404 protein-coding genes, 4 tRNA genes, 6 pseudogenes and 1 riboswitch (2 of these 415 running past the window's edge) are annotated in these 461,373 nt (G+C 60.9%); of the genes and pseudogenes, 218 read left to right on the top strand and 196 right to left on the bottom strand.

Translation table 11 applies throughout. The annotated features are described in order from the left end of the window. The 6 genes from dibA to E4T63_RS01010 all read left to right on the top strand — a co-directional run. On the top strand, positions 1-691 hold the final stretch of the coding sequence (dibA, locus tag E4T63_RS00985; RefSeq protein WP_135294716.1) for a phosphodiesterase DibA. Its footprint begins 1,229 nt before the window's first position; the window shows 691 of its 1,920 coding nt (coding positions 1,230-1,920); the start codon falls outside the window, past its left edge; its stop codon occupies positions 689-691. A gap of 308 nt (positions 692-999) precedes the next feature. Next, positions 1,000-1,182, top strand: a complete 183-nt coding sequence (oscA, locus tag E4T63_RS00990; RefSeq protein ID WP_003220508.1) for a sulfur starvation response protein OscA — start codon at positions 1,000-1,002, stop codon at positions 1,180-1,182. Positions 1,183-1,319: 137 nt separating this feature from the next. After that, a complete protein-coding gene (locus E4T63_RS00995; RefSeq protein ID WP_135294717.1) occupies positions 1,320-2,333 on the top strand; it encodes a sulfate ABC transporter substrate-binding protein in 1,014 nt (337 codons plus the stop codon). A gap of 242 nt (positions 2,334-2,575) precedes the next feature. After that, positions 2,576-3,394 carry a sulfate ABC transporter permease subunit CysT gene (gene cysT, locus E4T63_RS01000; protein WP_027611147.1) on the top strand — a complete coding sequence of 273 codons (819 nt, stop codon included), beginning with the start codon at positions 2,576-2,578 and terminating at the stop codon, positions 3,392-3,394. A 13-nt stretch (positions 3,395-3,407) separates the two neighbouring features. Next, positions 3,408-4,280, top strand: coding sequence for a sulfate ABC transporter permease subunit CysW (gene cysW / locus E4T63_RS01005; protein WP_003220512.1), 873 nt, complete (start codon positions 3,408-3,410; stop codon positions 4,278-4,280). A 3-nt stretch (positions 4,281-4,283) separates the two neighbouring features. Further along, a complete protein-coding gene (locus E4T63_RS01010; RefSeq protein ID WP_098966606.1) occupies positions 4,284-5,273 on the top strand; it encodes a sulfate/molybdate ABC transporter ATP-binding protein in 990 nt (329 codons plus the stop codon). An 81-nt stretch (positions 5,274-5,354) separates the two neighbouring features. On the opposite strand, the gene E4T63_RS01015 is transcribed toward E4T63_RS01010, so the two are convergent. Beyond that, entirely contained in the window at positions 5,355-5,879 is a 525-nt protein-coding gene (locus E4T63_RS01015) for a DUF962 domain-containing protein (RefSeq protein ID WP_098966608.1), read from the bottom strand. 82 nt (positions 5,880-5,961) lie between these two features. Here E4T63_RS01015 and E4T63_RS01020 point away from each other — a divergent pair, with 82 nt between their 5' ends. Continuing rightward, positions 5,962-6,639, top strand: coding sequence for a Crp/Fnr family transcriptional regulator (locus E4T63_RS01020; protein WP_134785156.1), 678 nt, complete (start codon positions 5,962-5,964; stop codon positions 6,637-6,639). 171 nt (positions 6,640-6,810) lie between these two features. Here the strand turns inward: E4T63_RS01020 and uraH are convergent, their stop codons facing one another. Further along, positions 6,811-7,221 carry a hydroxyisourate hydrolase gene (gene uraH, locus E4T63_RS01025; protein ID WP_097086822.1) on the bottom strand — a complete coding sequence of 137 codons (411 nt, stop codon included), beginning with the start codon at positions 7,219-7,221 and terminating at the stop codon, positions 6,811-6,813. A gap of 11 nt (positions 7,222-7,232) precedes the next feature. Next, positions 7,233-7,718 (bottom strand): GlcG/HbpS family heme-binding protein, encoded by a 486-nt coding sequence (locus tag E4T63_RS01030; protein WP_135294718.1) that lies wholly within the window; start codon positions 7,716-7,718, stop codon positions 7,233-7,235. Between the two features lie 136 nt (positions 7,719-7,854). Between E4T63_RS01030 and E4T63_RS01035 the strand changes: the two genes are divergently transcribed. The 4 genes from E4T63_RS01035 to E4T63_RS01050 all read left to right on the top strand — a co-directional run bounded on the left by E4T63_RS01035 (position 7,855) and on the right by E4T63_RS01050 (position 11,491). Next, entirely contained in the window at positions 7,855-8,535 is a 681-nt protein-coding gene (locus E4T63_RS01035; RefSeq protein WP_027611153.1) for a heavy metal response regulator transcription factor, read from the top strand. Beyond that, on the top strand, positions 8,525-9,913 hold the full coding sequence (locus E4T63_RS01040) for a heavy metal sensor histidine kinase (protein WP_135294719.1): 1,389 nt from the start codon (positions 8,525-8,527) through the stop codon (positions 9,911-9,913). The genes E4T63_RS01035 and E4T63_RS01040 overlap by 11 nt, the downstream gene beginning before the upstream one ends. Before the next feature lie 113 nt (positions 9,914-10,026). Then, the gene (locus tag E4T63_RS01045) at positions 10,027-10,275 is read left to right on the top strand and encodes a helix-turn-helix domain-containing protein (protein ID WP_103368632.1); all 249 of its coding nucleotides are present in this window, start codon (positions 10,027-10,029) and stop codon (positions 10,273-10,275) included. Continuing rightward, positions 10,268-11,491: a type II toxin-antitoxin system HipA family toxin gene (locus tag E4T63_RS01050; protein ID WP_135294720.1), complete on the top strand. Its 1,224-nt coding sequence runs from the start codon at positions 10,268-10,270 to the stop codon at positions 11,489-11,491. The genes E4T63_RS01045 and E4T63_RS01050 overlap by 8 nt, the downstream gene beginning before the upstream one ends. Before the next feature lie 3 nt (positions 11,492-11,494). Here E4T63_RS01050 and E4T63_RS01055 read toward each other — a convergent pair whose 3' ends face one another. Then, positions 11,495-12,499: an AraC family transcriptional regulator gene (locus E4T63_RS01055; protein WP_007963478.1), complete on the bottom strand. Its 1,005-nt coding sequence runs from the start codon at positions 12,497-12,499 to the stop codon at positions 11,495-11,497. Between the two features lie 100 nt (positions 12,500-12,599). Here E4T63_RS01055 and E4T63_RS01060 point away from each other — a divergent pair, with 100 nt between their 5' ends. Further along, positions 12,600-13,673, top strand: coding sequence for a fatty acid desaturase (locus E4T63_RS01060; RefSeq protein ID WP_135294721.1), 1,074 nt, complete (start codon positions 12,600-12,602; stop codon positions 13,671-13,673). 103 nt (positions 13,674-13,776) lie between these two features. On the opposite strand, the gene E4T63_RS01065 is transcribed toward E4T63_RS01060, so the two are convergent. From E4T63_RS01065 to E4T63_RS01075, 3 genes are read right to left on the bottom strand one after another with little or no spacing between them, the layout of a single operon-like run. Beyond that, positions 13,777-15,387: an arylsulfatase gene (locus tag E4T63_RS01065; protein WP_134785162.1), complete on the bottom strand. Its 1,611-nt coding sequence runs from the start codon at positions 15,385-15,387 to the stop codon at positions 13,777-13,779. 13 nt (positions 15,388-15,400) lie between these two features. Continuing rightward, on the bottom strand, positions 15,401-16,216 hold the full coding sequence (locus E4T63_RS01070; RefSeq protein WP_096796901.1) for an ABC transporter ATP-binding protein: 816 nt from the start codon (positions 16,214-16,216) through the stop codon (positions 15,401-15,403). Further along, positions 16,213-17,811 carry an ABC transporter permease gene (locus E4T63_RS01075; RefSeq protein WP_135294722.1) on the bottom strand — a complete coding sequence of 533 codons (1,599 nt, stop codon included), beginning with the start codon at positions 17,809-17,811 and terminating at the stop codon, positions 16,213-16,215. The genes E4T63_RS01070 and E4T63_RS01075 overlap by 4 nt, the downstream gene beginning before the upstream one ends. Before the next feature lie 408 nt (positions 17,812-18,219). Here E4T63_RS01075 and E4T63_RS01080 point away from each other — a divergent pair, with 408 nt between their 5' ends. After that, entirely contained in the window at positions 18,220-19,233 is a 1,014-nt protein-coding gene (locus tag E4T63_RS01080; RefSeq protein ID WP_135294723.1) for an ABC transporter substrate-binding protein, read from the top strand. Positions 19,234-19,355: 122 nt separating this feature from the next. On the opposite strand, the gene E4T63_RS01085 is transcribed toward E4T63_RS01080, so the two are convergent. Further along, positions 19,356-20,276, bottom strand: a complete 921-nt coding sequence (locus tag E4T63_RS01085) for a LysR family transcriptional regulator (protein ID WP_045122247.1) — start codon at positions 20,274-20,276, stop codon at positions 19,356-19,358. A gap of 181 nt (positions 20,277-20,457) precedes the next feature. Here E4T63_RS01085 and E4T63_RS01090 point away from each other — a divergent pair, with 181 nt between their 5' ends. Continuing rightward, positions 20,458-21,378 carry a TauD/TfdA dioxygenase family protein gene (locus E4T63_RS01090; protein ID WP_098966623.1) on the top strand — a complete coding sequence of 307 codons (921 nt, stop codon included), beginning with the start codon at positions 20,458-20,460 and terminating at the stop codon, positions 21,376-21,378. Positions 21,379-21,485: 107 nt separating this feature from the next. Here E4T63_RS01090 and E4T63_RS01095 read toward each other — a convergent pair whose 3' ends face one another. Both E4T63_RS01095 and E4T63_RS01100 read right to left on the bottom strand, forming a co-directional pair. Beyond that, on the bottom strand, positions 21,486-23,102 hold the full coding sequence (locus E4T63_RS01095) for an alkaline phosphatase family protein (RefSeq protein WP_135294724.1): 1,617 nt from the start codon (positions 23,100-23,102) through the stop codon (positions 21,486-21,488). A gap of 190 nt (positions 23,103-23,292) precedes the next feature. Then, a complete protein-coding gene (locus E4T63_RS01100) occupies positions 23,293-24,237 on the bottom strand; it encodes a LysR family transcriptional regulator (RefSeq protein WP_135294725.1) in 945 nt (314 codons plus the stop codon). 165 nt (positions 24,238-24,402) lie between these two features. Between E4T63_RS01100 and E4T63_RS01105 the strand changes: the two genes are divergently transcribed. From E4T63_RS01105 to E4T63_RS01175, 15 genes are all read left to right on the top strand, one after another. Next, entirely contained in the window at positions 24,403-26,763 is a 2,361-nt protein-coding gene (locus E4T63_RS01105) for a TonB-dependent receptor (protein WP_134785168.1), read from the top strand. A gap of 23 nt (positions 26,764-26,786) precedes the next feature. After that, positions 26,787-28,130: an aryl-sulfate sulfotransferase gene (locus tag E4T63_RS01110; protein WP_134785169.1), complete on the top strand. Its 1,344-nt coding sequence runs from the start codon at positions 26,787-26,789 to the stop codon at positions 28,128-28,130. Between the two features lie 189 nt (positions 28,131-28,319). Continuing rightward, a complete protein-coding gene (locus E4T63_RS01115) occupies positions 28,320-28,646 on the top strand; it encodes a hypothetical protein (protein WP_135294726.1) in 327 nt (108 codons plus the stop codon). 162 nt (positions 28,647-28,808) lie between these two features. Then, positions 28,809-29,132: a hypothetical protein gene (locus E4T63_RS01120; protein ID WP_098966632.1), complete on the top strand. Its 324-nt coding sequence runs from the start codon at positions 28,809-28,811 to the stop codon at positions 29,130-29,132. A 50-nt stretch (positions 29,133-29,182) separates the two neighbouring features. Beyond that, positions 29,183-29,518, top strand: a complete 336-nt coding sequence (locus E4T63_RS01125) for a hypothetical protein (RefSeq protein WP_135294727.1) — start codon at positions 29,183-29,185, stop codon at positions 29,516-29,518. Positions 29,519-29,792: 274 nt separating this feature from the next. After that, positions 29,793-30,608: an energy transducer TonB gene (locus E4T63_RS01130; protein ID WP_135294728.1), complete on the top strand. Its 816-nt coding sequence runs from the start codon at positions 29,793-29,795 to the stop codon at positions 30,606-30,608. Between the two features lie 44 nt (positions 30,609-30,652). Continuing rightward, on the top strand, positions 30,653-31,378 hold the full coding sequence (locus tag E4T63_RS01135; protein ID WP_096797442.1) for a MotA/TolQ/ExbB proton channel family protein: 726 nt from the start codon (positions 30,653-30,655) through the stop codon (positions 31,376-31,378). 1 nt (position 31,379) lies between these two features. Next, on the top strand, positions 31,380-31,781 hold the full coding sequence (locus tag E4T63_RS01140) for an ExbD/TolR family protein (protein ID WP_003220570.1): 402 nt from the start codon (positions 31,380-31,382) through the stop codon (positions 31,779-31,781). Between the two features lie 289 nt (positions 31,782-32,070). Beyond that, positions 32,071-32,652, top strand: a complete 582-nt coding sequence (locus E4T63_RS01145) for an alpha/beta hydrolase (RefSeq protein WP_135294729.1) — start codon at positions 32,071-32,073, stop codon at positions 32,650-32,652. Positions 32,653-32,708: 56 nt separating this feature from the next. Then, positions 32,709-33,641: a sigma 54-interacting transcriptional regulator gene (locus E4T63_RS01150; protein ID WP_096797445.1), complete on the top strand. Its 933-nt coding sequence runs from the start codon at positions 32,709-32,711 to the stop codon at positions 33,639-33,641. A gap of 167 nt (positions 33,642-33,808) precedes the next feature. Beyond that, a complete protein-coding gene (locus E4T63_RS01155) occupies positions 33,809-34,606 on the top strand; it encodes a MetQ/NlpA family ABC transporter substrate-binding protein (RefSeq protein WP_027611172.1) in 798 nt (265 codons plus the stop codon). A gap of 653 nt (positions 34,607-35,259) precedes the next feature. Further along, positions 35,260-35,925, top strand: a complete 666-nt coding sequence (locus tag E4T63_RS01160) for an amino acid ABC transporter permease (protein ID WP_123375646.1) — start codon at positions 35,260-35,262, stop codon at positions 35,923-35,925. Further along, positions 35,906-36,565, top strand: a complete 660-nt coding sequence (locus tag E4T63_RS01165; RefSeq protein WP_135294730.1) for an amino acid ABC transporter permease — start codon at positions 35,906-35,908, stop codon at positions 36,563-36,565. The genes E4T63_RS01160 and E4T63_RS01165 overlap by 20 nt, the downstream gene beginning before the upstream one ends. Beyond that, on the top strand, positions 36,562-37,344 hold the full coding sequence (locus E4T63_RS01170) for an amino acid ABC transporter ATP-binding protein (protein ID WP_098966639.1): 783 nt from the start codon (positions 36,562-36,564) through the stop codon (positions 37,342-37,344). The genes E4T63_RS01165 and E4T63_RS01170 overlap by 4 nt, the downstream gene beginning before the upstream one ends. Beyond that, on the top strand, positions 37,341-38,222 hold the full coding sequence (locus E4T63_RS01175) for a transporter substrate-binding domain-containing protein (protein ID WP_135294731.1): 882 nt from the start codon (positions 37,341-37,343) through the stop codon (positions 38,220-38,222). The genes E4T63_RS01170 and E4T63_RS01175 overlap by 4 nt, the downstream gene beginning before the upstream one ends. A 244-nt stretch (positions 38,223-38,466) precedes the next feature. Here E4T63_RS01175 and E4T63_RS01180 read toward each other — a convergent pair whose 3' ends face one another. Next, the gene (locus E4T63_RS01180) at positions 38,467-39,663 is read right to left on the bottom strand and encodes an AAA family ATPase (RefSeq protein ID WP_135294732.1); all 1,197 of its coding nucleotides are present in this window, start codon (positions 39,661-39,663) and stop codon (positions 38,467-38,469) included. Positions 39,664-39,923: 260 nt separating this feature from the next. Between E4T63_RS01180 and E4T63_RS01185 the strand changes: the two genes are divergently transcribed. The 3 genes from E4T63_RS01185 to E4T63_RS01195 are packed head-to-tail and all read left to right on the top strand — an operon-like array spanning position 39,924 to position 45,138. Then, the gene (locus tag E4T63_RS01185) at positions 39,924-41,027 is read left to right on the top strand and encodes an efflux RND transporter periplasmic adaptor subunit (protein ID WP_096797448.1); all 1,104 of its coding nucleotides are present in this window, start codon (positions 39,924-39,926) and stop codon (positions 41,025-41,027) included. After that, positions 41,024-42,088 (top strand): efflux RND transporter periplasmic adaptor subunit, encoded by a 1,065-nt coding sequence (locus E4T63_RS01190; protein WP_135294733.1) that lies wholly within the window; start codon positions 41,024-41,026, stop codon positions 42,086-42,088. The genes E4T63_RS01185 and E4T63_RS01190 overlap by 4 nt, the downstream gene beginning before the upstream one ends. Continuing rightward, positions 42,085-45,138: an efflux RND transporter permease subunit gene (locus E4T63_RS01195; protein WP_027611180.1), complete on the top strand. Its 3,054-nt coding sequence runs from the start codon at positions 42,085-42,087 to the stop codon at positions 45,136-45,138. The genes E4T63_RS01190 and E4T63_RS01195 overlap by 4 nt, the downstream gene beginning before the upstream one ends. Positions 45,139-45,240: 102 nt before the next feature. Here the strand turns inward: E4T63_RS01195 and E4T63_RS01200 are convergent, their stop codons facing one another. The 12 genes from E4T63_RS01200 to E4T63_RS01255 form a co-directional block, all read right to left on the bottom strand. Continuing rightward, positions 45,241-45,870 (bottom strand): class I SAM-dependent methyltransferase, encoded by a 630-nt coding sequence (locus tag E4T63_RS01200; RefSeq protein ID WP_098966646.1) that lies wholly within the window; start codon positions 45,868-45,870, stop codon positions 45,241-45,243. A gap of 157 nt (positions 45,871-46,027) precedes the next feature. Beyond that, on the bottom strand, positions 46,028-46,672 hold the full coding sequence (locus tag E4T63_RS01205) for a methionine ABC transporter permease (protein WP_027611182.1): 645 nt from the start codon (positions 46,670-46,672) through the stop codon (positions 46,028-46,030). Continuing rightward, entirely contained in the window at positions 46,662-47,783 is a 1,122-nt protein-coding gene (locus tag E4T63_RS01210) for a methionine ABC transporter ATP-binding protein (protein WP_135294734.1), read from the bottom strand. Before E4T63_RS01210 ends, E4T63_RS01205 begins: the two co-directional genes overlap by 11 nt. Positions 47,784-47,785: 2 nt before the next feature. Next, positions 47,786-48,595, bottom strand: coding sequence for a MetQ/NlpA family ABC transporter substrate-binding protein (locus E4T63_RS01215; protein WP_098966650.1), 810 nt, complete (start codon positions 48,593-48,595; stop codon positions 47,786-47,788). Between the two features lie 120 nt (positions 48,596-48,715). Next, positions 48,716-50,074 (bottom strand): LLM class flavin-dependent oxidoreductase, encoded by a 1,359-nt coding sequence (locus tag E4T63_RS01220; protein WP_134785178.1) that lies wholly within the window; start codon positions 50,072-50,074, stop codon positions 48,716-48,718. Then, a complete protein-coding gene (locus tag E4T63_RS01225; RefSeq protein ID WP_135294735.1) occupies positions 50,074-51,267 on the bottom strand; it encodes an SfnB family sulfur acquisition oxidoreductase in 1,194 nt (397 codons plus the stop codon). The genes E4T63_RS01220 and E4T63_RS01225 overlap by 1 nt, the downstream gene beginning before the upstream one ends. A gap of 23 nt (positions 51,268-51,290) precedes the next feature. After that, the gene (locus E4T63_RS01230; RefSeq protein ID WP_135294736.1) at positions 51,291-52,532 is read right to left on the bottom strand and encodes an SfnB family sulfur acquisition oxidoreductase; all 1,242 of its coding nucleotides are present in this window, start codon (positions 52,530-52,532) and stop codon (positions 51,291-51,293) included. Positions 52,533-52,927: 395 nt separating this feature from the next. Next, positions 52,928-53,692 (bottom strand): hypothetical protein, encoded by a 765-nt coding sequence (locus tag E4T63_RS01235; protein WP_098966657.1) that lies wholly within the window; start codon positions 53,690-53,692, stop codon positions 52,928-52,930. Positions 53,693-54,157: 465 nt separating this feature from the next. Continuing rightward, positions 54,158-54,907 (bottom strand): L-cystine ABC transporter ATP-binding protein TcyN, encoded by a 750-nt coding sequence (gene tcyN / locus E4T63_RS01240; protein ID WP_123585659.1) that lies wholly within the window; start codon positions 54,905-54,907, stop codon positions 54,158-54,160. Positions 54,908-54,911: 4 nt separating this feature from the next. Then, positions 54,912-55,577, bottom strand: a complete 666-nt coding sequence (tcyL, locus tag E4T63_RS01245) for a cystine ABC transporter permease (RefSeq protein ID WP_003220607.1) — start codon at positions 55,575-55,577, stop codon at positions 54,912-54,914. Then, entirely contained in the window at positions 55,577-56,377 is an 801-nt protein-coding gene (gene tcyJ, locus E4T63_RS01250) for a cystine ABC transporter substrate-binding protein (RefSeq protein ID WP_098966660.1), read from the bottom strand. The genes tcyL and tcyJ overlap by 1 nt, the downstream gene beginning before the upstream one ends. A 332-nt stretch (positions 56,378-56,709) precedes the next feature. Then, a complete protein-coding gene (locus E4T63_RS01255) occupies positions 56,710-57,708 on the bottom strand; it encodes a D-cysteine desulfhydrase (protein ID WP_135294737.1) in 999 nt (332 codons plus the stop codon). A 190-nt stretch (positions 57,709-57,898) separates the two neighbouring features. Between E4T63_RS01255 and epsC the strand changes: the two genes are divergently transcribed. Together epsC and betT are read left to right on the top strand one after the other, a co-directional pair. Next, complete coding sequence (gene epsC, locus E4T63_RS01260) at positions 57,899-58,825, top strand: serine O-acetyltransferase EpsC (RefSeq protein WP_095137901.1); 927 nt, start codon at positions 57,899-57,901, stop codon at positions 58,823-58,825. Between the two features lie 470 nt (positions 58,826-59,295). Further along, the gene (gene betT, locus E4T63_RS01265; RefSeq protein WP_167734187.1) at positions 59,296-61,257 is read left to right on the top strand and encodes a choline transporter BetT; all 1,962 of its coding nucleotides are present in this window, start codon (positions 59,296-59,298) and stop codon (positions 61,255-61,257) included. A 24-nt stretch (positions 61,258-61,281) separates the two neighbouring features. Here betT and E4T63_RS01270 read toward each other — a convergent pair whose 3' ends face one another. Together E4T63_RS01270 and E4T63_RS01275 are read right to left on the bottom strand one after the other, a co-directional pair. Beyond that, positions 61,282-61,542 carry a hypothetical protein gene (locus E4T63_RS01270; RefSeq protein ID WP_025110994.1) on the bottom strand — a complete coding sequence of 87 codons (261 nt, stop codon included), beginning with the start codon at positions 61,540-61,542 and terminating at the stop codon, positions 61,282-61,284. Positions 61,543-61,725: 183 nt separating this feature from the next. Next, on the bottom strand, positions 61,726-62,763 hold the full coding sequence (locus E4T63_RS01275) for a LacI family DNA-binding transcriptional regulator (RefSeq protein ID WP_135294738.1): 1,038 nt from the start codon (positions 62,761-62,763) through the stop codon (positions 61,726-61,728). 205 nt (positions 62,764-62,968) lie between these two features. On the opposite strand from E4T63_RS01275, the gene E4T63_RS01280 reads away from it, so the two are divergent. The 3 genes from E4T63_RS01280 (at position 62,969) to mgrA (ending at position 67,727) form a co-directional block, all read left to right on the top strand. Beyond that, positions 62,969-65,194 carry a TonB-dependent receptor gene (locus E4T63_RS01280; RefSeq protein ID WP_135294739.1) on the top strand — a complete coding sequence of 742 codons (2,226 nt, stop codon included), beginning with the start codon at positions 62,969-62,971 and terminating at the stop codon, positions 65,192-65,194. 1 nt (position 65,195) lies between these two features. After that, positions 65,196-66,515: an LLM class flavin-dependent oxidoreductase gene (locus E4T63_RS01285; protein ID WP_135294740.1), complete on the top strand. Its 1,320-nt coding sequence runs from the start codon at positions 65,196-65,198 to the stop codon at positions 66,513-66,515. Positions 66,516-66,689: 174 nt separating this feature from the next. Further along, a complete protein-coding gene (gene mgrA, locus E4T63_RS01290) occupies positions 66,690-67,727 on the top strand; it encodes an L-glyceraldehyde 3-phosphate reductase (RefSeq protein ID WP_135294741.1) in 1,038 nt (345 codons plus the stop codon). Positions 67,728-67,936: 209 nt separating this feature from the next. Here the strand turns inward: mgrA and tauD are convergent, their stop codons facing one another. From tauD to E4T63_RS01325, 7 genes are all read right to left on the bottom strand, one after another. Further along, complete coding sequence (gene tauD / locus E4T63_RS01295; protein ID WP_135294742.1) at positions 67,937-68,779, bottom strand: taurine dioxygenase; 843 nt, start codon at positions 68,777-68,779, stop codon at positions 67,937-67,939. Positions 68,780-68,934: 155 nt separating this feature from the next. Beyond that, positions 68,935-69,768 (bottom strand): taurine ABC transporter permease TauC, encoded by an 834-nt coding sequence (gene tauC / locus E4T63_RS01300; RefSeq protein WP_098966677.1) that lies wholly within the window; start codon positions 69,766-69,768, stop codon positions 68,935-68,937. Continuing rightward, positions 69,765-70,559 (bottom strand): taurine ABC transporter ATP-binding subunit, encoded by a 795-nt coding sequence (gene tauB, locus E4T63_RS01305; protein ID WP_027611202.1) that lies wholly within the window; start codon positions 70,557-70,559, stop codon positions 69,765-69,767. Before tauB ends, tauC begins: the two co-directional genes overlap by 4 nt. 16 nt (positions 70,560-70,575) lie before the next feature. Continuing rightward, on the bottom strand, positions 70,576-71,553 hold the full coding sequence (tauA, locus tag E4T63_RS01310; RefSeq protein WP_135294743.1) for a taurine ABC transporter substrate-binding protein: 978 nt from the start codon (positions 71,551-71,553) through the stop codon (positions 70,576-70,578). A gap of 330 nt (positions 71,554-71,883) precedes the next feature. Then, on the bottom strand, positions 71,884-73,467 hold the full coding sequence (gshA, locus tag E4T63_RS01315; RefSeq protein ID WP_135294744.1) for a glutamate--cysteine ligase: 1,584 nt from the start codon (positions 73,465-73,467) through the stop codon (positions 71,884-71,886). A gap of 318 nt (positions 73,468-73,785) precedes the next feature. Beyond that, positions 73,786-74,169, bottom strand: coding sequence for a PaaI family thioesterase (locus E4T63_RS01320; RefSeq protein WP_135294745.1), 384 nt, complete (start codon positions 74,167-74,169; stop codon positions 73,786-73,788). After that, positions 74,169-76,493, bottom strand: coding sequence for a Tex family protein (locus tag E4T63_RS01325; protein WP_098966684.1), 2,325 nt, complete (start codon positions 76,491-76,493; stop codon positions 74,169-74,171). The genes E4T63_RS01320 and E4T63_RS01325 overlap by 1 nt, the downstream gene beginning before the upstream one ends. Before the next feature lie 358 nt (positions 76,494-76,851). Between E4T63_RS01325 and ompR the strand changes: the two genes are divergently transcribed. Together ompR and E4T63_RS01335 are read left to right on the top strand one after the other, a co-directional pair. Further along, positions 76,852-77,592 (top strand): osmolarity response regulator transcription factor OmpR, encoded by a 741-nt coding sequence (ompR, locus tag E4T63_RS01330; RefSeq protein ID WP_003220637.1) that lies wholly within the window; start codon positions 76,852-76,854, stop codon positions 77,590-77,592. 114 nt (positions 77,593-77,706) lie between these two features. Then, complete coding sequence (locus E4T63_RS01335) at positions 77,707-79,020, top strand: ATP-binding protein (RefSeq protein WP_027611205.1); 1,314 nt, start codon at positions 77,707-77,709, stop codon at positions 79,018-79,020. 131 nt (positions 79,021-79,151) lie between these two features. On the opposite strand, the gene rimK is transcribed toward E4T63_RS01335, so the two are convergent. Together rimK and E4T63_RS01345 are read right to left on the bottom strand one after the other, a co-directional pair. After that, a complete protein-coding gene (rimK, locus tag E4T63_RS01340) occupies positions 79,152-80,057 on the bottom strand; it encodes a 30S ribosomal protein S6--L-glutamate ligase (protein ID WP_007949201.1) in 906 nt (301 codons plus the stop codon). Next, positions 80,054-80,473, bottom strand: coding sequence for an ATP-dependent zinc protease family protein (locus tag E4T63_RS01345; protein WP_232324076.1), 420 nt, complete (start codon positions 80,471-80,473; stop codon positions 80,054-80,056). Before E4T63_RS01345 ends, rimK begins: the two co-directional genes overlap by 4 nt. 276 nt (positions 80,474-80,749) lie before the next feature. Here E4T63_RS01345 and E4T63_RS01350 point away from each other — a divergent pair, with 276 nt between their 5' ends. Beyond that, positions 80,750-81,157, top strand: a complete 408-nt coding sequence (locus E4T63_RS01350) for an RNA-binding S4 domain-containing protein (RefSeq protein WP_098966686.1) — start codon at positions 80,750-80,752, stop codon at positions 81,155-81,157. 166 nt (positions 81,158-81,323) lie between these two features. Here E4T63_RS01350 and E4T63_RS01355 read toward each other — a convergent pair whose 3' ends face one another. Further along, complete coding sequence (locus tag E4T63_RS01355; protein ID WP_135294746.1) at positions 81,324-82,127, bottom strand: phosphatase PAP2 family protein; 804 nt, start codon at positions 82,125-82,127, stop codon at positions 81,324-81,326. A gap of 105 nt (positions 82,128-82,232) precedes the next feature. On the opposite strand from E4T63_RS01355, the gene hslO reads away from it, so the two are divergent. Together hslO and E4T63_RS01365 are read left to right on the top strand one after the other, a co-directional pair. After that, the gene (gene hslO, locus E4T63_RS01360) at positions 82,233-83,135 is read left to right on the top strand and encodes an Hsp33 family molecular chaperone HslO (protein WP_098966688.1); all 903 of its coding nucleotides are present in this window, start codon (positions 82,233-82,235) and stop codon (positions 83,133-83,135) included. Between the two features lie 181 nt (positions 83,136-83,316). Then, on the top strand, positions 83,317-84,858 hold the full coding sequence (locus E4T63_RS01365; RefSeq protein ID WP_027611209.1) for a phosphoenolpyruvate carboxykinase: 1,542 nt from the start codon (positions 83,317-83,319) through the stop codon (positions 84,856-84,858). A gap of 65 nt (positions 84,859-84,923) precedes the next feature. On the opposite strand, the gene nadS is transcribed toward E4T63_RS01365, so the two are convergent. The 5 genes from nadS to E4T63_RS01390 all read right to left on the bottom strand — a co-directional run bounded on the left by nadS (position 84,924) and on the right by E4T63_RS01390 (position 87,792). Beyond that, positions 84,924-85,211, bottom strand: coding sequence for a NadS family protein (nadS, locus tag E4T63_RS01370; RefSeq protein WP_098966690.1), 288 nt, complete (start codon positions 85,209-85,211; stop codon positions 84,924-84,926). 2 nt (positions 85,212-85,213) lie between these two features. Next, positions 85,214-85,528 carry a type II toxin-antitoxin system RelE/ParE family toxin gene (locus E4T63_RS01375; protein WP_011331970.1) on the bottom strand — a complete coding sequence of 105 codons (315 nt, stop codon included), beginning with the start codon at positions 85,526-85,528 and terminating at the stop codon, positions 85,214-85,216. 111 nt (positions 85,529-85,639) lie between these two features. Then, entirely contained in the window at positions 85,640-85,939 is a 300-nt protein-coding gene (locus E4T63_RS01380; protein WP_098966691.1) for a hypothetical protein, read from the bottom strand. Positions 85,940-86,281: 342 nt separating this feature from the next. Continuing rightward, positions 86,282-87,424 carry a hypothetical protein gene (locus E4T63_RS01385; RefSeq protein WP_135294747.1) on the bottom strand — a complete coding sequence of 381 codons (1,143 nt, stop codon included), beginning with the start codon at positions 87,422-87,424 and terminating at the stop codon, positions 86,282-86,284. A 92-nt stretch (positions 87,425-87,516) separates the two neighbouring features. Then, on the bottom strand, positions 87,517-87,792 hold the full coding sequence (locus tag E4T63_RS01390; RefSeq protein ID WP_098966695.1) for a hypothetical protein: 276 nt from the start codon (positions 87,790-87,792) through the stop codon (positions 87,517-87,519). Between the two features lie 302 nt (positions 87,793-88,094). On the opposite strand from E4T63_RS01390, the gene E4T63_RS01395 reads away from it, so the two are divergent. The 4 genes from E4T63_RS01395 to E4T63_RS01410 all read left to right on the top strand — a co-directional run bounded on the left by E4T63_RS01395 (position 88,095) and on the right by E4T63_RS01410 (position 92,628). Further along, complete coding sequence (locus E4T63_RS01395; protein ID WP_135294748.1) at positions 88,095-88,598, top strand: polysaccharide deacetylase; 504 nt, start codon at positions 88,095-88,097, stop codon at positions 88,596-88,598. Between the two features lie 181 nt (positions 88,599-88,779). Further along, a complete protein-coding gene (locus E4T63_RS01400; RefSeq protein WP_135294749.1) occupies positions 88,780-90,714 on the top strand; it encodes a RecQ family ATP-dependent DNA helicase in 1,935 nt (644 codons plus the stop codon). Positions 90,715-90,941: 227 nt separating this feature from the next. Beyond that, positions 90,942-92,165 carry a 3-hydroxyacyl-CoA dehydrogenase gene (locus tag E4T63_RS01405; protein ID WP_135294750.1) on the top strand — a complete coding sequence of 408 codons (1,224 nt, stop codon included), beginning with the start codon at positions 90,942-90,944 and terminating at the stop codon, positions 92,163-92,165. 31 nt (positions 92,166-92,196) lie between these two features. Continuing rightward, on the top strand, positions 92,197-92,628 hold the full coding sequence (locus E4T63_RS01410) for an acyl-CoA thioesterase (RefSeq protein ID WP_097086913.1): 432 nt from the start codon (positions 92,197-92,199) through the stop codon (positions 92,626-92,628). A 64-nt stretch (positions 92,629-92,692) separates the two neighbouring features. Here E4T63_RS01410 and E4T63_RS01415 read toward each other — a convergent pair whose 3' ends face one another. From E4T63_RS01415 to fdhD, 3 genes are all read right to left on the bottom strand, one after another. Further along, a complete protein-coding gene (locus tag E4T63_RS01415; protein ID WP_027611218.1) occupies positions 92,693-93,172 on the bottom strand; it encodes a glycine zipper domain-containing protein in 480 nt (159 codons plus the stop codon). Positions 93,173-93,501: 329 nt separating this feature from the next. After that, complete coding sequence (locus E4T63_RS01420; protein WP_135294751.1) at positions 93,502-95,850, bottom strand: FdhF/YdeP family oxidoreductase; 2,349 nt, start codon at positions 95,848-95,850, stop codon at positions 93,502-93,504. Then, the gene (gene fdhD, locus E4T63_RS01425) at positions 95,847-96,686 is read right to left on the bottom strand and encodes a formate dehydrogenase accessory sulfurtransferase FdhD (RefSeq protein WP_047600939.1); all 840 of its coding nucleotides are present in this window, start codon (positions 96,684-96,686) and stop codon (positions 95,847-95,849) included. Before fdhD ends, E4T63_RS01420 begins: the two co-directional genes overlap by 4 nt. Before the next feature lie 188 nt (positions 96,687-96,874). On the opposite strand from fdhD, the gene lysM reads away from it, so the two are divergent. Next, complete coding sequence (gene lysM, locus E4T63_RS01430) at positions 96,875-97,315, top strand: peptidoglycan-binding protein LysM (protein ID WP_098966705.1); 441 nt, start codon at positions 96,875-96,877, stop codon at positions 97,313-97,315. 112 nt (positions 97,316-97,427) lie between these two features. On the opposite strand, the gene yrfG is transcribed toward lysM, so the two are convergent. Then, complete coding sequence (gene yrfG, locus E4T63_RS01435; protein ID WP_135294752.1) at positions 97,428-98,090, bottom strand: GMP/IMP nucleotidase; 663 nt, start codon at positions 98,088-98,090, stop codon at positions 97,428-97,430. 88 nt (positions 98,091-98,178) lie between these two features. Here yrfG and nudE point away from each other — a divergent pair, with 88 nt between their 5' ends. Further along, positions 98,179-98,745, top strand: coding sequence for an ADP compounds hydrolase NudE (gene nudE, locus E4T63_RS01440; RefSeq protein WP_047600934.1), 567 nt, complete (start codon positions 98,179-98,181; stop codon positions 98,743-98,745). A 5-nt stretch (positions 98,746-98,750) separates the two neighbouring features. Continuing rightward, entirely contained in the window at positions 98,751-99,584 is an 834-nt protein-coding gene (gene cysQ, locus E4T63_RS01445; protein WP_134787543.1) for a 3'(2'),5'-bisphosphate nucleotidase CysQ, read from the top strand. Between the two features lie 207 nt (positions 99,585-99,791). Here the strand turns inward: cysQ and E4T63_RS01450 are convergent, their stop codons facing one another. Genes E4T63_RS01450 through rfbC form a run of 4 tightly spaced genes read right to left on the bottom strand, consistent with a single transcriptional unit; the run spans position 99,792 to position 104,022 of the window. Then, positions 99,792-100,247: a YiiD C-terminal domain-containing protein gene (locus tag E4T63_RS01450; RefSeq protein WP_134785197.1), complete on the bottom strand. Its 456-nt coding sequence runs from the start codon at positions 100,245-100,247 to the stop codon at positions 99,792-99,794. Beyond that, complete coding sequence (locus tag E4T63_RS01455) at positions 100,244-101,629, bottom strand: sigma-54-dependent transcriptional regulator (RefSeq protein WP_097086920.1); 1,386 nt, start codon at positions 101,627-101,629, stop codon at positions 100,244-100,246. Before E4T63_RS01455 ends, E4T63_RS01450 begins: the two co-directional genes overlap by 4 nt. After that, the gene (locus E4T63_RS01460) at positions 101,626-103,434 is read right to left on the bottom strand and encodes a sensor histidine kinase (protein ID WP_027611227.1); all 1,809 of its coding nucleotides are present in this window, start codon (positions 103,432-103,434) and stop codon (positions 101,626-101,628) included. Before E4T63_RS01460 ends, E4T63_RS01455 begins: the two co-directional genes overlap by 4 nt. A gap of 42 nt (positions 103,435-103,476) precedes the next feature. Next, positions 103,477-104,022 (bottom strand): dTDP-4-dehydrorhamnose 3,5-epimerase, encoded by a 546-nt coding sequence (rfbC, locus tag E4T63_RS01465; protein WP_103368291.1) that lies wholly within the window; start codon positions 104,020-104,022, stop codon positions 103,477-103,479. Between the two features lie 146 nt (positions 104,023-104,168). Between rfbC and E4T63_RS01470 the strand changes: the two genes are divergently transcribed. From E4T63_RS01470 to E4T63_RS01480, 3 genes are all read left to right on the top strand, one after another. Further along, positions 104,169-107,081 (top strand): aminotransferase, encoded by a 2,913-nt coding sequence (locus E4T63_RS01470; protein WP_135294753.1) that lies wholly within the window; start codon positions 104,169-104,171, stop codon positions 107,079-107,081. A 251-nt stretch (positions 107,082-107,332) separates the two neighbouring features. After that, positions 107,333-108,439 (top strand): agmatine deiminase, encoded by a 1,107-nt coding sequence (gene aguA / locus E4T63_RS01475; RefSeq protein WP_007961848.1) that lies wholly within the window; start codon positions 107,333-107,335, stop codon positions 108,437-108,439. A 245-nt stretch (positions 108,440-108,684) separates the two neighbouring features. Further along, entirely contained in the window at positions 108,685-108,897 is a 213-nt protein-coding gene (locus E4T63_RS01480; RefSeq protein ID WP_007961849.1) for a hypothetical protein, read from the top strand. 189 nt (positions 108,898-109,086) lie between these two features. On the opposite strand, the gene E4T63_RS01485 is transcribed toward E4T63_RS01480, so the two are convergent. Beyond that, positions 109,087-111,180 (bottom strand): TonB-dependent receptor, encoded by a 2,094-nt coding sequence (locus E4T63_RS01485; RefSeq protein ID WP_135294754.1) that lies wholly within the window; start codon positions 111,178-111,180, stop codon positions 109,087-109,089. A gap of 256 nt (positions 111,181-111,436) precedes the next feature. Here E4T63_RS01485 and E4T63_RS01490 point away from each other — a divergent pair, with 256 nt between their 5' ends. From E4T63_RS01490 to E4T63_RS01515, 6 genes are all read left to right on the top strand, one after another. After that, entirely contained in the window at positions 111,437-112,105 is a 669-nt protein-coding gene (locus E4T63_RS01490) for a DsbA family protein (RefSeq protein ID WP_135294755.1), read from the top strand. A gap of 296 nt (positions 112,106-112,401) precedes the next feature. Next, complete coding sequence (locus E4T63_RS01495; RefSeq protein ID WP_135294756.1) at positions 112,402-113,688, top strand: OprD family porin; 1,287 nt, start codon at positions 112,402-112,404, stop codon at positions 113,686-113,688. A gap of 231 nt (positions 113,689-113,919) precedes the next feature. Next, positions 113,920-114,666, top strand: a complete 747-nt coding sequence (locus E4T63_RS01500; protein ID WP_003220699.1) for a 2OG-Fe dioxygenase family protein — start codon at positions 113,920-113,922, stop codon at positions 114,664-114,666. 79 nt (positions 114,667-114,745) lie between these two features. Further along, positions 114,746-115,123 (top strand): GNAT family N-acetyltransferase, encoded by a 378-nt coding sequence (locus tag E4T63_RS01505; RefSeq protein ID WP_130887682.1) that lies wholly within the window; start codon positions 114,746-114,748, stop codon positions 115,121-115,123. Continuing rightward, positions 115,120-115,836, top strand: coding sequence for an AzlC family ABC transporter permease (locus E4T63_RS01510; RefSeq protein WP_027611235.1), 717 nt, complete (start codon positions 115,120-115,122; stop codon positions 115,834-115,836). The genes E4T63_RS01505 and E4T63_RS01510 overlap by 4 nt, the downstream gene beginning before the upstream one ends. Further along, positions 115,815-116,132, top strand: a complete 318-nt coding sequence (locus tag E4T63_RS01515) for an AzlD domain-containing protein (RefSeq protein WP_003220702.1) — start codon at positions 115,815-115,817, stop codon at positions 116,130-116,132. Before E4T63_RS01510 ends, E4T63_RS01515 begins: the two co-directional genes overlap by 22 nt. On the opposite strand, the gene E4T63_RS01520 is transcribed toward E4T63_RS01515, so the two are convergent. Continuing rightward, complete coding sequence (locus tag E4T63_RS01520; RefSeq protein ID WP_007961685.1) at positions 116,049-116,975, bottom strand: LysR family transcriptional regulator; 927 nt, start codon at positions 116,973-116,975, stop codon at positions 116,049-116,051. The genes E4T63_RS01515 and E4T63_RS01520 overlap by 84 nt on opposite strands. A gap of 442 nt (positions 116,976-117,417) precedes the next feature. Between E4T63_RS01520 and E4T63_RS28450 the strand changes: the two genes are divergently transcribed. The 3 genes from E4T63_RS28450 to E4T63_RS01535 all read left to right on the top strand — a co-directional run bounded on the left by E4T63_RS28450 (position 117,418) and on the right by E4T63_RS01535 (position 119,323). Further along, positions 117,418-117,927: a PBECR2 nuclease fold domain-containing protein gene (locus E4T63_RS28450; RefSeq protein ID WP_167797058.1), complete on the top strand. Its 510-nt coding sequence runs from the start codon at positions 117,418-117,420 to the stop codon at positions 117,925-117,927. A 308-nt stretch (positions 117,928-118,235) separates the two neighbouring features. Next, positions 118,236-118,646 carry an MbcA/ParS/Xre antitoxin family protein gene (locus tag E4T63_RS01530; protein ID WP_007961687.1) on the top strand — a complete coding sequence of 137 codons (411 nt, stop codon included), beginning with the start codon at positions 118,236-118,238 and terminating at the stop codon, positions 118,644-118,646. Beyond that, positions 118,643-119,323 (top strand): RES family NAD+ phosphorylase, encoded by a 681-nt coding sequence (locus E4T63_RS01535; RefSeq protein ID WP_135294757.1) that lies wholly within the window; start codon positions 118,643-118,645, stop codon positions 119,321-119,323. The genes E4T63_RS01530 and E4T63_RS01535 overlap by 4 nt, the downstream gene beginning before the upstream one ends. Before the next feature lie 50 nt (positions 119,324-119,373). On the opposite strand, the gene E4T63_RS01540 is transcribed toward E4T63_RS01535, so the two are convergent. Next, a complete protein-coding gene (locus E4T63_RS01540) occupies positions 119,374-119,649 on the bottom strand; it encodes a DUF3077 domain-containing protein (RefSeq protein ID WP_115985254.1) in 276 nt (91 codons plus the stop codon). Positions 119,650-120,134: 485 nt separating this feature from the next. Between E4T63_RS01540 and E4T63_RS01545 the strand changes: the two genes are divergently transcribed. From E4T63_RS01545 to E4T63_RS01560, 4 genes and pseudogenes are all read left to right on the top strand, one after another. After that, positions 120,135-120,452, top strand: coding sequence for a transcriptional regulator (locus tag E4T63_RS01545; RefSeq protein WP_095667798.1), 318 nt, complete (start codon positions 120,135-120,137; stop codon positions 120,450-120,452). Further along, positions 120,442-120,726: a helix-turn-helix domain-containing protein gene (locus E4T63_RS01550; protein WP_164979401.1), complete on the top strand. Its 285-nt coding sequence runs from the start codon at positions 120,442-120,444 to the stop codon at positions 120,724-120,726. The genes E4T63_RS01545 and E4T63_RS01550 overlap by 11 nt, the downstream gene beginning before the upstream one ends. Positions 120,727-120,872: 146 nt before the next feature. Continuing rightward, positions 120,873-121,060: pseudogene (locus tag E4T63_RS28785) on the top strand (phage integrase); the annotation flags it as partial. Then, complete coding sequence (locus tag E4T63_RS01560) at positions 121,057-121,620, top strand: hypothetical protein (protein ID WP_135294758.1); 564 nt, start codon at positions 121,057-121,059, stop codon at positions 121,618-121,620. The pseudogene E4T63_RS28785 and the gene E4T63_RS01560, both read left to right, overlap by 4 nt. Positions 121,621-121,746: 126 nt before the next feature. On the opposite strand, the gene E4T63_RS01565 is transcribed toward E4T63_RS01560, so the two are convergent. The 6 genes from E4T63_RS01565 to E4T63_RS01590 form a co-directional block, all read right to left on the bottom strand. Next, positions 121,747-121,822, bottom strand: a tRNA-Thr gene (locus tag E4T63_RS01565). A 420-nt stretch (positions 121,823-122,242) separates the two neighbouring features. After that, positions 122,243-123,478, bottom strand: coding sequence for a methyltransferase (locus tag E4T63_RS01570; RefSeq protein WP_135294759.1), 1,236 nt, complete (start codon positions 123,476-123,478; stop codon positions 122,243-122,245). Further along, positions 123,459-124,148, bottom strand: a complete 690-nt coding sequence (locus E4T63_RS01575) for an ABC transporter permease (RefSeq protein ID WP_007961692.1) — start codon at positions 124,146-124,148, stop codon at positions 123,459-123,461. The genes E4T63_RS01570 and E4T63_RS01575 overlap by 20 nt, the downstream gene beginning before the upstream one ends. Continuing rightward, the gene (locus E4T63_RS01580) at positions 124,145-124,840 is read right to left on the bottom strand and encodes an ABC transporter permease (protein WP_003220715.1); all 696 of its coding nucleotides are present in this window, start codon (positions 124,838-124,840) and stop codon (positions 124,145-124,147) included. The genes E4T63_RS01575 and E4T63_RS01580 overlap by 4 nt, the downstream gene beginning before the upstream one ends. 77 nt (positions 124,841-124,917) lie before the next feature. After that, complete coding sequence (locus E4T63_RS01585; protein ID WP_134785208.1) at positions 124,918-125,667, bottom strand: ABC transporter substrate-binding protein; 750 nt, start codon at positions 125,665-125,667, stop codon at positions 124,918-124,920. Between the two features lie 13 nt (positions 125,668-125,680). After that, positions 125,681-126,454, bottom strand: a complete 774-nt coding sequence (locus tag E4T63_RS01590; RefSeq protein ID WP_041071351.1) for an ABC transporter ATP-binding protein — start codon at positions 126,452-126,454, stop codon at positions 125,681-125,683. Between the two features lie 552 nt (positions 126,455-127,006). On the opposite strand from E4T63_RS01590, the gene gabP reads away from it, so the two are divergent. Continuing rightward, entirely contained in the window at positions 127,007-128,398 is a 1,392-nt protein-coding gene (gene gabP / locus E4T63_RS01595; protein WP_135294760.1) for a GABA permease, read from the top strand. Positions 128,399-128,468: 70 nt separating this feature from the next. Here gabP and E4T63_RS01600 read toward each other — a convergent pair whose 3' ends face one another. From E4T63_RS01600 to E4T63_RS01610, 3 genes are read right to left on the bottom strand one after another with little or no spacing between them, the layout of a single operon-like run. After that, positions 128,469-128,921 carry a hypothetical protein gene (locus tag E4T63_RS01600; RefSeq protein ID WP_027611244.1) on the bottom strand — a complete coding sequence of 151 codons (453 nt, stop codon included), beginning with the start codon at positions 128,919-128,921 and terminating at the stop codon, positions 128,469-128,471. Between the two features lie 6 nt (positions 128,922-128,927). Continuing rightward, on the bottom strand, positions 128,928-129,341 hold the full coding sequence (locus E4T63_RS01605) for a hypothetical protein (RefSeq protein ID WP_098966730.1): 414 nt from the start codon (positions 129,339-129,341) through the stop codon (positions 128,928-128,930). A gap of 28 nt (positions 129,342-129,369) precedes the next feature. Then, positions 129,370-130,320 (bottom strand): alpha/beta hydrolase family protein, encoded by a 951-nt coding sequence (locus E4T63_RS01610; RefSeq protein ID WP_135294761.1) that lies wholly within the window; start codon positions 130,318-130,320, stop codon positions 129,370-129,372. 243 nt (positions 130,321-130,563) lie between these two features. Between E4T63_RS01610 and E4T63_RS01615 the strand changes: the two genes are divergently transcribed. Then, on the top strand, positions 130,564-131,013 hold the full coding sequence (locus E4T63_RS01615; RefSeq protein WP_135294762.1) for a carboxypeptidase regulatory-like domain-containing protein: 450 nt from the start codon (positions 130,564-130,566) through the stop codon (positions 131,011-131,013). 47 nt (positions 131,014-131,060) lie between these two features. Here the strand turns inward: E4T63_RS01615 and E4T63_RS01620 are convergent, their stop codons facing one another. Then, a complete protein-coding gene (locus E4T63_RS01620; RefSeq protein WP_135294763.1) occupies positions 131,061-131,411 on the bottom strand; it encodes a hypothetical protein in 351 nt (116 codons plus the stop codon). A gap of 146 nt (positions 131,412-131,557) precedes the next feature. Here E4T63_RS01620 and E4T63_RS28625 point away from each other — a divergent pair. After that, positions 131,558-131,757: pseudogene (locus tag E4T63_RS28625) on the top strand (hypothetical protein); the annotation flags it as partial. Between the two features lie 80 nt (positions 131,758-131,837). Here E4T63_RS28625 and E4T63_RS01630 read toward each other — a convergent pair. The 7 genes from E4T63_RS01630 to E4T63_RS01660 form a co-directional block, all read right to left on the bottom strand. After that, positions 131,838-132,629 carry a TSUP family transporter gene (locus tag E4T63_RS01630; RefSeq protein WP_135294764.1) on the bottom strand — a complete coding sequence of 264 codons (792 nt, stop codon included), beginning with the start codon at positions 132,627-132,629 and terminating at the stop codon, positions 131,838-131,840. A 70-nt stretch (positions 132,630-132,699) separates the two neighbouring features. Further along, positions 132,700-133,773: a hypothetical protein gene (locus tag E4T63_RS01635; RefSeq protein WP_135294765.1), complete on the bottom strand. Its 1,074-nt coding sequence runs from the start codon at positions 133,771-133,773 to the stop codon at positions 132,700-132,702. A 264-nt stretch (positions 133,774-134,037) separates the two neighbouring features. Continuing rightward, a tRNA-Phe gene (locus E4T63_RS01640) sits at positions 134,038-134,113 on the bottom strand. 103 nt (positions 134,114-134,216) lie between these two features. After that, complete coding sequence (locus E4T63_RS01645; RefSeq protein WP_003220737.1) at positions 134,217-134,489, bottom strand: oxidative damage protection protein; 273 nt, start codon at positions 134,487-134,489, stop codon at positions 134,217-134,219. Beyond that, positions 134,486-135,553: an A/G-specific adenine glycosylase gene (gene mutY / locus E4T63_RS01650; protein WP_135294766.1), complete on the bottom strand. Its 1,068-nt coding sequence runs from the start codon at positions 135,551-135,553 to the stop codon at positions 134,486-134,488. Before mutY ends, E4T63_RS01645 begins: the two co-directional genes overlap by 4 nt. Next, entirely contained in the window at positions 135,550-137,772 is a 2,223-nt protein-coding gene (locus tag E4T63_RS01655) for an AsmA family protein (protein ID WP_134785212.1), read from the bottom strand. Before E4T63_RS01655 ends, mutY begins: the two co-directional genes overlap by 4 nt. 78 nt (positions 137,773-137,850) lie before the next feature. Continuing rightward, on the bottom strand, positions 137,851-138,255 hold the full coding sequence (locus tag E4T63_RS01660; RefSeq protein ID WP_135294767.1) for an acetyl-CoA sensor PanZ family protein: 405 nt from the start codon (positions 138,253-138,255) through the stop codon (positions 137,851-137,853). A gap of 223 nt (positions 138,256-138,478) precedes the next feature. Between E4T63_RS01660 and E4T63_RS01665 the strand changes: the two genes are divergently transcribed. From E4T63_RS01665 to E4T63_RS01695, 7 genes are all read left to right on the top strand, one after another. After that, positions 138,479-140,143 (top strand): OFA family MFS transporter, encoded by a 1,665-nt coding sequence (locus E4T63_RS01665; RefSeq protein WP_103368307.1) that lies wholly within the window; start codon positions 138,479-138,481, stop codon positions 140,141-140,143. A 265-nt stretch (positions 140,144-140,408) separates the two neighbouring features. Continuing rightward, the gene (gene hisB, locus E4T63_RS01670; RefSeq protein ID WP_007909204.1) at positions 140,409-141,002 is read left to right on the top strand and encodes an imidazoleglycerol-phosphate dehydratase HisB; all 594 of its coding nucleotides are present in this window, start codon (positions 140,409-140,411) and stop codon (positions 141,000-141,002) included. Then, positions 141,002-141,640 carry an imidazole glycerol phosphate synthase subunit HisH gene (gene hisH, locus E4T63_RS01675; protein ID WP_027611254.1) on the top strand — a complete coding sequence of 213 codons (639 nt, stop codon included), beginning with the start codon at positions 141,002-141,004 and terminating at the stop codon, positions 141,638-141,640. Before hisB ends, hisH begins: the two co-directional genes overlap by 1 nt. Further along, a complete protein-coding gene (locus tag E4T63_RS01680; protein WP_003220751.1) occupies positions 141,641-141,901 on the top strand; it encodes a DUF2164 domain-containing protein in 261 nt (86 codons plus the stop codon). It abuts the gene before it with no gap. Positions 141,902-141,943: 42 nt separating this feature from the next. Beyond that, positions 141,944-142,681, top strand: a complete 738-nt coding sequence (hisA, locus tag E4T63_RS01685) for a 1-(5-phosphoribosyl)-5-[(5-phosphoribosylamino)methylideneamino]imidazole-4-carboxamide isomerase (RefSeq protein ID WP_096796693.1) — start codon at positions 141,944-141,946, stop codon at positions 142,679-142,681. Between the two features lie 9 nt (positions 142,682-142,690). Beyond that, entirely contained in the window at positions 142,691-143,461 is a 771-nt protein-coding gene (gene hisF / locus E4T63_RS01690; protein WP_007909211.1) for an imidazole glycerol phosphate synthase subunit HisF, read from the top strand. A gap of 73 nt (positions 143,462-143,534) precedes the next feature. Then, positions 143,535-144,290: a substrate-binding periplasmic protein gene (locus E4T63_RS01695; RefSeq protein WP_098966748.1), complete on the top strand. Its 756-nt coding sequence runs from the start codon at positions 143,535-143,537 to the stop codon at positions 144,288-144,290. Here E4T63_RS01695 and E4T63_RS01700 read toward each other — a convergent pair. From E4T63_RS01700 to gpmI, 6 genes are all read right to left on the bottom strand, one after another. Then, positions 144,271-145,575 (bottom strand): Vps62-related protein, encoded by a 1,305-nt coding sequence (locus tag E4T63_RS01700; RefSeq protein ID WP_135294768.1) that lies wholly within the window; start codon positions 145,573-145,575, stop codon positions 144,271-144,273. The two genes, E4T63_RS01695 and E4T63_RS01700, sit on opposite strands and share 20 nt — an antisense overlap. 207 nt (positions 145,576-145,782) lie before the next feature. After that, positions 145,783-147,261, bottom strand: coding sequence for a S1 family peptidase (locus tag E4T63_RS01705; protein ID WP_135294769.1), 1,479 nt, complete (start codon positions 147,259-147,261; stop codon positions 145,783-145,785). A gap of 130 nt (positions 147,262-147,391) precedes the next feature. Next, entirely contained in the window at positions 147,392-148,168 is a 777-nt protein-coding gene (locus E4T63_RS01710; RefSeq protein ID WP_135294770.1) for a divergent polysaccharide deacetylase family protein, read from the bottom strand. A 2-nt stretch (positions 148,169-148,170) separates the two neighbouring features. After that, entirely contained in the window at positions 148,171-149,490 is a 1,320-nt protein-coding gene (locus tag E4T63_RS01715) for a S41 family peptidase (RefSeq protein WP_027611261.1), read from the bottom strand. Between the two features lie 31 nt (positions 149,491-149,521). Further along, a complete protein-coding gene (locus E4T63_RS01720; RefSeq protein WP_134785220.1) occupies positions 149,522-150,808 on the bottom strand; it encodes a murein hydrolase activator EnvC family protein in 1,287 nt (428 codons plus the stop codon). Between the two features lie 252 nt (positions 150,809-151,060). Further along, positions 151,061-152,587, bottom strand: coding sequence for a 2,3-bisphosphoglycerate-independent phosphoglycerate mutase (gene gpmI / locus E4T63_RS01725; protein ID WP_135294771.1), 1,527 nt, complete (start codon positions 152,585-152,587; stop codon positions 151,061-151,063). Between the two features lie 154 nt (positions 152,588-152,741). On the opposite strand from gpmI, the gene E4T63_RS01730 reads away from it, so the two are divergent. Genes E4T63_RS01730 through secB form a run of 3 tightly spaced genes read left to right on the top strand, consistent with a single transcriptional unit; the run spans position 152,742 to position 153,954 of the window. After that, positions 152,742-153,155, top strand: a complete 414-nt coding sequence (locus E4T63_RS01730) for a rhodanese-like domain-containing protein (RefSeq protein WP_135294772.1) — start codon at positions 152,742-152,744, stop codon at positions 153,153-153,155. Position 153,156: 1 nt separating this feature from the next. Then, complete coding sequence (gene grxC, locus E4T63_RS01735) at positions 153,157-153,411, top strand: glutaredoxin 3 (RefSeq protein WP_003220774.1); 255 nt, start codon at positions 153,157-153,159, stop codon at positions 153,409-153,411. A 57-nt stretch (positions 153,412-153,468) separates the two neighbouring features. Further along, complete coding sequence (gene secB, locus E4T63_RS01740; RefSeq protein WP_027611264.1) at positions 153,469-153,954, top strand: protein-export chaperone SecB; 486 nt, start codon at positions 153,469-153,471, stop codon at positions 153,952-153,954. A 130-nt stretch (positions 153,955-154,084) separates the two neighbouring features. Here secB and trmL read toward each other — a convergent pair whose 3' ends face one another. Continuing rightward, on the bottom strand, positions 154,085-154,540 hold the full coding sequence (trmL, locus tag E4T63_RS01745) for a tRNA (uridine(34)/cytosine(34)/5-carboxymethylaminomethyluridine(34)-2'-O)-methyltransferase TrmL (protein WP_027611265.1): 456 nt from the start codon (positions 154,538-154,540) through the stop codon (positions 154,085-154,087). On the opposite strand from trmL, the gene E4T63_RS01750 reads away from it, so the two are divergent. Then, on the top strand, positions 154,539-154,979 hold the full coding sequence (locus E4T63_RS01750) for a hypothetical protein (protein ID WP_135294773.1): 441 nt from the start codon (positions 154,539-154,541) through the stop codon (positions 154,977-154,979). The genes trmL and E4T63_RS01750 overlap by 2 nt on opposite strands. Before the next feature lie 519 nt (positions 154,980-155,498). On the opposite strand, the gene ntrC is transcribed toward E4T63_RS01750, so the two are convergent. The 5 genes from ntrC to glnA form a co-directional block, all read right to left on the bottom strand. Then, positions 155,499-156,935 carry a nitrogen regulation protein NR(I) gene (ntrC, locus tag E4T63_RS01755; RefSeq protein WP_007961729.1) on the bottom strand — a complete coding sequence of 479 codons (1,437 nt, stop codon included), beginning with the start codon at positions 156,933-156,935 and terminating at the stop codon, positions 155,499-155,501. Further along, on the bottom strand, positions 156,932-158,017 hold the full coding sequence (gene glnL / locus E4T63_RS01760; RefSeq protein WP_007961730.1) for a nitrogen regulation protein NR(II): 1,086 nt from the start codon (positions 158,015-158,017) through the stop codon (positions 156,932-156,934). The genes ntrC and glnL overlap by 4 nt, the downstream gene beginning before the upstream one ends. Positions 158,018-158,248: 231 nt before the next feature. After that, a complete protein-coding gene (locus tag E4T63_RS01765) occupies positions 158,249-158,866 on the bottom strand; it encodes a DUF4124 domain-containing protein (RefSeq protein WP_115988403.1) in 618 nt (205 codons plus the stop codon). Continuing rightward, entirely contained in the window at positions 158,863-159,375 is a 513-nt protein-coding gene (locus E4T63_RS01770; protein WP_027611268.1) for a DUF4124 domain-containing protein, read from the bottom strand. Before E4T63_RS01770 ends, E4T63_RS01765 begins: the two co-directional genes overlap by 4 nt. 285 nt (positions 159,376-159,660) lie before the next feature. Then, complete coding sequence (glnA, locus tag E4T63_RS01775) at positions 159,661-161,067, bottom strand: glutamate--ammonia ligase (protein WP_003220788.1); 1,407 nt, start codon at positions 161,065-161,067, stop codon at positions 159,661-159,663. A gap of 328 nt (positions 161,068-161,395) precedes the next feature. Here glnA and thiI point away from each other — a divergent pair, with 328 nt between their 5' ends. Beyond that, complete coding sequence (thiI, locus tag E4T63_RS01785; protein WP_027611269.1) at positions 161,396-162,850, top strand: tRNA uracil 4-sulfurtransferase ThiI; 1,455 nt, start codon at positions 161,396-161,398, stop codon at positions 162,848-162,850. A gap of 139 nt (positions 162,851-162,989) precedes the next feature. Then, positions 162,990-164,810 (top strand): translational GTPase TypA, encoded by a 1,821-nt coding sequence (gene typA / locus E4T63_RS01790; protein WP_007961739.1) that lies wholly within the window; start codon positions 162,990-162,992, stop codon positions 164,808-164,810. Between the two features lie 310 nt (positions 164,811-165,120). On the opposite strand, the gene E4T63_RS01795 is transcribed toward typA, so the two are convergent. Continuing rightward, the gene (locus E4T63_RS01795; RefSeq protein ID WP_016985748.1) at positions 165,121-165,558 is read right to left on the bottom strand and encodes a YkgJ family cysteine cluster protein; all 438 of its coding nucleotides are present in this window, start codon (positions 165,556-165,558) and stop codon (positions 165,121-165,123) included. 257 nt (positions 165,559-165,815) lie between these two features. On the opposite strand from E4T63_RS01795, the gene E4T63_RS01800 reads away from it, so the two are divergent. The 5 genes from E4T63_RS01800 (at position 165,816) to E4T63_RS01825 (ending at position 175,425) form a co-directional block, all read left to right on the top strand. After that, positions 165,816-168,266 (top strand): glycogen/starch/alpha-glucan phosphorylase, encoded by a 2,451-nt coding sequence (locus E4T63_RS01800; protein ID WP_097086973.1) that lies wholly within the window; start codon positions 165,816-165,818, stop codon positions 168,264-168,266. 255 nt (positions 168,267-168,521) lie between these two features. Beyond that, the gene (locus E4T63_RS01810) at positions 168,522-172,118 is read left to right on the top strand and encodes a DUF2339 domain-containing protein (protein WP_135294774.1); all 3,597 of its coding nucleotides are present in this window, start codon (positions 168,522-168,524) and stop codon (positions 172,116-172,118) included. Beyond that, entirely contained in the window at positions 172,115-173,479 is a 1,365-nt protein-coding gene (locus E4T63_RS01815) for a DUF3999 domain-containing protein (RefSeq protein WP_098966767.1), read from the top strand. Before E4T63_RS01810 ends, E4T63_RS01815 begins: the two co-directional genes overlap by 4 nt. A 329-nt stretch (positions 173,480-173,808) precedes the next feature. Continuing rightward, entirely contained in the window at positions 173,809-174,819 is a 1,011-nt protein-coding gene (locus tag E4T63_RS01820) for a class 1 fructose-bisphosphatase (RefSeq protein WP_007961744.1), read from the top strand. A gap of 3 nt (positions 174,820-174,822) precedes the next feature. Then, positions 174,823-175,425 carry a DUF924 family protein gene (locus tag E4T63_RS01825; RefSeq protein WP_135294775.1) on the top strand — a complete coding sequence of 201 codons (603 nt, stop codon included), beginning with the start codon at positions 174,823-174,825 and terminating at the stop codon, positions 175,423-175,425. 204 nt (positions 175,426-175,629) lie between these two features. Here the strand turns inward: E4T63_RS01825 and E4T63_RS28870 are convergent, their stop codons facing one another. Together E4T63_RS28870 and E4T63_RS28875 are read right to left on the bottom strand one after the other, a co-directional pair. Then, a complete protein-coding gene (locus E4T63_RS28870; protein ID WP_371920137.1) occupies positions 175,630-176,394 on the bottom strand; it encodes a methyl-accepting chemotaxis protein in 765 nt (254 codons plus the stop codon). Positions 176,395-176,535: 141 nt separating this feature from the next. After that, positions 176,536-177,522: pseudogene (locus E4T63_RS28875) on the bottom strand (cache domain-containing protein); the annotation flags it as partial. A 282-nt stretch (positions 177,523-177,804) separates the two neighbouring features. Between E4T63_RS28875 and E4T63_RS01835 the strand changes: the two are divergent. Then, positions 177,805-178,059 (top strand): hypothetical protein, encoded by a 255-nt coding sequence (locus E4T63_RS01835; protein ID WP_003220802.1) that lies wholly within the window; start codon positions 177,805-177,807, stop codon positions 178,057-178,059. Between the two features lie 31 nt (positions 178,060-178,090). Next, the gene (locus E4T63_RS01840; protein WP_096794672.1) at positions 178,091-178,660 is read left to right on the top strand and encodes a lipocalin family protein; all 570 of its coding nucleotides are present in this window, start codon (positions 178,091-178,093) and stop codon (positions 178,658-178,660) included. Between the two features lie 118 nt (positions 178,661-178,778). Here the strand turns inward: E4T63_RS01840 and E4T63_RS01845 are convergent, their stop codons facing one another. Further along, positions 178,779-180,143 carry a formimidoylglutamate deiminase gene (locus tag E4T63_RS01845; RefSeq protein WP_135294777.1) on the bottom strand — a complete coding sequence of 455 codons (1,365 nt, stop codon included), beginning with the start codon at positions 180,141-180,143 and terminating at the stop codon, positions 178,779-178,781. A 188-nt stretch (positions 180,144-180,331) separates the two neighbouring features. Here E4T63_RS01845 and hutC point away from each other — a divergent pair, with 188 nt between their 5' ends. From hutC to E4T63_RS01935, 18 genes are all read left to right on the top strand, one after another. Then, positions 180,332-181,000, top strand: a complete 669-nt coding sequence (hutC, locus tag E4T63_RS01850; protein WP_230679353.1) for a histidine utilization repressor — start codon at positions 180,332-180,334, stop codon at positions 180,998-181,000. Beyond that, positions 180,997-181,566 (top strand): HutD/Ves family protein, encoded by a 570-nt coding sequence (locus tag E4T63_RS01855; RefSeq protein WP_134785229.1) that lies wholly within the window; start codon positions 180,997-180,999, stop codon positions 181,564-181,566. Before hutC ends, E4T63_RS01855 begins: the two co-directional genes overlap by 4 nt. 458 nt (positions 181,567-182,024) lie before the next feature. Further along, complete coding sequence (gene hutU, locus E4T63_RS01860; RefSeq protein WP_098966777.1) at positions 182,025-183,722, top strand: urocanate hydratase; 1,698 nt, start codon at positions 182,025-182,027, stop codon at positions 183,720-183,722. Positions 183,723-183,896: 174 nt separating this feature from the next. Further along, positions 183,897-185,369 carry a purine-cytosine permease family protein gene (locus E4T63_RS01865; protein WP_135294778.1) on the top strand — a complete coding sequence of 491 codons (1,473 nt, stop codon included), beginning with the start codon at positions 183,897-183,899 and terminating at the stop codon, positions 185,367-185,369. Positions 185,370-185,438: 69 nt separating this feature from the next. Further along, positions 185,439-186,407 (top strand): ABC transporter substrate-binding protein, encoded by a 969-nt coding sequence (locus E4T63_RS01870; protein ID WP_135294779.1) that lies wholly within the window; start codon positions 185,439-185,441, stop codon positions 186,405-186,407. Between the two features lie 84 nt (positions 186,408-186,491). Continuing rightward, positions 186,492-187,343, top strand: coding sequence for an ABC transporter permease (locus tag E4T63_RS01875; protein ID WP_027611284.1), 852 nt, complete (start codon positions 186,492-186,494; stop codon positions 187,341-187,343). Beyond that, the gene (locus E4T63_RS01880; protein ID WP_047601084.1) at positions 187,340-188,170 is read left to right on the top strand and encodes a quaternary amine ABC transporter ATP-binding protein; all 831 of its coding nucleotides are present in this window, start codon (positions 187,340-187,342) and stop codon (positions 188,168-188,170) included. Before E4T63_RS01875 ends, E4T63_RS01880 begins: the two co-directional genes overlap by 4 nt. A 179-nt stretch (positions 188,171-188,349) precedes the next feature. Then, a complete protein-coding gene (gene hutH, locus E4T63_RS01885; protein WP_135294780.1) occupies positions 188,350-189,873 on the top strand; it encodes a histidine ammonia-lyase in 1,524 nt (507 codons plus the stop codon). Between the two features lie 116 nt (positions 189,874-189,989). Further along, a complete protein-coding gene (hutH, locus tag E4T63_RS01890; RefSeq protein WP_135294781.1) occupies positions 189,990-191,522 on the top strand; it encodes a histidine ammonia-lyase in 1,533 nt (510 codons plus the stop codon). Positions 191,523-191,767: 245 nt separating this feature from the next. Continuing rightward, the gene (hutI, locus tag E4T63_RS01895; RefSeq protein ID WP_135294782.1) at positions 191,768-192,973 is read left to right on the top strand and encodes an imidazolonepropionase; all 1,206 of its coding nucleotides are present in this window, start codon (positions 191,768-191,770) and stop codon (positions 192,971-192,973) included. Between the two features lie 10 nt (positions 192,974-192,983). Beyond that, on the top strand, positions 192,984-193,787 hold the full coding sequence (hutG, locus tag E4T63_RS01900; protein ID WP_135294783.1) for an N-formylglutamate deformylase: 804 nt from the start codon (positions 192,984-192,986) through the stop codon (positions 193,785-193,787). A 227-nt stretch (positions 193,788-194,014) separates the two neighbouring features. Beyond that, the gene (gene pip / locus E4T63_RS01905) at positions 194,015-194,986 is read left to right on the top strand and encodes a prolyl aminopeptidase (protein ID WP_003220824.1); all 972 of its coding nucleotides are present in this window, start codon (positions 194,015-194,017) and stop codon (positions 194,984-194,986) included. Then, positions 194,983-195,420 (top strand): D-aminoacyl-tRNA deacylase, encoded by a 438-nt coding sequence (dtd, locus tag E4T63_RS01910; RefSeq protein ID WP_098966789.1) that lies wholly within the window; start codon positions 194,983-194,985, stop codon positions 195,418-195,420. The genes pip and dtd overlap by 4 nt, the downstream gene beginning before the upstream one ends. Positions 195,421-195,727: 307 nt before the next feature. Next, positions 195,728-197,512 (top strand): glucan biosynthesis protein G, encoded by a 1,785-nt coding sequence (locus E4T63_RS01915; RefSeq protein WP_167734086.1) that lies wholly within the window; start codon positions 195,728-195,730, stop codon positions 197,510-197,512. Further along, entirely contained in the window at positions 197,505-200,075 is a 2,571-nt protein-coding gene (gene mdoH / locus E4T63_RS01920) for a glucans biosynthesis glucosyltransferase MdoH (protein ID WP_134785235.1), read from the top strand. The genes E4T63_RS01915 and mdoH overlap by 8 nt, the downstream gene beginning before the upstream one ends. 372 nt (positions 200,076-200,447) lie before the next feature. Further along, positions 200,448-201,245, top strand: coding sequence for a transporter substrate-binding domain-containing protein (locus tag E4T63_RS01925; protein WP_003220833.1), 798 nt, complete (start codon positions 200,448-200,450; stop codon positions 201,243-201,245). A 132-nt stretch (positions 201,246-201,377) separates the two neighbouring features. Next, positions 201,378-202,337, top strand: a complete 960-nt coding sequence (locus E4T63_RS01930) for an amino acid ABC transporter permease (protein ID WP_027611292.1) — start codon at positions 201,378-201,380, stop codon at positions 202,335-202,337. Beyond that, positions 202,330-203,064, top strand: a complete 735-nt coding sequence (locus tag E4T63_RS01935; protein WP_007961769.1) for an amino acid ABC transporter ATP-binding protein — start codon at positions 202,330-202,332, stop codon at positions 203,062-203,064. Before E4T63_RS01930 ends, E4T63_RS01935 begins: the two co-directional genes overlap by 8 nt. A 112-nt stretch (positions 203,065-203,176) precedes the next feature. Here E4T63_RS01935 and E4T63_RS28880 read toward each other — a convergent pair whose 3' ends face one another. The 11 genes and pseudogenes from E4T63_RS28880 to ubiE all read right to left on the bottom strand — a co-directional run bounded on the left by E4T63_RS28880 (position 203,177) and on the right by ubiE (position 211,385). Beyond that, entirely contained in the window at positions 203,177-204,049 is an 873-nt protein-coding gene (locus tag E4T63_RS28880; RefSeq protein ID WP_415752809.1) for a methyl-accepting chemotaxis protein, read from the bottom strand. Positions 204,050-204,079: 30 nt separating this feature from the next. Then, a pseudogene (locus E4T63_RS28885) lies at positions 204,080-205,093 on the bottom strand (methyl-accepting chemotaxis protein); the annotation flags it as partial. Positions 205,094-205,319: 226 nt separating this feature from the next. Further along, positions 205,320-206,027 (bottom strand): 16S rRNA (uracil(1498)-N(3))-methyltransferase, encoded by a 708-nt coding sequence (locus tag E4T63_RS01945; RefSeq protein ID WP_135294784.1) that lies wholly within the window; start codon positions 206,025-206,027, stop codon positions 205,320-205,322. After that, positions 206,024-206,815, bottom strand: a complete 792-nt coding sequence (gene tatC / locus E4T63_RS01950) for a twin-arginine translocase subunit TatC (protein ID WP_027611295.1) — start codon at positions 206,813-206,815, stop codon at positions 206,024-206,026. The genes E4T63_RS01945 and tatC overlap by 4 nt, the downstream gene beginning before the upstream one ends. After that, positions 206,812-207,267, bottom strand: a complete 456-nt coding sequence (tatB, locus tag E4T63_RS01955; protein WP_098966798.1) for a Sec-independent protein translocase protein TatB — start codon at positions 207,265-207,267, stop codon at positions 206,812-206,814. The genes tatC and tatB overlap by 4 nt, the downstream gene beginning before the upstream one ends. Before the next feature lie 9 nt (positions 207,268-207,276). Continuing rightward, on the bottom strand, positions 207,277-207,558 hold the full coding sequence (locus E4T63_RS01960; protein ID WP_003220847.1) for a twin-arginine translocase TatA/TatE family subunit: 282 nt from the start codon (positions 207,556-207,558) through the stop codon (positions 207,277-207,279). 25 nt (positions 207,559-207,583) lie between these two features. Then, on the bottom strand, positions 207,584-207,916 hold the full coding sequence (locus tag E4T63_RS01965) for a phosphoribosyl-ATP diphosphatase (protein ID WP_003220849.1): 333 nt from the start codon (positions 207,914-207,916) through the stop codon (positions 207,584-207,586). Then, on the bottom strand, positions 207,909-208,310 hold the full coding sequence (gene hisI / locus E4T63_RS01970) for a phosphoribosyl-AMP cyclohydrolase (RefSeq protein ID WP_007909357.1): 402 nt from the start codon (positions 208,308-208,310) through the stop codon (positions 207,909-207,911). Before hisI ends, E4T63_RS01965 begins: the two co-directional genes overlap by 8 nt. Before the next feature lie 80 nt (positions 208,311-208,390). After that, positions 208,391-209,995, bottom strand: coding sequence for a ubiquinone biosynthesis regulatory protein kinase UbiB (gene ubiB, locus E4T63_RS01975; RefSeq protein WP_027611297.1), 1,605 nt, complete (start codon positions 209,993-209,995; stop codon positions 208,391-208,393). Beyond that, the gene (locus tag E4T63_RS01980; protein WP_085732555.1) at positions 209,992-210,615 is read right to left on the bottom strand and encodes a ubiquinone biosynthesis accessory factor UbiJ; all 624 of its coding nucleotides are present in this window, start codon (positions 210,613-210,615) and stop codon (positions 209,992-209,994) included. The genes ubiB and E4T63_RS01980 overlap by 4 nt, the downstream gene beginning before the upstream one ends. After that, positions 210,615-211,385, bottom strand: a complete 771-nt coding sequence (gene ubiE, locus E4T63_RS01985) for a bifunctional demethylmenaquinone methyltransferase/2-methoxy-6-polyprenyl-1,4-benzoquinol methylase UbiE (RefSeq protein ID WP_003220857.1) — start codon at positions 211,383-211,385, stop codon at positions 210,615-210,617. Before ubiE ends, E4T63_RS01980 begins: the two co-directional genes overlap by 1 nt. A gap of 154 nt (positions 211,386-211,539) precedes the next feature. Here ubiE and E4T63_RS01990 point away from each other — a divergent pair, with 154 nt between their 5' ends. The 3 genes from E4T63_RS01990 (at position 211,540) to E4T63_RS02000 (ending at position 213,404) form a co-directional block, all read left to right on the top strand. Continuing rightward, positions 211,540-211,815, top strand: a complete 276-nt coding sequence (locus E4T63_RS01990) for a polyhydroxyalkanoic acid system family protein (protein WP_003220859.1) — start codon at positions 211,540-211,542, stop codon at positions 211,813-211,815. Between the two features lie 244 nt (positions 211,816-212,059). Then, positions 212,060-212,482 (top strand): phasin family protein, encoded by a 423-nt coding sequence (locus tag E4T63_RS01995; protein ID WP_027611299.1) that lies wholly within the window; start codon positions 212,060-212,062, stop codon positions 212,480-212,482. Positions 212,483-212,492: 10 nt separating this feature from the next. After that, the gene (locus E4T63_RS02000; RefSeq protein WP_135294785.1) at positions 212,493-213,404 is read left to right on the top strand and encodes a phasin family protein; all 912 of its coding nucleotides are present in this window, start codon (positions 212,493-212,495) and stop codon (positions 213,402-213,404) included. Positions 213,405-213,661: 257 nt separating this feature from the next. Here E4T63_RS02000 and E4T63_RS02005 read toward each other — a convergent pair whose 3' ends face one another. From E4T63_RS02005 to E4T63_RS02050, 10 genes are all read right to left on the bottom strand, one after another. Continuing rightward, positions 213,662-214,282 (bottom strand): TetR/AcrR family transcriptional regulator, encoded by a 621-nt coding sequence (locus tag E4T63_RS02005; RefSeq protein WP_027611301.1) that lies wholly within the window; start codon positions 214,280-214,282, stop codon positions 213,662-213,664. A gap of 30 nt (positions 214,283-214,312) precedes the next feature. Then, positions 214,313-215,995 (bottom strand): class II poly(R)-hydroxyalkanoic acid synthase, encoded by a 1,683-nt coding sequence (phaC, locus tag E4T63_RS02010; protein WP_103368731.1) that lies wholly within the window; start codon positions 215,993-215,995, stop codon positions 214,313-214,315. A gap of 139 nt (positions 215,996-216,134) precedes the next feature. Further along, positions 216,135-216,989 carry a poly(3-hydroxyalkanoate) depolymerase gene (gene phaZ / locus E4T63_RS02015; RefSeq protein ID WP_027611303.1) on the bottom strand — a complete coding sequence of 285 codons (855 nt, stop codon included), beginning with the start codon at positions 216,987-216,989 and terminating at the stop codon, positions 216,135-216,137. A 224-nt stretch (positions 216,990-217,213) separates the two neighbouring features. Next, positions 217,214-218,893 carry a class II poly(R)-hydroxyalkanoic acid synthase gene (gene phaC / locus E4T63_RS02020; protein ID WP_135294786.1) on the bottom strand — a complete coding sequence of 560 codons (1,680 nt, stop codon included), beginning with the start codon at positions 218,891-218,893 and terminating at the stop codon, positions 217,214-217,216. Between the two features lie 257 nt (positions 218,894-219,150). Next, positions 219,151-219,528, bottom strand: coding sequence for a gamma-butyrobetaine hydroxylase-like domain-containing protein (locus E4T63_RS02025; RefSeq protein ID WP_135294787.1), 378 nt, complete (start codon positions 219,526-219,528; stop codon positions 219,151-219,153). A gap of 153 nt (positions 219,529-219,681) precedes the next feature. Next, a complete protein-coding gene (hslU, locus tag E4T63_RS02030; RefSeq protein WP_007968354.1) occupies positions 219,682-221,019 on the bottom strand; it encodes an ATP-dependent protease ATPase subunit HslU in 1,338 nt (445 codons plus the stop codon). Between the two features lie 55 nt (positions 221,020-221,074). Further along, entirely contained in the window at positions 221,075-221,605 is a 531-nt protein-coding gene (gene hslV / locus E4T63_RS02035; protein WP_135294788.1) for an ATP-dependent protease subunit HslV, read from the bottom strand. Positions 221,606-221,894: 289 nt separating this feature from the next. Next, positions 221,895-222,602 (bottom strand): SPOR domain-containing protein, encoded by a 708-nt coding sequence (locus E4T63_RS02040; RefSeq protein ID WP_041074932.1) that lies wholly within the window; start codon positions 222,600-222,602, stop codon positions 221,895-221,897. A gap of 1 nt (position 222,603) precedes the next feature. Next, complete coding sequence (argS, locus tag E4T63_RS02045; protein ID WP_135294789.1) at positions 222,604-224,340, bottom strand: arginine--tRNA ligase; 1,737 nt, start codon at positions 224,338-224,340, stop codon at positions 222,604-222,606. Positions 224,341-224,579: 239 nt separating this feature from the next. Continuing rightward, positions 224,580-226,799 (bottom strand): primosomal protein N', encoded by a 2,220-nt coding sequence (locus E4T63_RS02050; protein ID WP_135294790.1) that lies wholly within the window; start codon positions 226,797-226,799, stop codon positions 224,580-224,582. 286 nt (positions 226,800-227,085) lie between these two features. On the opposite strand from E4T63_RS02050, the gene rpmE reads away from it, so the two are divergent. From rpmE to E4T63_RS02065, 3 genes are all read left to right on the top strand, one after another. Next, positions 227,086-227,301, top strand: a complete 216-nt coding sequence (rpmE, locus tag E4T63_RS02055) for a 50S ribosomal protein L31 (RefSeq protein ID WP_007968345.1) — start codon at positions 227,086-227,088, stop codon at positions 227,299-227,301. A 41-nt stretch (positions 227,302-227,342) separates the two neighbouring features. Next, a complete protein-coding gene (locus tag E4T63_RS02060) occupies positions 227,343-228,125 on the top strand; it encodes a thermonuclease family protein (protein WP_135296900.1) in 783 nt (260 codons plus the stop codon). Positions 228,126-228,308: 183 nt separating this feature from the next. Then, positions 228,309-229,577, top strand: coding sequence for a malic enzyme-like NAD(P)-binding protein (locus tag E4T63_RS02065; protein ID WP_003220889.1), 1,269 nt, complete (start codon positions 228,309-228,311; stop codon positions 229,575-229,577). A 320-nt stretch (positions 229,578-229,897) separates the two neighbouring features. Here E4T63_RS02065 and E4T63_RS02070 read toward each other — a convergent pair whose 3' ends face one another. Continuing rightward, positions 229,898-232,342 (bottom strand): penicillin-binding protein 1A, encoded by a 2,445-nt coding sequence (locus E4T63_RS02070; protein ID WP_373558105.1) that lies wholly within the window; start codon positions 232,340-232,342, stop codon positions 229,898-229,900. Between the two features lie 219 nt (positions 232,343-232,561). Here E4T63_RS02070 and E4T63_RS02075 point away from each other — a divergent pair, with 219 nt between their 5' ends. From E4T63_RS02075 to E4T63_RS02135, 12 genes are all read left to right on the top strand, one after another. Further along, entirely contained in the window at positions 232,562-233,626 is a 1,065-nt protein-coding gene (locus E4T63_RS02075) for a pilus assembly protein PilM (protein ID WP_096794691.1), read from the top strand. Further along, positions 233,626-234,192, top strand: a complete 567-nt coding sequence (locus tag E4T63_RS02080; RefSeq protein ID WP_134785244.1) for a PilN domain-containing protein — start codon at positions 233,626-233,628, stop codon at positions 234,190-234,192. The genes E4T63_RS02075 and E4T63_RS02080 overlap by 1 nt, the downstream gene beginning before the upstream one ends. Next, complete coding sequence (pilO, locus tag E4T63_RS02085; protein WP_098966813.1) at positions 234,189-234,812, top strand: type 4a pilus biogenesis protein PilO; 624 nt, start codon at positions 234,189-234,191, stop codon at positions 234,810-234,812. Before E4T63_RS02080 ends, pilO begins: the two co-directional genes overlap by 4 nt. After that, entirely contained in the window at positions 234,809-235,336 is a 528-nt protein-coding gene (locus E4T63_RS02090; RefSeq protein WP_098966815.1) for a pilus assembly protein PilP, read from the top strand. The genes pilO and E4T63_RS02090 overlap by 4 nt, the downstream gene beginning before the upstream one ends. Positions 235,337-235,349: 13 nt before the next feature. After that, the gene (gene pilQ / locus E4T63_RS02095) at positions 235,350-237,428 is read left to right on the top strand and encodes a type IV pilus secretin PilQ (protein ID WP_135294791.1); all 2,079 of its coding nucleotides are present in this window, start codon (positions 235,350-235,352) and stop codon (positions 237,426-237,428) included. Between the two features lie 4 nt (positions 237,429-237,432). Then, positions 237,433-237,951, top strand: a complete 519-nt coding sequence (gene aroK, locus E4T63_RS02100; protein ID WP_027611316.1) for a shikimate kinase AroK — start codon at positions 237,433-237,435, stop codon at positions 237,949-237,951. Between the two features lie 151 nt (positions 237,952-238,102). Further along, a complete protein-coding gene (gene aroB / locus E4T63_RS02105; RefSeq protein ID WP_027611317.1) occupies positions 238,103-239,203 on the top strand; it encodes a 3-dehydroquinate synthase in 1,101 nt (366 codons plus the stop codon). 10 nt (positions 239,204-239,213) lie between these two features. Beyond that, positions 239,214-240,803 carry an AAA family ATPase gene (locus E4T63_RS02110; protein WP_123585560.1) on the top strand — a complete coding sequence of 530 codons (1,590 nt, stop codon included), beginning with the start codon at positions 239,214-239,216 and terminating at the stop codon, positions 240,801-240,803. Between the two features lie 350 nt (positions 240,804-241,153). After that, positions 241,154-245,599, top strand: a complete 4,446-nt coding sequence (gene gltB / locus E4T63_RS02120; RefSeq protein ID WP_134785248.1) for a glutamate synthase large subunit — start codon at positions 241,154-241,156, stop codon at positions 245,597-245,599. 33 nt (positions 245,600-245,632) lie between these two features. Next, positions 245,633-247,051 carry an FAD-dependent oxidoreductase gene (locus E4T63_RS02125; protein ID WP_007909438.1) on the top strand — a complete coding sequence of 473 codons (1,419 nt, stop codon included), beginning with the start codon at positions 245,633-245,635 and terminating at the stop codon, positions 247,049-247,051. A gap of 242 nt (positions 247,052-247,293) precedes the next feature. Beyond that, on the top strand, positions 247,294-248,361 hold the full coding sequence (gene hemE, locus E4T63_RS02130) for a uroporphyrinogen decarboxylase (RefSeq protein ID WP_007952372.1): 1,068 nt from the start codon (positions 247,294-247,296) through the stop codon (positions 248,359-248,361). Between the two features lie 188 nt (positions 248,362-248,549). Next, positions 248,550-249,062 carry a cytochrome b gene (locus E4T63_RS02135; protein ID WP_158556639.1) on the top strand — a complete coding sequence of 171 codons (513 nt, stop codon included), beginning with the start codon at positions 248,550-248,552 and terminating at the stop codon, positions 249,060-249,062. Between the two features lies 1 nt (position 249,063). Here the strand turns inward: E4T63_RS02135 and E4T63_RS02140 are convergent, their stop codons facing one another. Continuing rightward, positions 249,064-250,341 (bottom strand): MFS transporter, encoded by a 1,278-nt coding sequence (locus E4T63_RS02140; protein ID WP_134785250.1) that lies wholly within the window; start codon positions 250,339-250,341, stop codon positions 249,064-249,066. Between the two features lie 118 nt (positions 250,342-250,459). Between E4T63_RS02140 and E4T63_RS02145 the strand changes: the two genes are divergently transcribed. After that, the gene (locus E4T63_RS02145; RefSeq protein ID WP_047600811.1) at positions 250,460-251,362 is read left to right on the top strand and encodes a LysR family transcriptional regulator; all 903 of its coding nucleotides are present in this window, start codon (positions 250,460-250,462) and stop codon (positions 251,360-251,362) included. A 105-nt stretch (positions 251,363-251,467) separates the two neighbouring features. Here E4T63_RS02145 and E4T63_RS02150 read toward each other — a convergent pair whose 3' ends face one another. Then, positions 251,468-251,905 (bottom strand): excinuclease, encoded by a 438-nt coding sequence (locus E4T63_RS02150; protein WP_095138030.1) that lies wholly within the window; start codon positions 251,903-251,905, stop codon positions 251,468-251,470. A gap of 208 nt (positions 251,906-252,113) precedes the next feature. On the opposite strand from E4T63_RS02150, the gene E4T63_RS02155 reads away from it, so the two are divergent. Beyond that, positions 252,114-252,497, top strand: a complete 384-nt coding sequence (locus E4T63_RS02155; RefSeq protein WP_115985328.1) for a type II toxin-antitoxin system PemK/MazF family toxin — start codon at positions 252,114-252,116, stop codon at positions 252,495-252,497. Positions 252,498-252,711: 214 nt separating this feature from the next. On the opposite strand, the gene E4T63_RS02160 is transcribed toward E4T63_RS02155, so the two are convergent. The 21 genes from E4T63_RS02160 to E4T63_RS02265 form a co-directional block, all read right to left on the bottom strand. Further along, positions 252,712-253,515 (bottom strand): hypothetical protein, encoded by an 804-nt coding sequence (locus tag E4T63_RS02160; RefSeq protein ID WP_007967258.1) that lies wholly within the window; start codon positions 253,513-253,515, stop codon positions 252,712-252,714. Between the two features lie 25 nt (positions 253,516-253,540). Continuing rightward, positions 253,541-254,767: a beta-ketoacyl-ACP synthase gene (locus E4T63_RS02165; RefSeq protein ID WP_135294792.1), complete on the bottom strand. Its 1,227-nt coding sequence runs from the start codon at positions 254,765-254,767 to the stop codon at positions 253,541-253,543. Further along, the gene (gene fabG / locus E4T63_RS02170; protein WP_027611328.1) at positions 254,767-255,495 is read right to left on the bottom strand and encodes a 3-oxoacyl-ACP reductase FabG; all 729 of its coding nucleotides are present in this window, start codon (positions 255,493-255,495) and stop codon (positions 254,767-254,769) included. Before fabG ends, E4T63_RS02165 begins: the two co-directional genes overlap by 1 nt. Beyond that, on the bottom strand, positions 255,488-255,952 hold the full coding sequence (locus E4T63_RS02175) for a hotdog family protein (protein WP_134785254.1): 465 nt from the start codon (positions 255,950-255,952) through the stop codon (positions 255,488-255,490). Before E4T63_RS02175 ends, fabG begins: the two co-directional genes overlap by 8 nt. Then, entirely contained in the window at positions 255,949-257,145 is a 1,197-nt protein-coding gene (locus E4T63_RS02180) for a beta-ketoacyl-[acyl-carrier-protein] synthase family protein (RefSeq protein WP_135294793.1), read from the bottom strand. Before E4T63_RS02180 ends, E4T63_RS02175 begins: the two co-directional genes overlap by 4 nt. Then, the gene (locus tag E4T63_RS02185) at positions 257,142-257,732 is read right to left on the bottom strand and encodes a hypothetical protein (protein ID WP_193774870.1); all 591 of its coding nucleotides are present in this window, start codon (positions 257,730-257,732) and stop codon (positions 257,142-257,144) included. Before E4T63_RS02185 ends, E4T63_RS02180 begins: the two co-directional genes overlap by 4 nt. Beyond that, positions 257,732-258,457: a class I SAM-dependent methyltransferase gene (locus E4T63_RS02195; protein ID WP_135294794.1), complete on the bottom strand. Its 726-nt coding sequence runs from the start codon at positions 258,455-258,457 to the stop codon at positions 257,732-257,734. The genes E4T63_RS02185 and E4T63_RS02195 overlap by 1 nt, the downstream gene beginning before the upstream one ends. After that, positions 258,454-259,701, bottom strand: a complete 1,248-nt coding sequence (locus E4T63_RS02200; RefSeq protein ID WP_135294795.1) for an NAD(P)/FAD-dependent oxidoreductase — start codon at positions 259,699-259,701, stop codon at positions 258,454-258,456. Before E4T63_RS02200 ends, E4T63_RS02195 begins: the two co-directional genes overlap by 4 nt. Next, positions 259,688-260,851, bottom strand: a complete 1,164-nt coding sequence (locus tag E4T63_RS02205; protein ID WP_135294796.1) for a sodium:proton antiporter — start codon at positions 260,849-260,851, stop codon at positions 259,688-259,690. The genes E4T63_RS02200 and E4T63_RS02205 overlap by 14 nt, the downstream gene beginning before the upstream one ends. Then, positions 260,848-263,187, bottom strand: coding sequence for an MMPL family transporter (locus E4T63_RS02210; RefSeq protein WP_135294797.1), 2,340 nt, complete (start codon positions 263,185-263,187; stop codon positions 260,848-260,850). The genes E4T63_RS02205 and E4T63_RS02210 overlap by 4 nt, the downstream gene beginning before the upstream one ends. Continuing rightward, entirely contained in the window at positions 263,171-263,773 is a 603-nt protein-coding gene (locus tag E4T63_RS02215) for an outer membrane lipoprotein carrier protein LolA (protein WP_096794707.1), read from the bottom strand. The genes E4T63_RS02210 and E4T63_RS02215 overlap by 17 nt, the downstream gene beginning before the upstream one ends. Further along, positions 263,770-264,195: an acyl-CoA thioesterase gene (locus E4T63_RS02220; RefSeq protein ID WP_027611337.1), complete on the bottom strand. Its 426-nt coding sequence runs from the start codon at positions 264,193-264,195 to the stop codon at positions 263,770-263,772. The genes E4T63_RS02215 and E4T63_RS02220 overlap by 4 nt, the downstream gene beginning before the upstream one ends. Further along, positions 264,188-265,732 (bottom strand): HAL/PAL/TAL family ammonia-lyase, encoded by a 1,545-nt coding sequence (locus E4T63_RS02225; protein WP_135294798.1) that lies wholly within the window; start codon positions 265,730-265,732, stop codon positions 264,188-264,190. The genes E4T63_RS02220 and E4T63_RS02225 overlap by 8 nt, the downstream gene beginning before the upstream one ends. Then, positions 265,713-266,660, bottom strand: coding sequence for a glycosyl transferase (locus tag E4T63_RS02230; RefSeq protein ID WP_134785261.1), 948 nt, complete (start codon positions 266,658-266,660; stop codon positions 265,713-265,715). Before E4T63_RS02230 ends, E4T63_RS02225 begins: the two co-directional genes overlap by 20 nt. Next, positions 266,657-267,391 carry a glycosyltransferase family 2 protein gene (locus tag E4T63_RS02235; protein WP_134785262.1) on the bottom strand — a complete coding sequence of 245 codons (735 nt, stop codon included), beginning with the start codon at positions 267,389-267,391 and terminating at the stop codon, positions 266,657-266,659. The genes E4T63_RS02230 and E4T63_RS02235 overlap by 4 nt, the downstream gene beginning before the upstream one ends. Positions 267,392-267,519: 128 nt before the next feature. Continuing rightward, entirely contained in the window at positions 267,520-269,199 is a 1,680-nt protein-coding gene (locus E4T63_RS02240; protein ID WP_135294799.1) for an acyl-CoA synthetase family protein, read from the bottom strand. Next, positions 269,196-269,741 carry a hypothetical protein gene (locus E4T63_RS02245; protein WP_135294800.1) on the bottom strand — a complete coding sequence of 182 codons (546 nt, stop codon included), beginning with the start codon at positions 269,739-269,741 and terminating at the stop codon, positions 269,196-269,198. The genes E4T63_RS02240 and E4T63_RS02245 overlap by 4 nt, the downstream gene beginning before the upstream one ends. Next, positions 269,738-269,992: an acyl carrier protein gene (locus E4T63_RS02250; RefSeq protein ID WP_003220947.1), complete on the bottom strand. Its 255-nt coding sequence runs from the start codon at positions 269,990-269,992 to the stop codon at positions 269,738-269,740. The genes E4T63_RS02245 and E4T63_RS02250 overlap by 4 nt, the downstream gene beginning before the upstream one ends. A gap of 9 nt (positions 269,993-270,001) precedes the next feature. After that, positions 270,002-270,262, bottom strand: a complete 261-nt coding sequence (locus E4T63_RS02255) for a phosphopantetheine-binding protein (RefSeq protein ID WP_007967290.1) — start codon at positions 270,260-270,262, stop codon at positions 270,002-270,004. Continuing rightward, positions 270,243-271,052, bottom strand: coding sequence for a lysophospholipid acyltransferase family protein (locus tag E4T63_RS02260; RefSeq protein ID WP_098966859.1), 810 nt, complete (start codon positions 271,050-271,052; stop codon positions 270,243-270,245). Before E4T63_RS02260 ends, E4T63_RS02255 begins: the two co-directional genes overlap by 20 nt. Next, positions 271,028-271,747, bottom strand: coding sequence for a beta-ketoacyl synthase chain length factor (locus E4T63_RS02265; RefSeq protein ID WP_098966860.1), 720 nt, complete (start codon positions 271,745-271,747; stop codon positions 271,028-271,030). The genes E4T63_RS02260 and E4T63_RS02265 overlap by 25 nt, the downstream gene beginning before the upstream one ends. A 361-nt stretch (positions 271,748-272,108) precedes the next feature. Between E4T63_RS02265 and E4T63_RS02270 the strand changes: the two genes are divergently transcribed. Next, positions 272,109-272,879, top strand: a complete 771-nt coding sequence (locus E4T63_RS02270) for a ParA family protein (protein WP_098966861.1) — start codon at positions 272,109-272,111, stop codon at positions 272,877-272,879. A 129-nt stretch (positions 272,880-273,008) separates the two neighbouring features. Here E4T63_RS02270 and trxC read toward each other — a convergent pair whose 3' ends face one another. From trxC to E4T63_RS28895, 6 genes and pseudogenes are all read right to left on the bottom strand, one after another. Beyond that, entirely contained in the window at positions 273,009-273,443 is a 435-nt protein-coding gene (gene trxC, locus E4T63_RS02280; protein ID WP_098966862.1) for a thioredoxin TrxC, read from the bottom strand. Positions 273,444-273,523: 80 nt separating this feature from the next. Continuing rightward, on the bottom strand, positions 273,524-274,987 hold the full coding sequence (selO, locus tag E4T63_RS02285) for a protein adenylyltransferase SelO (RefSeq protein ID WP_135294801.1): 1,464 nt from the start codon (positions 274,985-274,987) through the stop codon (positions 273,524-273,526). Positions 274,988-275,035: 48 nt separating this feature from the next. Next, complete coding sequence (gene mscK, locus E4T63_RS02290) at positions 275,036-278,389, bottom strand: mechanosensitive channel MscK (protein ID WP_134785264.1); 3,354 nt, start codon at positions 278,387-278,389, stop codon at positions 275,036-275,038. Positions 278,390-278,423: 34 nt separating this feature from the next. Continuing rightward, positions 278,424-280,166, bottom strand: a complete 1,743-nt coding sequence (locus E4T63_RS02295) for a potassium/proton antiporter (RefSeq protein WP_096794715.1) — start codon at positions 280,164-280,166, stop codon at positions 278,424-278,426. A 322-nt stretch (positions 280,167-280,488) separates the two neighbouring features. After that, positions 280,489-281,361, bottom strand: a complete 873-nt coding sequence (locus E4T63_RS28890) for a methyl-accepting chemotaxis protein (RefSeq protein ID WP_371917813.1) — start codon at positions 281,359-281,361, stop codon at positions 280,489-280,491. Between the two features lie 30 nt (positions 281,362-281,391). Then, a pseudogene (locus E4T63_RS28895) lies at positions 281,392-282,144 on the bottom strand (MCP four helix bundle domain-containing protein); the annotation flags it as partial. Positions 282,145-282,392: 248 nt separating this feature from the next. Between E4T63_RS28895 and E4T63_RS02305 the strand changes: the two are divergent. The 4 genes and pseudogenes from E4T63_RS02305 to E4T63_RS28905 all read left to right on the top strand — a co-directional run bounded on the left by E4T63_RS02305 (position 282,393) and on the right by E4T63_RS28905 (position 284,959). After that, on the top strand, positions 282,393-282,623 hold the full coding sequence (locus E4T63_RS02305) for a hypothetical protein (RefSeq protein WP_003220969.1): 231 nt from the start codon (positions 282,393-282,395) through the stop codon (positions 282,621-282,623). After that, a complete protein-coding gene (locus E4T63_RS02310; RefSeq protein ID WP_135294803.1) occupies positions 282,620-282,922 on the top strand; it encodes a cell division protein ZapA in 303 nt (100 codons plus the stop codon). Before E4T63_RS02305 ends, E4T63_RS02310 begins: the two co-directional genes overlap by 4 nt. Positions 282,923-283,066: 144 nt before the next feature. Further along, positions 283,067-284,044 (top strand): annotated as a pseudogene (locus E4T63_RS28900) (cache domain-containing protein); the annotation flags it as partial. Positions 284,045-284,251: 207 nt separating this feature from the next. After that, positions 284,252-284,959, top strand: a complete 708-nt coding sequence (locus E4T63_RS28905) for a methyl-accepting chemotaxis protein (RefSeq protein ID WP_432431703.1) — start codon at positions 284,252-284,254, stop codon at positions 284,957-284,959. 200 nt (positions 284,960-285,159) lie between these two features. On the opposite strand, the gene E4T63_RS02320 is transcribed toward E4T63_RS28905, so the two are convergent. Together E4T63_RS02320 and putA are read right to left on the bottom strand one after the other, a co-directional pair. After that, complete coding sequence (locus E4T63_RS02320; RefSeq protein WP_135294804.1) at positions 285,160-286,962, bottom strand: acyl-CoA dehydrogenase; 1,803 nt, start codon at positions 286,960-286,962, stop codon at positions 285,160-285,162. A gap of 259 nt (positions 286,963-287,221) precedes the next feature. Beyond that, positions 287,222-291,175, bottom strand: a complete 3,954-nt coding sequence (gene putA, locus E4T63_RS02325; RefSeq protein WP_135294805.1) for a trifunctional transcriptional regulator/proline dehydrogenase/L-glutamate gamma-semialdehyde dehydrogenase — start codon at positions 291,173-291,175, stop codon at positions 287,222-287,224. Positions 291,176-291,632: 457 nt separating this feature from the next. Here putA and putP point away from each other — a divergent pair, with 457 nt between their 5' ends. The 5 genes from putP (at position 291,633) to E4T63_RS02355 (ending at position 297,983) form a co-directional block, all read left to right on the top strand. Further along, positions 291,633-293,117, top strand: a complete 1,485-nt coding sequence (gene putP, locus E4T63_RS02330) for a sodium/proline symporter PutP (RefSeq protein ID WP_135294806.1) — start codon at positions 291,633-291,635, stop codon at positions 293,115-293,117. Positions 293,118-293,470: 353 nt separating this feature from the next. Further along, on the top strand, positions 293,471-295,486 hold the full coding sequence (locus E4T63_RS02340; protein WP_135294807.1) for a type VI secretion system tip protein VgrG: 2,016 nt from the start codon (positions 293,471-293,473) through the stop codon (positions 295,484-295,486). Continuing rightward, on the top strand, positions 295,476-296,180 hold the full coding sequence (locus E4T63_RS02345; protein ID WP_098966876.1) for a DUF4123 domain-containing protein: 705 nt from the start codon (positions 295,476-295,478) through the stop codon (positions 296,178-296,180). The genes E4T63_RS02340 and E4T63_RS02345 overlap by 11 nt, the downstream gene beginning before the upstream one ends. 326 nt (positions 296,181-296,506) lie before the next feature. Next, positions 296,507-296,827, top strand: a complete 321-nt coding sequence (locus E4T63_RS02350; protein ID WP_097087106.1) for a hypothetical protein — start codon at positions 296,507-296,509, stop codon at positions 296,825-296,827. A 316-nt stretch (positions 296,828-297,143) separates the two neighbouring features. Next, on the top strand, positions 297,144-297,983 hold the full coding sequence (locus E4T63_RS02355; RefSeq protein WP_003220988.1) for a 23S rRNA (adenine(2030)-N(6))-methyltransferase RlmJ: 840 nt from the start codon (positions 297,144-297,146) through the stop codon (positions 297,981-297,983). Positions 297,984-298,102: 119 nt separating this feature from the next. Here the strand turns inward: E4T63_RS02355 and msrA are convergent, their stop codons facing one another. From msrA to aceE, 5 genes are all read right to left on the bottom strand, one after another. Further along, on the bottom strand, positions 298,103-298,768 hold the full coding sequence (msrA, locus tag E4T63_RS02360) for a peptide-methionine (S)-S-oxide reductase MsrA (RefSeq protein ID WP_135294808.1): 666 nt from the start codon (positions 298,766-298,768) through the stop codon (positions 298,103-298,105). 203 nt (positions 298,769-298,971) lie between these two features. Further along, positions 298,972-301,668, bottom strand: a complete 2,697-nt coding sequence (locus tag E4T63_RS02365) for a putative bifunctional diguanylate cyclase/phosphodiesterase (protein WP_047600764.1) — start codon at positions 301,666-301,668, stop codon at positions 298,972-298,974. A gap of 253 nt (positions 301,669-301,921) precedes the next feature. Then, positions 301,922-303,319, bottom strand: coding sequence for an alkaline phosphatase D family protein (locus tag E4T63_RS02370; protein ID WP_135294809.1), 1,398 nt, complete (start codon positions 303,317-303,319; stop codon positions 301,922-301,924). 279 nt (positions 303,320-303,598) lie between these two features. Continuing rightward, positions 303,599-305,560: a dihydrolipoyllysine-residue acetyltransferase gene (aceF, locus tag E4T63_RS02375; protein ID WP_135294810.1), complete on the bottom strand. Its 1,962-nt coding sequence runs from the start codon at positions 305,558-305,560 to the stop codon at positions 303,599-303,601. An 11-nt stretch (positions 305,561-305,571) separates the two neighbouring features. Then, positions 305,572-308,217, bottom strand: a complete 2,646-nt coding sequence (aceE, locus tag E4T63_RS02380; protein WP_003220999.1) for a pyruvate dehydrogenase (acetyl-transferring), homodimeric type — start codon at positions 308,215-308,217, stop codon at positions 305,572-305,574. Between the two features lie 262 nt (positions 308,218-308,479). Between aceE and E4T63_RS28790 the strand changes: the two genes are divergently transcribed. The 17 genes from E4T63_RS28790 to E4T63_RS02460 all read left to right on the top strand — a co-directional run bounded on the left by E4T63_RS28790 (position 308,480) and on the right by E4T63_RS02460 (position 327,723). Next, positions 308,480-308,605 carry a hypothetical protein gene (locus tag E4T63_RS28790; protein WP_256198919.1) on the top strand — a complete coding sequence of 42 codons (126 nt, stop codon included), beginning with the start codon at positions 308,480-308,482 and terminating at the stop codon, positions 308,603-308,605. After that, positions 308,602-311,541, top strand: coding sequence for a bifunctional [glutamate--ammonia ligase]-adenylyl-L-tyrosine phosphorylase/[glutamate--ammonia-ligase] adenylyltransferase (gene glnE / locus E4T63_RS02385; protein WP_135294811.1), 2,940 nt, complete (start codon positions 308,602-308,604; stop codon positions 311,539-311,541). Before E4T63_RS28790 ends, glnE begins: the two co-directional genes overlap by 4 nt. A 306-nt stretch (positions 311,542-311,847) precedes the next feature. Next, positions 311,848-312,882 (top strand): lipopolysaccharide heptosyltransferase II, encoded by a 1,035-nt coding sequence (gene waaF, locus E4T63_RS02390; protein ID WP_098966885.1) that lies wholly within the window; start codon positions 311,848-311,850, stop codon positions 312,880-312,882. A 1-nt stretch (position 312,883) separates the two neighbouring features. Beyond that, positions 312,884-313,945, top strand: a complete 1,062-nt coding sequence (gene waaC / locus E4T63_RS02395; RefSeq protein ID WP_098966886.1) for a lipopolysaccharide heptosyltransferase I — start codon at positions 312,884-312,886, stop codon at positions 313,943-313,945. Next, complete coding sequence (locus E4T63_RS02400) at positions 313,945-315,066, top strand: glycosyltransferase family 4 protein (RefSeq protein WP_135294812.1); 1,122 nt, start codon at positions 313,945-313,947, stop codon at positions 315,064-315,066. Before waaC ends, E4T63_RS02400 begins: the two co-directional genes overlap by 1 nt. Then, complete coding sequence (rfaP, locus tag E4T63_RS02405) at positions 315,067-315,873, top strand: lipopolysaccharide core heptose(I) kinase RfaP (protein WP_135294813.1); 807 nt, start codon at positions 315,067-315,069, stop codon at positions 315,871-315,873. It begins immediately after the preceding gene. Next, entirely contained in the window at positions 315,873-316,607 is a 735-nt protein-coding gene (locus E4T63_RS02410; RefSeq protein WP_097087069.1) for a lipopolysaccharide kinase InaA family protein, read from the top strand. The genes rfaP and E4T63_RS02410 overlap by 1 nt, the downstream gene beginning before the upstream one ends. Next, positions 316,604-317,356 (top strand): lipopolysaccharide kinase InaA family protein, encoded by a 753-nt coding sequence (locus E4T63_RS02415; protein ID WP_098966891.1) that lies wholly within the window; start codon positions 316,604-316,606, stop codon positions 317,354-317,356. The genes E4T63_RS02410 and E4T63_RS02415 overlap by 4 nt, the downstream gene beginning before the upstream one ends. Next, positions 317,356-318,807 carry a lipopolysaccharide kinase InaA family protein gene (locus tag E4T63_RS02420; RefSeq protein WP_135294814.1) on the top strand — a complete coding sequence of 484 codons (1,452 nt, stop codon included), beginning with the start codon at positions 317,356-317,358 and terminating at the stop codon, positions 318,805-318,807. Before E4T63_RS02415 ends, E4T63_RS02420 begins: the two co-directional genes overlap by 1 nt. A 213-nt stretch (positions 318,808-319,020) precedes the next feature. After that, the gene (locus E4T63_RS02425; protein ID WP_134785280.1) at positions 319,021-319,356 is read left to right on the top strand and encodes a YceK/YidQ family lipoprotein; all 336 of its coding nucleotides are present in this window, start codon (positions 319,021-319,023) and stop codon (positions 319,354-319,356) included. A gap of 6 nt (positions 319,357-319,362) precedes the next feature. Further along, positions 319,363-320,217 carry a DUF3800 domain-containing protein gene (locus tag E4T63_RS02430; protein WP_135294815.1) on the top strand — a complete coding sequence of 285 codons (855 nt, stop codon included), beginning with the start codon at positions 319,363-319,365 and terminating at the stop codon, positions 320,215-320,217. Positions 320,218-320,442: 225 nt separating this feature from the next. Beyond that, positions 320,443-322,200, top strand: coding sequence for a carbamoyltransferase family protein (locus E4T63_RS02435; RefSeq protein WP_135294816.1), 1,758 nt, complete (start codon positions 320,443-320,445; stop codon positions 322,198-322,200). Further along, positions 322,184-323,314, top strand: a complete 1,131-nt coding sequence (locus E4T63_RS02440; RefSeq protein ID WP_135294817.1) for a glycosyltransferase — start codon at positions 322,184-322,186, stop codon at positions 323,312-323,314. Before E4T63_RS02435 ends, E4T63_RS02440 begins: the two co-directional genes overlap by 17 nt. Beyond that, on the top strand, positions 323,314-324,210 hold the full coding sequence (locus E4T63_RS02445) for an antimicrobial resistance protein Mig-14 (protein ID WP_135294818.1): 897 nt from the start codon (positions 323,314-323,316) through the stop codon (positions 324,208-324,210). Before E4T63_RS02440 ends, E4T63_RS02445 begins: the two co-directional genes overlap by 1 nt. An 8-nt stretch (positions 324,211-324,218) precedes the next feature. Beyond that, on the top strand, positions 324,219-325,655 hold the full coding sequence (locus E4T63_RS02450; RefSeq protein ID WP_135294819.1) for a PIG-L family deacetylase: 1,437 nt from the start codon (positions 324,219-324,221) through the stop codon (positions 325,653-325,655). Continuing rightward, positions 325,652-326,806 carry a glycosyltransferase family 4 protein gene (locus E4T63_RS02455; protein WP_135294820.1) on the top strand — a complete coding sequence of 385 codons (1,155 nt, stop codon included), beginning with the start codon at positions 325,652-325,654 and terminating at the stop codon, positions 326,804-326,806. The genes E4T63_RS02450 and E4T63_RS02455 overlap by 4 nt, the downstream gene beginning before the upstream one ends. A gap of 32 nt (positions 326,807-326,838) precedes the next feature. Beyond that, positions 326,839-327,723, top strand: a complete 885-nt coding sequence (locus E4T63_RS02460; protein WP_027611376.1) for a glycosyltransferase — start codon at positions 326,839-326,841, stop codon at positions 327,721-327,723. Between the two features lie 18 nt (positions 327,724-327,741). Here E4T63_RS02460 and E4T63_RS02465 read toward each other — a convergent pair whose 3' ends face one another. Further along, positions 327,742-328,959: an acyltransferase family protein gene (locus tag E4T63_RS02465; protein ID WP_135294821.1), complete on the bottom strand. Its 1,218-nt coding sequence runs from the start codon at positions 328,957-328,959 to the stop codon at positions 327,742-327,744. Continuing rightward, positions 328,959-330,821: a bifunctional O-antigen ligase/aminoglycoside phosphotransferase family protein gene (locus E4T63_RS02470; RefSeq protein ID WP_135294822.1), complete on the bottom strand. Its 1,863-nt coding sequence runs from the start codon at positions 330,819-330,821 to the stop codon at positions 328,959-328,961. The genes E4T63_RS02465 and E4T63_RS02470 overlap by 1 nt, the downstream gene beginning before the upstream one ends. Before the next feature lie 153 nt (positions 330,822-330,974). Here E4T63_RS02470 and msbA point away from each other — a divergent pair, with 153 nt between their 5' ends. The 4 genes from msbA (at position 330,975) to hldE (ending at position 335,781) form a co-directional block, all read left to right on the top strand. Continuing rightward, positions 330,975-332,777: a lipid A export permease/ATP-binding protein MsbA gene (gene msbA / locus E4T63_RS02475; RefSeq protein WP_027611379.1), complete on the top strand. Its 1,803-nt coding sequence runs from the start codon at positions 330,975-330,977 to the stop codon at positions 332,775-332,777. A gap of 171 nt (positions 332,778-332,948) precedes the next feature. Then, positions 332,949-333,653, top strand: a complete 705-nt coding sequence (locus E4T63_RS02480; RefSeq protein ID WP_096794740.1) for a sulfotransferase family 2 domain-containing protein — start codon at positions 332,949-332,951, stop codon at positions 333,651-333,653. After that, complete coding sequence (cysC, locus tag E4T63_RS02485) at positions 333,646-334,257, top strand: adenylyl-sulfate kinase (RefSeq protein WP_135294823.1); 612 nt, start codon at positions 333,646-333,648, stop codon at positions 334,255-334,257. The genes E4T63_RS02480 and cysC overlap by 8 nt, the downstream gene beginning before the upstream one ends. 102 nt (positions 334,258-334,359) lie before the next feature. Further along, positions 334,360-335,781 (top strand): bifunctional D-glycero-beta-D-manno-heptose-7-phosphate kinase/D-glycero-beta-D-manno-heptose 1-phosphate adenylyltransferase HldE, encoded by a 1,422-nt coding sequence (hldE, locus tag E4T63_RS02495; protein ID WP_007967376.1) that lies wholly within the window; start codon positions 334,360-334,362, stop codon positions 335,779-335,781. Between the two features lie 84 nt (positions 335,782-335,865). Here hldE and E4T63_RS02500 read toward each other — a convergent pair whose 3' ends face one another. From E4T63_RS02500 to E4T63_RS02515, 4 genes are all read right to left on the bottom strand, one after another. Next, on the bottom strand, positions 335,866-336,834 hold the full coding sequence (locus tag E4T63_RS02500) for a hypothetical protein (RefSeq protein WP_027611383.1): 969 nt from the start codon (positions 336,832-336,834) through the stop codon (positions 335,866-335,868). Between the two features lie 31 nt (positions 336,835-336,865). Then, the gene (locus E4T63_RS02505; protein WP_134785287.1) at positions 336,866-337,678 is read right to left on the bottom strand and encodes an aldo/keto reductase; all 813 of its coding nucleotides are present in this window, start codon (positions 337,676-337,678) and stop codon (positions 336,866-336,868) included. Next, positions 337,675-338,850 (bottom strand): NAD(P)/FAD-dependent oxidoreductase, encoded by a 1,176-nt coding sequence (locus E4T63_RS02510; RefSeq protein ID WP_135294825.1) that lies wholly within the window; start codon positions 338,848-338,850, stop codon positions 337,675-337,677. Before E4T63_RS02510 ends, E4T63_RS02505 begins: the two co-directional genes overlap by 4 nt. Positions 338,851-339,054: 204 nt before the next feature. Continuing rightward, a complete protein-coding gene (locus E4T63_RS02515) occupies positions 339,055-339,387 on the bottom strand; it encodes a DMT family transporter (RefSeq protein WP_003221050.1) in 333 nt (110 codons plus the stop codon). A 102-nt stretch (positions 339,388-339,489) separates the two neighbouring features. On the opposite strand from E4T63_RS02515, the gene E4T63_RS02520 reads away from it, so the two are divergent. Then, entirely contained in the window at positions 339,490-340,392 is a 903-nt protein-coding gene (locus E4T63_RS02520) for a LysR family transcriptional regulator (RefSeq protein ID WP_027611386.1), read from the top strand. An 11-nt stretch (positions 340,393-340,403) separates the two neighbouring features. Then, entirely contained in the window at positions 340,404-341,678 is a 1,275-nt protein-coding gene (waaA, locus tag E4T63_RS02525) for a lipid IV(A) 3-deoxy-D-manno-octulosonic acid transferase (RefSeq protein ID WP_135294826.1), read from the top strand. 168 nt (positions 341,679-341,846) lie between these two features. On the opposite strand, the gene E4T63_RS02530 is transcribed toward waaA, so the two are convergent. After that, complete coding sequence (locus E4T63_RS02530) at positions 341,847-343,280, bottom strand: TolC family outer membrane protein (RefSeq protein WP_134785290.1); 1,434 nt, start codon at positions 343,278-343,280, stop codon at positions 341,847-341,849. 205 nt (positions 343,281-343,485) lie between these two features. Next, positions 343,486-343,591, top strand: a riboswitch (TPP riboswitch). Between the two features lie 146 nt (positions 343,592-343,737). Between E4T63_RS02530 and thiC the strand changes: the two genes are divergently transcribed. Continuing rightward, a complete protein-coding gene (gene thiC / locus E4T63_RS02535) occupies positions 343,738-345,627 on the top strand; it encodes a phosphomethylpyrimidine synthase ThiC (RefSeq protein WP_135294827.1) in 1,890 nt (629 codons plus the stop codon). 201 nt (positions 345,628-345,828) lie between these two features. After that, entirely contained in the window at positions 345,829-347,121 is a 1,293-nt protein-coding gene (cytX, locus tag E4T63_RS02545; protein ID WP_135294828.1) for a putative hydroxymethylpyrimidine transporter CytX, read from the top strand. Here cytX and E4T63_RS02550 read toward each other — a convergent pair. After that, positions 347,090-347,836: an RsiV family protein gene (locus tag E4T63_RS02550; RefSeq protein WP_027611391.1), complete on the bottom strand. Its 747-nt coding sequence runs from the start codon at positions 347,834-347,836 to the stop codon at positions 347,090-347,092. The genes cytX and E4T63_RS02550 overlap by 32 nt on opposite strands. Positions 347,837-348,065: 229 nt before the next feature. Here E4T63_RS02550 and E4T63_RS02555 point away from each other — a divergent pair, with 229 nt between their 5' ends. The 9 genes from E4T63_RS02555 to E4T63_RS02595 all read left to right on the top strand — a co-directional run bounded on the left by E4T63_RS02555 (position 348,066) and on the right by E4T63_RS02595 (position 357,519). Continuing rightward, entirely contained in the window at positions 348,066-348,683 is a 618-nt protein-coding gene (locus tag E4T63_RS02555) for an NUDIX domain-containing protein (protein ID WP_134785293.1), read from the top strand. Continuing rightward, entirely contained in the window at positions 348,674-349,126 is a 453-nt protein-coding gene (locus E4T63_RS02560) for a DUF1249 domain-containing protein (protein ID WP_007967395.1), read from the top strand. Before E4T63_RS02555 ends, E4T63_RS02560 begins: the two co-directional genes overlap by 10 nt. Positions 349,127-349,225: 99 nt before the next feature. After that, positions 349,226-350,041, top strand: a complete 816-nt coding sequence (gene cpdA / locus E4T63_RS02565; RefSeq protein ID WP_135294829.1) for a 3',5'-cyclic-AMP phosphodiesterase — start codon at positions 349,226-349,228, stop codon at positions 350,039-350,041. Between the two features lie 240 nt (positions 350,042-350,281). After that, a complete protein-coding gene (locus E4T63_RS02570; RefSeq protein WP_134785294.1) occupies positions 350,282-350,890 on the top strand; it encodes a YqiA/YcfP family alpha/beta fold hydrolase in 609 nt (202 codons plus the stop codon). Positions 350,891-350,932: 42 nt separating this feature from the next. After that, positions 350,933-352,840, top strand: coding sequence for a DNA topoisomerase IV subunit B (gene parE, locus E4T63_RS02575; protein WP_007967400.1), 1,908 nt, complete (start codon positions 350,933-350,935; stop codon positions 352,838-352,840). Further along, positions 352,840-353,829 carry an esterase-like activity of phytase family protein gene (locus tag E4T63_RS02580; protein ID WP_098966918.1) on the top strand — a complete coding sequence of 330 codons (990 nt, stop codon included), beginning with the start codon at positions 352,840-352,842 and terminating at the stop codon, positions 353,827-353,829. The genes parE and E4T63_RS02580 overlap by 1 nt, the downstream gene beginning before the upstream one ends. Further along, positions 353,826-354,350 (top strand): retropepsin-like aspartic protease family protein, encoded by a 525-nt coding sequence (locus E4T63_RS02585; RefSeq protein ID WP_027611396.1) that lies wholly within the window; start codon positions 353,826-353,828, stop codon positions 354,348-354,350. Before E4T63_RS02580 ends, E4T63_RS02585 begins: the two co-directional genes overlap by 4 nt. Before the next feature lie 7 nt (positions 354,351-354,357). Next, entirely contained in the window at positions 354,358-356,622 is a 2,265-nt protein-coding gene (parC, locus tag E4T63_RS02590; protein ID WP_135294830.1) for a DNA topoisomerase IV subunit A, read from the top strand. A gap of 186 nt (positions 356,623-356,808) precedes the next feature. Further along, on the top strand, positions 356,809-357,519 hold the full coding sequence (locus E4T63_RS02595) for a PqiC family protein (RefSeq protein WP_095138104.1): 711 nt from the start codon (positions 356,809-356,811) through the stop codon (positions 357,517-357,519). Positions 357,520-357,771: 252 nt separating this feature from the next. Here the strand turns inward: E4T63_RS02595 and E4T63_RS02600 are convergent, their stop codons facing one another. Further along, positions 357,772-359,286: an AhpA/YtjB family protein gene (locus tag E4T63_RS02600; protein ID WP_096794755.1), complete on the bottom strand. Its 1,515-nt coding sequence runs from the start codon at positions 359,284-359,286 to the stop codon at positions 357,772-357,774. A gap of 134 nt (positions 359,287-359,420) precedes the next feature. Here E4T63_RS02600 and serB point away from each other — a divergent pair, with 134 nt between their 5' ends. After that, complete coding sequence (gene serB / locus E4T63_RS02605) at positions 359,421-360,635, top strand: phosphoserine phosphatase SerB (protein ID WP_007967407.1); 1,215 nt, start codon at positions 359,421-359,423, stop codon at positions 360,633-360,635. Positions 360,636-360,737: 102 nt separating this feature from the next. Here serB and E4T63_RS02610 read toward each other — a convergent pair whose 3' ends face one another. After that, the gene (locus tag E4T63_RS02610; protein WP_135294831.1) at positions 360,738-362,492 is read right to left on the bottom strand and encodes a molecular chaperone; all 1,755 of its coding nucleotides are present in this window, start codon (positions 362,490-362,492) and stop codon (positions 360,738-360,740) included. A gap of 220 nt (positions 362,493-362,712) precedes the next feature. Here E4T63_RS02610 and E4T63_RS02615 point away from each other — a divergent pair, with 220 nt between their 5' ends. Further along, entirely contained in the window at positions 362,713-363,114 is a 402-nt protein-coding gene (locus E4T63_RS02615; protein ID WP_027611401.1) for a lectin OAA family protein, read from the top strand. 60 nt (positions 363,115-363,174) lie between these two features. On the opposite strand, the gene asd is transcribed toward E4T63_RS02615, so the two are convergent. Genes asd through E4T63_RS02630 form a run of 3 tightly spaced genes read right to left on the bottom strand, consistent with a single transcriptional unit; the run spans position 363,175 to position 366,449 of the window. After that, a complete protein-coding gene (gene asd, locus E4T63_RS02620; protein WP_027611402.1) occupies positions 363,175-364,035 on the bottom strand; it encodes an archaetidylserine decarboxylase in 861 nt (286 codons plus the stop codon). Beyond that, positions 364,035-364,868, bottom strand: a complete 834-nt coding sequence (rhdA, locus tag E4T63_RS02625; protein WP_098966921.1) for a thiosulfate sulfurtransferase — start codon at positions 364,866-364,868, stop codon at positions 364,035-364,037. Before rhdA ends, asd begins: the two co-directional genes overlap by 1 nt. 42 nt (positions 364,869-364,910) lie before the next feature. Next, a complete protein-coding gene (locus tag E4T63_RS02630) occupies positions 364,911-366,449 on the bottom strand; it encodes an HDOD domain-containing protein (protein WP_098966923.1) in 1,539 nt (512 codons plus the stop codon). 166 nt (positions 366,450-366,615) lie between these two features. On the opposite strand from E4T63_RS02630, the gene motA reads away from it, so the two are divergent. Together motA and motB are read left to right on the top strand one after the other, a co-directional pair. Beyond that, complete coding sequence (motA, locus tag E4T63_RS02635) at positions 366,616-367,467, top strand: flagellar motor stator protein MotA (protein WP_007952169.1); 852 nt, start codon at positions 366,616-366,618, stop codon at positions 367,465-367,467. A gap of 3 nt (positions 367,468-367,470) precedes the next feature. Then, complete coding sequence (motB, locus tag E4T63_RS02640; RefSeq protein ID WP_134785299.1) at positions 367,471-368,547, top strand: flagellar motor protein MotB; 1,077 nt, start codon at positions 367,471-367,473, stop codon at positions 368,545-368,547. A gap of 52 nt (positions 368,548-368,599) precedes the next feature. Here motB and E4T63_RS02645 read toward each other — a convergent pair whose 3' ends face one another. The 4 genes from E4T63_RS02645 to rsgA all read right to left on the bottom strand — a co-directional run bounded on the left by E4T63_RS02645 (position 368,600) and on the right by rsgA (position 371,698). Then, positions 368,600-369,085: a toll/interleukin-1 receptor domain-containing protein gene (locus E4T63_RS02645; protein WP_027611406.1), complete on the bottom strand. Its 486-nt coding sequence runs from the start codon at positions 369,083-369,085 to the stop codon at positions 368,600-368,602. After that, on the bottom strand, positions 369,085-370,044 hold the full coding sequence (locus tag E4T63_RS02650; protein WP_135294832.1) for a caspase family protein: 960 nt from the start codon (positions 370,042-370,044) through the stop codon (positions 369,085-369,087). The genes E4T63_RS02645 and E4T63_RS02650 overlap by 1 nt, the downstream gene beginning before the upstream one ends. 2 nt (positions 370,045-370,046) lie before the next feature. Then, complete coding sequence (locus tag E4T63_RS02655) at positions 370,047-370,454, bottom strand: TIR domain-containing protein (RefSeq protein ID WP_027611408.1); 408 nt, start codon at positions 370,452-370,454, stop codon at positions 370,047-370,049. Between the two features lie 212 nt (positions 370,455-370,666). After that, positions 370,667-371,698 (bottom strand): small ribosomal subunit biogenesis GTPase RsgA, encoded by a 1,032-nt coding sequence (rsgA, locus tag E4T63_RS02660; RefSeq protein ID WP_135294833.1) that lies wholly within the window; start codon positions 371,696-371,698, stop codon positions 370,667-370,669. A 107-nt stretch (positions 371,699-371,805) separates the two neighbouring features. Here rsgA and orn point away from each other — a divergent pair, with 107 nt between their 5' ends. Then, the gene (orn, locus tag E4T63_RS02665; protein WP_003221098.1) at positions 371,806-372,348 is read left to right on the top strand and encodes an oligoribonuclease; all 543 of its coding nucleotides are present in this window, start codon (positions 371,806-371,808) and stop codon (positions 372,346-372,348) included. A gap of 204 nt (positions 372,349-372,552) precedes the next feature. Beyond that, positions 372,553-373,164, top strand: coding sequence for a trimeric intracellular cation channel family protein (locus E4T63_RS02670; protein WP_047290974.1), 612 nt, complete (start codon positions 372,553-372,555; stop codon positions 373,162-373,164). A gap of 91 nt (positions 373,165-373,255) precedes the next feature. Here the strand turns inward: E4T63_RS02670 and queG are convergent, their stop codons facing one another. Then, complete coding sequence (gene queG / locus E4T63_RS02675; RefSeq protein ID WP_135294834.1) at positions 373,256-374,320, bottom strand: tRNA epoxyqueuosine(34) reductase QueG; 1,065 nt, start codon at positions 374,318-374,320, stop codon at positions 373,256-373,258. A 63-nt stretch (positions 374,321-374,383) separates the two neighbouring features. On the opposite strand from queG, the gene E4T63_RS02680 reads away from it, so the two are divergent. From E4T63_RS02680 to E4T63_RS02735, 12 genes are all read left to right on the top strand, one after another. After that, positions 374,384-375,883: an NAD(P)H-hydrate dehydratase gene (locus tag E4T63_RS02680; RefSeq protein WP_135294835.1), complete on the top strand. Its 1,500-nt coding sequence runs from the start codon at positions 374,384-374,386 to the stop codon at positions 375,881-375,883. Continuing rightward, positions 375,871-376,341 carry a tRNA (adenosine(37)-N6)-threonylcarbamoyltransferase complex ATPase subunit type 1 TsaE gene (gene tsaE / locus E4T63_RS02685; protein ID WP_098966932.1) on the top strand — a complete coding sequence of 157 codons (471 nt, stop codon included), beginning with the start codon at positions 375,871-375,873 and terminating at the stop codon, positions 376,339-376,341. The genes E4T63_RS02680 and tsaE overlap by 13 nt, the downstream gene beginning before the upstream one ends. 51 nt (positions 376,342-376,392) lie before the next feature. Next, positions 376,393-377,772, top strand: a complete 1,380-nt coding sequence (locus E4T63_RS02690) for an N-acetylmuramoyl-L-alanine amidase (protein ID WP_371260346.1) — start codon at positions 376,393-376,395, stop codon at positions 377,770-377,772. Between the two features lie 5 nt (positions 377,773-377,777). Continuing rightward, positions 377,778-379,676: a DNA mismatch repair endonuclease MutL gene (gene mutL / locus E4T63_RS02695; RefSeq protein ID WP_171061819.1), complete on the top strand. Its 1,899-nt coding sequence runs from the start codon at positions 377,778-377,780 to the stop codon at positions 379,674-379,676. Then, positions 379,676-380,647, top strand: a complete 972-nt coding sequence (gene miaA / locus E4T63_RS02700; protein ID WP_096794765.1) for a tRNA (adenosine(37)-N6)-dimethylallyltransferase MiaA — start codon at positions 379,676-379,678, stop codon at positions 380,645-380,647. Before mutL ends, miaA begins: the two co-directional genes overlap by 1 nt. A 94-nt stretch (positions 380,648-380,741) precedes the next feature. After that, positions 380,742-381,002, top strand: a complete 261-nt coding sequence (gene hfq, locus E4T63_RS02705) for an RNA chaperone Hfq (RefSeq protein ID WP_003221112.1) — start codon at positions 380,742-380,744, stop codon at positions 381,000-381,002. A 12-nt stretch (positions 381,003-381,014) separates the two neighbouring features. After that, positions 381,015-382,316, top strand: coding sequence for a ribosome rescue GTPase HflX (gene hflX / locus E4T63_RS02710; protein WP_003221114.1), 1,302 nt, complete (start codon positions 381,015-381,017; stop codon positions 382,314-382,316). A gap of 96 nt (positions 382,317-382,412) precedes the next feature. Continuing rightward, positions 382,413-383,588, top strand: coding sequence for an FtsH protease activity modulator HflK (gene hflK, locus E4T63_RS02715; RefSeq protein ID WP_007967435.1), 1,176 nt, complete (start codon positions 382,413-382,415; stop codon positions 383,586-383,588). Continuing rightward, positions 383,588-384,457, top strand: coding sequence for a protease modulator HflC (gene hflC / locus E4T63_RS02720; RefSeq protein WP_027611416.1), 870 nt, complete (start codon positions 383,588-383,590; stop codon positions 384,455-384,457). Before hflK ends, hflC begins: the two co-directional genes overlap by 1 nt. 313 nt (positions 384,458-384,770) lie before the next feature. After that, positions 384,771-385,958: an ATP phosphoribosyltransferase regulatory subunit gene (locus E4T63_RS02725; protein WP_047600701.1), complete on the top strand. Its 1,188-nt coding sequence runs from the start codon at positions 384,771-384,773 to the stop codon at positions 385,956-385,958. 54 nt (positions 385,959-386,012) lie between these two features. Next, positions 386,013-387,302, top strand: coding sequence for an adenylosuccinate synthase (locus tag E4T63_RS02730; RefSeq protein WP_003221122.1), 1,290 nt, complete (start codon positions 386,013-386,015; stop codon positions 387,300-387,302). 139 nt (positions 387,303-387,441) lie between these two features. Beyond that, positions 387,442-389,376, top strand: coding sequence for a methyl-accepting chemotaxis protein (locus E4T63_RS02735; RefSeq protein WP_098966935.1), 1,935 nt, complete (start codon positions 387,442-387,444; stop codon positions 389,374-389,376). A gap of 100 nt (positions 389,377-389,476) precedes the next feature. Here E4T63_RS02735 and E4T63_RS02740 read toward each other — a convergent pair whose 3' ends face one another. From E4T63_RS02740 to E4T63_RS02755, 4 genes are all read right to left on the bottom strand, one after another. Beyond that, complete coding sequence (locus E4T63_RS02740; RefSeq protein WP_135294836.1) at positions 389,477-391,042, bottom strand: ABC transporter permease; 1,566 nt, start codon at positions 391,040-391,042, stop codon at positions 389,477-389,479. Further along, positions 391,042-392,052, bottom strand: a complete 1,011-nt coding sequence (locus E4T63_RS02745; protein WP_135294837.1) for an extracellular solute-binding protein — start codon at positions 392,050-392,052, stop codon at positions 391,042-391,044. The genes E4T63_RS02740 and E4T63_RS02745 overlap by 1 nt, the downstream gene beginning before the upstream one ends. A 215-nt stretch (positions 392,053-392,267) precedes the next feature. Continuing rightward, positions 392,268-392,354, bottom strand: a tRNA-Leu gene (locus tag E4T63_RS02750). Between the two features lie 180 nt (positions 392,355-392,534). Continuing rightward, positions 392,535-392,621: transfer RNA gene (locus E4T63_RS02755), tRNA-Leu, on the bottom strand. A gap of 225 nt (positions 392,622-392,846) precedes the next feature. Here E4T63_RS02755 and rnr point away from each other — a divergent pair. From rnr to E4T63_RS02815, 11 genes are all read left to right on the top strand, one after another. Beyond that, positions 392,847-395,477, top strand: coding sequence for a ribonuclease R (rnr, locus tag E4T63_RS02760; RefSeq protein ID WP_027611420.1), 2,631 nt, complete (start codon positions 392,847-392,849; stop codon positions 395,475-395,477). Beyond that, the gene (gene rlmB / locus E4T63_RS02765; RefSeq protein WP_135294838.1) at positions 395,474-396,238 is read left to right on the top strand and encodes a 23S rRNA (guanosine(2251)-2'-O)-methyltransferase RlmB; all 765 of its coding nucleotides are present in this window, start codon (positions 395,474-395,476) and stop codon (positions 396,236-396,238) included. Before rnr ends, rlmB begins: the two co-directional genes overlap by 4 nt. A gap of 309 nt (positions 396,239-396,547) precedes the next feature. After that, positions 396,548-396,970, top strand: a complete 423-nt coding sequence (gene rpsF / locus E4T63_RS02775; protein WP_003221133.1) for a 30S ribosomal protein S6 — start codon at positions 396,548-396,550, stop codon at positions 396,968-396,970. A 28-nt stretch (positions 396,971-396,998) separates the two neighbouring features. After that, the gene (gene rpsR / locus E4T63_RS02780; RefSeq protein ID WP_002551829.1) at positions 396,999-397,229 is read left to right on the top strand and encodes a 30S ribosomal protein S18; all 231 of its coding nucleotides are present in this window, start codon (positions 396,999-397,001) and stop codon (positions 397,227-397,229) included. A gap of 36 nt (positions 397,230-397,265) precedes the next feature. Further along, positions 397,266-398,159 (top strand): hypothetical protein, encoded by an 894-nt coding sequence (locus E4T63_RS02785; RefSeq protein WP_027611422.1) that lies wholly within the window; start codon positions 397,266-397,268, stop codon positions 398,157-398,159. 19 nt (positions 398,160-398,178) lie between these two features. Continuing rightward, positions 398,179-398,625, top strand: a complete 447-nt coding sequence (gene rplI, locus E4T63_RS02790) for a 50S ribosomal protein L9 (RefSeq protein WP_003221136.1) — start codon at positions 398,179-398,181, stop codon at positions 398,623-398,625. Between the two features lie 120 nt (positions 398,626-398,745). Then, entirely contained in the window at positions 398,746-400,143 is a 1,398-nt protein-coding gene (gene dnaB, locus E4T63_RS02795; protein ID WP_047600693.1) for a replicative DNA helicase, read from the top strand. 192 nt (positions 400,144-400,335) lie between these two features. After that, positions 400,336-402,639, top strand: coding sequence for a YgiQ family radical SAM protein (locus tag E4T63_RS02800; protein ID WP_007967456.1), 2,304 nt, complete (start codon positions 400,336-400,338; stop codon positions 402,637-402,639). Between the two features lie 338 nt (positions 402,640-402,977). Then, positions 402,978-406,253, top strand: a complete 3,276-nt coding sequence (locus E4T63_RS02805) for a DUF2126 domain-containing protein (protein ID WP_134785307.1) — start codon at positions 402,978-402,980, stop codon at positions 406,251-406,253. 88 nt (positions 406,254-406,341) lie between these two features. After that, a complete protein-coding gene (locus tag E4T63_RS02810) occupies positions 406,342-408,828 on the top strand; it encodes a circularly permuted type 2 ATP-grasp protein (RefSeq protein WP_135294840.1) in 2,487 nt (828 codons plus the stop codon). Further along, on the top strand, positions 408,828-409,718 hold the full coding sequence (locus E4T63_RS02815) for a transglutaminase family protein (protein ID WP_135294841.1): 891 nt from the start codon (positions 408,828-408,830) through the stop codon (positions 409,716-409,718). The genes E4T63_RS02810 and E4T63_RS02815 overlap by 1 nt, the downstream gene beginning before the upstream one ends. 211 nt (positions 409,719-409,929) lie before the next feature. Here the strand turns inward: E4T63_RS02815 and E4T63_RS02820 are convergent, their stop codons facing one another. Together E4T63_RS02820 and E4T63_RS02825 are read right to left on the bottom strand one after the other, a co-directional pair. Beyond that, entirely contained in the window at positions 409,930-410,115 is a 186-nt protein-coding gene (locus E4T63_RS02820) for a hypothetical protein (protein ID WP_007967464.1), read from the bottom strand. Positions 410,116-410,183: 68 nt separating this feature from the next. Next, complete coding sequence (locus tag E4T63_RS02825; protein ID WP_135294842.1) at positions 410,184-410,771, bottom strand: TIGR00730 family Rossman fold protein; 588 nt, start codon at positions 410,769-410,771, stop codon at positions 410,184-410,186. Positions 410,772-411,111: 340 nt separating this feature from the next. Between E4T63_RS02825 and azu the strand changes: the two genes are divergently transcribed. Continuing rightward, the gene (gene azu, locus E4T63_RS02830) at positions 411,112-411,558 is read left to right on the top strand and encodes an azurin (protein ID WP_135294843.1); all 447 of its coding nucleotides are present in this window, start codon (positions 411,112-411,114) and stop codon (positions 411,556-411,558) included. A 198-nt stretch (positions 411,559-411,756) separates the two neighbouring features. Here azu and nadE read toward each other — a convergent pair whose 3' ends face one another. The 3 genes from nadE to E4T63_RS02850 form a co-directional block, all read right to left on the bottom strand. Further along, positions 411,757-412,584, bottom strand: a complete 828-nt coding sequence (gene nadE / locus E4T63_RS02835) for an ammonia-dependent NAD(+) synthetase (protein ID WP_134785309.1) — start codon at positions 412,582-412,584, stop codon at positions 411,757-411,759. A gap of 4 nt (positions 412,585-412,588) precedes the next feature. Next, positions 412,589-413,812 carry a nicotinate phosphoribosyltransferase gene (gene pncB, locus E4T63_RS02840; protein ID WP_041065644.1) on the bottom strand — a complete coding sequence of 408 codons (1,224 nt, stop codon included), beginning with the start codon at positions 413,810-413,812 and terminating at the stop codon, positions 412,589-412,591. A gap of 214 nt (positions 413,813-414,026) precedes the next feature. Further along, a complete protein-coding gene (locus tag E4T63_RS02850; RefSeq protein WP_098966954.1) occupies positions 414,027-414,938 on the bottom strand; it encodes a LysR family transcriptional regulator in 912 nt (303 codons plus the stop codon). A gap of 165 nt (positions 414,939-415,103) precedes the next feature. On the opposite strand from E4T63_RS02850, the gene amaB reads away from it, so the two are divergent. The 9 genes from amaB to E4T63_RS02905 all read left to right on the top strand — a co-directional run bounded on the left by amaB (position 415,104) and on the right by E4T63_RS02905 (position 426,339). Beyond that, positions 415,104-416,594 carry an L-piperidine-6-carboxylate dehydrogenase gene (amaB, locus tag E4T63_RS02855; RefSeq protein WP_135294844.1) on the top strand — a complete coding sequence of 497 codons (1,491 nt, stop codon included), beginning with the start codon at positions 415,104-415,106 and terminating at the stop codon, positions 416,592-416,594. A gap of 224 nt (positions 416,595-416,818) precedes the next feature. Next, on the top strand, positions 416,819-418,102 hold the full coding sequence (amaA, locus tag E4T63_RS02860) for an L-pipecolate oxidase (RefSeq protein WP_135294845.1): 1,284 nt from the start codon (positions 416,819-416,821) through the stop codon (positions 418,100-418,102). 368 nt (positions 418,103-418,470) lie between these two features. Next, the gene (locus E4T63_RS02865; RefSeq protein WP_027613531.1) at positions 418,471-419,604 is read left to right on the top strand and encodes an ABC transporter substrate-binding protein; all 1,134 of its coding nucleotides are present in this window, start codon (positions 418,471-418,473) and stop codon (positions 419,602-419,604) included. Positions 419,605-419,842: 238 nt separating this feature from the next. After that, positions 419,843-420,757: an ABC transporter permease subunit gene (locus E4T63_RS02870; protein WP_027613532.1), complete on the top strand. Its 915-nt coding sequence runs from the start codon at positions 419,843-419,845 to the stop codon at positions 420,755-420,757. A gap of 3 nt (positions 420,758-420,760) precedes the next feature. Beyond that, positions 420,761-422,062, top strand: a complete 1,302-nt coding sequence (livM, locus tag E4T63_RS02875) for a high-affinity branched-chain amino acid ABC transporter permease LivM (protein ID WP_135294846.1) — start codon at positions 420,761-420,763, stop codon at positions 422,060-422,062. After that, positions 422,059-422,931 carry an ABC transporter ATP-binding protein gene (locus E4T63_RS02880; RefSeq protein WP_027613534.1) on the top strand — a complete coding sequence of 291 codons (873 nt, stop codon included), beginning with the start codon at positions 422,059-422,061 and terminating at the stop codon, positions 422,929-422,931. Before livM ends, E4T63_RS02880 begins: the two co-directional genes overlap by 4 nt. Continuing rightward, positions 422,928-423,644 (top strand): ABC transporter ATP-binding protein, encoded by a 717-nt coding sequence (locus tag E4T63_RS02885; protein ID WP_047600666.1) that lies wholly within the window; start codon positions 422,928-422,930, stop codon positions 423,642-423,644. The genes E4T63_RS02880 and E4T63_RS02885 overlap by 4 nt, the downstream gene beginning before the upstream one ends. Before the next feature lie 850 nt (positions 423,645-424,494). Continuing rightward, a complete protein-coding gene (locus E4T63_RS02895) occupies positions 424,495-425,259 on the top strand; it encodes an SDR family oxidoreductase (protein ID WP_027613536.1) in 765 nt (254 codons plus the stop codon). Between the two features lie 174 nt (positions 425,260-425,433). Beyond that, positions 425,434-426,339, top strand: coding sequence for a cation diffusion facilitator family transporter (locus E4T63_RS02905; RefSeq protein WP_135294848.1), 906 nt, complete (start codon positions 425,434-425,436; stop codon positions 426,337-426,339). Positions 426,340-426,461: 122 nt separating this feature from the next. On the opposite strand, the gene E4T63_RS02910 is transcribed toward E4T63_RS02905, so the two are convergent. The 7 genes from E4T63_RS02910 to E4T63_RS02940 all read right to left on the bottom strand — a co-directional run bounded on the left by E4T63_RS02910 (position 426,462) and on the right by E4T63_RS02940 (position 431,758). Then, positions 426,462-427,595, bottom strand: a complete 1,134-nt coding sequence (locus E4T63_RS02910; RefSeq protein ID WP_135294849.1) for an AGE family epimerase/isomerase — start codon at positions 427,593-427,595, stop codon at positions 426,462-426,464. Between the two features lie 181 nt (positions 427,596-427,776). Then, complete coding sequence (locus E4T63_RS02915; RefSeq protein WP_135294850.1) at positions 427,777-428,349, bottom strand: HupE/UreJ family protein; 573 nt, start codon at positions 428,347-428,349, stop codon at positions 427,777-427,779. 27 nt (positions 428,350-428,376) lie between these two features. Beyond that, positions 428,377-428,991: an urease accessory protein UreG gene (gene ureG, locus E4T63_RS02920; RefSeq protein ID WP_007966946.1), complete on the bottom strand. Its 615-nt coding sequence runs from the start codon at positions 428,989-428,991 to the stop codon at positions 428,377-428,379. Positions 428,992-429,014: 23 nt separating this feature from the next. Further along, on the bottom strand, positions 429,015-429,689 hold the full coding sequence (locus E4T63_RS02925) for an urease accessory protein UreF (protein ID WP_098966968.1): 675 nt from the start codon (positions 429,687-429,689) through the stop codon (positions 429,015-429,017). Then, positions 429,686-430,186 carry an urease accessory protein UreE gene (gene ureE, locus E4T63_RS02930; protein WP_003221180.1) on the bottom strand — a complete coding sequence of 167 codons (501 nt, stop codon included), beginning with the start codon at positions 430,184-430,186 and terminating at the stop codon, positions 429,686-429,688. Before ureE ends, E4T63_RS02925 begins: the two co-directional genes overlap by 4 nt. A 301-nt stretch (positions 430,187-430,487) precedes the next feature. Then, complete coding sequence (locus E4T63_RS02935; RefSeq protein ID WP_027613541.1) at positions 430,488-431,120, bottom strand: TetR family transcriptional regulator; 633 nt, start codon at positions 431,118-431,120, stop codon at positions 430,488-430,490. Between the two features lie 173 nt (positions 431,121-431,293). Further along, a complete protein-coding gene (locus E4T63_RS02940) occupies positions 431,294-431,758 on the bottom strand; it encodes a hypothetical protein (RefSeq protein WP_098966970.1) in 465 nt (154 codons plus the stop codon). A gap of 385 nt (positions 431,759-432,143) precedes the next feature. On the opposite strand from E4T63_RS02940, the gene E4T63_RS02945 reads away from it, so the two are divergent. Then, positions 432,144-434,219 (top strand): AsmA family protein, encoded by a 2,076-nt coding sequence (locus E4T63_RS02945; protein ID WP_135294851.1) that lies wholly within the window; start codon positions 432,144-432,146, stop codon positions 434,217-434,219. A 103-nt stretch (positions 434,220-434,322) separates the two neighbouring features. Here E4T63_RS02945 and E4T63_RS02950 read toward each other — a convergent pair whose 3' ends face one another. Continuing rightward, on the bottom strand, positions 434,323-434,856 hold the full coding sequence (locus tag E4T63_RS02950; protein ID WP_027613544.1) for a ferritin-like domain-containing protein: 534 nt from the start codon (positions 434,854-434,856) through the stop codon (positions 434,323-434,325). 90 nt (positions 434,857-434,946) lie between these two features. After that, the gene (locus E4T63_RS02955; protein ID WP_167797059.1) at positions 434,947-435,876 is read right to left on the bottom strand and encodes a LysR substrate-binding domain-containing protein; all 930 of its coding nucleotides are present in this window, start codon (positions 435,874-435,876) and stop codon (positions 434,947-434,949) included. Positions 435,877-435,984: 108 nt separating this feature from the next. Here E4T63_RS02955 and E4T63_RS02960 point away from each other — a divergent pair, with 108 nt between their 5' ends. The 3 genes from E4T63_RS02960 (at position 435,985) to E4T63_RS02970 (ending at position 437,911) form a co-directional block, all read left to right on the top strand. Next, positions 435,985-436,623, top strand: a complete 639-nt coding sequence (locus E4T63_RS02960) for an FMN-dependent NADH-azoreductase (RefSeq protein ID WP_135294852.1) — start codon at positions 435,985-435,987, stop codon at positions 436,621-436,623. Further along, on the top strand, positions 436,624-436,929 hold the full coding sequence (locus E4T63_RS02965) for a DMT family transporter (RefSeq protein WP_135294853.1): 306 nt from the start codon (positions 436,624-436,626) through the stop codon (positions 436,927-436,929). It abuts the gene before it with no gap. Positions 436,930-437,020: 91 nt separating this feature from the next. Then, positions 437,021-437,911, top strand: a complete 891-nt coding sequence (locus tag E4T63_RS02970; RefSeq protein WP_135294854.1) for an esterase/lipase family protein — start codon at positions 437,021-437,023, stop codon at positions 437,909-437,911. 120 nt (positions 437,912-438,031) lie between these two features. On the opposite strand, the gene E4T63_RS02975 is transcribed toward E4T63_RS02970, so the two are convergent. Continuing rightward, a complete protein-coding gene (locus E4T63_RS02975; RefSeq protein WP_027613549.1) occupies positions 438,032-438,919 on the bottom strand; it encodes a DMT family transporter in 888 nt (295 codons plus the stop codon). A 96-nt stretch (positions 438,920-439,015) separates the two neighbouring features. On the opposite strand from E4T63_RS02975, the gene E4T63_RS02980 reads away from it, so the two are divergent. The 3 genes from E4T63_RS02980 (at position 439,016) to E4T63_RS02990 (ending at position 441,390) form a co-directional block, all read left to right on the top strand. Beyond that, positions 439,016-439,810 carry an AraC family transcriptional regulator gene (locus tag E4T63_RS02980; RefSeq protein WP_123589194.1) on the top strand — a complete coding sequence of 265 codons (795 nt, stop codon included), beginning with the start codon at positions 439,016-439,018 and terminating at the stop codon, positions 439,808-439,810. A 63-nt stretch (positions 439,811-439,873) separates the two neighbouring features. Then, on the top strand, positions 439,874-440,179 hold the full coding sequence (locus E4T63_RS02985; RefSeq protein ID WP_007966973.1) for a PsiF family protein: 306 nt from the start codon (positions 439,874-439,876) through the stop codon (positions 440,177-440,179). 197 nt (positions 440,180-440,376) lie between these two features. Next, complete coding sequence (locus tag E4T63_RS02990) at positions 440,377-441,390, top strand: AI-2E family transporter (RefSeq protein ID WP_027613551.1); 1,014 nt, start codon at positions 440,377-440,379, stop codon at positions 441,388-441,390. A 114-nt stretch (positions 441,391-441,504) separates the two neighbouring features. Here E4T63_RS02990 and E4T63_RS02995 read toward each other — a convergent pair whose 3' ends face one another. Beyond that, positions 441,505-442,779 (bottom strand): Hsp70 family protein, encoded by a 1,275-nt coding sequence (locus E4T63_RS02995; RefSeq protein ID WP_098966982.1) that lies wholly within the window; start codon positions 442,777-442,779, stop codon positions 441,505-441,507. A gap of 291 nt (positions 442,780-443,070) precedes the next feature. Here E4T63_RS02995 and E4T63_RS03000 point away from each other — a divergent pair, with 291 nt between their 5' ends. Together E4T63_RS03000 and E4T63_RS03005 are read left to right on the top strand one after the other, a co-directional pair. Next, positions 443,071-444,018 (top strand): DnaJ C-terminal domain-containing protein, encoded by a 948-nt coding sequence (locus tag E4T63_RS03000; RefSeq protein ID WP_027613553.1) that lies wholly within the window; start codon positions 443,071-443,073, stop codon positions 444,016-444,018. Positions 444,019-444,041: 23 nt separating this feature from the next. Continuing rightward, the gene (locus tag E4T63_RS03005) at positions 444,042-444,347 is read left to right on the top strand and encodes a chaperone modulator CbpM (protein ID WP_027613554.1); all 306 of its coding nucleotides are present in this window, start codon (positions 444,042-444,044) and stop codon (positions 444,345-444,347) included. A gap of 142 nt (positions 444,348-444,489) precedes the next feature. On the opposite strand, the gene E4T63_RS03010 is transcribed toward E4T63_RS03005, so the two are convergent. The 16 genes from E4T63_RS03010 to E4T63_RS03085 all read right to left on the bottom strand — a co-directional run. Then, entirely contained in the window at positions 444,490-445,617 is a 1,128-nt protein-coding gene (locus tag E4T63_RS03010) for a sensor histidine kinase (protein WP_027613555.1), read from the bottom strand. Between the two features lie 147 nt (positions 445,618-445,764). After that, positions 445,765-447,465 carry an urease subunit alpha gene (gene ureC / locus E4T63_RS03015; RefSeq protein ID WP_134785318.1) on the bottom strand — a complete coding sequence of 567 codons (1,701 nt, stop codon included), beginning with the start codon at positions 447,463-447,465 and terminating at the stop codon, positions 445,765-445,767. Between the two features lie 160 nt (positions 447,466-447,625). Next, a complete protein-coding gene (locus E4T63_RS03020; protein ID WP_098966985.1) occupies positions 447,626-447,931 on the bottom strand; it encodes an urease subunit beta in 306 nt (101 codons plus the stop codon). Continuing rightward, a complete protein-coding gene (locus tag E4T63_RS03025) occupies positions 447,928-448,464 on the bottom strand; it encodes a GNAT family N-acetyltransferase (protein ID WP_027613558.1) in 537 nt (178 codons plus the stop codon). The genes E4T63_RS03020 and E4T63_RS03025 overlap by 4 nt, the downstream gene beginning before the upstream one ends. 6 nt (positions 448,465-448,470) lie before the next feature. Continuing rightward, positions 448,471-449,004: a GNAT family N-acetyltransferase gene (locus E4T63_RS03030; protein ID WP_047600616.1), complete on the bottom strand. Its 534-nt coding sequence runs from the start codon at positions 449,002-449,004 to the stop codon at positions 448,471-448,473. Positions 449,005-449,013: 9 nt separating this feature from the next. After that, a complete protein-coding gene (ureA, locus tag E4T63_RS03035) occupies positions 449,014-449,316 on the bottom strand; it encodes an urease subunit gamma (protein ID WP_007915951.1) in 303 nt (100 codons plus the stop codon). A gap of 225 nt (positions 449,317-449,541) precedes the next feature. Then, on the bottom strand, positions 449,542-450,381 hold the full coding sequence (locus tag E4T63_RS03040) for an urease accessory protein UreD (protein ID WP_135294855.1): 840 nt from the start codon (positions 450,379-450,381) through the stop codon (positions 449,542-449,544). Positions 450,382-450,411: 30 nt separating this feature from the next. Continuing rightward, on the bottom strand, positions 450,412-451,110 hold the full coding sequence (gene urtE / locus E4T63_RS03045) for an urea ABC transporter ATP-binding subunit UrtE (RefSeq protein ID WP_098966990.1): 699 nt from the start codon (positions 451,108-451,110) through the stop codon (positions 450,412-450,414). A gap of 132 nt (positions 451,111-451,242) precedes the next feature. Next, complete coding sequence (gene urtD / locus E4T63_RS03050) at positions 451,243-452,112, bottom strand: urea ABC transporter ATP-binding protein UrtD (RefSeq protein ID WP_086794501.1); 870 nt, start codon at positions 452,110-452,112, stop codon at positions 451,243-451,245. Further along, complete coding sequence (gene urtC, locus E4T63_RS03055; RefSeq protein ID WP_135294856.1) at positions 452,109-453,188, bottom strand: urea ABC transporter permease subunit UrtC; 1,080 nt, start codon at positions 453,186-453,188, stop codon at positions 452,109-452,111. The genes urtD and urtC overlap by 4 nt, the downstream gene beginning before the upstream one ends. Beyond that, on the bottom strand, positions 453,188-454,690 hold the full coding sequence (urtB, locus tag E4T63_RS03060) for an urea ABC transporter permease subunit UrtB (RefSeq protein WP_135294857.1): 1,503 nt from the start codon (positions 454,688-454,690) through the stop codon (positions 453,188-453,190). The genes urtC and urtB overlap by 1 nt, the downstream gene beginning before the upstream one ends. Before the next feature lie 237 nt (positions 454,691-454,927). After that, positions 454,928-456,193, bottom strand: a complete 1,266-nt coding sequence (gene urtA / locus E4T63_RS03065; RefSeq protein WP_003221226.1) for an urea ABC transporter substrate-binding protein — start codon at positions 456,191-456,193, stop codon at positions 454,928-454,930. Between the two features lie 324 nt (positions 456,194-456,517). Further along, entirely contained in the window at positions 456,518-457,528 is a 1,011-nt protein-coding gene (locus E4T63_RS03070) for a FecCD family ABC transporter permease (protein WP_135294858.1), read from the bottom strand. After that, entirely contained in the window at positions 457,525-458,472 is a 948-nt protein-coding gene (locus E4T63_RS03075; protein ID WP_115988311.1) for an ABC transporter substrate-binding protein, read from the bottom strand. Before E4T63_RS03075 ends, E4T63_RS03070 begins: the two co-directional genes overlap by 4 nt. Next, complete coding sequence (locus E4T63_RS03080) at positions 458,469-459,257, bottom strand: ABC transporter ATP-binding protein (protein WP_135294859.1); 789 nt, start codon at positions 459,255-459,257, stop codon at positions 458,469-458,471. Before E4T63_RS03080 ends, E4T63_RS03075 begins: the two co-directional genes overlap by 4 nt. A gap of 220 nt (positions 459,258-459,477) precedes the next feature. Beyond that, positions 459,478-461,373, bottom strand: the 3' portion of a protein-coding gene (locus E4T63_RS03085; RefSeq protein WP_135294860.1) for a TonB-dependent receptor. It continues 228 nt past the right edge of the window; the window shows 1,896 of its 2,124 coding nt (coding positions 229-2,124); the start codon falls outside the window, past its right edge; it ends in the stop codon at positions 459,478-459,480.

Genomic DNA, 461,373 nt, shown 5'->3' on the forward strand with positions numbered 1-461,373 from the left:
GCACAGCAGTCGCCTGATCGGCGTCGAAGCGCTGGTGCGCTGGGAGCATCCGCAGCGTGGTCTGGTGTCACCGGCGGAATTCATCCCGATTGCCGAGCGCACCGGGCTGATCGCCGAAATCGACGCCTGGGTGATGCGTCAGGCGTGTTCGCAGATGTGTCAATGGCAGCAGGCCGGGATTGTGTTGTCGTTTGTCGCGGTGAATGTGTCGTCGCGCCTGTTTGCCCGGCGTGAGCTGTATCAGCAGGTGGCGCAGGTGCTGCACGAGACCGGGCTGGATCCGGCGTATCTGGAGCTGGAAGTCACCGAAAGCGCGGTGATGGATGACCCGGAAGTGGCGCTGGAGCAGATGCATCGCTTGCGTGAATTGGGCATTCGCCTGGCCATCGATGACTTTGGCACCGGGTACTCGTCGTTGTTGCGGCTCAAGCGCTTGCCGGTGCAGAAGCTCAAGATCGATCAGGGTTTTGTCGCCGGTCTGCCGTGGGACGAGGATGACGCAGCCATCGTTCGGGTGATCGTCGCCCTGGCACGCAGCATGGGCATGCAGGTGCATGCCGAAGGGATCGAGCAGGCCGAGCAGGCGGCGTTTCTGCTGGAGCAGGAATGTGATCTGGGGCAGGGGTACTGGTTTGGGCGGCCGGTGCCGGCGGGGGAGATTGATTGGACCAGAGCTCCTGTTATCGGTTAGCAGTCCTGTTATGGCTGACACAAAACCTGTGGTGAGGGGATTTATCCCCGATGGGTCGCGCAGCGGCCCTAAAAAACAGGGACTGCTACGCAGTCCATCGGGGATGAATCCCCTCACCACAAGGTTTCATACAGGCTTCAAACTCGGGGAACACCGCGCAAACCCTTGCCCCGTCAGATAATGTTTTCTAGTTATATAAACATTCTTAAATAGTCTTTTTAAGAATATCTGCGCCTCTCTTATATTGCTCCCACGCCGAACGCAGTGCCGCCCACTGCCAGGCACATCCCATTCAAAGGAGCAGCACCATGAGCGCATCCCTTCGCAGCGTTGACGGTCAGGACGAAACCACCATCTTGCGTGAAATCCAGAGCGCCCTGCGCGATCTGCGGTTTGGCGCGGTGGAGATCACTGTGCACAACGCCCAGGTCGTGCAGATCGAACGCAAAGAGAAATTCCGTTTGCAGCAGCCGGGTAACAAGCCGAGCTGAAAAAGATCGCAGCCTGCGCCAGCTTTTGCAGGGGGCTGTGCGCAAGCGCTGGCGCAGGCGGCGATCTTTGAATGAGCAACCCGATTCCAGCAACACATAAGAAAAAGCCACCACCAAGAATTCCAGGAGCTTTCACCATGTCGTCGATTCGCCGTTACGCTTTGGCCGCGCTGGCCAGTGCTGTGTTTGCCGGTTCCGCGGTTGCCAAGGATTACGAACTGCTCAATGTGTCGTACGACCCGACGCGCGAGCTGTATCAGGACTTCAACGCCGAATTCATCAAGTTCTGGCAGAAGGATCATGCCGGCGACACCGTGAAAATCCAGCAATCTCACGGCGGTTCGGGCAAGCAGGGCCGGGCGGTGATCGACGGTCTGCGTGCCGACGTCGTGACCCTGGCCCTGGCCGGCGACATCGACGAAATCGCCAAGCTCGGCAAGACCCTGCCGGCCGACTGGCAGAAGCGTCTGCCGGACGCCAGCACCCCGTACACCTCAACCATCGTGTTCCTGGTGCGCAAGGGCAACCCGAAAGGCATCAAGGACTGGGGCGACCTGGTCAAGAACGACGTTTCGGTGATCACCCCGAACCCGAAAACCTCCGGTGGTGCACGCTGGAACTTCCTCGCCGCGTGGGCCTATGGCCTGAAAGCCAACGGCGGCAGCGAAGAAAAAGCCAAAGAATACGTACAGACCCTGTTCAAGCACGTGCCGGTATTGGACACCGGTGCTCGCGGCTCGACCATCACCTTCGTCAACAACGGTCAGGGAGACGTGTTGCTGGCCTGGGAAAACGAAGCGTTCCTGGCGCTGAAAGAAGACGGCGGCGCCGACAAGTTCGACATCGTTGTGCCTTCGCTGTCGATCCTTGCCGAGCCACCGGTGGCGGTGGTCGACAAGAACGCCGAGAAGAAGGGCAACGAGCAGATCGCCGAAGCCTACTTGAAGCACCTGTACAGCCCGGCCGGTCAGGAGATCGCCGCGAAGAACTTCTACCGCCCGCGCGACAAGGACGTGGCGGCGAAGTACGCCCAGCAGTTCCCGAAACTGGAGCTGGTGACCATCGACAAGGACTTCGGCGGTTGGAAATCCGCGCAGCCGAAATTCTTCAACGACGGTGGCGTGTTCGACCAGATCTATCAGGCGCAGTAATCTGCTCCACAATGAGCCTGAAGTTTAGGCACTTGAGATGTGGGAGTGAGCTTTTGTGGTGAGGGGATTCATCCCCGATGGGTTGCGCAGCAGCCCCAATGCCGACCTTTGCGGTGAATCAAATCTACCGCGAACTCTGGTTTTGCGACTGCTTCGCAGTCGGTCGGGGATAAATCCCCTCACCACAGGGCTTGCTCCCACATTGGTGCGTTCAGCGGAATGCTTTTTAACCAAGGACTTTTATGTCGCGTCGTATCTCCCCCGTCATACCCGGCTTCGGGCTGACGCTGGGCTACACCTTGGTGTACCTCAGCCTGATTGTGCTTATCCCGCTGGCGGCGATGTTCGTCCACGCCGCCCAACTCACCTGGGATCAGTTCTGGACGATCATCACCGCGCCACGCGTGCTGGCAGCGTTGAAGCTGAGCTTCGGTACCGCGCTGTGTGCGGCGATCATCAACGGCATCATCGGTACGCTGCTGGCCTGGGTGCTGGTGCGCTACACCTTCCCCGGGCGCAAGGTGATCGACGCGATGATCGACCTGCCGTTCGCCCTGCCGACGGCGGTGGCCGGTATCGCCCTGACCGCGCTGTACACCCCGACCGGTCTGGTCGGCCAGTTTGCCGCCGACCTCGGTTTCAAGATTGCCTACACGCCGCTGGGCATCACCCTGGCGCTGACTTTCGTCACCCTGCCGTTCGTGGTGCGCACGGTGCAGCCGGTATTGGCCGACATCCCCCGTGAAGTCGAAGAAGCTGCGGCCTGCCTCGGCGCGAAACCTTTGCAGGTGTTCCGCCACATTCTGCTGCCAGCACTATTGCCCGCCTGGCTGACCGGTTTTGCCCTGGCGTTCGCCCGTGGCGTCGGCGAGTACGGTTCGGTGATTTTCATCGCCGGCAACATGCCGATGAAAACCGAGATCCTGCCGCTGCTGATCATGGTCAAACTCGACCAATACGATTACACCGGCGCCACTTCCATTGGCGTGCTGATGCTGGTGGTTTCCTTCGTCCTGTTGCTGCTGATCAACCTGTTGCAGCGGCGCATCGAAACCCCATAAGGAGGCGCGAACCATGTCCCAATCGTCTATTGCGGCCGCGTCCTCGGCCAACGCTGCGCGGCGTGGCAGTGCTACTTCGCGACGCGTGCTGATCGGTCTCGGCTGGCTGATCTTTTTCCTGTTTCTGGTACTGCCGCTGTTCATCGTGGTGTCGCAGGGTCTGAAGAACGGCCTCGGTGCGTTCTTCACGGCGATTTTTGAACCGGACGCCTTGTCGGCGCTGAAACTCACGGTGATCGCCGTGCTGATTTCGGTGCCGCTGAACCTGGTGTTCGGGGTCAGCGCCGCGTGGTGTGTGAGCAAATATTCGTTCCGTGGCAAGAGCATGCTGGTGACGCTGATCGACCTGCCGTTCTCGGTATCGCCGGTGATCGCCGGTCTGGTCTACGTGTTGATGTTCGGCGCCCAGGGCCTGTTCGGGCCATGGCTGCAGGATCACGACATCCAGATCGTCTTCGCCCTGCCGGGCATCGTGCTGGCGACGATCTTCGTCACCGTGCCGTTCGTAGCCCGTGAGCTGATTCCGCTGATGCAGGAACAAGGCACGCAGGAAGAAGAAGCCGCACGCCTGCTCGGCGCCAATGGCTGGCAGATGTTCTGGCATGTCACCGTCCCCAACATCAAGTGGGGCCTGATCTATGGCGTGGTGCTGTGTACCGCGCGGGCCATGGGTGAGTTCGGTGCGGTGTCGGTGGTTTCCGGGCACATTCGCGGGGTGACCAACACCTTGCCGTTGCACGTCGAGATCCTCTACAACGAATACAACCACGTGGCCGCGTTCGCCGTGGCGAGCCTGTTGCTGATCCTGGCGCTCTTTATCCTGCTGCTCAAGCAGTGGAGCGAAAACCGTATCAACCGCCTGCGCGCCAGCGCCGCGGAGGAATAATTCATGTCGATCGAAGTGCGTAACGTCAGCAAGAATTTCAATGCGTTCAAGGCGCTGGACAACATCAGTCTGGACATCCACAGCGGTGAACTGGTGGCGCTGCTCGGCCCGTCCGGCTGCGGCAAGACTACGCTGCTGCGGATCATCGCCGGCCTGGAGACCCCGGATCAGGGCAACATCGTGTTTCACGGCGAAGACGTCTCCGGCCACGACGTGCGTGATCGCAACGTCGGTTTCGTGTTCCAGCACTACGCCTTGTTCCGCCACATGACGGTGTTCGACAACGTCGCGTTCGGCCTGCGCATGAAACCGAAAAACCAGCGCCCGAGCGAAAGCCAGATCGCGACCAAGGTCCACGAACTGCTGAACATGGTGCAGCTGGACTGGCTGTCGGATCGCTACCCGGAGCAACTCTCCGGCGGTCAGCGTCAGCGTATCGCCTTGGCCCGTGCCTTGGCGGTGGAACCGAAAGTGCTGCTGCTCGACGAGCCGTTCGGCGCTCTCGACGCCAAGGTGCGTAAAGAGCTGCGCCGCTGGCTCGCGCGCCTGCACGAAGACATCAACCTGACCTCGGTGTTCGTGACCCACGACCAGGAAGAAGCGATGGAAGTCGCCGACCGCATCGTGGTGATGAACAAGGGCGTGATCGAGCAGATCGGCTCACCGGGCGACGTCTACGAAAACCCGGCCAGCGATTTCGTTTATCACTTCCTCGGCGACTCGAACCGCTTGCTGCTCAGCGATGACAACCATGTGCTGTTCCGTCCGCACGAAGTGTCGTTGTCCAGGCATGAACTGGAAGATCACCACGCCGCTGAAGTGCGTGATATTCGCCCATTGGGCGCGACCACGCGGGTGACGTTGAAGGTGGAGGGGCAGACCGATCTGATCGAGGCGGAAGTGGTGAAGGATCACGACAGCCTGATCGGACTGGCCAAGGGTGAAACGCTGTTCTTCAAGCCGAAGGTCTGGCAGAAAGTCGCCGGCCTCTAAAGTCAAAAGCTTCGCGAGCAAGCCCGCTCCCACCTTTGGAACGCATTCCATTGTGGGAGCGGGCTTGCTCGCGAAAGCGGCCTATACAGCCGCACGATTCGGATTGACCCGCACCACCCCCGCCCGCGCCTCGATCTGCTCTTTCAACTCATGGCGCATGCCGAGCAGGAACGCCACTTCGGCCACCACAAACAGCGGCCCGACAATCAGCCCGCTCACGTCATCGACAAACGCCGGTTTGCGCCCCTCGTAGTGGTGCCCGACAAACTGGATCACCCAGCCAATCACAAACATCGCCAGCCCGCTGCTCAGCCAGACCATGGTGCTCTGCTGCGCCAGCGCATGCCCGGCCCAGACCGACAGGCCCATCAACAGCGTCATCAGAACGCCCAGCTTCAGTTCCAGGCGCAGGTAAAACCACGCCGACGCCAGCGCCAGCAGCACCGCCGGAGAGATCCACAAGCCGCCCAGTGACCATTCTGGTCGCGACAGCAACACCGCCACCGCCACCACGATCAGCGGAATGCCGATAAAGTGGCTGGCGATGTTGCGCGGGTCGCGGTGGTAGGCGGCGTATTGACTGAGATGGTCGACGAGGCTTTTCATTGTTGTTCCTCCTGTAGGGTGCGTGCAGCATGTCTCGGGTTCGGCGTTCGCTCTGTCAGGCAGGCGACAATTGGGAGTGATCATGGATAAGCGTTCACGGCTGCTGACCGGGCAATGGTTCAGTCATCTGCCGGCATCCTTTCAGGATAGTCTGCTGGCGGCGGCTCGGGAGCGGCGGCTGACGGCGGGGCAGCGCCTGTTCCAGCGCGGCGATCCGCCCTGCGGCCTGTACGCGGTGCTCGACGGCGCGATCCGAATCGGCGCGGTGAGCGAGCAGGGCAAGGAGGCGTTGCTGAGCCTGGTGGAGGCGCCGCACTGGTTCGGCGAAATCTGCCTGTTCGACGGCCAGCCACGCACTCATGATGCGTATGCGGTCGGGTCGTGCACCCTGCTGAATATCCCGCAGGCCACGCTGCTGAAAATCCTCGACGAACAGCCGGTGTACTGGCGCCATCTGGCATTGCTGATGAGCCACAAACTGCGCCTGACCTTCATCAATCTCGAACAGTTGAGCCTGCTGCCGGCTCCGGCACGCCTGGCCCATCGCTTGCTGATGATCGCCGAGGGCTACGGCGAAATCGATGCGCCACGCCGGGTCCTGCAACTGCCGCAGGAGCAGCTGGCGTCGATGCTGTCGCTGTCACGGCAGACCACCAACCAGATCCTCAAGGATCTGCAAGGGCAGGGGATTATCGGGTTGGGGTATGGCGAGATCGAGATTCTCGATGCCAAGCGATTGCGCGCTCTCGCCACACTCTAAAATTTCACACCGATCCATTGCTGGAGTGGGCCTCTGTGGTGAGGGGATTTATCCCCGATGGGGGGCGCAGCCGCCCCCAACCTGTGATGAAGTCCGGCGACTGCTACGCAGTCGATCGGGGATAAATCCCCTCACCACAAGGCTCATTCCTACAGGGGAAACATGTGTGGCTTACGAGCCGCGATAGGTCGAGAACCCGTAAGGGCTGAGCAGCAACGGGATGTGGTAGTGCTGGTCAGTCTGCTTCACTTGGAAAATCACCGGAATCTCCGGGAAAAACGTCTCGCGCTTGTTCTTCTCGAAATACTCGCCGGTCTTGAACACCACCCGGTATTCGCCTGCCTCGAAAGGCTGTTTGGCCGGGAACAGTTCGGCGATGCGTCCCTGCTCGTTGGTGGTGCCTTGGGCCAGTGGCTGCCAGTTCTGGCCGACGTGTTTTTCCAGGGTCACGTTGACGCCCGGCGAGGGCAGGCCGTTTTCCAGGTTGAGCACGTGCACGCTCAGCGGGTTGCCGGCGGCCAGCGCCAGGCTGGAGAAGGCACTCAGGCCGAGTGCGGCGAAGGTCATGCGCAGGGTAGTCATGGTCAGTCTCCTTATTGGGAACGGGTGAAGGTCAGGCCGGCGTTTTCGGCGGCCTTGATCGCACAGCTTTCGTCTTGCTCGCCGCCGCCGGAGCCGGCCACGCCCATGGCGCCGACCAGTTCATCAGCGGCGAATAACGGGATCCCGCCGCCGAGCAACAGCAGCTCATCGAGGGTGTTGAGGTTGGCGGTTTCCGGATTGCTGCGGGCGCGCTCGGCGAACAGCCGGGTCGGGGTTTTCGTCGACAGCGCGGTGTAGGCCTTGCGCTGGCTGGCAGCGGTGTTGTGCGGGCCGATGCCGTCGCCGCGCAGGGTTACCAGCAAGTTGCCGCCACGGTCGAGCACCGATACCGTGGCGGTGCAATTGCTCAACGCGGTGTCGGCCAGCAGGCGTGCGGTTTTCAGATCGAGGTCAGCGTGGCGCGGCAGTTCAGGGGCGGCGAAAACACTGACGCTGAGGCCGAGGGCAAGGCTGGCTGCAAGGTATTTGACGGTCATGAACAGGCTCCGAAAGCGAAGGACATCACCTTAGCCGCCGCTCTTCGTCAGAACCCCGACAGTCGGATTACAAGTTTGTAATGGGCAACGCCGCCGAAGGCGCCTAGCCTGTGTGCCTGATCAATCGAGGTGTGCCATGCGTTTGCTGGTCGTAGAAGATGAAGCCAAAACCGCGAATTTCCTGGCCAAGGGCCTGGGCGAGTCGGGTTTTGCCGTGGACGTGGCGCTCAATGGTCTCGATGGGCGCTATTTCATCGAGCAGCAGGAATATGACCTGATCATCCTCGACGTGATGCTGCCGGGCCTTAATGGCTGGCAGCTGCTGCAACTGATCCGCCAGCGCGGCGCCACGCCGGTGCTGTTCCTCACCGCCAAGGACGCCATCGAAGACCGCGTGCGCGGCCTCGAACTGGGCGCCGATGATTACCTGCTCAAACCCTTCGCCTTCGCCGAATTGCTCGCGCGGGTGCGCACGTTGCTGCGGCGCGGGCCGCTGCGCGAGGCCGAGTCCTACAGCATCGCCGACCTGGAAATCGACGTGCTACGGCGTCGGGTCAGTCGCGGCGGTCAGCGCATTGCCCTGACCAACAAGGAATTTGCCTTGCTGCAATTGCTCGCCAGCCGTCAGGGCGAAGTGCTGTCGCGCACGCTGATCGCCTCGCAGGTGTGGAACCTGAATTTCGACAGCGACACCAACATGGTCGAAGTGGCGGTGCGGCGTTTGCGGGCCAAGGTCGATGACCCGTACATGCCGAAACTGATCCATACCGTGCGCGGGGTCGGCTATCAGCTGGAGGCGCCCGACGATGCGGTCTAGGTCGATCGCCTGGCGTCTGGCGCTGGCGTTCGCTGTGGTTTGCGCGTTGGTGTTGAGTGCGATCGGTGTGTTTCTCTACCGCTCGCTCGACTCGGAAATCGCCTACCGCGACGACCTCGCGTTGCTCGGCCGTCTGGAGCAGGTGCGCGCCTTGCTCGCCGACAGTGACAGCCTCGGCGCCTTGCAGGCGCGGCCACGTCTCTATCAGAACATGCTCGGTAACCTCGACAGCCTGCTGTTGGTACGGCGCGCCGATGGCTCGAACGTGATTGCGATCAACCCGCGTCAGCGCGAGCTGCCGCCATTGAACGCAATCGCACGTGAGCAAACGCCGCAGCGTCGCGATGTGCTGACCTGGCAAGCGCCGGACGGCGCCGAGCTGGCGCTGTTGTCCGGTGAAGCCCAAGGGCCGAACGGCGAACCGCTCACCGTGATCGCCGGCAAGGTGCTTACTGAGCGTGAACAGATGCTCGCCAGTTATCGCTTGCGCCTGTACCTGGCCGTCGGGCTTGGCGCGTTGCTGGCGTTCGCGCTGGGCCTGGTTTTGCTGCGCCGTGGTCTGCAACCGTTGCGCCAGTTAAGCGCTGCGGTGCGCGGCATTGATCTGCGCAGCCTCGACCAGCGTCTGCCCGCCAGTGGCACCCCCGCCGAACTGCTCGAACCGGTGCAGGCGATCAACGGCATGCTCGCGCGGCTGGACGACAGCGTGCAGCGGCTGTCGCAGTTTTCTGCCGATCTGGCTCACGAGATCCGCACACCGCTGCACACCTTGCTCGCCAGCAACGGCCAGGCGCTGAATCACCCGCGCAGCACGGCGGAGTATCAGGAATTGCTGGCGTCGAACATGGAAGAATTCGAACGCCTCAAACGCATGGCCGAGAACCTGATGTTCCTCGCCCGCGCCGAACAGGCGGAGCGTGCGCTCGACTTGCGCACGCTGGAATTGCACGAGGTCGGCAATGAATTGTGCGATTACTTCGAAGCGCTGGCGGACGACCGCAATATCCGTCTGGAAAATGCGCTGCACGGCGAACTGCTGGCCGACCAGCAACTGCTGCAACGCGCGCTCGGTAATCTGTTGGCCAACGCGGTGCGCCATGCCGATGAAAGCACGCTGATCAGCCTGCGCCGCCACGATGAGCCGGGCGTGTGCTGGTTACAGGTACACAACCACGGCCCGGTCATCGCGCCAGAACATCTGGGCAAACTGTTCGACCGCTTCTATCGCGTCGACCCTTCACGGGCGCAGCCTGGGGATTCCGGTGGGCTGGGGCTGGCGATCGTGCAGTCGATCATGCTGTTGCATGGCGGGCAGGTCAGGGTGAGCAGTGATGCGAGTGGCACAGTGTTTGAGTTGGGTTTTGTCCTGAGCCAATGATGCGCCGTGCAAGTATTCTGAAACTCAGCTAGAGTTTGGTGACTAGTGCATCACATGTGATGCATTTCATTGATTTATCTATAAATGCATCGTAAACAGTGCAGGTTTGCGCAATGGAACAGATCGGCGAAGTGATCAGAAGTTTGCGTAAGGCGCGCAAACTCTCCCAGCAGGCACTGGCTCAACAATATGGCATGAGCCGCGCCACCATCTCGGGGATCGAAAACAACACGGTCTCCGAAATCGGCCTGCGCAAGGTTGAGGCGATACTCAACGGCTTCGGTTACGAGCTGGTTGCCGTTCCCCGGAAGTCCAATCGCCCAACCCTCGACGCTCTGCAAAAAGTGAATTTCCATGACTGAAACGCCGGACAGGTTGCAAATCCGTGTAGGTGAGCAGGTGGTCGGGACGCTGGGGCGCGGGCAGATTCGCGACGACAGCGTGTTCAGTTACCGCGAAGACGCCAGCGCTGACAATGCGGTATCGCTGACGATGCCCACTCGCCTGGACAGCTATGGCTGGGAACATGGCATCCACCCTGTCTTCGAGATGAACTTGCCCGAAGGCGCGCTGCGTGAGGAGTTGATGCGGCGCTTCAGTAAAGCCGTGCGTGGCTTCGATGATTTTGCTTTGTTGGCTATCGTCGGCCCCCATCAGCTCGGCCGTCTGGCAATTGCCAGCGCACCGGCGACTGATCAGCCTCCGGCAACATCCCTCAGCGATCTGCTGGTGCACGATGGTGCTCAGGGGCTGTTCGAAGACCTGTTACAGACCTATGGTCAGTATTCCGGAGTGTCAGGCGTGCAGCCCAAAGTGCTGGTGCGTGACAGCGCCGCCGCGATTGATCGCCTGACCCATCGGGGCGCGACTCATCTGGTCAAGGCCTTTCGCGCCGAAGAGTATCCGCAGCTGGCAACCAATGAGTATTTCTGTATGCGGGCGGCGCAGCACTGCGGCCTCGAAGTGCCAACATTCGAGCTCAGCGAGCGCGGCAAATTTCTGGTGGTCGAGCGTTTTGACCTGAGCGATTCGGGGTACCTCGGTTTCGAGGATTTCTGTGTACTGAACGGGTGGCCGTCGAAAGCCAAATACGACGGTTCCTATGAAGGTGCCGCGCGGCAGATCAAGGCATTTGTTTCGCCGCAGTTGCTGGGCTCTGCCTTGGAAGCGTTTTTCAAGATTGTCGCGTTGTCTGCAGGGCTGAAAAACGGTGATGCGCATCTGAAGAACTTCGGCGTGCTTTACGAAGATTGTGCAGAGCAGTCATCCGTCAGGCTCGCGCCGGCGTACGACATCATCACAACGTCGGTTTATATCAAGAGCGACAGCATGGCGCTGCTGCTGGGCGGTTCAAAAGCCTGGCCCAAGTACAAGATGCTGGTGCGGTTCGGTCGTACGGCATGCAACCTGACCGAGGCGCGTTGCAACGAATTACTGCAACAAGTGGCTCACGGCATGCAGATGGCGATCGAGGAAATGGCCAGACACAGCCGCAAGTACCCCGATTTTGCCGAAGTAGGCGAGGCGATGATCGAACAGTGGACTTCCGGCCTGCAACGCAGCTTGATCAAGGGCTGATGGTCAGCGCAACTGATCGCGAAACTGCCCCGGCGTCATTCCCGTCCAGCGCTTGAACGCGCGGCTGAAGCTGCTGGTGTCGGCAAACCCCAGCAGGTAACTGACTTCACTCAACGAACACTGCGGATCGCGCAGGTGCAGCAGCGCGAGGTTTTCGCGGCTCTCGTTGAGCAGCGTGTCGAAGCGACAGCCCTCATCCGCCAGATGCCGTTGCAGGCTGCGCAGGCTCAGGTGCAAGGCCTGGGCGATGCGTTCGGCGCTGGGTTCGCCTTCGGGCAGTTGTTCTTCGATGGCGTCGCGCACCTTGCGCTCCCAGGTCAGCGGCTGGAGTTGGGCCATCGTGCGCTTGAGCACCGCTTCGTTGTGTTCGGCCAGTTCCGGGTTGGCGTCGTCGAGGTGGCTGTCGAAGTCGGCGAGGGCAAACTCCAGGCGATCTTCGGCGCAGGAGAAATGCACCGGAGCGCGGAACACCTTGTGCCACTGATGCGCATCGGACGGTTCCGGGCGGCGCAGGTACACCGCCAGCGGCGCGTAATCGCGACCCAGGCGATTGCGGCAGGTACGCACGTAGATTGCGGCAAAGGCATCGATGGCTTCGAAGGCCGGCGCCGGATTGCCTGACGGAATTTTCAGACGAAACAGATAGCGGTCATCGCTGCGGCTCAGCTCCAGTTCCAATGCATCGCTGACCACCGGGTGATAACGCACGATGCGCTCGAATACCTCACGCAGGCTGCCGCTGGCCACCAGCGCGTAACCCAGCGCATGGAACGTGGTCGGGCTGACGAACCGCGACACTCGCAGGCCGATCGCCGGATCGCCGCTGAACTGTACTGCCAGTTGCCACAGACGCGTGGTGCCGGACAACGGATAACGCGCGTTCGGGTCGTCCATCAACTGCGGATCGAGCCCGGCCTGTTGGCACAGGCCGAGACTGTCCAGCCCCAGCGCATCGAGCTGCTTGCGCAAGGCACGGGTCCAGCTGGCGAGAGAGGTCGGTTCCTTCATGCTGATTGGCGCTTCCGGTCAACAGGTTGGCGTTCACGGCTACCATCAATAAAGCTTTCGCAAGGCAGGATGCGAACATCAATAACCAGAGGATGGAAGCATGGACCGTACTTCTGCAAGTCCCCAGCGACACAATGCTGCCCAGCGATCAGCGCATATTCGCGAAGTGGTGCTGGCCAAGGGCGTCGAGTTGCGTCAGCGCTACCCGATTTTGCAGCACCAGGACGCCCTCGGCGCGGGGATTCTGGCCTTTGCTCTGGCCGGGATGATCGGTTCGGCGACGCTGTACATCACTGGCCACATGGCGTGGTGGGTATGCCTGTTGCTCAACGCGTTTTTCGCCTCCCTGACCCATGAGCTGGAACACGACCTGATCCACAGCATGTATTTCCGCAAGCAGCGCGTGCCGCACAACCTGATGATGGGCCTGGTGTGGCTGGCGCGGCCGAGCACGATCAACCCGTGGATCCGCCGCCATCTGCACCTCAATCACCACAAGGTCTCCGGCACCGAAACCGATATGGAAGAACGCGCGATCACCAACGGCGAACCGTGGGGTTTTGCGCGGCTGCTGATGGTCGGCGACAACGTGATGTCGGCGTTCATCCGCATGCTGCGGGTCAAGACCTGGGCGCACAAAATCAACATCATCAAACGCACGCTGAAGGTCTATGCGCCACTGGCGCTGGTGCATTGGGGGGCGTGGTACGTGTTCCTCGGCTTTCATGCGGCGAATGGCATTGCCTACCTCATGGGTTCGCCGATTGAATGGTCGGCGACCACGCTGTCGGTGATGCAGATGATCGACATCGCGGCGGTGGTGATCATCGGCCCGAACGTGCTGCGCACCTTTTGCCTGCACTTCATCAGCTCGAACATGCATTACTACGGCGACATCGAGGCGGGCAATGTGCTGCAGCAGTGCCAGGTGTTGAACCCTTGGTGGCTGTGGCCGCTGCAGGCGTTCTGCTTCAACTTCGGCAGCAGCCACGGGATTCATCATTTTGTGGTGAAAGAACCGTTTTACATCCGGCAGCTGACCGTGCCGGTGGCGCATAAGGTGATGCGTGAGATGGGCGTGCGCTTCAATGATTTCGGTACGTTTGGGCGGGCGAACCGGTTTGTTCGTCGGGATGAAGTGGTAGCGGAGGAGGCGCGTACGGCTCAGGCTTGATGGTGAATTTGCGGGCCTCTTCGCGAGCAAGCCCGCTCCCACAGGGGAACGCATTTCAACTGTGGGAGCGGGCTTGCTCGCGAAGGCACCGGATCAGGCAACCTCAATCCGGCTGAAATGGCGAAGCACTGAGAATCACCCCGGTCTCCTCCACATACTGCTGCCAATGCCCGATCAGGGTGCTGAGCTTGTCCGGCTGACTCGACGCCAGATCATGAATCTCACCCGGATCGCTGCTCAGGTCGTAAAGCTGCCAGGTCGCCGGCCCCACCGGCCCGGGGATCCACACGGCTTTCCACGACCCTTGGCGAATTGCCCGCCGGCCAAACAACTCCCAACCAGTCACGGTGTGTTCGTCATGCACCTGCGCCGTCTCGCCAGACAAAAAGCCCAGCCATGATTTACCGCGCAGCGGCGCCACCGGTTTGCCGTGCCATTGCTTGCCCGGATGGCGCACGCCGGCCAGATCGAGAATGGTCGGGGTAATGTCCATCACCGTGCCAAAGCCGTGGCTGATCTGCCCTTTGATCGGCAGTTGCGGATAGTGCAGCAGCGCCGGTACGCGAATCCCGCCTTCGGTGGTGAACGCCTTGAACAGCCGTGACGGCGCGGTCGCCACCTGCGCCCAGCTCGGCCCGTACCACACGTAGGAATTGGCGCGGCCGATGTTGTCGAGGCTGTTGTCGTAATGCTGATTGAGGTAGGTCAGCAGTTCCGGGCCGAACTTGGGAAACGCCTCCAGCAGTGCGCCCTCGGCACCGTTGTCGGACATGAACAGGATGAAGGTGTTATCGAGTTGGCCCTGCTGGCGCAGGTAATCGACCACCCGGCCGATGTTCCAGTCCATACGCTCGACCATGGCCGCGTAGACCTCCATGGCCCGCGCGGAAATCTGCCGTTGCTCATCACTCAGCGCGTCCCATTGCGCATTCAGTTGAATCAGCGGATGTGGCTCGACATCCGGCTCGATCAGCCCCAGCGCCTTGAGTTTTTCCAGGCGTTCGAGGCGCAAGACTTCAGGACCGGCGTCGTAGCGACCACGGTATTTTTCGACGATGTCGGCCGGTGCCTGCAACGGCCAGTGCGGTGCGGAGAAGGGCAGATAAGCGAAGAATGGCCGGCTCTGATCGCGCTCCTTGAGATACTGCAGCAGCTTGTCGCCGAAGGCGTCCGACGAGTAGAAATCCTTGGGCAGCTCATCGATAAAGGTGTCGTCTTCGATGTACAGCGCCGGAGTCGACTTCAGCAGGCCAGGGGTGTGTTCATCGTAGGTCGGCTCGAAACCATAGTGGTTGGCCGCGCCCGGCAGCAACGAAAACGAACGCTCGAAACCACGGGCCTGCGGCGCCAGTTCAGCAGTCAGGCCGAGGTGCCATTTGCCGCTCATCAAGGTTTGATAACCGGCCTCGCGCAGCAGCTCGGGCAGGGCCACAACGCGGTCGTTGAGATAGCCTTCGTAACCCGGTTTGCCGATCAGCTCCGGGGTCAGCGCTTCGGCCATGGTGCCGATGCCGGCGATGTGGTGGTCGGTGCCGGTCAGCAGCATCGAACGGGTTGGCGAGCAGGTCGGAGCGGTGTGGAAATCGGTCAGGCGCAGGCCGTTGTTGGCCAGGGCATCGAGATTCGGCGTGGCGATTTCGCCACCGAACGCGCCGATGTCGGAAAAGCCGAGATCGTCGGCCAGAATCACCAGAAAGTTGGGGCGTTGCGGCATCGAAAAGCTCCTCTCAGCAGGCAATGAACGACAGCGGCAGATCGCGGATCTGGACCGGCAGGCTCGGTTGGTAATGGTCGTCACTGGTCAGTTCGTGCAGCAGCTCTTCGCGCAACTGATGGAAGTCGAAACTGCTGCGCTGACGCGGGTGCGGCAGGGCGATGTCGACCACTTGCTTGATCCGTCCCGGACGCGGCTCCATCACCACCACGCGGTCGGCCAGAAAGATCGCTTCTTCGACGTCGTGGGTGACGAGGATCGTGGTGATTTTTGCCCGGTCGCGGATCGCCAGTAGTTCGTCCTGCATCTGCTGACGGGTCAACGCATCAAGGGCGCCGAACGGTTCGTCGAGCAGCAGGATCCGTGGGCTGGCGACCAGTCCGCGAGCAATCGCCACGCGCTGGGCCATGCCGCCGGAGAGTTGGTGCGGATAGGCGCGGGTGAAATCGCGCAGGCCGACCAGATCGATGAAATCGTTGATGCGCTGCTGCTTTTCGGCGGTGCTCAGTGGCTCGTTGACCAGGCCCAGACCGATGTTGTCGGCCACGGTCAGCCACGGGAACAGCCGATGCTCCTGAAACACGATGCCGCGCTCGCCGCCGATGCCGTTGACGGCTTTGCCATCGACGCTGATCTGCCCGCGAAACTGCGTATCCAGACCCACCAGCAAGCGCAGCAAGGTGGATTTGCCGCAGCCGCTGGAGCCGACGATGGCGACAAATTCGCCCTCGGCGATGTCGAGGTTGAATTCGCGAATCGCCTCCAGTTCGAAGCCGTCGACGTCGAAGGATTTGCCTACGTGGGTGAAGCTGACAATCGGTGCGTTCATGCGTGTCTCCAGCGAGTGGCGCGAATTTCCAGGCGTTGGCCGATGAGGTTGAGCAGGGCGCCGATGAGGCCGACCAGGAGCATCCCGGCCATGATCAGGTCCATGCGCAGCAGTTGTTGGGCACCGATCATCTGGCTGCCGATGCCGCCGTAGGACGGCATGAAGTATTCGGCACCGATGGTGCCGAGCCAGGCGTAGATCAGGCTCAGCCTGAGCCCGGCGAAAATCCCCGGCGCCGCACCCGGCAGCACCAGTCGGCGCAGGCGCTGGCCGAGGCTCAGGCGCAGCACCTGCGCGGCTTCGTTGAGTTGTGGCGAGAGGTTGGCGACGCTGCGCTGGGTGGCGATGAACAGCGGGAAAAACGCGGCGAGGGCGACGAACACCCACTTCGCCAATTCACCCAATCCGAACCACGCGGTGAGCAGCGGCACCCAGGCGAAAATCGCGATCTGGCGAATGGCGGCGAGAGTCGGGCCGAGCAGCCGTTCGCTGGTGCGCGACAGACCCAGCAACAGGCCGAGGGCGAAACCGAGTCCGCCGCCCAGCAGCAACCCGCCAAGGGTACGACCGAGGCTCAAGGCCATGCCGCTGATCAGCGTGCCGTCGAGCAGACCGTTAGTGGTCGTTTCCAGTACCGCCAGCGGGCTGACCAGAATATTCACATCGACCCACTGCTGATCGCTCGCCACTTGCCAGACGCCGATCAGGCCCAGTGGCAACAGCCACGGTTGCAGCCGTTGCCAGCCTTGATAACGTGGGCCACGACGGATTTCCGCAGTCGCCGGGTGCGGCCAGTGCACCAGTTTGCGGTCGAGAAAACCGATGCCGCGATCCATCGCGACACCGAGCACACCGATGACGACGATGCACACGAACACGATGTCGAGCATGAACAGTTGCCGTGCCCAGACCATCAGGTAACCGATGCCTTCGCTGGACGCCAGCAGCTCCACCGCCAGCAATGAAGTCCAGCCGGCGGCCAGGGCCAGACGCACGCCGGCCATGAACGCCGGCAGTGCAGCGGGCAGCACCAGGCGCCGGATCAGCAAATACGACGGCAGGCGCAATACGGCGGCGGCTTCGCGCAGTTTCGGTTGCGCATCACGAACGCCGACCAGGGTGTGCAGGGTCACCGGCACCACGATGGCCTTGATCAGCACCACCAGTTTCAGCACTTCGCCGATGCCGAAAAACACCATGAACAGCGGAATCCACGCCAGCGTCGGCACCTGTGCCAGACCGGCGAACGTCGGGAAGATCAGGCGTTCGAGACGGCGGCTGAAGCCCAGCGCGGCGCCCAACAGCGCACCGGCAGAGATCCCTGCCAGCAAGCCCCAAAGCAGGCGTTGCAGGCTGATCCACAAATGACTCCACAACTCGCCCTGGGACAGCTCGATGGCGCTGTTCCACACCAGCGAGGGCGCCGGCAGGATCTGCTCGCTCATCCATTGATTGCGTGCGGCCAGCCACCACAGAGCGAACAGGCTGATCGGCAGCAGCCATGGCAACAGACGTTGGTTGAGGCTCGGCCACGCGCGCCGGCTTTTCAGAGGTGGCGCGGGCAGCGGCAGGCTGAGCAGGGAATCACGGGCCATGGGTGACCTCCGTTGTCGGGTTGCATGGCGAACCGCTGTGCCTGTGTGGGAGTGGGCTTGCTCACGAAGACGGAGAGTCAGGCACCGATGATGGTGAATGACACGGCCTCTTCGCGAGCAAGCCCGCTCCCACAATTGGCTAGCGGTGTATGCAAAATCGATCTATAAAAATTCAAATCAATTCTATTGAGAGATAAGCCAGACCATTTAAGGCTTGCAGCGCGACGCGCATCCAATGCATTCGAAGAATATTTTTGATGCTGTTAATGCATACGCCGCTGCAGCCCGCGTGATTTCACGCTTAGCGCTAAAGGCTATAAAAATGTGCATTTATAGTATTTAAGCGAAGGTCGTGCTTCGGCCTACTTTCGGCTCCTCAACGCCTGTCGTGATCAAGGAGCCGCACCCATGAACCTTCCCTTCAAACGAGTCTTCAGTCTGTTTGCCATTACGGCACTGGCGGGCCTGCTGGCGTTTAACGCGCAGGCTGACGAACTCAAGGAAATCAGGATCGCCGTGCCTGACCTGAGCGCCGGCACCCAGCACAGCGGCGGCGGTGTGGTGGATGTGCTGCGTGACCAGCAGATCTTCGAAAAAGCCTTCGCCGATCAGGGCATCAAGATTCAGTGGAGCTTTTTCAAGGGCGCCGGGCCGGTGATCAACGAGGCGTTTGCCAACGGTCAGGTCGATCTGGCGTATCTGGGCGACCTGGCGGCGATCATCGGCAAGTCCAATGGCCTCGACACATGTTTGCTCAGCGCCAGTGCGCGTGGGGTGAAACAGTATCTGGGCGTGGTGCCGGGGTCGGGGATCAAGACCCTGCAGGATCTGAAAGGCAAGCGCGTGGCGATCTTCCGTGGCACCGCCACCCAGTTGTCGTTTGATGCGGCGCTGGCCAGTCAAGGCTTGAGCGAGAAGGATCTGAAGGTGATCAATCTCGACTTCAGCGGGGCCACCGCCGCGCTGGCGGCCAAGCAGATTGATGCGTCGTGGGGCAGCTCAGGTCTGGCCGCTTTGCAGAGCAAGGGTCTGGCCGAATTGCCGCTCAACACCAAGGACCTGGGGGGCGCCGGTAGTGTGCAATCGGTGCTGGTGGGGGCCGGCAAGTTTGTCGACGGGCATCCGGAGGTCGTGGCGAAACTGCTCAAGGCGCAGCAGCAGGCGGTGGATTGGCTGACCCAGGACAGCAACAAGGATGCCTACGTGCAGCTGGTGTCGGGGCTGGCAAGTTATCCACCAGTGATCCTGACCCAGGATCTGGCGGATCAGAAACTCAGTGAAGTGTTCCCGTCGACGCTGGACCCGGTGTTCCTCGGCAAGTTGCAGGACTCGGTAGACCTGGCGGCGCAGCAGAAGCTGATTCGCAAACCGTTCAAGGTCAGTGATTGGGTGGCGCCTGAACTGGCGGCGGCCAAGCTCTGAATCTCCAGTGTCTGGACGGGCCTTTTCGCGAGCAAGCCCGCTCCCACAGTGGATCGGCGTGAATACAAAATCTGTGTTCACCACAATCCACTGTGGGAGCGGGCTTGCTCGCGAAGCCGTCCTCAAACCGCGACGCTGACTTCCTGCTTATCCACCGCCACCAATGTCTCGATCATCGCTCTTGCTGCCGGCGACAAACGAAACCCGGTACGACTGACAATCCCGCAGCGCGCGTTCATGCTCTCCAGATTCTGCGGCAGATTGCGCCAGTGCAGCAGCGCCAGTGAACCCTGAGCAATGTCCTCGTAAAACGCCTCTTCCGTACCGATGCCGATGGCATTTGATTGCAGCACCACTTTCACCAGCGCCGGGAAGTGCTCGGTCTCGATGGTCGGCGAAAAATCGATCCGGCCGCTGAGGTTCGCCAGCAGTTTGCGAATCCCCGGCGGGATCAATGTGGTCGCCAGCGGGTAGTCGAACATGTCGTTGGTCGACAGGCTCTCCTTGGCCAGCAGCGGGTGCCCGGGCCGGCAGAAGAACACGCCGCGCTTGGGCGTCAGGGCCTGGGTCTGGAAGTTCGGATCGGCTTCGAAGTGGCGGATGTCGGCGATGAAGAATTCGATCTCTTCACGGCTCAGCGCACGGCTGAGTTTTTCCCAGTTATCCACCTGAAAACAGGTGCGCACTTTCGGGTGCGCGTTGATGAATTGCGCCACCGCATCCGGCACCAGTTTCACCGCCGGGGCCGGGCCGCAGCCGAAGTGCAGTTCCCCGGCATCAAGCTTGGTCATCTGCGTCACTTCCGCGCTGAGCAGCGCCGCGCCTTGCACCAGGGTCAGGGCGTGTTGCAGCACCACCTGGCCTTCGGGCGTCGGGCGCAGATCCTTGTTGCCGCGATCCACCAGCACGCAGCCAAACTCTTGCTCCAGCCCTTGAATGCTGCGGCTGAACGCCGGTTGAGTGATGCCCATCGCGTCTGCCGCACGGACAAAACTGCGGTGTTCGTTGAGGGCGATGAAGTAGCGCAACTGGCGAAGATCCATATGCTTTTCCGGCATCCTAAAAATAGCTCGAAGGCATTTGCGACGAGGGTTGCTTGAGGTTTTAAATGCAAGCTCTTATTCCGTCAACGAAGCATGTGAATATCTATTAGATGTAAATGGAATATAGATAGAGCGATGTTTCGCTGCCGCCTAACCGCAAGCAGTCGATGAGGGTCTACCCATGAGCAATGCCGCACTCGCTGTAAAACCTGCTGTCCACGCGCTGGAAATCCACCCGGTGGCCGGCCGTATCGGCGCCGAGATTCGTGGCGTGCACTTGTCCGGTGAGCTGGACGCCGCCACGGTCGAAGCCATTCAGCAGGCGCTGATCCAGTACAAGGTGGTGTTCTTCCGCGAGCAGACCCAGCTCGACGATCAGCGCCAGGAAGCCTTCGCCCATCTGCTCGGCGAGCCGGTGGCGCATCCGACCGTACCGGTGCGTGAGGGCACGCGGTATCTGCTGGAGCTGGACGGGGCCGAGGGCCAGCGCGCCAACTCCTGGCACACCGACGTGACCTTCGTCGACGCCTACCCGAAAGCCTCGATCCTGCGCTCGGTGGTGGCGCCGGCCTTCGGTGGCGACACCCTGTGGGCCAACACCGCGACCGCGTACAACGAACTGCCGAGCGAACTGCGCGAGCTGGCGGACAAACTGGTCGCCGTACACAGCAACGAATACGACTACGCCGGGGCCAAGCCAGACGTGTCGGCGGAGAAGTTGGAGCGCTACCGCAAGGTCTTCACCTCGACCGTCTACGAGACCGAGCATCCGGTGGTGCGTGTGCATCCGATCAGCGGCGAGAAAAGCTTGCTGCTGGGGCACTTCGTCAAACGCATCAAGGGGTATTCGCAAGCCGATTCGGCGCACCTGTTCGGCCTGTTGCAGAGCCATGTGATTCGTCAGGAAAACACCGTGCGCTGGCGCTGGAAGGCCGGTGATGTGGCGATCTGGGATAACCGTTCGACCCAGCATTATGCGATTGATGATTACGGCACCCAGGATCGCATCGTGCGGCGGGTGACGCTCAAGGGGGAAGTCCCGGTTGGGGTTTCGGGGCAGCGTAGTCAAACCATCAAAGGTGCCGAGCTCGTCGGCGTCTGATCGGGCCTCTTCGCGAGCAAGCCCGCTCCCACAGTGGAAATGTGTTGAACACAGTGGATGTGAACGACACAGAACCCTGTGGGAGCGGGCTTGCTCGCGAAGCTCTTTCACCAAACTCCAATCTGCACGACTTTCTCGGTCTCCGGCTCGCCATAGCGAAACCGCTGCCCGCGCAAATCAATTTCCTGATGACTGATCGTGGTCCGCCGCTTCAAGCCGCGTACCCACTCGAACAGATATCCCGCATGCTCCTCGCGCACTGCAGCGTAATCAGGATCATCACCCAGATCGCGCAACTCCTGCGGATCATTCAGCAGATCAAACAACTGCGGCCGGAAACCGTCGTACGCCAGGTATTTCCAGCGCTCGCTGCGCACCATGGTCATGCGGCAACGGTCGATCGGCTGGCCAAGTCGCTCGCGCGCCGGGGCCTGAAAGGCGTAGTCGTATTCGCTGATGGCGTAGCGGCGCCAGTCGGGATTTTCTCCGTGTAAAAGCGGGATCAGCGAGCGTCCTTCCAGCCGATGCTCGGCGCCCGGCAGGCCCAGTGCCTGGAGAAAAGACGGCAAGGCATCAATGGTTTCCGCCAATCGCTCATCCACCGTACCGCGGGTGATGTCCGCCGCCGCGCGCGGGTCGCGCACGATCAATGGCACGCCCACCGATTGCTCCAGCAGAAACTCCTTCTCACCCAGCCAATGGTCGCCGAGAAAGTCGCCGTGATCGCTGGTGAACACAATCAAGGTGTCATCCCAACGACCGTTGCTCTGCAGAAAATCGAATAGCCGCCCGAGTTGGTCATCCACCTGCTTGATCAGGCCCATGTAAGTGGGGATTACATTCAATCGTACTGAGTCCCGGGAGAAGTTGAGGCTTTCCTCATGCTGGCGAAACGCCGTGTATACGGGGTGTTTGCTGGCTTCGGAGGGCGTCGCGCGGACCGCTTCGAGAATCGATTTCGTACTGTACAAGGCGTGGTATGGCGCCGGTACGATGTAGGGCCAATGCGGTTTGATGTAGGAGAGGTGTAAACACCAGGATTTCTCACCTTGCTCGGTGATGAAGTCGATGGCTCGATTTGTAGTGTAGACAGTCTCTGAGAACTGCTCGGGAATTCGCGCTGGCAAATGCGCATGACGCATGTGCCAGCCGCTGAGGATTTCGCCGTTCTCGCCTTCGGCGGCGTTGGCCCAGTCGTGCCAGGGATTGCGCCCGTCGAAGCCCTGCTCGCGCAGGTAATGGGTGTAGGGTGCGGATTCGCGTTTGTCGTCGAACAGCGGGTCGTTGGGGAAGATTCCGTCGTGGCGGAAGTACGGCTCGAAACCGACCTCGTTGAGCACTTCGGCCTGCGCGCTGTCCGGGTTGATCGCCAGACGCTGCAAGGCGTCGACATTGGCCGTGGCGTGGGTCTTGCCGACCAGCGCGGTGCGGATGCCGTGGGGGCGCAGGTAGTCGCCGATCGTCAGTTCTTCCAGCGGCAACGGCACAGCGTTCCATGCGACCTGATGGCTGCTGACGTAGCGTCCGGTATAGGCCGACATCCGCGACGGGCCGCAGATCGTGCCCTGGGTGTAGGCACGGCTGAAGCGCACGCCAGCGGCGGCCAGGCGATCGATGTTCGGCGTGTGCAGATGCGGATGACCGTAACAGGACAGGTAATCGCGGCGCAGCTGATCGCACATGATGTACAGGACGTTGCGCACAGGGTTTTGCGGGTTGGGCATGGGGTTCACCGGTCAGAAGGACAGGCGAGGGTTGTCGCTTTCGGCAGGGGTGTTCGGCAAGTGCATTTGGGGAATGGGTTTTATGCAGTGGATGCATCGGTGTGAGTGGCGACGCCTTCGCGAGCAAGCCCGCTCCCACAGGAGTACGCATTCCAAATGTGGGAGCGGGCTTGCTCGCGAAGAGGGTGGCTCAGACGGCAAAATTCTCCAGCGAACACACCTCATCATCCACCGCATCAATCGCCTTGATCTGCTCAATCATCGCCTCGGCCAGCGGCGACAACCGATACCCCGCCCGACTGACAATCCCGTAGCGGGTGTACAGCTCTTCCAGATCATCCGCCAGACCCTCGATCCGCAAACACACCAGCTCACCCTTGGCCTGATGCAGCGCATCTGAATACGCCCCGACAATCCCGATCGCCTCCGAACGTAGTACCACGCTGAGCAGGCTGGAACTGTTTTCGCATTCGACATTGGGGGTGAAATCCGGGCGACCGCTGAGGTCGACGATGACCTTGCGCAGGTTCGGCGGACGAATGCTCACCGCCAGTGGATAGCTCATCAATTGCTCGGCCGTGACTCGTTCAAGAGCGGCCAGCGGATGCCCGGCACGGCAACAGAAATGCCATTTGCGCGGCCGCAAGCGGTACGTCAGGTAATCCGGATCGGCTTCGAAGTGTCGGGTGTCGGCGACGAAGAATTCGAATTCCTCACTGAGCAGGCGTTTGCTCAGGCTCTGCCAGTCATCGACCTGAAATTGCACCCGCGCTTTCGGGTAGCGCCCGATGAACGCGCCGATCGCGCGCGGGATCAATCCGGCCGCCGGCGCCGGGCCGCAACCGAAGCGCAGCTCGCCCGCCTCCAGGCCATTGAACTGACTGATCTCGTTGGCCATCTGCTGCGCGCCGCTGACCAGTCGCCGTGCATGTTCGAGCAGCACTTGGCCCTGTTTGGTCGGCGGCAGGTCCTTGCGCCCGCGATCGACCAACTGACAGCCGACGCTGTGCTCCAGCGCCTGAATGCTGCGGCTGAACGCCGACTGCGACAGGTTCACCGCCTGCGCGCCGGCGACGAAGCTGCGTTGTTCGGCGAGGGCGATGAAGTGTCGAAGTTGGCGCAAGTCGATATGCATTTTTCACATAAAAAATATCCGGGAAATGCATTGGATATGCATTAGGTCGACTCCTTATAAAGGCAATCTCTTATGCAGTAAATATTTGTAAATCCATAAATAAATAACTGAAAAGAATATGCAGCGCTGAAGATGTCTGTGTGTTTTTTGACCAGGAGCCGCGCCATGAGTCCGTTGAACCTTGCGTCACCCTTAACGCCACGACGGCTCAAACGCCTGCCTCTGGCCCTGTTGCTGGCGGGGAGTGCCAGCTGGACTCACAGCTACGCCGCCGACGCCGAGACCCCGCCGCCAGCTCCCGCCGGTAAACCCGCGGCCAACAGCTCGCAGCTGGAAACCGTGACCGTTACCACCCGCCGTCGCGAGGAAAGTTCGCAAGATGTGCCGACGCCGATGAGCGTGGTCAGCGGCCAGACCCTGGAAACCCAGCGGGTCTACCGGATTCAGGATTTGCAGCAACTGGTGCCGAGCGTCAACGTCGCCTACATGCACGCGCGCCAGTCCAGCGTGTCGATTCGTGGCCTGGGCAACAACCCGGCCAGCGACGGCCTGGAAGGCAGCGTCGGTCTGTACATCGACAACGTGTATCTGGGCCGTCCGGGGATGGCGGTGTTTGACCTGATGGACATCGAACAGCTTGAAGTCCTGCGCGGGCCGCAGGGCACGCTGTTCGGCAAGAACACCACCGCCGGGGTGATCAACATCAGCACCCGCGCACCGACGTTCACTCCTGAACGCAGCATCGAAACCTCGTTCGGCGAGGACGGCTACTTCCAGACCAAGGGCACGATTTCCGGGCCGATCAACGATGAACTGGCCGGGCGCTTTTCGGCCTATCGCACCCGCAGCGACGGCGATATAAAGAACGAATACAACGGCCATGACCTGAACGGAGGCTCGCGCGATGGCTTCCGCGCGCAGTTGCTGTTCAAGCCCAACGAAGATTTCAATCTGCGCTGGATCGGCGATTACAACGAAGAGGACTCCAGCGCCGGCACCCGCGTGCTGTACAACACCGGGCCGACCATCAATGGCGTCAACCTCTATCAATCGCGGGCCAATGCGGCCGGTGCGACGCTGGTCAACGGCTCGCACCGCAAGGTCAATCTGGACAACGACCAGCACGTCACCGTGCATCAGGGTGGCACGTCGGTGGAGGCCAACTGGACGCTGCCGAGCGATTTCACCCTGACCTCGATCAGCTCGTATCGCTTCTGGAATTTCACCCCGGCCAACGACGACGGTCTCAACGTTGCGGCGACTTACAACGCCGGGGTTTCGGTCGAAGACAAACAGTACTCGCAGGAATTCCGCCTGGCCTCGCCCAAGGGCGAGTTCTTCGACTACGTGGTGGGCGCGTACTACTTCGGCTCGGATCTGGACAACAAATCCTTCGCCTATTACGGCCCGCAGGCCGACATCTGGAACGGCACGCCACGCGGTGCCCTGGCCAACGTCGGCAGCGTCGGCAACGGCCACATCAAGACCGACAGTTTCGCCCTGTTCGCCCAAGGCACCTGGCACCTCACTGAGCGCCTGGACTTCACCGCCGGGGTGCGTGGCACCTATGAAGAGAAGAACGCCTGGGTCACCCGCGATGCGCCGGTCGGTGGCGCCACTGTCACCGGTGCAGCGGCCACGGCACGCCGCGGACGCACTGGCGCCTACGATTCCGGCGATCTCAATCAGTACAGCTCAAGCCCCTCCGGGTTGCTTAACCTCAGCTATCGCATCACCGATGATCTGCTCGGTTACGCCACGCTGTCCCACGGCGAAAAATCCGGTGGGGTGAACCTTGCGGTGGGTTCGGCGCCAACCGCCGGCGCCGACTCGCTGCTGATTGGCACCGAGCGCGCCAACAACGCCGAACTCGGTTTCAAAAGCACCCTGTGGGATCGGCGTCTGCAACTCAACGCCAACGTTTTCTGGACTCAGGTCAACGCTTACCAGACCAACGCCTACGACGACGTCAACCGCGTGCAATACCTGACCAACGCCGGCTCGGTGCGCTCGCGCGGCGTCGAAATCGAAAGCACGGTGATCCCGTTGCGCGGCCTGACGCTGAACTTCAACGGCTCGTACAACGACGTCAGCTACCTCTCGTACAAAGATGCGCCATGCCCGCCGGAAGTCAGCCAGGCACCGGGCGCACCGGCGTCCTGCGACCTCAGCGGGCACCAGGTGGTCGGCGCGTCGAAATGGATCGGCAACGCCAACGGCAAATACGAATGGAATCTGGCCAACGGTCTGCAACCCTACGTCACCGGCAGCTACGCGTTCCGCTCCAAAGCGGTGGGCACGGTCGAAGATTCCGACTACGGGCAGATCCCGAGCTACGCGGTGGTCAACCTGTCCACCGGTCTGCGCGGCGATTTCAATCAGGGCCAGTGGGACGTTTCGCTGTGGCTGAAGAACGCCTTCGACAAGACCTACTACACGACCCTGTGGACCGGCGGCAACGGCGGTTATGAAGGCCTGCTCGGTACGCCGCGCACCCTCGGCGTTACCGGTCGCTACGACTTCTGATCTGTCATTCAAGGAGCTGCATCATGTTGCCAGGCAAAACCGCTTTAGCGCTGTTGTTATCCGGCGCAGCGTTGAGTACCTCGGTGTTCGCCGCACCCAGCGTGTACCCGACCGGCGTCACCCGCTACGACCCGAACAAGGCGTTCAACCAATACGTGATTTTCAGTGGTGCCGACAAGCAGACGCACCTGATCGACATGAACGGCAACGAGGTGAAAACCTGGCCGCAGGCGGGGTTTCCGTCGGCGATCATCGACCCACAACTGGTCGGTGGCGAGCGCGGGCATGTGCTGTTGCAACTGAGCGACAAGGATCCGGGCAAGCTCGGCTCCGCCGGTAACGGCCTGGGCAATCAGAGCGTCGGCGAGCTGGACTGGAACGGCAAAGTGGTCTGGCAGTGGGGCGACAAGGCGCCCGGCGGCGCAGCGCAGCAACACCATGATCAGCGGCGCCTGAGCAACGGCAACACCGTGGTGCTGGCGAACAAGGTGCATAAGGTCAAAGGCTTCAAAGTCCCTGAGGTGATCGACGATGCAATCTATGAAGTCAGCCCCGACGGGCAGGTGAAATGGCAGTGGCTGGCCTCGGAACACCTCAACGAGTTCGGCTTCACCCCGGAGCAACTGAAACTGGTACGCGCCAGCGACAACCCGGATTACCTGCACATCAACAACCTGAGCGTGGTCGGGCCGAACAAGTGGTTCGATGCCGGGGACAAGCGCTTCAATCCAGACAACCTGTTGCTCGATTCACGCAACGCCAACTTCATCGCGATCATCGACAAACACAGCGGCAAAGTGGTCTGGCGCCTCGGCCCGAACCTGCCGCTGATCAACCCGAAAACCGCACAGAAACTGCCGCGTCCGGTGGATCAATTTGTCGGCCAGCACGACGCGCACATCATCCCTGTCGGGCTGCCCGGTGCGGGCAACCTGCTGGTGTTCGACAACCAGGGTTCGGCGGGGTATCCGAACGTCACCCTCGGGCTGATTTCCGGCTCGCGAGTGCTGGAAATCGACCCGCAGAAAAATGAAATCGTCTGGCAGTACAGCGCGGCGAATTCGAAGCAGCCGGGGTGGGCGTTCTATAGCTCGTTCATCAGCAGCGCGCGACGTTTGCCCAACGGCAATACGCTGATCGACGAAGGCATGAACGGGCGCTTTTTCCAGGTCACGGCCGGCGGCGAAAACGTCTGGGAATACGTCAGTCCTTATCTGGGTAAAGCACCGGGCAGCGACGCGATCAGCAACTGGGTCTATCGGGCGTTGCCCGTGAGTTACGACTGGGTGCCGAAGGGTACGCCGCGCTCCGAGACCGCCGTGATTGCCCCGACATCGGCAGTGCAGCAGACCAGTGCCAGTCGTTAGTTGAAAAGGAATTAATGCTCGAATGAATGGCGATAAGTTATGTGCGGTTTGAATACTGCTTATTGCAATTTCGTTGAAAAGTCGCGTGGACAATAAGTGAATGGCCAACCATCCTGAGTGTCGTGAGTTTCCAGGAGGGAACTTGCTCTCATCGGAAGACACTTATCCAACGATAAAGGAAATCACGTTATGTCGAGCATTAATGGAACTTATGTAAACGCTAACGCTGGCGCCAAACTGACGATTTCCGATGGCAACGACTCCAACGGCACCTTCAGCGGCAAGTTGAACCAGAACGGCGTGAACTACGACATCACCTACGGGCATTACCATTTCCAGAACAGCACCGGGCAGCCTACGATCATCACCTTCGCGGCTCTGAATGACGGCACAGGTTATCAATCCTGGGCGCTGTTCTCGCCGGATCACAACTATTCGAAAGTTCGTGCTGCGGGTTCGCGCACCAACTTTGATGGTGATGTTGTTAATCTGGCTGGAGAGTTTGTTAAGCAGTAATTTTGTGTCACAAAAAAGCCGTCATGCTATTTAGCCTGGCGGCTTTTTTCTTACATGAAATAAGTCATTTTCATGTTGGTTGTGCTTCCTGTGGATGACAGCGTTTGCTGGCGTCTGATTCTAAGCTCGCGGTGAACTCAATCATTCGAGCAGGACGCTTACATGCAAAACGCGCTTTATTCCAACACCCTCGATGGGCCCTCTCTGACCATTGTCGATTCCGATGACCGCACCGGGGTCTTCGCCGGCACGTTGCATTACCAAGGCATCAACTACGGCATCGTCAATGGCCGTTATGCCAGCCTCAACGGCTACCAGCCGCCAACCGTGGTCACGCTGATTGCCAATAACCAGGATCACGGTTATTTCGCCCTGACCCTGTTCTCGCCAAGTCGCGGCACTCATGAATTGCAGGGGCACTGCGTGCGCGTTACTTATGACGGCGTGGTCAGCAGCCTGCCGGGCGACTTCGTTCGCCACGCATGAGGCGCAGCCAGCGCCAGATTTCTTCTCAAACACAAGCAAGGATGCTGCACATGTCCACGATCAATGGCGTTTATCGTCATGAACCTTCAGATACAACCTTGACCCTGACCGAGGGCGATGACTGCACCGGCAGTTTCACCGGTACATTGTCCGTGTCCGGCACCGATTACCCGATCACATTTGGCAATTTTCATTTCAGGCATGGCTTTTCAACAGGCCCGGTCGCTATCTCTTTCAATACGCTGACGGCCGATGGCACGGCGCAAGCCTGGGTGATGTTCTCGCCCGATCAGGCCTACACACGCTTGCGGGCAATGGGCAGCGCGGCGGACATGATGGGCAACACCGGGTTGAATGGCCTGGAATTCATCCGGCAAAACCGCTGAAGAAGCGTGAAATGAGCGGGTTTCGCATGCCTTCGCCGAATATTTTTCATGCTTGAAAAGCATTGTAAATTCAGCCCTCGGCGCCAGGCCTTGCAGGCCGTGGCTTCGCGACAATCTGCGAAAACTGATATTCGTAAAAAATCTAAACACATCGATAAAAGTTACTTTCGGAGATAAGCGATTGCTCCAATGATTCACCCAACGACCGGTCGCCCGGGGGATGTTTGCGGCGACCGGTCGGGTACTTCGCAAAGAGACCGCAGGGAGTGAATCAATGGGCAATGTCCAGACCGCCGCCAGCGCACAGGAATTGCTGTGGCGTCAGACGCCGAGTGGCGAATTGGTCGATCTCGGCCGGCCGCATCGTGTGCCGCTGGGGCAGTTGCGTTTGCAGCGTGCGCCCAAGGGCATTCTGAGTCGCCGTGAAACCATTCTGCTCGGCGTGCTGGCGCTGCTGGTGCACGGTGCGGTGATCTACTGGATCAACCAGCATCCGACGCCGGCGTTGCCGATCGTGCCGCCGGAAATTCCGCCGATGACCATCGAGTTTTCGCGGCCGGCGCCACCCGCGCCACCAGTGGTCGAACCGCCGCCACCGGCACCGGTCGTTGAGCCACCGCCGCCGGTTGAAGACGAGTTGGCGGTGAAGCCTCCGCCACCCAAACCGATTCCCAAACCCAAGCCGAAACCGGTGGCCAAACCGGTGCCGAAACCGACACCCAAAGCGGTCGAGCAGCCTCCGGCGCCGCCACAACCGGCTGCTCCGGTCGCGGCCCCGGCTCCGCCCGCGCCACCGGCTCCCGCGCCAGTGACACCGGCCTCGGCCAACGCGGCGTACCTGAAGAACCCGGCGCCGGAATATCCGTCGTTGGCCCAGCGTCGCGGCTGGGAAGGCACGGTGTTGTTAAGGGTGCACGTGTTGGCCAATGGCAAGCCGGGTGAAATTCAGATTCAGAAAAGCAGTGGTCGGCAACAGCTCGACGATGCGGCACTCAATGCCGTCAAACAGTGGAGCTTCGTGCCGGCCAAGCAGGGTGATGTCGCCCAGGACGGCTGGGTCAGCGTGCCCATCGATTTCAAGATTCATTAAACCGAAACCTATTCGCGCTAAATGTTTACACGAGGGAATACATCATGACGTTACTGGCCTCTCCACTGGAATCCATCGAAAGCGCGGTGATCTGGCTGCTGGTGGTTTTTTCCGTTGCCACCTGGGGACTGGCGCTGCTCAAGGCTGTGCAGTTCGGTCGTCTGAAGGCGCAGGATCGCAAGTTTCATAAACGTTTCTGGGCGGCGTCGAGTCTGGATTCCGCCGCTGAGTTGAGCGAAACCCAGCCTGGTGCTGCGGCACGAGTCGCTCAGGCCGGTTACGCGGCGATTCAGGTGGGTGAGGCGCCGCAGGCCAATGACCTGAGCCAGGCGATCAACCATCAGGATCGATTGGAGCGTGCCCTGCGTCAGCAGATCGTCCGTGAACGCCGTTCGCTGGAAACCGGTCTGGCAGTGGTCGCAAGTATTGGCAGCACCTCGCCGTTCATTGGTCTGTTCGGCACGGTGTGGGGAATCATGGAGGCTTTGAAAGGCATCAGCGCGGCAGGCTCGGCGAGCCTGGAAACGGTCGCCGGTCCAATCGGTGCGGCACTGGTCGCCACCGGTGTGGGGATCGCCGTCGCGGTACCGGCGGTGCTGGTTTACAACTACTTTTTGCGGCGTCTGAAACTGACGGCGGCGGACCTGGATGACTTCGCCCACGACTTCTACAGCCTGGCGCAGAAGAGTTCGTTTCGCGTGCTGATCCACCCGACTGCAAACAAGGTAGCGGCACCGGGCAATGCAACAAAAGTGAAGGAGGCGTCCTGATATGGCCTTCTCCACGCAAGACAGCGACGAGGTGCTGAGCGAGATCAACGTGACGCCGCTGGTGGACGTGATGCTGGTGCTGCTGGTGGTGTTTATCGTCACCGCGCCGCTGCTGACCAACGCAATCCCGATCAACCTGCCGAAGACCGAAGCGGTAGCACCGGTCGAGCAGAAAGATCCGCTGGTGGTGAGCATCGACGGCGCCGGCAAACTGTTTATCAACAAGGATGAAATCCAGCCGGACTTGCTGGAATTCAACCTCAAGTCGGCCAAGGCCAAGGACCCGGAAGTGCGCGTGCAATTGCAGGCCGACGACGGGGTGAACTACGGCGAAGTGGCGCGGGCCATGGCTTCGATCGAGCGGGCAGGGATTACCAAATTGTCGGTGATCACCGCGCGGTAACAGGATTTACGTTTTTCCGGGGCCGTCTCCTTGGCAGGGTGCGGCCCTTTTTTTATCCCGCAAAACAAGCCACCCACCGACCTATTGTGGGAGCGGGCTTGCTCGCGAATGCGGTGGCTCAGCCAACATCTATGTCGATGCAGCTGATGCTTTCGCGAGCAAGCCCGCTCCCACAGGTGTATCTCTAATATTCTTTTCGGATCTTAATAAATAGCTTCTTATTCCTTAACGAATATAAATCCCGTCCCTATACTCGATCAGGAACAGACACGACGCAGGAGAGCTCCCCATGCGCAACGAATCAATCCGCTACCTGATTGTGCCGGGCTGGCAAGGATCGCCAGAAGATCATTGGCAAACCCACTGGCAGCACAGCCTGCCCAACAGCGCACGCGTGGAGCAGGCCGACTGGCTGACCCCGCGCCGTGAAGACTGGGTTGCGGCGCTGGCCGAAGCGATTGCCGCCGACAGCACACCGGTGATCCTGATTGCTCACAGTCTGGGTTGCGTCACCGTTGCGCATTGGGCTGCCACCGCGCCCGTGCAATACCTGCGTCAGGTGCGCGGCGCGTTGCTGGTCGCACCTGCCGATGTCGAGCGTCCGGCCTGCGCGCCTGCGTTGCGCAATTTCGCGCCGATCCCGACCGATCTGTTGCCGTTCCCCAGCCAGGTGGTCAGTTCCGACAACGACGCCGCCGTCAGCGCCCCGCGTGCCCTGGAGCTGGCGCGCAACTGGGGCGCCGAGGCGGGAATTCTTGCCGGGGCCGGGCACATCAACGTCAAGTCCGGGCATCAGCGTTGGGAGCAGGGTTTCGCTTATCTGTATCGCCTGCAGAACCGTATGGAACACCACGCCCGGCGTCGCGCTTGAACCTTTTTCTTTTCTGAACGCCCCCGTCTGCCGGCGGTTCTGGGCGGGAGTCTGCCATGAGTTTCGAAACGTTCGGTCAGCCGTTGCTGACCTTTCCCGATGCGGAAAAAAGTCCCCTGAGCATTCGCGCCAAGGCGCTGGTGTTCGTCGATCCCCGTTCCCGCAAGTTGCGTGAGGAGCTGGAGCACCTGGCGCCGCGTGCCATCTCGGTATTGATCCGTGGCGAGACCGGTACCGGTAAAGAGTTGCTCGCCCGTCACATTCACCGAGCCAGTGATCGCAGCGGTCTGTTCGTCTCGGTCAACTGCGGTGCGATCAGCCCGACCTACGCCGATGCCGAGCTATTCGGCTATGCCGCCGGCAGCTATACAGGTTCGGCGAGCAGTCGGGCCGGCTGGTTCGGTTCGGCCAATGGCGGCACCTTGTATCTGGACGAAATCGGCGATCTGCCGTTGCCGATCCAGATCAAACTGCTCGCCGCCCTGGAAAACCACGAAGTCACCCGCGTCGGCGCGCATCAGCCAAGCCCGGTGGATGTGCGGTTGGTCGCAGCCACCAGCATCGATCTGGCACAAGCGGTGGACGCCGGAAAATTCCACGAACGGCTCTACCACTACCTCAGCGAAGGTCAGCTGGAATTGCCGGCGCTGCGCGAGCGGATTGGCGACATCCTGTCGCTGGCGGAGTATTTCCTCGGCATCTACAGCCAGCGCCTGGATCTGCCGGTGCCATTGATCAGCGAAGCGGCGCAGCACCTGCTGGAGCGACACAGCTGGCCGGGCAATACCCGCGAGCTGGAAAACGTCATTCACTTTGCGCTGCTGGTCAGCACCGGCGATGAAATCCTGCCAGAGCACCTGAACCTGCCCGAAGTGTCTGGGCCGCAGCTTCAGATCGAACGACTGGTGGCACAAATCAACATCGGCGGTAGCGTCGACGAACGTAAGGCTTTGAAAGATCTGCTGATTGGTTTGAGCCAGCAGTTGTAGCCGTTTGCTTCTGTATGAACGAAATGGAATATCAAAGTGAATAAACGTTATTGTGCGGGAATAAAAAATCCCGGTATTGTCCGCTTCACGCCAGAGATAGCACTTCACTGGCACTCGTATTAATAGCCGTCGCCATTCGCGACCGTGATTCTCGATAAGGACACTGCATGAAAAAGGTTCTGTTGTTTACCGCATTGGCGGCTGCTCTGACTGCTTCCCTGGCCCAGGCTGGCGAGAAACTGGTGGTGGCGGCGACTCCGGTGCCGCACGCGGAAATTCTCGAGCTGATCAAACCGACCCTGGCCAAAGAAGGCGTGGATCTGGAAATCAAAGTTTTCACCGACTACGTGCAGCCAAACGTGCAGGTAGGCGAGAAGCGTCTGGATGCCAACTACTTCCAGACCAAGCCTTACCTGGACAGCTTCAACGCCGGCAAATACAAGGACGACAAGTCCAAGTACCTGGTGACCGTGCAAGGCGTGCACGTTGAACCGTTCGGTGGCTACTCGAGCAAGTACAAGAAACTGGCTGATCTGCCAGACGGCGCGACCATCGCCATCCCGAACGAAGGCAGCAACAGCGGCCGTGCGCTGATCCTGCTGCAGAAGGCGGGTCTGATCGAGCTGAAAGATCCGAAAAACGCTCTGGCGACCCCTAAGGACATCGCCAAGAACCCGCACAACTTCAAGTTCAAGGAACTGGAGTCGGCCCTGCTGCCACGCGTGCTGAAGGAAGTTGATCTGGACATGATCAACACCAACTACGCGCTGGAAGCCAAGCTGAACCCGACCAAGGATGCGCTGGTGATCGAAGGCGCTGATTCGCCTTACGTGAACTTCCTGGTAGCCCGTGAGGACAACAAGAACAGCGACGCCATCAAGAAACTCGCCGCTGCCCTGACCAGCCCGGAAGTCAAAGCGTTCATCGAGAAGAAGTACAATGGCGCGGTATTGCCGGCGTTCTGATCCGACGCTTGAACCACCCCTTCAAGGTATGAAAACGCCGATGGCCAGTGATGGTCATCGGCGTTTTTGTGCGTGCGTTGAAAAGCCCCTCACCCTAGCCCTCTCCCAAAGGGAGAGGGGACTGATTGGGGGATGCTGTAGAAGTACACCGACGTGAAAGTTTTCTGCCGAATCCATAATCGACTCGATCTTTCAGGTCGATGTTAATCGCCCGACACTGCGGTCGGCCCCCTCTCCCTCGGGGAGAGGGCTGGGGTGAGGGTGCTGTTGATCCTGACCTCAGGTTACCTGAGCCTTCAACGCCCGGCGCAACGCCACGAGCAATTTCACGATGTCCTGCGGATCCAGTCGCTGCGGCACTTTTACGTCCATGTTGTCTTCCTTGTAATGGTTTGGCCGGGGGAGTCTGGCCAAAAGCTGTTCGTCCTTGGAGGGCTTTCATGCAAAAAAGATCCTTCCTACAGCGCAAGGGAAAATAGCCTTCTTATTCCTTCCCGGCAAACCCACAGGATAGTTTTTTGCGTGATATCAATATGCTTTAACGGTATTTAAATTCTTTTTTTTATACCTATAAAGTCAGCGCCTGCCGGACAGTTACCCGCTGTCCATGGACTGCATGACCGCCGCTTACCGAGCGACGTCCAGGATGCTTCATGACTTTCGATTACGCATTTATCCTCAGTACCCTGCCGGCCTTTCTCAAGGCTGTGGGCGTGACGCTGCAAGTCGGGTTCATCGCCATCGGCACGTCGCTGCTGGTGGCGCTGCTCAATGCAACGATCCTGGTGTTCCGCACACCGTACCTGCAAAAACTGGTGGGCCTTTATGTGGAACTGGCGCGCAACACGCCGCTGCTGATTCAACTGTTCTTTGTCTACTTCGCCTTGCCGGCGCTGGGAATCAAGGTTTCCGGATTCACCGCGGCGATTATCACCATGACTTTTCTCGGCGGCGCCTACCTCACCGAAGTGCTGCGCGCCGGGGTCGATGCGGTACCGCAGGCGCAATTGGAATCGGGCCGCTCCATTGGTCTGTCCCACGGCCAGTTGCTGCGCTACGTAATCCTGCCGCAAGCGGGGATTCTCAGCTTGCCGTCGCTGTTCGCCAATTTCATTTTCCTGCTCAAGGAAACCACCGTGGTCTCGGCGGTGGCCGTGCCGGAAATCCTCTACACCACCAAGAGCTACATCGCGCTCTACTACAAGACCTACGAAATGCTCGCCGTGCTGACGCTGATCTGCGTGCTGTTGTTCTTACCGCTGTCGCTTTTGCTCAGTCGTCTGGAAAGGAGGCTTCAGCATGGCCAGTTCGGGTCTTGAACTGCTCTGGGTGTCGTTGCCGCAACTGGCAAAAGGCGCCGGGCAAACCCTGTCGATCTCGTTTCTGAGCATCGCCATCAGCACCGTTGGCGGGGTGCTCTACGGCGTACTGCGCACGCTCAACGTGGCGTGGCTGAACGCGATCCTGCGAGTCTATCTGGAGTTGTTCCGGGCCATCCCGGTGCTGGTCTGGTTGTACCTGCTGTTTTTCGGCTTGCCGATTTTTTTCGGCCTGAGCCTGCCCAGTTTCTGGTGCGCGGTGCTGGTGCTGTCGCTGTGGGGCGCCAGCGAGGTCGGCGAAGTGGCACGCGGTGCATTGCATTCATTACCGCGCGGGCAGCGTGAGGCGGGGCTGTCGATCGGCCTGAACGCTGCGCAGCTCTACGGCTACGTGCTGCTGCCGCAAGCGCTGAAACGCATGACGCCGCCGACCATTAACGTCTACACGCGAATCATCAAGACCAGCTCGCTGGCGGTGCTGATTGGCGTGGTCGATTTGATCAAGGTCGGCCAGCAGATCATCGAGCGCACCTACGAATCGGTGCTGATCTACGGCGCGCTGTTTCTGTTTTTCTTTTTCATCTGCTACCCGCTGTCGGCCGCCTCGCGCGTGCTGGAGCGGCGCTGGACGCAAGCATGAGCGCATTGATCGAGTTTCAGGGTTTCAACAAATTCTACGGCGAGCAGCAGGTGCTCAAGGGCATCGACCTGCAAGTGCGCAGCGGCGAAGTGATCGTCATCCTCGGCCCCAGCGGTTGCGGCAAAAGCACGTTGCTGCGCTGCCTCAACGGCCTGGAAAGCGCACACAGCGGCAGCCTGAAATTTGCCGGACGCGAGCTGCTGGACAAGGTCACCGACTGGCGCGAAGTGCGTCAGCAGATCGGCATGGTGTTCCAGAGTTATCACCTGTTCCCGCACATGAGCGTGCTCGACAATTTGCTGCTCGGCCCGCTCAAGGTGCAAAAGCGCCAGCGCCGTGAAGCGCAGCAGCAAGCCGAAGCCTTGCTCGAACGGGTGGGCCTGGCGGACAAGCGCGATGCGTTCCCCCGCCAGCTCTCCGGCGGCCAGCAGCAACGCATCGCCATCGTCCGCTCGTTGTGCATGAACCCGCGGGTCATGCTCTTCGATGAAGTCACCGCCGCCCTCGATCCGGAGATGGTCAAGGAAGTGCTGCAAGTGATTCAGGGCCTGGCCCGCGAGGGCATGACCCTGCTGATCGTCACCCACGAAATGGCCTTCGCCCGCGCGGTGGCCGACCGCATCGTGTTCATGGATGCCGGACGCATCCTTGAACAGAACCCGCCCGAGATTTTCTTTACGAACCCGCAAACCGCACGCGCGCAGCAGTTTCTGGAGAAGTTCTCCTTCGTTGCAACACTGCCTGAAACGAATCCGACAAAGGAACTGGAACCGCTATGAAAACTGCCAAGTCATCCCTGTTTTTACTGCCGCTGCTGGGGCTCGCGCTGCTCGCCGGCTGCAACAAATCCGAAGAACCGGCCAAGCCGAAAGTCGCCAGCGAAAGCACCGCGCCAGCCGGTTACCTGGACAAGATCAAAGCCCGCGACAAACTGATCGTCGGCGTGTTCACCGACAAACCGCCGTTCGGTTTCGTCGATGAGGCCGGGCGCTACGTCGGCTTCGACACCGACATCGGTCGGCGCTTCGCCAAGGATCTGCTGGGCGACGAGAACAAGGTCGAGTTCGTGGCCGTGGAACCGGCGAGCCGCATTCCGTTCCTGCAGAGCGACAAGGTCGACCTGATCCTCGCCAACATGACCGTGACCCCGGAGCGCAAGGAAGCGGTGGAATTCACCAACCCGAACCTCAAGGTCGCGGTGCAGGCACTGGTACCGCAAGGCAGCTCGGTGAAAAAACTCGATGACCTGGCGACCCGCACCACCATCGTCACCACCGGCACCACCGCCGACATCTGGCTGACCAAGAATCATCCGGACTGGAAACTGCTGAAATTCGAGAAAAACTCCGAGTCGCTGCAAGCACTGGCCAACGGTCGTGGTGATGCCTACGCGCAGGACAATCTGGTGCTGTTCAGCTGGGCCAAGCAGAACCCGGGCTACCGCGTGCTGGAGGAAAAACTCGGCGCCGAAGCACCGATTGCCCCGGCGGTGAAGAAGGGCAATGTCGAGCTGCGTGACTGGGTGAATACCGAACTGGCCAAGTTGGGTGAAGAGAAATACCTGCTCAAGCTGTATGACCAATATGTGCGTAAAGAACTGAGCGATGACACCCAGCCTGAGAGTGTGATTGTCGAGGGTGGCAAGTGGCAGGGGTGATTGCCTGACAGGTCGGCGGTGAGGCTGAAGAGCAACCCCTCACCCCAGCCCTCCCGAAACGTCGGACCGCCCGGAGGGAGAGGGAGCCGAGCGAGGTGTGTTGCGTCCTGCATCGACCTGAACGACCGAGTCGATTATGGATTCACGGAAGCATTTTCAGGTCGGCGTAATTCACCAGCATTCCCCAATCAGTTCCCTCTCCCTCCGGGAGAGGGTTAGGGTGAGGGGCTTTGGGCTGAAACGCTCAATCCGGCCAGTTCCACGCCGGCTCATCCAGCACCCGCTGGCCAACAATTCCGGTCTGCCCCAGTGTCTTCTCCAGCACGATGCAGTTGCATTCGGGATCTTCCTGCAACGCCGAAATCAACCGTCGCGCATGCGACACCACCCACACCTGACAAGCCTGCGAAGCGCGAATGATCAAGCGCGCCAGCGCCGGCAACAGATCCGGATGCAGACTGGTTTCCGGTTCGTTCAGCACCATCAATGACGGCGGGCGTGGCGTCAGCAGCGCGGCGATCAGCAGCAGATAGCGCAGCGTGCCGTCCGACAACTCTGCCGCCGACAATGGCCGCAGCAACCCTTCCTGATAAAACTCGATGGCAAAACGTCCGCCGGCCAGCGGTGCGATGTTCAGCCGTGCGCCGGGAAACGCGTCGCTGATCGCCGCCTGCAACGCCTCGGGGTCGCCGATTTCATTGATGGTCTGCAGGGCTGCGGCGAGGTCGCGGCCGTCGTGGTGCAGCACCGGCGTGCGCGTACCCAGTTGCGGTTGGCGCACCGGGGCGTCGGCGTCGCTGCGAAAGTGATCGTAGAAGCGCCAGCGGCGGATGAACTCGCGCATCTGGAACACCTCCGGCGAACTGCGCAGGCTGCCGATCTGATCGAACAGGCTGTCAAAATTCGGGGTGTGCTGCGCCAGCACGTCCCAGCTGCGGCCTTCGCGGGCGCGAATCATCGGGCCGTTGCGATCCACCAGCAGGCTGGCCGGGCGATAGAGCGGCCCGGCCCAGATGCATTCGCGCTTGATCTGCGGATCGAGACTGAAGCGCGAGGGGCTGGGATGAGTGTCCCCCGGCAGCATGAAATGTCCGTTGGAGTCGGGCAATCCGAGGCTGATCGAATAGCTGAAATCCTCGCCGGCAAACCCCAGGCGCAGACGTTTGACGCCCTGACGCACCGTCGGCTCGACCGCCACTTCGCCGTTGCGCATGCGCCGACTGATGGTTTCCGGCCCGGCCCAGAAGGTCGAATCCAGCCCGCCCTCGCGGGCCAGTGCATTGACCACGCCGCCCTGGGCGGTCTCCGCCAGCAGGCGCAAGGCCCGATAGAGATTGGACTTGCCACTGCCGTTGGGGCCGGTGATCAGGTTCAGCCGGCCCAGCGGAATCACCAGTTTGTTGATCGAGCGGTAATTGGCCACCGCGAGGGTCTTGAGCATGGGCGTTTCCTTCTGCCGGAACCGATAGTGTGCCGTGCCTGCACCCCTGTGGCGAGGGAGCTTGCTCCCGCTGGGCTGCGAAGCTGCCCCAACCTCCGATTCGAGAGGTTTTGCGCCTGCTGCGCAGTCGAACGGGAGCAAGCTCCCTCGCCACAAAAATCCTTCTGAAAATGCGTTATTCCCGCGAGCGAAGGTTGAACCCTGTTCTAAGCTCACAGTCGTATCGTCACTTGCACGTTCGTACACAGGAAGGAGTCTGCATGGCGAGTCCCGGATTGAAAACAGTTGTCGTGCTGAGCCTGCTCACGTTGCTGACCGCTTGCGGCAAGAAAGAAGCCCCGGCGGAGTACTTGCCACGGGTCTTTGTGCAAGAGGTCAAACCGGCGGACTATGCCGCTGCCGTGACTCTCACCGGTGACGTGCAGGCGCGGGTGCAGACCGAACTGTCGTTCCGGGTCGGTGGCAAGATCATTCAGCGCATGGTCGATGTCGGCGACCGGGTCAGCGCCAAACAGGTACTGGCCAAGCTCGATCCCAAGGATTTGCAGACCAACGTCGATTCCGCGCAAGCCCAGGTCATCGCCGAACAGGCGCGGGTCAAGCAGAGTGCGGCGGCGTTCGTGCGTCAGCAGAAGCTGCTGCCCAAGGGCTACACCAGCCAGAGCGAGTTCGATTCCGCACAAGCCGCCTTGCGCAGCAGCCAGAGCGCCCTGAGCGCGGCGCAGGCGCAACTGGCCAATGCCAAGGATCAACTCAGTTACACCTCGCTGGTCGCTGACGCCCCCGGCATCATTACCGAGCGCCAAGCCGAAGTCGGCCAGGTGGTCCAGGCCACCGCGCCGATTTTCAAACTGGCCCGCGATGGCGATCGTGACGCGGTGTTCAACGTTTATGAGTCGTTGCTTGCTGAGCGCCCGGCGGAGCGTTCGATTGTCGTCAGCCTGCTCGACAACCCCAACATCAAGACCACCGGCACCGTGCGTGAAATCACCCCGGCGGTTTCGGCGCAGTCTGGCACGGTGCAAGTCAAAGTCACCCTCGACAGCCTGCCGCAGGGTATGCAGCTCGGCTCGGTGGTCAGCGCCACGGCCAAGGGCAGCGGCAAGTCGGCGGTGGAATTGCCGTGGTCGGCGCTGACCAAAAACATCAGCGATCCGGCGGTGTGGATGGTTGACGACAAGGGCGAAGCGCAGCTGCACAACGTCACCGTCAGCCGCTACCTGATCGGCAAGGTCATCATCAGCGACGGCCTCAAGGGCGGTGAGAAAGTGATTGTCGCGGGTGGGCAACTGCTGCACCCGGGCATGAAAGTCGAAATCGCCGAAAACACCTACGAAGGTCTGCAACCGGGAGCGCAGCCATGAAGCGTCTGGGGCTGTTGTCCATCGGCGTGTTGCTGGCCGCCTGCTCGAAAAGCGAGCCGCCACCGGAGCCGGTGCGGCCGGTGCTGTCGATCAAGGTACAGGCGCTGAACGAGGAAACCCTTGGGCGTTTCGCCGGCAGCATTCAGGCGCGTTACGAGAGCAACACCGGGTTCCGTGTCGGCGGGCGCATTGCCAGTCGCAACGTCGATGTCGGCGCCGAGGTGCAAAAGGGAACGCTGCTGGCGACCCTCGACCCGTCCGATCAGCAGAACCAGTTGCGCTCGGCCCAGGGTGACCTGGCCAAGGTTCAGGCGCAACTGATCAACGCCCAGGCCAATGCCCGTCGGCAGCAGGCGCTGTTCGATCGCGGGGTTGGCGCGCAGGCGCAACTGGACATCGCCACCACCGACCTGAAAACCACCCAGGCCTCGCTCGATCAGGCGCGCGCGGCGGTCAACCAGAGCCAGGATCAACTCGGTTACACCGAATTGCGCGCCGACCACAAAGCCGTGGTCACCGCGTGGAATGCCGAGGCCGGGCAAGTGGTGACAGCAGGTCAGCAAGTGGTGACCCTGGCGCAACCGGACATCAAGGAAGCGGTGATCGATCTGCCGGACACGCTGGTCGATGAAATTCCTTCCGACGTGGTGTTTCTGGTGGCCGGGCAACTCGACCCGAGCATCAACACCACCGCAACCATTCGCGAAATCGAACCGCAGGCCCAAAGCGCCACGCGCACCCGCCGCGCACGGCTGACCCTGGCCAACACGCCGGACGGTTTCCGCCTCGGCACGGCGATCAGCGTGACCCTCAGTTCAGCGATCAAGCCGCGCATCGAATTACCTGCCACCGCCCTGCAGGAAGCCGACGGCAAGACCCGCATCTGGGTGATCGACACCCAAAGCAAAACCGTCGCTCCCCGTGACGTCAGCGTGATCAGCCGTACCGACGGCACGGTGGTGCTGGCCGGCGGGGTCAAGTCCGGCGAGCAGGTGGTCACCGCAGGCGTCAACAGTCTCAAACCCGGACAAGCCGTGAAACTCGACGAGGACAGTCAATGAAAGGCTCTTTCAATCTCTCCGAATGGGCCCTCAAGCATCAGTCGTTCGTCTGGTATCTGATGTTTGTCGCGCTGCTGATGGGGGTGTTTTCGTACTTCAATCTGGGCCGTGAAGAAGACCCCTCGTTTACCATTAAGACCATGGTCATCCAGACCAAATGGCCGGGCGCGACCCAGGAGGAAACCCTCAAGCAGGTTACCGATCGCATCGAGAAAAAGCTCGAGGAGCTCGACTCCCTCGACTACGTGAAAAGCTACACACGCCCCGGTGAATCTACGGTCTACGTGTACCTGCGCGACACCACCAGCGCCAAGGACATCCCGGAGATCTGGTACCAGGTGCGCAAGAAGATCGATGACATTCGCGGCCAGTTTCCCCAGGGCATTCAAGGCCCCGGGTTCAACGACGAGTTTGGCGATGTGTACGGCTCGGTCTACGCGTTTACCGCCGACGGCCTGACCATGCGCCAGTTGCGCGACTATGTGGAGCAGGCCCGCGCCGAGATTCGCAACGTCCCGGGGCTGGGCAAAATCGAAATGATCGGCCAGCAGGACGAAGTGATTTACCTGAACTTCTCCACCCGCAAACTCGCCGCGTTGGGCATCGACCAGCGTCAGGTGGTGCAGAGCCTGCAATCGCAGAACGCCGTGACCCCGGCGGGGGTGATCGAGGCCGGCCCGGAGCGCATTTCGGTGCGCACCTCGGGGCAGTTCGCTTCGGAGAAGGATCTGGCCGAGGTCAATCTCAAGCTCAATGACCGCTTCTATCGTCTGGCCGATGTCGCCGACATCAGTCGCGGTTACGTCGACCCGGCCACGCCGGAATTCCGTTTCGACGGCAAGCCGGCAATCGGTCTGGCGATTGCCATGCAGAAGGGCGGTAACGTCCAGGAATTCGGCAAGGCGCTGCACCAGCGGATCGACCAGATCACCGCTGATTTGCCGGTTGGCGTCGGCGTCCATACGGTGTCCGATCAGGCCGTGGTGGTGGAAGAGGCGGTCGGCGGTTTCACCAGTGCGCTGTTCGAAGCGGTGGTGATCGTGCTGGTGGTTAGCTTCATCAGCCTCGGCGTGCGCGCCGGGCTGGTGGTGGCGTGCTCGATTCCGCTGGTGCTGGCGATGGTCTTCGTGTTCATGGAATACAGCGGCATCACCATGCAGCGGATTTCCCTCGGGGCGCTGATCATCGCCCTTGGCCTGCTGGTGGACGACGCGATGATCACCGTGGAGATGATGGTCACGCGCCTGGAAATGGGTGAGACCAAGGAGCAGGCGGCGACATTCGCCTACACCTCGACGGCATTCCCGATGCTCACCGGTACGCTGGTGACCGTCGCCGGTTTCGTGCCCATCGGCCTCAACGCCAGCTCCGCCGGCGAGTACACCTTCACCCTGTTTGCGGTGATCGCGGTGGCGATGCTGGTGTCGTGGGTGGTGGCGGTGTTCTTTGCGCCGGTGATCGGCGTGCACATCCTCAGCACCAACGTGAAGCCCCATGAAGCCGAGCCGGGCCGCATCGGTCGGGCGTTCAACGGTGGTTTGCTGTGGTGCATGCGCAATCGTTGGTGGGCGATCGGCATCACCGTGCTGCTGTTTGTGCTGGCGGTGTTCTGCATGCGCTTTGTGCAGAACCAGTTCTTCCCGTCGTCGGATCGCCCGGAAATTCTCGTCGACCTGAACCTGCCGCAAAACGCCTCGATCGACGAAACCCGCAAGGCCGTGGACAAGCTCGAAGCCACGCTCAAGGGCGATCCGGACATCGTGCGCTGGAGCACCTACATCGGTCAGGGTGCGATCCGTTTCTACCTGCCGCTCGACCAGCAATTGCAGAACCCGTACTACGCGCAACTGGTGATCGTCAGCAAGGATTTCGAGGCCCGTGAGGCGCTGAGCCAACGCCTGCGCGAGCGTTTGCACAAAGACTTCGTCGGCATCGGCAGTTACGTGCAGGCGCTGGAAATGGGCCCGCCGGTGGGACGTCCGATTCAGTATCGGGTCAGCGGCAAGGACATCGATCAGGTGCGCAAGCACGCCATTGATCTGGCGACCGAGCTGGACAAGAACGAACACATCGGCGAGATCATTTACGACTGGAACGAGCCGGGCAAAGTCCTGCGCATCGACATCGCCCAGGACAAGGCGCGTCAGCTCGGGCTGTCCTCGGAAGATGTGGCGAAGTTGATGAACAGCATCGTCAGCGGCTCGCCGTTGACCCAGGTCAACGACGACATTTACCTGATCAACGTGGTCGGCCGGGCGGTGAACTCGGAACGCGGCACGCCGGAAACCCTGCAGAACCTGCAGATCGTCACACCCAACGGCACGTCGATTCCGCTGCTGGCGTTCGCCACTGTGCGTTATGAGCTGGAGCAGCCGCTGGTGTGGCGTCGCGACCGCTTGCCGACCATCACCATCAAGGCTTCGGTGCGTGATGAGATCCAGCCGACCGATCTGGTGAAACTGCTCAAGCCGTCGATCGATGCCTTCGCTGAAAAACTGCCGGTCGGCTACAAAGTCGCCACCGGCGGTACGGTCGAGGAAAGCGGCAAAGCCCAGGGACCGATCGCCAAGGTGCTGCCGTTGATGCTGTTTTTGATGGCGACCTTCCTGATGATCCAGCTGCACAGCGTGCAGAAGATGTTCCTGGTGGCGAGTGTCGCGCCGCTGGGGCTGATCGGCGTGGTGCTGGCGCTGGTGCCGACCGGGACGCCGATGGGCTTCGTGGCGATCCTCGGGATTCTGGCGCTGATCGGCATCATCATCCGCAACTCGGTGATTCTGGTGACGCAGATCGATGAGTTCGAGCGCAACGGCTCCGCGCCGTGGGATGCAGTGGTGGAAGCGACTGAGCACCGCCGCCGACCAATCCTGCTGACCGCGGCGGCGGCGAGCATGGGCATGATTCCGATTGCCCGGGAAGTGTTCTGGGGGCCGATGGCCTACGCGATGATTGGCGGGATCGTGGTGGCGACGTTGCTGACCCTGCTGTTTTTGCCGGCGCTGTATGTGGCCTGGTACAAGATTCGCGAACCGCAGAAAGAGACCCGCTAAAGAGCGAGCGATACGCACTCTATTCGCGAGCAAGCCCGCTCCCACAGGAGGTACGCATTCCAACTGTGGGAGCGGGCTTGCTCGCGAACGCGTCAGAACTGACTACGCAGATTTACGCCAGACGCTGGCCAGCCAAGGCTGTTGCTCGCGCGGCAATCCCGCCGGCCGGTAGTAATGCTCAAGCTCGACAAACCCCGCTGCCGTGAGCAACCCGCGCCACGCTTCCAGATCGTGGTACGAACCATAGCGCGGCCCGTTCCAGCCCTCACGGTTATCCCCGCGAGGATTGGAACTGAACAACACCCCGCCCGGTTTCAACGTGCCATGCAACTGCTTGAGCACTCGCGGCAACTCCTGCAACGGCACATGAAACAGCACCGCATTGGCGAAGATTCCGTCGAAGCGCTCGGCCGGCAGATCAAGTTTCAGAAAGTCCTGACACCACACTTCACAGCCACTGTCTTCGCGGGCCATCTGCGCAAATTTTTCCGCGCCATCGAGACCGACCGCGACATGGCCCAGGCGGGTGAACGCCTGCAAGTCGCGCCCCGGGCCGCAACCGAAATCGAGAATCGTGAACGGCGCAGTGCCGTGGATATGCCGTAGCAGCGCGTCGATGTTCTGGCTGACATCGTGGTCGCGGGTGCCTTCGCGGAAGTCTTCGGCCACCGAGTTGTAGTGGCCGAGGGTGGTGGCGGTGATCTGTTCCAGATCGGTGGGGGTTTGCTTCATGGTCGAGGGCTGCGCGGCAGTTGGGATTCGCCGAATATACGCCAACCAGCGGGGCCGCTGCGCAGCCCATCGCGAGCAGGCTCACTCCTACATTTGAAATGCGTCCCCTGTAGGAGTGAGCCTGCTCGCGATAGCGGTTTCAGAGGTGCGGCATGACTTAGCGCTTGTTCAGGCCCCGTGCCAGACGATCTCCACCCAACTGAATCACCGCCACCAACGCCACCAGCAACACAATCACCGTCAGCATGATCTGGCTGTCAAAGCGCTGATAGCCGTAGCGATAAGCGATGTCGCCCAGCCCCCCGGCACCAATCGCCCCGGCCATGGCTGACGAGTTGATCATGGTCACCAGCGTAATCGTGAACCCGCCGACGATCCCCGGCAGCGCTTCAGGCAACAGCACATGCCAGACGATGTGCCAGCGCCGGCAGCCCATGGCTTGCGCCGCCTCGATCAAGCCGTGATCGACCTCACGCAGACTCACTTCGGCAATCCGCGCAAAGAACGGCGTCGCGGCGATGGTCAGCGGCACCACCGCCGCCCACACACCGTACGTGGTGCCGACAATCAGTCGGGTAAATGGAATCAGCGCGACCATCAGAATCAGAAACGGGATCGAGCGGAACAGATTCACGAACGCGCCCAGCGCCCGGTTGAGCAGCGGCGCCTGGTAGATCCCGCCCTTGTCGCTGGTGACCAGAATCACCGCCATCGGGATCCCCACCAGCAACGCGATCAGCGACGACACGCCGACCATCAGGAAGGTGTCGATGAATCCCTGCAGCAAACGATCAAACCACATAACCCGATACCTCCACTCGTTGCGCCCACTGCCCGGCGCGCTCACGCAATTGTTCGGCGCTCAGGGCCGAGCCGCTGACCGCCAGCAACAGTTGTCCCAGCGCGTGGCCCTGAATCCGCTCAACGCCGCCCTGCAGCAACTTCACGCGTCCACCGAGGGCGGCGAACAGCGCCGCCAGATCCGGCTCGTCGGCGGCACTGCCAGTGAACTGCAAACGCAGCACCACCGCCGCGCCCGGGGAGGGTGGCTGAGCATGCAGACGGCTTTGCAATTCTTCCGGCAGTGCGTGTTGCAGCGGCGCGAGCAAGGTCTGGCTGACCTCGTGCTGCGGATTGCCGAACACTTCCCAGACCGGGCCTTGCTCAACGATCCGCCCGTGTTCCAGGACCACCACGCGGTCACAGATTTCGCGGATCACCGCCATTTCGTGGGTGATCAAAACAATCGTCAGGCCCAGGCGCTGATTGATCTCGCGCAGCAGGCCGAGGATCGATTGGGTGGTCTCCGGATCGAGCGCTGAAGTGGCCTCGTCGCAGAGCAGAATGTCCGGATCATGCACCAATGCGCGGGCGATGCCGACTCGCTGTTTCTGTCCACCGGAAAGCTGCGCCGGATAAGCCTTGTGCTTGGCTTGCAGGCCGACCAGTTCGAGCAGTTCACGGACCTTTTTTTCCCGCTGTTCCTTCGGCACGCCCGCGACTTTCAGCGGCAGTTCGACGTTCTGCCACACGGTCTTGGCCGACATCAGGTTGAAGTGCTGGAAGATCATGCCGATGCGCCGGCGCAGGGCGACCAGACGGTCTTCGTCGAACTCGCCGATGTCGACCTGATCGATCAGCACCCGCCCCGAAGTCGGTTGCTCCAGACGATTGATCGTGCGGATCAGCGACGACTTGCCGGCGCCGCTGCGACCGATGATGCCGAACACCTCGCCGCGCTGGATCGCCAGATCGATGCCTTGCAGGGCCGCGACCGGGCCTTGCCGACCCGCGTAGGTTTTACCCAGGCCGATGAAGCGCACATGGGCGCGATTCAGCTCGGGATGCAGTTCGGTTTTTTCAGCATTTTCTGGCTCTGGAATCTCCAGTCGCCGTTGGATCGCGGCCGTCATGTTCAGCTTTCCCAACCGGCCTGATACAGCTTGCCGTGAGCCTTATCCAGCGCGGCGCGAACGGCCGGCGAGTGCTGGTAGATGTCGACGAATTTGATCAGGCGCGGGTCGTCCTTGCTCTTGGGCTGGATGACGAACTGGATCACGTATTCCTTGTGGTCGAGACCGTCGAACAGCAGCGCCGAGCCGGCATCGAAGGTTTTCGCCAGACGGATGTAGGCCGGGTAGCCCTGGACCAGATCGGCGTCATCGTAGGCGCGCACCAGTTGCACGGCTTCGACTTGCAGGATCTTGATCTTCTTCGGGTTGGCGACGATGTCGTCTTCGGTGGCCTTGTAGCCGACCCCCGGTTTCAGGGTGATCAGACCAGCCTTGGCCAGCAGTTGCAGACCGCGACCGCTGTTGATCGGGTCGTTGGCGATGGCGACGCTGGCGCCTTCAGGCAACTCGTCGAAGCTTTTGTATTTTTTCGAATAGAGGCCGACGTTGTTGATGATCCCCGGGGCGAACGGCACCAGGTCAAAACCGGAGGCGGCCTTGGCGTTTTCGAGGAACGGGATGTGCTGGAAGTAATTCACATCGATGTCGCCGGCGGCGAGGCTGACGTTCGGTGCGATCCAGTCGGTGAACTCCACCAGCTCGACTTTCAGGCCTTGTTTGGAGGCCTCTTCGACGGCGGCTTCCAGTGGAATGGCGAACGCGGCGGTGGTGCCGATTTTAAGGGGTGCATCGGCGGCGAACACCGCCGAGCTGAACAGGCCGAAGGCCAGGGCCAGTGCTTTGACTGGGTGGGACAGAAGTTTCTTGGTCATGGTGATTTTTCCAGTCAGTGCATAAGTTTGTGGTGTCTATTTGGGCCTCTTCGCGAGCAAGCCCGCTCCCACATTTTGGAATGCGTTCCCCCTGTGGGAGCGGGCTTGCTCGCGAAGCTTTTAGTGGCGAAATGAAGACCCGATGTGTTGCTCTGGGAGTTGCGCCGCCCCGTGAAACAGCTTCTCGCGCAAACTGCCGCTGTCATACGCAGTCTTGTACGACCCACGCCGTTGCAGCTCCGGAATCACCAGCTCAATGAAATCGACATAGCTTTCCGGGGTCACGATGCGCGTCAGGTTGAAGCCGTCCAGCCCGGTTTCGGCGATCCACGCTTCCAGTTCATCCGCCACCTGCTCAGGCGAGCCGACCACGGTGATATAGCGGCCACCGAGGGCGTGCTGATCGAGCAATTTGCGTCGGGTCCAGTCGTTGTTCTGCAGGTTCTTGGTCGCGGACTGGATGGCATTGCTCTTGACGTACTGGATCGGTTCGTCGATTTCGTACTGGGAAAAGTCGATGCCGGTGGAGGCTGAGAAATGCGCGACGCCGGCCTCGGCGCTGGCATAACTCAGGTACTCGGCGTGCTTGGCCCACGCGGCTTCTTCGGTCGCGCCGACGATCACGTTGAGGCCCATGAACACCTTGATGTCCTCGGGATTGCGTCCGGCTTCGACGGCGCTGGCGCGGACCTTGTCCACCTGCACTTTGGTCGACGGCTTGTTCTGGCCGCTGATGAACACGCACTCGGCGTGACGCCCGGCGAACAGCAAACCACGATCAGAACTGCCGGCCTGGAACAGCACCGGCGTGCGCTGCGGCGACGGCTCGCAGAGGTGATAACCCTCGACCTGATAGAACTCGCCATGGTGTTCGACCTTGTGCACCTTCTCCGGCTGCGCATAGATGCGCTGCTCACGGTCATTGAGCACCGCGCCGTTTTCCCAACTGCCTTCCCAGAGTTTGTAGAGCACTTCGAGGTACTCGTCGGCCTGATCGTAGCGCCGGTCATGCTCGACCTGTTCGCGCAGGCCCATGGCCTTGGCGGCGCTGTCGAGGTAACCGGTGACGATGTTCCAGCCGACCCGACCACGACTCAGATGATCGAGCGACGACATGCGTCGGGCGAACAGATAGGGCGGCTCGTAAGTGAGGTTGGCGGTGAGGCCGAAGCCGAGATTTTTCGTCACGGCGGCCATTGCCGACACCAGCAGCAGCGGGTCGTTGACCGGCAACTGGATCGACTCTTTGAGCGTGACGTCCACCGAGTTCTGGTAGACGTCGTACACGCCGACGATGTCGGCGATGAACAGTCCGTCGAACAAACCGCGCTCCAGCAACTGCGCCAGCTCGGTCCAGTACTCGATGGTGTTGTAGCGCGTCGACGTGTCGCGTGGATGCGTCCACAGGCCGTGGTTGATGTGGCCGATGCAGTTCATGTTGAACGCGTTGAGCAGGATCTTCTTTTTTGCGGCGCTCATCAGATGGTTCCTCGCAGCGGAGGCTTTTCATCGTTGAGGTAGTAATTGCCCACCGCGTGATACTTCCAGCGCACCGGGTCGTGCAGGGTGTGCACCCGAGCGTTGCGCCAGTGGCGGTCGAGGCCGTGCTCGATCAGGGTCGCCTGACTGCCGGCCAGTTCGAACAGCGTGCTGCCGGCGGCAAGCGAGATTTCGGTGCTGATCGCCCGTGCTTCGGCGACGGCAATCGAGGCGGCAGCGACGGTTTCGGCATTGGTCTCGGCCTGGGCCTTGTCGAGGAATTCGCCGGAGCGTTCCAGCAGTGCTTCGGTGGCGTGCAGACGAATGCTCAAGTGGCCGAAGCTCTTCAGGGTCAGCGGGTCTTCGGTGGCCTTGTCGTTACCGGAGTCGATCCATGGCCGGGTCTTGCTGCGCACGAAGTGCAGCGCATCTTCATAAGCGGCGCGAGCGATGCCGGTGTCGATGGCGGCGTGAAGGATCTGCGCCAGCGGGCCGACCGTGGTCGGACGCTCGAAAGCGCTCTGAAACGGTATTACGTCCTCGGCGGCAACGTAGACGTCTTCGAACACCACGGATCCGCTGCCGGTGGTGCGCTGACCGAAACCACTCCAGTCGTCGATCACCGTCAGGCCCTTGCTGTCACGCGGGACGAAGGCCAGTTGCTGCACGCCATTTTCATCGACCACGGAGGTCGGGATACGCTGCGCGTAGATCGCGCCGGTCGCGTAAAACTTGCGCCCGTTGATGCGATAGCCGTCGCCGTCACGCTTGAGGCTGGTGACGCGGTCGTGGGCGGTTTTGGTACCGAGTTCCGCCAAGGCGTTGCCGAAGCGCTGGCCGGCCAGCACCTCGGCGTACAGCCGCTGTTTCTGCTCGTGGCTGCCGTTAACGCGCAGCACTTCAAGGGCGTAAAAGTGGTTTTGTGGAATCTGCCCGAGGGAGCCGTCAGCCTGAGCGATCAGGGCAATGACTTTGGCCAGGGTCACGTTGGACACGCCGGCGCCGCCATACTCCTTGGGGACGCTGATGCCCCACAGGCCGGAGCGGGAAAACACGTCGAGTTCCGGCAGTGGCAGGCGGCGTTCACGGTCGCGCACGGCACTGTCGCGTTTGAAATCTTCGGCCAGGTCGCTGGCGACGATCAGGGCTTGCTCATCGCTGGTGATGACCGCGACGGGGTGAGAATAAGTCATATGCTTCTCCAGATGTCTGGTCGTTAAATCCAGGAATGGCGAGCCGGTAGAGTGCCGTTGAGGCGATAGGCGCCGACCGCGTGATATTTCCAGCGCACCGGGTCGTGCAGGGTGTGCACCCGGGCGTTGCGCCAGTGGCGGTCGAGGTTGAATTCGGCGAGGGTCGCGCGGCTGCCGGCCAGTTCGAAGAGTTTTTCGCTGGCCAGCAGCGAGATCTCGGTAGTCAGCACTTTGGCTTCGGCCACCGCAATCGAAGCGCGGGCGGCGGACTCGGCGGTCAGCGGCGCGGCATGGACTTGGTCGAGCACTTTGCCGGCCTTGCGCAACAGTGCTTCAGCCGCGTGCAGTTCGATTTTCAGCTTGCCGATGTCGGCGATCACGTAGAGGTCATCGCTGGCGCGCTCGACCTTGGCTTCGATCCAGGGCCGCGCGCGGGTTTTGACGAACTCGATGGCATCGTCGATGGCGCCACGGGCGATGCCGGCGTCGATGGCTGCCTGAATCAGCTGCGACACGGCGCCTTGAGTATTGGGCTTCTCGTTGATTTTCCAGTTATCGACGACCAGGCTCGACTCGACGCGCACGTTGTTCAGCAGAATCGTGCCGCTGGCGGTGGTGCGCTGACCGAAGCCCGACCAGTCATCAACGATGCGCAGGCCCGGGGTGCCACGGCGGACGAAGGCCAGCACTTGTTTGCCGTCGTCATTGAGCGCCTTGACCGCCACCCAGTGCGCGAACAGCGCGCCGGTGGAGTAGAACTTCTGGCCGTTGATCACGTAATCGTCGCCGTCGGCGGTGATGCGCGCTTTCAATTCCAGGGTGTTTTTGGTGCCACGCTCAGGGCCGGCATTGCCGATCCGCCAACCTTCCAGAACACTCTGGAACAGCTGTTTTTTCTGCGCTTCGGTGGCGCTGCCGAGTACCAGATTGATAATGCCGAACTGGTTCTGCGGGATCTGTCCCAGCGCCGGATCGGCCGCGGAAATGATCGCGAACACTTCGGCCAATGTGACGAATGAAACCTGTGGGCCGCCGTACTCACGCGGGATGGCAATGCTGCCGAGGCCGCTGCGGGTGAACTGTTCGATTTCCGACCACGGCAGCTTGCGCTGGCGGTCGCGTTTGGCGGCCTGCACACGGGCGACTTGCGCCAGTTCGTGGGCAGCCTTGATGGCTTGGGCGTCGTTGCGCAAAACCTGCGCGGGCAACAACAGTGGGGCGATGTCCAGATCAGACTGGAGATTTGCGTCTGCCAGGCTGGACATCAGTGCCGCTCCTTGGCTGCACGCAATGCCCTGGCGATCTGCACTGGGGTGATTGTGTTCCGGACCATACTACCTACCTCACATCTCATGAAAAACGCCGCAAAAGTGCGGCGAACGAAAGAATGTCCGGTGGTCCGGTTCATATACCCTAAGCGTGTATAAATATTAAATAAACTAACTTTTAGGAATATGTATAGAAGGGGCGGTGGTCGGGTTGGTTAACAGTCTCTCAGCCGTGGCAATACAAACTGTGGTGAGGGGATTCATCCCCGACAGGCCGCGCAGCGGCCTTTTCTGAGTCATAAAAAACGGGATTGCTTCGCAGTCCATCGGGGCGGTGCGACGTTTCGCTAAATCACCTCACTACAAAGCCCCATGAGCACAGGAATGCGGCATCAATCCTTGGTCGATTCAGCAGCCTTCAGCGCTTGGCGCAGCGGCACCTTCAGATAAGGATTCACGCAACCGATCTTCAGCGTCCGGGGCGGCGCCCAGCGTGAGTTGTTGCCCACCCAGTCGATGACGCAGTAGGTCACGTCCAGGCGCAGATCCTCACCGCCCTCGACGATCACTGCCGGTGGCACCCAGACCTGAATCGGCAGGCCAACATCGGCAGCGGTGATCCGGGCCAGGTCCATACGCACGTCGCCCCAGCGCAAGGTGATGGCGTCGTCCTCGGCCATGTTCAGGTAGGGTTCGATGGTCAGCGGCACGCCGCGTTTGATCTGATTGGGGTTCACGCCCTGGCGGCGGATGGTGTCGGGCAGCGTGACGGGCGCCAGTTGCTGATTCTCGTCACCGCACAGCGGCGAAGGCTGGCCGCCGGGGCAGTCGAGCTTGACCTGAACCCGCGTTGCCGCCGACAGCGCCGGTCCCTGACCGATCTGCATCACTCGATAGTGAATCCGTGCGGTGCCACTGGCGATAAAGCTTTCCGGCACCCGCAGGCTGATCGAGGCGCCGACGTCTTCGCTGGTCAAGACTCGCGAGGCGACGTAGCAGTTGTTCCAGAACAGTTCGATCAGATCACCGGCGTCCATGCCGGAGTAGGGCAGGACATCGATCAGCAAATGCGCGGCAGCGGTCAGATTGATGGCGTTTTTGGATGCGGACGCCAGATTCGGCGCTGCCAGTTCGGGGGCGTGCGAAGTGCGGGTCATCGGGTTCTCTCCTTGAAGTCTTGCAGCGAATTCCGTTTCTTGAAACAACAAAAGGCGTGATGGATCGGTAATACAACCGTGAACATTGTTCGGGCTGAGTAAGCGTTGATTCAACTAATGGGTGCCGGTTGGCGACTAGATAAGAGCGTGCCGGAAAGAGTGTCAATAGAGTGCCTTAGTTAATCTGTGAATTACCGATTAATCAGAAGCGTCCTACGCTGATGAGGCATCCTGCCTAGCGGTGATGGCGAATGGAACTACGGTTTTTCGCGAGTTTTGCGATTTTTGTGCCGGTCGATTTAGATCATTTCACAGGCACGAAAGCGCGCCGCAGATTACTTGTATCTGTTGCAGAACATATATGTATTGTTTTGACAGGTTTAAGCTGGAGGGATTTGGAAGTTTTCAGGCGCGGTAAGTAAAACTTCCGTCCATGGAAGTTAATGACTCAAGGCAATAAGTATCTCAGGCGTGATTCAGGAACTTGCTGAGAAACTGTTTAGTGCGTTCTTCTTTCGGGTTGGCAAACAACGCCTTGGCTTCGCCTTGCTCGACGATCACGCCCTTGTCGAAAAACACCACACGGTTGGCCACGTCGCGGGCGAAACCCATTTCGTGGGTGACGATGACCATGGTGCGTTTTTCTTCAGCGAGACCGCGAATGGTCGCCAGTACTTCGCCCACCAGTTCCGGGTCGAGGGCCGAGGTCGGCTCGTCGAACAGGATCACTTCCGGCTCCATCGCCAGCGCCCGGGCAATCGCCACGCGCTGTTGCTGACCGCCGGACAGACGACGCGGATACGCATCTTCCTTGCCGGCCAGACCGACCTTGGCCAGCAGCTTCATGCCCAGGGCAACGGCTTGCTCGCGCGGCATCTTCTTGACCACGATCGGCCCTTCGATGACGTTTTCCAGTGCGGTGCGGTGGGGGAACAGGTTGAAGTTCTGGAACACGAAACCCACGTGCTGGCGCAGGTTACGCACCAGACTCTGCTGCTGGCTCAGCGGGCGGCTGGTATCGATCTCGATATCGCCGACCTTGATCCGGCCGCTGGTGGGCTCCTCAAGGAAATTCAGGCAGCGCAGGAACGTGGTCTTGCCCGAACCGCTGGGGCCGATGATGGCCACGACCTCGCCTTCCTTCACCTCAAGATCGATGCCCTTGAGCACCTCTTGACCCTTGAACTGCTTTGTCAGTTTTTCCACGACAATCATGGGGTCAGGACTCCTGGTCATGCCGATTGGCCCGCTCTTCCAACTTGTTCTGCAGGTGCGACAGCACCGTGGCCAGAATCCAGTAGATCAGCGCGGCGGCAAGATACATGGTGAAGACTTCGAAAGTCCGGGCGGTAATCAGTTGCGCCTGGCGGAACAGTTCCGGCACCTGAATGGTGGCGGCCAGTGCCGTGTCCTTGACCAGCGAAATGAAGCTGTTACCCAGTGGCGGCAGTGCCGTGCGCATGGCCTGCGGCAGAATGGCCCGGCGCAAGGTTTGCGCACGGGTCATGCCGATGCTCGCAGCAGCTTCCCACTGGCCGCGCTCGATCGAACCGATCGCGGCACGCAGGATTTCACAGGCATAAGCGGCCATGTTCAGCGAGAAGCCGATCAGCGCCGCTGGCAGTGGATCCAGTTCCAGACCCAATTGCGGCAAGCCGTAATAGATCACGAACAGTTGCACCAGCAACGGCGTGCCGCGAAAGAACGACACGTAGATGCGGGCAATCCAGCTCACCAGTTTGAAGCGCGACAGGCGCATCAAGGCCAAGCCGAAGCCCAGCAGCAAGCCGAAGAACATGCCGCCCAGACTGAGGATGACCGTGTAATACGCGCCCTTGAGCAGAAAGGGCGCGGAGTCCAGTGCGAGTTGGAAAGCTTCTTCCATTATTTGGTGACGTCAGCGTTGAAGTATTTCTTCGACAGCTTCTCAAGGGTACCGTCGGCACGCAGTTCGTCGAGAGCCTTGTTCACCGCAGCCAGCAGCTCAGGCTCGCCTTTGCGCAGGGCGATACCGGATTCCTGACGGGAGAACGCTTCACCGGCAGCCACGGTTTTCGGGGCTTTCTTGGCGTATTCAAGTGCAGCCAGACGGTCGATCAGGATGGCGTCGGTGCGGCCGTTGTTCAGGTCGGCGAACTTGGTCGGATCATCGTCGTAGGTACGCACGTCAGCGCCCGGCACGTTGGCGCGGACCCATTGTTCGTAGTTGGTGCCCAGGCCGACACCGACTTTCTTGCCGGACAGATCGGCGGCAGTCTTGATGTTCAACTTGGCTTCCTTGTCCTTCAGCACCAGCGCCTGAATCCCGGAAACGGTGTACGGCTCGGAGAAGTCATACTTCTTCTTGCGTTCGTCGGAGATGGTCACCTGGTTGACCACGACGTCGAGACGTTTGGATTCCAGCGCAGCGAGGATACCGTCCCACTTGGTTGGCTGAATCTTGGCTTTGACGCCGAGTTTCTGCGCCAGGGCTTCGGAGAGTTCGACTTCGAAACCGGACAGTTTGCCGTTCTCGTCAACGAAGCTGAACGGTGGATAAGTGCCTTCCAGGCCGACGTTGATAACGCCTTTGTCCTTGATCTGTTGCAGCTGCTCACCGGCGGATGCCTGGCCGATCAGGCCGGCGCTCAGTGCAAGGCCCAGCGAACCTACCAGCAGATTGCGACGTAGTGCGGAAAAATTCATGACAAGCCCCTGTGTTTTCTTATGGAAGACGCTTAAGGAAGGTTGGCGAATCCGGGAATTGAACGACTGCGTTATCGTGCCCTAAAGCAGCTTATGCGTCTTGCCCGAAATTCGCCTGCGGCGAGACTATAAGATGTCTGCTTTAGACTTGAAAATACTTAATGATCTTTCTGTTATTCCAATTTCGAATATATATGATCAATTGTGGCGAGGGGATTTATCCCCGATGGGGCGCGAAGCGGCCCTCTCTTCTGACTTGAAGAGCAGGGGACTGCTGCGCAGTCCAACGGGGATAAATCCCCTTACCACAGAAATTCTTGCAGCAGGGAGGATCAGCTTGTCAGCGAATCCTTATAGGCAAACAACGCCGGCGCCCCACCGGTATGCAGGAAGATGATCGGGCCCTCGTCGAAACGCTGGCGGCCGATCCCGTCGAGCAACCCGGCCATGGCCTTGCCGGTGTATACCGGGTCGAGCAGCACCGCGTCCTGACTGGCCAACAGTTTCACCGCCGCCAGTGTCCCGGCATTCGGTTCGCCGTAATGCGGGCCGAAGTATTCGTCCCACAACTCGACCTTGAAGTTCACTGGTAATTTCACACCCAGCAGCTCCGCCGTGCGTTCGGCCAGACCCTGCACTTTCGGGCGCTGATCTTCTTCGCTGCGCGAGACGGTCACGCCGATCACCGGCAACTGCGGCAGCGCTTCGCTCAAGGCCAGCGCCAGACCGCTGTGGGTCCCGGCGCTGCCCGAGGCCAGCACCACGGCGGCGAAATCGAGGCCGGTGTCCTTGATCTGTTCCGCCAGTTCCAGACCGGCACGTACGTAGCCCAATGCACCGAGGGCATTCGAGCCACCGATCGGCACCAGATACGGTTTTTTGCCATTGCTGCGCAGGCGCACAGCGAGTGCGGCGAGTTGTTCGTCGGCGTTATCGAGGTTGTCCACCAGCTCGACCTTGGTGTCGAACAGATCGAGCAGCAGGCGGTTGCCGTTGCCGGTGTAGTTGCTGTCGTCGGTGCCCAGCGGATTCTCCAGCAACGCCACGCAACCCAAGCCGAGTTTGGCCGCCAATGCGGCGGTCTGGCGTACGTGATTCGATTGCAAGGCGCCGGCGGTGATCAGCGTGTCGGCGCCCTGAGCGAGGGCATCGGCGGCGAGGTATTCGAGTTTGCGCAGCTTGTTGCCGCCCATGGCCAGCGGCGTCAGGTCATCGCGTTTGATGTACACATCGCGACCCAGCCAGGCGGATAGACGTTCAAGTTTTTCCAGCGGCGTGGGTTGGCCGAGCAGGTCGAGACGGTTAAAGCGATCCAGCTGTTGTTTGATCATGAGTCCGTACTGGCGGAGAAAGATGACAGGACTATAGGCACGCCGTTTTAGCGGGGCAACCGTGAATTGCTTATAGCCAAATGTGCTTAGTCCAGCACTATCGGTTCTTAATTCGCCCTCACGGGCATGCCGTAAAGTAGTCGCCGTTGACGCGGCCAGACCGTCCGGCCGCCCGTGAGGAGTCTTTACCGTGAGCGAGCGTTCCAGCCATTGGCAATTGCAGACCATCGTCAGCCAACTGCGTACCGCGCGGGATCAGTGGCGTACCCAGAATGGCCGGGCCAGCGGCGAGCAGGGTGGTCGCGAGTTACCGTCCCGCGCGGCGATGGCCGAGATTCTCGAGGCGCTGTGTGGTGCGTTGTTCCCAATGCGGCTGGGGCCGGTGGATCTGCGTGAGGAGAGTGAGGACTTCTATGTCGGTCACACCCTCGATACCTCATTGAATGCCTTGCTGGCGCAGGCGCGGCTGGAGTTGCGTTATGTCGCGCGGCACAGCGCTCAAGGCGATGCTGACGTCGAAGCTCAGGCGATCCGCATCATTCAGGATTTCGCCCTGGCCTTGCCGGGCCTGCGCAGCCTGCTCGATACCGACGTGCTGGCCGCCTATCACGGCGATCCGGCGGCGCGCAGCGTCGATGAAGTGTTGCTGTGCTATCCGGGAATTCTGGCGGTGATTCACCATCGTCTGGCGCACCATTTGTACCGCGCCGGGTTGCCGTTACTCGCGCGAATCAGCGCGGAGATTGCGCATTCGGCCACCGGCATCGATATCCATCCAGGCGCGCAGATCGGCCGCAGCTTTTTCATTGATCACGGTACCGGTGTGGTGATCGGCGAGACCGCGATCATTGGCGAGCGGGTGCGGATCTATCAGGCCGTGACTTTGGGCGCCAAGCGCTTCCCGGCGGATGAAGACGGGCAGTTGCAGAAGGGCCATCCACGCCATCCGATTGTCGAGGACGACGTGGTGATTTATGCCGGCGCGACAATTCTGGGACGGATCACCATCGGCCAGGGTTCGACCATCGGCGGTAATGTGTGGCTGACGCGCAGCGTGCCGGCAGGGAGTAACCTGACTCAGGCCAATCTGCAGCATGATGACGGGACGCAGAAGTAAAACATCAAAAGCCACCCTCACCCCAGCCCTCTCCCCGGGGGAGAGGGAGCCGACGGAGGTGTCTGGCGCTATACATCGACCTGAAAAAAACAGTCGATTATGGATTCGGTACAGCAAGATCAGGTCAGCGAAATTCTCAAGCATCCCCCAATCAGTCCCCTCTCCCCCCGGGAGAGGGTTAGGGTGAGGGCGCTTTTGACTTTGATTTTTCCACTGAACGAATCGTCCAAACCCCCGTCATACCCAACCTTGAGCTAGCGTACGAAGACTACCGCCTGGCCCTGCGATTAGTCCTTACCACCCTATCCATGTTTAACTTGAACGTTCATTCAAGTTAAACCGGTGGTTCGCTGCCCGCTCACAACAGGAGGCTTGCCTTTGCTGAGTCCGATCATTTCAGCCACGTTTCAACCCCTCGAGGTGCACGTTTCATGAGTGCATCGTCTACCCCCGCCAGCGGTCTGGTGCGCATGAATCCGCCGGTGTTCTACTTCGCCGCGACGGTGATTCTGCTGTTTGGTCTGGTTGTCATCGCCATGCCGGAGCAGGCCGGCGCCTGGTTGCTGGCTGCGCAAAACTGGGCGGCCAACACGGTCGGCTGGTACTACATGCTCGCGATGACGCTGTATCTGGTCTTCGTGGTGGTCACCGCGTTATCGGGCTACGGCAAGATCAAACTCGGTGCCGACCACGACGAACCCGAGTTCAGTTACCTGTCCTGGGCCGGCATGCTGTTTGCCGCCGGGATCAGCATCACGCTGTTTTTCTTTTGCGTATCCGAGCCACTGACGCACCTGGCCCAACCGCCGCAAGGCGAGGCCGGCACCGCCGATGCGGCGCGCCAGGCGATGCAGATTCTGTTTCTGCACTGGGGCCTGCACGGCTGGGGCGTGTTCGCTTTCGTCGGCATGGCGCTGGCCTATTTCGCCTACCGGCATAACCTGCCGCTGGCCTTGCGTTCGGCGCTGTACCCGCTGATCGGCAAGCGCATCAACGGCCCCATCGGCTACGCGGTGGACGGCTTCGGCATCATCGCCACGGTGTTCGGTCTGGGCGCCGACATGGGCTTCGGCGTATTGCACCTCAACTCCGGTCTGGACTACCTGTTCGGCATCGCACACACCCAGTGGATTCAGGTCGGCCTGATCACGCTGATGATGGGTGCGGCGATCATCGTCGCCGTGTCGGGTGTGGACAAGGGTGTGCGGGTGATGTCCGACATCAACATGCTGCTGGCCTGTGCGCTGCTGCTGTTCGTGTTGTTCGCAGGTCCCACCCAGCACCTGCTCAACACGCTGATCCAGAACCTCGGCGATTACCTCGGCGCGTTGCCGATGAAGAGTTTCGACCTCTATGCCTACGACAAACCGAGCGACTGGCTCGGCGGCTGGACGGTGTTCTACTGGGCCTGGTGGATTGCATGGTCGCCGTTCGTGGGACTGTTCATCGCGCGGATTTCCCGTGGCCGGACCATCCGCGAATTCGTCTTCGGCGTGCTGCTGATTCCGCTCGGTTTCACCCTGGCGTGGATGTCGATTTTCGGCAACAGCGCCATCGATCAGGTGCTCAACCACGGCATGTCGGCGCTGGGCATGTCGGCCCTCGACAATCCGTCGATGAGCCTTTACCTGCTGCTGGAAACCTACCCGTGGAGCAAGACTGTCATCGCGGTGACGGTGTTCATCAGCTTCGTGTTTTTCGTCACTTCCGCCGACTCCGGCACAGTGGTGCTTTCGACCCTGTCGGCCAAGGGCGGCAACCCGGACGAAGACGGGCCGAAATGGCTGCGAGTGTTCTGGGGCGCGATGACCGCGCTGGTGACCAGTGCGCTGCTGTTCTCCGGCAGTATCGATGCGCTGAAATCGGCGGTGGTGCTGACCTCGTTGCCGTTCTCGATGATTTTGCTGCTGATGATGTGGGGCCTGCACAAGGCGTTCTATCTGGAATCGCAGAAGCAGATCGCGCAACTGCATTCGCTGGCACCGGTCTCCGGTTCGCGGCGTGGCACGGGCGGCTGGCGCCAGCGTCTGAGTCAGGCGGTGCACTTCCCGTCGCGTGACGAGGTGTACCGCTTCATGGACACCACGGTGCGCCCGGCGATTGAAGAAGTGACGGCGGTATTCGTTGAGAAGGGCTTGAACGTGGTCACTCAGCCGGATCCGGCGCACGACAACATCAGCCTGGAAATCGGCCACGGTGAGCAGCATCCGTTCATCTATCAGGTGCAGATGCGCGGCTATTTCACGCCGTCGTTTGCTCGGGGTGGCATGGGGTCCAAGCAACTCAACAACCGTCGCTATTACCGCGCTGAAGTGCACTTGAGCGAGGGCAGTCAGGACTACGATCTGGTCGGCTACACCAAAGAGCAGATCATCAACGACATCCTCGACCAGTACGAACGCCACATGCAGTTCCTGCATCTGGTGCGTTGATCGACAACTGAGCGCCGGGACGTTTCACGACTCGGCGCTCAGCACCATGAACAACACCATCGCCGCCATCGGCACCCCGAACACCGCACTGCCCACCGCGATCTCCGAACCCAGCGGCTGCCCGGCATGCACCACCCCCACCGCACCATTGATCACCGTCAACGCCAGCCACAGCGCGGCGAAGCTGTAGGCCAGGGTCTGCCGGCTGAAGCCAATGCGCTCGCCGATGTAGAGCATCAGGGCGAGCAGGACCAGGCCGAAGAAGATGATGATTGCGGTGTGCATAGGCGTGCCTGCGGGTCATGCGGTGCTTGATCGGACGCTTTCGCGGGCAAGCCCGCTCCCACAGTGATCTCGGTCATTCACAGATTCTTTGTACAACCAAAATCCTGTGGGAGCGGGCTTGCCCGCGAAGGGGCCACCTCGGTGTTACTTGGAGCATAGCCAATCCAGCCTAGGCCATTTTGGTCAGGTGCTCTCGCGCTCGATCACATTGCACTGCAACAGATTCAGGCGCTGCACATCATCGCTCGGCAACACACCAAGGCTTTCCAATACCCGCGTTGCCGCCAGTACGCCGATCTCCAGTGCCGGTGGCTTGATCGTGCTCAGGCTGGGCAACAGCATCTCGGCGAACGGGTAATCGCCGAAGCCGAGCACGGCGCAGTCTTCGGGGATCTTGATGCCTGCGCGTTGCCCGGCGAGCAAGCCGCCGGCGGCGAGGTTGTCGTTGGCGAAGATGATCGCGTCGGGGCGCGGGGAGGCGTTCATCAGCGCTTCCATCGCTTGCTTGCCGGCTTCGAACGGCGCGCGGTCGGCGTCCGGGGCGAATACCCACGGCGGCAGTCCGAACTCGCGCACGGTGGCGGCGTAACCGTCGCGACGTTCGAGGGCACTGAGGTCACCAGGGGCGCTGTTCTGCACGAAGGCGATGCGGCGATAGCCTTTGTCATGCAGATAACGCGCAGCGGTCACGCCGACTTCATAGTGCGAAAAGCCGATCTGCATCGGCTCGCGATCCGGCTGGTAATCCCAGGTTTCGATTACCGAAACGTCCGCTTCGGCGATCATCTTTTCCGTGCCCGCACTGTGGAAATGGCTGGTCAGCACCAACGCTGCCGGCGACCAGCCGAGAAATGCGCGCACGGCGTTTTCTTCCTGGTCGGTACTGAAGTAACTCGACGCCAGCAGCAGTTGATAACCGTGGCGGCTGAGGGTGTCGCTGAAACCCTGAATGGTGTTGGCAAAGATCGGCCCGGAGATGTTCGGAATCACCATGCCGACGATTTTGCCCCGCGCCGAGGCCAGCCCGCCGGCCACCAGGTTCGGCACGTAACCCAATTCGGCGACCACCGCCGCAATCCGCTCGCGGCGCTCCGGCGAGACGGTTTCCGGCTGATTGAAATAGCGCGACACGGTAATCGCCGACACCCCGGCCTCGCGCGCTACCGCATTCAGAGTCACGCGTCCGGCGCCACGGCGTTTGCGGGGCTTTTCCTGGCTCAAGGCTTGATCCTTCTTAAAAACCAAAACGCATATAAAAGTAATTTTTCAGTATTGGACGCTCTATGCCGAGCTTGCCAATACTGGCGATGTTAGCGCTAACAAGGCGCATTGTCTGCTACTCGCTCGAGCGAATGCCCAAGACACCGATTCAGGCGCTGTCGTCGCAGAACGGCAGCGGTTCAGGGCCAATTTCGAGCGGGCAACCATGCACAACATTCCTGGGGCGACACACAAACTGGCGCAGTCGATTCGCGCCGCTGGCTGGATCTTTACCGGGCTGGCGGCGTTGCCACTGCCCACGGCTTTCGCCGCCGACAGCAGCGAACAAGAGCCGACACTCAAGTCCGTCACGGTCACCGCTACCCGCCGCGAAGAGTCGCTGCAAAAGGTCCCGGTGGCGGTTTCGGTGATCGACGGCGAACAACTGGAGCGCGACAACCGCAATGGCGTGGCGAGCATCGTCCAGCAAGTGCCGTCGCTGAATTTCCGTACCGGTGCGTCGAACAAGGACACCTCGTTGTTTGTGCGAGGCGTCGGCACGATTTCCACCTCGCCCGGCGTCGAGCCAACAGTGGCGACGGTGATCGATGGCGTGGTCTATGCGCGTCCCGGTCAATCGACCCTGGACCTGCTGGATCTGGAGCGCGTCGAAGTGCTGCGCGGCCCGCAGGGCACGCTGTTCGGCAAGAATGCCTCGGCCGGTGTGCTCAACATCACCAGCAAGGCGCCGACCAACGAGACCCACGGTTACATCGACCAGTCGTACTACAGCGGCAATGAAAGCCGCACCCGCTTCGGCATTGGCGGTAGCCTGATTCCGGATACGTTGAAGGGCTCGATCAGCACCCTGGTCAGCAGCTACGACGGCAACGTCGACAACAAATACAACGGCCAGGAGGTCAACGGCTACAACCATCGCGGCGTGCGCGGCAAGCTTGAATTCACCCCGAATGACGACGTCACCTTCACCCTGATCGCCGACTACATGCAGTCCCACGACGACGGTCCCAACGGCGTCGTCAGCAAGTCGTTGACCCCGGCCTTCGCCAACGCGCTGAGCCCGGTCTATGCGAGCAACCACAACCGCGACATCAACACCGATACCCGCAGCCATGTCGAGGACACCAACAAGGGCCTGTCCGGCCAGCTCGACTGGCAACTGGGCGGTTACACACTGACCTCGATCACCGCGTGGCGCGGCTGGGACAACACCCAATATCAGGATGGCGATCGGCTGAGCACGATCACTGCAGCGTTCCCCGGCACCGCCGACAAGGGCGAGCTGGCCTTCGACCAGTACTCGCAAGAGCTGCGCCTGGCCTCGCCGAAAGGTGAGTTCCTTGAATACGTTGGCGGCCTGTTCTACATGCATGGCAAGGATGACGAGACTTATCAGCGCACCTTGACCACCACCACGCGCACCGACCGTGGCGTCGCCGATTACAGCACCACCAGCGACAGCTACGCCGCGTTCGGCGAAGCCACGTTGAACTTCACCTCGGACTTTCGTGGCATCGCCGGCCTGCGCTACACCCACGATGATCTTGAATACGATCACCGTCGCGTCTCGACCTCGGCGACCACGGTCAGTGGTATTCAACCTGCAACCAGCAGTTCCGGTTCGGTGGACGAGGACGGCTGGTCCGGTCGGCTCGGCGTGCAGTACGACCTCAGCGATGCAGTCACCACGTACCTGACCTACTCGCGCGGCTACAAAGGCCCGGCCTACAACGTGTTCTTCAACATGCAGCCGCGTGACACCGAAGCGCTGAAGCCGGAGACCTCCAACACCTGGGAGGCGGGGATCAAAGCGACGAGCTGGAACAACCGGCTGACCACCAACCTCGCGGTGTTCCACAGCGATTACGACAACTACCAGGCGAATTTTTTCGACACCGTCGCCGGGCAAGTGGTGACGCGCCTGATCAACGCCGGCAGCGTCAGCACCGAAGGCGTCGAACTCGATTACGCCTTGCAGGCGACCCAGCAACTGAAGTTCTCCGGGGCGCTGGCCTACACCCGCGCACGCATCGACCAATTCAGCTGCCCGGCGGGCGCTGCAGCCTCGTGCAACGTCAATGGCAAGCCACTGCCGTTCAGCCCGGACTGGAAAAGCTACGTGCGTGCCGACTACAGCATCCCGCTGGACAACGGCCTCGATATCGAACTCGGCACCGACTACAGCTGGCAGAGCGAAGTGCAGTACGACATCAGCCAGAATGCCGACACCAAACAAGGCGCCTACGGCATCTGGAACGCCAGCGTCGCTCTCGCCGACTACAGCAACGGCTGGCGCGTGGCACTGCTGGGCAAGAACCTCGCCGACAAGTCCTACTCACCGTTGCTGGCCAGCGGCGGCAGCTACATCTACCGCGCTGTGCCACGGGATGACGAGCGCTACTTCGGCGTGCAACTGCGCAAGGATTTCTGAGATGAGCAGACAGCTGAAACTCGGCGCGTTTCTCATGGCCACCGGGCACCACGTCGCCGCGTGGCGGCACCCGCAGGTGCCGGCGAATGCCGGGCTGGATTTCGCCCACTACAAGCGTCTGGCGCAGATTGCCGAGGCGGCGAAATTCGACACGCTGTTCGTCGCCGACAGCGTGGCCGCGCCGACCCAGGACATCGCCAGCCGCATGGCGCGCTCGGATCACTTCGAACCGCTGACCTTACTCTCGGCCCTGAGCGCGGTGACCGAGCGCATCGGCCTGATCGCCACGGCGACCACCAGCTACAACGAGCCGTACCACGTGGCGCGCAAATTCGCTTCGCTCGATCATCTGTCGGGTGGCCGCGCCGGGTGGAATCTGGTGACCTCGGACAACGCCGCCGAAGCACTGAATTTCGGTCGCGACGAACACATCGGCCACGCCGAACGCTACAGCCGCGCCCGCGAGTTTCATCAGGTGGTCACCGGGCTGTGGGACAGTTGGGAGGACGATGCCTTTGTCCGCGACAAAGCCAGCGGCGCCTATTACGACCCTGCGAAGTTGCACGTGCTGGATCACGTCGGTGAGCATTTTCGGGTGAAAGGCCCGCTGAACGTGGCGCGCTCGCCGCAGGGGCAACCGGTGATTGTGCAGGCCGGCTCATCCGAAACCGGGCGTGAACTGGCGGCACAGACCGCTGAGGTGGTGTTCACCGCGCAGACTTCGCTGGCCGGCGCACAGGCGTTCTACGCCGACCTCAAGGGGCGTCTGGCCAAGTACGGGCGCAGTGCCGACTCGCTGAAAATCATGCCCGGGGTGTTTGTCGTCGTCGGGCAGACAGAAACCGAAGCGCAGGAAAAATGTGAAACGTTTCAGCAATTGGTCGAACCGGAGGTTGGCGTCGCCTTGCTTGGGCGTATGCTGGGCAACTTCGACTTGTCGAAGTACCCGCTGGACGGCCCGTTACCGGAGTTGCCACTGACCGACAGCGGCCAGCAGAGCCGGCAAAAATTGCTGACTGAACTGGCGGGGCGGGAGAATCTGACCCTCGCCGAATTGGGCCGCAGGATTGCCGGTGGGCGCGGGCATTACAGCCTGGTCGGCACGCCGGAGCAGATCGCCGATCGCTTGCAGGAGTGGTTCGAACAGGGCGCGGCGGATGGCTTCAACGTGCTGGTGCCGCACCTGCCGGGCGGGCTCGAAGATTTCGCTAATGGCGTGGTCCCGGAACTGCAGCGGCGCGGGCTGTTCAGAACCGAGTATGAGGGCCGGACCCTGCGCGAAAACCTGGGCCTCGCCCGACCGCAAAACAGATTTGTGTAAACACCCTGTGGTGAGGGGATTTATCCCCGATGGGTGCCGAAAGCCACCCCTAAATCTGCATTCAAATTCGCGATTTTTTTTGGGACGGCTACGCCGTCCATCGGGGATAAATCCCCTCACCACAAAGTTGAAATTCACCCTCAATTTGCTGTTAATCAAACAAGAGAGGATTCGATGACTTACACCGCTGCCGAAAACCGCTACGACTCCATTCCTTACCGCCGCGTCGGCCGCAGCGGTCTGGTGCTGCCGGCGCTGTCGCTGGGCCTGTGGCACAACTTCGGCGACAGCACGCCGATCGACACCCAGCGCGCCCTGCTGCGTACCGCGTTCGACCTGGGGATCAATCACTTCGACCTGGCCAACAACTACGGCCCGCCGTATGGCAGCGCCGAGATCAACTTCGGTCGTTTGCTGCGTGAAGACTTCAAGCAGTACCGCGATGAACTGATCATTTCAAGCAAGGCCGGTTGGGACATGTGGCCCGGCCCTTATGGCCAGGGCGGCGGCTCGCGCAAATACGTGCTGGCCAGCCTCGACCAGAGCCTGCAGCGCCTCGGTCTGGACTACGTGGATATCTTCTATTCGCACCGCTTCGACCCGGACACTCCGCTGGAAGAAACCGCCAGCGCCCTCGCCACCGCCGTGCAACAGGGCAAGGCGCTGTACATCGGCATCTCGTCGTACTCCGGGGTGAAAACCCGCGAGATCGCTGCGCTGCTCAAGGAATGGAAAGTGCCGCTGCTGATTCATCAGCCGGCGTACAACCTGCTCAATCGCTGGGTGGAGAAAGACCTGCTCGACACCACCGACGAGCTCGGCACTGGCGTGATCGCCTTCACTCCGCTGGCGCAAGGTCTGCTGACCGACAAGTACCTCAACGGCGTGCCGGCGGATGCGCGGGTCAATCGCCCAGGTGGCGGTTCGCTGCAGGCTTCGCACCTGTCCGAGGCCAACATCGCGCATGTGCGCGCGTTGAACGAGATCGCCAAACGTCGCGGCCAGAGCCTGGCGCAACTGGCACTGGCCTGGACCCTGCGTGATCCGCGAGTGACCTCGGCGCTGATCGGCGCGAGCCGGCCGGAGCAGATCGTCGAGAACGTCGGGGCGTTGAAGAATCTGAGTTTCAGTGCTGAGGAACTAGCGGAGATCGACCGGTTTGCCCAGGAGGGCGGGATCAATCTTTGGGAGAAGCCTTCGACGGCGGAGTGAGTCACCCTCACCCCAGCCCTCTCCCGGAGGGAGAGGGAGCCGACCGAGGTGTCTTGCGTCGTAAATCGACATGAGAAACCGGGTCGATTATGGATTCAGCACAGATTGATCAGGTTGGCGTAATTCTGATGCATCCCCCAATCAGTCCCCTCTCCCTCCGGGAGAGGGTTAGGGTGAGGGGCTTTTGATTCTGCTCTGGGCTTCAACGCTCAGCGAAAAAACGGCACATCCCCCAACACCGTAGCCCGCTGCATCACCCGTCGTGCCGGACGGTAATCATCCACCGCGTAATGTTGGGTCACGCGGTTGTCCCAAAACGCAATGTCGTCCTGCTGCCAGCGCCAGCGAATGGTGAACTCCGGCCGGGTCGCGTGGGCGAACAGGAACTTCAGAATCGCCTCGCTCTCGGTGTCCGACAGCTCGTTGATCTTCGAGGTGAAGCCTTCGTTGACGAACAACGAACGGCGTCCGCTCACTGGGTGAGTGCGGATCACCGGGTGTGACAACGGTGGGTTCTTGCGTCGTGCCTCTTCCCACTGTGCCAGCGCTTCCGGCGTGTTGCCGTAGCGTTCCAGCGGAAACGAGCGAGTGAAATCGTGAGTTGCAGTCAACCCTTCGAGCAAGGTTTTCATCGGTGCCGACAGTGCTTCATACGCGGCAATCCCGCTGGCCCACAATGTATCGCCGCCGAACTCTGGCAGCAGTTTGGCGCTGAGCACTGCGCCCATCGCCGGCGTTGGCAGGAAGGTCACGTCGGTGTGCCAGATCGCGTTGTCGCGCACGTCGGTGACGGCGGTGTCGAGGATCAGCACTTCGGGCTGCTCCGGCACGTTCGGGTAAATCGGATGGATGTGCAGGTCGCCGAAGTACGCGGCGAAACGTGCCTGTTGCGAAGGCTCGATCGGCTGGTTGCGGAAGAACAGCACCTGATACTTGAGCAACGCCTGCTCGATGGCGTCGCGCTGTTCCAGGTTCAACGGCTGGCTGACGTCGACGCCGCTGATCTGCGCGCCGAGGGCCGAGCTTAATGGGGTGATGGTCAGGCTGCTCATGGTGGGTCTCTGGAATTCGGGTTTTGAGCTTTTGGTGGGAGCGGGCTTGCTCCGGGCGGCGTTCCGACGAATGCGGTGTGTCAGAAGACATTTCTGTGACTGATACACCGCATTCGCGAGCAAGCCCGCTCCCACAGGTTTTGGATGGCAAGTATTCAATGCGCCTGGCCGTGCCACGGCACCAGTTTGCGCTGCAGGGCGCGCAGGCCCATTTCCATGGCGAAGGCGATCAGGGCGATCACCAGAATCCCCAGCACTACCACATCGGTGACCAGAAATTGCGCAGCCGACTGCACCATGAACCCCAAACCGCTGGTGGCGGCGATCAGTTCGGCGGCGACCAGGGTCGACCAGCCAACGCCCAGACCAATGCGCACACCGGTGAGAATGTCCGGCAGGGCGCTCGGCAAAATCACATGGCGGATCAGTTGTGCGCGAGTGGCACCGAGCGACTGCGCGGCACGCAATTTCGCCGGGTCAACGGTGCGCACGCCGGTCGCGGTAGCGATGGCGATCGGCGCGAAAATCGCCAAGTAGATCAGCAGCACTTTCGACAACTCGCCGATGCCACACCAGATCACGATCAGCGGCAGATAAGCCAATGGCGGAATCGGCCGGTAGAACTCGATCAACGGATCAAGCACACCACGGGCAATACGGTTGGCGCCGATGGCGATGCCCACCGGCACCGCGGTCAAAATCGCGAAACCGAGGCCCAGACCGATGCGGCTCAGGCTCGCGCCCAGGTGCTGCCACAGAGTTGAATCCATGTAACCGGTGGTCGCCAGCAACCAGCCTTTTTGCAGCACGGCGGACGGTGGCGGCAGGAACAGCGGTTCGATCAAACCGGTGGCAGTCACGGCCCACCAGATCACCAGCAAGGCGAACAGGGTCAGCAGGCTGATCCACCGCGTACTGAGGTTGCGGCGCTGCGGTATCGCCACCGATGGGGTTTTCACTGCCGGGGCGGAAACGTCGTAACTGCTCATGCGCGCTCCTGCCGTTGAACGGCGCTGCGTTGCGAGAACACTTTGCTCAGCACGTGCTCGCGGGTTTCGATAAAACGCGGGTCGGATTTGATCGCCCGTGCCGACTCACCGGCGGCGTAGCGCTGACCGAAATCCAGCTGCAGACGCTCGACGATCTGCCCCGGATTCGGCGCCAGCAGAATCAGGTCAGTGGCGAGGAATACCGCTTCTTCGATGTCGTGGGTAATCAGGAACACCGGTTTGGCAGTGCGCTGCCAGACTTGCAGCAACAGCTCCTGCATCTGCTCGCGGGTGAATGCGTCGAGGGCGCCGAAAGGTTCGTCCATCAGCAGCACGCGCGGGTCGGCGGCGAGGGCGCGGGCCAGGCCGACGCGCTGTTTCTGGCCCCCGGAAAGTTGCCAGATGCGGCGATTTTCGAAACCGGAAAGGTCGACCAGCGCGAGCATTTCCCGGGCGATCTTTTCGCGTTTGTCCTTGGCGACACCGGCCAGTTCCAGACCGAACGCGACGTTGGCCAGCACGTCCTGCCACGGCAGCAGCGCATCATCCTGGAACACCACGCCACGTTCGGCGCTCGGGCCTTTGACCGGCACGCCGTCGAGGGTGATGCGCCCGGCGCTGGGTTCGACGAAGCCGGCAATCAGGTTCAACAGCGAAGTCTTGCCACTGCCGGACGGGCCGAGGGCGACCAGCAATTGCTGAGGCCCGAGGGTCAGGGAAATGTCCGCCAGCACCGGTTCCGGGCTGCCGGGATACTGTGCGCTGATGCGCTCCAGCTGTAGCAAGGCCATCGCAGTCCACTCCCGATCAATTGGTGATGTATTTGGCGCTGACGTACGGCGCGTAGTCCGGCAGTACGGCTTCGACCTTGCCTTGCTCCTTGAGGAACACGGCGGTGTCGGTAATGGCTTTGGTGGTCGGCGCGCCGAGTGTGATCACCTGATCAGCCGCCAGCGGGTAGACGTTGCCTTGCAGCAGCAATGGAATGTCGCTGGCCTTGGCGCCGGAGAGCTTCACCAGCTTGTCGACGTGGGACTGATCGGCGAGCCAGGCTTGTGGATCCTTGCGGTAATCGGCGTAAGCGTCGAGGGTGACCTTGGCGAACGCGGTGACGATTTCCGGGTGTTTCTCGGCGAAGTCTTTGCGCACGATCCACGCATCGAAGGTCGGCGCGCCGAACTTGGCCAGTTCACCGGAAGTGATCAACACTTTGCCGTTTTCCTTGGCCACACCGAGGGCCGGATCCCACACGTAAGTGGCGTCGATATCACCGCGCTTCCATGCGGCGATGATCGCTGGCGGCGCGAGGTTGAGCACGGTGACTTTCGACGGATCAATGTTCCAGTGTTTCAGCGCCGCGAGCAGGCTGTAGTGACCGGTGGACACGAACGGCACGGCGATTTTCTTGCCGACCAGATCCTGCGGGGTCTTGATTCCGGAACCGTCGCGCGCGACCAGCGCTTCGGCGGCACCGATCTGGGTGGCGATGAGGAAGGTTTCCACCGGAACCTTGCGGGTGATGGCGGCGGTCAACGGGCTGGAACCGAGGTAGCCAATCTGCACGTCACCGGAAGCGATGGCAGCGATGATGTCGGCGCCGTTATCGAACTTGCGCCAGCTGATGTCGGCCTTGGTGGCTTTTTCGTAGGCGCCATCGGCCTGGGCGACTTTCGCCGGGTCGACGGTGGTCTGGTAGGCGACGGTAAGGTCGGCGGCCTGCGCCAGAAAGCTCGCAGCAGCCAACGAGGCCACGGCCAGCAGGCGAAGCGGGAAATTCAGTTTCATGGGGGAGTGCTCCAAATCAGGCGACCGACGATCGGCGTGAAAGGAGACTAAATGATCTAAGAATCTAAAAATAAATAACTTTTTAGACTTAGCTTATGAGCGGAAAAATCTAAGGCGTGAGGGATTGTGGATACTTCGGATCTTGTGTCAGACGTTAGGTCTTTACCCCCTCACCCCAACCCTCTCCCCCAAGGGGGCGAGGGGGAAAGGGAGCCGATCTTTATGCTTTTCAAGGCCTGAGTTCGGCTGGATATTTCAGGTCGGCGTCAATCTCAAGAGCACCTGAATCAGTCCCCTCTCCCTCCGGGAGAGGGTTAGGGTGAGGGGCTTTTAATTACTGATCGCCAGAATGCTCGCCTGATACGACCCGACAAACACATCGAAATCGCCAACCTCGTTCTGTTCCAGCTCCGCCTGTTGCGCCAGCGACGAGCGCGCCAGCTCTTCAAACTTCGCCTGTTCATCAGCAGCCAACGGCTCGCTGCGGAAGAACTCGGCATGCGCCTGGCTCTGGCGCAGGGAGAATTGCGCGAAGCTTTCCTTGTGCTCGGCCATGGCCGCCAGCACTTGGGCCGACGGGGTCAGGGACGAATCCTTGACCTTGGCCAGTTGCGCGTCCAGCGCCTTGCTGTGTGCGTCGCCGCCATGGCTCTGATCGAGCAGGGCCGCAAGGGGAGCGATTTTTTCCAGCAGCTCGGCTGCCCAAACCTTCAGCTCGACCGCTTCGCCGTCACGCTGCAATTGCAGGCCCGGACGGCGACCTTCCTTGACCACGCTGAGGAAGTTCGAAGTGGCATTGCCGCACGAAGTGTTGGTCAGCAGCGGACTGTCGTTCAGCGCGCAGTACAGCAGGAACGCGTCGAGGAAGCGCGATTCGGTGACGTCGATGCCCATCGGCAGGAACGGGTTGATATCCAGGCAGCGCACTTCGACGTACTGAATGCCACGGGCCATCAGGGCCTGGATCGGCCGTTCGCCGGTGTAGGTCACGCGTTTCGGACGGATGTTGGAGTAGTACTCGTTTTCGATCTGCAGGATGTTGGTGTTGAGCTGTACCCACTCGCCATCCTTGTGCGTGCCGACCTCAACGTACGGCGCGTACGGCGTGGCCACGGCCTTGCGCAGGCTGTCGGTGTAGCTCGCCAGATCGTTGTAGCAAGGCGTCAGGCCGGCCTGGGCGTTGCTTTGGTAACCAAGGTCGCTCATGCGCAGGCTGGTGGCGTACGGCAGATACAAAGTATCCGGATCGAGCTGTTCCAGTTGATGCGAGCGCCCACGGAGGAAACCGGCATCCAGCGCCGGCGAAGCCCCGAACAGGTACATCAGCAGCCAGCTGTAGCGGCGGAAGTTGCGGATCAGCGCGATGTACGACGATGACTGGAAGTCGCGGTCGGTGCCGACGAAGCCCTCGGCCTCGCGCAGCAACGGCCAGAGCTTTTCCGGCAGGGAAAAGTTGTAGTGAATCCCGGCGATGCACTGCATGGTCTTGCCGTACCGCAGGGCCAGGCCCTTGCGGTAGACATACTTGAGCTGACCGATGTTGGAGGTGCCGTAATAGGCGATCGGGATGTCTTCCTCGGCCGGCAACGGGCACGGCATCGATGGACTCCACAGGTACTCGTTGCCGAGCTTGCTGTAGGCAAAGCGATGAATCTTGTCCAGGCTCGCCAGCGTATCGGCCGGATCGGGCAGGGCAGGGGTGATGAATTCCAGCAGCGACTCGGAGTAGTCGGTGGTGATCTGTTCATTGGTCAGCGCGGAACCCAAGGCTTCCGGGTGCGGCGTTTGCGCCAGACGACCTTCACTGGTCACGCGCAGGCATTCACGTTCGATACCGTGGAGGCACTGTTCGAGCAGAGAGAGGTTGGCGCGCTCGCCGAGCAGAGCCAGGCGGCGGTTGAGAAGTTCGCTCAATTTGGATTCCTTCACGCGTCAGTCGCCCCAATATGGGGGTGGGCAGGACGGTCTACAAGGGTGAAGTTGAAACTGGCGTTTTCGCCTGGTTTTTTGGGCTCACGAAGCCCCTTTCGAACCGCCGACTTCAATCCCTGAATCTGGCAGATGCACGCGAAGATTATGCGGTCCCTGTGGGAGCGGGTTTGCTCACGAATGCGGTGTATCAGTCACAGCCATGCACACTGACACGCCCCCTTCGCGAGCAAGCCCGCTCCCACAGAAAAGCTCGACGCTGCGATCACAGCGCCGAAATTAACTCAAAATGATGAACAACATCTACAGGACAGCGAACGTGCCTTGCGCTTTTGCGACCAGTTTGTCGCCCTGCATCACGTCGGCCTCGACCACCAGCGTGCGGCGGCCCGGGTGGATCACCCGCGCCGTGCACAGCACCTCGCCGTCGGCTACGGCGCGGATGTAGTTGATCTTGCACTCGATGGTCGCGCTCTGCTGATCGAAGCCGTGGGTGCTGGAACAGGCCAGCCCCATGGCGATATCGACCAGACTGAACAGCGCGCCACCGTGCAATTTGCCGCCGCGATTGCGCAGTTGCGGTTCCAGCACCAGGGCGACTTGCGCCACCCCGGTTTCCAGGCTGTGCAGGCGGCAGCCCAACAGCTTGAAAAACGCGCTCTCGACGAGCCCGGCCGGAATCTCCATCAGCGTTTCTTCAACTGCTTGGCGTTGGCGAACAGCGAAGCCATGGCGTTGTTCACCGGTGCGGCTGTGGCCGTTTCCTTGCGTGGCGCGTTGTTCGACGACTGGCGCGGTGCCGAGCCCGGACGCGAACCACGGGCACCGTCGATTTTCTCGCCCGGGGTGTCGCTCATGCGCATCGACAGGCCGACGCGTTTGCGCGGGATGTCGACTTCCATGACCTTCACTTTCACCACGTCACCGGCCTTCACCGCTTCGCGTGGGTCCTTGATGAACTTCTCCGACAACGCCGAGATGTGCACCAGGCCGTCCTGATGCACGCCGATGTCGACGAACGCGCCGAACGCGGTCACGTTGGTGACGACGCCTTCGAGGATCATCCCCAGTTGCAGGTCTTTCAGGTCTTCGACGCCTTCCTGGAACTCGGCGGTCTTGAACTCCGGACGCGGGTCGCGACCCGGTTTTTCCAGTTCTTGCAGAATGTCGGTGACGGTGGGCAGACCGAAGGTCTCGTCGGTGAACTTCTTCGGGTCCAGACGCTTGAGGAACGCGGCGTCGCCGATCAGCGAGCGAATGTCGCGGTCGGTTTCAGCGGCGATGCGCTGTACCAGCGGATAGGCTTCAGGGTGAACAGCGGAAGAATCCAGCGGGTTGTCGCCATTCATCACGCGCAGGAAGCCTGCGGCCTGCTCGAAGGTTTTCTCGCCCAGACGCGCGACTTTCTTCAGCGCTGCGCGGGTCTTGAACGCACCGTGTTCGTCGCGGTGAGCGACGATGTTCTGCGCCAAAGTCGCGTTGAGGCCGGAGATCCGCGCCAGCAGCGCCACCGAAGCGGTGTTCACATCGACGCCGACGGCGTTCACACAGTCCTCGACCACCGCATCCAGACCACGCGCCAGTTTCAGCTGCGACACGTCGTGCTGGTACTGGCCGACACCGATGGATTTCGGATCGATCTTCACCAGTTCGGCCAGTGGATCCTGCAAGCGGCGAGCAATCGACACCGCGCCTCGGATCGACACGTCCAGGTCCGGGAATTCCTTGGCCGCCAGTTCCGACGCCGAGTACACCGAGGCGCCGGCCTCGGAGACCATGACCTTGGTCATCTTCATCGCTGGATACTTTTTGATCAGCTCGATTGCCAGTTTGTCGGTTTCGCGGCTGGCGGTGCCGTTGCCGATGGCGATCAGGTCAACCGAGTGCTTGGCGCACAGAGCGGCCAGAATGGCGATGGTCTGGTCCCACTTGTTGTGCGGCACGTGCGGGTAAACCGTGGCGTGATCGAGCAGCTTGCCGGTGGAGTCGACTACCGCGACTTTGCAGCCGGTACGCAGGCCCGGGTCGAGGCCCAGGGTGGCGCGCGGGCCGGCCGGCGCGGCCAGCAGCAGGTCGTGCAGGTTGTGGGCGAAGACGTTGATCGCCTCGGTTTCGGCACCGTCGCGCAGCTCGCCGAGCAGGTCGGTTTCGAGGTGGGTGTAGAGCTTGACCTTCCAGGTCCAGCGCACCACTTCACCGAGCCATTTGTCGGCCGGGCGGTTCTGATTCTGGATGCCGAATTGCTGGCCGATCATGCCTTCGCACGGGTGCATGGTGCCCGGCAGTTCGTCGCCGACCTTCAGCGCGGAGCTGAGGATGCCTTCGTTGCGGCCACGGAAAATCGCGAGTGCGCGGTGCGACGGCATGCTTTTCAGCGGTTCGTCGTGTTCGAAGTAGTCGCGGAACTTCGCGCCTTCTTCTTCCTTGCCGGCGATCACGCGGGCGCTGATGGTCGCTTCCTGCTTGAGGAAGTTGCGCAGCTTTTCCAGCAGGCTGGCGTCTTCGGCGAAACGCTCCATCAGGATGTACTTGGCGCCTTCCAGCGCAGCTTTCACGTCGGCTACGCCTTTCTCGGCGTCGACGAAGCGTGCGGCTTCGGTTTCTGGCGTCAGGCTCGGGTCGTTGAACAGGCCATCGGCCAACTCGCCGAGGCCGGCTTCCAGGGCAATCTGGCCCTTGGTGCGGCGCTTCTGCTTGTACGGCAGGTACAAGTCTTCGAGGCGGGTCTTGGTGTCGGCGAGCTTGATGTCGCGCTCAAGGGCCGGGGTGAGTTTGCCCTGCTCCTGGATGCTGGCGAGGATGCTGATGCGCCGTTCGTCGAGTTCTCGCAGGTAGCGCAGACGCTCTTCCAGATGACGCAACTGGGTGTCATCGAGGCTGCCGGTGACTTCTTTCCGGTAACGGGCGATGAAGGGAACGGTAGAGCCTTCATCGAGTAGCGCGACGGCCGCTTCGACCTGTTGCGGGCGTACGCCGAGTTCCTCGGCGATGCGGCTGTTGATGCTGTCCATAAAACCACCTGACATATTGTGAAAGCAGGCTCGCAGGCACGGAAATAAAGGCCCGGAGTCTGGTTGAGCGGCTAGAAAATTGCCGCTGCCTGGGTCAAGAGGCAGCCCATTGACCCGTGAAATCGAACAATTACTGCGGCCACCGGGAAAAAAGCCCGGCCACCTGCGGTAACGATTCAGACGTTGCCTGGCACAAAACGCCGCGCATTATAACCAGCGTTCTGTCATTCGGGGGTGTAGCAGTCTGTAGGCATAAACCCCGGTTTTCTGGCAGTGAAGGAAAAATCTGCTAACAATGCACACGGTGCGTATAACGGCAGCTACGCCATAATGCGCGCCGAGCTAAAAGGAGCATCCAATGAGCAGCACTGCAAACAATGCTGAAGGCGAAAAAATTCTTATTGTTGACGACGATCCGGGGCTGAGCAGCCTGCTGGAACGTTTCTTCGTCAGCAAGGGCTACCGTGCCCGTGCCGTACCGAACACCGAGCAAATGGATCGTCTGCTGTCGCGTGAAGTGTTCAATCTGGTCGTCCTCGACCTGATGCTGCCGGGCGAAGACGGCCTGACCGCCTGCCGTCGCCTGCGGGCGGCGAACAATCAGATTCCGATCATCATGCTCACCGCCAAAGGCGATGAGATGAGCCGCATCAAGGGCCTGGAACTGGGCGCCGATGACTATCTGGCCAAGCCGTTCAACCCGGACGAGCTGATGGCTCGGGTCAAAGCGGTTCTGCGTCGTCAGGCCGCACCGGTGCCGGGCGCGCCGGGCAGCGAAGACGAAAATGTCACCTTCGGTGATTACGTGCTGTCGCTGGCGACCCGTGAGCTGAAACGTGGCGAAGAAGTGCACATGCTCACCACCGGTGAGTTTGCGGTACTCAAGGCACTGGTGATGAACGCACGTCAGCCGCTGACCCGCGACAAATTGATGAACCTGGCCCGTGGCCGCGAGTGGGATGCCCTGGAGCGTTCCATCGACGTGCAGATTTCCCGTCTGCGCCGGATGATCGAGCCGGATCCGTCGAAACCACGCTATATCCAGACTGTCTGGGGTGTGGGCTACGTGTTCGTACCGGACGGCGCCGCCACCAAGTGATCGGCGATTTGTAGGAGCGGGTCTGCGCAGATCGGGTTGATCGACCCTCTGCGCAGACTCGCAATCCGCAATATGCGAGCATGGCTCGCTCCTGCAAGTGTGTAACGGTTATCGATGAAAACCCCCGTCTGGTTCCCCCAAAGTTTTTTCTCCCGCACCCTGTGGCTGGTGCTCATCGTCGTGCTGTTTTCCAAGGCGCTGACCCTGGTTTATCTGTTGATGAACGAGGACGTCCTGGTGGATCGCCAATACAGCCACGGCGTCGCCCTGACGCTGCGCGCCTATTGGGCGGCCGATGAAGAAAATCGCGCAAAGATTGCCGATGCCGCAACCCTGATCCGGGTAGTCGGCGCCGGTGTACCGGAGGGCGAACAACACTGGCCTTACAGTGAAATCTATCAGCGGCAGATGCAGGCGGAGCTGGGCGCCGACACCGAAGTGCGTTTGCGCATGCACTCGCCGCCGGCGCTGTGGGTGCGTGCGCCAAGCCTCGGCGACGGTTGGCTGAAAGTGCCGCTGTACCCGCATCCGCTGCGCGGGCAGAAAATCTGGAACGTACTCGGCTGGTTCCTCGCCATCGGCTTGCTGTCCACCGCCTCGGCGTGGATTTTCGTCAGCCAGCTCAACCAGCCTTTGAAGCGTCTGGTATATGCCGCGCGGCAACTCGGTCAGGGTCGCAGCGTGCGCCTGCCGATCAGCGATACGCCCAGCGAGATGACCGAGGTGTATCGCGCCTTCAACCAGATGGCCGAAGACGTCGAACAGGCCGGTCGTGAGCGTGAGCTGATGCTGGCCGGGGTCTCCCATGATTTGCGCACGCCGCTGACCCGCTTGCGTCTGTCGCTGGAGCTGATGGGTGATCGCAACGATCTGACCGATGACATGGTGCGCGACATCGAAGACATGGACGCGATTCTCGATCAGTTCCTCGCGTTCATTCGCGACGGTCGTGACGAGTCGGTGGAGGAAGTGGACTTGAGCGATCTGGTGCGTGAGGTGGCCGCGCCGTACAACCAGAGCGAAGAGAAAGTGCGTCTGCGTCTGGAACCGATCCAGCCGTTTCCGTTGCGTCGAGTGTCGATGAAACGCCTGCTGAACAACCTGATCGGCAACGCCCTGAACCATGCCGGCAGTGGCGTCGAGGTCGCGGCTTATGTGTCCGGTGACACCAGCGCGCCGTACGTGGTGTTGAGCGTGATGGACCGGGGGGCGGGGATCGATCCGTCGGAGCTTGAGGCGATCTTCAACCCGTTCACCCGTGGCGACCGTGCCCGGGGCGGGAAAGGTACCGGGCTGGGGTTGGCGATCGTGAAGCGGATTGCTTCGATGCATGGCGGCAATGTCGAGTTGCGCAACCGCTCCGGGGGCGGACTGGAAGCGCGAGTGCGGTTGCCATTGGGGTTGATGTTGCCGCGCGATGCGGTCTGACGATCGGGATATTCAGCGGGGCTGATGGCCCCTTCGCGAGCAAGCCCGCTCCCACAGGGGGAACGCATTCCAAAATGTGGGAGCGGGCTTGCTCGCGAAGGCGGCCTGTCAGCCGCCATATTTCCAACGGATCAACCTTTGCCTTTGGTCCGGGTCATGTTCGGCCCGCCATTCTTCTCAAGGTGTTCGATGATGATCCCCGCCACGTTCTTGCCGGTGGTGGTCTCGATCCCTTCCAGGCCCGGCGACGAGTTCACCTCCATCACCAGCGGCCCGTGGTTCGAGCGCAGGATATCCACACCCGCCACGGCCAGCCCCATGACCTTGGCCGCGCGCAACGCGGTCATGCGTTCTTCCGGGGTGATCTTGATCAGGCTGGCGCTGCCGCCTCGGTGCAGGTTGGAGCGGAATTCCCCAGGCTTGGCCTGACGCTTCATCGCTGCGATCACCTTGTCGCCGACCACGAAGCAGCGGATGTCGGCACCGCCGGCTTCCTTGATGTATTCCTGGACCATGATGTTCTGCTTCAGGCCCATGAACGCCTCGATCACCGATTCGGCAGCCGTAGCGGTTTCGCACAGCACCACGCCGATGCCCTGGGTGCCTTCCAGCACCTTGATTACCAGCGGCGCGCCGTTGACCATGTCGATCAGGTCGGGAATGTCATCCGGCGAGTGGGCGAAACCGGTGACCGGCAGGCCGATGCCACGACGCGACAGCAGTTGCAGCGAACGCAATTTGTCCCGCGAGCGGGCGATGGCCACCGATTCGTTGAGCGGAAACACCCCCATCATTTCGAACTGGCGCAACACGGCGCAACCGTAGAACGTCACCGACGCACCGATCCGCGGGATTACCGCATCGAACCCTTCCAGCGGCTTGCCGCGATAGTGGATCTGCGGCTTGTGGCTGGCGATGTTCATGTAGGCGCGCAAGGTGTCGATCACTACCATTTCGTGCCCGCGCTCGGTGCCGGCCTCGACCAGACGACGGGTGGAATACAGACGCGGATTCCGCGACAGCACAGCGATCTTCATGCAACACCTGTGGAGGAGGTAGATACCGGGAACACCGGCTTGTCTTGTACATATTTGATGCCCGGATTGACCACCAGTTGGCCATCGATCAGGGCTTTGGAACCGAGCAACAGGCGATAGCGCATGGACTTGCGGCAGGCGAGGGTGAACTCGACTGCCCAGACCCGATCACCGAGGGCCAGGGTGGTGCTGATCACATAGCGCACCTGCGCCTGGCCGTTGGAGCTTTTAATGGTTTTGCGCGTCACCAGCGGCGCTTCGCAGCGCCGGTGACGTAACTGCACCACCGTGCCCAGGTGCGCGGTGAAACGCACCCACTTCTCGCCGTCGCGTTCGAACGGCTCGATGTCGGTGGCATGCAGGCTGGAGGTGCTGGCACCGGTGTCGATTTTCGCCCGCAGGCCGGCGACTCCCAGATCAGGGAGCGCCACCCACTCGCGCAGACCGACAACGGTCAAATGGTCAAATGTCTTCAAAGGTGCTCAACCGGCAGAAACCGCTCGGGCCGCGTGCGGCCGAATTCGCGGTATTCACGCAGAATAAGGGTTAAAAGGCGACAGATATCTACGGCCCGGATCGCCGACCCCTCAAGCAGGTGTCGGCAGGTGTGCATTGTAATCCGGGACGGGGTCATTCATGGCACGACAGAAACGGTAGTACAGTTCATCAATATTTCAGAATGAGGAAATTCCATGGCACAAAAAAGCGAAGAGGACGACAAGGTCCGTCTCGACAAGTGGTTGTGGGCTGCACGTTTTTATAAGACCCGGGCTCTGGCCAAAGCGGCCATCGAGAGTGGCAAGGTGCATTGCCGAGGCGACCGCTGCAAGCCTGGCAAAGAGCCACGCATTGGCGATGAGTTCGAGATTCGTACCGGTTTTGAAGAGCGCACAGTGAGGGTCGAAGCCTTGTCGATCGTGCGTCGCGGCGCGCCCGAAGCGCAGACGCTGTATACCGAGACCGAGGCGAGTATTGCCAAACGTGAAGCGGCAGCGGCGATGCGCAAGGCCGGGGCGTTAGGTGTGAGTACCGACGGCAAACCGAGCAAGAAGCAGCGGCGGGATCTGTTTAAATTTCGTGGGAACAGTAATAGCGATTGACCGGCACGGCGCACCATTGTGGCGAGGAAGCTTGCTCCCGCTGGAGGCCGAAGGACTCCCAATCCAGTCGATCATGTATTTCAAAGTACAACCGAGTCGACTGGTTCAGTGACTGCTACGCAGCCAAGCGGGAGCAAGCTCCCTCACCACAGGTGTGTGCAAACTGTCAGTTCGCGGCAGACACCACACTCATCCGCGAAACCAGCGGCAGTTTGCCCAGCAAAGCGAAAATCGGCGCAGTCACCTTCAGCCAGAAGTTGGCGGCGTGATAGGCAAACGGCGTGTAGTAACCCCAGCCCAACGCCCACACCGCCAGCAGCATGCCGCCGATGTAATCGTCTTGGCCCCAATGCGCGCCGGCCACCAGACGTGGCAGCATGAACAGTAACGCCAGGCCCCAGATCGTCAGGAACTGGCCGACTGAGTGACTGAAGACCCCCATGAACAGCGCCCAGATCAGCAACACCGAAGCGTGGTCACCGGGGAAGCTCTGGCTCGAGCGATCCTTCAGCTCCCAGGCTTTTTCCAGATGCGGGAAGTAGTCACTCAGGTGCACCGCGCCTTCCAGCACCATCGATGGGCTGCTGTGCTGCCAGTCCATGTAGTCGGCGAATTTGGAAAACAGCGCGCGAATCACCACCATCAGCAGCAGAATCGAGAAAAAACCGAAGAAGGCGCGACGTACATCAATCGCCTTGAACACCCAGTCGCCCTTGATCAGCAGCGTCAGCAGGATCAGACCGACGACGATGTCGAACGGACGCAGACTTGCAATTGCCCAGATGTGGAGCCATATGGGGTTGCTGGCCAGTGGTGCATTGAGTGAGCGGAACAGCCACTCGTCGAAAATCACACACAGCATCTGGCCCGTAGGCCATAACCAGAAAGCCAGTAGCGCTAATGGCACGACGTTGCACAGAACCAGCCGGCCGAGGTTCCACCTTGATTGGAACAAACCCGGATTGTTCATAAAATGCCTCCCGTGGCTGAACGTTTTGCACCAAACAGGTGCGAAGAAAGCGCGGGATTTTCATCTTTTGTAACCTTTTTGTCATCAATTCAGATACCCAGACCTATGACCGACCTACCGGATACCGACTACACCCAACGCTTCATCTTCGATGACAGCGACACTCGCGGCGAACTGGTGGCGCTGGAACGCAGCTACGCCGAAGTCCTCGCCAAGCACCCGTACCCGGAGCCGGTCGCGCAGTTGCTGGGCGAACTGATGGCGGCCGCTTCGTTGCTGGTGGGCACCCTGAAGTTCGACGGCTTGCTGATTTTGCAGGCACGCTCCGAAGGGCCGATTCCGCTGCTGATGATCGAATGCTCCAGCGAGCGCGAGATCCGTGGTCTGGCGCGATACAACGCCGAGCAGATCGCTGCGGATGCCACGCTTGCCGACCTGATGCCGGGCGGTGACCTGACCCTGACCGTCGACCCGACGATCGGCCAGCGTTACCAGGGTATCGTCGACCTCGATGGTGAAACCCTGTCCGAGTGCTTCACCAATTATTTCGTCATGTCGCAACAGGTCGGCACCCGCTTCAAGCTGTTCGCCGACGGCCGCCGTGCTCGCGGAATGCTACTGCAGCAACTGCCGGCCGACCGCCTGAAAGACGAAGAAGAGCGCGCCGAAAGCTGGCAGCACATCACCGCCCTGGCCAGCACCCTGACCGCCGATGAATTGCTCAGCCTGGACAACGAAACCGTGCTGCATCGCCTCTACCACGAAGAGCAGGTGCGCCTGTTCGATGTGCAGAACCTGCGCTTCCGTTGCAGCTGCTCGCGGGAACGCTCGGGCAATGCGCTGGTCAGTCTGGGTCTGGAAGATGCGCAGGCACTGGTGGCTGAACGCGGCGGCGAAGTCGAGATCGATTGCCAGTTCTGCAACCAGCGTTACCTGTTCGATGCGGCCGATATTGCTCAATTGTTCGCTGGCGCAGGCGTCGACACGCCGTCAGATACCCGGCACTAAAACGGTTCAGCGCAGGTAAATTCACTGCGTAACGACGGAATTTCGCCGTTACGACGGGAGGACCCTACTCTTTTTGGGCTTTTCTGGCATAATCCGGCCCACTTTTTTCGCGGTAGTAGTGCACGACTTTCTACTACAAAACGTTTGGAGCACACTCGGCCACTGGCCGACGGGGAACCTCATGACGCAAGCCAATAACGCCGTGTACACCGATCTGAGTGTTGATGATCTGGTTAAAGAAGCCCTGCAACGCGGTGAGGGCGAGCTTGCCGATACCGGCGCTCTGGTAGTCCGCACCGGTCATCGCACCGGCCGTTCGCCAGTCGATCGTTTCATCGTTGAAGAGCCTTCCACCCAGGCCGCTATCGCCTGGGGCCCGATCAACCGCAAGTTCCCGGCCGACAAGTTCGACGCGCTGTGGGCTCGTGTCGAGGCGTTCAACAACGCGCAAGAGCACTTTGTTTCCCACGTGCATGTAGGTGCGGCTGAAGATCACTACCTGGCCGTGAAAATGACCACCCAGACTGCCTGGCAGAACCTGTTCGGTCGTTGCCTGTTCATCAACCCGGCCCAGTACAACCCGGCCGGTCGTGACGAGTGGCAAGTGCTCAACGTGGCCAACTTCGAGTGCGTGCCTGAGCGTGACGGCACCAACTCCGACGGTTGCGTGATCATCAACTTCGCGCAGAAGAAAGTGCTGATCGCCGGTATGCGTTACGCCGGTGAAATGAAGAAAGCCATGTTCTCCGTGCAGAACTTCCTGCTGCCGGCCGCTGACGTGCTGCCAATGCACTGCGCTGCCAACATCGGCGAAGAAGGCGACGTGACCCTGTTCTTCGGTCTGTCGGGCACCGGTAAAACCACCCTGTCCGCCGACGAGAGCCGTTACCTGATCGGTGACGACGAACACGGCTGGGGCGAAGGCGTTGTCTTCAACATCGAAGGCGGCTGCTATGCCAAGTGCATCGACCTGTCCGAGAAGAACGAGCCGGTCATCTGGAAAGCCATCAAGCACGGCGCAGTCCTGGAAAACGTGGTCATCGACGACGCCAAGCATGCCGACTACGCCGATGTCAGCCTGACCCAGAACAGCCGCGCGGCCTACCCGCTGGAGCACGTTGCCAAGCGTTCCGAGAAGAACCTGGGCGGCGAGCCAAACGCGGTGATCTTCCTGACCTGCGACCTGACCGGCGTGCTGCCGCCAGTGTCGATCCTCAATGAAGAACAAGCGGCCTATCACTTCCTGTCCGGCTACACCGCGCTGGTGGGCTCGACTGAAATGGGTTCGGGCAGCGGCATCAAGTCGACCTTCTCCACCTGCTTCGGCGCACCGTTCTTCCCGCGCCCGGCTGGCGAATACGCAGAACTGCTGATCAAGCGCATCCGTGGCTTCGGCTCCAAGGTCTACCTGGTCAACACCGGCTGGACCGGCGGTGGCTACGGCGTCGGCAAACGCTTCAACATCCCGACCACCCGTGCGGTGATCGCAGCGATCCAGAGCGGCGCGCTGATCGGTGCCGCCACCGAGCACCTGGACACCATCAACCTCGACGTGCCACTGGCCGTACCGGGCGTTGAAACCAACCTGCTCAACCCACGCAACACCTGGGCTGACAAGGCTGCCTACGACGAAGCTGCCAAGGCGCTGGCCGGTCTGTTCATCGAGAACTTCAAGAAGTTCGAAGTGAGCGACGCGATCAAGGCTGCGGGTCCCAAGTTGTAAGGCTTAGTTCTGGTGAATAAAAAAGCCGCCTCTTAGGGGCGGCTTTTTTGTGGGTGTTCATTTTCTCAATGAGCCAATGCATTCAAAACATGAACCGGGTCGTTATGAATGGCCTTGAGCAAAGCTTTTGCCGGCCCGGTTGGCTCGCGACGGCCCTGTTCCCAATTTCGTAGAGTGCCGAGTTGGACGTCGATCAGTGCCGCAAATTTGGTCTGGGTCAAACCGGTAGCTTTACGAATTTCTTTGACCTGCAATGCATCAACGTGGAATTCGCGAGAAGGTGTGCGCTCGCCTCGTACGATCTCGTCCATCTCTTGCACACTTTCCATCAGCTCATCAAAAAATTTGCTCATGGTCATCTCCATTTTTCGATCAAGACCTTGAGTGCTTTACGCTCATCGCTGGACAGATCGTGTTGTTCATTTTTAGGGTAGATCATCAATAACCCGATTTGTGACGCCGAAACGAAGTGGTAGTAAATAACACGTGCTCCGCCTCGCTTGCCGTGTCCTTTCGCTGCAATTCGGGTTTTGCGAATCCCGCCTGTGCCTTCAATTACATCGCCAATCGAAGGGCTTACAACCAGTTGCTTCTGAAAAGCGGCGTACGTGTCATCATCCAGCAGCTCTTTTACTCGACGGGTAAAGATCCGAGTCTCAATAAAAATCATCGTAAATGTACGCCATTGGCTTACTTTTCAGCAATGCTGAAGTGATTTGAGTAGATGACTGGTAAGTGATCGTTCTCATGTCGAACATGGGAACGATCTGATCACTCAACCTCAGACTGGAGCTTTCCAGCCGAGCATCTGCTGCTGCGCGACCTGCAGCAGGTCACAGCCATCCTGCGTCAGCAGATAGAGGGCGTGGGTGATGTGGGGGATGTCTTCGACGTCGGCTTGTTTGAAGCTGAGGCAGTAGAGGGTTTTCAGCAGGTCGCTGGAGGCGCGCAGGCGTTGGACGGCGCATTCGAGGATGTCTTGCGGGTTGGCCGTTGTGTCGATGATCAGGGGCTTGGTGTCGGTGAGGTTGGATTCGAGTGAGCGGTAGCGATCGAGGGGAAGCGGGGTCCATGCTTTCATAGTGTGTATTCCAAATGTCGTGAGGATTCATCCCACCGTGACCAAGCGATGGGAGGCGAACTGTGTTCGGGTTGGTCAACCGAAGGAACACACAAGTCCGGCACGCTCAAAGGCGTCCCAAACACAGCCACCATTAAGCGTGCAGACATTTGAATTGCCGGCAGCATACAACGGACGCATTTATGTGTCCCACCGGGTGACCAAGCCCGAGCCGCTGATTTGCCAGCGACAGTCACGACTATAGATTTGTGATCTCAAGCCGCGATAGGCGACAAAGAGTCTTGGCGTGTAGGAACGGGATGAAGATCTCATCGGGCGTTCCTACCGATCTTTCTTCGTTTTTCAACGTAAATGCTGATACGCCGAAATATCCAGCAAGCTGGTTGCCAGGCCGGTTGCCGGCTTGTAGATCTCGCCCTTCACGCTGGTGAACGGTACACCTTTGCTGCCCAGCGAAACGTAGCGCTCGCCTTGGTCCAGCTCGGTGAAGTAGGTGTAGGAATGTTTGTGCATCAGTGTGTATTTGGCTTCGTCGCGTGCGATGCCGTTGGTGAGGTTTTCCAGATCGACCTGGGTCAGATTCAACGTTTTTTGCAGTTGCACGCCCCAGCGTTTGAGGCAGGTTTCGGCGAGGTGGCGCACGATGCGTCCGGGCTCGGACAGCGCTTTCAGATCACTGGCACCGGTCGGGACGCCGCCGCTGCTGGTGGCATTGCCGGCCATGGTGGCGTGGCGGCCAGCCATAGGATAGATGTAGGTTTTAGTGCCGGTAGCGGTCTGTGGGATGACGCAGCTGAAACCTTTGGAGCGTTCGTCACGAGCATAGAACGCTACATACTCTTTGACATTGCCCGCGAGTTTGACGCGCTCTTCCTGAAAGTTACCAATGCCTGGCACGGGATCAAGAGCGAAGATATTGACCGGGATGTTTTTCAGCAGACTGTCCTTGAACATTGCATTGGCCAACATATGGCAACTGATGCCGCCCCGGCTCCAACCGACGAGATTGACTTGAGTCGGAATAACACCATCCTTGCGGTGGGTTTTGATGATTCCTTCCTGTAATTGCTGCTGGGTAATGCTGCGATTACCGTAATTATATTTGCGCCAGAACCAGGAACCCTCGACTTTTACATCTTCGATCGGAATGCCGGCAGCTTTCAGGCGATTGTATTCGGCTTCAGTCAGTTGCTCGCGTTGCCAGTCGCATTTGCCCTTGATGATATTGAGCGCGTGCAACACGTTTTCTTCCCAGCCCTTGCCGAACAAGGTGCCGCTCATGCCGTATTCCTTGGTCTTGGTAAATAGATCGTCGGCCTGCATGTTGCCGCTGCCGGGGCCATCGACCACGATCCACTCGGCAAACTCGTAACCCGTATGATTGGCAGCCAAGGTGGAAATCAGTTCGCCGTTCCAGAAGTTTTCGTGGGTGACGTCGAATTTATTGGAACCAGTTCCGCAAAAAAAAATAGTTAAAACAGTCATTGTGTTGCTCTCGGTTAAAGTAAGAGTCAACAACTTAGGTCTTTTTTGGCTGTTTATTAAAGCATTCTGTTGTTTCTGGATTTTAGTTGTTTTCAGTGTCGGTCTGGTTGTTGGGGTTTATGTTTTGCTACTTCGAGCAAGTCACAGCCATCCTGCACTAATAAATAAAGAGCATTGACGATGTTAGGTATATCTTTCACGTCGGCCTGTTTGAAACATAAACAGTAAAGGGTTTCCAGCAGATCGCTGGCGGCACGCAGTCGCTGGTCAGCGGCATCAAGCAGATCGCGATGGCTGGAGTGAGTATCGATGACCAATACGGGGTTTTCGTTGTAGCAAGTCTTCAAAGGGCGATAGCGGGTAATCATGGTGAGGCTTGTCCTTTACAAAGGCACTCGGGCGGGGCTGATTCAGTGGTCAGTCGCGCCGGCCACTATAGAAGTGCGTGGCGAGCACTCACAAGAGCGCCGCAATGGACGCCGTTCGTAGGGGATTTTCCGAGGGCCGGGCATATGCCCTACAAGGTTTTGCGGTTTTTTCGGGGTGAAACCCCTAGCGCAGAAATTTCCCACAGGATTCACAGGCGTTTCTTGGCAGATCTATGTATGGTGCGCGCCAGAATCTGTAGGACGTTTCCAAACGTCCGATACGCGCTTAAAGGGAATTGAGTATGCAGTGGCTACGTATGGCCTCGATTTTATTGCTGTGGGCCAGTGGTTGCCGTTTGGCCATGGCGTCTGATGCCGGCAACGGCTGGATGTTTGCCGACCTCGAACGCACCGGTTGGCCCGATGCGCTCTCCAGCCAGACTGGCATCGATACCGCCTCGCGCGCCGAGGTGTTGATGTTCGGCAGGGCCTTGCTCGCCAGTGAAGCGCTGGACGAGGCAGGGCTGGAGCAGCGACTGGGTGTGCCGCATGTGCAGCTCAAGTCGATCAGGCAGGTGCGTGACGGTCTGTGGGATCGTTTGCTGAGCACCTATCGCAACGCCAGCGTTGACTGTGACGGGCAGCCGTTCTGCCCGCGCGTGCGCAGTGTTGCGGAACTGCGGCAATTGGCGGCGGCCTTCACCGGTGACATCAGCCCGGCTCATGCGTTGTGGGCGAGCAAGAGCCAAGGCGTGCATGAGCAGGTGTTGAACGAGCAACTGCGAGTGGCGGTTTTGCGGCCCTGAACGGGTAAGTTTGTATCGCTGTTTTGTGCCCCTTCGCGAGCAGGCTCGCTCCTGCAGTGGACCGAGTTGTCTGCGCTATTGGCTGTATCATCCCGTATTGAATTGACCCCGGCCTTTTCTCGACTCGCTGCGATCGCCCGCTAGGCTGTTGGCATCACAGCGGTCAACGGAGTGACAGCGCATGCACAACACCCTGGAACAGGTTTTCGGTTATCCACAGTTTCGACCCGGGCAGGAAGCCGCGATCAGCGCGGTACTGGCCGGGCGCTCGGCGGCAGCGATTTTCCCCACCGGGTCTGGCAAGTCGCTGTGCTATCAAGTACCGGCACTGTTGCTGCCACATCTGACCCTGGTGGTCTCGCCACTGTTGGCGTTGATGCAGGATCAATTGGCATTCCTCAAGCGTCACGGCATCAGTGCCGGCAGCATCGATTCGGCACAAAGCCGCGATGACGCCAATGATGTGATGGCCCGCGCCCGTTCGGGTGAATTGAAGATCCTGATGATCTCGGTGGAGCGCCTGAAGAACGAGCGTTTTCGCAATTTTTTGCAGCAGGTGCCGATCTCGCTGCTGGTGATTGACGAGGCGCACTGCATCTCGGAGTGGGGTCACAACTTCCGCCCCGACTACCTGAAGCTGCCGGACTACCAGCGTCAGTTCAATATCCCGCAAACCCTGCTGCTGACGGCCACGGCGACGCCGAAAGTCATCGCCGACATGCAAGCCAAATTCGCCATCGCTGCCGAAGATGTTGTGACCACCGGTTTCTATCGCCCAAACCTCAATCTGCTGGTGGAACCGGTGCGTGGCCAGGACAAGCGCCGGCGGCTGGTGGAGTGGATGAGCGAGCGCGCGAGCCAGCCGAGCATCGTCTACGTCACGCTGCAGAAAACCGCCGAGCACATCGCCGAACATCTGGGGCGCAACGGCATACAGGCCGAGGCTTATCACGCCGGGTTGCCCAACGATCAGCGCGAGGCGATCCAGAAGCGCTTCATGGCCGGGCAGTCCAATTGCATAGTCGCAACCATTGCGTTCGGCATGGGCATCGACAAGAGCGATATCCGCAACGTGGTGCATTTCGACCTGCCGAAATCCATCGAGAACTACAGTCAGGAAATCGGTCGCGCCGGACGGGACGGACAGCCGTCGGATTGCCTGGTGCTGGCCAACCGCGACAGCCTCAACGTGCTGGAAAATTTCGTCTACGGCGATACCCCGGAGCGCGAGGGGATACGTTGTGTGCTGGAGGAAATGCAGGCTGCCGCAGCTGAAGGGCAGTGGGAGTTTCTGCTCGGGCCGTTGGCGGATCAGAGCAACATTCGCACGCTGCCGCTGAAGACGTTGTTGGTGCAAATGGAGCTGCGCGGCCTGATTGCTCCGCGCTATGCCTATTACGCCGAGTACCGTTTCAAATACCTGCTGGAGCCGGAAGCGTTGCTTGAGCGTTTCGAGGGAGAGCGCAGGGAGTTTGTCGCGGCCATCATTCACACCTCCAGCCGCGCACGTACCTGGGCCACGGTGAATTTCGAGGCGATGTACACGCAGTATTCGGCTGAGCGCAATCGGGTGGTGACGGCGCTGGATTATTTTCAGGAGAAGGGTTGGGTCGAGCTTGAGAGCAAGCAGATGACCGAGGTCTACAACGTGCTGCACAGCGATTTCGACAGCGCTGTGCTGAGCGCCGAGTTGCACGAGTACTTCACCCGGCATGAACAGACTGAAGTCGCGCGGATTCACGCCATGCTCGAACTGTTCGCCACTGAGCGCTGCCTGGGTTATCGCCTGGCCGAGTACTTCGGCGACCACAATGCGCCCGAGCACTGCGGGCACTGTTCGGTGTGCCACGGTGATGTCGCGCGGCTTCCGGCACCTCCCGAGTTGCCAGCGCTTGTGGATAAAAATTTTGCGGCGTTGTGCGGTGATTTTATCCACAGGCACGAACAGCACACCGGCCATGTGCCGACGGCGGAGCGCCTGACGCGTTTTCTGTGCGGGATCAGCGTGCCGCTGTTTACCAAGTTGAAGGCGCGGACGATCTCGGGGTATGCGGCGCTGGAGCAGTATCCGTACGCGGAAGTCCGCAGTTGGGCTGACAATTATCTGCTCGAGTGAATACATAACCTGTGGGAGCGGGCTTGCTCGCGAAGGCGTCATGTCAGTTGAAATTTCCATGCATGACACTCCGTTTTCGTGAGCAAGCCCGCTCCCACAGGGGATTGTGGCGCCATGGCGGCCTGTATCCATGCGCTGAATGTCGCTCATCACGGTAATAAACTTCAAAAACGCCCGGTGCCTGACTATGGTGAAGGCTGTCTTCGGATCGCCAACAAGAGAACAACATGAGCCAGACATCTTTCGATATTCAGCAAGCTGCCGTGATCGGCGCGGGCACCATGGGCCGCGGTATTGTCATGTGCCTGGCCAATGCCGGCATCGCCGTGCAGTGGGTCGATAACAATCCACAAATGCTCGAACAGGCGCTGGGCACCGTGGCGCAGACTTATGCACACAACGTGCGCCAGGGCCGGATCGATCAGGTCGAAGCGGATGCACGTCTTGCCCGGATCAGCGCGGCGGCGGATTATGCGGCGATCCGTAATGTCGATCTGGTGATTGAAGCGGTGTACGAAAATATTGAGCTCAAGCAGAAGATCTTTCGTGAACTGGACAGCGTGCTCAAGCCTGCGGCGTTGTTGGCGAGCAACACATCGGCGCTGGATATCGACGCGATTGCCGCTGTAACAAAGCGTCCGTCGCAAGTACTCGGCCTGCATTTCTTCAGCCCGGCGCACATCATGAAGCTGCTGGAAATCGTTCGTGGGGCGCAGACTTCTCCGGCCGTGCTGGAAGCGGCACTGGCGCTCGGCAAACGCATGGGCAAGGTCAGTGTGATATCGGGTAATTGCCACGGTTTTATCGGCAATCGCATGTTGCATCCGTACGTGTTGGAGGCGCGCAAGATGCTGCTCGAAGGCGCTTATCCACAGCAGGTCGATGCGGCGTTGCAGGGCTTCGGTTTCGCGATGGGGCCGTTCCGCATGTACGACGTGGTCGGCATTGATCTGGAATGGCGTGCACGCGAATTGGCCGGCAAGGGCCAGGATGCGCCGGAGGTTCAGGTCGACAACCGCTTGTGCGAGTTGGGCCGCTTCGGGCAGAAATCCGGCAACGGTTATTACCATTATGAGCCGGGCAGTCGTCAGGCCGAACATGATCCCGAGGTCGATGCGCTGATATTGAGCGTCAGCGAAGGCCTCGGCTTTCAGCGCCGGGAGATTGGGTCCGAGGAAATCCTCGAGCGGTGTCTTCTGGCGCTGGTCAACGAGGGCGCGAAAATTCTGCAGGAAGGCATTGCCGGATCGGCCCATGACATCGATCAGGTGTACCTCAATGGCTACGGCTTCCCGGCGGACAGAGGCGGCCCGATGGCCTGGGCGGACGATCAGGGGCTGGCGGACATTCACAAGCGCTTGCTGGCGCTGGAGACGCGACAGGGCGATCAATGGCGGCCGGCGCCACTGATTGGCGAGCTGGCGGCGCGAGGCAAAGGTTTTTACCTTTAGACTGGACAGATAACTCAAGGAGTCGATACCGATGTCCAGCACCATGGCGCAACGCGCCGATTACCCGCATTTCCAGCCGATCACCACCCGCTGGCACGACAACGATGCTTATGGCCACATCAACAACGTCACCTACTACAGCTTTTTCGATACTGCCGTGAACACTTACCTGATTCAGGTCGGTGGCCTGGATATCCACGACGGCGAGGTAGTGGGTTTTGTCGTGAGTTCATCTTGCGATTATTTCGCCTCGATCGCTTTCCCGGACCTGATCGAGATCGGTCTGCGGGTCGGCAAGCTGGGTAACAGTTCGGTGCAATATGAACTGGCGGTGTTCAAGGTCGGTGAAAGCGAGGCGTGTGCGGCGGGGCGTTTTGTCCATGTATTCGTGGACCGGACGAGCAATCAGCCGGTGCCGATTCCAGGCAGATTGCGTGACGCGCTGGAGCGTCTGGTGGTTTGAACCAGAGCAAAAAAAATCGCAGCCCTTGGGCTGCGATTTTTGCTTTCGCGCTTAACGCAACGGATTAGTCGCGATAGTAGCGGTGATGCTTGCGGTGGCCATAAGCGTGGCCACGGCCAGGGTGACGGTCGCGATAGTAGCGACGGTCGTCACGGCCGCGATCGTAATGACGACCCTCGTCATTGCTCTGGTTACCCATGTAGTTGCCCAGCGCGCCACCGGCGCCGCCACCTGCTGCGGCACCGATCAGGCTGCCGGTGGTACCGCCCATGCTGCGGCCGACCACGTTACCGCCGGCTGCGCCCAACGCACCGCCAATGGCCGCTTCGCCACGGCTGTGTTTGTTGGCGCCGACCGCGCTACCACCCGCGCCGCCCAGGGCTGCGCCAATGGTTGAACCTGTGCTGCCGCCTAAAGACTGACCGACGACCGAGCCAAGAACCCCGCCCAATGCGCCGCCCACACCTGCTTCGGTGGTGCCTCCGGCAGAAGCGAAGCCACTGACCAGGCCAAGGGACAACAAGAGAATCGAGGAGAACTTCATAGAGGAGCCTCAAAGGGATGACGGCGCCGATCCTGAGGCTGTGTAACAAGGCTGACAATCGAAATCCGACGAATAACACGACTTGTATACAATTATGCAAGTTGCTGTTTTGTATGCGGAACTTAAGCGATTTTCGCCGGTCTTTAGCTACTTCGGACAGGCCGCTTTTGAGAAAAAGCGGCCTTTTTTGTGGGCGTTGGAAGGGTGCAGGGTACAAAGATTTTTGTTGAATGTGCCACCGCTTTCGCGAGCAAGCCCGCTCCCACATTTGAAATGCATTCCAATGTGGGAGCGGGCTTGCTCGCGAAGGGGTCAGTCCAGGCAACGCTTTACGCAGATTTGGCCATGATCAACCCAGTCTCACTCGCCGCCTCCAGGCGGATCGCAATGAACTTCGATGTCGGCGTATGGCTGCCATCCCCGGTGCTTTCCAGCGGCACCAGCGGATTCACTTCCGGGTAGTAAGCCGCTGCCTGACCCGCCGGAATATCAAACGCCAGCAAGGTAAAGCCCTTCACCCGACGCTCACGGCCATCGTCCCAGATCGACACGATGTCGGCCTTCTGTCCCGGGCGGAAGCCCAGACGAATGATGTCGGCCTCGTTGGCGAACAACACATCACGCTGGCCCTTGACCCCACGGTAACGGTCGTCGAGGCCATAGATCGTGGTGTTGTACTGATCGTGGGAGCGCATCGATTGCAGGATCAGGTCTGGCAGTTGTCCGGTGGCGCGGGTGCGCTCGTGCACCAGATCCTTGGGCAGCATGTTCGCGCGGAAATTGGCCCGGCCCGACGGCGTGTTCCACTTGCGCGCGCCAGCGCTGTTGCCGAGGTAGAAACCGCCCGGGTTCTTGACCTTCTCGTTGAAGTCCTTGAAGCCCGGAATGGTATCGGCGATCAGGTCGCGGATACGCCGGTAATCGGCCACCAGCCAGTTCCAGTCCACTGGTTTGCTGCCCAGCGTGGCGGCGGCGATGCCGGCGATGATCGCCGGTTCCGAGCGCATCTGGTTCGACAATGGCTGCAACTGGCCGTTGGACGCGTGAACCATGCTGAACGAGTCTTCCACGGTGACCGCTTGCGGGCCTTCGGCCTGGATATCGATGTCGGTACGGCCCAGACACGGCAGGATAAGTGCGTCCTTACCATGGGCCAGGTGGCTGCGGTTGAGCTTGGTGCTGATCTGCACGGTCAGGTCGCAGTTGCTCAGCGCCGCGAAGGTGCGCGGGCTGTCCGGCGTGGCCTGGGCAAAGTTGCCGCCCAGACCGATGAAGACCTTGGCGCGGCCCTCGGCCATCGCATGGATCGCCTCGACCACGTTGTGCCCGTTTTCACGCGGCACCTTGAACTGGAAACGCCGCTCAAGGGAATCGAGGAACGCCACCGGTGGACGCTCGTTGATGCCCATGGTGCGGTCGCCCTGCACGTTACTGTGACCGCGCACCGGACACAGGCCGGCGCCCGGCTTGCCGACGTTGCCGCGCAGCAACATCAGGTTGGCGATTTCCTGGATGGTCGGCACCGAATGGCGATGCTGAGTGATACCCATCGCCCAGCACATGATGACGTTCTTGCCTTTGGCGTACATGCGCGCCGCTTGCTCGATCTCCACCAGAGTCAGGCCGGACTGCGCGACGATCTGCTCCCACGGCGTGTCATCGACCACGCCCAGATACTCCAGCACGTTGGCGCTGTGCGCATTGAGGAAGTCATGATCGAACACTGCCGGCGTGCCGGCCTTCTGCGCATCGCGCTCCCACTGCAGGAGGAACTTGGCCATGCCGCGCAGCACCGCCATGTCGCCGCCCAGTGCCGGACGGAAGTACGCGGTGTTGGTCGGCTTGTCGCCGTTGGTGAGCATTTCGATCGGGTGCTGCGGGTGCTGGAAACGTTCCAGGCCACGCTCTTTCAGCGGGTTGATACACACCACTTGCGCGCCGCGCTTCACCGCTTCACGCAGTGGTTCAAGCATCCGCGGATGGTTGGTGCCGGGGTTCTGGCCCCAGACGAAAATCGCGTCGGCATGTTCGAAGTCGTCGAAGGTCACGGTGCCTTTGCCGACGCCAACACTCTGGGCCAATGCCACACCGCTGGCCTCGTGGCACATGTTCGAGCAGTCGGGGAAGTTGTTGGTGCCGTAGGCGCGCACGAACAGCTGATACAGGTACGCCGCTTCGTTGCTGGCACGGCCCGAGGTGTAGAACTCGGCCTGGTCCGGGCTCGACAGCGCTTGCAGGTGTTTGCCGATCATTGCAAAGGCATCGTCCCAGGCGATGGGTTTGTAGCGGTCGGTCTGCGCGTCGTAGACCATCGGCTCGGTCAGGCGGCCCTGGTATTCAAGCCAATAGTCGCTCTGCTCCAGCAACGAAGTGACGCTGTGTTTGGCGAAGAACTTGCCGTCCACCCGCCGCTTGGTCGCTTCCCAGTTCACTGCTTTGGCGCCGTTCTCGCAAAACTTGACCATGCCGCTTTCCGGCGAATCGCCCCAGGCGCAGCCCGGGCAGTCGAAACCGCCGTTCTGGTTGGTCTTGAGCATCATGCGCAGGTTTTTCAGCGCGTTGTCGCTGGTCAACCAGGCTTGGGCCACGCTGATCAGCGCACCCCAGCCGCCGGCTGCACCTTTGTAAGGTTTGTAGCGCGGGACAGGTTTCTGGTCGGCTTGATGATGTTGGCTCACGCTTGATTCTCCATCGCTGGGCTGTAGACCCGCGGCGCATTCTTCTGCGGCAGGTGGATGAGATTGAGGTTGTGGCGACGGGCCCATTGCACGGCAAGGCCCGTGGGCGCGGACAGGCTGACCAGAGTCTGGATGCCGGCGCGTAAAACTTTCTGGATCAATTCGAGACTGCAACGGCTGGTGACAATCGCCAGGCCGCCTTCTGTGGAAATCTTCTGGCGGATCAGCCCGCCAATCAGTTTGTCGAGGGCGTTGTGCCGGCCGATGTCTTCACGGCCCAGCAGCAATTCACCGCTGGCGTTCATGAACACCGCCGCGTGTACTGCGCCGCAGTGCTGACCGAGCGGCTGAAATGCCCCGATGCGCTGGCGCAGACCGTCGAGCCAGGCAGCGGGCGGCAACGGTGCGCCGGGCAACACTTTGAGGTCAGGCAAGGCCTGTTCCACCGCCTCGACGCCGCACAGCCCGCAACCGCTGGTGCCGGCCAGTTGTCGGCGCTGTTGCTTGAGGTTCCAGAACGCGCGGTTGGCGATGGTCACCTGCGCGTATTGCGCCGAGCCCGCGCCGGTCAGTTGCAGGTCATAAATGTCGCTGGCGTCTTCGATGATGCCGCTGCCAAGGCTGAAACCGACGATGAAATCTTCCAGATCCGTCGGCGTCACCAGCATCACCGCCTGACTGATGCCGTTGTAGGCGATCGCCAACGCGACTTCCTCGGCGAGCGCGGTGCTGGCCGATTCCACGAGGGGCAGATCGCTGTAGCTGTAGGTCTGGCTGGCGGCGGGCGCGGGCGTTTCGAGTGCAGGCGCCGCGCAAGTTGGGCGCTTGGCGTTCATGGCATCACCGACGGATTGATCAACGCTAAGACTAGGCGCGGCAACTTGTCGCGTCTAATCGGTACTGTCGATCTATTGATAGATGGCGTCGATCAAGCGGCTGCCGGGTCATTGGTCGGCCCGGAACCGGGTTGGTCTGGTGTGGTCTAGGCTTGGACGTCTGGAATCCCAATCAAGGAGTGTGCGCTATGAGTCTGTTGAGCTTTGTGAAAGAGGCCGGTGAAAAGCTGATCGACCTGCTGACCCCGGGTAATGCCAATGCCAGCGAACAGTTGAAGGAACATATCGACAAGGTCGGTCTGGGCAACCCAAATGTTCAGGCGACTGTGGACGGCGACAAAGTCACGGTTAAGGGTGAAGTCGCGAGTCAGGAGGAGAAAGAAAAAATTCTTCTGACTTTGGGCAACATTGCCGGGATTGGCAGTGTTGACGACCAGATTACGGTGACAGGGCCAGTAGTGGTGGCTGCGGAATTTGTCGAGGTGAAGGCAGGTGACACGCTCAGTGCGATCTCTCTGCGGGTTTATGGCAATGCCAACCAGTACCAGAAAATCTTCGACGCCAACAAACCGATGCTCAAGGATGTGAACAAGATCTATCCGGGCCAGAAGCTTCGTATTCCGAAGTAATAACCACGCTGTGGCGAGGGAGCTTGCTCCCGTTCGGCTGCGCAGCAGTCGTGAACATTTGGGACAGCTTCACGGCCCATCGGGAGCAAGCTCCCTCGCCACAGTGATGTTGCTAGAGTCCCCGAATCAAATCGCGGTAGTCTTCAACCGCCGCAAACTCGGCGGTGTCCTTCGGCCCCTTGCGACTGTCCGGCTCTTTCACCGCCAACAAATGCGTCACGCCAAACTCCCGCGCACTACGCAGAATCGGCAACGTATCGTCGATGAAAAGACTGCGTGCCGGATCAAAATCGATATCCGCCTGCAAGGCATCCCAGAACTGCGGGTTCTCCTTGGGATAACCGTAATCGTGGGAGCTGATCAGCCGCTCGAAGTACGGCGCCAGTTCGATCCGTTCCAGTTTCAGTGAGAGGGAATCGCGGTGGGCGTTGGTGATCATGATCACCCGTTTGCCGGCTTTTTTGATCGCCTGCAGAAAGGTGTCTGCATCCGGACGCAGCGCGATCAGGTGCGCGGTTTCCAGTTTGAGTTCACGCACCGAGAGCTTCAGTTCGGCACTCCAGAAATCCAGGCAGTACCACTGCAGTTGCCCGGCATGGCGCTCGAACAGCGGCTGCAACTCCATGTCGGCCATGGCCCGGCTCACCCCGTGCAGTTCGGCGTAGCGTTGCGGCAGGTGTTCCAGCCAGAAATGGTTGTCGAAGTGCAGATCCAGCAACGTACCGTCCATGTCCAGCAGGACGGTATCGATGTCAGACCACGGTAAAGAAGGCATGGCAACGTCTCGAGCGGTAGAAAGATATCCGACACAAACAATCGGGAAAGCCGCGTTATAGTAGCGCGTTCACGCCAAGGAGCTTTGCATGCGCCAGAAACCCACTGTACTCGCCCGCGAGATTGTCGCCACCAGTCGTCTGTTTTGCGTCGAAGAACTGAAGCTGCGTTTTTCCAATGGCGTGGAACGCACTTACGAGCGTCTGGTCGGCAAAGGCGCGGGTTATGGCGCGGTGATGATTGTGGCGATGCTCGACAGCGAACACGCGGTGCTGGTCGAGGAATACTGCGGCGGCACTGACGAGTACGAACTGTCCCTGCCCAAAGGCTTGATCGAGCCGGGTGAAGATGTGCTGGCAGCGGCCGAGCGCGAACTCAAGGAGGAGGCCGGTTTCGGCGCGCGCCAGCTGGAACATCTGACCGAGTTGTCGCTGTCGCCCGGTTACATGAGCCAGAAGATCCAGGTGGTGTTGGCCACCGATTTGTACGAGGAGCGTCTGGAGGGCGACGAGCCGGAGCCGATGCGCGTCGACAAGGTCAACCTGCGTGAACTGGCGGCGCTGGCGCAAAACCCGCAGTTTACCGAAGGCCGTGCCCTGGCGGCGCTGTATCTGGCGCGTGATCTGCTGACGCAGCGCGGGTTCTTTCAGTCATGAGTGAGATGTCGATGAAGTTTTCCCATCCGTTGATGGCGCCGGTGGTTGAGCTGGCGTTGCAGGCTGGCGAGGCGATTCTGCCGTTCTGGCGCTCTGGCGTGGAGGTCACCGCCAAGTCCGATGATTCACCGGTGACCGCAGCGGACATGGCCGCGCACCATGTCATCGTCGCCGGGCTGACCGCGCTGGACTCCAGTATTCCGATTCTGTCCGAGGAAGACGCCAACATTCCGCAGAGCGTGCGCGCCGGGTGGCAGCGCTGGTGGCTGGTGGATCCGCTGGATGGCACCAAGGAGTTCATCAGCGGCAGTGAGGAATTTACCGTGAACATCGCCCTGATCGAAAACGGGCGGGTGGTGTTTGGCGTGGTGACGATGCCGACCAATGGCCGGTTCTATGTCGGCGGAGCCGGTCTCGGCGCGTGGCGTGGGGACAAAGGTGGTTCGCCGGTGGCGATTCAGGTGCGTGAGGTGCTCGCGCCCGGTGAAGCGTTCACCGTGGTGGCGAGCCGTCGGCACTCGAGTCCGGAGCAAGAGCGGCTGCTTGCCGGTCTGAGCGCCAGTTTGGGCGAGTTGCAACTGGCAAACATCGGCAGTTCGTTGAAGTTTTGTCTGTTGGCTGAAGGGGCGGCGGATTGCTACCCAAGACTGGCGCCGACGTCGCAATGGGACACCGCGGCGGCGCAGGGCGTGCTCGAAGGTGCTGGCGGCGAAGTGTTGGATCTGCAGGGCGAAGCGTTCTGTTATCCGGCGCGGGAATCGCTGCTCAATGAGTTCTTTCTGGCGTTGCCGGCGAAGGCGGCGTGGCGTTCAAGATTGCTGGAACTGGCTCGGGGGTAAGTGGGTGGATTCTCGATTCCCCTCACCCCAGCCCTCTCCCGGAGGGAGAGGGGGCCGATTGGGGGATGCTGGTGAGGTTCACCGACTTGAGCCAGTTCTACTGAATCCATAATCGCTGCCGATCTTTCAGGTCGATGCCTGACGCAAGACGCCTCGGTCAGTCCCTTCTCCCTCCGGGAGAGGGTTAGGGTGAGGGGCTGTTGACGTTCAGCGGTGCAGAACGTATTGCCCGCTGAACGTCACTGCATTCTCATCACTGCCGGCGTTGACGATTCGCGTATTGAGCGTCAACCGTGCGCGCCCATAACGCTGATACATCGCCAGAAACTTCTTCCAGACCGCCGCTTCCGGTGGCGGACAAATCGCTGTGGCATCATCGGTCACGGGCAGCGGATAACTGATCTGGCCTTCCTGAATCACGATGTGCCCGTCGTCGATGCCTTCTTCCTTCAGGCGCAAATGCAGCCAGCCCCAGCCCGCCAGCACCGCGCCACAATAGAGGCTGCCGCCGAACATGGTGCTTTTGTGATTGACGTTCGGCTCCAGCGGCAGGTGCAGGCTCAACTGCTGCTCGTGCCAGGCGAGGACCTTGAGGCCCATCTCGCGGGTCAGGGGAATGTCGTGATGCAGCACCGACTCCAGATAGCGACTGTCGCGGCTCATTCGGCTTCGTCTCCATGGGCGTTACTGTCGGCGAAATTCAAGCCGTGCTTGCGCAGTTTGTCGTGCAGGGTCTTGCGCGGAATACCCAGGGCTTCGGCGAGGCTGCGCACCGAACTGTGCGAGCGCGCCAGCTCGGCGGCAATCAACGACTTCTCGAAGTTTTCCACTTGCTCGCTCAGGCCACCACTGATGACTTCCACGCTGGTGCCGCCGCCTTCGTTTCCACTGTTATCCAGCGCCAGTTCCAGACCGAGGGCGAAGCGCTCGGCAGCGTTCTGCAGTTCGCGCACATTGCCCGGCCAGGTGTGGCGCAGCAGCAATGCGCGTTGCGCCGGTTGCAGTTCGTGAGGCGGCAAACCGTGGCGGGCGCTGGCTTCATCGGCGTAATGCTGGAACAACACCAGCGCGTCCTCGCCGCGTTCGCGCAGTGGCGGAATGCGCAGCGGTGCAACGTTCAGGCGGTAATACAAGTCGGCGCGGAATCGTCCCTGATCAGCGGCTTGACGCAGGTCTTCCTTGGTCGCGGCGATGACGCGGATGTCCAGCGGGATCAGCTGATTACCACCCAGACGTTCGACCACGCGCTCTTGCAGCATGCGCAGCAGTTTCACCTGCACGTCCATGCTCATGCTTTCGATTTCATCGAGGAACAGCGTGCCGCCGTTGGCGAATTCGAACTTGCCGATCCGGCGTTTCTGCGCGCCGGTAAACGCGCCTGGCTCATGCCCGAACAGCTCACTTTCGACCACCGATTCGGCCAGCGCCCCGGCGTTGATCGCCACGAACGGGCCGTTGCGCCGGCTCGACAAATCGTGCAGCGCACGGGCCACGACCTCTTTGCCAGCGCCGGTTTCACCGAGGATCAACACATCCGCCTTGGTCGCCGCCAGCGCGCCGATCTGCTCGCGCAGGCGCAGCATCGGCGCCGAGTGGCCGACCAGGCGTGCGCTCAGTTCGTTGCGATCGCTCAGGGCCAGGCGCAGGCTGCGGTTGTCCAGCACCAGCCGGCGCAGAGCCAGGGCGCGGCGCACGCTGTCGAGCAGCGCGTCGCTGGCGAACGGCTTTTCCAGAAAGTCATAGGCGCCGGCACGCATCGCCTGCACCGCCAACGGCACGTCGCCGTGGCCGGTGATCAGCAGCACCGGCAGCTCCGGATCCTGAGCGTGCAATTCGCTTAACAGTTCCAGGCCGTCCATGCCCGGCATGCGGATGTCGCTGACCACCACGCCGGGCCAGTCACGCTCCAGTTGCCCGGCCAGACCTTTGGCTTCGGACAGCGGAAGGATTTTCAGCCCGGCCAGGTCCAGGGTCTGGCCGAGGGCCTGACGCAGGTGCGGATCGTCGTCGATCAACACCACCTGAATGCGATTGTCGATGGTCATGCACTTCGATCCTCGGACGGTTGCAGGCTGACCCCGGGCGCACCGGCGCGCAGCCGCAGGGTGATCAAGGCGCCACCTTGCTTGTGGTTGGCGAACGACAGTTCACCGCCGAAGGCGCGCATCAGGGTTTCACAGATGGCCAGCCCCAGGCCAAGGCCCTGAGTGCGGGTCTTGGTGGTGTAGAAGGGCTCGCTGGCGCGGCCGAGGGCTTCCATGCAAAAGCCCGGGCCGTTGTCGCGAATGTACAGATTGACGCCCTCGGCGGTGGATTCGGCACTCAGCCACAGTTTGCGCGGCGGGCCTTTTTCGGTCAGCGCATCGAGGGCGTTGGCCAGCAGATTGCCGAGCACCTGACGCAAACGGGTTTCCCCGGCCTCGACCCACAGCGTGGCGGCGGGCAGGTCGCGGATCAGCTCGACTTCCATACTGCGGCGCCGTTTGGCCAGCAACGCCAGCGCATCGTCCAGCGCCGGTTGCAGGGCCACGCTTTCCGGGGCATGGCGGTCGCGGCGGGCGAAGGCACGCAGGTGAGCGATGATCGAGGCCATGCGCCCGGTCAGTTCGCTGATCAGTTTGAGGTTGCCGCGAGCATCGTCGGTGCGTTGATGATCGAGCAGTACTTCGGCGTTTTCCGCATAGCTGCGGATCGCCGCCAGCGGCTGGTTGAGCTCGTGGCTGATACTCGCCGACATCGTACCCAGCGCCGAGAGTTTGCCGGCCTGGACCAGATCGTCCTGAGCGCGGACCAGCTCCTGCTGGGCCTGTTCGCGCTCCAGCACTTCCTGCTTGAGTCGGCGGTTGAGGCCTTCCAGATCGCTGGTCCGCTCGGCCACCCGACCTTCCAGTTCACGCCGGGCCTTGGCCTCGAAGGCGATGCGTTCCAGATAATGCCGGCGACGCTGCATCATCAGCCCGAGCAACAGCATCACCACCAACAGCGTGGCGCCGCCGATTGCGACCACGGTGCGCACCGGACGGTCGATCAGCGTGCGCGGAGCAAGAATACTGACGCTCCAGCCGGTTTCGGCGATATCGACGGTTTGGGTCAGCCAGGCGCTGTCGCTGAGGTTCAGCGGACGTGGCTCGCGGGTCGGATAAGGCAGGATGGCGGTGATTGCCGAACGCTCGGTGTCGCTCAAAATGCGGGTTGAACGAAAGCGCCATTCCGGGCGCGAGGTGAGAATCACCACGCCGTTGTGGTCGGTCACCAACAGTTGTTCCGGGGTTTTGCCCCACAGGCTTTCGGTGTGATCGAGGTCGACTTTGATCACCAGCACGCCGATGATTTTTTCGCCGTTGCGCACCGCCGCGGCGAAGAAATAACCGCGTTTGGCCGACGTGGTGCCGAGGCCGAAGAAACGCCCCAGACGTCCGGCCATCGCTTCGCTGAAATACGGACGGAAAGCGAAATTGCGCCCGACGAAGCTGTCGTGTTTGTCCCAGTTCGACGCCGCGAGAGTCTGGCCGCTGGTGTCCATCAGGTACATGACCTCGGCGCCGGTCTGTGCGGCGATGTTTTTCAGCAGGCGATTGGCGTTGCCCTGGGTGACACCGTCGTCCGGTGCACCGAGCACGGCGCGCAGGGCCGGCAGGTCGCCGAGGATCTGCGGCAACACTTCATAGCGGTGCAGGGTGCCCAGCAGGTTGGCGACGTAGAGGTCGAGGGTCTGGCGGTTTTGTCCGGCCAGTTCACTGCGGTAATAGCGCTCGGCCAGATGCTCCAGCGGCCACAGTAGCGGCGCCAGGCACAGCGCCAGCAGGGCGAGGCTGCGCCAGCGGGGTCTGCGGGGAAGGGTAGGTTTCATGAGCCGGATGCGCCTGAGTGAACAGGCGCATTATGCCTAGGCTCAGGCGAAGACGTCAGCGTCCTTGAGCAGTGCGCCGACCTGATCCTTGGCCGACAGCTTCGGCGCTTCGTCCAGTTGCCAGTCGATGCCCAGAGCCGGGTCGTCCCAGCGAATGCTGCGTTCGGACGATGGATCGTAGTAGTTGGTAGTCTTGTAGAGGAATTCGGCGAACTCGCTCAGCACCACGAAACCATGGGCAAAGCCTTCCGGAACCCACAGTTGACGGTGGTTCTCGGCCGACAGGCGTACAGCAACCCACTTGCCGAAGTGCGGCGAGCTGCGACGGATGTCCACGGCTACATCGAGCACTTCGCCGGCGGTCACCCGAACCAGTTTGCCCTGGGTATTTTGCAGCTGGTAATGCAGGCCGCGCAGCACGCCTTTCTGCGAGCGCGAATGGTTGTCCTGAACGAATTGAGTGTCCAGACCGGTTGCATCCTGGAACGCCTTGGCATTGAAACTCTCGTAGAAGAAGCCGCGCTCGTCACCAAATACCTTGGGTTCGATGATCAGAACACCGGGCAGATCGGTGGTGATTACATTCATGAGGTTTTTCCAGATAGGGGTGAATGGCCGACATTCTTGCGCAAAGTGCCGGCGGATGCGAGCGCTTGAATATCTCCGGTCGGGGGTTGCGCATCCACTGCAGCAATGGCGATATAGGCACCTAATAAAATCTCAGGGGTCGTCCCATGCCGCTCGCCACGTTGATTCATCGCGCCAGTTTGCCCAGCCCGCAGGTTTCTGAAGTGCAGGCCCGGCAGTGGTTGGCCGAACATTACGGGCTCAGCGGCACGCTACAGGCGCTGGGCAGTCAGCAGGATCTGAATTATCGGGTCGACACTGAACGTGGGCGCTTTGTCCTGAAAATCTGCCGCGGCGACTATGCACTTGTGGAGTTGCAGGCTCAGCATGCAGGCCTCAAGTACCTTGCCGAGCATTCGTCGGTGCACGTGCCCAAAGTGATCCCGGCCAGTAACGGCGAGGATCTGTTGTCGCTGGAAGCCGACGGCGAGCCGGTGCACGTGCGGTTGCTGGACTACATCGAAGGCCAGCCGCTGACTCATCTTGAGCATTTGGGCCATGACGTGGTGGCCGGATTCGGTCGGTTGTGTGGCGAGATGGACCTGGCCCTGGCCGGCTTCGATCACCCGGGCCTTCAGCGCACGCTGCAATGGGACGCCCGCCACGCCAGTGCGCTGATCAGCCATCTGCTGCCGGTGATTCAGGATGAGCGCCAGCGCGCCTTGATCGCGCAAGCCGCCGAACAGGCCGAACGTCGCTTGCAGCCGTTGCAGGACAAGCTGCCGGTGCAGGCGATCCACATGGACATCACCGACGATAACGCTGTCTGGCAACACGATGCCAAGCGTCATTGGCAATTGCAGGGCGTGATCGACTTCGGTGATCTGGTGCGCACCTGGCGTATCACCGATCTGTCGGTGACGTGCGCGGCGCTGCTGCACCATGCCGGCGGTGATCCGTTTGTGATTCTGCCGGCGGTGCAGGCCTATCACGCGGTCAATCCGCTGCAACATGAGGAGTTGCTGGCGTTGTGGCCGTTGATCGTGGCGCGGGCGGCGGTGCTGGTGCTCAGTGGCGAGCAACAGGTCAGCATCGATCCGGGTAATACCTATAGTCGCGACAACCTTGGCCACGAATGGGAAATTTTCCACGTGGCCACTTCTGTACCCCTGGCGCTGATGGAAGCGGCGATCCTCACGTCAGTCGGCCAGCGTCTGCCGACGGTCGGCAGCGAGGGTTTTGCGCCACTGTTGCCAGAGCTGGTCGGGCGCGAATTTGCGCTGATCGACCTTGGTGTCCTGAGTCCGCATTTCGAGGCGGGCAACTGGGAGCAGGAGGGTATCGATCAACGACTGCTGACTGAAGCCGCTGCCACGCATGGCCTGGCGGCCAGTCGTTACGGGCAATATCGCTTGTCGCAGACGCGGCCCGACAGTGCCGTCGAACCGGAGACTTTCCCGCTGCACGTTGAGTTGCGCGTGCCGCAGGGCTCGGCGGTGGAAGCGCCGTTTGCCGGTGTGCTGCATCACGCGGCGGATGGTGTGCTGCAACTCGACGGACCACAGCTCAGCGTGCGCCTATGGGGCGTGAACGCCTCGCTGCACAGCGGCGCGGCGCTGGTCAAAGGTCAGGTGCTGGGTTCGGTCGACGGTCCGTTGAAGGTGCAGTTGAGCCGCGTTGCATCGCTGGATGCGCCATTGTTCTGCAGTCCTGCGCGCGCTGCAGCGTGGCAGGCCCTGTGTCCATCGCCAGCCACTTTGCTGGGTCTGGCCTGCGATGCCGAACCCGAGCTGGATGCGAAAACCTTGCTCGAACGACGCGACGCCAGTTTCGCCCGCACGCAAAAACATTATTACGTCGACCCGCCGCGCATCGAGCGTGGCTGGCGTAATCACCTGATCGACATGCAGGGCCGTTCCTATCTCGACATGCTCAACAACGTTGCAGTGCTCGGCCATGGTCATCCGCGCATGGCTCAGGTGGCGGCGCGACAGTGGTCGCTGCTCAACACCAACTCGCGTTTCAACTATGCAGCCGTGGCGCAGTTCTCCGAACGCTTGCTGAAGCTGGCGCCGGAAGGCATGGATCGGGTGTTTCTGGTCAACAGTGGCAGCGAGGCCAACGACCTGGCGATCCGTCTGGCATGGGCCTACAGCGGTGGCCGCGACATGCTCAGCGTGCTGGAGGCCTATCACGGCTGGACGGTCGGCGCCGATGCGGTGTCGACGTCGGTTGCCGATAACCCTCGTGCTCTGGAAAGTCGTCCGGACTGGGTGCATCCAGTCACCGCGCCGAACATCTATCGCGGTGAGTTCCGTGGCCTCGATTCTGCGCCGGATTATGTACGCAGCGTCGAAGCGCAACTGGCGCATATCGCCGCGCAGGAGCGCCAATTGGCCGGTTTCATCTGTGAACCGGTGTACGGCAATGCCGGCGGGATTTCCCTGCCGCCCGGTTATCTGAAACAGGTCTATGCGCTGGTACGTGCGCAGGGCGGGGTGTGCATCGCCGACGAAGTGCAGGTCGGTTACGGGCGCATGGGCCACTTCTTCTGGGGCTTCGAAGAGCAGGGCGTGGTGCCGGACATCATCACCATGGCCAAGGGCATGGGCAACGGCCAGCCGCTCGGCGCCGTTATTACGCGTCGGGAAATCGCCGAGGCGCTGGAAGCTGAAGGCTATTTCTTCTCGTCGGCCGGCGGCAGTCCGGTGAGCTGCCAGGTCGGTATGGCGGTGCTGGATGTGATGGAAGAAGAAAAGCTCTGGGAAAACGCCCAGGTGGTTGGCGGGCATTTCAAGACGCGGCTGGAGGCGTTGATCGATAAACACCCGCTGGTCGGCGCGGTGCATGGTTCCGGGTTCTATCTGGGGGTAGAGCTGATCCGCAACCGCGAGACGCTGGAGCCGGCCACCGAGGAGACCACGTTGTTGTGCGATCGCCTGCGCGAGCTGGGGATCTTCATGCAACCGACCGGGGATGACCTGAACATTCTCAAGATCAAACCGCCGATGGTCACGTCGCGGCGCAGTGTGGACTTCTTTGTCGACACGCTGGATCGGGTGCTCGAGGAAGGTCTGTAAACGCTGCTTTTGTGGGAGCGGGCTTGCTCGCGAATGCGGTTTTTCATTCAAAGGTGATATCGACGGATGTGCCGCCTTCGCGAGCAAGCCCGCTCCCACATGGGGGGGGCAGTGCTAATTCGATTTGTATCGGTATTTAACTGTTTTTTTTAGACTAGCGTCATTTTAAAGCATTTAAAATACGATATTTATCGGTTATAAAGTCGCCATCGCTTTGCAACCCTTCGACGGTTCCCAGGAGTCCTGATCCGATGACCACTTTGAAAAGTACCCCGCGTGACGATGGCTTCTACATGCCGGCCGAGTGGGCGCCGCAGACCCAGACCTGGATGATCTGGCCTGAGCGTCCGGACAACTGGCGCCTGGGTGGCAAGCCGGCGCAGGCCGCGCACGTTGCAGTGGCCAAGGCCATCGCCCGTTTTGAACCGGTGACGGTTGCCGTGTCGGCCGGTCAGTACGAGAACGCACGCGCACGTCTCGACGTGCCGAATATCCGTGTGGTCGAGATGTCCAGCGATGATGCCTGGGTACGTGATACCGGCCCGACGTTCGTCATCAACAACAGCGGCGAAGTGCGCGGTGTGAACTGGGACTTCAACTCATGGGGTGGTTTTGAAGGCGGTCTGTATTCGCCGTGGAACCGTGATTCGCAGGTCGGTGGCAAGATTCTCGAAATCGAGCGCAGCCCGCGTTATCGCACCGAAGGTTTTGTGCTTGAAGGCGGTTCGATTCACGTCGACGGCGAAGGCACGCTGATCACTACTGAAGAGTGCCTGCTCAATCACAACCGCAACCCGCACCTGGGCCGCGAAGAGATCGAAGCGGTGCTGCGCGACAATCTGTCGGTGGATAAGATCATCTGGCTGCCGGATGGTCTGTTCAACGACGAAACCGACGGTCATGTGGATAACTTCTGCTGCTACGTGCGCCCGGGCGAAGTGCTGCTGGCGTGGACCGACGATCCGCAGGATCCGAACTACCCGCGCTGCCAGGCGGCGATGAACGTGCTGCAAAGCAGCACCGACGCCAAGGGGCGCCCGTTCACGGTGCACAAGATGCCGATTCCGGGGCCGCTGTACGCGACCGAAGAGGAGTGCGCCGGTGTCGATCCGGTCGACGGTACGCAGGAGCGCAACCCTTCCGTGCGCCTGGCCGGTTCCTACGTGAACTTCCTGATCGTCAACGGCGGCATCATCGCGCCGAGCTTCGACGATCCGATGGACGCGCCTGCGCGGGAAATCCTGCAGAAGCTGTTCCCGCAGCACGAAGTGGTGATGGTGCCGGGCCGTGAACTGTTACTGGGCGGCGGCAATATCCACTGCCTTACCCAACAACAGCCAGCCCCGCACAAAGAGTGAGTTGAGACGTAACAGCTTGAGTTGATTCATAAATCGGCCAGGCAAAGATTAGCTTGCTACACATTCAAACAAGCCCGCGGCCCTGTTGGACTGCGGGCTTGTTTGTATCCGCCTGTCGACAAATCGGAAACCTTGGCATAGCTCTTGTATCGGACAAAGTGCACTAGGGAGAGGGGGGAACTTCAACAGTTCTGTCATATACCTTGGATAACTTAGCCGCTCACGAACGGGGAGAGAGCGCTGAAATGAACGCCGAAGTGAACGTAGTCAGCGAGCGGACTTTGCATCCCATGGCCGTCAACGGCGAATCGCTCCAGATTGTCGCGCACTTTTTGAAGTCCAATGGAACGCGTCAGATCAGGGAACCTGATCCGCGCCGGATGATGATCGAGCGCTACCCCGCTGGCCTGTTCAGCGAGGCCGAACTGGAAGCGTTATGGGCTGTGATGGAAGGATAAGAAAAACAACAGGGATTGGTAAAAGCGCTGCCGGGATGGCGGCGCTTTTTTATGCACGACACAAAAACCATTGCGAACATTGAACCTGTGGGAGGGGGCTTGCTCCCGAATGCAATCAGTCAGTGACGATGGTGTTGCCTGACATGACGCCTTCGGGAGCAAGCCCCCTCCCACAGGATTTGTGTGCATTCAGAAACTGTAGGTACCGGTCATCACCACACTGCGCGGTGCGCCTGGCTGGATCTGATATTGGCTGGTGGCCGAGGCGTAATACTCGCGGTCGGTGATGTTGTTCAGTGCCGCGCGCAAGTCCCAGTCCTTGAAACGGTAGCCGACCAGCGCATCCCAGCGGCCGTAACCCGGCAGCACGGTGGTGTTGGCGTTGTCGGCATAACGCTGGCCGACCAGGGTCAGACCGGTTTCGCCGTACCAGCCCATCTCCGGTTTCCAGGTCAGAAACAGGCTGCCGTTGTGTTTGGCCACGTTGTTGACGCGTTTGCCTTCCAGGCCGTTGTTATCCTTTTCGATGGTGGTGTCCTGCACGCCGACGCCACCGCGCATGTACCAGTTGCCGACCAGTTTGCCGGTGGCGGTCAGCTCCACACCCCGTGAGCGCTGAAGACCGGTCATGACGGTCAGGGTCGGATCGTTCGGGTCGCTGGTGCGGCGGTTGTAGAGTTCCAGGTCGTAGACCGCCAGCGTGGTGCTCAAGCGATCATCCAGCCAGTCGCTTTTCACGCCGATTTCTTTCTGTTTGGTCAGCTCCGGACTCAAGTCGTTGCTATTGCCGGCAGCCCCCGGGGTGATGCCGATCAGGCCGCCGCCGACGGGCGAGAAGGTCTTCGACCACGAGGCATAGAACGAATGATTCTGCAGTGGCGTCCAGACAATCCCGAAGCGCGGGCTGGTGCTGTGGCTGTCGCGATCCTCAGTGAGGTTCTTGAGCTGGTTGGTCGACTCGATATCGAACGTGTCGTAGCGCAAGCCGGCCAGAAGTTGCCATTGATCGTTCAGACGCAACTGATCCTGCACGTACACCGCGCGGCTTTCGACTTCGGTGTGGCTGTCGCTGAACACCTGCATGCTGCCGGTGTGACGGAGCTCGCGGTTGGGGTTGAACAGGTCGAGCGATGGCACCGGTTGTGCGCCTGGGGTCTTGCCAGTCGCGGCGTTGTACAACTTCGGATCACGGCGCTGGCTGCCGATCTCGACGCCGGTCAGCAGGCGATGCTCAAGACCAAAGGTATCGAAACCGCCTTCCAGCTCAAGGTTGTTGTAGACGTTGCGGGTGGTCAGATTCTGCTGCCAGTGCTGGCGCGCGACCTTGTTGGTTTTCGGATCGAAGCTGGTCAGGTAGGTGTTGTCGAAATCGCTGTCGAGCTTGAACACGCCGAGGGTCTGGCGCAGCTGCCAGTTGTCGTTGATCTCGTAGGTGAGTTTCGAGCGCAGGGACTGCGCCTTGTCGTCGATGAAATCGTGATCGTTGCCGTAGGTGGTGTCGCGACCGACATCCGCCGGGCGGCCATTCACACCGGGAATGCCGCGATCCGGTGTGCGGTTGTAGCGGCTGTATTCGTATTGCACCAGCCAGTTCAAGTCTGGGGTCAGTTGCCAGCTCATCGACGGCGCGAACAGCTGGCGGTTGCCGCTGACGCCGTCGCGGAAGCTGTTTTCATCCATGTTGCCCATGTTCAGGCGCAGGCTGAGGTTTTCGCTGGGGTCGGTGCTGAGGTCGGCGTACAGGCTGCGCAGGTCGTCGCTGCCGCCTTGGGCCTCGATGGTCGAACGACGACCGAACTCGGGCAGCTTGCTCACGCGGTTGACGATCCCGCCCTGGCTGCCACGGCCGTAAAGTACCGCCGCCGGACCTTTGAGCACTTCGACCCGCTCGATGTTGTGCAGGTCGCGCTTGTACTGGCTGTCGTCGCGGATGCCGTCCAGATAGAAGTCGTTGCTGGCGTCGAAGCCGCGGATACGCAGACTGTCGAAGCGCGTGTCGGCGCTGCTGCTGACGTTGGGAATCCCGCTCAGGGCGTCACCGATGTCATTGGTGCCGTAGTCGGCGACATTCGTGGTCTTGATCGAGTCGATGGCCTGCGGCACGTAACGCACCGGGGTGGAGGTGCGAGTCGCGGTGTTGCTGATCTTGACGCGCGGGTCCTCGGCTTGTTCTTCGGCGCTGATCGCGGTGGCGGGCAGTTCGGTGGCGGAGTAAGCAAAACCGCTGGACAGAAAGGCAGACAATCCAAGGGTGACAGGCGTGAGGCGGAACGGGGCAGGCATGGAAAAGCGCATCCGAAAGGGTAAGGAAATTCAAACGCGCGAATGGTAATGCTTTGCATTTGCTCCCGTAATTTATTCCTGAGAAGTTCCCCTGTCAGATTGTTTCAATTTATGTCGATTTCGATACATCCTGACCGGTCGATCCATTCGACCGATTCTCGAAACAGTCTGAGAGCCATTCCGGCGTTTTTCCCCAACACGCGTAGGAATAGTCTGCCGGCATCGAATATTTCTACTTTGTTGCCGGAGTTCTCCCATGATCCTTCACTACATTTACGATCCATTGTGCGGCTGGTGCTACGGTGCCAAACCGCTGGTGCAAGCGGCGCAGCAAGTGTTGCCGGTCGTTGCCCATGCGGGCGGAATGATGAGCGGCGTGAATCGCCAGCGCGTTTCGCCGCAACTGCGTGATTACGTCATGCCCCACGACCGGCGCATTGCCGAATACACCGGACAACCCTTTGGCGAAGCGTATTTCGAAGGTCTGCTGCGTGATCACGCGGCGGTCTTCGATTCGACGCCGCCGATTGCGGCGGTGATGGCGGCAGAGTCCATCGACGGTCGCGGTTTGCAGATGCTCGGACGTTTGCAGACGGCGCATTACGTGGAAGGACGGCGGATTGCCGATGAATCCGTACTTTTCGAACTCGCCCGTGAGTTGGGCTACACCCGTGACATCTTCGCGGCTGCGTTTAAATCCGTTGATACGACAGCGCATGTAAAAGCCAGCCGAGAACTCTTGGCACAACTGGGTGGCCAGGGATTTCCGACATTGGCGCTGGAGCGGGACGGGCAATTCACCTTGATCGACATCAGCCCCTGGCTTGGCAAACCGCAGGCCTTCGCCGACTGGTTGGGGCAAGCGGTTGTCACTGTTGAGTCGGGGCAATCCCCCGCGCAATGCGGTCTCGACGGTTGCGCGTAATCGCACTGGATTCCCTGGCTGAGCGCATTTCCGAGCAATACGCTATCGCAAAATTTACGATTCTTAGACGATTTTTACCTATTTAAAGACGATTCTTGAAATTGACACATTATTGAGGGCGCGGCTACGATTCGGCCCAACGCCTGTGGCCAACCGCCATGACTCAAAAATAATAAAAGGGCCCGACACGGTTTTGCCGTGGGCGGGTCTTTTTGTTTCGGGGTGAAAAAAGAGTGCAATAGCGCCGTTTCAGCCGTTCGACACAGCGCGTTTCAACCCGTAATAAGGAAAACAAAATGTTGAACAAGCGAATCAGTCTGATCGCACTGGGGATGTTGAGTGCCACTTCGGCAATGGCTGACGGCCAAGCCGAATCCAAGGGTTTTGTAGAAGACAGCAGCCTCAAAGTGCTGCTGCGCAATGCCTACATCAATCGTGATTACAAAGACGGCAATCCGGACAGAGCCGAGTGGGGCCAGGCGGCCATCGGTACGTTCTCTTCCGGTTTCACCCAAGGCACCGTTGGTGTGGGTGTCGATGCTTTCGGTCTTTACGCACTGCGTCTGGAGGGCGGCAAGGGCCGCAGCGGCGCCGGTGGTATCGACTTCTTCAAACAGGGTGACAGCGGCAATGCGGCTGACGACCTGTCCAAGGGTGGCGCTGCGGTCAAATTCCGCGTGTCCAACACCGTGCTGACCTACGGCGACCAGATGCCGGCCCTGCCGGTGCTGAACTACGATAACTCGCGTCTGCTGCCGGAAAGCTACACCGGTACCTTGATCACCTCCAAAGAGATCAAAGGCCTGCAACTGGACGCCGGTCGTTTCACCGCCGAATCGCGTAAAAGCGCTGAAGGCCGTGACAGCGGTGGTCTGAAGTCGATCAACGTGTTGGGCGGTAGCTACCAGTTCACCGAACAGTTCAAGGCGGCGTTGTACGCTTCCGACGTTGAAGACGTCATGAAGAAGCAGTACGTGAACGCCAACTACGTGTTCCCGATCGACAAGGATCAGTCCCTGACCCTGGACTTCAACGGCTATCGCACCAAGCTCGACAAGTCCTATGCCGACATCAAGAACACCGGCGGCCAGGACAACAAGATCTGGAGCCTGGCGGCCACATTCGCCACCGGCCCGCACTCGTTCACCGTGGCGCACCAGCGCAGTACCGGTGACAGCAACCTGGGTTATCCGTACGGCGGTTATCAGAACGATGGTCGTCGTCAGGGCGACGGTGGCAACACCATTTACTTGGCCAACTCGTACTGGTCGGACTTCAACGCTGAAGACGAGCGCAGCTGGCAGCTGGGTTACGGCCTGGACTTCGGTGCCTTCGGCGTACCGGGTCTGAGCTACAACTTCGCTTACGTGCGAGGCGATAACATCACTACCGACACCAGCAGTGGCGGCACTGAGCGTGAGATCTTCAACCAGGTCAAATACGTCGTGCAAAGCGGTCCGGCGAAAGACCTTAGCGTGAAACTGCGCAGCTCGATTCTGCGCGTGTCGCAGAAATCCGCCGACTACAACAGCAGCGGCAACGAAGTGCGTGTGTTCGTGGACTACCCGATCAACATCTTCTGATGAACGATCCGGTGTAAGAAACATGAGAAAACCCCGACTGGCTCGGGGTTTTTTTTCGACGTCTTTTTCGCAAAAACCGTAAAAAACCCGTGTTTTTGTCACGTAAAAGTTGTTTTGAAGCGTCTTCAAGTACCGTTTCAAGCAGGGCTTTAAATGCCTGAAATTCTTTCTCATGGACGCAAATTCTCCACCTAATAGATTAGGCCGCTCAACGCAGCGGAGAATTTGGTAATGATCGTTTTGAACAGAGAAGTGGGCGAATCGCTACGGCGCGACAAATATGTCAACGTCCAGGGTGGTGACTTCAATCTCTACGGTCATTTTGCCGACTTCGTCAGACTGACCAAAAGTTGGGAAAACATGGAGCCAGACAGTTACTACGGTCAGGCCGAAGCCGGCATGCGTTACCGTCGTTACAGCGACTTTGAGTACAACCCGAAAACACGTGAATTGAAGCAACTCGAGCATCGCGCGTACGTGCAGTCGAAAGAGAACAACGCCTACGTGGGCGGTGTTGTGCGGCACTTTCAGGACTTCTCTGATGAAGTGATCACTTCGCCGGTAATGCGCAGCCTGATCGACACCGATTTTGAAGTGTACAAAAGCGTGTTGCCGGAAGAATTGCACGATGAGATTTGGCAGTGCCAGATTCATCAGATCCGCATCGAGATCAAACCCGGCAAGCAACTGGAAATCACCCCGGAAGGGATTCACTGCGACGGCTATCCGTTCAGCGGTGTGCACTTCTGGGGGCGCAACAATGTCGAGGGCGCGGAAAGCCGTTTGTACGATGTTCACGAGCATCAACTGGCGTCGACCACCTACAAGGAAATCCTCGACACCACGTACTTCCTTGATCGCGACATGCGCCATTACGTGACTCCGGCGCGCAACACCCACACGCATGCCATGGCGTACCGGCAGATTCTGGCGATTTCCTTCTCGCGGCCCGGGACCGCTTTCGACATTGTTCGCTAATCAGATCACCCCAATCGATGGCGTCGAGTGCTCGACGCCGGTGGTGCTGCGACGCGCCACCGCCAAGGACGCGCAGCGCATGGAGCGCTTCTTCCGGCAGTTCGACGAAGTGTCGTTCTGCGAATGGCAGGACGCCAAATGCCTGCGCGGTGTATTGATCCAGAAGACCACCACGGCCTATCTGGCCTTCGACGTCGAAGGCGAAATCGTCGGTGCGGTGCTCGGCGGCATGCTTGGTAGTCGCGGCACCATCAACCACCTGGCGGTCAGCCCGCGCTATCGCAGCCAGGGCGTCGGTCAGCGGCTGGTGGAAGCGGCGTCGTCCGACATGAAGCGGGTCGGTGTATTACGGATGTTTCTGTTCGTCGACGATGCTAACCTCGCGGGCAAGCGATTCTGGGCTGCCCAGGGTTTTTGCGAACCCCACGGCGAGCGGACATTTGAGAGGGATCTATGAATGAAACGTCCGGCAGTGCGCCGCTGATGGCTGCTCATCAGCCATCGCGCACGTTTGCCGAAGCCAGCCCGGTGGTGGCCGGTTACTTCACGGTGTCGTTCGTGTTCGGGCTGATGGCGGTCAACGCCGGGCTGCCGATGTGGCTGCCGGTAGCGATGTGTCTGTTCGTCTACGCCGGCGCTTCGCAATTTGCCGCGCTGGCGCTGATCTCCAGCGGTGCGTCGCTGACCACCATCGTGCTGACCACCTTCCTGATCAATGCGCGGCACATGCTGATGTCGGTGTACATGGCCAAGGCCTTGCGCGCATTGGGGCTCAGCCGCATGGAGCGCTGGGCTTACGCCGGTGGCCTGACCGACGAGTCCTTCGCGTTCCACAGCGTCAAACTGGGCACCGGCGCGCCGGTCAACATTCGTTACCTGATCGGCTTCAACCTGTTCTGCCACACCTCTTGGGTGCTGGGCGGATTGTTGGGCGCTGTCTGCGCGCAATATGCATCGCACCTGATCAAATATCAGCTCGACTACGCACTGACCGCGATGATGCTCTACGTGCTGGTGTCGCTGTGCAACACCCGCAACAAACTCATCGCCGCCGCGGCTGCCGTCGTCTGCATGGGCGCGCTGAGCCTGGTCGGCACTTCGCCGTTCAACGTTTTCATCGCCACGTTTGTGGGCTGCGGAGTGGGTGTATGCCTGACCAAACGTTCCTGATTCTGGTGGTCGCGCTGATGATGGCCGTGACCTTCCTGCCACGCGCGCTGCCGCTGCAAGTCAACACCGAGCACTGGCCGCCGTTCGTTGCGCGGGCGCTGGAATACCTGCCGGTGGCGATCGTCGCTGCGATCAGCCTGACACCCTTGTTGATCAAGGATCAGCACCTACAGCTCGATCGCCCGGAATTTTATGCAGCCATTCCGACGTTGTTATGTGCGTATTTCAGCAAAAACCTCTTTCTCAGTGTGGCGGTTGGGACGGCTGCGTACATTGCGCTCGGCTCGTTCATGTAGCGGCAGATCGACCACGTCATTCAGGGCCTGCCCCGACAGGTTCGGGTTGTTCACCGCCAGACGCACTTCGAGGAAATCCTCGAATCCGGGGAAAATCGTCAGGCCGTTCTTTTGCGCGGCCTCACGAGACACCATGCCCACCGCGTCCATCTGCGTGATCAGCGACAGGGTGAGGGTTTCGCTGCAGGAATAGACCATGCGTTGACCGTTCTCGTGATTGCCCAGTCCGGCGTCGAGAAAACGCAGGAAACTGTGGGAATACGGACAATCTTCCGCAGGACGCACCTGAAACTTGTTGCCCAGCAACGTCAGTGGATCGTTTTCCTGCCCGCAATGGGCACCGACCACCTGCACCTGCACATCCGGCAAAACAATGCTCGGCAGACCCGGCCGCTGCGGGCCGATCAACACCGCAAGATCAAAGTCTTCATTCTTCAGCTTGCTGAGGTTCTCCATCGACTCGGCGTAGCTGAATTCCATCTGGTAATCGGGAAACACCTCGATCAGGCGTCCGATCATTCGCCGGTTGAAGTCAGACGACAACGTGTTGTTCAACGCAACCTTCAATGTGCGCTGGCCCGGCACCTTGAGCGCCTCGACCTTTTCTTCCATCTGTCGCGTGGCAATCAGCACTTTGTCCATGTAGGGCGTCAGCTCCGTGCCTTGCGGCGTCAGCGTCAGCCCTTTGTTGGAACGTCGAAACAAGCGGAAACCGAACTGCTCTTCGACCTTGTTCAACTGCGCGGCCAGGGCCTGCACAGTCAGGCACGAATGCTCGGCTGCGGCCGACAACGAGCCGGTCTGCACGATGCGCATGAGGTTGCGTAAGGTTCTGCTATCCATGGGTAATGCCCTCTGAAGTGGGCTGGGTATTGTTGTTTACGAGACTGCCGATCCGGCGTCATATGCCGGCTATATTCCAGCACCTGAGCATAGTTGTCGCGGGTTTAGTAGCGAATTGATGTCCCCGCCGATGGCTGGAAGCTGACACAGGATCGGGATTTTTGATGACGTGGGGGTGATTGGGGTCAAGAAAAGTGCCCGATTCGGACGAGTCGGGCATTTTTTTACGTCTCGGGACTACAGCTTTTTTGAATGTTTCCCACACCGAAACGCCACTGTTTTGCACCGTTGTCGGAAGCCTCCTATAGAAAAGAGCGAACGGGCTTATTTACCGCCCATGCACAAGTGGCTGAAATATCAGGTAGTTATTTTCGGGACTTTTGGTCCGAGGCCATGGATTTCCAGGCAATGCCGGCATCCGCGAAGCTAGCGAGTCGATGCCATGAGTTTGCAGGGCAGCAGGGCGTTACCCGATCAAAAAAACTGGAAAGATCTGGGCTTACCGGATATTCGCGATATTGACCCTGGCCTTCTGATTTCTGCGGTTAGAGAGCTGCCAGGTGAACTGAGTCTTAATGCAGCGTGGGAGCAGGTTGCCAGAGGCTTCGGACTTGATCATGGTCTTGATGCTGTTCTGATCGAAACGCCATATGTGCCGATTTTGGTGAAGCGCGAGCATTTGCTTCATACGGTGGAAAAGCGCCCGAATGCCCGTGAGCGGTTCACCGAATTTGCGCGAGATACCCTGACGAGGCCGTTAGAGATATGGCGGGTTTCCTACGATGACGCCTCGTTTCGACTCTCTTTCATCGGTGCTTACAACGCGAGATACCAAATGCTGGTGGTGGTTCATGTTGAGCGCGGCAACGTACTCTGGAATTTCATGAATTGTGACAAGAAAGGCTTGAACAAGCATCGGCATGGTGAGCTGTTGTATCGACGTTACCGGTAGCTCAAACGAAAAAGGGCAGCCTTCTCAGGCTGCCCTTCACATGAATGTTGCTTGATATTGTGCTCCCTCAAGCAGGGGAGAAGAGGTCTCACCCGAGCGCTGATTTTCAGGTCATCAACGGGGTTCCTAACGCCGACTATTGCCACCTGAAGGCAGTCGGTTTCGCGCTCTTGAGCCGGATTCTCTGCCACCGAACATTGAGATGTCAACCTGGGTTTTGAGGATTTTTATTCGTATACGAATAACTCTATTGAAAATATTCATATCTGTACTACTCTCAGCTTGCGGATCTGCGAAGAAGGACAATCATGCCTACCTCATCCCCAGCCCTCACCCCGCGTGAACAACTCGACGTCCCCGAAGCCGGGCGCGTCGCGCTGAAGTTTTTCTTCAATCTCATGGAGCGCTGGGGTTGCAACGCCGAACAGCAGCGCACGTTACTTGGTGGCGTCGGCAACACCACGTTCTACAAGTACAAACACCTGCCGCCGAATATTCGCCTGCCGCACGACACGCTGGAGCGCATCTCGTATCTGATGGGCATTCACAAGGCCTTGAGCATCATCTTCAGCAACAGTCGCGAGCGTGCTTATACGTGGGTCAGCAGCCCAAACACGGCTGCGCCATTCAATGGTCGAACGGCGCTGGATTACATGCTCGCGGGGAGGGTGGTCGATATCGCCGACGTGCGCCGCTACCTCGACGGGGTGCGCGGTTGAAGGCCCCGCCCCTGGCTGAGCCGCAATGGCCGAAGGCCTACCGGATCGTCAACAGCAGCTTCCCGCCGATTGCGCTGTTCGAAGACGTACTCGACCCCGAAGACCTGGAAATCGCCTACGCGCTGGAAGCACTGACCAACGATCGCCTGATCGAGCAGGCCGGCGTCCTCGCCCGCGTGCGTCCAGAAGACCGACTCTCCGGCCCCGGTTCAACCCCGGTGATGGCGGCGTTCACCCACATCGGCAAAAGCAGCCGCTTCACCGATGGCACCTTCGGCGTCTACTACGCCGCCAGCAGCCAGGCTGCGGCTATCGCCGAGACTTGTTATCACCAGGAACGTTTCCTCGCGGCCACCAACGAGGCGGATCTTGAGTTGACCATGCGCACTTACGTCAATCGTGTGGTTAAGCCGCTGCATGATGTTCGTGATGACTTTCCCGATTTGCATCAACCCGATCCAGACGCCTATGGCCCATCCCAGGCGTTTGCCCGACAACTGCGTGAGTCTGAATCGTGGGGGATGCTCTACAGCAGCGTTCGCCTGCCGGGCCACGAATGTGTCGCCGCTTTCCGGCCGCCAGCGGTATCGATTCCGAAGCAGGGCAAACATCTGCGTTATGTGTGGAGTGCGAGTCAACGCAGGATTTCGTTTGTGTTTGAGATCAGTCAGGTTTGAAACACAAGAAGCCCTCGCGGTATGCGAGGGCTTTCTTTTGGCGGTTTACGTCAATGGCTTGCTGTTGGCGCATCCAGAACTTTCACCACATCGTCAATCAGCGCCTTGCTCAACTCCTGCAGATACTGCGAGGCGTAAGCGTGAAGGTCAGGATCGCGAGAAACTGTGGAATCTGCAGTCAGTAACTTGGAAATGTGAAGCAAGTGTGAGGCGTGCGAGAGGGCGGCCATCACTGGAACACCACGATTGGTGCGGAACAGCGCTTGATTGGCCTGGAAGGAAAAGTGCGTAAGGCCTGGTGTTTTCAAATCGAGGTAGTCGGTCATTTCGCTTCACCTGCCGTACGTAAGGCGTGGTGTGAGGTGACCGGTGTGGCAGCGCGGCGGATTACGGATGGATCGATGGCATTCATTTGTGAACTCCCTGTATCAAATGAGAGCTGCCAATTCGTTATCAGGCGAATGGGTGGCAGCTATGCGCGGGCTGATAAACCGGAGATACAGGAACCCGGCAGACCCGAAGATCTCCCACGCACAGCCGCCATTGCACGGTAATGCAGACAAAAAAATGCGCCGGCAAACGTGAATTGGGGCGCTGGTGCGCCTGTATCTTACTCGGGTTATCAGGCCCGGTCGCTGAATTGGCAGCGACGAGCTGAACGGTAGCTTTGCGAGAAGCGAATGAGCAACGGTGGCTAGTAGTGGCTTCTCGTTACAACAGATTTCACAAGTCTTCGCGCCATGCATTTCGTCGATCTGTCCCCATAAGCGTTTATGGTTTGTTTATACGGCGTAGCCGTATAGTTCGGTTCATGTATACAATCATCGAAACGGAAATGTTCAAGCGCTATGCAGAGGCCATATGGGGTGATGGTGAACGCCATGAATTCATCAATTGGCTTGCTGCAAATCCTCTGGCTGGTGATGTCGTGCCTGGCAGTGGAGGTTTGCGTAAGGTGCGGTGGACTCGTAGCGGCATGGGCAAGCGAGGCGGTACACGCGTCATTTATTACAACACGCTTTCTGAAGGCTCGATTTGGTTGCTCATTGCCTACACCAAGGCAAAGCTCGACAACTTGCCCGTAGCCTTCCTTAAGCAACTGAAGGAGGAAATCAGCGATGGTCGATGAACTGGAGCAATTCCAGCAGGACTTGCTGGAATCTGTACGTCAGATGAAGGCCGGAAAGGCCGCGCGCGTAACGCAGGTGCCGCTCTCTGCGGCAGCGGAAGCACGTGCCAAAGTGGGCGTTTCACAAAGTGCGTTTGCCAAACTTATCGGTGTGAGTCTGCGGACTTTGCAGGATTGGGAGCAGGGTCGCCGGCAGCCGACGGGTGCGGCGCAAACTCTCTTGCGGGTTGCAAGTCAGCATCCGGAGGCCTTGCGGGATTTGTATCCTGCCTGAGTTTTTTTTACGTACAGGGAGCAAGTTTCAGGCACAGAAGCATCTACCACACCCTAGAAATAGCAAAGCTCCTGCATTTATGCAGGGGCTTTGCTTTGCATGGTGCAAGTAGTGAAGTTTGAGGCAGGTTATAAATGGGTCTGTCCCTTAATTTCCAGTTCGCCAGCCATTACATGATGAATGGTGGGGATATTCTGACGTCACAGCGGGTGCTTGGGCATGCTTCATTGGCGGTGACGACGAAGTATGCGCACTTTACCTGGGGCATTTGGCGGAGGTGGTGAATTTGAATCCGCTTTCGTTTGGTGTGGTTGGGGAGGGGGACGAGACATGAGTGGAGTAAATGATTGGGGGCCAGTGATTGATGCGCTTGCCCAAGCCAATTGGACCGCCATCTTGGTTCCGGTGATACCGGGTGTGGCGGCGATAGTTGGCCCATTATTTCTTTGGTACAGGCAATCGAAACGAGAAAGCGCGAGTGTTAAAGCCGGCCTCTTGGCTGAGGTCGCGGCACTTGTGGAAATTGTTGAGCGTCGAGGTTTTTTGCCTGCTCTACGGGATAAGCAGCAGATGCTCGCCTTTCGAAGTGGTTCCGCCATGGCAGCTTTTAGGAGAGATCCCGAATCGTTCGAAGTTCGTATCGACAGTCACTTTAACCGTGTCTATCAAGCCAACGTTTCGAAACTGGGAGTGCTGACCGCTGAGGAGGCGAAACAGATTGTTCGTTTTCATCAGTTAGCCGACAGCGTTCGGATTGACGTAACTCCCGGAGGTGGCTTAGCCAGCGGAACTGACAGCTCTGAGGAGTACAAGGAAACGGCCGATCTGCTTGAGATGGCTTTGGAGATCGGCCATTCGCTGACTGACCCGAAGAAGCCACCGAAGCCTAAATGACAAGCTACCGCAGGCTGAAATTTTTCAGGTGTGGACACTTTGTGGACGTTTTCACGATTTGACGTGAAGTCTTTTAGTCCCAGAAACAACAAAGCCCCTGCATTTCTGCAGGGGCTTCGTTTTGTATGGTGCCGGCACCAGGAGTCGAACCCGGGACCTACTGATTACAAGTCAGTTGCTCTACCAACTGAGCTATACCGGCGTGTGGGCGACGATTATAGCGATTGGGTTGGTTCTGTAAACCCCTGAATTCAGACTATTTTTACGCAGGCGCTGGATCAGGCTTGGCGTGAGCGGTGTCGCCGGGTTTTTAGCCGCAAAACCGAGGTGCTACGCGATCAAGCCAGAATGTGCGTGAGGGCAGGATTTCTGCACCGTTCAAGCACCCATTTCACCCGTTTATGTCGTTTTGATTGGAAGCTTATGCACAACGGATCGACGCAACTGCAGTATTGCAGGGGATTTTGTGGACACGTTCTCATTTTGTGCGCAAAGCCCTGTTTTACCGGTTTTTTATCTATATGAACAAAAAATGACCAATGCTGTTTAAGCGGTCTAACGGCCGTGAATATTGGATCCACGGGAAAACCATCAACAGAGTTATCCACAGGCTGTAAAGATTTCAAGCGCGCTCGGCCAACAGCAGGAAATTACGCGGAGTCAGCGGTGCGTCGCAGAAGGTGCCGAGGCGTACGACGTATCCCTGTTCGGCGAGGAAAATGGCTCGATCAAGATTCAGCCAAAGCTCCAGCGGTCGTCGGAACAGTCCGCGCAGTAATTCCAGGTTGCGCACTTCGGCCAACCGCTGCCAACCGGCGGCTTCCAGTGCCTGCCAGTTCGGCGTGCCGATTGTGGATAACTCCTTCAATGCAGCCAGATCGCGGCAGTAATCGGCGAAGGTTTTTTCCAGCCAGGCGCTGGGCAGGGACGGGGTGGGCAGGTATTCGTCTATCCCGCGCACTTGCCGTTGCAGCAAATCGAAAGCCAGGCGTCGGGCCATGGAGGTGTCGCGCTGACGTCGGACCCGTGCACCGGCGGTGACGGTTTCGCTCATTGGCAGTGCCAGATCTTCGAGCGAGAGCTGTAGGGCGGATCGCATGCCGGCGCAGGACAATGCCTGATACTCGCTGCGATCAATCCGGTTGTAACAGCACGGGGCGATGGCCATCTGCTGACATCCGTCAGCGCTTGCCAGTTGCATCAAGCGCACATGCAGATCGCCGCAGGCATGCAGGGCGACCGGGGTGTGCTGAGCACTTATAACGCTCGCTGCGTCTGCCGCCAGTACATCCTGCTCGACATGCAGGGCGTGCAAATGATGGCGCTGACTTAATGCCTGACCACTGGCGACCAACGCCGGATCGTATTCGATACAAGTCAGTTGTTGCCCCGTACCCAACAGGCGTCGGCCCAGATGTCCTTTGCCGGAACACCAGTCCAGCCAGTGCGTCGGCTGCGAGGCAAAAGACAAGCGACTGGCGAACGCCTCGATCTGCTGCCACTTGCGCCCCGGCACATCGACATTCAATCGGTGGCCTGGGGTTTCCAGCGCATGCTCCGGTAGCTCACCAACCGCGCTCAGCTCAATCGACAATGCCGCCAATGAGGCGAACGGCTCCGGGGCATCGGCGAGATCGGCGGGATGATTATGTGCACGCTCTGCATCTTCCAGCGATCGTCCGCGTAGCCACGAAGCCAATTCGGGGTAGGCGGTTTCCCATGGGAGCGAAAGATGAGTGAACGGACGAGGTTTCCACAGCGCCTGATGCTCAATCAGAAAAGCATCCAGCGCGGTGAAGCGGGCGAGTAGGGCCTCGCCCGTCAGCACGTGGGAAGTTTCAACGCCCTTGGCAGGCATCGACGCGCAACCAGCGCTCCAGCAGCTTGAAGCCGCGCACCAGCACGTAGGACATCAGCAGATAGAACACGCCGGCGGCGAAAAAGATTTCCACCGGCAGGTAGGTCCGGGCGATGATCGTGCGGGCCATGCCGGTCAGTTCCAGCAGGGTCACGGTGCTCGCCAGCGCGCTGGCCTTGAGCATCAGGATCACTTCATTGCTGTAGGCCGGCAGGCCGATGCGCGCCGCTCGCGGCAGCATGATGTAGAACATTGCCTTGGGTTTGGACATGCCCAATGCCCGCGCCGCCTCGATTTCGCCGGGCGGAATCGCCTGGATCGCGCCGCGCAGAATTTCGGCGATGTACGCCGCCGTGTGCAGGGTCATGGTCGCGGTAGTACACCAGAACGGATCGCGCAGGTAAGGCCACAGCGCGCTGTTACGCACTGCATCGAACTGCGCCAGGCCGTAATAGACGAGGAACAGTTGCACCAGCAGCGGCGTGCCACGGAAAAAGAAGATGTAGGCGTAGGGCAAAGCGCGCACGTACCACAGCTTCGAGGAGCGGGCGATGCCCAGCGGAATGGCCAGCAGCAGGCCGGCAATCACGGCAATCGCCACCAGTTCCAGGGTCAGGGTTGCGCCCTGCGCCAGTTTCGGCAGCCACTTGATGATCACTTCCCAGTTCATGAAGCGCTCCTCGCAAAGCCGCGAGCGGCGCGTTTTTCCAGGAAGTGCATGCCGCTCATCGCCAGCACCGTCAGGCCCAGATACATGACCGCGGCCACCAGATAGAAGGTGAACGGCTGTTTCGACACGGTCACGCCGATCTGTGCGTGACGCATGATTTCTTCCAGGCCGATCACCGACACCAGCGCGGTGTCTTTCATCAGGATCATGAACAGGTTGCCCAGGCCGGGCAGGGCGATGCGCCACATCTGCGGCATGATCAGCTTGGTGAAGATCCGCCATTTCGACAGGCCCAGCGCCACACCGGCTTCACGGTGGCCCTTGGGAATGGCGAGGATCGCACCGCGGAACACTTCCGTGGCGTAGGCGCCGAAGCACAGGCCCAGCGCAATCACGCCAGCGGCGAATGCGCTGAGTTGCAGGTCGGGGTTGCCGAAGAACTCACCGAGGCTGCGCATCAGGTTGACCGTACCGAAGTAGATCAACAGCACCCAGAGCAATTCCGGGACACCGCGCACCAAAGTCGAATAAGTACCGCCAAGCCATTGCAGCGGCTTGTACGGGGAAGTCTTGGCCAATGCGCCGAGCAGACCGAGCACCAGTCCCAGGCACAGGGCCGTCAGCGCCAGTTTGACGGTCATCAGCGCACCGGCGGCGAGGGCCGGGCCGAATCCGTAGAGGTCGATAATCATGGATTTCTTTTCAAATCGCGGCAGGCAAGGCCGGGAGCCGGCGCCGTCGGATCACGGCGCCGGTCCCGCAGGTCAGATCAATAGATGCTGAACGGAAAGTACTTGTCGTTGATCTTCTTGTAGGTACCGTCGGCGACGATTTCCTTCAGCGCGGCGTTCAGCTTCTCACGCAGCGGATCGCCTTTACGCACGGCGATGCCGATCTTGTCGCTTTCCACGACAGGGTCGCCCTTGAACTCGTAGTTCTTGCCGGCGTCGGTTTTCAGCCAGTCATAGTTGGCGTACTTGTCGGCGAGGATCGCGTCGACACGACCGGAGGTCAGGTCCAGGTAGGCGTTTTCCTGGGTGTCGTAGAGTTTTACTTCGATATCGCTACCGTAAGTGTCCTCGAGCCAGGTGCCGGCGAGGGTGGCGCGCTGGGTGCCGATGATCTTGCCTTTGAGTGAATCCTTGTCGGTTTTGAACTCTTTATCTTTCTGCGCGATGAACTGCAGCTTGTTCGAGTAGTACGGGTCAGTGAAGTCCACCGCGCCCTTGCGCTCTTCGGTTATCGACAGCGAGGAGACCAGGAAGTCGAACTTCTTGGCGTTCAGCGCGGGGATGATGCCGTCCCAGTCGGAGGTAACCACGCTGCACTCGACTTTCATCTTGGCGCACAGGGCGTCGCCGATGTCTTTGTCGAAGCCGACCACGTTGCCGCTGGCGTCTTTGTTGTTGAACGGCGGGTACGCCGCTTCGATGCCCATCTTCAGGGTCTCGGCCATGGCTCCGGCGCTGAACGCGAGGGTGACGGCGGCGGCCAGGAAGACCTTTTTAAAATTCTGCATGCATGTTGCTCCGTTAGCGGTTGCTGGACATGAATTGTTTGCAGCGCGCCGAAAGCGGGTTTTCGAACACCTGCTGAGGCGATCCTTGCTCTTCCACCAGCCCCTGGTGGAGGAACACCACTTCGCTGGAGACCTGACGGGCAAAGCCCATTTCGTGGGTCACCAACAACATGGTGCGGCCTTCTTCGGCCAGTGCGCGGATGACACTAAGTACTTCCTGAACCATTTCCGGGTCAAGGGCGGAGGTGGGCTCGTCGAACAGAATCACCTTCGGCTGCATCGCCAGCGTGCGGGCAATCGCCGCGCGTTGTTGTTGACCGCCGGACAGTTGCGACGGGTAGGCGTGGCGCTTGTCGGCGATACCGACCTTGGCCAGCAGCGCTTCGGCGACTTCGATCGCCTCGGCCTTGCTCTGGCCGAGCACGCGGCGCGGGGCCTCGATGATGTTGTCGAGCACACTCATGTGCGGCCACAGATTAAAGTTTTGAAATACAAAACCTATCTCGGAACGCAGGCGGTTGATCTGTTTGCCATCAGCGGCAACCAGTTCGCCATTCTTGGCGGGCTTGAGCTTGAGTTCTTCACCGGCCACCAGAATCTGACCCTGGTGCGGGTTTTCCAACAGGTTGATGCAACGCAGGAACGTGGACTTGCCGGAACCGGAGGAACCGAGGATCGAGATCACATCGCCGTCGCGGGCGGTCAGCGAGATGCCTTTGAGCACCTCAAGCTGTCCGTAGCGTTTGTGCAAGTTGCGGATTTCAAGCGCGGGCGTGGCCTCAGCCATGTGCGTTCCTCATATATGTTGCGCTCCTGCTGTTGGCGGGCCTTCCTGGCGAGGCGGCCAAGCTAGCATAGCGTTTCAATGGCAGCCAACAGCGCTACGGGCGGTAAGCGGATGGCGTGTGGCAGGTTGTCGCATCGGCACAGCAGACTGTCGCCCCATCAACAACCGAACGGGTGTTTGATCGTGCAAACCCGTGGGCGTCGCGTAAAAAAAGGCGCGATGTTGCCAGCTTTGGCGGGGTGTTGGAAGCGCTATCCGGCCGAACGTTCCTGAATCGCCCTTTTATTGTGCATCCCACACTTTTTCAGTGTGTTTCTGGTGCGCTGAATCGTCTGAAAAGTGAGTCGCAGGGTAACGCTCTGGCGAATTGCCATTCATTCCAATGACTTGCGATGACTGTCCGGTCTCGCTGAAAACCGCGGCCCAGAAGAGTTTGAAACATTTTGGCGCATTTATTGCGTGCAGAATCTGGAACGCCCTGTTGGTTTCTTTTTACGAGAAGGAAAACCAGACAGGACGGACGCAATCGCTTTCCTCGCAAAGGTAGTTCCGATGAGCAGTACCCCAAGCTCCAATGGCCTCGAACAGGGGCTCAAACCGCGTCATGTGACCATGTTGTCGATCGCCGGTGTTATCGGCGCAGGTCTGTTCGTTGGCTCCGGCCACGCGATCGCTGCCGCCGGCCCCGCCGTGCTGCTGGCCTACGCCGCCGCCGGTACCCTGGTGGTGCTGGTGATGCGCATGCTCGGTGAGATGGCTGTCGCTTCGCCCGACACCGGCTCGTTCTCGACTTACGCCGACCGTGCCATCGGGCACTGGGCCGGTTTCACCATCGGCTGGTTGTACTGGTGGTTCTGGGTATTGGTGATTCCGCTGGAGGCCAACGCCGCTGCGACCATCCTCCATGCCTGGTTCCCGAGTGTCGGCATCTGGGCGTTCGCACTGATCATCACCATGCTGCTGACGGTCACCAACCTGTTCAGCGTGAAAAACTACGGTGAATTCGAATTCTGGTTTGCCTTGATCAAAGTCCTGGCGATCATCGGCTTCATCGCGCTGGGTCTTGCGGCCGTTTTCGGCTTCCTGCCGAACAGCCAGGTCAGCGGTGTTTCGCACCTGTTTGATTCCGGCGGCTTCCTGCCAAACGGCATGGGCGCGGTGCTGGGCGCAATCCTGACCACCATGTTCTCGTTCATGGGTACCGAAATCGTGACCATCGCGGCTGCGGAATCGAAGAACCCGGGCAAGCAGATTTCCAAGGCTACCAACTCGGTGATCTGGCGGATCGGCCTGTTCTACCTCGTATCGATCTTCATCGTTGTGGCCCTGGTACCGTGGAACGATCCTACGCTGGCCAACCTCGGTTCCTACCAGACCGTGCTTGAGCGCATGGGCATTCCGAACGCGAAAATGATCGTCGACATCGTGGTGCTGGTCGCGGTAACCAGCTGCCTGAACTCGGCGCTGTACACCTCGTCGCGCATGCTGTTCTCCCTCGGCAAGCGCGGTGATGCACCGGCGATGTCGACTCGGGTCAACAAAAGCGGTACGCCTTACTGGGCCGTCATGCTGTCGACCGGCGCGGCGTTCCTCTGCACCTTCGCCAACTACGTGGCCCCGGCTGCCGTGTTCGAATTCCTGCTGGCCAGCTCCGGCGCCATCGCGCTGCTGGTGTACCTGGTGATCGCGTTCTCGCAACTGCGCATGCGTAAACAACGCATGGCCCGCGGCGAGAAAATCGTCTTCAGCATGTGGCTGTTTCCGGGCCTGACCTACGCGGTGATCATCTTCATCGTCGCGGCCCTGACTATCATGCTGTTCCAGGAAGCCCACCGCGTGGAAATCCTCGCAACCGGCCTGCTGAGCCTCATGGTCGTTGCCGCAGGCCTGCTGGTGGCGCGCCGCCGCAAGCTGGAAAACCGTGGTGCGGTGGTGTTGAACTGATCCGTAACGCGTAATGCAAAACGGCCGCTGTCAGTGATGACGAGCGGCCGTTTTTGTTTGTGCGCGGGGTTTATTCGCCCTTGTCTTCCTGGGTGTCCAGCGACTTGCCGTAAGTATCCAGCGCAATCCCGAAGTCGGTGATGAACTGTGGCTCGGTCAGCCAGGCCTGGGCGGTTTCGATGTCCATGCCGTCGGCCCACATGCGGTAGTCGATCAGCATGTCGGCGGCCAGGTGAGTGGCGGCCATGCCTTCGTTCTCGGCATTTTCCATGTCCAGCAGCTCTGGATGGTCAACGATGATGAAAGCCAGTTCGCGCAGCAGGGTCAGCAGCATTTCGTTGCGGCTGACGGCTTCGGCGTCGCGCATTTTGCTGAACATTGCGAGGGTGTATTCCGGGATCGGCTCGTCCAGATGCCCGAGGTTGTCGTCCTGGTCCAGCGGCTTACGGCCGACCATGCGGATGTGCTTGGCTTTGGCCTTGGCGCGTTTGGCGCGTTTCTGTTGCTTGTTCAGGGATGCCATGGGAACTCAGTTCTTCTGTTGGGTTTGTGCGGCAATCGCGTCGGACGCCGCCACATAGTCGGCCTGGAAGGCCGGGGATTCGATCCACGCCAGGGCGCCGGCTTCGTCGGTTTCCTGGGACCACTGGCGATACTCGATCAGCGCGGCGAGGATGAAGTCCATCGCGCCTTCTTCGCCTTCCTGCTCGTAAACCAGCTCCAGCAGCGGATCTTCCAGGAATGCGGTGCACATGGCTTGCTGGCTGATCTTCTCGGCGTCGATCATTCTCTTGAACAGCTCGGTCAGGTCCACCGACTCGAAGTCGATACGGTCATCGTTCGGGTCCAGTTCGACCGGCGCCTCGGCGCGTTTGCTGCGGTTTTGCTTGGCCTTGGTCTTGGCCCGGGCGGCGCGTTTTTGCTGCTTGTTGGCGGAGGCCATGGTGTGTTCCGTCGTGCGTTGGAAGGGCTCAGCTGCGCGGCACTGGCCGCCCGGGTGTGTCGGGGGCCAGCTCGCCGGTTTGCAGCCAGGTCAGAGCGATGGGCCATAGTGTGGCTTGGTATGCGCTACGAAAAAAGGCGAAATGTCCGACTTGTTGTTCGCCGATGTCCTGCGGCTCGATGCGCAAGTGGGTTTTGTGCGCATGACTGAAGTAGCCGAGCAGGCGTTCGATGGCCGGGATCGTGCCGTATGGGTCGTCGCTGATGCTGACCGCCAGGGTGTGTGCGCGGACGTTGGCGAAGGGCAGGCGACCGCTTGCCTTCAGCAGTCGGCGGCCGCTCGGACGCTGCTCGTAGCGCGCGGCAGGCGTGCTCCAGTCGCGTACGACGCCTGTTGGCGTGTCCTCCAGCCAGTCGAGGCGTTTGCCCGGGAAATAGCCACAGAGCCGCGTCAGCAGCGGCATCAGCAAATGCCATTTACCAAACATGCGCCAGCGCTGTGCCGGCGCATAGTCGCGCCAGTAAGCGAACTGCGCGCCGACCGTCACCAGTCGACGAATGACCTGCCCGGACTCGCCGAGCCCAGCCGCGCAACCGCCGAAGCTATGGCCGACCACATCGATTGGCTGGCCGGGAAACTCCCGTTGCGCGCGTTTGAGCATCGCCTCGAAATCCAGCGCGCCCCAGTCGGTCCATGAAGCCTCAAGGCCTTTCAGGGTTGCCGGACGCGATTCGCCGATGCCTCGGTAGTCGTAGGTGATCACGTCGAAGCCATTGGCGAACAGGTAATCGGCGAAGCGTGAATAGTGTCGGCAGCGTACCGAGGTGGCGGCGTTGATGATGACTACGGGGCGTTGCGCATCGGGCAGGGCGTGACGCCAGGTGAAGCCGCCGACCATAAAGCCATCTGCGGCAGCTTCTTTGAAAGGTTCGTTCACGGTTGCGGTGTCGGGCGTAAACGCGGGACTGCGTGAATTCATATGGACTTGGCCTTGGCGAAGACGGATCGAGAATGAGCTTCAACGCCCGGCTGCGCAATCACTTGGAACGCAGTGCATTCCGGATTGAAGGTTGGCGCCTCTGTGAATTCGAGCCGCAGTGCGTCTCGAATTAGTCCCTTTCGCACCCTGGCCAAGTTCCAATCATTCTAAAACACGTGCTTCCCTGGCCGGATCAAATAAGGAGTAACGGTTGGGCTCTACAAGAGCCCGGGAGTTGTCATCATGAAACGCGTTCTTTCATTCCTGCTGCCCATCGCGGCGGTGGCGGCATTGGCCTTTCCGGCGATGTTGCAGGCGGCCAATCTGGACCCGGTCGACAGTGCCGGCGTGCAAGTCCAGCAACAACAGCAAAACGGCATCAACTACCTGTCCGGCGGGATTGGCCTGGACGAGTCAAAAGCCATTCAGCAAACCCCCGGCTACAACCTGCACATGACGTTCGCGGTGGGCGCGCAAGACCAGTACACCGCTGATGTCGATGTGGTGATTCAAAAGTCGCCCGGGCAAACCGTGCTGACCCTCAGCCAAGCGGGTCCGCTGGTCTACGTGCAATTGCCGCCTGGTAAATACACCGTGGTCGCCACGCGCAATGGCGAAACACGGCGTGACGTGACAGACGTTGGCAGCGGCACTGCGCGCAATCTGGTGTTCCACTGGAATGACGCTGGATAACGTCGGGTGCATTGAGGAATCGAGGCGCGGGTATCCCGCGCCTTCCTTTATCCCCGCGTACGCTTGGCCTGCTGCTTGTCACTGGGCTCGCGCGCCATTCGGTGGATCCATAATCCGATCCAACCGACGGCTATCAGAAACAGGGTGCCGACGCACTGCGACACGATCTCGAACCAGAACATCCGGGGTTGCAGTGCGAGGGTGTAGGTATGGCGTGGGCCCGATCGGTTCCAGGTGGTGATGGAGCCGCTGATCAAGCTGTGGATGATCAGGTAAATCGACGCACCGATGAGGAAGGCGATCAGTATGCCGACCAGCACCGTCAGCCAGAATGCAATCCGGCACTGGCGATAGGGTGGCGGATGGGGCAGGGGCACGCGGGTTCTTTTCTGGTTCATCGGGCGGATGCCCCTCTTCCATAAGGTTCGGCCAAAGTAGCGCGGATCGACGTTGGCTGAAACCCGTCGACGTTGAGGGGAGTACTTCTACCTGCAAGCGCCTTACCGCAACGAAGACACCAACTTCTATCCGTTCCCTTACTATCACCAGCGACCTGCTCGGCAGCCGCGACACCGACATCGGCACCTTCAGCGCAGAGATTCAGAACTTGCTCGACAAGGAATGCAGCACGGTGTGGGGGGCAGCGCGCGACACTGTCCTGCTTGCCGACTCATGGCCCGGCACATCTCTACGATTACCGGGGGTGGGCGGACGTACACGTTGAGTTGGTCGATAGCTTATTGATCGACTGAAACGATAAAACCCGCGATCCCATGGAGGAGCGCGGGTCTTTCATCAGGAATAAATGCATCGATAAGCAGCGTTTAGAGTGAAGCGAATGTATGAGCTATGGCAATGCGCAATGGATTGTTCTCTACGCTCAGAAGTTTGATGGCCAAGGCGCAGCAAACCACGATCAACATCGGTTTGATCAACTTCGGCCCGACCCGAACAGCGGCACGAGCGCCCAACTGTGCGCCGATGAAGGCAGCCAGCGCCATCGCTAAAGCTACTGGCCAGATAATCACGCCCTTGGTGATGAAGACAGAGAGCGAGCCGAGATTGCATGAGGCGTTGGCAAGTTTGGTAAAACTCATGGCCCGCATCATGCCCAGGCCGCAGAGCAGTACAAACCCAACGATAAAGAATGATCCCACCCCGGGACCGAATATTCCGTCGTAAAAACCGAGGATCGGCGCGACAGTAAAAGAGAAAAGCAGAATTCCGATTCTCTTGCGCCGATCTTCATTGGCCAGTTTCGGCGATAGCGCAAAATAGATCGCCACCAGAATCAGCATTACAGGCACGCAAGCTTCCAGATATCGTTTATCGATTGAACTGACCAGCAAGGCGCCGCTGGCTCCACCAATAAATCCGCAGACAACCAGGAAGCGTCCTTCACGCCATTCGATCAACCCTTTGCGAGCAAAAGTCACTGTCGCCGAAATGGTTGCTGATGCTGCCTGAAACTTGTTGGTTGCAATCGCGCTGATCGGATCTACACCGGCCAGAAACAATGCAGGCAAGGTGATCAGTCCTCCACCACCGGCAATCGCATCAAAAAAACCGGCACAAAATGCGACGAGCGCCAGCATGCCGATGATGTCCCAAGACATTGCATTACCTCTTTAATGGTTACCAATCAATTTTCTGCTTGCGAGAAGCTCCGTACCCGAAGTGCGGAGATCAGCCCTGCACTAGTAATGGATCTTCTGAAATGACAATCGGGGTGGAGAATTTTGAGAGTCCGAAAATACGCACCAGCACTCTTCTGTTGTCTTTAATCACATCGCGACAGTGCAGTGCCCGGGTGTTATTGATGACCATGGCTGATTCCTGAGTCAGCGCGTACTCCGCCGGAGTCGATTCCTCTACGCGTTGGCAAAGAGCGGAGTAAGCCGTTTTCACAAACTTCGACACATTACTGTTCACCGAGAAGCGGTAAGAGTTGAATCGGGCCGAGAACCCGACTTTGTCGTCGAAAGCCAGAATCGACACGTCACGACCGTTTGCACCTTTGCCACTGACAAAGGAGTCGCTGCGAGTGAACTGGAAGTTTTCAGTGGTCAGCGCCAGACAGTTGATGACGCCAATTCTTTCGAGGATAGGTGGGAGCGGGATGACCCGTGTAGGTTCAAGGGTGGGGTTCCACAGCGCAGAAAGTATTAGCGAAGACGGGGAGGGTGAATGCCCGTCCTTTGCATCTACGGCACACCAGTAAGGTGCTTCAGTGTGCGGGCCAAGCGCCAGGCCTGAGTGTGAACTCAATTCTCTGGATTCTGGCTCCGCCTTGATCTTTGTGAGGCCGCCTCCCTTGAAGTTGGCCACCAGCCGTACCAATTTCCCATCGTTGTCTAGGTCGTAAGCGAACGCGTCATTGTCCACCAGCTTCAACAAAATCTGATTGCGTGAAGCCAGACAAAGAACATCTGGACGAGTTTCCAGAGTGGCTAGATCAGGGAGTTCATCTGGAGGGCTGGAAGTGTTGATAGTCTTGAGGCCTTCGAATATCAACACCGAGAACAGGCTGTCGGAATACGCCTCGAGCAATGCACATTGGTCTTGCGAAAAGGAAGGCTTCAATTCTTTGGCCGCGGCAGAGGTCAGGAAATTGGCACCAGGAGCCTGCGGTCCACCGATGGCTGCGATTTCCATAGAGAGTTGATGAAGCAATGCCGATTGCCGGCAATTGAAGGTGAAGGTTCTGGATTCTTGCCCAATGCATGAATCAGTGGATTGGGCTTTGATCTTGCTAATCATCTGTTACATCCCTGTTATGCATCTGCTTCGGGCTACGCGGCAGCTCTGAGTCCAATTCTGCCCAAACCGTGGGCGAGCGTATGTCGTCCATTTCCGCTAGGGCCTACGGAGCGTTCTGGCAGTTTTGAAAGAATTCAGGAAAGGGGAGATTTTTGATATGGAGCGCAGGGACGGTTCGGTGCTTCGCAGAGGCGGGCGGCGTGCTTGATCAAATCGCAGGCATAAAAAAAACCCTGAATCTTGCGATTCAGGGTTTTCGGTATTTGGTGCCCAGAGACGGAATCGAACCGCCGACACGGGGATTTTCAATCCCCTGCTCTACCGACTGAGCTATCTGGGCAACGGGGCGCATTAAAAGGGTTTTTCGGATTTACGTCAACGACTTTTTTAAAATTTCTTAAATTAATTCCGTCGCTTACGATCCGCCCCCCGATTTTGCGGGTTTACTCCGCAGGCGGAACGTAGCCTTCCGCCTTGGCGTAATCCTCGCCGGAGAAGTACTTGTCCATTTCGCCCTGCAGATATTTGCGGTCTTCGGCGTTCATCATGTTCAGGCGCTTTTCGTTGATCAGCAGGGTCTGGTGTTTCTGCCAGTCAGCCCAGGCTTTGGCCGAGACGTGGTCAAAAATATCCTGACCTTTGGCGCCCGGGAAAGGAGCGCGTTCCAGCGCGGGCAGTTCTTCTTTGTACTTGCGGCACATGATGGTGCGGGTCATGACGACTCTCCTGCGTTCAATACGGCGGCCGCGCGTTCGAGCAAGGTTTTGACCGGGGCGGCAAGGCCCAGGCGCGGCGGGGTGGCGAGGTTATACCAGAGCCAGTCGGCCTCGGCCACGTGATGGCTGGCTTCCTGTACCTGAACCAGCCAGGGTTCGATGGACAGCTGGAAATGGCTGAAGGTGTGAACGAGGCTTGGCAGCGCCTGCTGCTCGCCCATGGTCAGCGAGTGCTGGGCGGCCAGATGTTGCAGGTCGTCGAGGTCGTCGAGTTCCGGCAGGCTCCATAAGCCGCCCCACAATCCCGAGGACGGGCGGCGATAAAGCAGAATCGCGCCTTCTTCGTTGGCGAGCATCGGCATCAGCGTGCGTTTCTGCGGGATGGCCTTGCGCGGTTTGGGGATCGGGTAGCGTGTCTCCAGCCCGAGCATGTGCGCCTCGCAGCCCTTTTCCAGCGGGCACAGCAGGCAGCTCGGTTTGCTGCGCGTACACAGCGTGGCGCCGAGATCCATCATCGCCTGGGTGTAGGCGTTGACCCGATCGTGCGGCGTGAAACGCTCTGCGTTGGCCCACAGCTGTTTGGCGACCTTCGGTTCCCCCGGGTAACCCTCCTGCGCGGTAAAACGCGCCAGAACGCGTTTGACGTTGCCATCGAGGATCGGCGCGCGCAGGCCCATGCTGATGCTGGCGATGGCGCCGGCGGTGGACAGGCCGATCCCCGGCAGATCCGTCAGCTTTTCGACGTCCCGCGGAAATTCGCCGGCGTACTGGCTGACGACGATCTTCGCGGTTTTTTGCAGATTGCGCGCGCGGGTGTAGTAACCGAGCCCGGTCCACAGGTGCAGCACTTCGTCCTCCGGCGCTTCGGCCAGCGCTTGCACCGTTGGCAGCGCGGCCATGAAGCGGTCGAAGTAATTGAGCACGGTGCTGACCTGGGTCTGCTGCAACATGATCTCCGACACCCACACCCGATACGGATTGATGTCTTGCTGCCAAGGCAAATCGTGGCGGCCGTGGCGGTCGAACCATTCCAGCACCGCCGTGGAAAACTGCTCCGCTGTCATCGCTTGAACAGCCCCTTCAATGCGTTTTTCAATTCCGGGCTGACCTTGTCGCCAAGTTTTTCATCGATCTTCTCGCTGAGTTTGTCACCGGCCATTTTGGTCGCGACCTGGCCGAGACGTTCGTTATCCACACGGCAGGCCTTGGCGCCCAGTTCCAATGGGCCGCGGCAGCGCAGCGGCCACTCGATGCCGACGAATTTCTCGCCGACCTGACAGGCCGGATCCGGCATGGCGCTGGTGTCGCCTTCGACGATGATGCCGACGCGGTAATCCATGCCCAGCACCCGCAGGTCGATGTCGCCGTCACCGTTGACGGTCATGCCGGGGATGCGCACTTTCAGGTCTGGATTGCTGGCGATACCGTTGCGGAAGGTCAGGTTGCCCTTGAGTTCCTGGAACGGCGTGTCCTTGCCTCGTGGCTCGCCGCTGAGGGTTTTGCGGTTGAGGGTGGCGATGCCTTTGCACAGTTGCTGTTCAAGGTTGGCGTTGAGCAGCACACCGTTGTTGATCACGAAACTGGCGTTGCCGTTGAGGGTTTCGATCAGCGCCTGCTGGCTGTTGCCGCTGCCGGTGAGGCTGCTGGTCAGTGTGACCAGGCCTTTGACCGGCGGATTCTTGCCTTGGCTTTCGAGGATTTTCTCGGCCGGTACGCGGTTGATCCTGGTTTGCAGGTTCAGCACCGGCGCACTCGGGCGTACGTCGAGGGTGCCCTTGGCTTCGAAATCGCCGTTGTACAGGCCGCCGCGCAGGTTTTCCAGAGTCAGCAGGCCGCCCTGGCCAGTGGCTTTGAGCGCGGCGTTCTGGATCGGCAGTTTGTCGAGGGTCAGCTGGCCGAAGGTCAGGTCGGCATCGACGTCGAGTTTGGCCAGACGCTCGACCGGCAGCAGACGCTCGGTGCTCCAGGCGCTTTTGCTTGGTTTGTCCGGCAACGGTGTGCTGCCGGCGCCGGCCATGGCATCGGCTTCGGTGCTGGCGACTTCGGCCTGACGCACTTGCGTGGCGTTTTTGGCTTTTTCCGATTTCGGCGGCAGGTAGCGGTCGACGTCGAACGTGTCAGCCTTGAGGATCGCGCGCAGCGACTGCTTGGCGAAATCTTCCACGGCAATGCGCCCGCTGAAGCTGCTGTCGTCGAGTTTCAGGTTGATGTTGTCGAAGGCCACGCTGGTTGGCGTGGCGGCCACGCGGCTGACCAGTTCGACCTTGCTCAGGCTGCCGGGCGCCATGGCTGGCAACGTCTGGCCGATGCTGTCGACAAATTTCGCCAGATCGAACTGGGCGATCGAGATTCCGCCAGTGATCTGCGGGGTCTTGTCGAGGTCGTTGGCTTTCAGCTCACCGAGGGCACGCAACTGGTTGGCGGAGATCTTGATCCCGGTCCATTCGGCGACGTTCGCTGCCTTGTCCAGGGAAATCTGGCCTTGGGCGGAGAAGGTCATGGCCTTGCCCTGTAGTGGGTCGCCGGTCAGTTCGCCGGACAGTTTCATGTCTTCGAACTTGTAACGTTGCAGGGCGCGTTCGATGCGCAGCTCGCCGTTGAGCTCGGTGCGCACCCGCAGCACAGGCTGATTGGTGCTGAGGAACGCCGTGGCTTTCAGCGGAATGTTGGTCGAGTCGTGTACTGCACCGGTGCTCAGCTGGATGCTTTCGGCGCTGTACTGCTTGCCGGTCTGCTCGTCGTTGTATTCAACGCGGGCGTTGTTGACTGTCAGGCTGTCGATGTCGAGGCGGATCGGCTGCGGCGGTTTTTCCGGCTGGGCGGCCTCTGCAACAGGCGGGCTGGCAGGCGTCGGGCTGCCGGCAGGCGTGGCGGGAGGTGGCAGCTTGCCGATGTCTTCCCAGTTGCCGTGGCCGTTTTTGTCGCGTTTCAGGCGCAGGTTCAGGCCTTCGACGCGCACATCGCTCATCTGCACTTCGCGGCGCAACAGCGGCAGCACGCGCACGGACAGGCCGAGCATCTGCAGGTCGGCATACGGTTCGGTCGGGTTGATCAGGGTGGCGATGCTGGCCTCATGCAGTTCCAGGCCGAGCCACGGGAACAGGCTCCAGCCGATATCGCCATTGAGCGTCAGCTCGATGTGGGCCTTGTCGCGGGCTATCTGGCGGATCTCGTCTTTGTAGTCGTTGGGATCAAACAGGTGGGTCAGGGCGAAGCCCGCCGCCACAATGATCAGCAACAGCCCGAGAAGTACCAGACCCAGGATTTTGCCGAACGCTTTCATGGGCGAGTCCTTGTAGTTAGTCGAATTCGTAAATTAGCCGGGGAGTATAGCGCTGCATCCGCCCGGTTCGGGGCGCTGTCATGTCGCGATCACGTCCAGCGGCAATTGCAATTTGGCGGCCAGCGCCTGGATTTCAAGGTGTCCGGCCGGTGCCAGCAGGCGCAGTTGGGCACCCGCTTGCGACGCCATTTTCTGTGCTTGGTTCACCAGTCTCTCGGCTACCCCACGGCGCCGGGTGACTTTTCGTACACACAAATGTGACAAGTACCAAACCTTGTCGTGCCTTGTCAGGCGTGCTGCACCGAGCAGGCGATCGTTGAAACGTCCTGCAATCAAAGAGCCGTCAGCCAGGCTGTTTTCGATCAGTTGAGCGTCCCCGGAATACGGTGCGAACAGCCATTGTGGAGCGTCACGATAGATTTTTTGCAGGTCCTGTTGATCCTGGTAACTGGCATCGTTCAACGCTTGGACAGCGATCGGCATGGCTTTTTCCTGAGGGGGCGAGATCAGATGACATGAAAAAGGTGATATCAGTTTGGTTTTTCTGTCACGTGCAAATGGTAACCTTCGCCGGTTCGTCCGTCCTTCTGCGACTTAACGTCGCGCCTTCAAGGAGCTTCACCCGAAAAAACGGTCATGCCTGCGTGCATAAAGGCCGAGGGTGAGCAGTGGCTGGCGAACCATACTAATAATTGGGGGATACACAATGAGCACGAGCATCACGGCGGACGGCCTTCGCGCCGACCAGCCTGCGTTCCTGTCCAAGGAACGCATCATCGCCAAGCCCGGTTTCAACCGCTGGCTGGTTCCACCGGCCGCTCTGGCCATCCACCTGTGCATCGGCATGGCCTACGGTTTCTCGGTGTTCTGGTTGCCGTTGTCCAAGGCGCTGGGCGTCACGGCTCCGGTGGCTTGCGCACCGGACATGAGCTTCATCGCTCAGGTCTTCTCTTCGCAATGCGACTGGCCGATCTCCATGCTCGGCTGGATCTACACCCTGTTCTTCATCTTCCTCGGCTGCTCGGCAGCGATCTGGGGTGGCTGGCTGGAACACGCCGGGCCACGCAAGGCCGGTGTGGTATCGGCACTGTGCTGGTGCGGCGGTCTGCTGATCTCTGCACTGGGTATCTACACCCACCAGATCTGGCTGATGTGGATCGGCTCCGGGGTGATCGGCGGTATCGGTCTGGGCCTGGGCTACATTTCGCCGGTCTCGACCCTGATCAAGTGGTTCCCGGACAAGCGCGGCATGGCGACCGGCATGGCGATCATGGGTTTCGGTGGCGGCGCGATGGTCGGTGCACCGTTGGCGACTGCGCTGATGAGCCACTTCGCTTCGCCTGCCGGTGTCGGCGTCTGGCAGAGCTTCGTGGCCATGGCGGCGATCTACTTCGTGTTCATGATCGGTGGCGCCCTGGCCTACCGCGTGCCGCCAACCGGCTGGAAGCCTGAAGGCTGGACCGCTCCGGCGAAGAAAGCCTCGAACGCAATGATCACTCACCGTCACGTGCACGTGAATGTGGCGTGGAAAACCCCGCAGTTCCGTCTGGTGTGGCTGGTGCTGTGCCTGAACGTATCGGCCGGTATCGGCATCCTCGGCATGGCTTCGCCACTGCTGCAGGAAGTGTTCGGCGGCAAGCTGCTGGGCGTCGACGTGCCGTTCGGTCAACTGGACGCCGGGCAACTGGCTTCGATCGCCGCGATTGCTGCCGGCTTCACCGGTCTGCTGAGCCTGTTCAACATCGGAGGCCGCTTCTTCTGGGCCTCGTTCTCGGACTACCTGGGTCGCAAAAACACCTATTTCGTGTTCTTCGCCCTCGGTTTTGCCCTGTACGCACTGATCCCGAACATGGGCCATCTGGGCAACGTAGCGCTGTTCGTGGCGGCGTTCTGCATCATCCTGTCGATGTACGGCGGTGGTTTTGCGACCGTTCCGGCGTATCTGGCGGACCTGTTCGGCACGCAAATGGTCGGTGCGATCCACGGTCGCCTGCTGACTGCCTGGGCGGCCGCCGGCGTGCTCGGTCCGGTGCTGGTGAACTACCTGCGTGAGTATCAATTGAGCATCGGCGTGGAACGCGCGGCCGCTTACGACATCACCCTGTACATCCTCGCGGGCCTGCTGGTGCTGGGTTTCCTGTGCAACCTGCTGGTGCGTCCGGTGGCCGACAAGTACTTCATGACCGACGCTGAGCTGGCTGCCGAACAGGCACTGGGTCACGACAAAGGTGCTGATGCGAGCACCGTGCTGGAGTGGAAAGCCGCACCGGGCAGCAAGCCACTGGCAATCGCCGCGTGGCTGGTGGTGGGTATTCCGTTGGCGTGGGGCGTGTGGGTGACCCTGCAGAAGACGGCGGTACTGTTTCACTAAGTAAAAACGTAATACCCCTGTAGGAGTGAGCCCTGCTCGCGATAGCGGTCTGACAGTCGACAGAAATGTTGACTGTGAGGTCCTCATCGCGAGCAGGCTCACTCCTACAGTTGTTTTGGGGTGCCTGTAATGGCTTGTATGGACATGTCTACCCGCGACAGCCGGGCGTTCTATCCGTCAGCCATCTCACGTCGCGTGTTTCTGTTTCGGCCCCGCGTGCCTATAATGGCTGCCTTTTTCGCCCAATGATTTTGCGGAGCTGGTGATGGCCGAACGTAAGGCGTCTGTCGAGCGCGACACTCTGGAAACCCAGATCAAAGCCTCGATCAACCTTGATGGCACCGGAAAGGCCCGATTCGATATCGGCGTTCCTTTTCTTGAGCACATGCTGGATCAGATCGCCCGTCACGGGTTGATCGACCTGGATATTGAATGCAAGGGCGATCTGCATATCGACGACCACCATACCGTGGAAGACGTCGGTATCACCCTCGGCCAGGCCTTCGCCAAAGCCATCGGCGACAAGAAAGGCATCCGTCGCTACGGTCATGCTTACGTGCCGCTCGATGAAGCGCTGTCGCGTGTGGTGATCGACTTCTCCGGCCGTCCAGGCCTGCAGATGCACGTGCCCTACACCCGCGCCACCGTGGGCGGCTTCGACGTCGACCTGTTCCAGGAATTCTTCCAGGGCTTCGTCAACCACGCACTGGTCAGCCTGCACATCGACAACCTGCGCGGCACCAACACCCACCACCAGATCGAAACCGTGTTCAAGGCTTTCGGCCGCGCCCTGCGCATGGCCGTCGAGCTGGACGAGCGCATGGCCGGGCAAATGCCATCGACCAAAGGCGTCCTGTAATGCAGACGGTTGCAGTTATCGACTACGGCATGGGCAACCTGCACTCGGTGGCCAAGGCCCTCGAGCACGTCGGTGCCGGCAAGGTGCTGATCACCAGCGATGCCGACGTGATCCGCGAAGCCGACCGTGTGGTATTCCCGGGCGTTGGTGCGATCCGCGATTGCATGGCGGAGATCCGTCGCCTCGGTTTCGACGCGCTGGTGCGTGAAGTCAGTCAGGATCGTCCGTTCCTCGGCATCTGTGTCGGCATGCAAGCCTTGCTCGACAGCAGCGAAGAGAACGACGGCGTCGACTGCATCGGCCTGTTCCCGGGCGCCGTGAAGTTCTTCGGCAAAGACCTGCATGAAGACGGCGAGCACCTGAAAGTCCCGCACATGGGCTGGAACGAAGTGCAGCAGAAGGTCAGCCACCCGCTGTGGCACGACATTCCGGACATGGCGCGTTTCTACTTCGTGCACAGCTACTACATCGCTGCCGCCAATGCGCGGCAGGTAGTCGGGAGCGGTCATTACGGGGTCGATTTCGCTGCAGCGCTGGCCGAAGGCTCGCGTTTCGCCGTGCAATTCCACCCGGAGAAGAGCCATACCCATGGCCTGCAATTGCTGCAGAACTTCGCCGCGTGGGACGGTCGCTGGTAAATGGCTGCCAAGAAGTCCAAACCGCCGATCCTGACCCTCACTCCCGAACAGGAGAACGAGGCCAACCGCAAGATCCAGCGGTTCATGGAGGATCGGTTCGAACTTGACCTGGGTTCGTTCGAGGCGGCGGAAATTCTTGAGTTGTTTACCCGCGAAATTGCTCCGCACTATTACAACAGGGCGATTTTCGATGTGCAGACCCACCTCAAAGAGCGGTTTGAAAGCATCGAAAGCGACCTGTGGGCGCTCGAGAAAAACTGATTTCCGAGCCAAGCTGAACATTCAAATTTGAAGGTTTGCCAGATGCTGATTATTCCCGCTATCGATCTTAAAGACGGTGCCTGCGTACGTCTGCGCCAGGGCCGCATGGAAGATTCCACAGTGTTCTCCGAGGACCCGGTGAGCATGGCTGCCAAGTGGGTGGAGGGCGGTTGCCGTCGTCTGCATCTGGTCGATCTGAACGGCGCATTCGAAGGTCAGCCGGTCAATGGCGAAGTGGTCACCGCAATCGCCAAGCGCTACCCGAACCTGCCGATCCAGATCGGTGGCGGTATCCGCTCGCTGGAAACCATCGAGCATTACGTCAAGGCGGGCGTCAGCTACGTGATCATCGGCACCAAAGCCGTTAAAGATCCGGCGTTCGTCGCTGAAGCCTGCCGCGCGTTCCCGGGCAAGATCATTGTCGGCCTGGATGCCAAAGACGGGTTCGTCGCCACCGACGGCTGGGCTGAAATCAGCACCGTGCAGGTCATCGATCTGGCCAAGCAGTTCGAAGCTGACGGTGTATCGTCGATCGTTTATACCGACATCGCCAAAGACGGCATGATGCAGGGCTGCAACGTACCGTTCACCGCTGCACTGGCGGCAGCGACGAAGATCCCGGTGATCGCGTCCGGCGGTATCCACAATCTGGGTGACATCAAGTCGCTGCTCGACGCCAAGGCGCCGGGCATCATCGGTGCAATCACTGGCCGGGCGATCTACGAAGGCACCCTCGACGTCGCCGAAGCGCAAGCTTTCTGCGATGCGTACCAAGGCTGAGGACTGACCATGGCGCTGGCCAAACGCATCATCCCTTGCCTGGACGTGGACAACGGCCGGGTCGTCAAAGGTGTGAAGTTCGAGAACATCCGCGATGCCGGTGACCCGGTGGAAATCGCCCGTCGTTATGACGAGCAGGGTGCCGACGAGATTACCTTTCTCGACATCACCGCCAGCGTCGATGGTCGCGACACCACACTGCATACCGTCGAGCGCATGGCCAGCCAGGTGTTCATCCCGCTGACCGTCGGCGGCGGCGTGCGCACCGTGCAGGACATTCGCAACCTGCTCAATGCCGGTGCGGACAAGGTTTCGATCAACACCGCAGCGGTGTTCAATCCGGAGTTTGTTGGCGAAGCGGCGCAGCATTTCGGCTCGCAATGCATCGTCGTCGCCATCGACGCGAAGAAAGTCTCCGGCCCGGGCGAAACCCCGCGCTGGGAAATCTTCACCCACGGCGGGCGCAAGCCGACCGGTCTCGATGCAGTCGAGTGGGCGAAGAAGATGGAAGGCCTGGGTGCCGGCGAGATCCTGCTGACCAGCATGGATCAGGACGGCATGAAAAACGGCTTCGACCTCGGCGTGACCCGCGCGATCAGCGATGCGCTGGGCATTCCGGTGATCGCTTCCGGTGGCGTCGGCAATCTGCAGCATCTGGCCGACGGCATCCTCGAAGGCCACGCCAGCGCGGTACTGGCGGCGAGTATTTTCCACTTCGGCGAATACACCGTGCAGGAAGCGAAAGCGTACATGGCCAAACGCGGCATCGTGATGCGCTAAACCGTACAGGCCAGTGGACAGCATGGCGTACCCAAGGCACTCTTGGGCACGCCATGGATTCCGGTAGCCCGACATGATCAAACGCCTGCTTCTTGTTCTCGCCAGTGCCTCTGTGTTGTTGCTCAACACGGCGCGGGCCGAAAACAGTCCCGACACCGATCTGGTGCTCCTCACCGAAAACTTTCCGCCCTACAACATGGCGAAAGACGGCAAGAATTTCGCCAAGGGCGAGAACATCAACGGCATTGCCGCCGACATCGTGCGCGAAATGTTCAAGCGCGCCGGGCTCACCTATAGCCTGACGCTGCGCTTCCCATGGGAGCGCGTCTACAAACTGGCGCTGGAAAACCCCGGTTACGGCGCCTTCGTGATGGCCCGCCTGCCGGACCGCGAAAACCTGTTCAAATGGGTCGGCCCGATCGGTCCGGACGACTGGATCATGTTGGCCAGGGCCGACAGCAAAATCACCCTCGACACCCTCAACGATGCGCGCAAATACAAGATCGGCGCCTACAAGGGCGATGCGATTGCCGAGACGCTGGCCAAGCAGGGCTTGAAGCCTACGGTCGTTCTGCGCGATCAGGACAACGCGAAAAAACTGGTCAATGGCCAGATCGACCTGTGGGCCACGGGTGATCCTGCCGGGCGTTATCTGGCGCGGCAGGACGGGGTCACTGGACTCAAGACCGTGTTGCGCTTCAACAGCGCCGAGTTATATCTGGCGCTGAACAAGGATGTGTCGGACGCAACGGTCGCCAGGCTGCAGGCGGCGCTGGATCAGATGCGCAAGGACGGGGTTGTCGACGAGATCATGGGGCGCTATCTGTAGCCGTCGGCAACGACTTGTCCGTTGCCTGGTGGGTGCATTCTTGCGGCGGATACTGCAGCAGACTCAGGTTATCGTTCTGGGTGTAAGCCAGATTGATCCCCGCTTGCGAGCCGTCAGCACGACGCAGCTCGTAGAAACTCTCCAACTGATAAACCGCGACAAATTTGCCTTTGCCGGCCATCGCGATCACATGGGTAACAAATGAAGTCTGCCAGCCACTGGTTGACGTCTCGCTGTGAGTGAACTGGCTGTCCAGTCTTGCCGAGAATGGGAGTGACGGAGGAGCGTCTGCCTTCGTTGCCCACGGGCTCACAAAACTGATCGCAGTAAGTTGAGTGAACAGACGCAGCGTCTTCGGATTCTGCAGCCGCTGCGCAGTCCACTTGAAAGCCCGTGCCTCCTCGCCTGTGTTGTGTCCGCTCCCAACCAAATAGTACTGGTCGGTTCTTTCCAGGCGATAAAACGGCGTGGTGCGTAATTGATCAATTGGCGACAAGTCATCCTTGACCACGAACCATGGCAGCTCGATGACTTGGGCGAGGGTGGCCGCTCCCTTGGTTTCGGGGGCATCCGCTGCCAAGAGCATCGGCAGCTGTGGCGATGACTGGATCAGTGGCGCGATCTGCATCCGTAGTGAATAGGCACCGACATTGCTCTCTGGCCGGTTGAAACTGCTTGCCCCAACAAAGGTGCCTGGTGCGAAATGAATCTCTCCCGGCGGCGCATTCGTCGGCGTGACGCTCCAGGCGCTGAAACTCTGTCTGGCACCGCTGCCCTTGTCATTCCAGATCAGTTCGCCAACGTCCGAGGCGATCACCAGATCGGCCCGTACACAGCGAACCGCGTTGAGTGAAGGTTTTTCGTGATCATTGGAGCAGACCGCGCCCATGGCCACATAGCCTTGCGGGGCGATCGGTCGCCATACGGCACCGTCTTTCTTCGAGCCTGAGCCGGAATCTTTCCAGATCAGTTCGAAATCCTCCGGGCGCCTTAATGCCGGGCCTCTGGCCGGATCTGCACTGGGTGCATCGGCTTCACAAACCACAGCTACCACGGTGCTGCCGTTAATGTTGTCGTGCCCGGCGACGAACACGTCGCCGAGCGGGAAATAGCCCGGCAATACATCCGGCGCCGGAGTCGGGCGCCAGAAGGCTGCGGGTTTAGCCCGCGAGCCGGTGCTGTCCCAGATCCGGTGAAATTCCGTGGTGAAATGGATCAGCAGATTGTCGTGTCGGATCGGCTCGATTTGCCTGGATGGTGCTGCGGCCTGGTCATGAATGGTCATGGTCACTCCTGATAGTTGAACGGCGACTCAAGGGAGTCGCGACCCGTTGCAGGTCTCACTATCGGTAATCGCAACCGGTCTCTGGCGGTAACTATGTATGACGTCGTGACCAGTTATTTCCAAAAAAACCGTTCCTTGCCATGGGCAGCCTTGCGCTCCTGTTTTGCCTATTGATGCAGAAGCACAAGGCCGACGTCACTGATCAGCTCAGGGGGCGCTGTTTTTGAGCGCTTCCCATTCCAGGATGTATTCCTTCAATTCTGAGCGCTGATTGTTGGGGTCGACAGCGTAAACGCAGAGTTTGAGGGGGAAGTTGCTTTGCGGGCGTAGCCAATTGGAAGTCACATGCCTATAACCCTGCGGGTCTTCGCAACTGACTTTTTCAGCAAGGCCGCCTTTTACCTCGTATCGATCAAGACCCTCGTTCTTGCGTTCCGGCCACAGAATCAGCGCCCTGTTTATCTCTTTGTTAAACGAAGTCTCTATGGTCGGAACAGGCGTCGGGCCCGCATCAACCAGATAAGTGGGAACAGTGACGGCATTGCGATAAATGCCTGCGGGTAATATGTCCTCAGTACTGTTTGTGGCGATGATGCAAAGGTTGCTAGGCCCGGTTTCAGGTCCCATCGGAACATTTAATCGAGTCGGCGCAGTGCCGGTGGTGATTGGCTGGCTGTAGTCTTGCGGAACTTCGCATTCGACCGGGTCCGACGTGCGTTTGGTCCGGATAAACCGGGTGCTGGCGGTTATTTCAAAGTTCCATTCTGGATAAACGTAGTTGCCCTGAGCGTTTACGCTGATCTTTGCATGCGTTGGCAGTTGGGCAGGCAGTCTGATAGAGGCTGCCGGAAATAATTCGCACACCTGCGGATCCGTATTGAGTTTGCCATCGATAAAGCAGTTGTTGAAAACCGAGGTGGGACTGCCGTAACTGCCGCTCGGCATCTGACCGTATCCAGGCAGCGGCGTCAGATGGTGAGCCAAGGTCCCAAGGACGCCATAGACCTCGTTGGTCGCTCGAGCGATGACCGGACTCCCCGAGCTTCCGGAAGCAATATCTTTGCATTGGTTGCTGACGGTATGCCGCCAAACCCAAGGCTTTTCGAAAATCGCCGGGGAGGGCATGTGGGTGCAGGCGGACATTTGTAATGGAGAGCCAACGGGTTTGTGCACAATCAGAATGTCGCTATCTTCTGCCGGCGCCTGCCGGGCCAGTTTCATGGGCGTGATGCCCTGAGCCAGAAGTTCGCCCTGTGATACCCCAAGCTCCAACAGAGCCAGGTCGACACCCTGAATACTGCTCCAGGCTACTTTCTTCACAGGCACAGCCCTTGAGGCAGCAGTCGTATCGATGAAGTTGTTGAAGGTAATGCTGGCTTCGATAGGGGCATCTGTTCGCATGACCCCGTTTTCCTTGCCCACGCAGTGCGCACTGGTCAGTGCATAGGCGGAATCGGACGGTCGAGAGCTGTTTGTATCAATCAGGAAGGCGGTGCAGGAGCCGTGCTCGCGGCTTTTGTACTCACCGATTCCCATCCAGTGGTTATTTTCGCCATCTTTGTTAGTCAGGTGTTGCGACGGTGAGAAGTTTTCAGCGCCCTTGCCGTAATCGACAGGGCTGGAACAGGCAGGAAGTGAGAAGGCAGTCAGTAATAAAAAGCTTGGGTGGATATATTTAAAGTTCATGGCCAGTCCTTGGCTAATATATGGGTGCAAGACTGGCGCAGAATAAGACAGTTAGGTTTGAGTCGGTTCTATAAGTTATTGCTGCTTATTTTGGACGTAGAGGCTTATGAGAATTTAATCAGTTGATAGCTTAACGATAAATTCCATTTTTCCCGTGTGCAGCTGTCGCTTTGTTACTCCGCACGCTGATCATCTGCTTGATATCGATCCACTCGATGCCTTGCGCCTTGAGCTTCGGCAATTCACGTTCCAGCACCGCCAGCGTCTGCGGGTAAGGGTGGCCGATCATCACTGCCGAGCCCTGCTTGCGGGCCAGGCTGATCGCCGTCTGCAGCTGGTTGAAAATGGCGGCTTCGGTGCGTTCGTCATCGAGAAACACATCGCGCGAAACACTCGCCAGATCGATCTTCTGTGCTTGCTGCGCCGCCACGGTCTGCGCGCTGGTGCGGCTGTCGACGAAGAACTTGTGCCGACGCTGCAACTCACCCATCAGCCACGCCATCGCCACCGGCTGGGCGGTCATGCGACTGCCCATGTGGTTGTTGATGCCCGCGGTGTAAGGGACCATTTTGAACGCGGCGTCGAGGCGCTTTTGCAGCTCTTCGAGCGGCAGTTCGGGGTGCCAGGCGTACGGACCGGTGGCCGGATCCATCGGCATGTGCAGGATCACGATCTTGCCGGCGCGATGGGCTTCGCGGGCGAATTCGGTGGCGTGCGGGGTGTCGGGCATGATCGCCGTGGTCACCGGGCCGGGCAGGGCCAGCACACGGCGATCCCGGGGCAGGTTCTGCCCCAGGTCGTCGATGATCAGCGTCAGGTAGGCTTTTGGCGGTGGCGTCCTGGCGGGGTCTGCGTGAGCAGCACCCGCCAGACAGCACAGCAGGACGAAGAGCAAACGCAAAGACATCCTCAACGGCCGGACGTGATGCTCAAGCCCTTAAGCAGGCTCAGGGCCTGGGCCAACTGGTAATCGTCATCCTGCGGCATGGCCTTGGCCTTGGTGCCGGAACCGGTCGGCTTGTCCGCGCCGCCGTTGCCGTTGCCCAGGTGGCCTTGCAGGTCGGCTTCCTTGAAGTAATCGCCGTCCGCTTCGTTGGTGATCTTGGCCTTGCGCACTTCGATGTCCGGGACGATGCCCTGGGCCTGGATCGAGCGGCCGTTCGGCGTGAAGTACAGTGCCGTGGTGATCTTCAGCGCGCGGTCGTTGTTCAGCGGCAGCACGGTTTGCACCGAGCCTTTGCCGAAACTGGTGGTGCCCATGACTACCGCGCGTTTCTGATCCTGCAGGGCGCCGGCGACGATTTCCGAAGCGGAGGCGCTGCCACCGTTGATCAGCACGACCATCGGCACCGCTTCGCTTTCGTCCTTGCCGGTGGCGGAGAAGCGCAGTTCGGAGTTGGCGATCCGGCCTTTGGTGTAGACGATCAGGCCTTTCTTGATGAAGTGGTCGACCACTTCCACTGCCGCCTGCAACACGCCGCCCGGGTTGTTGCGCAGGTCGAGGATGATGCCGTTGAGCTTCTTGCCGTTGTCCTTGCGCAGCTTGGCCAGGGCCTTGGAGACCTCTTCGCCGGTCTTGACCTGGAACTGGGTGATGCGGATGTAGCCGTAGCCCGACTCCAGCAGCTGCGCCTTGACGCTCTTCACCTGAATCACGGCGCGGGCCAGGGTCACGTCGAACGGCGTGCCACCGTCGCGCACCAGGGTCAGGGTGATTTTCTGACCGATCTTGCCGCGCATCTTGTCCACGGCTTCGGTCATGGTCTGGCCGCGAGTGGGCGCACCGTTGATCTTGACGATGAAGTCACCGGCCTGGATGCCAGCCTTCGACGCCGGGGTGTCGTCGATCGGCGAGACGACCTTGATGAAACCGTCTTCGGAGCCGACTTCGATGCCCAGGCCGCCGAATTCGCCGCTGGTGCTTTCCTGCAGTTCGGTGAAGTCTTCAGGGCCGAGATACGCGGAGTGCGGATCGAGGTTGCTGAGCATGCCCTTGATCGCGTTTTCCAGCAGGGTCTTGTCATCCACCGGCTCGACATACGCCGCCTTGATCCGGTCCATGACCTCGGCAAAGGTGCGCAACTCTTCCAGCGGCAACGGTGCCTTGGCGGTCGCGGCAGTGCCTGCCGGGGCGACGGCCGGAGCCGGTTGAGCGGCGAACGCCAGAGGCGCGCCGATCACCAGAGCGATCGTCAGGGCCAGCGAGGTAAGGCGGGACAAATGCAGCATGTCGAACGAACTCCTGAATTAGGCGACGCGCTTATCCTTGCGCGTGACACCATTGCGCCGGATCACTCGGGTGACCCTGCTGACGAATTGCGAAATACAGCGCTGGTGTGTCCTGACCGCCACTGTTACCCACAGTGGAGATCGACTCACCGGCTTTTACCACGTCACCGGCCGACTTGAGCAGTGTCTGGTTGTGACCGTAAAGACTCAGATAACCATTGCCGTGATCAAGGATCACCAGCAGCCCGGCGCCACGCAACCAGTCGGCGAACACCACGCGCCCGCCATGCACGGCATGCACTTGGCTGCCGGCAGCGGCGCTGATCATCACACCATCCCACTTGGTGCGGGCATCGTCGCCACGGCTTTCGCCGAAGCGTGCCAGCAATCGACCATCAACCGGCCACGGAAGTTTTCCCCGGGTTGCAGCAAAAGGGCCACCGAAGGTCTCACCGCTGCTGGACACCAGCGCGCCGGGGGTTGATTTGACGGTTTTTCGTGGGGCGTCGCTGTTTTCAGCCTGCGCCTCACGCAAACGCTTTTTTTCCGCTTCCTGCTGGGCGATCAGCGCTTTCTGCCGCGCTTCTTCTGCCTCACGGGCCTGACGGGCCAGGGTTTCTTCAATGGTTTTAAGGACTTTAGACAGGTCTGCCTGATCCTGCTCGCGGGCGGCCAGTTTCTGGTCGCGGGCTTTCACGTCATCGTTGAGCTTGGCGAGGACTTGCTGGCGTTCCTTGCGGACTTTTTCCAGCTCGTCGCGCTGGCTGTCGAGGCTGCTTTTCTGCACCAGCAATTGCGCCTGCTGCATGGCGATGTCTTTTTCGACATTGGCCAGTTGGCGCAGGGTTTCGTTGAAGTTCTTCAACTGCTCCAGGCGGGCCTGGCTCAGGTAATCGTAATAGGTGAGGGTGCGGGCGAATTTCTCGGGATTCTGCTGGTTGAGCAGCAGCTTGAGGTATTCCTGACGGCCATTCTGGTAGGCCGCGCGGGCCTGGATGGCGATCAGTCGCTGCTGTTCAGTGCGCGCGCTCTGGAGTTTTTTTTTCTCCGCATCGAGTCGCTGCAGCTCGGATTCGCTTTTCTTCAGCTCTTTCTGCAGGGCGTCGACCTGCTTCTCGAGCTTGCCCATCTCGGTTTCGGTGCCCTTGAGCTCTTTCTGCACACCGGATTTTTCTTCCTGCAGCTTGCCCAGCAGCTTTTTCAGCTCGGCAATGTCCTGACGCGTGGCATCCAACTGCTGTTGGGTTTGCGCGCGCTCGTCAGCGAAGGCCGGTTGGAGCAGGCAGGTCAGAGCGAGGGCGATCAGGACGCGGAGCATAGAGGCGGGCGGCACCAGGGTAATGGACGGCCTAGTATGCCCGCCCGAGGCTGCAAAAAAAACGCCCAATTGGGCTTGTGTGATAACTGGCTGGAGATACAGCTGAAAATAATCTTTGAAGCCACCATAGACAAATGTAGGAGTGAGCCTGCTCGCGATGGTGTTCTCACATTCAACAGAGTAGTCGACTGTCAGATTGCTATCGCGAGCAGGCTCACTCCTACAGGGTTTTGCGGCGTTTTATGGATTCGTTCAGACCAGAATCGAGGTACCAGTCATTTCCGCCGGTTTCTCCAGACCCAACAGCATCAGCATGGTCGGCGCGACGTCCGCCAGTACGCCGCCTTCACGGACCTTGAGGTCACGCTTGCCGACATAAATGAACGGCACCGGCTCGGTGGTGTGCGCGGTGTGCGCCTGGTGGGTTTCTTCATCGGCCATTTTTTCGACGTTGCCATGGTCAGCGGTGATCAGCGCTTCGCCACCCACCTTTTCCAGAGCTTCGACGATACGGCCGACGCAGGTGTCCAGGCATTCCACGGCTTTTACCGCAGCGTCGAACACGCCGCTGTGGCCGACCATGTCGCCGTTGGCGTAGTTGACCACGATCACGTCGTAACGCTGATGCTCGATGGCGTCGACGATGCGGTCGGTGACCTCGGGTGCGCTCATTTCCGGTTGCAGGTCGTAGGTGGCGACTTTCGGCGACGGGATGAGGATGCGCTCTTCACCCGGGAACGGCTCTTCGCGGCCGCCGGAGAAGAAGAAGGTCACGTGCGCATATTTTTCGGTTTCGGCGATGCGTAGCTGGGTCTTGCCGTTTTTCGCCAAATAGTCGCCAAGCACGTTTTCCAGGCTGCCCGGAGCGAAAGCCGCCGGGGCCGGGATGCTGGCGGCGTATTGGGTCAAGCCCACGTACTGCACTTTTGGCTGGCGCGTGCGCTCGAATTCCTTGAAATCGTCTTCGACAAATACGCGGCTCAGTTCGCGGGCACGGTCGGCGCGGAAGTTCATGAACACCACGGCGTCGCCGTCTTCGACCTTGACCGGCTCGCCGATGGTGGTGGCTTTGACGAATTCGTCGCTCTCGCCACGGGCGTAGGCGGCGTCGAGGCCTTCCTGAGCGGTGGCGGCGTTGAATTCGGCGTTGCCGTCAACGATCAGGTTGTAGGCCTGAGATACGCGGTCCCAACGGTTGTCACGGTCCATCGCGAAGTAGCGACCGATGAGGCTGGCGATGCGGCCCTTGCCGAGCGCCTGGAAGGTCGCGTCGAGCAGTTCGATTGAGGACGCGGCGCTTTTCGGTGGCGTGTCGCGACCGTCGAGGAAGGCGTGCAGGTAGATTTTCTCGGCGCCGCGCTTGAAGGCCAGTTCGGCCATGGCGATCAGGTGATCCTGGTGGCTGTGCACGCCGCCATCGGACAGCAGACCCATGAAATGCACGGCTTTGCCGGCGGCCACGGCTTTATCCACGGCGGCGCAGATGGTCGGGTTGTCGAAGAACTCACCGTCGCGGATCGCTTTGGTCACGCGCGTGAAGTCCTGATACACCACGCGCCCGGCGCCGAGGTTCATGTGGCCGACTTCGGAGTTGCCCATTTGGCCGTCCGGCAGACCAACGTCCATGCCGCTGCCCGAGATCAGGCCGTTCGGCACCGTGGCCCACAGACGATCGAGCACAGGCTTCTTCGCCGCATACACGGCATTGGATTCGTGGCTGTCACTGTGACCGAAGCCGTCGAGAATCATCAGGACCAAAGGTTTAGGCGTGGTAGTCATGGAATCCACTCGTGGCTAATAAAGAAGAGGGCGATGGAAAAGGGAGTGGCGAGTTTAATGCTTAGTTCCGACCACGTCACCGCCGGACGGGGTTTGGCCCACCATAGTGGCTGTGTATACTGGCCGACATTTTAACGCCCTGGAACCTCCTTCGATGGTTGCTCACCTGATTGAATTTGCCACTAACCACTACATTCTTGTCGGTATCTTCGTCGTACTGCTGGCTCTGCTGCTGGCGCACACGATGCAGGGCGGCGGTAGAAGCCTGAGCACCGGCGAACTGACCGCACTGGTCAACAAGGACGCAGGCGTGGTGGTGGACATCCGTCCGGCGAAAGATTACGCCGCCGGTCATATCGTTGGCGCGATCAACATTCCTCAAGACAAGCTGGCTGCACGTACCGGCGAGCTGGAAAAGCACAAGGCCAAGACCATCATTCTGGTCGACGCCCTGGGCCAGACCGCTGGCACCCACGCTCGCGAGCTGATGAAGTCCGGCTTCACTGCCGCCAAGCTGTCCGGCGGGATCTCCAGCTGGAAAGGCGACAACCTGCCGCTGGTGAAGTGATATGAGCGAAGTCATCGTCTACTCCAGCGACTACTGCCCTTATTGCATGCGAGCCAAGCAATTGCTCGCGAACAAAGGTGTGGCCTTCGAAGAGATCAAGGTCGATGGCAAGCCGCAGATTCGTGCTGCCATGAGCCAGAAGGCCGGACGCACGTCCGTGCCGCAGATCTGGATCGGCGAAAAGCACATCGGCGGTTGTGATGATTTGTATGCCCTGGAGCGCGCGGGCAAGCTCGACGCGCTGCTCAAGGCCTGAACGGCTGCACCCACGTACAGCACTCCCTAAAAGACCCAAGATCAGAAAGGATCTGAGATGACTGACCAACAGAACACTGCAGCCAGCGAAGAAGAAACCGCACCGCAATTCTCCTTGCAGCGCATCTACGTACGCGATCTGTCCTTCGAAGCCCCGAAAAGCCCGGCGATCTTCCGCCAGCAGTGGGACCCGACCGTCGGCCTGGACCTGAACACCCGTCAGAAAGAACTGGAAGGTGATTTCTACGAAGTGGTACTGACCCTGTCCGTGACCGTGAAAAACGGCGACGAAGTGGCTTTCATCGCTGAAGTGCAACAGGCCGGTATCTTCCTGATCAAGAACCTCGACGCGGCTTCGATGAGCCACACTCTGGGTGCGTTCTGCCCGAACATCCTGTTCCCGTACGCGCGCGAAACCCTGGACAGCCTGGTGACTCGTGGTTCGTTCCCGGCCCTGATGCTGGCGCCGGTGAATTTCGACGCCCTGTACGCGCAAGAGCTGCAGCGCATGCAGGAAGCTGGCGAGACGCCGACCGTTCAGTAAGTATCTGAGCGACGACGCAAGTCCAATGTGGGAGCGGGCTTGCTCGCGAAAGCGCAGTGTCAGGCGACATCAATGTCATCTGATCCGACGCCTTCGCGAGCAAGCCCGCTCCCACATTTGTTATCCGGTGTTATTTGAAGTCGTTCTGCCGCCACGCTTCGTACACGGCCACCGCCACGGTGTTGGACAGGTTCAGGCTGCGGCAGCCTTCACGCATCGGCAGGCGCAGGCGCTGTTCGGCGGGCAGGGCGTCGAGCACTTCCGCCGGCAGGCCACGGCTTTCCGGGCCGAAGATGAACGCATCGCCCGGGACGAACGCGGCGTCGTGAAACGGCCGCGAGCCCTTGGTGGTGAACGCGAACAGCCGTGGGTTGCCGAGGCTTTCCAGGCAACTGGCGAGGTCGGCGTGGCGCTGCAACGTGGCATATTCGTGGTAGTCGAGACCGGCCCGGCGCAAGCGCTTGTCGTCCATCTCGAAACCCAGCGGTTCGATCAAATGCAGGTGGCAGCCGCTGTTGGCGCACAGCCTGATAACGTTGCCGGTGTTCGGCGGAATTTCTGGTTGAAAAAGGATGACGTGAAACATGCACGGCTCCGAAGGTAAAGATGACGCGCATTCTACGCCGCAAGCCGACCCGCGTTCGAAACTATTCCCGCGGGTGATCGGTTCGCTGGCGATTGTCGGCGTGATGGTCGGCTTGATGATCGGTCGCCTGACCACGCCGGACCCCAGTGTGCTGCAGCAGGTCGACGTGACCGGTGACGGCCTGGTGGTGTGGTTCAGCAACGAACCGAAGCTGCACGGTGAAATCATCGATGGCACCGTGGCCCTGTTGTTTCAGGCAGAGGGCAAGGCGCAAAAGGGTCAGCTGAAGCTCAACGGCAAGGACGTGAACTGGCGAACGCGCTTGAGTGACGGTGGGCTGTTGCTGACGGTGCTGGCGGCGCGGCCGCTGCAAGGGGAGTGGGCCGGGAGCAAGGTCGATGACCGCTGGCGGCTGGAGATCCATCTCCGGGAGCAATAAAAGCGGGAATCCCCGGCCTGCCTGTACCAGGGTTCCCAAAACGGGGTGGACTTCGCTGAGAGCGTCGGTCCGGTGTAAAGAGGGAACCCCCGGCCTGCCTGTACCAAGGATCCCAAAAGGGTGGGTTCGCCGCGTTGCGGTTTGAACCCGGTGTAAAGAGGGGAATCCCCGGCCTGCCTGTACCAAGGTCCCCGAAACGGGTGGTGAATCGAATCACCTGTGAGGGTTATTGCAGGCGGCGTGCCAGTTTTAGTATTTGGAAACAGAAAAATCCCTCAAATGCACCAAAGCCCCGTAAATCGGGGCTTTCGAGTTTTTACTGGCCGGTTTTTTCAGTCTTGCCTGGATGGTTTTTGCACAGGTTGCGATGCCCGATCACGGGTCAAAGTGCATTAGGTTGGTGCACGGCGGGACCACTGTGGGAGCGGGCTTGCTCGCGAAGGCGTCGCGTCAGTCACTGATACGTTTCATGAACAGCGCTTTCGTGAGCAAGCCCACTCTCACAGAGGGCGTGGTTGATCAGCCCTCATCCCCCTCATCATCATCCCCACCGTCCACTTTCATCCCCAATTCCTTGATCTTGCGCGTCAGGGTATTACGCCCCCAGCCGAGCAATACCGCCGCATCACGCCGGCGACCGGCCGTGTGCTTCAGTGCGGTCTCGATCATGATCCGCTCGAACGCCGGCACCGCGCTGTCGAGCAGGCTCGACTGGCCTCGGGCCAACGCCTGATCGGCCCACTGGCGCAGCGCCTGCTCCCAGTTGGTCACTGGCGCCGAATCCTGCGGCAGGCTCAGCAGTTCCGGTGGCAGGTCACTGATGTGCACTTCGCGCCCGGAGGCCATCACGGTGATCCAGCGGCAGGTGTTCTCCAGCTGCCGCACGTTGCCCGGCCATGGCAGGTTCTTCAGGTATTCCTCGGTCTCGCTCTTGAGCAGCTTCGGCTCCACCGCCAGTTCTTGCGCGGCGCGGCTGAGGAAGTGCTTGGCCAGGGTCGGAATGTCTTCGCGACGGTCCGACAGGCGCGGGATGTGGATGCGGATCACGTTGAGGCGGTGGAACAAGTCCTCACGGAATTTCCCGGCATGCACCAGGGTTTCCAGATTCTGGTGAGTCGCGGCAATGATCCGCACATCGACCTTGACCGGGACATGGCCGCCGACGCGATAGAACTCGCCGTCCGCCAGCACCCGCAGCAAACGGGTCTGGGTATCTGCCGGCATGTCGCCGATTTCGTCGAGGAACAGCGTGCCGCCGTCAGCCTGCTCGAAGCGCCCGCGACGCAGGTTGGCCGCGCCGGTGAATGCGCCTTTTTCGTGGCCGAACAGCTCAGATTCCATCAGGTCCTTGGGGATCGCCGCCATGTTCAGCGCGATGAACGGCGAGGCCGCGCGCGGGCTGTGGCGGTGCAGGGCGTGGGCCACCAGTTCTTTACCGGTACCGGATTCGCCGTTGATCAGCACGGTGATGTTGGAGTGGCTCAAGCGGCCGATGGCGCGAAACACCTCCTGCATCGCCGGCGCTTCGCCGATGATTTCCGGGGTGCGGGTCAGCGCCGGCACCACTTCCAGGCCTTGCTGCTCTTGCGCATGCTGATTGGCGCGCTTGACCAGCGATACCGCCTCGTCGACGTCGAACGGCTTCGGCAGGTATTCGAAAGCGCCGCCCTGATAAGACGCAACGGCGCTGTCGAGGTCGGAGTGCGCGGTCATGATGATCACTGGCAGCCGTGGGTGCTGTTCGCGGATACGTGCCAGCAGGTCGAGGCCACTGGCGCCCGGCATGCGGATGTCGGAAATGATCACATCAGGCTGCTGACGGGCCAGACGACTCATCACGCCATCGGCGCTGTCGAAGCTCTGCGTGGTCATGCCTTCCTGCTGCAAGGCCTTTTCCAGAACCCAACGGATAGAACGGTCGTCATCGACGATCCACACGGTTTCACTACGGCTCATGTCGATGTGGCTCCTTGTTCCAGTGGCAGAAAGATCGAGAACGTGGTGTGGCCGGGGTGGCTGTCACACTCGATCAGGCCCTGGTGCTGGCTGATGATGTTCTGGGTGATGGCCAGGCCCAGCCCGGTACCGTCCGGGCGGCCGCTGACCATGGGAAAGAAGATGGTTTCCTGAAGTTCTGCAGGGATCCCCGGGCCGTTGTCGATGATCTCGATCTTGGTCACCAGGCGATGACGGACGTGGCCGATGGTGAACTGGCGCATGGTCCGGGTGCGCAGGCTGATGCGGCCCAGACGCAGCTCGTTCTGGCTGCTGATCGCCTGCATCGCGTTGCGCACGATGTTCAGTACGGCCTGAATCATTTGTTCGCGGTCGATCAATACGTCGGGAATGCTCGGGTCGTAGTCGCGCACCAAGGTGATGCAGCCCTGGCTTTCCGCTTCGACCAGTTGGCAGACGCGTTCGAGCACTTCGTGAACGTTGCACAATGCCAGCGACGGCAGCTTGTTCGAGCCGAGCATGCGGTCGACCAGATTGCGCAGACGGTCGGCCTCTTCAATGATCACGTTGGTGTAGTCGCGCAGGCTGTCTTCCGGCAATTCGCGGGCCAGCAATTGCGCGGCGCCACGGATGCCGCCGAGCGGGTTCTTGATCTCGTGGGCGAGGCCGCGCACCAGCATTTTGCTGGTTTCCTGCTTGGACAGTTGCGCCTCTTCCTTGGTGATCCGCAGCAGGCGATCACGCGGGTGCACCTCAAGCAGAAGCATGGTCGCGCCGTTGCTGAGGATCGGTGTCACCGCATAGTCCACGGTCAGGGTCTGGCCGGTGAGGGCAGTGAGCATCGCTTCGCGCTTGGTGAAAGGGTGTGCCTGTTCGACCGCCTGACGCAGCGAGTTGAGCGCCTCGGTGGACTCGGTGAACAACTCGCTGATGAACTGCCCATGGCTGCGCTGACCGCTGATGGCCAGCAGCATCTCGGCCGCCGGGTTCATGTATTCGAGGCGCAGTTCGGCGTCGAGCAGGATGGTGGCGGTGGTCAGGTTGTCGAGCAGCAAACGGTGGATTGCGTCGCTAATAGTCATCGGAGCCTCTTTTGGGGGCGGAGCGTGCGCAAGAAGCAGGCGTCGTTAAACGGAAAATGCAAAAACCAAACCAAGGCTCCGAAAAGAAGCGTTCAACCCGTGAAACAGGCGTTTGACGCTCGTTTGAGTGGCAGGGTGCCAGCTCGAACGGGAAGTTTCGAACCAAAATGGGTTGGAATCTGGGTACGGTGCAGCCCATTGCACCAATATAGTGCGTAAAGCTGAATGGCGTTAGAAGAAGCGCAGGAAGGGATTTTTTTCTTCGGCGGGTTTGTCTTTCAGCGGACATTCCGGGCGCACGCCGTAGTCCTCGCTGACGCAGGGTTTGACCTGGCGTTTCTGCGCCAGCGAGATGCGCAGCATGTGGAACGGCTGGTTGGCGGTGCGCTCGACAGTGCGACCCTGCTCATCAAGGATTTCCACCGACAGGTTGTGACTGCCGCGGTCGATGTTGCTCAGCGGGAATACCGGACTCAGTCCCGGCTCGCCAGTGGCCTGGCCGTCCAGCAGCAGGCGATAGCGATGGCCCTGCTGTAAGCCAGGTTCGCTGGTGACACTGACGATCACCTCGCCCGCGCTGCTGCGAAGGGTCGCATCCGGCTCGGGGATCAGGATGCGCAGCATGTCGTAGTGAAACGGTGGTTGTTCCGCGACCTTTTTTACAGCGCTGATCGGTGCGGCAGCCGTGGGGTTGGCCGACATGCGATTGCTGGTGGCTATAGGCACGCGCTTGGCGTTGCCGCGCGGCTGGTCGGTGTAGACGCGATTGCCCTGCGCGTCGACATAGGTGAAGACCTCTGCCGAAACGGGCAGGGCGAACAGGCACAGGATCAGCCAGAAAATTCTCACGGCTTGTGCACCCGCTGTACGGTGAACACCACCGCCGGGCTCTGCTGGATGATCGCTTCGCCGTCGATCACCTGCACCGCGAGACGATGCTCGCCGCGATCGACATTCACCAATTGCAGGATCGGCACGTTGCTCGGCTGGCCGTAAGGCGCGTCGTCCAGGACCAGCCTTAATTGGTGCGGCGCCTGCAGGCGCGGCTTGATCAGCACGTTGACAGTGAAGGTGCCGTTGTTGGCGCGCAGCGCTTCTTCGCTGGGCAGGCCGGTCAGCTCCAGCACCTCGTAGGCACTGCGTGCCGCGGGGCGTGTGTCGGTGCTTGAAGGCGCTGGCGCGCTCGGTGCCTGTGGCTCGACGCGGTTGAGTGGCGGCAACTCGACCGGCTGCGCCTGAACACCGTCCGGCGAGTGATCGCTGTAAACCGTGTTGCCATTGGCATCGGTGTACTTGTAGATCTGCGCGGCGGCGGGCAGGGCGATCAGCAGCAGGATGTAGAGAAAGGTGCGACCCATGAAATCGACCGGGAAAGAAAGCGATGGGGTGCAGCATAGGCCAGGTGCGGCGGTTGGCCCAACCCGGGACATATCCGGAGATCATTCAGACGCCAAAAATCCGTGTGGGAGTGGGCTTGCTCGCGAATGCGGTCGGTCGTTGAAGGTGATGGTGGCTGACACGACGCCTTCGCGAGCAAGCCCGCTCCCACAGGGGTTTTGAGTAGTTTCATAAATCGTGGGCAATAAAAAGGCCTCCCGAAGGAGGCCTCTTATTGTCACGCCGCATAGCGCGGCGCTACCGGATCAGCAGCTGTAGTACAGCTCATATTCCAGTGGGTGTACGAAGGTACGGACCTTGATTTCTTCTTCGGATTTCAGCGCGATGTAAGCGTCGATGAAGTCGTCGGAGAACACGCCGCCCTTGGTCAGGAACGCACGGCCCTTGTCCAGCTCTTCCAGGGCTTCTTTCAGGCTGCCGCAAACTTGTGGGATCTCTTTCGCCTCTTCAGGCGGCAGGTCGTACAGGTTTTTGTCAGCGGCATCGCCTGGGTGGATCTTGTTCTGGATACCGTCCAGACCGGCCATCAGCAGTGCTGCGAAAGCCAGGTACGGGTTGGCAGCCGGATCCGGGAAGCGTGCTTCGATACGACGGCCGCGTGGGCTGTTGACGTAAGGAATACGGATCGAGGCGGAACGGTTGCGGGCCGAGTAGGCCAGCATTACCGGCGCTTCGAAACCTGGCACCAGACGCTTGTAGGAGTTGGTAGCCGGGTTGGTGAAGCCGTTCAGGGCCTTACCGTGCTTGATGATACCGCCGATGAAGTACAGGGCGGTTTCGGACAGGCCGGCATAGCCTTCGCCAGCGAAGGTGTTCTTGCCGTCTTTGGCGATGGACATGTGTACGTGCATGCCCGAGCCGTTGTCGCCGTACAGTGGCTTCGGCATGAAGGTCGCAGTGCGGCCGTAAGCGTCGGCAACGTTGTGGACAACGTATTTCAGAGTCTGAACTTCGTCAGCTTTCTTCACCAGGGTGTTGAACTTGACACCGATTTCGTTCTGACCGGCAGTCGCCACTTCGTGGTGGTGAACTTCAACGGTCTGGCCCATCTCTTCCAGTGCGTTGCACATGGCAGTACGGATTTCGTGGTCGTGGTCGAACGGCGGAACCGGGAAGTAGCCGCCTTTGATGCCAGGACGGTGGCCTTTGTTGCCGCCTTCGATGTCCTGGTCGGACATCCACGAGCCTTGTTCGGAGTAGATCTTGAACATCGAGCCGGAGATGTCGGACTTGAACTTCACTTCGTCGAAGATGAAGAATTCTGGCTCGGGACCGGCGAAGACGGTGTCACCGATACCGGTGGTCTTCAGGTATTCCTCGGCGCGGTGAGCGATGGCGCGCGGGTCGCGATCGTAACCTTGCATGGTCGACGGTTCGATGATGTCGCAAACCAGGATCAGGGTTGCGTCTTCGGTGAACGGATCGAGAACGGCAGTATCGTCGTCCGGCAGCAGGATCATGTCGGAGGCTTCGATGCCTTTCCAGCCAGCGATGGAGGAACCGTCGAACATCTTGCCGACTTCGAAGAAGTCGTCTTCCAGCGCATCGCGAGCCGGCATGGTCACGTGGTGCTGAGTGCCTTTGGTGTCCGTGAAGCGCAGATCAATCCACTTGACGTCATGATCTTTGATGAGTTGAACCGACTTCGACATAGTGTCCTCCGGGTGGCTTAGGGCTTGGTAGTGGATGCCCTTAATAGGGGTGATGCCGGCGCAGATACTCTGCCAAGGCAACCTGCCTCACAAGGGAGCAAATTGCATGCCAGTGCCCCAGCATGGGTTTTTTGCCCCAATTTCACGCTTTGAGCGCTGCAAAGCGCCATAAAGGTGAAAATCTCGCCCCTTAATGTAGCGCCTTAAATCAGAAATGACCTGTTTTGGTGCAAGTGAAACCTTCTGCATATTAACTGGTTAAACCTTGAGCAATTTCCGCTATAATCCGCGCCCCCCTTTTTCGGCTGGCCCTGCGCGCGCTGTTTTCATGAAACTAATCGTAAAAGTCTTCCCCGAGATCACCATCAAAAGCCGCCCTGTCCGGATGCGTTTCATCCGCCAGCTGGCCAAGAACATCCGCGCCGTGCTCCGCGATCTGGACCCGGCCGTGGTGGTGAACGGTGTGTGGGACAATCTCGAGCTGGAAACCCGCGTTACCGACCCCAAAGCCTTGAAAGAGATGGGCGAGCGCCTCACTTGTACTCCCGGCGTCGCGCACTTTCTGCAGATCGACGAATACCCGCTGGGCGACTTCGATGACATCACCGAGAAGTGCAAACAGCACTACGGCGATGTACTGGCCGGGAAGATTTTCTCGGTGCGCTGCAAGCGTGCCGGCAAGCATCCGTTCAGCTCGATGGACGTCGAAAAATACGTTGGCAGCAAGCTGCGTCGTGAGTGCGGTGCGGCCGGAATCGACCTCAAAGACCCGGAAATCGAAGTTCGCATCGAAGTTCGCGACCAACGGTTGTTTGTCATCCACAGCCAGCACAACGGCATCGGCGGTTACCCGCTCGGCGCCCTGGAGCAGACGCTGGTACTGATGTCCGGCGGCTTTGACTCGACGGTTGCCGCGTACCAGATCATGCGCCGCGGCCTGATGGCGCATTTCTGCTTCTTCAATCTGGGCGGTCGTGCCCACGAATTGGGCGTGATGGAAGTCGCGCATTTCATCTGGAAGAAGTACGGCAGCTCGCAACGCGTGCTATTTGTCAGTGTTCCGTTCGAAGAAGTGTTGGGCGAAATTCTCGGCAAAGTCGATAACAGTCATATGGGCGTCGTATTGAAGCGTATGATGTTGCGCGCATCGTCGGCCATCGCCGACCGGCTGCACATCGACGCGCTGGTCACCGGCGAAGCGATCTCCCAGGTATCGAGCCAGACGCTGCCGAACCTGTCGGTGATCGACTGCGTGACCGACAAACTGGTCCTGCGCCCACTGATCGTTGCGCACAAGCAGGACATCATCGACACGGCCAACGAGATCGGCACCGCCGATTTCGCCCGGCACATGCCGGAGTACTGCGGGGTCATCTCGGTCAATCCGAAGACTGCCGCCAAGCGCCACCGTGTTGAGCACGAAGAGAAAGAATTCGACATGGCGGTTCTCGAGCGTGCGCTCGAAAACGCCAAACTGGTGCCGATCGATCGAGTGATCGACGAATTGGGCCAGGACTTGCAGATCGAAGAAGTCGGCGAAGCGCTGGCCGGTCAGATCGTCATCGACATCCGTCACCCGGATGCGGCCGAGGATGACCCGCTGGAACTTGCCGGCATAGAAGTACAGACGATGCCGTTCTACGCAGTGAACGCTCGTTTCAAGGAGCTGGATCCGACTCGCCAGTACCTGCTGTATTGCGACAAAGGCGTGATGAGTCGCCTGCATGCTCACCATTTGCTCAGTGAGGGGCATGCCAATGTGCGCGTTTATCGACCGAGCTAAGTGCCCGGGGCTGTTTGCCTGTGGCCTGCGTCACCGGCCCCCCGACACCGCCGTCAAGCTGTAACGGCCATGCCGGACACTACTGTTAATCGCTGCCAAGACTTGTCAGCAAACCGAATCCTCTGATCGAGATACACAAGTGATCGAAAATCTACGTAACATCGCCATCATTGCCCACGTTGACCATGGTAAGACCACCCTGGTAGACAAACTCCTGCGTCAATCCGGCACTCTGGAGCGCAACGAGCTCAACGACGAGCGCGTGATGGACTCCAACGACCAGGAAAAAGAGCGCGGTATTACCATTCTGGCGAAAAACACCGCCATCAACTGGAACGGCTACCACATCAACATCGTGGACACCCCGGGCCACGCCGACTTCGGCGGCGAAGTAGAACGCGTAATGTCGATGGTTGACTCCGTTCTGCTGCTGGTTGACGCTCAAGACGGCCCTATGCCGCAGACCCGTTTCGTGACCAAGAAGGCGTTCGAAGCCGGCCTGCGTCCAATCGTGGTCATCAACAAGGTTGACCGTCCAGGCGCGCGTCCGGACTGGGTTCTGGACCAGATCTTCGACCTGTTCGACAACCTCGGTGCTACCGAAGAACAACTGGACTTCCAGGTTGTTTACGCTTCGGCCCTGAACGGCATCGCCGGTCTGGATCACACCGCCATGGGCGAAGACATGACTGCGCTGTACCAGGCAGTTGTCGACCACGTTCCGCCTCCGGCCGTTGACCGTGACGGTCCGTTCCAGATGCAGATCTCCGCTCTGGACTACAACAGCTTCCTGGGTGTTATCGGTGTTGGCCGTATCGCTCGTGGTCGCGTCAAGCCGAACACCCCGGTTGTCGCGATCAGCGCCGACGGCAAGCGCCGCAACGGTCGTATCCTGAAGCTGATGGGTCACCACGGTCTGCACCGCATTGACGTTGAAGAAGCAGCAGCCGGCGACATCGTCTGCATCAGCGGCTTCGACGAGCTGTTCATCTCCGACACCCTGTGCGACATCAACACCGTCGAGGCGATGAAGCCGCTGACCGTTGACGAGCCAACCGTTTCCATGACCTTCCAGGTAAACGATTCGCCATTCTGCGGTAAAGAAGGCAAGTTCGTGACCTCCCGTAACATCAAGGATCGTCTGGACAAAGAGCTGCTGTACAACGTTGCACTGCGCGTTGAAGAAGGCGACTCGGCTGACAAGTTCAAGGTTTCCGGCCGTGGTGAGCTGCACCTCTCGGTACTGATCGAAACCATGCGTCGCGAAGGCTTCGAGCTGGCCCTGGGCCGTCCTGAAGTGATCATCCGTGAAGTTGACGGCGTGAAGCAGGAACCGTTCGAAAACGTCACCATCGACATCCCTGAAGAATCGCAGGGCAAGGTCATGGAAGAGATGGGTCTGCGTAAGGGCGACCTGAGCAACATGGTGCCGGATGGCAAGGGCCGTGTTCGTCTGGAATACAACATCCCTGCTCGCGGTCTGATCGGTTTCCGTAACCAGTTCCTGACCCTGACCAACGGTGCTGGCATCCTGACCTCGATCTTCGATCGTTACGCTCCAGTGAAGTCGGGCCACATGTCCGGCCGTCAGAACGGCGTCCTGGTTTCGGTTGAAACCGGCAAGGCACTGACCTACTCGCTGGAAACCCTGCAGGCTCGTGGCAAGCTGTTCGTAGAACACGGCCAGGAGATCTACAACGGTCAGATCGTTGGTCAGAACAGCCGCGACAACGACCTGGGTGTGAACCCTACCAAAGGCAAGAAGCTCGACAACATGCGTGCTTCGGGTAAAGACGAAACCATCGCTCTGGTACCACCTGTTCGCTTCACTCTGGAACAGGCTCTGGAATACATCCAGGAAGACGAGCTGTGCGAAGTCACGCCTAAGTCCATTCGTCTTCGCAAGAAGATCCTGGACGAAAGCGAGCGTACCCGCGCTGCCAAGAAAGCCAAGGCGTAATTTAGCCCGAGCTTGAAAAAACGCCCCCGGTCGCGAGACCGGGGGCGTTTTTGTTTGTCTGGGGGAAATGTCGATTGAGCCTTGAAGATCAAAAGCCCCTCACCCTAGCCCTCTCCCGGAGGGAGAGGGGACTGAATGGGGGATATTCGTGAGATGCACCGACTTGCAAGAATTCTGCTGAATCCATAATCGATTTGGTGGGGCTTTATCGAATCCATAATCGACTGGGTGTTTCAGGTCGATGTATGGCGCCAGACACCTCGGTCGGCCCCCTCTCCCTCCGGGAGAGGGCTGGGGAGAGGGTAAGCTTTTAGAACTTCTCAATCGCGCGGAAATTCTGCACCCGCTCGACTTCTTTCGGCTTGTACGCGCAATACCCCGGCCGCGGGCCGATTTTCGGGTGGTTGCGGCAAGTGTCCGGGCGTTTGTCATAAATGGTGCACAGGCGGCTCTTACGATCCAGGTAGTAGCAATCGTTGTTGCTCATGCGCTGTAGAGTAAAGATCCCCGACTTCTGGTTGAAGCGTTCGACCAGCCCTTCCTTTTGCAGGCGCTTGGCGATGTTCTTCGGCGGATCGCCCAGCTCGAACTCGTCGACCACGCCGATACGTACCAGGTCCTTGATCTTGACCTCGACCGGCAGGGTGCAGCAGCTGGAGACACAAGAGCCGCACATCGGGGCCGAATATTTGGCCCACGTATCGAGACGGTCGATCTCGGCGGCGGCAATCAGGTTGGGCTTCATCATCGGGAATTACCAGGCGTGTGCATCAGGGCGCGCGATCATACCGGGACTGGTGGATTTTTGAACAACCTTTCGCCAGATTTTTGCAAATGCCGCGCAAATGTCATTCAGTCCGGCACGGCCCCTGCATTCATTAGCCCACTCGCCAAGGTAATGCCGGGCTATCTCACCGACTTCGGAAAAACTGCCGAACCAGCGCCTCTACCGTCGGTCAGACCGTCTAGGCTCAGACAATTCCCCGCTCGCTCGAGGTCCTATCGATGACTCAAGAACCACTAGTTCGCGAAGCAGAGGTGGCCGCATTCCGCGATGCCGTCCTGACCAAGCTCACCTATGCAGTGGGTAAAGACCCGGATCACGCTTTCGACCATGACTGGTTCGAAGCCATTGCCCTGGCGGCGCGCGACCACATGGTCGAACACTGGATGGACCACACCCGGCAGATCTACCGCAAAGGCCAGAAACGGGTGTATTACCTCTCGCTGGAATTTCTCATCGGTCGTTTGCTCTACGACAGCCTGAGCAATCTCGGCCTGCTCGACGTCGCCCGTGAGGCACTGACTGAACTGGGTGTCGATCTGGAACGGATTCGCCTGCTGGAACCCGACGCGGCACTCGGCAACGGTGGCCTCGGACGTCTGGCGGCGTGCTTCATGGAGAGTATGTCGACCCTAGGCATCGCCGGGCACGGCTACGGCATTCGCTACGAGCATGGGCTGTTCCGGCAGGCCATCGTCGATGGCTGGCAGCAGGAGCAGACCGAGCACTGGCTGGACTTCGGCAACCCGTGGGAGTTCGAACGTCCGGAAGTGGTGTACTCGATCGGCTTCGGCGGCAGCGTCGAAACCGTGACCGATGCCAGCGGCAAGACCAAACAGGTCTGGTCGCCTGCGGAAACCGTGCGGGCGATTGCCTATGACACGCCAGTGGTCGGCTGGCGCGGGGCGAGCGTCAACACCCTGCGCCTGTGGCGCGCCCGAGCCATGGAAGATCTGCACCTGGAGCGCTTCAACGCCGGTGACCACTTGGGCGCCGTCGCCGAAGTCGCGCGGGCTGAAAGCATTTCCCGGGTTCTCTATCCGGCCGACAGCACCGAAGCCGGGCAAGAGCTGCGTCTGCGTCAGGAGTATTTCTTCGTCGCCGCTTCTCTGCAGGATTTGCTGCGCCGCCATCGCAACATGCACACCTCGGTGCTGACCTTGGGCGATCACGCGGCGATCCAGCTCAACGACACCCACCCTTCGATTGCCGTTGCTGAATTGATGCGGCAACTGGTCGACGTCTACGACGTGGCCTGGGATGCGGCGTGGCAAGTCACCGTCGATACCTTGTCGTACACCAACCACACGCTGTTGCCCGAGGCGCTGGAAACCTGGCCGGTCGGCTTGATGGAACGCATGCTGCCGCGGCACATGCAGATTATTTATCTGATCAACGCGCAGCACATCGACTCGCTGCGCGCCAAGGGCATTCATGATTTCGACGTGCTGCGCGCGGTGTCGCTGATCGAAGAGGACAACGGTCGCCGGGTGCGCATGGGCAACCTCGCGTTCCTCGGTTCGCACAGCGTCAACGGCGTGTCCGGGCTGCACACGCAGTTGATGCGCAAGACAGTATTCGCCGAACTGCACAAGCTCTACCCGGAACGGATCAACAACAAAACCAACGGCATCACCTTCCGCCGTTGGCTGTTCCAGGCCAACTCCGAGCTGACCTCGATGCTGGTCGACTCCCTCGGCCCGGAGGTGCTGGATAACCCGGAAGAACGCTTGCTCGACCTCGAACCGTTCGCCGAGCAACCCGCCTTCCGCAAAGCCTTCGCCGAACAGCGCCTGCACAGCAAAAAGGCCCTGGCCTATCTGATTCACGAGCGGTTGGGGATCGCGGTCAATCCGGCGGCGATGTTCGACGTGCAGGTCAAACGGATCCACGAATACAAGCGCCAGTTGCTCAACCTGATGCACACCGTGGCGCTGTATCAGGCAATCCGCGCCGAGCCTGAAGTCGACTGGGTACCTCGGGTGAAAATCTTCGCCGGTAAAGCGGCGGCCAGTTATCACCAGGCCAAACTGATCATCAAACTGACCAACGACATCGCCCGGGTGGTGAACAACGACCCGACCGTACGCGGCTTGCTGAAAGTGGTGTTCCTGCCCAACTACAACGTCAGCCTGGCGGAGAGCATCATTCCGGCGGCGGACTTGTCCGAGCAGATTTCCACGGCCGGGTTCGAAGCCTCGGGCACCAGTAACATGAAGTTCGGCCTCAACGGTGCGCTGACCATCGGCACCCTCGACGGCGCCAACGTGGAAATGTGCGAGCGCATCGGCGCCGAGCACATGTTCATCTTCGGCCTCAGCGCACAGCAGGTCGAGGCGCGTAAACAGAACCACGAGTTCAGCGCCGCACCGGACATCGCCGCGTCGCATCGTTTGAGCGACGTGCTGCAAGCGATCCGCAGTGGTGTGTTCTCGCCGGATGACACGTCGCGCTACACCGGGCTGATCGATTCGCTGGTGGACTACGATCGCTTCCTGGTCTGCGCCGACTTCGATTCCTATTGGGAAGCGCAAAAACGCGTCGATGCGCACTGGCACGATTCCAACAACTGGTGGCGCTCGGCAGTGCTCAACACGGCGCGCATGGGCTGGTTCTCGTCCGACCGGACGATTCGCGAGTACGCCACGGATATCTGGAAGGCACTGGAGTGATTTTCTGCAACAAATGTGCGTAAGGCCCAACGATTGTTGGGCCGGATCGATATACTGAGCGCCGGTTACCGGGCTGTTCAGTCACCACTGATCCAATGTAGGAGTGAGCCTGCTCGCGATAGCGCCGTCACATTCAACAGCTTCGTTGACTGACAAATCGCTATCGCGAGCAGGCTCACTCCTACAAGGGTTTGTGCCTAGACTGAAGCAACTGTCGGGATTGCCCCGCCTCGGGGCCGCTTAGGGATATCGACCATGCAATGGATGTTCATGTTGATCGGGCTGCTGCTCGGCTGGCTGCTCGATGAGTCGTTCAGTGCCGCGCTGCTTGGTGCACTGCTCGGGCTGGCGATCGGGCAAACGCTCCGGATCGCCCGGCTTGGCTCGCTGGCCACCGACCAACAGCGTCAACTGGAACAGGCCAAGGTCGCCCTGCAAGCCGTCGAGCAGCGTCTGTTTCTGCTTGAAGGTGCCAGCGTGCGCACCACACCGCCGAGCGTGGCGCCGATGCCGGACGCCATCGTTGAGCCGATCATCGTCGCCGAACAATCATCCTCCCCCACGCCGGATCTGGTCTGGGAACTGCCGCCCGAACTAGAACCGATCTCTGCCGTTGCCAGCGAAACCAGCCAGCCGCTGCCGGCGGATGTCTGGCGCCTGGATGCTGTTACCGACGAGCCAACAGCGCCGGCACAGCCTGCCGAACCTCGTGGCCCGAACCTGATCGAGCGTGGCATCAGCGCTGCGCGTAACTGGCTGTTCGGTGGCAACACCGTGCTGCGGGTTGGCGTGGTGCTGCTGTTTTTCGGTCTGGCGTTCCTGCTGCGCTACGCCACCGAGGGCATGGTGGTGCCAATCGAATTGCGTTATGCCGGTGTTGCGGCAGCGGCGTTGGCCTTGCTGGCACTGGGCTGGTGGCTGCGTACGCGCAACAGCAGTTATGCGCTGATTCTGCAGGGCACCGGGATCGCGGTGCTGTACCTGACGGTGTTCGCGGCGATGCGTCTGCATCCGTTGCTTGATCCATCTGCCGCGCTGGGGTTGCTGGTGGCGGTCACGGTGTTCTCGGCGATTCTCGCCATCACTCAGGATGCGCTGGGCCTGGCGGCGGCCGCTGCGCTCGGCGGTTTCGCCGCGCCGATCCTGACCTCGACCGGGGCTGGCAACCATGTTGCGCTGTTCAGCTATTTCGCATTGCTCAATGCCGGCATTCTCGCCATTGCCTGGTTCAAGGCCTGGCGCCTGCTTAACCTGATCGGGTTCGTCGGCACGTTCGGTATCGGCTTCGCCTGGGGCCTGCGCTCCTATGCGCCCGAGCTGCTGTGGAGCACCGAGCCGTTCCTGATTCTGTTCTTCCTGATGTACCTGGGCATTGGCCTGTTGTTCGCCCGACGCAAGTTGCTCGACATGCCCGATGCGCCGGCGGACGGCGATCGCGAGGCGCTGCTGCACTGGTCGGCGCGCAAGGGCGACTACGTCGACGGCACGATGCTGTTCGGCCCGTCGATCGTGGGCTTCGGCTTGCAGTTTGCGCTGGTGCAGCACCTGGAGTTCGCCGCCGCGTTCAGCGCACTCGCACTGGGCGTGATCTACATGGGCCTGGCCCGGGTGTTGATGGGCGGCCGCGCCTTGTTGCTGGGTGAAACCTGTCTGGCGCTGGGGGTGATTTTCGCCAGTCTGGCGATCCCGCTGGGCCTCGATGCGCGCTGGACTTCGGCGGCGTGGGCAGTGGAGGGCGCGGGGATTTTCTGGCTCGGCCTGCGTCAGCATCGGCCGTTCGCCCGAGCGTTTGCCCTGCTGCTGCAACTGGGGTCGGCGCTGGCCTTTCTCAGTCAGTTGCGGGTTGGCGAAAGCAGCCTGCTCGACGGCGCACCGTTGGGCGCATTGATGCTCGGCATTGCGTTGCTGTTCAGTTTCCATCAATTGCGCAAAGCCACGGCGGAACAGGCTTCGCCATGGGAGCGCCAGGGTTTGCCGGTGCTGGCGGCGCTGGGCCTGACGTTCCTGTATTTGCTGGCGCCGTTGTTTTTCTTTGTTCAGCTGACAGCGATCAGTTGGGCCTTGGCCGGACTGGTAACCCTGTTTGTCGGCCTGCGACTGCAATCGCGCACGTTCCTGTTCACCGCGTTCGCCGTGCAGTTGCTCGGTGGTGCGTTGTTCCTGTTGCGCCTGCAAGGTGCAGGTGAGGATTCGGCGGCCGTGTTCAGCGCCGGGTGGAGCGGTTTGCTCAGCGCATCGGTGATCGGTGTGGCGTTGATCGGCGGGATGCTGCTGGCGGCGCGCGACGAGATGGTGCGCGGCGATGTGCGGCTGCTGCGCGGGTTGTCGGTGGTGTTGCTGGCGGGGTTGGTGGTGATCAATCTGGCGGTGCTGTTCGTGCTGCCGTGGCAAACCGCGAGTGCGGTGTGGGCGGCGAGCGGTCTGTTGATCATCTGGCTGAGCCTCTACCTCAAACAGCGCGTGAGTTTTGTCTTTGGGCTGTTGTTGCAGTTGATCGGTGGCGCGGCGTTCTTGTTGGCCGGCCCCGAGTTGCTCGGGCCGCTGTCCAGCGAAGGACTGCGGCCGTTGGCCCATGGCGGTTTCTGGACGCCGCTGGTATTGGGGCTGGCCGCGCTGGTCGGTGCCTGGCGTCTGCAACTGGGCAATCATGCCTCGGCCTTCGATGCGCTGAGTTTGCAACGCCTGTCCGAAGTGCTGCTGGTGTGGAGCGCCGGTTGGTGGGCGTTGGCGTGGGTCAGTGAGGTGCTGCGTTTTGCGCCGCTGAATCTGCAGGCGACGCTGTTGCTGCTGATTGCCGCGCTGAGTGTGGCGCTGTGGACATTGTTGGCGCTGCGCCTGAAATGGCCGGCGCTGGGCCTGCTCTGCACCTTGCTGATCCCGGCGGCGGGGCTGGTGTTGCTGGCGGCGTGGCATGCGCGTTATCACCCAGCGGCGAATTTCGGTTGGCTGGCGTGGGTATTGGTGTTCGCCGTGCATTTCTTCAGCCTGCGGCGTCTGGCGCCGATGCTACCGGCACGCGCCTTGAGCACGGCGCACGTGCTGGGTTGCTGGCTGCTGATCGGCGTACTGGCGCTGGAGCTGCGCTACGGTCTGCTGCTGTTGTCCGAGCAATACAACGCGTGGCGCTGGCTGGGCTGGGCGATCCTGCCGAGCCTGTATCTGCTGTTGGCGGCGGCTCCGCGCAGCTGGCCATGGCCGATGGCGGCATTCCCGCGGGAATATCGTTTGTACGCCGCCGCGCCGCTGGCAGTGCTGTTGCTGGCGTGGTTCTGGCTGGCCAACGGCGTCAGCGACGGTAACGCCGAACCGCTGCCGTACGTGCCGCTGATCAACCCGTTGGAATTGGGCCTGCTGTTCGCCTTGTTCGGGGTGTACGTGTGGTCGCGTCATGCGGTGACGCAGTTTGCCCTGCGCAAGGATTACGCCGAGTACGCCACGCAACTGGTCGCCGGGGTCTCCCTATTCGCCTTCTGTACCGCGTTGGTGACCCGCGCCGCGCACCATTGGGCGGGCATTCCGTTCGAGCTGGATCTGCTGCTCGAATCGATGCTGGTGCAGGCCGGGTTGTCCATCGTCTGGACCTTGATGGCGTTGGGGCTGATGATCGGCGGACACCTGCGTCACCGGCGCGAAGTGTGGCTGATCGGCGCGGCGTTGATTGCGCTGGTGGTGGCCAAACTGATTTTTGTCGAATTGAGCAACCGTCGCGGACTGGCCCGGATCGTCTCGTTTATCGGCGTCGGCGTGTTGCTGCTGGTGGTGGGCTATTTCGCACCGCTGCCACCGAAACGTGTCGAAGCCGAACCGGTGGCGGACAAACCCGTGCCGGATACCGAAGGAGTTTCATCTTGAGTCGCATGCTGAGTCTGGGGTGGTTGGCGTTGGGCGTGGTGATGGCTGCCGGCGCGCAGGAAAAACCGGCGGACTTCGCCACGCAGGTGCCGCTGGCGGTGAGTGGCAACGGCCCGTGGTATCGCCTCGACCTGCCACTGAGCGCGCAATTGCAGGCACGCCAAACCGATCTCAGTGATCTGCGCGTGTTCAACGCCGCCGGCGAACCGCAGGCCTACGCGCTGGCCCGGGAATCGGCGCAGACCCGCGACGACGGCCAGTTGCATGAGGTGAAGTGGTTCCCCTTGTACAACGCCGCCGATGCCAGCGAGCGTGCGCCGAACGTGCGCGTGCAATCGACCACCACCGGCACACTGGTGGAAGTGCAACCGTCGACGCAATTGGAGGCCGGTGAAGAAGTGCTGCGTGGCTGGTTGCTTGATGCCAGTGCGATCAAGGCGCCGCTGCAGCAGTTGATTCTCGACTGGACCAGCGAGCGTGACGGCTTCCAGCGCTTCAGCATCGAGGCCAGTGATGACTTGCAGCATTGGCAGGCGTGGGGTGATGGGCAGGTGGCGCGCCTGACCTTTTCCGACGAGCGCATCGAACAGCATGAGGTGACGCTGCCGGGGCAATCGGCGCGCTATCTGCGCCTGCTGTGGGATGCGCCAACCTCGGCGCCCATCCTCACGTCGGCGCAACTGAAAAGCAGCGATCCGCGTAACGTGCCGCTGCCGTTGGTCTGGTCGCAAGCGCTGGCGGGCAACAGCACCAAGTCCGGTGAGTACACCTGGCAGTTGCCGATGGGCCTGAATGTCGAGCGGGTGCAGGTCGAGCTGAAACAGCCGAACAGTCTGGCGCCGGTGACGCTCGCGGGCCGCCGCGAAAGCAGCCTGCCGTGGCAGACGTTGAGCAACGGTTTGCTGTATCGCCTGACCCAGAACGGTCAGGACGTGGTGCAAAACGAATTGCAGTTGTACGGGCAGACTGTGCAGCAGCTGAAACTGAGCGTGGATGAGCGTGGCGGCGGTCTGGGCGAGCAGGCACCAAGCCTGAAGTATGCGGTGCGGGCGACCCAGGTGATTTTCCTCGCACGGGGTGACGGGCCTTACAGCCTGGCGCTGGGCAATCCGACGGTGAAAACCGCGAACCTGCCGCTGAGCACGCTGATTCCGGATTTCAAACCGGAAAAACTCGCGGCGCTGGGCAAGGCCTCGGTGCAGGGTGAGGTGGTTGCCACTCAGGCTGCGCCGGCGACTACGGCGGCAGTAGCCGAGACCAACTGGAAGAAAATCGGCCTGTGGGCGGTGTTGCTGGTGAGTGTGGTGTTCCTCGGGGCGATGGCGGCGAGCCTGTTGCGCAAGCCGCCGACCAATTCCTGAGCATGGCTGGCGCTGCGCGCCATTCGCGAGCAAGCCCGCTCCCACATTGATCGCGTCCAGCAGGGCTACTCGGTCAACTGTGGGAGCGGGCTTGCTCGCGAAGGCGGCCGATCGACCACCAATAGTTTCAGATCGGTCGCGGATCCGCACGCACCACCCGTCCCGTTTCGAACTACGCTCAATCCGGTACCTGAACTCTCTCGACCCGATCACGTCTGATACAAGCAATTGCGCCCCAATGCACGTTACCGGGCGTCATCGCTCGCTACGTTTTCAGACTCCCTGTAAACTGCGCGGGTTTTTAGCCCCCCATTCCACCGGAGCCGTCCATGTCCCGCGTTACCCTGAGTCGCTATTTGATTGAGCAGACCCGCAGCAATAACACTCCTGCCGATCTGCGCTTCCTGATCGAAGTGGTGGCGCGTGCTTGCAAAGAGATCAGCCACGCCGTGTCCAAAGGCGCCCTGGGTGGTGTTCTGGGCAGCATGGGCACTGAAAACGTCCAAGGCGAAGTGCAGAAGAAGCTCGACGTGCTGTCGAACGAGATCCTGCTCGAAGCCAACGAATGGGGCGGTCACCTGGCCGGCATGGCGTCCGAAGAAATGGACAATGCCTACCAGATCCCGGGCAAATACCCGAAAGGCGCCTACCTGCTGGTGTTCGACCCACTGGACGGCTCGTCGAACATCGACATCAACGCTCCGGTCGGCACCATCTTCTCGGTACTGCGTTGCCCGAACGAATACCTGAGCCAGAACGAGCCGCTGAACGAAAAAGCCTTCCTGCAGCCAGGCACCCAGCAGGTTGCCGCCGGTTACGCGATCTACGGCCCGCAGACCATGCTGGTGCTGACCCTGGGCGACGGCGTCAAAGGCTTCACCCTGGACCGCGAAATGGGCAGCTTCGTACTGACCCACGAAGACATCACCATTCCTGAAACCACCCAGGAATTCGCGATCAACATGTCCAACCAGCGCCACTGGGAAGCCCCGGTACAACGCTACGTCAGCGAACTGCTGGCCGGCGAAGAAGGTCCGCTGAAGAAGAACTACAACATGCGCTGGGTCGCGGCGATGGTGGCCGACGTGCACCGCATCCTGACCCGTGGTGGTCTGTTCATGTACCCACGCGACAGCCGTGAGCCATCCAAGCCCGGCAAACTGCGTCTGATGTACGAAGCCAACCCGATGTCGTTCCTGGTGGAACAGGCCGGCGGCGCGTCCACCGACGGTCACCAGCGCATCCTCGACATTCAGCCGGAAGGCCTGCACCAGCGCGTAGCGGTGTTCCTCGGCTCGAAAGAAGAAGTCGCCCGCGCCACGGCTTACCACAAGGAATAAGCCATGACCGCGCCCTGGCAGCCGTTGCTCGATTGGTGGTTCGGACATGTCGAATCACCGGACGAGATTGCGGCTGACAAGGGCAAGTTGTGGTTCGGCAAGAAAGACAGTCAAGACCTCGAAGCGCGTGAGCGTTTCGGGGTCTTTGTCGATCAGGCCCTCGCTGGCGAATTGACCGAATGGACGCAACGTCCCGAAGGTTGGCTGGCGCTGGTGCTTCTGCTTGATCAACTGCCGCGCATGATCTTTCGCGACACGCCCAAAGCATTCTCGGGTGATCTGCGTGCGCAGAAACTTGTCGCGCAGGGCATTGCAGCGGACTTCGACCGGCAACTGAAGCCGATTCAGCGGGTATTCATTTATCTGGTGTTCGAACACTGCGAAAACCTCGCGATGCAGAACGAAGCCGTTTCGCGTTTTATCGATCTGCTGGCTGAGCAGCCGGAAAGCGAACGGGCGGTGTTTGCCGACAATCTGGACTATGCCGAGCGGCATCGGAAAGTGATTGCGCGGTTTGGAAGGTTTCCGCATCGCAATGCGGTGTTGGGACGGGAGTCTACGGCGGAGGAGTTGGCGTTTTTGAAAGAGCCAGGTTCGCGTTTTTAGAACGATTCTCGGCAACCTCAACAACCAGCCCTCACCCTAACCCTCTCCCGGAGGGAGAGGGGACTGACCGAGGTGTTTTGTCGCTATACGTCGACCTGAAGCATCCAGTCGAACTCAGGTTTGAAAAGCTTGAAGATCTACTCCCTTCCCCCCCCCCTCGCCCCCTTGGGGGAGAGGGCTGGGGTGAGGGGGTGGCTCTTGATCTTAGATCCGGAAGCTACCCACCAGTTGCTTCAATCGCGCCGCCTGCTGCTCCAGATCCGAGCACGCACGCAAGGTTGCCTGCAGGTTCTCCACACCTTCCTGGTTCAGCGTGTTGATCTCGTTGATGTCGACGTTGATCGATTCGACCACAGCCGTCTGCTCCTCAGTCGCGGTAGCCACCGACTGGTTCATCCCGTCGATCTCGCCGATGCGCTGGGTCACGCTGCCCAGGCGTTCGCCGGCCTGGTTGGCGATGCCGACGCTGCTTTCGCTCTCGCGCTGGCTCTCGGTCATGATGCTTACGGCCTGACGCGCGCCGACTTGCAGTTCTTCGATCATCTTCTGCACTTGCTGCGCCGAATCCTGAGTGCGGTGGGCGAGGTTGCGCACCTCGTCAGCGACCACGGCGAAACCACGGCCAGCCTCACCGGCGCGGGCCGCTTCGATGGCAGCGTTTAGCGCCAGCAGGTTGGTCTGCTGCGAGATGCTGGTGATCACTTCCAGAATCTGCCCGATGTTCACCGTGTTGCTGTTGAGGGTTTCGATGTTGCCGCAGGAGTCGCTGATTTTTGCCGACAGTTGCTGCATGGCCTGAATGGTTTTATCAACAACCTGCTGACCGTCGACCGCCAGACTGCGCGCATCACTGGAGTGCTGCGAGGCGAGGGCGGCGTTCTGGGCGATTTCCTGAGCGGCGGCGCCGAGCTGGTTGATCGCCGCGGCCACGCTGTTGGTGCGGCTGGCCTGCTGATCAGAGTTGTACATCGACGAATTCGATGCGGCGACCACACGCAGGGCGACTTCGTTGACCTGGCCGGTGGCCGAGGACACTTCGCGGATCGAGGTGTGAATACGCTCGACGAAGCGGTTGAACGACAGACCCAGCGCGCCGAATTCATCATGGCCGTGGATCACCAGACGCTTGGTCAGGTCGCCTTCACCTTCGGCGATGTCGTGCATGGCGCGGCCCATGGTCAGCAGTGGCTGCATCAGCACGCGGATCAGCATGCCGAGCAGGGCGATGATGATCACCACCGCGATCACCATGGCGATCAGCGCCGAGGTGCGGAATTCGCTGAGCATCGAGAATGCGGTGTCCTTGTCCAGCACCAGCGCCACGTACCAGTCAGCCGATGGCACGCCGTTGACGCGGGTGAAGGAGATCAGTTGGGTCTTGCCGTCGAATTCGACTTCTTTCAGGCCCGGGCTGACTTTCGGCGCACCGTTCGGATAGGCCTCGGCGAGGGTTTTCAGCACCAGTTTGCTGTCCGGGTGAATCAGAATCTTGCCATCGGCGCTGACGATGAACGCATGGCCGTGGCCACCAAAGTTGAGCGAGTTGATGATCGCGCTGACGCTGGTCAGGTCGATATCCGCGCCGGCCACACCGATCATCTGGCCCTGATGCTGCACCGGAGTGGCGACGGTGATTACCAGTTTGCCCGAGGAAGCGGCGATGTAGGGTTCGGTGACGATGGTCTGTTGGGCGCTGTTGGCGGCCTTGTACCAGCCACGGGCGCGCGGGTCGTAGTCCGGCGCGCGATTGCCGGCGGGTACCGAGAACATCACGCCGTCAGCGCCGCCGAAGTAGCTGAGCTGGAAATTGCCGGTATAGGCGGGCAGGTCGATGATGCGCTTGAGGCTGGCCGGGGCGCTGCCGTCGGCGGCGACCTGCTGCGACAGCGATTGCAGCAACTGGATGCGGCTTTCCAGCCAGGTCTGGATGTTGCTGGTGGTCAGGCTGCCCAGTTCCTGCATCGAGGCTTCGGTGCTGCTGCTCAGGGCTTCGCGTTGTCGATAGTCGTTGAACAAAATGAAACAGGCGAACGCAACGGCCACCACGAGGGCGGCAGCCAACAAGATTTTGTGGCTGAATTTCATGTTTCTGGTCATCGAATGAACTACCGCGAAGGGGCTGGTCGAGAAAGGGCGGCAATTTGCCACACTCGGGGGCTTTGCGCTGCTCTTATTTCGACCGCCGCGCGCCAAAGATTAGGCGTCTTTGATGAAATGCGACGAAATGCTCAATAGCCGCACAAAGTGTCTGATTTACCGGTAAATGCCAGACGAGCGGAGCGATAAATAGCCCTTTCTGAAGGGAACCAGATGAGGGTTTTCTCTTCTAAGCTTCTGGTTGGCACCATGCCATCCCCCTTCCGCTCCAGGAGTTACTTCATGTCGCTGCGATCTATCGCCCTTCTGACTTTTTGCGTGCTGTTGGCCGCGTGCAGCAAGGTCAATCAGGAAAACTATTCCAAGCTTTCGGCCGGCATGGCCAAGGCCGAGGTTGAGACGCTGCTCGGCAAACCCACCGACTGTTCGGGCGCGCTCGGCATGTCCAGTTGCACCTGGGGCGATAAAAACAGCTTTATCAGCGTGCAGTACGCCGGTGACAAAGTGCTGATGTTTTCCGGCCAAGGCCTGAAGTAAACCGGGGCTACGCGCCCACGGGAGAAAAATAATGAAGCGGTTATTGTTCGTCCTTTTTGCCGGCCTGGTACTGGCCGGCTGCGCCACCCACGGTGAAGATCCGCTGGCGCCCAAGACGGCTCACAGTGTCAATCTCAAGCGTTATCAGGGCACCTGGTATGAACTGGCGCGCCTGCCGATGTACTTCCAGCGCAACTGCGCGCAGTCCGAAGCCCATTACTCGCTCAGACCGGACGGCAATGTCGATGTGCTCAATCGCTGCCTGACCTCCGACTGGCAGTGGGAAGAAGCCAAAGGCAAGGCTTATCCACAGGTACCGGGCAAGACTGACAAATTGTGGGTCGAGTTCGATACCTGGTTCTCGCGCTTGATTCCGGGTGTGGCGAAAGGCGAATACTGGGTGTTGTACGTCAGCGACGACTACAAGACCGCCATCGTCGGCGACCCGAGTCGCAAGTACATGTGGTTGCTGTCGCGCACGCCAACGGTCAATGGCGTAGTGCGTGAGGAGTTGCTGAGCAAGGCGCGGCAGCAGGGTTACGACACTACGCGACTGATCTGGCGGGCGTCGGATCGGCAGATGGCGAAGACTTCGAACTAAAGGCAACCACAAAATCAATGTAGGAGTGAGCCTGCTCGCGATGACTGTGTGTCAGACATAAATATGTGACTGACACACAGTCATCGCGAGCAGGCTCACTCCTACATTTTGTTATGTGTCAGCTCAGCAATTCGCGCAGAACCTGGGTGAAGGCACGTGCGCTTTCCTCTTCGCCCGCGTGCCGTCCATCGCGCACCACCCACTGACCATTGACCAGCACATCGCGCACCTGGCGATCTCCGCCAGCGAACAGCCAGCGATTCAAAATCCCGTCACCACTGGCGGTGGCCAGATACGGATCATTGCCATCGAGCACGATCCAGTCCGCACGTTTGCCGACTTGCAGCGCACCAATCGGCTGTCCCAAAGCCTGGGCGCCGCCGTCCAGCGCCGCGTCATACAGCGTGCGCCCAACCATCGGCTGATCCGCGCCATACAACCGGTTACGCCGCTGATCGCGCAGACGCTGGCCGTATTCCAGCCAGCGCAATTCCTCGACCACGCTGAGCGACACATGGCTGTCGGAACCGATGCCCATGCGTCCGCCCTGAGCGAGGAAATCCACCGCCTGGAAAATCCCGTCGCCCAGATTCGCTTCGGTGGTCAGGCACAGGCCGGCGATGGCGCGACTCTTGGCCATCAGCGTGACTTCTTCCGGGTTGGCGTGGGTCGCGTGAACCAGGCACCAGCGCTGATCGACCTCGGTGTTTTCGTAGAGCCATTGCAGCGGACGACGACCGCTCCAGCTCAGGCAGTCATCGACTTCCTTCTGCTGTTCGGCGATGTGAATGTGCACCGGGCACTGCTTGTCGCTGGCGGCCAGCACTTCGCTGATCTGCTGCGGGGTAACCGCGCGCAACGAGTGGAAGCACAGACCCAGCGACTGCGCTTTTTGCTGAGCCAGTAATGGCTGCAAGCGCGATTGCAGATTCAGGTAATTTTCGGTGCTGTTGATGAAGCGGCGCTGCCCATCATTGGGCGTTTGGCCGCCGAATCCGGAATGGCTGTAAAGCACCGGCAGCAGGGTCAGACCGATGCCGCTTTCGCTCGCTGCCTGACTGATGCGCAGTGCCAGTTCGGCCGGATCGGCATACGGCTGACCGTTGTTGTCGTGGTGCACGTAGTGGAATTCAGCAACCGAGGTGTAACCGGCCTTGAGCATTTCGATGTACAGCTGACGGGCGATCACGCCGAGCTGCTCCGGGCTGATTTTTCCGACGAGGCGATACATCAGGTCACGCCAGGTCCAGAAACTGTCGTTGGGATTACCGGCCACTTCCGCCAGCCCGGCCATCGCGCGCTGGAAGGCGTGGGAGTGCAGATTGGGCATGCCCGACAGCAGCGGACCGCTCAGCCGTTCGGCGCCGTCTGCAGTGGAATCGGCCTGAATCCGGGTCAGCACGCCATCGGCGCTGACCTCAAGACGTACATTGTTGGCCCATCCGTTAGGCAGCAGCGCGCGTTCGGCAAAGAAAGCGGACATGGTTCAGCACCCCATCGTGTGTTATTTGTATATACATATACAGACGTTTGCCTGCCCGGTAAACTCCGGCAAGCTAGCAACCTTCATCCAATGAACAGGGATCAACCGTGCCGACTCCGCCTCCAGTCTCTCCGTTGGCCGCGAACCTGGGCGACAGTCCGGCGCCCTTGTACGCCCGCGTCAAACAGATGATCACCCAGCAGATCGACAGCGGTAACTGGCCACCGCACTACCGCGTGCCATCGGAAAGCGAACTGGTCAGCCAGCTCGGTTTCAGCCGCATGACCATCAACCGCGCGCTGCGCGAAATGACCGCCGACGGCCTGTTGGTGCGCATGCAAGGTGTCGGTACGTTTGTCGCCGAACCGAAGAGCCAGTCTGCGTTGTTCGAAGTGCACAACATCGCTGATGAAATTGCCTCCCGTGGCCATCGCCACACCTGTCAGGTGATCACCCTCGAAGAAGAGGCCGCCGGCTCCGAGCGCGCGCTGGCGCTGGACATGCGCGAAGGGCAGAAGGTCTTCCACTCGCTGATCGTGCATTACGAAAACGACATTCCTGTGCAAATCGAAGACCGCTTCGTCAACGCGCTGGTCGCCCCGGAATACCTCAAGCAGGACTTCACCTTGCAGACGCCTTACGCCTATCTCAATCAGGTCGCGCCACTGACCGAAGGCGAGCACGTCGTCGAGGCGATCCTCGCCGAGCCGTCCGAGTGCAAGTTGCTGCAGATCGAAAAAGGCGAGCCTTGCCTGCTGATCCGTCGCCGCACGTGGTCGGGGCGTCAACCGGTGACCGCCGCGCGTTTGATTCACCCAGGTTCCCGTCATCGTCTGGAAGGACGCTTTCATAAATGAATGGTTTGAAGGTTTTACGCGCCGAGGGTTACCCGCGCATGCCGTGGAAAAACGGCGGCGGCAGCACCGAAGAGATTACCCGTGATGCGGGTGCCGGCCTCGATGGTTTCGGCTGGCGCCTGTCGATTGCCGACATTGCCGAGTCCGGTGGATTCTCGACTTTTGCTGGTTACCAGCGAGTGATTACGGTGCTGCAGGGCGATGGCATGACCCTGTGTGTCGACGGCGATGACACTCGCCCATTGTTACCGCTGGATCCGTTTGCGTTCAGCGGCGAAAGCCAGGTGTCCTGCACTTTGCTCGGTGGTGCGATCCGCGACTTCAACCTGATCTACGCGCCACAGCGTTACAGCGCGCGGTTGCAGTGGCTGGAAGGCGAGCAGCGGTTTTTCAGCTCGGCGGCGACGGTGCTGGTGTTCAGTGTCAGTGAGCTGCTGCAAGTGCAGGTTGCTGACAACACTGCGCAACTCGGCCGCCATGATTGCCTGCAACTGGACGGTAACACCGGGCTGGTTGAAGTGGCCGTCAATGCCGGGTGCTGCGTGATTGAGCTGACCGCGCGCTGATCCAACTCTGGTAACACTCCTGTGGTGAGGGGATTTATCCCCGATGGCGGCGCAGCAGACCTTTTGGGACCGCTACGCGCTCCATCGGGGATAAATCCCCTCACCACAATTGCATTTCAATTCCTGTTTCCCTCGGCGCACCAACTTGTTACCGAACGCCCCAGCGTGGCGCAAAACCACGGGTTCGTAACGATCCGCCAAATCCTCAATTCCTCCCCGCAAAAATTTTCATCCACGCCGTAACCCTTGTCTCAGGCGCTCCGCAGCCCTGTCCGCAATTTTTCTTGAGCGCCCCTCCAGCAAGTTGGCCGCTTGATTGCATATGCTTGTATGTACAAGTAAAGACGTATGCGTATAAGTCCGCAGCGTCCACTGATTCGCTTGTCGCGCATTGAGGCGCGCAGGCTGCTTGCCCACTGCCAGGGTTGGTTTGAATTGATCGCTGAGGAGTCTTTTTCGTGACTGACAATAAGCCTACAACTGCCGTTTATACAAAGAGACGTGACGTCGAGATCCGCGCTGCACGCGGCAACAAGCTGACCGCCAAGAGCTGGCTAACCGAAGCGCCGCTGCGCATGCTGATGAACAACCTCGATCCGGAAGTGGCCGAGAACCCGAAAGAGCTGGTGGTCTACGGTGGCATCGGTCGCGCTGCGCGCAACTGGGAGTGCTACGACAAAATCGTCGAGAGCCTGACCAATCTGAACGACGACGAGACCCTGCTGGTGCAATCCGGCAAACCGGTCGGCGTGTTCAAGACTCACAGCAACGCCCCGCGCGTACTGATCGCCAACTCCAACCTGGTGCCGCACTGGGCGAGCTGGGAACACTTCAACGAACTCGACGCCAAAGGCCTGGCCATGTACGGCCAGATGACCGCCGGCAGCTGGATCTACATCGGCAGCCAAGGCATCGTTCAGGGCACCTACGAAACCTTCGTTGAAGCCGGCCGCCAGCACTACAACGACAACCTCAAAGGCAAGTGGGTGCTGACCGCAGGCCTCGGCGGCATGGGCGGCGCTCAGCCACTGGCGGCCACCCTGGCCGGTGCCTGCTCGCTGAATATCGAATGCCAGCAGGTGAGCATCGATTTCCGCTTGAAAAGCCGCTACGTCGACGAGCAAGCCAAAGACCTCGACGACGCCCTGGCGCGCATCGCCAAATACACCGCTGAAGGCAAGGCGATCTCGATCGCCCTGCTGGGCAACGCGGCAGAAATTCTGCCGGAACTGGTCAAGCGCGGTGTGCGCCCGGACATGGTCACCGACCAGACCAGCGCCCACGACCCACTCAACGGCTACCTGCCGGCGGGCTGGACCTGGGACGAATACCGCGCCCGCGCCAAGACCGAGCCGGCCGCTGTGATCAAGGCCGCCAAGCAGTCGATGGCCGTCCACGTCAAAGCGATGCTGGACTTCCAGAAACAAGGCATTCCGACCTTCGACTACGGCAACAACATCCGTCAGATGGCGCAAGAAGAAGGCGTGGAGAACGCGTTCGACTTCCCAGGCTTTGTACCGGCCTACATCCGCCCACTGTTCTGCCGTGGCATCGGTCCGTTCCGCTGGGCGGCGCTGTCGGGTGATCCGCAGGACATCTACAAGACCGACGCCAAAGTCAAAGAACTGATCCCGGACGACGCGCACCTGCACAACTGGCTGGACATGGCCCGCGAGCGCATCAGCTTCCAGGGTCTGCCGGCACGTATCTGCTGGGTCGGTCTGGGCCTGCGCGCCAAACTCGGTCTGGCGTTCAACGAAATGGTGCGCAGCGGCGAGCTGTCGGCCCCGATCGTGATCGGTCGCGACCACCTCGACTCCGGCTCCGTTGCCAGCCCGAACCGCGAAACCGAATCGATGCAGGACGGTTCCGACGCCGTGTCCGACTGGCCACTGCTCAACGCTCTGCTGAACACCGCGAGCGGCGCGACCTGGGTTTCCCTGCACCACGGCGGTGGCGTGGGCATGGGCTTCTCCCAGCACTCGGGCATGGTAATCGTCTGCGACGGTACCGACGAAGCGGCCGAGCGCATTGCCCGCGTCCTGCACAACGACCCGGCCACCGGTGTCATGCGTCACGCCGATGCCGGTTACCAGATCGCCATCGACTGCGCCAAGGAGCAGGGGCTGAACCTGCCGATGATTACCGGTAAATAAACGCAATTCTGTGGGAAATGCTTTTGGTGGGAGTGGGCTTGCTCACGAACGCGTTGGATCAGTCAGCACATGTTTCGAATGTGCCGGCCCCTTCGCGAGCAAGCCCGCTCCCACCAAAAGCCGCCCGCGCAAGACGCTCAGTGAACTCGAATAACAATCCACAGAGGTTGAATCATGGCTGTAACCCCCGATCGTGCAGGCAACAAACCGTTGATCGAAAGGCGTTCGATCGACTACATCCCGGAAGCGGAAAGACACGGTCGTCTGTTGAGCCAGTTCACCCTGTGGATGGGTGCGAATCTGCAAATCACCGCGATTGTCACCGGGGCTCTGGCCGTGGTGCTGGGCGGTGATGTGTTCTGGTCGTTGATCGGTCTGTTGCTCGGTCAACTGCTGGGCGGTGGCGTGATGGCGCTGCACGCGGCGCAAGGGCCGAAACTGGGCCTGCCGCAGATGATTTCCAGCCGCGTGCAATTCGGCGTCTACGGCGCGGCGATCCCGATCGTGCTGGTGTGCCTGATGTACCTGGGCTTCACCGCCACCGGTACGGTGCTTTCCGGCCAGGCGCTGGGCCAGTTGTTTGGCGTCAGCGACACCGTCGGCATCCTGCTGTTCGCCAGTGTCATCGTAGTGGTCACGGTGCTCGGTTATCGGGTGATCCACTGGATCGGCCGGGTTGCCAGTGTCATCGGCGTGATTGCCTTCGTGTATCTGTTCAGCCGTCTGCTGAGTCAGGTGGACGTGGGCGCACTGTTGCAGATCCGTCACTTCAGCTGGAGCAGCTTCCTGCTGGCGGTGTCGCTCGCGGCCTCCTGGCAGATCGCGTTCGGCCCTTATGTGGCTGACTATTCGCGTTACCTGCCGAGCAAGGTTTCTTCGGTGAAAACCTTCTTTGCCGCTGGCGCAGGTTCGGTCATCGGCGCGCAGGTGGCGATGGTCCTCGGCGTGTTCGCGGCAGCTTCGGCCAACGGCCAGTTTGCCGGTCACGAAGTGGCCTACATCGTCGGTCTGGGCGGCACAGGTGCCACCGCCGCGCTGCTGTACTTCAGCATCGCCTTCGGCAAGGTGACCATTTCGACGCTGAACTCCTACGGCAGCTTCATGTGCATCGCCACCATCATCAGTGGTTTCAAAGGGCACCTGACCGTTACGCGTATGCAGCGTCTGGTGTTCGTGCTGGTGATCGTCGGCGCGGCAACCCTGATCGCCTTGCTCGGTCAGCACTCGTTCCTCGGTGCGTTCAAGTCGTTCATCCTGTTCCTGCTGGCGTTCTTCACGCCATGGAGCGCGATCAACCTGGTCGACTACTACTGCATCACCCGCGAGCGTTACGACGTGCCGGCGCTGGCCGATCCGAACGGTCGCTACGGGCGCTGGAACCTGCTCGGGATCAGCGTCTATGTGTTCGGCGTGCTGGTGCAACTGCCGTTCATCTCCACCAAGTTCTACACCGGCCCGCTGGTGGCTGCCCTCGGTGATGTGGATATCTCCTGGATCATCGGTCTGGTGCTGCCTGCTGCCCTCTATTACGTGTGCGCAAAAAAATGGCACGGCTCAGTGCCTGATCAACTGATTCTGCCGGTCGAGCAGAACAGCGTTGTACCACCTGAAAAAAGTGGGGCCGGGCGCGCTGCGGCGCAGGCCTGATTGGACGTGGACAGGGCTGGATGCCTCTTGACTGCCGTAAGCCAATTCATGATTAGGAGCGTCGCAACAATGAAATCGAACAAGACCCTGCTCACCACACTGTTGTCCATGGGCCTGCTGGCCAGTGCCGGTGCCACTCAGGCAGCTGGTTGGTGCGAGTCCGGTAAACCGGTGAAATTCGCCGGCCTGAACTGGGAAAGCGGCATGCTGCTGACCGACGTGCTGCAAGTGGTGCTGGAGAAAGGTTACGACTGCAAGACCGACAGCCTGCCGGGCAACTCCATCACCATGGAGAACGCCCTGAGCAGCAACGACATTCAAGTGTTCGCCGAAGAATGGGTCGGCCGCAGCGAAGTCTGGAACAAGGCCGAGAAGGCCGGCAAGGTCGTCGGTGTCGGCGCCCCGATCGTCGGCGCGATCGAAGGCTGGTACGTGCCGCGCTACGTGATCGAAGGCGATGCCAAACGCAAGATCGAGGCAAAAGCCCCGGACCTGAAAAACATTGCCGATCTGGGCAAATACGCGACGATTTTCAAAGACGCCGAAGAGCCGTCCAAGGGCCGTTTCTACAACTGCCCGGCGGGCTGGACCTGCGAGCTGGACAACAGCGAAATGCTCAAGAGCTACGGCCTGGAAAACACCTACACCAACTTCCGCCCGGGCACAGGACCTGCGCTGGATGCGGCGGTGCTGTCGAGCTACAAGCGTGGCGAGCCGATCCTGTTCTATTACTGGTCGCCAACCCCGCTGATGGGCCAGATCGACGCGGTCAAACTCGAAGAAAAACCGGGCGTCGACAAAAGTGTGAGCATCAAGGTCGGCCTGTCGAAAACCTTCCACGAGCAGGCGCCGGAACTGGTGGCCGTGCTGGAAAAGGTCAACCTGCCGATCGACCTGCTGAACCAGAACCTGGGCCGCATGGCGAAGGAACGTATAGAGTCGCCGAAGCTGGCGAAAATCTTCCTCAAGGAACATCCTGAGGTCTGGCACGCGTGGGTCAGTGACGACGCAGCCAAGAAAATCGACGCGGCGCTGTAGGTCGATACCTCCCGGTCAACCGTGAGGCTGGCCGGGAGATATGCCGTAAATCGCTTGATTGAGATTTCTGATTGAGAGCCGCTTATGTTTCCCGAAAGCTTTACCTTTTCCATCGCCGACTGGGTCAACGGTTGGGTCGATTCGCTGGTCACCAACTACGGTGATGTGTTCCGCCACATCTCGGACACCCTGCTGTGGGCCATCGTCAACCTTGAAGGCCTGCTGCGTGCGGCACCGTGGTGGTTGATGTTGGCGATCGTCGGCGTGGTCGCCTGGCACGCCACGCGCAAAGTGCTGACCACCGCCGTAATCGTCGGTCTGCTGTTCCTCGTCGGTGCTGTCGGCCTGTGGGACAAACTCATGCAGACCCTGGCGCTGATGATGGTTGCGACGATCATTTCGGTGCTGATCGGCATTCCGCTGGGGATTCTCTCGGCGCGCAGCAACCGCCTGCGTTCGGTGCTGATGCCGCTGCTCGACATCATGCAGACCATGCCGAGTTTCGTGTACCTGATCCCGGTGCTGATGCTGTTCGGTCTGGGCAAGGTCCCGGCGATTTTCGCCACGGTGATCTACGCCGCGCCGCCGCTGATCCGTCTGACCGATCTGGGCATTCGCCAGGTCGACGGCGAAGTGATGGAAGCGATCAACGCTTTCGGTGCCAACCGCTGGCAGCAACTGTTCGGCGTGCAACTGCCGCTGGCCCTGCCGAGCATCATGGCCGGGATCAACCAGACCACCATGATGGCCCTGTCGATGGTGGTGATCGCCTCGATGATCGGCGCCCGTGGCCTGGGTGAAGACGTGTTGGTGGGGATTCAGACCCTCAACGTCGGACGCGGTCTCGAAGCCGGTCTGGCGATCGTGATTCTCGCAGTGGTCATCGACCGCATTACTCAGGCGTACGGTCGGCCACGGCATGAGGTGAGCAAATGAATAACGCAACCGTGAGCAAGATCGAAGTCAAAAACGTCTTCAAGATTTTCGGCAACCGCGCCAAGGACGCACTGGCGATGGTCGGCCAGGGCAAGACCAAGGATCAGGTGCTGAACGAAACCGGTTGCGTGGTCGGGGTCAACGACCTGTCGCTGAGCATCGGCACCGGTGAGATCTTCGTGATCATGGGCCTGTCCGGCTCCGGCAAATCGACCCTGGTGCGCCACTTCAATCGCCTGATCGACCCCACCAGTGGCGCGATCCTGGTCGATGGCGTGGACATCCTGCAATACGACATGGAAGCGCTGCGCGAATTTCGCCGGCACAAGATCAGCATGGTGTTCCAGAGCTTCGGTCTGCTGCCGCACAAGACCGTGATCGAGAACGTCGCCTACGGCCTGAAAGTGCGCGGTGAAAGCAAGCAACTGTGCGCTGAACGCGCGTTGCACTGGATCAACACCGTGGGCCTCAAAGGTTACGAAAACAAATACCCGCACCAGCTCTCCGGCGGCATGCGTCAGCGCGTGGGCCTGGCCCGGGCACTGGCGGCCGACACCGACATCATTCTGATGGACGAAGCGTTCAGTGCGCTGGATCCGCTGATCCGCGCCGAGATGCAGGACCAGTTGCTGGAGCTGCAAAAGACCCTGCACAAGACCATCGTCTTCATCACTCACGACCTCGACGAGGCCGTGCGCATTGGCAACCGCATCGCGATTCTCAAGGACGGCCGCCTGATCCAGGTTGGCACGCCAAGAGAGATCCTGCATTCGCCGGCAGACGAGTATGTTGACCGGTTCGTGCAGCGGCGGGCGGCAGTAGTCTGAAATGGATTGCCTTTGTGGCGAGGGGATTTATCCCCGATGGGTGGCGAAGCCGCCCCCAAACATTGCATGCGGTGCACCTGAAACATCCTGGCTGCAGGTTTTGGGGCTGTTGCGCAGCCCATCGGGGATAAATCCCCTCACCACAGGTTTTGTATCAAAGAATTGGTATGAGGTTTTAGATGTCCCAGGCTGAAAAAATCATCATCACCGGTAGCCCCCTGCGTTGGCAGGACGTGGTCGCCGTCGCCCGTCACGGCGCCACTTTGGAGCTGTCGAGCGAGACCTGGGCGCGCATCGAAAACGCTCAGGGCATCGTCCAGCGCATCGTCGAAAGCGGCGAGCGCGCTTATGGCGTCAACACCGGTCTGGGTGGTCTGTCCAACGTTTCGCTGAAGGACGAACAACTCAGCCAGCTCTCGCGCAACACCTTGCTCAGCCACGCCTGTGGCGTCGGCCCGGTGCTGTCTGATGAGCAGACTCGCGCGATTCTCTGCGCCGCAATCCACAACTACAGCCACGGCAAATCCGGCATTCATCGCCGTGTGGTCGAAGCGCTGCTGGCGCTGCTCAATCGCGGCATCACCCCGCAGGTTCCGTCGCAAGGTTCGGTGGGTTACCTGACGCACATGGCGCACATCGGCATCGCGCTGCTGGGCGTGGGCAATGTCAGCTATCGCGGGCAGATTATCTCGGCGCAACAGGCGCTGGCCGAAGAAGGCCTGCAACCGGTGCAACTCGGCGCGAAAGACGGTTTGTGCCTGGTCAACGGTACGCCGTGCATGACCGGCCTCAGCTGCCTGGCGATTGCCGACGCGACGCGTCTGGTGCAATGGGCCGATGTGATCGGCGCCATGAGTTTTGAAGCGCAGCGCGGGCAGATCGCCGCGTTCGATGCCGAGATCATCGCGCTCAAGCCGCACCCCGGCATGCAGCAGGTCGGTAGCAACCTGCGCGCCTTGCTCGATGGCAGTGAAGTGATCGCGACGAGCAAAGGCATTCGTACTCAGGATGCGCTGAGCATCCGTTCGATCCCGCAGGTACACGGTGCGGCGCGCGACCAACTGGAGCACGCGATCAAACAAGTCGAAGCCGAACTCAACGGCTGCACCGACAACCCGTTGCTGCTGGGCACGCCGGACAACTTCCGGGTGATGTCGCAGGCCAACCCGCACGGCCAGTCAGTGGCGATGGCAGCGGATCTGCTGGCGATTGCCATGGCTGAAATCGGCTCGATTGCCGAGCGCCGCCTCGATCGTCTGGTCAACCCGCACGTCAGCGGTCTGCCGGCATTTCTGGTGGCCAACCCGGGGGTGAACTCCGGGATGATGATCGTGCAATACGTCGCCGCTTCGCTATGTGCCGAGAATCGCCAACTGGCGCAACCGGCAGTGCTCGACAACTACGTCACCTCGGGCCTGCAGGAAGACCACCTGAGCATGGGCACCAGCGCTGCACTGAAGCTGCACCGCGCCCTGGAAAACTGCACGCAGATTCTCGCCATCGAGTACCTGCTGGCGGCGCAGGCCTTTGAATTCCTCAAGGAGCAGCGCTTTGGCGCGGGCACTGATCGGGCGTGGCGGCTGCTGCGTGAAACCGTCCCGGCCTACGATCAGGATCGCTGGCTGGCGCCGGATATCGCCGCCGCCGCCAGCGTTCTGAAACACCCGAATGCGCTGCACAACGTATTACCGAATCTGCACTGACAACTACCCATACCAGCGTGCCAAGGCGCGGATCGTCCACAAGACGAGAAACGACGGATAACGGAATGCTCCGGAGCGACTGGTAGTTAATAACAATGTTCAAAAGGAGCATTTTAATGACTGCGCTGAACCTGATTCCCGGCCAACTGAGCCTGGCCCAACTGCGTGATGTCTATCAGCAACCGGTCAAGCTGACCCTCGACCACAGTGCTGCGGCGCAGATCGAGGCCAGCGTCGCCTGCGTCGAGCAGATCCTCGCCGAGAACCGCACTGCCTACGGCATCAACACCGGTTTCGGCCTGCTGGCGTCGACCCGCATCGCCAGCGAAGACCTGGAAAACCTGCAGCGTTCGCTGGTGCTGTCGCACGCCGCCGGCGTCGGCCAGCCGATCAGCGATGAGCTGGTGCGCCTGATCATGGTGCTCAAGGTCAACAGCCTCAGCCGTGGTTTCTCCGGCATCCGCCGCGTGGTGATCGACGCGCTGATCGCGCTGATCAACGCCGAGGTTTATCCGCATATTCCGCTCAAGGGTTCGGTCGGTGCATCCGGTGACCTCGCGCCGCTGGCGCACATGTCGCTGGTGCTGCTGGGCGAAGGCAAGGCGCGTTACAAAGGCGAGTGGATGGAAGCTACCGAAGCGCTGAAAGTCGCTGGTCTGACCCCGCTGACCCTGGCGGCGAAAGAGGGTCTGGCACTGCTCAACGGCACTCAAGTGTCTACCGCATTTGCCCTGCGCGGTCTGTTTGAAGGTGAAGACCTGTTTGCCGGCGCGCTGGCTATTGGCGGTCTGACGGTGGAAGCGGTGCTCGGTTCGCGCTCGCCGTTCGACGCACGTATTCACGCCGCTCGTGGCCAGAAAGGCCAGATCGATGCTGCAGTCGCATATCGCGATCTGCTCGGCGAGCGCAGCGAAGTGTCCGACTCACACCAGAACTGCGAGAAGGTTCAGGACCCGTACTCGCTGCGTTGCCAGCCACAAGTCATGGGTGCCTGCCTGACCCAGTTCCGCCAGGCCGCTGAAGTGTTGGTGGTCGAAGCAAACGCCGTCTCCGACAACCCGTTGGTATTCGCCGCTGAAGGCGATGTGATTTCTGGTGGCAACTTCCACGCCGAGCCGGTGGCCATGGCCGCCGACAACATGGCCCTGGCCATCGCTGAAATCGGCTCGCTGAGCGAACGCCGTATCTCGTTGATGATGGACAAGCACATGTCGCAGCTGCCGCCGTTCCTGGTGGCCAATGGCGGGGTCAACTCCGGCTTCATGATCGCTCAGGTGACCGCCGCAGCACTGGCCAGCGAGAACAAGGCGCTGTCCCATCCGCATTCGGTCGACAGCCTGCCGACCTCGGCCAACCAGGAAGACCACGTGTCGATGGCGCCGGCCGCTGGCAAGCGCCTGTGGGAAATGGCCGAGAACACCCGCGGCATTCTCGCGGTGGAATGGCTGGCGGCGGTGCAGGGGCTGGACCTGCGCAACGGTCTGAAGACTTCGGCCAAACTGGAACAGGCGCGGGCGATTCTGCGCAAGGAAGTGCCGTTCTATGAGAAGGACCGCTTCTTTGCGCCGGACATCAATGCGGCGACCGAGTTGTTGGCTTCGCGCTGCTTGAGCGAATTGGTTCCGGCGAAATTGCTGCCTAGTTTGTAAGTGTTTTTCAGGGGGAGTTTTGTTGTTGCTGAAATCGATCCCCCTCACCCCAGCCCTCTCCCCCAAGGGGGAGAAGGGGAAGGGAGCCAATCTTCATTGTTTTCAGAGCCGGAGTTCGGCTCAAGATTCTCAGGTCGATGTATCTCGACAGAACAACCCGGTCAGTCCCCTCTCCCTCCGGGAGAGGGCTAGGGTGAGGGGCTTTTGAAGGCTCCCCACCAAACCAATTCCAACGGAGGCCAACAGTGAAAACCCTCTGGCAACACTGCCACGTCGCAACCATGGCGCAGGGCGTCTACTCGATCATCGAGGATGCGGCCATCGTGACGTCCGGTGCGCACATCGAGTGGATCGGTCCGCGCAATCTGCTGCCGTCCGGCGAATACCCGGCGGTCAACGATCTGCAAGGCGCGTGGGTGACCCCGGGCCTGATCGACTGCCACACCCACACAGTGTTCGGCGGCAACCGCAGCGGCGAATTCGAGAAGCGCCTGCAAGGCGTCAGCTACGCCGAGATCGCCGCGCAGGGCGGCGGCATCGCCAGCACCGTGCGCGCCACCCGTGAAGCGACTGAAGACGAGCTGTTTGCCAGCGCCGCCAAGCGCCTGAAAAGCCTGATGCGCGACGGCGTGACCACGGTCGAGATGAAGTCCGGCTACGGTCTGGACCTGGCCAGCGAACGCAAGATCCTGCGGGTCATCCGTCGCTTGGCCAAGGAGCTGCCGATCAGCGTGCGCAGTACCTGTCTGGCCGCCCACGCGCTACCGCCGGAGTACAAGGATCGCGCTGACGACTACATCGAGCACATCTGCGCCGAGATGCTCCCGGCATTGGCCGCCGAAGGGCTGGTCGACGCCGTGGATGCGTTCTGCGAATACTTGGCGTTCTCGCCGGAGCAGGTCGAGCGGGTGTTCATCACCGCACAAAAACTCGGTCTGCCGGTGAAGCTGCACGCCGAGCAGTTGTCATCGCTGCACGGCTCCAGTCTGGCGGCGCGGTATCACGCGTTGTCCGCCGATCATCTGGAGTTCATGGACGAAGACGACGCCATCGCCATGGCCAAATCCGACACCGTCGCCGTGCTGCTGCCGGGGGCGTTCTACTTCCTGCGCGAAACCCGGCTGCCGCCGATGGACGCCCTGCGCAAACACAAGGTCAAGATCGCCATCGCCAGTGACCTCAACCCCGGCACCTCGCCGGCGCTGTCGTTGCGCCTGATGCTGAACATGGCTTGCACCTGCTTCCGCATGACCCCGGAAGAAGCCCTGGCCGGCGCGACCATTCATGCCGCACAAGCGTTGGGGATGGCTGACACCCACGGTTCGCTGGAAGTCGGCAAGGTCGCGGATTTCGTCGCCTGGCACATCGATCGTCCGGCGGATCTGGCCTATTGGCTCGGTGGTGATCTGGACAAACGCGTCGTGCGTAACGGCGTCGAATCAAGTCTGTAGGAGAGCGGTTGTGGATAAGGTTCTGAGTTTCAAACAAGGTCGCGTACCGCTGCTGATCAGCATGCCGCATGCCGGTGTGCGCCTGACGCCTGCGGTCGAAGCCGGGCTGATCGCGGACGCGAAAAGCCTGCCGGACACCGACTGGCACATTCCGCAGCTCTATGACTTTGCCGAGGAACTGGGCGCCAGCACGTTGGCCGCCGAATACTCGCGGTTCGTCATCGACCTTAACCGTCCGTCCGATGACAAACCGTTGTATGCCGGCGCCACCACCGGGCTGTACCCGGCGACGCTGTTCGATGGCATTCCGTTGTTCAAGGAAGGCCTGGAGCCTTCGAAAGAGGAGCGCGCGACTTATCTGGAGCAGATCTGGACGCCATACCACCGCACCTTGCAGGAAGAGCTTGCGCGGTTGAAGGCCGAGTTCGGCTACGCGTTGCTGTTCGACGCGCACTCGATCCGCTCGATCATTCCGCACCTGTTCGACGGCAAACTGCCGGATTTCAACCTTGGCACCTTCAATGGCGCCAGTTGCGATCCACAATTGGCGACGCAACTGGAAGCCATCTGCGCCCGTCACGATCATTACAGCCACGTGCTCAACGGCCGCTTCAAGGGCGGCCACATCACCCGCCATTACGGCAACCCCGCCGAGAACATCCACGCCGTGCAACTGGAGTTGTGCCAGAGCACCTACATGGAAGAGTTCGAACCGTTCCGCTACCGCGCCGATCTGGCAGAGCCGACGCGGGTGGTGCTCAAGGAGTTGCTGCAGGGCCTGCTGGCCTGGGCAAAGTCGCACTACACCGCATAACCCACTGTGGGAGCGGGCTTGCTCGCGAAGGCGGCGCATCAGGCAACATATGCGTTGAATGACACAGCGCTTTCGCGAGCAAGCCCGCTCCCACAGGTTTTGTATGCAGCAGAAAAATTGTGACTGCGTACGGGCATGCTCATTGACGTAAATCGGGTTTATGATGCCGGACGGCAGAATAATAGAAGTCCCCCCAGGGATGACCTCGACCCCTTACGGAGCGCGCAATGCAGACATTGTTTCCGCAGATCAAACCCCACGCCCGGCACGATCTGGCTGTCGATGACACCCACACGCTGTACGTCGATGAAAGCGGCTCGCCGGAAGGCTTGCCGGTGGTGTTCATCCACGGCGGCCCGGGTGCCGGTTGCGACGCGCAGAGCCGTCGCTATTTCGATCCGAACCTGTATCGCATTGTCACCTTCGACCAGCGCGGCTGCGGACGCTCCACCCCGCATGCGAGCCTGGAAAACAACACCACCTGGGATCTGGTCGCTGACCTTGAGCGTATCCGCAAGCACTTGGGCATCGATAAATGGGTGCTGTTCGGCGGTTCGTGGGGTTCGACTCTGGCGCTGGCCTACGCGCAAACCCACCCGGAGCGCGTACACGGTCTGATCCTGCGTGGGATCTTTCTCTGCCGTCCGCAGGAAATCGAGTGGTTCTATCAGGCCGGTGCCAGCCGTCTGTTTCCCGATTACTGGCAGGATTACATCGCGCCGATCCCGCTGGACGAGCGCGACGATCTGCTCAGCGCCTTCCACAAGCGCCTGGTCGGTAACGATCAGATCGCTCAGATGCACGCGGCCAAGGCCTGGTCGACGTGGGAAGGACGCACCGCGACCCTGCGGCCGAACCCGCTGGTGGTCGACCGTTTCTCCGAACCGCAGCGCGCCCTGTCGATCGCGCGGATCGAGTGTCACTACTTCACCAATAATGCGTTCCTCGAGCCGAATCAACTGATCCGCGACATGGGCAAGATCGCCCATCTGCCGGGGGTGATCATTCACGGTCGTTACGACGTGATCTGTCCGCTGGACAACGCCTGGGAGCTGCATCAGGCCTGGCCGAACAGCGAACTGCAGGTGATTCGTGACGCCGGTCACGCCGCCTCCGAACCGGGCATCACCGATGCGCTGGTGCGTGCCGCGAGCAACATGGCCCGTCGCTTGCTCGACCTGCCGCCCGAAGAAGCATGAAGGGGCTTTTACAACGCGTGCGCGGTGCGCGGGTAGAGGTTGCGGGAGAGACAGTCGGCGCGGTGGATCAGGGTTTGCTGGTGCTGGTGGCGGTCGAACCCGACGACACGCGTACCAGTGCCGACAAACTTTTGCATAAGCTGCTTAACTATCGGGTATTCAGTGACGCCGAGGGCAAGATGAATCTGTCCCTGGCGGATGTGGGCGGCGGGTTGCTGCTGGTCTCTCAGTTCACCCTGGCTGCCGACACCAAGAGCGGGTTGCGTCCGAGTTTCTCGACCGCGGCCCCTCCGGCATTGGGCGAGGAATTGTTCGACTATCTATTCAGCAAAGCGAAACAGATGCATGGCACTGTGGCATCAGGTAGATTCGGCGCGGATATGCAGGTGCACCTGGTCAACGATGGCCCGGTAACCTTCCTGTTACAGACATGAAAGCGCTTGAAACAGCTTTTCAAGGGCTTTTCGACTGAAAACAGGCGTTTTTCGCGATAAATACTTTGTTACCCCTGATGCGTTGTCACGCGGGCTACTAGATAATCGCGCGCTATGGGGATCAGCGTTCGCTGTTCCATTTTTGACTTAGGTAGAGACTTGTCTGGATCCGATTGGGGAATCATTTTGCCCCAGCGGAGTCGGAACAATGCTCGCCAACCTGGCATATAGATAGCTGGCCGTTGGTTTTTTGATCTGTTTTCGGCGAGGGTTGCTCGTGATTGTTAGTCCCTGTAATGCAGCAAAAATGTCTGCCAAACGCATGCGAAGTGCCCTGGTAGCCGGCTCGGCGCTCCTGTGCCTGCTCAGCGCCGGCCAGCTTTGGGCGTTCAATCTTGACGATGTATCAGCCAAGGCTAAAGAGCTGGCCGGGCAGAAGTTCGAAGCCCCGCGCAGCAACCTGCCGAACGAATTCCGTGACATGAAGTTCGCGGATTATCAGAAAATCCGCTTCCTCACCGAAAAGGCTGAGTGGGCTGATCAGAAGACACCGTTCAAGCTGTCCTTCTATCACCAGGGCATGCACTTCGATACGCCGGTGAAAATCAACGAAATCACGGCGAACACCGTCGAAGAGATCAAATACGATCCGACCCGCTTCGATTTCGGCGACCTCAAGTTCGATCCGAAAGCCACTGAGCAACTGGGCTACGCCGGTTTCCGTGTGCTGTACCCGATCAACAAGGCCGACAAGCAAGACGAAATCATGACCATGCTCGGCGCGAGCTACTTCCGCGTCGTCGGCAAGGGCCACACCTACGGTCTGTCGGCCCGTGGTCTGGCGATCGACACCGCGCTGCCGTCGGGCGAAGAGTTCCCGCGTTTCCGCGAGTTCTGGATTCAGCAGCCGAAGCCGGGTGACAAGCATCTGGTGATCTTCGCCCTGCTGGATTCGCCGCGCGCCACCGGTGCCTATCGCCTGATCCTGCGTCCGGGCAGCGACACCATTGTCGACGTCAAGGCGCAGATGTTCCTGCGTGACAAGGTCGGCAAACTGGGCATCGCACCGTTGACCAGCATGTTCCTGTTCGGCGCCAACCAGCCGTCGAAAGTCCTCAACTACCGTCGTGAACTGCACGACTCCAGCGGTCTGTCGATCCATGCCGGCAACGGCGAGTGGATCTGGCGTCCGCTGAACAACCCGAAACACCTGGCCGTGAGCAACTTCAGCGTCGAGAACCCGCGTGGTTTCGGTCTGCTGCAGCGTGGTCGCGACTTCAGCCACTACGAAGACCTCGACGACCGCTATGACAAGCGCCCAAGCGCCTGGATCGAGCCGAAGGGCGAGTGGGGCAAGGGCACCGTTGATCTGGTAGAGATTCCGACTGCCGACGAAACCAACGACAACATCGTTGCGTTCTGGAGCCCGGAAACCATGCCGGAGCCAGGCAAGCCGCTGGACTTCGCCTACCGCCTGCACTGGACCATGGACGAAGCGGCGATTCACGCCCCCGACAGCGCCTGGGTCAAGCAGACGCTGCGTTCGACCGGTGACGTCAAGCAGTCGAACCTGATCCGTCAACCGGATGGCAGCGTTGCCTACCTGGTCGACTTCGAAGGTCCATCATTGGCGGCTCTGGCCCCGGATGCCGACGTGCGCAGTCAGGTCAGCGTTGGCGATAACGCCGAACTGGTCGAGAACAGCGTGCGTTACAACCCGGAAACCAAGGGCTGGCGCCTGACCCTGCGGATGAAGATCAAGGACGCGAGCAAGTCCACCGAGATGCGCGCTGCCCTGGTACAGCCAGTGGTCACCGCTGATCTGGCCAAGTCTTCGGTACCGGCGTCGAATTCGTCGGTGGCCAAGGCGGACAAGGTCGCGGCCAAGCAACAAGAGAAAGACGAGAAGGAAGCCAAGGCAGCCGAGGCCAAACAGGCCGACGCCAAGCCAGCCGCAGATGCCAAGGACAAGGCCAACAAAGACGCCAAGCAGCCAGCGGCTGCGAACGCGGCCCCAGCCACACCGGAATCGGCACCGACTGAAGAAGTCCTGACCGAGACCTGGAGCTATCAGTTGCCTGCCGATGAGTAACTCTCAAGTACAGCCAGAGACTCTTTCCGAGTATCTGGCGCATCTGCCGATGACCGACGAGCAGCGCGCGGAACTCGCGGGCTGCCAGTCCTTCAGCGAACTGCACCAGCGCCTGTCGTCGCCGACGTTCGACGCGCCTGCCGAAGCCGCCCAGGCTTCGGTGGCCAAGCGCCTGACCCTGAGCACCGCCGAAGAGCTGGAAGAGGCGGAAATGCTGGTGCTCGACGCCAGCGGTCGGGTCAGCATGAAAGCGACGCCGCCGATCCGTCGGACCAAAGTCGTGCCGGAGCCATGGCGCACCAATATTCTGGTGCGTGGCTGGCGCCGCCTGACCGGGCGCACCAATCCGCCACAGCCGCCGAAGGACGAAAACGTCTTGCCGGCGGCGCGCTGGCGCACGGTAGGTTCGATCCGTCGCTACATTCTGTTGCTGCTGATGCTCGGTCAGACCATCGTTGCCGGCTGGTACATGAAAGGCATCATGCCGTACCAGGGCTGGTCGTTCGTCGATCTGGACGAAGTGCTGCACCAGCCGCTGCTGCAAACCGCCACGCAAGTGCTGCCGTATGCGCTGCAGACCAGCATCCTGATCCTGTTCGGGATTCTGTTCTGCTGGGTCTCGGCCGGTTTCTGGACGGCACTGATGGGCTTCCTCGAGTTGCTCACCGGTCACGATAAATACCGTATCTCCGGCAAAAGCGCCGGCAACGAGCCGATTCCGAAAGACGCCCGTACTGCGCTGGTAATGCCGATCTGCAACGAAGACGTGCCTCGGGTATTCGCCGGTCTGCGCGCCACCTTCGAGTCGGTCGCCGCTACCGGTGATCTGGATCGCTTCGACTTCTTCGTCCTCAGCGACAGTAACGACACCGATATCTGCGTCGCCGAGCAGCAAGCCTGGCTGGACGTCTGCCGTGAAGCTAAGGGCTTCGGCAAGATCTTCTATCGCCGCCGTCGCCGCCGTGTGAAACGCAAGAGCGGCAACCTCGACGACTTCTGCCGTCGCTGGGGTGGTGACTACAAGTACATGGTCGTGCTCGACGCCGACTCGGTGATGAGCGGCGAGTGCCTGACCAGTCTGGTGCGCCTGATGGAAGCCACGCCGGACGCCGGGATCATCCAGACCGCGCCGCGAGCGTCGGGCATGGACACCCTGTATGCGCGCATGCAGCAGTTCGCTACCCGCGTGTACGGTCCGCTGTTCACCGCCGGTCTGCACTTCTGGCAGTTGGGTGAATCCCACTACTGGGGTCACAACGCGATCATCCGCATGAAGCCGTTCATCGACCACTGCGCCCTGGCGCCGTTGCCGGGTAAAGGTGCGTTCTCCGGTGCAATCCTGTCTCACGACTTCGTTGAAGCTGCGCTGATGCGCCGTGCCGGCTGGGGCGTGTGGATTGCCTACGACCTGCCGGGCAGTTACGAAGAACTGCCGCCGAACCTGCTCGACGAGCTCAAGCGTGACCGTCGCTGGTGCCACGGCAACCTGATGAACTTCCGCCTGTTCCTGGTCAAAGGCATGCACCCGGTGCACCGCGCGGTGTTCCTCACCGGCGTGATGTCGTACCTGTCGGCGCCGTTGTGGTTCTTCTTCCTGGTGCTGTCGACCGCGCTGCTGGCGGTGAACACGCTGATGGAGCCGCAGTACTTCCTGGAACCGCGTCAGCTCTATCCGCTGTGGCCACAATGGCACCCGGACAAGGCGATCGCGCTGTTCTCGACCACCATCGTGCTGCTGTTCCTGCCGAAACTGCTGAGCATTATCCTGATCTGGGCCAAGGGCGCGAAAGAGTTCGGCGGCAAGTTCAAGGTGACCCTGTCGATGCTGCTGGAGATGCTTTTCTCCATGCTGCTGGCGCCGGTGCGGATGATTTTCCACACCCGTTTCGTCCTCGCCGCGTTCCTCGGCTGGGCCGCGACCTGGAACTCGCCGCAGCGTGACGACGACTCCACGCCATGGAGCGAGGCGGTCAAGCGCCACGGTCCGCAGACCCTGCTGGGCTTCTGCTGGGCGCTGCTGGTGATCTGGCTGAACCCGAGCTTCCTGTGGTGGCTGGTGCCGATCGTCGGTTCGCTGATGCTGTCGATCCCGGTGTCGGTGATTTCCAGCCGTGTCGGTCTGGGCCTCAAGTCCCGTGACGAGAGCCTGTTCCTCATCCCAGAGGAATATAATCCGCCACAGGCGCTGCTGGCGACCGATCAGTACACCCACGAGAACCGCTGGCACGCGCTGAACGACGGCTTCATCCGCGCCGTGGTCGATCCGCAGCAGAACGCCCTGGCGTGCTCGCTGGCGACGGCCCGTCACGGTCAGGCCGAGCCGATCGAATGGCTGCGTCAGGAACGTGTACGTCACGCCCTGAAGGCTGGCCCGGCGGCACTGAGCAACCATGATCGCCTGCAACTGCTGAGCGATCCGGTGGCCCTGGCGCGTCTGCACGAGCTGGTCTGGTCCGAAGATCACAAGGAATGGCTGGATGCCTGGCGTGCTTCGGTGAAAGCCGATCCGCATGCGCCGCTGTTGCCACTCAAGCCTGTGAGCTTGCAGGCGCAACCGGCCTGATGAAGAAACCCCGCTAACTAGCGGGGTTTTTTTATGGCGCTGAAAAGCCCCCTCATCGGAACGCCGCCCGCCTAACCCTCTCCCGGAGGGAGAGGGGACTGACCGGATTGGATATTCGAGTTGCATCGACCTGAGAAATCGAGTCGAACTTAGCTTTCGAATATTTCCCCGATCGGCTCCCTTTCCCCCTCTCCTCTCTGGGGAGAGGGCTGGGGTGAGGGGTGGCCCTTGATTGTTAAACAAATCGTCCATAAAACCTTGTGCAAAAAATCGAGTGCGTTAGCATCCGTCCCCGAATTGGCGCGCCCGGACGATCTTGTCCATTTCAGTCGGTTTTCGCGCCGCAATTGCAATGGTTTTGGGGACTTGAAGATGAAGAAGTATCTGTCGATGCTGCTGGTCGGCGTCACGGCACTGGTTGCAGTCAATGCGGCGCACGCCGGTGCAATCGATGACGCGGTCAAGCGCGGCACGTTGAAAGTCGGTATGGATCCGACCTACATGCCGTTCGAAATGACCAACAAGCGCGGCGAGATCATCGGCTTCGAAGTCGACATCCTCAAAGCCATGTCCAAGGCCATGGGCGTCAAGCTCGAGTTGGTGTCCACCGGTTACGACGGGATCATCCCGGCCCTGATGACCGACAAGTTCGACATGATCGGCAGCGGCATGACCCTGACTCAGGAGCGCAACCTGCGCCTGAACTTCAGCGAACCGTTCATCGTGGTCGGCCAGACCCTGCTGATCCGCAAGGAACTGGAAGGCACCATCAAGTCCTATAAAGACCTGAACACCGCCGACTACCGCATCACCTCCAAGCTCGGTACCACCGGCGAGATGGTCGCCAAGAAGCTGATCGCCAAGGCCAAGTACCACGGCTACGACAACGAGCAGGAAGCCGTGCTCGACGTGGTCAACGGCAAGGCTGACGCGTTCATCTATGACGCGCCGTACAACGTGGTCGCGGTGAACAAGGTCGGCGCCGGCAAACTGGTGTTCCTCGACAAGCCGTTCACCTACGAGCCGCTGGCCTTCGGTCTGAAGAAGGGTGATTACGACAGCATCAACTTCATCAACAACTTCCTGCACCAGATCCACGAAGACGGCACCTACGATCGCATCCATGACAAGTGGTTCAAGAGCACCGAGTGGCTCAAGGACATGGAATAACACTGGGTCAGTCAGACCGAGTCGCCCCATTCGCGAGCAAGCCCGCTCCCACATTTGAAATGCAGTCCAAATGTGGGAGCGGGCTTGCTCGCGAAGAGGGCCTGCCAGGCAACACAAAATCCGGAACCTGCAATGAAACAGAAAAAAGCCCAATGGCCCTGGCACGTCCTGACCGTGCTGGTGCTGGTCGGCCTGGCGGGCGCGTTGTATTACGCCACGTCGCTGATGTCCTACGAATGGCGCTGGAACCGCGTGCCGCAGTACTTCGCCTATCAGGCCGAAGAATCCCAGCGTGCCACCGATATCTCCACCGTCACCGAGCTGGTGCGCAAGGGCGGTAGCGCGCAGGTCACCCTGCGCAACGACGCCGGTGACGAGCAGCACCTGACCGTCGACGAAAACAGCCTGCAATTCGCTCAGGGCGACGATGTGGCGGAAGGCGACGTCGTGGGCGTGACCCGGCATTGGGCGGCAGGGCCGCTGCTGTGGGGCCTTTGGACCACGCTGTGGCTGTCGGTGGTGTCCGGCGTACTCGGTCTGCTGATCGGTCTGGTCACCGGACTGTGCCGCCTGTCGAGCAACCCGACCCTGCGCGACCTGTCGAGCATCTACGTCGAGCTGGTGCGCGGTACGCCGCTGCTGGTGCAGATCTTCATTTTCTACTTCTTCATCGGCACGGTGATGAACCTGTCCCGCGAGTTTGCCGGGATCGCCGCGCTGTCGCTGTTTACCGGCGCCTACGTCGCGGAGATCATCCGTTCCGGGGTGCAGTCGATTGCCCGTGGCCAGAACGAAGCGGCGCGTTCGCTCGGTCTGAGCGCCGGCCAGTCGATGCGCCATGTGGTACTGCCGCAAGCATTCAAACGCGTACTGCCGCCGCTGGCCGGGCAGTTCATCAGCCTGGTCAAGGACACCTCGCTGGTGTCGGTGATTGCGATTACCGAGCTGCTGAAAAGTGGTCGTGAAGTCATCACCACCTCGTTCTCGCCGTTCGAGATCCTGTTTTGCGTCGCCGGCCTGTACCTGTTGATCAACCTGCCGCTGTCGAAAATCGCCAGCCGGCTTGAGCGGAGGCTCGCGCAAAGTGATTGAAGTCCGCGATCTGGTAAAAGTCTTCGACACCCGTGGCCAGGTAGTTCGGGCTGTGGATAACGTCACCACTTCCGTTGCCAAAGGCGAAGTGCTGGTGGTGATCGGCCCGTCCGGCTCGGGCAAGTCGACCTTCCTGCGCTGCCTCAATGGCCTGGAAGAATTCGACTCGGGTTCGGTGAGCATCGACGGCCTGCAACTGGCCGACCCGAAAACCGACGTCAACGCCTACCGCCGCGAAGTCGGCATGGTCTTTCAGCACTTCAACCTGTTCCCGCACATGACCGTGCTGGAAAACCTCTGTCTGGCGCAGAAAGTCGTGCGCAAGCGTGGGCAGAAGGAAAGTGAGGCCAAGGCCTTGGCGTTGCTGGAAAAGGTCGGTATTGCGCAGAAGGCTCGGGAATATCCATCACGCCTGTCCGGCGGCCAGCAACAGCGCGTGGCGATTGCCCGGGCGCTGGCGATGGACCCGAAAGTGATGCTGTTCGACGAACCGACTTCGGCCCTCGACCCCGAAATGGTCGGCGAAGTGCTGGATGTGATGAAGAACCTGGCCGTGGAAGGCATGACCATGGTCTGCGTCACCCACGAAATGGGTTTCGCCCGGGAAGTGGCGGATCGGGTGCTGTTCTTCGATCACGGCAAACTGCTGGAAGATGCTTCCCCGGCGGAGTTTTTTGATGCGCCGAAGGATCCGCGGGCGCAGGCCTTTCTGCGTCAGGTCCTTTAATTTCAGCGTCTGACCTACCGCTTTCGCGAGCAAGCCCGCTCCCACATTAGACCGCGTCCGCATGGACAACCAGGTCAACTGTGGGAGCGGGCTTGCTCGCGAATGCATCACCTCAAACCTTGAAGCGCCCCACCAGCATCTGCAGATGCGTCCCCAGCCGCGCCAGCTCAACACTCGACGCCGCGGTCTCTTCACTCGCCGCCGACGTCTGATCCGACACATCCCGCACATTCAGCACGCTACGGTTGATCTCCTCGGCCACGGCACTCTGCTGCTCGGCCGCCGCTGCAATCTGCTGGTTCATCGCCTGAATCGCCGAGACGGTGCGGGTGATGCTTTCCAGTGAGCCACCGGCACGGCGGGTCAGTTCGACGCTGCTGTCGGTCAGGCTGCGGCTGTTGTCCATGATCGTCGCCACTTGCTGGGTGCCGTTCTGCAGGCCGACGATCAGTTCCTCGATCTCTTCGGTGGACTTCTGCGTGCGCTGGGCGAGGCTGCGCACTTCATCGGCAACCACCGCAAAACCACGCCCGGCCTCACCGGCACGCGCTGCTTCGATCGCGGCGTTGAGCGCCAGCAGGTTGGTTTGCTGGGCCACGGACTTGATCACGTCGAGCACGCTGCCGATCTTGTCGCTCTCGCGCTTGAGTTCGCCCATGGCTTCGGTGGAGTGGCCGACTTCAACTGCCAAGCGCTCGATCTGCGCAATGGCTTCACCGACCACCTTGTCGCCTTCGCGGGCTTGCTGGTCGGCGGCCACGGCGGCTTCGGAAGCCTCCTCGGCGTTGCGCGCGACTTCCTGCACAGTGGCGGTCATTTCGTTCATGGCGGTGGCGACCTGATCGGTCTCGATCTTCTGATTGTTGACCCCGGCGCTGGTCTGCTCGGTCACCGCTGACAATTCCTCGGCAGCGCTGGCGATTTGCGTTACGCCGTCGCTGATGCCACCGATCAACTCGCGCAGGCCTTGGGTCATGCTCTGCATCGAGCGCTGCAACTGGCCGAGTTCGTCGCGACGCTGTGACACCAGGTTGTGGGTCAAGTCGCCGGCAGCCACGCGCTCGGCGACCTTCAGGGTCTGATTCAGTGGAATGATGATCTGCCGGGTGATCGCCCACGCGGCCAGCAAACCGAAGGCCACGGCCAGCAGGGTGGCGATGATCAGCATGTTCTTGGCGTGCGCGGCATCGGTGTCGCGCACCACGGTTTGTGATTCGGTGAGCTTCTTGCTGACGTCGAGCAAGATGTCGCCCTGAGCCGTCATGGTTGCCCCGGCCTTGGCATTGTTCACCTGCGAGTCGCGGAACTGGGCGACCGCCGCGCGATAAGCCTTGATCGAGTCGGTGGCCTGTTGCAGGTTGGCGATGTGCTGTTCGGGCAGTTTCGCCGGCAGGCTGTCGAGGTTTTTCAGTGCATTGTCGATGGCGTCCAGCGCGGGCTGCTCCGCCTCGGCCTTGCCGCTGTAGGTATAGCCGCGCACCTGATAGCGCGCTTGCTGCAACAGTTTGCTCAGTTCGATCACGCTGTTGAATTGCGCGACGCTGTCCCCTTGCAGCATGGATTTCTCGACTTCCGAGACTTTGGCCACGGCATTGTCAGCACTGGCGCCGAGCTTGCTGCGCGCATCCTCACGCTGCACGGTGGCCTGTGTCATGTCGGCGAAGGCACGTTTGTACTCGGCGACAGCGGCCAGTTGCTGATCGACCATCGCCGCATCTGAGGGCTGCTCGATCAGGCCGCGCGCGGTTTGCAAGCCGCTGGCGAGTTTGGCCAGCAACTCGTTGACCGCGCCCGGGCCTTGTTCGCCGCGACGCGCTTCATAGTCCAGACGCGCCAGGCGCAGGTCCTTGGTCAGTTCATTGAGGCTGGAGATGAAGCCGAGCTTGTCGCCACGGCTGATAATGCCGCCCATGCCGGTCCAGCCGGTAAAGGTAATCAGCAGGGTGAGCAACAGCACCAGGCCGAAACCGATGCCCAGTTTGCGTTTGACGCTGACGTTCCCAAGATTCTCGGCTAACCAACGGTACATGCGACGACTCCCCTCGGACCACTAATTGGACTTGTGGGGACTGTATCGGCTGGGTGATGGCAATCTGTAACCCGATTTGTCTGAAGCGCAGTGACATCGTGGCGAGGGAGCTTGCTCCCGCCCGGCGGCGCAGCCGTCGCAAAACCGGCAAACACATTTTCATCTGAAGGAAGAGCAATCGCCGCTTCGCGCCCAAGCGGGAGCAAGCTCCCTCACCACAGTACTTTTAGAAAAGGCGGGCGAGCAGGGCGGTGACGGCGGTTTCGACGCGCAGGATGCGCTCGCCCAGTTGCACCGGTTGCAGGCCGGACTTGCCCAGCAGGTCGATTTCGTAGGGGATCCAGCCACCCTCGGGGCCGATCGCCAGCGTCACCGGTTCGCTCAATGCGCGCGGGCAGGGCGGGAAGTTACCGGGATGGCCGACCAGACCGAGGGTGCCTTCGCTGATCGCCGGCAGGCGATCTTCGACGAACGGCTTGAAGCGTTTCTCGATGATGATTTCCGGCAGCACGGTATCGCGGGCCTGTTCGAGGCCGAGGATCAGATTCTCGCGAATCGCTTCCGGCTCGAGAAACGGCGTCTGCCAGAAACTCTTCTCGACCCGGTAGCTGTTGAGCAGAATCACCTTCGACACACCCATGGTCGCCACGGTCTGGAACACCCGTCGCAGCATCTTCGGGCGGGGCAGGGCCAATACCAGCGTCAATGGCAGCTTGGCCGGTGGTGGTTGATCGAGGGTGACACGCAACTCGGCTTCACCGGCCTCAAGGCGAAGCAGCTCAGCCGAGCCCATCAAGCCATTGATCCGTCCCACGCGCAGGCTGTCACCGACTTCCGAGCGGTGCACTTCCTGCATGTGGGTCAGGCGCCGGTCACGCAGCACGACGCGGTCGGCCGCGATGAAGTCGGCCTCTTCGAGCAACAGCAGGTTCATGCCTGGGTCGCTGGCGGCTGGTCGTTGTGATCGTCGGCCGGTGTTTCGTCCGGGCGTTCGCGCTTGCTGATCAGGCCGCCGAACAGAATGCCGATTTCAAACAGCATCCACATCGGTACCGCCAGCAGGGTCTGCGAGAAGATGTCCGGCGGGGTGAGGATCATGCCGACCACGAAGCAGCCGATGATCACGTACGGGCGGATCTTCTTCAGGTATTTGACGTCGACCACGCCGATCCACACCAGCAGCACCACGGCCACCGGGATTTCGAACGCGACACCAAAGGCAAAGAACAGCGTCATCACGAAGTCGAGGTAACTGGTGATGTCGGTCATCATTTCCACGCCGGCCGGGGTGGCGGCGGCGAAGAACTTGAAGATCAGCGGGAACACGAAGTAATAGGCGAACGCCATACCGGTGTAGAACAGCAGGATGCTGGACACCAGCAGCGGCACGGCGATGCGCTTCTCATGCTTGTACAGGCCCGGCGCGATGAAGCCCCAGATCTGATGCAGGATCACCGGAATCGCGAGGAACAGCGAGACCATCATCGTCAGCTTCAGCGGCGTCAGGAACGGCGACGACACATCCGTGGCGATCATCGTCGCGCCGACCGGCAGGTACTGGCGCAGCGGCGTCGAGACGAAGGTGTAGATCTGCTGGGTGAAGGCGAACAACCCGGCGAAGATGATGAACACCGCCGCCACACAACGCAGCAGGCGGGTGCGCAACTCGGTGAGGTGCGATACCAGCGGCATGTGCTGGTCGTTTTCAGGGAGATCGCTCATGGGGCTCGCGGCGGCAGTGTTGGGTCGTGAGGCGCGGGTGTAATCGGCGCGGCGTTTGGCGCAACGTGTTCAACAGATGGTTCCACGGCGGCTGGCGCCGTTTCTGTCGGAGCTACAACGGCAGCAGGTGCTGGTGGCGCCGTCGCGGCAGCAGGGCTGTGAATCGTCTGCTCACCCACATGCTCAACCGGCGTCGGCTCCTGCTGAACCGGCGTGAAAATCTTCCGCGCCTCCTGCTCCAGCGACAGAATGTGCTCGTTGTGCAGTTGCCGACGGATTTCGTCGGCACCGATTTCACGTTCAACTTCCTGTTTGATCGCGTTGAAGCTGCGCTTCAGCCGGCCGACCCACAGGCCGGCGGTGCGCGCAGCGCCCGGCAGACGCTCGGGACCCAGCACCAGCAGGGCAACGAGGCCGACGAGCAGCAGTTCAGAGAAGCTGATACCAAACATTTGTCAGTCTCACACGTCTTTGCGGATCGGCTCTTCGACTTTCTGCGCCTGCACGTCGATGGTGTGCGGCGGGTTGGCCTGAGCGGTGGCTTGCGGCTGCACCGGCGGTACCGGTTGCGCAGGCGTTACGGTCGGATCGGCGGCCGGTTTTTCGTCATCGTTCATGGCTTTACGGAAGCCCTTGATTGACTCGCCGACGTCGGTGCCGAGGTTTTTCAGTTTCTTGGTGCCGAACACCAGCACCACGACTACCAGAATGACGATCCAGTGTTTCCAGTCAAAAATGCCCATGTTGCTGTTCCTCTCTAAAAATTGTTCAGGCGGACGGACGCGAGGCTTTCTCGACGTGTCCGGACAGACCGAAGCGACGATCCAGTTCATCCAGCACGGCCTGCGGATGCTGCCCCAGTTGGGCGAGCATGACCATGCTGTGGAACCACAGGTCGGCAGTCTCGTAGATCACATCGCTGCAGTCACCGCTGATGGCGGCGTCCTTGGCGGCAATAATGGTTTCGACCGACTCTTCGCCGACTTTCTCCAGAATCTTGTTCAGGCCCTTGTGATACAGACTAGCTACATATGAGCTGTCGGCCGCTGCGCCTTTGCGCTCTTCGAGTACCTGAGCGAGGCGGGTCAGGGTGTCACTCATGTTTGTGTCCTGCGGAATAGATTGCGTGCGGGTCTTTCAGAACCGGGTCGACCGTTTTCCAGTCGCCGTTTTCGAAGACGCGGTAAAAGCAGCTTTGACGGCCGGTATGGCAAGCGATGTCGCCGATCTGTTCGACCATCAGGATGATCACGTCGGCATCACAGTCCAGGCGCATTTCATGCAGGGTCTGTACGTGGCCGGACTCTTCGCCCTTGCGCCACAGCTTGCCACGGGAACGTGACCAGTAGATTGCACGGTTTTCCGCAGCGGTCAGTTCCAGCGCTTCGCGGTTCATCCAGGCCATCATCAGCACGCGCCCGGTCTTGTGATCCTGGGCAATCGCCGGCACCAGGCCATCTGCGTCCCACTTGATCTCGTCCAGCCAGTTTTTCATCTTCGACTCCGACAGCGAACCCGCACTTCAATTGTCAGGTTCAGGCGTTGAAACAGTGTGCCAGCCGATCAGCGAACTGGCTATCGGCGAACGACCAGATACAAGCCGACGGCCACCATGATGCCCGCCGGCCAATGCCCCAGTTCGTGCAACGGGCCGCCGGCTGCGAGGATCGTCCCGCCCGCCAGATGCGCGCAACCGAGCAGGCGCAGGAACCAGTCGTCCTTGCGTTTGTGCCACGGTGGTGGCGGGTCGTAGGCGTGCGGTTGCGACATGCGCTCGAGCAGGTCACGGGCCATGTTGGCCAGGTGCGGCAGCTGTTCGAACTGGCTCTGCACGTTGCCGAGCAAGGCTTTCGGGCTGACGCGCTCGCGCATCCAGCGCTCGAGGAACGGCTGCGCGGTGTTCCACAGATCCAGATCCGGGTACAGCTGACGGCCAAGGCCCTCGATGTTCAACAGAGTCTTCTGCAGCAGAACCAGTTGCGGCTGCACTTCCATGTTGAAGCGCCGCGCAGTCTGGAACAGGCGCATCAGCACCTGGCCAAATGAAATATCTTTTAACGGTTTTTCGAAGATCGGTTCGCATACGGTGCGGATCGCCGCTTCGAATTCGTTGAGTTTGGTTTCCGCCGGCACCCAGCCCGAATCGATATGCAACTGCGCCACACGGCGGTAATCGCGCTTGAAGAAAGCGAACAGGTTGCGTGCCAGGTAGTCCTGGTCTTCCGGGGTCAGGCTGCCGACGATACCGCAGTCGATCGCGATGTACTGCGGGCTCCACGGATTGACGGTGCTGACGAAGATGTTGCCCGGGTGCATGTCGGCGTGGAAGAAACTGTCACGGAACACCTGGGTGAAGAAGATCTCCACGCCGCGCTCGGCGAGCATTTTCATGTCGGTGCGCTGGTCGGCGAGGGTCGCCAGATCCGTCACCTGAATCCCGTAGATGCGCTCCATCACCAGCACTTTCGGCCGGCACCAGTCCCAATAGACTTGCGGCACATAGAGCAGCGGCGAGCCTTCGAAGTTGCGCTTCAACTGGCTGGCGTTGGCCGCCTCGCGCAGCAGGTCGAGTTCGTCGTAGATGGTTTTTTCGTAGTCCTGCACCACGTCCACCGGGTGCAGCAGGCGGGCGTCGGCGGAGACTTTTTCGGCGGCGCGGGCGAGGATGAACAGCCACGCCAGATCCTGGGCGATCACCGGTTTCAGGCCCGGACGGATCACCTTGACCACCACTTCTTCGCCGGTCTTCAGTTGTGCGGCATGCACCTGCGCCACCGAGGCCGAGGCCAGCGGTTCGACGTCGAAACGGCTGAACACTTCGCTGATCTTCTTGCCCAGCTGTTCTTCGATCAGCTTGATCGACAGCTGCGAATCGAACGGCGGCACGCGGTCCTGCAGCAGCATCAACTCATCGGCGATGTCTTCCGGCAGCAGGTCGCGGCGGGTCGAAAGAATCTGCCCGAACTTGATGAAAATCGGCCCCAGATCCTGCAGCGCCAGGCGCAGACGCGCACCACGGCTCAGCTCCAGCGGCTTGCGCGGCAACCAGCGCCACGGCAGCACGTAGCGCAGCGCCAGGAGGAACCAGGGCAGCGGCAGCTCGAACAGCAGGTCATCGAGGCGGTAGCGGATCACGACGCGCTGGATGCGCAACAGACGGCGGACGGCAAGCAGCTTCATGCGTTATCGCTTGGGTCGAGGGATCGGGAAAGGCGCTCGAAGCGCGCCTCGAGACGTTCCAGATCAAGTTTGATCCGGTCCAGTTCGCTGAATCGCGCTTCGGCTTCGCGCTGCCCGACGAGGGTGCGCGATTCTTCGGCGAGGTATTCGGCGAGGTTCTGGTTGAGGCTGGCAAATCCTTGTTGATACCAGCGTGCGCGGCTGCGCAGGTGACCGCCAATCAGTTGCGTGGCGACCGGTCCGAGCCAGCGCGAGAGCTCGTACTCCCAGTCCAGCTCGAGGTCCTGCAGCACCCCGGCCAGTTCCAGCAGCACGCCGCTGTCACCGTCGAGCTCGACTTCCGGGGCGTGCAGCACCGCGGTCTTGTCTTTGCTCAGGGCCAGTTTCACCAGGCTCGAGGCCGGGGCGCGCAGCGTGCAGTCGACGCCGGTTTCCCAGTGCGAGGCGAGCATCAGGCCCTCATCGCTGGGCAGGATGAACAGTTGCAGCGCCGGGCTGCGGCAATCGACGGCAATCACTTTGCCGGTCAGATGCGCCAGCCGCGGCAGCGCCGTGCTGTCGAGACGCAGCACCCGGTTGAGGCCGAGTTCGACGCTGGCGAGCAGCCCGGTGAGCAACATCAGGGCTTGATGCCGCGGTGCAGGGCGACGATGCCTGCGGTCATGTTGTGATAGGTCACGCGGTCGAAACCGGCGTCGACCATCATCGACTTCAGGGTTTCCTGATTCGGGTGCATGCGGATCGATTCGGCCAGGTAGCGATAGCTTTCCGAATCGTTGGTGATCAGCTTGCCCATCAGTGGCATGAAGGCGAACGAGTAGGCGTCGTAGGCTTTCGACATCAGCGCGTTGGTCGGCTTGGAGAACTCCAGCACCAGCAGGCGGCCGCCGGGCTTGAGCACGCGAAGCATCGAGCGCAGGGCGTCTTCTTTGTGCGTCACGTTGCGCAGGCCGAAGGCGATGGTCACGCAGTCGAAATGGTTGTCCGGGAACGGCAGTTTTTCCGCGTCCGCCTGAACGAATTCGACGTTGCCCGACACACCCAGATCCAGCAGACGGTCACGGCCGACCTTGAGCATCGATTCGTTGATGTCGGCCAATACCACCTGACCGGTCGGGCCAACCAGGTGCGAGAATTTTTTGGTCAGGTCACCGGTGCCGCCGGCGATGTCGAGCACGCGGTTACCGCTGCGCACACCGGACAGTTCGATCGCGAAACGCTTCCACAGACGGTGCATGCCGCCCGACAGAAGGTCGTTCATCAGGTCGTACTTCGCGGCTACGGAGTGGAACACCTCAGCGACTTTTTCCGCTTTCTGGCTTTCCGGAACGTTTTTGAAACCGAAGTGAGTGGTGGGTTCGGCATCGCTGCCTTTGCGCTGATCAGTCATATCGCTGTCACCAAAAGAGAATGCGCGACATTCTAATCCCCAAGCCATGCTTTGTCTTGGAATGGCTAAAGGTAAGATGGGCGACCTTCGGGACGATTTGCCGCAGACGCGGTCAAGATTTACCGTCACCTATTCATCAAGCAGGAGTCATTCGATGGCCAAAATCAGTGTTGAGCGTGCCCACAGCCTGGGCAAGGAAGCCGCCCGCGAGAAGGCCGACAAGCTGGCGCAGAAACTCTCCGATCAATATGGCCTGGAGCCGCAGTGGTCGGGCGACACCCTGAACCTCAAGCGCTCGGGCGTGAAAGGCGCGGTGCATGTGGCCGACGACTCGATCCGTGTCGACGTGGAACTGGGCATCATGATGTCGGCCATGAGCGGCATGATCAAAGCCGAGATCGAGAAGGCGCTGGACAAAGCGCTGGTCTGATTTCTGCCGGAAATGAAATTCTCCTGTGGGAGCGGGCTTGCTCGCGAATGCGGTGCAACAGTCGACATTTCTCGTGACTGGTACACCGCATTCGCGAGCAAGCCCGCTCCCACATTTGTTTGGTGGTGCTCCCGCTGTTTATGTCAGTTGTTAGGGTGCCGTTTCTAATTTTTCTCCCTACTTTGTGCCTGAGCCCGACACATCTGCGGGCAGTTCCTCAAACCTTCTGCGCGTGAGGTGCACCATGGCCAAAGTCATTCTGAAGAAAAAAATCGACGCTTCGACTTCTGCTCTGAGCGACGTCAAATCCTATGCCCGCAAGATCTGGCTGGCAGGCCTGGGTGCCTACACCAAGGTCGGCCAAGAGGGCAGCGACTACTTTCAAGAGCTGATCAAGGCTGGTCAAACTGTTGAAAAGAAAGGCAAAAGAGTCGTCACCGAAAAACTCGAAGCCGCCAATGCCGAGATCGACGAAGCCAAGGATGAAGTCAGCTCGTTCAAAGGTCGCGTCGAAGTTCAGCTCGACAAGGTCGAGAAGGCGTTCGACTCCCGTGTAGCAAGCGCCTTGAATCGTATCGGCATTCCGTCTAAACATGACGTTGAGACACTCTCTGCTAAGCTCGATGAGCTGACGGCATTGCTCGAACGCGTCGCGCGTAAATCTTAAGGAGAACGGGATGGCTGGTAAAAAGAACACCGATAAAGAAGGCAGCTCGTGGATTGGGAAAGTCGAAGACTACTCCCGCAAAATCTGGCTGGCTGGTTTAGGCGTGTACTCGAAGATCGACACTGACGGCAGCAAGCTCTTCGAGTCACTGGTCAAAGACGGCGAGAAAGCCGAGAAGCTCACCAAGTCGGCAGTCGGAAAGAAAGTCGATGCCGCCAAGGATTCCGCTTCTTCGGCCAAGTCGCGCATCAGCGGCGTGAAAGATCGCGCACTGGGCAAGTGGGACGAGCTGGAAGGGGCTTTCGACAAGCGCCTGAACAGCGCGATTTCGCGCCTGGGTGTGCCTAGCCGCAATGAAGTCAAAGCGCTGCACAGCAAGGTCGAGACCCTGACCAAGCAGATCGAGAAACTCACTGGTCTGAAAACCCAACCGGTCGCGGCGAAAACCGCAGCGGCCAAACCGGCAGCCAAAACCGCCGCCAAGCCATTGGCTAAAGCGGCTGCGAAACCACCTGCCAAAGCTGCGGCCAAGCCCGCGGCAAAAACCGCTGCCGCCAAGCCTGCTGCTAAAACGGCCGCTGCCAAACCAGCCGCCAAGGCTGCCGCGAAACCGGTTGCTGCCAAAGCGGCTGCGAAACCTGCGGCCAAGTCCGCGGCCAAACCAGCCGCCAAGCCAGCAGCGAAAACCGCTGCCGCGAAACCGGCTGCCAAACCTGCGGCCAAACCGGCTGCGGCGAAAAAACCGGCAGTGAAAAAACCGGCCGCGCCGAAGGCCGCTGCTCCGAAGCCAGCTGCACCCGCAGCAGCCAAGCCAGCCACCCCGGCAACCCCGGCCAGCGCGTCGAACTCCGCCGCTGCACCGACTCCGGTAGCCACCCCGACTGCTGCATCGACCCCGTCGACGCCAACCAGTCAGTCCTGATTTTTCAGGGCAAAACAAAACGCCCGGCCTGTGAAGGTCGGGCGTTTTTGTTTGTGCTTTTTAAAAGCTTACCCTCACCCCAGCCCTCTCCCCGAGGGAGAGGGGGCCGATTCGGGGATGCTTCAGCCTTACACCGACCTGAAAGTGTCGTATTGAATCCATAATCGACTGGATTTTTCAGGTCGCCGTATCGCGTAAGACAATAAGGTCAGTCCCCTCTCCCTCTGGGAGAGGGTTAGGGTGAGGGGCTCTTGATTTCATTCGTGATCTTCGAGGTATTGCAGGGCCATCCGCTCCGTCGCCACTTTCACCGGCGGCAGCAGATGCGGCGCCACCAGCATCATGATCTGGTACACCACCAGTTTGACCTCACCCTCTCGATCGAGAATCCGCTGATAGTCCAGCGAGAACAGCAGGGTCAGGGTGATCTGCTCCACCAGTTGCCCCAACGCCTGGGTATCACTGACCAGTTGCCCCGAAGCCTTCAACCGCGCCAGCAAGGACGCCAGCGTACGCTTGAGCGCGTTGAGCAGGTTGCGAATGCCCTTGGCCAGTTTCGGCAGGCGCCCGGCGAGGTTCGACAGGTCCTGGAACAGAAACCGGTACTGCGCCAGGCGCTCGACGATCAGGTGCAGAAACAGCCAGTAATCCTCTGGCGCCAGCTCGGCATCCGATGGCGGATCGAGCAGCGGCGCCAGTTCGTTCTGGAAGCGTTCGAACAGGCCGAGAATCAACGGCTCCTTGCCGTGAAAGTGGTAGTAGAGATTGCCGGGGCTGATCCCCATTTCGTTGGCAACTTCCATGGTGGAGACGTTGGGCTCACCCTTTTCGTTGAACAGTTGCAGGGCACATTCGAGAATCCGGTCGCGGGTTTTCATCCAGTCTTCTTAGAAAAGTTCGGTTAAGCGTCAGCGCACATGCACGTAGGTGCCGGGTGCTGCCTCCATCGGTGGATAATTCGGGTTGCCGAGGGTAAACGTGGTTTCGTGCTGCGTGCCGGAGCGCTGCTGTATCCACTCCAGCCACTGCGGCCACCAACTGCCGTCGACGCGCTTGGCGTCGTAGTACCAGGCGCGCGGATCGCTGCTCAGCTTGCCGTTCTCGACGTAATTGGCTTTCGGGTTGCTCGGCGGGTTGAGGATGCTCTGCACGTGCCCACTGTTGGACAGTACGAAACGTCGCTCGCCACCGAGCAGCAGGGTCGAGCGGTACACCGCGTCCCACGGCGTGATGTGGTCGTTCATGCCGGCCACGCTGAAGCTGTCGACGGTGACTTTCTGCAGGTCGATTGGCGTACCGCAGACTTCCAGCCCGCCCGGGTGGGTCAGCGGGTTGTGCTTGAAGAAGTCCAGCAGGTCGCCGTGGAACGCGGCGGGCAGGCGGGTGTTGTCGTTGTTCCAGTAGAGAATGTCGAAGGCCGGGGGCTCTTTGCCGAGCAGGTAGTTGTTGACGAAGTAGCTCCAGATCAAATCGTTGGGCCGCATCCAGGCAAACACCTTGGCCATGTCGCGACCGTCGAGCACGCCTCGCTGGTAGGAGCGGCGTTTGGCCGCTTCGATGGTCTGTTCGTCGGCGAACAGGGTGGTCGGGGTCTCGATCTCACTGTCGAGCAGGCTGACCAGATAGGTCGCACTGGAGATCCGTCGCAGTTGCCGTTTCGCCTGCAGATGACCCTGCAGCGCGGCGATGGTCAGGCCACCGGCGCAGGCACCCATCAGATTCACCTCGCGCGCGCCGGTGATCGCCCGGCAGATGTTCATCGCTTCTTCCACCGCTTCGACGTAGGTCGAGAGGCCCCATTCCCGGTGGCGTACGTCCGGGTTGCGCCAACTGATCATGAAGGTCTGCAGGCCGTTTTTCAGCGCGTACTGGACGAAGCTGTTCTGCGGGCTGAGGTCGAAAATGTAGTACTTGTTGATTTGCGGCGGCACCACCAGCAGCGGCTTGGCGTACTGCTTTTCGCTCATCGGCTTGTACTGGATCAGCTCGAGCATCTCGTTGCGAAACACCACGGCGCCGGTGGTGGTGGCGACGGTCTTGCCGACCTCGAACGCCTGCTTGGTAACCTGGCGTGGCAGGCCATCGTTGTGCAGCAGATCATCAAACAGATGGCTCAGGCCGCGCACCAGACTCTGGCCGCCGGAATTGAACAGCTCCTTGACCGCCAGCGGATTGAGCAAGGTATTGGAGGGCGCGACGGCATCGTTGAGCAAGGTGAACGCGAAGTGCGCGCGAGCGCGATCGTCCTCGCTCATGCTGCTTTCATCGATCCAGCTCTTGACCTGTTTCTGCCAGGCCAGATACGCCTGCAGGCTGCGCCGGTAGAACGGATTGAGGCTCCACGCCGGATCGGCGAACCGCGCGTCCTGCGGGTTGGTCGGGTGCAGGGTTTCACCGAGCAGCACGCGACCGAGCTGGCCGCCGAGTTTCAAGGCGTGTTTCGCACTGTGGAGCGGGTTGCGCAGACCGTGGGCGGCGACGCTGCGCAAGGTCGAGAGCAAGTCCCGCCCACGCAGGCCGGTCATTGCACTTTGTGCATTGATGAACACGGCGGGACTGGGCACTACGCCCGTCGCAGGTTTGTCGCGCATGACTCAACACTCCTTCGTCTTCAGGTCAAAAACAAACTCACCGAACCAGAACACCATAGTCGCTGTTACGGGTTGCTGCCTGCGCGGCTTCCTGCCGCGCACGTTGTTCAAAACCCTGCATAAAGCCTGCCGCCGTGATTTATCCGCCCAGTGGGGTCGGATGCGGGTGCATCACGGCGCGCTGCCGTTCCTCCTCAAGGAATTTCATGATGATCGGCGCCACGGCTTCGGCGCGGGTGATCAGGAACAAATGACCGTCGTCGATGATGTGCAACTGGGCGTTGGGGATGCGCCAGGCGAGCATGCGCATGTTGATCAGCGGGATCAGCGGATCGTCGTCGCCGGCCAGCACCAGAGTCGGCTGATGGATCTTGTGCAGCCAGTGAATGCTGGTCCAGCCGAGGCCGGCGAACAGCTGCCAGTAGTAACCGAGCTTGCCCGCCGAACGCACTTTCGCCGCATGGCTGGCGGCCAGGGTCGGGTCGCGGCGGAACGAGCCGCCGTAAATCAACGGCGCAATGCGGATCACGTGGGACGGCTGGATGTAGCGCCGCGGGCTGGCCATCATCCACAGCACTTTCGGCTTGCCCGGCACCATGAAGGCGCCGGCCGCAGTCGCTGCCAGCACCAGTTTCTTGCAGCGTTCGGGGTAGTCGTGGGCGAATTGCTGCGCCAGCGCGCCGCCCCACGACACGCCGATCACGTTGACCTGGCCGTAGTCGAGGTAGTCGAGCATCCGCGCCGTCAGCTTCGCCAGCCCGGGAAAGCGATAAGGCCGGTTGGGCGTCGACGAGCCGCCGACACCGGGTACGTCGAAGGCGATCACTTCCAGATCCGGGTCCAGCGCCGCGACGAACGGAAACACCAGCTCCAGGTTGGCGCCGATGCCGTTGAAAATCAGCAAGGGCGTCAAATGAGGCTTGCCGGGGCGTACCGCGGTGCGGAGGGTCTGCCCATCCAGATCGACGGTACGGAAAATGAACGGTTGCGGCATGCTTCAGGCCCTGTGGGTCAATCTCAATATCACCTCCAATCCCTTGTGGGAGCGGGCATTGTGGCGAGGGGATTTATCCCCGATCGACTGCGAAGCAGTCGCACACCCTCAAACGCGGAGAATCATAGTTGCCGCGAATGCAGGTTTTGGGGCCGCTGCGCGACCCATCGGGGATGAGTCCCCTCACCACAAGCCCGCTCCCACAGGGGGATGAGGTGTGTCAGTTACCGCTCATGAACGTAAGTGCCCGGCGATGCTTCACCTGGCGCGTACGCCTTGTTGCCGAGTTTGGTTGGTGCCTTTTTCAGATTACCCGAGCGCTCGGCCTGCCACGCCTGCCAGTACAGCCACCAGGAATCGGTGTGCTTGGTCGAGTTCTCTTGCCATTCGTCGGCATTGGCGGCCATGCCTTCGCTGGTCATGTAGCGCGATTTCGGGTTGCCCGGCGGGTTCAGGATGCTCTGGATGTGCCCGCTGCTCGACAGCACGAACTCGACCTTGCCGCCAAACAGCTGCGCCGACTTGTAGCAGGACTTCCACGGGGTGATGTGGTCGTTGGTGCCGGCCAGCGAAAAGATGTCGGCGGTGACCTGCTTGAGGTCGATCGGCGTGCCGCACACTTCCAGTGCATTGGGGCGGATCAGTGGGTTGTTTTTGAACATCTCGATCAGGTCGCCGTGGAACGCGGCCGGCAGTCGAGTCGTATCGTTGTTCCAGAACAGGATGTCGAACACCGGTGGCTCGTTGCCCAGCAGGTAGTTGTTGACCCAGTAGTTCCAGATCAGGTCGTTGGGGCGCATCCACGCGAAGACCTTGGCCATGTCTTTGCCTTCGAGCACGCCGGCCTGATATGAGTGACGCTTGGCGGTCTCGAGGGTCTGCTCGTCGACGAACAGGGCGACGTCGCTGTCCAGCGTGGTATCGAGCACGCTGACCAGCAGGGTCAGGGCGTTGACCTTCTTTTCGCCGAGGGCGGCATAGTGGCCGAGCAGGGCTGTGCAGGTGATGCCACCGGAGCAGGCGCCGAGCATATTCACGTCTTTGCTGCCGGTGATTGCCGTGACCACGTCGACTGCTTCCTTGAGCGCATCGATGTAGGTCGACAGGCCCCACTCGCGCTGGGCCTTGGTCGGGTTGCGCCAGCTGACGATGAAAGTCTGCACGTTATTGCGCAGGCAGAAGCGCGCCAGACTCTTGTCCGGGCTCAAATCGAAAACGTAGAACTTGTTGATCTGTGGCGGCACCACGAGCAGTGGACGCTCGTGGACCTGCTCAGTGATCGGCTTGTACTGGATCAGCTCCAGCACGTCGTTGCGAAACACCACCGCGCCTTCGGTCACGCCGAGGCTCTTGCCGACTTCGAACGCGCCCATGTTGACCTGGCTCGGCATGCCGCCGTTGTGCACCAGATCCTTGGCCAGATGCGAGAGGCCGTCGAGCAGGCTTTTGCCACCGGTCTCGAAGAAGCGTTTGACCGCCGCCGGGTTGGCGGCGGTGTTGGTCGGGGCCATGGCTTCGGTCATCAGGTTGATCACGAAGTGGCCGCGCGCGATGTCTTTGGGTGACAGGCTGCTGTCGTCGATCCAGGAATGGAGCTCCTTGCGCCACGCCAGGTAAGTTTGCAGATAACGTTTGTAGAGCGGGTTCTGACTCCACGCCGGATCAGCGAAGCGACGGTCATCGCTGGCCGGTTGCAGTTCGGATTTGCCGAACAGCACGTTCTTCAGTTCGAGACCGAAATGGGTCACGTGCTTGACGCTATGGATCGGTTGTTTGATGGCCTGGCTCAGCACCATTCGAGCAGAGGCCAGCAGATCCTTTCCGCGCAGCCCAACGACGGGATTAAGCCCCAGGGTGTTTTCCGAGGCTTGGTACTTCAGGTCATCGTTATTCTTGTTACTCATCTACGACGCTCCATTGTCCTGAGACGAGTACCCGTTTTCTGCTGTGCAGTTCCACAGCGAATGCCAGGTACTACTGCTCGGGTGACCGTTAATTCTGCATAGCTGCTTTACAGTCGTAGAGCACTGCAGGGAACTTGCCAGCTCCATTGGTTACCCGAGTTTAATTTTTTTCGCAAGCAGGCCGATCCTCGGCCACACAGCAGAGCATTCAAACAGATGAATTTAGAAAATGCCCTCTAAAGAGCAAGAGTCTCGGACTAGAGCATCAGCTTGACGATTGACTGGTCCGGATCGCGGGTTTTCCCGGCCGCTTTGAGCTCGGCCAGATAATCGGCCCAGAGTGCGTCATGACGTCGCCCCAGCTCGTAGAGATAATCCCAAGTGAACAGGCCGCTGTCGTGACCGTCGTCGAAGGTCAGTTTCAGTGCGTACTGACCGGCCGGTTCCAGGCCGCTGAGGCCGACATTGAGCTTGCCGAATTGCAGGATCGGTTTGCCGTGGCCCTGGACCTCGGCGGAAGGGGAATGCACGCGCAGGAATTCGGCGGGCAGGGTGTACTCCTCGCCGGACGCGTAGGTGAGCGTCAGGGTTTTCGAGGCTTTGTGCAGTTTGATGTCGGTGGGGATTGAGGTCATGGTCTGGCGTCCGTTGTGTGGGCGACCCTGATTCAAATGTGGGAGCGGGCTTGCTCGCGAATGCGGTATGTCAGCCAACATTGCTGTCGACTGGCACGGCCTCTTCGCGAGCAAGCCCGCTCCCACAGGGTCCGCTACCGCTGTAAGTATGGCTTACAGGATATAACGGGACAGGTCTTCGTTCTGCGCCAATTCGCCCAGGTGGCTGTTGACGTACGCAGCGTCGATCAGGATCGGCTTGTCATCATGCGCACTGGCCAGGTCGCCGGCACTGAACGACACCTCTTCCAGCAGACGCTCAAGCAGCGTGTGCAGACGACGGGCACCGATGTTCTCGGTTTTCTCGTTGACCTGCCAGGCGATCTCCGCCAGACGCTTGATGCCTTCCGGCTGGAACTGGATGTTCAGGCCTTCGGTTTTCAGCAGCGCGCAATATTGCTCGGTGAGCGAAGCGTGCGGCTCGCTGAGGATGCGCTCGAAGTCTTCCGGGCTCAGCGCCTTGAGCTCGACACGGATCGGCAGACGGCCCTGCAGCTCCGGCACCAGATCGCTCGGCTTGCTCAGGTGGAACGCACCGGAGGCGATGAACAGGATGTGGTCGGTCTTGACCATGCCCAGCTTGGTGTTGACGGTGCAGCCCTCGATCAGCGGCAGCAAATCGCGCTGTACGCCTTCACGGGACACGTCGGCGCCGCCGACATTGCCGCGCTTGGCGACCTTGTCGATCTCGTCGATGAACACGATACCGTGCTGCTCGACCGCTTCCAGCGCCTTGGCCTTCAACTCTTCTTCGTTGACCAGACGCCCGGCCTCTTCGTCGCGCACCAGTTTCAGCGCTTCTTTGACCTTGAGCTTGCGAGCTTTCTTCTTGCCCTTGCCCATGTTGGCGAACAGGTTCTGCAGCTGGCTGGTCATTTCTTCCATGCCAGGCGGCGTGGCGATTTCGATGCCGGCCACTTCGGCGACTTCGATCTCGATTTCCTTGTCGTCCAGCTGGCCTTCGCGCAGACGCTTGCGGAACAGCTGACGGGTGTTGGAATCGCTGCTCGGGGCTTCTTCATTGCTGAAGCCCATGCGCGCCGGTGGCAGCAGCGCGTCGAGGATGCGGTCCTCGGCAGCGTCTTCGGCACGGTGACGCACGCGGGTCATTTCCTGCTCGCGGAGCATCTTGATCGCGGCGTCGGCCAGATCACGGATGATCGATTCGACGTCGCGGCCAACGTAGCCGACTTCGGTGAATTTGGTCGCTTCGACCTTGATGAACGGCGCGTTGGCCAGTTTCGCCAGGCGACGGGCGATTTCGGTTTTACCGACACCGGTCGGGCCGATCATCAGAATGTTCTTCGGGGTCACTTCAACGCGCAGCTCTTCAGGCAGCTGCATGCGGCGCCAGCGGTTGCGCAGGGCAATCGCGACGGCGCGCTTGGCATCGTCCTGGCCGATGATATGGCGGTTGAGTTCGTGGACGATTTCGCGGGGAGTCATGGACATAGTAATTGACGGTCCTCAAGCAGAAACAAGCCGTGGCACTTTGGCCGCGTCAGGCTTATTCAGCGAGATCCTGCTCCTCAATGGTCTGAGTGTGGTTGGTGAATACGCAGATGTCGCCGGCGATACCGAGGGCAGTTTCGACGATCTCACGGGCCGACAGGTCGGTCTTTTTCAACAGTGCGCTGGCTGCAGCCTGTGCATAGCCACCGCCGGAACCCATGGCGATCAGGCCATTCTCGGGTTCGACCACGTCACCGTTACCGGTGATGATCAGGGACGCGTCCTTGTTGGCGACCGCGAGCATGGCTTCGAGGCGGCTCAGGGAGCGGTCGGTGCGCCATTCTTTGGCGAGTTCGACAGCGGCGCGGATCAGGTGGCCCTGATGTTTCTCGAGCTGGCCTTCGAAACGTTCGAACAGGGTGAAGGCGTCGGCGGTGGCACCGGCGAAACCGGCGATGACCTGGCCGTGGTACAGGCGACGAACTTTCTTCGCGTTGCCTTTCATCACGGTGTTGCCGAGAGAAACCTGGCCGTCGCCGCCCATGACGACTTTGCCGTGGCGGCGGACTGAAACGATGGTGGTCAAGGGAAGAGTCTCCACGCAGCGGGGCGAAAATGCCTTATGCCCATTCATATGGGGGTGCTGGAGAGGATTTCAACCGGGCAGGGCAATGGGAGACGAATGGTGTTTGATGACTGTGGCGAGGGGATTTATCCCCGATGGGGCGCGAAGCGGCCCTGAGACCTGCGATTGCAGCCGGTCTGGCACACCGCGCATGCTGGATTTACGACTGCTGCGCAGCCGGTCGGGGATGAATCCCCTCACCACAGGGATTGTGGGCAGCCTCGGAATGAGGCTGCCCACGGGGGGGCAATCAGCGGCTCTGGCGTTGTTGTAACAACAGGTTGCTGAAGCCGCTGCCGGCCAGTTGTTTCTGCGCAGTGGTCAGTTGCTCGCGATTGCTGAACGGGCCGACCAATACGCGGTACCAGGTTTCATCCTTCACCGTGCCCGACTCAACCGAAACAGCCTGGCCCAGCAGAATGATCTGCGCCCGCACCTTGTCCGCGTCCGCCTCTTTGCGGAACGAACCGGCCTGGAGGAAGAACTTGGTCACCGGCGCCGCTTTCGCCACCGGTGGCGCTGGCGGCGGGGTAATACCTGACAGCGCAGCCTGCGCCCGCGCGGTGTCGATCTTCGCCGCTTCCGCCGGGGTGACCGGCGTGGTCGGCACTTGTGGCGTCGGCAGGGTTTTCTCCGGCACGGCATCCGGCGGCACGATCACTTCCGATTCCGGCAGCAAGGTGTAGAAGTCGTACTTCGGCTTCACCGGTTGCGTCGGGCTCGGCGGGGTCTTGTTGGCCTCGGCGATCTTCGACGCTTTCTGCTGCTGCGCCTGCTCGACTTTCTCGCGCTTGACCGTGTCGCTGCCCTTGCCCGGCTCCAGTTTCATCAGGAACACGATGAACGCACCGACCGTCAGGCCGATGGCCATCCACAGCCAGCCCGGGATCGGTTGCTTTGCAGGAGCTTGGTAACGGCTGGCGCCACGCTTGGGTGCAGGTTTTTTCTTGGCAGCCAACTTACATGCGCTCCAGAGTTTCCAGGCCCAACAGTTCCAGGCCTTGCTTGAGAGTACGACCGGTCAGCGCGGCCAGACGCAGACGGCTCTGCATCTGGACCGGCGTCTCGGCGGCGAGGATCGGGCAGTTCTCGTAGAAGCTGGAGAACAGACCGGCGACGTCATACAGATAGGTGCAGAGGATGTGCGGTGTGCCTTTTTCCGCGACGTTGTTCAGCACTTCGCCGAACTGCGCCAGTTTCGCCGCCAGCTCTTGCTCGTGCGCCGCTTCGAGGACGATCTGGCCATCGACTTCGCTGAAGTCCTTGCCCAGTTTGCGGAACACACCGGCCACACGGGTATAGGCGTACAACAGGTACGGCGCGGTGTTGCCTTCGAAATTCAGCATCAGGTCGAAGTTGAAGCTGTAGTCGCTGGTGCGGTGCTTGGACAGGTCGGCGTATTTCACCGCACCGATGCCGACAACCTTGGCGATGTTGCGCAGTTCGTCTTCGGCCAGTGTCGGGTTTTTCTCTTTGACCAGGTTGTAGGCACGTTCCTGCGCTTCGGTCAGCAAATCGATCAGCTTCACGGTGCCGCCATCACGGGTCTTGAACGGACGGCCGTCGGCGCCATTCATGGTGCCGAAGCCCATGTGCTCCATTTCCATCGGATGGGTCACGAAACCGGCCTTGCGCGCCACGGCGAACACTTGCTGGAAGTGCAGGGCCTGACGCTGGTCGACGAAGTACAGCGCGCGGTCGGCCTTCAGTTTGCCAGAACGATAGCGCACGGCCGCCAGGTCAGTGGTGGCGTACAGGTAACCGCCGTCAGCCTTGACGATGATCACTGGCAGCGGATCGCCGTCGGCGTTCTTGAACTCGTCGAGGAACACGCACTGGGCGCCGTTGCTCTCGACCAGCATGCCGGCGGCTTTGAGGTCGTTGACCACGTTGATCAGGTCGTCGTTGTAGGCGCTTTCGCCCATCACGTCGGCCATGGTCAGTTTGACGTTGAGCAGTTCGTAGATCTTCTGGCAGTGCGACAGCGAGATGTCCTTGAACCTGGTCCACAGCGCCAGGCACTCGGCATCGCCGGCCTGCAGCTTGACCACCAGACCACGGGCGCGGTCGGCGAACTCTTCGGATTCGTCGAAACGCTGCTTGGCGGCGCGGTAGAAGTTTTCCAGATCGGACAGCTCGTCGCTGGTGATCGGGTTTTCCTGCAGATACGCCATCAGCATGCCGAACTGGGTGCCCCAGTCGCCCACGTGGTTCTGGCGGATCACTTCGTCGCCGAGGAACTCGAGAACACGGGCCACGCCGTCGCCGATGATCGTCGAGCGCAAGTGGCCGACGTGCATCTCTTTGGCCAGGTTCGGTGCCGACAGGTCGACCACGGTGCGCTGCGCCGGGCCGGCCTTGCGCACGCCAACGTTAGCGTCGGCCAGAGCGGCGTCGAGGCGCGAGGCGAGGGCCTGGGTGTTCTGGAAGAAATTGATGAAGCCCGGACCGGCGATTTCGGCCTTGGTGACGTTCTCGTCGGCCGGCAGCGCAGCGATGATTTTCTCCGCCAGATCGCGCGGCTTCATGCCCGCAGGCTTGGCCAGCATCATGGCGATGTTGCTGGCGAAGTCGCCGTGGGTTTTGTCGCGGGCGTTCTCCACCTGAATCGCCGGCGACAGGCCTTCAGGCAACACACCTTCGTTGACGAGTTGGGTGAGGGCTTGTTGGATCAGCTGGCGAATGGTGTCTTTCATGGTCTTCTCTTTCGACCGCAAGCGCGGCGGCGCATCGATGCGCGGGTGGAAAAACTGGGCATTATCCGTTGCGAAGACGGGCTTGCCAACCTTAGCAGGCAGCTTATGGATATGTGGTGACAATTCGGGCCTATTCGCGAGCAAGCCCGCTCCCACAGGGGATCGGTGTCAGACACATAATCTATGAACGCCGCAGATCCAATGTGGGAGCGGGCTTGCTCGCGAAGGCGATTTTCAGATCAATACAGATCCACGGGATCGACATCCAGCGACCAGCGCACCGCGCGCCCGCTCGGCATCTGCTCTAATTCCAGCAACCAGCTGGCGAGCAACCGATGCAGCGGCGTCCGCGCTGTCGCCTGCACCAACAACTGTGCACGATAGCGACCGGCTCGGCGCTCCATCGGCGCCGGCACCGGCCCGAGCAATTCGATGCCGCTCAGATTCTGCTCGACCAGCAAGCGTTCGGCCGCGCTGCATGCCTCATCGAGAAAACCTTCGGCCTGCCCCGGTTTGTGCGCTTCGGCACGCAACAGGGCCAAGTGTGAAAACGGTGGCAGTCCGGCAGCCCGGCGCTCGCTCAAGGCCTGCTCGGCGAAAGCGAAGTAACCCTGCTCGGTCAGTTGCACCAATAAAGGATGGTCGGCCAGGTGGGTCTGGATGATCACCTTGCCCGGCTCCTCCGCCCGCCCGGCGCGCCCGGCGACCTGCACGATCAATTGCGCCATGCGCTCGCTGGCACGGAAGTCGCCGGAGAACAGTCCGCCGTCGGCATCCAGAATCGACACCAGCGTAACCCGGGGGAAGTGGTGCCCCTTGGCCAACATCTGGGTGCCGACCAGAATGCATGGCTGACCCTTCTGAATGGTCGCGAACAGCTGATTCATCGCGTCCTTGCGCGAAGTGCTGTCGCGGTCGACGCGCAGCACCGGGTAGTCCGGGAACAGAATCGCCAGGCGTTCTTCGGCGCGTTCGGTGCCGGCGCCCACCGGCCGCAGATCGACTTTGTTGCACTTGGGGCATTGGCGCGGCGTGCGCTCGACGTTGCCACAGTGGTGGCAGCGCAGTTCGCCGTAGCGCTGGTGCACGGTCATTCGCGCATCGCAGCGTGAGCACTCGGACATCCAGCCGCAATCGTGGCACAGCAACGTCGGCGCAAAGCCGCGCCGGTTGAGAAACACCAGCACCTGCTGGCCGGCCGCGAGGGTCTGGCCAATGGCTTGTTGCATCGGCCCGGAAATGCCGCTGTCCAGCGGACGGCTTTTCACGTCCAGCCGCAGGAAACGTGGTTGCCTGGCGCCGCCGGCCCGCTCGTTGAGGCGCAGCAGGCCATAACGACCGGTGTAGGCGTTGTGCAGGCTTTCCAGTGAAGGCGTGGCGGACCCGAGGACGATCGGGATGTTTTCCTGTCGCGCGCGCACCAGTGCCAGATCCCGGGCGTGGTAGCGCAGGCCTTCCTGCTGTTTATAGGAGCCGTCGTGCTCTTCGTCGATGATGATCAGCCCCGGGTTCTTCATCGGGGTGAACAGCGCCGAGCGAGTGCCGATAATAATGTCGGCCTCGCCGTCGCGGGCAGCGAGCCAGGCGTCGAGGCGCTCACGGTCGTTGACCGCCGAATGCAGCAGGGCGATGCGCGCGTTGAAGCGCTGTTCGAAACGCGCCAGGGTCTGCGGGCCGAGGTTGATCTCCGGGATCAGCACCAGCGCCTGCTTGCCTGCTTCGAGGGTTTCGCGGATCAGTTGCAAATAGACTTCGGTCTTGCCGCTGCCCGTGACGCCGGCCAGCAGAAACGCGTGATAACTGTCGAACCCGGCACGGATCGCTTCGTAAGCGGCGCGTTGTTCGGTGTTCAGCGGCAACTCCGGTTGCGCCAACCAATGTTCATGGCGCACGCCAGGAGCGTGCCGACGAATCTCTACTTGCACCAGACCCTTGGCCAGCAGCAGGTCGAGGCTGTCCTTGCTCAGCATCAGCTTGCTCAACAACTGATGGGCCACGCCGTGCGGGTGCTGCGCCAGTGTTGCCAGTGCTTCCCGTTGCCGTGGCGCGCGGGCGACGCGCGGATCATCGAGGCTGGCGCCGGGGGCGACTGACCAGAAGCGCTCCTGTCGCGCCTCGGCCAGTTCGCCCTGACGCAGCAGCACCGGCAGCGCCCAGCTCAAGGTGTCGCCGAGGCTGTGCTGGTAATACTGCGACGTCCACAGGCACAGCTTGAACAGTGCGGGCGGCAGCGGCGGCTCTGCATCGAGCAGGGCCAACGCCGGTTTGAGTTTCTCCAGCGGCACGTCGCTGGTATCGGTGATCTCGACCAGAATCCCGATCATCTCCCGCCGCCCGAACGGCACCCGCAGGCGCATGCCCGGCTGCAACTGGGCGCGCAGCACCCCGGCCGGGGCCCGATAGTCGAACAGGCGGCGCAGGGGCGAAGGCAGGGCGAGGCGCAGAATGGCGTCGGGCACGCGGGGGGATCTCTATCAACACAAAAGGAGGCTTGGCGCAGATCAACTGTGGGAGCGAGCTTGCTCGCGAACGCGGTGTGTCAGGCACGAAGTCATCAACTGGCACAACGCATTCGCGAGCAAGCTCGCTCCCACAGGGGAGTGCGTTCAAGCCCGGGAGCCTAGCAGACGGTCGGTCTCAGGGACAGCTTGCGCGATTGACATTGTCTGGTAGAATCCGCGGCCTAATTACGTGCGGTATTCAACAATAGTGTTGGGTGGCGGCACGCTAGCTGAGGAAGACATCATGAAAGCTGATATCCACCCGAATTACCCAGAAGTTGCAGTAACCTGCAGCTGCGGCAACAAGTTCGAAACCCGTTCGACCTTCGGCAAAGCCCTGGCGATCGACGTTTGCAACGAGTGCCACCCGTTCTACACCGGTAAGCAGAAGACTCTGGACACCGGTGGCCGCGTTCAGAAGTTCGCCGACCGTTTCGGTGCCTTCGGCGCCAAGAAGTAAGATTGGTCATTCTGGAAAACTTCGACGGTTTCTCCAGGCTGATGAAAAAGGCGTCCCTTGTGGGCGCCTTTTTTGTGTCCGCGATTTGGCTGTCCGCTGCCCAGGCATTTTGCCCCACGCCTGCCGGCCTCAGCAGCGTCAGCGTCCAGCGCGTGGTCGATGGCGACACGCTACGCCTGAGCGATGGGCGCAGTGTGCGGATGATCGGTCTCAACACGCCGGAGCTGGGCAAGCAGGGTCGCAGTGACGAGCCCTTCGCCGTGGCGGCGCGCAAACGCCTTGAAGCCTTGGTGGCGGACAGCGGTGGGCGGGTCGGTTTGCAACCCGGCCAGCAGGCCAAAGACCATTACGGTCGCACCCTCGCGCATGTCTACAGCACCAGCGGCACCAATCTTGAAGCGAAAATGCTCGCCGACGGCCTCGGTTTTCAGGTGGCGGTGGCACCGAATGTCGATCTTGTTACCTGTCAGCAGGCGGCCGAACGCAGCGCCCGGCAGGCCGGTCGGGGCCTGTGGCGCCAGTTACCTGTACTGAAAGCGGAGCAGATCCGCACTTCGGGTTTCGCCGTGGTCAGTGGGCGTGTGAGCAAGGTTCAACGCAATCGCGGCGGAATCTGGATCGAGTTGCAGGACTCGGTTGTACTGCGCGTTGCACCCAATCTGGTCGGACAATTCGACAACGCCCGGTTGCAGACGCTACAGGGCAGGCAGATCGAGGCTCGCGGCTGGGTCGTCGACCGTTCGCGGCGTGGCGGGTTGAAACCGGGTCAGCCGCGTTGGCTGCTGCCGTTGACCGATCCGTCGATGCTGCAAAGCGCGCGCTGAAGAAAAATTGTAGACATTTTTTCTGTCGATTGTGAACAGTCCAGCCCTTGTGCGCCGTGGCTCTTGGCCCAAAGTCGTAGGACAGGGCGCTTGACAGGGGTGACCGCTCAGTCTTGTGGGGACTTTGCGAGGCGCGTATCCTCGCTGACCAGTCTGTCCAACAGTAAAAAGCGGAATGCCAAAATGTCTGATCTGAAAACTGCCGCTCTCGAATATCATGCCAATCCTCGTCCAGGGAAGCTGAGTGTCGAGCTCACCAAGGCCACTGCTACCGCCCGCGACCTGTCGCTGGCCTACAGCCCCGGCGTAGCTGAACCAGTGCGTGAGATCGCCCGCGATCCTGAACTGGCCTACAAATACACCGGCAAGGGCAACCTGGTTGCAGTCATTTCCGATGGCACCGCGATTCTGGGCCTGGGTAACCTCGGCCCACTGGCCTCCAAGCCAGTGATGGAAGGTAAAGGTGTACTGTTCAAGCGCTTCGCCGGTATCGACGTATTCGACATCGAAGTCGACTCCGAAAGCCCGCAAGCCTTCATCGACACCGTAAAACGCATCTCCATCACCTTCGGTGGCATCAACCTGGAAGACATCAAGGCGCCTGAGTGCTTTGAGATCGAACGTGCTCTGATCGAGCAGTGCGACATTCCGGTATTCCACGATGACCAGCACGGCACCGCGATCGTGACCGCTGCGGGCATGATCAATGCCCTGGAAATCGCCGGCAAAACCCTGCCGGAAGCCAAAATCGTCTGCCTCGGCGCCGGCGCTGCGGCCATCTCCTGCATGAAGTTGCTGGTGAGCATGGGCGCAAAAATCGAAAACATCTTCATGGTTGACCGTACCGGCGTGATCCACTCCGGCCGTGATGACCTGAACCAGTACAAAGCCGTGTTCGCTCACGCCACCGACAAGCGCAGCCTGGCTGATGCTCTGAAAGGCGCTGACGTGTTCGTCGGTCTGTCCGGCCCGAACCTGCTGAGCGCTGAAGGTCTGCTGTCGATGGCGGCCAACCCGATCGTCTTCGCCTGCTCGAACCCGGATCCGGAAATCTCCCCGGAACTGGCGCACGCCACTCGCAGCGACGTGATCATGGCCACCGGTCGTTCCGACTACCCGAACCAGGTCAACAACGTTCTGGGCTTCCCGTTCATCTTCCGTGGTGCCCTGGACGTTCGCGCCAAGCGCATCAACGAAGAAATGAAAGTGGCTGCGGCCAACGCCCTGCGCGAACTGGCCAAACTGCCAGTGCCACAGGACGTGTGCGACGCCTACGGTGGTGCGCCTCTGGAATTCGGTCGTGAGTACATCATTCCGAAGCCAATGGACAAGCGCCTGATCACCCTGATCTCCGACGCTGTGGCCAAGGCTGCGATCGAGACCGGTGTGGCCACCCTGCCGTATCCGAAGAACTACCCGCTGAAAAGCGTGGATGACGTGTTCAACGGCTAAGCCGTTGTAGCGCTTCAACGAAAGCCCCGGCTTGTGAGAGTCGGGGCTTTTTTGTGCCTGAAGATCAAGAGCCCCCTCACCCTAACCCTCTCCCAAAGGCAGAGGGGACTGACCGAGTTGTCTGGGTTCATACGCCGACCTATAAGGGTGGTGTCGATTATGGATTCGGCACAGCACGTTCAGGTCGGCGCAACGCCCGAGCATCCCCCAATCAGTCCCCTCTCCCTCCGGGAGAGGGCTAGGGTGAGGGGGCTCTTGATTTTCAGGCATAAAAAAGCCCCGCACTTCTTTCGAAGGCGGGGCTTTTTGGGGCGCATTGATCAGAACAGATCGATCGGTGCCTGCTCATCCGCCGGCAGCGGACTGCCCGGTACGGCGCCGTTGCCCAGCTCATTCACCGAGGGCGGCGTGTCTTCGGACTTGAACAGCTCGAAGTAGGCGCCCGGCGTGCTCGGCGTTGCCGCACGACCGCTGACCGGATCCACCCGCAGGCTGAGAATTCCTTCCGGCTCAGGCTGTACGTGCGGCGGCTTGTCCTTGAGCGCGGCAGACATGTAGTTCATCCAGATCGGCAACGCCACGGTGCCACCAAACTCGCGGCGACCAAGGCTTTCCGGCTGGTCAAAGCCGGTCCACACGGTGGTCACGTAATCGGCGTTGTAACCGGAGAACCACGCATCCTTCGATTCGTTGGTGGTACCGGTCTTGCCGGCGATGTCGCTGCGACCCATGGCCAGTGCGCGGCGTCCGGTGCCGAGCTTGATCACGTCCTGCAGCATGCTGTTGAGGATGTACGTGGTACGTCCATCGACGATCCGCTCGGCAACGGCCGGCGCTTGTGGCGCAGTGGCAGCGCCCGGTGCTTCACCCGGAACCGGTGCGGCGTTGACGGTGATCGGCTGAGACTCCGGCGCGGCAAGGCCATCGGTCGCCGAGCCACCCTGTGGCACGGTCGGCGGGTTGGCGACGAACAGCGTGTCACCGTTGCGGCTTTCGATCTTGTCGATGATGTACGGGGTGATCTTGTAGCCGCCGTTGGCAAAGGTGCTCCAGCCGGTAGCGATTTCCATCGGGGTCAGGGTCGCGGTGCCCAGCGCCAGCGACAGGTTCGGCGGCAGGTCCTGCTTGTTGAAGCCGAAGCGGGTGATGTAGTCGATGGTCTTGCCCACACCCATCGCCTGCAACAGGCGGATCGACACCAGGTTACGTGACTTGTACAGCGCCTCGCGCAGACGGATCGGGCCGAGGAAGGTGTTGGTGTCGTTCTTCGGCCGCCAGACCTTGTCCAGGTACTCGTCGACGAACACGATCGGCGCATCGTTGACCAGCGTCGCGGCGGTATAACCGCTGTCCAGTGCAGCACTGTAGACGAACGGCTTGAAGCTCGAACCCGGCTGACGCTTGGCCTGCAGGGCGCGGTTGTAGTTGCTCTGCTCGAACGCAAAGCCGCCGACCAGCGAGCGGATCGCGCCGTTCTGCGGATCCAGCGATACCAGCGCGCCTTGCGCCTGCGGGATCTGGCTGAATTTCAGCGAATTGTTCGGCTGACGCTGCACGCGAATCAGATCGCCGACCTGCGCCACATCCGACGGTTGGCGCGGTGCGGCGCCCATGCTGTTGGTGTTGAGGAACGGCCGCGCCCATTTCATGGTGTCCCAGGCGACGTGTTCTTCGCCGGTACGGGTCAGCACCTGCAAGCCATTCTTGTCGACCTGGGTAACGATGGCCGGCTCCAGGCTGCTGATGGTGCGCTGCTTGGTCAGCTCGGTCGCCCAGGCTTCGTGAGTCTTGCCCGGCAGGCGCGACTCGGGTCCGCGGTAGCCATGGCGCTGATCGTAGGTCATCAAGCCTTCGTGCAGCGCGGTGTTGGCCATTTCCTGCAGGTTGCTCGGCACCGTGGTGGTGACGCGGAAACCTTCGGTGTAAGCGTCGCTGCCATAGCGACCGACCATTTCGGCACGGGCCATTTCGGCGATGTACGGTGCGTTCACTTCCGGGGTCGGCACGTGATAGCTGGCGTTCAGCGGCTCGTTGATCGCGGCGGTGTAGTCAGCCTCGGAAATCTTTCCGAGCTTGTACATGCGTCCGAGAATCCAGTCGCGGCGCTCCTTGCTGCGCGCCGGGTTGGCCAGCGGGTTGAAGCGCGACGGGGCTTTCGGCAGGCCGGCGATCATCGCCATCTGCGCCAGGCTGACGTCGCGGATCGACTTGCCGTAATACACCTGCGCCGCCGCCTCGATGCCGTAGGCGCGGTTACCCAGATAAATCTTGTTCACGTACAGCTCGAGGATCTCGTCCTTGGTCAACTGCCGTTCGATCTGCAGGGCCAGAAGAATCTCGGTGGTTTTGCGCGAGAAGCTGCGTTCGCTGGTCAGGAAGAAGTTCTTCGCCACCTGCATGGTGATGGTGCTGCCGCCGGACTGAATGTGCCCGCTTTTGACCAGTTGGGTCGCGGCGCGCATCAGGCTGCTCGGATCGACGCCATAGTGGTTGGCGAAATTGTCGTCTTCAGCACTTAGTAACGCATTAATGAAATTGGGTGGAATGTCGGCGAAACGGATCGGAGTACGGCGCATTTCGCCAAATTCTGCGATCAACTTGTTGTCGCTGCTGTAGACCCGGAGCGGAATCTGCAACTGAATGCTTCTCAGCGCCTCCACAGACGGCAAACCCGGACTAAGGTAAAGAAACGCGCCGCTGAGACCTAAAAGCAGTCCGCAGAAAACGGCGACGATGGACCAACCGAAAAATTTCAGCAGACGAATCAAGGCTTTTGAACATCCAGGGCAAAGAATGAATTGGGCGGCAGGGTTCCGGTAACACACAGAACAGCCTGGGCCGGCAGTAAAAAGCGGAAAAAAACGCTGGGCATTATAAGCACTTTTCTGCTGGGGGCGTCATTTGCGCTTCTGTCAAGACGGGGTGAAGGAACGCAATGCGTATTACAGAGTCCGTAACTCACGGAAAGTCATAGGGAATTGGTAGTGCTGGGACTCTTCAAGAAAAAGACCAATACGTTACTGGGGATCGACATCAGCTCCACTTCGGTGAAGCTGCTGGAGTTGAGCCGTCAGGGCGATCGCTACCGGGTCGAGGCCTACGCGGTAGAGCCGCTGCCGCCCAACGCCGTGGTCGAAAAGAACATCGCCGAGCTCGAAGGCGTGGGCCATGCCTTGTCCCGGGTGCTGGTCAAGGCACGCACCGGGCTCAAGAGCGTGGCGGTGGCGGTGGCCGGTTCTGCGGTGATCACCAAGATCATCGAGATGGACGCCGGACTGACCGATGATGAGCTGGAAAACCAGCTGAAGATCGAAGCCGACCAATACATTCCCTATCCACTGGACGAAGTCGCCATCGATTTCGAAGTCCAGGGCGTGTCGCCGCGCAACCCGGAGCGCGTCAGCGTGCTGCTGGCCGCCTGTCGCAAGGAAAACGTCGAAGTCCGCGAAGCGGCGCTGGCGCTGGCGGGGCTGACCGCGCGCGTGGTCGATGTCGAGGCCTATGCGCTGGAGCGCTCGTTCGGCCTGCTCGCTACTCAACTGGCAGCCTCGCAGGAACGCCTGACCGTGGCGGTGGTGGACATCGGCGCGACCATGACCACCCTCAGCGTCCTGCACAACGGCCGCATCATCTATACCCGTGAGCAGCTGTTCGGTGGCAGGCAGCTGACTGAGGAGATCCAGCGCCGCTACGGCCTGACCGTCGAGCAGGCCGGGCTGGCGAAAAAGCAGGGCGGTCTGCCGGACGACTATGTCAGCGAGGTATTGCAACCGTTCCGTGATGCTCTGGTGCAGCAGGTCTCGCGCTCGTTGCAGTTCTTCTTTGCCTCCGGGCAGTACAACGCGGTCGATCACATTCTGCTGGCCGGCGGCACCGCCTCGGTGCCGGGGCTGGATCGGCTGATCGAACAGCGTCTGGGCACCCCGACCCAGGTCGCCAACCCGTTTTCCGACATGGCCTTGAGCAGCAAGGTCAACGCCGGAGCCCTGGCCAGTGACGCGCCGGCCCTGATGATTGCTTGCGGGCTCGCGCTCAGGAGTTTCGACTGATGGCGCGGATCAACCTTCTCCCCTGGCGTGAGGAACGTCGCGAAGAGCGGCGCAAACGCTTTCTGCTGATCCTGATCGGGGTGTTCGTCGGTTCGGTGGGCGCAGTGTTCATCGCCGATCAGATCTTCAGTACCGCCATCGAGCGGCAGGCAGCACGCAATGACTACATTGGCAAACAGATCGCCGTGGTCGACGAACGGATCAAGCAGATCAGCGAACTCAAGGCACGGCGCCAGCAACTGGTCGAGCGCATGCGCATCATCCAGGACTTGCAGGGCAACCGGCAGATCAGCGGACGGATCTTCGACCAACTGGCGCGCACGCTGCCGGACGGGGTGTATTTCACCAGCGTGAAATTGCTCGGCAAGACGCTGTCGATCAGTGGCGCGGCGGAGTCGAACAATCGCGTCTCGGAGCTGATGCGCAATCTGGACGCTTCCGACTGGTTCGATGCGCCCAGCTTGAACGAGGTGAAAGCGACGACCGCCGGTCAGGTGGATCAGGCCAACGTCTTTCAGCTGACTGTGCGTCAGACCCAGCCAGCCGTGACGGAGGGCGAAAAATGAAGCCGTCCGAATGGCTGCAAAGTCTGCGCAACATCGACTTCAACGATCTGGACACCAGCAATATCGGCTCCTGGCCGGCCGCGGTGAAAACTATCGCGGGAGCATTGCTGGCGGTGCTGGTGTTGGCGCTTGGCTATAACTTTTTTATCAGCGACATGGAAAACCAGCTGGAAGCCAAGCGTCAGGAAGAGGACACCTTGAAGGAGCAGTTCGCCAGCAAGGCGCACATGGCTGCCAACCTGGAGCTCTACACCCAGCAGATGAAGGAGATGGAGACCTCCTTCGGCGTGCTCTTGCGGCAGTTGCCCAGCGACACCGAGGTCCCGGGATTGCTCGAGGACATTACCCGTACCGGGCTGGGCAGCGGTCTTGAATTCGAAGAGATCAAGCTGCTGCCGGAGGTGACCCAGCCGTTCTACATCGAGCTGCCGATCCAGATCACTGTCACCGGGGCTTACCACGACCTCGCGACCTTCGTCAGTGGCGTCGCCGGGTTGCCACGGATCGTCACCTTGCACGATTTCGAACTGGCACCGGCCAATCCCGACGGCGGGACGAAGCTGCGCATGAGCATCCTCGCCAAGACCTACCGCTATAACGACAAGGGGTTGGACAAATGACCCCGATCCGTTATTTCGCCCTGTCAGTGCTGGTGCTCGGCCTCAGTGGTTGCGGCAGCAGTGACGAATTCAGCGACCTCGACGCCTACATGAACGAAGTGCGTCTGCGCCCGGCCGGCAAGATCGAGCCGACGCCGACCTTTCATTCCTATCCCACCTTTACCTACAGCGCGGCCAACCTGCGTAGCCCGTTCTCGCGCCAGGTGCGCGTCGATCTGGCCGGGCAGCAGCGTGGCTCGCGCAACGTCAAACCCGACCCCAACCGGGTCAAGCAATACCTCGAAGGTTTCAACATCGAGCAGTTTGAAATGGTCGGCACGATCTCCAATGCCAGCGGCTCCTTCGCCTTGCTGCGCGGGGCGGGTGCAGTGCATCGGTTGAAAGTCGGCGACTACCTGGGGCGCAACGACGGGCGCATTGTCGCCATCAGCGCCACTCAGGTCGATGTGGTCGAGATCGTGCCCGACGGCGAAGGCGCCTGGCTGGAACGTCCGCGCACCATTCCTTTGAAAGAGCACTCATAGTGGAAGTCGAACAATGAACAGGATTTTCTCCACCCTCGGTTTTTCGCTATGGATAGCGCTGCTTTCACCGATGGTTCAGGCGGCCAGCCTCAAGACGCTGGATGTCGCGGCGTTACCGGGTGATCGCATCGAGTTGAAGCTGTCGTTCGACAGCCCGCCACCGCAACCCAAGGGCTACACCACCGAATCGCCGGCGCGAATCGCCCTGGATCTGCCGGGTGTCGCCAGCCAACTGACGAGCAAGACCCGCGATCTGGGCAGCGGTAACGCGCGAACCGCCACAGTGGTGGAAGCCAACGACCGCACGCGCCTGATCATCAGCCTGACGCAACTGACGTCCTACACCTCGCGGGTCGAGGGCAACAATCTGTTCGTGGTGGTCGGGCAGGGCGCCAAGCCTGCTGCGCCACGGCCAGCCGCTGTTGCGCCGCGACCGGTCGCGGCTCCAGTGCCGGCGAAGGCTTATACCCCCGTCGCCAAAACCATTCGTGGTGTCGACTTCCAGCGCGGCACGGCGGGTGAGGGCAACGTGGTCATTGACCTTTCGGATCCGACCATCGCCCCGGACATCCAGGAGCATGACGGCAAGATCATCCTCAGCTTCGCCCGCACGCAATTGCCCGACAGGCTGCGGGTACGCCTCGACGTCAAGGATTTCGCCACCCCGGTGCAGTTCGTCAACGCTGCCGCCACCGGTGATCGTGCGGTCATCACCGTCGAACCCAGCGGCACGTTCGACTATTCCACCTATCAGACCGACAACAAACTGACCGTCAGCATTCGCCCGATGACGGTCGATGATCTGCAAAAACGTAACGCCGATCGCAACAGCTACAGCGGCGAAAAGCTTTCGCTGAATTTCCAGGACATCGACGTGCGCTCGGTGCTGCAACTGATCGCCGATTTCACCAACCTCAATCTGGTGGCCAGCGATACCGTGCAGGGCGGGATCACCTTGCGTCTGCAAAACGTGCCATGGGATCAGGCGCTGGACCTGGTGCTGAAAACCAAGGGGCTGGATAAACGCAAGATCGGCAACGTGTTGCTGGTGGCGCCGGCCGACGAAATCGCCGCCCGCGAACGCCAGGAACTGGAGTCACAGAAACAGATCGCCGAACTTGCGCCGCTGCGCCGCGAGCTGCTGCAAGTGAATTACGCCAAGGCCGCGGATATCGCCAAGCTGTTCCAGTCGGTGACCAGCGCCGAGGCGAAAATCGACGAGCGTGGCTCGATCACTGTCGATGAGCGCACCAACAACATCATTGCCTACCAGACCCAGGATCGCCTCGACGAACTGCGGCGGATCGTGGCGCAACTGGATATTCCGGTGCGTCAGGTGATGATCGAGGCGCGGATTGTCGAAGCCAACGTCGATTACGACAAGAGTCTGGGCGTGCGCTGGGGCGGTTCGATCCAGAACAAGGGCAACTGGAACACCTCGGGGGTCAGCAATGGCTCGTCGACCACCATCGGCACGCCGGGCAGTACCAGTACCAACTCGCCGTTCGTCGACATGGGCACGGTGGGTAATACCTCGGGGATCGGCATCGCCTTCATTACCGACAATGTGCTGCTCGATCTTGAGCTGACCGCCATGGAGAAGACCGGCAACGGTGAGATCGTCTCGCAGCCCAAAGTGGTCACCTCCGACAAAGAGACGGCGAAGATCCTCAAGGGCACCGAGATTCCGTATCAGGAGGCGAGCTCCAGCGGTGCGACGTCGGTGTCGTTCAAGGAGGCTTCGCTGTCGCTGGAAGTGACGCCGCAGATCACCCCCGACAACCGCATCATCATGGAGGTCAAGGTCACCAAGGACGAACCGGACTACCTGAACAAAGTGCAGGATGTACCGCCGATCAAGAAGAACGAGGTCAACGCCAAGGTGCTGGTGAACGACGGCGAGACCATCGTGATTGGGGGCGTTTTCTCAAATACTCAAAGCAAGGTCGTAGATAAGGTGCCATTTCTTGGCGATGTGCCGTATCTTGGCCGCCTTTTCCGGCGTGATGTGGTTTCGGAGAAAAAATCCGAGCTGCTGGTATTTCTCACTCCGCGTATCATGAATAACCAGGCGATTGCTGTGAGTCGTTGATTCTGTGCGAAATTTGATTCTTGTAGGACCGATGGGCGCTGGAAAAAGCACCATCGGCCGGTTGCTGGCCAAAGAGCTGCGCCTGCCGTTCAAAGATTCCGACAAGGAAATTGAACTGCGCACGGGCGCCAATATCCCGTGGATCTTCGACAAGGAAGGCGAGCCCGGCTTTCGTGACCGTGAGCAGGCGATGATCGCCGAGCTGTGCGCGTTCGACGGCGTGGTACTGGCGACCGGCGGCGGTGCGGTAATGCGCGATGCCAACCGCAAGGCCCTGCACGCGGGCGGGCGGGTGGTGTATCTGCATGCCTCCGTCGAGCAGCAGGTCGGGCGTACGTCGCGCGATCGCAATCGTCCTTTGCTGCGCACCGCCGATCCGGCGAAAACCCTGCGAGACCTGCTCGAGATCCGCGATCCGCTCTATCGAGAGATCGCCGATCTGGTGGTTGAAACCGACGAACGGCCACCGCGCATGGTGGTGCTCGACATTCTCGACCGTCTGGCGCAGCTGCCACCCCGTTAAAGCGCCGCCGGAAATGCGCTATCCTCGGCGTCCTGTCACAGCCGCCGAGGTTGTGGCGGATGGCGTGCGAGCGGCGTCAGATTCGCTATAGGCCGCAGACAACCAATAATTCAGGGCAGGACGCCTGCTTCCATCTTCACTGTGGGGACACATGCAGACACTCAAGGTCGATCTAGGCGAGCGCAGCTACCCGATTCATATTGGCGAAGGTTTGTTGGATCAGCCCGAGTTGCTGGCGCCGCATATCCATGGGCGGCAAGTGGCAATCATCTCCAACGAGACCGTTGCGCCGCTCTATCTCGAACGTCTGACCCGCAGTCTTGCGCAGTTCTCGGTGATCTCGGTGGTGCTGCCGGACGGCGAAGCCTTCAAGAACTGGGAAACCCTGCAACTGATCTTCGACGGCCTGCTGACTGCCCGTCACGACCGCCGCACCACAATCATCGCCCTCGGTGGTGGTGTCATCGGTGACATGGCCGGTTTTGCCGCCGCCTGCTACCAGCGCGGTGTCGATTTCATCCAGATTCCTACCACGCTGCTGTCCCAGGTCGATTCGTCGGTGGGCGGCAAGACCGGTATCAACCATCCGCTGGGCAAGAACATGGTCGGCGCGTTCTATCAGCCGAACGTGGTGCTGATCGATACCGCGTCCCTGAAAACCCTGCCAGAGCGTGAGCTGTCCGCTGGTCTGGCTGAAGTCATCAAGTACGGTCTGATCTGCGACGAGCCGTTCCTGACCTGGCTTGAAGACAACGTCGACGCTCTGCGCGCGCTGGATCAGAAGGCCCTGACCTATGCCATCGAGCGCTCCTGCGCGGCCAAGGCTGCAGTGGTCGGTGCCGATGAGAAGGAAACCGGCGTGCGCGCCACGCTCAATCTCGGCCACACCTTCGGCCACGCCATCGAGACCCACATGGGCTATGGTGTCTGGTTGCATGGTGAGGCGGTGGCCGCTGGCACCGTGATGGCGCTGGAAATGTCCGCGCGTCTGGGCTGGATCAGCGAGCAGGAACGTGATCGCGGCATTCGTCTGTTCCAGCGTGCCGGTCTGCCGGTGATTCCGCCGGAAGAAATGACCGAAGCCGATTTTCTCGAACATATGGCAATTGATAAAAAAGTGATCGACGGTCGTCTGCGCCTGGTGCTGCTGCGCCGGATGGGCGAAGCGGTGGTGACCGCCGATTATCCGAAAGAGGTTCTACAGGCCACGCTGGGAGCGGATTACCGCGCTCTGGCTCAGCTTAAAGGTTAATAAGATTCCGATGACTAGTTTGCATGCCGACGAGGCGTTCCTCGGCCATTTCCAGTTAAGTCACGACCCTTTCGCGCCGCGGGTGCCGGGCTTCAAATTCTTCCCGGCCCAGCGCAAACCGGTGCTGGGGCAATTGCACCACCTGGCGCGTTATAGCCAGTTGCTGCTGGTGGTCACCGGGCCGCAGGGCAGCGGCAAGACCTTGTTGCGTCAGGCGCTGGTAGCCAGCACCAACAAGCAATCGGTGCAAAGCGTTGTCGTGTCGGCCCGTGGAGCTGGCGATGCCGCCGGCGTGCTGCGTCAGGTGGCTCAGGCACTGAACGTGGCTCAGGCCGAAGTTGGCGCGATTCTGGATCAGGTAGTGCAACTCGCGCTTACCGGCCAGGAGGTCTATCTGCTGGTGGATGACGCCGAGCAGCTCGACGAATCCGCCCTCGAAGCGCTGATGGCGCTGGGTGCCGGGGCACCGGAAGGTCGCCCGCATGTGTTCCTGTTCGGTGAGTCGTCGCTGATCGCGCAACTGGAGGCCTTGCACCTCGAGGAAGAGCGCTTCCACGTCATCGAACTGCAGCCGTATACCGAAGAAGAGACCCGCGAATATCTCGACCAACGGCTGGAAGGTGCGGGCCGGGGTGTCGAACTTTTCACCGCGGATCAGATCTCTGAGATTCACGAAAGCGCCGAGGGTTGGCCTGGCAACATCAACCAGGTCGCTCGCGATGCACTGATCGAAGTCATGATTGCCAGCCGCTCTGCGGTCAAGCGTCCAAGTATGGGGTTCAACATGCCGAAGAAACACGTATTGGCGATATCCGCCGTCGTTGTGGTCGCGGTCGCCGCCGCCTGGCTGATGCCGGGTCGCAACAAGGCGCCAACCACCGGCGCACCCGCCAACGAACAGGCACAACTGCCATTGGGTCAGGGCGCCAAGGGTGGCGCACCGAATGTCGAGTTCGCCGGCAATACCCAGCCGATGCCGCTGCCGCTGGTCGGCAACTCGCAACCGGTGATGCGCGGCCCGTTGGCTGAAGCCGCAGGCGGCATCACTGAAGGTGACGACGGCGTGCCGGTCGAAGGCTCCAGCGCAACGCCGCCGACCGTCACCACTTCCGCACCACCGGCAGGTGTTCCGGCCGGCCCGGCTCCGACGCCAGTACCTGTTCCGGCGGCCAAGCCGACCCCGGCACCGACTCAGGTCGCCACCGCCAAGCCTGCTCCGGCAGCGCCAGCGGCCAAACCGGCTCCGGCTCCGGCCAAGCCTGTTGCGGCTGCCAAACCGGCCGAGAAGCCGGTTACCGTGGCCAAGGCTGCCGGTGGCAGCTGGTACGCCGGTCAGCCGACCAGCAACTACGTGGTGCAGATCCTTGGCACCAGCTCCGAAGCGACCGCGCAAAACTTCGTCAAGGAGCAGGGCGGCGAGTACCGTTATTTCAAGAAAGTCCTCAACGGCAAGCCTCTCTACGTGATCACCTACGGCAACTTCGCCAATCGTGATGCAGCCGTTTCTGCCATCAAGGCCTTGCCAGCGAAGGTTCAGGCTGGTAAACCTTGGCCTCGCACTGTCGCCAGCGTCCAACAGGAACTGGCAACAACTCGCTGAAGATTCGGCGGCCTTACCCAGGCCGCCTCTCCAAGCACCTCAAAATTTCTACGAGTGCGCGCCGTCTCTACAGACCGCGTGCCTTGTGGTGTCTGCGTCACAGTAGTCTTTGAGTCGTTGCGGTCAAAATTAAAAAAGTTTTGACTAGCACAGCAGATCGCTTTAAACCTTTCACAAATGCGACATGAATTTGCGACATTTCGTCGTCAAATTTGTGAGCCTCTGTGTCGCTGTGTACAATGACCACCCTTTTGCCCCCGCAAAGCCGGCGTACGTTCGGCGCGGCAAGCAAGTGGTTGAATTGAAAAGAAATTTGCCTCGAAAAGAGGCAGCCTGGTGAGAAAGTGTCTATGAAAGCAGGTCTGTACCAACCAGATGAATTCAAGGATAACTGCGGTTTCGGCCTGATAGCCCATATGCAGGGCGAGCCCAGTCATACCCTTTTGCAAACGGCCATCGAGGCCCTGACCTGCATGACCCACCGCGGTGGGATTAATGCCGACGGCAAGACCGGTGACGGTTGCGGTCTGCTGATTCAAAAGCCTGACGCGTTCCTGCGGGCGATGGCCCAGGAAAACTTCAGCGTCGAACTGCCCAAGCAATATGCCGTGGGCATGGTTTTCTTCAACCAGGATCCGGCCAAGGCCGAAGCCGCTCGCGAGAACATGAACCGCGAGATCCTCGCTGAAGGCCTGCAACTGATCGGCTGGCGCAAAGTGCCGATCGACACCAGCGTCCTCGGCCGACTGGCCCTCGAGCGCCTGCCGCAGATCGAGCAGGTGTACATCGGCGGTGAAGGCCTGAGCGATCAGGACATGGCGGTCAAGCTGTTCAGCGCCCGTCGTCGCTCGTCGGTGGCCAACGCCGCCGACACCGACCACTACATCTGCAGCTTTTCGCACAAGACCATCATCTATAAAGGCCTGATGATGCCGGCCGACCTGGCCGCGTTCTATCCGGACCTGGGTGACCAGCGCCTGCAAACCGCGATCTGCGTGTTCCACCAGCGCTTCTCCACCAACACCCTGCCGAAATGGCCGCTGGCTCAGCCATTCCGCTTCCTCGCCCACAACGGCGAGATCAACACCATTACCGGTAACCGCAACTGGGCACAGGCCCGTCGGACCAAGTTCACCAACGATCTGATGGATCTGGAAGAGCTCGGCCCGCTGGTCAACCGTGTCGGTTCCGACTCCTCGAGCATGGACAACATGCTCGAACTGATGGTCACCGGTGGCATCGACCTGTTCCGTGGCGTGCGGATGATCATTCCGCCTGCGTGGCAGAACGTTGAAACCATGGACCCGGATCTGCGTGCGTTCTACGAGTACAACTCGATGCACATGGAGCCGTGGGACGGCCCGGCCGGCGTGGTGATGACCGATGGTCGTTACGCGGTGTGCCTGCTCGACCGTAACGGTCTGCGTCCGGCGCGCTGGGTCACCACCACCAACGGTTTCATTACCGTTGCGTCGGAAATCGGCGTCTGGAACTACCAGCCGCAAGACGTGATCGCCAAGGGCCGTGTCGGCCCGGGCCAGATCCTCGCCGTGGACACCGAGACCGGGCAGATCCTCGACACCGACGCGATCGACAACCGTCTGAAATCCCGTCATCCGTACAAGCAATGGCTGCGCAAGAACGCCCTGCGCATCCAGGCGACCATGGAAGACAACGACCACGGTTCGGCGTTCTACGATGTCGATCAGCTCAAGCAATACATGAAGATGTATCAGGTCACGTTTGAAGAGCGCGATCAGGTACTGCGTCCGCTTGGCGAACAAGGCTACGAAGCCGTTGGCTCGATGGGCGACGACACGCCGATGGCCGTGCTGTCGCAGCGCGTGCGCACGCCGTACGACTATTTCCGCCAGCAGTTCGCGCAGGTCACCAACCCGCCGATCGACCCGCTGCGTGAAGCGATCGTGATGTCGCTGGAAATCTGCCTCGGGGCCGAGCGCAATATCTTCCAGGAATCGCCGGAGCACGCCTCGCGCGTGATCCTCAGCTCGCCAGTGATCTCGCCGGCCAAGTGGCGCTCGTTGATGAACCTCGACCGCCCGGGTTTCGAGCGGCAGATCATCGACCTCAACTACGACGAAAGCGTCGGCCTCGAAGCGGCGATCCGCAACGTTGCCGATCAGGCTGAAGAAGCCGTGCGTGCCGGGCGTACCCAGATCGTTCTGAGTGACCGCCATATCGCCCCGGGCAAGCTGCCGATCCACGCTTCGCTGGCCACCGGTGCAGTGCACCATCGTCTGACCGAAAAAGGCCTGCGCTGCGATTCCAACATCCTCGTGGAAACCGCCACCGCGCGCGATCCGCACCACTTTGCGGTGCTGATCGGTTTCGGCGCCTCGGCGGTCTATCCGTTCCTGGCCTACGAAGTGCTGGGCGACCTGATCCGCACCGGTGAAGTGCTGGGCGACCTCTATGAGGTGTTCAAGAACTACCGCAAAGGCATCACCAAAGGCCTGTTGAAGATCCTGTCGAAGATGGGCATCTCGACCATCGCCTCGTACCGCGGTGCGCAGCTGTTCGAAGCCATCGGCCTGTCCGAAGAAGTGTGCGAGCTGAGCTTCCGTGGCGTGCCGAGCCGCATCAAGGGTGCGCGTTTCGTCGACATCGAAGCCGAGCAGAAAGCCCTCGCTACCGAAGCCTGGAGCCCGCGCAAACCGATCCAGCAGGGCGGTCTGCTGAAGTTCGTCCACGGCGGCGAATACCACGCGTACAACCCGGACGTGGTCAACACCCTGCAAGCCGCCGTGCAGCAGGGCGACTATGCCAAGTTCAAGGAATACACCTCGCTGGTGGACAACCGTCCGGTGTCGATGATTCGCGACCTGTTCAAGGTCAAGACCCTCGACAAGCCGCTGGACATCAGTGAAGTCGAACCGCTGGAATCGGTGCTCAAGCGCTTCGACTCCGCCGGTATCTCGCTGGGCGCACTGTCGCCGGAAGCCCACGAAGCCCTGGCCGAAGCCATGAACCGCCTCGGTGCGCGTTCCAACTCCGGCGAAGGCGGCGAAGACCCGGCGCGCTACGGCACCATCAAGAGCTCGAAAATCAAGCAGGTCGCGACCGGCCGTTTCGGTGTCACCCCGGAATACCTGGTCAACGCCGAAGTGCTGCAGATCAAGGTCGCTCAGGGCGCCAAACCGGGCGAGGGCGGGCAACTGCCGGGCGGCAAGGTCAACGGGCTGATCGCCAAGCTGCGTTACGCAGTGCCGGGCGTGACCCTGATTTCGCCACCGCCGCACCACGACATCTACTCGATCGAAGACTTGTCGCAACTGATCTTCGACCTGAAACAGGTCAACCCGAAGGCACTGGTTTCGGTGAAACTGGTCGCGGAAGCGGGCGTCGGCACCATCGCCGCCGGTGTGGCCAAGGCCTATGCGGACTTGATCACCATCTCCGGTTACGACGGTGGCACCGGTGCTTCGCCGCTGACCTCGATCAAATACGCGGGCGCTCCGTGGGAACTCGGCCTGGCTGAAACCCACCAGACCCTGCGCGGCAACGACCTGCGCGGCAAAGTCCGGGTGCAGACCGACGGCGGCCTGAAAACCGGCCTCGATGTGATCAAGGCCGCGATCCTCGGCGCCGAAAGTTTCGGCTTCGGTACAGCGCCAATGATTGCCCTGGGTTGCAAATACCTGCGCATCTGCCACCTGAACAACTGCGCCACCGGCGTTGCGACGCAGAACGAGAAGCTGCGCAAGGATCACTACATCGGTACCGTCGACATGGTGGTGAACTTCTTCACCTACGTCGCCGAAGAAACCCGTGAGTGGCTGGCCAAGCTTGGCGTGCGTTCCCTCGAAGAGCTGATCGGCCGCACCGATCTGCTGGAAATCCTCGAAGGCCAGACCGCCAAGCAACATCACCTGGATCTGACTCCGCTACTGGGCAGCGATCACATCCCGGCGGACAAACCGCAATTCTGCGGCGTTGAGCGCAACCCGCCGTTCGACCAGGGCCTGCTGGCCGAGAAAATGGTCGACATGGCGACCTCGGCGATCAACGACCTCAGCGGTGCCGAGTTCGAACTGGACATCTGCAACTGCGACCGTTCGATCGGCGCGCGGATCTCCGGCGAAATCGCGCGCAAGCACGGCAATCAGGGCATGTCCAACGCGCCGATCACCTTCCGCTTCAAAGGCACGGCCGGTCAGAGCTTCGGCGTGTGGAACGCTGGTGGTCTGCACATGTACCTGGAAGGCGACGCCAACGACTACGTCGGCAAAGGCATGACCGGCGGCAAGCTGGTCATCGTGCCGCCGAAGGGCAGCGTCTATCAGACTCAGAACAGCGCCATCATCGGCAACACCTGCCTGTACGGCGCCACCGGCGGCAAGTTGTTCGCCGCCGGCACCGCAGGCGAGCGTTTTGCCGTGCGTAACTCCGGTGCCCACACGGTCGTGGAAGGCACTGGCGATCACTGCTGCGAGTACATGACCGGTGGTTTCGTCTGCGTCCTGGGCAAGACCGGTTACAACTTCGGCTCTGGCATGACCGGCGGTTTCGCCTACGTGCTCGATCAGGACAACACCTTCGTTGACCGGGTCAACCACGAACTGGTGGAAATCCAGCGGATCAGCGGCGAGGCGATGGAAGCCTACCGCAGCCACCTGCAGAACGTGCTGAACGAGTACGTCAAGGAAACCGAGAGCGAGTGGGGTCGTGAACTCGCCGAAAACCTTGATGACTACCTGCGCCGTTTCTGGCTGGTCAAGCCTAAGGCTGCCAACCTGAAATCGTTGCTTTCCAGCACTCGTGCCAACCCGCAGTGATATGCGCCTGAAGAGTTTGATGAGGTTTTAACAATGGCTGAACGTCTGAATAACGACTTCCAGTTCATCGATGTCGGGCGCAAGGATCCGAAGAAGAAACTGTTGCGTCAACGCAAGAAAGAGTTCGTCGAGATCTACGAACCGTTCAAACCCCAGCAGTCGGCCGATCAGGCCCACCGCTGCCTGGGTTGCGGCAACCCGTATTGCGAATGGAAGTGCCCGGTGCACAACTTCATTCCCAACTGGCTGAAGCTGGTGGCCGAGGGCAACATCCTCCAGGCCGCCGAGCTGTCGCACCAGACCAACACCCTGCCGGAAGTCTGTGGCCGGGTGTGCCCGCAGGATCGGCTGTGCGAGGGTGCCTGCACCCTCAACGACGGTTTCGGTGCGGTGACCATCGGTTCGGTCGAGAAGTACATCACCGACACCGCATTCGCCATGGGCTGGCGCCCGGACATGTCCAAGGTCAAACCGACCGGCAAACGTGTCGCGATCATCGGTGCGGGCCCGGCGGGTCTGGGCTGTGCCGACGTGCTGGTACGTGGCGGCGTGACCCCGGTGGTGTTCGACAAGAACCCGGAAATCGGCGGTCTGCTGACCTTCGGCATTCCCGAGTTCAAGCTTGAGAAGACCGTGCTGAGCAATCGTCGCGAAGTCTTCACCGGCATGGGCATTGAGTTCCGCCTCAACACTGAGGTCGGCAAGGACGTGACCATGGAGCAACTGCTCGCCGAATACGATGCGGTATTCATGGGCATGGGCACCTACACCTACATGAAGGGCGGTTTTGCCGGTGAGGACCTGCCGGGCGTCTACGACGCGCTGGACTTCCTGATTGCCAACGTCAACCGCAACCTGGGCTTTGAAAAGTCGCCGGAAGATTTCGTCGACATGAAAGGCAAGAAGGTCGTGGTACTCGGCGGTGGCGACACGGCGATGGACTGCAACCGCACCTCGATCCGTCAGGGCGCCAAGTCGGTGACCTGTGCTTATCGTCGTGACGAAGCGAACATGCCCGGCTCGCGCAAAGAGGTGAAGAACGCCAAGGAAGAAGGCGTGAAATTCCTCTACAACCGCCAGCCAATCGCGATCGTTGGCGAGGACAAGGTCGAAGGCGTGAAAGTGGTCGAGACCCGTCTCGGCGAACCGGACGCCCGTGGCCGCCGCAGCCCCGAGCCGATCCCGGGCTCCGAAGAGATCATCCCGGCCGACGCCGTGGTCATCGCGTTCGGTTTCCGCCCGAGCCCGGCGCCGTGGTTCGAACAGTTCGAAATCCAGACCGACAGCCAGGGCCGCGTCGTCGCGCCTGAGCAAGGTCAGTACAAGCACCAGACCAGCAACCCGAAAATCTTCGCCGGTGGCGACATGGTGCGCGGTTCCGACCTGGTGGTAACGGCAATCTTCGAAGGCCGCAATGCGGCTGAAGGGATCCTCGATTACCTGGGCGTCTGATTACATTTCAGCCTGAAATGCGATCAGAAATGTGGGAGCGGGCTTGCTCGCGAAGGCTTTGTATCAGTCACCCGATGTATTGACTGACACACCGCTTTCGCGAGCAAGCCCGCTCCCACATTGGTTTCTGTGCGCTCAATACAACGCAATAAATTGACCCGATAGACAAAAGGCTGACCTGCATCCGTGCCTTTTGCGTCGCGCTCTGAGAAAATGCCCGCACTTTTTTTCCGGATGCCGACATGACTGCCCTGAAGAACGACCGTTTCCTCCGCGCCCTGCTCAAGCAACCTGTAGACGTCACCCCGGTGTGGATGATGCGCCAGGCCGGCCGCTACCTGCCGGAATACCGCGCCAGCCGTGCCCAGGCCGGTGATTTCATGAGCCTGTGCATGAATCCGGAATTCGCTTGCGAAGTTACGTTGCAACCGCTCGACCGCTACCCGCAACTGGACGCGGCGATCCTGTTCTCCGACATCCTCACCATCCCCGATGCCATGGGCCAGGGTCTGTACTTCGAGACCGGTGAAGGCCCGCGCTTCAAGAAAGTCGTCAGCACCCTGGCCGACATCGAAGCGTTGCCGATCCCTGATCCACACAAAGACCTCGGCTACGTGATGGACGCGGTCAGCACCATCCGCCGCGAGCTGAACGGCCGTGTGCCGCTGATCGGCTTCTCCGGCAGCCCGTGGACCCTCGCCACTTACATGGTTGAAGGCGGCTCGTCGAAAGACTTCCGCAAAACCAAGGCGATGCTCTACGACAACCCGCAAGCCATGCACCTGCTGCTGGACAAACTGGCGCAGTCGGTCACCTCGTACCTCAACGGCCAGATCCAGGCCGGCGCGCAAGCGGTGCAGATCTTCGATACCTGGGGCGGCAACCTGTCGGCGGCGGCGTATCAGGAGTTCTCCCTGGCGTACATGAAGAAAATCGTCAGCGGCCTGATCCGCGAGCACGACGGTCGCAAAGTGCCGGTGATCCTCTTCACCAAGAACGGCGGCCTGTGGCTGGAAAGCATCGCCGACGCTGGCGCCGACGCACTGGGCCTGGACTGGACCTGCGACATCGGCAACGCTCGCGCCCGTGTCGGCGACAAGGTCGCGCTGCAAGGCAACATGGACCCGACCGTGCTCTACGCCAAACCTGAAGCGATCCGCACTGAAGTCGGTCGTATTCTGGCCAGCTATGGCAAAGGCAGTGGCCACGTGTTCAACCTGGGTCACGGCATCACTCCGGAAGTCGACCCAGAGCACGCCGGTGCGTTCCTGCGCGCGGTGCATGAACTGTCGGCGCAGTATCACGAGTAAGATTTTGACGCGACCGCCCGAATGCAATGTTCGGGCGGTAATTGATTTTTGTATGTTTAAGTTGAAAGTTCAATAAACCTTGTTCGTAAAGATTGTTTACTTTGTGCAGTTTCTGTTAATGGTTTTCTCGTTGACGTTGATAATTCAGAGCCTTGTAATGGCGCCACTTGTTTATCAGGATGGTTGCAATGAAAAGGGTTGGATATTCGCGTCTCCAGATTGCTTTGCACTGGATATCTGCGGCAGTAATTTTATGGGCTCTTTTGTCTGGCTTCTATGTGTCAGTCATTAAAGTTGCAGCGGAAACAAAATCGATAGTCGGATTTATAAATGTTTCGGTGACGGCTTTATTTATTCCGATATTTATACTGAGATTGTATGTTTCTGTAAGAGGCTCTCACACCACTTGCGAGGTGGACAGGACCTTTGTGGAGCGTCTGGCGAGGTGGATGCATAAGTCTATTTATCTGATGACGGCGGTTGTCTTGCTCACAGGAATATTAATGATGGATCGACCGATCAATATATTTGATCTGGTTCTTATTCCGGCGCCGCTGAACGATCTACAGTGGATTGATCGGTTCTTCGTCATCCATGTTTGGGCGTGCGTGATGTTACTGGTTCAAGTAGCGCTACACATCGCAGCCGTTATCAAACACGAAATGTGTGGGCGCCGAATCCTGAAAAAAATGGTGTTCTGACTCAAGCGGGAGCGCTGCCACCGAGGGGCGGCAACTTCGCCAGTTTCAACGCCACCAACAGCGCGATCATCAACAGGGCGCCAATAAACAGGCCGATGCCATTCCACCCGCCGAGATGCCAGAACACCCCGCCAGCCGTGCCGGCAATACTCGACCCGGCGTAATAACTGAATAGGTACAACGACGACGCCTGGCCCTTGGCCTTGGTCGCACGCCGGCCGATCCAGCTGCTCGCCACCGAGTGCGCGCCGAAGAAGCCGAAGGTGAAGATCAGCATGCCGACGATCACCAGCAACAGCGGCGTGAACATAGTCAGTGCAAGGCCGGCGAACATCAGTGCGATGGTTGCCCACAGCACTTTGCGCCGCCCCAGTTTGTCCGCCAGCGAACCGATTTTCGCCGAACTGTAGATGCCCGACAGGTACACCACCGACAGCAAACCGACGAACACCTGATCGAGGTTGTACGGCGCGGCCAGCAGGCGATAACCGATGTAGTTGAACAGGGTGACGAAGGCGCCCATCAGCACGAACGCTTCAAGAAACAGCAGCGGCAGGCCGGCGTCGCGAAAGTGCATGGTGAAGCCATCAAGCAGGCTGCGTGGATGCAGTGAGCGTGAGCGGAAGTTGCGCGATTCGGGAAGGATCTTCCAGAACACCGCCGCTGCGACCAGCGCCAGACCGCCAATCACCAGCATCGCCGTGTGCCAGCTGACGAAGTCGATCAACACTCCGGTGATCAAGCGTCCGCTCATCCCGCCAATCGCGTTACCGCCGATGTACAGGCCCATCGCCAGACCGATGTGCTGCGGGTGGATTTCCTCACTCAGGTAAGTCATCGCCACGGCCGCCAGGCCGCTCAGTGACAGGCCGATCAGCGCACGCATGATCAGCACGCCGTGCCAGCTCGGCATCATCGAGCTGGCGATGGTGCACAACGCGGCGGCGAACAGTGCCGCGACCATCACCGGTTTGCGTCCGACCCGGTCGGAGATCGGCCCGGTGATCAGCAGACCGAAGGCCAGCATGCCGGTCGCCACCGACAGAATCAGGCTGCTCTGCGCGGCGTTGATCGAATATTCGTGGGACAGCAGCGGCATCATCGGCTGCACGCAGTACAGCAGGGCGAAGGTCGCGAAGCCGCCGCTGAACAGCGCCAGCACCGTGCGCATGAACATCGGTGTACCTTTTTCGATGTAGATCTCCTGCAGCTCGGCGATGACATCGTCCGTCGCGGCAGGCGGAACTTCATGGGCAAGAGGGGCGGCGGCGGTTTTCACATCAGACCTCGGAGGGCACGGCCAAGCAGGCAATGAAAAAATCATATAGCTGGCTAATGTTTCTATCCAATATATTGTTCGACCTGTTTGATAGCTTTAACGACCTAATGGGGTTTCCATGGAATTGCGTCATCTGCGCTACTTCATCGCCGTCGCCGAAGAACTGCATTTCGGCCGCGCCGCACAGGTGCTGGGGATCTCTCAGCCACCGCTGAGTCAGCAGATTCAGGCGTTGGAGCAAGAGGTCGGCGCGCGGTTGTTCGAGCGCACCAATCGTCGGGTCGAGCTGAGCGAGGCCGGCCGATTGTTTCTGCAGGAGGCGCGGCTGGTGCTGGCGCAGGTCGACAAAGCGGCGGACGTCGCCCGGCGTGCGCAACTCGGCGAACTCGGCGAATTGAAGATTGGCTTCACCTCGTCGGCGCCGTTCAACTCGACCATTCCCCAGGCGATTTTTTCTTTTCGTCAGCGTTTCCCGGCAGTGCACCTGAACCTGCGGGAGATGAGCAGCACAATGGTCGCGGATGCGCTGGTGGATCAGTCGATCGAAGTCGGGATCATGCGCCCGCTGGGCCTGCCGGATTCGCTGAGTGTGGTGGAACTGATGCGTGAGCCGCTGGTGGCGGTGCTCGGCTCCAAACATCCGTTGGCGCAAGGCAGCGAGGAAGGCCTGTTCCTCTCGGCGCTGGCGCTGGAGCCGTTCGTGTTCTTTCCACGCAGCTACGGCAGCGGGCTGTATGCGCAACTGCTCAGTCTGGCGCGCGATGCCGGATTCAGTCCGCACTTCGCCCAAGAGGCCGGTGAGGCGATGACCATCATCGGACTGGTCGCAGCGGGGCTGGGGGTTTCGGTGTTGCCGGCGTCGTATCAGCGGATGCGCATTGACGGTGTGGTCTATCGACCACTGCTCGATCCGGAGGCGGTGTCGGCGGTGTGGCTGGTGCAGCGCAAGGATCAGAAATCGCCGATGGCCAAGGCGTTCGTCGAGCTGCTGACGCGCAAGGTTGAGCCTTCAAAAGCTTGATTGCTGCGCAATCAAATCGCGAGCAGGCTCGCTCCCACAGGGGAACGCATTCCAAAGTGGGAGCGAGCCTGCTCGCGAAGGCGTCAACTCAAACACCAACGCCCCTCAGGGCAACCGCACCAGATCCCCCTTCAACGCCACCCGCGTCACAAACACCCCGGCCCGGCACTCATAAGTATTCAAATCCTTGCGCACATGCTGGTCGTAATAACTGACGATATTGACCACCGCATTCGCCCCGACCCGCTTGGCGTCGGCCTGTAACTTGATCAGGTTCGACTGCAGCACCCACTCGCAGGAATCGTGATCGCTCTTGTTGAAACCGTTGGTGCGCAAATCACTGATCACATCCCGGCGTAACAACTGCTGCGTGCCCTGCGGCCCGTTGCCGATCAGATAGAACTTCACACTGCCATCCAGCCGCCCGGCGCGAATCGCGTCCGAGAGCACGGTCTCGAACGGCATGTACATCAGATTGGTGGCGTGGCTGGCGCTGGGCAATAGCCCGAGGAGCGCGGCGGCGATCAGGGCTTTCACTTGCATGGTCATCTCCTTGACGGTGAAAGAGAACCGCGAGTGCTCGAACAATGGGCTCGCCGTTCTGGCTGGCGATGGTTGAGACCCGCAGGACGAGTGTAGTTGTCGTTCAGGTGATGAGAGGAGTCAGCCCTTTACATTTCTGGTAACGGAACTGCTTTAGGGAAAGTTGCGGTAAATGCGCAAAATCAGTTCTTTTTAGTGAGTGCCATGGATGCCACTTCTCTATCAGCCCAAGGAGGGCAGTGTTCTGATCTGTGATTTCAGAGGTTTTGAAGTACCGGAGATGGTCAAAATCAGGCCCGTGGTGGTGATACGCAAGCACCGATCCAACAGTTTGTTGGTGACTGTGGTGCCATTGAGTACAACTGCGCCGGATTGTGTGCTGGAGCATCATCTGGAGCTCGCCAGCCATCTTCAAGGTGCCAGTTCAACCTGCTGGGCAAAATGCGACATGGTAGCGACGGTCAGTCTTGCGCGACTGGACAGGATCAGAAGTAAAGACCGTCACGGAAAGCGTGTTTACTTGATTTCACATCTTGCAACAGACGAGTTTTACGCCATCAAGACTGCGGTTAGAAAGGCCTTGGGCGTGTAGTAGCCGTTGAGAGGGTGCATCGAAGCCAATTGCCATCCATTGCTGGTAATGACATTTCAGGCAATACTGCCGGCGTTCCCGAAAGGGGCTTGTGAGACTCTGAGGATCCTGGGCAACCAGCCATCACAGAGCCAGACAGGTGGAAGGGCGATGACAAGCCAACCTGTTTGTGAAAGGGCGCCGCAAGGCGCCCTTTGTCGTTTCTACAGTTCAATCAATCAACGTGCGCCAAATCCCCACGCAACGCCACGCTCGACACCACCAGGCCGGCGCGGCACTGGAATTTCTCGGTGTCTTTGTACAGGTCGCGCTGGTCGACGCTGGCGATGTTGATCACGGCGTTGGCGTCGGCTTTTTTCGCGGCGTTCTGCAGGGTGGCAAGGGCCGACTGCAGGGCCCAGAAGCAGGCGTCGGTGTCGGATTTGTTCGAACCATTGGTTTTGCGGCTGCTGCTGACGGTGTCGAGTTTGCGCACCTGTTTTGGCAGGGTTTCGCCGGCCAGGTAGAACTTCACGCTGCCGTCGAGCAGGCCGGCGTCGGTGGCGCGTTTGACGCCCTCGCGAAAGCTCAGGTAGGTCGGTTCGTCGGCGCCTTGCTTGACGATGCCCAAGTCGTTGACGAACTCGATGTCCGGGTTGATCGACAGTTCCTTGAGCACGTTGTCGCGCAGGCGGTTGACCCAGCGGTTGTAGTTGCCGTGGATCTTGCCGTCCTTGGCGTCGAGGCCGTAGCTGCTGCGGTAGTCGATTTCAAACGAGGTCGGGCTGAACGGGATGTCGACTTCGGCGTGGTGACGGCCGCGTACGGTAATCGCCGCTTTGATCATGCCCGGACGCACCGACTGCACGACCCACTGGCGATCATTGAGCGCGGTGACGATGGCGCGGCTCATCTGTTGCTGGGTGAAGCCGAGGTTGGGCGAGAACTCTTCCTTGGCGTTGTAAACCGGTTTGCTGGTGCAACCGCCGAGCACAAAGGCCAGGGCCAGCAGGGCGGCGATGCGGTGAAACTGAGTCATTCCCTTCACTCCAAACGTGTTGCGGTCAGTGCCAGCGGCGGAAAATCAACGAGGTGTTGACGCCACCAAAAGCGAAATTGTTGTTCATCACGTACTCGTGATGCATCTGGCGGAATTCGCCGCGCAGGTAATCGAGCTTGCCGCAGTGCGGGTCGACCTCGTCGAGGTTGAGCGTGTGCACATACAGGTCGCGATTCATCATCTCGATGCTGAACCATGACTCCAGCGCCCCGCAGGCCCCCAGCGTGTGGCCGAGGAAACTCTTCTGCGAGCTGATCGGCATGTGTTCGCCGAACAGACTGCTGGTCGCCAGTGTTTCGGCAATGTCGCCCTGTTCTGTAGCGGTGCCGTGACCATTGACGTAACCGATGGCATCCGGCGACAGCCCGGCGTCTTCCAGCGCCAGTTCCATGGCGCGGCGCATGGTGATCTGCTCGGGGCGAGTGGTGTGCTGACCATCGGCGTTGCTGCCGAAACCGACGATCTCGGCGTGGATCCGCGCCCCGCGCGCCAGCGCATGCTCCAGCTCTTCAAGCACCAGCATGCCGCCACCTTCGCCGATCACCAGACCGTCGCGGCCCTTGTCGTACGGACGTGGGCTGGTCTGTGGCGCGTCGTTTTTCAGGCTGGTGGCGTACAGCGCGTCGAAAACCATGGCTTCGGTCGGGCACAGCTCTTCGGCACCGCCGGCGAGCATCAGCGGCAGACGCCCGAACTTGATCGCTTCATACGCGTAGCCGATGCCCTGACTACCACTGGTGCAGGCGCTGGACGTCGGGATCAGGCGTCCGGTGAGGCCGAAAAAAATGCTGATGTTGGCCGCGGTAGTGTGCGGCATCATCCGCACGTAGGAGTTGGCGTTGAGGCCCTCGGCCACCGAGTTGAGCAGCATGTTGCCGAAGGCCTTGATCTCGTCGGTGCTGCCGGTGGATGAGCCGCAGGCCACACCCATGCGTCCGTCCTTGATCGATTCGTCACCGAGCAGGCCGGCGTCGGCCAGTGCCTGTTCCGCCGCGCCCACCGCCAGCCGTGACACCCGGCCCATGCTGCGCAGTTGTTTGCGGGTCCAGTGCGCCGGCACGACAAAATCATCGATCGGCCCGGCCAGGCGGGTGTTGAGTTCGCTGAAGCGGTCCCACTCGTCCATCCGGCGGATGCCGCTGCGGTTGGCCGCGAAGTTGCCGGCGATGGTCTGCCAGTCGCTGCCCAGCGAGGTGATGCCGGCCATGCCGGTGACGACAACGCGCTTCATCAGCACAGGCCTCCGTTGACCGCCAAGACCTGGCGGGTGATGTACGAGGCTTCCGCCGACATCAGGAAATTTACCGCAGCAGCGACCTCTTCCGGGGTGCCCATGCGTTGTGCGGGGATCATTTTCATCAGCTCTTCCACCGGCACGTTTTCGTCGAGCATCGCCGTGTCGATCAGGCCCGGCGCGACGCAGTTAACCGTGATTTTGCGCTTGCCCAGTTCAATCGCCAACGCTTTCGCCGCACCGATCACCCCGGCCTTGGAGGCGCTGTAGTTGACCTGGCCACGGTTGCCGATCAAACCCGACACCGAAGTGATGCAGACGATCCGACCGGCGGCGCGACGACGGATCATCGGCATCATCACCGGGTGCAGGACGTTGTAGAAACCGTCGAGGTTGGTGCGCAACACCACGTCCCAATCGTCATCGCTCAACGCCGGAAAAGCGCCATCGCGGGTCAGGCCGGCGTTGAGCACCACGCCGTAATAGGCACCGTGGGTTTCGACGTCGGCTTCGAGGATGGTTTTGCAGGTTTCGCGGTCGGCGACGTCGAATTGCAGGATGCGCGCGTTGCGGCCCAGCGCTTCGACTTCGGCCTTCACCGCTTGGGCTTCAGCCACGCCGCTGCGGCAATGCAGGACGATGTCGTGCCCGGCCTGCGCCAGACGCAAGGCAATGGCGCGGCCGATGCCACGGCTGGAGCCGGTGACCAGTACGGATTCAGTCATCGTTCGACTCTCTGTTTTGTTCAAGGTATTGGCTGGGCTGCGGCGGGCGGAACACGTTCAAGCGTGCGCTGGCCTCGATGCCGGGGGCGTTGATGTGGCATTCGAAAACACCCATGCCGTTGTCGTCTTCCAGCGAACGGATGCCGTGGATGGTCAGTTCGCTGCCGGCCGGAAACGCCTCGACGTTGCACTCGAATTTGCGCGTGCCGAGGAGGAAGCCCAGCTCCACCGGGTTGCCCTTCTGCCGTGCATGGCAACCGGCGAACGCGGCGACGCTCTGCGCCATCAACTCGATGCCGACCCACGCCGGCAGGCTGCCGTCGGGCAGGTTGAACAAGCCATCGGGCTTGACCGTGAGGCGGGTGTGGATCTGCTCCTCGTCGAAGCTGAGGATGCGGTCGAGCAGAATCATGTCGCCAGCGTGGGGCAGCAGTTCGGCGAGCGGCCAGTCGTTCATGGGGCGTCTCCGATAATCAGGCTGACGTTGTTGCCGCCGAAGGCAAACGAGTTGCTCATCAGGTAGCGGGGTGCAATGGACGACAGGCGTTCGCTCGCGGTCACCCACTTCAGCGCCGGCAAGTCGGGGTCGGGCTGGGCGTCCCAGACGTGTGGCGGCAGGGCGTGCTGCGGGTTGTCGGCGCTCAGGCTCAGCCAGCAGAACGCCGCTTCGAGGGCGCCGGCAGCGCCGAGGGTGTGGCCGGTCATCGGCTTGGTCGACGAGCAGGCCACGCCGTCGGGGAACAGCGTGGCGACCGCCAGACTTTCCATCGCATCGTTGTGCTGGGTCGCGGTGCCGTGCAGGTTCAGGTAGCTGATTTGCGCCGCTTGCAGCTGTGCGCGGCTCAAGGCTTTCTGCATCGCTTGCAGGGCGCCGCGGCCGCTCGGTTCCGGCGCGGAAATATGGTGCGCGTCGGAGCTGGCGCCGCTGCCGAGCAGGGCAATGGCCGGGCCGTCGCAGCGCTGCTTGCTCATCAGGAACAGCACCGCCGCTTCGCCGATGTTGATGCCGTCGCGGTTGGCCGAGAACGGATTGCAGCGCTCGTCGGACACCGCTTCCAGTGAGGTGAAACCGTTGAGCGTGAGTTTACACAGGCTGTCGACCCCGCCGCACAGCACCGCGTCGCACAGGCCCAGATCGAGCAGGCGCTGCGCGCTCATCAACGCCCGCGCACTGGACGTGCAGGCGGTGGAAATCACGTAGGTCGGGCCGCTGAGTTGCAGCCAGTCGGCGAGAAAATTCGCCGGGGCGCCGAGTTCCTGTTGCCGATAGTCGTACTCGGCCGGGAACTGCCGCTCACGAAGGTAGTGCGCCAACCCGCGACTGGCTTCGTCGATCCCCGAGGTGCTGGTGCCGAGCACCACGCCGATGCGCGCGCGACCATAGGTCTGGATCGCCCGGTCGATGTCCTCGCGAATCTGCAGCGCGGCTTCCAGCAGCAGTTGATTGTTGCGGCTGCTCTGATCGGCCAGTTCGGCCGGAATCGCCGCCAGCTCAGCGTGCACCGCCGCCACCGGCAACTCACGCCCGGCCACCCAGCCGGACTCGCGGCGCATGCCCGAGCAGTCACCGGCAAACAGGTTGTGCGCGACCTGGTGCTTGTCGCGGCCCAACGCGCAGATCACGCCGAGGGCATTGAGGTAGGCAGTCATGGCGTCGGTTCACCGAGAGGAGAAACCCGATAGTGCGGGCCTTGGGGCAGATTCAATTGGAAACTCAACGGTTGTGCATAACGGATCGTCCAGCGCGGCGCCAGCGTGCGTTGCTCGCCCTGCTGCTGCGCGGCGGGGTAATTGCGCGCCAGTTCGCCGGAGGGGGTCAGGGCGAACAGCAACGCGGCAAACAGCTCCCGGGCCTCCGGATTGGGCGGCAGCAGCCCGTCGGCCTGCCAGCGACCGTCGATCAGTTGCTGACGCGCCTGGGGGATGCCTAGCGGATCCATCATCGACCAGCGGATGCCGGAGCCTTCGCGCTGGATCACCAGCAGCCAGTCCTGACGTTGATTGGCCTGATTACGTTCGATGTGCAATTGCAGCGGTAACGGCAGCGTCGGGTTGCTCGCGGGCAGCGGCGCCTGGTTGGCGCATCCACTTAGCAGGGCCGTTAGCAACAATACCAGCCACACCACAACCCCTGTGGGAGCGGGCTTGCTCGCGAAGGCGTCGGCACATCCGACATCAATGCCAACTGACCCACCGCTTTCGCGAGCAAGCCCGCTCCCACAGGTTAAGTGTTGCATCAGCAAGCCCCTGCCAATGGTTTTCGGGCAACGACATTCACCAAGGTTTCCTCACGCTCGCCAAACGGCTTCGGCCGGCGCAATCCAAACCGTTCCAGCAGCCCGAAATCCTGCGACCGGCTCCACCACAGATACGGGTACGAAACGTTGCACTCACTGAATTGGAAACCCTGCTGGCGAATCATCTCCAGGTACTGCGCCGCGCTCTTCTGCACATGCATCGGATGGCGGAACAGCCAGCGAATCACCCAGGTATCAATGTAAGCCTCGGTGGACTCGGCGAACAGCAGATAACCGCCCGGCTTCAGTACGCGGTAGAACTCGGCGAGGGCTTTTTCCTGTTCGACCAGATGATGAAAGGTCTGGTGGCAGAACAGCAGATCGACACTGGCGTCCGCCACGTTGAGCGTCGCGCAGTCACTGCCGATCAGCTCCACATCGAAACCCTGACGCGCCGCTTCTTCGGCGCTCAATTCAAGGCTGTGCGGATCGGCATCGACACCGATCAAGCGCTGCGGGGCGAAGGTCTGGCGCAAATGCCGGAACGACTTGCCCTGACCACAACCGGCATCCAGCAGCACCGGATTGGCCGGCAGCGACTCGCTGAACAGCCCGCGCAAATCGTTGATCGCCACGCGCAACACATGGTGCTGCCAAGTGTGGCTGCGCAGGAACCAGAAACCGAAGCGGGTTTCCTCGACGTAGCTGTCGCTCAAGTAATTCATGGGGCGTCCTTTGCACAGAGTTCGGAAATCATCTTCAACCGGCGGCGCGCTTCGCTGACGAACGGGTTGCGTTCATCCCAGGCGTAGCCGGCGAGGATCGAGCAGATCATTCGGCGAATCTCCGCCTGACTGTCTTGATAAAAAATCACGTCCTGAAAGGTGCCGGCATACCAGCCTTCGACGTAGCAGCGGAAGGTGTCGACCCCACGTTTGAGCGGTTCGGCGAACTCGCGCTGCCAATCGACGGTTTCGCCCTGCAACTGCCGGTGCAGGACGGCGGCGGCCATGCTCGCCGAACGCATGGCTATGGTCACGCCGGAGGAGAACACCGGGTCGAGAAATTCCGCGGCGTTGCCGAGCAGGGCGAAGCCGGGGCCATGCAGGGTTTTCACATTCGCCGCATAACCACCGAGGGTGCGCGCCGGGGTGTCCCACACCGCGTTGTTCAATACACCGGCGAGGCTCGGGGTTTCGCCGATGAAGCCGCGCAGGCAGGCGTCCAGATCGCTGTCGCGACCATGGAGATGTTCGGCGGCAGCCACCACGCCCACCGAGCAGCGACCGTTGCTGAACGGGATCGTCCAGAACCAGATGTCGCGGTGCTCGGGGTGGGTGGTGACGAGGATCTTCTCGCGGTCGAAGGCCGGGTTGTCGATGTGATCTTCAACGTGGGTGAACACCGCCTGGCGCACCGGGAAATTCGACGGCGCTTCCAGCTCGAGCAAACGCGACAGCACGCGCCCGTAGCCGCTGGCGTCGAGTACGAAACCCGCTTCGACGCGGTACTCGCTGCCGTCCTCGCGCAGCACGTCGAGCTGCGGTCTGGCCCGATCGAAATCGACGCGGACGATGGCGTCGCCGTAGCGGATTTCGGCACCCTGCAATTCAGCCTGATCGGCCAGCAGCTTGTCGAAATCGGCGCGCTGCACCTGGAATGTGGTCGGCTTGCCCGCGCTGAAGGTGTCGCCGAAATCGAAGGCGCTGTAGCGCTCGCCCCAGGCGAACGCAGCACCGGTCTTGCGCTGGAAGCCGGCGGCGTTGACGGCGTCGAGCATGCCGGCTTCTTCGACGAAGTCCAGGCAGTGGCTGAGCAGGCTTTCACCAATGGAAAACCTCGGGAAGTGCTGGCGCTCGAGCACCAGCACATCGTGGCCCTTGCGCGTGAGCAGCGCGGCGGCGATGGCGCCGGACGGGCCGGCACCAATGATCACTACCTGACGACGTTGCATTTCAACGGTTGGCACGTGAACTCCCGGGCGCAGTGGCGGTGGTTTTCAGGGGCGCGCGGTGCAGGCCGATCAGGGCCGGCAACAGCGTCGCGATCAGGCCCATCAGCATCAGCGCGAAGTACAGCGCCGGGCTGATGAGCTGTTGTTGCAGCAGCAGGTTGAGAAAGACGATTTCGCTCAGCCCGCGAATGTTCAGCAGCACGCTTTCACGCCAGCGGCTGGCGCCTTCAAACGACGCACCGGCCCAGCCCAGGCCCAGCCAGTTGCCGAGCAGTTTACTGGCAATCGGCAACAGCAGCAGCGCCGCCCATTGCACCGCGCCGAGGCTGGCGAGGGCGCTGTGCACGTCGATCTGCACGATGCCGAAGGTGAGGATCAGCGGGATCGCGATCCATGTCTGCAAACGGCTCATCCACCGCGCCGGCAATGGCAGCACCAACGGTACTTTCAGCAAGGCCATGCACAGCAGATAACCGATGCCGAAAATCAGTGCGTTGAGTTTGTAGTGCTCGGCCAGCACCAGCAGCGCAAAGAAACCAAGGCTGTAGGTCAGCGGTCGACGCACGCGCAGCAGATGCAACAGCAGCGGCACGCAGGCCAGTCCCAGCGGCAGCAACAGACTGCTCAGATGCAGACTGCCCTGAGCGACACCGAACAGCGTCCAGCAGGTCAGGTCGATGAGGATGGCGGTCTGCACCAGACGCCGGGTGGCGGCGGGCGGGTAGTCGATGTGACGCAAATACAGATACAGCACCGGGATCGCCGTGATCGCGAACACCAGACCGATCGCCAGCGAGTTCAGCCACGGTTGCGCTGGCAGCAACCAAGCGGCGGCCGCCAGACCGGAGGCAAATGGCACGGCAAAACTCGGCACGGCGATTTTCACGCTCTGGCGGTCGAGCCGCAGGTCGATCACATCACTGAGAATGTGCCCGAGCAACAGCGCGAAACTCAGGCTGTAGAGGTCTTTCAGCCACACCGGCGCAATCAGTTGAGCACCGCTGAGCTGCCAGCCCGGTTCGATCCAGAAATACATCAGCAGCGGCAACCCGAAGCTGGCCAGCAGCAACTGGCTGACGATCGGGATCAGGCCGAAATGCCGACCGATACGGGTCGCCACAGCGAACAGCGCCAAGGCCATCAGCCAGAAGCTGACGACCATCACGCTGCCGGCTCCACGACGGCGGCGCGGTGGACGTGACGTCCGGCCCACGGCGCCAGAATGAAACTGAACGCCAGCCCCAGGCTTACCGCCAGGCCGAAGTTGCTCACCGCCGGCGTGCTCGACACCGCCAGCAGACCGAACGACAACCAGGTCGTCAACGCCGCCAGCAAGGTGCCCAGCAAGCTGACAGCCGCACCGCCGACCTGCTCACGCATGAGGATCGCGTAATCGACGCTGATCGCCGTTACCAGCAGCAGGCCGAACAGGCTGAACAGGGTCAGCGGCTGACCGAGCCAACCGAGGCTGGCAAGGCTGCACAGCGCTGCCAGCAGCGGCAGGGCGACGATGCGCAAGGCGCCACCGAAACCGAACGGCACGATCAGCACCAGCACGATCAACACGCAGGAGGCGAGTTTCAGTTCGGCGGCGCTGATCTGGGTCGCGGCGAATACGTTGTTCAATTCGCCGAGACGATCCACCAGCATCACCCCCGGCAAGTCCAGCGCCTGCACCCGCAGCAGTGACGGATTGTTCAGGCCTTGCAGGCTGGTCATCGCCGCCACGCCGTCAGCGGTCGGGCCGAGCCAAAGCGTACGGTAAGGCTCGCCTAACGGCCCGGCGAGTGCCGCGTCGATGTCCTCGGCGGGCAGGCTCTGCAACTGCTGCAGTTCGGTTTGCAACGCCGCGAGCGGTACGCCGAGCTCGAGCAGTGGCTGCCAGTATTGCGGCAGTTTGCTCAGCGCTTCGCGAACCTGCTGTTGCTGGCTCGGCGGACTGAGCAGTTGATCGAGGGCCAGATAGCCTTGCAGTTTGTCGAGGTTGACCAGTTGCTGCAGACGCTCGCTCAACGCGGCCTGACGCTCCAGCAGTTGCTGCTGATTGGCGCCGCGCACGAGGAAGAACTGGCTGGTCGGCTGATAGCCGGTGATGCGCGCGATGGTCTGCGCTTCATCGGTCAGGCGTTGTGGCGCACCGACCCACTGGCGAATGTCGTTCTTGCTTTGCAGCTGCACCAGACCGCCAGCGCAGAACGCGATCAACAGCGCCAGCAGCACCGGGGTGCGCACGTGTTCGAGCAGGGTTTCGCGCAGCTGCACCAAGCGCTCGGCCAGGCGCAGTGGCCATTGCGCCGGTTGCAGCTCAACGTTGTTCAGCAGGGCCGGCAGCAGGCACACCGCCGACAGATAGGCACCGAGCAATCCTGCGGCAGAGAACACCGCGATTTGTGTCAGCGCCGGGAAGGGCGTCCAGGCCAGCGCCAGATAACCGATGGCGCTGGTGATCAGGCTCAGCGTCAGTCCGGAGAGTGTCAGGCGCAGCGCCGGCCAGCTGCGCCACGGCTTGAGGCTCCAGCTTTTCGACAGATAGTGCAGCGGGTAATCCACCGCCACGCCGATCAGGCTGGAGCCGAGTACCAGGGTCATCACGTGCATGTGGCCGAACAGCGCCACGCAGGCCACCGCGCCGAACAGCATGCCCACCAGCACCGGCACGAACGCCAGCAGCACCCGCCAGCGGCGAAACGCCAACAGCAGCAACAACAGAATCCCGAGAGTGGCGCCGCCGCCGACCCAGGTCATTTCGCGGGTGGCTTGTTGCTGGCCGTTGGCGGCGTACAGCAGACCGCTGGCGGCCAACAGTTGCACGTCGGCTCTCGCCGCCTGCTCGCGACTGTGCTGCAGCAGATCGGCGACTTGTAGCGGCAGGTTCATGTCGAAGGCATTGCCGGTGGTGCGCGCGCGCAGCAGCACCCAGCTCTTGCCATCGGAATCGGCGACCAGTGCGCCGCTGCCGATGTCCAGTTGCACCGCGCCGTGCTTCGGCTGGCTGTTCTGGATACGCCCGGTGAGACCCAGCCAGTCGTCCTGGCTCGGCACCAGGGTGAAACCGTTGAACGGGTCGAACAGTGCCTGCACCCGTTGCTGAATGAACGCATCGGGATGCTCGCTCAGCAGTTGCCGGTCATCTGCGGAGAGCATCGCCAGTCGCCCTTGCAGCAGTTGCGTGCGCAGCGCCGGCAGATCCGCCTGCAGGTTCCACTGGACCTTTTCGAACAGACCGCTGGCCTGCCATTGCTCGCCCAGAGTCTGAGCCATGGCCACCGCTTGCTGGCGATCGGCGTGGCCGACCAGCACCAGCATTTCCCGATTGAGCGGCTCCTGCATGCGCTGTTCGGCGCGCAGTTCGAGGGCGTCAGGGTTGGTCCCGGGCACCAGCTCCATGAGGTTGGCCGACAGCGGCGCACCGTCGCGCCACTGCCACCCGGCCAGCGCGACGACCGCCAGCAGCAGGATCAGGAACAGCCACGGCAGCCTGCTTTCACTCGGCAAAGTCATGTTGCTCCGCTTCGCTCAACGGTTGACCGGAGGTACTGTCCTGCATGCGCAACACGGTGCTGTCGCCCTGGGTTTCCAGCAGTTCGATGGTCTGCACCAGCTCACCGCCGTCGATATTGATCTGATTGAACACTTGCTTGAGCAGCACCGAGCGCGGGGTCAGGGTCAGTTTCCACTGCTGTGCGTCGCCGCTCAGGGCCAGTTCGAAATCCCGCTGCAAGCCGCTGCTGTCGCCTTGCAGCACGGCGAGGAACAAACGGTTCTGTTCGGCACCGGCGCTCTTGTTCGGCAGCAACTGCCAAGCGTTGCCGTCACGACGGGCGATGCCGTTGGCGGTGATGCGGTAATCCTGTTGCAGCGGGGTCTTGAGCAGCCAGAGCAGGCCGTGATTTTTCGCCAGGACGAAGTTGCCCTTGCTGATCAGCGGCTGAGGCAGCGCGCGCAGGTGTTTTTCCTGAATGAACTGGCCGTGGATCACTTCCGGTTTCGCCAGTTGTTCGCTGAGCTGTTGCAGGTCGAAGGCGTTGGCCAGCGTCGACACGGCGAGCAGCGCCATCGCGCCAAGGCATTTGCAGAACAGGTTCATCGCAGCATCCTTTCCACCGCATCGGTGAACACTTTGGGTGAGGCCAGTTGCATCTCGCGGCTGCTGATCTCGACCGCCACCTGCACCGAGCTGGCACGGGTCAGGCGCTCACCGGTCTGCAGGTCGGTGATCAGATAATTGATCTTCAAGCGGTTCTCCCACTCCACCAGACTGGCGCGCACGTTCAAGCGCTGGCCGAACACCGCGCCGCGCACATAACGCAGTTGCAGGTCGATGATCGGCCACGCGTAACCGGACTCGGACATCTGCGTGTAGTTGTGGCCGATCTGGTCGAGCAGCGCGCAGCGCGCCACTTCCAGGTATTTGACGTAATGCCCGTGCCAGACCACGTGCATGGTGTCGACGTCGAAAAACGGTACGAGGATTTCCGTGTCGGCGTGCAGCACTCCGGCGCTACGCATGCAGCCTCCAGTGTTGCTCGGCGATACGTTGCAGACACAGGCGCAATTCGCCTTCGAGTGCACGGTCTTCGATGACCGGCGGGAAGTCCTTGGCCAGCTCTTCGTGCATGGCGGCCAGCGAAGGTGGCAGCGCGCGTGCGTCTTCATCGCGACCACGCAGCCAGACGCCCTGATTGGCCGCGAGCAACGTGGCGGCGGCGACTTGTTCGGTCAGCTCCAGCACGCGAATCGCGTCACGGGCGGCGATGGTGCCCATGCTCACCTTGTCCTGGTTGTGACACTCGGTGGAGCGTGAGAACACGCTGGCCGGCATGGTGTTTTTCAGCGCTTCGGCGGTCCAGGCGCTGGTGCCGATCTGCACGGCCTTGAAGCCGTGATTGATCATGGCGCGATCCGCCGGGGCGCCGGACAGGTTGCTCGGCAAACCGTGGTTGTAGCGCTCGTCGACCAGCAGCGCGAGCTGCCGGTCGAGCAGGTCGGCGACGTTGGCCACCAGATTTTTCAGGCTGTCCATGGCGAACGCGATGTGCCCGCCGTAGAAGTGCCCGCCGTGCAGCACGCGTTCGGCTTCGGCGTCGATGATCGGGTTGTCGTTGGCGCTGTTGAGTTCGGTCTCGATGAATGAGCGCAGCCAGTTCAGGCTGTCGGCCAGCACCCCGAGCACGTGCGGGGCGCAGCGCAGCGAGTAGCGATCCTGCAGGCGATGCAGCGGCGCGGTCGGCGCGTCGATCGCCAGATCCTTGCGCAGCCACGCGGCGACTTGCATCTGCCCCGGATGCGGCTTGGCGGCGAACAGACGCTCGTCGAAGTGTTCCGGATTGCCTTGCAGCGCGACCACGTTGAGCGCGGTGATGCGCGTGGCCAGTTGCAGCAGATAGTCGGCGCGGGCGAAAGCCAGGCACGCAAGACCGGTCATCACCGCCGTGCCGTTCATCAAGGCCAGCGCTTCTTTCGGACGGAGCACCAATGGCGTCCAGCCCAGTTCGCGATGCACGTCGGCCGCTTGCCGGCGTTCGCCACGGAACAGCACTTCGCGCTCGCCGGACAGGGTGGCGGCAACATAGGACAGCGGCGTCAGATCGCCGCTGGCCCCGACCGAACCTTCCTCGGGGATCAGCGGCAGGATGTCGTGTTCGAGGAAGGCGTGCAGGCGCTCCAGCAGTTCGATGCGCACCCCGGATACGCCGTGACACAGCGACTGCAAACGCGCCGCCAGCACGGCGCGGGTGGCTTGCGCGTCGAGCAGTTTGCCGAGTCCGCAACCGTGGAAGGTGTAGAGATGACGCGGCAGTGCCTCGACGTGATGCAGCGGCACCGCGACCACGCAGGAATCGCCGTAACCGGTGGTCACGCCGTAGATCACGCCTTCCTTGTCCAGCAGCGAGTCGAGGAACCGTGCGCCTTTGGCGATGCGCTCGCGGTAAGCGGCGTCGCTCTGCAACTGCACGGGCGCCTGACGGTTGGCCAGGGCCAGCACGTCTTCGATGCGCAAAGGGCGTTCGCCGAAGGTTACCGGCTCATGGGTTGGCGTCGTCATCGGTCTTCCAGAAAGGGTAAAAGTTGAACCATTGGTGCGGGGCTTCGAGGCAATAGTGACTCAGGCGCTGCGCGTAGCGGGTGGCCCACTGATGAATGACCTGCTCGCGCTCGCGGCGCGTCCAGGTCACGCTGTCGGCGAACGGCTCGAGGGTCAGGCGATAATGGCCGTCCGGTTGTTTCAGGCACATCAGCAGATTGACCGGACACTTGAGCAAACCGGCCAGCAGCCACGGACCTTGCGGAAACGCTGCCGGGTGGCCGAGAAAATCCACGCTGACGCTGCGCCCGCCGTGCAACGGCACGCGGTCGCCAGCAATCGCCAGCCACTCGCCGCGCTCCAGGCGTTCGTGCAGTTGCAGCATGATTACCGGGTCCAGTTCGCTGACCTGAATCAGGCGCAGATTGGTCGCCCCGGCCTCGCCCAGCAAGCGATTGAACTGCTCGGCGTGCTTGGTGTGCACCAATACGTTCATGGTGACCTTTTCGCCAATCTCCGCCAGCGCCCGGCACACCTCGAGGTTGCCCAGGTGCGCGCCGACCAGCAGTTGCCCGCGACTGCCGCGCAACTGATTGCGCAGCAATGCCGGGTCGATGATTTCGATCTGCTCGATGCGCAGCTTGCCGTTCCACACGTCGAGCTTGTCGAGCAGTGAATCGGCGAACGCCATGAACTGGCGGAACACCCGCCAGTAACTCGGTCGCAATTCGCCGCGGTTGCTCCAGTCGGCCAACCGTTGCTGGTATTGCCAGGCACTGTTGCGCGCGGTACGGCCGAACAGGAAGAAGTACAGGACGATGCCGTACAGCAGCGGACTGAGCAGACGCCGGCCAAGCACCTTGGCGGCGAACGCGGTGAATTTCATCAGCAGGAAGCTGCCGCGTTCTTCGCGGTCGGCCCAGTGCTTCTTGTCGGTCTCGACGCTCATGTGCGCCACCGGCGCCAGAGGATGACGGGCAGGCGCAGCAGCATGCCGAAGAACAACCGGGTATGCATGCTGGAAATCAGCGCGTTGTCATGGAACAGACGGAAGTGCGAGACGCCGTCCAGCGGGTAATGCACGCTGGTCTGCAGCCAGCGCATCGGCTGGTTGCGCCACGCCAGGCGCACGAGGATGTCGGAGTCGAAATCCATACGCTTGCCGACCCGCGCCGAGTCGATCACCGCCAGCGTCGGGGCCAGCGGATAGACGCGAAAGCCGCACATCGAATCGCGGATCTGCAACGACAGCGTGTTGATCCAGACCATCACGTGGGTCAGATAACGCGCATACAAACGGCCATTGGGCACGCTCTCGTCGAACAGCGGATAACCGCAGATCATCGCCTCCGGGTGGGCGCGGGATTCCTCGACGAAACGGGCGACGTCGTGCAGGTCGTGCTGGCCGTCGGCGTCAACTTGCAGGGCATGGGTGAAGCCCAGACGAGCAGCTTCGCGCAGGCCGGTCATCACCGCGCCGCCCTTGCCCTGATTGAGGGTCAGGCGCACCAGATGCACGCTTTCGCGTTCGGCCAGCGCATCCAGCACTCGCGCGCAGGACGGGGTGCTGGCGTCGTCCACCAGAATGCACGGCAGCCCTTGGGCGAGCAGCGCGTCGACCACGGTGCCGATCGCGGTTTCATGGTTGTAGACCGGAATCACGGCGCAAGGGTTATGCATTGACGACATCCCCACTGTGGCGAGGGAGCTTGCTCCCGCTCGAGTGCGCAGCACTCGCTCGCAGTTTTGCGTGAACCGAGTTTGGGGCCGCTTCGCAGCCCAGCGGGAGCAAGCTCCCTCGCCACAGGTTATGCATCGGCGGCTCCTAGCAGGATTCGTCCGCTGGAGCAGGTCGCGGTGTCGTTGCGGTAGGCGAAATACAGTTTGCCGCGCTCGGGATCGAAACGCAGGTGCAGCTGGATTTCATCGCCAGGGCGCACCAGTTGCTGGAATTTCAGCACTTCCATGCCGGCAAATTTGCCGGCCAGGTTCAGCAGTTGTCGGCCAAGGTTCAGCGCCCATTCGACCTGTACCACACCGGGCAGCACCGGGGCCTTGGGGAAGTGGCCGCTGAAGTAGGCCAGGTCCGGCGGAACACTCAATTGCAGGCTCCACTCGCCGTCGGTTTCGACCTGCTCCAGCACTTCCGGAGTTTTCGGCCGTGGCGCCAGCAGCAGGGCTTCGATGTCGGCCTGCGGCAGCTTGCCCTGGCTGTTCAGCGGCAGTTGCCGCACCAGACGCCAGCGCCGGGGCAAGGCCAGCGCCTCGCAATGCTGGCTCAGGTGTTTGCGCAGGGCTTCGGTCAGGCTGCGACGACCGTGTTCGCGCAAGGCAAACAGGCCGGCGTCGCTGAGCACCAGCAAGGCGCCAAGTACCGCGCGGTTTTCCTGAACCACGCCCAGCCGTGCTTCGGCGACCCACTCGTGGGCGACCAGTGCCTGTTCGAGCATCGGCAGGGAGATGCGCTTCTCTTCGAGTTTGACGATACGGTCCAGCCGCCCGAGCAGTTCGAAACGCCCGTCGGCAGCGATACGCGCGGCGTCGGCGGTGTGCTCGACATGCCCGGCCGGCAGGTAGGGCGAGGCGATCAGCAGGGCGCCGTCGCTGTCCTGGCTTAGCTCAACCCCGGCGAAGGGCTGCCACAGACTGGCGCCCTGACGCCAGGCGATACCGCCGGTTTCCGAGCTGCCGAGGATTTCGGTCGGCCACTGTTGCAGGCGTTGCTGCAGGCTCTGTGCCGCGTCTGCGGGTAAAGCGCCGCCGGAGGAAAACACCCGGCGCACGGCGCTCAGGGCCGGCCAGTCGAGGTTGTCGCCCATGCGTTTGAGCAGTGCCGGGCTGCCGACCCAGGCGAAGGCCGGGTGTTCGCGGCTGGCGCGCTGCAGGTCTTCCGGAAACGCCAGTTGCCTGCGCACGAACGGCCGTCCGGCGCACAGCGGCCACAGCACCCGGAACAACAAACCGTAGATGTGCTGGGTGGCGACGCTGCCGATGATCCAGGCTTCTCCCAGATCCGCGCCCCACAGTTGCTCCAGTGCTTCGACCTCGTTGGCCAGTTGGCGCAGAGTCTTGTCGATACGCTTGGGCTCGCCGCTGGAGCCGGAGGTGCACAGGCTCAGGCGGCACTGCTCGAGGTCGAGTTCAGCACCGGGCAGGGCCGGCTGCAGCAGATCGCTCAAGTGAGCATCATCGGGGTGATCGCTCAACCACAGATCGACCTCACTCGACCAGCGCTGGCGGGTCTGCGCTTGCAGGTCGGAGGGCAGCAGGACGGCGACGCCCGCGCGCCAGGCGCCGAGCAGGGCGATGGCGAGGTCGGCGGCATCTTCCAGATGCACCGCCATGCGCTGCACGCCGCGTGCCTGCAGGCCGGCGGCAACGCTCAGCGCCTGCTCGCGCAGTTGCGTGTGGTCGAGCGCCGGGGCGGCGCTGATTGCGCGCTCCGGCAGGGCCTTGAGCAACAGTTGCTCAAGTTTTATCCAGTTCATTTACGGCCTCTTACCCGTTGTCGTATCAGCCATTCAATGGCAAACATCAGGCCGATCAATCCGTAGGAGATCAGGCCGGTGTACAACATCCACCAATCCAGCGGCGCCCACAGGGTCAGGAGCGCGGCGCACAAACCGTTGCAGAAGAAAAACACGCTCCAGGCCACCGTGACCTGGCGGGTGTAACGGATCGCTTCGGGCGGCAATTGCGGCTCGCGCAATCGCGCCAGACGCTCGACCATCGGCGGCCCGTATTTCAGGCTCAGGCTGAACAGCACCAGCATGAAGCCGCTGATCAGCACCGGATACCAGCGCAGCAACAGCGGACTGTCGAACAGCGCCAGCAGCAGGCAGAACCCGATCGCCACGCAGGCCATCCAGCGGCTGCCGGGCTTGCGTTCGCCGGTCAGCGCGCGCGCCAGCCACAGCCCGCCCAGCAGCAGTCCGAACTGCCACGGGGCGAAGTGCTCCATGCCGAAATACACCGCAAAGGGGTACAGCAGCCCCGCCAGCAGCAGGCCGAGGCCGATCAATCGGCTCATGCGGCCGGTTGAACCAGACGGTAGACCGCCTCGACCACGTCACCGACGGTGCGCACCGATTTGAATTCTTCGGCGGCGATTTTCTTGCCGGTCTGGCGTTTGATGTGATCGATCAGGTCGACCGCGTCGATGCTGTCGATCTCCAGATCCTGATACAGGTTGGACTCCAGGCTGATCCGCGCCGGATCCAGTTCGAACAGCTCGACCAAGGCATCGCGCAGGGTGTTGAAAATGTCGTCACGAGTTTGCATGGTCCGGTCTCAAGCTGCCTGTTTTGCCGTGACGAACGCCGCAAGGCTCGCCACATTGGTGAAGTGGTTACGGGTGTCTTTGGCGTCGGCGTCGATCTTGATACCGTACTTTTTCTGGATCGCCAGACCCAGTTCCAGTGCGTCGACCGAATCCAGGCCCAGGCCTTCGCCGAACAGCGTCTGCTCGTCGCCGATGTCGTCGACGCTGATGTCTTCGAGGCCCAGGGCGTCGATGATCAGCAGTTTTATTTCACGGTGCAGATCGCTCATCTTCGGCGAGCTCCTTAATGTAGTAAGAGTGCAAATAATCATTGAGCTTGCGCGAGGCCTGCGGTGCCGGGCCTTGCGTGGCGAAAGTCTGTGGATCTATATCGGCCCCGACACGAAAACTGAAGTGCACGCGGCGGTGGGGGATGCGATACCAGGGTTCGGCCTTGGTCAGGGTGGTCGGATTGACCTTGATGACCACTGGCGTAAGGATTTTCGCACCGCGCAGGGCAATCGCTGCAGCCCCCCGATGAAAGGCTGGCGCCTGACCAGGTTGAGTGCGCGTGCCCTCGGGGAAAATGATCAGGGTCTGGCCGTTTTGCAGGGACTCGGCGGCACCGTCGAGCATGTCCATGCTGCCGTCGTTGCTGATGTATTCGGTACTGCGCAGCGGGCCGCGGGTGAAGGGGTTTTCCCACAGGCTTTTCTTCACCACGCAATTGGCCTGGCGCACCAGGCCGATCAGGAACACCACGTCGATCAGCGACGGGTGGTTGGCGATGATCATCTGCCCTGGACGCCCGAGGCGTTCGGCCCCTTGAATGTCATAAGTCAGCACACCGGTGCGGGCCATGAACCGCACGAAAAACCAGAACAGCCGACTGACGGTTTGCCGTGCGCGTTGACGATGCCTGAGCGCGTCACCCGGCAGACAGCCGAGCAGCGGAAATACCAGCAAGCGCAGGCACAACCCGCCGAGCCCGAACAGGGTGAAACTGGCGGCGGTGGCCAGCAAGCGCCAGTAATAGGCGTCGCGGTTCTTCTCGGTCACGGGTTGCGTTGCCAGGTCCATACACGATTTTTCCAGGCATGTTGGCAATGGGTTTGCTGACCGAGCAGGGCGCGCAACAGATTCAGCGCGTGTGGCCAGTGCGCTTTGGACACTGTTTCCTGGCCGCTGTTCAGGGTCAGCCGCCAGTCGGTACCGGGGGTGAGCAGCAGACCCAGCGCATAAGGGAACGGCACGTCGTCGACCCACTGCAAATAGGCCTCGGGCGGCTGTTCTTCGGTGATGATCAGCAGAACCGCGGGAGCGCCTTCAGCGAGCAGGGCGGAGGCTTCGATGATGCCGTGTTCCAGGCCATCGCCTGCGGCCGCCAGTGCAGTCATTTCGCTGTTTTCACCGCGCATGATCGACCACAGACCAATGATCGCGTTGTGCACCGACAGGCTGAACTGGGTCGGCGACAACGGCTCGTCCTTGGCCAGATCACTGAGGATCTCGAAGGTGCGCGGGGTTTCGCCGTGTCGTGAAACAAACACCAGCGGCAGGTTTTCCCGTCCATCGGCCAGCGGCCAGCCGACACTGAACGCCATCCGCGCCAGACGGCTGAGGCGTCGGCGCTGCATGGCTGGCAGAAACGACACATCGGGCGCGGCATCGCTGCTCGGGAGTACGACCGGTTGTCGGCTCCAGGCCTGCCACGCGTCCACGCTGTCGAGCCCCGGGGCCCACGCGCGCCATTGGGCGATGTTGAAGTTGATCACGGATGTTCATCCCGCCCCTGCGGGCTTTTATGACGCTTTGAGTCGCCAGGGCCGCGGCTGACCTGAGGTGGCGCATGGCGCCGGGTGGCGCGCATTATCCCGGTGCGACGAGTGTGTAGCAAATGTTGGTTACGTTTTACGCAACGAAATGTACCGAGTGGTTCGTGGAAAAAATGTCATTTGGCCATTATCCGGATCGTGCGGGATTTGTCTGTCGGGCATATCAGCGCACTCGGGAGGTTTTTACCCGCCGTGCCCGCTGATTTTTGCGCCTGACTCTGTAGTCCGCTTCGTTGAAGGTAGCGAAGCGCACGCACAGGCAACTACACTCGGTCATTCTTTGATACACGGAGGTTTTGTCATGCGGCGCGTGGTGTTCAATCAGAAAGGTGGCGTGGGCAAATCCAGCATTGCCTGCAATCTGGCAGCGGTGAGTGCCAGCGAGGGCTATCGCACGCTGTTGGTCGACCTCGATGCCCAGGCCAACTCCACTCAGTACCTGACGGGGCTCACCGGCGATGACATACCGATGGGCATTGCCGATTTCTTCAAGCAAACCTTGTCATCTGGGCCGTTCTCGAAGAAAAACCAGGCCGACATCTACGAAACCCCGTTCGACAACCTGCACATCATCACCGCTACCGCTGAGCTGGCCGACCTGCAGCCCAAGCTTGAGGCCAAACACAAGATCAACAAGCTGCGTAAGTTGCTGGACGAGTTGTCGGAAGATTACGACCGGATCTACCTCGACACGCCGCCGGCGCTGAATTTTTATGCAGTGTCGGCATTGATTGCCGCCGATCGTGTGCTGATTCCCTTCGATTGCGACAGCTTCTCGCGGCAGGCGCTGTACGGCCTGCTGGCGGAGATCGGAGAGTTGAAGGAGGACCACAACGAAGGTCTGGAAGTCGAAGGCATCGTGGTCAACCAGTTCCAGGCCCGGGCCAGCCTGCCGCAGCAGATGCTTGATGAGTTGATCGCTGAAGGTTTGCCGGTGCTGCCGGTGTACTTGAGCAGCTCGGTGCGCATGCGCGAGTCGCACCAGGCCAGCACCCCGCTGATCCACCTCGACCCGCGGCACAAGCTGACGCAGCAGTTCGTCGAACTGCACAACCTGCTCGAAGACCATTGATCCCTGAGCTACTCAGATCACCTGTAGGAGTGAGCCTGCTCGCGATGGCGTCCTGTCTGCGAGCATCTGAGTTGCCTGAAAAGACGCCATCGCGAGCAGGCTCACTCCTACAATTGAATTTGTGTTGGGTCAGATGCCCTGGCTACGCAGCCACGCCATCAACTGTGGCAACGGAAACGCCCCGCTCTGGCGCGCCACTTCCCGACCGTTCTTGAACAGAATCAAACTCGGAATCGAGCGAATCCCCAACTGCGCTGACAACTGCTGATTGGCCTCGCTGTCGAGCTTGGCCAAGCGGCACTTGCCCGCCAACTGCGCGGCCGCCTGCTCGAATACCGGCGCAAAGGACTTGCACGGCCCACACCAGTCCGCCCACACATCCACCAACAACGGCAGATCTCCTTTGATCTGGCTGGCGTAATCGCCTTGCTCGAGTTCGAACGGCTTGCTCAACAGCACCGCGGACTTGCAGCGCCCGCATTTCGGCTGATCGCCCAGGCGTTCGGCGGGGATGCGGTTGAGGCCGTTGCAGGCGGGGCAGGGGATGAGGAGTGGAGTGGTCATGACGGGCTCGGTTTAAGTTGATATCTCGTACGACTGATCTGGAGTCGTACGAGGCGTTTATCAAGGTTGAATCCGGAGCCTCAAGACGAACAACTGATCTCCAGATGCTTGCCCCACTCCGGCGGCCGCTCGGCATAACCTTCCATCCCCGGCTGCTCGTCGAACGGCGTGCTCAGCACCGCATGCAGCCGGCGCACTTCTGAGTAGTCGCCTTGCTCGGCGGCATCGATAGCCTTCTGCGCCAAGTAGTTGCGCAGGATGTACAGCGGATTGACCGCGTGCATCCGCGCCCGGCGTTGCTGCTGATCGCTGTCGCCATCGCGGGCAACGCGCGCCACGTAACGCTCGGCCCAGGCGTCGAAGCCTTTGATGTCGACGAAGTCATCGCGCAATTGGGCGACCGCCTGTTCTGCTGACTCTTCGCCGAGGCGGCGGAAGAACAAGGTGTAGTCGACGCCGCTGTTCTGCATCAGTTGCAACAGGTCTTCGAGCAGTTTCTGGTCGTCATCCTCGGCGCTGGTGAAACCGAGGCGGCGGCGCATCAGGTCGAGGTAGTGCGCCTGGAACAACGGCAGGTACAAACCGAGGGTTTCGCGCAGGGCTTCGACGCTGATGAACGGCGTCAGGGCCTGGGCTAGAGCGCTGAGGTTCCACTGGCCGATCGGCACCTGGTTGCTGAACGAGTAGCGGCCCTGATCATCCGAGTGGTTGCAGATGAAGTTGGCGTCAAAGTCGTCGAGGAAGGCGAACGGGCCGAAGTCGAAGGTGATGCCGAGGATCGACATGTTGTCGGTGTTCATCACCCCGTGACAGAAGCCGTAGGCCTGCCACTTGGCGATCAGTTCGGCATTGCGCTCGACGATCTCGCGGAACATCGCCAGATACGGTTCCGGTTGCTCCAGGCACTCGGGATAGTGCATCGCCAATACGTGTTCGCCGAGCAACTTCTGCTGCTCGGGACGCTTGGTGTAGTAGAAGTATTCGAAGTGGCCGAAGCGCACATGGCTTGGCGCCAGACGCAGCACCATCGCCGCGCGTTCCTGCTTTTCGCGCCACACCGGAGTGTCGGAGCCAATCACGCAGGCGGCACGTGAAGACGGGATGTTCAGCGCGTGCAGCGCCTCGGAGGCGAGAAACTCACGAATCGACGAACGCAGCACCGCGCGGCCATCGCCCATGCGCGAAAACGGCGTCTGCCCGGCGCCCTTCAGATGCAGGTCCCAGTGTTCACCGGCGTTGTTGTAGACCTCGCCGAGCAACAACCCGCGACCATCGCCCAGTTGTGGCGTGTAGCCGCCGAACTGATGCCCGGAATAGACCATCGCCCGTGGCTCGGCATCCGCCCATAACTTGTGGCCGCCGAACAGTTCAGCGAATTCCTGAGTCTCAGCGGTTGCCGGGTCGAGATCGAGCAAGGCCAGGGCCGCAGGGCTGGCGACGACCAGGCGCGGGTTGTCGATCGGCTCGGGCAGCACATGGGCGGAGAACGAATCGCCGAGGCGGGCGAAGCGATTGTCGAAGGTCAGTTCGTCGAGGGCTTTCAAGGGCCGGCTCCAGCAGAATGTCCGAGCATTCTGCTGGGATCAGACCGGTTAGTCGAGTTTGGCCGGCGGCGGCTCTTGCAGCGGCTTTTGCTCGGCGTCGATCGGAACGATGGTTTTGTTCTCGTCCTCGATGGGCACCAACTTGTATTCCTGACCGTGGAGGTTCTTCAGGTACACCTCCATCTGGCGGAACGAGATGTTGATGTGCTGCTTCTTGAACTCGCGGTTGATGAAGCGGTTCACTTCGTCGATCACCGGGTTGCGGTCACCGAGGTCGCGCACATGCATGCGCAATTCGTGGTCGAGGGTGCTTTCGCCGAAGTTGAGGAAGTACACGTGCGGCTCGGGCTCTTTGAGCACGCGCGGGTTTTCCCGGGCGGCCTTGAGCAACAGTTCCTTGACCAGATCCAGGTCGGAGCCGTAGTCCACGCCGAGTTTCAGGGTGACGCGGGTGATGGTGTCGGTCAGCGACCAGTTGATCAGTTGCCCGGTGATGAACGTCTTGTTCGGGACAATGATGTCCTTGCGGTCGAAGTCGGTGATGGTCGTGGCGCGGATGCGGATCTTGCTCACCGTGCCCGACAGGTTGCCGATGGTGATGGTGTCGCCGATCCGCACCGGACGCTCGAACAGGATCATGATGCCGGAGATGAAGTTGGCGAAGATCTCCTGCATACCGAAACCGAGGCCGACCGACAGCGCCGCCACCAGCCATTGCAACTTGTCCCAGCTGACGCCGAGGGTCGACAGGGTCGAGACAAAACCGACACCGGCGATCACGTAAGACAGCAGCGTCGTGGTCGCATAGGCGCTGCCCTGCGCCAGATTGAGTTTCGACAGCACGAACACTTCGAGCAGACCCGGCAGGTTGCGGGCGAGGGCGAAGGTGATGCCGATGATGATCAGCGCGCCGAGCATGTCGCCGATGCTGATCGGCACCATGCTCATGTTCGCGCCAGTGCCGCTGGTGTATTCGTAGAGGGTGATGTTGTCGAGGTACGAGAACACCGAAATCAGGTCAGCCCAGACCCAGTACAGCGCGGCGATGAAGCCGCCGAGCAGTGCCAGACGGATCAGGCGCAGGGATTGTTCGTTGACTTTTTCGATGTCCAGGGTCGGCTCTTCGATCACCGCTTCGCCGTCGCCGGCCTCTTTCGCCGCCTGACGTTTGGCCAGGGCGCGCTGATAGGCCAAGCGGCGTGCGGCGACCGCCAGACCACGGACGAAGGTAGCCTCGATCACCAGCCAGAACATCAGCAGGTACAGGGTGTTGATCAACCGGTCGCTGAGTTTCAGCGCGGTGTAGTAGTAGCCGAAGCACACCGCGACGAACAGGGCGATTGGCAGCAGGGTGAACATCACGCCCACGGCCCTGCGGAACAATGAGGTGTTTTCGTGGGCCGGACTGCTGATCAGCAGACGGCTGAGCAGCCACGCCATCAGGGCGTAGCAGGTCAATACCACCGGCATGCCGAGCACGTCGTCAGCCAGCGCTGCCGGTTGCAATTCGGCCACCGCCACCACGGTCACCAGCGCCATCACCACCAGCCCGAGGCGACGGATCCAGCCCTGAAGGAACTCGACCTGCGGTTTGTCCCAGCGGAAGTGCAACTCCGCCACGCCGCCCGGCGAGAGAATCCGGTAAGCGGTGTAGAACACCAGCCACGCCTGACCCATTTGCAGCAACGCCGCGCCCATGTTGGCATTCTGCCCGCGGGCGTCGATCTGCAGGGCCAGACCGCACAGACCCAGACCCAGCGCCACCGGCATCGCCAGCAGAATGTTGATCAGAATCGCCTGGGGCGTATGCCACTGGCTGTCACGCTTGAAGTGCCCGATGTCCTGGTGAACCTTGTTCAGTCGCGCATACAGCGCCTTGCGCCGCCACAGCAGAGCGCCGATCAGCAAGGCCAGCGGCAGGAACAACAGCGGGCGCTGGGTCAGGCCGTCGGTCAGCTCGCTCAGGCTTGAGGCCAGCGGCAGGGTGTCGATCTGGCGCTTGAGCCGCTCTGGCACGCCGCGAATCCATTCCGCGTCCAGCGGCTTGTTGCTGGGGATCCAGAACATCTGCTCGTCGAGAGTCGCACGCAGGCTCTGCGCGGTGCTCAGCAGTTGTTTCTGGTTGAGTTGCAGGGTGATCGATTCGTTGAGCACCGCGCTCAGTTCGCGGTTCAGACGCTCCAGCAGGTCGGCGCGGGTGTTGGCCAGTTCCATCAGGCTCTTGCGCAATTGCGGGGTGACTTGTTCCGGCGGCTGGGTGGAAAGCAGGTTGTCGACGTAGGTCGCCGGATTGCTCAGCAGTTCGCGCTGCTGGCTGACTTCGAACTGATACAGGCGAATGTCGGCAATCTGGTCCGCCAGATCGCGGTCGACCTTGAGCCGGGGCAGCGCCTGTTTCTGCTTATAGAGAATCTTCGACAGCAGCAGACTGCCCTTGAGCACGTTGATCTGCTCGTCGAGAGCCGAGTCGCTCTGGGTCAGGCTGTCGAGTTGCTGTTTGGTCTGCAGGTTCTGTTGAGTGACTTCGTTGAGGCGGTCGGTGCTTTTGAGCAGGTAATCGGAGAGCTTGAGGTTGGCCGCACTTTCGGTGGCGAGCAGGCTGCTGCCGCCGGCCTTCTGCGCCTCGATCGACTGCTGGGTCACGGTTTCCTGAGATTGCGCCAGACGCTTCTGGTTGATCAGGGTCTGCAGTTCCTGGATCTCGCGATCGAGACGGTCGGATTTCTCCGAGAGCAGGTCGTGCTGACTGTTGCCCAGATCCTGCAGCTGGCTGTTGCCCGCCAGTTCCTGGCGGCGCAGCGGAATCAGTGAGTTCAACGCGGCGAGCTCGGCGTTCAACTGGTCGCGCTGCTCGGCGCTGACGGTCTTGCCCGCATCCTTGCCGGACTTGAGGATGTTGTTGATCTGCTGGATGCGCGTCTGGCTGGCAGAGATTTCCGCCTGCGCACGCTCGGGACGGGTCTGGGCAGTGATGATCAGGCTGTTGGCATCGGCCAGGGCCTTTTGCAGGTCGCTTTGCTGGGTCGAGCGATCGGTGAGGATCTGCTCCAGCTGCTGGATCGACTCTTTGGTGAAGCGCTGCGCCACCGGCACCACTGGCGTGGCCTTGAGGCGCGTCAGTTCGCGAGTGTTCTCGATGGTCTGCCGAGGGGCGGAGGCCAGTTGCTGCTTGAGGTCGATCAGCTTCTGGTCGTAATCACGCCGGCTGTTGAGTTGATTGAGCGTAGTTTGCAGGACCGTCTGCAGGCTCTTTTTGTCGGCATCCGGCAGTTTGCTGTCGGCCAGTTTGTCGAGGCTGGCCTGCACGGCTTCGCTGGACGGCGGTTCGGCGGCGTAGAGCGGGCCGACGGAAAGACTCAGGCCCAGCAGGGCCGCGAAAAAGAAAGAGCGCAGGGTAGGCATAGAGACCGGTCAAGCAAGTGAGAGTGGACGCAGTTTAGAGGAAGAGACCGGGGCCCGGGCGACTTCCTTCGGGGAATCTGACGCCCACTTTGCCGATCTTGTTCCCGTCCATGACCGCGACCGTCCAGTGAGTGTTGTTCCACTCCACCTGGTCGCCAACGATCGGTGCACCCCCGACCTTATGGGCAATGAACGCACCCAGGGTCATGTCCGGATCGATGCCTTCGGCCGGTAGGCCATACAGCGCGGCAACCGCTTTAAGCTGAGCGTCTCCTTCGAGCACGAAGTCGCCGAAGAAGCGCAAATCGAGGCCGCGTTGCGGCGCCTGGCTGAACAGTTTTCCGAGCGCTGGCAAGTTGTGTTCATGGCCGATAACACACAGCAAATCATCGACTTCCAGCACCGTACTACCCGACGGATGGAGCAGTTGCTGGCCACGAAACAGGGCGGCGATACGTGTGCCTTCGGGCATTTTCAGCTCGCGCAGGGGCGAACCGATGCACCATTTCTCGGCGCCGAGCTTGTAAACGAACAGCTCCCACTCGCTGGTGATGTGCACTTCCAGTGCCGAACGGGAAATCGGCGCCGGCTCCGGCGGGACCGTCACCTTCAACAGTTTGGCCACCCACGGCAGGCTCGTGCCCTGCACCAGCAGCGACACCAGCACAATGAAGAACGCGAGGTTGAAGTACAGCTGCGCATTCGGCAACCCGGCCATCAGCGGGAACACCGCGAGAATGATCGGTACCGCGCCGCGCAACCCGACCCAGGAAATAAACGCTTTCTCGCGGCCGTGGAACGCCTTGAACGGCAGCAGGCCGACCAGTACCGACAGCGGCCGGGCGAACAGAATCATCCATAGCGCCAGACCCAGCGCCGGCAAGGCGATCGGCAGCAAGTCATGCGGAGTGACCAGCAGCCCCAGCACCAGGAACATGCCGATCTGCGCCAGCCACGCCATGCCGTCGAGCATGTGCAGAATGCCGTGACGGCTGCGCACCGGGCGGTTGCCGATCACCAGACCGCACAGGTACACCGCGAGGAAGCCGCTGCCGTGCAGGGCGTTGGTCAGGGCGAACACCACCAGGCCGCCGGCGATCACCAGAATCGGGTACAGGCCGGTAGCGAGGTTGATCCGGTTGACCAGTTGCAGCATCAGCCAGCCACCGCCCAGACCGATCACGCCACCGATACCGAATTCGCGGATCAGGTGGGTCAACAGGCTCCAGTGCAGGCCGGTCTGGCCGCTGGCGAGCATGTCGATCAGGGTCACGGTGAGAAACACCGCCATCGGGTCGTTGCTGCCGGATTCGATTTCCAGGCTGGCGGTCACCCGTTCGTTGAGGCCCTTGCCGCCGAGCAGCGAGAACACTGCGGCGGCGTCCGTGGAGCCGACGATGGCGCCGATCAGCAGGCCCTGGATCAGGTTCAGGTCGAACAGCCATGCCGCGGCCATACCGGTCAGCCCGGTGGTGATCAACACCCCGACCGTCGCCAGCGACAGCGCCGGCCACAGGGCCACGCGGAAACTCGAGACCCGCGTGCGCAAGCCGCCGTCGAGGAGGATCACCGCCAGTGCGAGGTTGCCGACCAGATAGGCCGTCGGGTAGTTATCGAAAATGATCCCGCCGCCATCGACCCCGGCGGCCATGCCGACCGCAAGAATAATGACCAGAATCGGGATGCCGAGACGGGAGGAAAGTGAGCTGACAAGAATGCTTGCACCTACCAGCAACGCGCCGATCAAGAACAGGCTGTTGATGGTCGTCGCATTCAAAGGCAGTACTCCAGAAGCGTAAAGACGGGCACAAACTGACCATGCAGTCTGCGTGCCAGCGATTCTAACCTGTTGAAATGTGATGCTGTCAAAAAGCTTTTTACGCTATGGGATTTGAGGTATGGGTTCGGCTGGGGATCGCTACCCTCACCCTAGCCCTCTCCCGGAGGGAGAGGGGACCGACCGCGGGGTTTGTTCAAGTTACACCGACCTGCAATATCGAGCCGAACTCAAAATCTGCAAAGCCCCCAATGTGCTCCCTTTCCCCCTCTCCCTCTGGGGGAGGGCTGGGGTGAGGGGCTTTTGACCTTGATCTGAAAATTTACAGGCTGAAACGCCCGACCATGTTGTTCAGATCCAGCGCCAGGCGCGACAGCTCGTTGCTCGCCGCACTGGTCTGATTCGCGCCGGTGGCCGATTGCACCGAGAGGTCGCGGATGTTCACCAGGTTGCGATCCACTTCGCGGGCCACTTGTGCCTGTTCTTCAGCGGCGCTGGCGATCACCAGATTGCGCTCGTTGATCTCGACGATCGCGGTATTGATGGTGTCCAGCGACATCCCGGCACCCCGCGCGATGTTCAGCGTCGATTCGGCGCGCTCGGTGCTGTTGCGCATCGAATCCACGGCGTGTTCGGTGCCGCTCTGGATGCTGCCGATCATGCGTTCGATTTCGCTGGTCGACTGCTGGGTGCGATGCGCCAGCGCACGCACTTCATCGGCGACCACGGCAAAACCGCGACCGGCTTCACCGGCACGTGCCGCTTCAATTGCCGCGTTCAGGGCCAACAGGTTGGTCTGATCCGCCAGGCCACGAATCACGTCCAGCACCTTGCCGATGTCACGGGATTCATTCGCCAGATCGCCGATCAGGGTCGCGGTGCTCTGTACGTCGGCGCTCATGCGTTCGATGGCGCTGACGGTTTCCTGTACCAGGTCACGGCCGTCGCCGGCCGAAGTGGTGGCGTTCTTCGAGGCTTCCGAAGTGCTCACCGCATTGCGCGCGACTTCTTCCACGGCGCTGGTCATCTCGTTGACCGCGGTGGCGGCCTGTTCGATTTCGTTGTTCTGCTGGGTCAGGCCGCGGGCGCTTTCGTCGGTGACGCTGTTCAGCTCTTCCGCTGCAGATGCAAGCTGGGTGGCCGAGCCGGAGATGCGCTGCAAGGTGTCGCGCAGCTTCGATTGCATCTTGGCCATGGCCGCCAGCAGACGCCCGGCTTCGTCGGTGCCGTCGACGTGGATCGGCTGGGTCAGGTTGCCTTCCGCGATGGTTTCCGCCGCGTCCAGCGCTTTGGAAATCGGCTTGGTGATGCTGATGGTCAGCAGCCAGGCGAACAGGAAGGTCAGGCCGGTCGCCACGACCAGCAGGGTGACCACCAGATTGAACGCCGAGGAATACTGGTCGACCGCCTCTTGATTGGTCTGGCTGATCTGCTCGCCGTTGATCTGCATCAGGCGGTTGAGCACGGTGTTCATCGCTTCGGAGTTGTTCAGCAACTCGGTGTTGAGCAGGTTGCGCAACTCGTCCACCTGATTGTTGCGCGACAGCGTTTTCATCCGGTCTTCGATCTGGCGGTACTGGCCCAGCAACTGCACATATTGATCGTAGGCTGCGCGTTCCTGCGGGCCGCTGATCAACGGTTCATAGGCCGATTGGGCGGCGCGGATCTGCTGGTTGCGGGTGTCCAGCAGTTCCATGGTCTTCTGCTGCACGTCCGGCTCGCGGTTGACCAGCAAGCGGTAGGACAGCACGCGCAGGCGCAAGGTCAGTTGGGTGAACTCGTCGAGGTTCTTGATGCTCGGCACGCTGCTGTTGGTGATGTCCTCGGCGGCGCCGCGGATTTTGCTCATCTGGTTCAGGGCGAACACACCGAGAATCAGCATCAGGCCGCCGATCAGGGCGAAGCCGGTGAACGCCCGGGGGGCGATATTCATGTTGCGAAGGGACATGGCGCGGATACCAAAAAGGGCCGCATCCATGCGGGCTGAGACTGCTGTATGGATGACTTATCGGTCATACGACTAAAGTCTTGAGGCACTGTGCGTATTTGTCGCATATGGGCCTGAGCGACGAAGTGCAGGAACCAGATCGGCAGATCACAGTCTTTTAAACTCGCGAGAACGGTCGGCCGCCAGGAAAATCAAGGCCTTGCGCCGGTATAACCCTGGCATCCGCAGTGACTTTTCTTTATCGTACGCGCCCTTTGAAAAACGCCTGGAAGATCAAAATGTTGGAAGCATCCCTCAGCCAATTGGAACAGCTCGTCAGCGACCTGGTGCAACAGAACCAGACCCTCACGCAAACCAACCAGACCCTGTCCACGGAACTGGCCCAGGCCAAGGATGAAAACGAAAGCCTGCAACTGAGCCTGATGGAACAGGAAGAGAAGCACGGCGCCACCGCTGCACGCATCCAGGCTCTGGTTGATCGCGTCAACGCAGGTCCTGTCAGCGCATGAACCACCATACAGCAGGGGTAAAAGTCATCTCCATTCTCGGGGAGGACTATTCGATCAAGGCACCGGCCGGGGAAGAACAGACCCTGCTGGACGCCGCACTGATGCTCAAGGCCGCACTGGCCGACACCAAACGCAAATACCCGACGCTGATCGGTGACCGCTTGCTGGTGCTGGCAGCGATGAACCTGTGTTCGCAGCAGATCGAAATGAAGAAGCAGCACCAGGAAGAACTCGACCGTTACCAAGAGCAAGTCAGCGCCACGGTCGACACCATCGCCAAGACCATCAGTCAGGGCTGATAGGGTTGCGCACAACCAAAGAATAGATTGTCGATCGGGTTGTATACAATCGGCACGGCTGTTGCATTGTTTCGGCCACTTATTCTTTGGGGGTGCTCCATGCAGTTGTGGCGACGCAGTATTCAATGGCAGCTGATTCTCAGCATGGGCACCGCCCTGCTGGTCAGCATCCTGATCGTGGTTGGCATATATACCCTGGTGGTCAACCGCCTCGCCCAGAGCTATCTGGTCGAACAAGCGCTGCCGTCGAGCATCGAAGCGACGCGCAACGACATCGAACGCATCCTCGTCCAACCCCTGACTGCCGCCAAAGACATCGCCAGCAACAGCATGGTGCGCGATTGGCTGGCCTCGGGTGAAGACAGCAGCAAAACGGCGGCCTTCGCGCAGTATCTGGAAGGCATCCGCGCCGAACATAAAGCTTTCACCGCGTTGATCATCGGCACCGACTCCAACCACTACATCACCGAAAAAGGCCTGGATCGCACCCTCAGCCGGGCCAAACCGGCCGATGCCTGGTTCTATGCCTTTCTCGACAGCAACCAGCCGCGCACCCTGAACATCGACAACGATGGCGCCACCGGAGAATTGGCACTGTTCATTGACTTGAAGGTCGAGCAGGCCGGCAAAGTGGTCGGCGTCGCGGGACTCGGCCTAAGCATGAAAGAGCTGTCGGAGTTGATCCACAACTTCAGCTTTGGCGAGCGCGGCAAGGTCTATCTCGTGCGTTCCGACGGTTTGATCCAGGTCCATCCCGAGGCGCAGTTCAGCGGCAAGCGCACCCTCACGGAGCAGATTGGCGCGTCGGCTGCACAATCGGTCATGGGTCAAAAAGTCGCCACCAACAGCTCCTTCCAGCGCGATGGCGAAGACTTCCTCGCCTTCAGCCTGCCGCTGCGCGATCTGGGCTGGACGCTGGTGGCCGAAGTGCCGCAGGCGCAGATCTACGCCGAGGCCCGCAAGGCGATGTGGATGAGCGGCGGCATCGGTCTGGCGGTGGCACTGGTGTGCCTGGCGCTGGTGGTGTGGCTGGCCCAAGGGCTGGTGCGACCGATTCGTCAGGTAACAGCCGCGCTGGTAGCGATCGGTAGCGGCGGTGGAGATTTGACCCATCGGTTAGATTCCAGCCGCGCCGATGAGCTGGGCGATCTCGCGCGCGGCTTCAACCGTTTTCTCGACAGCCAGCGCGGGCTGATCGGCGAAGTCCTGACCACCAGCGAGCGTCTGCGCACAGCAGTCGGCCAAGTGGCGAAAGTGGTGGAAAACACCGCCGAACGCTCCGGGCGCCAGCAGGAAATGACCGACATGGTCGCCACGGCGGTGCATGAGATGGGCCTGACCGTGCAGGAAATTGCGCAGAACGCCGGCAACGCCGCGCTGGCTTCACAAACTGCTCGCGATGAAGCGCTGCAGGCGCGGGAAGTGGTCGGTGGCTCGATCCGTCATATCGAAAGCATGTCCGATGAGATTGGCGTGGCGGCGGGCGCGGTGGGTGAGCTGGCGCATCAGGTGGCGTCGATCGATTCGGTACTGGCGGTGATTCGCGGCGTGTCCGAGCAGACCAACTTGCTGGCGCTCAACGCGGCGATTGAAGCGGCGCGCGCCGGAGATATGGGGCGCGGGTTTGCCGTGGTGGCGGATGAAGTGCGCACCTTGGCGCGCAGGACTCAGGCGTCTACCGACGAAATCCAGCAAATGATCGGCAGCCTCAAACAAGGCGCAGAGAATGCCGTGTCATCGATGCGCACCGGGCAGGCGGCGACCGGCACCGGGGTTGAATCGAGCCAGCGTACTGGCGCGTCGTTGACCGCGATTACCGGGCAGGTCGAGCGCATCAGTGACATGAACCATCAGGTGGCCACGGCCACGGAAGAGCAGTCTGCAGTGACCGAGGAGATCAACCGCAATGTGCAGGGGATTTCCGATCTGGCCCGGGCCACGGCGGGCGAGGTGCGGGCGTGTCGCGAGGATTGTCAGATGTTGCAGCGGTTGGCGGATGATCTGGCAAGGCAGATGGGTGGGTTCAAGTTGAGCTGAGTGCTGAGTCTGAAAGCCCCTCACCCTAGCCCTCTCCCGGAGGGAGAGGGGACTGACCGAGCCGTCTCTCGCTATACATCGACCTGAAAACGCCAGTCGATTATGGATTCGGTAGACCTCTTTCAGGTCGATGGAGTATTCAAGCATACCCTGTTCGGCCCCCTCTCCCTCCGGGAGAGGGCTGGGGTGAGGGTTGGCTCTCAGAACCACCCATCCTGCATCGCCAGGCACGCATCATCCCGCGCCTCCAGCAACGCCAGCTCATGGTGACAGCCCGGCACTTCCCACGTCAGGAAATACCGCGCCGCCTGTAGCTTGCCCTTATAGAAGTCAGCATCCGCCGCATTGCCTTTGGCCAAACCTTCCTCAGCCCGAATCGCCTGCTCCAGCCAGCGCCAGCCAATCACCGTGTGCCCGAACACCTTCAGGTACAGCGCCGAATTCGCCAGGCTGCTGTTGACCTTGCCCTGCGCCAGATCGGTCAGCAGGCCGATGGTCACCGCTTGCAGGCGCGCCACGAGTTTCTCAAGTGGCTCACGCAGTGCGGTCAGCGATTCATACGCTGTCGCGCGCTCGGCAGTGTTGGCGATCAGGCGGATCAGTTGCTTGAGTCCAGCGCCGCCGTTCTGCGCCAGTTTGCGCCCGAGCAAGTCCAGCGACTGAATACCGTGGGTGCCTTCGTGGATCGGGTTCAGGCGGTTGTCGCGGTAATACTGCTCGACCGGGTATTCGCGGGTGTAGCCGTGACCGCCGAGAATCTGGATCGCCAGTTCGTTGGCCTTCAGGCAGAACTCCGACGGCCAGGATTTGACGATCGGCGTCAGCAAGTCCAGCAGCTCGTGGGCCTGTTTGCGCTCTGCTTCGGTTTCCAGCGTGGTGGTGTCATCGAACAGCCGCGCCGCGTACAGGCCGAGGTCAAACGCCCCTTCGACGTAGGATTTTTGCGTCAACAGCATGCGTCTGACGTCTGCGTGCTGAATGATCGCTACCGGTGCGGTGCTCGGATCCTTGCTGTCTGGCACCCGCCCTTGCGGGCGTTCGCGGGCGTACTCCAGCGAGTACAGGTAACCGGCGTAGCCGAGCATCACCGCACCCATGCCGACGCCAATCCGCGCCTCGTTCATCATCTGGAACATGTAGCTCAAACCATGGTGCGGCTTGCCCACCAGATAGCCGACGCACTCGCCGTTATCGCCGAAGTTCAGCGCGGTGGAGGTGGTGCCGCGCCAGCCCATCTTGTGGAACAGCCCGGCCAGCAGCACATCGTTGCGCTGGCCGAGGCTGCCGTCATCATTGACCAGAAACTTCGGCACGATGAACAGCGAAATGCCCTTCACCCCCAGCGGCGCGTCCGGCAGCTTGGCCAGGACCATGTGCACGATGTTTTCCGACAGCGGATGATCGCCGCCGGAAATGAAGATCTTGTTGCCCTTGAGCCGATAAGTGCCGTCAGACGCCGGCTCGGCGCGGGTACGAATATCCGACAGCGACGAACCGGCGTGCGGTTCGGTCAGGGCCATGGTGCCGAAGAAAAGGCCGTCGATCATCGGTTGCAGGAAGCGCTGTTTCTGCTCGGCGCTGCCAAAGCTTTCGATCAGATTGGCCGCGCCCATGGTCAGGAACGGGTAGGAAGTGGTCGCCGCGTTCGCCGCTTGAAAGTGCGCAAAGCAGGCTTGCGACAGCAGCGTCGGCAGTTGCATGCCGCCGGCTTCGAAGCTGCGCGCGGCATTGAGGAAGCCCGCCTCGAGGAACGCGTCCACCGCCGGTTTGACTTCGGGAATCAGCATCGCCTGACCGTTCTCATAACGCGGCTCGTTCTCGTCGCCCTTGCGGTTGTGCGGTGCGAAGTATTTCTCGGCGATGCTGCGCGCGGTGCCGATGGCCGCGTCGAAGGTCTCGCGGTTGTGTTCGGCGAAGCGCTCACGCCGGGTCAGGCCCTCGGCATCGAGGACTTCGTACAGCTCGAAAGCCAGATTACGGGAACTGAGCAGCGTCTCGGACATGGCGGCCTACCTGAACATTGGGATTGGGCCGAGTCTAGGCTTGCTGATAAAGGCTGAATACGATGATTGATAACGGTGATGTCAGGGCCGAGCACCGACTTAACAAACACCCCGAAACAACTGTGGGAGCGGGCTTGCTCGCGAATGCGGTGGATCAGTCACTGGAGATGTCGACTGACACAACGCCTTCGCGAGCAAGCCCGCTCCCACATGGGATTTGATTGTCAGGCAACCATCGCGGTTGCCTGACTTCTCGGGTTTAACCGATGGTCATCAGGCTGGCATTACCCCCCGCCGCCGCGGTGTTAACGCTCAATGCCCGCTCAATCACCAGACGCTCCAGCGCGATGTTGGTCTCGCCCTGGGACAATCCCTGAACGCCAACGATCGCACCGGCACGCTTGGCAATCTGCTGGCAGACACCACGCAACTGGTCGGAATGGCCGTGATGCAGCACGGCATCAAACACCACTTCATCCTTGTGCCAGTCGGCAACCCGTTTGATCCGCGCCTGAACGTCCTTCGGCAGGCGTGCGAACAAGGCCTTGCTGATGTCGGATTCCGGCCATACCGCCGAACCGCCGACCGCCAAGACCGCCGCCAGTTGAGTCAGCAGATCGCCTTCGACGTCGGCCAGGCACAGCACGTGTTCACGCGGCAGGATCGCGTAGCTGTTCTTCTCGCCGGTCGGGCCGGCCAGCACGCGGGTGATGCCGCTTTGCGATTGCGCGGCGTACTGCACGCACAGGGTGCTCAGTTCGGCGTACTGGTTGCTCTCGGCCCAGGCCTTGAAGGCGTTCAGCGGTTTGCTCATGGCATCACGCAGACGCACGTCCGGGGCGACGGCTGCATCACCGCGAGCGAAGGATTGTTCGATCGCGTCAGTAGGACGGGTCGACAGCAGGCGGTACAGGTACAGCGGACCACCGGCTTTCGGGCCAGTACCCGACAGGCCTTCGCCGCCGAATGGCTGCACGCCGACCACGGCACCGACGATGTTGCGGTTGACGTAGACGTTACCGGCGTTGACGTTGTCGATCACCTTGGCGATGGTCTCGTCGATGCGGGTGTGTACGCCGAGGGTCAGGCCATAACCGGAGGCATTGATCTGGCCGATCAACTGGTCGATGTCCTTGCGCTTGTAGCGCACCACGTGCAGCACCGGGCCGAAGATCTCGCGTTGCAGTTCATCGAAGCTTTCCAATTCGATCAGGGTCGGCATGACGAAGGTGCCGCGTTTGACTTCTTCGCTGTCGGCGATAGCCACCTGGTACACGCTGCGACCTTTATCGCGCATGCCCTGGATGTGCTTGTCGATGCCGGCCTTGGCTTCGGCGTCGATCACCGGGCCAATGTCCACGGACAGACGCTCAGGGTTGCCGAGACGGCTTTCAGCCATCGCGCCTTTGAGCATTTCGATGACGCGGTCGGCGGAATCTTCCTGCAGGCACAGCACGCGCAGGGCCGAGCAACGCTGACCGGCGCTGTCGAAGGCCGAGGACACCACGTCGATCACCACTTGTTCGGTCAGTGCCGAGGAGTCGACGATCATCGCGTTCTGCCCGCCGGTTTCGGCGATCAATGGAATCGGGCGGCCCTGGCTGTCGAGGCGACCCGCGATATTGCGTTGCAGCAGACGCGCCACTTCGGTGGAACCGGTGAACATCACGCCTTTGACGCGCTCATCACCGACCAGACCGGCGCCGACGGTTTCACCGCGACCCGGCAGCAGTTGCAGCACGCCTTCGGGAATCCCGGCTTCCAGCAGCAAGCGCACGGCTTGCGCGGCAACCAACGGAGTCTGTTCAGCCGGTTTGGCCAGTACCGGGTTACCGGCGGCCAGCGCGGCAGCGACCTGACCGCTGAAGATGGCCAGCGGGAAGTTCCACGGGCTGATGCACACCACCGGGCCCAGTGGGCGGTGGGCGTCATTGCTGAAATCGTTGCGCGCCTGCACCGCGTAGTAACGCAGGAAGTCGACCGCTTCGCGCACTTCGGCAATGGCGTTGGCGAAGGTCTTGCCGGCTTCACGGGCCAGCAGGCCCATCAGTGGCTGGATCTCGCCTTCCATCAAGTCAGCGGCACGCTCCAGAATCGCCGCGCGCTCGGCCGGCGGAGTAGCCTGCCAGATTGGCGCAGCATTCAGGGCGCACTGGATCGCGTTGTCGACGTCTTCGACGGTAGCTTCCTGCACGTGACCGACCACATCGCGGTGATCCGCCGGGTTCAGCACTGGCGCCGGGGCTTCGTTGCTGGAAGCGCAACCGAGCATCGGTGCGGCTTTCCAGTTGTTGTGCGCAGTGGCGAGCAGGGCGCAGGACAGCGAGGCCAGACGATGTTCGTTGGCCATGTCGATGCCGGCGGAGTTGGCGCGCTCGGAGCCATACAGGTCACGCGGCAGCGGAATGCGTGGGTGCGGCAGGCCGAAACCACCTTCCACGGTCGCCATCTGCTCGATCTGGGCCACCGGATCGGCCACCAGTTCCTGAATCGAAATCGACTGGTCGGCAATGCGGTTGACGAACGAGGTGTTCGCGCCGTTTTCCAGCAGACGACGCACGAGGTAGGCCAGCAGGGTTTCGTGGGTACCGACCGGTGCGTACACGCGGCACGGACGGTTCAGCTTGCCTTCGGAAACTTTGCCTACAACTTGCTCGTAAAGCGGTTCGCCCATGCCGTGCAGGCACTGGAATTCGTACTGGCCCGGGTAATAGTTCTGACCGGCAATGTGGTAAATCGCCGACAGGGTGTGGGCGTTGTGCGTGGCGAACTGCGGATAGATGACTTCCGGCACCGACAGCAGTTTGCGCGCGCAGGCAATGTAGGACACGTCGGTGTAGACCTTGCGGGTGTAGACCGGATAGCCTTCCAGGCCTTCGACCTGGGCGCGCTTGATCTCGCTGTCCCAGTACGCGCCTTTCACCAGACGGATCATCAGGCGATGACGGCTGCGGCGGGCCAGATCGATCACGTAGTCGATCACGTACGGGCAACGCTTCTGATAAGCCTGAATCACGAAACCGATGCCGTTCCAGCCGCTCAGTTGCGGTTCGAAGCACAGGCGCTCGAGCAGATCCAGCGACAGCTCCAAGCGGTCGGCCTCTTCGGCGTCGATGTTCAAGCCGATGTCGTATTGCTTGGCCAGCAGGGTCAGCGACAGCAGACGCGGGTACAGCTCGTCCATCACGCGCTCGTACTGCGCACGGCTGTAACGCGGGTGCAGGGCCGAGAGCTTGATGGAAATGCCCGGGCCTTCATAAATCCCACGGCCGTGGGAGGCTTTGCCGATCGAGTGAATGGCTTGTTCGTACGACGCCAGGTACTTCTGCGCGTCGTGTTCGGTGAGTGCCGCTTCACCGAGCATGTCGTAGGAATAGCGGAAGCCCTTGGCTTCGAACTTGCTCGCGTTGGCCAGCGCTTCGGCGATGGTTTCGCCGGTGACGAACTGCTCGCCCATCAGACGCATGGCCATGTCGACGCCCTTGCGGATCATCGGCTCGCCGCTCTTGCCGATGATCCGGCTCAGCGACGAAGTCAGCCCGGCTTCGTTGTGGGTCGACACCAGTTTGCCTGTCAGCAGCAGACCCCAGGTGGCGGCGTTGACGAACAGCGACGGGCTGTTGCCCAGGTGCGGCTGCCAGTTGCCGGTGCTGATCTTGTCGCGGATCAGCGCATCGCGAGTGCCTTTGTCCGGGATACGCAGCAGTGCTTCGGCCAGGCACATCAGGGCCACGCCTTCCTGGGACGACAGGGAAAATTCCTGCAGCAGGCCCTGAACAATGCCTGCACGACCGCCGGCACTTTTCTGGTTACGCAGTTTTTCCGCGATGGTCGCAGCGAGTTTGTTGGTGGCTTCGGCCATCGGTGCCGGCAGGCGCGCCTGCTCGATCAGCATCGGCACCACTTCCGGCTCAGGGCGACGGTAAGCAGCGGTGATCGATGCGCGCAGTACCGATTGCGGCAGGATGCTTTCAGCGAATTCGAGGAAGCACTGGTGGGCGTGATCGGTCTGCACTTCGCCAGCGTCATCGCTGTCCTTGGCGGTCAAACCGTTCAGCTCGGTCAGGGTTGCACCACCCTCGAGTTTTTCCAGGTAATTGAAAATTGCCTGCTTGATCAGCCAGTGCGGTGTGCGATCAATCGAGGTCGCGGCAGCCTTCAGGCGCTCGCGGGTCGGGTCATCGAGTTTGACCCCAAGGGTGGTGGTAGCCATATTTTTATCCTCATGGTTGCCACAGTTGCGTGGCATCAGCTGGCGGCAAGATTAGCCGTGCGCCGGAAGAGGTGCAACCGGGTGCAACCCTTTTTTTGTCGGAAAAATAAACGCTTCGTCAGGAATTATTTTCTGGTACTGAAGTGCCGCTCCTGCTTGGTGCTTTTACTTCTAGCAGAGAGACTCGACTGCGCTAAAAGGGAGCAAAAACGGCGTATTTATCGGTATATCCGACTAGGTGCAACTTAATCGCCAGAAACTGGTTGCACCTTTTTTACTTTGTTGCATAGCATTCGCGCCCAAGGTGCAACCGGGATAACCCGGTGCATCGGCTGGTGGCTTTCCTGGGGAAACATCAGTCCTAAATGCGCGGGATCCCGTTTCGTCTGCCAAACGTGGTCGTTTGTGGACGATCAATCACCGCTGCAACATAAAAACAAAGCCAGGGCGTAACTTAATGAGCGTAAGCAATCCAACACTGATCACGTTCGTGATCTACATCGCAGCAATGGTGCTGATCGGCTTCATGGCCTATCGCTCCACCAATAACCTCTCTGACTACATTCTTGGCGGCCGCAGCCTGGGCAGCGTCGTGACGGCTCTGTCCGCCGGTGCTTCCGACATGAGCGGCTGGTTGCTGATGGGCCTGCCGGGTGCCATCTACATGTCCGGTCTGTCCGAAAGCTGGATCGCCATCGGCCTGATCGTCGGCGCCTACCTGAACTGGCTGTTTGTCGCCGGCCGTCTGCGCGTGCAGACCGAGCATAACGGCGATGCCCTGACCCTGCCGGACTACTTCTCCAGCCGTTTTGAAGACAAGAGCGGCCTGCTGCGCATCATCTCGGCGATCGTGATTCTGGTGTTCTTCACCATTTACTGCGCTTCCGGCATCGTGGCCGGCGCCCGTCTGTTCGAAAGCACCTTCGGCATGTCCTACGAGACGGCGCTGTGGGCCGGTGCTGCGGCGACGATTGCCTACACCTTCGTCGGCGGTTTCCTCGCGGTGAGCTGGACTGACACCGTACAAGCCACGCTGATGATCTTCGCCCTGCTGCTGACGCCGATCATCGTGCTGCTGGCCACCGGTGGCGTGGACACCACGTTCCTGGCCATCGAAGCCCAGGACCCGAGCAACTTCGACATGCTCAAGGGCACCACCTTCATCGGCATCATCTCGCTGATGGGCTGGGGTCTGGGTTACTTCGGTCAGCCGCACATCCTCGCGCGCTTCATGGCTGCTGACTCGGTGAAGTCGATTGCCAACGCCCGTCGCATCTCCATGACCTGGATGATCCTGTGCCTGGGCGGCACCGTCGCCGTGGGTTTCTTCGGTATCGCCTACTTCTCGGCGCACCCGGAAGTGGCCGGTCCAGTCACCGAGAACCACGAGCGGGTGTTCATCGAGCTGGCAAAAATTCTTTTCAACCCGTGGGTTGCCGGTGTCCTGCTGTCGGCGATTCTCGCCGCTGTGATGAGCACCCTGAGCTGCCAACTGCTGGTGTGCTCGAGCGCCCTGACCGAAGACTTCTACAAAACCTTCCTGCGCAAATCCGCCTCCCAGGTAGAGCTGGTGTGGGTCGGTCGCGCGATGGTGTTGCTGGTGGCGCTGATCGCTATCGCCATGGCCGCCAACCCGGAAAACCGCGTACTGGGCCTGGTGTCCTACGCCTGGGCCGGTTTCGGTGCCGCGTTCGGTCCGGTGGTGCTGATCTCGGTGATCTGGAAGGACATGACCCGCAACGGCGCACTGGCCGGCATCCTGGTCGGCGCGATCACCGTAGTGGTCTGGAAGCATTTCGAACTGCTGGGTCTGTACGAAATCATCCCGGGTTTCATCTTCGCCAGCCTGGCGATTTACATCGTCAGCAAAATGGGCGAGCCAACCAAAGGCATGGTGCAGCGCTTTGAAGCGGCGGAAAAAGATTTCCACCTGAACAAGTGATGCATTGAGCTTCGGCTCACCAGAAAACGGCCCGCTTCCTACAGGAGGCGGGCCGTTTTTTTATGCCTGCAATATCCCTGAGTCAGCATAGATCCCCTGTGGGAGCGGGCTTGCTCGCGAAAGGGTCGTGCCAGTCGACATTGATTTCATTTGACCCACCGCATTCGCGAGCAAGCCCGCTCCCACAGGAGATCGGTGGTGAGTTTGAGAGGGTTGTCTGTAGTCGCATGCGCCGATTTTCGAAGGCTTTTTCGACAGGAAAAGTAGGGCAAATCTGATTTTCCCGTCACCCACCCAACACCCCTTGCCCCTCATGCAGAATCGCCCGCCCTCAATCTGCAGAGAGACATCGGATGTTCGCGCCTGCCAATCAACCGCGTTTCACGTTGACCCTCGAAGGCGCCCAAGTTGATCTCAAAGTCCTTGAGTTCACGGGCAAGGAAGCCATCAGCCAACCCTTTCGTTTCGAGCTGGAACTGGTCAGTGAGCGTCCGGATCTGGACCTCGAAAGCCTGCTGCACCGTCAGGCGTTTCTGAGCTTCGATGCGGAAGGTTCCGGTGTCCATGGTCAGATTTATCAGGTCGGGCAGGGCGATTCCGGGAAACGTCTGACGCGCTACCACCTGAGCCTGGTGTCGCGTCTGACCTACCTCGGTCACCGCATCAACCAGCGGATTTTTCAGCATCAGACGGTTCCGCAGATCGTCGCGCAGATCCTCAAGGATCACGCAATCCTGCGCGATGCCTTCGAGTTCCGCCTCGGCAGCGATTACCCGGTGCGGGAATATTGCGTGCAATACGCCGAGAGCGATCTGGCGTTCATCCAGCGCCTGTGTGCCGAGGTCGGCATTCATTACCACTTTCAGCACAGTCCCGAAGGCCATCTGTTGGTGTTCGGCGACGATCAAACGGTGTTTCCGCGCCTGGCCGAACCGACGCTGTATCTGCCGGGTAGCGGCATGGCGTCGACGGCGCCGGCCATCAAGCGCTTCAACGTCCGGGTGGAGACTCGCACCAGCGTGGTCACCCGGCGCGACTACAACTTCGAAAAGCCGCGACTGCACCTGCAAAGCCGCAGCGACAGTGAGCAGCGCCCGGTGCTCGAGGACTATCACTTTCCCGGCCAATTCAACGATCGAGAAACCGGTAGGCAACTGGCGCAACGTACGCTGGAAAGGCATGTCGCCGACTACCGTCAGGCTGAGGGCATCAGCGACATATCCGCACTGGTTTGCGGACATTTCCTGCAACTGAGCGAGCATCCGCGCCAGGACTGGAATGACCTGTGGCTGCTCACCGCCATCGAGCATCATGGCCGACAGCCGCAAGTGCTGGAGGAATCGGTGACCAGCGATGGGGAAACATTCCAGGGTTACCGTAATACCTTTCTTGCCACGCCGTGGGAGGTGTTCTTTCGCCCGGCGTTGGGGCCGGAAAAACCGCGCATGCCCGGTTATCAACCGGCCGTGGTCACCGGGCCGCAAGACACGGAAATCCATTGCGACGAGTACGGCCGGGTCAAGGTGCAACTGGCCTGGGATCGTGACGGCGAGCTCAACGAGCATTCCAGTTGCTGGCTGCGCGTTGCCACGGGTTGGGCGCATGATCATTACGGCAGCGTGCTGATCCCGCGGGTCGGCATGGAAGTGCTGGTCGGATTCATCGACGCTGATGCCGACAAACCGTTGGTGATGGGTTGCCTGCCAAACGCCGCAACTCCGCTGCCGTTGGACCTGCCCACCGACCAGACCCGCAGCATCTTCCGCAGCCAGAGCAGCCCCGGTGGTGGCGGTTACAACGAGCTGCGCATCGAGGACAAAAAGGGCGCCGAAGAAATCTATCTGCGCGCCCAGCGCAACTGGACGCAGCATGTCCTGCACGACCAGCAGGTGCAGGTCGACAACCAGCGCAGCATTGTCGTCACTGGCCTTGCCAGCCATGAACTCAAGGCTGACGAGCAGCGCATCACCCACGGCCAGCGCCAGACCGAAGTGAAACAGGACGATCACCTCACGGTTATTGGTGATCGGCATATTCGGGTGAGTAGTCAGGCAACCAGTGCGAGCGCACAAATTCACGTCAGTGCCGGGCAACAAGTGGTGATCGACGGTGGCGCGAGCGCGACGATTCAGGCCGGCGGGCAATGGATCAACATCGGCCCCGGCGGGATTTTCAGTAGCGTGCCGATTGTCGTGGGTGGGGCGCCAATGGCGGCGATGAGCGCGGCGCCGAGTGTGCCGGGGTTGCCGGTAAAACTCGCAGCAGCACCAGCGGCCATGCTCACTGCTGCGCAAATCATGAGCTTTAAAGGTGATGCACCATTCTGCGAAGAGTGCGAGCGTTGCAAGGACGGTGTCTGTGCAGCTTGAGTGCCTCACACCTGCAGAGTGGTTGGCGCGTGAACCGCTGAAACCTGCGGAGCAACTGTTCGCGATCTTCAGTAGCGCCAGCGACGCCAGGCCTCCGCTGGTTGCACCGAGCCCGATCTGGGCAGAGACGATCTACGCCGAGTGGGATGCGGTGATGCCCTTCGTGGGAATTGTCGCGGCGGACAGTGAGTTTCTCGACTGGGTGGCGAGTACCGAGTCTCGCGACTGGGGGTGGTTGGCGGTGTCCTCGGCGAGCCTGGAGGTGGTAGTTGAGCACTTTCGCAGCCTGACTCAAGTGCTGATGCCGGACGGCGCAGCGGTGTTTTTTCGCTTCTGGGATGGGCGGTTTTTGTTGCCGATCCTGCAGTCCGATGAAGTGCAATCTGCGCAGTTGATGCCGGTGATCTCGCGCGGCTTGATCAATGGACAGGCCGTGGATATCGGGGGCAGGGCGCAGGTTTCAGGGCGGGTGTTTCCCTGGTGGAAAGTGCCTGAGTCAGTGCTGGCTTCAGCAGGGAATTCAGTCCGGATCGGGAATGCGCTGCAGTGGCTGAGCGAGGAGCATCCGGCGCTGTACGAGGCGTTTCCGCAGGCTGTGTTGCGCTGCAAGGTTCAGCAGTTTTTTCAGGTTTCGGCGTCGGAAGAATCGTCGCAATCGGCGTTATTGGCATATTTGCAGGACGAAGCGGAGTGAAATTTCCGGGCGAAGGCTTCGGAAATTTCCCGCGAGTTGCGGCGGATTTCATGAACTGGTGGGCGGTGGGTTGCGGGGATAGTCTTTTCGTTGTCACCGCGAGAGTGGTGACAGGGTGTAGGAACCCGTTACCTATGGTGCATCAGCGCTGTTGATTTAATTGCGACATGTAACTTGTGCCAGCAATATCTTTAGCGGCGGCTGTGTGCGGGGCACGCTTTGGCGTGGCCGAATTCCATGGGTCGGTTCCTACTCCCGTGCACAGCTGCCACCCGATCCCGTAGGAAGGAGCGAGGCAGTTCATTTTCACATCCATGGTAGAAAACATGACGATGCTTAAACCCGACCCACCCTACGAAAAAATCATCCCCCATCCCGATAATCGCTTCATGGCCCTGACCGGCAATTGCAGCGACATGCCCACTCTGTTCATCGACACCCAAGTCCCCCTCGACATCCTCATGGACGCCGCCAACCACCGCATCCGCGCCGTGATTCAAGTGCTGGAAAACATGTGCATGCGCGGCTCGGTCGAATGCGACTCGATCATCCTCAGCGACTTCGCCATGCTCTGCGCCATTCCGCTGCGTGACGGCTGTGATGTGCTGGATGTGATTGGCAAACGCCTCGGCAACCTGTCCCTTTAAGCCTGAGAGCGTTTTTGTGGCGAGGGAGCTTGCTCCCGCTCGGCTGCGTAGCAGCCGCAACCCGGTTGTCGCGGTGTCAGACGAAATGGGGGATTGAGGTCTTGGGGCCGCTGCGCAGCCCATCGGGGATGAATCCCCTCGCCACAAAGGCAAGGGCAAAAGATCGCAGCCTTCGGCAGCTCCTACAGGGGGGAACGCCAATCCCGTGTAGGAGCTGCCGAAGGCTGCGATCTTTGCTGTTGAGGTCCGCTCGGCCGCCAACCCCTGACTTGCCGCCCGGTAAAAGGTAAACTTTGCGCCCTTCGCAGGAGCAGCCATGAATTATCGTCACGCCTTCCATGCCGGCAATCACGCCGATGTGTTCAAACACCTGACCTTGACCCGCCTCATCGCGCTGATGTCGCGCAAGGAGCAGCCGTTTGCCTATCTCGACACGCACGCCGGTATCGGTTTGTATGACTTGCAGGGTGATCAGGCCAACCGTACCGGCGAGTACCTGGAAGGCATTGCGCGTTTGTGGGATCAGCCGGATCTGCCGGCGCTGACCGCCGACTACATGAAGGTGCTGCACGAGATGAACCCGGATGGCCAGTTGCGCTACTACCCGGGTTCGCCGGAGTTGGCGCGGCGTCTGACCCGGCCTCAGGACCGGGTGATGCTCAACGAGAAACACCCGGAAGACGGCGTGCAGCTCAAAGAGAACATGGCCGGTGACCGTCGGGTGAAAGTGCATCTGGGCGAGGGCTGGCATGTGGCGCGGGCGATGCTGCCGGTGCAGGAGAAGCGTGCGGTGATGTTGATTGATCCGCCGTTCGAACAGCTCGACGAGATGCAAAAGTGTGCGGCGTCGCTGAAAGAAGCGATTGGCCGGATGCGCCAAACCGTGGCGGCGATCTGGTACCCGGTAAAGGACCAGCGTGCGCTGCGACGTTTCTATCAGGATCTGGCTGGTACCGGTGCGCCGAAGTTGCTGCGCGTGGAACTGCTGGTGCATCCGCTGGATACGCCGAACAGCCTCAACGGCTCGGGGATGGCGATTGCCAATCCGCCGTGGGGGCTGGAGGAAGAATTGCGTGAGCTGCTGCCGTGGTTGTCGAAGAAGCTTGGGCAGACTCAGGGTGGGTGGCAGATGGATTGGTTGATTGCCGAGAGCTGATCAAGGGCAAGATCAAAAGATCGCAGCCTGCGGCAGCTCCTACAAGTTCAGTGTCGTCCACACATACGCGGACCTGTAGGAGCTGCCGAAGGCTGCGATCTTTTGCTTTCAGACTTTAATCAATTACCCGCCAGGCTCGGTGGCATGCACACGCCGGTGCCGCCAATCCCGCAATAGCCCTCAGGGTTCTTCGCCAGATATTGCTGGTGATACGCCTCGGCGAAGTACACGGTCGGCGCCTGCTCGATCTCGGTGCTGATTTCGCCCAGACCCGCCTTCGACAGTTCAGCCTGATACAGCGCTTTGCTCTTCAGCGCCGCATCCAGTTGCTCAGGCGAGGTCGCGTAGATCACCGAGCGGTATTGGGTGCCGATGTCGTTGCCCTGACGCATGCCCTGCGTCGGGTTGTGCAGCTCCCAGAACATCGCCAGCAGCTCTTCGTAGCTGACCTTGGCTTTGTCATACACCACCAGCACTACTTCGGCGTGGCCGGTCAGGCCCGAGCAGACTTCTTCGTAGGTCGGGTTCGGCGTGTAGCCGCCGGCGTAGCCGACCACGGTGCTGACCACGCCTTCGCGCTGCCAGAAGCGGCGTTCCGCCCCCCAGAAACAACCCAGACCGAAGATCGCAAAGTCGACGTCCTGAAAGAATGGACCGAGCAAGGGAGTTTCTTCGAAGACGAAATGCTTTTCAGGCAGGGTCATCGCGGTTTCGCGGCCGGGCAGCGCTTGTTCTTTGGTCGGTAGCACGTTTTTGTTCACCAGAATTTCCGAGCGCAGAACCATGATCGTTCCTCTCAGTCAGGATGGGATGTAAAAAGTCAGACCGTCAGTGTGCCGAATGATGCCGGATTTCGCACTATTCAAATGTGGGAGCGGGCTTGCTCGCGAATGCGGTGTGTCAGTCGACATCAACATTGCCTGACAAACCGCATTCGCGAGCAAGCCCGCTCCCACAAGGGGAGTTCATCGACAGGGTATCTTTGGGTCTAGAGGCAGAGCGGGCCGCGCGGGTAGCGCTTGAGCGCCTGGATCAGCTCGGCGCCGGGGATCGGCCGGTCGAACAGGTAGCCCTGGCCGACGTCGCAGCGGTGGCGACGCAGGAACGCCAGTTGCTCGGCGGTCTCGATGCCTTCGGCCACGACTTTGAGTTTCAGGTTGTGCGCCATGGCGATTACCGCGGAGGTGATTTCCATGTCGTCCTGGTTGTCGGGGATTTCGTGGATGAAGCTGCGATCGATCTTGATGATGTCGATCGGGAATTTCTTCAGGTAGCTGAGCGACGAGTAACCGGTGCCGAAATCGTCCATGGCCAGGGTCAAGCCCAGGCGCTTGAGCTGGTCGAGTTGCAAGTGGGTGTCTTCGGTGGCTTCCAGCAGCAGGCCTTCGGTCAGCTCCAGTTCGAGCAGATTGGCCGGCAGGGCTTCTTCCTTGAGGATATTGGCGATTGAGGCAACCAGATCCGGGTCGGAGAACTGCTTCGGCGAAAGGTTGATCGCCACTTGCAGGTTACCCAGGCCGGCGGCGGTCAGCGCCTTGCTCATGCGGCAGGCCTGACGCGCAATCCACTTGCCGATCGGGATGATCAGGCCGGTCTCTTCGGCAACGCTGATGAACTGGTCCGGGCGGATCATGCCGCGTTCCGGGTGATTCCAGCGCAGCAGCGCTTCCATGCCCAGCAGGCGACCGCTGCGCAGGCACAGCTTGGGCTGGTAGAACACGTCCAGCTCGTTCTGGGTCAGGGCGCGGCGCAGGTTGTTCTCGACGAACAGCTTGTAACTGGCCTCGGCGTTGAGTGCTTCGGTGAAGACTTGCACCTGATGTTTGCCGTTGGCCTTGGCCTTGTGCAGGGCCAGGCCGGCGTTGCGCATCAGGGTCTGTGGATCGCGGCCGTGCAACGGGGCGCAGGCCAGGCCCACGGAGCCGGTGACGCTGATTAACTGGTTGTCGACGAACATCGGCTTGTCGAGGGTTGCCAGCAATTGGTTGGCAATCTGCTGGCCGGTGGCGAGGTCGGTGTCGTCGAGCAGCACTGCAAATTCGTTACTGGCGAAGCGCGCGAGGCTGCCACTCGGGCTGAGGCTGTTGCGCAGGCGCCTGGCAAGGCTGATCAGCAGTTTGTCACCGGTCTGGTGCCCGAGGCTGTCGTTGATCCGCTTGAAGTTGTCGATGTCCACCAGCAGCAGGCTGATCGGCGTATCGCTGTCGCGGGCGAAGCGTTCGTCCAGATTGCGGATAAACGCCGGGCGGTTGCCGAGGTTGGTCAAGTTGTCGGTGTAGGCCAGACGCTCGATGCGCTGCTGCGCCAGTTTGGTCTGGGTGATGTCTTCGTAGATGCCGATGTAGTGCGTCAGCTCACGGTTGTCGCCATACACCTTGGAGATCGACAACTGGCCCCAGTACGGTTCGAGGTTTTTGCGCCGGCTCTTGAATTCGCCCTGCCAGCTGTTGCTCTTGGCCAGCGCCGAAGGCGCGTCGAACAGCAGCTCGCTGAGGTTTTCCAGCGCCGGCAGTTCCGACAGGCGCTGGCCATGGACTTCCTCGGTGGAGTACTGGGTGATCGCGGTGAAGCTCGGGTTGACGTACTCGACCACGCCGTCGCAATTGACCAGCAGAAAGGCGTTGGCACTTTGCTCGACCGCACGCTGGAACAGGTGCAGGGCGCTGGTGGCGGTGCGGCGGTTGTGGTTGTTGATGACCTGGGCGAACTGGTCGGCCAGCTCACCGGCAAAGGCGATTTCGTCGGACTGCCAGGCGCGGGTCACGCCGGTCTGCTCCAGGCAGAGCACGCCGACCACTTGGCCGTCGACCCGGATGCTGGCGTCGAGCATGGCGTTGACGTCACGCGGGCGCAGGGCTTCGGCCATCTCACGGGTGCGCGGGTCGCGCATCGCATTATGCGCGTCGATGGCGCGGCTGCCGTGCAGCGCTTCCATGTAGTCGGGGAAGCCGCTGATGTCGATCACCTCCGGCAGGATGTATTCCTGCGTTGCGCGGTGATACGCCGAAATCGGCACCAGCAGATTGCCTTCGAGGTTCCACAGGCTGGCGCAGTCGATTTCATAGATATCGCAGGCGCAGCGGGTGATCAGTTCGGCGGCTTCCTGCAGCGAGTTGTGGCTGCTGTAGCGCTGGCGGGCGAGCAGCAGAATCAGATCCTGCTGGGCGCGCACCCGATCAAGGTGCTGCAATTGTTCCTGCTGGGCGCGCTGGTTCAGTTCGAGGGCGATCTGCAGGCGCGAGTTCTGGGTTTCGAGGTCAACGGACGGCAGCGTTGGCGCTTCGTCGAACACGTCATCGACCGCCAGCAAATAACCGCGCAGCAAGTGTCGATTGTGCTGTTTATAGGCTTCGCCCAGTTCGAGGATGCTCAGCACGCCCGCAGCGGTGTGCAGTGTGTAGCGCACCAGATAATGCGGGCTGTCGCGCAGTTGCTGCTGAATGGTGTCGTGCAGTTGATAGCGCGCTTCAGGCTCCATCAGGCTGGCATACGGTGAACCGACCAGTGCACAGAGCTCGACGGCCGGCTGGCCGAACTGGCGTTCGCAATTGGGGTCGAGAAACAGCATCGCCCAACTGGCTTCATTCAAGCGCTCGAAACGCAGCATGCCGAGCCGCGAGGGCACAGGCAACTGCGTCACTACCTCGGCCGCCATACGGCTGGCGGCATCGGGTTGGCTCTTCATGAAGGAACTCGCTTGGAAATATGCTGAACGCGCCGGGCTCTCGCCCTCTTTACTGTTGCCTGCGGCAAGGTTGCATCATTGCGGCACCGACTGACAAGAGAGATGAAGGCCAAGTGCTATAAGAATGTGTCGGCCGCTCGGGGCATTTCTCCAGTGGGTGGTTGAAAAGAGCAAAAGATCGCAGCTTGCGGCAACTCCTACAGGGAATACGAAGTCCTACAGGAGCTGCCGCAGGCTGCGATCTTTTCAGAATTCAACGCAATTTAATGCTGATCGATTGCAGCTTCTTGCCATCCCGATCATGGTAATTGATCAAAATCTGATCAGCCTCGACCACCACATGGGCGAAGTTGTCCTCACTGACCACCGCGCTGGTCAATTCATGCCGATAATCGCCCGCCGCCGTGCGCGCCAGCGGTTGATCGAGGATGAACGTCGACGCCTTGGCATAGGGCAACAGCTTGCTGTTGCACAGCGGCGAGGAAACGATGGTGTGGACTTCGAAGTCCGGGTCTTCGCTATGGGTCAGGCGCGAGGTCAGCGAGCCGTGCACGTCGCCCGAGACGAATACGACATTCCTGATCTGTCGGGTGCGAATGGTTTCCAGCAGGCGCAGGCGCTGCGCCGAGAAGGCTTTCCACGCATCGTCGCCGTGCAGTTTGCGATCCGGATAGAACATCACGCTGGTGACCACGAATTTGACCCGTGCCTTGCTGGTGCTCAGCCAGGCAACCAGGGCCTGTTCCTGCTCGCTGTCCAGGATGCGTCGATCATCAGCAGCCAGGTTGCGCCGAGTGCGGCTATCAGTGACAAACCATTCAATATCGCCATCGCTGAACTGATACCAGTAATGCGCCAGTTTTGAATGATCAATCTCGCCATCAACTGTTAGTTCATGCGCCGGACTATGACTGGCTTGATACAACTCATACGCCGCCATTGCATTGCGATATAACTCATGATCGGACTTGCTGGCGTTCGCCGGCCAGTTGTCTTCAATTTCGTGATCGTCGAGGATCATGTAAGTCGAAGTGCCGGACATCAGCCGCTGAATATTCGGTTGCGAGAACGCCGCGCGATATTTATCGAGGATGTCCTTGTATTCGCGATCCGGGGCAATCAGGTTGAGGTCGTCGACATAGATCTGGTCTCCGGTCATCAGGGTGGCGCTGATCGGCGGCTCGGCGCCTTCGATCAACTGATTGATCGAGGCGAATATACGGTCGCCAATTTGGGGCAGGGAAGCGATGCCGGCGGTCATGCGCAGGTAGCGACAGGAGCCGATGATGTAAGCGCGTGGCTGCACGGCGTCGCTGGCGCGGGTGCGAAAGCGGTAGATCTCGCGCGGCCATTGCAAAGGCAATTCGGCGATGCTTTCGACGGTATGCACCGGGCTCATGGGGCTGAACCAGCCCGTCTGGTATTCGTATTCGCAATGGCTCTCCAGGTCATTCAATGAAAAGACCTGGCAAAAATCGCGCAAAGCACTTAAACGGGAAAAAAGGCTATTTGACCATTGATTGCTGTCGCGCTTTCGATAACGCAGGCCGGCAAATGTGGTGGCGTTCTTTTGCAAGTCGCCGCGCATGAAGATGCGTGCGTGATTAGTTGTTGTATGGCCAATAATCGGGCCGACAGTTGGTTTTAACATGTTCGAATCCGTTCGAATTGATACTTGAATAACGGTCAGTGTTTAGCAAGTTATTCGTTTAACTTGTGCCGCCAAGGTTAGTTGTCGGCGGATAAAAAATATCGGCGCGAAGTGGACTGGAGTCGTGGCTTAAGTAGACCGAAGTTGTAGGAATAAAAGCGTTGTGACTTTTCTTCGGGCAAAAAAAGCCCCGTCAAACTGACGGGGTTGAGGTACGAGCGTGTGGCGCTCGAAAACGTGAAACGCAATCGGCCCTCCGTTGCCGGAGGGCCGAACGCTTTACAGCAGGATGGTGCGGATGTCGCCCAGCAGGCTGCCCAGACGCTGGGTGAAGCGTGCAGCAGCAGCGCCGTTGATCACACGGTGATCGTAGGACAGCGACAGTGGCAGCATCAGTTTCGGCTGGAAGGCTTTGCCGTCCCAGACTGGCTGGATGGTTGCCTTGGAAACACCGAGGATCGCCACTTCCGGCGCGTTGACGATCGGCGTGAAGCCGGTGCCGCCAATGTGGCCGAGGCTGGAAATGGTGAAGCAGGCGCCTTGCATCTCGTCCGAAGAGAGCTTCTTGGTGCGGGCTTTTTCAGCCAGCGAAGCAGCTTCTGCGGCCAGTTGCAGCAGGCTCTTCTGGTCGACGTTCTTGATGACCGGTACCAGCAAGCCATCTGGAGTGTCGACCGCGAAACCGATGTTGACGTACTTCTTGCGAATGATCGCCTTGCCGCTTGGCGCCAGCGAACTGTTGAAGTCCGGCAGCTCCTTGAGCAGGTGCGCGCAGGTCTTGAGCAGCAGCGGCAGGATGGTCAGCTTGACGCCGGCCTTCTCGGCGACGGCTTTTTGCGCAACACGGAAGGCTTCCAGCTCGGTGATATCCGCCGAGTCGAATTGCGTCACGTGCGGCACGTTCAGCCAGCTGCGGTGCAGGTTGGCGGCGCCGACCTGCATCAGGCGGGTCATCGGCACTTCTTCGATTTCACCGAAGCGGCTGAAATCCACGACCGGGATCGGCGGGATGCCCGCGCCACCGGTTGCGCCGCCAGCGGCCGGTGCTTCCTTGGCTTTCTGCATCATCGCCTTGACGTAAACCTGCACGTCTTCCTTGAGGATGCGACCGTGCGGACCGCTGGCGCCAACGGCGCTCAGCTCGACGCCGAACTCGCGGGCCAGTTGACGCACGGCCGGGCCGGCGTGAACTTTGGCACCAGGCTTGGCCGGAGCAGCAACCGGAGCGGCAGCAGCAGGTGCAGCGGCAGCCGGAGCAGCAGCGGCCGGTGCCGGAGCGCTTGGCGCAGCGGCGGCAGCTGGAGCCGGGGCAGCAGCAGGGGCTGCGCCTTTGACTTTCAGCTTGAGGATCAGGTCGCCGGTGCCGACTTCGTCGTCCAGCTTGATGGAAATGCTTTCCACCACGCCAGCGGCAGGCGATGGGATTTCCATGCTTGCCTTGTCGGATTCGAGGGTGATCAGCGACTGGTCGGCTTCAACGCTGTCACCAGCCTTGACCAGGACTTCGATGATCTTGGCCTTGCCGGCCGAACCAATGTCCGGAACGTGGATGTCCTGAACGCTGTCGGCAACCGGAGCAGCCGGGGCGGCAGCCGGAGCAGGCGCAGCAGCAGCGGCTGGCGCAGCGGCCTGAGCCGGAGCGGCCGCAGCAGGGGCCGCAGCACCCGCCACTTCCAGATCCAGAATCAGGTCGCCCGTGCCGACTTCGTCGTTGAGCTTGACGCTGATGGCCTTGACCACGCCCGCGGCAGGCGACGGGATTTCCATGCTCGCCTTGTCGGATTCCAGGGTGATCAAAGATTGATCAGCCTCGACGGTGTCGCCGACCTTGACCTGGATCTCGATGATCTGCGCCTTGCCCGACGAACCGATGTCCGGCACGTGCACTTGCTGCACCGAAGCGGCAGCAGGGGCAGCGGCTGGCGCCGCAGCAGCAGGAGCGGCAGCCGGTTTGGCTTCAGCTTTTGCAGCCGGTGCAGCAGCAGGTGCAGGGGCCGCTTGCGCGGCGCCCTCGACTTCCAGCTCAAGCAGTTCGTCGCCTTCTTTCAGACGGTCGCCCAGCTTGACTTTCAGGCTTTTGATGACGCCGGCTTTCGGGGCCGGCACTTCCATGCTGGCCTTGTCCGATTCCAGGGTCAGGATGCTCTGGTCGGCTTCGATACGGTCGCCGACCTTCACAAACAGTTCAATTACTTCACCTTCACCGCTGCCGATGTCAGGTACGCGAATGAGTTCGCTCACAAAATGTCTCCTCAGCAGTCCAGTGGGTTGCGTTTTTCCGGGTCGATGCCGAACTTGACGATGGCCTCGGCCACCACTTTAGGTTCGATATCACCACGGTCAGCCAGTGCTTCCAGGGCTGCCAACACCACGAAATGACGGTCGACTTCGAAGAAATGACGCAGTTTCTTGCGGCTGTCGCTGCGGCCGAAACCGTCGGTGCCCAGGACTTTGAATTCCTTGGACGGTACCCACTGACGGATCTGCTCGGCGAACAGCTTCATGTAGTCGGTAGAAGCGATGACCGGACCTTTACGGCCGCTCAGGCACTCTTCAACGTAGCTCTGCTTAGGCTTCTGGCCAGGCTTCAGACGGTTGCTGCGCTCTACGGCCAGGCCGTCGCGACGCAGTTCGTTGAAGCTGGTAACGCTCCATACGTCAGCGCCGATGTTGAACTCTTCACGCAGGATCTTCGCCGCTTCACGCACTTCACGCAGGATGGTGCCGGAGCCCATCAGTTGTACGTGATGCGCCGCATCGCGGGTGTCTTCTTCGAGCAGGTACATGCCTTTCTTGATGCCTTCTTCGGCACCGGCCGGCATGGCTGGCTGCTGGTACGACTCGTTCATCACGGTGATGTAGTAGAAGATGTCCTGTTGCTCTTCGGTCATCTTCTTCATGCCGTCCTGAATGATCACCGCCAGCTCGTAGCCGTAGGTCGGATCGTAGGTGCGGCAGTTCGGGATGGTCGCGGCCAGCAGGTGGCTGTGACCGTCTTCGTGCTGCAGACCTTCACCGTTCAGGGTGGTACGGCCGGCGGTGCCGCCGATCAGGAAGCCACGGGTACGGCTGTCGCCGGCGGCCCAGGCCAGGTCACCGATACGCTGGAAGCCGAACATCGAGTAGAAGATGTAGAACGGCAGCATCGGCTGGTTGTGGCTGGAGTACGAAGTACCGGCGGCGATGAAGGAACTCATGGCGCCTGCTTCGTTGATGCCTTCTTCAAGGATCTGACCTTTCTGGTCTTCCTTGTAGAACATCACCTGGTCTTTATCGACTGGCTCGTAGAGCTGGCCGACGGAGGAGTAGATGCCCAACTGACGGAACATGCCTTCCATACCGAAGGTACGGGCTTCGTCCGGGATGATCGGGACGATGCGCGGGCCGATTTCCTTGTCCTTGACCAGTTGCGCGAGGATCCGCACGAAGGCCATGGTGGTGGAAATTTCACGGTCGCCCGAACCATCGAGGATGGCTTTCAGGGTGTCCAGGTCCGGGGTCGGTACGCTGAAGCTCTGCGCGCGGCGCTGCGGTACGAAACCGCCCAGTGCGGCACGGCGCTCGCTCAGGTAGCGGGCTTCGGCGCTGTTTGGCTCTGGCTTGAAGAACGGCAGGTTCTCCAGCTCTTCGTCCTTGACCGGGATGTCGAAGCGGTCGCGGAACAACTTCAGGCTGTCGACGTCGACTTTCTTGGTGTTGTGCGCAGTGTTTTTCGCTTCGCCGGCACCGGTGCCATAACCCTTGATGGTCTTGGCGAGGATGACGGTTGGTTGTTCTTTGTGGTTGACCGCTTCGTGGTACGCCGCATAGACCTTGTACGGGTCGTGGCCGCCACGGTTGAGTTTCCAGATCTCGTCGTCGGACAGGTCGGCAACCATCGCCTTGAGTTCAGGCGTGTTGAAGAAGTGCTCGCGAACGAACGCGCCGTCTTTGGCTTTGTAGTTCTGGTACTCGCCGTCGATGACTTCGTCCATGCGACGTTGCAGGATGCCGTCGACGTCTTTGGCCAGCAGTGGGTCCCAGAAACGGCCCCAGATGACTTTGGTCACGTTCCACTGTGCACCGCGGAACACGCCTTCGAGTTCCTGGATGATCTTGCCGTTGCCGCGAACCGGGCCGTCGAGGCGCTGCAGGTTGCAGTTGATGACGAAGATCAGGTTGTCCAGCTTCTCGCGGCCGGCCAGGGAGATCGCACCGAGGGATTCCGGCTCGTCGCACTCGCCGTCGCCCAGGAAGCACCAGACTTTCTGTTTGCCCGGCTGGATGAAACCGCGGTGTTCCAGGTACTTCATGAAGCGAGCCTGGTAGATCGCCTGGATCGGACCCAGACCCATGGATACGGTCGGGAACTGCCAGAAGTCAGGCATCAGCCAAGGGTGCGGGTAGGACGACAGGCCCTGACCGTCGACTTCCTGGCGGAAGTTGTTCATCTGGTCTTCGGTGATGCGGCCTTCCATGAACGCACGGGCGTAAACGCCTGGTGAGGTGTGGCCCTGGAAGTAGATCAGGTCGCCGCCGTGTTCGTCGGTCGGGGCCTGGAAGAAGTAGTTGAAGCCGATGTCATACAGGGTCGCGCTGGAGGCGAAGCTGGAGATGTGACCACCCAGGTCAGAATCTTTCAGGTTCGTACGCATTACCATGGCCATCGCGTTCCAGCGCACCAGCGAGCGAATGCGGCGTTCCATGAACAGGTCGCCAGGCATGCGTGCTTCGTGGGTTACCGGGATGGTGTTGCGGTAAGGCGTGGTGATGGCGTAAGGGAGTTGCGAACCGCTGCGGGTCGCCAGTTCACCCATACGGGTCATCAGATAGTGAGCACGGTCTTCGCCTTCTTTGTCGAGAACCGATTCCAGGGCGTCCAGCCATTCCTGGGTTTCGACGGGATCGAGGTCTTGCATGGCTTGCTCCAGGGCGGAAAGGCTTCCAGAATCGGTTGCCTGAGTTTGCGACTGGCCTTGTGGGCAGACGATTTAAAATTCTTGGATTGCCGACAGGTTGTTCCGGCGGCGTGTAGTTTTACTACAAATCTTTGAGCATTTCAGCCTTTCGCCTGTATAGACGAGTAGTAAAACTACAGAGGAAAGGCTTGTGGCCTCCGACTGCGTTGTGAGAATAATCGTTAAGGTTGGTCGATTACCATCCGAAAAAGGTGAAAGTTTGATGCTGGATGCCAAAGAAGAAGAAATTTCAGCTATTTCTAACTTTTGTTCGACAGTCCTTCGCGTAGCGGGTTTTCATCAAACACTACAAGCGGCCATTTACACGCCGATCAAGGATAGACCATGACCCTGCCCGTGCTCGCTGAACTCCCCGCCATTCTCCTGCCGTTGGTCACTCGATCCGAGCAGTCGTTCCGTACGGCCGTCGCCGCGCTGGAAGACGATCACGGCTTCTCCAACTGGACCCCGGAACGCTGGGCGCAATTCGCCCGCGTCAGTGCCGCCAGCGATTTCGTCATTGAACAGAGCGTTCGTGACCCTTTGATGTTGTTGTCACTGGTGCAGTCCGGCGAACTCGACCGGCCGTTCGCACCGGGTGAATTGTGCTCGCAGATAGCTGCCGCCGTGAACACCGCGCAAAGCGAAGACGAACTCGGGCGCGTCCTGCGCCGCCAGCGTGCCCGCCATCAAGTGCGGATCATCTGGCGTGACCTGAACCGCCAGGCTGATCTGGTACAGACCTGCCGCGACCTGTCGGACATGGCCGACGCCACCATCGATCAAGCCTACCAATGGCTGTACAGCCGCCATTGCCAGCAGTTCGGTACGCCGACCGGTCGGCGCAGCGGTCTGCCGCAGCAGATGGTCATCCTCGGCATGGGCAAGCTCGGCGCGGTCGAGCTGAACCTGTCGTCGGACATCGACCTGATCTTCGCTTACCCCGAGGGCGGCGAAACCGTCGGCGTGAAACGCGCGCTGGATAATCAGGAATTCTTCATCCGTCTCGGCCAGCGCCTGATCAAGGCCCTCGACCCGATGACGGTCGACGGTTTCGTGTTCCGCGTCGACATGCGCCTGCGCCCGTACGGTTCGTCCGGCGCGCTGGTGCTGAGCTTCAATGCACTCGAGCAGTATTACCAGGATCAGGGCCGCGACTGGGAACGCTACGCGATGATCAAGGCGCGGGTGGTGGCCGGCGATCAGACGGCCGGCGCGCAGTTGCTCGATATGCTGCGGCCGTTCGTCTACCGGCGTTATCTGGACTTCTCGGCGATCGAAGCGCTGCGCACCATGAAGCAGTTGATCCAGCAGGAAGTGCGGCGCAAGGGCATGGCCGACAACATCAAGCTCGGCTCTGGCGGGATCCGCGAGGTCGAGTTCATCGCCCAGGCCTTTCAGTTGATCCACGGCGGGCGCGACCTGAGCCTGCAACAGCGTCCTCTATTAAAGGTGCTGAGCACGCTGGAAGGGCAGGGTTACTTGCCGCCGGCGGTGATCGGCGAACTGCGCGAAGGCTATGAATTCCTGCGCTACACCGAGCACGCGATCCAGGCGATTGCCGACCGCCAGACCCAGATGTTGCCGGACGGCGCTCAGGATCAGGCGCGGATCGCGTTCATGCTTGGTTTCGCCGATTGGCTGGCCTTCCACGAAAAGCTGATGTTCTGGCGTGGTCGGGTGGCCTGGCACTTTGCGCAGGTGATCGCCGATCCCGATGAAGAAGAGGGCGCCGACTGCGAAGTGGTGGTGGGCGGTGAGTGGTTGCCGCTGTGGGAAGAGGCGCAGGATGAAGAGGCCGCTTGCCGGCAGCTCGAAGAGGGCGGCTTCGCCGATGCGACCAAGGCCCTGAAAGCGCTGGCGAGCCTGCGTGGCAGTCCGCAATTGCGCGCGATGCAGCGGCTGGGTCGCGAGCGTCTTGATGCGTTTATCCCGCGCCTGCTGGCCCAGGCGGTGGAGCATGACAACCCGGATCTGGTGCTGGAGCGGGTGCTACCGCTGGTCGAAGCGGTCGCCCGACGTTCGGCCTATCTGGTGTTGCTCACGGAAAACCCCGGTGCCCTGCGACGCTTGCTCACCCTGTGCGCGGCCAGTCCGTGGATCGCCGAGCAGATCACCCGTTTCCCGCTGCTGCTCGACGAGTTGCTCAATGAAGGCCGGCTGTTCAAGCCGCCACTGGCGCCGGAACTCGCCGCCGAGCTGCGCGAGCGGCTGACGCGGATCCCCGAGGACGACCTCGAACAGCAGATGGAAGCCCTGCGCCACTTCAAACTGGCGCACCGCTTACGCGTCGCCGCCTCGGAAATCGCTGGCAGTCTGCCGTTGATGAAAGTCAGTGATTACCTGACCTGGCTCGCCGAAGCGATTCTCGAGCAAGTGCTGGCGCTGGCCTGGCGCCAGACGGTGGCCAAGTACGGCACGCCGCTGCGCACCGATGGCAGTTTGTGCGATCCCGGCTTCATCATTGTCGGTTATGGCAAAGTCGGCGGGCTGGAACTGGGGCATGGTTCGGACCTGGACCTGGTGTTCATCCATGACGGCGATCCGCAGGCGGAAACCGACGGGCCGAAGCCGATCGATGGCGCGCAGTTCTTCACCCGGCTGGGGCAGCGGATCATTCACTTGCTGACGGCGCAGACCAACTCCGGCCAGCTGTATGAAGTGGACATGCGTTTGCGCCCGTCCGGCGCGTCGGGGCTGTTGGTCAGCTCGCTCGGGGCGTTTGAGCGCTATCAGGAAAATGAAGCCTGGACCTGGGAGCATCAGGCCCTGGTGCGGGCGCGGGTGCTGGTCGGCAGTCAGGATGTCGGCCAGGCCTTCGAGAAAGTCCGCGCGCAGGTTTTGGGCAAGGCGCGGGATCTGGCGAAGCTGCAACAGGAAGTCAGCGAGATGCGCGCCAAGATGCGCGATAACCTCGGCAGCAAGAGCACGGCGGCCGGTACCGCGGCAAGTGCCTTCGAGGCCACGGCGCCGTTCGACCTCAAGCAGGACGCCGGAGGTATCGTCGATATTGAATTTATGGTGCAATACGCGGCCCTGGCGTGGTCGCAAAGCCACCCGCCATTGCTGCGCTGGACCGATAACATCCGCATTCTGGAAGAGCTGGAACACGAAGGGCTGATGCCTGCCGAAGATGCCAGCCTGCTGCGCGAGGCCTATAAAGCCTACCGCTCCGCCGCCCACCGACAGGCCTTGCAGAAGGACGCCGGGGTGATTGCAGGCGACCAGTTTGTCGAGGAGCGCCGGCAGGTATTGCGGATCTGGAAAGAGTTGGGGCTAAGCTGAAACCGGATATTTGAAGCACCGATTACCTTGTGGGAGCGAGCTTGCTCGCGAAGACGGAGTGTCAGATGACACCGATGTCGGATGTGATGGCCCCTTCGCGAGCAAGCTCGCTCCCACAGTGGATTTACAGTGTCTGTAGATCTGAAGTAAGGCGAACAAACCATGTGGGAGCGAGCCTGCTCGCGATAGCGGAGTGACAGTCGACAGTCATGTTGAAGGTAATGACCCATCGCAAGCAGCGCCGCTCCCTCAGTGATTCTCGAGGCGGGGAGGCATTGGCCTCCCCGGTTCGTTTATGGAAACCACATGAATATTCTGATCGTTGGGCCCAGTTGGGTCGGTGACATGGTGATGGCGCAGACACTGTTTCAGTGTCTCAAGCAGCGCCACCCGCAATGCGAAATCGACGTGCTGGCCCCCGAGTGGAGCCGGCCGATCCTTGAGCGCATGCCTGAAGTGCGCAAGGCCTTGAGCTTTCCGCTCGGCCATGGCGCGCTGGAACTGGCGACGCGTCGGCGGATCGGCAAATCCCTGGCCGGCCAGTACGATCAGGCCATCCTGCTGCCGAACTCGCTGAAATCGGCGCTGGTGCCGTTTTTCGCCGGCATCAAGCAACGCACCGGCTGGCGTGGCGAATTCCGCTACGGCCTGCTCAATGACGTGCGCACGCTGGATAAAGAACGTTATCCGCTGATGATCGAGCGCTTCATGGCGCTGGCTTACGAGCCGAACGCCGAGCTGCCAAAGCCTTATCCGCGTCCGAGCCTGCAAATCGATCCGGTGACCCGCGAAGCGGCGCTGGCCAAGTTCGGCCTGACTCTGGACCGTCCGGTGTTGGCCCTGTGTCCCGGCGCCGAGTTCGGCGAATCCAAGCGCTGGCCGTCCGAGCACTACGCCAAGGTCGCCGAAGCGCGGATTCGCGAAGGCTGGCAGGTGTGGCTGTTCGGCTCGAAAAACGACCACGCGGTAGGCGAAGACATTCGCGCACGGCTGATTCCCGGCCTGCGTGAAGAATCGGTCAACCTCAGCGGCGGCACCTCGCTGGCCGAAGCCATCGACCTGCTGTCGTGCGCCGATTCGGTGGTGTCCAACGACTCTGGTCTGATGCACGTCGCCGCTGCGCTGAATCGCCCGTTGGTGGCGGTGTATGGCTCGACCTCGCCGGGCTTCACGCCGCCGTTGGCCGAACACGTCGAAGTCGTGCGTCTGGGCCTCGATTGCAGCCCGTGCTTCGACCGTACCTGCCGGTTCGGCCATTACAACTGCCTGCGCCAGCTGATGCCGGACGCGGTCAACGATGCCTTGCAGAAACTGCAGGGCTCCGTGGTCGAGGTTCATTAAGTTGCGGGTATTGCTGATCAAGACTTCATCGCTGGGCGACGTGATTCACGCGTTGCCGGCGCTGACCGACGCGGCCCGGGCCATCCCCGGGATCAAGTTCGACTGGGTGGTGGAAGAAGGCTTCGCCGAGATCCCGACCTGGCACCCGGCCGTCGGCAAGGTGATTCCCGTGGCGATCCGCCGCTGGCGCAAGAACCTCTGGCAGACCATCAAGAGCGGCGATTGGAAGCGCTTCAAGCAAAGCGTGCGCGCCAGCCAATACGATCTGGTGATCGACGCTCAGGGCCTGCTGAAAAGCGCCTGGCTGACGCGCTACGTCAAAGCCCCGGTGGCCGGCCTCGACAAAGGCTCGGCGCGCGAGCCGATCGCTGCACGTTTCTATGACCGCAAACTGGCGGTGGCCCGTGGGCAGCATGCGGTCGAACGGGTGCGTCAGCTGTTCGCCATCGCCCTCGGTTATGACCTGCCCAAAGGGTTGGGCGACTACGGCCTCAACGTCGAGCGTCTGGTGGAATTGCCGCGCAAGAGCGCGTTCGTGGTGTTCCTGCACGGCACCACATGGGACACCAAGCACTGGCCGGAAGCCTACTGGCGCGAGCTGACCGAACGCGTCGGCTATCTGGGCGTCGGGGTCAAACTGCCGTGGGGCAACCCGCTGGAGAAGGCCCGTGCCGAACGGATTGCCGCCGGTTTCAAACACGCCGAAGTGTTGCCGAAGCTGAATCTGGCCGGGGTCGGCAAAGTGCTGGCCGGCGCCCAGGCTTGCGTCGCGGTGGACACCGGTCTCGGTCACCTCGCAGCCGCGCTGGACGTGCCGACGATTTCCCTGTTCGGCCCGACCAACCCGGGCCTGACTGGCGCCTACGGCAAGGTGCAGATTCACATGGCCAGTGATTTCCCCTGCGCCCCTTGCCTGCAAAAGAAATGCACTTACCAACCGACCGTGCAGGATGCCCGTCAGTTTGACCTGAAACGCGAGCAGCCGCTGTGCTTCACGCGTCTGAATCCCGAGCGTGTCGCCAGCCGACTGAGCACGTTGTTAATGGCTGAGGAGCTGCGCTGATGCAATTGGCTTTTGTTCTGTACAAATATTTCCCGTTCGGTGGCTTGCAGCGCGACTTCATGCGCATCGCCCTCGAATGCCAGAAGCGCGGCCATCAGATCCGTGTCTATACGCTGATCTGGGAAGGCGACGTGCCGCCCGGTTTCGAAGTGCTGGTGGCGCCGGTCAAGGCGTTCTTCAATCATCGGCGCAACGAGAAACTCACGGCGTGGATGGAAGCGGATCTGGCCAAGCGTCCGGTGGACCGCTTGATCGGCTTCAACAAGATGCCGGGGCTGGACGTCTACTACGCCGCCGACGGCTGCTTCGAAGACAAGGCGCAGAACCTGCGCCATTCGCTGTACCGCCGCTGGGGCCGCTACCGGCACTTCGCCGAGTACGAGCGCGCGGTGTTCGCCAAAGACGCGAAAACCGAAGTGCTGATGATTTCCGAAGTGCAGCAGCCGCTGTTCATCAAGCACTACGACACGCCGCTGGAGCGCTTCCACCTGCTGCCGCCGGGTATCGCCCAGGATCGTCGCCGGCCGGCGGATGCCGACCAGATTCGCGCCGGTTTCCGCGCCGAATTCAGCCTCAAGGACGACGAACTGCTGCTGGTGCAGATCGGTTCCGGGTTCAAGACCAAGGGCGTCGATCGCAGCCTCAAGGCGCTGGCTGCACTGCCCGCCGAGCTGAAGAAGCGCACCCGGCTGTTTGTAATCGGCCAGGATGACCCCAAATTGTTCCAGATGCAGAGTACGACTTTGGGCCTTGGCGACAACGTGACCTTCCTCAAGGGTCGCAGCGATATCCCGCGGTTCCTGCTTGGCGCCGACCTGTTGATCCACCCGGCGTACAACGAAAACACCGGCACCGTATTGCTCGAAGCGCTGGTCGCCGGGTTGCCGGTGCTGGTCAGCGCGGTCTGCGGTTACGCCCATTACATTGCCGAGGCGGACGCCGGGCGAGTGCTGGACGAGCCGTTCGATCAGGCGCAACTGACGCAGTACCTGACTGACATGTTGAATGACGACGCTGCACGCGCGGCCTGGAGCCGCAATGGTCTGGCTTTCGCCGAGACGGCCGACCTCTACAGCATGCCGCAGCACGCGGCCGATGTGATTCTGGCGGAGCACGCTTAAATGAAGTTGATGCTGGCTGAACCGTTCAAGAGCCTTTGGGCCGGGCGCGACCCGTTCGCCGAAGTCGAAGGCTTGCAGGGCGAGGTCTACCGCGAGCTGGAAGCTCGACGGACTCTGCGCACGGAAGTCGACGGCAACGGATTTTTCGTCAAGATCCACCGGGGCATCGGCTGGGGCGAGATCTTCAAGAATCTGCTGACCGCCAAGCTGCCGGTGCTCGGCGCGGGTCAGGAGTGGATGGCGATCCAGCGTCTGCAGGAAGTCGGCGTGCCGACCATGACCGCCGTGGCTTACGGCGAGAAGGGCAGCAACCCGGCGGATCAGCATTCGTTCATCGTCACCGAAGAGCTGGCACCGACCATCAGCCTCGAAGACTTCAGCATCGATTGGGTCAAGAACCCGCCGCAGCCGAAACTCAAGCGCGCGCTGATTGCTGAAGTGGCGCGCATGACCGGCATGATGCACCGCGCCGGGGTCAACCATCGCGACTGCTACATCTGCCACTTTCTGTTGCACACCGACAAACCGATCACTCCCGAAGATTTCAAACTCTCGGTGATCGACCTGCACCGCGCCCAAACCCGCCCAAGAATTACTCAACGCTGGCGCAACAAGGATCTGGCCGCGCTGTATTTCTCGGCACTGGACATCGGCCTGACCCGACGCGACAAGCTGCGTTTCCTCAAAGGCTACTTTCAGCAGCCGCTACGGCAGATCCTCGCCGAAGAAGCGCCGTTGCTGAGCTGGCTCGAAGGCAAGGCCAACAAGCTTTATGCGCGCAAACAGCGTTACGGGGATGCGCTCTGATGGCGGGTTGGACGCTTGAACCGCAATACAGCGAACTGGCCGAAGATTTCGGCAGCCTCGAAGCGGTGTTTGCCCTGCAGGGCGAACGTCTGACCCGTGATCCGCTGTCCGAAGTCATTCGCGTGCAGCGCAACGGCGTGAATTACTACGTCAAACGCTACGTCGGCGCCGGTAAAGGCTTGCGCCGTTACCTGGGTAAGCCACGGGTGAAGATGGAGTGGCAGAACCTCAAACGCTTCGCCAAATGGGGCATTCCCACCGCCGAAGTGGTGGCCTGGGGTCTGGAGCGACGTGGCGCGGCCTATGCCCGTGGGGCGATGATCACCCGCGAGCTGCCGCGCACCGAAGACCTGTCGGCGCTGGCCGAACGCAACGATCCGAAACTCAAGGATCGCCTGTGGGTCGATGGCATCAGCCGGCAGTTGGCCGGCTACACCCGAACCATGCACGACCACCGCTTTACCCATAACGATCTGAAGTGGCGCAATCTGCTGATCGACGATCAGGCGCAGCTGTTTCTGATCGACTGCCCGAACGGCGATTTCTGGCGCGGCTTCTGGCTCAAATACCGGATCACCAAGGATCTGGCCTGTCTCGACAAGGTGGCCAAGTATCACCTGTCGAACACCCAGCGCCTGCGGTTCTACCTGCAATACCGCGGACGTGATCGGCTGAATGCCGCCGACAAGAAACGGATTCGCCACGTGGTGAGATTTTTCGAGGGACGCGAATGACTGATTTCCTGGCCGCTGAAGACCGGGCGCTGCTTGAGCGTCATGGCCTCGGCACTTTCGACGCGCTCTGGGCCAAACAGCTCGAAGCCGTGGACGAACCGAACACCGATGGCGGTGGCTGGAGCAGCGTGTTTCGCCTGGAGCTGGAAGGGCAGGCCTACTACCTCAAGCGCCAGAGCAACTACCTGACCCGCACCCTGCATGCGCCGTTCGGCGAGCCGAGTTTCGCCCGCGAGTTTCGCAACATCAGCCGCTACAACAAGTTGGGGATCCCGGCGCTGCAAGCGGCGTTCTTCGGTGAGCGCAAGGTCAAGGGCGATGTCCGGGCGATCCTGCTGACCCGTGCCCTCGACGGCTGGGATGATCTCGACTCGTTGCTGCAACGCTGGTCCGAGCTGAGCACCGCGCAGCAATCGGCCATTCTCAAAGCCTGTGGACAGCTGGCGCGCCGGCTGCACGGCGTGCGTCAGGTGCACGGCTGCTTTTATCCGAAACACATCTTTTTGCAGGCTGATGGCGACGCCTATCGGGCGCAACTGATCGACCTGGAAAAGACCCGGCCCCTGCTGTTCGGCATGCGCGACCGGGTCAAGGATCTGGAGCCGCTGCTGCGTCGCGCCCCGGAATGGAGCGAGGCGCAATTACGCGAATTGCTCGCGGCCTATCTCGATCAGCCAGTCGACAGTTCGCTGGTCGACAGCTGGGTGACGCGCCTGACTGCACGGCGCAGTCGCAAGGAGACCCGTTGATGCGCTTGTCCGAACTGAAAAACGCCGGACGTGCGCCGAGTCTGCCGCTGACGATCAGCCTCGCTGATGCGGCAGGCCCAGCGGATCTGCAACTGCTGAATCTGCTGCGGGTGTTGCCCGGGCAGCGCTATGTCGGTGCCGGGGTCTGGCGCGGGCGGCCGGTGCTGGCCAAATTACTGGTGGGCAGCAAGGCTGCGCGGCATTTTCAGCGCGAACTGGCGGGCGTCAAGTTGCTCGCCGAACAAGGTCTGACCACGCCGCTGTTGTTGGCTGATGGCCTGAAGGATGGCGAGGGCGGCTGGCTGCTGTTCGAGTTCCTCGAAGGTGCTGAAAGCCTCGGTGATGCCTGGCAGAAAGTCGAATCACTGCCGGTGCTGGCGGACGAGCAATCGGCGGTACTCGCCGAGGCGCTGGGCGCGATTGGCCAACTGCATGGCAAAGGACTGTGGCAGGAAGATCTGCACCTCGACAACCTGCTGCGCCAGGGCGGTCAGTTGTACCTGATCGATGGCGCCGGGATCTGCGCCGAGACCGCTGGCCAGCCGTTGTCGCGGCAGAAAGTGCTGGAAAACCTCGGGGTGTTTTTCGCCCAGTTGCCCAAGTCTCTTGAGCCGTTCACCGAAGAATTGCTGGTGTATTACCTGCTGAGCAACAGTGAGCACGCGTTGCCGCTGGAAGCGTTGCAGAAGCAGATCGCCAAGGTACGCGCCTGGCGCCTGAAGGATTACCTGATCAAGGTGGGCCGCGAGTGCACATTGTTCAGTGTGCAGCGCGGTGCGTTCGCCTTGCGGGCGATCCGTCGCGAGGAAGAAGCGGCGATGCTCCCGGTGCTGGATCAGGCCGATGCGCTGCTCGATCAGGGCCATCTGTACAAGACCGGCGGCGCGGCGAGCGTCGGCAAGGTCGAAGTGGCCGGGCGTACGCTGGTGATCAAGCGCTACAACATCAAAGGCTTTGCGCACTGGCTCAAGCGCTTCTGGCGCCCGAGCCGCGCGTGGCATTCGTGGCGTGAAGGCAATCGCCTGGCGTTCCTCGGCATCGCCACGCCGAAACCGCTGGCGGTGCTGGAAAAGCGTTTTTTATGGTTGCGCAGCCGTGCTTATCTGGTGACCGAGTTCCTGCCGGGGCCGGACATCATCGAGCGCTTTGCGCCGTATGTGGAAAGCGGTGCGGCGCCGGAATCCGAGTTGCAGGCGCTGGATCGACTGTTCGCACGGTTGATTGCCGAGCGCATCAGCCATGGCGACTTCAAGGGTCATAACCTGTTCTGGCAGGAAGATCGCTGGGCACTGATCGATCTGGATTCGATGTGTCAGCACAGTTCTGTCGGAAGTTTCGCGCCGGCCTACGCGCGAGATCGGGCACGGTTCATGCGCAACTGGCCCGAGAGCAGCGCGCTGTATCAGGTGATCGATCAGCGATTGCCCAAGGACATCTCCAGCGCGGCCTGAGCCGCCTTCGCCAGCAAGCTCACTCCCACATGGGATAGCATTCCCCTGTAGGAGTGAGCCTGCTCGCAACAGGGCTTTAAAGCCCCAGAAAACTCCCGTTGAGCAATAGCGGACAAACACCACTGACTTGTCCTACAGCTTCTCCAGAAGCCATGAACTGTGCCCGCTCCAGCCCCGATGCTAGCTTGCCCTGACCACTTCGGAGGGCAAGACTTGACCATCAAAAACGCTTTAACACTCAGCACCTGCGCATGGCTTTTATCCGGCTGCGGCACCGCCGCCTCGGTCCTGCAAATGGACGCTGACGTCGCCCGCGACATGCGCAAACAGAAAACCTACTGCCAATCGATTCCACGGATCTACAGCGGTCTGGCGTTCGATTTCTGCGTACTCAATGCCCCACCTGACCCTACCGGCGTGCTGCTGCCATTTGTGCTGCTGGACCTGCCGTTGTCCGGGGTGCTGGATACGGTGGTGTTGCCGTATACGATTTATCAACAGGTCGTGGATGGCAATATCGGCATCTATTGGCGAACAGATCGCGGGTAACTTTTTTTGCAATTTTCTCTGTTTGAAAACCAGAGCGAGTCGCAAGCAATTGTTGAAGCGGCAGCGCTCTTGTATCCGTCCGGGAGATACAGCGACTACATCGTCTATGTTGATGAAAGCGGTGATCAAGGGATGCAGAAGCTGGATCCCTATTACCCGATATTCGTGCTTGCTTTTTGCGTCTTTCAAAAAAGGCATTACTGCGAAAAGGTCATTCCGGCTGTCCAGAAATTCAAGTTCAACCATATGGGGCACGATCTGATCGTGCTGCATGAGCTGGAGATTCGAAAAGAAAAAGGAGCTTTCTCCAGCCTGTTCACTTCGAGAGTGCACAAGCATGCCTTTCTCGACGAATTGACCGGCATTATCGAGGCCATCAATTTCGTCCTGATCAGTTGTGTCATCGACAAGGTCTTGCTGCGTGAAAAGCAGGCATCTGCTGACAACCCCTACCACTTGGCTCTCGGTTTCTGTCTGGAAACGCTGCATGAGTTTTTGCAGGAAAAGCATCAACATAAAGTGTTAACGCATGTGATTTTCGAGCGGCGAGGCAAGCGGGAGGATAACGAGCTTGAGTTGGAGTTTCGCAGGGTTTGTGGCGGGTCTAACCGACTGGGGGTTCAACTGCCGTTTGACATCGTCTTCGCCACAAAACAAGTCAATTCCACCGGATTGCAGCTGGCTGATCTTGTTGCAAGGCCGATCGGCATGAGTGTTTTGAGGGTGGGTCAGGAAAATCGCGCGTTTGATGTGCTCAGGCGCAAGTTCTATTGCAGCGGTGGGCGGAATAAAGTTGGGAAAGGTTTCGAGAACTGGGGGTTGAAGGTTTTCCCTCCCCCAGAAAGCGAAAAGCCCCGGTGATCTCACCGAGGCATTAGCGCCGACCGGGATCCCCCAGCCCATTTGCACGGAAGTCTATGTTGAGAGGCTCGGGAGTGTCAACGCAAAGGCCGGCCAGTTCCGCTAGAGGCTTGTCGGCGCTTTTACGCTATAATCCCGCCCTTTAGCTGTCTCTCGCCCGGTGCGAGGGCACATCAATTTTCAAGGCGCATCGCGCCTGAATGCAGACTAAAGAGGCTAGACCCTGTGGCATTGACGATTCTTGGCCTGTCCGGCGCCCTTAGCCATGACCCTTCAGCCGCCTTGTACATCGACGGCAAGCTGGTGGCGGCGGCTGAAGAAGAGCGCTTCGTCCGCGATAAGCATGCAAAGAACCGCATGCCCTACGAATCGGCGAAGTTCTGCCTGGAACAGGCCGGTATCAAGCCGTCCGACGTTGACGTGGTGGCGATTCCGTTCGCCCCGATCAGCCTGTTCGGCAAGGCCCGCTGGCACTATGCCAAGCGTTACTGGTACGCACCGGATCGCGCCCTCGATGCGATCCTGATGGGCAACCGTCGCTACAAGCGCTATCGCAACAAGATCGTCTGGTGCCTGGAGCAGCTGGGTTTTGATCCGAAGAAGATCAAGATCGAGCCGGTCGAGCACCACCTCGCTCACGCCTCCAGCGCCTACCACTGCTCGGGTTTCAAAGAGAAAACCGCGATCCTCGGCATCGACGGCAAAGGCGAGTACGCCACGACCTTCTTCGGTTATGGCGAAAACGGCAAGATCCACAAGATCAAGGAATTCTTCGATCCGGACTCCCTCGGCGGCCTGTACGGCGCGATCACCGAGTTCCTCGGTTTCGAGATGCTCGACGGTGAGTTCAAGGTCATGGGCATGGCGCCGTACGGCGATGCCAGCAAATACGATTTCTCGCGTCTGGCCTCGTTCGAGAACGGCGAGCTGGTGATCAACACCGACTACGCCAACGTGATCGGCCTGCGTCGCTATAAAGAGAAGGGCAAAGGCTTCTACTTCTCGCCGAAGCTGATCGAGTGGCTGGGTCCGAAGCGTGAGGGCGACATCGCCGACGAGCCGTACATCCACTACGCCGCCAGCATGCAAGCGCTGTTCGAGAAACTGGCGCTGCAGATGATCGACTACTACCTGGGCGATGTGCTCAAGGAAACCGGCAAGCTGGCCTTCGCCGGTGGCTGTGCGTTGAACGTCAAGCTGAACCAGAAAATCATCGCCCGCGATGACATCAAGGAACTGTTCGTCCAGCCTGCGTCCGGCGATGCCGGCACCGCGGTCGGCGCAGCAGCCTATGTGTCCCACGCCCGTGGCGTACCGGTCGAGAAGATGGAACACGTCTACCTCGGCCCGTCGTACAGCAACGAAGACGTGATTGCCGCGTGCGCCCGTCACGAGAACAAGCCGACCTGGCGCAAGCTCGACAACATGCCGGAGCAGATCGCCAAGATCATGGTCGATGGTAACCCGGTGGCCTGGTTCCAGGGCCGCATGGAGTTCGGTCCGCGTGCGCTCGGTGGTCGTTCGATCATCGGTTGCCCGAGCGTGGCCGGTGTGGCTGACCGGATCAACCACCAGATCAAGTTCCGCGAGCGCTGGAGGCCTTTCTGCCCGTCGATGCTCGACACTGTTGCACCGCAGATGATCAAGATCGATCACCCGGCGCCGTTCATGACCTTCACGTTCGAAGTGGCGGAAGAGTGGAAGACCCGCGTGCCGGAAGTCGTCCACGAAGACGGCACTTCCCGTGCCCAGGTCCTCAAGCGCGAATACAACCCGCGCTACTACGACATGATGAAGGCGCTGGAAAGCCTCACCGGCAACGGCGTGTCGCTGAACACCTCGCTGAACCGTCGTGGTGAGCCGATGATCTGCTCGCCGACCGACGCCCTGAACATGTTCTTCGGCTCCGATCTGCAGTACCTGATCATGGAAGACATTCTGGTGGTCAAAGAGGGCGCAAACGCTTATGACTCGCTCGGCTGAACGCCATGTGCTGCAGTTCTGTCACGGCTATGACGGGCCGTTCCTCGACTGCGCACGGCAGTACGCCAGCCTGTTCGCGGGCACCGGTTATCGGGTGACCACGGTCTTTCTGACCGGGGCCGCCGATAGCGAGGTGGCCGCAGCGTGTGCTTCCGATGAAGTGTTGTTCATGGAATACAGCTCCAAGGCCATTCGTGGCCTGAAGCTGGGCGCTATCGGCGATCTGCGCAAGATCGCCGCTTCACGCAATTTCAGTTTCTGCATCGCCCATCGCTTCAAGCCGATCTACATCGCCTTGCTCGGCACGTCGCTGCCGGTGATTGGCGTGCACCACGCGTTTGACGATTACAAACGCGGCACGCGCAAGCTGTTCGCGCACATTTTCCGCAAGCGTCTGAGTCTGCTCGGCGTCTCCGATGCCGTGCGCGACGACATGCGGCGCTGCCTGCCGAAATGGCCGTCCACTCGCATCCAGACCTTGTACAACCGCATCGATGTGCCGGCCTTGCAGGCCAGTCAGGTGTCGGCCCGCGAGGCCCGCGAGACCCTCGGTCTGGCGGCGGATGCGTTCATTGTCGGCAACGTCGGACGGCTGCACCCGGACAAGGATCAGGCCACCTTGCTGCACGGTTTTGCCGCGGCGTTACCCGGTCTGCCGGGCAACAGTCAGCTGGTGATTCTCGGCAAGGGCCGTCTGGAACAGGATCTCAAGGAGCTGGCGCGCGAACTGGGCATCGGTGATCGGGTGTTGTTTCTCGGTCAGGTGCCGGACGCGCGCAATTACTTCCGCGCCTTCGATGTGTTTGCCCTGAGCTCCGATCACGAACCGTTCGGCATGGTGCTGCTGGAGGCCATGGCGGCCGGCGTGCCTTTGCTCGCCACGGCCTGTGGCGGGGCCAAGGAAGTGGTCGAAGGCGTGGGGATTCTGTTCCCGCTGGGCGATGCCGAACACCTTGCACAAGGCCTGCAACATTTGGCCGGTATGGATGATCAGCAGCGCCGGCAGGGCGCCGAGCTGATGCTCGATCGCCTGCGTGAGCGTTTCTCCGACCGTGCGGTGCGCGACACCTTCTGGCGTCTGCCGCAAGTTACCGATCTGGCACCGAGGGGCTGATGCTCAACCGATTTCAAGGCTGGCGCGAACGTGGCTGGTCGCCCGTTGACGCCTCCACCTATGCCAGCGCCTGGCAGCGTTTTGGCGGCAGCGTCGCGACGCATCCTTTGGTAGTCGAGCGTCTGGCTGATCTGGCCGGCATCCCGGTGCGTTATCTGGCCTGGGAACAGGACGGCGAAGTCAAAGCGGCGATCCCGACCTGGGGCCGCGATCTGGCATTGTCCAAAGACGTGCTCAAGCGCAATGGCAAGAAAGGTCTGTTCGACCTCGGCAATGCCGAACTGATCCTGCCGGCCGCGGTCGATGCCCAGGTGCCGCTGCGCCATCGCGCACGCTATCTGTCGGCGCTCAACGAAAACCGCTTCAGCGGCCTCAAGTTGCAGACCGAACAACTGGCCATGGCCCGCACCCCCGAAGAACTGTCGAAGAAGTTCCGCTACAACCAGCGCCGCGAACTGCGCCTGCTGGAGGAGGCGGGTGGCGTGGTGCGTCCGGTTGCCGAGTTCTCCAGTGCCGAACTGGCGGCGATCTACTGTGATCTGTTCCAGCGCCGCTGGGGCTTCCCGGCCACCGGCGCGGCGCGCATGGCCGAAGTCATCGAGCTGCTGCGCGAACTGCTGATTGGCTCGGTGATCTACCTCAATGATGCGCCGATCGCCATTCAACTGGTGTACCGCGTCGAAGCGCCGGAGTGGATCAGCGTCGAGTACATCAACGGCGGCGTCGATCCCGAAACTCGCGAGTTCAGCCCCGGCAGCGTGTTGAGCTTCCTCAATACGCAAAGTGCCTGGGAACACGCGCGAGCACTGAACAAGCCGCTGCGGTTTTCCTTCGGTCGCGCCGACCGTGAATACAAGGATCGCTGGTGCAATCCTGTGCCGGTGTTCACCGTATGAGTCAGCCCATGAGCCGCAAACAGCAACTGCTCAAGCGTCATCGTCGCAATAAACGCATTACCTTGCTGATCGCCCTGATCGTGTTGATCGCGCTCGGTGTGCTGGTCGCGTGGTGGTTACCGCTGGTGCTCGCGGTGGTTGGCTGGGTCGCCCATGAAGCGTGGTTTGCCGATCACCTGTTCTATTCGCCGAAAGACGATTACCAGTACAGCTTTCCGCCGTTTACACCGCAGCCGAAGGTGCATTTGAGCGGCGAGCAATTGCGTCTGGATGAAGGCGTGATGCTGGTCGACGAAGCGACGTTGATCCTCGCGGTAAAGGTTAAAAGCACCTGGCTGGGACGGTTCTTTGATCCGCGCGTCGAACTGCTCGGCGGGACGCATCCGGATTCGCAAACCTTCGAGCGCGGGGTCAATGGCCTGCGTTACCTGAACCTCAGCGGTCAGGCGCAAGCTCTGGCGCAAGGCCAGTTGCGCTTGCGCGGGCGCTTCTGCCGGGTCTCCGGCGAGCCGGTGCTGTGGGCACTGGAGCAACCGGACTATCGCCGTCAGCGGGTGATGGTGATCGCCCCGCACGCCGACGATGCCGAGCTGGCCGCCTATGGCTTGTACAGCCAGGCCGACGAAGCCTGGATCGTCACCCTGACCGCTGGCGAGATCGAAGCCGAACATTATCAGCAGATGGGCATGAGCAAGGTCGAGGCCGCGCGGCTCAAGGGCCGTCTGCGTGCCTGGGACAGCCTCGCCGTGCCGCGTTGGGCCGGTGTGCCGCAGGAACACTGCGTGCAACTCGGTTACTTTTGCCTGCAACTGGCGGCGATGCAGGCTGCGCCGAATCAGGCGGTGGGCTCGCGCGAAGCCGACCTGAACGACACGCGCCTGTTTCGTCAGTTGAATCCGTTCACTCTGCCGGGCGATGCCGACGGCGCGCCGACTTGGAACAACCTGCTGGCCGACTTGCGTGAAGTGCTGTTGCGCGCGCGTCCTGACGTGATCGTGCTGCCGCATCCGACCCTCGATCCGCACCCTGACCATATCTGCGCCCAGCAAGCGGTTTTGCAGGCGCTCCAAGGCCTCGACTGGCAGCCGACGCTGCTCGGTTACGCCAACCACTTGCACGACAACGACCGCTGGCCGATGGGCAACACCGGGCAGGGCATTGCCTTGCCGCCGTCCTTCGATTCGGCGGTGCCGATGCAGCCGCTGTGCCTGCCGCTGTCCATCGAGTTGCAACGGGACAAGGCCATGGCGCTGGGCATGATGCATGACCTGCAGCCGCCGGCACCGTTCAAGCGTCGCCTGCGCCGGGTTATCCAGCGTGTGCTCGCCGGGCGGGCTGGGTCGGTGTACGGCGAAAACGAATTTTTTCGAAAAGCAGTCAGGCGCCAGGAGTTGTTCTGGCTACTGAGGCACGGTGAGACAGGCGTCCAGCGGGGAGAGTCATGAGTCAACGGTTCAAGGTGTTGCAGCTGCAACCCGACTACAACGTCAAAGCCCATGACTTTGCCGACCTCGCCGAGCAGATCGTCAAGGCATTGCCGAGCGAGCGCTATGAGATCACCGCGGCTTTCCTGCGCGGCAAACCGGGGCCGGGCGAGCCGGTGAGCCGCGCCGACCATTCGGTGTACTTCGAGTTTTCCGACAAGTCGCTCAAGGGCATGCGCCTGCGGGCGATGTGGCAGTTGTACAAGTTCTGCCGCCGGGAAAAGTTCGACGTGGTGATCTGCAACCGCTTCAAACCGGTGAACATGATGCTCGCGCTCAACCGCTGGTTGAAGGTGCCGCTGTGCATTGGCATCTCCCACGGTTTCGGCGAATACGATCGCTTTTACCGGCGTCGTCAGACCCAGCGTCTGATCGATCGGCACTGGCGCTTCGTCGGTGTGTCGCCAGCGGTCAAACAGTACCTGCTCGATTGCGATTGCGGCTTTACCGACCAGAACACCTACGCCATCACCAATGCCATCGACATCGAGCAGGCCGAGGGCTTGCAACACAGCCGCGAAAAAGCTCGTGAGCTGTTGGGCCTCGACCCGAATGTGCGCTTGATTGGCGCACTGGGGCGGCTGGTGTCGGTCAAGGGCCACACCTATCTGCTGCAAGCCTTTGCCGCGCTGAAAGACAAATACCCGAACACCCAGTTGGCGATCATCGGTGCCGGACGCCTGCAGGCACCGCTGGCGGCCGAGATCGAGCAACTGGGCCTGAGCGGTCGCGCGCACCTGCTGGGCTTCAAGGAAAACGCTCTGCAATACGTGCGTGCGTTCGACATCTGGACCATGCCGTCGCTGGCCGAAGGCCTGGGCCTGGCGTTGCTCGAAGGCATGAGCGGACACCTTCCGGTGATTGCCTCGAACGTGCCGGCAATGTTGCCGCTGATCGAAGGAGCCGGTGGTCTGACGATCACGCCCAAGGACGTGCCGAGTCTGGTCGCCGCGCTGGATAACTATCTGGCGCTGTCGGACGACGAGCTCAAGGCCAAGGGCGAACAGGCCTACCGTTATCTGCAGGAACAACACGACATCGAGGTGTTCCGTCAGGAATATCTGGACCTGATCGACTCCGGCCTGGAGCAGGCCCGCAAGGAACAGCCGTGAGCGAAGAGAAAACCGTGAGCGAAGAAAGAGTCATGAGCGAAGCCAACGCCCTCGTCACCGTGATCATCGCCTCGTACAACCACGGCCCGTACATCGAGGAGAGCATCCTCAGTGTCCTCAACCAGAGCTACAAGAACATCGAGTTGCTGGTGGTCGACGACGGTTCGAAGGACGACAGCGTCGAGCGCATCAGCGCGTTGCAGGCGCAGTACGGCTTCGATTTCCGTGTGCAGCAGAATCAGGGCCTGACCAATACCCTCAACGGCGCGATCGCCCGCTCGAAGGGCAGCCTGATTGTGCCGTTCGGCTCCGACGACATCATGTACCCCGAACGTATTGCCACCCAGGTGGCGTACATGGACGGCAAGCCTGAAGTCGGTATCTGTGCCGGCAATATCGAGCTGATGCACGCCGACGGCAGCCTGTATCCAGAGAAGCGTCAGCGCCGCGACGTGCCGTTTCGCCGCCTCGATTTCGACGACATGTTTCTTGAACGCAAGCCGTATCCGCCAGCGCCGACGCTGATGATCCGTCGTGAGGCGCTGGAAAAGGTGGGAGGGTTCGATCCGACGATTCGTCTTGAAGACCTGTACATCGAGCTCAAGGTGACCCGTGCTGGCTACTTCATCGACGGTTTGAACGTGGTGATGGCGCGTTACCGCAAGCACGCCACCAACTCGTACAAGAATCATCGCTTCATGATCGAGAACATCCTGCGCACCTATGCGCTGTTCAGCGATCATCCGCTGTACGACGAAGTGCGCTTCAAGGCGCTTAACTCGATGTTCCTCAAGACCGCCAACCGCAATCGCAAACTGGCAAGGGAGCTGCTGGCGCAGATCCCGTTCAAGGCCTGGAACAAGAAGACCTGGCGCGGCTTGGGGCGCCTGCTCTTTTCCCCGCTGGAAAAGGACTGAGGCAGCGGTCGCTCGCGCTCAGCGGGCGACCTTCTCCGGCAGGCGCTTTTCGCCCTTCTGACGCTGGCGCAGCCAATGCACAACCTTCTTGCCGGCAGCCATGCCCGGCTGCTCGATATAGAGGAACGTCGCGCTGCTGATCAGAATCAGCAAGCACGTGCAGACGGCCACCAGGGGCAGGTACACCGCCGTTTCCCGCGCATCGATATTCAGCAGCAGCGGCAGCCGTTGCACCATCAGCCATAGAACGAACCCGTGCAGCAGATAGGTGCTGTAGCTGATTTCGCCGAGCCAGCGAATGCTGCGTGGTTTCAGCGCGCCGAACAGATTATTGCCGGACGCGACGATCACAAAAAACAACCCCAGCAGAAACAGCGGTGCAGTCTTGAATGCCCGACTGAACGCGGTGAACGCGATCAACAGCGCGAGCACGGCGATGATGCTCGCCAGACGCGACTGGCTCCACGCCACGAGCGCCGGTCGGCGAATCCAGTAGGCGGCGGCGATGCCACCGAGGAAGCTCGCCAGAAAGTGTTTCTTCAGCGAATGTTCCCAGCCGATGACCTGGTACAGCGTGTAGATGCCGATCAGGCACAGCACCACCTGCAACCAGCTGCCGCGGTAGATGAACACCAGCCCGGCCAATGGCAGCGCCATGTAGAAAAACACCTCATAGGCCAGCGTCCAGGTGACGTTGGATATCAGCATGCCGGAGTGGCGGTACTGGTTGATGTCCGGGCGGTCGAACGTCAGCCAGGCGAGGATCTGTTTGAACAGCTCCAGGCCAGGCTCCTTCATTTGCCAGTCCTGCAAGTGGAAGATCGAGACGAACACCAGCAGCATCAGCGGCAGATAAAGCGGATACAGGCGAAATACCCGTGACACGCCGAACGCCAGCCAGTCATGGTTGCGTCCCTGCGCGAGCAGGCGGCTCCAGAACAGAAAACCGGTGATCATGAAGAACAGCGCGACGCTGCCCTGACCGAGCATCGAATAGAAGTTGCTCGGCGGAAAGTCGATCACCCCGGTGCGCAGGAAAATCCAGGTGATGACCGAGTGGTGCACGAACACACCAAACGCCAGATAGCCACGCAGGCCGTCGATGCTGGCATATCGACTTTCGCCGGAATGCTGCAGGTGCCGAGCGATTTTCGGCACCGCACGCAACAGCAGGGCGGAAGTGACGATGGCCAGCAGATAGGCTGCCAGCGCGATAAGCGGATTGGTTTCGATCATCAATGAACCCGAGCCGGGGTGTTGCCGGCCAGCACTTGCCTGTGCAGATTTTCAACCGCGGATTTGGACGCCGTCACGGCGTACCCCTGGAGCAACGCATCGAGGTGATCCTCGAACAGCCAGCGTTTGTCGACAGTGTAACGTTGCATATGACGCAAATTGCGTTGGCGCAGGGAAAGACTGAGCGGGGTAGGGTAGATGCGCAGGTCGGCCAGATCGATCAAGCCGAACTCGCCGTCTTCCAGTACCAGTACGTTGCCCAGGTGCAGCGAGCGGAAATAAACGCCTTTCTCGTGCAGTTGCGCCATGAATTTGCCAAAGCGCTCCACCAGCGCCTGGCGCACCGCAGGAGCGGTAATGCTCTGCAGCACCTGACGCAGCGTGTGCCCCGGCAACGGCGCGTAATGCACAGCGCTGCTGCCATCGTCGAGACGGTACAGATTCAATATTTGCGGGGTCGGGATGCCCATCTGACGCAGTTGTTCGCTGTTGACCGCGAAACGTTCGGAGTAGGGATTGAAGCTGCCGGAGGTGTACCAGCGGCGACGGCGGAACAGCTTGAGGAAACTGCCGTCGGTCAGGCGCAGGACTTTCGGGCCGAGGCCATCTTCTTCAATGATCTGGGCCGTGCTGCTCATGTGCTCCAGATCAGCGGTAGCAAGCTTTTGCACCGGCTGGGTCAAGAGGCGCCGCGCGCGTTGATTGATGCTCAGCGCCGCGATCAGTGCCAGCGGGATCCACAACAGGAACCAGTGTTCCTTGGGCCGCGAAATGATCCCGCCGCCTTCGGTCAGCCCGGCGCCGATACCGAATACCAGCCAGGTCGAGGCAATGATCAGCAGTGGCTGCACACGCTGGCGCCAACTGCTCAGCAGGCCCCACAGCAGGAAGAACAACCAGGGCAGCAAGCCGATGATGCCGACGTAATACAGCACACCCAGGATAAAGCTGTGCGGCTCCTGAAAGCTGATGCCGTTACCGGGGTCTACGGCAAGGCTGGCGCTGTAGCCATGACCGATCCATGGATGATCGGCAATCATGTGCAGTACCTTCTGCCAGATTTCCAGACGATAGGAGTCGCCACGTTCGGTGATCATCTGCGAAAACTGCGTAATGACTGCTACGCCGCTCAGGACCAGCGCGATCAGTAACCCCACCGAGCGCTTGTTCCAGCAGATGAAACACAGCCACAGCGCCGCCATGGTCAGTGCCACCAACGGCGTCCGGGAACCGGTGCCGATCACGGCCATGAACATGATTGCCATCGCCGGCAAGCTGAGCCACATCATCTGGCGACGTTTGCAGGTCATGGTCACGCTCAGCCAGTAGGCACTGAAGAAGCCGAACAGGTGCGAGCTGAGCAACGGGTTATCGAAGGCACCACCGCCGATCAGGCGCATGCCCGGCTCATAAACCCGGGCGAACATGAACAGGAAAATGGTCGTGGCAATCAGCGCGACCAGCGCGGCGCCGAACAGCAAGGGTTGCAGGATGTCGCTGCGGTAGCGCACCAGCAGGTAGCAGCCGGCAAACAGCAGCAAGGTATGCAGTGGCGGCTTGAACATTCCGCCGAGCGGCTCCCCGCCCGGCCCCCAGGCGAGGCTGAGCAATGCCCAGGCGGCGAACAGCAGAACCGCGATGAAAATCGGCTCGCGCAGCAGCTCCTTGAGTTCGCGCGGGCGCAGGCACAGCGCGATCAGTGTCGGAATGCTGAACAGGCCATAGAACAACTTGTGATGCAGACTTCGACCCGGCAAGAAGAACAGCGCGCACAGGAGCAGGAAAAAACCGGTGGGAAGAATCCACAGGCTAATGAAATCGAAAATCCGATTGGACGTACTGCTGAAGCCGCGAAGTTGCATGCTGTGAGATTCATTCCTGAGGTTGATCGACCATTCGAGTGATGGCTATTTGATGCAGAAGAGGTGCATAACAATAACAGCCTTTCGCCGATTGCCAGAACCCTGAAGAAGCTGTGCTAAAGTCAGCGTCCTTTTTATCGACTTTCGCGTGATATGACCGATTCCAGTCCCGCCGCAAGCCCATCGAGCTTGAAAATCTACTTCCGCCTGCTCGGCTATGTCCGGCCGTACATCAGTCTGTTCCTGATCAGCATCGTCGGCTTTCTGATTTTCGCCTCGACGCAACCGATGCTTGGCTACATCCTCAAGTACTTTGTCGATGGCCTGTCCAACCCTGAAGCGGTGCTGTTTCCCTCCGTGCCCTATCTGCGTGACCTGCAGCTGCTGCAGGCCGTGCCGCTGTTGATCATCCTGATCGCCGCGTGGCAGGGACTGGGCTCCTATCTGGGCAACTATTTCCTGGCCAAGGTTTCTCTCGGGCTGGTGCATGACTTGCGTGTGCAGTTGTTCAACAACCTGTTGGTGCTGCCTAACCGCTATTTCGACAAGCATAACTCCGGTCATCTGATTTCGCGTATCACCTTCAACGTGACGATGGTCACGGGGGCGGCAACAGATGCGATCAAGGTCGTAATCCGTGAAGGCATGACGGTGATCTTCCTGTTTGCCTCGCTGTTGTTCATGAACTGGAAGCTGACCCTGGTGATGGTGGCGATCCTGCCGCTGATCGCCGTAATGGTGCGCACCGCCAGCAAAAAATTCCGCAAGCAGAGCAAGAAGATCCAGCTGGCGATGGGCGATGTCACGCATGTGGCCTCGGAAACCATCCAGGGTTATCGCGTGGTTCGCAGCTTCGGCGGCGAGGCCTATGAAGAAAAGCGCTTCCTCGATGCCAGCCAGGGCAACACCGACAAGCAACTGCGCATGACTCGCACGGGTGCGATCTATACGCCGATGCTGCAACTGGTGATCTACACCGCCATGGCCGTGCTGATGTTCCTGGTGCTGTACCTGCGCGGTGACGCCTCGGCCGGTGACATGGTCGCCTACATCACGCTGGCGGGCCTGCTGCCCAAGCCGATCCGTCAATTGTCCGAAGTCAGCTCGACCATTCAGAAAGGCGTGGCCGGTGCCGAGAGCATTTTCGAGCAACTGGATGTCGAGCCGGAAGTCGATACCGGCACCGTCGAGCGCGATGCGGTGAGTGGCCGTCTGGACGTGCGCAACCTCAGCTTCACCTACCCTGGCACCGAACGCCAGGTGCTGGACGACATCAGTTTCTCGGTCCAGCCAGGGCAGATGGTCGCACTGGTCGGGCGTTCGGGCAGCGGCAAGTCGACGCTGGCCAACCTGATTCCGCGTTTCTATCACCACGACAAGGGCGAAATCCTCATCGACGATGTGGAAGTCGAACAGTACAAACTGCTCAACCTGCGTCGTCACATCGCTCAGGTGACTCAGCACGTCACTTTGTTCAGCGACACCGTGGCCAACAACATCGCTTATGGCGATCTGGCCGGTGCGCCGCGTGAAGACATTGAAAAAGCCGCGCGTGATGCCTACGCGATGGACTTCATTTCGCAGTTGCCGCAAGGCCTGGACACTCAGGTCGGCGAGAACGGCGTCTTGCTTTCCGGTGGCCAGCGCCAGCGTCTGGCGATTGCCCGTGCGTTGCTGAAGAATGCACCGCTGCTGATTCTCGACGAGGCCACCTCGGCACTCGACACCGAGTCCGAACGGCACATTCAGGCGGCACTGGATCAGGTGATGAAGGGGCGTACCACGCTGGTGATCGCTCACCGTCTGTCGACCATCGAGAAGGCCGACCTGATTCTGGTCATGGATCAGGGGCGCATCGTCGAGCGCGGCACCCACGACCAGTTGCTGGCGCAAAATGGTTACTATGCGCGCCTCAACGCCATGGGCCTCGATGCCCCGGCCGAAGATATCGCCTGACTCCAGGCCCTGCCCTGTGGGAGCGAGCCTGCTCGCTCCCACAGTCGTTTGTATCCAGACCTTTACCCTTCTTGACCAAACCGGAATAAAACCGGGCACCGCGCTTGTTAAGGTTCCTCAACGAACTCTGACTTCCATCGAGGGGGCCATCCCCGTCGCGCGGGTGCTTTCATGCTGCAACGCTATCTCTGGAAACTGCTGCCCAAGCCGCAGCGGGCCTTTCTGCTCGGGCGCCTGTCGGTGGTCGATCGGCAGGTGGTGAACAAGTCGATGTCGGCCAACCTGACGTTTCCTCAGGCCTTCCAGCAGCGCTCCTGCCTGTTTATCCATGTTCCGAAATGCGCCGGCAGCAGCGTTTGCACGGCGCTGTTCGACGGCTGGCGACCCGGGCACTTGCCGCTGTATTGGTATGAAGAGCAGTTTCCCGAGCAGTTCGCCAACGCCTTCAAGTTCGCTTTTGTTCGCGACCCGCTGGAACGTGCCTATTCGGCCTACGCCTTTTTGCGTGGCAACGAGTTGAGCGCGCGTGACCATATGGCGCAACGGCTGGTGCGGCAGTACCGGGATTTCGACGATTTTGTCGCGCGCTGGCTGCATCCGGAAACGATTGCCCGGCAATTGCACTTTGCGGCGCAGACCGACTTTCTGACGGACTCGCTGGGGCATCTGGCGCTGGACTTCATCGGTTATCAGGAACACCTGACGCGGGATTTTCGTCTGGTTTGCGAACAGTTGGGGCTGACTGGCGAGTTGCCTCACGTCAACGGCTCGCGGGAACGGCAATCGATGCCGGCGCGCGAGTTCTGTTCGGTGCGCACCCGGCGTCTGGTACGTCGGGTTTATCAGCGTGATTACGAGTTGCTCGGGTATGAATGAGTCCCTGTCACTGCCGCTACAGAAGCTCGCCATTCGGCCTTACGGTCTGGCGCTCTCGCACCAGGCCCGGGCAGCGCTCAAGGCACAACACCCACGCTGCCTGTGGTTGACCGGATTTTCCGGCGCCGGCAAGTCAACCCTGGCCAATGCCCTCGAACTGCACCTGCATGCGTCGGGTCTGCACACGTTTTTGCTCGATGGCGACAATGTGCGCAATGGCCTGTGCCGCGACCTGGGCATGAGCGATCTCTGCCGCCGGGAAAACATCCGGCGTATGGCCGAGGTGGCGCGGTTGATGGTCGACGCCGGGCTGATTGTGATCGTTGCGGCCATTTCGCCGTTCCGCGCCGAACGCGACGCCGCGCGCAGGCTGTTTGCCCAGGATGAATTCATTGAAGTGCACGTCAGCACTTCGCTGGAAGTCTGCGCCCGGCGCGATCCGAAAGGTCTGTATCAGGCCGTACGGGAAGGCCGGATCACGCACTTTACGGGCGTGGACAGTCCTTACGAAGCGCCATTGGCAGCCGAGTGGCAAATCGCCACCGAGGCGCTGGAATTGTCCGAAGCCTGTGGACAACTGGCGGCACTGGTGCTCAAAAAATGAGCAAAGTAACGGACTGTTTCATCCTGTTGCAGGCTGCACGCAAGCCTGCGCCAACCCTGTGTTAATATCGCGCCCCTGTTCATTTTGTATGTGGGTTGCTCCATGAAGTTGTCCATGCCGCGATTCGATCAAGCCCCAGTCTTGGTGGTCGGCGATGTCATGCTCGACCGTTACTGGCATGGTGGAACCTCACGGATTTCCCCTGAGGCACCGGTACCGGTCGTAAAAGTCGAGCAAATCGAAGACCGCCCGGGCGGTGCTGCCAACGTTGCCTTGAACATTGCCGCGCTGGGCGCGCCGGCGTCACTGGTCGGTGTGACCGGCGACGATGAAGCCGCCGACAGCCTGAGCAACAGTCTCAAGGGCGCGGGCGTGCGTGCCCTGTTCCAGCGCATCGCGCACCAGCCGACCATCGTCAAACTGCGGGTCATGAGCCGGCACCAGCAGTTGCTGCGTATCGACTTTGAAGAACCGTTTGCCACCGATGCGCTGGCCCTGGCCTCGCAGGTCGATGATCTGCTCGAAGGCATCAAGGTGCTGGTGCTGTCGGACTACGGCAAAGGCGCGCTGAAGAACCATCAGGCCCTGATTCAGGCGGCCCGTGCCAAAGGCATTCCGGTGCTGGCCGATCCCAAGGGCAAGGATTTTTCGATCTACCGTGGCGCCAGTCTGATCACGCCGAACCTCAGCGAATTCGAAGCCATCGTCGGCGGTTGCGCCGATGAGCACGAACTGGTGAGCAAGGGCGCGACCCTGATGCACGATCTCGAGCTCGGCGCGCTGCTGGTCACCCGTGGTGAACACGGCATGACCCTGCTGCGTCCGGAGCATCCGGCGCTGCACTTGCCGGCCCGTGCCCGTGAAGTGTTCGACGTGACCGGTGCCGGCGACACGGTGATTTCCACGCTGGCGGCGGCGATCGCTGCCGGTGAAGAACTGCCGCACGCGGTGGCGCTGGCCAATCTGGCGGCGGGCATCGTGGTCGGCAAACTCGGTACTGCGGCGATCAGCGCCCCGGAACTGCGCCGCGCGATTCAGCGTGAAGAAGGTTCGGAGCGTGGGGTGCTAGGTCTGGAACAGCTGGTGCTGGCAGTGGCCGATGCCCGTGCGCATAACGAGCGTATCGTCTTCACCAACGGCTGCTTCGACATTCTGCATGCCGGGCACGTGACCTACCTCGAGCAGGCGCGCGCCCAGGGCGACCGTCTGATCGTGGCGATCAATGATGACGCCTCCGTCAGCCGCCTGAAGGGGCCGGGACGTCCGATCAACAGTGTCGACCGGCGCATGGCGGTACTCGCCGGCCTCGGTGCGGTGGACTGGGTGATCAGCTTCCCCGAAGGCACCCCGGAAAACCTGCTGCGCGAGGTCAAGCCGGATGTGCTGGTCAAGGGCGGTGATTACGGTATCGACCAGGTTGTTGGTGCCGATATCGTCAAGGCTTACGGCGGCACGGTGAAAGTGCTGGGTCTGGTGGAAAACAGCTCGACCACGGCGATCGTGGAAAAAATCCGCGGTCAATAAAGCCAAAAGATCGCAGCCTGCGGCAGCTCCTACAGGGAAATGCATTCCATTGTAGAGCTGCCGCAGGCGGCGATCTTTTGCTTTTCAGGAACTGACTTTCTTGCGCGGTACGATCTTCTTCAGCAATTGCCTGGCCTTGCCGCGCAACCGCGCCAGTCCCGTGGGTTTCTCCGGCGGGGTCAGGCCTTGTTGGCGTAACCAGTCCTTCCAGCGAATCCGCTCGTCACGCACCAGCCAGCCATCCTGTCTGGCAAAGCTTTCGGCCAGATACAGACCGCGCGTGCCCGCCGGAGACAGCTGACCTTTCTTCAAGGTATACAGCTCGGCCAGCGGTTCGCCGTCCTGCAACGGCATCAGGTACAAATCCGGGCGCTTGCGGTCCAGTCGCGCCACCAGTTGATCACCTTCCAGGCGTTCATCGACGTGAAACAGACTCAGGGATTTGGCTTCCTTGGGCACGTCCAGGCGCAAGTCGTAGATCAGTTGCAGCGATGCTGTCGGCAGATGCACGTAGGCCCGTGGTCGTTCGAGCAATTGCAGATTGGCGCAGCGCACCGGCCGCGCCGAGCCGGACTGCGGCGTCAGGCGAAACGGCAGGGCCTCGCGATAATGCAGGGCGGAGGCGTAGGGCGCCGGTAGCCAGGTGTCGTTGAAGCGCCCGCCGAGCCAGCCTTCCGGGGTTTCCAGCAGACACTCTTCGGCGATTTCCTGAATCGCTGTGTGCAGCGGGATGTTCAGTTCTTGAGCAGGCACGTAACCGGAAATCAGCTTGAGCACGACGTCGCCGCGATCCTGCCGACGCTGGCGCACCAGTACCCAGTAATCGCGATTCTGCCAGTGCAGGGTCAGGCGCACAGAGACCCCGAGGTTGGCCAGTTCCACCGCAAAGCGCTCGGCATCCGCCACGCTCACCGGTTTGCGCCGCTGCAGGGTCTGGGCGAAATTCAGCGGCATGCCGACGCTCTGATACGTCAGGCCTTCGGGCGTGGCCTCGACGAACAGCGGCAGCGTCTTGAAGTTGCTCGGGTTCTTTCTGATGAGCGTGCGCGGCATGTCGGCTCCTGCTTAAGGCCGCGGGGCGGCGTCAGTGACCACGAAGGACCTGGGCAACGGTCGCAACGTTATGGGCGAGGTGCAGCGGATTGATCGTCCCGACAATAGCACTGGCCACGCCGGGCTGCTGGAACAACAACTCGAAGCTGGCGCGCACCGGATCCACGCCCGGACTCAGGCATACATGGCCGCTGGCCAGGGCTTTTTTCACCAGAATGGCTTTGCCGTGGGCAGCAGCATAGTCAATGACTGCCTTCTCGTTCTGTTCGTTCAGATTGTAGGTGACCATCGCGCAGTCCCCTTGCTCCAGCGCCTTGAGTCCGCCCTCGACCGTTTTGCCGGAGAAGCCGAAACCGCGAATCTTGCCCTCGGCCTTGAGTGCAGCGAGGGTAGCGTAGACCTCTTCGTGTTCGAGGATGGCCATGTCGTTGCCGTCGGAGTGCACCAGCACCAGGTCGATAAAATCGGTTTCAAGACGTTGCAGGCTGCGCTCCACCGACATCCGCGTATGCGCCGCACTGAAGTCATGGCGCGACAGGCCGTCGGCAAACTCTTCACCGACCTTGCTGACGATTACCCAATCCTGCCGCTGGCCGCGCAACAACGGGCCGAGGCGTTCTTCGCTGCGACCGTAGGCCGGGGCGGTGTCGATCAGGTTGATGCCCAACCCTTTGGCCTGCTTGAGCAGCATGCGTGCCGCGTCATCGTCGGGGATCTGGAAACCGTTGGGGTATTTCACGCCTTGGTCGCGGCCAAGTTTGACCGTGCCCAGGCCCAGCGGTGAAACCATCAGGCCGGTGCTGCCCAAGGGGCGATGCAGTTCGTGCAGGGTCGCTACGCTCATGGCAACAGTTGCTCCCAGGCTGGAACGCCCATCGGTGGTTTTGGCAGTGCCGGTAATGGCTCGGCCGGTTGCGGCTGGATGCCGTCGCGGTCCAGCGCAGCGATGACCCGGTCGGCGAAGTCCGGCGCCAGTGCGAGTTTGGTCGGCCAGCCCACCAGCAGGCGACCCTGCTCGGCGAGGAAGGCGTTGTCCGGCCGGCTCAGGCCGGTTTGCAGCGGCTCGGCACGATCCACGCGCAAGGTCGCCCATTGCACCTGGCTCAGATCGATCCATGGCAGCAACTGGCCGAGCTCTTTCTGCGCGGTGGCGATCTGCTCGGCAGGTTCGCGGGCCACGCCATCGCTTTCGGCAATGTCGCCGCCCAGGTACCACACCCAGTTGCCATCAGCGGCCGGGTGGGTGGTGACGGTGATGCGCGGCTTGGTGCCGCCGCCCAGGCAGTGAGCGTACAGCGGCTTCAGGCTTGGGCCTTTGGCGATGATCATGTGCAGCGGTCGGCGTTGCATCTGCGGATGGGTCAGGCCCAGGTCTTCCAGCAATCGGGCAGTGCCGGCGCCGGCACTGAGGACGATGCGTTGGGCGTGGATTTCGCGACCGTCGACCTTCAGGCCGACCAGCACACCGGCTTCCAGCAGCGGCTCGATGGTTTGCCCGGCGAGCAGGCCGTCACCGGCCAGATCGGCCAGGCGCTGGATCAGGCTCGGCACGTCAACCACCAGTTCGGCGAGGCGATAGACCTTGCCCTTGAAGCGCTTGTCTTGCAGGGCCGGCGGCAGTTGATCGCCCTTGACCTGATCGACCCGGCCACGCACGGCTTTGCTGGCGAAGAAACTGGTGAGGTTGCCGGCGAGGGTGCCGGGCGACCACAGGTAATGCGCTTCGGACAACAGGCGCACGCCGGACAGGTCCAGCTCGCCGTTGCCGGCCAGCGCTTCACGCCAGCGGCGCGGCATGTCGGCGATGGCTTCCGAGGCGCCGGTCAGCGCACCGTGCAGCGCATACTTGGCGCCGCCGTGGATGATGCCCTGGGACTTCACGCTCTGCCCGCCGCCGAGACTGGCGCTTTCCACCAGCACGGTCGAAAAACCCTGACGGCGCAGACGCGCGTTCAGCCAGAGGCCGGCGACACCAGCGCCGACAATCAGAACGTCGGTGGAAATAACGGATGGCATGCAACGACCTCAGTGTTCAAGACGAGGGCGCAGTATACAGACTCGGGAAAGAGCGGGATTTGTCGATGATCAACAGGGCAGATGCAAAACCAAATGTGGGAGCGGGCTTGCTCGCGAATGCGGTGTGTCAGTTAACAGAAATGTTGTTGCCACACCGCCTTCGCGAGCAAGCCCGCTTCCACAGGGGATTTGCGTTACTGCAAATCAGTGCCCGGCAGTCTTGGAGAACAGCTGGATGACCACCACGCCGAGCACGATCAGCGCCATTCCGAGCATCGCCGGCACGTCCAGCTTCTGCCCATAAATGAACAGCGCTGCGACGCTGACCATGACGATGCCCATGCCCGCCCACACGGCGTAGGCGACTCCCACCGGTACAGTGCGCACCACCAGCGTCAGCATCCAGAAGGCAATCCCGTAGCCGACGATCACCAGAATCAGCGGCAGCGGGGTGCTCAAGCCTTTGACCGCTTTCATCGAAACGGTGGCGATCACTTCGGCGCAGATGGCGATGGCCAGAAAGGCGTAGGCGTTCATGTGTAGATCCTCATGTAAAACGTTGCTTGCTGAGGCGGCATTCTAGTCGCTCTTCAGATGGGGTAAAGTCATTACCTATCTGTTTTGAAGATGGGTTGCAGCATGAATACCCTGTGGAATCTGGAACAACTGCGCGCCTTCGTCAGCGTCGCCGAACAGCGCTCGTTTTCTGCCGTGGCGCGCCAGCAACGCAAGGCACAGTCGGCGATCAGCAGTGCGATTGCCATGCTGGAAGACGATTTGGGAGTCAGCCTGTTCGAGCGTAGCAGTGGTCGCTCACCCAGGCTCACCGAAGCGGGCGAAGCCCTGCTCGAAGAAGCCCGGGAAGTGCTGCGCCAATGCGAGCGCCTCAATGGTCGGGCGATGGCAATGATGCGCGGCCAGGAAGCGCAGTTGCGCGTGGCGCAGGATGAAGCGATGCCGTATCAGGCACTGGTGGAAAGCTTCGATGCGCTGGCCGAGCAATTTCCCAGCCTCGAAGTGCAACTGACCAGCGCCGCCCAGGGTGAAGTCGCACGCAAACTGGTCGAGCGTCGCGCTGATCTGGGCCTGCTGTTCTATCACGATGAAATCCCCGAAGCGTTGGAACGACGGGTACTGGGCCGGGTAGAAATGGTCACCGTCTGCGGGATCAATCATCCGCTGGCGACGCAGTCCTATGTCACCTGCCAGCAACTGGCACAGCATCGGCAATTGCTGATGTCGACGCAAACCAGCGTCTACCCCGGCAACGAACCGGCTAGCCCGCAAGTCTGGCGCGCTGACAGTTTCTACGTGATGGCCGAATGGTTGGTGCGGGATCTGGGGTGGGCCTGGCTACCCCGGCATGTGGTGCAGTATTCGGCCTATCACGGCCTGATGGTCGAACTGGACAGCGAATGGACCCCGCCGGCGTTGGTGGTGGAGCTGGTCTGGCGCCGGGATGAACCCCTCGGCCCGGCTGCGCGCTGGCTGGCCGAACGTTTTGCCGTGCACTTGCGGGCGATTGGCGACAAAAGTCGATAAACTCCGCCGCCATGAATAGAACTCTCTACACCGCGCTGTTTTACCTGGGGCTGCCATTGGTGGCGATTCGGCTGTGGCTGCGCTCGCGCAAGGCCCCGGCGTATGCCAAGCGGATTGGCGAGCGCTTCTCTTACGGGATGCCGCGACTGCAACCCGGCGGGATCTGGGTGCACGCGGTGTCTGTGGGCGAAAGCATTGCCGCCGCGCCGATGATTCGCGCCTTGCTGCAGCGTTATCCACAGCTGCCGATCACCGTGACCTGCATGACGCCGACCGGATCGGAACGGATTCAGGCACTGTTCGCCAACGAGCCGCGCATCCAGCATTGCTATCTGCCCTATGACTTGCCGTGCGCAGCGGCGCGTTTTCTTGATCACGCCAAACCGAAACTGGCGGTGATCATGGAAACCGAACTGTGGCCCAACCACATCCATCAGTGCGCCAAGCGCGGGATTCCGGTGGCGCTGGCCAACGGGCGATTGTCCGAGCGCTCGGCCCGAGGCTATGGCCGCTTCAGCAAGCTGACCGCGCCGATGCTCGCTGAAATGAGTTTTTTTGCGGTGCAGACCGAAGCCGAAGCCCAACGGTTCCGCGATCTCGGCGCCCGCCCGCAGACGGTTGAAGTCACCGGTTCGATCAAGTTCGATCTGACCATCGACCCGCAACTGCTGCAACGTGCCGCTGAGCTGCGCGGGCAGTGGCAAGCGCTGGAGCGCCCGGTATGGATCGCCGCCAGCACCCACGAAGGCGAAGACGAGGTCGTGCTCGACGCCCATCGTCGGCTGCTGGCGAACTACCCGAATGCGCTGCTGATTCTGGTGCCGCGCCATCCCGAGCGCTTCAACTCGGTGTTCGAGTTGTGCCAGCGTGAAGGCTTTGCCACGGTGCGCCGTTCCACCGGTGCCAACGTCGAAGCGGACACTTCAGTGCTGCTTGGCGACACCATGGGCGAACTGCTGTTTCTCTATGCGCTGGCTGACAGTGCTTTCGTCGGCGGCAGCCTGGTGCCCAACGGCGGGCATAACCTGCTGGAGCCGGCGGCACTGGCAAAACCGGTGCTCAGCGGCCCGCATCTGTTCAACTTCCTCGACATCGCCGCGCAGTTGCGCGAGGCCGGTGCGCTGGCCGAAGTGGATGATGCCGAAGGGCTGGCGGTGGAAGTGCAGCGCCTGTTCGAATTGCCGCGCGATGCGCAACGCATGGCCGAGGCCGGGCTGGCGGTGATGCGCCGTAATCAGGGAGCGTTGCAGCGGTTGCTGGATGGGCTGGGCAGGTTGATCAAATAGTCGCTTGGAACATTTATTGTGGCGAGGGGATTCATCCCCGATCGGCTGCGCAGCAGTCGTTAACCCTGCTTGCCATATCTGACTGAATCACCGCGGTGAATGGTTTTGGGGCTGCTACGCACCCCATCGGGGATAAATCCCCTCGCCACAGGGGATTTTCCAGATTGTTTACGGGCGCGCCTTGAGCTGTGCTTCGGCTGCCTTGGCCAGATCCGGCGGGAGGAAGTCCTTGTCCGGGTTGTAGTCGGGCTTCAGATAGCGTGCCAGGTCCTGCAAGTCACCCGGATTCAACGTCCCCGCCGCCTGCTTCAAGCGCAGGTTGTCGAGGATGTAGTCGTAGCGGGTGTTGTTGTAGTTGCGCACCGAGGTGTACAGCTGGCGCTGGGCGTCGAGCACATCGACGATGTTGCGCGTACCCACCTGATAACCGATTTCCGTGGCTTCCACCGCGCTCTGGTTGGAGATGATCGACTGGCGGCGCGCCTGCACCTGCTCGACATCGGTGTTCACCGCGCGGTGCAGGTTGCGGGTGTTTTCCACCACTTGCCGGCGCAGGGATTCGCGCTGTTGCTCGCTCTGATCCAGTTGCGCATAGGACTGGCGCACTTGCGAACTGGTCAGCCCGCCGCTGTAGATTGGAATGTTCAGTTGCAGGCCCAGGGTGCTTTGCTCGACGTTGCCACTGTACGGCGTACCGAAGGCGTTCGGGTTGGCGAAACCGAGGGCGTCGTTGTCACCCTTTTCGTATTTGGCCACGGCATCGAGGGTCGGCAGGTGACCGGCCTTGCGCTGTTTGAGGGTCTGTTCGGCGGAGCTGACCGCAAAGTTGCTCGCCAGCAGATTGAGGTTCTGCTTGCCCGCGGTGTCGACCCAAGCCTTGGCGTCGTTTGGCGCCGGCGGCAGGATCGGCAGCGTGTGGACGATGCCCTGAATCGAGTTGTACTGACGGTTGGTCAGGGTGATCAGCGCTTCGAACGCATCGTCAACCTGACGCTGCGCAACGATACGGTTGGCGCGCGCGGTGTCGTAACTGGCCTGCGATTGCAGGACATCGGTCTTGTCCGACAGGCCGACATCGAAACGCTCGTTGGACTGGTCGAGCTGACGCTTGAACGCGGCTTCTTCAGCCTTGGTCGAGGCCAGGTTGTCCTGGCTGCGCAGCACGTTGAAGTAGCTTTCAGCCGATTGCAGGATCAGGTTCTGCTCGGTGGCCGACAGTTGCAGGGCGGCTTGTTCGTTGACGTCTTTCGCCGCTTGGTACTGGAACCAGCGATCGGCGCGGAACAAGGGTTGTGCCAGGGTCGCCTGATAGGAATGCGCGCTGCGATTGGCAATGGCTGAAGGCTGGTCGATCGAGGTGCGCACATTCGCCACTTCGGCGCCGCCAGACAAGTTCGGCAGCAAGCCGGCACGGGCCTGCGGCACCACTTCTTTCTGAGCGCCATACTGGGCGCGGGCGGCGGCCAGATCGGCGTTGTTGTCGACGGCTTCCTGATAGACGCTGACCAGATCGGTCTTGGTCGACAAGGGCGCTTCTGCTGCCCAGGCCATTGCGTTGGACGCACAAGACACGGCAAGAGCCAGTGAAAGTTTGCGCAGCATGAGGCGATCCCTAGCAAAAATATTACGAAAATAATGTGCGCGCCAAGGCTACGGCGCGGCCCCGGCAGCGTCAAGGCGCGCAGGGCACAGCGAGTGTAGTTGCGCAATCGTGCGGCAACAATCCTGCAAGTCCCGGTAATTGCGCCATTCATCATGGTGTTTGCCGCGGTGTTGGCGTTCTTTGCCGGTTGTGTCTAGACTGGCCGGGTTCTTGTCGGGGTGCCTTGCTATGAGGCTGAGATCGAATAATTTCGGATCCCGTTGAACCTGATCAGGTTAGCGCCTGCGTAGGGAACAAGATTTCTCGTCACCCGGCGAGTCCTCTTGTGCTTCGTCCGGGATATTGTTCGACAATCGAACGCTCGACGACGATGCACAGCACCAGTCTTGGTGCGTCCGTGCCTTTCAGGTTCTGCTCCGACAATCCATTGCCTGGATGCTGTCTGGAGAGCCCGTGATGACGATAAAAGCAAAAAACGCGATCAACCTGAGTGACTCGGCCAAGGTCGATGAGCAGTCGGTTCAGCCGTTCACCCGTTCGCAGAAAGTCTACGTTCAGGGCTCGCGCCCGGACATCCGCGTGCCGATGCGCGAAATCACCCTCGATGTGACGCCGACCGACTTCGGCGGCGAAATCAACGCACCGGTCACCGTCTACGACACCTCCGGCCCGTACACCGATCCGAACGTGGTGATCGACGTGCGCAAAGGTCTGGGCGACGTGCGTTCGGCGTGGATCGACGACCGTGGCGACACCGAGCGTTTGCCGGGCCTGAGTTCCAATTTCGGCCAGGAGCGCCTCGCTGACCCTGAACTGACCAAACTGCGTTTCGCTCACGTCAACAACCCGCGCCGGGCCAAGGCCGGGGCCAACGTCAGCCAGATGCACTACGCGCGCAAAGGCATCATCACCGCCGAGATGGAATACGTCGCCATCCGCGAAAACATGAAGCTGCAAGAAGCCCGCGCCGCCGGCCTGTTGACCCAGCAACACGCCGGCCACAGCTTCGGCGCGAGCATTCCGAAAGAAATCACCCCCGAGTTCGTCCGCGAAGAAATCGCCCGTGGTCGCGCGATCATCCCGGCCAACATCAACCACGTCGAACTGGAACCGATGATCATCGGCCGTAACTTCCTGGTGAAGATCAACGGCAACATCGGCAACAGCGCCCTGGGTTCGTCCATCGAAGAAGAAGTGGCGAAACTGACCTGGGGCATTCGCTGGGGTTCGGACACAGTGATGGACCTGTCCACCGGCAAACACATTCACGAAACCCGCGAGTGGATCATCCGCAACTCGCCGGTGCCGATCGGTACCGTGCCGATCTATCAGGCGCTGGAGAAGGTCAACGGCGTCGCTGAAGACCTGACCTGGGAGCTGTTCCGCGACACGCTGATCGAGCAGGCCGAGCAGGGCGTCGACTACTTCACCATCCACGCCGGCGTGCTGTTGCGCTACGTGCCGCTGACCGCCAAACGCGTGACCGGCATCGTTTCCCGTGGCGGTTCGATCATGGCCAAGTGGTGCCTGGCGCACCACAAAGAGAACTTCCTCTACACCCACTTCGACGAAATCTGCGAAATCATGAAGGCCTACGACGTCAGCTTCTCGCTGGGCGACGGCCTGCGTCCGGGCTCGATTGCCGACGCCAACGACGAAGCGCAATTCGGCGAACTGGAAACCCTCGGCGAGCTGACCAAGATCGCCTGGAAACACGACGTGCAGTGCATGATCGAAGGCCCGGGCCACGTGCCGATGCAGTTGATCAAAGAGAACATGGACAAGCAGCTGGAGTGCTGTGACGAGGCGCCGTTCTACACCCTCGGCCCGCTGACCACCGACATCGCTCCGGGTTACGACCACATCACCTCGGGTATCGGTGCGGCGATGATCGGCTGGTTCGGTTGCGCCATGCTCTGCTACGTGACGCCGAAGGAACACCTCGGCTTGCCGAACAAGGATGACGTGAAGACCGGGATCATCACCTACAAGATTGCCGCCCACGCAGCGGACCTGGCCAAAGGGCATCCGGGCGCGCAGATTCGCGACAACGCCTTGAGCAAGGCGCGTTTCGAATTCCGTTGGGAAGACCAGTTCAACCTCGGTCTCGATCCGGACACCGCGCGTTCGTATCACGACGAAACCCTGCCGAAGGACTCGGCCAAGGTCGCGCACTTCTGCTCGATGTGCGGGCCGAAATTCTGCTCGATGAAGATCACTCAGGAAGTCCGTGAATACGCGGCCAACCAGCGGATCGACGCGGTCGACGTGGACGTCGCCCAGGGCCTTGCGGAGCAGGCCGAGCGGTTCAAGAAGGAAGGCAGTCAGCTCTATAAAAAAGTCTGATCCCTGACTGATCTTTTGTGGTGAGGGGATTTATCCCCGATCGACTGCGCAGCAGTCGCAATTTTGAGAACCGGGTCCTTCAGATGTACCGCATTCTCAGGTTTTGGGGCTGCTTCGCAGCCCATCGGGGATGAATCCCCTCGCCACAAGTGGGCCAGCTTGATCACACACAACAACAAATGTCCCTCTGAGATAACACCCTTGAGCATTCAACCCGGCACTTATTCCCCTGACCTCGCCGTACCCGCCGACAAGCGTGTGTTCGGCGGTCGCGATCTGTTTTCCCTGTGGTTTTCCCTCGGCATCGGCTTGATGGTATTGCAGACCGGCGCCTTGCTCGCGCCGGGTCTGGGCCTTTCCGGTTCGCTGCTGGCGATTTTCCTCGGCACGCTGGTTGGCGTGCTGCTGCTGGCTGCTGTCGGCGTGATCGGCAGCGACACCGGTCTGTCGTCGATGGCCGCACTGAAACTGAGCCTCGGCAGCAAAGGCGCAAGCCTGCCGGCGCTGCTCAACCTGCTGCAACTGATCGGTTGGGGCTCGTTCGAAATCATAGTCATGCGTGACGCCGCCAGCCTGCTCGGCACTCGCGCGTTCAGCGAGGGTTCGCTGTGGGCCAGTCCGATGCTCTGGACCTTGTGCTTCGGTGCGCTGGCGACCCTGCTCGCGGTCAGCGGGCCGCTGACGTTCGTGCGCAAGATCCTGCGCAAGTGGGGCATCTGGCTGATTCTGGCCGCGTGCATCTGGCTGACCTGGAATCTGTTCACCAAGGCTGATCTGGCGGCACTCTGGGCGCGTGCCGGGGATGGTTCGATGCCGTTCGCCGTGGGCTTCGACATTGCCATCGCCATGCCGTTGTCGTGGCTGCCGCTGATCGCCGACTACTCGCGATTCGGCAAGCGCGCGAAGAACGTGTTCGGTGGCACGGCGATCGGTTTTTTCATCGGCAATTTCTGGTTGATGAGTCTCGGCGTGGCCTACACCCTGGCGTTTGCGCCGAGTGGTGAAGTCAATGCGTTACTGCTGGCACTGGCCGGGGCCGGTCTGGGCATTCCGCTGTTGCTGATTCTGCTGGATGAGTCGGAAAACGCTTTCGCCGACATTCATTCGGCAGCGGTGTCGAGCGGGATTCTGTTGCGCTTGAAAGTCGAGCATCTGGCCTTGGCCATCGGCGTGATCTGCACCCTGATTGCACTGCTGGCGCCATTGGCGCAGTACCAGAACTTCCTGTTGCTGATCGGCTCGGTGTTTGCGCCGCTGTTCGGCGTGGTGCTGGTGGATCACTTCATCCTGCGCAAGCGCAGCGCTCAGGTGGCGTCAGCCGCATTGCGCTGGCCGGCGCTGTTGGCGTGGCTGGGCGGGATCAGCACCTACCACTTGCTGGCGAATCTGTATCCGGATGTCGGCGCGACCCTGCCGGCACTGGTGCTGGCAGGGCTATTGCAGCTGGTGCTCGGGCGAGCCTTCAGTTACGGCCCGGAAACAGCTCGGGTTTGAGAATGCCGTTCAGACGCGGGTAAGGAATCTTCAGTTCGACGTGGCCCAGCGCGTAAGGCGCGATGGTGCTCACGTCGTACTTGAGGATCACGCCACCGTAGGTCAGCGCCACGTTCGGGGTTTTGACGAACGGCCAGCTCTTCACGAAATCCGCTTCCTGATCGAGCTTGGTGCTGATCAGCCAGCTGTTATGCGCCACTTGCGCCGCTTTCCAGAACGCCTCTTCCTGACCCGGCAGCAACATGTCCGACAGGTTCAGCACTTTATGCTGCTGACGCGAATAGTTGATGAAACCGCGGCCCGGCGTGCCATGGGCGCCGCCGGTGTCGAGATAGCTCGACAGTTCGATGATCACCAAGCCGTCATGCTGCTCGCGTACCTTGGCCTGCAAATAGCTGCTGTTGCGCGGGCCGGCGTTGCGCAGGAATTGATCACGATAGGCGGCCAGGGTTGGCGCTACCGCTGCGTTTTGCTCGGTGCGGGTCATTTGCAGCAGGCGTTTTTCGATAATGCCGTCCAGCGCAGGCTCGGCCGCGAAGTGCACGGTATCGATATTCACCAGCGGGCAGTCCGGGTTGGAACAGCCGGGTTTCAGGGTTTCCGACGCATCGCGGGTGGTTTCCAGCGGCGTGCGGTAGTTGGGCTGGAACAGGTTGGCGCAGGCGCCCAGGGTCAGGGCGATGGCGGCCACGGAGGCAATTTTGAAAAGCGACATGGGCGTCCTTTCTGAAACAGGGGAAGGCAAAAAGTTATCCGCTTCGACTCTCGCCGAAGCAGTCAGTTCGCCACTAAGCTAATTAGAGTGGGTTTCGCCTCCACCGTCCATCCCGCTGACGGTAAAGGGGCTGCATCAATCATCGCGGGCGCGTTAGGATGGCGCGAAGTCGAGGTCGCCAGTAACCAAAAGCAGCCTCGTATTGGATTTGCAGCAAGAGAGGATGCTCATGACAGATTTTGCCAACGCCACTCCGGCCACCGTCGATGTCGTAAAGCGCGAGCGCTGCTACGAGGGCTTCTACAAGCTCGACCGTTTGCACCTGCGCCATGAACTGTTCGCCGGGGGCATGAGCCGCGAGATCAACCGCGAAGTCTTCGTGCGTCACGATGCCGTGTGCCTGCTGCCTTACGATCCAAAGCGCGATGAAGTGGTGCTGCTCGAGCAGTTTCGCGTCGGTGCCATGGGCAAGACCGACAACCCGTGGCTGGTTGAGCTGGTCGCCGGTCTGATCGACAAGGCCGAAGTGCCGGAAGAAGTTGCTCACCGCGAGGCGCAGGAGGAAGCTGGGCTGGACATCAAGGCCCTGTGGCCGATGACCCAATATTTCCCGTCGCCGGGTGGCAGCAACGAATACGTGCATTTGTTTCTGGGGCGTTGCAGTACAGAAGGCGTAGGCGGCCTGCATGGGCTGGAGGAAGAAGCAGAAGACATCCGTGTCACGGTCTGGGCCTTTGAAGATGCCTTGCAGGCCGTCCGTGACGGACGCATTGCCAACGCGGCGAGCATCATCGCCTTGCAATGGCTGGCGCTGAACCGCGCCGAAGTGAGGGGGTTATGGTCGTAAACAAGCTGCGCGATCGCTATCGAGTCGACCTCGCCGGGCTGCAAGCCGCCTGCGAGGCCAACTACGCGCGCCTGATGCGACTGGTGCCGGATATGCGCAACGACCCCGAGGCGCGGCGGATCGCCGTGACCCAGGGCGAGCAGATGCTCGGCGTGCTGGCCCTCGAAGTGCTGCAGACTTGCCCCTACACCACCACTTTGCAGGTGCGTCAGGAACACAGTTTGCCGTGGCTGCCGGTGCCGCAACTGGAAGTGCAGGTCTATCACGACGCGCGCATGGCCGAGGTGATCAGCGCCGAACATGCACGACGCTTTCGCGGCATCTATCCTTACCCGAACGCCGCGATGCATCAGCCGGATGAAAAGGCCCAGCTCAATCTGTTCCTCGGGGAATGGCTGAGCCATTGTCTGGCCCTGGGGCACGAGTACGAAGTCGTACGCTAGTTGTGAACTGCGTCCGGTTCGCCGGTTTCCCCTTTGCGTCATCCCCCAGCATAATTGCGGCACTCAACCGATTCCGTGCTTTTGCCCTGGGAGAACGCCTTGCCGAGCGTATCCACATTGACCACCGCCGATCCGGCGTTGCTGGTGCAGTTATCCGACAGTCATCTGTTCGCCGAGGCGGACGGCACACTGCTGGGCATGAACACCCGCGAGAGCCTGCAAAAGGTCATCGAACTGGTGCTCAGGCAGCAACTTCGGATCGACTTGATTCTGGCCACGGGTGATCTTTCCCAGGATGGCACTCTGGAGTCGTATCAGCAGTTTCGTGAGATGACGGCGCAGATCGATGCGCCGGCGCGCTGGATTCCCGGCAATCACGATGAGCCGCAAATCATGGCTCAGGCCGCGGTGCAAAGTGCATTGCTGGAGTCAGTGGTCGATGTCGGCAACTGGCGCGTGACCTTGCTCGACTCGGCGGTGCCGGGTTCGGTGCCGGGTTATCTGCAGGATGATCAGTTGCAACTGCTGGCGCGCTCGCTGAGCGAAGCGCCGGAGCGCCATCATCTGGTGTGTTTCCACCATCATCCGGTACCAGTAGGTTGTGCCTGGGCGGAGCCGATCGGCTTGCGCAATCCCGAAGCATTCTTCGACGTGCTCGATCGTTTTCCTCAGGCTCGCGCGGTGCTGTGGGGGCATGTGCATCAGGAGATCGACCGCGAACGCAACGGCGTACGGCTGATGGCCTCGCCATCGACCTGCATTCAGTTCGAGCCCGGCAGTCACGACTTCAAGGTCGGCGAACAGGCGCCGGGCTATCGCTGGTTGCGGCTGTTGCCGGACGGGCGGCTGGAAACCGGTGTCGAGCGCGTTACCGACTTCCAATTCACCGTCGATTACGGCTCCGAAGGCTACTGATTTCGATCAAGAGCCCCTCACCCCAGCCCTCTCCCGGAGGGAGAGGGAGCTGACCGAGGTGTCTGGCGTTATCCATCGACCTGAAAGAATGTGTCGATTATGGATTCGCTGAAACTCGCTCAAGTCGGTGTAGCTCTTGAATATCCCCCATTCAGTCCCTTTCCCTCCGGGAGAGGGCTAGGGTGAGGGGCTTTCTCCCTGTAAACTCCGCTATCTTTCGCCGACACCCAGGGAGCTCAAATGTCCGGTTCGATCCTCTATATCCACGGTTTCAACAGCGCGCCGGCCTCGAAAAAGGCCTGTCAGCTGGTCGAGGTGATGGAACGGCTGGGTTTGAGCGACCAATTGCGTGTCCCGGCGCTGCATCACCACCCGCGTGAAGCCATCGGTCAGTTGCAGCGGGCGATTGCCGAGCTGGGCCGGCCGTTGCTGGTGGGAAGCTCACTCGGCGGCTACTATGCGACTCACCTGGCTGAGCGCCACGGCTTGAAAGCCCTGCTGGTCAACCCGGCGGTCAGCCCGCACCGGATGTTCGACGGCTACCTGGGCACACAGAAAAACCTGTATACCGATGAGACCTGGGAATTGACCCACGACCATGTGACGGCCCTGGCCGAGCTGGAAGTGCCGGCACCCGTGGATGCACAGCGTTATCAGGTGTGGTTGCAGACCGGCGATGAAACACTGGATTATCGCCTCGCCCAGCAGCATTACCGGGCCTGCGCCTTGCGCATTCAGGCCGGCGGCGACCATGGTTACCAGGGTTTTGCCGAACAATTACCGGCGTTGTTGAGTTTTGCCGGCATTGGCGCCGATTTGTATCAGGCAATCGATTTCACCGCACTGTGAAGTCTTGCCCCTTTTTCATTGAATCACTGACGACGAGACCCTATGGCCACTCCCAGCGCTAGCTCTTATAACGCCGACGCCATCGAAGTCCTCTCGGGCCTCGACCCGGTGCGCAAACGCCCCGGCATGTACACCGACACCAGTCGGCCGAACCACCTCGCCCAGGAAGTCATCGACAACAGTGTCGACGAAGCCCTGGCCGGCCACGCCAAATCGGTGCAGGTCATTCTGCACGCCGATCACTCGCTGGAAGTCAGCGACGACGGTCGCGGCATGCCGGTCGACATTCACCCGGAAGAGGGCGTATCGGGTGTCGAGCTGATCCTCACCAAGCTGCATGCGGGCGGCAAGTTTTCCAACAAGAACTACCAGTTCTCCGGCGGTCTGCACGGGGTGGGTATTTCCGTGGTCAACGCCTTGTCGACCGAAGTCCGGGTGCGCGTGAAGCGTGACGGCAACGAATACCAGATGACCTTCAAGGATGGCTTCAAGGCCACCGAGCTGGAAATCGTCGGCACCGTTGGCAAGCGCAACACCGGCACCAGCGTGTACTTCGCGCCGGATCCGAAATATTTTGATTCACCGAAATTCTCCATCAGCCGCCTCAAGCACGTGCTCAAGGCCAAGGCTGTGCTGTGCCCGGGGCTGCTGGTCAGCTTCGAAGACAAGGGCACCGGCGAGAAAGTCGAATGGCATTACGAAGACGGCCTGCGCTCCTATCTGGTGGACGCGGTCAGCGAATTCGAACGCCTGCCGGACGAGCCATTCTGCGGCAGCCTCGCCGGTAATAAAGAAGCGGTGGACTGGGCGCTGCTGTGGCTGCCGGAAGGTGGCGACGCGGTGCAGGAAAGCTACGTCAACCTGATCCCGACGGCGCAGGGCGGGACCCATGTCAACGGTTTGCGTCAGGGCCTGCTGGATGCGATGCGCGAGTTCTGCGAATTCCGCAGCCTGCTGCCGCGCGGGGTGAAGCTGGCGCCGGAAGACGTCTGGGAGCGCATCGCTTTCGTGCTGTCGATGAAGATGCAGGAGCCGCAATTCTCTGGCCAGACCAAAGAGCGCTTGTCGTCCCGTGAAGCGGCGGCATTCGTTTCCGGCGTCGTGAAAGATGCATTCAGCCTGTGGCTCAACGCCAACCCGGAAACCGGTCTGGCGCTGGCCGAACTGGCGATCAACAACGCCGGTCGCCGCCTGAAAGCAAGCAAGAAAGTCGAGCGCAAACGCGTCACCCAGGGGCCGGCGTTGCCGGGCAAACTGGCTGACTGCGCGGGTCAGGATCCGATGCGTTCCGAGCTGTTCCTGGTCGAAGGTGATTCCGCCGGCGGTTCCGCCAAGCAAGCGCGGGACAAGGAATTCCAGGCGATCCTGCCGTTGCGCGGCAAGATCCTCAACACCTGGGAAGTCGATGGCAGCGAAGTGCTGGCCAGCCAGGAAGTGCACAACATCGCCGTGGCCATCGGGGTCGATCCGGGTGCGGCAGACATGAGTCAGCTGCGCTACGGCAAAATCTGCATCCTCGCCGACGCCGACTCCGACGGTCTGCACATCGCGACGCTGCTGTGCGCGTTGTTCGTCCAGCATTTCCGCCCGCTGGTGGACGCCGGTCACGTCTACGTGGCGATGCCGCCGCTGTACCGCATCGATCTCGGCAAAGAGATCTACTACGCCCTCGACGAAGCCGAGCGCGACGGGATTCTCGATCGTCTGGTGGCCGAGAAGAAACGCGGCAAACCGCAGGTCACCCGATTCAAAGGTCTGGGTGAAATGAACCCGCCGCAACTGCGTGAAACCACCATGGACCCGAACACCCGGCGCCTGGTGCAGTTGACGCTGGGCGATGATTTTGCCGAAACCTCGGAAATGATGGACATGTTGCTGGCGAAGAAACGCGCCGGTGACCGCAAGACCTGGCTCGAATCCAAGGGCAACCTTGCCGAGGTGCTGGCCTGATGCGGTTTGGCTGGGCCTTGGCGGGTGCATTGCTGCTGAGTGCGATGGGCGTGTCGGCGGAGCCGCTGCAGGAGTTGCGCGTGCTCTCGGAACATCCGGTCGAAGGCATGCGTGGCGGCAACCTGTCGGGACTGGCCATGTGTGGCAGCGAGTTGTGGACGGTGTCGGACCGCGATGACGATCAGATCTATCGGCTCAATACCGCCGATCAGGTCTGGCAGGCCGAAGCCTTGCACATCGACGTGCCGCTGGTGCCGGAGACCGGTTTGCCGTGGGGATTGCGCTCGCGCAATTGGGCCGCGTCGTTCGTTCGCGGTGGCGACCTCGATTTCGAAGGCATCAGCTGCGACAGCGCCGGCAATCGCTACATTGTCAGCGAGGGCCACGCGGCGGTCTTGCAGGTGCCCGTCAGCGGCCCGGTCAACTGGCTGAAGATTTCGCCGATGATGGTTCGCGAAGCGCGGGCCAGTGGCATGCTCCTGCATTTCAATGCGATCTTCGAAGGTCTGGCGATCAACCCGGCGGGCGATCAGATGTGGCTGGCCGGCGAACGGCAAAACCGCGGCTTGCTGCTGATCAAGCGTCAGCAGACGGTGTGGGATTGCGACGGTCGTTGCGTGCTGCTCAGCGAGGGCGGCAAGGAGATGCAGCCGCCGCAGTTCCCGCACGCCAAAGCGGTCGACCGCGACTTTTCCGACCTTTCGTTGTTCAACGGCAAATTGTTTACCCTTGAACGCAACGCCTTCCAGATTTGTCGGCGCGATGCGCAGACTGCCAAGGTCGAGCGCTGCTGGTCGTACGCCGCTGAACTGTTGCAGGCCAACCGCCGTTACTCGCAAAACTTCGGGTTGGAAGAGGCATTGATCGTTGACGCTGAGGGTGCGTGGGTCGGCGTCGACAATAATTTCGGCCCCCGCGCCGACGGAGAGGTTCGACCGATCGTCTGGCGCTTCGCCGCGCCTGAAGGTGGCTGGAGCGCCAAGCCGTGAGTCAGCAACCGCCGGGCAAACGCGCCGGCCGGGTGTTGATGATTCTGGCCTGGTGCGCGGGGCTGTTTCTGGCCACGCGGTTTTTCGGCCAGTGGGAAGAACGTCAGCAGAATCCGAACGTGGTGGTCACGTCCGAGCAGCACGGTGGCGTGATCGAAGTGAAGCTGGCCGGCAACGCCCAAGGGCATTTTGTCGCCAGCGGCCAGATCAACGGTGAGCCGGTGGAGTTCATGCTCGACACCGGCGCGACCGATGTGGCGATCCCGGCGGATCTGGCCAAACGGTTAAAGCTGGAAGAAGGTTTCGGCGTGACCCTGAGCACGGCCAACGGCCTGAGCCAAGGCTACCGGACAAAGATCGACCGCCTGCAACTGGGCGACATCGTGCTGCGGGACGTCCGCGCGCTGGTGGCGCCAGGTCTGCATGGCGATCAGGTGCTGCTCGGCATGAGCGCCCTGAACAAACTTGAATTTACCCAGCGCGGCGGCACCATGCTGCTGCGCCAGACAACGAACCGATGAGGCCCGCATGAGCGACATCCTTGCAGACAGCTTAGACGGCGTAGAACGCCGATCGCTGGCTGACTTCACCGAAAATGCCTACCTCAACTACTCCATGTACGTGATCATGGACCGTGCTCTGCCGCATATCGGCGACGGCCTGAAACCGGTACAGCGGCGCATCATTTATGCGATGAGCGAGCTGGGGCTGGACGCCGATTCCAAGCACAAGAAATCGGCGCGTACCGTCGGTGACGTGCTCGGCAAGTTCCATCCGCACGGCGATTCGGCGTGTTACGAAGCGATGGTGTTGATGGCCCAGCCGTTCAGCTATCGCTACACGCTGGTCGACGGCCAGGGCAACTGGGGTGCGCCGGACGATCCGAAGTCCTTCGCCGCCATGCGTTACACCGAAGCACGCCTGTCGCGCTATTCCGAAGTGCTGCTCAGCGAACTGGGCCAGGGCACCGCTGACTGGGGCCCGAATTTCGACGGCACCCTGCAGGAACCGCTGGTGTTGCCGGCACGTTTGCCGAACATCCTGCTCAACGGCACCACCGGCATCGCTGTCGGTATGGCCACCGACGTGCCGCCGCACAACCTGCGCGAAGTCGCCACCGCTTGTGTGCGCCTGATCGATGAGCCGAAAGCCACGGTCGAACAGCTCTGCGAACACATTCAAGGCCCGGACTATCCGACCGAAGCGGAAATCATCACGCCGCGCGCCGACCTGCTGAAAATGTACGAAACCGGCAAGGGCTCGGTACGCATGCGCGCCGTGTACCACGTCGAGGACGGCGACATCATCGTCACCGCGCTGCCGCACCAGGTCTCCGGGGCCAAAGTGCTGGAGCAGATCGCCGCGCTGATGCAGGCCAAGCCGTCGAAAGCACCGCAGATCGCTGACCTGCGTGATGAATCCGACCACGAAAACCCGTGCCGCATCGTGATCATTCCGGTCAACAGTCGCGTCGATCACGAAGCGCTGATGCAGCACCTGTTCGCCAGCACCGAGCTGGAGTCGACCTACCGGGTCAACGTCAACATCATCGGTCTGGATGGCAAGCCGCAGCTGAAGAACCTGCGTGCATTGCTGGTCGAATGGCTGGAGTTCCGCGTGCTGACCGTGCGCCGCCGCCTGCAATTCCGCCTCGACAAGGTCGAGCGTCGCCTGCACCTGTTGGACGGTTTGCTGATCGCCTACCTCAACCTGGATGAAGTGATCCACATCATCCGCACCGAGGAGCACCCGAAAGCCAAGCTGATCGAGCGATTTGCCCTCAGCGAGATCCAGGCCGACTACATCCTCGACACCCGCCTGCGGCAGTTGGCGCGTCTGGAAGAGATGAAGCTGCGCGACGAGCAAGACGAACTGCTCAAGGAACAGGCCAAGCTGCAAGCCCTGCTGGGCAGCGAAGCCAAGCTGAAGAAGCTGGTGCGCACCGAGCTGCTCAAAGACGCTGAAACCTATGGCGATGACCGTCGTTCGCCGATCGTCGAACGTGCTGAAGCGAAAGCGCTGACCGAACACGATCTGCTGCCGAACGAGAAAGTTACCGTCGTGCTGTCGGAAAAAGGCTGGATCCGTTCGGCCAAAGGCCATGACATCGATGCCACCGGCCTGTCGTACAAGGCGGGTGACGGCTTCAAGACCTCGGCGGCGGGACGTTCCAACCAGTCTGCCGTGGTAATTGACTCCACTGGCCGCAGCTATTCGGTCGCCGCCCACACCTTGCCGTCGGCGCGTGGCCAGGGCGAACCGTTGACCGGCCGTCTGACCCCGCCACCGGGTGCGACCTTCGAGTGCGTGCTGATGCCGGAAGACGATGCGCTGTACGTGATCGCCTCCGACGCCGGTTACGGTTTCGTGGTCAAGGGCGAAGACCTGCAAGCCAAGAACAAGGCCGGTAAAGCCCTGTTGAGCTTGCCGAACAACGCCAAGGTGATCGCGCCGCGTCCGGTGACTGATCGCGAGAATGACTTGCTTGCCGCCGTGACAAGCGAGGGGCGGATGCTGGTCTTCAATATCAGCGATTTGCCGCAGCTGGCGAAGGGCAAGGGCAACAAGATCATCGGTGTACCGGGTGACCGTGTCGCCAGCCGTGAAGAGTTTGTCACGGACATTGCTGTGATTCCCGCGGGTGCAACGTTGATCCTGCAAGCAGGCAAACGTCCGTATAAACTGAAAGCTGAAGACCTCGAACACTACAAAGGTGAGCGTGGACGGCGTGGCAACAAGCTTCCACGTGGCTTCCAGCGGGTCGATGCACTGCTCGTCGAAAACCTCAATTAGGCGAAAACGCCCATCTAGAGGCGTCGATCTACGATTTAACGCGTAGATCGACGCTTTGGCGCTGGAGTCGGAACGCATATTCACGGATGATATGGCCTTTCCAAGCGCCGGCGTGGCCGAGCGTTCTTCATATTTATTGAGTATTTTCACTGTGGTCAGCCTTGTGGCGGCCACCTGGACGGGATGATGACTGCTCTGCGCCCCCTTATTTTCCTGCTCGCCGGCGTTTTGGGCCTGGCGGGTTGCAGCGTTCACCAGCCGGTGTCGCTGTATCAGCTGGACAGCGGAAGTCCGGCTCAGCCTGCGCAAAGCACAGGCATGGCGGTTTTGTTGGGTCCGGTAGTCATTGCTGATTACCTGCAACGTGAAACTTTGCTGCAACGTCAACCGGACGGCAGCCTGCAAGCCTCGACCGACGGTCGCTGGGCGGGCAGCCTTTCGTCGGATATCGATCAATTGCTGATGCGTCAGGTGGCCGGTCATCTGGACAGCCAGCGTGTGGTACTGGCACCGGCCACACTGGGATTTGCCCCGGATGTGCAGGTATTGCTGACCATCACGCGTCTGGACTCCGGTGAGAAGCAACCGGCGATCCTCGATGCACAATGGCGTCTGATCGACCGTCGTGGTCAGGTGCGCGATAACCGCATCGTTCATCTGCAGGAGCTGCATGCCGGTACCACGGCTTCGCAGGTGCAGGCGCAGGGGATTCTGCTGCAGCGTCTGGCCGAGCAGTTGTCGGTGGCGCTCAAGCCATTGGCCAACCAGCCTCCGGTGGCCGAAGCACCGCGTAAGGCAGCGCCTAAACCGGCAGCGCCGGCGGCGGATGCAGAGAAGCAGCCGAAGATTCCGATGGCTTCGCCGATTCGCACGGATATGGAAGTGTTCCGCTTCTAAGTCTGAATCAGCGTCAAACCAGAGCCCGCCTTGTGCGGGCTTTGGTGTGTCTGGGGGCTGGAAATCTTTGCCGTCAGTGCGGGCCTCTTCGCGAGCAAGCTCGCTCCCACAGGTCTTGAAGGTGTTCACAAGGTCTGTGGCAGCCACCGTCCACTGTGGGAGCGAGCTTGCTCGCGAAAGGGCCGGTACAGGCAACAAAAAAGCCCGCAGACAATCACTTGTCTGCGGGCTTCTGTGCATCTGGCCTAAGGCTTACGCCCGGCGCTCATGCATCCGCGCCAGTTGTCGCTCGAGCATCGACGGATAAGGCTCCATCAACCGCTCGACACAGCAGGCCCCCTCAGGGCTGGCGATCGGACGGATCCGCGCACGCTGGCGAATCAGCGCATCGTCACCGATCTTGCGCTCGACCAGCAGCAGGTTGCGACTGTGTTGCGACAGGGCCAGCGCATCCTGAGCCGAATCGGTCAGCAGCAGGTCGATCTGGCTCAGGCCGAACAACTCGTCGCCCAGGGTCAGGCCCAGTTGCAATTGCAGGGTGATGCCGCTGTCGGCGACTTCGATCTGCAACTGATGGCCCAGCGCCCGCAGCAACTCGCCGCAGCAGATCGCGTTGGTCAGGTAATCGTCACCGCTGTCTTCGGTGTGGAACAGCATCAGTGTGCTGCCATCGTTCAGGGTTTCGATTTCGCCCTGATACAACGAAGCGGCCTGATCGAGACAATCGCGATAGCGCTCCAGCAACTCTTCCAGACGGGCACGCGGCAGGCGCCGCAGTTGCTCTTGCGAACCCAGCTGGATCGCCAGCACCGCGCTGTGCTGCGGCACGCTTGGTGTCGCTTTACGCGGCGCCGGAACAGCTTCGGTCAGCGACTCGTCGCGCAGATCGGCAAACGGATCTTCGTCGTCATCATCGTCTTCAACGGTGCTGACCACGTGGCGCGGCGCCGGTTTTTGCGCGGCCATCGGGCGGGTTTCGTCAAAGCTCGGGTCACGCAGGTTGCGCACTTCGAACTCTGGCTCATCCTCTTCCTCGAACTCGGGTTCCGGCTCTGGCTCGGGTTCAGGCGCAGGCTCCGGAGCGTAGTTGGCGTGCAGCTGACGCGCCAGATCGCCGATTTCGTCCTGACGATCTATGCCCGGCGTGTGTTCGTCGATGCGCCGCAGCCAGACGCGCAATTGCAGCAACGGCGTCGATAGATAGCGCCCCATGCGCAGGCTCAGGGCCAGCGACAAGGCCAGCAGGATCGCACTGAGAATGCCCATGCTCTGCAGGCTGATGGTCATCGGCTGCTGGAACTGATCCATGTCCAGGCTGATGCGCAGTTGCCCGGCAGTCACGTCCTGGAAGGTGATCTTGCTCTCGTACATGCCCTCGGCTTCGCCCAGCAGGCTGTGCTTGGGGCGCTGACCGGATTCGGCGAGGATGCGGTTGTCCACGCTATAGATAGCCGCGTGGGCCACCAGCTTGTTCTTGGTCAGGTTGTTGAGCAGCACGTTGAGGCTGAGGATGTCGTTGGACACCAACAGTTCAGTGGCAGAGGTGGCGGTCTGCGTGGTCAGGCTTTCGCCCAGCGCATCGGCCTGCTCGTGCATGGCCTGCTTGAACTGCAGGCCCATCACCCCGGCATAGATCACCAGGGCCAGAGCGACCAGGATCACGTTATGGCTGGCAATGCGCAATGCAATCGGCACACGGCGGTGGCGCAGTGCACGGAAGATCAGCAGGAAGAAGTTATCGGTTTTAACTGGCGTGGGCCGGTTCACTGAGCTCGGCTCTTTTGTCCGTGAAGTTGACGCGCAGTATAGCGACAGGCCCTAGACCGGCAAAGCGCTCGCGGTGCCCGATGGTCACTGAAAGTGGGTAGAATGCGGTTTTTTTCCAGTTGCGGGGGTGCGCGTTGCGCGAAATCGTCCTGATTAACATCACGGGAGTCGACCGTCCGGGTCTGACTGCGGCCATTACCGGCGTTCTGGCACAAGGTGGTGTGAACATTCTCGACATCGGTCAGGCGGTGATCCACGACACCCTGTCGTTCGGCATCCTGGTCGAGATTCCCGACTCCGAGCAAGGCAAAGCCGTGCTCAAGGACATCCTGTTCAAGGGCTACGAGCTCGACCAGCAGGTGCGCTTCACCCCGGTGTCCGAAGAGGATTACCAGCAGTGGGTGGGCAATCAGGGCAAGAAACGCCACATCGTCACCCTGTTGACCCGCAAAGTGACCGCCGGCCAATTGCAGGCGGTCAGCTCGATCACCGCCAAATATGGCCTGAACATCGACCATATCGACCGTCTGTCGGGTCGCATGCCGCTGGACACTCCGGCGGACAAAGGCAAGGGCTGCATCGAGTTTTCCGTGCGTGGCGAAGCGGCTGATCCGCAGGCGCTGCGTGCCGAATTCCTCAGCGTCGCGCAGGAGCTGAACGTCGACATCGCCTTCCAGGAAGATTCGCTGTTCCGCCGCAACCGGCGTCTGGCGGTGTTCGACATGGACTCGACGCTGATCGAAGCTGAAGTCATCGACGAACTGGCCAAGGCCGCCGGTGTCGGTGAGCAGGTCTCGGCCATCACCGAGCGCGCGATGGCCGGCGAACTGGACTTCCGCGCCAGCTTCAAAGAGCGCCTGGCGCTGCTCAAGGGCCTGGATGTCAGCGTGCTGGACTCGATCGGCGCTTCGCTGCGCCTGACCGAAGGCGCGGAAACCCTGTTCGCCGAACTCAAGCGTCTGGGCTACAAGACCGCGATCCTGTCTGGCGGCTTCACTTACTTCGCCAAACAGCTGCAGGCCAAACTCGGCATCGACTACGTGTTCGCCAACGAACTGGAAGTGGTCGACGGCAAGTGCACCGGCGTGGCCATCGAGCCGATCGTTGATGCGCAGCGTAAAGCGGATCTGCTGAAGGAACTGGCGCACAAGGAAGGCTTGCGTCTGGAGCAGACCATCGCTGTGGGCGACGGCGCGAATGACCTGCCAATGCTGGCGATTGCCGGGCTGGGTGTGGCGTTCCGCGCCAAGCCGCTGGTCAAACAGTCGGCGAAGCAGGCGATTTCGACCTTGGGACTGGATGGCGTGCTGTATCTGCTGGGCTTTCGCGATCGCGACGGGCAGCTCTGATATCTCTGTAGTCTGAGCGGGCCCTTTCGCGAGCAAGCCCGCTCCCACATTGAACTCGGTCTCCTGTGGGAGCGGGCTTGCTCGCGAAGGGCTCAACCCGATCTAAAGCGATTTCCACAACGAATCGAAATCCTCCTCGCCCCCGCCATTCTGCGCGGCCTCCAGCGAGCGATAGGCAAACTGATTGAAACTGTGCGTACTCGCCACCCGTCGATCCAGCCCGGCGCGGTGTTCTTCGCCGTGGGTGTTGATCAGCACTTTATTGCCTTCCTGAAACGGCAGGCGCGGGGCGAGCAAGGTCGCGGGCAGGTCGATGGCGCTGATCTCCGGTAGCAGCAGACCGCGCAAATACTGACTGTGATCATCTCGCGAGCGCACCAGTTGCAAACCGCAAGGTTCGGCGTGTGGTGCGACCAGTTCTATGCCCATTTGCGGCCCGCTGCCGCGCACCTGACGAATCCAGCGCACCACCGCAATGCTCCAGCCCTGATTCGCACTGTCCTGAATTCCGAGCATTTCCCCGGCCTGCAATTCGGCGGGCACTTCACTCGGCCACACCAGACAATAGCCGCCGGGACTGTGGTTGATCACCGGCAAACTGTAGGTCGGATAGTGTGGAGGGCTGTCGGTGTTGCTCTCGTCTTCGCCCAGATGGTCGTACTGGATTTCTTCGTACGGCAGCAACTCTTCAGTCGCGCCCAGCGGTGCGGCGTCGAAGGCCTGGCTCCAGCTGTCCTTTTCGCCCTGGACCACGACGCGACTGAAATTGGCCGCGCGAGCACCGGGATGTTTCAGCAGTTCGCTGAAGCTGCGTTCGCCGCCCAGGTAAAAGTGCAGGGCGCTCATGCCGACGCACACGGTCAGGCTGCCTTGACCGGCGGTGCGCTGAAAACTGCGCTCGGCGGCCTGTCCCCAACTGGCGTGCAAATGTTGCAGGGTATCGAGGCTCAGTCCTGCCGGGACCGGTAGCGGCGTCGACGTCTCCTGCTGCAGTAAATGCGCTTCGATCATGTTCACCAGCGGTTGCGGATCGAAGCCCAGCAATGCGCCCTGTTGTTCTTTGCGAAACATGCTGCGGTAGCGCGGGCCAGCGTCCAGTTCAGCGCTGATGGCGAACAGTCCATCCTGCGGGCTGCCGGGATGCAGCTTGAGCAGGGCACTCCACGGCTCCAGCACTTCGGCCAGCCGGGCGATCTGGTTCTGCCGCAGTTGATTGCAACGGGCGCTGCCCAGCAGCAGGGCGGCGATGTAGGTCTGTTCCAGGCTCAGTTCGCTGCTCAGGCTCGCCAGATCGTCATGCACCCGACGCTGTTGCAACTGCAAGGCGCAAGCGCAGCGATACAACTGATGCAGCTCGAACCACAGATGTTCCGGCGGCGGGCTGTACAGCTGCGTCGCCCGCAGCAGTTGCCCCTTGAGCGCATGCGCGGCCCGTTGCAGGGCCTGACTGACCAGCGCCGCACGATCCTTGTGATACTTGGGGACAATGCGCAGAACGATCTGCTTGTAGCCGATAGCCAGATGACTTTGCAGCGCCTGACACAGGTTGCTGATCTTGCGCGAACGGTCATCGAGCATGATCGCCTGATGCAGGAAATGCCGCTCCAGATGCTGGCAGACGAAGTAAACCTCAGGGCGCAGCAGTTCGAGGAGTTGCAGGCGATTGTCACTAGGGGTGAGCAATTGGTTGAGTTCGCCCAGGCCTTGATACAACTGGCGGGCGGTTTCGCCGATGTTGGCCTTGGGCAGGCCGGCGATCCAGCGCTTGAGGTCGCGCGGGGTGGCTTCACAGAACGACAGGCGCGTTTGCGTCGGGATCGGGGCGCGCAGGGAGGGTTGGGGGCGTGACTCACTCATGCCGTGACTGGCTCCAGCGGCGAAATTGGCAACACCAAGAACTCTAGCAGCTGTGGTCTGTTTCGCCGGATGGCGTCAGGCTTTTTGACCGCTGGTCTGCTGGCCGGATGCCATTCAACAAGCCCTACTAGTCTCTCAGACGTGCGATCGGAAACGCACGGTTGCACGGCCTGCCGTCAACCTCGGGCAGGTCTCCCGAAACTTCAAGGAGATGAGGTTCATGTCTAAATATGCAGTGGCAAATCAATGGGGCGGTAGTTCGGCACCGTGGCATCCGGGTGGAACCTGGGTGCTGGGCGGGCGGGACAACCAGCAAGTCGTCGCCATCGAGATCAAGTCGGGCGATGGTGGCAAAAGCTTCACCGGCACCATGACTTACGCCGGCGAAGGCCCGATTGGCTTCAAGGCGCAGCGCACCGGTCAAAATCAATACAACGTCGAGAACCAGTGGGGTGGCAATGATGCCCCATGGCATCCGGGCGGCAAGTGGGTGATCGGTGGCCGGGACAATCAGAACGTTGTCGCGTTGAGCGTCACTTCCAGCGATGGAGGGAAAAACCTCAGTGGCACCAATACCTACGCCAACGAAGGGCCGATCGGCTTCCGTGGGCAGATAGAGTAACGGCGCCTCCCAGGTCGTGTCCGCCCCTTCACAGACGTGTGAAAGGGCGGATCAGCCGGCTCAGGCCGTCGGCAGGGCCAGGGCCTGGCCCATTTGCACTGGCGAACCCGCCACCAGTTCTTCAGCCCATTTCACTTGATCCGGGCCAAACAGCACGATCGCCGTCGAACCCAGTTTGAAGCGCCCCAGTTCCGCACCTTTTTCCAGATGAATCGGCGCACGGGCGGCTTCGTCGTAGCGGAAGGTTTTCAGTTCGCGCTTCGGTGGGGTGACCAGACCGGCCCACACGGTTTCGATCGAAGCGACGATCATCGCGCCGACCAGCACCACGGCCATCGGCCCGCGTTCGGTGTCGAAAATGCATGCTACACGCTCGTTGCGGGCGAACAGCTCCGGAACGTTTTCCGCAGTGGTCTGGTTGACCGAGAAGATCCGGCCCGGGATGTAGACCATCTCGCGCAGGGTGCCGGCCAGCGGCATGTGCACGCGGTGGTAATCCTTCGGCGACAGGTAAATGGTGGCGAAGTCGCCGCCCATGAACGGCGCGGCATTCGCCGTGTCACCCCCCAGCAGTTCCAGCACGCTGAAGCTGTGGCCCTTGGCCTGGAACACCCGACCGTGTTCGATCGGGCCGAGCTGGCTGACCGCACCGTCGGCCGGGCTGAGGATCGCGCCCGGAGTCTGGTCCAGTGGCCGCGCGCCGTCTTTCAGGGCACGGGTGAAGAACGCGTTGAAGTGCTCGTAGGCGGTCAGGTCTTCGACCAGTGCTTGCGACATGTCCACCTGATAACGCTTGGCGAACCACTGGGTGAAGGCATTCTTGAACCAGCGCACGCGGCACTCGGCGACGCAGCCGGCCAGGCGCGACAGCAGGTGATGAGGCAGCAGGTACTGACTGAGGATAAACAGACGCTCTTTCATTAGTTGTCCTTAGAACCTTGAATCTCGACAGGCGTATCAGGGTGGTTGCCCCATTCGCCCCAGGAACCGGCGTAGCCCTTGACCCGCGGATAACCGAGGGACTTGGCCACCAGATAAGTGAAGCCCGACCGGTGATGGGTCTGGCAGTGGGTAATGATTTCTTTGTCCTTGGTGATCCCGAGGTCTTCGAGGATCTGCGGCATGTCCGTGCGAATCCGCAATTGACGCGCCTTGTCCATGCCGGCGGTCCACTCGAAGTTCACCGCGCCGGGGATGTGTCCACCCTTGGCGGCCAGCACTTTCTCACCGGAATATTCCAGCGGCCCGCGTGCGTCCCAGATCGCCAGATCGGCGGCGCCGAGACGGCTTTGCAGGTATTCGCGGGTTGCCGTCGGCTCGTCATGCAGGGTCAGCGCCACCGGGCCGCCCACCGCAGGCGGAACCTGGATCGACATCGGCATGCCGGCTTCCAGCCACGCCGGCAGACCGCCGTCAAGGTAGTGGTATTTGTCGTGACCGATCACGTCGAGCAGCCAGATGAAACGCCCGGCCCAGCCACCGCCCTCGTCGTCATAGACCACGTAGACCGCGTCTGGACGATGGCCCAACTCACCGAACAACGCTTCCAGATCCGCTTTGGCCGGCAGCAGCCCCGGCGCCGGCGGCTGGCCGAGCTGGGTGCGCTTGGGGTCGACAAAACGTGCGCCGGGCAGATGGCCCTCGGTATAGCGGGCGGCACTGGTCAGGTCCACCAGAATCAGTTCGCTGGCATCCAGCCGAGGGAGCAGGTCGCTCGGTTCGATGACGAGCGGCAAGCCAGAGAAGTCAGACATGTGAGGTCTCCAGAGCACAAAGGGGGGGATTGTAGCGCAGCCTCATCGACCACGGCTGCTAAAGCTGTGCAGGGCCTTTTCGATGCACTGTGCGGTCTTGCCAAAGGCTTGCACGCTGATGTCGGCGAACGGCCCACCGCCCTGGTCGGCGACGACGATCATGATCACCCGGCCGTTATTGACCAGCGAACGCAGGAACAGATGCTCGCCACGGAACAGCGCACGCAGGCCCGGCGGCAACAATGCGGAAAATTGTGCGTTGTTCTCGGGGTTGATCCGCACCTGTGCCTGTTGTGCGAGCAGGCGCTGCAAGACTTTGCTCTGACTGACGACAAAGTTCAGCGCGGCGGCTTCCTTCGGCAAACCGAAGGTCTGGTTCACTCGCAGATTCGATTGCGTGCGGTCGGCCATCAGAATCATCACCCGGCGCATGCCGCTGGCGACCAGCGCATCACGGGCGGCGACGGTCAGGCTCATGGCATTGGTGAAGCGGCTCGGCTCGGCCAGCAGTTCGGCGCATTGCCGGCGCCATTGAGTCAGATCCTCGGCATTCGGCGCCGCCGCCGGCAGCATCCCGGCCGGCAAGCGATGGGTGCCCCATGGCCATAATAATGAAACGGCCGGGTGCCACAGATCGGGCATGGCATGCTGGCGCGCACTGTTGGCGGCTTGCTGGTGCAACTGCTGCTGCACTTCGTCCATCGAGATTTGCAGATAAAGGCTGGTCAGGTACTGCCAGCGCTCGCTGTGCGGACTGTCCCAGGCCTGTTGTGCCGACAGCGCCAGGCCGTTGGCCAGCAACACGGTGTTGGCCGGCTGGTTGAGCCAGCGGCGCAGGGTCGGATCGTCGTCGAGGCGATTCTGCTGGCGCAACGGATGTTCGCTGTCGCGGGCGATGCGCAGAACTTTCACCAGTTCGCGCTGTTCGCTGAGCAGCAGTTTATAACCCTGCTGCACCCAGATCGGCAGGTGCCAGACTTGTACCAGCGCTTCGGCGATCTTCAGCAGGCGCACGCCAAACAGTTGCTTCTCGACCGTGCGCGCCGATTCGCCCTTGTGGATAACCCGCAGCTCCCACTCTTCGAGCAATTCGGGAAACGTCAGCGCCAGCGGCCATAACGGCGACAGAAACAACAGGCTGCCCCAGTGAATGTCCTGCCACAGGCGCGCCAGGCGACTGGCAAAAAAACCGTTGGCCTGTTGTGTCGCGTGCTGGCTGATCATCTGCAGTTGGCGCAAGGCCTTGGGTATCTGCATCTGCGGTTCGACGGGCAGACGTGCGAGCAATTCTTCGGTACGCGCCAGGCCCAGACGGTTGATCGCCACCTCGAGATTTTCCGCCGGAGCGGCCATGGTGCCGTGGGTGTGACGATTTGCCTCACGGATGATGCTCAAGGCCAGCGCCGGACTGTCCTGCATCAGGTCGGCGATATCGCGCAACGAGCTGCGGTTGTCGCGGATCGCCCGGCAAACCTTGTCGTGCGCCTCTTGCGGCACGGGCAGGCGCACGCCATCGAGCAGTTTGACCCAGCCCTCGAGCGTGGTCGGTTTTGCGTGTGGGACGTTCGTTTCATTAGCCATGTCTGGACGAGATCTTCACTGACTGTAGACGCGCCCGGCATGGGCTAAATTGGCTTTTCGCCTGAACTGGCTATAGTCTGGCGCAGTTTTGCCGATAAGTAGAAGAAGAGATTTTTTAACTTCCGAATATGACCTTGAACCCGACTTAAATAAGTACTTTCTACCTATGGCTAAAATTATCGGCATCATCGTCGTATTCGCGAGCGTGCTCGGCGGATACGTGCTCTCCCACGGCAAAATTGCCGCCCTGATCCAGCCCTTCGAGGTGATGATCATCGGTGGTGCGGCCCTCGGTGCATTCCTCCAGGCCAACCCCGGTTACATGACGATGCACGTGCTCAAGAAATCCCTGAGCATGTTCAGTTCGCGCTTCAGCCACACGTTCTATCTGGAAGTGCTCGGCCTGATTTACGAGATCCTCAACAAGAGCCGCCGCGAAGGCATGATGGCCATCGAAGGCGACATCGAAGACGCTGCCGCGAGCCCGATCTTCGCCAAGTACCCGGCCGTGCTCAAAGACGAACGCATGACCGCGTTCATCTGCGACTACCTGCGCATCATGTCCTCCGGCAACATGGCTCCGCATGAGCTGGAAGGCCTGTTCGACATGGAACTCTACAGCCTCAAGGAAGACCTCGAGCACCCGTCCCATGCGGTGAACGGCATCGCCGACGCCATGCCCGGTTTCGGTATCGTCGCGGCGGTACTGGGTATCGTGGTGACCATGGCGTCGCTGGGTGAAGGCGATCAGAAATCCATCGGTCTGCACGTGGGTGCGGCACTGGTCGGTACCTTCTTCGGTATTCTCGCGGCCTACGGCTTCTTCGGGCCGTTGGCGCATTCCCTGGCGCACGATGCCAAGGAAGAACTGAACGTCTACGAAGCCATCAAGGCCTCGCTGGTGGCGTCGGCTTCCGGCATGCCGCCATCGCTGGCCGTGGAGTTCGGGCGCAAGGTTCTGTACCCGGCGCACCGTCCAAGCTTTGCCGAGCTGGAACAAGCCGTTCGCGGTCGCTAAGCCATGGAAAATAATCAGCCGATAATCATCAAGCGCGTCAAGCGCATAGCCGGTGGGCACCACGGCGGGGCGTGGAAAATCGCCTTCGCCGACTTCGCCACGGCGATGATGGCGTTCTTCCTGGTGTTGTGGCTGCTGTCCACCGCAACGCCTGAGCAAAAGATCGCCATCGCCGGTTACTTCAAGGACCCGGTCGGCTTCTCCGAAAGTGGCACGCCGTACATCATTGATCTGGGCGGCACGCCGACCCTGGCGCCGGAAAACACCCTCAACCCTGAGGTGAAGTCGCAGCCGCAACCGGACAAGGTCACGGTCGACACCGAACAGGTCGAAGGCATGGCCGAGCAGGTCGAGAAAGAACGCCTGGAGCTGTTGCTGCAAGAACTGCAGAACAAGGTCGACGAGAACCCGCAGCTGCAGAAGTTCAAGGATCAGATCCTGTTCGAGATCACCCCGAACGGCTTGCGCATTCAGATCATGGACGCGGAAAACCGGCCGATGTTCGACTCAGGTTCCGCACGCCTGAAGCCGTACTTCGAAGACATCCTGCTGGCCATGGCCGACACCATCAAAGCGGTGCCGAACAAGATCAGCATCAGCGGCCACACCGACGCCAAGCCGTACACCGGCACCGGCGATTTCGGCAACTGGGAACTCTCGGCCAACCGTGCCAACGCCGCGCGGCGTGCGCTGGTGGCAGGCAGCTATCCGGATTCGCAGGTGGCGCGCGTGGTCGGTTACGCCTCGTCGGCGCTGTTCGACAAGGAAAACCCGTTCAACCCGGTCAACCGCCGCATCGACATTGTGGTCCTGACCAAAAAGGCCCAGGCCGCCATCGAAGGTTCGCAAGGTGCCGACGCGGCCAAGCCAGCCGCCGAAGGTCAGAACGGCGCCGCTCCGGCGACGCCGGTCGATCCGAACGCGCTGCCGGCGGATCAGCAACCTGTGCCGGCGCACGAGTTGCGCGAACGCTTGAACCTGTTCGACGACGCCGCACCGAAACCGGCAGTGCCGGGGACTGCGGCGCCAGCGCCAACAGCTCCGCCAGCCGCTGCACCGGCCCCTGCGCCGAAGCAGTGAGCGACAAAAAAGCCGACAGTGATGTCGGCTTTTTTGTGGCTGTCGATTGGCCTCAGAAACCGCGCCGAATCCGGTTCTTCAGTTGTTCATGGAAAAGATCGGCGTTGCGCTTATAGGTGCCGCTGAAGGATTCGTTGCTCGAATCCAGCGTCATCGAGCGCTTGCTCGATACTTCTTCACGATAGGCATCGATGAAGAAATTCAGATCACTGGCCGTGCTCAGCTTCGGCCACTTGTCCAGATACTCCGGCAGCTTTGCCGGCCCGGTGCGGAACGAGCAGATCCGGCGGTTGCTGATCGTCGCTTCGCCGATTTCGAACGGCACCCACCACGACAGAGCGGTTTTCTCTGAAACCACCGCCAGCAGGTGCGTGCATTCGGTGATGTTGCGGGTGATCACCCCGGTGATGTCATCGGTGGTCTGCGATTCTGGGTCGAGCACGTCGAGGTAGGTTTTGATATTGGCCTGCATCAATTGCGCATTGATCGCCATGGCCTGCGGGCGATCCATGTGGCGGTAGCTGATGAATACGGGCATCAGAAGTGTCCTTTGAGGGCGAGTTCACGGTAATAGGCGCCGAGCGCCGTGAGGCGGCAGCCCGTGGAGTGGAGCGCGGCGTAGTACATGTGCTCGGCATCCACCGGTTCGATCAGGCTGTGGCGGTTGCACATTTGCAGTTGCTTGAAAATGTCGCCGTGCTCGGGGTCGAACAGTGCTTCGGTGGGCTCGTAGCTGGGATCGAGTCTGAAAACGAAGCTCGGCTCCGGGAACCAGTCCTTGAGTTTGCGCAGGGTTTCCTCGGCAATCAGCGGCGCGACCTCGCGCAGCGGTACGAACTGCGAGACATTGGTCTTGAATACCGGACGCTGTTCCCAGGCGCCCAGCGCATTGTCGACAAATGAGTAAACGCTACCGGGGGTGACCTTGCCGAGTACGTTGGCAGCGCCACCGTGCAGCGCTTGCAGCAACAGATCCGTGAATACGCCATGACCGCGACTTTCCAGGGCGTACTGTTCTTTTTTGCAGGCCGTAAGAATGGTCACGCCTTCGCCGATCACACTGCTGCCGCCACGCAGATTGCGCATGGCGCCTGCTGCGCCGGCCTGGCAGCAATCGAGAATGATGATTTTGTTCTTGATGTGCGGGGCCTTGTCCGCCCACTCCAGAATGTCGCTGATGCGGATCCCGTCTCCGCCAGGCTGATAGTCCTGGGGAATCAGGAGTCCTTCGTCGATGCTGGTGTCGAACTGCCCATGGCCGGCGAAGTACAGCAGTGCCACGTCACAGTCGCCTGAAAACAGGCTCTGGATCTGCTGTTTCATGTGGCTGAGCGTGAGTTTTTCTTCGGCTGAAGTCAGCACTTTGCTGCTGAAGTTCGGTCGCCCGTTGGCATGACGCTCCAGCACCGACGCCATGGCCATGGCGTCGTTGTTACAGCCGCTCAAGGGCGAGACGTGGTCGTAGTGGTTGATGCCGATAAACAATCCCTTGCGCATAGTTACACCGCCGTGTGCTGACGGATCGCACCAATGATGCTGTTGGTGTTCCACGCGCACTCGGCGTGCGCCGCCTCACGCACGACGCTGGAAATACGCTCGGCGCCGAACGGCTTGATCGCGATGATCACTTTGCCCATGCGCTTTGCTATCTCGATTTCCTTGTTGATCCACTTGCTGTAAGTCGAATACATCCCGGCCATGATCAGCACCGCCGAGCACGGGCGAATCTTGTTCTCGATGGCTTCTTCGAGTTGCTTGTCGGTCTGCGCGCCCATGATCGGGTTGTGCGGCGGCACGGAAAAATTCTTGAAACTGAAATCCGGTCTAGCGCCGAGCAGGCGTACCAGATTGTCGTGAGCGTGGGCGTAGTTCCACGAATGGCTGATGAACAGGTGATAGGTTTGCATGGGGTTCCTCGAAGGTCGCGAAGGTGCGAAGGAGGACCCCAATCTAGGCATCTGACGCGAGCCTACAAGGGCTGGGCGGTGAAAGAGAAATGTCCTGCAAACAGGTGCGAACGAGTCTGTCAGAAGAGTCTGACGTTTAACGGAATCGAGGATTTGTCAGGCGCGGTCCGACATCCGGCAGCCCTCGGGCGAGAGGCTGCCGGTGCAGATGTTTAGTAGCCGTTTTCCGGCAGGCTGGCGATGATCGAGCGGTAGCTGTTCATCCGCTGCTGCTGCACGCGGCCGTCTTCCAAGGCCTTGAGCAGTGCGCAACCGGGTTCGCGATCGTGTTTGCAGTCGCGGAAGCGGCAGGTGCCGAGCAGGTCATTGAACTCGATGAAACCGGCTTCGACGTCGGCGCGGCTGACGTGGCCCAGGCCGAACTCACGGATACCCGGGGAGTCGATCAACTCGCCGCCGCCCGGGAAGTGGAACAGGCGTGCGGTGGTCGTGGTGTGCGTGCCCTGACCGGACAGCTCCGACAACGGGCCGACACGGGTTTCGACTTCCGGCAGCAGGCTGTTGACCAGCGACGACTTGCCGACGCCGGACTGGCCGACGAACACGCTGATGCGCCCGTCGAGCTGCTTCTGCAACTGTTCCATGCCATTGCCGTGATGCGCCGAGACTTCCAGCACCGGATAACCCAGCGTGCGGTACACCGCCAGCAGGGCGTTGAGTGCCGGGGCGCTCTGCTCGTCGATCAGGTCGAACTTGTTCAGCAACAGCAACGGGCGGATGCCGGCGTGTTCGGCAGCGACCAGGTAGCGGTCGATCAGGTTGGCATGCGGCTCGGGCAGCGGTGCGAAGACGATGACGATCATGTCGACGTTGGCGGCCACCGGCTTGAGCTGGCCACGGCTGTCCGGGCGGCAGAGTTCGGTGCTGCGCGGCAGTTGCGCAACGATCACCCCGATGCCCTGGTTGCCGGCGCGCCAGACTACCCGATCACCGGTCACCAGCGCCGGCAGGTTGGCGCGCAAGTGGCAACGGAAAACCTGGCCGGCTTGTTCGCCGTCCACGGCCTCGACTTCGACCTGCACACCGAAGTGGGCGATCACCAGGCCGTGTTGCTCGGGGCCGAGGTCGCCGCCCTCGAGGGCTTCGACCGCCGAGGACTCGCGTTTGGCGGCGCGGGCGGCGCGCTCGCCCTGAATCTTTTCGATGCGCCAGTTTTGACGACGATTGAGTTGGCGTTTGGCCATGGGTGTTCCGTCTGAAGAATGCAGCGATTAGGTAAAACGGCCGCGAGTTTAGCACGCCCGGGCACCGGCCTAGGCTAAACTGCGCAGCATTGCCTAGGAGCCCGAATATGCAAAACCCGCAGAACCTGATCTGGATCGACCTGGAAATGACCGGTCTGGATCCGGAAAACGACGTCATCATCGAAATGGCCACCATCGTCACCGACAGTGACCTGAACACCCTGGCCGAAGGCCCGGTGATCGCCATTCACCACAGTGACGAAGTGCTCGCCCGCATGGACGAGTGGAACACCCGCACCCACGGCAACTCGGGCCTGACCCAGCGCGTGCGTGACAGCCGTATCAGCATGGCCGAGGCCGAGGCCGAAACCATCGCTTTCCTCGAGAAATGGGTACCGAAGGGCAAGTCGCCGATCTGCGGCAACAGCATCTGCCAGGATCGTCGCTTCCTTTATACCCACATGAAGGCACTGGAAAGCTACTTTCACTACCGCAACCTCGACGTGTCGACACTCAAAGAGCTGGCCGCACGCTGGGCACCGGACGTGCGCGACAGCTTCAAGAAGGGCAGCACTCACCTGGCGCTGGACGACATCCGCGAGTCGATCGCCGAGCTGCAACACTACCGCAAGCATTTCATCAAGTTCTGATTGAGGGGTGTCTGCCCTGACGTCTTCGCGAGCAAGCCCGCCCCCACAATTTGGAATGCGTTCCCCCTGTGGGAGCGGGCTTGCTCGCGAAGAGGGCGTCAGAGTCCCGTAAGATTCAAGTCAGAAATGCATCCCGGAGCGCGCCCCCTTCTGGTGCGGCGCTGAAATGGCTAGACTGCGCGCCTTCCTGCCAGGACCGCCGCCATGTTGCTGATGCTCTATCTGATCGCCATTACCGCTGAAGCCATGACCGGCGCGCTGTCTGCCGGGCGGCGCGGCATGGACTGGTTCGGGGTGGTGTTGATCGCCTGCGTCACTGCATTGGGCGGCGGTTCGGTGCGCGATGTGTTACTCGGGCATTATCCGCTGACGTGGGTCAAGCACCCGGAATACCTGGTGCTGACTTCGGCCGCCGCGATGCTCACTGTATTCACCGCACGCTGGATGCGTCACCTGCGCTCATTGTTTCTGGTGCTCGATGCGGTCGGTCTGGTGGCGTTCACCCTGATCGGCTGCATGACCGCTCTGGAAATGGGCCACGGCATGCTGGTGGCCTCGGTCAGCGGCGTGATCACCGGGGTATTCGGCGGCATCCTGCGCGACATCTTCTGCAACGACATCCCGCTGATCTTCCGCCGCGAACTGTACGCCAGCGTCTCGTTCGCCGCCGCGTGGTGCTACATGCTCTGCCTGTACCTGAATGTGCCGAGCGAACAGGCGATTCTGATCACTTTGTTCGGCGGTTTTCTGTTGCGGTTGCTGGCCATCCGTTTCCACTGGGAAATGCCCAAGTTCGTCTACAACGACGAGCATTAATGCATTCCCCTGTAGGAGCTGCCGCAGGCTGCGATCCTTTGATCTTGTCTTTTAAATATCAAAGTCAAAAGATCGCAGCCTGCGGCAGCTCCTACAATTGACCGTGTTGTTTCAGCGCCCACTCGACGTGTTCGCGGACTAGATCGGACGGGTAATCACGGCGCGCCTTCAAGGCCTCCAGCACCGGAATGCTCGACGGCGCGTTGCCCAGCCCGACCGCCAGATTGCGCAACCAGCGCTCGTAACCGGCGCGGCGCAGCGGCGAGCCTTCGGTGCTGCTGAGAAACTTGTCTTCGTCCCACAGGAACAGCTCGGCCAGTTCGGCGTTGTCCAGGTTGTGCCGTGGCTTGAAGTCGCTTTCCCCGGAGGGCCGGGCGAAGCGGTTCCACGGGCAGACGATCTGGCAGTCGTCGCAGCCGAACACGCGGTTGCCGATCAGCGGGCGCAGGTCTTCGGGGATGGCGTTTTTCAGTTCGATGGTCAGGTAGGAGATGCAGCGCCGGGCGTCCAGCACATAGGGGCCGACGAAGGCGTAGGTCGGGCAGATGTCCAGGCACGCGGTGCAGCGCCCGCAATGTTCGCTGCTGTGCGGTTCGTCCACCGGCAGCGGCAGATCGACAAACAGTTCGCTCAAGAAGAAATAACTGCCGGCCTTTCGGTTCAGTACCAAAGTGTTTTTGCCGATCCAGCCCAGCCCGGCCTGCTCGGCGATGGCTTTTTCCAGCACCGGGGCGCTGTCGACGAAGGCGCGAAAACCGAACGGGCCGATCTCCGACTGAATCCTGTCAGCCAATTGCTGCACACGTTTACGGATCAATTTGTGGTAATCGCGGCCCAAGGCATAACGCGAAACGTAGGCTTTCTCCGGTTGCGCGAGCATTTGCGCCATTTGCGTGTCGCCGGGCAGGTAGTCCATGCGCAGCGAAACCACGCGTAACGTACCCGGAACCAGTTGCTCCGGATGCGAGCGTTTACTGCCGTGGGCGCCCATGTAATCCATTTCGCCGTGGTAGCCGGCGGCGAGCCAGCGCTCCAGGTGCTGCTCATGCTCGGCCAGGTCCAGACCGCTGATGCCGACTTGCTGGAAGCCCAGCTCGCGGCCCCAATCCTTGATCGATTGGGCGAGGGCGGGCAGATCTGTGGTGATGGCGGACATGAGGCGAGAGAAACCGGAGCTGAGGTGCGTATAATTCTGCCAGACATCGGAGCCCGAAGACGCATGCCGCACACGAAAGATGAATTACCCGACGCGCTGTATGGCGCTGCACAGGTGCGAGCACTCGATGCGCGGCTGATCGCTGCGGGCACGCCGGGCTTCGAATTGATGCAGCGCGCCGCGCACGCGACCTGGCGTGCATTGGTGCGGCAATGGCCGTCGGCGAGCGAAATGACTGTGCTTGCCGGGCATGGCAACAACGCCGGTGATGGTTTTCTGATCGCCGCGCTGGCGCACCGGGCCGGGTGGGCGGTGCGGGTGCTGGCCGTCGGTGATCCGCAACGTTTGCAGGGCGATGCAGCACAGGCTTATGCGCAGGCCATCAACGATGGCGTCGCCGTGCAGGGTTGGACCGCGCAAAGCGAGCTGCGCGGGGTGATTGTCGATGCCTTGCTCGGCACTGGGCTGGCCGGCGATGTCCGTGAACCGTATGCCGCTGCAATCAAGGCGATCAATGCCAGTGGCCTGCCGGTGGTGGCGGTGGATATTCCTTCCGGACTGTGTGCCGATACCGGACATGTCCTCGGCATTGCGGTTCACGCTGACCTTACCGTGACTTTCATCGGCTTGAAGCTCGGCCTGTTCACCGGGGATGCGGCGGATCAGGTCGGGGCGTTGGTGTTTAACGATCTGCAAGCCGCCGCCGACATCTACCGTGACATTCCTGTCAGCGCTCTGCGTCTCTCGGCGGCTAATCTTCCACGATTGGCCCCGCGTGCGCCCGCTGCACACAAAGGGCGCTTCGGGCACTTGCTGCTGATCGGCGGCGATCAGGGTTTTGGCGGGGCGATTCTGCTCAGTAGCGAAACGGCCTTGCGCAGCGGCGCCGGAATGGTGTCGCTGGCAACCCGTTCGGAACATGTCCCGGCAGCGCTGACGCGAATCCCGGAAGTCATGGTGCTCGGCACGTCGTCGGCCAATCAGTTGATGGGGCTGCTGGAAAAGGTTTCGGTGCTGGTGGTTGGTCCGGGACTCGGGCAGGCGAGTTGGGGGCGGGCGCTGTTATCCGCTGCTGCCAATGCGCCGCTGCCACAGGTTTGGGACGCCGACGCATTGAATCTGCTGGCGAGCGGATTTGTCAGTCTGCCCAAGGAATGCGTGATCACCCCGCATCCGGGCGAGGCGGCGCGCCTGCTGGGCGTGAGTACCGCTGAGGTGCAGGCAGATCGTCCGGCCGCCGCGCGGGCGTTGAGCAAAAAATACTCGGCCGTCGTCGTGCTCAAAGGCGCCGGCAGCCTGATCGCCCACCCCGATGGGCGTCTGGCGCTGTGTCATCAAGGCCATCCGGCCATGGCAACCGCCGGCCTGGGCGACGTACTCGCCGGCTTGACTGGCGCGTTGTTGGCCCAAGGCATGAACGGCTTCGATGCCGCCTGCCTGGCCGTCTGGCTGCACGCCAATGCCGGCGCGCAACAAGGTAAATTCGGCCGTGGGCTGGCGGCCAGTGATCTGATTCCAGTCATTCGTCAGTTGTTGGAGGAGCATGCACCGTGTCTGAAGTAACCCTGTACCTGGCCGATGAACAGGCCATGAGCGACTTTGGCGCACGGATCGCCCGCATTACCCAGGGTCACGGCCTGATTTTCCTGGAAGGCAATCTGGGCATGGGCAAAACCACCCTGTCGCGGGGCATCATTCGTGGGTTGGGGCATGTCGGCGCGGTAAAAAGTCCGACCTTCACCTTGGTCGAACCCTACGAGATCGGTGATGTGCGCGCCTTCCACTTCGACCTGTATCGCCTGGTCGATCCGGAGGAGCTGGAGTTTCTCGGCATCCGCGACTATTTCGAAGACGACGCACTGTGCCTGATCGAGTGGCCCGATAAAGGTGCAGGCTTTTTGCCAAAGCCTGACCTGACCATTACCATTAGCCCGCAAGACAGCGGGCGTTCGCTGAAAATTTTATCCCAGGGCTCGCGTGGCGAGGCCTGGTGTGCCGCTTTGGCATTGGAATCCAATTAAATGATGGGGTTAGGTATGCGCTTTCGCGCGTTGGTGGCTGCCGTTGGACTGATGTTGATGGCAGTAACCGTCAACGCTGTGGCCGAGACAAAGGTCAACAGCGTGCGCCTGTGGCGGGCGCCGGACAACACGCGACTGGTCTTCGACCTGAGCGGTCCGGTGCAGCACAGCGTCTTCACCCTGACCGCACCGGATCGGCTGGTGATCGACATCAATGGCGCCACCCTGGGGGCGCCGTTAAAGGTCTCGACTGCTAACACGCCGATCACCGCGATGCGCTCGGCCCAGCGCACGCCGACCGATCTGCGAGTGGTCATCGACCTGAAAAAAGCCGTCACCCCGAAAAGTTTCTCGCTGGCGCCGAACGCGCAATATGGCAACCGTCTGGTGGTCGACCTGTTCGACAACCCGGCCGATGCCGCGCCGCCGCCTGCGCCAACGCCATCGGTCGCCACCGTGCCGGCAGTGCCGGTGACACCGTCTGAACCGGCGATCAAGTTGCCACCGGCCCCGGCCGGCAAGCGCGACATCATTGTGGTGATCGACGCCGGTCACGGCGGCGAAGACCCGGGTGCGTCCGGCTCGCGCGGCCAGCGTGAGAAAGACGTGGTGCTGCAGATCGCCCGCGAGCTGCAGCGTCAGGTCAACGGCATGAAAGGTTTCCGCGCCGAACTGACCCGTACCGGCGACTACTTCATCCCGTTGCGCGGCCGTACCGAAATTGCCCGCAAGAAGGGCGCCGACCTGTTCGTTTCGATCCACGCCGACGCTGCGCCGTCTGCGGCAGCCTTCGGTGCCTCGGTGTTTGCCCTGTCTGATCGCGGCGCGACATCCGAGACCGCCCGTTGGCTGGCCGACAGCGAAAACCGTTCCGACCTGATCGGTGGTGCCGGCAACGTCAGCCTCGACGACAAGGACCGCATGCTCGCCGGCGTACTGCTTGACTTGTCGATGACCGCATCGCTGACTTCCAGCCTCAACGTCGGCCAGAAAGTCCTGACCAACATCGGTCGCGTGACTCCGTTGCACAAGCAGCGCGTGGAGCAGGCCGGGTTCATGGTGTTGAAGTCGCCGGACATCCCGTCGATCCTCGTCGAAACCGGCTTCATCTCCAACGCCAACGAGGCGAACAAACTATCGGCTTCAAGCCACCAGCAGGCGCTGGCGCGTTCGATCAGCAGCGGCGTGCGCCAGTTCTTCCAGCAGAATCCGCCACCGGGCACCTACATTGCCTGGCTGCGTGACTCCGGCAAGATCGCCCAAGGCCCGCGCGATCACCGCGTGAGCCCGGGCGAGACGCTGGCGATGATCGCCGTGCGTTATCAGGTGTCCCCCGCGACGCTGCGCAGTGCCAACAATCTAAGTAGCGATGAGCTGAAGATCGGCCAGCACCTGACCATTCCCGGCACCGAACTGGCGTCCAAAGAATGAATCAGGTGTTGAACGCCGCACGCATCGAACTGCTCAGCCCGCGGCTGGCGAACCAGATCGCCGCCGGCGAGGTGGTCGAGCGCCCGGCTTCGGTGATCAAGGAGTTGCTGGAAAACAGTCTCGACTCCGGTGCCAAGCGCATCGATGTCGATGTCGAGCAGGGCGGCGTCAAGCTGCTGCGGGTGCGTGACGATGGCAGCGGCATTTCCGCCGACGACCTGCCGCTGGCGCTGGCCCGTCACGCCACCAGCAAGATTCGCAATCTCGAAGATCTGGAGCAGGTGATGAGCCTGGGCTTCCGTGGTGAGGCACTGGCGTCGATCAGCTCCGTGGCGCGCCTGACCCTGACCTCGCGCACCCGCGATGCTGATCAGGCCTGGCAGGTCGAAACCGAAGGTCGCGACATGGCGCCTCGGGTGCAGCCGGCGGCGCATCCGGTCGGTACCTCGGTGGAAGTGCGCGACCTGTTTTTCAATACGCCGGCGCGGCGCAAGTTTCTCAAGACCGAAAAAACCGAATTCGATCACCTGCAAGAAGTGATCAAGCGTCTGGCGCTGGCGCGTTTCGACGTGGCCTTCCATCTGCGCCACAACGGCAAGACCATCCTCAGCCTGCACGAGGCCCACGATGATGCAGCCCGCGCCCGGCGTGTGGCGGCGATCTGTGGTTCGGGGTTCCTCGAGCAGGCGCTGCCGATCGAGATCGAGCGCAATGGCCTGCACCTGTGGGGCTGGGTCGGGTTGCCGACCTTCAACCGCAGCCAGGCGGACTTGCAGTATTTCTTCGTGAACGGCCGTGCGGTGCGCGACAAACTGGTGGCGCACGCGGTGCGTCAGGCTTATCGCGATGTGCTGTTCAACGGTCGTCATCCGACCTTCGCGCTGTTTTTCGAAGTCGATCCGGCGGCGGTGGACGTCAACGTGCACCCGACCAAGCACGAAGTGCGCTTCCGTGACGGGCGCATGGTGCATGACTTCCTTTATGGCACGTTGCACCGCGCCTTGGGTGATGTGCGTCCGGAAGATCAGCTGGCCGGCTCTGTCACCACCGCTGTGGTGCGTCCAACCGGTATCGAGGCCGGCGAGTTCGGCCCGCAGGGCGAAATGCGTCTGGCGGCCAACGCGCTGCTGGAACAGCCGCAGGCGCAACCGGCGTTCAATACTTCGTCGGGCGCCAGCGCTGGTGGCGCTTATCAGTATCAGTACACGCCGCGTCCGCAGTCGGCTGTGCCGGCCGCCGAGGCACAAGCCGCTTACCGCGAGTTCTTCGCACCGTTGCCGGAAGCGAATGCCAACGCGCTGCCAGCCGGCCAGGAAGACATTCCGCCGCTCGGTTACGCGCTGGCGCAGCTCAAGGGCATCTACATTCTCTCCGAGAATGCTCAGGGGCTGGTTCTGGTGGACATGCATGCCGCGCACGAGCGGATCATGTACGAACGCCTGAAAATCGCCATGGCCAGCGAAGGTCTCAGCGGTCAGCCGCTGTTGGTGCCGGAGTCGCTGGCGGTCAGTCAGCGAGAGGCCGATTGCGCTGAAGAACACGCTGCATGGTTCCAGAAACTGGGCTTCGAGCTGCAGCGTCTGGGCCCGGAAACATTGGCAATCCGCCAGATTCCGGCGCTGCTCAAGCAGGCCGAGGCCAATCGTCTGGTGGGTGACGTGCTGTCGGACCTGATGGAATACGGCACCAGCGACCGGATTCAGGCGCACCTGAACGAACTGCTCGGGACCATGGCCTGCCACGGCGCGATCCGCGCCAACCGGCGCCTGGCCCTGCCGGAAATGAACGGCCTGCTGCGCGACATGGAAAACACCGAGCGCAGTGGACAATGCAACCATGGCCGACCGACCTGGACCCAACTGGGCCTGGACGATCTGGACAAACTGTTCCTGCGCGGTCGTTGATGAGCCAGCTTCCTCCAGCGATTTTCCTGATGGGCCCGACCGCTGCGGGCAAGACCGACCTGGCCATCGAGCTGACCAAGGTGCTGCCGTGCGAGCTGATCAGCGTCGACTCGGCGCTGGTCTATCGCGGCATGGACATCGGCACCGCCAAACCTTCCAAAGAATTGCTGGCCGAGTTTCCGCACCGGTTGATCGACATTCTCGATCCGGCCGAGGCCTATTCGGCTGCGGATTTCCGTCGCGATGCCCTGCAAGCTATGGCCGAGATCACCGCACGCGGAAAAATTCCGCTGCTGGTTGGCGGCACCATGCTCTATTACAAGGCGTTGGTTGATGGCCTGGCGGACATGCCGGCGGCGGATCCCGAAGTCCGTGCGCAGATCGAGGAAGAGGCTGCACGCCTTGGCTGGCAAGCCTTGCATGATCAACTGGCGAGCATCGATCCGGTATCGGCGGCACGCATTCATCCGAACGATCCGCAGCGCCTGAGTCGGGCGCTGGAGGTTTATCGGGTCAGCGGTCAGAGCATGACTGCCCTGCGTCAGCAACAATCTGCGCAAAGTACTGAAGCAGCCGCTTCGGGACGGCAACAATTGCCCTATACTGTCGCGAACTTGGCCATTGCTCCGGCAAATCGCCAGGTACTGCATGAGCGCATTAAACAAAGATTCACAAATATGCTGGAACAGGGGTTCATCGACGAGGTCGTAGCCCTGCGTAAAAGAAGTGACCTGCATTCCGGGTTGCCGTCTATACGTGCGGTAGGCTACCGCCAAGTCTGGGACTACCTGGATGGCAAGCTGTCGTTAGCTGAAATGCAGGAACGCGGCATCATTGCCACGCGTCAATTGGCCAAGCGCCAGTTCACCTGGCTGCGCAGCTGGGAAGAACTGCACTGGCTGGACAGTCTTGATTGCGACAATCTGCCACGCGCCTTGAAATACCTTGGGACCATCTCCATATTGAGCTGAGTCCTTGCAATTGCCGTCTATCCTTGGGGGTGTGGCGGCCAAAGCCATCTGAATTACCTATTTTTATTATTGAATCCTTAAAGGAGTGCGGCACATGTCAAAAGGGCATTCGCTACAAGACCCTTACTTGAATACTTTACGTAAAGAGAAAGTTGGGGTTTCCATCTACCTGGTCAACGGTATCAAACTGCAAGGCACGATCGAGTCGTTCGACCAGTTCGTTATCCTGCTGAAAAACACCGTCAGCCAGATGGTTTACAAACACGCTATCTCGACAGTCGTGCCAGTACGTCCAATTCGTCTGCCTAGCGCAACCGAATCCGATGCGGGTGACGCTGAGCCAGGTAACGCCTGATAGGAGTCTCCTTTGTTCTTTGAGCGCCACGGTGGTGGTGAGCGAGTCATCCTCGTTCACTTGGAAGGTCAGGACCCTGAGGCGCGCGAAGATCCGCAGGAGTTTCAGGAATTGGCTAATTCGGCGGGCGCCGAGACCGTTGCGTTTTTTAACGTACCGCGTCATCGGCCAACCGCCAAATTCCTGATTGGCAGCGGCAAGGTCGAGGAATTACGCGACCTGGTCCATGCCGAAAAGGCCGATCTGGTGATTTTCAATCACATTCTCACGCCCAGTCAGGAACGTAACCTCGAACGTGTTTTCGAGTGTCGCGTGATCGACCGTACCGGCCTGATTCTCGATATCTTCGCTCAGCGCGCCCGTACCCATGAAGGCAAGCTCCAGGTAGAACTGGCCCAGCTTGATCACATGAGCACCCGCCTGGTTCGCGGCTGGACTCACCTTGAGCGTCAGGGTGGCGGTATCGGCATGCGTGGCCCGGGTGAAACCCAGCTCGAAACCGACCGGCGTCTGCTGCGGGTTCGTCTGCGTCAGATCAAGGGTCGTCTGGAAAAAGTGCGCAGCCAGCGCGAGCAATCGCGTCGCGGCCGTTCCCGTGCGGATATCCCTACCGTGTCTCTGGTGGGCTATACCAACGCCGGCAAATCCACGCTGTTCAATAACGTGACCAAATCCGAGGTGTACGCGGCCGACCAGTTGTTCGCCACCCTCGACCCGACCCTGCGCCGTCTGGAACTGGACGACCTGGGGCCGATCGTTCTGGCTGACACGGTAGGGTTCATTCGGCACTTGCCGCACAAGCTGGTCGAGGCATTTCGGTCTACGCTCGAAGAGTCGAGCAATTCCGACCTGCTGTTGCACGTGATCGATGCGGCCGAACCGGATCGCATGTTGCAGATCGAGCAGGTGATGGTGGTACTGGGCGAGATCGGAGCCCAGGACTTGCCGATCCTCGAGGTATACAACAAACTCGATTTGCTTGAAGGCGTTGAGCCACAGATCCAGCGCGATGCCGATGGCAAACCGCAGCGGGTCTGGCTGTCGGCGCGCGATGGCACGGGGCTGGAATTGCTTGAGCAAGCCATTGCCGAGTTGCTGGGCAGTGATTTGTTTGTGGGGACATTGCGCTTGCCGCAACGGTTCGCTCGACTGCGTGCGCAGTTCTTCGAACTCGGTGCGGTACAGAAAGAAGAGCATGACGAAGAAGGCATCTGCCTGCTGGCCGTTCGTTTGCCCCGGGTCGAGTTGAATCGACTGGTAAGCCGCGAAGGATTGCAGCCGATGGAATTCATCGAGCAACACACTTTGCAATAAAAGCCTGGCAAAGCGGTTGTGCCGCAACGGCAGGCATTCTGTAGCATTGGTCGGCGCGCCGTGGGTGCGTCTTTGCTTTATCAGATGGAGAGCGCTATGGCTTGGAATGAGCCGGGTGGCAACTCGAATAATCAGGATCCTTGGGGTGGCAAGCGCCGCAATAACGGCGACCGCAAGGGGCCACCGGATCTCGACGAGGCCTTCCGAAAGCTGCAGGAAAGCCTGAACGGGTTGTTCGGTGGTGGTAAGAAACGCGGTGGTGATGACGGCGGTGGTTCGGGCAGGAGTGGTGGCGGCTTCGGCGGTCTGCTCGGCATCGGCCTCGTGGTGCTGGCGGCTGTCTGGCTGTACAGCGCGGTCTATGTGGTCGACGAGCAGGAGCAAGCCGTGGTGCTGCGCTTCGGCAAGTACTACGAGACCGTCGGCCCCGGCCTGAACATCTACTTCCCGCCGATCGACAAGAAGTACATGGAAAACGTCACGCGTGAGCGTGCCTACACCAAGCAGGGCCAGATGCTGACTGAAGACGAGAACATCGTCGAAGTGCCGCTGACCGTGCAGTACAAGATCAGCAACCTGCAGGACTTCGTGCTGAACGTCGATCAGCCGGAAATCAGTCTGCAGCATGCGACCGACAGCGCCCTGCGCCACGTGGTGGGTTCGACCGCCATGGATCAGGTGCTGACCGAAGGTCGTGAATTGATGGCCAGCGAAATCAAGGAGCGTCTGCAACGTTTCCTCGATACCTATCGCACCGGTATCACCGTCACCCAGGTCAACGTACAGAGCGCAGCGGCACCGCGTGAAGTGCAGGAAGCCTTCGACGACGTGATCCGCGCCCGTGAAGACGAGCAGCGTTCGCGCAACCAGGCGGAAACCTACGCCAACGGCGTCGTGCCGGAAGCCCGTGGTCAGGCCCAGCGTATCCTCGAGGATGCCAACGGTTACCGCGACGAAACGGTTTCGCGCGCCAAGGGTGAGGCGGATCGCTTTACCAAACTGGTCGCCGAGTATCGCAAGGCCCCTGAAGTCACCCGCCAGCGTCTGTACCTGGACACCATGCAGGAAGTCTTCAGCAATACCAGCAAGGTACTCGTGACCGGCAACAAGAACGGCCAGAGCAACCTGCTTTACCTGCCGTTGGACAAAATGATCCAGAACAGTTCGGGCAGCAATGCGCCGGTTACCGGTTCGGCTGCCGCCAGCAACAACACGGACGTCGCGCCGCATGTCACTGACCTGCCGCAGACACGTACAAGGGAGACCCGCTGATGAGCAATAAATCGCTGATCGCCCTGATCGTTGGCGTTGTCGTGGTGCTGGTGGGCTGGAACTGCTTCTATATCGTGGCTCAGACCGAGCGCGCGGTGCTGCTGCAATTCGGTCGTGTGGTTCAGGCCGATGTCCAGCCGGGCCTGCATGTGAAAGTGCCTTACGTTAACCAGGTGCGTAAATTCGACGCACGTCTGATGACGCTGGATGCACCGACACAGCGCTTCCTGACCCTGGAAAAGAAAGCCGTGATGGTCGATGCCTACGCCAAGTGGCGCGTGAAAGATGCCGAGCGCTTCTACACCGCGACTTCCGGCCTCAAGCAGATCGCCGACGAGCGTCTGTCCCGTCGTCTGGAATCCGGTCTGCGTGACCAGTTCGGCAAGCGCACCCTGCACGAAGTGGTGTCGGGTGAGCGTGATGCGCTGATGGCTGACATAACCGCGTCGCTGAACAAGATGGCGGAAAAAGAGCTGGGTATCGAAGTCGTCGATGTCCGGGTCAAGGCCATCGATCTGCCGAAAGAAGTGAACCGCAGCGTGTTCGAACGTATGAGCACCGAGCGTGAGCGTGAAGCTCGCGAGCACCGCGCCAAGGGTAACGAGCTGGCCGAAGGCATCCGTGCCGACGCCGATCGTCAACGCCGCGTGCTGCTGGCTGAAGCCTATCGTGAGTCCGAAGAGATTCGCGGTGATGGCGATGCCCAGGCCGCTGCGATCTACTCCAAGGCCTACGGCCAGGATCAGGAGTTCTACGGTTTCTACCGTAGCCTGCGTGCCTACCGTGAAAGCTTCGCGAACAAATCCGACGTCATGGTTCTCGACCCAAGCAGCGACTTCTTCCGTTACCTGGAAAAGTCCAAGCCTTGATACGACGTTGACCTGAATCATTCCGCCCGGCGGCTAAAACCTCGGGCGGGGTGATCCTTTGGGAAAACGTGTGTATGATGCGGCAGCCGGGAAATTCCCGGCTTTTTTGCGTCTGCACGTTTGATTGCTGTTTTTTGTTGCAGGCATCGGGTTGAATGGCCCGAGCGTTTTTCGAGGAAAGTGATGGGCGAAGCCGGTAACAGGCCTTTCGCCGCGTCGTTCATGCGCGTGCGTTTTGAACGGATCGGTCATTTTCTGCTTCACTCAAGGCTCGCCCGCAGGCTGGCCGCCCGGATCAAAGGGGAATGGCGTAATGGCAACGGTAGACCGCTGGCTGCTGCCAGATGGCATCGAAGAAGTACTGCCACCGGAAGCGGCGCGCATTGAAGTCGCGCGTCGTCAGGTGTTGGATCTGTTCCAGAGCTGGGGTTACGAGTTTGTCGTGACTCCCCATATCGAGTACCTGGAATCCCTGCTGACCGGTGCGGGCCAGGACCTGGATCTGCGTACCTTCAAGGTCATCGACCCGCAGTCGGGTCGGCAGATGGGGTTCCGTGCCGACATCACGCCGCAAGTGGCGCGCATCGATGCGCATACCCTGCGTCGCGAAGGCCCTAGCCGCTTGTGCTACGCCGGCAGCGTGCTGCATGCCCAGCCGCGTGCACTGTCGTCCTCGCGCAGTCCGATTCAACTGGGTGCCGAGCTGTACGGCGATGCCAGCCCGAGCAGCGACGTTGAAGTGATCAGCCTGATGCTCGCCATGCTGCAACTGGCCGATGTGCCGGATGTACACATGGACCTTGGCCATGTCGGCATCTACCGTGGTCTGGCGCGCGCCGCCGGTCTGTCCGGTGAAGTCGAGCAGCAGTTGTTCGATGCGTTGCAACGCAAGGCCATCGACGAGGTCATTACCTTGACCGAAGGCCTGCCGGCCGATCTGTCCGGCATGCTGCGGGCGCTGGTCGATCTGTGTGGCGGACGTGAAGTACTGAGTGCGGCCCGTGAGCGTCTGGCCAATGCACCGGCGCCGGTTCTGGCGGCGCTGGAAGATTTGCTGGAGATCGCCGATCGTCTGGCGACGCGTTTCCCGGAGTTGCCGCTGTACTTCGACCTGGGCGAGCTGCGCGGCTACCACTACCACACGGGTGTGGTGTTCGCGGTGTTTGTCCCGGGCGTGGGCCAGTCCATCGCTCAGGGCGGTCGTTACGACGACATCGGCGCCGACTTCGGTCGTGCCCGTCCGGCGACCGGCTTCTCTACCGATTTGAAAACCCTGGTGACCCTGGGGCGTGCTGAGATCGAGCTACCGTCTGGCGGTATCTGGATGCCTGACAGTACGGATGCGGCACTCTGGCAGCAGGTTTGCCAGTTGCGCAGTGAGGGTCAGCGTGTCGTTCAGGCATTGCCTGGACAACCTTTGGCCGCCGCCCGTGATGCGGACTGCGACCGGCAATTGATTCAGCAGAACGGGCTTTGGCAAGTATCGCCACTGGCTTCTTGAGTTTTCCTGCCGGCCATCGCCGGCACCAAGTTTGCGCGAATGAGGACAAGTGTTATGGGTAAGAATGTCGTAGTCCTGGGCACCCAATGGGGTGATGAGGGCAAAGGCAAGATCGTTGATCTGCTGACCGAACATGCTGCCGCCGTAGTGCGCTACCAAGGTGGCCACAACGCTGGCCACACCCTGGTGATCGACGGCGAGAAAACCGTCTTGCACCTGATCCCGTCGGGCGTGCTGCGCGAAGGCGTGCAGTGCCTGATCGGCAACGGCGTGGTGGTTGCACCTGACGCCCTGCTGCGTGAGATCACCAAGCTGGAAGAGAAAGGCGTACCGGTGCGCGAGCGCCTGCGTATCAGCCCGTCCTGCCCGCTGATCCTGTCCTTCCACGTGGCGCTGGACCAGGCCCGTGAAAAAGCCCGTGGCGAGCTGAAGATCGGTACCACCGGTCGTGGCATCGGCCCGGCTTACGAAGACAAGGTTGCACGTCGTGGCCTGCGCGTGGGCGACCTGCTGAACATGCCGCGCTTCGAAGACAAGCTGCGTGAACTGGTGGATTACCACAACTTCATGCTGGTCGGTTACTACAAAGAGCCGGCCATCGAGTTCGAAAAGACTCTGGCCGAGTGCAAGGAATACGCTGAGCTGCTCAAGCCGCTGATGCTCGACGTGACTGCCGAGCTGCACGACCTGCGTCGCGCCGGCAAAGACATCATGTTCGAAGGCGCTCAGGGTTCGTTGCTCGACATCGACCACGGTACCTACCCGTACGTGACCAGTTCCAACACCACCGCAGGTGGCGTGGCGACCGGTTCGGGCGTTGGCCCGATGTTCCTCGACTACATCCTGGGCATCACCAAGGCTTACACCACTCGCGTCGGTTCGGGTCCATTCCCGACTGAGCTGTTCGACGACGTGGGTGCGCATCTGGCCAAGCAAGGTCACGAGTTCGGCGCTACCACCGGCCGTGCCCGTCGTTGCGGCTGGTTCGACGCCGTCATCCTGCGTCGCGCTATCGATGTGAACAGTATCTCGGGCATCTGCCTGACCAAGCTGGACGTACTCGATGGTCTGGAAACCATCAACATCTGCACCGGCTACAAGGACGCGCAAGGCAATGCCGTGGCGCCGACCGACGCTGACAGCTACGTGGGCCTGCAGCCTGTGTACGAAGAAGTGCCGGGCTGGACCGAATCGACCGTGGGTGCCAAAACCCTGGAAGAGCTGCCAGCTAATGCTCGTGCCTACATCAAACGCGTTGAAGAGTTGATCGGCGCGCCGATCGACATTATTTCGACGGGCCCGGATCGCAACGAAACCATCGTTCTGCGTCATCCGTTCGCTTGATAAGTCGTTGATGTAAAAAACAAAGGCCCCTTAATCGGGGCCTTTGTCGTTTATGCCTGTTGGACGGCATGACCTTTGCTGTAAATCTTCCTACAAGAGTGCCATCAAATTAATGGCGTCAGAAGTAGAGGGATTCACAGTGTCGGCCGTTCTCTCACTGTTACAAAGCCGTTTGTTGCGGCCCGTGTTCGTTACCCTTGGTATCGCCCTTTTGGTGCAAGTGCTGGTGGCAGTCGCCCTGACACGAAGCACGGTCACGGCGCTGGAGGCCGATCTCGGCACTCGTCTGGGCGCTGACAGCCAAAAGCTCTCCGGCGAGCTGGAACAGGCCGGGCGTGAGGTCACCTCAAGCCTCGATAACCTTTCCTCAAGTACCCGGCAGCGTCTGACCGCCGGCCTGTCTTCCCGTCTGAAGGAGGAGCAGGCGCAACTGCGTACGACACTGGAAAAAGATCTCAAGGACTCGGCCAATGACATGGCTCAGTTGCTCGCCTCGGTGGCGCCGCGCGCCATGTGGGACAGCGACGTGCCGACCCTGTCCGAATTTGCTCGTCGCGCCCAGCGCAATCCCAACGTGTTGTTCGTGGTTTACGACGATGCCACCGGTCAACACCTGACGCGTTACCTCAACCGCGAAAATCCGATCAACAAGGCTTTGCTGGAAAAAGGCCAGGGCGAGCGCGCGCTGGACAAGGTGCTGGACGCGGCGAAAAACGATCCGTCGGTCTACTACCTCGAAGCCTCGATCAACCCTAACGGCGTGGAAATCGGCAAAGTGCTGATGGGCGTCTCGACCGCGTCGGTGGAAACCGATCTGGCGGCGCTCGACCAGCGCTTCTCGGCGCTGATCGCCAGCAGTGATCAACTGGTGGGCGACAGCCTCAAGGGCGCCGCCGCCGACAGCGCGACGGCAATGCAGGCGCGCCTGCAGTCGGCGCAATCCACCGCTGCCGAAATGAAAGCCAATACCACCAGCACGGTACAGGACGCCGCTGCGACCTTGCGCTGGCGGATCGGCATGGGTCTGGCGCTGGTCGGCTGTGGCGTGCTGCTGTTGCTGGCGGTGGTGCTGGGGCACCGGGTGGTCAATCGCTTGAAGATGCTCAATGCGGCGATGGACGATCTGGCGGCAGGCGAGGGCGACCTGACTAAGCGCGTGCAGATCAACAGCAAGGACGAAATCGGCGACATGGCCTCGGCGGTCAATCGCTTTGTGGATAAGTTGCAGCCGATCGTGCGCGAGGCGGGCGACGTGGCCCAGCGTACCGGTGTGGAAATCGGCGCCATGACCCTGCGCAATGCCGGTGCCGACGCAGCGGCCGGGATGCAGCGTGACGAAGTGGCGGAAAGCCTGCGCGCGCTGTCGCAAATGGCTGACGAGGCGCAATCGGAAAGCCATGCCATGCAGGCGGCGTTGAAGCAGGTGGTGGATATTCGCCAGGCCACCGATGAAAACACTCGTACCTCGGCGAAAGTCGGCAGCCTGATCGAGGCGCTGGCAGGGCAGGTTGATACCGGGGCGAAAGTCATCGAGCGACTGGCGCAGCAGAGCGAACAGATCGAAGTGGTGCTGACGGTGATTCACGGCATCGCCGAGCAGACCAACCTGTTGGCCCTGAATGCGGCGATCGAAGCGGCGCGGGCCGGTGAGACCGGCCGCGGTTTTGCCGTGGTCGCGGACGAGGTGCGCGCGCTGGCGAGCAAGACGCAAAGCTCGACCGGTGACATTCAGGCGCACATCGTCGCGTTGCAGCAGGGCGCGCGTGAGGCGGTCGAAGCGATCGGCCAGGCGGGGCGTCAGGCCAGCGAAGGTTTGCTGGTGTTACGCGACAGCGCACGGTTGCAGCAGTCAGTGCAGGCCTCGGTCGAGCAGGTGCATGCGGCGATCGGTCTGGCAACGCAGGCAGCGGCGCATCAGGCGCAGGGCGCGCAGGCAGTGCGTGGGCGGGTCGAAACGATTCATGCCCAGGCCGAGAAAGCGGCGCAGGCGGTGGTGGAAACCACGGCCAGTGGCAAGGTGCTGGATGGGCTGGCGGCGCAGCTGAAGGCCAGTCTGGGACAGTTCAGGGCCTGATGTTTCCCCCTTCGCGAGCAGGCCAGCTCCCGCATTCGATCGCATTCCTCTGGTGGGACTCGGTCAAACTGTGGGAGCGGGCTTGCTCGCGAAGGCGATTTCAGCGGCTCAGATACATCCGCGTCGTCAGCAGATACACCGGCAACCCCGACACCACAATCAACAACGCCGCATAAGGCGCTGCCGCCGCGAACTCGACATTTGCCGTATGCGCCCAGACCTCGGTCGCCAGCGTGTTCAGCCCGGTCGGACTGAGCAGCAGCGTCGCCGTCAATTCCTTCATCGCATCCAGAAACACCAGCGCAAACGCCGCACCCAGTGCCGGGAAGATGATCGGCAGGGTCACCCGGCAAAACGCGGTGAATGACGATGCCCCCAACGTGCGTGCCGCTTCCTCCAGCTGCGGCGCAGCCTTGTTCAGTGCCGTGCGAATCGGCGCCTGTGCCAATGGCAGGAACAGCAGCGCATAAGCGATTAGCAGCAATGTCGAGGTCTGGTACAGCGCCGGCACGTAGTGCAGGGCGAAATAGACCAGCGTCAGCGCGATTACCAGGCCCGGCAAGGCGTGGAGCAGATACGGCAAGCGTTCGGCCCAGATCGCCAGTTGGCCCTTGTAACGCACCACCAGCAACCCGACCGGCACCGCCAGCAGCAGGCACAGCGCTGCGCCACCCAGCGACAAGGCCAGCGAAGACAGCAGGGCTTCGGTGATCGCCGCGACCGGGAACGCTGCCGATGAGCCCACCGCCAGCCAGTACGCGAGCATTCCCAGCGGAATCCCGCTACCGACAATCGCCAGCAACAGGCAATAGAACTGACCGGCAACCGCCCACGGTCCCAACCGCACTTGCTCGGCTCGACGCGCTGCACCCTGGCCGGTGCGCACATGGCGCCCTTTACCGCGCACCCGCAGCTCCAGCCACAGCAGCATCAGACACAGCGTGAGCAGCACCGCCGAAAGCATCGCCGCATTGGCGTTGCTGAATTCCAGTTCGAATTGCTGGTAGATGGCGGTGGTGAAGGTTTGCAGGCCGATGATCGACAGCGCGCCGAACTCGACCAGCATGTGCAGGGCAATCAGCAGCGAGCCAGCCAGCAGCGACGGCCAGAGCAGCGGCAGGGTGACGCGGAAAAACACGCCCCAGCGATTCTGTCCCAAGGTGCGAGCCGATTCTTCAAGGGACGGATCGAGGTTGCGCAGGGTCGCCGCGACCGGCAGAAAGATCAGCGGATACTTCGACAGGCTCATCACCAGAATCGCCCCGCCGAGGCCTTCGAACTGCGCGCTCAACGACACCCAGGTGAAGCTGCTGACGAACGCCGGCACCGCGAACGGCAAGCACAGAACCACCCCCCACAGGCGACGTCCCGGTAGATTGCTGCGCTCCAGCAGCCACGCCAGTGACAGGCCGATCACGCCGCAAGTCAGCGTTACGCCGACCATCAACGCCAGGGTGTTGCGCAGCAGACCGAATACGTAAGGGCGCCACAACAGGTGCAGCGCTTCGGCCCAGCCGGCCTGCCAGGCTTTCAGGCCGACATAGGCCAGAGGCAACAGGCTCATGATCACCAGCAATAAGACCGGCAGCACCAGCCAGATCGACGGGCGCTTGCGTCGTGGTACGTAACCCCCGCGCGCGGCGGGGGTGGATAACGATGCGGCCATCAGTTCAGGCCAACTTCACGTTCCAGCTCCAGCGCTTCTTCGGCGTTGCCCAGGTCGGCCGGGGTCACGTTCGGGGCTTCTAATTCGCTGAACGGCTTGAGCCCGCGATCCGATTCCATACCTTTGTGCAGCGGGTATTCGGCGGTGGTCTGAGTGATCACGCGCTGGCCTTCCTCACTGGCCATGTAGGCAAGGAATTGCTGGGCTTCTTTTGGATGTTTGCTGGATTTCAGCACGGCAGCACTGGATACGGTGATCAGTCCGCCGACGTCGCCGCCGGTGAAGTAATGCAGTTTCGAGTCGAGTTTGCCTTTCTCACGCTGCAGGGCGAACCAGTAGTAGTTGTTCACCAGCACCGTAGCGACTTCGCCGTTTTCCACGGCTTTGAGGGCGACCATGTTGTTGCTGTAGGTTTTACCGAAAGCGCGCAGCCCGGTCAGCCATTCCTCAGCGGCGTCGCGACCGTGCATCTTGATGATCGCCACGGCCTGTTCCTGGAAGGCGCCGCTGGTCGGGACGAATCCGACTTTGCCTTGCCACTTTGGATCGGAGAATTCCATCACCGACTTCGGCAGGTCTTTCTCAACGACCAGTTTCGGGTTGTAGGCAACCACGCGAACCCGCGCGGTGACACCGATCCAGGTGCCGTTGCCGGCGACGTATTGCTTGGGCAGCACGGCCAGCGTGGCGTCGTCAGTCTTGGCCAGCAGGCCTTGCTCGCCGAGGTTGTTCAGCGGAGGAGATTCTTCGGTGTAGATCACGTCGGCGGGGGAACGGTCGCCTTCTTCGATGACCTGGCTGGCGAGCTGGTTGCTGCTGCCCTTGCGTACGTTGACGTGAATGCCGGTCTTGGCCTCGAAAGCCTTGGCGATCGCATCGCCGACTTCCTTGTGTTGACCGTTGTAGAGCGTCAGGGAAACCGCATCGGCTGCCTGGGTGAGGGGAGTGGCGAGTGCCAGGCCGAGCAGGGTGAAGGTCAAGCCGCGGCGCAGGGTATTTCGAAACATCATTCGCAGGGTTCCTCACTGTCGCATTGCAAAAACTTGCAACAATGATAAACGATATTGTTTCTCAAGTGCGCCTTGCGACGAGGGCGGAGGTTTGCTAGAGCATGATCTGGTGATCATGTGTGGCGAGGGAGCTGCAGGTTTTCAAACGCCAGAAACGCAAAAACCCGCTTTCGCGGGTTTTTGGGAAACTCAACGTCGTAACCTTGAGTTTGAATTGGTGCCCAGAAGAAGACTCGAACTTCCACGACCGTAAGGTCACCAGCACCTGAAGCTGGCGTGTCTACCAATTTCACCATCTGGGCATTCATCGCGAGCGTTGCCGCTGTTGATGTGGCGCACTATACGGAGCGCTTTTTGATCTGTAAACCCCTGATTTAATTTTAATTAATCAGTTTTAACAAACCCGTTCCTTAGAATGCAAAAAACCCGCTTTCGCGGGTTTTGTGTGAGTCTTGAAACTGATCTAGTCTCAAACTCGAAATTGGTGCCCAGGAGAAGACTCGAACTTCCACGACCGTAAGGTCACCAGCACCTGAAGCTGGCGTGTCTACCAATTTCACCACCTGGGCATCTCGTCAACGTATGTACGTCGTCGATGGCGCGCACTATACGGAGCGCCTTTTTAACTGTAAACCCCTGTCAGCAAAAAAAATGAATTTTTTTACCAGCGGTGTTCAAAAGGGCTTTCAGGCGTCGATACAAGGCTCCAGAAGGGCCTTATATAGTCGGAAATTTCCCGTTTGATGGCGCCTATGCCAAACTAACCCGCATATAGACAAGGTGAAAACTCTCTAATGGCCGATTGGCAGTCCCTCGATCCCGAGGCCGCTCGTGAAGCGGAAAAATATGAAAACCCTATTCCCAGCCGCGAACTGATCCTGGCGCATCTCGCCGATCGGGGTTCGCCTGCTGCCCGCGAGCAACTGGTTGAAGAGTTTGGTCTGACCACAGAAGACCAGATCGAAGCCCTGCGCCGCCGCCTGCGCGCCATGGAGCGCGACGCTCAATTGATCTACACCCGCCGTGGCACCTATGCGCCGGTGGACAAGCTCGACCTGATCCTCGGCCGCATCAGCGGCCACCGTGACGGTTTCGGCTTCCTGGTGCCGGACGACGGCAGCGATGACCTGTTCATGAGCCCGGCGCAGATGCGTCTGGTGTTCGATGGCGATCGTGCGCTGGCCCGTGTTTCCGGTCTCGACCGTCGTGGCCGCCGTGAAGGCGTGATCGTCGAAGTGGTGTCCCGTGCCCACGAAACGATCGTCGGTCGCTACTTCGAAGAGGGCGGTATCGGTTTTGTCGTTGCCGACAATCCGAAGATCCAGCAGGAAGTGCTGGTTACGCCAGGCCGCAACGCCAACGCGCAGATCGGTCAGTTCGTCGAGGTGAAAATCACCCACTGGCCGACGCCGCGCTTCCAGCCGCAAGGCGATGTGGTCGAAGTGGTCGGCAACTACATGGCGCCGGGCATGGAAATCGATGTCGCGCTGCGTACCTACGACATTCCGCATGTCTGGCCTGAAGCGGTACTCAAAGAAGCCGCCAAGCTCAAGCCGGAAGTCGAAGAAAAAGACAAAGAGAAGCGTGTCGACCTGCGCCATCTGCCGTTCGTCACCATCGACGGCGAAGATGCCCGCGACTTCGACGACGCGGTCTACTGCGAAGCCAAACCGGGCAAGTTGCGCCTGTTCTCCGGCGGCTGGAAGTTGTACGTGGCGATTGCCGACGTTTCCAGCTACGTGAAGATCGGTTCGGCGCTGGACAACGAAGCCCAGGTACGCGGCAACTCGGTGTATTTCCCCGAGCGCGTGGTGCCGATGCTGCCTGAACAGCTGTCCAACGGCCTGTGCTCGCTGAACCCGCACGTCGATCGTCTGGCCATGGTTTGCGAGATGACCATCTCCAAGTCCGGCGAAATGACCGACTACTGCTTCTATGAAGCGGTGATCCATTCCCACGCCCGTCTGACCTACAACAAGGTCAGCGCGATGCTGGAAACCCCGAAAGCCACCGAAGCGCGCAAGCTTCGCGGCGAATACACCGACGTGGTGCCGCACCTCAAGCAGCTCTATGCGCTGTACAAAGTGTTGCTGGCTGCCCGTCACGTGCGTGGCGCGATCGATTTCGAAACCCAGGAAACCCGGATCATCTTCGGTTCCGAGCGCAAAATTGCCGAAATCCGTCCTACCACCCGCAACGATGCGCACAAGCTGATCGAGGAATGCATGCTGGCGGCCAACGTGGCCACCGCCGAATTCCTCAAGAAGCACGAAATCCCCGCGCTGTACCGTGTCCACGACGGCCCGCCACCGGAGCGTCTGGAAAAACTGCGCGCGTTCCTCGGCGAGCTCGGCCTGTCCCTGCACAAAGGCAAGGATGGCCCGTCGCCAAAGGACTATCAGGCCCTGTTGGCGAGCATCAAGGACCGTCCGGATTTCCATCTGATCCAGACCGTGATGCTGCGCTCCCTGAGCCAGGCGGTGTACAGCGCCCAGAACGAAGGCCACTTCGGCCTGAATTACGAAGCCTATACCCACTTCACCTCGCCGATCCGTCGTTACCCGGACCTGCTCACGCACCGCGCCATCCGCAGCGTGATCCATTCGAAACAGGACACTCCGCACGTTCGTCGTGCCGGGGCGATGACCATTCCGAAGGCGCGCATCTATCCGTACGACGAAGCGGCGCTGGAGCAACTCGGCGAGCAGTGCTCGATGAGCGAGCGCCGTGCCGACGAAGCCACCCGCGATGTGGTGAACTGGCTCAAGTGCGAGTTCATGAAAGATCGCGTGGGCGAATCGTTCCCGGGGGTGATCACCGCCGTGACCGGTTTTGGTCTGTTCGTCGAGCTGACCGATATCTACGTCGAAGGCTTGGTGCACGTCACCGCGCTGCCAGGCGATTACTACCACTTCGACCCTGTGCATCACCGCCTGGCGGGCGAGCGCACCGGTCGCAGCTTCCGTCTCGGCGATACCGTTGAAGTGCGCGTGATGCGCGTCGATCTCGACGAGCGCAAGATCGACTTCGAGATGGCCGAAAAAACCATCAGCGCACCGATTGGTCGCAAGAAACGTGGCGCCGATACCGCAGCGCCTGCGAGCAAGGCTGTGGAAGACAAGGCTCCGGCCAAAACCGCTAGCCGTCGTCCGGCCAAGGAAAAAGCTGTCGAGGCCTATCGCCCGAGCGATGCCGTGGCGAAAAATGCCGAGCTGCGCAAAAGCCGTGAATTGAAGAAGGCCTTGCTGGCCGAAGCCAAAAGCGGTGGTAAAGCGGCGTCTGGGGGAAAGACCGGACGGTCGGCGCCTGAGAAGGCCGTCGGCGGCAAGCCAGCCAAACCGAGCAAACACCGTAAAGGCCCGCCAAAAGCGGGTTCGGCTCCAGCCAAAAGTGGCGGGTCGCGTAAACCGAAGGCGAAGTCATGAGTCAGTTGGAAAAAATCTACGGCGTTCACGCGGTAGAAGCGTTGTTGCGTCACCACCCGAAACGCGTCAAGCAGATCTGGCTGGCCGAAAGCCGCAACGATCCGCGCGTGCAGACCCTGATCGAACTGGCCAACGAAAATCGTGTGCAGATCGGTCAGGCCGAGCGCCGCGAAATGGACGCCTGGGTTGAAGGCGTGCACCAGGGCGTGGTGGCGGACGTCAGTCCGAGCCAGGTCTGGGGCGAGGCGATGCTCGATGAGCTGCTCGACCGTACCGAAGGCGCACCGCTGTTGCTGGTGCTCGACGGCGTGACCGACCCGCACAACCTCGGCGCCTGCCTGCGTTCGGCGGATGCTGCCGGCGCGCTGGCGGTGATCGTGCCCAAGGACAAGTCGGCAACCCTGACGCCGGTGGTGCGTAAAGTGGCCTGCGGCGCGGCGGAAGTGATTCCGCTGGTGGCGGTGACCAACCTCGCGCGCACTCTGGAAAAGCTTCAGCAGCGCGGTCTGTGGGTGGTCGGCACGGCGGGTGAGGCCGAGGTCAGCATTTATGACCAGGACCTGACCGGCCCGACCATCCTGATCATGGGCGCCGAAGGCAAAGGCATGCGTCGCCTGACTCGCGAGCACTGCGACTATCTGGTGAACCTGCCGATGGCCGGCAGCGTCAGCAGCCTCAACGTGTCCGTGGCCACCGGTGTGTGTCTGTTCGAAGCACAGCGTCAACGCGGCGCCAAGGCCAAGGCTGCAGCCAAGAATTAAGGCTGTACGCAAACAAACTGTGGGAGCGGGCTTGCTCGCGAAAGCGGTGTGTCAGACAACAATAATGTTGCCTGATGAAACGCATTCGCGAGCAAGCCCGCTCCCACAGTGTTTTGTGCGAAGGCAAAGAAATGGTGGTTGTTCAAATAATCACCAATTGCCTTGCACCTCCGCAGTCCCTTCTCTACAATTGCGCCCCTTGCTGTGACGGCAGGCACGCATGTGCCCCGCGCCAGCAAGTCCATAAGTGTCATTCACTCCTTGTCTGACCGTTTTTGAGCGGCAGGCTACAACCCGTAAGGAGCATTCATGCGTCATTACGAAATCATCTTTCTGGTCCACCCTGACCAGAGCGAGCAAGTCGGCGGCATGGTTGAGCGTTACACCAAGCTGATCGAAGAAGACGGCGGCAAAATCCACCGTCTGGAAGACTGGGGCCGTCGTCAACTGGCCTACGCAATCAACAATGTTCACAAGGCTCACTACGTGATGCTGAACGTTGAGTGCACTGGCAAGGCCCTGGCCGAGCTGGAAGACAACTTCCGCTACAACGATGCAGTGATCCGTAACCTGGTCATCCGTCGCGACGAAGCCGTTACCGGCCAGTCCGAGATGCTCAAGGCTGAAGAAAACCGCAGTGAGCGCCGTGAGCGTCGCGACCGTCCTGAGCACTCCGACGCTGATGGCGTTGAGGGTGATGACAGCGACAACAGCGATAACGCTGACGAGTAATCCACGGACCTTTTAAGGAGCCTATCAAATGGCACGTTTCTTCCGTCGTCGTAAATTCTGCCGCTTCACCGCTGAAGACGTGAAAGAGATCGATTACAAAGATCTCAACACTCTGAAAGCCTACGTATCCGAGACCGGCAAAATCGTTCCAAGCCGCATCACCGGTACCAAAGCTCGTTATCAGCGTCAGCTGGCCACCGCTATCAAGCGCGCCCGCTTCCTGGCCCTGCTGGCCTACACCGACAGCCACGGCCGCTGAGACCGGGCAGTCGACAAGTAGCAAAGGATTGAATGCATGCGTGCCTTAGCTGAGTTCATCATGCGAGGCCGTATGCAGGCCACTCTCGTGGTGGCCGGATGTGCAACATTGCCGTTGTTGTATTGGTTGGGTGCTGCCGCCGGGAGCCTGGTGCTTCTGCGGCGCGGACTGACGGACGCCCTGGGTGTTCTGTCTCTGGGGCTGCTGCCGGCTTTGGTCTGGTGGCTGTATGCCGATGATCCACGGGCACTTCTGGTGCTGCTGGGGTCTTCGGGGCTTGCGTTGGTGTTGCGCGCAAGCGAGTCCTGGGTTCGCACGCTGTTGGTCAGCGTAGTGATTGGAGTGGTGTTTTCAGTGGTGCTCGGGGCAGCGTTTGCGGCCCAGATCGAGATGCTCGCGCAGGCCTTGATAAAGGTCATGCCGGCGCTTCTTGGTGAAACCTACAAGCAATTGTCGGTCGATGAGCAAGCGCGCTTCGCGTCCCTGATTGCACCAGTCCTGACCGGACTGATTGCGGCTCTGTTGCAGATCGTCAGCGTGCTGAGCCTGATTGTCGGGCGGCATTGGCAGGCGTTGTTGTACAACCCGGGTGGTTTTGGTCGCGAGTTTCGCGCCATCCGGATCCCGCTGGGGCCGGCGATGTTGCTGCTGGCGTTGATGCTTCTGGGCCCGAATCTCGGTGCACAGATGGCCATGTTGACGCCGTTGTGCAGTGTACCGCTGGTGTTCGCCGGACTCGCCCTGATTCACGGGCTGGTCGGGCAGAAGCGACTGGCCGGTTTCTGGCTGGTGGGGTTGTACGTCACGCTGCTGTTGTTCATGCAGCTGCTCTATCCGTTGCTCGTGGTTCTGGCCATTGTCGACAGCCTGATTGATTTTCGCGGTCGTCACGTGTCGAAAGACACCGATAACGCGAACGGTGAAGGTTAAAAGTTAAGAGGATTTCCACATGCAACTGATCCTTCTGGAAAAAATCGCCAACCTGGGCAACCTGGGCGACAAAGTAAACGTTAAGGCCGGTTACGGCCGTAACTACCTGCTGCCTTTCGGCAAGGCTACCGCTGCGACCGCTGCCAACCTGGCTGCGTTCGAAGAGCGTCGTGCCGAGCTGGAAAAAGCCGCCGCAGACCGTAAAGCATCGGCTGAAAGCCGTGCTGCCCAACTGGCCGAGCTGGAAGTGACCATCACTGCCACCGCTGGCGACGAAGGCAAGCTGTTCGGTTCGATCGGTACTCACGACATCGCTGACGCACTGACCGCTTCCGGCGTTGAAGTGCAGAAGAGCGAAGTTCGTCTGCCGAACGGCACCATCCGCAACGTGGGTGAATTCGACGTGGCTGTGCACCTGCACGCCGAAGTTGAAGCCACCGTACGCGTTGTCGTGGTAGCAGCTTAAGCAATACTTGTCGGCTGGCACCCTCGGGTGCTTGCCGGTAACATCGGGCACGATCCTGTTTACAGGTCGTGCCCTTTGTCTTTCTGGTACTCCCGTTTTCAAACCTGACTCCAAGTGGCCATGAACGAAATCACCGCTCCCGAGCAATACGATCTGCAAACCGCTGCCCTGAAGGTGCCGCCGCATTCCATCGAGGCCGAACAGGCCGTACTCGGTGGTCTGATGCTGGACAACAACGCCTGGGAACGCGTGCTCGATCAAGTCTCCGACGGCGATTTCTACCGACATGACCACCGTCTGATCTTCCGTGCGATCGCCAAATTGGCCGATCAGAACATGCCGATCGACGTCGTGACACTTGCCGAGCAACTGGACAAGGAAGGTCAGACGTCCCAGGTCGGCGGCCTCGGTTACCTCGGCGAACTGGCGAAAAACACGCCGTCCGTCGCCAACATCAAAGCCTATGCGCAGATCGTTCGCCAGCGCGCGACGTTGCGCCAGCTGATCGGTATCAGCACCGAAATTGCCGACGCCGCCTTCAACCCTGAAGGCCGTACAGCCGAAGAGATCCTCGACGAAGCCGAACGGCAGATCTTCCAGATCGCTGAGGCGCGGCCGAAGACCGGCGGCCCGGTGGGGGTCAACGAACTGTTGACCAAGGCCATCGATCGCATCGACACCCTGTTCAACACTGCCGACGCGATTACCGGTCTGTCCACCGGATATACCGACCTCGACGAGAAGACCAGTGGCCTGCAGCCGTCCGACCTGATCATCGTCGCCGGCCGTCCGTCGATGGGTAAAACCACCTTCGCGATGAACCTGGTGGAAAACGCCGTACTGCGCAGCGACAAGGCGGTGCTGGTGTACTCCCTCGAGATGCCAGGTGAATCGTTGATCATGCGTATGCTCTCGTCCCTCGGTCGTATCGACCAGACCAAGGTGCGTTCCGGCCAACTGGAAGACGACGATTGGCCGCGCCTGACCTCGGCGGTCAACCTGCTCAACGACCGCAAGCTGTTCATCGATGACACCGCCGGCATCAGCCCGTCGGAAATGCGCGCGCGGACCCGGCGTCTGGTGCGCGAGCACGGCGACGTCGGCCTGATCATGATCGACTACCTGCAGCTGATGCAGATTCCCGGCTCCAGCGGTGACAACCGGACCAACGAGATTTCCGAGATTTCGCGATCCCTGAAAGCCCTGGCCAAGGAATTCAACTGCCCGGTGGTGGCGCTGTCGCAGCTCAACCGTTCCCTGGAACAACGTCCCAACAAGCGTCCGGTGAACTCCGACTTGCGGGAATCCGGAGCGATCGAGCAGGACGCCGACGTCATCATGTTCGTGTACCGGGACGAGGTGTATCACCCGGAAACCGAACACAAGGGCATCGCCGAAATCATCATCGGCAAGCAGCGGAACGGCCCGATCGGCTTTATCCGCCTGGCCTTTATCGGTAAGTACACCCGCTTCGAAAACCTCGCGCCGGGCAGTTACAACTTCGACGACGATGAGTAAATTCTTCATCGTTTGAGCTGACGCTTTCGCGAGCAAGCCCGCTCCCACACCTGGAATGCATTCAAATGTGGGAGCGGGCTTGCTCGCGAATGGGCGTGGCGCAATTTCCGACCACAGCCGTCGGAATTGGTCAAAATTTGTGCTATATTCCGCGCCCGCGAAATTCAATGAAAGCCAACACCGGTTATCGACATGCAAGCAGCCAAGCCGTTATTTGACTATCCGAAGTACTGGGCCGAATGTTTCGGGCCAGCGCCATTCCTGCCGATGAGCAGGGAGGAGATGGATCAGCTCGGCTGGGATTCCTGCGACATCATCATCGTCACCGGTGATGCCTACGTCGATCACCCGTCGTTCGGCATGGCGATCATCGGCCGGCTGCTGGAGTCCCAAGGCTTCCGCGTCGGGATCATTGCCCAGCCGAACTGGCAATCCAAAGACGACTTCATGAAGCTCGGCGAGCCGAACTTGTTCTTCGGCGTCGCGGCCGGCAACATGGACTCGATGATCAACCGCTACACCGCGGACAAGAAAATCCGTTCCGACGACGCCTACACCCCGGGTGGCATGGCGGGCAAACGTCCGGATCGCGCGAGCCTGGTTTACAGCCAGCGCTGCAAGGAAGCCTACAAGCATGTGCCGATCGTCCTCGGCGGCATCGAAGCTTCCCTGCGTCGCATCGCCCACTACGACTACTGGCAGGATCGCGTGCGCAACTCGATCCTGATCGACGCCAGCGCCGACATTCTGCTGTACGGCAACGCCGAGCGCGCCATCGTCGAAGTGGCCCAGCGTCTGTCCTACGGGCACAAGATCGAAGACATCACCGACGTGCGCGGCACCGCGTTCATCCGTCGTGACACGCCGCAGGGCTGGTACGAAGTCGACTCCACGCGTATCGACCGTCCGGGCAAGGTCGACAAGATCATCAACCCGTACGTCAACACCCAGGACACCCAGGCTTGCGCCATCGAGCAAGAGAAGGGCCCGGTGGATGATCCCGAGGAAGCCAAGGTCGTACAGATCCTGGCCAGCCCGCGCATGACTCGCGACAAGACCGTGATCCGCCTGCCGTCGATGGAAAAGGTGCGTAACGACCCGGTCCTGTACGCCCACGCCAACCGCGTGCTGCACCTTGAAACCAACCCGGGCAACGCCCGTGCGCTGGTGCAGAAACATGGCGAGATCGACGTCTGGTTCAACCCGCCGCCGATTCCGATGACCACTGAAGAAATGGACTACGTGTTCGGCATGCCTTACGCACGGGTTCCGCACCCGGCGTACGGCAAGGAGAAGATTCCGGCCTACGACATGATCCGTTTCTCGGTGAACATCATGCGTGGCTGCTTCGGCGGCTGCACCTTCTGCTCGATCACCGAGCACGAAGGCCGGATCATCCAGAACCGTTCCGAAGAGTCGATCATTCGCGAAATCGAAGAGATCCGCGACAAGGTCCCGGGCTTCACCGGTGTCATCTCCGACCTCGGCGGCCCGACCGCGAACATGTACCGCATCGCCTGCAAGAGCCCGGAAATCGAATCCGCGTGCCGCAAGCCGTCCTGCGTATTCCCAGGCATCTGCCCGAACCTGAACACCGACCACTCGTCGCTGATTCAGCTGTACCGCAGCGCCCGTGCCTTGCCGGGTGTGAAGAAGATCCTGATCGCCTCCGGCCTGCGTTACGACCTCGCGGTCGAGTCGCCGGAGTACGTCAAAGAACTGGTGACCCACCACGTCGGTGGCTACCTGAAGATCGCCCCGGAGCACACCGAGGAAGGTCCGCTCAACCAGATGATGAAACCGGGCATTGGCAGCTATGACAAGTTCAAGCGCATGTTCGAGAAGTACACCAAGGAAGCAGGCAAAGAGCAGTACCTGATCCCGTACTTCATCGCCGCGCACCCGGGCACCACCGACGAAGACATGATGAACCTGGCGCTGTGGCTCAAGGGCAACGGCTTCCGTGCCGACCAGGTGCAGGCGTTCTATCCGTCGCCGATGGCCACCGCAACCGCGATGTACCACTCGGGCAAGAACCCGCTGCGCAAGGTCACCTACAAGAGCGACGGCGTGACCATCGTCAAGAGCGAAGAGCAGCGCCGCCTGCACAAGGCGTTCTTGCGTTATCACGACCCGAAAGGCTGGCCGATGCTGCGCGAAGCGTTGATTCGCATGGGCCGTGGTGATCTGATCGGTCCGGGCAAGGATCAGTTGATTCCGCTGCATCAACCGGCCACCGACAGCTACCAGAGCGCCCGTCGCAAGAACTCGACGCCGGCCGGCAGCCACAAGGTCGCGAAAGAGAAGACCACCAAGATTCTCACCCAGCACAACGGCCTGCCGCCGCGTGCCAGCGACGGTGGCAATCCTTGGGACAAGCGTGAACAGGCCAAGGCTGCGGCATTCGCCCGCAACCAGCAGGCGGCCAAGGAGCGCAAGGAAGCGGCCAAGGGCAAGGGGCCGAAACCGGCTCGCAAGCCGGTCGTACCGCGCTAAGTCGCTTTTTGTTTCAACAGAACGCCAACCTTCGGGTTGGCGTTTTGCATTTCAGGTTTCAGGAAATGCGCTGAATCGACTGGCCCCTTCGCGAGCAAGCCCGCTCCCACAGTTGGAATGCGGTCTCCTGTGGGAGCGGGCTTGCTCGCGAAGGCGTCATCTTAGGCGCCGCATCTACCACTGCCGCCACATTTAGGCGCAACTTCCTCAATCCATTTCCCCGCATCGCCCGATTTTGGTGCTGTACTGCCCTGAGCATTCCGGGAAAGCGCCCAAGCCTCTGCATGGCATAAGTCTTGCGCGCTTTCGAATACGCTTAGGCTCGCAGGAGGCACGCCGTGTCGATTCATGTCGCATTGCATCACGTCACGCATTACCGCTACGACCGCGCTGTCGAGCTCGGCCCGCAGATCGTACGCCTGCGTCCGGCCGCCCACAGCCGCACGCGGATTCTTTCGTATGCGCTGAAGGTCTCGCCCGAGCAGCATTTCATCAACTGGCAGCAAGACCCGCAGGGCAACTACCTCGCGCGTCTGGTGTTCCCCGAGAAAACCGACGAGTTGCGCATCGAAGTCGATCTGCTGGCCGAGATGGCGGTGTTCAACCCGTTCGACTTCTTCCTCGAACCCTACGCCGAGAAAATCCCCTTCACTTACGCGGCCGATGAGCGCAAAGAGCTGGCGCCGTACCTCGAAACCTTGCCGCTGACCCCGGCATTCAAAGCCTATCTGGACGGGATCGACCGTACGCCGCTGCCTGCTGTGGATTTCCTGGTGATGCTCAACCAGCGCCTCAGCGAAGACATCCGCTACCTGATCCGCATGGAACCGGGCGTGCAGACCCCGGAACACACCCTCGAACATGCGTCCGGCTCCTGCCGCGACTCGGCGTGGCTGCTGGTGCAACTGCTGCGCAACCTCGGGCTGGCCGCGCGGTTCGTTTCCGGTTATCTGATTCAACTGACCGCCGACGTGAAGAGTCTCGACGGCCCGTCCGGCACCGAAGTGGACTTCACCGACCTGCACGCCTGGTGCGAGGTGTACTTGCCGGGCGCTGGCTGGATCGGTCTGGATGCTACGTCCGGGTTGTTCGCCGGTGAAGGGCATATCCCGCTGGCCTGCAGTCCCGATCCGTCCTCGGCGGCGCCGATCAGTGGCCTGGTCGAACCGTGCGAATGCCAGTTCAGCCACGAAATGTCGGTGGAGCGGATCTGGGAAGCACCACGGGTGACCAAGCCCTATACCGATGAGCAGTGGCTGGCGATTCAGGCGCTGGGCCGGCAGATCGATGCCGACTTGCTGGAAGGCGATGTGCGCCTGACCATGGGCGGCGAGCCGACCTTCGTCTCCATCGACGACCCCGATGGCGCCGAGTGGAACACCGCCGCGCTGGGCCCGGACAAGCGCCGCCTCTCCGCCGAACTGTTCCAGCGCATGCGCCAGCACTATGCGCCGAAAGGTCTGGTGCATTTCGGTCAGGGCAAGTGGTACCCCGGCGAGCAATTGCCGCGCTGGTCGCTCAACTGCTACTGGCGCCGCGATGGCGTGCCGATCTGGCAAAACAGCGCGCTGATCGCCGATGAGCAGCAGGACTACGGCGCCGATGGCGAACTGGCCGGGCGTTTTCTGGCGAGTGTTGCCGAACGCCTGAAACTGCCTGCTCGTTTCGTGTTTCCAGCCTACGAAGACAATTTTTATTACCTCTGGCGTGAGGGCGCATTGCCGAGCAACGTCAGCGCTGAAGACTCGCGTCTTGAAGAACCGCTGGAGCGTGCGCGTCTGCGCAAGGTTTTCGCGCAGGGCCTGGATAAAGTGATCGGCCAGGTGCTGCCGCTGGCCCGCACCGCCAAGGGGGATCAATGGCAGAGCGGGCGCTGGTATCTGCGCGACGAGCATTGCCGGCTGGTACCGGGGGATTCGCCGCTGGGTTATCGCTTGCCACTCGGCTCGCAGCCGTGGGTGAAGGCCGCCGAGTATCCGTTCATTCATCCCAACGATCCGAATCAGGACTTCCCCGAGCTGCCGAACACCGCGCAGCTCAACAGTCATGCCGAACCCGCCACGGCCGCCGAACGCGCGCCGAAAATTGACGAGTCCGCCGACTGGCTGACCCGCACCGCCTTCTGTGCCGAAGCGCGCGAAGGGCGTCTGTATCTGTTCATGCCGCCGCTGGAGCGGGTCGAAGACTATCTGGAACTGGTGGCGGCCATCGAAGCCACCGCCGAAGAGCTGCGTTGCCCGGTGCTGCTGGAAGGTTACGAGCCTCCGAGTGATCCGCGCCTGAGCAACTTCCGCATCACCCCGGATCCGGGCGTGATCGAGGTCAACGTGCAGCCGTCCGCGACTTGGGACGAACTGGTCGAACGCACCGAGTTTCTCTATGAACAGGCGCGGCAAACCCGCCTGACCACCGAAAAATTCATGATCGACGGGCGCCATACCGGCACCGGCGGCGGCAACCATTTCGTCCTCGGTGGCGCGACCCCGGCAGACTCACCATTCCTGCGCCGCCCGGACCTGCTGCGTAGCCTGATCAGCTACTGGCACAACCATCCGTCACTGTCCTACCTGTTTTCCGGTCTGTTCATCGGCCCGACCTCGCAGGCGCCGAGGGTCGATGAAGCGCGCAACGACGCCCTGTACGAACTGGAAATCGCCTTCGCGCAGATGCCTGAACCGGGCGAAGCGTGCGCGCCGTGGCTGGTGGATCGACTGCTGCGCAATTTGCTGATCGACGTCACCGGCAACACTCACCGCGCCGAGTTCTGCATCGACAAACTGTATTCGCCGGATGGCGCTACCGGGCGCCTTGGCCTGCTGGAGCTGCGCGCCTTCGAAATGCCGCCGCATGCGCGGATGAGCCTGGCTCAGCAGTTGTTGCTGCGTGCGCTGGTTGCGCGATTCTGGCGCGAGCCCTACGCGCCGCCGAAACTGGCGCGCTGGGGCACCGAGCTGCACGACCGCTTCATGCTGCCGCACTTTATCGAGCAGGATTTCGCCGACGTTATCGTTGAACTGAACAACGCCGGTTATCCATTGCGCGCCGAGTGGTTCGCTGCGCATCTGGAGTTCCGTTTTCCCAAGGTCGGCGATTACGCGGTCAGCGGCATCGAGATGGAGCTGCGCCAGGCGCTGGAACCTTGGCATGTGCTGGGCGAGGAGGGTACGGCCGGCGGCACGGTGCGTTATGTCGATTCGTCGCTGGAGCGTTTGCAGATCAAGCTCAGCGGCCTGCCGCCGCAGCGCTATCTGCTGACCTGCAACGGCATTCCGCTGCCGCTGCAACCAACCGGGCGCATCGGTGAGTTCGTCGCCGGCGTGCGCTTTCGGGCCTGGCAACCGGCCAACTGCCTGCAACCGACCATCCCGGTGCACGCGCCGCTGGTGTTCGACCTGCTCGACACCTGGATGCAGCGTTCACTGGGCGGTTGCCAGTACCACGTGGCGCACCCGGGCGGGCGCAATTACGAGACGTTACCGGTCAATGCCAACGAAGCGGAGAGCCGGCGCATGGCGCGGTTTTTCCGCATCGGACACACGCCGGGGAAACTTCCGATACCGAACCTGACAATCTCCGACGAGTTGCCGATGACGCTCGATTTGCGACGTTTCTAAGTCCTGCACGACATGCGGATTTTTCGTATATCCGCACGTCATGTGCCTGCGTTAGTCTGACCGTTCCCTGCTGTCTGCCGAGCTTTCCATGCCTGACCTGCTAGACCGCTACCCGCTGACCGCGGGCACTTATCACGAACTGCTGAATGACAGCGGGGAAGTGCGCCCGCACTGGCGGCGGCTGTTCGATCAATTGCAGCGCAGCACCCCGGCGCAACTGGTGCAGCGGCAGGCGTTGCTGGCCCGGCAGATTCAGGAAAACGGCGTGACCTACAACGTCTATGCCGATCCAAAGGGCGCTGACCGCCCGTGGGAGCTGGACCTGCTGCCGCACGTGATCGCTGCTGACGAGTGGCAGCAACTGTCGGCGGGGATTGCCCAGCGAGCTCGCTTGCTCAATGCGGTACTGGCCGATCTGTATGGGCCACAGCGGCTGATCAGCGAAGGGCTGTTACCGGCGGAGCTGGTGTTCGGCCACAACAATTTTCTCTGGCCCTGTCAGGGTATCGCGCCACCGGAAGATGCCTTTCTGCATCTGTACGCCGTGGACCTGGCGCGCACGCCGGACGGGCGCTGGTGGGTCACGGCGGATCGTACTCAGGCGCCGTCGGGCGCGGGGTATGCGCTGGAAAATCGCACCATTGTGTCGCGGGCGTTTCCCGAGTTGTACCGCGATCTGAAAGTGCAGCACCTGGCCGGCTTCTTCCGCACCCTGCAGGAAACCCTCGCGCGTCAGGCGCCGTGTGCCGATGACGCGCCGCTGGTGGTGTTGCTGACGCCCGGACGCTTCAACGAAAGTTACTTCGAACACCTTTATCTGGCACGCCAGCTCGGTTATCCGCTGGTGGAGGGCGGCGACCTCACCGTGCGCGATGCCACGGTGTACCTGAAAACCCTCAGTGGTCTGCGCCGGGTGCACGCGATCATGCGCCGGCTCGACGATGACTTCTGCGACCCGCTGGAGCTGCGCACCGATTCGGCACTTGGTGTGCCTGGCCTGCTGGAAGCGGTGCGTCAGGGCCGGGTGCTGGTGGCCAACGCCTTGGGCAGCGGCGTGCTGGAGTCACCGGGATTGCTCGGATTTCTGCCGAAGATCAATCAGTACCTGTTCGGCGAGGAACTGCTGCTGCCGTCCATCGCTACATGGTGGTGCGGCGAGGCGCCGGTGCTGGCGCAGGCGCTGGAAAAGCTTCCGGAGCTGCTGATCAAACCGGCGTTCCCCTCACAAAGCTTCGCCCCGGTATTCGGCCGCGATCTGAGTGAACAACAGCGCCAGGCACTCGCCGAGCGGATGCAGGCGCGGCCATACGCGTATGTCGCGCAAGAGTTGGCGCAGCTGTCCCAGGCGCCGATCTGGCAGGCCGAAGACGGCCAACTGCAACCGCGAGCGATCGGCATGCGCGTGTACGCGGTGGCCAGTGGTGACGGCTATCGCGTATTGCCCGGTGGGCTGACCCGGGTCGCCGCCGAGGCCGATGCCGAAGTGGTGTCGATGCAGCGCGGTGGCGCGAGCAAGGACACTTGGGTGCTGGGCGAGCGTGCGCCGAGTGGCGAACAATGGAAAACCCAGCGCAACGTCGGCGTACACGATCTGGTGCGCCGCGATCCTTACCTGCCCTCGCGGGTAGTGGAAAACCTGTTCTGGTTCGGTCGTTACTGCGAGCGTTGTGACGACAGTGCGCGACTGCTGCGGATCATGCTCGCGCGGTATGTCGATGGCGATGATCCGCAAGCGTTGCAGGCCGCTGTGGAGCTGGGTGAGCGTCTGATGTTGCTGCCGGAGGAGGGTGAGCTGCCGGAGCGGCTGCTGGCGGCGCTGCTCGGCGAGGACTGGTCGTTCAGCCTGCGCTCCAACCTGCAGCGCCTGCAATGGGCGGCCTCGCAGGTGCGCGGCAAGCTCTCGCGGGAGAACTGGCAGGCCTTGGTCGAGTTGCAACGCGAGGCGCTGGAACTGGACACCGAGGAGCCGGACTTCGGCGAGTTGCTGGATTTTCTCAACCGGCTGGTGATGTCGCTGGCGGCGCTTTCGGGTTTCGCGCTCGACGACATGACCCGCGACGAAGGCTGGCGCTTTCTGATGATCGGTCGGCGGATCGAACGCTTGCAGTTTCTCAGCCGCAGTCTGGCCGCATTTCTGCGCGGCGCCGGGGCGTTCGATCAGGCGGGGCTGGAATGGCTGCTGGAACTGGGCAACAGCAGCATCACCTACCGTTCGCGGTATCTGGCGGTGGCGCAGTTGATTCCGGTGCTCGACCTGTTGCTGCTGGATGAGCAGAACCCGCACGCGGTGCTGTTCCAGTTAAAACTGGTGACCCGCACTTTGAAACGCTTGAACGATGATTTCGGCGTGCCTCGCGAGGCCGGATTGCCGCAGTTGGTCGAGCGTCTGGCTCGGTTCGATCTGGGCTGTCTGGAGAACCCGCTGTTCGGGGAAAACAGCGTGCGTGCCGCGCTCGATGGTCTGGCGGATTTGCTGCAAGAGATTGCCGAAGCCAGCGGTCAGGTGTCCGATCGGCTGGCGCTGCGCCACTTTGCCCATGTCGATGATGTCAGCCAGCGCACGGTGTCCGTCTGATGAGCGCGCACTACCAGATCTTTCACGACACCTGTTACCACTACGACAGCCCGGTTTCGCTGGCACAGCAACTCGCGCACCTGTGGCCGCGTGAGTGCACGTGGCAACGCTGCACCGAGCAGCAATTGCTGATCAGCCCGGACCCGACCACGCGGCGGGATGAACTGGATGTGTTCGGCAATCCGCTGACCCGACTGGCCTTCGAGCGCCCGCATGACGAGTTGCAGGTCAACGCCCGGCTCACGGTTGAGGTGCTGGCGCGGCCACTGGCGGATTTCAGTCTGTCCCCGGCGTGGGAGCAGACGCGCAACGCGCTGACCTACAGCAGTCAGCCGTTGTCCGCCCAAATGCTGGAGGCTTGTCGCTATCGGTTTCAATCACCCTACGTGCATTTGAAACGCAGCTTCGTCGAGTTTTCCGAAAGCTGTTTTCCTCCAGGCAGGCCCTTGTTGCTGGGCGTGCAGGCCTTGATGCAGAAAATTTTCAGCGAATTCACCTTCGACGCCGAGGCGACGCAAGTGGCGACGCCGCTGGTCGAGGTGCTGGAGCGCCGGCGTGGCGTGTGTCAGGACTTCGCGCATCTGATGCTCGCTTGCGTGCGCTCGCGAGGGCTGGCAGCGCGCTACATCAGTGGTTATCTGCTGACCCAGCCGCCGCCGGGACAGCCACGGCTGATCGGCGCCGACGCGTCGCATGCCTGGGTGTCGGTGTTCTGTCCGGTATTGGGCTGGGTGGATTTCGATCCGACCAACAACGTGCAGCCGGCGCTGGAGCACATCACCCTGGCGTGGGGCCGGGATTTTTCCGATGTGTCGCCGTTGCGCGGGGTGATTCTGGGGGGCGGCAGTCACGACCCGGAGGTCCGCGTCACGGTGATGCCATTGGAATAACACAGCACCCCATGTGGGAGCGGGCTTGCTCGCGAAGGCGGTGTGTCAGTTACATAAATGTTGAAGGTGAAGACGCCTTCGCGAGCAAGCCCGCTCCCACAGGAAGCCGTATCGTGTTCGGAAAACGGGGAGGGTGTGGGGGCCAGCGGCTGAACCGCCAGCCCCGTCACAAATCCGCAGGGTCTGACTCGATCATCAAACCCGGTGGGGCTCAGGCGTCAGGCGCCTGGTCTTTCGGTGCATCAACATCAACATCGTCATCAGTCGCCACTTCACCGTCAGGGTTCAGTGCCGCTTCTTCAGCCTGCTGTTTCTTGCGCTGAAGCTTTTCCTCTTTCTTCTTTTCCTTTTCCAGGTCTCGTTGACGTTTGGCGAAGGAGTAATTGGGTTTGGCCATGGGCGATCCTCTGGGGTCGAAGGTGAGGTTGAGCGGCGCGTATTCTGCCCTGTATCGGTGCCCGGCGGTTAGCCGGGTTTTTGGTCGACCCACTTGGGCGTGACGGTCGGCTTCCAGTTATCCAGGGCGTCGAGCAGCGATTGTGCTGATTCGCTCACTTGCAGCATGTCACGGTGTGGGGCGCGAACGAAGCCTTCGCCGACGATATGGTCAAGAAAAGCGGTGAGTTTGCTGTAAAAACCGTTCACCTCAAGCAGCCCCAGCGGTTTGCCGTGGTAGCCGAGCTGGCCCCAGGTCCAGACTTCGAACAGCTCTTCCAGCGTGCCGAGACCGCCGGGTAACGCGATGAACGCATCGCTCAGTTCAGCCATGCGGGCCTTGCGCGCGTGCATGCCATCGACCACTTCAAGGCGCGTCAGGCTTTTGTGACCGATCTCCTTGTCCATCAGGCTTTGCGGAATGATCCCGATCACTTCGCCGCCGGCGGCCAGCGCGGCGTCCGCCACCAGGCCCATCAGGCCCACGGCACCACCACCGTAAACCAGCGTCAGTTGGCGCTCGGCGAGTGCCCGGCCAAGGGCTCGGGCGGCTTCGGTGTAAGCCGGATCAGTGCCGGCGTTGGCACCGCAAAATACACAAACGGATTTGAGAGACATGCCTTCCTCCTGGGTCAATCCGTCACAGGGTAATGGCTGGCACGCCTTGATCCAAGGACTAAGCTTCGCGTTCTGGCGATTCAAAGGTACCGCTGGCGCCACAGGCGTAGGCGGCGAGCAAACTGCACAACAGACCGTTAAAGAACATGACAGGCACTCCGTTTCAGTAGATGCGCCGATCATAGGCCCGGCCCGGGATTATCGCCGGTAGATTGTTTCGATGAGTGTCATAGCCTGAAAGTTGTATACAATTTTTGACTCAAGTCATAGGAACTTGCGAAGATTTCAGGCAGTCTTTCCACCATTAGTGTTTTTGTTAACCCTGCCTTGGAGATTCACCATGTTTTCCAAAGTTGTTGCGGTATCCCTGCTGGCGCTGGCCAGCAGCCAATTGATGGCTGCCGAGTGCAAAACCACCGTTGATTCCACCGACCAGATGTCCTTCAACACCAAGGAGATCGTGATCGACAAGAGCTGCAAGACCTTCACCGTCGAACTGACCCACTCCGGCAGCCTGCCGAAGAACGTCATGGGCCATAACCTGGTGGTCAGCAAAACCGCTGACATGCAGCCGATCGCCACCGACGGCCTGGCCGCTGGCATCGACAAGAACTACCTGAAAGACGGCGACGAGCGCATTATTGCCCACACCAAGATCATCGGCGCCGGCGAGAAAGACACGCTGACCATCGACGTATCGAAGCTGACCGCTGGCACTGACTACGGCTTCTTCTGCTCCTTCCCGGGCCACATCTCGATGATGAAAGGCACCATTGCTGTGAAGTAAGCAGGTTCACCGCGTTATCGTTCTTCGCGAGCAAGCCCGCTCCCACAGGGTTTGTGTCGGTCACACATTTTGTGAACAACCGGCACACTGTGGGAGCGGGCTTGCTCGCGAAGAGGCCATCAGCATCGACAGGTGAACTGGCCAAAGAAAAGCCCGCTGAGGATCGCTCCTCAGCGGGCTTTTTCATTCGGTCGCCGATCAAGGCGCGAACGGCATGACCCGCTTGTGATGGGTCTTGTTGTAGGTGCTGACGATGATGTCGAACGCTTCCTGACGCACCGGCTCGCCGTGCAGGAAGGCGTCGATCTCGGCGTAGGTCACGCCGTGGGAGGCTTCGTCCGGTTTGCCCGGCGACAGGTCTTCCAGATCCGCGGTCGGCACTTTTTCCACCAGCGATTCCGGTGCGCCGAAGCTGCGGGCAATCGCCCGGACCTGGTTTTTCACCAGGCCGCTGAGCGGGGCCAGGTCGCAGGCGCCGTCACCGAACTTGGTGAAGAAGCCCATCACCGCTTCCGCCGCGTGGTCGGTGCCGATCACCAGACCGTGCGCGGCGCCGGCGATGGTGTACTGGGCGACCATGCGCATCCGCGCCTTGGTGTTGCCGAGCACAAAATCCACCGACACCGCATGTTTGCCTTCGAACGCCGCCACTTCCTTGGCCAGGGATTTGACCGCCGGGCCGATGTTCACCGTGTGGCGTTCGTCCGGAGCGATGAAGTCCACCGACGCCTGGGCGTCGTGCTCGTCGAACTGGGTTTCGTACGGCAGGCGCACGGCGATGAACTTGTAGGCGTCGTCGCCGGTGCGCTCGCGCAGTTCACGTATGGCGCGCTGGGCCAGCAGGCCGGCGGTCAGCGAGTCGACGCCGCCGCTGATGCCCAACACCAGGGTCTTGAGGCCGGAATTGACCAGGCAATCCTGGATAAAGGTGATGCGCCGGGCGACTTCCGCTTCGAGGGCCTGATGCCCGGCGAATGGCGGTTGCACCTTGAGCTGTTCAGCAATCTCACGCTGTACGGCTTGCATGAATTCACTCCTTGCTAGATAGACTGGAAACGGCAGGAACCTGAAACACATGTCGCAAATAGGCGACGAAATTCGGGTCTTTGCAGTGGGTCTTGCCGGGCTCGTCGGAGATCTTCGCCACCGGCTGGCCGTTGCAGGCGGTCATTTTAAGCACGATGCTCATCGGTTCGACACCCGGAATGTCACAGGTCAGGTTGGTGCCGATGCCAAAGCTGACGTTGATCCGCCCGTGCAGCGCGCGGAAGATCTCCAGCGACTTGGGCAGGGTCAGGCTGTCGGAGAACACCAGGGTCTTGCTCATCGGGTCGATGCCGAGCTTGTGGTAGTGGGCGATGCACTTTTCACCCCACTGCACCGGATCCCCGGAATCGTGGCGCAGACCGTCGAAGAGCTTGGCGAAGAACAGGTCGAAATCGCCGAGGAAGGCGTCGGTGGTGATGCAATCGGTGAGAGCAATCCCCAGCAGGCCACGGTATTCGCGCACCCAGCAGTCGAGGGCGGCGATCTGGCTGTCGATCAAGCGTGGGCCGAGTTGTTGGTGGGCCATGATCCATTCATGGGCCATGGTGCCCAGCGGTTTCATGTCCAGCTCGCGAGACAGGTGAACGTTGCTGGTGCCGACAAAGCGCCCGGGGAAATCGTGCTTGAGCACGTTGACCACTTCTTCCTGCACGCGATACGAAAAGCGTCGGCGGGTGCCGAAGTCGGCGACCTGCAATTGCGCCAGTTCGTCGGCCGAGGCGTTGGCGCTGAGCCAGTCGAACTTGCGATACAGCTGTTCGCGCGCCTGTACCAGTTCGATTTCCCGGTAGCGATAGCGGTTGCGCACTTCGCTGACGATCGCCAGCAGCGGTACTTCGTAGAGAATCACGTGCAGCCACGGACCGCGCAGACGGATGAACAGTTCGCCGTTCTCGATTCCGGTGTGCAGGTAGCGCAGGTTGAAGCGGAACAGGCCGAGAAAGCGCAGGAAATCCGGCTTGAGGAAGGTGATGCGCTCGAGAAAACTCAACTGGTCGGCGCTCAGGCTCAGTTCGGCCAGACGCTCGATCTGGTAACGAATCTCGGCCAGATACGGCCGCAGATCCTCACTGTTACGGCAACGAAACTCCCATTCGACTTCGACGTTGGGGTAGTTGTGCAGCACCGCCTGCATCATCGTCAGTTTGTAGAAGTCGGTGTCGAGCAGGTTCTGCACGATGCGATCGGCAAACACACTCTCGCTCATAAACGGGGTCTCCAGGTACACCGCGCGGATGCGCGGGATCAATCAATGACGCTAGTGGCGCATATCAGCGGTGGGGATTGCCAGCATTTTTTAAGAGCGTCGAGATCACCTGTGGGAGCGGGCTTGCTCGCGAATGCGGTGGGTCAGTCAATTCAAATGTGACTGATGCACCGCATTCGCGAGCAAGCCCGCTCCCACAGGGTTGTTGAAAACTCTATATCGGCGTCAGGTCCGGGCTATCAATCTGCTCCAGCATCCACTTCACAAAGTCGCGTACCTTCGGCACTTCCGCCGCATGCTCCGGGTAGGCCAGGTAATAGGCGTCGGAACTGGGCATTGCATGCTGCCATGGAATGACCAGTTTGCCGTCGGCCAATTCCTCTTCCACCAGAAACCGTGGCAGCAGCGCCACACCGCAGCCGACCTGGGCGGCGCGGATGCACATATAAAAGGTTTCGAAACGCGGGCCGTGGTAGCTGTGTTCGGTGTGGTAACCCTGACTGTCGAACCAGTCATGCCAGGCCTGTGGGCGCGAGGCATTTTGCAGCAGCACCAGATCGGTCAGTTGCGTCGGGTCGGTGAAGGGCTGATCCGGCAGGCTGCCGGGCGCACAGACCGGCACCAGCTCTTCGCCGAACAGCTTCAGGCATTCGGTGCCGGGGCGTGAGCCCTGACCGAAATAGAACGCCAGATCGCTGCGCCCCTGCAGCAAATCGTCGGCCTCCTGTTCGTTGCACAAGTCGAGATGGATCGACGGATGGCGCAGACGCCAGCCCTTCAGACGCGGTACCAGCCAGCGCGCGCCGAAGGTCGAGGGTGTAGAGACGCGCAGGACTTCGGTCTCGCCGCCGTAGGAGCGCAGGTAATGCGTGGACATTTCCACCTGGGTGAGGATTTTTCGGACTTCCACCAGGTACAAATCCCCGGCCGGGGTCATCTGCAAGCGACGACGCACCCGACGGAACAACAAGTGCTGCAACAATTCCTCAAGCTGCGCCACTTGCTTGCTGACAGCGCTCTGGGTCAGGTTCAGCTCTTCGGCGGCCCGGGTGAAGCTCAGGTGCCGGGTCACGGCTTCGAAGCACTGCAACGCGGTGATCGACGGCAAGTGGCGTTTGTTCAGCATGGGTGATCCCTTTTTCTTGTCTTTCTGTGCGCAGCATGAATAAACGGAATGATATCTCGCGTAAAGGTCGTTTGTTGCCTTGCCCTCGGGAAGCTACAACTAAAGGCCTGCCCGGTCGTTTGCATTCGGCCGCACACATTCTGTTTTTCGCTTGAGGAGTGACCCATGGTTGCCGCATTGCTTGATCGTCTTGGTGTGAGCCCGGCCCTGTATCAGAACGGCAAAGTGCCGGTGCATTCGCCCATCGACGGCAGCCGCATCGCCGCCGTGAACTGGGAAGGCCCGGCCGAAGTCGAGCAGCACATCAGTCGCGCAGATCATGCTTTCGAGCTGTGGCGCAAGGTGCCGGCCCCGCGTCGCGGCGAACTGGTGCGTCAGTTCGGCGAAGTGCTGCGCGAATACAAGACTGACCTCGGCGAACTGGTGTCGTGGGAAGCGGGCAAGATCACTCAGGAAGGCCTCGGTGAAGTGCAGGAGATGATCGACATCTGCGACTTCGCCGTCGGCCTGTCGCGTCAGTTGTACGGTTTGACCATCGCCTCCGAGCGCCCGGGCCACCACATGCGTGAAACCTGGCATCCGCTGGGCGTGGTCGGCGTGATCAGCGCGTTCAACTTCCCGGTCGCGGTGTGGGCGTGGAACACCACGCTGGCGTTGGTCTGCGGTAATCCGGTGGTGTGGAAACCGTCGGAGAAAACCCCGCTGACCGCACTGGCCTGCCAGGCACTGTTCGACCGTGTGGTGAAGAATTTCAGCGATGCGCCGGCGCACCTGTGCCAGGTGATCATCGGTGGCCGTGATGCCGGCGAAGCGCTGGTGGATGACCCGCGTGTCGCGCTGATCAGCGCCACCGGCAGCACCCGCATGGGCCGCGAAGTGGCACCGAAAGTCGCCGCACGTTTTGCTCGCAGCATTCTCGAACTGGGCGGCAACAACGCGATGATCCTCGGCCCGAGCGCCGATCTGGACATGGCCGTGCGCGCCATCCTGTTCAGTGCGGTCGGTACTGCCGGGCAGCGTTGCACCACCCTGCGTCGGCTGATTGCCCATGAATCGGTGAAGGAAGAAATCGTCACTCGCCTCAAAGCCGCGTACGCCAAAGTGCGCATCGGTCATCCGCTGGAAGGCAATCTGGTCGGCCCGCTGATCGACAAACACAGCTTCGAAAACATGCAGGACGCGCTGGAGCAGGCACTGAGCGAGGGCGGCCGGGTGTTCGGCGGCAAGCGTCAGCTCGAAGATCAGTTCCCCAACGCCTACTACGTGTCGCCGGCCATTGTCGAAATGCCAGAGCAGAGCGACGTGGTCTGCAGCGAAACCTTTGCCCCGATCCTCTACGTGGTCGGCTACAGCGACTTCCAGGAAGCACTGCGCTTGAACAATGCGGTGCCGCAGGGCCTGTCGTCGTGCATCTTCACTACCGACGTGCGCGAGGCCGAGCAGTTCATGTCGGCGGTCGGCAGCGACTGTGGCATCGCCAACGTCAACATCGGCCCGAGCGGCGCGGAAATCGGCGGCGCGTTTGGTGGCGAGAAGGAGACCGGTGGCGGTCGTGAGTCGGGCTCCGACGCCTGGCGCGCGTACATGCGCCGCCAGACCAACACCGTGAACTACTCGCTGGAGTTGCCGCTGGCGCAGGGCATTACCTTCGACTGAGTTTGGAATGAAGCAGATCCTGGGAGCGGGCTTTTGTGGTGAGGGGATTTATCCCCGATGGGCTGCGCAGCGGCCCCAAAACATGCAATCGCGGAGTTTCAGATACACCGCATGCACTGGTTTTACGGTTGCTATGCAACCGATCGGGGATAAATCCCCTCGCCACAGGGCTTTATCCCACAGGATCAGCAGTGTGTTTGGCAGGTTTCTGTTGGAGTCTGGCAATGCCGTTACGCGAAGAATGTCTGTGGGAAAAACTCACGCCGCAGCGCCCGGATAACTCCGCCCTGCGCGGCGAGGTCAAAGTCGATGTCTGCGTGATCGGCGCCGGGTTTACCGGGTTGTCGGCGGCGCTGCATCTGTTGGAAAAAGGCAAAAGCGTCTGCGTGCTCGAAGCGCATCGTGCCGGGCATGGCGGCTCCGGACGTAATGTCGGGCTGGTCAACGCCGGCATGTGGATCCCGCCGGATGAGATCGAGGCCGGATTCGGCGAAGCGGTCGGCAGTCAGCTCAACCGCATGCTCGGGGCGGCGCCGGCGCTGGTGTTCAGCCTTGTGGATAAATACAACATCGATTGCCAGTTGCGCCGCGAAGGCACCCTGCACATGGCGCACAACGCCAAGGGCGAGGCGGATCTGCGCAGTCGCGAGCAACAATGGAAGCGTCGCGGGGCGCCGGTCGAGTTGCTCACCGGAAAGGCCTGCGAGCAAGCCACCGGTACGCAGAAGATCGCCGCCGCACTGCTCGACCGCCGCGCCGGTACGCTCAACCCGATGGCCTATGTCACCGGCCTGGCCAACGCGGTGAAGGGCCTGGGCGGGCAGATGTTCGATCACTCGCCAGTGACCCGTCTCGAACGCGTGGGCCAGCTATGGTCGGTGCAGACCGAGCTAGGTTCGGTACTCGCCGAGCAAGTGGTGATCGCCTCCAACGCCTATACCGAGGGCGACTGGACCGAACTCAAGCGCAACTTCTTCCCCGGTTACTACTATCAGGTCGCTTCGGTGCCGCTGACCGAAGACGCCGCCCATGACATCCTCCCCGGCGGGCAGGGCTCGTGGGACACGCGCCAAGTGCTGAGCAGCATCCGTCGTGACAAGGACGGCCGGTTGTTGCTCGGAAGTCTGGGCAACGGCAATCAGAAGCCGACGTGGTTCCTCAAGGCCTGGGCCGACCGGGTGCAGCAACACTACTTCCCCAACCTGAAACCGGTGGAATGGGAATGCACCTGGACCGGTCGCATCGCCTTCACCCCCGATCACCTGATGCGCCTGTTCGAACCGGCGCCGGGACTGGTGGCCGTCACCGGTTACAACGGTCGTGGCGTGACCACCGGCACTGTGGTCGGCAAAGCCTTCGCCGACTACCTGTGTGACGGAAATCCTCAAGCCCTGCCGATCCCCTTCGCACCGATGCAGCCCCTGGCCGGCGTCGGCCTGCGCAGTTGCCTGTACGAGGCCGGCTTCTCGCTGTATCACGCGGGCCAGTGCCTGCGCATCGTCATTTGAGTGTTGAAATATGTTGCCGGAAGCGGCGCTTTTCGGCGTAGCGACTAGCCTCTAATGGTGCGGGTTGTAGCAGTCCCGCACCAGCAGTGTGCAGTTCGGTGACGCGAGCTGTTACAGGCTGGTTGCACGTCGTTTGGTGCCGCGGTTGCAATGATGGCGCAAGCGGGTTGCGCCTCAGATTTAAAAAGGTTTCACCTTCCGCGGTTTAGACGGTTGCACGCCCAATGAAAATGGGAACGAAACAGTCGAAATAACAAGAAAGCAGCGACTTTTTGAAGAATAAAAAACCGATGGCACGGCGCTTGCTCAGAGCATTCAGTGAAGTGAAGTCGCAGTGCCAACTAAAAAAAACCTTGGAGCACCACCTCATGTCCCAGACGTTTTACAAGAAAGGCTTTCTGGCCCTCGCAGTAGCTACTGCGTTGGGTGTTTCTGCGTTTGCTCAAGCTGATGTGAAAATCGGTGTAGCGGGTCCGATGACTGGCGCCAACGCGGCATTTGGCGAGCAGTACATGAAGGGTGCACAGGCAGCGGCGGACGCAGTCAACGCGGCAGGCGGCGTCAACGGCGAGAAAATCGTACTGGTCAAGGGCGATGACGCCTGCGAACCGAAACAGGCAGTGACAGTCGCCAAGGATCTGGTCAACCAGAAGGTAGCCGGCGTGGTCGGTCACTTCTGCTCCTCTTCCACCATCCCCGCCTCGGAAATCTACGACGAAGCCGGCGTTATCGCGATCACCCCGGGTTCCACCAACCCGCAAGTGACCGAGCGCGGCCTGAGCGCCATGTTCCGTATGTGCGGGCGTGACGACCAGCAAGGCATCGTCGCGGGCGACTACATCGTCGACGTGCTCAAGGGCAAGAAGGTCGCCGTGCTGCACGACAAGGACACCTACGGTCAGGGCCTGGCCGATGCGACCAAGGCTCAACTGGAAAAACGTGGCGTGAAGCCGGTGCTGTATGAAGGCCTGACCCGCGGCGAGAAAGACTTCAGCGCTGTGGTCACCAAGATTCGTGCAGCCGGTGCCGACGTGGTCTACTTCGGCGGCCTGCACCCGGAAGCCGGCCCGCTGGTCAAGCAACTGCGTACCGAAGGCCTGAAAGACGTCAAGTTCATGTCTGATGACGGCATCGTCACCGACGAACTGGTGACCACCGCCGGTGGCCCGCAATACGTTGACGGCGTGCTGATGACCTTCGGCGCCGACCCTCGCCTGCTGCCAGACAGCAAGACGGTAGTGGACGCGTTCCGCAAGGCCGGCACCGAGCCTGAAGGCTACACCCTGTACGCGTACGCGTCGGTTCAGACCCTGGCGGCCGCCTTCAACGGCGCCAAGTCCAACAGTGGCGAAAAAGCCGCCGAGTGGCTCAAGGCCAACCCGGTGAAAACCGTCATGGGCGAGAAAGCCTGGGACAAGAAGGGCGACCTGAAAGTCTCTGACTACGTGGTTTACCAGTGGGACAAGGACGGCAAATACCATCAGCTGGAAAAACAGAAGTAAGGGCTGACGTGATCATCCGAACACCATGAACCCCTGTGGGAGCGGGCTTGCTCGCGAATGCGGGATGTCAGTCGCCATCAACGGTAGCTGATACACCGCTTTCGCGAGCAAGCCCGCTCCCACAGGAGGCGATGGTGTTCCGGGGGAACGTGTCTGCATTGCTCCGACGTAAATCTGTATTTTTCCTAGAAGAACCGCCCGCTCCGGTGGGCAGGTTCTCATTGCGTGAGATTGCGTTATGGATGGTATTTTCCTGCAGCAACTGGTCAATGGCCTGACCCTCGGGTCGGTCTATGGCCTGATCGCCATCGGCTACACAATGGTCTACGGCATCATCGGCATGATCAACTTCGCCCACGGCGAGGTTTACATGATTTCCGCGTACCTCGCGGCAATCAGTCTGGCTCTGCTGGCTTACTTCGGTATCGAATCCTTCCCGCTGTTGATGCTCGGCACGCTGGTTTTCACCATCGTCGTCACCGGCGTCTATGGCTGGGTAATCGAACGCGTCGCCTACAAACCTCTGCGCAACTCCACCCGACTGGCACCGTTGATCAGTGCCATCGGTATCTCGCTGATCCTGCAGAACTACGCCCAGATCAGCCAGGGCGCCCGTCAACAGGGTGTTCCGACGCTGCTCACCGGTGCCTGGCGCATCGACGTCGGCAGCGGTTTCGTCCAACTGACCTACACCAAGATCTTCATTCTGGTCGCCGCATTTGTCGGCATGGGCCTGCTGACCTACGTGATCAAGTACACCAAGCTCGGCCGCATGTGCCGCGCCACCCAGCAAGACCGCAAGATGGCCTCGATCCTCGGGATCAACACCGACCGGGTGATTTCCTACGTGTTCATCATCGGTGCAGCGATGGCGGCGCTGGCCGGCGTGCTGATCACCATGAACTACGGCACGTTCGACTTCTACGCAGGCTTCGTCATCGGCATCAAGGCGTTCACCGCCGCCGTGCTTGGCGGGATCGGCTCACTGCCCGGCGCGATGCTCGGCGGGATCATTCTCGGCATCTCCGAGTCGCTGTTCTCGGGCCTGGTCAACTCCGACTACAAAGACGTGTTCAGCTTCTCGCTGCTCGTACTTGTTCTGGTCTTCCGGCCTCAGGGCCTGTTGGGCCGTCCTCTTGTGTCGAAGGTGTAAGCGATGTCTTCAACCACCCAAAAATCCATCGATATCAAAAAAAGTCTGGTTGAGGCGATTCTGGCCGGCCTGATTGCCCTGATCGTGTTCGGTCCGATTGTCGGCGTCGTGCTCGAAGGCTACAGCTTCAACCTCGAACCAACCCGCGTGGCGTGGATCATCGGCATTGTCATGATCGGCCGCTTTGCCTTGAGCCTGTTTCTGCAGACGCCCAAGGGCCTGAAGATTCTCGATGGATTCGAGAGCACCGGCTCCGGTGTGCATGTGCTGCCTGCCGATCACAAATCACGCCTGCGCTGGATCATTCCGCTGTTGATTGTGCTGGCGGTGATTGTGCCGTTTGTCTCCAACTCGTACCTGCTGGGCGTGGTCATCCTCGGGCTGATCTACGTGCTGCTGGGTCTGGGGCTGAACATTGTGGTCGGGCTGGCCGGTCTGCTCGATCTCGGTTACGTGGCTTTTTACGCCATCGGCGCCTATGGTCTGGCGCTGGGTTATCAATACCTCGGGCTGGGCTTCTGGACCGTGCTGCCACTGGCGGCAATCACTGCCGGTTTGGCCGGCTGCATCCTCGGTTTCCCGGTGCTGCGTCTGCACGGCGACTATCTGGCGATCGTGACCCTGGGCTTCGGTGAAATCATTCGCCTGATCCTTAACAACTGGCTGTCGCTGACCGGCGGGCCGAACGGCATGCCGGCGCCATTGCCGACCTTCTTCGGTCTGGAATTCGGCAAGCGGGCCAAGGATGGCGGGGTGCCGTTCCATGAGTTCTTCGGCATCGCCTACAACCCGGACGTGAAGTATTACTTCATCTACACGGTTTTGTTCCTGGTGGTACTGGCCGTGCTGTACATCAAGCATCGTCTGGTGAAAATGCCGGTGGGTCGCGCTTGGGAAGCCCTGCGCGAAGATGAAATCGCCTGCCGCTCGATGGGCCTCAACCACGTACTGGTCAAGCTTTCGGCGTTCACCATCGGCGCATCGACCGCGGGCCTGGCCGGGGTGTTTTTCGCCACCTATCAAGGCTTCGTCAACCCGACCTCGTTCACCTTCTTCGAATCGGCGCTGATCCTCGCCATCGTCGTGCTCGGCGGCATGGGCTCGACCATCGGCGTGGTGATTGCGGCATTCGTGTTGACGGTTGCTCCGGAACTGCTGCGCGGCTTCGCTGAATACCGCGTGCTGCTGTTCGGCATCCTGATGGTGTTGATGATGATCTGGCGACCTCGCGGGCTGATTCGCATCAGCCGTACCGGGGTCACTCCACGTAAAGGTGCCATTCACTATGAGAGGACTGCGCCATGAGTGAAGTCGTACTCTCTGTGGAAAAACTGATGATGCACTTCGGTGGCATCAAGGCCCTGAGCGATGTCAGCCTCAAGGTCAAACGCAACTCGATCTTCGCCCTGATCGGCCCCAACGGCGCCGGCAAGACCACGGTGTTCAACTGCCTGACCGGGTTCTACAAGGCCTCCGGCGGCAAGATCGAACTCAACGTGCGCGGCAAGCAGACTAACGTCATCCAGCTGCTGGGCGAGTCGTTCAAACCGACCGACTTCGTCTCGCCGAAAAGCTTCCTCAGTCGCCTGTACTACAAGATGTTCGGCGGCACCCATTTGGTGAACCGCGCCGGCCTGGCCCGGACCTTCCAGAACATTCGCCTGTTCAAGGAAATGTCGGTGCTGGAGAACCTGCTGGTGGCGCAGCACATGTGGGTCAACCGCAACATGCTCGCCGGCATCCTCAACACCAAGGGCTACCGCAAGGCCGAAAGTGATGCGCTGGACTGCGCGTTCTACTGGCTGGAAGTGGTCGATCTGGTGGACTGCGCCAACCGTCTGGCCGGTGAACTGTCCTACGGCCAGCAACGCCGTCTGGAAATCGCCCGGGCCATGTGCACGCGGCCGCAGATCATCTGCCTCGACGAACCGGCTGCTGGCCTCAACCCTCAGGAAACCGAAGCGCTGAGCGCGATGATCCGGCTGCTGCGCGACGAGCACGATCTGACCGTGGTGCTGATCGAACACGACATGGGCATGGTCATGAGCATTTCCGACCACATCGTGGTGCTGGATCACGGCGTGGTCATCGCCGAAGGCGGGCCTGAAGCCATTCGCAACGATCCGAAAGTGATTGCCGCCTACCTGGGCGCCGACGAAGAGGAGCTGGTATGAGCAAACCGATCCTCGAACTCAAAGACCTGGACGTGTTCTACGGCCCGATCCAGGCCCTCAAGGGCGTGTCGCTGCAGATCAACGAAGGCGAGACCGTCAGCCTGATCGGCTCCAACGGCGCGGGTAAATCGACCCTGCTGATGTCGATCTTCGGCCAGCCGCGCGCGGCGGGTGGGCAGATCCTCTATCAAGGCGTCGACATCACCCACAAGTCCTCGCACTACATCGCCTCCAACGGCATCGCGCAGTCGCCGGAAGGGCGGCGGGTGTTCCCCGACATGACCGTCGAGGAGAACCTGCTGATGGGTACCATCCCGATCGGCGACAAATATGCCAAGGAGGATATGCAGCGCATGTTCGAGCTGTTCCCGCGGCTCGAAGAGCGCCGCACTCAGCGGGCGATGACCATGTCCGGCGGCGAGCAGCAGATGCTCGCCATTGCCCGTGCGCTGATGAGCCGGCCGAAGCTGTTGTTGCTCGATGAACCGAGCCTGGGCCTGGCGCCGATCGTGGTGAAGCAGATCTTCGCCACCCTGCGGGAACTGGCGAAAACCGGCATGACCATTTTCCTCGTCGAGCAGAACGCCAACCATGCGTTGAAGCTGTCGGATCGGGCGTACGTGATGGTCAACGGCGAGATTCGTCTGACCGGTACCGGTAAGGAGTTGTTGGTGAATGAGGAGGTGCGTAACGCTTACCTGGGCGGGCACTGATTCTGCTTGAGTTGTCCACAAAGCCCCGCGACGAAAGTCCCGGGGCTTTTTACATCCCAAGTCCCGCACAAATCCCTTGTGGGAGCGGGCTTGCTCGCGAAGAGGGTGTGTCAGATAACGCCGTGTTTTATGACACATCCTCTTCGCGAGCAAGCCCGCTCCCACAGTTGATCTGCGCCAGATTTCAGAATTGTGGAAAACAAATTCCCATAGCTGCCAAAGCGCGACATATAGACGCTGCAAATGGCTGTTTTTCCACAGTTTTGACTTGTCCCCGTTTACTGTGGAGCTGGCTGTGAATAACGTGGGAGTAGCTGGCTGAAGCCCTTGTGTTCCGTGGCTTTCAGGCTGGTGATCGCTTTTTGATCAGGCGTTTTTGCTGGAGCTGAAGACGCTGTTGTCAACCTTTTTCTAGGGTGTGCTGTGGAGACAATTACGTGTGAGCAAGCCTGTGGATAAGTCTGTGACTAAACTCTGGAAAGACTCCGCTGAGGGCCGTAATTACTGGCCTCGCGCAATCACTGCACTGACTGTCCGGTCGTGCAAAATGCCATCTCCGGCACAACAGCGGCTTCAGGGTCAAGCAAAAAACTTTCTGTTTCCCGCGCAAAGCCTTGTATGGCGCGGCTTTGCGCGGTTCTACTTGCCCCCGGAAACTGTGGAAGGGACTGTGGATAACATGCGTGCACATGGCTACAGGCCACGGCAGGTATGGCGTAGCGACGGTTGATCAAAATTTGATCGGAAGTTGTCCCGGTGCGGGTGTTGCTCGTAAATGCCGGGCCGGGCATGCTGGCTGCTGATTTTCTATTCCAATGGCTGCGCTGGCGGCCGACGCAAGGAGAACACGATGTCCAACACCCTGTTTATTACCGGCGCAACCTCCGGTTTTGGTGAAGCCTGTGCCCGTCGTTTCGCCGAGGCTGGCTGGAAACTGGTGTTGACCGGCCGTCGTGCAGAACGTCTCGACGCGCTGTGCGCCGAGTTGTCGAAGCAGACTGAAGTGCATGGTCTGGTGCTCGACGTGCGTGACCGCAAGGCGATGGAAGAGGCAATTGCCAATCTGCCGCCGTCGTTCGCCAAGCTGCGTGGCCTGATCAACAACGCCGGGCTGGCGCTGGGCGTCGATCCGGCACCCAAATGCGACCTCGACGACTGGGACACCATGGTCGACACCAACGTCAAGGGCCTGATGTACAGCACTCGTCTGCTGCTGCCGCGTTTGATCGCTCACGGCCGTGGCGCCGGTATCGTCAACCTCGGCTCCATCGCCGGCAACTACCCGTACCCGGGCAGCCACGTGTATGGCGCGACCAAGGCGTTCGTTAAGCAATTCTCGCTGAACCTGCGTTGCGACCTGCAGGGCACTGGCGTGCGTGTCAGCAACATCGAGCCGGGTCTGTGCGAAAGCGAGTTCTCGCTGGTGCGCTTTGCCGGTGACCAGGAACGCTACAACGCCACTTACGCCGGTGCTGAGCCGATCCAGCCGCAGGACATCGCCGAGACCATCTTCTGGGTGCTCAACGCCCCGGCGCACATCAACATCAACAGCCTGGAGCTGATGCCGGTGAGCCAGACCTGGGCGGGGTTTGCGATTGAGCGTAACAAGGCCTGACACCGCGTTGAGGCCATTCGCGAGCAAGCTCGCTCCCACATTTGATCGCGGTCTCATGTGGGAGCGAGCTTGCTCGCGAAGGGGCCGTCACAGGCAATAAATACCGATAAGGTAAACTCTCCTCGCAACAACCCCACCGCACCCTGCGGTTTTCAAGGTTTTCGAGGAGTTAAAGTGAGTAACCGAGGTGAGCAGTCACTGCTCAAACAATCGACCATCCTGATGTTCGCGGTGTCGATTGCCGGGATCGTCACCGGTTTTGTTTCAGGTTCGCAATCCATCCTTTTCGATGGTTTTTTCTCGCTGATCGCAACGTTCATCAAAGTGCTGATGCTGATCACCGCCCGGCTGATCGCCAAAGAGAGCAATCACCGCTTCCAGTTCGGTTTCTGGCATCTGGAGCCTATGGTGCTGCTGATCGAAGGCAGCTTCCTGCTGTTGATCGCGATCTATGCGTTTCTCAACGGTGTGTTCGGCATCATCAACGGCGGCCGCGAGATCGAGCTGGGCTTGGTGATCATTTATGCGGCGGTGTTCACCGTCGTCGAGTTCGCCTACTTCTTCTACGTGCGTCGGCGCAATCGCAAGCTCAAGTCCAGCCTGATCCAGTTCGACAACATCAGCTGGCTGGTGGACGCGATGCTTTCGGTCGGCCTGTTGATCAGTTTTCTCGCCGCGTTGCTGCTCAAGGCCCAGGGCTTTGACGAGTGGGCGAAGTTTGTCGACCCGCTGATCCTGATCGTGCTGGCGCTGACCATGCTGCCACCGGCGTTCAAGATCCTCGGCCCGGCACTGCGTGATGTACTGGGTATTGCACCGGACACCCTGGATGATCAGGTGCGTCAGGTCATGGAAGCGGCGAAGGTCGAGCATGGTTTCGATGATTACGTGACCTACGTGCAGAAGCACGGGCGGGCGCGGTTTATCGAGATTCATGTGGTGTTGCCGGCGGATTATGCGCTGAGCAGCGTAGGTCAGCTGGATGTGTTGCGGGAGGAAATCTCGGCGCAGCTCGGCGAGCCGGATGCGGCACGCTGGTTGACGATCAGCTTTACCGGTGACAAGAAGTGGATTGCCTAGAGACCGTGTAACGGCTATTCGCGAGCAAGCCCGCTCCCACAGGGATCCAGGCTGTTCACAGATTATGTGTTCGCCGAAATTCCCATGTGGGAGCGGGCTTGCTCGCGAAAGCTATTTTTCAATCAACGCAGATATTCAGCCAGCCCGCTGTAGCACGTCGCCAAGTGATAAGGCGTCGTTGAAGGCATGTCCTTGCGGCTGACCTCCCCCAGCTCATCTCGGCATTCATGCCACCCGCCCGCGTGCAGAAAACGCTGCTGCAGCGCCTGCAACTGGCGCAGCACGGTGGCTTCGCTGTCCGGGCGCAAGGTCAGGGCGCGCAGGTATTCCGCCTGCGCCCAGATGCGCTGAGTCGAATCTTTCGGGCGACCGTCCAGTTCCAGATCGAGCATTGCCCGCACGGCGCCGGACGGCTGTTCAACGCCGAATTGCTCGGTGAAAGCGAAGGCTCGCTCCAGCGCCGCGTGCAGTTTCGAACCACGCAGCAGGGCTGAAGACTCAAGCAGGAAATACCATTCGAACTGATGCCCTGGCTCGTACCAGTTATCCACAGCCCCCAGTGGTTTTTCCATCAACACGCCATGTTGCGGGTCGACGAACTGCTTGTGCATGGCTGTGCATAACTCGACCAGCGCTTTCTGCGTCGCCGCGTCTTCGCGTACCTCGAGGGTGGCGAGGAACGCCTCGGCCAGGTGCATCAGCGGGTTTTGCAGCGGGCCGGTTTGCAGGGTGATCCAGTCGCGGTCCAGGCACGCTTCGTACAGGCCGTCACCGGTGGCGAAGCGCCGACCGATGATTTCCAGTGCGGCGTTCAGCGTGGATTCCACCAGCGGCTCCCGGGACTTGGCCCAGTAATGGGCGCAGGCGAACAGGATGAAAGCGTGGGTGTAGAGGTCTTTGCGCTGATCCAGCGGCTTGCCTTGCGCGTCGACGCTGTAGAACCAGCCGCCGTGCTCGGCGTCGTGGAAATGCCGTTGCAGCGAGCGGAACAGCGCGGCGGCGCGCACCTCGGCGTTATCCACAACCCCGATCAGGCTGGAAAACAGGTACAGCTGCCGTGCGCAGGCCATCGCCCGATAGCGTTGCGGTGGCAAAGGTTGATGCGCCGCGTCGAGTGCCTCGTAGGGCAGCGCCATGTCGGCGTTCCAGCCCGGGCCTTGCCAGAGCGGCACGATCACGTTCAGAAAGTGCTGTTGCACATCGCTGAACAGGGCGGTCAATTCGGGCAGGGAGGTGGAGCGGCAAGCATGGGGCATTGGCGGACGTCGTCACGGCTGGGGCGATTGCGCGACATGGTAGCAGAGCCGCGTCCTTTAGAGACGCGGTGTCTGTCAGACCGCTTTCGCGAGCAAGCCCGCTCCCACACTGGAATTGTGCTGTACACAAAACCTGTGGGAGCGGGCTTGCTCGCGAAGAGGCCGGTTCAGGCGATAAAGATCAGCCGGCCAGCAACCATGCACCGGTCACCGCCGAAGCAGCCCCCGCCACTCGCACCAATGGTGCAGCAGCCTGAGGCAACACGCGCACCAGGCCATAACCCGCCGCATGCAGCGCTGCAGTCGCCGCGACGAAACCGGCGGCATACGCCCAAGGGCTGCTCATGTCCGGCAGTTCCAGGCCATGCGCCACACCATGGAACAGCGCAAACAACGCCGTCGCCGCCACCGCCATCACCAGCGGTGGACGCACCGCCAGTGCCACCGCCAGACCCAGCGCCAGCACCGAAGCGGCGATCCCGCTTTCCAGCACCGGCAACTCCAGCCCTTCAAAACCGAGCATGCCGCCGATCAGCATGGTGCCGACAAACGTGCAGGGCAGCGCCCAGCGTGCCGCGCCTTGCTGCTGCGCGGCCCACAGGCCGACTGCAACCATCGCCAGCAAGTGGTCGAGGCCGCCGATCGGGTGGCTGATGCCGGCGATCAAGCCGCTGTCGCCGTGGCCCGGGTGGGCGAAGGCGAGTGCCGGGGTCAGCAGCAGCGCCACGGCGCCGAGAATGCGTTTGAGTGTCATGGATAAGCTTCCTTGTTGGTCATTGAATCAGGCGGCGTTCAGCAGGCCCTGGCGCTCGATGAAGGCGATGATCTCTTCCAGGCCCTGGCCGGTTTTCTGGTTGCTGAAGACGAATGGCTTGCCGTTGCGCATGCGCTGGGTGTCGCTATCCATCATTTCCAGCGAAGCACCGACCAGCGGCGCCAGGTCGATCTTGTTGATCACCAGCAGGTCGGACTTGCAGATCCCCGGTCCGCCCTTGCGCGGCAGCTTGTCGCCGGCGGAGACGTCGATCACGTAGATGGTCAGGTCCGACAGTTCCGGACTGAAGGTTGCCGACAGGTTGTCGCCACCGGATTCCACCAGAATCAGGTCCAGCCCCGGAAAGCGCCGGTTCAGTTGATCGACGGCTTCGAGGTTGATCGAAGCGTCTTCGCGGATCGCCGTGTGCGGGCAGCCACCGGTTTCCACGCCGATGATCCGCTCCGGTGCCAGCGCTTCGTTGCGCACCAGAAAGTCGGCGTCTTCGCGGGTGTAGATGTCGTTGGTAACGACGGCCAGGTTGTAGCGATCGCGCAACGCCAGGCACAGGGCCAGGGTCAATGCAGTCTTGCCGGAACCGACCGGGCCGCCGATGCCGACGCGCAGGGGTTGTGTGTTCATGTGCTTCTCCAAGATGACAGGCCCTAAGAGCGAAACAGACGGCTGTATTGGCGCTCATGCGCCATGCACGCCAGAGACAGGCCGAATGCGGCGCTGCCGATGTGTTCGGGATTGATGCGGGTGGCGTCCTGCTGCGCCTGTTGCAGCAACGGCAACAGTTCGCTGGTCAGGCGCTGGGCGGCTTGCTGGCCCAGCGGCAGGGTTTTCATCAGTACCGCGAGCTGGTTTTCCAGCCAGCTCCATAGCCACGCAGCGAGGGCGTCCTGTGGGCTGATCTGCCAGGCGCGGGCAGCGAGTGCCCAGCCAAGGGCCAGGTGCGGTTCAGCGCATTGCTCAAGAAAGCTGCGGGCCGGCGCGTCGAGTTCCGGCAAACCGTTGAGCAATTGCTGCAGCGAGTAGCCCATCTGCCGGCTCTCCAGATGCAACTCGCGGGTCTCGCGGCTGGCGCGGTGGGTTTCGCAGAGATGCAGCAACTTGGGCCAGTTTTCCTCGGCCGCGGCCTGACAATGGGCCAGCAGCAGCGGCGCCTCAAAACGGGCGAGGTTGAGCAGTAGTTGATCGCTGATCCAGCGGCGGGCGTTGTCCGGGTTGTTCACGCGGCCGTTATCCACCGCCATTTCCAGGCCTTGCGAATAGCTGTAGCCGCCAATCGGCAGTTGCGGACTAGCCAGGCGCAACAGCGCCCAGGCCGGATTCACAGACGTACGCCGAACTGATGGAGTTTGGGCGCGTAGTTGAAATCTTCGTCGCCATGCCGCGAATGGTGATGGCCGCCGCCGTAGGCACCGTGTTCCGGCTGGAACGGTGCTTCTATCGCCTCGACCTGGGCGCCGAGCTGTTCGAGCATGGCCTTGAGCACGTAATCATCGAGCAGACGCAGCCAGCCATCGCCGACTTGCAAGGCAACGTGGCGGTTACCGAGGTGATAGGCGGCGCGGGTCAGTTCGAAGGCATTGGCGCAGGTGACGTGCAGCAGTTGCTCGGGGCGGGCGCAGACGCGAACGATGCGGCCGTCCTCGGCCTGCAGGCATTCGCCGTCATATAACGGTGCCTGACCGCGCTCCAGAAACAACCCGACGTCTTCGCCATCGGCACTGAAACAGCGCAGACGGCTTTTGCTCCGCGCTTCGAAGGTCAGGTGCAACTCGGCGGACCAGACAGGTTGAGGGTCGATTCTGCGATGAATCACCAGCATCGGAAAGCTTCCAGCAGTGGACTTGTAGGAGGGCTAGAGCAAGGGGCTTGCCAACCGGACGAGATGTAGGAAATCCCTGTCGGAGCGTAGAGGATGTTTCAAGATGTTGCAGAATTTTGGAAGGTTTTGGTGCGTGAAGATTTTTACATGCACCAAATGGAGGCTTTGGCACTGAACCAAATGTGGGAGCGAGCTTGCTCGCGAAAGCGGTGCATCAGTCAACAATGAAGTGACTGACCCACCGCTTTCGCGAGCAAGCCCGCTCCCACAGGGATTTGTGTTGGGTTTGAAAAAAGGGGAATTACTCGGTACTGCCCAACCCTTGCCAGTGCTTGAGGCCGATAAAGATGAAGCGCAATTGCTGGGTGATCTTCGCCTGCGGCGTCAGATGCTCCGGCAGGGCCTCGGCGGGCGGGTCGATGATGTCCGGCAGAGTGGCGAACACCGATTTGACGATCAGGTCGGCGATTACGCTCAGCCCGGCAGCGTCCAGATGCTGCAACTTGGGCATCAATGTCAGGTCGGCCGCGAGGTCGGCGCTGATGTTTTCGCGCAGACGGCCAATCGCCTGACGTACCGGTTGCGAACCGCCGTACTGCTCACGAGCGAGAAACAGGAACTGCGAACGGTTGGCGCTGACCACGTCGAGGAAGATCCGCACCGACGCATCGATGATCCCGCCCATGACGAATTCATTGTGGCGTACCAGGCGGATGGTTTCGCGGAAGGTCTGACCGACTTCACTGACCAGCACCAGACCCAGCTCGTCCATGTCAGCGAAATGCCGATAGAAACCGGTGGGCACGATGCCGGCGGTCTTGGTCACTTCGCGCAGGCTCAGGCTGCCGAAACCTCGGCCGCTTTCCATCAAATGGCGGGCGGCGTCCATCAGGGCGTTGCGGGTCTGTTGTTTCTGTTCGGCGCGGGGCAGCATCGCAAAGGCGTTTTCTTGAGCGGGACAAGCGCCGCACTCTAGCAAATCGGCTTTGCTGGCGTCGAACGGCAGGGGGAAAAGTCAGCAGGAAAAAAGGTTTCGCAGATTGTCGGTACTGAAAAAGTCAAAAGCCCAATCCGGTGATTGGGCTTTTTTTCCAGGCCGCCATGGGCTTAGCTCAAAGCGCTGTTGCGTTCGATCACACGGTCACCACCGCCTTCGGCAACGGCTTGGCCCAGTGGGGTTTTATCGAAACCGTCTTCAGCCAGGGTCTGGCCTTGTGGAGTACGGTCGCTGCCATCGGAAGCCAGGGTCTGACCTTGTGGAGTTTTGTCATAGCCGTCTTCAACCAGACCTTTCTGTTCCAGGCGATCACGGCCGCCTTCTGCTACAGCTTGACCTTGTGGGGTCTTGTCGTAGCCATCTTCAACCAGACCTTTTTCTTCCAGACGATGACGACCGTTTTCAGCCAGAGTCTGACCTTGTGGAGTACGGTCGCTGCCGTCAGCCGCCACAGTCTGGCTGAACACCGAGTGGCTGGATTTCACTTGTGGGGTAGCCTGATCGGCAGCGGGCAGGGCAAAAGCGGTGCTGGCTAGCATCGACAGGGTAAGGCTGAGCAGTAATTGGCGTTTCATGATGGGTTGCTCCTTGGGAGGGCGATAAAGTGGGTACGAAGCCAATGCTACTCTCGATAAGTCGATATAAAAGTTCATAAACGCAATGGTAATAATCAACAGAATTGATTGTTCTGCGGAAGCGCTCTAGCTCGGGCATTTGCGGGCGGTGGTTTTGCACCGCAGTGGGTATTTTCGACTCACTCGCGCCTCGCAAATGTGCGGGCAGCGGTAACGCTGTTCGACCAATCGGTCAGCATTCGGGCGATTTTTTGCCGCGGAATCTATATTCCGATTAAACCTGCGCACTGTTTGCCAGTCGTAGAGTTCATGAGGGCCGCTTTGGCCCGCCGTTTCAGCTGTGCGTCGCGAAGTCGGCGTGCGGTCGTCATCAGGAGTTTTGTGCATGACGCGCACCGGAAAAATCTTCAGTTGGACCTTCGCCATCCTCTTACTGCTGTTGGCGGTACTGGTTCTGATCATCGTGTTCTTCGACTGGAACCGGATCAAACCGCCGCTCAACGCCAAAGTCTCGGAAGAATTGCATCGTCCGTTCGCCATCAATGGCAACCTCGCGGTGATCTGGCAGCGTGAGCCGGACGAGGGCGGCTGGCGGGCCTGGGTGCCGTGGCCGCACGTGGTGGCTGAGGACCTGACGCTGGGCAACCCGGATTGGTCGAAGCAGCCGCAGATGGTCACGCTCAAACGTGTGGAACTACGCATCTCGCCGCTGGCACTGCTGGCGCAACGGGTGACGATCCCGCGCATCGACCTGACCGAACCCAACGCGCAACTGCAACGCCTGGCCGATGGCCGCGCCAACTGGACCTTCAAGTTCGACCCGAAAGACCCGAATGCCGAACCGTCGAACTGGGTGGTGGACATCGGAGCCATTGGTTTCGACAAGGGCCACGTCACCCTGGATGACCAGACACTCAAGACTAATCTCGACGTGTTGATCGATCCGCTGGGCAAACCGATTCCGTTCAGCGATATCGTCGGCGCCAAAGCCGCGAAGACCGCGCAGGACAAGGGCGCCGCGCCGCAGGACTATGCATTCGCGCTGAAGGTCAAAGGCCAGTACCACGGTCAGAATCTTACCGGCCAGGGCAAGATAGGCGGATTACTGGCGTTGCAGGACGCGAACAAGCCATTCCCGCTGCAGGCCCAGGCGAAGATCGGCGCCACCAGCATCGAACTCGCTGGCACCTTGACCGACCCGCTGAACCTTGGCGCTCTTGATCTGCGTCTTAAATTGGCGGGCGCAAGCCTAGGCAACCTCTATCCACTGACCGGCGTGACCCTGCCGGATACGCCGCCGTATTCCACCGACGGTCATCTGATTGCCAAGTTGCATGACGCCGCCGGTGCGAAATTCACTTATGAACAGTTCAACGGCAAGATCGGCGGCAGTGACATTCACGGCGATCTGACCTACGTCGCCAGCCAGCCACGGCCCAAACTGAGCGGAGCGTTGCTGTCCAATCAATTGCTGTTCGCCGACCTCGCGCCGCTGATCGGCGCCGACTCGAATGACAAGCAAAAGGCCCGCGGCGGCGAGAGCAAGCAGCCGACCGACAAAGTGCTGCCGGTGGAAGAATTCAAGACCGACCGCTGGCGCGCGATGGATGCCGACGTCGAGTTCACCGGCAAGCGCATCGTCCACAGCGAAAAGCTGCCGTTCACCGACCTCTATACCCACCTGAAACTCAACGACGGCGAACTCAGCCTCGAACCGCTGCGCTTCGGCGTGGCCGGCGGCAATCTGGACGCGCAGATCCGCCTCAACGGTCGCACCGAACCGCTGGAAGGCCGGGCCAAACTGACTGCGCGCGGCTTCAAGCTCAAGCAGTTGTTCCCGACCTTCGAACCGATGAAAACCAGCTTCGGTGAGCTCAACGGTGATGCTGATATCAGCGGTCGCGGCAACTCGGTGGCCAAGCTGCTTGGCGGCGCCAATGGCCAGTTGAAGATGCTGATCAACGACGGCGCGATCAGCCGTGAACTGATGGAGCTGGCGGGACTCAACGTCGGTAACTACGTGGTCGGCAAGATTTTTGGCGACAAGGAAGTGAAGATCAACTGCGCGGCGGCGGACTTCGACATCAAGACTGGCCTGGCGACTACACGGCTGTTTGTGTTCGATACCGAGAACGCGATCATCTACATCGACGGCACCGCGAACATGGCCACCGAGCAATTGGACCTGACGGTGACACCGGAGTCCAAGGGCTGGCGTCTGATTTCGCTGCGTTCACCGCTGTACGTGCGCGGCAAGTTCATCAAGCCGGACGCCGGGGTCAAGGCCGTGCCGTTGATGCTGCGCGGGGCGGGGATGGTGGCGCTGGGCGTGATTGCTGCACCGGCGGCGGGGCTGTTGGCGCTGGTGGCGCCGAGTGGCGGGGAGCCGAATCAGTGTGCGCCTCTGCTTGAGCAGATGAAGGCGGGCAAGGCGCCAGTGACCGTCAAGCCAACCAAGTAAATCTTCAGCGTCTGTAAAAGCGTCATCGCGAGCAGGCTCACTCCTACAAGTACAGCGCAAAACTTGTAGGAGTGAGCCTGCTCGCGATAGCGGTATCGAAGGTTCAGAGGTCTTTCAGAATGTCGGCCATGTCATCCGCGTGCTCTTCTTCCTGCGCGAGGATGTCTTCGAAGATGCGCCGGGTGGTCGGGTCTTTCTCGCCGATGTACTGGATGATCTCGCGGTAGCTGTCGATGGCGATCCGTTCGGCCACAAGGTCTTCGTAGACCATTTCCTTCAAGGTGTTCCCCGCCACATATTGAGCGTGGGACATTTTCGACAGCAGGTCCGGATTGAACTCCGGCTCGCCGCCCAGTTGCACGATGCGCTCGGCCAGACGGTCGGCGTGTTGCGCTTCCTGGGTTGCATGTTCGAGGAATTCTTCGGCGGCCACGTGGGCTTTCACGCCGTTGGCCATGAAGTAGTGACGCTTGTAACGCAGCACGCAGACCAGTTCGGTGGCCAGCGACTCATTGAGCAGGCGCAGTACCTCGTCACGGTCGGCGCTGTAGCTCTCGGTTACCGCGCCGTTCTCGACGTGTTGTCGCGCACGTTCGCGCAGGGTTTTGACATCTGACAAGTGCAGGTCGTCGCTCATGTTGATCTCCAGGAGGCTAATCCAATGGCGCCACGCTCTACAGGCGTGATCGGTTACCCAAGTTGTGAGTCCTGAGCGACGCAAAAAGTTTTATGAGATTTCCGGCGACCTTGGTACCAGCCCGGACAACTGCGCTTCTTCGCGCAACCAGGCAAAAAATGCCCGCACCGGCGGATGCCGCTCCCGTCCCGGCACACACAGCGCGCTGTATCCGGCACCATCGACTTGCACCTGCCCCTTGTACGGCACCAGCAACCCACTGGCGACGCTCTGCGACACCAGAATATTGCTCGCCAGCACCAGACCTTGCCCGGCAATCGCTGCTTGCAGGGCGTAATGCTCCTCGTCGTATTCACGGATCGCCGGATGCTGGTTCAGCCACGACTCGCCGGAGCGAGCGCACCACGCTTCCCAGCCATGGGCATACAGCTTCGAGTTGTGCCAACGCACGCTGATCAGCGCCGGTGTGCGTCGGGCGGCCAGAGCTACCTGCTCCGGCGAGCCATACACGCCGAAGGTCTCATCGAACAGGCACAAGCCGTAAAGGTTGGGGTAGTCGTCGAGGCTGTAGCGCAACACCAGATCGACGCTGGCGTCCTGATGCAGGTCGATGACTTCGCAGTGGGTATCGAGGCGCACGTTGATGTTCGGGTGTTGCGCATAAAACCTTCCGAGGCGCGGCACCAGCCACAGCGCGGCAAACGCGGCGGTGGTCGACAGTGTCAGGTTGCTGCCGCTGCGTTGCGGACGCAGGGTGTCGACGCTTTGCGCGACTTCCAGCAGCGCCCCGTGCAGGCTGCGAAACAGCCGCTCGCCCCCTTCGGTCAGGCGCACCTGACGCGGCAAACGCTCGAACAGCGCCACGCCGAGCCAGTCTTCCAGCGCTCGGATCTGATGGGAAATCGCCGTCGGTGTGACTGACAGCTCTTCAGCAGCGGCCTTGAAGCTCAACAGCCGCGAAGCGGATTCGAAGGCGCGCAGGGCGGTCAGCGGCAACGAGGCGAACATTGAATACTCCATGGATGAAACAAATTCATCCCGACTGATTTTTGCTCATTTGAGACAGCGGCGGGTCGGCGCCAATCTGGCGCTACACAGCCATTCAAGTCTAGTCCCAAGGAGATTCAGATGAGCAAGATTCTTGCGATCCATGCCAGCCCTCGCAGTGATCGTTCGCACTCACGGCGTTTGGCAGAAAGTTTTCTCAGCGCCTGGCAGGTGCGCCATCCACAGGCTCAAGTCACTCGCCGGGAAGTCGGACGGGCGCTGATTCCAGCGGTCAACGAAGCGTTTGTGGCGGCGGCGTTTTACCCTGAGCCGCAGGCACGCCCGCTGTCGATGCAGGCCGATCTGGCGCTCAGCGATCAACTGGTCGGCGAGTTGTTCGAGCATGACCTGCTGCTGATTTCCACGCCGATGTACAACTTCAGCGTACCCAGCGGCCTCAAGGCGTGGGTCGATCAGATCGTGCGTCTGGGCCTGACGTTCGACCACACCCTGGACAACGGCGTGGCCCAGTACACGCCGCTGCTGCAAGGCAAGAAAGCGCTGATCGTCACCAGTCGCGGCGGGTTCGGCTTCGGCCCCGGCGGCGAACTGGAAGCACTGAACCATGCCGATCCATGGTTGCGCACCGCGCTGGGCTTTATCGGCATCAACGACGTCAGCGTGGTCGCGGCTGAGGGCGAAGAGTCGGCCGAGCGCACCTTCGCGGTATCAGTGGCCGAGGCCGAGCAGCGTTTGCTCGACCTCGTCCGGACGTTCTAAGTGGCCTGGCTGTTCTTGCTGATCGCCGCCGGTTTCGAGGTGACTTTCGCCATGGGCATGAAGTACGCCGAAGGCTTCACCCGCTTGTGGCCGTCGCTGATCACGGTGGTGGCGGCGATTGGCGGGATTTACTTCCTGACGTTGGCGCTGCGCGAGTTGCCGGTGAGCATCGCCTATCCGATCTGGACGGCGATCGGCTCGCTGGGCACGGTGTTTCTCGGTTTTGCCCTGCTCGGCGAGAGTCTGACCCTGGTCAAACTGCTGTCAGTGGGGCTGATTGTGGCGGGGGTGGTGGGCCTGAAGTAGGCTGATGGTGCAGTTGTCATCATCAGGGAGGAGGCTTGGCGGGCGTTTTGCACGTCTGGCATCCACTCAGCGACCACAAGGATGTTTGCCCATGTCACAAAGTTCGGCGACACGTTATCCACTGGTGCTGGTGCCGGGCATGCTCGGGTTTATCCGGCTGCTGCTGTATCCGTACTGGTACGGCATCATCAAGGCGTTGCGCCGTGGCGGGGCGACGGTGATTGCGGTGCAGGTATCGCCGCTCAACTCCACCGAGGTGCGCGGCGAGCAACTGCTGGCGCGCATCGAGGAGATTCTGCGCGAGACCGGCGCCGCGAGGGTCAATCTGTTCGGCCACAGCCAGGGCTCGTTGACCGCGCGTTATGCCGCCGCCAAACGACCGGATTTGATTGCCTCGGTAACGTCCGTAGCCGGGCCCAATCACGGTTCTGAACTGGCCGACTATCTGCAGAAACACTACCCGGCGAACAGCGCCAAGGGCCGCGTGCTGGAGGTGCTGTTGCGTTTTGTCGGCTGGCTGATGGCGTTGCTGGAAACCGGTTATCACGGGCCGAAACTGCCGGTGGACATCCACGCTTCGCATCAATCGCTGACCAGCGAAGGCGTGGCGCTGTTCAATCAGCGTTATCCACAGGGCCTGCCCGAGACCTGGGGCGGTCACGGGCCGGAAGAGGTCAATGGCGTGCGTTATTACTCGTGGTCGGGGACGTTGCAACCGGGCAAAACCGATCGCGGTGGCAACCTGTTCGACGGCACCAACCGCAGCTGCCGCTTGTTCGCGAAAACCTTCGTGCGCGAGCCGGGGCAGTGTGACGGGATGGTCGGGCGTTACAGCTCGCACCTCGGCACGGTGATTGGCGACGACTATCCGCTGGATCACTTCGACATCGTCAACCAGTCGCTGGGGCTGGTGGGGAAGGGCGTGGATCCGGTGCGGTTGTTTGTCGAGCATGCGGCGCGGCTAAAGGCTGCCGGGCTTTAACCTGCTTTTGTGGCGAGGGGATTTATCCCCGATGGGCTGCGCAGCAGCCCTTGTTTTGAGATAAATAGCGGGGTCGCTTCGCGCCCCATCGGGGATAAATCCCCTCACCACAGGGCCAGATCAGGCAACGCTGAGTTTGCGGCCTAGAACGGTGGTCCAGCGCTCCGACAGAATCACCCCACCCAACGTCAACACCCCACCCACCAGGTGATACATCGCCAGCTCTTCCTTCAACACCACCGCCGCAATCAGCGCGGTAATCAGCGGCAGCAGGTTAAAGAACAACGTCGTGCGGCTCGGCCCCAGACGCTGCACCGCCTGCATCCACGCCAGCGGCGCGAGCATCGAGGCCAGCAGGCACGCATACAGCACCAGCGGAATGTTCTGCGCGGTGAAGCCGGTTTTCGGCGAGGCGGCGTACAGCGGAAACAGCACCACAATCGCCACCAGCACCTGCAGGTACAGCAACACCAGCGGCGGCAAACGCAGCTGCCATTTTTTCAGCAGGGTGCTGTAGATCGCGTAGGCCAGGGTGGCGATCAGCATCATCGCGTCACCCAGGTTCACTCCATGTTGCAGCAGCGCGCCGAGGCTGCCGGACGACACCACCACCAGCACGCCGGCGAACGACAGCACCGCGCCGAACAGCGCACCGGCAGTCAGGCGCTGGCCGAGGCTGATGATTGCCATAGCCAGCGACATCAGCGGCATCAGCGACAGGATGATGCCCATGTTGGTCGCCGTGGTCAGCGTCGCGGCGAAGTAGGCGAGGCTTTGATAGACCGCCATCCCGAGCACGCCGAGGATGAAGATCTTGCCCAGGTTCGGGCGGATCTGCGGCCAGTGCGCGATCACCGCTTTGAGCATGAACGGGGTGAACAGCAGCCCGGCGAGCAGCCAGCGGTAGAAACCGATCTCGGCGGGGAAGATCGCCCCGACCGCCAGTTTGTTGATCACGGTATTGCCGGCCCAGATGAAAATCGCCAGCAGGGGAAACGCGTATTGCATGGGTTAAAACCAGAATGTTGATGAACGGTGATTATCGCCTGTCTGGATGCAGCCCTATACTGCGAACCGGACAACCTGCCTCTGCAACCGGACAGCATGAACAGCAAGCACATCGATCTGCTGGATTTCAGCGAACTGCCGTCGGCGGTGTACTTCCGCTACGCCGACTTCAACACCCATGAATATGCGGCGCCGCACCGCCATCCGTGGGGCACGCTGGAGTACGCGGCCCACGGCGTGCTGCACATGGACGTTGACGGCAGCCGCTTCATGTCGCCGCCGCACTACGCGGTGTGGGTGCCGCCGCAGGTCGAGCACAGTTTCTACAGTCACCAACCGGTCAACTACCGCGCGGTGTGCCTCGATCCGAAGGTTTGCGCCGATCTGCCGCCGCGCGCCTGCACGCTGGCAATCAGCGACATCCTCAAGGCGATTCTCAAGGACTTCGCCGCCCGCGACGTGAAAATCCCCGAACTGGATGCCGACCAGCGTCTGGCCCAGGTGTTGGTCGATCAATTGCAACAGGCGCCGGTGCATGAATGTTATCTGCCGTACGCAAGCAATCCCGGGTTGCTGGCGATCCTCGACGCCTTGCAGGCTGATCCGGGCAATAACCTCCCGCTGGCGCACTGGGCGGCGCAAGTGCACGTCAGTGAACGCACGCTGGCCCGGCAGTTCGTGCGTGAACTGGGAATGAGTTTCGGCGAATGGCGTCAGCGCCTGCGTTATCTCGCGGCGATCGAGGCGCTGGAAAGCACGAAGAGCGTGCAGGAAATCGCCTTCGATCTCGGCTACAGCAGCGGCTCGGCGTTCATTGCCATGTTTGCCCGGCAGGCCGGGTGTACGCCGGAACAGTATCGGCGTAGCCACCTGGAAGGCAGGAAGGTGTAACAAGATTTGGCTACACTTCAGCGGAGGCCGCATCCATCGATGCGGCGACAAGGAGAAAACTCCATGAAGATGTTGCGTGTCCCTTTGTTGATGATCGGTCTGCTCCTGTGTTCCCAGGGTTTCGCCGCCACGGCGCAACAGAACAAAATGACCACCTGCAATGCTGATGCTACCGCCAAGAGCCTCAAGGGCGACGAGCGCAAGACTTTCATGAGCACCTGCCTCAAGGCAGCACCGGCCGCCAATGACGGCAAAGTGCTGACCCCGCAGCAGGAAAAAATGAAAACCTGCAATGCCGATGCGAAAACCAAGGCGCTGACCGGCGATGCGCGCAAGACCTTCATGAGTGATTGTCTGAAGAAAAAGTAAGCACTTGAGTCTTGTGGTGAGCGGGCTGGCCTCTTCGCGAGCAAGCTCGCTCCCACAGGAGTGCGCATTCCAATGTGGGAGCGAGCCTGCTCGCGAAGGGGCCATTGAGCACGACAATAGCCCCTGCATATCCCTAGTGCTCTCCCCGGATCGCTGGCAGACTGCCAATCCTTTTACGCCGTTCGTTTTGAGGCTGTATGCCAACGTTTTCTGAGCGTCATGTTGTGTTTTGGGTCAGCTGCATCATCATTTGCGGCGGTTTGTTGCTGGCGTTGCCGCTGCGCTTGTTGCCCAGTCTGCTGGCCGGTTTGCTGGTGTTCGAGCTGGTCAACATGCTCACCCCGCAACTGCAACGGCTGATCGAAGGTCGGCGTGCGCGCTGGCTGGCGGTGGCACTGCTGGGCACCCTGGTGGTCAGCGTGCTGGCGCTGATCTTTGCCGGTGCCATCAGTTTCCTGCTGCACGAAGCGGAAAACCCGGGCGCCTCGCTCGACAAATTCATGGGCGTGGTCGATCGCGCGCGCGGGCAACTGCCGCCGTTTCTCGACGCCTACCTGCCGGCCAGCGCTGCGGAATTTCGCGTGGCCATCGGCGAATGGGCGAGCAAGCACCTGTCCGAGCTGCAACTGGTGGGCAAGGACGCGGCGCATATGTTCGTCACCCTGCTGATCGGCATGGTCCTCGGCGCGATCATTGCCCTGCAGCGAGTGCCGGACCTGACCAAGCGCAAACCGCTGGCCGCGGCCCTGTTCGACCGTCTGCACCTGGTGGTTCAAGCCTTTCGCAACATCGTCTTCGCGCAGATCAAGATTTCCCTGCTGAACACGTTCTTCACCGCGATTTTCCTGGTGGTGGTCTTGCCGCTGTTCGGTATCAAGCTGCCGCTGACCAAGACCCTGATCGTCCTGACCTTCCTGCTCGGCCTGCTGCCGGTGATCGGCAACCTGATGTCGAACACGCTGATCACCATCGTCGGTCTGTCGCTGTCGATCTGGGTGGCGGTGGCGGCGCTGGGCTATCTGATCTTTATCCACAAGCTCGAATACTTCCTCAACGCGCGCATCGTCGGCGGGCAGATCAGTGCCAAGTCGTGGGAATTACTGCTGGCGATGCTGGTGTTCGAAGCCGCGTTCGGCCTGCCGGGGGTGGTGGCGGGGCCGATTTATTACGCGTACCTGAAGAGTGAGTTGAAGCTGGGCGGGATGGTTTGATTCAAGCCTTATAGCGTTTGAAAGTGCCCTTTCGCGAGCAAGCCCGCTCCCACAGGTTCAGTGTGATCCTGTGGGAGCGGGCTTGCTCGCGAATGGCGCGCCGCTGATTCTGGATCAGGCCATCGAACCGTAGCGCTTCATCGCCTCAATCGCCAGACCGCTGCCAATGCTGCCAAAGATATTCCCTTCAACATGTCGCGCATTCGGCAGCATCGCCGAAACGCTGTTGCGCAGCGCCGGAATGCCGCTTGAACCGCCGGTGAAGAACACCGTATCTACCTGCGCCACCGACACGTTGGCATCGTTCAACAGCTGCGTAACGCTGCCGCGCACGCGTTCAAGCAAGGCGTCGATCGACGATTCGAACAGGGCGCGGCTCAGTTCCACGCTCAGGCCCGGCTCAATACGGTCCAGCGGTACGTGGCGGCTGTCGGCGTGGGTCAGCTGGATCTTGGTTTCTTCGACTTCCATCGCCAGCCAGTGCCCGGCGCGCTGTTCGATCAGCTTGAACAGACGGTCGATACCGCCGGTGTCTTCAATGTCGTAGCGCATGCTGCCCAGCGCCAGGGTGGATTTCTGCGAGTACACCGAGTTGATGGTGTGCCAGGTCGCCAGGTTCATGTGGTGACTGGTCGGCATGTAGGCGCCGCTCTTCATCCGGCTGCCGTAGCCGAACAGCGGCATCAGGCCTTGCAGGCTCAGCTGTTTGTCGAAGTCGGTCCCGCCGATGTGCACGCCGCCGGTGGCGAGGATGTCATCGTGGCGGTTGTCCATGCCGCGACGCTCGGGCGACAGACGTACCAGCGAGAAGTCCGAAGTACCACCGCCGATGTCGACAATCAGCACCAGCTCTTCTTTTTCGATGGTCGACTCGTAGTCGAATGCTGCAGCGATCGGTTCGTACTGGAACGACACGTCCTTGAAGCCGAGCTTGCGTGCCACTTCGACCAGGGTGTCTTCGGCTTCCTGGTCAGCCAGCGGGTCGTCATCGACGAAAAACACCGGACGCCCCAGCACCACTTGTTCGAACTCGCGACCGGCGGCCGTTTCGGCACGGCTCTTGAGCTGACCAATGAACAGCCCCAGCAGATCCTTGAACGGCATCGCCGTGCCGAGAACGCTGGTGTCGTGCTTGATCAGCTTGGAACCGAGCAGGCTCTTGAGCGAGCGCATCAGCCGGCCTTCGTAGCCTTCCAGGTACTCGTGCAGGGCCAGACGACCGTAAACCGGACGGCGCTCCTCGATGTTGAAGAACACCACCGACGGCAGGGTGATCTTGTCGTCTTCCAGCGCGATCATCGTTTCCATGCCGGGGCGCAGCCAGCCGACGGTGGAGTTGGAGGTGCCGAAGTCGATACCGCAGGCACGGGCTGGAGAGGCGTTGTTCATGTCTTTCGGGTTCCGGTCAAAAAACGGCCGCGCAGTGTATGTCAGTGCGCGGCAGATTCGAAGGCCGGTCATCTGCTATTTCACGACTAAGCTTCTTGAAAGTCGCAGCTTCGCCCCAAACTTGCTGGCATGGGCCGGCAGACATACCGGCGGTCGCAAGAACCGTCGTCCACTGCCGATAAACTTCTGCTGCGCCACCCGGTCACAAAGTTGAGATCGGTCAACCCGGCACGCGCGAATGAGCGCATGCTGGCCTCGGCGCGAAATCGATAACGGATGGTGATTCCTTCGATGGACTTCAAAGACTATTACAAGATACTCGGCGTGGAGCCGACAGCGGACGACAAGGCAATCAAGGCTGCCTATCGCAAGCTGGCGCGCAAATACCACCCCGATGTCAGCAAGGAAAAAGACGCCGAGGCCAAGTTCAAGGACGCCTCGGAAGCCTATGAAGCGCTGAAAAGCGCCGACAAACGCGCCGAATATGACGAGCTGCGCCGTTATGGCCAGCACGGTCAGCCGTTCCAGGGCCCGCCGGGCTGGCAGAGCCGTGGCGGTTTTGGCGGCGGCGGTGGCGACACCGGCGACTTTTCGGACTTCTTCAGTTCGATCTTCGGCAATCGCGGCGCCGGTTTCGGTGGCGACGGTCGGCAACAACGCAGTGCAGGGCGCCGAGGGCAAGACGTGGAAATGGAACTGCCGGTCTTCCTTGAGGAGACTTTGTCGGACGAGTCGAAGAAGGTCAGCTTTCAGGTCCCGCAATACAACGCCAACGGTCAGCACGTCAGCAATACCAGCAAGAGCCTGAACGTGAAGATCCCGGCGGGCGTCACCGACGGCGAGCGCATCCGCCTCAAAGGGCAGGGCGCACCGGGCATCGGTGGCGGGGCCAATGGCGACCTGTACCTGACCATTCGCTTTGCGCCGCATCCGAAATTCGATGTCGAAGGCGAAAACCTGATCATCACCCTGCCATTGGCACCGTGGGAGCTGGCGTTGGGCGCTGAAGTGGCGGTGCCGACCCTGACCGGCAAGATCAACCTCAAGGTTCCGGCCGGCAGCCAGAATGGCCAGCGCATGCGCGCCAAGGGTCATGGCTTGAAAAACAAGGCCGGTGAGCGTGGTTATCTGTTCGTGCAGCTCAAGGCCGTGATGCCGAAAACCTCCGACGACGAGGTCAAGGCGCTGTGGCAGGAACTGGCGAAAAAAGCCGCGTTCAACCCACGCGAGAACTTCTGAATCCGACGACGGAGTAGCCCATCATGAGCAGCCCCCTGATCGTTCAACTGGACATGGCAGAATTCTGTGAGGCGGCCGATCTGTCGGACGTCTACGTGATCGAAATCGTCGAACACGGCATCCTCGAACCTCAGGGCGCGCAGCCCCGGGAATGGCGGTTCACCGACTACGAGCTGAGCCTGGCCAAGCGCGCCGCGAAGTTGCGGCGCGAGCTGGAGCTGGAGTGGGAGGGCGTCGCCCTGGCACTTGATCTGCTGGATGAAGTGAAGGAACTGCGAGCCGAGAATCGCATGCTGCGCCAGCGGTTGGGGCGTTTGGTGGTCGAATAGTTTTACCGTTGGTTTTTGAGTGTCTTTGCCGGCCCCTTCGCGAGCAAGCCCGCTCCCACATTCGACCGCGGTTTTCCAGTTGAAAAGCAGTCAAATGTGGGAGCGGGCTTGCTCGCGAAGAACGATTACGCGGTAAGCCTGCTTAAACCTTTCTCGGCAACACCACACTGAACAACGTCCCGTCAGCCTCGCTCGAGCTGACATCGATCGTCCCGCCATGGGCGGTCACCACTTCCTTGACGATAAACAAGCCCAACCCGAGGCTGGTCGACGGCTGCCCGAGTTCTTCGTCGGCGCTGCGCACCAGCGGGTCGAAAATCGTACCGATCGCCTCTTCGGAAATCGGTGTGCCGTAGTTGTGCACCGACAGGCACACGTGGTCGCCCTCGCCACGCAGATCGAGGGTCACGTCGCGCTGGTTGGCACCGTGCTGCAAGGCATTGCCGATCAGGTTTTGCAGTAACTGGTCGATCCGTCCGGCGTCCCACACGCCGCTGGTGTCACCGTGCACGGTGAGCCTGGGATCGGATTGCGGTTGACCGGCGCAGGCTTCGGCGATCGCCGCTCGCGCCGCAACGGCAAGATCCATCGGTGCCGGCTCGATCGGCAGGCTACGGCCCAGACGACTGCGCACCAGTTCCAGCAGATCGCTGACCATCGTCGCCATGTGCCGCGCGCCACGCTTGATGTGCTGGGCGCAGGCCAGGGCATCGCCTTCAAGGCTGGATTTGCGCAGCAGCAGTTCGGTGGACATGCTCACCGCCTGCAGCGGCGCACGCAGGTCATGGCCGAGGATGGCGAGGAAAATGTCCCGCGAGCGATTGACCTGCTCGGCGTAGGCCGCGGTGGATTCGGCCAGTGCCTCGTCGATGGCTTCGTTGAAACGGATCATGTCCTGAAAATAGGTCATGTCCGGCGATTCAAGGCTGTTGACCCACAGGCGGATCACGCAGGCACGCAAATGGCGGAATTCACTGGTCATCTGCACCAGGTCAAAACCGACGGTGTGGCGCAGTTCGCCATGGCTGGCGCCGGCCTCGTCCAGGCTCGGGGTCTTTTCCGGGCCTTCGCCCTTGGCTTTGGCAGCCTGTTCGGCGGGGCTTTGCGGCTTGTTCATGTCGCGGGCGGCGGCCCGCAGAATCTCGCTGGCGTGATCGCGCAGCGCAGTGGAATCCAGATAGTCCGCGGCCGGCGTGATGGTCGCGGCGAACTGTTCCCACTCATCGACGATAGGGTCGATATTGGCCACGATGAACTCGGAAAGACGCATGGGCAGTTCCTGAAAAAAGGCGGAGCGAATCGAATATTAGCCCCTTTGGCGGGAAATACACGACCGTTTGCACAGTGCTTTTCCAGCGACATGAAAAAGGCCCCGGGATCGTGCGCAAGACACGAAACCGGGGCCTTTTGCCGTGCGTCAGAACAGGAAGTAGCGCTGAGCCATCGGCAGGGTCTCGGCCGGTTCACACCACAGCAGCACGCCGTCAGCCTTGACCTGATAGGTCTGCGGATCGACGTCGATGTTCGGCAGGTAATCGTTGTGGATCAGGTCGGTTTTCTGTACGTCGCGGCAGCCTTTGACCACGCTGATTTTCTTCTTCAGGCCCAATGCCTCGGGCAACCCGGCCTCCTGCGCGGCCTGACTGATGAACGTCAGGCTGGTAGCGTGCAGCGAGCCGCCGTAACTGGCGAACATCGGGCGGTAGTGCACCGGTTGCGGGGTTGGAATCGACGCGTTGGCGTCGCCCATCAGACTGGCGGCGATGGCGCCACCCTTGAGGATCAGCGTCGGTTTCACACCGAAAAACGCCGGACGCCAAAGCACCAGGTCGGCCCATTTGCCGACTTCGATCGAACCCACCTCATGGCTGATGCCATGGGTGATCGCCGGGTTGATCGTGTACTTGGCGATGTAGCGCTTGGCGCGGAAGTTGTCGTTGCCTTCGCCGTCCTGCGGCAGCGGGCCGCGCTGCTTTTTCATCTTGTCGGCAGTCTGCCAGGTGCGTGTGATGACTTCGCCGACGCGGCCCATGGCCTGGCTGTCGGAGCTGATCATCGAGAACGCGCCGAGGTCGTGGAGGATGTCTTCGGCGGCGATGGTTTCGCGGCGGATACGGCTTTCGGCGAACGCCACGTCTTCGGCGATGCTCGGGTCGAGGTGGTGGCAGACCATCAGCATGTCGAGGTGTTCGTCGATGGTGTTGCGGGTGAACGGCCGGGTCGGGTTGGTCGAGCTCGGCAGCACGTTAGGGAAACCGCAGGCCTTGATGATGTCCGGCGCGTGGCCGCCGCCGGCACCTTCGGTATGGTAGGTGTGAATGGTGCGGCCCTTGAACGCGCCGAGGGTGGTTTCGACGAAACCCGATTCGTTGAGGGTGTCGGTGTGGATCGCCACCTGCACGTCGTACTGGTCGGCGACGCTCAGGCAGTTGTCGATGCTCGCCGGGGTGGTGCCCCAGTCTTCGTGCAGTTTGAGGCCGATGGCGCCGGCCTTGACCTGCTCGATCAGCGGCTCCGGCAGGCTGGCGTTGCCCTTGCCGGTGAGGCCGATGTTCATCGGGAACGCGTCGGCGGCCTGCAGCATGCGCGCCAGGTGCCACGGGCCAGAGGTGCAGGTGGTGGCGTTGGTGCCGGTGGCAGGCCCGGTGCCGCCGCCGATCATGGTGGTGACGCCGCTCATCAGCGCTTCTTCGATCTGCTGCGGGCAGATGAAGTGGATGTGCGTGTCGATGCCGCCGGCAGTGAGGATCATGCCTTCACCGGCGATCACCTCGGTGCTGGCGCCGATGGCGATGGTCACGTTGGGCTGTACGTCCGGGTTACCGGCCTTGCCGATCGCGGCGATCCGCCCGTCCTTGAGGCCGACGTCGGCTTTGACGATGCCCCAGTGGTCGATGATCAACGCGTTGGTGATCAGCGTGTCGACCACTTCGGCGGCGAGCAGTTGGCTCTGGCCCTGTCCGTCGCGGATGACTTTGCCGCCGCCGAATTTGACTTCTTCGCCGTAGGTGGTGAAGTCCTTTTCGACTTCGATCCACAACTCGGTGTCCGCCAGGCGCACCTTGTCGCCGACGGTGGGGCCGAACATGTCGGCGTAGGCTTGTCTGGAAATCTTCATGTGTTCGCCTTGGAATTCAATGGTCTTTGAGGCTGTTCGCTGCGCTCACAGATTCGCGAGCAAGCCCGCTCCCACAATTGACCGCATTTCAACTGAAGGAACGCGGTCGAATGTGGGAGCGGGCTTGCTCGCGAAGGGGCCAGAGCAGACACCGCATTACTTAGAGATCACCCATGACCCGCCCGGCAAAGCCGAACACCCGGCGATGCCCGGCGTACTCCACCAGCTCGACCTCGCGGCTCTGCCCCGGTTCGAAGCGCACCGCGGTGCCGGCCGGGATATTCAGGCGCATGCCACGGCTGGCGGCGCGGTCGAAGGTCAGCGCGTCGTTGGTTTCGAAAAAGTGATAGTGCGAACCGACCTGGATCGGTCGGTCGCCGCTGTTGGCGACTTTCAGGCTGAGGGTGCGGCGGCCGACATTCAATTCGATGTCGCCGGGCTGGATCTGGTACTGGCCGGGAATCATGGCCGGGCTCCTTGCAGAATCTTGTAGTAGAGGGCGGTCGGGCGATACGTGCCGTGCGGGTCGCAGGCGTAGTCGGGAATTTCGCCGGCACGGGTGTAACCCAGGGCCTTGTAGAAATCTTCGGCGGGCGAACCGGCCTCGGTGTCGAGGTAGAGCATGCCGCGCTTGTGCTTGGCCGCTTCGAGCTCCAGCGCATTCATCAATTGCTGGCCGAGGCCACGGCGGCGCGCCTGTTCACGCACCAGCAGCTTCTGCACTTCGGCACGATTGAGGCCGTTGGCCTTCTGGCACAGGCCCAACTGCACGCTGGCCTGCACCTCTTCATCCTTGACCACCACCCAGAGCAACACGCTGCCCTTGTTCACTTGTTGCTGCACTTCATCGAAATAGGCGCGGGCCTGCGCGGCATCGAGGTCGGCCATGAAGCCGACGCTGGCGCCATAACCCACGGCGTCGAGCAGCAGATCAATCAGGCCCTGACGATAGTGCGCAAAACTTTCCGCATTGACGCGTCGCAGTTGGGCGGGGTTCATCGCGTGTCACTCCTTGTTGGCGACCGGCGGCTGGGCGCCAGGGTTGAGAGTCAGTTGCATGAAGGTCAGATCGAGCCAGCGACCGAACTTGGTGCCGACTTGCGGCATTTGTCCGGTGATGCTGAAACCGGCGCGTTCATGCAGACGAATGGAAGCGGCGTTGCCACTTTCGATGGCGGCGACCATCACATGCTTGTCGCAGGCTTTGGCCCGCTCGATCAGCACGCTCATCAATTGCGGGCCAAGGCCGTTGCCGCGCTGATCGCTACGGACGTAGACCGAGTGTTCGACGGTATGGCGGAAACCGTCGAACGGCCGCCAGTCGCCAAAGGAAGCGTAGCCGAGCACAACGTTGTCGGCGTCGACGATCACCAGAATCGGGTAGGCCTGGGCCTGACGGGCGCTGAACCACGCCTGGCGGTTGCCGAGGTCGACCGCCGATTCGTTCCAGATCGCCGTGGTGTTGAGCACCGCGTCGTTGTAGATGTCGCGGATCGCAGGGAGGTCGGCGTGCAGGGCATCGCGAATGGTGTAGGTCATGGCGCGGCCTCAGACGATCGGTTGGTGGACGGTGACCAGTTTGGTGCCGTCGGGAAACGTCGCTTCGACCTGGATCTCCGGGATCATTTCCGGGATGCCTTCCATCACCTGCTCGCGGCTGAGCAGGGTGGTGCCGAAGTGCATCAGCTCGGCCACGGTCTGGCCATCACGGGCGCCTTCGAGCAGGGCGGCGGAGATATAGGCCATGGCTTCCGGGTAGTTGAGCTTCACACCTCGGGCCAGTCGGCGTTCGGCGACGAGGCCGGCGGTGAAGATCAACAGCTTGTCTTTTTCGCGTGGGGTCAGGTCCATTGCGGGTATCCATCAGGGCAGTTTTGTGAGGTTCTTGCGGGCGTGGGGGCCAGTTAGAGCCAGCCCTCACCCTAGCCCTCTCCCGGAGGGAGAGGGGACTGATCTCGGTCGTTTGTCGAGGCCGCTCCAGTCAGTCAATATTTTTCGAGAATGCAAATTTCCTTCCAGACAACCTGGTCAGGCTCCTTCTCCCTCCGGGAGAGGGCGGGGGGTGAGGGTGGCTTTTCAAGTGCTCCAGATTCTCGGTGATACCGCTTCGCGGCCGAGCAGGGCCGGGCGCAGCAGGCGCCACAGGTCGATCAGCCAGGCGCGGGCCAGCAGTGCCTCGCTCGCCAGGCAGCGGGCAACCAAAAGCCCCGGCAACTGGGTCAGATCACCGCGCACCTCATGGCCCAGCGAGCGGCAACGCTCCAGCAAATCGGCATCGATTTCACCGGTCACCAGCAGCGTCGCAAACACCGGATTGCCATCCAGACCGATCGGCGAATCGAGCAAGCCGTCATTGCCGGTGATGCGTTGACGCTCGTGCCAGAGCAATCGCCCGTCACGGCGGATATCCAGATGCGCTTGAAAGTGTCCGAGGTCGAAGCGCTCGCCACTGGCCGGTCGGCCCAGCGCCACCACGTCCCAGTAGAACAGCCGCGCATCGCCCTCAAGCTCGATCGAGGTGGTGAGTTCGGCCTGAGCGGCGCTGTAGACGATAGTTTCCTGCGGCAGCCACTCCAGCGTCGCACCGGTCGCGATTTTCAGATCGAGCTGCTGATACGCCGGCCCCGCTGCGCGATACCACTTGGCGGCGCCGGGGCTGGTGATCTGCGCCCAGGCGTCCCGTTCGACGCGGGCGCTGATGTTCAGCCGGTCACCCCCGGCGATCCCGCCCGGCGGGTGGACGATGATGTGCTGGCAGACCTCGGGGCCTTCGGCATACAGATGCTTTTGTACCCGTAGCGGGCCGAGATGCCGGCGTTGAACCGGGCGCGTGCAGTCGCCGAAGCGGGCGTAGGCCAGTTCCAGCTCGGCGTGCCAGCTCGGGGTAAACAGGGCAGTGGGAAGCGGTAAGTTCATGGTTTGTAATTATCGTTAGGAAGCTACAGATTAAATTGTTACCAGACCTCGTACACCCTCGGCCTCCATATTTTCACCGCGACCCTGCTGCACGATCTCGCCCCGGGACATCACCAGGTACTGATCGGCCAGCTCGGCGGCGAAGTCGTAGAACTGCTCAACCAGCAAAATCGCCATGTCGCCCCGCGCCGCGAGCTTCTTGATCACCGCGCCGATCTCCTTGATCACCGAGGGCTGGATGCCTTCGGTGGGCTCGTCGAGGATCAGCAAACGCGGACGACTGGCCAGGGCGCGACCGATAGCCAGCTGCTGTTGCTGACCGCCGGACAGGTCACCGCCGCGGCGCTGCTTCATTTGTAGCAGCACCGGGAACAATTCGTAGATGAAACCTGGTACTTCTTTCGCTTCACTGCCGGGAAACCGTGACAGGCCCATCAGCAGATTCTCCTCCACGGTGAGCCGGCCGAAGATTTCCCGGCCCTGTGGCACATAGGCGATCCCGGCGTGTACCCGCTGGTGCGGCTTGAACGTGGTAATCGGTTGGCCTTCCCAGTTCACCACACCTTCCTTGGCCGGCAACAGGCCCATCAGGCATTTGAGCAGGGTGGTCTTGCCCACGCCGTTGCGCCCGAGCAGGCAGGTGACTTCGCCGACTTTTACGTCGAATGAGAGGCCACGGAGGATGTGGCTACCGCCGTAGTACTGGTGCAACTTGTCGACTTGCAGCATTCTCAAAATCTCCTCAAATCCCCCTGTGGGAGCGGGCTTGCTCGCGAATGCGGTGGATCAGTCGCCATCAACTTGAATGGCACACCGCATTCGCGAGCAAGCCCGCTCCCACATTGGAAAGGTGTTTGCAGTTCAACGGCCGAGATAGACCTCGATCACCCGCTCGTTTTCCTGCACCTGCTCCAGCGACCCTTCCGCCAGCACGCTGCCCTGATGCAGCACCGTCACGTGGTCGGCAATCGAGCCGACGAAGCCCATGTCGTGCTCCACCACCATCAGCGAATGCTTGCCGGCCAGCGATTTGAACAGCTCGGCGGTGAATTCGGTTTCGGCATCGGTCATGCCCGCCACCGGTTCGTCGAGCAGCAACAGTTGCGGGTCTTGCATCAGCAACATGCCGATCTCCAGAAACTGCTTCTGGCCGTGTGACAGCAAGCCCGCCGGGCGATTGACCGAGGTGGTCAGGCGGATGGTCTCCAGCACTTCGCTGATGCGATCGCGCTGCTCGCCGCTCAGGCGTGCGCGCAAACTGGCCCACACCGACTTGTCGGTCTTCTGCGCCAGCTCCAGATTCTCGAACACGCTGAGCGCTTCGAACACTGTCGGTTTCTGGAACTTGCGGCCGATCCCGGCCTGGGCGATCTGCACTTCGCTCATCTGCGTCAGATCGAGGGTTTCGCCGAACCACGCCTTGCCGTGGCTGGGGCGAGTCTTGCCGGTGATGACGTCCATCAGCGTAGTCTTGCCTGCGCCATTGGGGCCGATGATGCAGCGCAGTTCGCCGACACCGATGTACAGGTTCAGATTGTTCAGCGCACGGAAGCCGTCGAAGCTGACGCTGATGTCTTCCAGGGTCAGGATCGTGCCGTGGCGGGTGTCGAGGCCCGGGCCGACGCGTTGGCCGAGGCCGATCGAGTCACGGCTGGTGCCTTCGTCCTTGTTCGGTTCCACGGGGAAAAACGCCGGTTCGAGCATGAATTCAGCACTCGCAGTGACTCTCATTGTTCACCTCGTTTCTTCAGCAGGCCGATCACGCCTTTGGGCAGATACAACGTCACGACGATGAACAGCGCGCCGAGGAAGAACAGCCAGTATTCGGGGAAGGCCACGGTGAACCAGCTCTTCATGCCGTTGACCACACCGGCACCGAGCAACGGCCCGATCAGCGTGCCGCGACCGCCGAGGGCGACCCACACCGCCGCTTCGATCGAGTTGGTCGGCGACATTTCGCTGGGGTTGATGATCCCCACCTGCGGCACGTACAACGCCCCGGCCAGACCGCACAGCACCGCGCTCAAGACCCAGACAAACAGCTTGAAACCGCGCGGGTCGTAACCGCAGAACATCAGGCGGTTTTCCGCATCGCGCAGCGCCGTCAGCACCCGGCCGAACTTGCTCTGCGCCAGACGCCAGCCGATGAACAGACTTGCCACCAGCAACAACACGGTGGCCAGAAACAGCACTGCGCGAGTGCCCGGTTCAGTGATACCGAAACCGAGAATCGTGCGGAAATTGGTGAAGCCGTTGTTACCGCCGAAGCCGGTCTCGTTGCGGAAAAACAGAAGCATCCCGGCGAACGTCAGGGCCTGGGTCATGATCGAGAAATACACACCCTTGATCCGCGAGCGGAAGGCAAAGAAGCCGAACACCAGCGCCAGCAGACCCGGTGCCAGCACCACCAGACACATCGACCAGATAAAGCTGCTGGTGCCGCTCCAGTACCACGGCAGGTCGGTCCACGACAGAAAGGTCATGAACGCCGGCAAACCATCACCGGCGGCCTGACGCATCAGGTACATGCCCATCGCATAACCGCCGAGGGCGAAGAACAGGCCGTGGCCCAGCGACAGCAGCCCGGCGTAGCCCCAGACCAGATCCAGCGCCAGAGCGACGATCGCGTAGCAGAGGATTTTGCCGACCAGCGTCAGGGTGTAGGCCGAGACATGCAGCGCGCTGTCCGGTGCCAACAGCGAAAGCAGCGGCAGGGCGATCAGCAGCGCGAGGATCACCGCGCCGATGGCAAGGGTGAGTTTCGGCCCGGCCTTTTGCGTGGCCGTGACAAGTAGAGGCTGGTTCATCAGTCGATCACCCGTCCTTTCAGTGCGAAGAGGCCTTGCGGACGTTTCTGGATGAACAGAATGATCAGCGCGAGGATCAGGATCTTGCCGAGTACCGCACCGATCTGCGGTTCGAGAATTTTGTTGGCGATGCCCAGCCCGAACGCGGCGAGCACGCTGCCGGCGAGTTGCCCGACGCCACCGAGCACCACCACCAGGAATGAGTCGATGATGTAGCTCTGACCCAGATCCGGGCCGACGTTGCCGATCTGGCTCAGCGCCACGCCACCGAGGCCGGCGATGCCCGAGCCGAGGCCGAAGGCGAGCATGTCGACGCGCCCGGTCGGCACGCCGCAGCAGGCAGCCATGTTGCGGTTCTGCGTGACCGCTCGCACGTTGAGGCCGAGGCGGGTCTTGTTCAGCAGCAGCCAGGTCAGCACCACCACGAACAAAGCGAAAGCGATGATCACGATGCGGTTGTACGGCAGCACCAGATTCGGCAGCACCTGAATCCCGCCGGACAGCCACGCCGGGTTCGCCACCTCGACGTTCTGCGCCCCGAACAGCAGGCGCACCAACTGGATCAGCATCAGGCTGATGCCCCAAGTGGCGAGCAGGGTTTCCAGCGGCCGGCCGTAGAGGTGACGAATCACCGTGCGTTCCAGCGCCATGCCGATCGCCGCCGTGACGAAGAACGCCACCGGCAGCGCGATCAGCGGATAGAACTCGATGGCTTGTGGGGCGTAACGCTGGAACATCAGTTGCACCACGTAGGTCGAGTAGGCGCCGAGCATCAGCATCTCGCCGTGGGCCATGTTGATTACCCCGAGCAGGCCGAAGGTGATCGCCAGACCGAGTGCCGCGAGCAGCAGAATCGAACCGAGGGACATGCCGCTGAACGCCTCACCGAGGATTTCGCCGACCAGCAGTTTGTGTTTCACCTGCGCCAGACTGGTTTCGGCGGCGGTGCGCACGCCGGCATCGCTTTCGACGCCGGGTTCGAGCAGGCCTTCGAGGCGGGTGCGGGCCAGGGGATCGCCGGTTTCACCGAGCAGGCGCACGGCGGCCAGACGCACTGCCGGATCGCTGTCCACCAATTGCAGGTTGGCCAGGGCCAGGCTCAGGGCGGCGTGGACGTTCTCATCTTTTTCGCCAGCCAGTTGCTGGTCGAGGAATTTCAGCTGCGCGGGTTTCGCGCTTTTCTGCAATTGCTGCGCAGCAGTCAGACGGGTTTTGGCGTCGGCGGCGAGCAATTGGTGGCTGGCCAACGCGGTGTCGATCAGACCCCGCAGGCGGTTGTTCAGACGCAGGGTTTTTGGCTGGCCGTCGATGATCAATTCGCCTTGTTGCAGGGCGTTGATCAGCTCGACACGCGCCGGCTCGGGCTGCGCGGCCCAGGCTTCAAGCAGTCTGGCTTGCTGCACGGGATTGGCGGCGACGAAGTCTTCGGCGTCGCCGGCAAAGGCAGTCATCGGCAACAGCAGTGCGATGGCGAGGATGAAGCGGTAAAGGGTAGTCGGCATAAAGAGTCGCCTTGCGCGGACTAATGGTGGGCACAGTCTTTGTGGCGAGGGGATTCATCCCCGATCGGCTGCGAAGCAGTCGCAAAAACAGTCGCCGCGATTCACAGGTACATCGCGCCTGTAGCATTTGGGGTCGCTTCGCGACCCATCGGGGATGAATCCCCTCACCACAAAATATTGTTCCCACAGGGGGATCGAGTCGGCCTCACGCCAGGCGCGAGGCCGACACCCAATGGCTCAGTTGCTCTTCACCGCATAATCCGGCTTCTTGTCGTTGCCATCGATAAACGGACTCCACGGTTGCGCGCGGATCGGCCCTTCGGTCTGCCACACGACGTTGAACTGACCGTCAGCCTGGATCTCGCCGATCATCACCGGTTTGTGCAGGTGGTGATTGGTCTTGTCCATGGTCAGGGTGTAACCGGACGGTGCGGCGAAGGTCTGGCCGGCCAGTGCTTCGCGAACCTTGTCGACGTCGGTGGACTTGGCTTTCTCCACCGCTTGCGCCCACATGTGGATGCCGACGTAAGTGGCTTCCATCGGGTCGTTGGTCACCGCTTTGTCGGCGCCCGGCAGGTTGTGTTTCTTCGCGTAAGCCTTCCAGTCAGCGACGAACTTCTTGTTCACCGGGTTCTCCACGGACTCGAAGTAGTTCCACGCCGCAAGGTTGCCCACCAGCGGTTTGGTGTCGATGCCGCGCAGCTCTTCTTCACCCACCGAGAACGCCACCACCGGTACGTCGGTAGCCTTCAGGCCCTGGTTGGCCAGCTCTTTGTAGAACGGCACGTTGGAGTCGCCGTTGACCGTGGAGATCACAGCAGTCTTGCCGCCGGCGGAGAATTTCTTGATGTTGGCGACGATGGTTTGATAGTCGCTATGACCGAACGGGGTATAGACCTCTTCGATGTCCTTGTCGGCCACGCCTTTGGAATGAAGGAACGAGCGCAGGATCTTGTTGGTGGTGCGCGGGTAGACGTAGTCGGTGCCGAGCAGGAAGAAGCGCTTGGCGCTGCCGCCTTCTTCGCTCATCAGGTATTCAACGGCGGGGATCGCTTGCTGGTTCGGCGCGGCGCCGGTGTAGAACACGTTCGGCGACATCTCTTCGCCTTCGTATTGCACCGGGTAGAACAGCAGGCCGTTGAGTTCTTCGAACACCGGCAGCACCGATTTACGTGACACCGACGTCCAGCAACCGAACACCACCGCGACCTTGTCCTGGGTCAGCAACTGCCGGCCCTTCTCGGCGAACAGCGGCCAGTTCGACGCAGGGTCGACCACCACCGGTTCGAGCATCTTGCCGTTCACGCCGCCCTTGGCGTTGATCTCGTCGATGGTCATCAGCGCCATGTCTTTGAGCGACGTTTCGGAGATCGCCATGGTCCCGGACAACGAATGCAGAATCCCCACCTTGATGGTCTCGGCGGCCTGGACAGTCCAGGTCATGCCCATCGCGGCAATGGATGCCGTGAGTGTGAAAGCCTTGATCAAACTGCGACGCTTCATTGTGCGATCTCCATGAACGTTAAAGTTTTTTATGGTTGGCAGATGCGGACGACTGAAGGTGTGTTTTGCAAGGGCTGTGCCCGGTCGGGATCGGGCAGGAAAATGTCGGTTTAGAGCGGTTGCGCGCGGGCGGGGTGCACCATGAAGGGACGCGGAGAGAGCGTTGGTGCAAGCGGCCGCGCCAGATTGGGGCGCGATTTCAAGGACAACACTGTCCCCTGTAGGAGTGAGCCTGCTCGCGATAGCGTTCTGTCATCCGCATTGATGTCGAATGTGTCGCCGTCATCGCGAGCAGGCTCACTCCTACAAGTTGATTGTGCTGGATCAGCGGCGGCGCATCAGGCCGATGAAGAACAGACCGCCGATAGCTGCGGTGGCGACGCCGATGGGCAGGTCTTCCGGCGCGATCAGAGTTCGCGCGGCAACATCGACCCACACCAGAAACAGGCTGCCGAGCAGTACGCAGGCCGGCAACAATCGGCGGTGTTCGGCACCGACCAGACGCCGGGCAATGTGCGGCACCATCAGCCCGACAAAACCGATCGAGCCGCTGATCGACACCAGCACCCCGGTCATCAAGGACGCGATCACAAACACCCGCAAACGCACCGCGCGGGCATTCAGGCCGAGGGTGACGGCGGTCTGTTCACCGGCCATCAATGCGTTCAACGGCCGGGCCATGCCCAGCAGCAGACCGAGGCCGAGCAACACGCTCAGCGCCGGTATCGTCAGCAACTCCCAACGCGCCAGGCCGAGGCCGCCGAGCATCCAGAACATCACCGCCGAGCTGGCGCGATGGTCGCCCATGAACAGCAGCAGGTTGGCGATTGCCATCATCACGAACGACACCGCCACGCCGCACAGCAGCAACCGGTCGCTGTCGAGCCGACCCTGACGGTTGGCAATCCCCAGCACCAGGAACATGCTCAGCAACGCACCGATGAAAGCAGCAATCGGCAAGGTCAGCAGACCGACGATCTCACCTATGTGCAGCACCACGATCACGGCGCCGAGTGTCGCGCCGGAGGTGACGCCGAGCAGGTGCGGATCGGCCAGTGGATTGCGCGTCACCGCTTGCAGCACCGCGCCAATCAACGCCAACCCGGCACCGACCAACGCCCCGAGCAACATGCGCGGCACACGGATCAGCCAGACGATGTGTTCCTGCCCGGCGCTCCAGCTCACCTCGCCGAAACCGAAGGTCTTGTGCAGCAGAATCCGCCAAACCACCTCCACCGGCACCCGCGCCGGACCAAAACCGAGCGAGACCACGCACGACACCAGCAACAGGGCGCCGAGGGCGGTCAACAACAGGGCGTAGCGACGGTCGATCATTCGCCGTGGAATCCTTTGGCCAGGGTTTCCACCGCCAGCACGTTATCGATCCCCGGCGTGGCCTGCACGTAAGGGATGACGATGAAGCGCTGGTTCTTGATCGCATCGACCGATTGCAGCGCCGGGTTCTTCAGCAGAAATTCGATCTTCTGTTCAGCAGTGATTTCGCTGTAGTCGACGATCACGATCACCTGCGGATTGCGTTCGACCACGGTCTCCCAGTTGACCCTCGTCCAGCTCGCGTCGACGTCGTCGAGAATGTTGCGCCCGCCTGCAGCATCAATCAGCGCCTGCGGCATGCCGAGACGCCCGGAAGTCATGGCGCGGTCTTCGCCGCTGTCGTAGAGAAACACGCGCGGCTTGTCGGCGGGCAGGTCTTTGCGGATCTCGGCGACCTGATTCTGCATGTCGGCGATCAGTGCGTTGGCGCGATCCTGCACGTCGAAAATCTTCCCCAGATTGCGCAGGTCGTTGTAGGTGTCGTCCAGCGTCGCCGCCGGGCGCTTCATCACGAAGGCGCAGGATTCGGTCAGCTCATAGACGTTGATGCCCAGCGGTTGCAGGGTCTGCGGCGTGAGATCGCCGCCGACACGCATGCCGTAATCCCAGCCGGCGAAAAAGAAATCGACGTTGGCGTTGAGCAGGGTTTCCACCGACGGGTATTTCGCGGCCAGCTCCGGCAAGCCGTCGAGCAGCGACTGCATTTCGGGCGTTACTGACTTCCAGCCGCTGACACCGCTGTAGCCGGCCATACGCGATTTGAGGCCGAGGGCGAGCATCATCTGGGTCATGTTGATGTCGTGACTGACCGCGTGTTTCGGCGCTTCGTTGAAGGTCACTTCGCGGTTGCAGCTATGGATGGTCAACGGGTATTTCGTGGCTTCGGCGAAGGCCTGGGCACTGCACAACAAAAGAGCGACACAAAGCAGGGAACGCACAGTCATGGTCGGGTTATCCAGGTGATTCGCGGGTAGCCGTGAAGAGGGTGGGAATCGATCAACGCCTCGACGCCGAACACGTCGCGCAGCAGCTCGGTGGTCAGTACTTCTTGCGGCGTGCCGCTGGCGACGATCCGCCCGTGGTTGATCACGTACAGTCGGTCACAGAACGCGGCGGCCAGGTTCAGGTCGTGAATGCTGGCGAGGGTGCCGATCTGCAGACGTTTGACCAGTTGCAGCAGTTCGAGCTGATAACGCGGGTCGAGGTGGTTGGTCGGCTCGTCGAGGATCAGCAGTTGCGGTTGCTGAGTCAGGGCGCGGGCAAGGATCACCCGCTGCTTCTCACCGCCGGACAGGGTGGCGAACGCATGGTCTTCGAAGCCGTCGAGGCCGACGGATTTGAGCGCTTGCGTCGCCAGATTGCGATCTTCCAGCGTGTCGCCATCGAACAGGCCTTTGTGCGGCGTGCGACCCATGGCGACCACTTCTTCGACGGTCAGGCCAAAGGCATCGGGGAATTCCTGCAGGACCACGGCGATGCGCTTTGCGCACCAGCGCGAAGACTGTTTCCACACGTTGTGATGATCGAGTCTGACCTCACCGCTTTCCGGCTGACTGAAGCGATAAGCGCAGCGCAGCAGGCTGGTCTTGCCGCTGCCGTTGGGGCCGATCAGCCCGACGAACTCACCGGCGGCCACCTGCAACGAGGCGTCACGCAGCTGGAACTGGTGATGGCAGTGGCCGTGGCCCAGAGGTGTCCAGGCGAGGTGGGTGAGGGTGAGTGACGTCATAGGGCGTTCGGTGTGTTCTCGATTTCGTGTTTTTTCGGTAGATCCATCCCCCTCACCCCAGCCCTCTCCCCCAGAGGGGGCGAGGGGGAAAGGGAGCCGATCTTCATGCGTTTCAAAACTGAGTTCGACTCGGACTTTCAAGTCGGTGCAACTTGCCCAAACACCTCGGTCAGTTCCCTCTCCCTCCGGGAGAGGGCTAGGGTGAGGGCGCAATCTTCAATCAAAAAGTGTAATCAGCGGTGACGAAGAACGATCTCGGCTCGCCGAGAATCCACTGCTGGCCCGCATTGTATTGGCTTTGTGCGTACTGGCGGTCAAACAGATTGTTCACCTGCAGGCCCAGCGTGGTGTTGCGCAAGGCTTGCCACGACAGCGTCGCATCGACCACGGTGTAACTCGGCAGCTCGTTGCGGTTGGCCATGTCGGCGTAACGCGCATCGACATAACGCACGCCGGCCCCGGCCTTCAGATCATCACTGAGGTTTTTGTTCAGCCACAGATTGGCCGTACGCCGTGGTACATCCACCGGGCGATTGCCGTTGTACGACAGGGTTTGCCCGTCGACCACTTCGGAGAAGTCATCGTACCTGGCCTTCACAATCGCCGCGTTGGCCTGCAGTTGCCAGGCGTGCGGCAGTTGCAGATCGAGGCTGGCTTCCAGGCCGTTGGACGATTGCTGGCCGACTTGCTGCTTGAGCGTCGGGTTGCCCGGATCGTCGGTCAGCAGTTTCTTTTTGACGATGCGATAGGCCGCCAGGGTGAACTCGCCGCGTTGATCCCAGAACAACTGCTTCATGCCGACTTCGGTCTGGCGTGCAGTCGAGAGGTCGTATTGCTGTTGGCTCGGGCTGAGGGAAATCAGGCCGCCGATGCCATCGGTACTGGTCGCGACCTGGCCGTAGAACGAGGTCTGCGGTGTCAGGGCAAACACCAGTCCGGCCTTCCAGTTGTTGCCGGTCAGGGTCTTGTCGCTCTGGCTGTCGTCGATCAGATTGTTGCGATCCACATGCACATAGTCGCGGCGCACGCCGGTCACCAGCGACCAGCGCTCGCTCAATTGCGTGCGGTTTTCCGCAAACACTGACATCTGTTTGGTGGTGCTGTCGAACTGGTCGCGGTAAGGGTTGGCGCTTTCGAAATAGCCCGGTTGCGGGTGATACAGATCCAGCGCCTGACCGTTCGGCAGCACGTCGTTGAACGGCGAGTTGCTGTTGAGCTGGAAGCGGATGCGGTTGTAATCGACGCCGGTCACGGTCTGGCTGTCGAGGCCGAACAGCGAGTGCTTGAAGGTGAAGGTCTGGCGGTCGCCGACCTGCTCCTGCTGGTGGCCGATGCCGAAGTAGCCACTGCGGCTGAGTTGCTGGCTATCGCGGTCGAAGTTGTAGTTTTCGGCGTTCTGCCAGCGGCGCTGGGCCTTGAGGTAGTACAGCTCGTTGCTGGCACTGACGGCGTCGTTGATCTGCCAATCGGTGGTCAGGCGCGTCCACTGATCGTTGTAGTGCTGCTGATCGTCACGCACGTTGTAGTTCTTGTTGCGCAGACTGTCGCGCAATCGGCCGTTGATCAGTGGCGTGCCGAAGTAGTTCTGCGGACGCTGGTCGCCGTAGTCGTGGGCGAGGGTGAACGCCAGATCGTCGGTGGCCTGCCAGCGCAGCGCGGCGCTGATGAAGTCGCTGGAGGAATCACCGCGATCGACCCAACCGTTGCTGCGCAGGCGATTGAGATTGAGGCGATAGCTCAGGGTGTCGCTCAGCGAGCCGCCGCTGTCGAACGCCTGCTGCTGGCTGTCGTAGGAACCGTAGCCGACGCGCAGGTGATTTTCGATTTCACCCTCGAACGGTTTCTTCGGAATCACGTTGACCACCGCACCGGTCGCGCCTTCGCCGTACAGCACCGAGGCGGGGCCGCGCAGCACGTCGACGCGCTGCACCGCCCAGGTGTCGACCGGAAAAGTTACGGTGCCCATACCGGTGTACATGCGGTTACCGTCATACAACTGCATCACCGAACTCTGCCCGGTAAAACCGCGTGCCTGCAACGAGGTGCCGCCATCGCCCGGGGTGCCGGTACGGCTGATGCCGGTGCTGCGTGACACCGCGTCCTGCACGCTGCGATC

It is taken from the genome of Pseudomonas fluorescens, from assembly GCF_004683905.1.
Taxonomy (GTDB): domain Bacteria; phylum Pseudomonadota; class Gammaproteobacteria; order Pseudomonadales; family Pseudomonadaceae; genus Aquipseudomonas; species Aquipseudomonas putida_A.

Bases quoted from the DNA above. Each gene is read 5' to 3' on its own strand.
- E4T63_RS02975 (WP_027613549.1), bottom strand. From the start codon at position 438,919: ATGCAATACGCGTTTCCCCTGCTGGCGATTTTCATCTGGGCCGGCAAT.
- ntrC (WP_007961729.1), bottom strand. From the start codon at position 156,935: ATGAGCCGTAGTGAAACCGTGTGGATCGTCGATGACGACCGTTCTATC.
- secB (WP_027611264.1), top strand. From the start codon at position 153,469: ATGACTGACCAACAGAACACTGCAGCCAGCGAAGAAGAAACCGCACCG.
- ureE (WP_003221180.1), bottom strand. From the start codon at position 430,186: ATGCTGGTGATTCATCGCAGAATCGACCCTCAACCTGTCTGGTCCGCC.
- E4T63_RS02630 (WP_098966923.1), bottom strand. From the start codon at position 366,449: ATGGCTAATGAAACGAACGTCCCACACGCAAAACCGACCACGCTCGAG.
- E4T63_RS02160 (WP_007967258.1), bottom strand. From the start codon at position 253,515: ATGACTCAGTTTCACCGCATCGCCGCCCTGCTGGCCCTGGCCTTTGTG.
- E4T63_RS02340 (WP_135294807.1), top strand. From the start codon at position 293,471: ATGTTCGCGCCTGCCAATCAACCGCGTTTCACGTTGACCCTCGAAGGC.
- E4T63_RS01080 (WP_135294723.1), top strand. From the start codon at position 18,220: ATGAACCTTCCCTTCAAACGAGTCTTCAGTCTGTTTGCCATTACGGCA.
- E4T63_RS01410 (WP_097086913.1), top strand. From the start codon at position 92,197: ATGTCCAGCACCATGGCGCAACGCGCCGATTACCCGCATTTCCAGCCG.
- E4T63_RS02910 (WP_135294849.1), bottom strand. From the start codon at position 427,595: ATGCCCCATGCTTGCCGCTCCACCTCCCTGCCCGAATTGACCGCCCTG.
- E4T63_RS03025 (WP_027613558.1), bottom strand. From the start codon at position 448,464: ATGAACCCCGCCCAACTGCGACGCGTCAATGCGGAAAGTTTTGCGCAC.
- hisB (WP_007909204.1), top strand. From the start codon at position 140,409: ATGGCCGAACGTAAGGCGTCTGTCGAGCGCGACACTCTGGAAACCCAG.
- nudE (WP_047600934.1), top strand. From the start codon at position 98,179: ATGCGCCAGAAACCCACTGTACTCGCCCGCGAGATTGTCGCCACCAGT.
- azu (WP_135294843.1), top strand. From the start codon at position 411,112: ATGTTTTCCAAAGTTGTTGCGGTATCCCTGCTGGCGCTGGCCAGCAGC.
- E4T63_RS02420 (WP_135294814.1), top strand. From the start codon at position 317,356: ATGCGCTTGTCCGAACTGAAAAACGCCGGACGTGCGCCGAGTCTGCCG.
- E4T63_RS28880 (WP_415752809.1), bottom strand. From the start codon at position 204,049: ATGCAGAGCATGACCCAAGGCCTGCGCGAGTTGATCGGTGGCATCAGC.
- hemE (WP_007952372.1), top strand. From the start codon at position 247,294: ATGACTGCCCTGAAGAACGACCGTTTCCTCCGCGCCCTGCTCAAGCAA.
- E4T63_RS01490 (WP_135294755.1), top strand. From the start codon at position 111,437: ATGATCCTTCACTACATTTACGATCCATTGTGCGGCTGGTGCTACGGT.
- tatB (WP_098966798.1), bottom strand. From the start codon at position 207,267: ATGTTTGGTATCAGCTTCTCTGAACTGCTGCTCGTCGGCCTCGTTGCC.
- uraH (WP_097086822.1), bottom strand. From the start codon at position 7,221: ATGACTACCCTGCGCATGACCTTCGCCGCACTCGGCCTGAGTGCCTTC.
- E4T63_RS01070 (WP_096796901.1), bottom strand. From the start codon at position 16,216: ATGAACGCACCGATTGTCAGCTTCACCCACGTAGGCAAATCCTTCGAC.
- E4T63_RS02125 (WP_007909438.1), top strand. From the start codon at position 245,633: ATGGCTGAACGTCTGAATAACGACTTCCAGTTCATCGATGTCGGGCGC.
- E4T63_RS02165 (WP_135294792.1), bottom strand. From the start codon at position 254,767: ATGAAGCGCGTTGTCGTCACCGGCATGGCCGGCATCACCTCGCTGGGC.
- E4T63_RS01980 (WP_085732555.1), bottom strand. From the start codon at position 210,615: ATGTTGCTCACCGGGCTGCTCGCCAGCGTCGAACTCGGCCTCAACCGG.
- E4T63_RS01160 (WP_123375646.1), top strand. From the start codon at position 35,260: ATGACTTTCGATTACGCATTTATCCTCAGTACCCTGCCGGCCTTTCTC.
- E4T63_RS01235 (WP_098966657.1), bottom strand. From the start codon at position 53,692: ATGACCCGCACTTCGCACGCCCCCGAACTGGCAGCGCCGAATCTGGCG.
- E4T63_RS01405 (WP_135294750.1), top strand. From the start codon at position 90,942: ATGAGCCAGACATCTTTCGATATTCAGCAAGCTGCCGTGATCGGCGCG.
- E4T63_RS01820 (WP_007961744.1), top strand. From the start codon at position 173,809: ATGTCCCGCGTTACCCTGAGTCGCTATTTGATTGAGCAGACCCGCAGC.
- E4T63_RS01855 (WP_134785229.1), top strand. From the start codon at position 180,997: ATGAATGGTTTGAAGGTTTTACGCGCCGAGGGTTACCCGCGCATGCCG.
- E4T63_RS01125 (WP_135294727.1), top strand. From the start codon at position 29,183: ATGTCCACGATCAATGGCGTTTATCGTCATGAACCTTCAGATACAACC.
- queG (WP_135294834.1), bottom strand. From the start codon at position 374,320: ATGTCCGCCATCACCACAGATCTGCCCGCCCTCGCCCAATCGATCAAG.
- E4T63_RS02730 (WP_003221122.1), top strand. From the start codon at position 386,013: ATGGGTAAGAATGTCGTAGTCCTGGGCACCCAATGGGGTGATGAGGGC.
- E4T63_RS02800 (WP_007967456.1), top strand. From the start codon at position 400,336: ATGCAAGCAGCCAAGCCGTTATTTGACTATCCGAAGTACTGGGCCGAA.
- hflK (WP_007967435.1), top strand. From the start codon at position 382,413: ATGGCTTGGAATGAGCCGGGTGGCAACTCGAATAATCAGGATCCTTGG.
- E4T63_RS01845 (WP_135294777.1), bottom strand. From the start codon at position 180,143: ATGTCCGCTTTCTTTGCCGAACGCGCGCTGCTGCCTAACGGATGGGCC.
- waaF (WP_098966885.1), top strand. From the start codon at position 311,848: ATGAATATTCTGATCGTTGGGCCCAGTTGGGTCGGTGACATGGTGATG.
- parC (WP_135294830.1), top strand. From the start codon at position 354,358: ATGAGCGACATCCTTGCAGACAGCTTAGACGGCGTAGAACGCCGATCG.
- E4T63_RS01190 (WP_135294733.1), top strand. From the start codon at position 41,024: ATGAAGCGTCTGGGGCTGTTGTCCATCGGCGTGTTGCTGGCCGCCTGC.
- tauB (WP_027611202.1), bottom strand. From the start codon at position 70,559: ATGGCCTTGCTACAGCTGGAGCGCATCAGCGCACAGTATCCCGGCAGC.
- E4T63_RS03010 (WP_027613555.1), bottom strand. From the start codon at position 445,617: ATGCGTCTTTCCGAGTTCATCGTGGCCAATATCGACCCTATCGTCGAT.
- hisF (WP_007909211.1), top strand. From the start codon at position 142,691: ATGGCGCTGGCCAAACGCATCATCCCTTGCCTGGACGTGGACAACGGC.
- phaZ (WP_027611303.1), bottom strand. From the start codon at position 216,989: ATGCCGCAACCGTTCATTTTCCGTACCGTCGATCTGGATGGGCAGACC.
- tauD (WP_135294742.1), bottom strand. From the start codon at position 68,779: ATGAGCAGCCTGACCATCACCCCATTAAGCTCGGCCCTCGGCGCGCAG.
- E4T63_RS01120 (WP_098966632.1), top strand. From the start codon at position 28,809: ATGCAAAACGCGCTTTATTCCAACACCCTCGATGGGCCCTCTCTGACC.
- E4T63_RS01095 (WP_135294724.1), bottom strand. From the start codon at position 23,102: ATGCCCAACCCGCAAAACCCTGTGCGCAACGTCCTGTACATCATGTGC.
- pilO (WP_098966813.1), top strand. From the start codon at position 234,189: ATGAAGCCGTCCGAATGGCTGCAAAGTCTGCGCAACATCGACTTCAAC.
- E4T63_RS02455 (WP_135294820.1), top strand. From the start codon at position 325,652: ATGAGTCAACGGTTCAAGGTGTTGCAGCTGCAACCCGACTACAACGTC.
- E4T63_RS02310 (WP_135294803.1), top strand. From the start codon at position 282,620: ATGAACCACCATACAGCAGGGGTAAAAGTCATCTCCATTCTCGGGGAG.
- hisA (WP_096796693.1), top strand. From the start codon at position 141,944: ATGCTGATTATTCCCGCTATCGATCTTAAAGACGGTGCCTGCGTACGT.
- E4T63_RS28790 (WP_256198919.1), top strand. From the start codon at position 308,480: ATGCTGGATGCCAAAGAAGAAGAAATTTCAGCTATTTCTAACTTTTGT.
- pncB (WP_041065644.1), bottom strand. From the start codon at position 413,812: ATGAGCGAGAGTGTGTTTGCCGATCGCATCGTGCAGAACCTGCTCGAC.
- E4T63_RS01925 (WP_003220833.1), top strand. From the start codon at position 200,448: ATGAAGAAGTATCTGTCGATGCTGCTGGTCGGCGTCACGGCACTGGTT.
- E4T63_RS01450 (WP_134785197.1), bottom strand. From the start codon at position 100,247: ATGAGCCGCGACAGTCGCTATCTGGAGTCGGTGCTGCATCACGACATT.
- E4T63_RS01175 (WP_135294731.1), top strand. From the start codon at position 37,341: ATGAAAACTGCCAAGTCATCCCTGTTTTTACTGCCGCTGCTGGGGCTC.
- E4T63_RS01715 (WP_027611261.1), bottom strand. From the start codon at position 149,490: ATGCTGCATTTGTCCCGCCTTACCTCGCTGGCCCTGACGATCGCTCTG.
- E4T63_RS01875 (WP_027611284.1), top strand. From the start codon at position 186,492: ATGTTTCCCGAAAGCTTTACCTTTTCCATCGCCGACTGGGTCAACGGT.
- E4T63_RS01615 (WP_135294762.1), top strand. From the start codon at position 130,564: ATGAAACGCGTTCTTTCATTCCTGCTGCCCATCGCGGCGGTGGCGGCA.
- E4T63_RS01140 (WP_003220570.1), top strand. From the start codon at position 31,380: ATGGCCTTCTCCACGCAAGACAGCGACGAGGTGCTGAGCGAGATCAAC.
- E4T63_RS03070 (WP_135294858.1), bottom strand. From the start codon at position 457,528: ATGATCGACCGTCGCTACGCCCTGTTGTTGACCGCCCTCGGCGCCCTG.
- aroB (WP_027611317.1), top strand. From the start codon at position 238,103: ATGCAGACACTCAAGGTCGATCTAGGCGAGCGCAGCTACCCGATTCAT.
- E4T63_RS01355 (WP_135294746.1), bottom strand. From the start codon at position 82,127: ATGAACAATCCGGGTTTGTTCCAATCAAGGTGGAACCTCGGCCGGCTG.
- E4T63_RS02220 (WP_027611337.1), bottom strand. From the start codon at position 264,195: ATGCGTAGCGCCGGAGTGCTGCACGCCGACACGGAAATCCTCGTACCG.
- E4T63_RS01645 (WP_003220737.1), bottom strand. From the start codon at position 134,489: ATGACCCGCACCATCATGTGCCGCAAGTACAAAGAAGAACTGCCCGCG.
- E4T63_RS02985 (WP_007966973.1), top strand. From the start codon at position 439,874: ATGAAGATGTTGCGTGTCCCTTTGTTGATGATCGGTCTGCTCCTGTGT.
- E4T63_RS01155 (WP_027611172.1), top strand. From the start codon at position 33,809: ATGAAAAAGGTTCTGTTGTTTACCGCATTGGCGGCTGCTCTGACTGCT.
- E4T63_RS01255 (WP_135294737.1), bottom strand. From the start codon at position 57,708: ATGATCAAACAACAGCTGGATCGCTTTAACCGTCTCGACCTGCTCGGC.
- E4T63_RS01045 (WP_103368632.1), top strand. From the start codon at position 10,027: ATGGAACAGATCGGCGAAGTGATCAGAAGTTTGCGTAAGGCGCGCAAA.
- E4T63_RS01195 (WP_027611180.1), top strand. From the start codon at position 42,085: ATGAAAGGCTCTTTCAATCTCTCCGAATGGGCCCTCAAGCATCAGTCG.
- E4T63_RS01480 (WP_007961849.1), top strand. From the start codon at position 108,685: ATGAACGCCGAAGTGAACGTAGTCAGCGAGCGGACTTTGCATCCCATG.
- urtD (WP_086794501.1), bottom strand. From the start codon at position 452,112: ATGAGAGTCACTGCGAGTGCTGAATTCATGCTCGAACCGGCGTTTTTC.
- mdoH (WP_134785235.1), top strand. From the start codon at position 197,505: ATGAGTAACTCTCAAGTACAGCCAGAGACTCTTTCCGAGTATCTGGCG.
- E4T63_RS02950 (WP_027613544.1), bottom strand. From the start codon at position 434,856: ATGAGCGACGACCTGCACTTGTCAGATGTCAAAACCCTGCGCGAACGT.
- gabP (WP_135294760.1), top strand. From the start codon at position 127,007: ATGAGCAGTACCCCAAGCTCCAATGGCCTCGAACAGGGGCTCAAACCG.
- E4T63_RS01470 (WP_135294753.1), top strand. From the start codon at position 104,169: ATGCCGCTCGCCACGTTGATTCATCGCGCCAGTTTGCCCAGCCCGCAG.
- E4T63_RS01170 (WP_098966639.1), top strand. From the start codon at position 36,562: ATGAGCGCATTGATCGAGTTTCAGGGTTTCAACAAATTCTACGGCGAG.
- E4T63_RS02215 (WP_096794707.1), bottom strand. From the start codon at position 263,773: ATGAACCTGTTCTGCAAATGCCTTGGCGCGATGGCGCTGCTCGCCGTG.
- urtE (WP_098966990.1), bottom strand. From the start codon at position 451,110: ATGCTGCAAGTCGACAAGTTGCACCAGTACTACGGCGGTAGCCACATC.
- E4T63_RS01270 (WP_025110994.1), bottom strand. From the start codon at position 61,542: ATGCACACCGCAATCATCATCTTCTTCGGCCTGGTCCTGCTCGCCCTG.
- E4T63_RS01380 (WP_098966691.1), bottom strand. From the start codon at position 85,939: ATGAAAGCATGGACCCCGCTTCCCCTCGATCGCTACCGCTCACTCGAA.
- fabG (WP_027611328.1), bottom strand. From the start codon at position 255,495: ATGACTGAATCCGTACTGGTCACCGGCTCCAGCCGTGGCATCGGCCGC.
- E4T63_RS01995 (WP_027611299.1), top strand. From the start codon at position 212,060: ATGGCCAAAGTCATTCTGAAGAAAAAAATCGACGCTTCGACTTCTGCT.
- ureG (WP_007966946.1), bottom strand. From the start codon at position 428,991: ATGAACACACAACCCCTGCGCGTCGGCATCGGCGGCCCGGTCGGTTCC.
- E4T63_RS02980 (WP_123589194.1), top strand. From the start codon at position 439,016: ATGAACAGCAAGCACATCGATCTGCTGGATTTCAGCGAACTGCCGTCG.
- E4T63_RS03030 (WP_047600616.1), bottom strand. From the start codon at position 449,004: ATGACCTACACCATTCGCGATGCCCTGCACGCCGACCTCCCTGCGATC.
- E4T63_RS01350 (WP_098966686.1), top strand. From the start codon at position 80,750: ATGGCACAAAAAAGCGAAGAGGACGACAAGGTCCGTCTCGACAAGTGG.
- E4T63_RS02230 (WP_134785261.1), bottom strand. From the start codon at position 266,660: ATGAGCGTCGAGACCGACAAGAAGCACTGGGCCGACCGCGAAGAACGC.
- E4T63_RS01205 (WP_027611182.1), bottom strand. From the start codon at position 46,672: ATGTGGTTTGATCGTTTGCTGCAGGGATTCATCGACACCTTCCTGATG.
- E4T63_RS02155 (WP_115985328.1), top strand. From the start codon at position 252,114: ATGCCACTTCTCTATCAGCCCAAGGAGGGCAGTGTTCTGATCTGTGAT.
- E4T63_RS01220 (WP_134785178.1), bottom strand. From the start codon at position 50,074: ATGAGCGCCGCAAAAAAGAAGATCCTGCTCAACGCGTTCAACATGAAC.
- cysC (WP_135294823.1), top strand. From the start codon at position 333,646: ATGAATGAGTCCCTGTCACTGCCGCTACAGAAGCTCGCCATTCGGCCT.
- E4T63_RS01530 (WP_007961687.1), top strand. From the start codon at position 118,236: ATGCCTACCTCATCCCCAGCCCTCACCCCGCGTGAACAACTCGACGTC.
- E4T63_RS01515 (WP_003220702.1), top strand. From the start codon at position 115,815: ATGCCTGACCAAACGTTCCTGATTCTGGTGGTCGCGCTGATGATGGCC.
- nadS (WP_098966690.1), bottom strand. From the start codon at position 85,211: ATGAGCAAATTTTTTGATGAGCTGATGGAAAGTGTGCAAGAGATGGAC.
- E4T63_RS02815 (WP_135294841.1), top strand. From the start codon at position 408,828: ATGAGCGCGCACTACCAGATCTTTCACGACACCTGTTACCACTACGAC.
- E4T63_RS01825 (WP_135294775.1), top strand. From the start codon at position 174,823: ATGACCGCGCCCTGGCAGCCGTTGCTCGATTGGTGGTTCGGACATGTC.
- gltB (WP_134785248.1), top strand. From the start codon at position 241,154: ATGAAAGCAGGTCTGTACCAACCAGATGAATTCAAGGATAACTGCGGT.
- E4T63_RS01065 (WP_134785162.1), bottom strand. From the start codon at position 15,387: ATGCCGCAACGCCCCAACTTTCTGGTGATTCTGGCCGACGATCTCGGC.
- E4T63_RS01100 (WP_135294725.1), bottom strand. From the start codon at position 24,237: ATGCATATCGACTTGCGCCAACTTCGACACTTCATCGCCCTCGCCGAA.
- E4T63_RS02880 (WP_027613534.1), top strand. From the start codon at position 422,059: ATGAGTGAAGTCGTACTCTCTGTGGAAAAACTGATGATGCACTTCGGT.
- argS (WP_135294789.1), bottom strand. From the start codon at position 224,340: ATGAAAGACACCATTCGCCAGCTGATCCAACAAGCCCTCACCCAACTC.
- E4T63_RS28450 (WP_167797058.1), top strand. From the start codon at position 117,418: ATGAGTTTGCAGGGCAGCAGGGCGTTACCCGATCAAAAAAACTGGAAA.
- E4T63_RS01930 (WP_027611292.1), top strand. From the start codon at position 201,378: ATGAAACAGAAAAAAGCCCAATGGCCCTGGCACGTCCTGACCGTGCTG.
- E4T63_RS01580 (WP_003220715.1), bottom strand. From the start codon at position 124,840: ATGATTATCGACCTCTACGGATTCGGCCCGGCCCTCGCCGCCGGTGCG.
- urtA (WP_003221226.1), bottom strand. From the start codon at position 456,193: ATGAAGCGTCGCAGTTTGATCAAGGCTTTCACACTCACGGCATCCATT.
- urtC (WP_135294856.1), bottom strand. From the start codon at position 453,188: ATGAACCAGCCTCTACTTGTCACGGCCACGCAAAAGGCCGGGCCGAAA.
- E4T63_RS02990 (WP_027613551.1), top strand. From the start codon at position 440,377: ATGCCAACGTTTTCTGAGCGTCATGTTGTGTTTTGGGTCAGCTGCATC.
- motB (WP_134785299.1), top strand. From the start codon at position 367,471: ATGGAAAATAATCAGCCGATAATCATCAAGCGCGTCAAGCGCATAGCC.
- E4T63_RS02500 (WP_027611383.1), bottom strand. From the start codon at position 336,834: ATGCCGCGCACGCTCATCAGAAAGAACCCGAGCAACTTCAAGACGCTG.
- livM (WP_135294846.1), top strand. From the start codon at position 420,761: ATGTCTTCAACCACCCAAAAATCCATCGATATCAAAAAAAGTCTGGTT.
- E4T63_RS01105 (WP_134785168.1), top strand. From the start codon at position 24,403: ATGAGTCCGTTGAACCTTGCGTCACCCTTAACGCCACGACGGCTCAAA.
- E4T63_RS01030 (WP_135294718.1), bottom strand. From the start codon at position 7,718: ATGACCGTCAAATACCTTGCAGCCAGCCTTGCCCTCGGCCTCAGCGTC.
- E4T63_RS01865 (WP_135294778.1), top strand. From the start codon at position 183,897: ATGGCTGTAACCCCCGATCGTGCAGGCAACAAACCGTTGATCGAAAGG.
- fdhD (WP_047600939.1), bottom strand. From the start codon at position 96,686: ATGAACGCCAAGCGCCCAACTTGCGCGGCGCCTGCACTCGAAACGCCC.
- E4T63_RS01520 (WP_007961685.1), bottom strand. From the start codon at position 116,975: ATGGATAGCAGAACCTTACGCAACCTCATGCGCATCGTGCAGACCGGC.
- E4T63_RS01560 (WP_135294758.1), top strand. From the start codon at position 121,057: ATGAGTGGAGTAAATGATTGGGGGCCAGTGATTGATGCGCTTGCCCAA.
- E4T63_RS01710 (WP_135294770.1), bottom strand. From the start codon at position 148,168: ATGTCTTTGCGTTTGCTCTTCGTCCTGCTGTGCTGTCTGGCGGGTGCT.
- E4T63_RS02615 (WP_027611401.1), top strand. From the start codon at position 362,713: ATGTCTAAATATGCAGTGGCAAATCAATGGGGCGGTAGTTCGGCACCG.
- E4T63_RS01545 (WP_095667798.1), top strand. From the start codon at position 120,135: ATGTATACAATCATCGAAACGGAAATGTTCAAGCGCTATGCAGAGGCC.
- tcyJ (WP_098966660.1), bottom strand. From the start codon at position 56,377: ATGAATTTTTCCGCACTACGTCGCAATCTGCTGGTAGGTTCGCTGGGC.
- hisH (WP_027611254.1), top strand. From the start codon at position 141,002: ATGCAGACGGTTGCAGTTATCGACTACGGCATGGGCAACCTGCACTCG.
- E4T63_RS02180 (WP_135294793.1), bottom strand. From the start codon at position 257,145: ATGACTGCCTACCTCAATGCCCTCGGCGTGATCTGCGCGTTGGGCCGC.
- E4T63_RS02510 (WP_135294825.1), bottom strand. From the start codon at position 338,850: ATGCCATCCGTTATTTCCACCGACGTTCTGATTGTCGGCGCTGGTGTC.
- E4T63_RS01770 (WP_027611268.1), bottom strand. From the start codon at position 159,375: ATGGGTCGCACCTTTCTCTACATCCTGCTGCTGATCGCCCTGCCCGCC.
- E4T63_RS01585 (WP_134785208.1), bottom strand. From the start codon at position 125,667: ATGCAGAATTTTAAAAAGGTCTTCCTGGCCGCCGCCGTCACCCTCGCG.
- E4T63_RS01880 (WP_047601084.1), top strand. From the start codon at position 187,340: ATGAATAACGCAACCGTGAGCAAGATCGAAGTCAAAAACGTCTTCAAG.
- E4T63_RS02850 (WP_098966954.1), bottom strand. From the start codon at position 414,938: ATGCTGAACAAACGCCACTTGCCGTCGATCACCGCGTTGCAGTGCTTC.
- E4T63_RS01110 (WP_134785169.1), top strand. From the start codon at position 26,787: ATGTTGCCAGGCAAAACCGCTTTAGCGCTGTTGTTATCCGGCGCAGCG.
- E4T63_RS02175 (WP_134785254.1), bottom strand. From the start codon at position 255,952: ATGAACGACTGGCCGCTCGCCGAACTGCTGCCCCACGCTGGCGACATG.
- E4T63_RS02465 (WP_135294821.1), bottom strand. From the start codon at position 328,959: ATGATCGAAACCAATCCGCTTATCGCGCTGGCAGCCTATCTGCTGGCC.
- E4T63_RS02370 (WP_135294809.1), bottom strand. From the start codon at position 303,319: ATGTTAAAACCAACTGTCGGCCCGATTATTGGCCATACAACAACTAAT.
- hslO (WP_098966688.1), top strand. From the start codon at position 82,233: ATGACCGACCTACCGGATACCGACTACACCCAACGCTTCATCTTCGAT.
- hutH (WP_135294780.1), top strand. From the start codon at position 188,350: ATGTCCCAGGCTGAAAAAATCATCATCACCGGTAGCCCCCTGCGTTGG.
- E4T63_RS02440 (WP_135294817.1), top strand. From the start codon at position 322,184: ATGACTCGCTCGGCTGAACGCCATGTGCTGCAGTTCTGTCACGGCTAT.
- E4T63_RS01385 (WP_135294747.1), bottom strand. From the start codon at position 87,424: ATGACTGTTTTAACTATTTTTTTTTGCGGAACTGGTTCCAATAAATTC.
- glnA (WP_003220788.1), bottom strand. From the start codon at position 161,067: ATGTCGAAGTCGGTTCAACTCATCAAAGATCATGACGTCAAGTGGATT.
- E4T63_RS01280 (WP_135294739.1), top strand. From the start codon at position 62,969: ATGCACAACATTCCTGGGGCGACACACAAACTGGCGCAGTCGATTCGC.
- aceE (WP_003220999.1), bottom strand. From the start codon at position 308,217: ATGCAAGACCTCGATCCCGTCGAAACCCAGGAATGGCTGGACGCCCTG.
- tauC (WP_098966677.1), bottom strand. From the start codon at position 69,768: ATGAGCAGTTACGACGTTTCCGCCCCGGCAGTGAAAACCCCATCGGTG.
- aguA (WP_007961848.1), top strand. From the start codon at position 107,333: ATGACCACTTTGAAAAGTACCCCGCGTGACGATGGCTTCTACATGCCG.
- rpmE (WP_007968345.1), top strand. From the start codon at position 227,086: ATGAAAGCTGATATCCACCCGAATTACCCAGAAGTTGCAGTAACCTGC.
- E4T63_RS01145 (WP_135294729.1), top strand. From the start codon at position 32,071: ATGCGCAACGAATCAATCCGCTACCTGATTGTGCCGGGCTGGCAAGGA.
- ompR (WP_003220637.1), top strand. From the start codon at position 76,852: ATGAGCAGCACTGCAAACAATGCTGAAGGCGAAAAAATTCTTATTGTT.
- E4T63_RS01375 (WP_011331970.1), bottom strand. From the start codon at position 85,528: ATGATTTTTATTGAGACTCGGATCTTTACCCGTCGAGTAAAAGAGCTG.
- msbA (WP_027611379.1), top strand. From the start codon at position 330,975: ATGACCGATTCCAGTCCCGCCGCAAGCCCATCGAGCTTGAAAATCTAC.
- E4T63_RS02320 (WP_135294804.1), bottom strand. From the start codon at position 286,962: ATGTCCGAGACGCTGCTCAGTTCCCGTAATCTGGCTTTCGAGCTGTAC.
- hfq (WP_003221112.1), top strand. From the start codon at position 380,742: ATGTCAAAAGGGCATTCGCTACAAGACCCTTACTTGAATACTTTACGT.
- E4T63_RS01630 (WP_135294764.1), bottom strand. From the start codon at position 132,629: ATGTCTTGGGACATCATCGGCATGCTGGCGCTCGTCGCATTTTGTGCC.
- amaA (WP_135294845.1), top strand. From the start codon at position 416,819: ATGCCGTTACGCGAAGAATGTCTGTGGGAAAAACTCACGCCGCAGCGC.
- orn (WP_003221098.1), top strand. From the start codon at position 371,806: ATGCAAAACCCGCAGAACCTGATCTGGATCGACCTGGAAATGACCGGT.
- E4T63_RS02610 (WP_135294831.1), bottom strand. From the start codon at position 362,492: ATGAGTGAGTCACGCCCCCAACCCTCCCTGCGCGCCCCGATCCCGACG.
- E4T63_RS01010 (WP_098966606.1), top strand. From the start codon at position 4,284: ATGTCGATCGAAGTGCGTAACGTCAGCAAGAATTTCAATGCGTTCAAG.
- grxC (WP_003220774.1), top strand. From the start codon at position 153,157: ATGAGCGAAGTCATCGTCTACTCCAGCGACTACTGCCCTTATTGCATG.
- tatC (WP_027611295.1), bottom strand. From the start codon at position 206,815: ATGAGCGATCTCCCTGAAAACGACCAGCACATGCCGCTGGTATCGCAC.
- E4T63_RS01020 (WP_134785156.1), top strand. From the start codon at position 5,962: ATGGATAAGCGTTCACGGCTGCTGACCGGGCAATGGTTCAGTCATCTG.
- E4T63_RS01800 (WP_097086973.1), top strand. From the start codon at position 165,816: ATGACTCAAGAACCACTAGTTCGCGAAGCAGAGGTGGCCGCATTCCGC.
- E4T63_RS28890 (WP_371917813.1), bottom strand. From the start codon at position 281,361: ATGGCCAAGATGCAATCGAAGCTGCGCGACACCTTGCAGCGCATCTCC.
- E4T63_RS03005 (WP_027613554.1), top strand. From the start codon at position 444,042: ATGAGCAGCCCCCTGATCGTTCAACTGGACATGGCAGAATTCTGTGAG.
- E4T63_RS28870 (WP_371920137.1), bottom strand. From the start codon at position 176,394: ATGTACAACTCTGATCAGCAGGCCAGCCGCACCAACAGCGTGGCCGCG.
- E4T63_RS02960 (WP_135294852.1), top strand. From the start codon at position 435,985: ATGAGCAAGATTCTTGCGATCCATGCCAGCCCTCGCAGTGATCGTTCG.
- E4T63_RS02895 (WP_027613536.1), top strand. From the start codon at position 424,495: ATGTCCAACACCCTGTTTATTACCGGCGCAACCTCCGGTTTTGGTGAA.
- rhdA (WP_098966921.1), bottom strand. From the start codon at position 364,868: ATGTCTGACTTCTCTGGCTTGCCGCTCGTCATCGAACCGAGCGACCTG.
- E4T63_RS02225 (WP_135294798.1), bottom strand. From the start codon at position 265,732: ATGACGACGCCAACCCATGAGCCGGTAACCTTCGGCGAACGCCCTTTG.
- E4T63_RS02595 (WP_095138104.1), top strand. From the start codon at position 356,809: ATGACTGCTCTGCGCCCCCTTATTTTCCTGCTCGCCGGCGTTTTGGGC.
- E4T63_RS02680 (WP_135294835.1), top strand. From the start codon at position 374,384: ATGCCGCACACGAAAGATGAATTACCCGACGCGCTGTATGGCGCTGCA.
- E4T63_RS01915 (WP_167734086.1), top strand. From the start codon at position 195,728: ATGTCTGCCAAACGCATGCGAAGTGCCCTGGTAGCCGGCTCGGCGCTC.
- E4T63_RS01135 (WP_096797442.1), top strand. From the start codon at position 30,653: ATGACGTTACTGGCCTCTCCACTGGAATCCATCGAAAGCGCGGTGATC.
- trmL (WP_027611265.1), bottom strand. From the start codon at position 154,540: ATGTTTCACGTCATCCTTTTTCAACCAGAAATTCCGCCGAACACCGGC.
- E4T63_RS02235 (WP_134785262.1), bottom strand. From the start codon at position 267,391: ATGCATAACCCTTGCGCCGTGATTCCGGTCTACAACCATGAAACCGCG.
- E4T63_RS01795 (WP_016985748.1), bottom strand. From the start codon at position 165,558: ATGATGAAGCCCAACCTGATTGCCGCCGCCGAGATCGACCGTCTCGAT.
- E4T63_RS01960 (WP_003220847.1), bottom strand. From the start codon at position 207,558: ATGGGCATTTTTGACTGGAAACACTGGATCGTCATTCTGGTAGTCGTG.
- E4T63_RS01700 (WP_135294768.1), bottom strand. From the start codon at position 145,575: ATGACCATTCATGACCAGGCCGCAGCACCATCCAGGCAAATCGAGCCG.
- E4T63_RS01485 (WP_135294754.1), bottom strand. From the start codon at position 111,180: ATGCCTGCCCCGTTCCGCCTCACGCCTGTCACCCTTGGATTGTCTGCC.
- miaA (WP_096794765.1), top strand. From the start codon at position 379,676: ATGAGCCAGCTTCCTCCAGCGATTTTCCTGATGGGCCCGACCGCTGCG.
- parE (WP_007967400.1), top strand. From the start codon at position 350,933: ATGGCCACTCCCAGCGCTAGCTCTTATAACGCCGACGCCATCGAAGTC.
- dtd (WP_098966789.1), top strand. From the start codon at position 194,983: ATGAAGGGGCTTTTACAACGCGTGCGCGGTGCGCGGGTAGAGGTTGCG.
- E4T63_RS02065 (WP_003220889.1), top strand. From the start codon at position 228,309: ATGTCTGATCTGAAAACTGCCGCTCTCGAATATCATGCCAATCCTCGT.
- rnr (WP_027611420.1), top strand. From the start codon at position 392,847: ATGGCCGATTGGCAGTCCCTCGATCCCGAGGCCGCTCGTGAAGCGGAA.
- E4T63_RS02260 (WP_098966859.1), bottom strand. From the start codon at position 271,052: ATGGACCTGGCAACGCAACCCGTGACCGAGAAGAACCGCGACGCCTAT.
- E4T63_RS02110 (WP_123585560.1), top strand. From the start codon at position 239,214: ATGACTAGTTTGCATGCCGACGAGGCGTTCCTCGGCCATTTCCAGTTA.
- E4T63_RS02645 (WP_027611406.1), bottom strand. From the start codon at position 369,085: ATGCCCGTATTCATCAGCTACCGCCACATGGATCGCCCGCAGGCCATG.
- E4T63_RS02810 (WP_135294840.1), top strand. From the start codon at position 406,342: ATGCCTGACCTGCTAGACCGCTACCCGCTGACCGCGGGCACTTATCAC.
- E4T63_RS02560 (WP_007967395.1), top strand. From the start codon at position 348,674: ATGGTCGTAAACAAGCTGCGCGATCGCTATCGAGTCGACCTCGCCGGG.
- E4T63_RS01335 (WP_027611205.1), top strand. From the start codon at position 77,707: ATGAAAACCCCCGTCTGGTTCCCCCAAAGTTTTTTCTCCCGCACCCTG.
- E4T63_RS02005 (WP_027611301.1), bottom strand. From the start codon at position 214,282: ATGAAAACCCGCGACCGGATTCTCGAATGTGCCCTGCAACTGTTCAAC.
- E4T63_RS02250 (WP_003220947.1), bottom strand. From the start codon at position 269,992: ATGCAAACTCGTGACGACATTTTCAACACCCTGCGCGATGCCTTGGTC.
- E4T63_RS03020 (WP_098966985.1), bottom strand. From the start codon at position 447,931: ATGATTCCCGGCCAGTACCAGATCCAGCCCGGCGACATCGAATTGAAT.
- E4T63_RS01035 (WP_027611153.1), top strand. From the start codon at position 7,855: ATGCGTTTGCTGGTCGTAGAAGATGAAGCCAAAACCGCGAATTTCCTG.
- E4T63_RS01655 (WP_134785212.1), bottom strand. From the start codon at position 137,772: ATGAAAGCGTTCGGCAAAATCCTGGGTCTGGTACTTCTCGGGCTGTTG.
- E4T63_RS01085 (WP_045122247.1), bottom strand. From the start codon at position 20,276: ATGGATCTTCGCCAGTTGCGCTACTTCATCGCCCTCAACGAACACCGC.
- msrA (WP_135294808.1), bottom strand. From the start codon at position 298,768: ATGGTTCTGCGCTCGGAAATTCTGGTGAACAAAAACGTGCTACCGACC.
- thiC (WP_135294827.1), top strand. From the start codon at position 343,738: ATGACGATAAAAGCAAAAAACGCGATCAACCTGAGTGACTCGGCCAAG.
- putP (WP_135294806.1), top strand. From the start codon at position 291,633: ATGAGCGTAAGCAATCCAACACTGATCACGTTCGTGATCTACATCGCA.
- E4T63_RS01840 (WP_096794672.1), top strand. From the start codon at position 178,091: ATGAAGCGGTTATTGTTCGTCCTTTTTGCCGGCCTGGTACTGGCCGGC.
- E4T63_RS02000 (WP_135294785.1), top strand. From the start codon at position 212,493: ATGGCTGGTAAAAAGAACACCGATAAAGAAGGCAGCTCGTGGATTGGG.
- waaA (WP_135294826.1), top strand. From the start codon at position 340,404: ATGAATAGAACTCTCTACACCGCGCTGTTTTACCTGGGGCTGCCATTG.
- motA (WP_007952169.1), top strand. From the start codon at position 366,616: ATGGCTAAAATTATCGGCATCATCGTCGTATTCGCGAGCGTGCTCGGC.
- E4T63_RS02460 (WP_027611376.1), top strand. From the start codon at position 326,839: ATGAGCGAAGCCAACGCCCTCGTCACCGTGATCATCGCCTCGTACAAC.
- E4T63_RS02080 (WP_134785244.1), top strand. From the start codon at position 233,626: ATGGCGCGGATCAACCTTCTCCCCTGGCGTGAGGAACGTCGCGAAGAG.
- E4T63_RS28905 (WP_432431703.1), top strand. From the start codon at position 284,252: ATGGGCCTGACCGTGCAGGAAATTGCGCAGAACGCCGGCAACGCCGCG.
- E4T63_RS02940 (WP_098966970.1), bottom strand. From the start codon at position 431,758: ATGAAACGCCAATTACTGCTCAGCCTTACCCTGTCGATGCTAGCCAGC.
- E4T63_RS01990 (WP_003220859.1), top strand. From the start codon at position 211,540: ATGGCCAAAATCAGTGTTGAGCGTGCCCACAGCCTGGGCAAGGAAGCC.
- mutY (WP_135294766.1), bottom strand. From the start codon at position 135,553: ATGACAGCGGAGCAGTTTTCCACGGCGGTGCTGGAATGGTTCGACCGC.
- cysT (WP_027611147.1), top strand. From the start codon at position 2,576: ATGTCGCGTCGTATCTCCCCCGTCATACCCGGCTTCGGGCTGACGCTG.
- E4T63_RS01540 (WP_115985254.1), bottom strand. From the start codon at position 119,649: ATGACCGACTACCTCGATTTGAAAACACCAGGCCTTACGCACTTTTCC.
- E4T63_RS02825 (WP_135294842.1), bottom strand. From the start codon at position 410,771: ATGTCTCTCAAATCCGTTTGTGTATTTTGCGGTGCCAACGCCGGCACT.
- E4T63_RS01055 (WP_007963478.1), bottom strand. From the start codon at position 12,499: ATGAAGGAACCGACCTCTCTCGCCAGCTGGACCCGTGCCTTGCGCAAG.
- E4T63_RS03040 (WP_135294855.1), bottom strand. From the start codon at position 450,381: ATGAACTTACCGCTTCCCACTGCCCTGTTTACCCCGAGCTGGCACGCC.
- asd (WP_027611402.1), bottom strand. From the start codon at position 364,035: ATGAAAGAGCGTCTGTTTATCCTCAGTCAGTACCTGCTGCCTCATCAC.
- E4T63_RS02820 (WP_007967464.1), bottom strand. From the start codon at position 410,115: ATGGCCAAACCCAATTACTCCTTCGCCAAACGTCAACGAGACCTGGAA.
- rpsF (WP_003221133.1), top strand. From the start codon at position 396,548: ATGCGTCATTACGAAATCATCTTTCTGGTCCACCCTGACCAGAGCGAG.
- E4T63_RS01610 (WP_135294761.1), bottom strand. From the start codon at position 130,320: ATGAATTCACGCAGTCCCGCGTTTACGCCCGACACCGCAACCGTGAAC.
- E4T63_RS02915 (WP_135294850.1), bottom strand. From the start codon at position 428,349: ATGACACTCAAACGCATTCTCGGCGCCGTGGCGCTGCTGCTGACCCCG.
- rpsR (WP_002551829.1), top strand. From the start codon at position 396,999: ATGGCACGTTTCTTCCGTCGTCGTAAATTCTGCCGCTTCACCGCTGAA.
- glnE (WP_135294811.1), top strand. From the start codon at position 308,602: ATGACCCTGCCCGTGCTCGCTGAACTCCCCGCCATTCTCCTGCCGTTG.
- E4T63_RS02570 (WP_134785294.1), top strand. From the start codon at position 350,282: ATGTCCGGTTCGATCCTCTATATCCACGGTTTCAACAGCGCGCCGGCC.
- E4T63_RS01665 (WP_103368307.1), top strand. From the start codon at position 138,479: ATGAGCACGAGCATCACGGCGGACGGCCTTCGCGCCGACCAGCCTGCG.
- E4T63_RS02135 (WP_158556639.1), top strand. From the start codon at position 248,550: ATGAAAAGGGTTGGATATTCGCGTCTCCAGATTGCTTTGCACTGGATA.
- lysM (WP_098966705.1), top strand. From the start codon at position 96,875: ATGAGTCTGTTGAGCTTTGTGAAAGAGGCCGGTGAAAAGCTGATCGAC.
- E4T63_RS01395 (WP_135294748.1), top strand. From the start codon at position 88,095: ATGCAGTGGCTACGTATGGCCTCGATTTTATTGCTGTGGGCCAGTGGT.
- E4T63_RS01200 (WP_098966646.1), bottom strand. From the start codon at position 45,870: ATGAAGCAAACCCCCACCGATCTGGAACAGATCACCGCCACCACCCTC.
- tcyL (WP_003220607.1), bottom strand. From the start codon at position 55,577: ATGGAAGAAGCTTTCCAACTCGCACTGGACTCCGCGCCCTTTCTGCTC.
- E4T63_RS02270 (WP_098966861.1), top strand. From the start codon at position 272,109: ATGCGGCGCGTGGTGTTCAATCAGAAAGGTGGCGTGGGCAAATCCAGC.
- E4T63_RS02060 (WP_135296900.1), top strand. From the start codon at position 227,343: ATGAAAAAGGCGTCCCTTGTGGGCGCCTTTTTTGTGTCCGCGATTTGG.
- pilQ (WP_135294791.1), top strand. From the start codon at position 235,350: ATGAACAGGATTTTCTCCACCCTCGGTTTTTCGCTATGGATAGCGCTG.
- cysW (WP_003220512.1), top strand. From the start codon at position 3,408: ATGTCCCAATCGTCTATTGCGGCCGCGTCCTCGGCCAACGCTGCGCGG.
- ureC (WP_134785318.1), bottom strand. From the start codon at position 447,465: ATGAAGATTTCCAGACAAGCCTACGCCGACATGTTCGGCCCCACCGTC.
- E4T63_RS02945 (WP_135294851.1), top strand. From the start codon at position 432,144: ATGACGCGCACCGGAAAAATCTTCAGTTGGACCTTCGCCATCCTCTTA.
- gpmI (WP_135294771.1), bottom strand. From the start codon at position 152,587: ATGACTACCACGCCTAAACCTTTGGTCCTGATGATTCTCGACGGCTTC.
- E4T63_RS02515 (WP_003221050.1), bottom strand. From the start codon at position 339,387: ATGAACGCCTACGCCTTTCTGGCCATCGCCATCTGCGCCGAAGTGATC.
- cysQ (WP_134787543.1), top strand. From the start codon at position 98,751: ATGTCGATGAAGTTTTCCCATCCGTTGATGGCGCCGGTGGTTGAGCTG.
- phaC (WP_135294786.1), bottom strand. From the start codon at position 218,893: ATGAGTAACAAGAATAACGATGACCTGAAGTACCAAGCCTCGGAAAAC.
- E4T63_RS02195 (WP_135294794.1), bottom strand. From the start codon at position 258,457: ATGAATTACTTGAGCGACAGCTACGTCGAGGAAACCCGCTTCGGTTTC.
- hisI (WP_007909357.1), bottom strand. From the start codon at position 208,310: ATGAAAAACTGGCTGGACGAGATCAAGTGGGACGCAGATGGCCTGGTG.
- hutC (WP_230679353.1), top strand. From the start codon at position 180,332: ATGATCACCCAGCAGATCGACAGCGGTAACTGGCCACCGCACTACCGC.
- mscK (WP_134785264.1), bottom strand. From the start codon at position 278,389: ATGCCTACCCTGCGCTCTTTCTTTTTCGCGGCCCTGCTGGGCCTGAGT.
- E4T63_RS02415 (WP_098966891.1), top strand. From the start codon at position 316,604: ATGACTGATTTCCTGGCCGCTGAAGACCGGGCGCTGCTTGAGCGTCAT.
- tcyN (WP_123585659.1), bottom strand. From the start codon at position 54,907: ATGATTGTCGTGGAAAAACTGACAAAGCAGTTCAAGGGTCAAGAGGTG.
- E4T63_RS01090 (WP_098966623.1), top strand. From the start codon at position 20,458: ATGAGCAATGCCGCACTCGCTGTAAAACCTGCTGTCCACGCGCTGGAA.
- rfaP (WP_135294813.1), top strand. From the start codon at position 315,067: ATGAAGTTGATGCTGGCTGAACCGTTCAAGAGCCTTTGGGCCGGGCGC.
- E4T63_RS01115 (WP_135294726.1), top strand. From the start codon at position 28,320: ATGTCGAGCATTAATGGAACTTATGTAAACGCTAACGCTGGCGCCAAA.
- mgrA (WP_135294741.1), top strand. From the start codon at position 66,690: ATGACTTACACCGCTGCCGAAAACCGCTACGACTCCATTCCTTACCGC.
- E4T63_RS01570 (WP_135294759.1), bottom strand. From the start codon at position 123,478: ATGCCTGCCAAGGGCGTTGAAACTTCCCACGTGCTGACGGGCGAGGCC.
- hldE (WP_007967376.1), top strand. From the start codon at position 334,360: ATGAAGTTGTCCATGCCGCGATTCGATCAAGCCCCAGTCTTGGTGGTC.
- E4T63_RS01750 (WP_135294773.1), top strand. From the start codon at position 154,539: ATGCACGGCTCCGAAGGTAAAGATGACGCGCATTCTACGCCGCAAGCC.
- E4T63_RS01130 (WP_135294728.1), top strand. From the start codon at position 29,793: ATGGGCAATGTCCAGACCGCCGCCAGCGCACAGGAATTGCTGTGGCGT.
- E4T63_RS02970 (WP_135294854.1), top strand. From the start codon at position 437,021: ATGTCACAAAGTTCGGCGACACGTTATCCACTGGTGCTGGTGCCGGGC.
- E4T63_RS01400 (WP_135294749.1), top strand. From the start codon at position 88,780: ATGCACAACACCCTGGAACAGGTTTTCGGTTATCCACAGTTTCGACCC.
- E4T63_RS02885 (WP_047600666.1), top strand. From the start codon at position 422,928: ATGAGCAAACCGATCCTCGAACTCAAAGACCTGGACGTGTTCTACGGC.
- E4T63_RS02650 (WP_135294832.1), bottom strand. From the start codon at position 370,044: ATGCGCAAGGGATTGTTTATCGGCATCAACCACTACGACCACGTCTCG.
- E4T63_RS01075 (WP_135294722.1), bottom strand. From the start codon at position 17,811: ATGGCCCGTGATTCCCTGCTCAGCCTGCCGCTGCCCGCGCCACCTCTG.
- E4T63_RS01945 (WP_135294784.1), bottom strand. From the start codon at position 206,027: ATGAACCTGCTGTTGCTCGAAGAGGCCGACTTCATCGCGGCCGACCGC.
- E4T63_RS01285 (WP_135294740.1), top strand. From the start codon at position 65,196: ATGAGCAGACAGCTGAAACTCGGCGCGTTTCTCATGGCCACCGGGCAC.
- hslU (WP_007968354.1), bottom strand. From the start codon at position 221,019: ATGTCCATGACTCCCCGCGAAATCGTCCACGAACTCAACCGCCATATC.
- E4T63_RS01695 (WP_098966748.1), top strand. From the start codon at position 143,535: ATGATCAAACGCCTGCTTCTTGTTCTCGCCAGTGCCTCTGTGTTGTTG.
- E4T63_RS01590 (WP_041071351.1), bottom strand. From the start codon at position 126,454: ATGGCTGAGGCCACGCCCGCGCTTGAAATCCGCAACTTGCACAAACGC.
- E4T63_RS02670 (WP_047290974.1), top strand. From the start codon at position 372,553: ATGTTGCTGATGCTCTATCTGATCGCCATTACCGCTGAAGCCATGACC.
- E4T63_RS01365 (WP_027611209.1), top strand. From the start codon at position 83,317: ATGACGCAAGCCAATAACGCCGTGTACACCGATCTGAGTGTTGATGAT.
- hutH (WP_135294781.1), top strand. From the start codon at position 189,990: ATGACTGCGCTGAACCTGATTCCCGGCCAACTGAGCCTGGCCCAACTG.
- E4T63_RS02550 (WP_027611391.1), bottom strand. From the start codon at position 347,836: ATGTCGCTTTTCAAAATTGCCTCCGTGGCCGCCATCGCCCTGACCCTG.
- E4T63_RS02355 (WP_003220988.1), top strand. From the start codon at position 297,144: ATGAATTATCGTCACGCCTTCCATGCCGGCAATCACGCCGATGTGTTC.
- E4T63_RS01180 (WP_135294732.1), bottom strand. From the start codon at position 39,663: ATGCTCAAGACCCTCGCGGTGGCCAATTACCGCTCGATCAACAAACTG.
- E4T63_RS02870 (WP_027613532.1), top strand. From the start codon at position 419,843: ATGGATGGTATTTTCCTGCAGCAACTGGTCAATGGCCTGACCCTCGGG.
- E4T63_RS01060 (WP_135294721.1), top strand. From the start codon at position 12,600: ATGGACCGTACTTCTGCAAGTCCCCAGCGACACAATGCTGCCCAGCGA.
- E4T63_RS01050 (WP_135294720.1), top strand. From the start codon at position 10,268: ATGACTGAAACGCCGGACAGGTTGCAAATCCGTGTAGGTGAGCAGGTG.
- ubiE (WP_003220857.1), bottom strand. From the start codon at position 211,385: ATGACTGATCAGCGCAAAGGCAGCGATGCCGAACCCACCACTCACTTC.
- E4T63_RS02090 (WP_098966815.1), top strand. From the start codon at position 234,809: ATGACCCCGATCCGTTATTTCGCCCTGTCAGTGCTGGTGCTCGGCCTC.
- E4T63_RS01870 (WP_135294779.1), top strand. From the start codon at position 185,439: ATGAAATCGAACAAGACCCTGCTCACCACACTGTTGTCCATGGGCCTG.
- E4T63_RS02505 (WP_134785287.1), bottom strand. From the start codon at position 337,678: ATGAGCGTAGCGACCCTGCACGAACTGCATCGCCCCTTGGGCAGCACC.
- E4T63_RS01720 (WP_134785220.1), bottom strand. From the start codon at position 150,808: ATGCTCCGCGTCCTGATCGCCCTCGCTCTGACCTGCCTGCTCCAACCG.
- E4T63_RS01730 (WP_135294772.1), top strand. From the start codon at position 152,742: ATGGTTGCTCACCTGATTGAATTTGCCACTAACCACTACATTCTTGTC.
- E4T63_RS02470 (WP_135294822.1), bottom strand. From the start codon at position 330,821: ATGCAACTTCGCGGCTTCAGCAGTACGTCCAATCGGATTTTCGATTTC.
- E4T63_RS01500 (WP_003220699.1), top strand. From the start codon at position 113,920: ATGATCGTTTTGAACAGAGAAGTGGGCGAATCGCTACGGCGCGACAAA.
- E4T63_RS01150 (WP_096797445.1), top strand. From the start codon at position 32,709: ATGAGTTTCGAAACGTTCGGTCAGCCGTTGCTGACCTTTCCCGATGCG.
- E4T63_RS02350 (WP_097087106.1), top strand. From the start codon at position 296,507: ATGACGATGCTTAAACCCGACCCACCCTACGAAAAAATCATCCCCCAT.
- E4T63_RS02185 (WP_193774870.1), bottom strand. From the start codon at position 257,732: ATGCAACACTTAACCTGTGGGAGCGGGCTTGCTCGCGAAAGCGGTGGG.
- E4T63_RS02690 (WP_371260346.1), top strand. From the start codon at position 376,393: ATGTTGATGGCAGTAACCGTCAACGCTGTGGCCGAGACAAAGGTCAAC.
- E4T63_RS02365 (WP_047600764.1), bottom strand. From the start codon at position 301,668: ATGAAGAGCCAACCCGATGCCGCCAGCCGTATGGCGGCCGAGGTAGTG.
- E4T63_RS01225 (WP_135294735.1), bottom strand. From the start codon at position 51,267: ATGACTTATTCTCACCCCGTCGCGGTCATCACCAGCGATGAGCAAGCC.
- E4T63_RS02995 (WP_098966982.1), bottom strand. From the start codon at position 442,779: ATGAACAACGCCTCTCCAGCCCGTGCCTGCGGTATCGACTTCGGCACC.
- dnaB (WP_047600693.1), top strand. From the start codon at position 398,746: ATGAACGAAATCACCGCTCCCGAGCAATACGATCTGCAAACCGCTGCC.
- E4T63_RS02445 (WP_135294818.1), top strand. From the start codon at position 323,314: ATGCTCAACCGATTTCAAGGCTGGCGCGAACGTGGCTGGTCGCCCGTT.
- E4T63_RS02480 (WP_096794740.1), top strand. From the start codon at position 332,949: ATGCTGCAACGCTATCTCTGGAAACTGCTGCCCAAGCCGCAGCGGGCC.
- pip (WP_003220824.1), top strand. From the start codon at position 194,015: ATGCAGACATTGTTTCCGCAGATCAAACCCCACGCCCGGCACGATCTG.
- E4T63_RS01460 (WP_027611227.1), bottom strand. From the start codon at position 103,434: ATGAAACCTACCCTTCCCCGCAGACCCCGCTGGCGCAGCCTCGCCCTG.
- E4T63_RS02530 (WP_134785290.1), bottom strand. From the start codon at position 343,280: ATGCTGCGCAAACTTTCACTGGCTCTTGCCGTGTCTTGTGCGTCCAAC.
- E4T63_RS01415 (WP_027611218.1), bottom strand. From the start codon at position 93,172: ATGAAGTTCTCCTCGATTCTCTTGTTGTCCCTTGGCCTGGTCAGTGGC.
- E4T63_RS01635 (WP_135294765.1), bottom strand. From the start codon at position 133,773: ATGATTAGCAAGATCAAAGCCCAATCCACTGATTCATGCATTGGGCAA.
- E4T63_RS01390 (WP_098966695.1), bottom strand. From the start codon at position 87,792: ATGATTACCCGCTATCGCCCTTTGAAGACTTGCTACAACGAAAACCCC.
- tauA (WP_135294743.1), bottom strand. From the start codon at position 71,553: ATGAAACTGAATTTCCCGCTTCGCCTGCTGGCCGTGGCCTCGTTGGCT.
- E4T63_RS01505 (WP_130887682.1), top strand. From the start codon at position 114,746: ATGGAGCGCTTCTTCCGGCAGTTCGACGAAGTGTCGTTCTGCGAATGG.
- E4T63_RS02025 (WP_135294787.1), bottom strand. From the start codon at position 219,528: ATGACCTCAATCCCCACCGACATCAAACTGCACAAAGCCTCGAAAACC.
- yrfG (WP_135294752.1), bottom strand. From the start codon at position 98,090: ATGCCTTCTTTACCGTGGTCTGACATCGATACCGTCCTGCTGGACATG.
- E4T63_RS02255 (WP_007967290.1), bottom strand. From the start codon at position 270,262: ATGAGCGATCTGCACCGTGAAATAAAACTGCTGATCATCGACGCCCTG.
- E4T63_RS02555 (WP_134785293.1), top strand. From the start codon at position 348,066: ATGACAGATTTTGCCAACGCCACTCCGGCCACCGTCGATGTCGTAAAG.
- E4T63_RS00995 (WP_135294717.1), top strand. From the start codon at position 1,320: ATGTCGTCGATTCGCCGTTACGCTTTGGCCGCGCTGGCCAGTGCTGTG.
- E4T63_RS02725 (WP_047600701.1), top strand. From the start codon at position 384,771: ATGGCAACGGTAGACCGCTGGCTGCTGCCAGATGGCATCGAAGAAGTA.
- glnL (WP_007961730.1), bottom strand. From the start codon at position 158,017: ATGACTATTAGCGACGCAATCCACCGTTTGCTGCTCGACAACCTGACC.
- oscA (WP_003220508.1), top strand. From the start codon at position 1,000: ATGAGCGCATCCCTTCGCAGCGTTGACGGTCAGGACGAAACCACCATC.
- E4T63_RS02150 (WP_095138030.1), bottom strand. From the start codon at position 251,905: ATGCAAGTGAAAGCCCTGATCGCCGCCGCGCTCCTCGGGCTATTGCCC.
- E4T63_RS01600 (WP_027611244.1), bottom strand. From the start codon at position 128,921: ATGGCATCCCTGAACAAGCAACAGAAACGCGCCAAACGCGCCAAGGCC.
- E4T63_RS01550 (WP_164979401.1), top strand. From the start codon at position 120,442: ATGGTCGATGAACTGGAGCAATTCCAGCAGGACTTGCTGGAATCTGTA.
- E4T63_RS02935 (WP_027613541.1), bottom strand. From the start codon at position 431,120: ATGCTGCCCCGCGCCGAACAGAAACAACAGACCCGCAACGCCCTGATG.
- E4T63_RS02520 (WP_027611386.1), top strand. From the start codon at position 339,490: ATGAATACCCTGTGGAATCTGGAACAACTGCGCGCCTTCGTCAGCGTC.
- E4T63_RS02450 (WP_135294819.1), top strand. From the start codon at position 324,219: ATGAGCCGCAAACAGCAACTGCTCAAGCGTCATCGTCGCAATAAACGC.
- E4T63_RS02305 (WP_003220969.1), top strand. From the start codon at position 282,393: ATGTTGGAAGCATCCCTCAGCCAATTGGAACAGCTCGTCAGCGACCTG.
- E4T63_RS01015 (WP_098966608.1), bottom strand. From the start codon at position 5,879: ATGAAAAGCCTCGTCGACCATCTCAGTCAATACGCCGCCTACCACCGC.
- trxC (WP_098966862.1), bottom strand. From the start codon at position 273,443: ATGACCACTCCACTCCTCATCCCCTGCCCCGCCTGCAACGGCCTCAAC.
- rimK (WP_007949201.1), bottom strand. From the start codon at position 80,057: ATGAAGATCGCTGTGCTGTCGCGGAATCCGCGTCTGTATTCCACCCGT.
- putA (WP_135294805.1), bottom strand. From the start codon at position 291,175: ATGGCTACCACCACCCTTGGGGTCAAACTCGATGACCCGACCCGCGAG.
- rplI (WP_003221136.1), top strand. From the start codon at position 398,179: ATGCAACTGATCCTTCTGGAAAAAATCGCCAACCTGGGCAACCTGGGC.
- E4T63_RS01705 (WP_135294769.1), bottom strand. From the start codon at position 147,261: ATGAACTTTAAATATATCCACCCAAGCTTTTTATTACTGACTGCCTTC.
- E4T63_RS02785 (WP_027611422.1), top strand. From the start codon at position 397,266: ATGCGTGCCTTAGCTGAGTTCATCATGCGAGGCCGTATGCAGGCCACT.
- E4T63_RS02240 (WP_135294799.1), bottom strand. From the start codon at position 269,199: ATGAACTGGATAAAACTTGAGCAACTGTTGCTCAAGGCCCTGCCGGAG.
- E4T63_RS03000 (WP_027613553.1), top strand. From the start codon at position 443,071: ATGGACTTCAAAGACTATTACAAGATACTCGGCGTGGAGCCGACAGCG.
- rsgA (WP_135294833.1), bottom strand. From the start codon at position 371,698: ATGGCCAAACGCCAACTCAATCGTCGTCAAAACTGGCGCATCGAAAAG.
- E4T63_RS02210 (WP_135294797.1), bottom strand. From the start codon at position 263,187: ATGACTTTGCCGAGTGAAAGCAGGCTGCCGTGGCTGTTCCTGATCCTG.
- E4T63_RS01810 (WP_135294774.1), top strand. From the start codon at position 168,522: ATGCAATGGATGTTCATGTTGATCGGGCTGCTGCTCGGCTGGCTGCTC.
- ubiB (WP_027611297.1), bottom strand. From the start codon at position 209,995: ATGAAGCTGCTTGCCGTCCGCCGTCTGTTGCGCATCCAGCGCGTCGTG.
- E4T63_RS02745 (WP_135294837.1), bottom strand. From the start codon at position 392,052: ATGATGTTTCGAAATACCCTGCGCCGCGGCTTGACCTTCACCCTGCTC.
- thiI (WP_027611269.1), top strand. From the start codon at position 161,396: ATGAAACTAATCGTAAAAGTCTTCCCCGAGATCACCATCAAAAGCCGC.
- hflC (WP_027611416.1), top strand. From the start codon at position 383,588: ATGAGCAATAAATCGCTGATCGCCCTGATCGTTGGCGTTGTCGTGGTG.
- E4T63_RS01965 (WP_003220849.1), bottom strand. From the start codon at position 207,916: ATGAGTGACACCCTGACCCGCCTCGCTCAGGTACTCGAAGAGCGCAAA.
- E4T63_RS01605 (WP_098966730.1), bottom strand. From the start codon at position 129,341: ATGGCCTCCGCCAACAAGCAGCAAAAACGCGCCGCCCGGGCCAAGACC.
- E4T63_RS02865 (WP_027613531.1), top strand. From the start codon at position 418,471: ATGTCCCAGACGTTTTACAAGAAAGGCTTTCTGGCCCTCGCAGTAGCT.
- E4T63_RS01040 (WP_135294719.1), top strand. From the start codon at position 8,525: ATGCGGTCTAGGTCGATCGCCTGGCGTCTGGCGCTGGCGTTCGCTGTG.
- E4T63_RS01210 (WP_135294734.1), bottom strand. From the start codon at position 47,783: ATGACGGCCGCGATCCAACGGCGACTGGAGATTCCAGAGCCAGAAAAT.
- rfbC (WP_103368291.1), bottom strand. From the start codon at position 104,022: ATGAATGTAATCACCACCGATCTGCCCGGTGTTCTGATCATCGAACCC.
- E4T63_RS01325 (WP_098966684.1), bottom strand. From the start codon at position 76,493: ATGGACAGCATCAACAGCCGCATCGCCGAGGAACTCGGCGTACGCCCG.
- E4T63_RS01575 (WP_007961692.1), bottom strand. From the start codon at position 124,148: ATGAACTGGGAAGTGATCATCAAGTGGCTGCCGAAACTGGCGCAGGGC.
- E4T63_RS02580 (WP_098966918.1), top strand. From the start codon at position 352,840: ATGCGGTTTGGCTGGGCCTTGGCGGGTGCATTGCTGCTGAGTGCGATG.
- E4T63_RS03075 (WP_115988311.1), bottom strand. From the start codon at position 458,472: ATGACTGTGCGTTCCCTGCTTTGTGTCGCTCTTTTGTTGTGCAGTGCC.
- E4T63_RS01185 (WP_096797448.1), top strand. From the start codon at position 39,924: ATGGCGAGTCCCGGATTGAAAACAGTTGTCGTGCTGAGCCTGCTCACG.
- E4T63_RS02145 (WP_047600811.1), top strand. From the start codon at position 250,460: ATGGAATTGCGTCATCTGCGCTACTTCATCGCCGTCGCCGAAGAACTG.
- ureA (WP_007915951.1), bottom strand. From the start codon at position 449,316: ATGGACCTGACCCCACGCGAAAAAGACAAGCTGTTGATCTTCACCGCC.
- E4T63_RS02655 (WP_027611408.1), bottom strand. From the start codon at position 370,454: ATGCAAACCTATCACCTGTTCATCAGCCATTCGTGGAACTACGCCCAC.
- E4T63_RS01215 (WP_098966650.1), bottom strand. From the start codon at position 48,595: ATGACCAAGAAACTTCTGTCCCACCCAGTCAAAGCACTGGCCCTGGCC.
- E4T63_RS01495 (WP_135294756.1), top strand. From the start codon at position 112,402: ATGTTGAACAAGCGAATCAGTCTGATCGCACTGGGGATGTTGAGTGCC.
- betT (WP_167734187.1), top strand. From the start codon at position 59,296: ATGAATCCGCCGGTGTTCTACTTCGCCGCGACGGTGATTCTGCTGTTT.
- E4T63_RS01455 (WP_097086920.1), bottom strand. From the start codon at position 101,629: ATGACCATCGACAATCGCATTCAGGTGGTGTTGATCGACGACGATCCG.
- E4T63_RS02410 (WP_097087069.1), top strand. From the start codon at position 315,873: ATGGCGGGTTGGACGCTTGAACCGCAATACAGCGAACTGGCCGAAGAT.
- amaB (WP_135294844.1), top strand. From the start codon at position 415,104: ATGGTTGCCGCATTGCTTGATCGTCTTGGTGTGAGCCCGGCCCTGTAT.
- E4T63_RS01230 (WP_135294736.1), bottom strand. From the start codon at position 52,532: ATGTCCAGCCTGGCAGACGCAAATCTCCAGTCTGATCTGGACATCGCC.
- E4T63_RS02955 (WP_167797059.1), bottom strand. From the start codon at position 435,876: ATGGAGTATTCAATGTTCGCCTCGTTGCCGCTGACCGCCCTGCGCGCC.
- nadE (WP_134785309.1), bottom strand. From the start codon at position 412,584: ATGCAAGCCGTACAGCGTGAGATTGCTGAACAGCTCAAGGTGCAACCG.
- urtB (WP_135294857.1), bottom strand. From the start codon at position 454,690: ATGCCGACTACCCTTTACCGCTTCATCCTCGCCATCGCACTGCTGTTG.
- E4T63_RS01620 (WP_135294763.1), bottom strand. From the start codon at position 131,411: ATGAACCAGAAAAGAACCCGCGTGCCCCTGCCCCATCCGCCACCCTAT.
- phaC (WP_103368731.1), bottom strand. From the start codon at position 215,995: ATGCGCGACAAACCTGCGACGGGCGTAGTGCCCAGTCCCGCCGTGTTC.
- E4T63_RS01320 (WP_135294745.1), bottom strand. From the start codon at position 74,169: ATGGAGATTCCGGCCGGGCTCGTCGAGAGCGCGTTTTTCAAGCTGTTG.
- E4T63_RS01165 (WP_135294730.1), top strand. From the start codon at position 35,906: ATGGCCAGTTCGGGTCTTGAACTGCTCTGGGTGTCGTTGCCGCAACTG.
- E4T63_RS01835 (WP_003220802.1), top strand. From the start codon at position 177,805: ATGTCGCTGCGATCTATCGCCCTTCTGACTTTTTGCGTGCTGTTGGCC.
- E4T63_RS01510 (WP_027611235.1), top strand. From the start codon at position 115,120: ATGAATGAAACGTCCGGCAGTGCGCCGCTGATGGCTGCTCATCAGCCA.
- rlmB (WP_135294838.1), top strand. From the start codon at position 395,474: ATGAGTCAGTTGGAAAAAATCTACGGCGTTCACGCGGTAGAAGCGTTG.
- E4T63_RS01680 (WP_003220751.1), top strand. From the start codon at position 141,641: ATGGCTGCCAAGAAGTCCAAACCGCCGATCCTGACCCTCACTCCCGAA.
- E4T63_RS03080 (WP_135294859.1), bottom strand. From the start codon at position 459,257: ATGACGTCACTCACCCTCACCCACCTCGCCTGGACACCTCTGGGCCAC.
- E4T63_RS01660 (WP_135294767.1), bottom strand. From the start codon at position 138,255: ATGCCGATCGCTGTCCAAGCGTTGAACGATGCCAGTTACCAGGATCAA.
- E4T63_RS02740 (WP_135294836.1), bottom strand. From the start codon at position 391,042: ATGGCCGCATCGTTATCCACCCCCGCCGCGCGCGGGGGTTACGTACCA.
- E4T63_RS02400 (WP_135294812.1), top strand. From the start codon at position 313,945: ATGCAATTGGCTTTTGTTCTGTACAAATATTTCCCGTTCGGTGGCTTG.
- E4T63_RS02245 (WP_135294800.1), bottom strand. From the start codon at position 269,741: ATGAGCCGATTGATCGGCCTCGGCCTGCTGCTGGCGGGGCTGCTGTAC.